The sequence below is a fragment of the Leptospira neocaledonica genome, from assembly GCF_002812205.1.
Taxonomy (GTDB): domain Bacteria; phylum Spirochaetota; class Leptospiria; order Leptospirales; family Leptospiraceae; genus Leptospira_B; species Leptospira_B neocaledonica.
In genome coordinates, this window is sequence record NZ_NPEA01000002.1 from 1 (window position 1) to 461,373 (window position 461,373).

General features: G+C 40.0%; 421 protein-coding genes, 6 tRNA genes and 2 riboswitches (1 of these 429 only partly in view). Of the genes, 228 read left to right on the plus strand and 199 right to left on the minus strand.

Annotated features, from left to right (window positions below; all coding sequences use genetic code 11):
* Positions 1–2,044 (plus strand): polymorphic toxin-type HINT domain-containing protein (locus CH365_RS20085; RefSeq protein WP_244282962.1); only part of this gene is annotated, 2,044 nt, incomplete at its 5' end.
* Positions 2,037–2,930, plus strand: a complete 894-nt coding sequence (locus tag CH365_RS02460) for a hypothetical protein (RefSeq protein WP_100767033.1) — start codon at positions 2,037–2,039, stop codon at positions 2,928–2,930. The genes CH365_RS20085 and CH365_RS02460, both read left to right, overlap by 8 nt.
* Positions 2,931–3,031: 101 nt before the next feature.
* Here CH365_RS02460 and CH365_RS02465 read toward each other — a convergent pair whose 3' ends face one another.
* Positions 3,032–4,165, minus strand: a complete 1,134-nt coding sequence (locus tag CH365_RS02465) for a hypothetical protein (protein WP_100767034.1) — start codon at positions 4,163–4,165, stop codon at positions 3,032–3,034.
* A gap of 275 nt (positions 4,166–4,440) precedes the next feature.
* Between CH365_RS02465 and CH365_RS02475 the strand changes: the two genes are divergently transcribed.
* The gene (locus tag CH365_RS02475) at positions 4,441–4,944 is read left to right on the plus strand and encodes a hypothetical protein (protein WP_100767036.1); all 504 of its coding nucleotides are present in this window, start codon (positions 4,441–4,443) and stop codon (positions 4,942–4,944) included.
* Here CH365_RS02475 and lsa26 read toward each other — a convergent pair.
* Positions 4,934–5,725 carry a surface adhesion protein Lsa26 gene (lsa26, locus tag CH365_RS02480; protein ID WP_100767037.1) on the minus strand — a complete coding sequence of 264 codons (792 nt, stop codon included), beginning with the start codon at positions 5,723–5,725 and terminating at the stop codon, positions 4,934–4,936. The genes CH365_RS02475 and lsa26 overlap by 11 nt on opposite strands.
* A 386-nt stretch (positions 5,726–6,111) precedes the next feature.
* On the opposite strand from lsa26, the gene CH365_RS02485 reads away from it, so the two are divergent.
* Genes CH365_RS02485 through CH365_RS02495 form a run of 3 tightly spaced genes read left to right on the plus strand, consistent with a single transcriptional unit; the run spans position 6,112 to position 9,904 of the window.
* Entirely contained in the window at positions 6,112–7,629 is a 1,518-nt protein-coding gene (locus CH365_RS02485) for a choice-of-anchor D domain-containing protein (protein WP_100767038.1), read from the plus strand.
* 9 nt (positions 7,630–7,638) lie between these two features.
* Complete coding sequence (locus tag CH365_RS02490) at positions 7,639–9,558, plus strand: S8 family serine peptidase (protein ID WP_100767039.1); 1,920 nt, start codon at positions 7,639–7,641, stop codon at positions 9,556–9,558.
* Positions 9,548–9,904 carry a hypothetical protein gene (locus tag CH365_RS02495; RefSeq protein ID WP_100767040.1) on the plus strand — a complete coding sequence of 119 codons (357 nt, stop codon included), beginning with the start codon at positions 9,548–9,550 and terminating at the stop codon, positions 9,902–9,904. Before CH365_RS02490 ends, CH365_RS02495 begins: the two co-directional genes overlap by 11 nt.
* A 37-nt stretch (positions 9,905–9,941) precedes the next feature.
* On the opposite strand, the gene CH365_RS02500 is transcribed toward CH365_RS02495, so the two are convergent.
* Both CH365_RS02500 and CH365_RS02505 read right to left on the minus strand, forming a co-directional pair.
* Complete coding sequence (locus tag CH365_RS02500; RefSeq protein WP_100767041.1) at positions 9,942–10,973, minus strand: alpha/beta hydrolase; 1,032 nt, start codon at positions 10,971–10,973, stop codon at positions 9,942–9,944.
* Positions 10,954–12,390 (minus strand): flavin-containing monooxygenase, encoded by a 1,437-nt coding sequence (locus CH365_RS02505; protein ID WP_100767042.1) that lies wholly within the window; start codon positions 12,388–12,390, stop codon positions 10,954–10,956. Before CH365_RS02505 ends, CH365_RS02500 begins: the two co-directional genes overlap by 20 nt.
* Before the next feature lie 119 nt (positions 12,391–12,509).
* On the opposite strand from CH365_RS02505, the gene CH365_RS02510 reads away from it, so the two are divergent.
* Entirely contained in the window at positions 12,510–14,213 is a 1,704-nt protein-coding gene (locus CH365_RS02510) for a GMC family oxidoreductase (protein WP_100767043.1), read from the plus strand.
* A gap of 29 nt (positions 14,214–14,242) precedes the next feature.
* A complete protein-coding gene (locus CH365_RS02515) occupies positions 14,243–15,226 on the plus strand; it encodes a CPBP family intramembrane glutamic endopeptidase (protein WP_244282963.1) in 984 nt (327 codons plus the stop codon).
* A 38-nt stretch (positions 15,227–15,264) separates the two neighbouring features.
* On the opposite strand, the gene CH365_RS02520 is transcribed toward CH365_RS02515, so the two are convergent.
* The gene (locus CH365_RS02520; protein WP_100767044.1) at positions 15,265–16,569 is read right to left on the minus strand and encodes a hypothetical protein; all 1,305 of its coding nucleotides are present in this window, start codon (positions 16,567–16,569) and stop codon (positions 15,265–15,267) included.
* A gap of 218 nt (positions 16,570–16,787) precedes the next feature.
* Between CH365_RS02520 and CH365_RS02525 the strand changes: the two genes are divergently transcribed.
* From CH365_RS02525 to CH365_RS02555, 7 genes are all read left to right on the plus strand, one after another.
* Positions 16,788–18,269, plus strand: a complete 1,482-nt coding sequence (locus CH365_RS02525) for an NAD-dependent succinate-semialdehyde dehydrogenase (RefSeq protein ID WP_100767045.1) — start codon at positions 16,788–16,790, stop codon at positions 18,267–18,269.
* A gap of 127 nt (positions 18,270–18,396) precedes the next feature.
* Positions 18,397–21,552 (plus strand): SpoIIE family protein phosphatase, encoded by a 3,156-nt coding sequence (locus CH365_RS02530; RefSeq protein ID WP_100767046.1) that lies wholly within the window; start codon positions 18,397–18,399, stop codon positions 21,550–21,552.
* Positions 21,553–21,726: 174 nt separating this feature from the next.
* Positions 21,727–23,295 carry a methyl-accepting chemotaxis protein gene (locus CH365_RS02535; protein WP_100767047.1) on the plus strand — a complete coding sequence of 523 codons (1,569 nt, stop codon included), beginning with the start codon at positions 21,727–21,729 and terminating at the stop codon, positions 23,293–23,295.
* Positions 23,296–23,474: 179 nt separating this feature from the next.
* Positions 23,475–25,043, plus strand: a complete 1,569-nt coding sequence (locus CH365_RS02540; RefSeq protein WP_100767454.1) for a methyl-accepting chemotaxis protein — start codon at positions 23,475–23,477, stop codon at positions 25,041–25,043.
* 82 nt (positions 25,044–25,125) lie between these two features.
* Positions 25,126–27,897: a SpoIIE family protein phosphatase gene (locus CH365_RS02545; RefSeq protein ID WP_100767048.1), complete on the plus strand. Its 2,772-nt coding sequence runs from the start codon at positions 25,126–25,128 to the stop codon at positions 27,895–27,897.
* A gap of 199 nt (positions 27,898–28,096) precedes the next feature.
* On the plus strand, positions 28,097–29,098 hold the full coding sequence (gene ilvC / locus CH365_RS02550) for a ketol-acid reductoisomerase (protein ID WP_100767049.1): 1,002 nt from the start codon (positions 28,097–28,099) through the stop codon (positions 29,096–29,098).
* A 326-nt stretch (positions 29,099–29,424) separates the two neighbouring features.
* Positions 29,425–31,047 carry a caspase family protein gene (locus tag CH365_RS02555; RefSeq protein ID WP_100767050.1) on the plus strand — a complete coding sequence of 541 codons (1,623 nt, stop codon included), beginning with the start codon at positions 29,425–29,427 and terminating at the stop codon, positions 31,045–31,047.
* A gap of 71 nt (positions 31,048–31,118) precedes the next feature.
* Here CH365_RS02555 and CH365_RS02560 read toward each other — a convergent pair whose 3' ends face one another.
* Entirely contained in the window at positions 31,119–31,325 is a 207-nt protein-coding gene (locus CH365_RS02560) for a hypothetical protein (RefSeq protein WP_100767051.1), read from the minus strand.
* Positions 31,326–31,489: 164 nt separating this feature from the next.
* Between CH365_RS02560 and CH365_RS02565 the strand changes: the two genes are divergently transcribed.
* From CH365_RS02565 to CH365_RS02575, 3 genes are all read left to right on the plus strand, one after another.
* A complete protein-coding gene (locus CH365_RS02565; RefSeq protein WP_100767455.1) occupies positions 31,490–31,723 on the plus strand; it encodes a hypothetical protein in 234 nt (77 codons plus the stop codon).
* Positions 31,720–33,630: a MutS family DNA mismatch repair protein gene (locus CH365_RS02570; protein WP_100767052.1), complete on the plus strand. Its 1,911-nt coding sequence runs from the start codon at positions 31,720–31,722 to the stop codon at positions 33,628–33,630. The genes CH365_RS02565 and CH365_RS02570 overlap by 4 nt, the downstream gene beginning before the upstream one ends.
* Positions 33,631–33,712: 82 nt before the next feature.
* Entirely contained in the window at positions 33,713–35,683 is a 1,971-nt protein-coding gene (locus CH365_RS02575; protein ID WP_100767053.1) for an LTA synthase family protein, read from the plus strand.
* Here the strand turns inward: CH365_RS02575 and CH365_RS02580 are convergent, their stop codons facing one another.
* The 6 genes from CH365_RS02580 to CH365_RS02605 all read right to left on the minus strand — a co-directional run bounded on the left by CH365_RS02580 (position 35,684) and on the right by CH365_RS02605 (position 42,957).
* Positions 35,684–37,744, minus strand: a complete 2,061-nt coding sequence (locus CH365_RS02580) for an AsmA family protein (RefSeq protein WP_100767054.1) — start codon at positions 37,742–37,744, stop codon at positions 35,684–35,686.
* 1 nt (position 37,745) lies between these two features.
* A complete protein-coding gene (locus tag CH365_RS02585) occupies positions 37,746–38,708 on the minus strand; it encodes an ABC transporter ATP-binding protein (RefSeq protein ID WP_100767055.1) in 963 nt (320 codons plus the stop codon).
* A complete protein-coding gene (locus tag CH365_RS02590) occupies positions 38,705–39,697 on the minus strand; it encodes an ABC transporter ATP-binding protein (protein ID WP_100767056.1) in 993 nt (330 codons plus the stop codon). Before CH365_RS02590 ends, CH365_RS02585 begins: the two co-directional genes overlap by 4 nt.
* The gene (locus CH365_RS02595) at positions 39,694–40,734 is read right to left on the minus strand and encodes an ABC transporter permease subunit (protein WP_100767057.1); all 1,041 of its coding nucleotides are present in this window, start codon (positions 40,732–40,734) and stop codon (positions 39,694–39,696) included. The genes CH365_RS02590 and CH365_RS02595 overlap by 4 nt, the downstream gene beginning before the upstream one ends.
* Positions 40,731–41,744, minus strand: a complete 1,014-nt coding sequence (locus CH365_RS02600) for an ABC transporter permease subunit (RefSeq protein ID WP_100767058.1) — start codon at positions 41,742–41,744, stop codon at positions 40,731–40,733. The genes CH365_RS02595 and CH365_RS02600 overlap by 4 nt, the downstream gene beginning before the upstream one ends.
* Positions 41,745–41,847: 103 nt before the next feature.
* Positions 41,848–42,957: a lipocalin-like domain-containing protein gene (locus CH365_RS02605; RefSeq protein ID WP_100767059.1), complete on the minus strand. Its 1,110-nt coding sequence runs from the start codon at positions 42,955–42,957 to the stop codon at positions 41,848–41,850.
* 178 nt (positions 42,958–43,135) lie between these two features.
* On the opposite strand from CH365_RS02605, the gene CH365_RS02610 reads away from it, so the two are divergent.
* The gene (locus tag CH365_RS02610) at positions 43,136–44,119 is read left to right on the plus strand and encodes a lysophospholipid acyltransferase family protein (protein WP_100767060.1); all 984 of its coding nucleotides are present in this window, start codon (positions 43,136–43,138) and stop codon (positions 44,117–44,119) included.
* Here CH365_RS02610 and CH365_RS02615 read toward each other — a convergent pair whose 3' ends face one another.
* Positions 44,120–46,087, minus strand: a complete 1,968-nt coding sequence (locus tag CH365_RS02615) for a phosphoethanolamine transferase (protein ID WP_100767061.1) — start codon at positions 46,085–46,087, stop codon at positions 44,120–44,122.
* 688 nt (positions 46,088–46,775) lie between these two features.
* On the opposite strand from CH365_RS02615, the gene CH365_RS02620 reads away from it, so the two are divergent.
* From CH365_RS02620 to CH365_RS02645, 6 genes are read left to right on the plus strand one after another with little or no spacing between them, the layout of a single operon-like run.
* Entirely contained in the window at positions 46,776–47,507 is a 732-nt protein-coding gene (locus CH365_RS02620) for a phosphoadenylyl-sulfate reductase (RefSeq protein ID WP_100767062.1), read from the plus strand.
* Complete coding sequence (gene cysD, locus CH365_RS02625; protein WP_100767063.1) at positions 47,504–48,412, plus strand: sulfate adenylyltransferase subunit CysD; 909 nt, start codon at positions 47,504–47,506, stop codon at positions 48,410–48,412. The genes CH365_RS02620 and cysD overlap by 4 nt, the downstream gene beginning before the upstream one ends.
* Positions 48,412–49,653: a sulfate adenylyltransferase subunit 1 gene (locus CH365_RS02630; RefSeq protein ID WP_100767064.1), complete on the plus strand. Its 1,242-nt coding sequence runs from the start codon at positions 48,412–48,414 to the stop codon at positions 49,651–49,653. Before cysD ends, CH365_RS02630 begins: the two co-directional genes overlap by 1 nt.
* 9 nt (positions 49,654–49,662) lie before the next feature.
* Positions 49,663–50,439, plus strand: a complete 777-nt coding sequence (gene cobA, locus CH365_RS02635; protein ID WP_100767065.1) for a uroporphyrinogen-III C-methyltransferase — start codon at positions 49,663–49,665, stop codon at positions 50,437–50,439.
* Complete coding sequence (locus CH365_RS02640; RefSeq protein ID WP_100767066.1) at positions 50,436–51,035, plus strand: precorrin-2 dehydrogenase/sirohydrochlorin ferrochelatase family protein; 600 nt, start codon at positions 50,436–50,438, stop codon at positions 51,033–51,035. The genes cobA (CH365_RS02635) and CH365_RS02640 overlap by 4 nt, the downstream gene beginning before the upstream one ends.
* 30 nt (positions 51,036–51,065) lie before the next feature.
* Positions 51,066–52,751 (plus strand): NADPH-dependent assimilatory sulfite reductase hemoprotein subunit, encoded by a 1,686-nt coding sequence (locus CH365_RS02645; protein WP_100767067.1) that lies wholly within the window; start codon positions 51,066–51,068, stop codon positions 52,749–52,751.
* 43 nt (positions 52,752–52,794) lie between these two features.
* Here CH365_RS02645 and CH365_RS02650 read toward each other — a convergent pair whose 3' ends face one another.
* The gene (locus CH365_RS02650) at positions 52,795–53,895 is read right to left on the minus strand and encodes an SMP-30/gluconolactonase/LRE family protein (RefSeq protein WP_100767068.1); all 1,101 of its coding nucleotides are present in this window, start codon (positions 53,893–53,895) and stop codon (positions 52,795–52,797) included.
* Positions 53,895–54,806 (minus strand): peptidoglycan DD-metalloendopeptidase family protein, encoded by a 912-nt coding sequence (locus CH365_RS02655; RefSeq protein ID WP_100767069.1) that lies wholly within the window; start codon positions 54,804–54,806, stop codon positions 53,895–53,897. The genes CH365_RS02650 and CH365_RS02655 overlap by 1 nt, the downstream gene beginning before the upstream one ends.
* 79 nt (positions 54,807–54,885) lie before the next feature.
* Between CH365_RS02655 and CH365_RS02660 the strand changes: the two genes are divergently transcribed.
* From CH365_RS02660 to CH365_RS02690, 7 genes are all read left to right on the plus strand, one after another.
* Complete coding sequence (locus CH365_RS02660; RefSeq protein ID WP_100767070.1) at positions 54,886–55,746, plus strand: CPBP family intramembrane glutamic endopeptidase; 861 nt, start codon at positions 54,886–54,888, stop codon at positions 55,744–55,746.
* A complete protein-coding gene (locus tag CH365_RS02665) occupies positions 55,746–56,546 on the plus strand; it encodes a hypothetical protein (protein ID WP_100767071.1) in 801 nt (266 codons plus the stop codon). Before CH365_RS02660 ends, CH365_RS02665 begins: the two co-directional genes overlap by 1 nt.
* Positions 56,547–56,555: 9 nt before the next feature.
* Positions 56,556–58,406, plus strand: a complete 1,851-nt coding sequence (locus CH365_RS02670) for a chloride channel protein (protein WP_100767072.1) — start codon at positions 56,556–56,558, stop codon at positions 58,404–58,406.
* Between the two features lie 271 nt (positions 58,407–58,677).
* On the plus strand, positions 58,678–60,243 hold the full coding sequence (locus CH365_RS02675) for an OmpP1/FadL family transporter (RefSeq protein ID WP_100767073.1): 1,566 nt from the start codon (positions 58,678–58,680) through the stop codon (positions 60,241–60,243).
* Between the two features lie 137 nt (positions 60,244–60,380).
* Positions 60,381–61,673: a sterol desaturase family protein gene (locus tag CH365_RS02680; RefSeq protein WP_100767074.1), complete on the plus strand. Its 1,293-nt coding sequence runs from the start codon at positions 60,381–60,383 to the stop codon at positions 61,671–61,673.
* A gap of 118 nt (positions 61,674–61,791) precedes the next feature.
* Complete coding sequence (locus CH365_RS02685; protein WP_100767075.1) at positions 61,792–63,897, plus strand: mucoidy inhibitor MuiA family protein; 2,106 nt, start codon at positions 61,792–61,794, stop codon at positions 63,895–63,897.
* Positions 63,898–63,926: 29 nt separating this feature from the next.
* The gene (locus CH365_RS02690; protein WP_244282971.1) at positions 63,927–65,564 is read left to right on the plus strand and encodes a mucoidy inhibitor MuiA family protein; all 1,638 of its coding nucleotides are present in this window, start codon (positions 63,927–63,929) and stop codon (positions 65,562–65,564) included.
* Between the two features lie 4 nt (positions 65,565–65,568).
* Here CH365_RS02690 and CH365_RS02695 read toward each other — a convergent pair whose 3' ends face one another.
* The 6 genes from CH365_RS02695 to CH365_RS02720 all read right to left on the minus strand — a co-directional run bounded on the left by CH365_RS02695 (position 65,569) and on the right by CH365_RS02720 (position 70,766).
* Positions 65,569–66,657 carry a vWA domain-containing protein gene (locus CH365_RS02695; RefSeq protein WP_100767076.1) on the minus strand — a complete coding sequence of 363 codons (1,089 nt, stop codon included), beginning with the start codon at positions 66,655–66,657 and terminating at the stop codon, positions 65,569–65,571.
* Positions 66,658–66,752: 95 nt separating this feature from the next.
* Positions 66,753–67,394, minus strand: a complete 642-nt coding sequence (locus tag CH365_RS02700; protein WP_100767077.1) for a histidine phosphatase family protein — start codon at positions 67,392–67,394, stop codon at positions 66,753–66,755.
* Positions 67,379–68,191: an adenosylcobinamide-GDP ribazoletransferase gene (locus tag CH365_RS02705; protein ID WP_100767078.1), complete on the minus strand. Its 813-nt coding sequence runs from the start codon at positions 68,189–68,191 to the stop codon at positions 67,379–67,381. Before CH365_RS02705 ends, CH365_RS02700 begins: the two co-directional genes overlap by 16 nt.
* Before the next feature lie 55 nt (positions 68,192–68,246).
* Positions 68,247–69,290 carry a nicotinate-nucleotide--dimethylbenzimidazole phosphoribosyltransferase gene (cobT, locus tag CH365_RS02710; RefSeq protein ID WP_100767079.1) on the minus strand — a complete coding sequence of 348 codons (1,044 nt, stop codon included), beginning with the start codon at positions 69,288–69,290 and terminating at the stop codon, positions 68,247–68,249.
* Positions 69,291–69,363: 73 nt separating this feature from the next.
* On the minus strand, positions 69,364–70,203 hold the full coding sequence (locus tag CH365_RS02715) for an LIC_13355 family lipoprotein (protein WP_100767080.1): 840 nt from the start codon (positions 70,201–70,203) through the stop codon (positions 69,364–69,366).
* Between the two features lie 32 nt (positions 70,204–70,235).
* Positions 70,236–70,766: a hypothetical protein gene (locus tag CH365_RS02720; RefSeq protein WP_100767081.1), complete on the minus strand. Its 531-nt coding sequence runs from the start codon at positions 70,764–70,766 to the stop codon at positions 70,236–70,238.
* Between the two features lie 191 nt (positions 70,767–70,957).
* Positions 70,958–71,084, minus strand: a riboswitch (adenosylcobalamin (AdoCbl) riboswitch).
* Between the two features lie 239 nt (positions 71,085–71,323).
* Between CH365_RS02720 and CH365_RS02725 the strand changes: the two genes are divergently transcribed.
* A complete protein-coding gene (locus CH365_RS02725; protein ID WP_100767082.1) occupies positions 71,324–72,664 on the plus strand; it encodes a flavin monoamine oxidase family protein in 1,341 nt (446 codons plus the stop codon).
* Positions 72,665–72,667: 3 nt separating this feature from the next.
* Here CH365_RS02725 and CH365_RS02730 read toward each other — a convergent pair whose 3' ends face one another.
* The 3 genes from CH365_RS02730 to CH365_RS02740 all read right to left on the minus strand — a co-directional run bounded on the left by CH365_RS02730 (position 72,668) and on the right by CH365_RS02740 (position 77,102).
* Positions 72,668–73,462, minus strand: coding sequence for an SH3 domain-containing protein (locus CH365_RS02730; RefSeq protein WP_165782563.1), 795 nt, complete (start codon positions 73,460–73,462; stop codon positions 72,668–72,670).
* A 113-nt stretch (positions 73,463–73,575) separates the two neighbouring features.
* Positions 73,576–75,720, minus strand: a complete 2,145-nt coding sequence (locus CH365_RS02735; RefSeq protein WP_100767457.1) for a toprim domain-containing protein — start codon at positions 75,718–75,720, stop codon at positions 73,576–73,578.
* Positions 75,717–77,102, minus strand: coding sequence for a DNA gyrase subunit A (locus CH365_RS02740; RefSeq protein ID WP_100767084.1), 1,386 nt, complete (start codon positions 77,100–77,102; stop codon positions 75,717–75,719). Before CH365_RS02740 ends, CH365_RS02735 begins: the two co-directional genes overlap by 4 nt.
* Before the next feature lie 299 nt (positions 77,103–77,401).
* Here CH365_RS02740 and CH365_RS02745 point away from each other — a divergent pair, with 299 nt between their 5' ends.
* From CH365_RS02745 to CH365_RS02785, 9 genes are all read left to right on the plus strand, one after another.
* Positions 77,402–78,277, plus strand: a complete 876-nt coding sequence (locus CH365_RS02745; RefSeq protein ID WP_208861148.1) for an LIC_13346 family putative lipoprotein — start codon at positions 77,402–77,404, stop codon at positions 78,275–78,277.
* A complete protein-coding gene (gene gltX, locus CH365_RS02750) occupies positions 78,264–79,826 on the plus strand; it encodes a glutamate--tRNA ligase (protein WP_100767086.1) in 1,563 nt (520 codons plus the stop codon). Before CH365_RS02745 ends, gltX begins: the two co-directional genes overlap by 14 nt.
* Before the next feature lie 78 nt (positions 79,827–79,904).
* On the plus strand, positions 79,905–80,486 hold the full coding sequence (locus tag CH365_RS02755) for an ATP-binding protein (RefSeq protein WP_208861149.1): 582 nt from the start codon (positions 79,905–79,907) through the stop codon (positions 80,484–80,486).
* A 2-nt stretch (positions 80,487–80,488) separates the two neighbouring features.
* Positions 80,489–81,328 carry a DUF455 family protein gene (locus CH365_RS02760; RefSeq protein ID WP_100767088.1) on the plus strand — a complete coding sequence of 280 codons (840 nt, stop codon included), beginning with the start codon at positions 80,489–80,491 and terminating at the stop codon, positions 81,326–81,328.
* Positions 81,329–81,384: 56 nt separating this feature from the next.
* Positions 81,385–82,527 (plus strand): LIC13341 family surface-exposed protein, encoded by a 1,143-nt coding sequence (locus tag CH365_RS02765; protein WP_100767089.1) that lies wholly within the window; start codon positions 81,385–81,387, stop codon positions 82,525–82,527.
* Between the two features lie 15 nt (positions 82,528–82,542).
* Positions 82,543–83,205, plus strand: a complete 663-nt coding sequence (locus CH365_RS02770; protein ID WP_100767090.1) for an FFLEELY motif protein — start codon at positions 82,543–82,545, stop codon at positions 83,203–83,205.
* Positions 83,202–83,930, plus strand: coding sequence for a flagellar motor protein MotB (locus CH365_RS02775; RefSeq protein ID WP_100767091.1), 729 nt, complete (start codon positions 83,202–83,204; stop codon positions 83,928–83,930). Before CH365_RS02770 ends, CH365_RS02775 begins: the two co-directional genes overlap by 4 nt.
* Positions 83,931–83,933: 3 nt before the next feature.
* Positions 83,934–84,395 (plus strand): LA_2478/LA_2722/LA_4182 family protein, encoded by a 462-nt coding sequence (locus CH365_RS02780; RefSeq protein WP_100767092.1) that lies wholly within the window; start codon positions 83,934–83,936, stop codon positions 84,393–84,395.
* Positions 84,396–84,480: 85 nt separating this feature from the next.
* Positions 84,481–85,476: a M14 family zinc carboxypeptidase gene (locus CH365_RS02785; RefSeq protein WP_100767093.1), complete on the plus strand. Its 996-nt coding sequence runs from the start codon at positions 84,481–84,483 to the stop codon at positions 85,474–85,476.
* 12 nt (positions 85,477–85,488) lie between these two features.
* On the opposite strand, the gene CH365_RS02790 is transcribed toward CH365_RS02785, so the two are convergent.
* Together CH365_RS02790 and CH365_RS02795 are read right to left on the minus strand one after the other, a co-directional pair.
* Positions 85,489–86,316, minus strand: coding sequence for an RNA polymerase sigma factor (locus CH365_RS02790; RefSeq protein WP_100767094.1), 828 nt, complete (start codon positions 86,314–86,316; stop codon positions 85,489–85,491).
* A gap of 1 nt (position 86,317) precedes the next feature.
* Positions 86,318–86,800 (minus strand): nuclear transport factor 2 family protein, encoded by a 483-nt coding sequence (locus CH365_RS02795; protein ID WP_100767095.1) that lies wholly within the window; start codon positions 86,798–86,800, stop codon positions 86,318–86,320.
* A gap of 343 nt (positions 86,801–87,143) precedes the next feature.
* Between CH365_RS02795 and CH365_RS02800 the strand changes: the two genes are divergently transcribed.
* Complete coding sequence (locus tag CH365_RS02800; protein ID WP_100767096.1) at positions 87,144–88,742, plus strand: 7TM diverse intracellular signaling domain-containing protein; 1,599 nt, start codon at positions 87,144–87,146, stop codon at positions 88,740–88,742.
* Here the strand turns inward: CH365_RS02800 and CH365_RS02805 are convergent.
* From CH365_RS02805 to CH365_RS02825, 5 genes are all read right to left on the minus strand, one after another.
* Positions 88,737–89,918 (minus strand): pyridoxal phosphate-dependent aminotransferase, encoded by a 1,182-nt coding sequence (locus CH365_RS02805; RefSeq protein WP_100767097.1) that lies wholly within the window; start codon positions 89,916–89,918, stop codon positions 88,737–88,739. The genes CH365_RS02800 and CH365_RS02805 overlap by 6 nt on opposite strands.
* 9 nt (positions 89,919–89,927) lie before the next feature.
* Complete coding sequence (locus CH365_RS02810; RefSeq protein WP_100767098.1) at positions 89,928–90,158, minus strand: DUF2905 domain-containing protein; 231 nt, start codon at positions 90,156–90,158, stop codon at positions 89,928–89,930.
* A gap of 24 nt (positions 90,159–90,182) precedes the next feature.
* Positions 90,183–90,272 (minus strand) — tRNA-Ser (locus CH365_RS02815).
* A gap of 80 nt (positions 90,273–90,352) precedes the next feature.
* Positions 90,353–91,906: an FAD-dependent oxidoreductase gene (locus CH365_RS02820; protein ID WP_100767099.1), complete on the minus strand. Its 1,554-nt coding sequence runs from the start codon at positions 91,904–91,906 to the stop codon at positions 90,353–90,355.
* On the minus strand, positions 91,896–92,474 hold the full coding sequence (locus tag CH365_RS02825; RefSeq protein WP_100767100.1) for a twin-arginine translocation signal domain-containing protein: 579 nt from the start codon (positions 92,472–92,474) through the stop codon (positions 91,896–91,898). Before CH365_RS02825 ends, CH365_RS02820 begins: the two co-directional genes overlap by 11 nt.
* Before the next feature lie 103 nt (positions 92,475–92,577).
* On the opposite strand from CH365_RS02825, the gene CH365_RS02830 reads away from it, so the two are divergent.
* The 3 genes from CH365_RS02830 (at position 92,578) to CH365_RS02840 (ending at position 95,453) form a co-directional block, all read left to right on the plus strand.
* On the plus strand, positions 92,578–92,811 hold the full coding sequence (locus CH365_RS02830) for a ferredoxin (protein ID WP_100767101.1): 234 nt from the start codon (positions 92,578–92,580) through the stop codon (positions 92,809–92,811).
* A gap of 334 nt (positions 92,812–93,145) precedes the next feature.
* Positions 93,146–95,059 carry a PAS domain S-box protein gene (locus CH365_RS02835; RefSeq protein WP_100767102.1) on the plus strand — a complete coding sequence of 638 codons (1,914 nt, stop codon included), beginning with the start codon at positions 93,146–93,148 and terminating at the stop codon, positions 95,057–95,059.
* The gene (locus tag CH365_RS02840) at positions 95,043–95,453 is read left to right on the plus strand and encodes a response regulator (RefSeq protein WP_100767103.1); all 411 of its coding nucleotides are present in this window, start codon (positions 95,043–95,045) and stop codon (positions 95,451–95,453) included. The genes CH365_RS02835 and CH365_RS02840 overlap by 17 nt, the downstream gene beginning before the upstream one ends.
* Here CH365_RS02840 and CH365_RS02845 read toward each other — a convergent pair whose 3' ends face one another.
* From CH365_RS02845 to CH365_RS02875, 7 genes are all read right to left on the minus strand, one after another.
* A complete protein-coding gene (locus tag CH365_RS02845) occupies positions 95,454–96,920 on the minus strand; it encodes an NADP-dependent isocitrate dehydrogenase (RefSeq protein ID WP_100767104.1) in 1,467 nt (488 codons plus the stop codon). It lies immediately after the preceding gene.
* A gap of 132 nt (positions 96,921–97,052) precedes the next feature.
* Entirely contained in the window at positions 97,053–98,249 is a 1,197-nt protein-coding gene (locus CH365_RS02850; RefSeq protein ID WP_100767105.1) for a molybdopterin molybdotransferase MoeA, read from the minus strand.
* A complete protein-coding gene (gene moaCB / locus CH365_RS02855; RefSeq protein WP_100767106.1) occupies positions 98,246–99,160 on the minus strand; it encodes a bifunctional molybdenum cofactor biosynthesis protein MoaC/MoaB in 915 nt (304 codons plus the stop codon). Before moaCB ends, CH365_RS02850 begins: the two co-directional genes overlap by 4 nt.
* A 171-nt stretch (positions 99,161–99,331) precedes the next feature.
* A complete protein-coding gene (cobA, locus tag CH365_RS02860) occupies positions 99,332–100,102 on the minus strand; it encodes a uroporphyrinogen-III C-methyltransferase (protein ID WP_100767107.1) in 771 nt (256 codons plus the stop codon).
* 4 nt (positions 100,103–100,106) lie between these two features.
* On the minus strand, positions 100,107–100,472 hold the full coding sequence (nirD, locus tag CH365_RS02865; protein WP_100767108.1) for a nitrite reductase small subunit NirD: 366 nt from the start codon (positions 100,470–100,472) through the stop codon (positions 100,107–100,109).
* 9 nt (positions 100,473–100,481) lie between these two features.
* Entirely contained in the window at positions 100,482–102,995 is a 2,514-nt protein-coding gene (gene nirB / locus CH365_RS02870) for a nitrite reductase large subunit NirB (RefSeq protein WP_100767109.1), read from the minus strand.
* A 33-nt stretch (positions 102,996–103,028) separates the two neighbouring features.
* Positions 103,029–104,243 (minus strand): nitrate/nitrite transporter, encoded by a 1,215-nt coding sequence (locus tag CH365_RS02875; protein WP_100767110.1) that lies wholly within the window; start codon positions 104,241–104,243, stop codon positions 103,029–103,031.
* Positions 104,244–104,581: 338 nt separating this feature from the next.
* Here CH365_RS02875 and CH365_RS02885 point away from each other — a divergent pair, with 338 nt between their 5' ends.
* Positions 104,582–108,094, plus strand: coding sequence for a nitrate reductase (locus CH365_RS02885; protein ID WP_100767458.1), 3,513 nt, complete (start codon positions 104,582–104,584; stop codon positions 108,092–108,094).
* Positions 108,095–108,146: 52 nt separating this feature from the next.
* On the opposite strand, the gene CH365_RS19935 is transcribed toward CH365_RS02885, so the two are convergent.
* From CH365_RS19935 to CH365_RS02910, 6 genes are all read right to left on the minus strand, one after another.
* Positions 108,147–108,323: a hypothetical protein gene (locus tag CH365_RS19935; RefSeq protein ID WP_165782564.1), complete on the minus strand. Its 177-nt coding sequence runs from the start codon at positions 108,321–108,323 to the stop codon at positions 108,147–108,149.
* Positions 108,324–108,567: 244 nt separating this feature from the next.
* Positions 108,568–108,981 carry a nucleoside-diphosphate kinase gene (locus CH365_RS02890; protein WP_008593886.1) on the minus strand — a complete coding sequence of 138 codons (414 nt, stop codon included), beginning with the start codon at positions 108,979–108,981 and terminating at the stop codon, positions 108,568–108,570.
* Positions 108,982–108,994: 13 nt separating this feature from the next.
* Positions 108,995–109,480: a pantetheine-phosphate adenylyltransferase gene (gene coaD, locus CH365_RS02895; protein WP_100767112.1), complete on the minus strand. Its 486-nt coding sequence runs from the start codon at positions 109,478–109,480 to the stop codon at positions 108,995–108,997.
* The gene (locus tag CH365_RS02900) at positions 109,477–110,688 is read right to left on the minus strand and encodes an argininosuccinate synthase (protein WP_020769181.1); all 1,212 of its coding nucleotides are present in this window, start codon (positions 110,686–110,688) and stop codon (positions 109,477–109,479) included. The genes coaD and CH365_RS02900 overlap by 4 nt, the downstream gene beginning before the upstream one ends.
* Before the next feature lie 87 nt (positions 110,689–110,775).
* Complete coding sequence (locus CH365_RS02905; protein WP_100767113.1) at positions 110,776–112,356, minus strand: DUF2779 domain-containing protein; 1,581 nt, start codon at positions 112,354–112,356, stop codon at positions 110,776–110,778.
* A 48-nt stretch (positions 112,357–112,404) separates the two neighbouring features.
* Positions 112,405–113,562 (minus strand): ACP S-malonyltransferase, encoded by a 1,158-nt coding sequence (locus CH365_RS02910; protein WP_100767114.1) that lies wholly within the window; start codon positions 113,560–113,562, stop codon positions 112,405–112,407.
* 276 nt (positions 113,563–113,838) lie between these two features.
* Here CH365_RS02910 and CH365_RS02915 point away from each other — a divergent pair, with 276 nt between their 5' ends.
* From CH365_RS02915 to CH365_RS02950, 8 genes are read left to right on the plus strand one after another with little or no spacing between them, the layout of a single operon-like run.
* Positions 113,839–114,771 carry an ABC transporter ATP-binding protein gene (locus CH365_RS02915; RefSeq protein WP_100767115.1) on the plus strand — a complete coding sequence of 311 codons (933 nt, stop codon included), beginning with the start codon at positions 113,839–113,841 and terminating at the stop codon, positions 114,769–114,771.
* A 3-nt stretch (positions 114,772–114,774) separates the two neighbouring features.
* The gene (locus tag CH365_RS02920; RefSeq protein ID WP_100767116.1) at positions 114,775–115,503 is read left to right on the plus strand and encodes an ABC transporter permease; all 729 of its coding nucleotides are present in this window, start codon (positions 114,775–114,777) and stop codon (positions 115,501–115,503) included.
* Positions 115,500–117,437 (plus strand): motility-associated ABC transporter substrate-binding family protein, encoded by a 1,938-nt coding sequence (locus CH365_RS02925; protein WP_100767117.1) that lies wholly within the window; start codon positions 115,500–115,502, stop codon positions 117,435–117,437. The genes CH365_RS02920 and CH365_RS02925 overlap by 4 nt, the downstream gene beginning before the upstream one ends.
* Positions 117,427–118,539 (plus strand): DUF4340 domain-containing protein, encoded by a 1,113-nt coding sequence (locus tag CH365_RS02930; protein ID WP_100767118.1) that lies wholly within the window; start codon positions 117,427–117,429, stop codon positions 118,537–118,539. The genes CH365_RS02925 and CH365_RS02930 overlap by 11 nt, the downstream gene beginning before the upstream one ends.
* The gene (locus tag CH365_RS02935; protein ID WP_100767119.1) at positions 118,539–119,168 is read left to right on the plus strand and encodes a hypothetical protein; all 630 of its coding nucleotides are present in this window, start codon (positions 118,539–118,541) and stop codon (positions 119,166–119,168) included. The genes CH365_RS02930 and CH365_RS02935 overlap by 1 nt, the downstream gene beginning before the upstream one ends.
* Positions 119,165–120,565, plus strand: a complete 1,401-nt coding sequence (locus tag CH365_RS02940; RefSeq protein WP_100767120.1) for a UDP-N-acetylmuramate--L-alanine ligase — start codon at positions 119,165–119,167, stop codon at positions 120,563–120,565. Before CH365_RS02935 ends, CH365_RS02940 begins: the two co-directional genes overlap by 4 nt.
* Positions 120,562–121,587, plus strand: coding sequence for a phenylalanine--tRNA ligase subunit alpha (pheS, locus tag CH365_RS02945; protein ID WP_100767121.1), 1,026 nt, complete (start codon positions 120,562–120,564; stop codon positions 121,585–121,587). Before CH365_RS02940 ends, pheS begins: the two co-directional genes overlap by 4 nt.
* A gap of 1 nt (position 121,588) precedes the next feature.
* Positions 121,589–122,014 (plus strand): acyl-CoA thioesterase, encoded by a 426-nt coding sequence (locus CH365_RS02950; protein WP_100767122.1) that lies wholly within the window; start codon positions 121,589–121,591, stop codon positions 122,012–122,014.
* 38 nt (positions 122,015–122,052) lie between these two features.
* On the opposite strand, the gene CH365_RS02955 is transcribed toward CH365_RS02950, so the two are convergent.
* Entirely contained in the window at positions 122,053–122,514 is a 462-nt protein-coding gene (locus CH365_RS02955; RefSeq protein WP_244282973.1) for an SRPBCC domain-containing protein, read from the minus strand.
* A 108-nt stretch (positions 122,515–122,622) separates the two neighbouring features.
* On the opposite strand from CH365_RS02955, the gene CH365_RS02960 reads away from it, so the two are divergent.
* The 5 genes from CH365_RS02960 (at position 122,623) to CH365_RS02980 (ending at position 129,304) form a co-directional block, all read left to right on the plus strand.
* Positions 122,623–123,447 (plus strand): helix-turn-helix domain-containing protein, encoded by an 825-nt coding sequence (locus CH365_RS02960; protein WP_244282974.1) that lies wholly within the window; start codon positions 122,623–122,625, stop codon positions 123,445–123,447.
* 103 nt (positions 123,448–123,550) lie between these two features.
* Positions 123,551–124,897, plus strand: a complete 1,347-nt coding sequence (locus CH365_RS02965) for a hypothetical protein (protein WP_100767124.1) — start codon at positions 123,551–123,553, stop codon at positions 124,895–124,897.
* Between the two features lie 73 nt (positions 124,898–124,970).
* Positions 124,971–126,044 (plus strand): SPFH domain-containing protein, encoded by a 1,074-nt coding sequence (locus CH365_RS02970; protein WP_100767125.1) that lies wholly within the window; start codon positions 124,971–124,973, stop codon positions 126,042–126,044.
* A gap of 2 nt (positions 126,045–126,046) precedes the next feature.
* Positions 126,047–126,979 (plus strand): NAD(+)/NADH kinase, encoded by a 933-nt coding sequence (locus CH365_RS02975; protein ID WP_100767126.1) that lies wholly within the window; start codon positions 126,047–126,049, stop codon positions 126,977–126,979.
* A gap of 3 nt (positions 126,980–126,982) precedes the next feature.
* On the plus strand, positions 126,983–129,304 hold the full coding sequence (locus CH365_RS02980) for a phosphatase domain-containing putative toxin (RefSeq protein WP_100767127.1): 2,322 nt from the start codon (positions 126,983–126,985) through the stop codon (positions 129,302–129,304).
* A gap of 11 nt (positions 129,305–129,315) precedes the next feature.
* On the opposite strand, the gene CH365_RS02985 is transcribed toward CH365_RS02980, so the two are convergent.
* The 5 genes from CH365_RS02985 to CH365_RS03005 form a co-directional block, all read right to left on the minus strand.
* Positions 129,316–131,583, minus strand: coding sequence for an ankyrin repeat domain-containing protein (locus tag CH365_RS02985; protein ID WP_100767459.1), 2,268 nt, complete (start codon positions 131,581–131,583; stop codon positions 129,316–129,318).
* Between the two features lie 67 nt (positions 131,584–131,650).
* The gene (locus tag CH365_RS02990) at positions 131,651–132,163 is read right to left on the minus strand and encodes a TlpA family protein disulfide reductase (RefSeq protein ID WP_100767128.1); all 513 of its coding nucleotides are present in this window, start codon (positions 132,161–132,163) and stop codon (positions 131,651–131,653) included.
* Positions 132,164–132,281: 118 nt separating this feature from the next.
* On the minus strand, positions 132,282–132,716 hold the full coding sequence (locus CH365_RS02995) for a hypothetical protein (protein ID WP_208861158.1): 435 nt from the start codon (positions 132,714–132,716) through the stop codon (positions 132,282–132,284).
* Positions 132,717–132,771: 55 nt separating this feature from the next.
* Positions 132,772–134,037 carry an acetyl-CoA acetyltransferase gene (locus CH365_RS03000; RefSeq protein WP_100767130.1) on the minus strand — a complete coding sequence of 422 codons (1,266 nt, stop codon included), beginning with the start codon at positions 134,035–134,037 and terminating at the stop codon, positions 132,772–132,774.
* Positions 134,038–134,055: 18 nt separating this feature from the next.
* Positions 134,056–135,366, minus strand: a complete 1,311-nt coding sequence (locus CH365_RS03005; RefSeq protein ID WP_100767131.1) for a 3-hydroxyacyl-CoA dehydrogenase family protein — start codon at positions 135,364–135,366, stop codon at positions 134,056–134,058.
* 400 nt (positions 135,367–135,766) lie between these two features.
* Here CH365_RS03005 and amt point away from each other — a divergent pair, with 400 nt between their 5' ends.
* The 6 genes from amt to CH365_RS03035 all read left to right on the plus strand — a co-directional run bounded on the left by amt (position 135,767) and on the right by CH365_RS03035 (position 141,439).
* Complete coding sequence (gene amt / locus CH365_RS03010; protein WP_100767132.1) at positions 135,767–137,866, plus strand: ammonium transporter; 2,100 nt, start codon at positions 135,767–135,769, stop codon at positions 137,864–137,866.
* Between the two features lie 148 nt (positions 137,867–138,014).
* The gene (locus CH365_RS20045) at positions 138,015–138,281 is read left to right on the plus strand and encodes a hypothetical protein (RefSeq protein WP_208861150.1); all 267 of its coding nucleotides are present in this window, start codon (positions 138,015–138,017) and stop codon (positions 138,279–138,281) included.
* Positions 138,282–139,454: an RlpA-like double-psi beta-barrel domain-containing protein gene (locus tag CH365_RS03020; protein ID WP_100767134.1), complete on the plus strand. Its 1,173-nt coding sequence runs from the start codon at positions 138,282–138,284 to the stop codon at positions 139,452–139,454.
* A gap of 10 nt (positions 139,455–139,464) precedes the next feature.
* Positions 139,465–140,004, plus strand: coding sequence for a metal-dependent hydrolase (locus tag CH365_RS03025; RefSeq protein ID WP_100767135.1), 540 nt, complete (start codon positions 139,465–139,467; stop codon positions 140,002–140,004).
* Between the two features lie 78 nt (positions 140,005–140,082).
* Complete coding sequence (locus CH365_RS03030; protein ID WP_125226288.1) at positions 140,083–140,910, plus strand: hypothetical protein; 828 nt, start codon at positions 140,083–140,085, stop codon at positions 140,908–140,910.
* A gap of 1 nt (position 140,911) precedes the next feature.
* Positions 140,912–141,439, plus strand: coding sequence for a type II toxin-antitoxin system antitoxin SocA domain-containing protein (locus CH365_RS03035; protein WP_165782565.1), 528 nt, complete (start codon positions 140,912–140,914; stop codon positions 141,437–141,439).
* 62 nt (positions 141,440–141,501) lie between these two features.
* Here the strand turns inward: CH365_RS03035 and CH365_RS03040 are convergent, their stop codons facing one another.
* The 3 genes from CH365_RS03040 to CH365_RS03050 all read right to left on the minus strand — a co-directional run bounded on the left by CH365_RS03040 (position 141,502) and on the right by CH365_RS03050 (position 145,490).
* Complete coding sequence (locus CH365_RS03040; protein ID WP_100767138.1) at positions 141,502–143,508, minus strand: M48 family metallopeptidase; 2,007 nt, start codon at positions 143,506–143,508, stop codon at positions 141,502–141,504.
* Positions 143,509–143,676: 168 nt separating this feature from the next.
* Complete coding sequence (gene cyoE / locus CH365_RS03045) at positions 143,677–144,546, minus strand: heme o synthase (protein WP_100767139.1); 870 nt, start codon at positions 144,544–144,546, stop codon at positions 143,677–143,679.
* A 5-nt stretch (positions 144,547–144,551) separates the two neighbouring features.
* Positions 144,552–145,490 (minus strand): COX15/CtaA family protein, encoded by a 939-nt coding sequence (locus CH365_RS03050; RefSeq protein ID WP_100767140.1) that lies wholly within the window; start codon positions 145,488–145,490, stop codon positions 144,552–144,554.
* Positions 145,491–145,815: 325 nt separating this feature from the next.
* Between CH365_RS03050 and CH365_RS19940 the strand changes: the two genes are divergently transcribed.
* The 10 genes from CH365_RS19940 to CH365_RS03095 all read left to right on the plus strand — a co-directional run bounded on the left by CH365_RS19940 (position 145,816) and on the right by CH365_RS03095 (position 155,197).
* The gene (locus CH365_RS19940; protein WP_020769045.1) at positions 145,816–145,977 is read left to right on the plus strand and encodes a hypothetical protein; all 162 of its coding nucleotides are present in this window, start codon (positions 145,816–145,818) and stop codon (positions 145,975–145,977) included.
* A gap of 22 nt (positions 145,978–145,999) precedes the next feature.
* Positions 146,000–146,845, plus strand: coding sequence for an SCO family protein (locus tag CH365_RS03055; RefSeq protein WP_100767141.1), 846 nt, complete (start codon positions 146,000–146,002; stop codon positions 146,843–146,845).
* A gap of 26 nt (positions 146,846–146,871) precedes the next feature.
* Positions 146,872–147,888: a cytochrome c oxidase subunit II gene (gene coxB, locus CH365_RS03060; RefSeq protein ID WP_208861151.1), complete on the plus strand. Its 1,017-nt coding sequence runs from the start codon at positions 146,872–146,874 to the stop codon at positions 147,886–147,888.
* Positions 147,889–147,899: 11 nt separating this feature from the next.
* A complete protein-coding gene (gene ctaD, locus CH365_RS03065; RefSeq protein WP_100767143.1) occupies positions 147,900–149,483 on the plus strand; it encodes a cytochrome c oxidase subunit I in 1,584 nt (527 codons plus the stop codon).
* The gene (locus tag CH365_RS03070) at positions 149,470–150,249 is read left to right on the plus strand and encodes a cytochrome c oxidase subunit 3 family protein (protein WP_100767144.1); all 780 of its coding nucleotides are present in this window, start codon (positions 149,470–149,472) and stop codon (positions 150,247–150,249) included. The genes ctaD and CH365_RS03070 overlap by 14 nt, the downstream gene beginning before the upstream one ends.
* 161 nt (positions 150,250–150,410) lie before the next feature.
* Complete coding sequence (locus tag CH365_RS03075; RefSeq protein ID WP_100767145.1) at positions 150,411–151,070, plus strand: hypothetical protein; 660 nt, start codon at positions 150,411–150,413, stop codon at positions 151,068–151,070.
* A gap of 112 nt (positions 151,071–151,182) precedes the next feature.
* Positions 151,183–151,746: a CarD family transcriptional regulator gene (locus CH365_RS03080; protein WP_100767146.1), complete on the plus strand. Its 564-nt coding sequence runs from the start codon at positions 151,183–151,185 to the stop codon at positions 151,744–151,746.
* Between the two features lie 40 nt (positions 151,747–151,786).
* Positions 151,787–153,055 carry a PIN/TRAM domain-containing protein gene (locus tag CH365_RS03085; protein ID WP_100767147.1) on the plus strand — a complete coding sequence of 423 codons (1,269 nt, stop codon included), beginning with the start codon at positions 151,787–151,789 and terminating at the stop codon, positions 153,053–153,055.
* Between the two features lie 125 nt (positions 153,056–153,180).
* Entirely contained in the window at positions 153,181–154,779 is a 1,599-nt protein-coding gene (gene pckA, locus CH365_RS03090) for a phosphoenolpyruvate carboxykinase (ATP) (RefSeq protein ID WP_100767460.1), read from the plus strand.
* Between the two features lie 142 nt (positions 154,780–154,921).
* A complete protein-coding gene (locus CH365_RS03095) occupies positions 154,922–155,197 on the plus strand; it encodes a phasin-related domain-containing protein (RefSeq protein WP_100767148.1) in 276 nt (91 codons plus the stop codon).
* A gap of 58 nt (positions 155,198–155,255) precedes the next feature.
* On the opposite strand, the gene CH365_RS03100 is transcribed toward CH365_RS03095, so the two are convergent.
* From CH365_RS03100 to CH365_RS03115, 4 genes are all read right to left on the minus strand, one after another.
* Positions 155,256–155,972: a hypothetical protein gene (locus CH365_RS03100; RefSeq protein ID WP_100767149.1), complete on the minus strand. Its 717-nt coding sequence runs from the start codon at positions 155,970–155,972 to the stop codon at positions 155,256–155,258.
* Positions 155,973–157,811 (minus strand): CHAT domain-containing protein, encoded by a 1,839-nt coding sequence (locus tag CH365_RS03105; protein WP_100767150.1) that lies wholly within the window; start codon positions 157,809–157,811, stop codon positions 155,973–155,975. It lies immediately after the preceding gene.
* A 75-nt stretch (positions 157,812–157,886) separates the two neighbouring features.
* Positions 157,887–158,627, minus strand: coding sequence for a hypothetical protein (locus CH365_RS03110; protein WP_100767151.1), 741 nt, complete (start codon positions 158,625–158,627; stop codon positions 157,887–157,889).
* Positions 158,628–158,666: 39 nt separating this feature from the next.
* On the minus strand, positions 158,667–159,572 hold the full coding sequence (locus tag CH365_RS03115) for an RNA polymerase sigma factor (RefSeq protein WP_100767152.1): 906 nt from the start codon (positions 159,570–159,572) through the stop codon (positions 158,667–158,669).
* A gap of 34 nt (positions 159,573–159,606) precedes the next feature.
* Between CH365_RS03115 and CH365_RS03120 the strand changes: the two genes are divergently transcribed.
* Positions 159,607–160,515 (plus strand): M23 family metallopeptidase, encoded by a 909-nt coding sequence (locus CH365_RS03120; protein ID WP_165782566.1) that lies wholly within the window; start codon positions 159,607–159,609, stop codon positions 160,513–160,515.
* Positions 160,516–160,562: 47 nt separating this feature from the next.
* Positions 160,563–161,627, plus strand: a complete 1,065-nt coding sequence (locus tag CH365_RS03125) for a histidine kinase dimerization/phosphoacceptor domain -containing protein (protein ID WP_100767154.1) — start codon at positions 160,563–160,565, stop codon at positions 161,625–161,627.
* A 49-nt stretch (positions 161,628–161,676) separates the two neighbouring features.
* On the opposite strand, the gene dnaE is transcribed toward CH365_RS03125, so the two are convergent.
* On the minus strand, positions 161,677–165,198 hold the full coding sequence (gene dnaE, locus CH365_RS03130) for a DNA polymerase III subunit alpha (protein WP_208861159.1): 3,522 nt from the start codon (positions 165,196–165,198) through the stop codon (positions 161,677–161,679).
* A gap of 374 nt (positions 165,199–165,572) precedes the next feature.
* On the opposite strand from dnaE, the gene CH365_RS03135 reads away from it, so the two are divergent.
* Positions 165,573–166,043 (plus strand): GNAT family N-acetyltransferase, encoded by a 471-nt coding sequence (locus CH365_RS03135; protein WP_100767156.1) that lies wholly within the window; start codon positions 165,573–165,575, stop codon positions 166,041–166,043.
* Between the two features lie 61 nt (positions 166,044–166,104).
* On the opposite strand, the gene gatB is transcribed toward CH365_RS03135, so the two are convergent.
* Entirely contained in the window at positions 166,105–167,562 is a 1,458-nt protein-coding gene (gatB, locus tag CH365_RS03140; RefSeq protein WP_100767157.1) for an Asp-tRNA(Asn)/Glu-tRNA(Gln) amidotransferase subunit GatB, read from the minus strand.
* A gap of 116 nt (positions 167,563–167,678) precedes the next feature.
* Here gatB and CH365_RS03145 point away from each other — a divergent pair, with 116 nt between their 5' ends.
* Genes CH365_RS03145 through CH365_RS03160 form a run of 4 tightly spaced genes read left to right on the plus strand, consistent with a single transcriptional unit; the run spans position 167,679 to position 170,118 of the window.
* Positions 167,679–168,437 carry a ParA family protein gene (locus tag CH365_RS03145; RefSeq protein ID WP_100767158.1) on the plus strand — a complete coding sequence of 253 codons (759 nt, stop codon included), beginning with the start codon at positions 167,679–167,681 and terminating at the stop codon, positions 168,435–168,437.
* Entirely contained in the window at positions 168,427–169,143 is a 717-nt protein-coding gene (locus tag CH365_RS03150) for a hypothetical protein (RefSeq protein WP_100767159.1), read from the plus strand. The genes CH365_RS03145 and CH365_RS03150 overlap by 11 nt, the downstream gene beginning before the upstream one ends.
* Complete coding sequence (locus CH365_RS03155; RefSeq protein WP_100767160.1) at positions 169,144–169,830, plus strand: toxin-antitoxin system YwqK family antitoxin; 687 nt, start codon at positions 169,144–169,146, stop codon at positions 169,828–169,830.
* Between the two features lie 6 nt (positions 169,831–169,836).
* The gene (locus CH365_RS03160; protein WP_100767161.1) at positions 169,837–170,118 is read left to right on the plus strand and encodes a hypothetical protein; all 282 of its coding nucleotides are present in this window, start codon (positions 169,837–169,839) and stop codon (positions 170,116–170,118) included.
* Here CH365_RS03160 and CH365_RS03165 read toward each other — a convergent pair.
* The gene (locus CH365_RS03165; protein ID WP_100767162.1) at positions 170,074–171,120 is read right to left on the minus strand and encodes an LIC_10230 family protein; all 1,047 of its coding nucleotides are present in this window, start codon (positions 171,118–171,120) and stop codon (positions 170,074–170,076) included. The two genes, CH365_RS03160 and CH365_RS03165, sit on opposite strands and share 45 nt — an antisense overlap.
* A gap of 79 nt (positions 171,121–171,199) precedes the next feature.
* Positions 171,200–172,210, minus strand: a complete 1,011-nt coding sequence (locus tag CH365_RS03170) for a hypothetical protein (protein ID WP_100767163.1) — start codon at positions 172,208–172,210, stop codon at positions 171,200–171,202.
* Positions 172,211–172,345: 135 nt separating this feature from the next.
* On the opposite strand from CH365_RS03170, the gene CH365_RS03175 reads away from it, so the two are divergent.
* The 7 genes from CH365_RS03175 to mtaB all read left to right on the plus strand — a co-directional run bounded on the left by CH365_RS03175 (position 172,346) and on the right by mtaB (position 180,519).
* Positions 172,346–173,719, plus strand: coding sequence for an ABC transporter permease (locus tag CH365_RS03175; protein ID WP_100767164.1), 1,374 nt, complete (start codon positions 172,346–172,348; stop codon positions 173,717–173,719).
* Position 173,720: 1 nt separating this feature from the next.
* Positions 173,721–174,413: an ABC transporter ATP-binding protein gene (locus CH365_RS03180; RefSeq protein WP_100767165.1), complete on the plus strand. Its 693-nt coding sequence runs from the start codon at positions 173,721–173,723 to the stop codon at positions 174,411–174,413.
* Between the two features lie 6 nt (positions 174,414–174,419).
* Positions 174,420–175,244 (plus strand): ATP--guanido phosphotransferase, encoded by an 825-nt coding sequence (locus CH365_RS03185; RefSeq protein WP_208861152.1) that lies wholly within the window; start codon positions 174,420–174,422, stop codon positions 175,242–175,244.
* A 114-nt stretch (positions 175,245–175,358) separates the two neighbouring features.
* Positions 175,359–177,899, plus strand: coding sequence for an ATP-dependent Clp protease ATP-binding subunit (locus CH365_RS03190; protein WP_100767166.1), 2,541 nt, complete (start codon positions 175,359–175,361; stop codon positions 177,897–177,899).
* A 73-nt stretch (positions 177,900–177,972) separates the two neighbouring features.
* Positions 177,973–178,398, plus strand: a complete 426-nt coding sequence (locus CH365_RS03195; RefSeq protein WP_100767167.1) for a hypothetical protein — start codon at positions 177,973–177,975, stop codon at positions 178,396–178,398.
* Positions 178,399–178,430: 32 nt separating this feature from the next.
* Positions 178,431–179,219, plus strand: coding sequence for a tetratricopeptide repeat protein (locus tag CH365_RS03200; RefSeq protein WP_100767168.1), 789 nt, complete (start codon positions 178,431–178,433; stop codon positions 179,217–179,219).
* On the plus strand, positions 179,200–180,519 hold the full coding sequence (mtaB, locus tag CH365_RS03205; protein ID WP_100767169.1) for a tRNA (N(6)-L-threonylcarbamoyladenosine(37)-C(2))-methylthiotransferase MtaB: 1,320 nt from the start codon (positions 179,200–179,202) through the stop codon (positions 180,517–180,519). The genes CH365_RS03200 and mtaB overlap by 20 nt, the downstream gene beginning before the upstream one ends.
* 137 nt (positions 180,520–180,656) lie before the next feature.
* Here mtaB and CH365_RS03210 read toward each other — a convergent pair whose 3' ends face one another.
* Positions 180,657–181,319, minus strand: a complete 663-nt coding sequence (locus CH365_RS03210; RefSeq protein ID WP_100767170.1) for a class I SAM-dependent methyltransferase — start codon at positions 181,317–181,319, stop codon at positions 180,657–180,659.
* 177 nt (positions 181,320–181,496) lie between these two features.
* Here CH365_RS03210 and CH365_RS03215 point away from each other — a divergent pair, with 177 nt between their 5' ends.
* Complete coding sequence (locus CH365_RS03215) at positions 181,497–183,137, plus strand: hypothetical protein (protein ID WP_100767171.1); 1,641 nt, start codon at positions 181,497–181,499, stop codon at positions 183,135–183,137.
* The gene (locus CH365_RS03220) at positions 183,134–184,285 is read left to right on the plus strand and encodes a tetratricopeptide repeat protein (RefSeq protein ID WP_100767172.1); all 1,152 of its coding nucleotides are present in this window, start codon (positions 183,134–183,136) and stop codon (positions 184,283–184,285) included. The genes CH365_RS03215 and CH365_RS03220 overlap by 4 nt, the downstream gene beginning before the upstream one ends.
* 6 nt (positions 184,286–184,291) lie before the next feature.
* Here CH365_RS03220 and CH365_RS03225 read toward each other — a convergent pair whose 3' ends face one another.
* Positions 184,292–185,257, minus strand: coding sequence for an alkaline phosphatase family protein (locus CH365_RS03225; protein ID WP_100767173.1), 966 nt, complete (start codon positions 185,255–185,257; stop codon positions 184,292–184,294).
* 140 nt (positions 185,258–185,397) lie between these two features.
* On the opposite strand from CH365_RS03225, the gene CH365_RS03230 reads away from it, so the two are divergent.
* The 5 genes from CH365_RS03230 to CH365_RS03250 are packed head-to-tail and all read left to right on the plus strand — an operon-like array spanning position 185,398 to position 189,813.
* Positions 185,398–186,336 carry a hypothetical protein gene (locus CH365_RS03230; protein ID WP_100767174.1) on the plus strand — a complete coding sequence of 313 codons (939 nt, stop codon included), beginning with the start codon at positions 185,398–185,400 and terminating at the stop codon, positions 186,334–186,336.
* A complete protein-coding gene (locus CH365_RS03235; protein ID WP_100767175.1) occupies positions 186,333–188,570 on the plus strand; it encodes a hypothetical protein in 2,238 nt (745 codons plus the stop codon). The genes CH365_RS03230 and CH365_RS03235 overlap by 4 nt, the downstream gene beginning before the upstream one ends.
* 33 nt (positions 188,571–188,603) lie before the next feature.
* Entirely contained in the window at positions 188,604–189,197 is a 594-nt protein-coding gene (locus tag CH365_RS03240; RefSeq protein ID WP_100767176.1) for a tetratricopeptide repeat protein, read from the plus strand.
* Positions 189,197–189,400, plus strand: a complete 204-nt coding sequence (locus CH365_RS03245) for a CopG family transcriptional regulator (RefSeq protein ID WP_165782567.1) — start codon at positions 189,197–189,199, stop codon at positions 189,398–189,400. Before CH365_RS03240 ends, CH365_RS03245 begins: the two co-directional genes overlap by 1 nt.
* Positions 189,397–189,813, plus strand: a complete 417-nt coding sequence (locus CH365_RS03250) for a hypothetical protein (protein ID WP_100767177.1) — start codon at positions 189,397–189,399, stop codon at positions 189,811–189,813. The genes CH365_RS03245 and CH365_RS03250 overlap by 4 nt, the downstream gene beginning before the upstream one ends.
* Here CH365_RS03250 and CH365_RS03255 read toward each other — a convergent pair.
* The 4 genes from CH365_RS03255 to serC all read right to left on the minus strand — a co-directional run bounded on the left by CH365_RS03255 (position 189,775) and on the right by serC (position 193,877).
* On the minus strand, positions 189,775–191,655 hold the full coding sequence (locus CH365_RS03255; protein WP_100767178.1) for a hypothetical protein: 1,881 nt from the start codon (positions 191,653–191,655) through the stop codon (positions 189,775–189,777). The two genes, CH365_RS03250 and CH365_RS03255, sit on opposite strands and share 39 nt — an antisense overlap.
* Positions 191,656–191,677: 22 nt before the next feature.
* Complete coding sequence (gene rpiB / locus CH365_RS03260; protein WP_100767179.1) at positions 191,678–192,112, minus strand: ribose 5-phosphate isomerase B; 435 nt, start codon at positions 192,110–192,112, stop codon at positions 191,678–191,680.
* A 79-nt stretch (positions 192,113–192,191) separates the two neighbouring features.
* Positions 192,192–192,767, minus strand: coding sequence for a hypothetical protein (locus CH365_RS03265; protein WP_100767180.1), 576 nt, complete (start codon positions 192,765–192,767; stop codon positions 192,192–192,194).
* A gap of 18 nt (positions 192,768–192,785) precedes the next feature.
* Positions 192,786–193,877 (minus strand): 3-phosphoserine/phosphohydroxythreonine transaminase, encoded by a 1,092-nt coding sequence (gene serC, locus CH365_RS03270; RefSeq protein ID WP_100767463.1) that lies wholly within the window; start codon positions 193,875–193,877, stop codon positions 192,786–192,788.
* A gap of 157 nt (positions 193,878–194,034) precedes the next feature.
* Between serC and CH365_RS03275 the strand changes: the two genes are divergently transcribed.
* Entirely contained in the window at positions 194,035–195,708 is a 1,674-nt protein-coding gene (locus CH365_RS03275; protein ID WP_100767181.1) for a P83/100 family protein, read from the plus strand.
* A gap of 74 nt (positions 195,709–195,782) precedes the next feature.
* Here the strand turns inward: CH365_RS03275 and CH365_RS03280 are convergent, their stop codons facing one another.
* The 5 genes from CH365_RS03280 to flgB form a co-directional block, all read right to left on the minus strand.
* Entirely contained in the window at positions 195,783–196,199 is a 417-nt protein-coding gene (locus tag CH365_RS03280) for a DUF4345 domain-containing protein (RefSeq protein ID WP_100767182.1), read from the minus strand.
* A gap of 62 nt (positions 196,200–196,261) precedes the next feature.
* On the minus strand, positions 196,262–197,335 hold the full coding sequence (locus CH365_RS03285; protein ID WP_100767183.1) for a helix-turn-helix domain-containing protein: 1,074 nt from the start codon (positions 197,333–197,335) through the stop codon (positions 196,262–196,264).
* Between the two features lie 55 nt (positions 197,336–197,390).
* Complete coding sequence (fliE, locus tag CH365_RS03290) at positions 197,391–197,771, minus strand: flagellar hook-basal body complex protein FliE (RefSeq protein ID WP_100767184.1); 381 nt, start codon at positions 197,769–197,771, stop codon at positions 197,391–197,393.
* Positions 197,772–197,783: 12 nt separating this feature from the next.
* The gene (gene flgC / locus CH365_RS03295) at positions 197,784–198,245 is read right to left on the minus strand and encodes a flagellar basal body rod protein FlgC (protein ID WP_100767185.1); all 462 of its coding nucleotides are present in this window, start codon (positions 198,243–198,245) and stop codon (positions 197,784–197,786) included.
* Positions 198,246–198,282: 37 nt separating this feature from the next.
* The gene (gene flgB / locus CH365_RS03300; protein WP_100767186.1) at positions 198,283–198,714 is read right to left on the minus strand and encodes a flagellar basal body rod protein FlgB; all 432 of its coding nucleotides are present in this window, start codon (positions 198,712–198,714) and stop codon (positions 198,283–198,285) included.
* Positions 198,715–198,823: 109 nt separating this feature from the next.
* Between flgB and CH365_RS03305 the strand changes: the two genes are divergently transcribed.
* The 3 genes from CH365_RS03305 (at position 198,824) to CH365_RS03315 (ending at position 200,718) form a co-directional block, all read left to right on the plus strand.
* Positions 198,824–199,114: an STAS domain-containing protein gene (locus tag CH365_RS03305; RefSeq protein WP_165782568.1), complete on the plus strand. Its 291-nt coding sequence runs from the start codon at positions 198,824–198,826 to the stop codon at positions 199,112–199,114.
* A 99-nt stretch (positions 199,115–199,213) separates the two neighbouring features.
* The gene (locus CH365_RS03310; RefSeq protein ID WP_244282976.1) at positions 199,214–199,618 is read left to right on the plus strand and encodes an LIC10301 family lipoprotein; all 405 of its coding nucleotides are present in this window, start codon (positions 199,214–199,216) and stop codon (positions 199,616–199,618) included.
* Positions 199,615–200,718, plus strand: coding sequence for a tetratricopeptide repeat protein (locus CH365_RS03315; protein WP_100767189.1), 1,104 nt, complete (start codon positions 199,615–199,617; stop codon positions 200,716–200,718). Before CH365_RS03310 ends, CH365_RS03315 begins: the two co-directional genes overlap by 4 nt.
* On the opposite strand, the gene CH365_RS03320 is transcribed toward CH365_RS03315, so the two are convergent.
* The 7 genes from CH365_RS03320 to CH365_RS03345 all read right to left on the minus strand — a co-directional run bounded on the left by CH365_RS03320 (position 200,719) and on the right by CH365_RS03345 (position 205,390).
* On the minus strand, positions 200,719–201,144 hold the full coding sequence (locus tag CH365_RS03320) for a YbaN family protein (RefSeq protein ID WP_100767190.1): 426 nt from the start codon (positions 201,142–201,144) through the stop codon (positions 200,719–200,721).
* Positions 201,145–201,249: 105 nt separating this feature from the next.
* Positions 201,250–202,659, minus strand: a complete 1,410-nt coding sequence (locus CH365_RS03325) for an NAD(P)(+) transhydrogenase (Re/Si-specific) subunit beta (RefSeq protein ID WP_100767191.1) — start codon at positions 202,657–202,659, stop codon at positions 201,250–201,252.
* A 7-nt stretch (positions 202,660–202,666) separates the two neighbouring features.
* The gene (locus tag CH365_RS03330; protein WP_100767192.1) at positions 202,667–202,948 is read right to left on the minus strand and encodes an NAD(P) transhydrogenase subunit alpha part 2; all 282 of its coding nucleotides are present in this window, start codon (positions 202,946–202,948) and stop codon (positions 202,667–202,669) included.
* A 65-nt stretch (positions 202,949–203,013) separates the two neighbouring features.
* Positions 203,014–203,721, minus strand: a complete 708-nt coding sequence (gene queC, locus CH365_RS03335; protein ID WP_100767193.1) for a 7-cyano-7-deazaguanine synthase QueC — start codon at positions 203,719–203,721, stop codon at positions 203,014–203,016.
* A gap of 3 nt (positions 203,722–203,724) precedes the next feature.
* Positions 203,725–204,102, minus strand: coding sequence for a 6-carboxytetrahydropterin synthase QueD (gene queD / locus CH365_RS03340; RefSeq protein ID WP_100767194.1), 378 nt, complete (start codon positions 204,100–204,102; stop codon positions 203,725–203,727).
* Between the two features lie 113 nt (positions 204,103–204,215).
* The gene (locus CH365_RS19945) at positions 204,216–204,365 is read right to left on the minus strand and encodes a hypothetical protein (RefSeq protein ID WP_008594055.1); all 150 of its coding nucleotides are present in this window, start codon (positions 204,363–204,365) and stop codon (positions 204,216–204,218) included.
* Positions 204,366–204,451: 86 nt separating this feature from the next.
* Positions 204,452–205,390, minus strand: coding sequence for a cation diffusion facilitator family transporter (locus CH365_RS03345; protein ID WP_100767195.1), 939 nt, complete (start codon positions 205,388–205,390; stop codon positions 204,452–204,454).
* A gap of 93 nt (positions 205,391–205,483) precedes the next feature.
* On the opposite strand from CH365_RS03345, the gene CH365_RS03350 reads away from it, so the two are divergent.
* Genes CH365_RS03350 through CH365_RS03360 form a run of 3 tightly spaced genes read left to right on the plus strand, consistent with a single transcriptional unit; the run spans position 205,484 to position 208,267 of the window.
* Positions 205,484–206,095 carry a uracil-DNA glycosylase gene (locus CH365_RS03350; protein ID WP_100767464.1) on the plus strand — a complete coding sequence of 204 codons (612 nt, stop codon included), beginning with the start codon at positions 205,484–205,486 and terminating at the stop codon, positions 206,093–206,095.
* Positions 206,096–206,125: 30 nt separating this feature from the next.
* Positions 206,126–207,082: a YjgN family protein gene (locus CH365_RS03355; RefSeq protein WP_100767196.1), complete on the plus strand. Its 957-nt coding sequence runs from the start codon at positions 206,126–206,128 to the stop codon at positions 207,080–207,082.
* A gap of 21 nt (positions 207,083–207,103) precedes the next feature.
* The gene (locus CH365_RS03360; protein WP_100767197.1) at positions 207,104–208,267 is read left to right on the plus strand and encodes a M48 family metallopeptidase; all 1,164 of its coding nucleotides are present in this window, start codon (positions 207,104–207,106) and stop codon (positions 208,265–208,267) included.
* 122 nt (positions 208,268–208,389) lie between these two features.
* Here CH365_RS03360 and CH365_RS03365 read toward each other — a convergent pair whose 3' ends face one another.
* The 3 genes from CH365_RS03365 to CH365_RS03375 form a co-directional block, all read right to left on the minus strand.
* Complete coding sequence (locus tag CH365_RS03365; protein ID WP_100767466.1) at positions 208,390–209,316, minus strand: alpha/beta hydrolase; 927 nt, start codon at positions 209,314–209,316, stop codon at positions 208,390–208,392.
* Positions 209,317–209,330: 14 nt separating this feature from the next.
* Positions 209,331–210,395 (minus strand): alpha/beta hydrolase, encoded by a 1,065-nt coding sequence (locus tag CH365_RS03370; protein WP_100767465.1) that lies wholly within the window; start codon positions 210,393–210,395, stop codon positions 209,331–209,333.
* A 78-nt stretch (positions 210,396–210,473) separates the two neighbouring features.
* On the minus strand, positions 210,474–211,178 hold the full coding sequence (locus CH365_RS03375) for a fatty acid desaturase CarF family protein (protein WP_208861153.1): 705 nt from the start codon (positions 211,176–211,178) through the stop codon (positions 210,474–210,476).
* Positions 211,179–211,409: 231 nt separating this feature from the next.
* On the opposite strand from CH365_RS03375, the gene CH365_RS03380 reads away from it, so the two are divergent.
* Positions 211,410–213,794, plus strand: a complete 2,385-nt coding sequence (locus tag CH365_RS03380) for a PAS domain-containing sensor histidine kinase (protein ID WP_100767199.1) — start codon at positions 211,410–211,412, stop codon at positions 213,792–213,794.
* On the opposite strand, the gene msrA is transcribed toward CH365_RS03380, so the two are convergent.
* On the minus strand, positions 213,788–214,318 hold the full coding sequence (gene msrA, locus CH365_RS03385) for a peptide-methionine (S)-S-oxide reductase MsrA (RefSeq protein WP_100767200.1): 531 nt from the start codon (positions 214,316–214,318) through the stop codon (positions 213,788–213,790). The genes CH365_RS03380 and msrA overlap by 7 nt on opposite strands.
* 118 nt (positions 214,319–214,436) lie before the next feature.
* On the opposite strand from msrA, the gene CH365_RS03390 reads away from it, so the two are divergent.
* Positions 214,437–214,874 (plus strand): DUF1564 family protein, encoded by a 438-nt coding sequence (locus tag CH365_RS03390; RefSeq protein ID WP_100767201.1) that lies wholly within the window; start codon positions 214,437–214,439, stop codon positions 214,872–214,874.
* Positions 214,875–214,881: 7 nt separating this feature from the next.
* On the opposite strand, the gene CH365_RS03395 is transcribed toward CH365_RS03390, so the two are convergent.
* The 7 genes from CH365_RS03395 to CH365_RS03425 all read right to left on the minus strand — a co-directional run bounded on the left by CH365_RS03395 (position 214,882) and on the right by CH365_RS03425 (position 220,466).
* On the minus strand, positions 214,882–215,307 hold the full coding sequence (locus CH365_RS03395) for a cyclic nucleotide-binding domain-containing protein (RefSeq protein ID WP_100767202.1): 426 nt from the start codon (positions 215,305–215,307) through the stop codon (positions 214,882–214,884).
* Between the two features lies 1 nt (position 215,308).
* Positions 215,309–215,845 carry a Crp/Fnr family transcriptional regulator gene (locus CH365_RS03400; protein ID WP_100767203.1) on the minus strand — a complete coding sequence of 179 codons (537 nt, stop codon included), beginning with the start codon at positions 215,843–215,845 and terminating at the stop codon, positions 215,309–215,311.
* Between the two features lie 100 nt (positions 215,846–215,945).
* Positions 215,946–216,470 (minus strand): hypothetical protein, encoded by a 525-nt coding sequence (locus CH365_RS03405; RefSeq protein ID WP_100767204.1) that lies wholly within the window; start codon positions 216,468–216,470, stop codon positions 215,946–215,948.
* Positions 216,471–216,639: 169 nt separating this feature from the next.
* The gene (locus CH365_RS03410) at positions 216,640–217,347 is read right to left on the minus strand and encodes a universal stress protein (protein ID WP_100767205.1); all 708 of its coding nucleotides are present in this window, start codon (positions 217,345–217,347) and stop codon (positions 216,640–216,642) included.
* Between the two features lie 92 nt (positions 217,348–217,439).
* Positions 217,440–217,568, minus strand: a riboswitch (cyclic di-AMP (ydaO/yuaA leader).
* A gap of 93 nt (positions 217,569–217,661) precedes the next feature.
* Positions 217,662–218,354, minus strand: coding sequence for a TMEM175 family protein (locus CH365_RS03415; RefSeq protein ID WP_100767206.1), 693 nt, complete (start codon positions 218,352–218,354; stop codon positions 217,662–217,664).
* Between the two features lie 38 nt (positions 218,355–218,392).
* Positions 218,393–218,707: a pyrimidine/purine nucleoside phosphorylase gene (ppnP, locus tag CH365_RS03420; protein WP_100767207.1), complete on the minus strand. Its 315-nt coding sequence runs from the start codon at positions 218,705–218,707 to the stop codon at positions 218,393–218,395.
* A gap of 64 nt (positions 218,708–218,771) precedes the next feature.
* The gene (locus CH365_RS03425; protein ID WP_100767208.1) at positions 218,772–220,466 is read right to left on the minus strand and encodes a methyl-accepting chemotaxis protein; all 1,695 of its coding nucleotides are present in this window, start codon (positions 220,464–220,466) and stop codon (positions 218,772–218,774) included.
* A gap of 300 nt (positions 220,467–220,766) precedes the next feature.
* On the opposite strand from CH365_RS03425, the gene hrcA reads away from it, so the two are divergent.
* From hrcA to CH365_RS03465, 8 genes are all read left to right on the plus strand, one after another.
* Positions 220,767–221,795, plus strand: a complete 1,029-nt coding sequence (gene hrcA, locus CH365_RS03430) for a heat-inducible transcriptional repressor HrcA (protein WP_100767209.1) — start codon at positions 220,767–220,769, stop codon at positions 221,793–221,795.
* 9 nt (positions 221,796–221,804) lie between these two features.
* Entirely contained in the window at positions 221,805–222,380 is a 576-nt protein-coding gene (grpE, locus tag CH365_RS03435) for a nucleotide exchange factor GrpE (protein WP_425268531.1), read from the plus strand.
* 98 nt (positions 222,381–222,478) lie between these two features.
* Positions 222,479–224,413 (plus strand): molecular chaperone DnaK, encoded by a 1,935-nt coding sequence (gene dnaK, locus CH365_RS03440; RefSeq protein WP_100767210.1) that lies wholly within the window; start codon positions 222,479–222,481, stop codon positions 224,411–224,413.
* A 7-nt stretch (positions 224,414–224,420) separates the two neighbouring features.
* Positions 224,421–225,545: a molecular chaperone DnaJ gene (gene dnaJ, locus CH365_RS03445; RefSeq protein WP_100767211.1), complete on the plus strand. Its 1,125-nt coding sequence runs from the start codon at positions 224,421–224,423 to the stop codon at positions 225,543–225,545.
* Positions 225,546–225,566: 21 nt separating this feature from the next.
* Complete coding sequence (locus tag CH365_RS03450) at positions 225,567–226,526, plus strand: Gfo/Idh/MocA family protein (RefSeq protein ID WP_100767212.1); 960 nt, start codon at positions 225,567–225,569, stop codon at positions 226,524–226,526.
* Positions 226,527–226,535: 9 nt separating this feature from the next.
* On the plus strand, positions 226,536–227,090 hold the full coding sequence (locus CH365_RS03455) for a YqgE/AlgH family protein (protein ID WP_100767213.1): 555 nt from the start codon (positions 226,536–226,538) through the stop codon (positions 227,088–227,090).
* Positions 227,091–227,094: 4 nt separating this feature from the next.
* A complete protein-coding gene (locus CH365_RS03460) occupies positions 227,095–227,601 on the plus strand; it encodes a DUF2721 domain-containing protein (protein ID WP_100767214.1) in 507 nt (168 codons plus the stop codon).
* Positions 227,602–227,660: 59 nt separating this feature from the next.
* The gene (locus CH365_RS03465; RefSeq protein ID WP_100767215.1) at positions 227,661–227,951 is read left to right on the plus strand and encodes a hypothetical protein; all 291 of its coding nucleotides are present in this window, start codon (positions 227,661–227,663) and stop codon (positions 227,949–227,951) included.
* Positions 227,952–228,032: 81 nt separating this feature from the next.
* Here CH365_RS03465 and CH365_RS03470 read toward each other — a convergent pair whose 3' ends face one another.
* Positions 228,033–230,573, minus strand: a complete 2,541-nt coding sequence (locus tag CH365_RS03470; RefSeq protein WP_100767216.1) for an ABC transporter permease — start codon at positions 230,571–230,573, stop codon at positions 228,033–228,035.
* Complete coding sequence (locus CH365_RS03475; RefSeq protein ID WP_100767217.1) at positions 230,570–231,289, minus strand: ABC transporter ATP-binding protein; 720 nt, start codon at positions 231,287–231,289, stop codon at positions 230,570–230,572. The genes CH365_RS03470 and CH365_RS03475 overlap by 4 nt, the downstream gene beginning before the upstream one ends.
* Before the next feature lie 303 nt (positions 231,290–231,592).
* On the opposite strand from CH365_RS03475, the gene CH365_RS03480 reads away from it, so the two are divergent.
* The 5 genes from CH365_RS03480 to CH365_RS03500 all read left to right on the plus strand — a co-directional run bounded on the left by CH365_RS03480 (position 231,593) and on the right by CH365_RS03500 (position 236,065).
* The gene (locus CH365_RS03480) at positions 231,593–231,781 is read left to right on the plus strand and encodes a PIN domain-containing protein (protein WP_033271995.1); all 189 of its coding nucleotides are present in this window, start codon (positions 231,593–231,595) and stop codon (positions 231,779–231,781) included.
* Between the two features lie 282 nt (positions 231,782–232,063).
* On the plus strand, positions 232,064–234,652 hold the full coding sequence (gene leuS, locus CH365_RS03485) for a leucine--tRNA ligase (RefSeq protein WP_100767218.1): 2,589 nt from the start codon (positions 232,064–232,066) through the stop codon (positions 234,650–234,652).
* Positions 234,652–235,056: a helix-turn-helix transcriptional regulator gene (locus CH365_RS03490; RefSeq protein ID WP_100767219.1), complete on the plus strand. Its 405-nt coding sequence runs from the start codon at positions 234,652–234,654 to the stop codon at positions 235,054–235,056. Before leuS ends, CH365_RS03490 begins: the two co-directional genes overlap by 1 nt.
* Positions 235,057–235,109: 53 nt before the next feature.
* Complete coding sequence (locus tag CH365_RS03495; RefSeq protein WP_100767220.1) at positions 235,110–235,643, plus strand: SRPBCC family protein; 534 nt, start codon at positions 235,110–235,112, stop codon at positions 235,641–235,643.
* Between the two features lie 35 nt (positions 235,644–235,678).
* Positions 235,679–236,065 (plus strand): VOC family protein, encoded by a 387-nt coding sequence (locus CH365_RS03500; protein ID WP_100767221.1) that lies wholly within the window; start codon positions 235,679–235,681, stop codon positions 236,063–236,065.
* A 6-nt stretch (positions 236,066–236,071) separates the two neighbouring features.
* Here CH365_RS03500 and CH365_RS03505 read toward each other — a convergent pair whose 3' ends face one another.
* The 5 genes from CH365_RS03505 to CH365_RS03525 all read right to left on the minus strand — a co-directional run bounded on the left by CH365_RS03505 (position 236,072) and on the right by CH365_RS03525 (position 240,976).
* A complete protein-coding gene (locus tag CH365_RS03505) occupies positions 236,072–237,157 on the minus strand; it encodes an LIC10486 family protein (protein ID WP_100767222.1) in 1,086 nt (361 codons plus the stop codon).
* 38 nt (positions 237,158–237,195) lie between these two features.
* Positions 237,196–237,930, minus strand: coding sequence for a hypothetical protein (locus CH365_RS03510; RefSeq protein WP_100767223.1), 735 nt, complete (start codon positions 237,928–237,930; stop codon positions 237,196–237,198).
* A 99-nt stretch (positions 237,931–238,029) separates the two neighbouring features.
* Entirely contained in the window at positions 238,030–239,382 is a 1,353-nt protein-coding gene (gene thrC / locus CH365_RS03515; RefSeq protein WP_100767224.1) for a threonine synthase, read from the minus strand.
* Between the two features lie 3 nt (positions 239,383–239,385).
* Positions 239,386–240,378, minus strand: a complete 993-nt coding sequence (locus tag CH365_RS03520) for an SPFH domain-containing protein (RefSeq protein WP_100767225.1) — start codon at positions 240,376–240,378, stop codon at positions 239,386–239,388.
* 58 nt (positions 240,379–240,436) lie between these two features.
* The gene (locus CH365_RS03525; RefSeq protein WP_100767226.1) at positions 240,437–240,976 is read right to left on the minus strand and encodes an LIMLP_15305 family protein; all 540 of its coding nucleotides are present in this window, start codon (positions 240,974–240,976) and stop codon (positions 240,437–240,439) included.
* A 167-nt stretch (positions 240,977–241,143) separates the two neighbouring features.
* On the opposite strand from CH365_RS03525, the gene CH365_RS03530 reads away from it, so the two are divergent.
* The 5 genes from CH365_RS03530 (at position 241,144) to CH365_RS03550 (ending at position 247,357) form a co-directional block, all read left to right on the plus strand.
* A complete protein-coding gene (locus tag CH365_RS03530) occupies positions 241,144–242,334 on the plus strand; it encodes an acyltransferase family protein (protein ID WP_100767227.1) in 1,191 nt (396 codons plus the stop codon).
* 28 nt (positions 242,335–242,362) lie between these two features.
* Positions 242,363–242,959 (plus strand): signal peptidase I, encoded by a 597-nt coding sequence (gene lepB / locus CH365_RS03535; RefSeq protein WP_100767228.1) that lies wholly within the window; start codon positions 242,363–242,365, stop codon positions 242,957–242,959.
* Between the two features lie 92 nt (positions 242,960–243,051).
* Positions 243,052–244,866, plus strand: a complete 1,815-nt coding sequence (locus CH365_RS03540) for a penicillin-binding protein (RefSeq protein WP_100767229.1) — start codon at positions 243,052–243,054, stop codon at positions 244,864–244,866.
* A complete protein-coding gene (locus CH365_RS03545) occupies positions 244,863–246,728 on the plus strand; it encodes a motility associated factor glycosyltransferase family protein (protein ID WP_100767230.1) in 1,866 nt (621 codons plus the stop codon). The genes CH365_RS03540 and CH365_RS03545 overlap by 4 nt, the downstream gene beginning before the upstream one ends.
* A gap of 248 nt (positions 246,729–246,976) precedes the next feature.
* Entirely contained in the window at positions 246,977–247,357 is a 381-nt protein-coding gene (locus tag CH365_RS03550) for a phasin-related domain-containing protein (protein WP_100767231.1), read from the plus strand.
* Positions 247,358–247,438: 81 nt separating this feature from the next.
* Here the strand turns inward: CH365_RS03550 and CH365_RS03555 are convergent, their stop codons facing one another.
* Complete coding sequence (locus CH365_RS03555; protein ID WP_244282981.1) at positions 247,439–248,650, minus strand: aminotransferase-like domain-containing protein; 1,212 nt, start codon at positions 248,648–248,650, stop codon at positions 247,439–247,441.
* A 59-nt stretch (positions 248,651–248,709) separates the two neighbouring features.
* Here CH365_RS03555 and CH365_RS03560 point away from each other — a divergent pair, with 59 nt between their 5' ends.
* The 6 genes from CH365_RS03560 (at position 248,710) to CH365_RS03585 (ending at position 254,132) form a co-directional block, all read left to right on the plus strand.
* Positions 248,710–250,134: an aminotransferase-like domain-containing protein gene (locus tag CH365_RS03560; RefSeq protein WP_100767233.1), complete on the plus strand. Its 1,425-nt coding sequence runs from the start codon at positions 248,710–248,712 to the stop codon at positions 250,132–250,134.
* 42 nt (positions 250,135–250,176) lie between these two features.
* Positions 250,177–251,196, plus strand: a complete 1,020-nt coding sequence (locus tag CH365_RS03565; RefSeq protein ID WP_100767234.1) for a DUF2804 domain-containing protein — start codon at positions 250,177–250,179, stop codon at positions 251,194–251,196.
* 6 nt (positions 251,197–251,202) lie between these two features.
* Positions 251,203–251,961 (plus strand): PPK2 family polyphosphate kinase, encoded by a 759-nt coding sequence (locus tag CH365_RS03570; RefSeq protein WP_100767235.1) that lies wholly within the window; start codon positions 251,203–251,205, stop codon positions 251,959–251,961.
* 120 nt (positions 251,962–252,081) lie between these two features.
* A complete protein-coding gene (locus CH365_RS03575; RefSeq protein ID WP_100708920.1) occupies positions 252,082–252,453 on the plus strand; it encodes a phasin-related domain-containing protein in 372 nt (123 codons plus the stop codon).
* Positions 252,454–252,555: 102 nt separating this feature from the next.
* Positions 252,556–253,365, plus strand: coding sequence for a hypothetical protein (locus tag CH365_RS03580; RefSeq protein ID WP_100767236.1), 810 nt, complete (start codon positions 252,556–252,558; stop codon positions 253,363–253,365).
* Positions 253,365–254,132 carry a glycerophosphodiester phosphodiesterase gene (locus CH365_RS03585; RefSeq protein WP_100767237.1) on the plus strand — a complete coding sequence of 256 codons (768 nt, stop codon included), beginning with the start codon at positions 253,365–253,367 and terminating at the stop codon, positions 254,130–254,132. Before CH365_RS03580 ends, CH365_RS03585 begins: the two co-directional genes overlap by 1 nt.
* Here CH365_RS03585 and CH365_RS03590 read toward each other — a convergent pair.
* Positions 254,125–254,724, minus strand: a complete 600-nt coding sequence (locus CH365_RS03590) for a hypothetical protein (protein WP_100767238.1) — start codon at positions 254,722–254,724, stop codon at positions 254,125–254,127. The genes CH365_RS03585 and CH365_RS03590 overlap by 8 nt on opposite strands.
* Before the next feature lie 477 nt (positions 254,725–255,201).
* Between CH365_RS03590 and CH365_RS03595 the strand changes: the two genes are divergently transcribed.
* The 3 genes from CH365_RS03595 (at position 255,202) to CH365_RS03605 (ending at position 257,451) form a co-directional block, all read left to right on the plus strand.
* Complete coding sequence (locus tag CH365_RS03595) at positions 255,202–255,486, plus strand: LIC10235 family protein (protein WP_010513869.1); 285 nt, start codon at positions 255,202–255,204, stop codon at positions 255,484–255,486.
* 60 nt (positions 255,487–255,546) lie between these two features.
* A complete protein-coding gene (locus tag CH365_RS03600; protein ID WP_100767239.1) occupies positions 255,547–256,137 on the plus strand; it encodes a tetratricopeptide repeat protein in 591 nt (196 codons plus the stop codon).
* 96 nt (positions 256,138–256,233) lie between these two features.
* Complete coding sequence (locus CH365_RS03605; protein WP_100705154.1) at positions 256,234–257,451, plus strand: Crp/Fnr family transcriptional regulator; 1,218 nt, start codon at positions 256,234–256,236, stop codon at positions 257,449–257,451.
* A 32-nt stretch (positions 257,452–257,483) separates the two neighbouring features.
* Here the strand turns inward: CH365_RS03605 and gmd are convergent, their stop codons facing one another.
* Positions 257,484–258,506, minus strand: a complete 1,023-nt coding sequence (gene gmd / locus CH365_RS03610; protein WP_100767240.1) for a GDP-mannose 4,6-dehydratase — start codon at positions 258,504–258,506, stop codon at positions 257,484–257,486.
* A 100-nt stretch (positions 258,507–258,606) separates the two neighbouring features.
* Entirely contained in the window at positions 258,607–259,971 is a 1,365-nt protein-coding gene (locus CH365_RS03615) for an MATE family efflux transporter (protein WP_208861154.1), read from the minus strand.
* Positions 259,972–260,079: 108 nt separating this feature from the next.
* On the opposite strand from CH365_RS03615, the gene CH365_RS03620 reads away from it, so the two are divergent.
* The 5 genes from CH365_RS03620 to CH365_RS03640 all read left to right on the plus strand — a co-directional run bounded on the left by CH365_RS03620 (position 260,080) and on the right by CH365_RS03640 (position 265,493).
* Positions 260,080–261,411, plus strand: a complete 1,332-nt coding sequence (locus CH365_RS03620; RefSeq protein WP_100767242.1) for an amidohydrolase family protein — start codon at positions 260,080–260,082, stop codon at positions 261,409–261,411.
* Complete coding sequence (locus tag CH365_RS03625; protein WP_100767243.1) at positions 261,408–262,181, plus strand: hypothetical protein; 774 nt, start codon at positions 261,408–261,410, stop codon at positions 262,179–262,181. Before CH365_RS03620 ends, CH365_RS03625 begins: the two co-directional genes overlap by 4 nt.
* Positions 262,182–262,187: 6 nt before the next feature.
* Positions 262,188–263,990 carry a TrkH family potassium uptake protein gene (locus tag CH365_RS03630; RefSeq protein ID WP_100767244.1) on the plus strand — a complete coding sequence of 601 codons (1,803 nt, stop codon included), beginning with the start codon at positions 262,188–262,190 and terminating at the stop codon, positions 263,988–263,990.
* Positions 263,991–264,002: 12 nt separating this feature from the next.
* Entirely contained in the window at positions 264,003–264,692 is a 690-nt protein-coding gene (locus tag CH365_RS03635) for a potassium channel family protein (RefSeq protein WP_100767245.1), read from the plus strand.
* Between the two features lie 102 nt (positions 264,693–264,794).
* Positions 264,795–265,493, plus strand: a complete 699-nt coding sequence (locus tag CH365_RS03640; protein ID WP_100767246.1) for a DUF4136 domain-containing protein — start codon at positions 264,795–264,797, stop codon at positions 265,491–265,493.
* Here CH365_RS03640 and CH365_RS03645 read toward each other — a convergent pair whose 3' ends face one another.
* Both CH365_RS03645 and CH365_RS03650 read right to left on the minus strand, forming a co-directional pair.
* Positions 265,494–266,513: an aldo/keto reductase gene (locus CH365_RS03645; protein ID WP_100767247.1), complete on the minus strand. Its 1,020-nt coding sequence runs from the start codon at positions 266,511–266,513 to the stop codon at positions 265,494–265,496.
* A gap of 12 nt (positions 266,514–266,525) precedes the next feature.
* On the minus strand, positions 266,526–268,442 hold the full coding sequence (locus tag CH365_RS03650) for a gamma-glutamyltransferase family protein (RefSeq protein WP_100767468.1): 1,917 nt from the start codon (positions 268,440–268,442) through the stop codon (positions 266,526–266,528).
* Between the two features lie 179 nt (positions 268,443–268,621).
* On the opposite strand from CH365_RS03650, the gene CH365_RS03655 reads away from it, so the two are divergent.
* Positions 268,622–269,902, plus strand: coding sequence for an MFS transporter (locus CH365_RS03655; protein ID WP_100767248.1), 1,281 nt, complete (start codon positions 268,622–268,624; stop codon positions 269,900–269,902).
* 38 nt (positions 269,903–269,940) lie between these two features.
* Here the strand turns inward: CH365_RS03655 and CH365_RS03660 are convergent, their stop codons facing one another.
* From CH365_RS03660 to CH365_RS03675, 4 genes are all read right to left on the minus strand, one after another.
* A complete protein-coding gene (locus CH365_RS03660; protein WP_100767249.1) occupies positions 269,941–271,065 on the minus strand; it encodes a TolB-like translocation protein in 1,125 nt (374 codons plus the stop codon).
* Positions 271,066–271,149: 84 nt separating this feature from the next.
* The gene (locus tag CH365_RS03665) at positions 271,150–271,437 is read right to left on the minus strand and encodes an acylphosphatase (protein ID WP_100767250.1); all 288 of its coding nucleotides are present in this window, start codon (positions 271,435–271,437) and stop codon (positions 271,150–271,152) included.
* Between the two features lie 36 nt (positions 271,438–271,473).
* On the minus strand, positions 271,474–271,902 hold the full coding sequence (locus tag CH365_RS03670) for a globin domain-containing protein (protein WP_100767251.1): 429 nt from the start codon (positions 271,900–271,902) through the stop codon (positions 271,474–271,476).
* A complete protein-coding gene (locus tag CH365_RS03675; protein ID WP_100767252.1) occupies positions 271,899–272,384 on the minus strand; it encodes an RNA pyrophosphohydrolase in 486 nt (161 codons plus the stop codon). Before CH365_RS03675 ends, CH365_RS03670 begins: the two co-directional genes overlap by 4 nt.
* Before the next feature lie 173 nt (positions 272,385–272,557).
* Here CH365_RS03675 and CH365_RS03680 point away from each other — a divergent pair, with 173 nt between their 5' ends.
* Both CH365_RS03680 and CH365_RS03685 read left to right on the plus strand, forming a co-directional pair.
* Positions 272,558–272,989 (plus strand): SET domain-containing protein, encoded by a 432-nt coding sequence (locus CH365_RS03680; RefSeq protein WP_100767253.1) that lies wholly within the window; start codon positions 272,558–272,560, stop codon positions 272,987–272,989.
* Between the two features lie 285 nt (positions 272,990–273,274).
* Positions 273,275–275,662 (plus strand): ATP-binding protein, encoded by a 2,388-nt coding sequence (locus CH365_RS03685; protein WP_244282982.1) that lies wholly within the window; start codon positions 273,275–273,277, stop codon positions 275,660–275,662.
* A 2-nt stretch (positions 275,663–275,664) separates the two neighbouring features.
* On the opposite strand, the gene CH365_RS03690 is transcribed toward CH365_RS03685, so the two are convergent.
* On the minus strand, positions 275,665–276,705 hold the full coding sequence (locus CH365_RS03690; protein ID WP_100767255.1) for a CocE/NonD family hydrolase: 1,041 nt from the start codon (positions 276,703–276,705) through the stop codon (positions 275,665–275,667).
* A 317-nt stretch (positions 276,706–277,022) separates the two neighbouring features.
* Here CH365_RS03690 and CH365_RS03705 point away from each other — a divergent pair, with 317 nt between their 5' ends.
* The 3 genes from CH365_RS03705 to CH365_RS03715 all read left to right on the plus strand — a co-directional run bounded on the left by CH365_RS03705 (position 277,023) and on the right by CH365_RS03715 (position 279,642).
* Positions 277,023–277,607: a tyrosine-type recombinase/integrase gene (locus CH365_RS03705; protein WP_100767258.1), complete on the plus strand. Its 585-nt coding sequence runs from the start codon at positions 277,023–277,025 to the stop codon at positions 277,605–277,607.
* Positions 277,608–277,787: 180 nt separating this feature from the next.
* Positions 277,788–278,123 carry an STAS domain-containing protein gene (locus CH365_RS03710; protein ID WP_020769420.1) on the plus strand — a complete coding sequence of 112 codons (336 nt, stop codon included), beginning with the start codon at positions 277,788–277,790 and terminating at the stop codon, positions 278,121–278,123.
* Between the two features lie 22 nt (positions 278,124–278,145).
* Positions 278,146–279,642: a glycosyltransferase family 39 protein gene (locus CH365_RS03715; RefSeq protein WP_100767259.1), complete on the plus strand. Its 1,497-nt coding sequence runs from the start codon at positions 278,146–278,148 to the stop codon at positions 279,640–279,642.
* On the opposite strand, the gene CH365_RS03720 is transcribed toward CH365_RS03715, so the two are convergent.
* Positions 279,643–280,140 carry an acyl-CoA thioesterase gene (locus CH365_RS03720; protein ID WP_100767260.1) on the minus strand — a complete coding sequence of 166 codons (498 nt, stop codon included), beginning with the start codon at positions 280,138–280,140 and terminating at the stop codon, positions 279,643–279,645. It abuts the gene before it with no gap.
* Positions 280,141–280,175: 35 nt separating this feature from the next.
* On the minus strand, positions 280,176–281,216 hold the full coding sequence (locus CH365_RS03725; RefSeq protein ID WP_100767261.1) for an SMP-30/gluconolactonase/LRE family protein: 1,041 nt from the start codon (positions 281,214–281,216) through the stop codon (positions 280,176–280,178).
* A gap of 120 nt (positions 281,217–281,336) precedes the next feature.
* Here CH365_RS03725 and CH365_RS03730 point away from each other — a divergent pair, with 120 nt between their 5' ends.
* Together CH365_RS03730 and CH365_RS03735 are read left to right on the plus strand one after the other, a co-directional pair.
* The gene (locus tag CH365_RS03730) at positions 281,337–281,594 is read left to right on the plus strand and encodes an LIMLP_16025 family protein (RefSeq protein ID WP_100767262.1); all 258 of its coding nucleotides are present in this window, start codon (positions 281,337–281,339) and stop codon (positions 281,592–281,594) included.
* A gap of 34 nt (positions 281,595–281,628) precedes the next feature.
* Positions 281,629–282,459: a penicillin-binding transpeptidase domain-containing protein gene (locus CH365_RS03735; RefSeq protein WP_100767263.1), complete on the plus strand. Its 831-nt coding sequence runs from the start codon at positions 281,629–281,631 to the stop codon at positions 282,457–282,459.
* Positions 282,460–282,481: 22 nt separating this feature from the next.
* On the opposite strand, the gene CH365_RS03740 is transcribed toward CH365_RS03735, so the two are convergent.
* Together CH365_RS03740 and sixA are read right to left on the minus strand one after the other, a co-directional pair.
* Positions 282,482–282,553 (minus strand) — tRNA-Pro (locus CH365_RS03740).
* A gap of 76 nt (positions 282,554–282,629) precedes the next feature.
* The gene (gene sixA, locus CH365_RS03745) at positions 282,630–283,112 is read right to left on the minus strand and encodes a phosphohistidine phosphatase SixA (protein WP_100767264.1); all 483 of its coding nucleotides are present in this window, start codon (positions 283,110–283,112) and stop codon (positions 282,630–282,632) included.
* A gap of 99 nt (positions 283,113–283,211) precedes the next feature.
* Between sixA and CH365_RS03750 the strand changes: the two genes are divergently transcribed.
* From CH365_RS03750 to rsgA, 4 genes are all read left to right on the plus strand, one after another.
* The gene (locus CH365_RS03750) at positions 283,212–284,132 is read left to right on the plus strand and encodes an ABC transporter ATP-binding protein (protein WP_100767265.1); all 921 of its coding nucleotides are present in this window, start codon (positions 283,212–283,214) and stop codon (positions 284,130–284,132) included.
* Positions 284,129–284,944 (plus strand): ABC transporter permease, encoded by an 816-nt coding sequence (locus tag CH365_RS03755; RefSeq protein ID WP_100767266.1) that lies wholly within the window; start codon positions 284,129–284,131, stop codon positions 284,942–284,944. The genes CH365_RS03750 and CH365_RS03755 overlap by 4 nt, the downstream gene beginning before the upstream one ends.
* A gap of 85 nt (positions 284,945–285,029) precedes the next feature.
* Entirely contained in the window at positions 285,030–286,553 is a 1,524-nt protein-coding gene (locus CH365_RS03760) for an HDOD domain-containing protein (RefSeq protein ID WP_100767267.1), read from the plus strand.
* Between the two features lie 177 nt (positions 286,554–286,730).
* A complete protein-coding gene (gene rsgA / locus CH365_RS03765; protein ID WP_100767268.1) occupies positions 286,731–287,858 on the plus strand; it encodes a ribosome small subunit-dependent GTPase A in 1,128 nt (375 codons plus the stop codon).
* A gap of 42 nt (positions 287,859–287,900) precedes the next feature.
* Here rsgA and CH365_RS03770 read toward each other — a convergent pair whose 3' ends face one another.
* The 10 genes from CH365_RS03770 to CH365_RS03815 all read right to left on the minus strand — a co-directional run bounded on the left by CH365_RS03770 (position 287,901) and on the right by CH365_RS03815 (position 298,348).
* Complete coding sequence (locus CH365_RS03770) at positions 287,901–288,692, minus strand: DUF5131 family protein (RefSeq protein WP_100767269.1); 792 nt, start codon at positions 288,690–288,692, stop codon at positions 287,901–287,903.
* Between the two features lie 53 nt (positions 288,693–288,745).
* Complete coding sequence (tcmP, locus tag CH365_RS03775) at positions 288,746–289,852, minus strand: three-Cys-motif partner protein TcmP (RefSeq protein ID WP_100767270.1); 1,107 nt, start codon at positions 289,850–289,852, stop codon at positions 288,746–288,748.
* A 131-nt stretch (positions 289,853–289,983) separates the two neighbouring features.
* Positions 289,984–290,859: a 16S rRNA (adenine(1518)-N(6)/adenine(1519)-N(6))-dimethyltransferase RsmA gene (gene rsmA / locus CH365_RS03780; RefSeq protein WP_165782569.1), complete on the minus strand. Its 876-nt coding sequence runs from the start codon at positions 290,857–290,859 to the stop codon at positions 289,984–289,986.
* Positions 290,831–292,720 (minus strand): ComEC/Rec2 family competence protein, encoded by a 1,890-nt coding sequence (locus CH365_RS03785; RefSeq protein WP_100767272.1) that lies wholly within the window; start codon positions 292,718–292,720, stop codon positions 290,831–290,833. The genes rsmA and CH365_RS03785 overlap by 29 nt, the downstream gene beginning before the upstream one ends.
* A gap of 65 nt (positions 292,721–292,785) precedes the next feature.
* Entirely contained in the window at positions 292,786–293,766 is a 981-nt protein-coding gene (gene trpS / locus CH365_RS03790) for a tryptophan--tRNA ligase (protein WP_100767273.1), read from the minus strand.
* Entirely contained in the window at positions 293,763–295,595 is a 1,833-nt protein-coding gene (locus CH365_RS03795; RefSeq protein WP_100767274.1) for a hypothetical protein, read from the minus strand. Before CH365_RS03795 ends, trpS begins: the two co-directional genes overlap by 4 nt.
* A 2-nt stretch (positions 295,596–295,597) precedes the next feature.
* Positions 295,598–296,188: a LolA family protein gene (locus CH365_RS03800; RefSeq protein ID WP_100767275.1), complete on the minus strand. Its 591-nt coding sequence runs from the start codon at positions 296,186–296,188 to the stop codon at positions 295,598–295,600.
* Between the two features lie 32 nt (positions 296,189–296,220).
* A complete protein-coding gene (locus CH365_RS03805; RefSeq protein ID WP_100767276.1) occupies positions 296,221–297,180 on the minus strand; it encodes an electron transfer flavoprotein subunit alpha/FixB family protein in 960 nt (319 codons plus the stop codon).
* 11 nt (positions 297,181–297,191) lie between these two features.
* A complete protein-coding gene (locus CH365_RS03810; RefSeq protein ID WP_100767277.1) occupies positions 297,192–297,953 on the minus strand; it encodes an electron transfer flavoprotein subunit beta/FixA family protein in 762 nt (253 codons plus the stop codon).
* A gap of 98 nt (positions 297,954–298,051) precedes the next feature.
* Positions 298,052–298,348 (minus strand): LIC10362 family protein, encoded by a 297-nt coding sequence (locus tag CH365_RS03815; protein WP_100767278.1) that lies wholly within the window; start codon positions 298,346–298,348, stop codon positions 298,052–298,054.
* 271 nt (positions 298,349–298,619) lie between these two features.
* Here CH365_RS03815 and CH365_RS03820 point away from each other — a divergent pair, with 271 nt between their 5' ends.
* The 4 genes from CH365_RS03820 (at position 298,620) to CH365_RS03835 (ending at position 303,387) form a co-directional block, all read left to right on the plus strand.
* On the plus strand, positions 298,620–299,801 hold the full coding sequence (locus CH365_RS03820; RefSeq protein WP_100767279.1) for an acyl-CoA dehydrogenase family protein: 1,182 nt from the start codon (positions 298,620–298,622) through the stop codon (positions 299,799–299,801).
* A 159-nt stretch (positions 299,802–299,960) separates the two neighbouring features.
* Positions 299,961–301,046, plus strand: a complete 1,086-nt coding sequence (locus tag CH365_RS03825) for an LIC_10091 family lipoprotein (protein ID WP_100767280.1) — start codon at positions 299,961–299,963, stop codon at positions 301,044–301,046.
* Positions 301,043–302,149 carry a CapA family protein gene (locus CH365_RS03830; protein WP_100767281.1) on the plus strand — a complete coding sequence of 369 codons (1,107 nt, stop codon included), beginning with the start codon at positions 301,043–301,045 and terminating at the stop codon, positions 302,147–302,149. The genes CH365_RS03825 and CH365_RS03830 overlap by 4 nt, the downstream gene beginning before the upstream one ends.
* Positions 302,150–302,283: 134 nt before the next feature.
* Positions 302,284–303,387, plus strand: coding sequence for an alkene reductase (locus CH365_RS03835; protein WP_100767282.1), 1,104 nt, complete (start codon positions 302,284–302,286; stop codon positions 303,385–303,387).
* A 49-nt stretch (positions 303,388–303,436) separates the two neighbouring features.
* Here CH365_RS03835 and CH365_RS03840 read toward each other — a convergent pair whose 3' ends face one another.
* Entirely contained in the window at positions 303,437–304,522 is a 1,086-nt protein-coding gene (locus CH365_RS03840; RefSeq protein WP_100767283.1) for an SH3 domain-containing protein, read from the minus strand.
* 33 nt (positions 304,523–304,555) lie between these two features.
* Positions 304,556–305,083 carry an LIC10415 family protein gene (locus CH365_RS03845; protein WP_100722034.1) on the minus strand — a complete coding sequence of 176 codons (528 nt, stop codon included), beginning with the start codon at positions 305,081–305,083 and terminating at the stop codon, positions 304,556–304,558.
* A gap of 367 nt (positions 305,084–305,450) precedes the next feature.
* Between CH365_RS03845 and CH365_RS03850 the strand changes: the two genes are divergently transcribed.
* Positions 305,451–305,975 carry a hypothetical protein gene (locus CH365_RS03850; RefSeq protein WP_100767284.1) on the plus strand — a complete coding sequence of 175 codons (525 nt, stop codon included), beginning with the start codon at positions 305,451–305,453 and terminating at the stop codon, positions 305,973–305,975.
* A 76-nt stretch (positions 305,976–306,051) separates the two neighbouring features.
* Here the strand turns inward: CH365_RS03850 and CH365_RS03855 are convergent, their stop codons facing one another.
* Positions 306,052–307,212: an LptF/LptG family permease gene (locus CH365_RS03855; protein WP_100767285.1), complete on the minus strand. Its 1,161-nt coding sequence runs from the start codon at positions 307,210–307,212 to the stop codon at positions 306,052–306,054.
* Positions 307,213–307,315: 103 nt separating this feature from the next.
* Here CH365_RS03855 and CH365_RS03860 point away from each other — a divergent pair, with 103 nt between their 5' ends.
* Together CH365_RS03860 and CH365_RS03865 are read left to right on the plus strand one after the other, a co-directional pair.
* Positions 307,316–307,789, plus strand: coding sequence for a HEAT repeat domain-containing protein (locus CH365_RS03860; RefSeq protein ID WP_100767469.1), 474 nt, complete (start codon positions 307,316–307,318; stop codon positions 307,787–307,789).
* Positions 307,790–307,800: 11 nt separating this feature from the next.
* Positions 307,801–308,562: a HesA/MoeB/ThiF family protein gene (locus CH365_RS03865; protein WP_100767286.1), complete on the plus strand. Its 762-nt coding sequence runs from the start codon at positions 307,801–307,803 to the stop codon at positions 308,560–308,562.
* On the opposite strand, the gene CH365_RS03870 is transcribed toward CH365_RS03865, so the two are convergent.
* The 5 genes from CH365_RS03870 to CH365_RS03890 all read right to left on the minus strand — a co-directional run bounded on the left by CH365_RS03870 (position 308,556) and on the right by CH365_RS03890 (position 315,722).
* Positions 308,556–309,887 (minus strand): LA_0442/LA_0875 N-terminal domain-containing protein, encoded by a 1,332-nt coding sequence (locus CH365_RS03870; RefSeq protein ID WP_425268533.1) that lies wholly within the window; start codon positions 309,885–309,887, stop codon positions 308,556–308,558. The two genes, CH365_RS03865 and CH365_RS03870, sit on opposite strands and share 7 nt — an antisense overlap.
* 20 nt (positions 309,888–309,907) lie before the next feature.
* Positions 309,908–311,233, minus strand: coding sequence for an LA_0442/LA_0875 N-terminal domain-containing protein (locus CH365_RS03875; protein WP_100767287.1), 1,326 nt, complete (start codon positions 311,231–311,233; stop codon positions 309,908–309,910).
* A 142-nt stretch (positions 311,234–311,375) separates the two neighbouring features.
* Positions 311,376–312,653, minus strand: a complete 1,278-nt coding sequence (locus tag CH365_RS03880) for an LA_0442/LA_0875 N-terminal domain-containing protein (protein WP_100767288.1) — start codon at positions 312,651–312,653, stop codon at positions 311,376–311,378.
* Positions 312,654–312,783: 130 nt separating this feature from the next.
* Positions 312,784–313,827, minus strand: a complete 1,044-nt coding sequence (lpxK, locus tag CH365_RS03885; RefSeq protein ID WP_100767289.1) for a tetraacyldisaccharide 4'-kinase — start codon at positions 313,825–313,827, stop codon at positions 312,784–312,786.
* An 11-nt stretch (positions 313,828–313,838) separates the two neighbouring features.
* Positions 313,839–315,722 carry an ABC transporter ATP-binding protein gene (locus tag CH365_RS03890; protein ID WP_165782570.1) on the minus strand — a complete coding sequence of 628 codons (1,884 nt, stop codon included), beginning with the start codon at positions 315,720–315,722 and terminating at the stop codon, positions 313,839–313,841.
* Between the two features lie 9 nt (positions 315,723–315,731).
* Here CH365_RS03890 and CH365_RS03895 point away from each other — a divergent pair, with 9 nt between their 5' ends.
* Complete coding sequence (locus tag CH365_RS03895; protein WP_100767290.1) at positions 315,732–317,228, plus strand: ABC transporter substrate-binding protein; 1,497 nt, start codon at positions 315,732–315,734, stop codon at positions 317,226–317,228.
* Here the strand turns inward: CH365_RS03895 and CH365_RS03900 are convergent.
* Complete coding sequence (locus CH365_RS03900; protein WP_100767291.1) at positions 317,203–319,596, minus strand: transglycosylase domain-containing protein; 2,394 nt, start codon at positions 319,594–319,596, stop codon at positions 317,203–317,205. The genes CH365_RS03895 and CH365_RS03900 overlap by 26 nt on opposite strands.
* Before the next feature lie 209 nt (positions 319,597–319,805).
* Here CH365_RS03900 and CH365_RS03905 point away from each other — a divergent pair, with 209 nt between their 5' ends.
* Entirely contained in the window at positions 319,806–320,708 is a 903-nt protein-coding gene (locus tag CH365_RS03905; RefSeq protein ID WP_100767292.1) for a class I SAM-dependent methyltransferase, read from the plus strand.
* Positions 320,709–320,711: 3 nt separating this feature from the next.
* Here CH365_RS03905 and CH365_RS03910 read toward each other — a convergent pair whose 3' ends face one another.
* The 5 genes from CH365_RS03910 to CH365_RS03935 form a co-directional block, all read right to left on the minus strand.
* Positions 320,712–321,968: an NAD(P)-binding protein gene (locus CH365_RS03910; protein WP_100767293.1), complete on the minus strand. Its 1,257-nt coding sequence runs from the start codon at positions 321,966–321,968 to the stop codon at positions 320,712–320,714.
* A gap of 88 nt (positions 321,969–322,056) precedes the next feature.
* Positions 322,057–323,901, minus strand: a complete 1,845-nt coding sequence (locus tag CH365_RS03915) for an OmpA family protein (protein WP_100767294.1) — start codon at positions 323,899–323,901, stop codon at positions 322,057–322,059.
* 69 nt (positions 323,902–323,970) lie between these two features.
* Positions 323,971–324,288 carry a hypothetical protein gene (locus CH365_RS03920; RefSeq protein ID WP_100767295.1) on the minus strand — a complete coding sequence of 106 codons (318 nt, stop codon included), beginning with the start codon at positions 324,286–324,288 and terminating at the stop codon, positions 323,971–323,973.
* Between the two features lie 453 nt (positions 324,289–324,741).
* The gene (locus CH365_RS03930) at positions 324,742–325,278 is read right to left on the minus strand and encodes a TIGR04452 family lipoprotein (RefSeq protein ID WP_100767297.1); all 537 of its coding nucleotides are present in this window, start codon (positions 325,276–325,278) and stop codon (positions 324,742–324,744) included.
* Between the two features lie 130 nt (positions 325,279–325,408).
* On the minus strand, positions 325,409–325,774 hold the full coding sequence (locus CH365_RS03935; RefSeq protein WP_100767298.1) for a DoxX family protein: 366 nt from the start codon (positions 325,772–325,774) through the stop codon (positions 325,409–325,411).
* 414 nt (positions 325,775–326,188) lie between these two features.
* Between CH365_RS03935 and CH365_RS03940 the strand changes: the two genes are divergently transcribed.
* Positions 326,189–327,145, plus strand: a complete 957-nt coding sequence (locus CH365_RS03940) for a class I SAM-dependent methyltransferase (protein ID WP_100767299.1) — start codon at positions 326,189–326,191, stop codon at positions 327,143–327,145.
* Positions 327,142–329,463, plus strand: coding sequence for an FAD-binding oxidoreductase (locus CH365_RS03945; RefSeq protein WP_100767300.1), 2,322 nt, complete (start codon positions 327,142–327,144; stop codon positions 329,461–329,463). Before CH365_RS03940 ends, CH365_RS03945 begins: the two co-directional genes overlap by 4 nt.
* A gap of 10 nt (positions 329,464–329,473) precedes the next feature.
* On the opposite strand, the gene CH365_RS03950 is transcribed toward CH365_RS03945, so the two are convergent.
* Positions 329,474–330,271: an SDR family oxidoreductase gene (locus CH365_RS03950; RefSeq protein ID WP_100767301.1), complete on the minus strand. Its 798-nt coding sequence runs from the start codon at positions 330,269–330,271 to the stop codon at positions 329,474–329,476.
* A gap of 109 nt (positions 330,272–330,380) precedes the next feature.
* Here CH365_RS03950 and CH365_RS03955 point away from each other — a divergent pair, with 109 nt between their 5' ends.
* A complete protein-coding gene (locus CH365_RS03955) occupies positions 330,381–330,788 on the plus strand; it encodes a winged helix-turn-helix transcriptional regulator (protein ID WP_100767472.1) in 408 nt (135 codons plus the stop codon).
* Positions 330,789–331,033: 245 nt separating this feature from the next.
* Here CH365_RS03955 and CH365_RS03960 read toward each other — a convergent pair whose 3' ends face one another.
* From CH365_RS03960 to CH365_RS03970, 3 genes are all read right to left on the minus strand, one after another.
* Positions 331,034–332,269 carry a glycosyltransferase family 4 protein gene (locus CH365_RS03960; protein WP_100767302.1) on the minus strand — a complete coding sequence of 412 codons (1,236 nt, stop codon included), beginning with the start codon at positions 332,267–332,269 and terminating at the stop codon, positions 331,034–331,036.
* Between the two features lie 88 nt (positions 332,270–332,357).
* Positions 332,358–333,416, minus strand: coding sequence for a hypothetical protein (locus CH365_RS03965; protein ID WP_100767303.1), 1,059 nt, complete (start codon positions 333,414–333,416; stop codon positions 332,358–332,360).
* A 76-nt stretch (positions 333,417–333,492) separates the two neighbouring features.
* Entirely contained in the window at positions 333,493–333,879 is a 387-nt protein-coding gene (locus tag CH365_RS03970) for a YfeK family protein (protein ID WP_100767304.1), read from the minus strand.
* Between the two features lie 135 nt (positions 333,880–334,014).
* Here CH365_RS03970 and CH365_RS03975 point away from each other — a divergent pair, with 135 nt between their 5' ends.
* A complete protein-coding gene (locus CH365_RS03975; RefSeq protein ID WP_100767305.1) occupies positions 334,015–334,596 on the plus strand; it encodes a hypothetical protein in 582 nt (193 codons plus the stop codon).
* A gap of 663 nt (positions 334,597–335,259) precedes the next feature.
* On the opposite strand, the gene CH365_RS03985 is transcribed toward CH365_RS03975, so the two are convergent.
* Positions 335,260–336,048, minus strand: coding sequence for a class II glutamine amidotransferase (locus tag CH365_RS03985; RefSeq protein WP_100767307.1), 789 nt, complete (start codon positions 336,046–336,048; stop codon positions 335,260–335,262).
* A gap of 124 nt (positions 336,049–336,172) precedes the next feature.
* On the opposite strand from CH365_RS03985, the gene CH365_RS03990 reads away from it, so the two are divergent.
* The 8 genes from CH365_RS03990 (at position 336,173) to CH365_RS04025 (ending at position 345,576) form a co-directional block, all read left to right on the plus strand.
* Entirely contained in the window at positions 336,173–337,300 is a 1,128-nt protein-coding gene (locus tag CH365_RS03990) for a glycosyltransferase (RefSeq protein WP_100767308.1), read from the plus strand.
* The gene (gene polA / locus CH365_RS03995) at positions 337,297–340,059 is read left to right on the plus strand and encodes a DNA polymerase I (RefSeq protein ID WP_100767309.1); all 2,763 of its coding nucleotides are present in this window, start codon (positions 337,297–337,299) and stop codon (positions 340,057–340,059) included. The genes CH365_RS03990 and polA overlap by 4 nt, the downstream gene beginning before the upstream one ends.
* A gap of 59 nt (positions 340,060–340,118) precedes the next feature.
* Complete coding sequence (locus CH365_RS04000) at positions 340,119–341,075, plus strand: aldo/keto reductase (RefSeq protein WP_100767310.1); 957 nt, start codon at positions 340,119–340,121, stop codon at positions 341,073–341,075.
* A gap of 78 nt (positions 341,076–341,153) precedes the next feature.
* Positions 341,154–342,050, plus strand: coding sequence for an alpha/beta fold hydrolase (locus CH365_RS04005; RefSeq protein ID WP_100767311.1), 897 nt, complete (start codon positions 341,154–341,156; stop codon positions 342,048–342,050).
* Positions 342,051–342,135: 85 nt separating this feature from the next.
* On the plus strand, positions 342,136–342,957 hold the full coding sequence (locus CH365_RS04010) for a histone deacetylase (protein WP_100767312.1): 822 nt from the start codon (positions 342,136–342,138) through the stop codon (positions 342,955–342,957).
* A 116-nt stretch (positions 342,958–343,073) separates the two neighbouring features.
* Entirely contained in the window at positions 343,074–343,430 is a 357-nt protein-coding gene (locus tag CH365_RS04015) for a PilZ domain-containing protein (protein ID WP_100767313.1), read from the plus strand.
* A gap of 100 nt (positions 343,431–343,530) precedes the next feature.
* Positions 343,531–344,310: a GNAT family N-acetyltransferase gene (locus CH365_RS04020; RefSeq protein WP_100767314.1), complete on the plus strand. Its 780-nt coding sequence runs from the start codon at positions 343,531–343,533 to the stop codon at positions 344,308–344,310.
* Between the two features lie 171 nt (positions 344,311–344,481).
* Positions 344,482–345,576: a hypothetical protein gene (locus tag CH365_RS04025; protein ID WP_100767315.1), complete on the plus strand. Its 1,095-nt coding sequence runs from the start codon at positions 344,482–344,484 to the stop codon at positions 345,574–345,576.
* A gap of 11 nt (positions 345,577–345,587) precedes the next feature.
* On the opposite strand, the gene CH365_RS04030 is transcribed toward CH365_RS04025, so the two are convergent.
* Positions 345,588–347,330, minus strand: coding sequence for an acyl-CoA dehydrogenase family protein (locus tag CH365_RS04030; protein ID WP_100767316.1), 1,743 nt, complete (start codon positions 347,328–347,330; stop codon positions 345,588–345,590).
* A 14-nt stretch (positions 347,331–347,344) separates the two neighbouring features.
* A complete protein-coding gene (locus tag CH365_RS04035; protein WP_100767317.1) occupies positions 347,345–349,369 on the minus strand; it encodes an oxidoreductase in 2,025 nt (674 codons plus the stop codon).
* Between the two features lie 137 nt (positions 349,370–349,506).
* Between CH365_RS04035 and CH365_RS04040 the strand changes: the two genes are divergently transcribed.
* Entirely contained in the window at positions 349,507–350,163 is a 657-nt protein-coding gene (locus CH365_RS04040; RefSeq protein WP_100767318.1) for a TetR/AcrR family transcriptional regulator, read from the plus strand.
* A gap of 38 nt (positions 350,164–350,201) precedes the next feature.
* On the opposite strand, the gene CH365_RS04045 is transcribed toward CH365_RS04040, so the two are convergent.
* The 3 genes from CH365_RS04045 to CH365_RS04055 all read right to left on the minus strand — a co-directional run bounded on the left by CH365_RS04045 (position 350,202) and on the right by CH365_RS04055 (position 354,591).
* Positions 350,202–351,677, minus strand: a complete 1,476-nt coding sequence (locus tag CH365_RS04045; RefSeq protein ID WP_100767319.1) for a flavin-containing monooxygenase — start codon at positions 351,675–351,677, stop codon at positions 350,202–350,204.
* 156 nt (positions 351,678–351,833) lie between these two features.
* Positions 351,834–353,840 carry a sensor histidine kinase gene (locus tag CH365_RS04050; RefSeq protein ID WP_100767320.1) on the minus strand — a complete coding sequence of 669 codons (2,007 nt, stop codon included), beginning with the start codon at positions 353,838–353,840 and terminating at the stop codon, positions 351,834–351,836.
* Entirely contained in the window at positions 353,824–354,591 is a 768-nt protein-coding gene (locus CH365_RS04055; RefSeq protein ID WP_100767321.1) for a response regulator transcription factor, read from the minus strand. Before CH365_RS04055 ends, CH365_RS04050 begins: the two co-directional genes overlap by 17 nt.
* 111 nt (positions 354,592–354,702) lie before the next feature.
* Here CH365_RS04055 and CH365_RS04060 point away from each other — a divergent pair, with 111 nt between their 5' ends.
* Positions 354,703–355,968, plus strand: a complete 1,266-nt coding sequence (locus CH365_RS04060) for a sugar transferase (RefSeq protein WP_100767322.1) — start codon at positions 354,703–354,705, stop codon at positions 355,966–355,968.
* A 552-nt stretch (positions 355,969–356,520) separates the two neighbouring features.
* On the opposite strand, the gene CH365_RS04070 is transcribed toward CH365_RS04060, so the two are convergent.
* The 5 genes from CH365_RS04070 to CH365_RS04090 all read right to left on the minus strand — a co-directional run bounded on the left by CH365_RS04070 (position 356,521) and on the right by CH365_RS04090 (position 363,522).
* Positions 356,521–357,546 (minus strand): LEA type 2 family protein, encoded by a 1,026-nt coding sequence (locus tag CH365_RS04070; RefSeq protein WP_100767324.1) that lies wholly within the window; start codon positions 357,544–357,546, stop codon positions 356,521–356,523.
* Between the two features lie 176 nt (positions 357,547–357,722).
* Positions 357,723–358,139, minus strand: coding sequence for a hypothetical protein (locus CH365_RS04075; protein WP_125226290.1), 417 nt, complete (start codon positions 358,137–358,139; stop codon positions 357,723–357,725).
* Between the two features lie 181 nt (positions 358,140–358,320).
* Complete coding sequence (locus tag CH365_RS04080; protein WP_100767326.1) at positions 358,321–361,680, minus strand: efflux RND transporter permease subunit; 3,360 nt, start codon at positions 361,678–361,680, stop codon at positions 358,321–358,323.
* A gap of 350 nt (positions 361,681–362,030) precedes the next feature.
* A complete protein-coding gene (locus tag CH365_RS04085) occupies positions 362,031–363,131 on the minus strand; it encodes a DegT/DnrJ/EryC1/StrS family aminotransferase (protein WP_100767327.1) in 1,101 nt (366 codons plus the stop codon).
* 175 nt (positions 363,132–363,306) lie between these two features.
* A complete protein-coding gene (locus tag CH365_RS04090; protein ID WP_100767328.1) occupies positions 363,307–363,522 on the minus strand; it encodes a hypothetical protein in 216 nt (71 codons plus the stop codon).
* Positions 363,523–363,720: 198 nt separating this feature from the next.
* Here CH365_RS04090 and CH365_RS04095 point away from each other — a divergent pair, with 198 nt between their 5' ends.
* The 4 genes from CH365_RS04095 to CH365_RS04110 all read left to right on the plus strand — a co-directional run bounded on the left by CH365_RS04095 (position 363,721) and on the right by CH365_RS04110 (position 366,783).
* On the plus strand, positions 363,721–364,740 hold the full coding sequence (locus CH365_RS04095) for a helix-turn-helix transcriptional regulator (protein WP_100767329.1): 1,020 nt from the start codon (positions 363,721–363,723) through the stop codon (positions 364,738–364,740).
* Between the two features lie 11 nt (positions 364,741–364,751).
* Complete coding sequence (locus tag CH365_RS04100) at positions 364,752–365,990, plus strand: M48 family metallopeptidase (protein ID WP_100767330.1); 1,239 nt, start codon at positions 364,752–364,754, stop codon at positions 365,988–365,990.
* A 122-nt stretch (positions 365,991–366,112) separates the two neighbouring features.
* Complete coding sequence (locus CH365_RS04105) at positions 366,113–366,454, plus strand: type II toxin-antitoxin system RelE/ParE family toxin (RefSeq protein ID WP_100767331.1); 342 nt, start codon at positions 366,113–366,115, stop codon at positions 366,452–366,454.
* Positions 366,451–366,783, plus strand: a complete 333-nt coding sequence (locus CH365_RS04110; protein ID WP_100767332.1) for a helix-turn-helix domain-containing protein — start codon at positions 366,451–366,453, stop codon at positions 366,781–366,783. The genes CH365_RS04105 and CH365_RS04110 overlap by 4 nt, the downstream gene beginning before the upstream one ends.
* An 8-nt stretch (positions 366,784–366,791) precedes the next feature.
* On the opposite strand, the gene CH365_RS04115 is transcribed toward CH365_RS04110, so the two are convergent.
* Positions 366,792–367,934: a DJ-1/PfpI family protein gene (locus tag CH365_RS04115; RefSeq protein ID WP_100767333.1), complete on the minus strand. Its 1,143-nt coding sequence runs from the start codon at positions 367,932–367,934 to the stop codon at positions 366,792–366,794.
* A 116-nt stretch (positions 367,935–368,050) separates the two neighbouring features.
* Here CH365_RS04115 and CH365_RS04120 point away from each other — a divergent pair, with 116 nt between their 5' ends.
* Positions 368,051–369,166, plus strand: coding sequence for an AraC family transcriptional regulator (locus CH365_RS04120; RefSeq protein WP_208861155.1), 1,116 nt, complete (start codon positions 368,051–368,053; stop codon positions 369,164–369,166).
* Between the two features lie 8 nt (positions 369,167–369,174).
* Here CH365_RS04120 and CH365_RS04125 read toward each other — a convergent pair whose 3' ends face one another.
* Positions 369,175–369,597: a VOC family protein gene (locus tag CH365_RS04125; RefSeq protein ID WP_100767335.1), complete on the minus strand. Its 423-nt coding sequence runs from the start codon at positions 369,595–369,597 to the stop codon at positions 369,175–369,177.
* A 575-nt stretch (positions 369,598–370,172) separates the two neighbouring features.
* On the opposite strand from CH365_RS04125, the gene CH365_RS04130 reads away from it, so the two are divergent.
* Entirely contained in the window at positions 370,173–370,508 is a 336-nt protein-coding gene (locus tag CH365_RS04130; protein WP_100767336.1) for an LIC10421/LIC12816 family protein, read from the plus strand.
* A 58-nt stretch (positions 370,509–370,566) separates the two neighbouring features.
* On the opposite strand, the gene CH365_RS04135 is transcribed toward CH365_RS04130, so the two are convergent.
* Positions 370,567–370,803, minus strand: coding sequence for a hypothetical protein (locus CH365_RS04135; RefSeq protein WP_100767337.1), 237 nt, complete (start codon positions 370,801–370,803; stop codon positions 370,567–370,569).
* Positions 370,804–370,931: 128 nt separating this feature from the next.
* Between CH365_RS04135 and CH365_RS04140 the strand changes: the two genes are divergently transcribed.
* Positions 370,932–372,497 carry an LA_3751/LA_3752 family putative glycosyltransferase gene (locus CH365_RS04140; RefSeq protein ID WP_100767338.1) on the plus strand — a complete coding sequence of 522 codons (1,566 nt, stop codon included), beginning with the start codon at positions 370,932–370,934 and terminating at the stop codon, positions 372,495–372,497.
* A gap of 97 nt (positions 372,498–372,594) precedes the next feature.
* On the opposite strand, the gene CH365_RS04145 is transcribed toward CH365_RS04140, so the two are convergent.
* Together CH365_RS04145 and CH365_RS04150 are read right to left on the minus strand one after the other, a co-directional pair.
* On the minus strand, positions 372,595–373,002 hold the full coding sequence (locus CH365_RS04145; protein ID WP_100767339.1) for a 5-fold beta-flower protein: 408 nt from the start codon (positions 373,000–373,002) through the stop codon (positions 372,595–372,597).
* 227 nt (positions 373,003–373,229) lie between these two features.
* Positions 373,230–373,535, minus strand: a complete 306-nt coding sequence (locus CH365_RS04150; protein WP_100767340.1) for a hypothetical protein — start codon at positions 373,533–373,535, stop codon at positions 373,230–373,232.
* A 164-nt stretch (positions 373,536–373,699) separates the two neighbouring features.
* Between CH365_RS04150 and CH365_RS04155 the strand changes: the two genes are divergently transcribed.
* From CH365_RS04155 to CH365_RS04200, 10 genes are all read left to right on the plus strand, one after another.
* Positions 373,700–374,653 carry a helix-turn-helix transcriptional regulator gene (locus CH365_RS04155; RefSeq protein WP_100767473.1) on the plus strand — a complete coding sequence of 318 codons (954 nt, stop codon included), beginning with the start codon at positions 373,700–373,702 and terminating at the stop codon, positions 374,651–374,653.
* Between the two features lie 45 nt (positions 374,654–374,698).
* On the plus strand, positions 374,699–375,592 hold the full coding sequence (locus CH365_RS04160) for a 4-(cytidine 5'-diphospho)-2-C-methyl-D-erythritol kinase (protein ID WP_100767341.1): 894 nt from the start codon (positions 374,699–374,701) through the stop codon (positions 375,590–375,592).
* 10 nt (positions 375,593–375,602) lie between these two features.
* Positions 375,603–375,678, plus strand: a tRNA-Gln gene (locus CH365_RS04165).
* A gap of 25 nt (positions 375,679–375,703) precedes the next feature.
* Entirely contained in the window at positions 375,704–376,459 is a 756-nt protein-coding gene (locus CH365_RS04170; RefSeq protein ID WP_100767342.1) for a sugar phosphate nucleotidyltransferase, read from the plus strand.
* On the plus strand, positions 376,456–377,397 hold the full coding sequence (locus CH365_RS04175) for a ribose-phosphate diphosphokinase (protein WP_100767343.1): 942 nt from the start codon (positions 376,456–376,458) through the stop codon (positions 377,395–377,397). The genes CH365_RS04170 and CH365_RS04175 overlap by 4 nt, the downstream gene beginning before the upstream one ends.
* An 18-nt stretch (positions 377,398–377,415) precedes the next feature.
* Complete coding sequence (locus CH365_RS04180; protein WP_100767344.1) at positions 377,416–378,039, plus strand: 50S ribosomal protein L25/general stress protein Ctc; 624 nt, start codon at positions 377,416–377,418, stop codon at positions 378,037–378,039.
* Between the two features lie 42 nt (positions 378,040–378,081).
* Positions 378,082–378,651 (plus strand): aminoacyl-tRNA hydrolase, encoded by a 570-nt coding sequence (pth, locus tag CH365_RS04185; RefSeq protein WP_100767345.1) that lies wholly within the window; start codon positions 378,082–378,084, stop codon positions 378,649–378,651.
* A gap of 265 nt (positions 378,652–378,916) precedes the next feature.
* Complete coding sequence (ftsH, locus tag CH365_RS04190; RefSeq protein ID WP_100767346.1) at positions 378,917–380,893, plus strand: ATP-dependent zinc metalloprotease FtsH; 1,977 nt, start codon at positions 378,917–378,919, stop codon at positions 380,891–380,893.
* Positions 380,890–381,369 (plus strand): EVE domain-containing protein, encoded by a 480-nt coding sequence (locus tag CH365_RS04195; protein ID WP_100767347.1) that lies wholly within the window; start codon positions 380,890–380,892, stop codon positions 381,367–381,369. The genes ftsH and CH365_RS04195 overlap by 4 nt, the downstream gene beginning before the upstream one ends.
* A gap of 11 nt (positions 381,370–381,380) precedes the next feature.
* The gene (locus CH365_RS04200; protein WP_100767474.1) at positions 381,381–383,405 is read left to right on the plus strand and encodes a PP2C family protein-serine/threonine phosphatase; all 2,025 of its coding nucleotides are present in this window, start codon (positions 381,381–381,383) and stop codon (positions 383,403–383,405) included.
* Here the strand turns inward: CH365_RS04200 and CH365_RS04205 are convergent.
* From CH365_RS04205 to CH365_RS04235, 7 genes are all read right to left on the minus strand, one after another.
* Positions 383,380–383,757 (minus strand): hypothetical protein, encoded by a 378-nt coding sequence (locus CH365_RS04205; RefSeq protein WP_100767475.1) that lies wholly within the window; start codon positions 383,755–383,757, stop codon positions 383,380–383,382. The genes CH365_RS04200 and CH365_RS04205 overlap by 26 nt on opposite strands.
* Before the next feature lie 147 nt (positions 383,758–383,904).
* Positions 383,905–385,404 carry a polyamine aminopropyltransferase gene (locus CH365_RS04210; protein ID WP_100767348.1) on the minus strand — a complete coding sequence of 500 codons (1,500 nt, stop codon included), beginning with the start codon at positions 385,402–385,404 and terminating at the stop codon, positions 383,905–383,907.
* A 1-nt stretch (position 385,405) separates the two neighbouring features.
* A complete protein-coding gene (locus tag CH365_RS04215) occupies positions 385,406–385,606 on the minus strand; it encodes a hypothetical protein (RefSeq protein ID WP_100767349.1) in 201 nt (66 codons plus the stop codon).
* Between the two features lie 9 nt (positions 385,607–385,615).
* Positions 385,616–387,577, minus strand: a complete 1,962-nt coding sequence (locus tag CH365_RS04220) for a DUF4178 domain-containing protein (RefSeq protein ID WP_100767350.1) — start codon at positions 387,575–387,577, stop codon at positions 385,616–385,618.
* A gap of 76 nt (positions 387,578–387,653) precedes the next feature.
* Positions 387,654–388,490: an adhesin OmpL37 family surface protein gene (locus tag CH365_RS04225; protein WP_100767351.1), complete on the minus strand. Its 837-nt coding sequence runs from the start codon at positions 388,488–388,490 to the stop codon at positions 387,654–387,656.
* A gap of 76 nt (positions 388,491–388,566) precedes the next feature.
* On the minus strand, positions 388,567–390,954 hold the full coding sequence (locus tag CH365_RS04230) for a heavy metal translocating P-type ATPase (RefSeq protein WP_100767352.1): 2,388 nt from the start codon (positions 390,952–390,954) through the stop codon (positions 388,567–388,569).
* Between the two features lie 4 nt (positions 390,955–390,958).
* Entirely contained in the window at positions 390,959–391,165 is a 207-nt protein-coding gene (locus CH365_RS04235; RefSeq protein WP_100767353.1) for a heavy-metal-associated domain-containing protein, read from the minus strand.
* Positions 391,166–391,302: 137 nt separating this feature from the next.
* On the opposite strand from CH365_RS04235, the gene cueR reads away from it, so the two are divergent.
* Positions 391,303–391,689, plus strand: coding sequence for a Cu(I)-responsive transcriptional regulator (cueR, locus tag CH365_RS04240; protein WP_100767354.1), 387 nt, complete (start codon positions 391,303–391,305; stop codon positions 391,687–391,689).
* A 14-nt stretch (positions 391,690–391,703) separates the two neighbouring features.
* On the opposite strand, the gene CH365_RS04245 is transcribed toward cueR, so the two are convergent.
* The 7 genes from CH365_RS04245 to CH365_RS04275 all read right to left on the minus strand — a co-directional run bounded on the left by CH365_RS04245 (position 391,704) and on the right by CH365_RS04275 (position 399,285).
* Entirely contained in the window at positions 391,704–392,876 is a 1,173-nt protein-coding gene (locus CH365_RS04245; protein ID WP_100767355.1) for an MFS transporter, read from the minus strand.
* Positions 392,877–392,939: 63 nt separating this feature from the next.
* Positions 392,940–393,722 (minus strand): SDR family NAD(P)-dependent oxidoreductase, encoded by a 783-nt coding sequence (locus CH365_RS04250; RefSeq protein ID WP_100767356.1) that lies wholly within the window; start codon positions 393,720–393,722, stop codon positions 392,940–392,942.
* Between the two features lie 209 nt (positions 393,723–393,931).
* The gene (locus tag CH365_RS04255; RefSeq protein ID WP_100721962.1) at positions 393,932–394,315 is read right to left on the minus strand and encodes a PilZ domain-containing protein; all 384 of its coding nucleotides are present in this window, start codon (positions 394,313–394,315) and stop codon (positions 393,932–393,934) included.
* A 7-nt stretch (positions 394,316–394,322) separates the two neighbouring features.
* Positions 394,323–395,069, minus strand: a complete 747-nt coding sequence (locus tag CH365_RS04260; RefSeq protein ID WP_100767357.1) for an NRDE family protein — start codon at positions 395,067–395,069, stop codon at positions 394,323–394,325.
* Between the two features lies 1 nt (position 395,070).
* Positions 395,071–396,843: a fibronectin-binding adhesin Lsa66 gene (gene lsa66 / locus CH365_RS04265; protein WP_100767358.1), complete on the minus strand. Its 1,773-nt coding sequence runs from the start codon at positions 396,841–396,843 to the stop codon at positions 395,071–395,073.
* Positions 396,844–396,877: 34 nt separating this feature from the next.
* Positions 396,878–397,429, minus strand: coding sequence for an NUDIX hydrolase (locus CH365_RS04270; protein WP_100767359.1), 552 nt, complete (start codon positions 397,427–397,429; stop codon positions 396,878–396,880).
* Complete coding sequence (locus CH365_RS04275; RefSeq protein WP_100767360.1) at positions 397,426–399,285, minus strand: carbon starvation CstA family protein; 1,860 nt, start codon at positions 399,283–399,285, stop codon at positions 397,426–397,428. Before CH365_RS04275 ends, CH365_RS04270 begins: the two co-directional genes overlap by 4 nt.
* Positions 399,286–399,390: 105 nt before the next feature.
* Between CH365_RS04275 and CH365_RS04280 the strand changes: the two genes are divergently transcribed.
* Entirely contained in the window at positions 399,391–400,302 is a 912-nt protein-coding gene (locus CH365_RS04280; RefSeq protein ID WP_100767361.1) for a DnaJ domain-containing protein, read from the plus strand.
* Here the strand turns inward: CH365_RS04280 and CH365_RS04285 are convergent, their stop codons facing one another.
* Complete coding sequence (locus CH365_RS04285) at positions 400,303–400,761, minus strand: YHS domain-containing (seleno)protein (RefSeq protein ID WP_100767362.1); 459 nt, start codon at positions 400,759–400,761, stop codon at positions 400,303–400,305. It abuts the gene before it with no gap.
* Between the two features lie 46 nt (positions 400,762–400,807).
* Between CH365_RS04285 and bufB the strand changes: the two genes are divergently transcribed.
* Both bufB and CH365_RS04295 read left to right on the plus strand, forming a co-directional pair.
* Positions 400,808–401,620, plus strand: a complete 813-nt coding sequence (gene bufB / locus CH365_RS04290) for an MNIO family bufferin maturase (RefSeq protein ID WP_100767476.1) — start codon at positions 400,808–400,810, stop codon at positions 401,618–401,620.
* A complete protein-coding gene (locus CH365_RS04295) occupies positions 401,617–402,372 on the plus strand; it encodes an HvfC/BufC family peptide modification chaperone (RefSeq protein WP_100767363.1) in 756 nt (251 codons plus the stop codon). Before bufB ends, CH365_RS04295 begins: the two co-directional genes overlap by 4 nt.
* On the opposite strand, the gene bufA2 is transcribed toward CH365_RS04295, so the two are convergent.
* The 5 genes from bufA2 to CH365_RS04320 all read right to left on the minus strand — a co-directional run bounded on the left by bufA2 (position 402,362) and on the right by CH365_RS04320 (position 406,100).
* Positions 402,362–402,619 carry a BufA2 family periplasmic bufferin-type metallophore gene (gene bufA2 / locus CH365_RS04300; protein ID WP_100767364.1) on the minus strand — a complete coding sequence of 86 codons (258 nt, stop codon included), beginning with the start codon at positions 402,617–402,619 and terminating at the stop codon, positions 402,362–402,364. The genes CH365_RS04295 and bufA2 overlap by 11 nt on opposite strands.
* Before the next feature lie 166 nt (positions 402,620–402,785).
* Positions 402,786–403,373: a YceI family protein gene (locus tag CH365_RS04305; protein ID WP_100767365.1), complete on the minus strand. Its 588-nt coding sequence runs from the start codon at positions 403,371–403,373 to the stop codon at positions 402,786–402,788.
* Between the two features lie 114 nt (positions 403,374–403,487).
* Positions 403,488–404,183 (minus strand): glycosyltransferase family 2 protein, encoded by a 696-nt coding sequence (locus CH365_RS04310; RefSeq protein ID WP_100767366.1) that lies wholly within the window; start codon positions 404,181–404,183, stop codon positions 403,488–403,490.
* On the minus strand, positions 404,180–404,974 hold the full coding sequence (locus tag CH365_RS04315; protein ID WP_100767367.1) for a hypothetical protein: 795 nt from the start codon (positions 404,972–404,974) through the stop codon (positions 404,180–404,182). The genes CH365_RS04310 and CH365_RS04315 overlap by 4 nt, the downstream gene beginning before the upstream one ends.
* A 10-nt stretch (positions 404,975–404,984) precedes the next feature.
* On the minus strand, positions 404,985–406,100 hold the full coding sequence (locus tag CH365_RS04320) for an LIC_10450 family protein (RefSeq protein WP_100767368.1): 1,116 nt from the start codon (positions 406,098–406,100) through the stop codon (positions 404,985–404,987).
* Between the two features lie 416 nt (positions 406,101–406,516).
* Between CH365_RS04320 and rpsT the strand changes: the two genes are divergently transcribed.
* The 15 genes from rpsT to CH365_RS04410 all read left to right on the plus strand — a co-directional run bounded on the left by rpsT (position 406,517) and on the right by CH365_RS04410 (position 426,749).
* On the plus strand, positions 406,517–406,786 hold the full coding sequence (gene rpsT / locus CH365_RS04330; RefSeq protein WP_100767369.1) for a 30S ribosomal protein S20: 270 nt from the start codon (positions 406,517–406,519) through the stop codon (positions 406,784–406,786).
* A gap of 16 nt (positions 406,787–406,802) precedes the next feature.
* Positions 406,803–406,875, plus strand: a tRNA-Val gene (locus tag CH365_RS04335).
* Positions 406,876–406,912: 37 nt separating this feature from the next.
* Entirely contained in the window at positions 406,913–408,304 is a 1,392-nt protein-coding gene (gene glmM, locus CH365_RS04340; RefSeq protein ID WP_100767370.1) for a phosphoglucosamine mutase, read from the plus strand.
* 3 nt (positions 408,305–408,307) lie between these two features.
* On the plus strand, positions 408,308–410,140 hold the full coding sequence (gene glmS / locus CH365_RS04345; RefSeq protein ID WP_100767371.1) for a glutamine--fructose-6-phosphate transaminase (isomerizing): 1,833 nt from the start codon (positions 408,308–408,310) through the stop codon (positions 410,138–410,140).
* A 7-nt stretch (positions 410,141–410,147) separates the two neighbouring features.
* Complete coding sequence (locus CH365_RS04350) at positions 410,148–411,191, plus strand: GlmU family protein (protein ID WP_100767372.1); 1,044 nt, start codon at positions 410,148–410,150, stop codon at positions 411,189–411,191.
* 18 nt (positions 411,192–411,209) lie between these two features.
* Positions 411,210–412,817, plus strand: a complete 1,608-nt coding sequence (locus CH365_RS04355) for a carboxyl transferase domain-containing protein (RefSeq protein WP_100767373.1) — start codon at positions 411,210–411,212, stop codon at positions 412,815–412,817.
* Between the two features lie 316 nt (positions 412,818–413,133).
* Positions 413,134–414,435 (plus strand): ammonium transporter, encoded by a 1,302-nt coding sequence (locus CH365_RS04360; protein WP_100767374.1) that lies wholly within the window; start codon positions 413,134–413,136, stop codon positions 414,433–414,435.
* A 34-nt stretch (positions 414,436–414,469) separates the two neighbouring features.
* A complete protein-coding gene (locus CH365_RS04365; RefSeq protein ID WP_008595143.1) occupies positions 414,470–414,814 on the plus strand; it encodes a P-II family nitrogen regulator in 345 nt (114 codons plus the stop codon).
* A gap of 274 nt (positions 414,815–415,088) precedes the next feature.
* Entirely contained in the window at positions 415,089–420,818 is a 5,730-nt protein-coding gene (locus CH365_RS04370; RefSeq protein WP_100767375.1) for a TIGR04388 family protein, read from the plus strand.
* A 12-nt stretch (positions 420,819–420,830) separates the two neighbouring features.
* On the plus strand, positions 420,831–421,640 hold the full coding sequence (locus CH365_RS04375; protein WP_100767376.1) for a tetratricopeptide repeat protein: 810 nt from the start codon (positions 420,831–420,833) through the stop codon (positions 421,638–421,640).
* Positions 421,641–421,942: 302 nt separating this feature from the next.
* A complete protein-coding gene (locus tag CH365_RS04385; protein WP_100767377.1) occupies positions 421,943–422,419 on the plus strand; it encodes a hypothetical protein in 477 nt (158 codons plus the stop codon).
* Between the two features lie 311 nt (positions 422,420–422,730).
* Positions 422,731–424,566, plus strand: coding sequence for a polymorphic toxin-type HINT domain-containing protein (locus CH365_RS04390; protein WP_100767378.1), 1,836 nt, complete (start codon positions 422,731–422,733; stop codon positions 424,564–424,566).
* Positions 424,538–424,939: a hypothetical protein gene (locus tag CH365_RS04395; protein ID WP_100767379.1), complete on the plus strand. Its 402-nt coding sequence runs from the start codon at positions 424,538–424,540 to the stop codon at positions 424,937–424,939. Before CH365_RS04390 ends, CH365_RS04395 begins: the two co-directional genes overlap by 29 nt.
* Positions 424,940–425,340: 401 nt before the next feature.
* A complete protein-coding gene (locus CH365_RS04405) occupies positions 425,341–425,790 on the plus strand; it encodes a hypothetical protein (protein WP_125226291.1) in 450 nt (149 codons plus the stop codon).
* A gap of 206 nt (positions 425,791–425,996) precedes the next feature.
* A complete protein-coding gene (locus CH365_RS04410; RefSeq protein WP_244282983.1) occupies positions 425,997–426,749 on the plus strand; it encodes an SH3 domain-containing protein in 753 nt (250 codons plus the stop codon).
* 50 nt (positions 426,750–426,799) lie between these two features.
* On the opposite strand, the gene prmC is transcribed toward CH365_RS04410, so the two are convergent.
* From prmC to fusA, 7 genes are all read right to left on the minus strand, one after another.
* Positions 426,800–427,663, minus strand: a complete 864-nt coding sequence (gene prmC, locus CH365_RS04415; protein WP_100767382.1) for a peptide chain release factor N(5)-glutamine methyltransferase — start codon at positions 427,661–427,663, stop codon at positions 426,800–426,802.
* Positions 427,664–427,670: 7 nt separating this feature from the next.
* Positions 427,671–427,747 (minus strand) — tRNA-Arg (locus CH365_RS04420).
* A gap of 26 nt (positions 427,748–427,773) precedes the next feature.
* Positions 427,774–428,415 (minus strand): Crp/Fnr family transcriptional regulator, encoded by a 642-nt coding sequence (locus CH365_RS04425; RefSeq protein WP_008594423.1) that lies wholly within the window; start codon positions 428,413–428,415, stop codon positions 427,774–427,776.
* Positions 428,416–429,477: a tetratricopeptide repeat protein gene (locus CH365_RS04430; RefSeq protein ID WP_100767383.1), complete on the minus strand. Its 1,062-nt coding sequence runs from the start codon at positions 429,475–429,477 to the stop codon at positions 428,416–428,418. It abuts the gene before it with no gap.
* 24 nt (positions 429,478–429,501) lie between these two features.
* Entirely contained in the window at positions 429,502–430,731 is a 1,230-nt protein-coding gene (locus CH365_RS04435) for an amidohydrolase family protein (protein WP_100767384.1), read from the minus strand.
* Positions 430,732–430,767: 36 nt separating this feature from the next.
* The gene (locus CH365_RS04440; RefSeq protein ID WP_425268534.1) at positions 430,768–431,421 is read right to left on the minus strand and encodes an LIC_10271 family cell wall hydrolase; all 654 of its coding nucleotides are present in this window, start codon (positions 431,419–431,421) and stop codon (positions 430,768–430,770) included.
* A gap of 93 nt (positions 431,422–431,514) precedes the next feature.
* Entirely contained in the window at positions 431,515–433,635 is a 2,121-nt protein-coding gene (fusA, locus tag CH365_RS04445; protein ID WP_100767385.1) for an elongation factor G, read from the minus strand.
* A gap of 260 nt (positions 433,636–433,895) precedes the next feature.
* On the opposite strand from fusA, the gene CH365_RS04450 reads away from it, so the two are divergent.
* Complete coding sequence (locus tag CH365_RS04450) at positions 433,896–435,464, plus strand: TrkH family potassium uptake protein (RefSeq protein ID WP_100767386.1); 1,569 nt, start codon at positions 433,896–433,898, stop codon at positions 435,462–435,464.
* Positions 435,465–435,473: 9 nt separating this feature from the next.
* Here the strand turns inward: CH365_RS04450 and CH365_RS19950 are convergent, their stop codons facing one another.
* Positions 435,474–435,644: a hypothetical protein gene (locus CH365_RS19950; protein ID WP_165780436.1), complete on the minus strand. Its 171-nt coding sequence runs from the start codon at positions 435,642–435,644 to the stop codon at positions 435,474–435,476.
* Between the two features lie 224 nt (positions 435,645–435,868).
* On the opposite strand from CH365_RS19950, the gene CH365_RS04455 reads away from it, so the two are divergent.
* The 3 genes from CH365_RS04455 (at position 435,869) to CH365_RS04465 (ending at position 438,151) form a co-directional block, all read left to right on the plus strand.
* Entirely contained in the window at positions 435,869–436,768 is a 900-nt protein-coding gene (locus tag CH365_RS04455; RefSeq protein ID WP_100767387.1) for a decaprenyl-phosphate phosphoribosyltransferase, read from the plus strand.
* A gap of 18 nt (positions 436,769–436,786) precedes the next feature.
* Positions 436,787–437,302 carry a TlpA family protein disulfide reductase gene (locus tag CH365_RS04460; protein WP_100767388.1) on the plus strand — a complete coding sequence of 172 codons (516 nt, stop codon included), beginning with the start codon at positions 436,787–436,789 and terminating at the stop codon, positions 437,300–437,302.
* A 69-nt stretch (positions 437,303–437,371) separates the two neighbouring features.
* Positions 437,372–438,151, plus strand: coding sequence for a hypothetical protein (locus tag CH365_RS04465; protein ID WP_100767389.1), 780 nt, complete (start codon positions 437,372–437,374; stop codon positions 438,149–438,151).
* On the opposite strand, the gene CH365_RS04470 is transcribed toward CH365_RS04465, so the two are convergent.
* A complete protein-coding gene (locus CH365_RS04470; RefSeq protein WP_165782571.1) occupies positions 438,148–439,404 on the minus strand; it encodes an SH3 domain-containing protein in 1,257 nt (418 codons plus the stop codon). The two genes, CH365_RS04465 and CH365_RS04470, sit on opposite strands and share 4 nt — an antisense overlap.
* A 218-nt stretch (positions 439,405–439,622) precedes the next feature.
* On the opposite strand from CH365_RS04470, the gene CH365_RS04475 reads away from it, so the two are divergent.
* The gene (locus tag CH365_RS04475) at positions 439,623–440,276 is read left to right on the plus strand and encodes a DsbA family oxidoreductase (RefSeq protein ID WP_100767391.1); all 654 of its coding nucleotides are present in this window, start codon (positions 439,623–439,625) and stop codon (positions 440,274–440,276) included.
* On the opposite strand, the gene CH365_RS04480 is transcribed toward CH365_RS04475, so the two are convergent.
* On the minus strand, positions 440,273–441,160 hold the full coding sequence (locus CH365_RS04480) for a hypothetical protein (RefSeq protein WP_100767392.1): 888 nt from the start codon (positions 441,158–441,160) through the stop codon (positions 440,273–440,275). The two genes, CH365_RS04475 and CH365_RS04480, sit on opposite strands and share 4 nt — an antisense overlap.
* A 180-nt stretch (positions 441,161–441,340) precedes the next feature.
* Between CH365_RS04480 and CH365_RS04490 the strand changes: the two genes are divergently transcribed.
* Both CH365_RS04490 and CH365_RS04495 read left to right on the plus strand, forming a co-directional pair.
* Complete coding sequence (locus tag CH365_RS04490) at positions 441,341–441,904, plus strand: polyhydroxyalkanoate synthesis regulator DNA-binding domain-containing protein (RefSeq protein ID WP_100767394.1); 564 nt, start codon at positions 441,341–441,343, stop codon at positions 441,902–441,904.
* 67 nt (positions 441,905–441,971) lie between these two features.
* Positions 441,972–442,847 carry a HEAT repeat domain-containing protein gene (locus CH365_RS04495; RefSeq protein ID WP_100767395.1) on the plus strand — a complete coding sequence of 292 codons (876 nt, stop codon included), beginning with the start codon at positions 441,972–441,974 and terminating at the stop codon, positions 442,845–442,847.
* A 94-nt stretch (positions 442,848–442,941) separates the two neighbouring features.
* Here CH365_RS04495 and CH365_RS04500 read toward each other — a convergent pair.
* A tRNA-Val gene (locus tag CH365_RS04500) sits at positions 442,942–443,015 on the minus strand.
* 327 nt (positions 443,016–443,342) lie between these two features.
* Here CH365_RS04500 and CH365_RS04510 point away from each other — a divergent pair.
* Together CH365_RS04510 and CH365_RS04515 are read left to right on the plus strand one after the other, a co-directional pair.
* Positions 443,343–444,194 carry a metal-dependent hydrolase gene (locus CH365_RS04510; RefSeq protein WP_100767397.1) on the plus strand — a complete coding sequence of 284 codons (852 nt, stop codon included), beginning with the start codon at positions 443,343–443,345 and terminating at the stop codon, positions 444,192–444,194.
* Positions 444,195–444,206: 12 nt separating this feature from the next.
* On the plus strand, positions 444,207–445,052 hold the full coding sequence (locus tag CH365_RS04515; RefSeq protein WP_100767398.1) for a metal-dependent hydrolase: 846 nt from the start codon (positions 444,207–444,209) through the stop codon (positions 445,050–445,052).
* A 66-nt stretch (positions 445,053–445,118) separates the two neighbouring features.
* Here CH365_RS04515 and CH365_RS04520 read toward each other — a convergent pair whose 3' ends face one another.
* The 4 genes from CH365_RS04520 to CH365_RS04535 form a co-directional block, all read right to left on the minus strand.
* Positions 445,119–445,415, minus strand: coding sequence for a YciI family protein (locus CH365_RS04520; protein ID WP_100767399.1), 297 nt, complete (start codon positions 445,413–445,415; stop codon positions 445,119–445,121).
* 64 nt (positions 445,416–445,479) lie between these two features.
* Complete coding sequence (locus CH365_RS04525; protein WP_100767400.1) at positions 445,480–446,565, minus strand: fatty acid desaturase; 1,086 nt, start codon at positions 446,563–446,565, stop codon at positions 445,480–445,482.
* A 115-nt stretch (positions 446,566–446,680) separates the two neighbouring features.
* Positions 446,681–447,964, minus strand: coding sequence for a UvrD-helicase domain-containing protein (locus CH365_RS04530; RefSeq protein ID WP_100767401.1), 1,284 nt, complete (start codon positions 447,962–447,964; stop codon positions 446,681–446,683).
* A gap of 104 nt (positions 447,965–448,068) precedes the next feature.
* On the minus strand, positions 448,069–448,971 hold the full coding sequence (locus CH365_RS04535; RefSeq protein WP_100767402.1) for a prohibitin family protein: 903 nt from the start codon (positions 448,969–448,971) through the stop codon (positions 448,069–448,071).
* A gap of 145 nt (positions 448,972–449,116) precedes the next feature.
* Between CH365_RS04535 and CH365_RS04540 the strand changes: the two genes are divergently transcribed.
* Both CH365_RS04540 and CH365_RS04545 read left to right on the plus strand, forming a co-directional pair.
* Entirely contained in the window at positions 449,117–449,461 is a 345-nt protein-coding gene (locus CH365_RS04540) for a hypothetical protein (protein ID WP_100767480.1), read from the plus strand.
* A gap of 41 nt (positions 449,462–449,502) precedes the next feature.
* Positions 449,503–450,150 carry a DedA family protein gene (locus tag CH365_RS04545; protein ID WP_100767403.1) on the plus strand — a complete coding sequence of 216 codons (648 nt, stop codon included), beginning with the start codon at positions 449,503–449,505 and terminating at the stop codon, positions 450,148–450,150.
* 1 nt (position 450,151) lies between these two features.
* Here the strand turns inward: CH365_RS04545 and CH365_RS04550 are convergent, their stop codons facing one another.
* Both CH365_RS04550 and CH365_RS04555 read right to left on the minus strand, forming a co-directional pair.
* Positions 450,152–451,045, minus strand: coding sequence for a hypothetical protein (locus CH365_RS04550; protein ID WP_100767404.1), 894 nt, complete (start codon positions 451,043–451,045; stop codon positions 450,152–450,154).
* Positions 451,046–451,191: 146 nt separating this feature from the next.
* Positions 451,192–452,010 carry a hypothetical protein gene (locus CH365_RS04555; RefSeq protein WP_100767481.1) on the minus strand — a complete coding sequence of 273 codons (819 nt, stop codon included), beginning with the start codon at positions 452,008–452,010 and terminating at the stop codon, positions 451,192–451,194.
* A gap of 419 nt (positions 452,011–452,429) precedes the next feature.
* Here CH365_RS04555 and CH365_RS04560 point away from each other — a divergent pair, with 419 nt between their 5' ends.
* The 4 genes from CH365_RS04560 to CH365_RS04575 all read left to right on the plus strand — a co-directional run bounded on the left by CH365_RS04560 (position 452,430) and on the right by CH365_RS04575 (position 456,019).
* A complete protein-coding gene (locus tag CH365_RS04560) occupies positions 452,430–453,638 on the plus strand; it encodes a hypothetical protein (RefSeq protein WP_100767405.1) in 1,209 nt (402 codons plus the stop codon).
* Between the two features lie 77 nt (positions 453,639–453,715).
* Positions 453,716–455,053, plus strand: coding sequence for an adenylate/guanylate cyclase domain-containing protein (locus tag CH365_RS04565; protein WP_100767406.1), 1,338 nt, complete (start codon positions 453,716–453,718; stop codon positions 455,051–455,053).
* Between the two features lie 115 nt (positions 455,054–455,168).
* Positions 455,169–455,507 (plus strand): ArsR/SmtB family transcription factor, encoded by a 339-nt coding sequence (locus CH365_RS04570; protein ID WP_100767407.1) that lies wholly within the window; start codon positions 455,169–455,171, stop codon positions 455,505–455,507.
* Between the two features lie 2 nt (positions 455,508–455,509).
* Positions 455,510–456,019, plus strand: coding sequence for an SRPBCC domain-containing protein (locus CH365_RS04575; protein WP_100767482.1), 510 nt, complete (start codon positions 455,510–455,512; stop codon positions 456,017–456,019).
* 46 nt (positions 456,020–456,065) lie between these two features.
* Here CH365_RS04575 and CH365_RS20090 read toward each other — a convergent pair whose 3' ends face one another.
* Positions 456,066–456,455, minus strand: coding sequence for a methyltransferase family protein (locus CH365_RS20090; RefSeq protein WP_244282984.1), 390 nt, complete (start codon positions 456,453–456,455; stop codon positions 456,066–456,068).
* A gap of 571 nt (positions 456,456–457,026) precedes the next feature.
* Between CH365_RS20090 and CH365_RS04585 the strand changes: the two genes are divergently transcribed.
* Entirely contained in the window at positions 457,027–457,443 is a 417-nt protein-coding gene (locus CH365_RS04585) for a MarR family winged helix-turn-helix transcriptional regulator (RefSeq protein WP_100767483.1), read from the plus strand.
* 1 nt (position 457,444) lies between these two features.
* On the opposite strand, the gene CH365_RS04590 is transcribed toward CH365_RS04585, so the two are convergent.
* Positions 457,445–457,804: a DUF2200 domain-containing protein gene (locus CH365_RS04590; protein ID WP_100767409.1), complete on the minus strand. Its 360-nt coding sequence runs from the start codon at positions 457,802–457,804 to the stop codon at positions 457,445–457,447.
* 51 nt (positions 457,805–457,855) lie between these two features.
* Positions 457,856–458,296: a VOC family protein gene (locus CH365_RS04595; protein ID WP_100767410.1), complete on the minus strand. Its 441-nt coding sequence runs from the start codon at positions 458,294–458,296 to the stop codon at positions 457,856–457,858.
* Positions 458,297–458,445: 149 nt separating this feature from the next.
* Here CH365_RS04595 and CH365_RS04600 point away from each other — a divergent pair, with 149 nt between their 5' ends.
* Genes CH365_RS04600 through CH365_RS04610 form a run of 3 tightly spaced genes read left to right on the plus strand, consistent with a single transcriptional unit; the run spans position 458,446 to position 459,657 of the window.
* Positions 458,446–458,769, plus strand: coding sequence for an ArsR/SmtB family transcription factor (locus tag CH365_RS04600; RefSeq protein ID WP_100767411.1), 324 nt, complete (start codon positions 458,446–458,448; stop codon positions 458,767–458,769).
* A complete protein-coding gene (locus tag CH365_RS04605) occupies positions 458,762–459,244 on the plus strand; it encodes an SRPBCC family protein (RefSeq protein WP_100767412.1) in 483 nt (160 codons plus the stop codon). Before CH365_RS04600 ends, CH365_RS04605 begins: the two co-directional genes overlap by 8 nt.
* Positions 459,241–459,657, plus strand: a complete 417-nt coding sequence (locus CH365_RS04610; RefSeq protein WP_100767413.1) for a GFA family protein — start codon at positions 459,241–459,243, stop codon at positions 459,655–459,657. The genes CH365_RS04605 and CH365_RS04610 overlap by 4 nt, the downstream gene beginning before the upstream one ends.
* A 97-nt stretch (positions 459,658–459,754) precedes the next feature.
* Here CH365_RS04610 and CH365_RS04615 read toward each other — a convergent pair whose 3' ends face one another.
* The 3 genes from CH365_RS04615 to CH365_RS04625 form a co-directional block, all read right to left on the minus strand.
* Positions 459,755–460,552, minus strand: a complete 798-nt coding sequence (locus CH365_RS04615) for a nucleotidyltransferase domain-containing protein (RefSeq protein WP_208861156.1) — start codon at positions 460,550–460,552, stop codon at positions 459,755–459,757.
* An 8-nt stretch (positions 460,553–460,560) separates the two neighbouring features.
* The gene (locus CH365_RS04620; protein WP_100767415.1) at positions 460,561–461,124 is read right to left on the minus strand and encodes a dihydrofolate reductase family protein; all 564 of its coding nucleotides are present in this window, start codon (positions 461,122–461,124) and stop codon (positions 460,561–460,563) included.
* A gap of 189 nt (positions 461,125–461,313) precedes the next feature.
* Positions 461,314–461,373, minus strand: partial view of an alpha/beta hydrolase gene (locus CH365_RS04625; protein WP_100767416.1) — the 3' end only. The gene runs 807 nt beyond the window's last position; only the last 60 of its 867 coding nucleotides appear in the window; the start codon falls outside the window, past its right edge — the gene reads right to left on this strand; it ends in the stop codon at positions 461,314–461,316.

The following is a 461,373-nucleotide window of genomic DNA, read 5'->3' on the forward strand; positions in this document are numbered from 1 at the left end:
CCTAAGCACAGACACCGATCAGAAACCTTCCATCTTCATGGGATTCGGTTGTGATATGGGAGAGAACAACTGTGGGGGAGGGGCTGCTAATAAACTTGGACTCGGCGGCTCTTTAACCATCAATGCAGATGGAACAGTCGACCTAGGTGCTGATATTTTAGGAAACCAAGCTTTGGGAATTTCTTTCGATTCTAATAGTAACTCTTGGGGACCGGTTACTGCAAATACGAACTTCGGTAATGATTATACCATTATGACGGCTCAAAATCTGGCTGATAAAGCCAAGAAAGAAGCTCAAATGAAGGTTGCTGGAACCTATGGAGATGTATTAAAAGATCCTAATTTGATTGCGAATAGCGATAGTTTAAAGGCAATTGCGGATAGTTACGGTGTAAAACCGGAAAATCTTCCTGAAGTGATTCAGAATCTTTCTGATACAGTTCGCAATCCGGATGCAGATCCGAATTTACGACAATCGGCTCTCGCTTCCTTGAATGAAATGATGGGTGCAGTTCACAACGAAGCTTATGTGAACGGGAACAAAGGCCTTAAAGATGCGATTAAAAATTCTCCAGCTGTTGCAGCGGTAGATACACAAGGGAAAGATCAGCATGGTTCTGCTGACGATGGTTTTATTAGTCAAATTGGTGACCAAGCTAAGATCTATTTAAACCAAATCGCAGGAAATGCCTTCGGTGATTTTGCTTATATAAATGATAAAGGCGAGGTAGTCTTTAGAAGCTGTTTTGTCGCTGGAACTTTAGTTTGGACCAAAGATGGGCAAAGACCGATCGAGACCATTCAGGTGGGTGATATTGTTCTTTCTTGGGATGAAGAAACTAGCCAGAACGAATATAGGACTGTAACTGAAACTTTCGTAAACCCGACTACTACCATTCTGAAAATTACTTATACAGACGGTACTTCGATAGAAACTACTTGGAATCACCCATTCTATTTACAACAAGGCCTATGGGTGAATGCTAAAGATTTAATGCAGGGCGACTTGTCGGTTACAGCCGAAGGTAAAACCGCAACCATTGCTTCAGTAGTGGAAATTATTCGGAATGATACCGTTTATAACTTCGAGGTAGAAGAAAACCACACTTACTTTGTTTCGAAAGCCGGAGTACTAGTTCATAATTATCAAAAAGAAGGAAGTGAACGTTACCAGCGCATTATCTCAATTATAGAAAACGTTACATTAGCCGGCTCAGACAAAGACAAAATTATGACCATGATATCTGATGGTTCCATTGGCCAAGGAGTAATTGATGCTGCTGATAAACTAATCTTAAAAAATAAATTAGGCAAATTGGGAACCGCGTTAGGTGTTTTAGATAATTTAGCCTCAGCGGGTATGGCTGGAATAACATTGGGCGAAGCAATGACAAGCGCAAGCATGGCCCAAACTCTTTATACAGATATGACCGAGCAATTGAAGGCAGACGGAGTAATTGAGCGAGACGCAAGGCTTGATTCTAGAAATAAGGCTCTTGCCGAAGTTAATAGATTAACAAATCAATTGCAATATGCCAGGACAGAAGCTGAAGCAAGGTCAATTATGGCTGATATTCGCAACAGCAAAATGACTGCTCAATATCATCAGTCACTTGCTGATGCAGCTGGTAATCGCGTCGAGTATATAAATAAACTGTCTACGGCTGTTCAAAACTATGATTTCGAAAGTTTTGAAAAAGGTATGAAAGTCTATATCAACGAGGTGTATAATAATCCTGATTGTGTGGGGGCGGCTTGCGATCGAGGCCAAGGAAGAGCCATTGATGCCGAATTACGTGCTATAAAGAATTTCCATACTGTATTAACGGCAAATCGTTTGGCAAATACTGGATTGAATTTATTTGGAGCCATACCAGGAAATAAAATGTCTTACATTAATAACTTTATGGTGAAAACAGTTAACGGTTATTACACATCCAATGTTATCAATGACAATTGGGACGTAACAGCTGCGTATCGATTGTATAAAAATCTTCGTAATATAAGGATTAACCAATCACCTTACAGTGATCTCTATGAATAGTATCTATTTCAATTTCCATAGAATCATATTATTTTTAATAATTCTCTTTACCCTTTCTAAAGAGGTTTTTCCTAAAAATAACAATGAAATTTACTGTGGCAGCGGCGTTAAGACAATGTATAGCTCCGCAAGCTCTAAATATACTTTACTAGAAGAGGTTGTATCGGCCTCGGAAAAGAAGGTATTATTATGTGATTCTTCATCAAAACTTACTGAAGTAGGCTCTCTTCCTTTTTCTGATTCGCTTGTGGACGGACAGTTCATAATATCCGGCAATAAGCTGAGAAGCTTTAATATAGTTAACGGAAAATTGATCGATATTATAGATTTGTTTGAATGTAAAGCTGGCTTAAAATTATCGATAGTAGCTAGCGGCCCACAGGATGAGATATTAGTTGTATGTGGCATTGAAGGTGAGAATGGCTTTCTTTCCGAAGTTTTGATTTTAAATATAAAATCTGGTAAGGCGCAAGTTAAAAAAGCCATTGCAAGAATGGAGGAAATATACAAGGTCAAATACAGTTCCGGTAAGTATTGGATCCAATATATAGATCGGGTTAGCGATTTTGAAAATACGATAGTACTCTCTCGCAAAGATAAAGGCTTATCTGTCTTTATAAGGGATATAGATGCAATTGGTGATACAATCTTCATTCTTTACGGAGATAACAAACTTCAAAGTTCAGATAAAAAAGGTAAAAATAAAAAGGAACAGCTGTTGCAATTCGATAAAAATTTTCCTGAGAAAATAATCGGCTTCGTGAACATATATCCCATTATTTTATATAATAATTCAGAATCTTTTGAAGTGCGAGACGGTAGATTAATAAATAAAGGAAAATTTTCTCGTTTTATAAGTTTTGCTAATTTTACATATAAAATATAAAGTAATTTAGATATAATTTATTTTTCTTTTGAATCCCAACGGAGCATTAGTAAATAATAGTTTTATTATGTATGCTGAAGGCCAAATACTAAAACTTCAGCTCACTTATCCGTAACCAACGGCATCCCATCATAAGTATAAAAAGTCGGCTCCTTTGACTTAGGATAGCGAAAATAAAATACCCTCCCCATACTCTCGTTAGGTCTTAGGTCAAAAGTTTCGTATGGCTTTTTGAAAAGAAAAAGTTGTTTCGGATCGAATGATATAAATTCTATATGAGATGCCATATTCATAAGTAACCCGGAGGAATCATCTTCGCCGGAAAACATTTCTGTTCCATGAACTTGTTTATATTTCGGCGATAAAGAAAATAGTATTGGGCTCACCTTTGCATTTGCATCGGAAGGGTTTTCGAAGTTTGCCGTTACTTTTATAAAATTTTCTTCCGGGTTTTCTGGATATATGATTCTTATTCTTGGTGGACCGCCTCCACCTGTGAGTTGCATTCTAAAAGAATCAACCCTTTGCAAAGAGGTAATCCTTGCCTGAATTGTCTTTGTCCCAAAATCTAAATTTTTAACCTTTACGATTTTATAATCTGATTGGACGGGTCCTTGGAGTTTTACTATTTGAGGTGATGCTTCTCTAAGCTCACGAACTACTTTCATTATATTGGTAGCAACCATAGATTCTTTTTCGGATGTCCAAAAGAAAGGTAGAAAAAGCCAACCTTGCCAAATTTGTCTGTACACAGTTTCTTTTTCTATTTCAGGTAATGCGATTTCTTCCCCATTTCTATCGTATAAGTTTGCTTTTAAGCGAAAATCTTGAGATTCGAGGCCTGGTAGCAAGAACAAGGTAAAAATAGAAGAATAAAGAGACCAATGTCGTCTATGTGCAAAATGAGAAACGCGTAATACTAAAACGTTCTTCAATTGGCCTTCAAGTTTTGAATATCCGTCAATCTGATGAAAACCGATAAGCTTTATTCCAGAATTAGGATGTATCCTTTTTTCGATATTTTCTTTAACCGTAAGTATACTTTCATTTATATTTAACGAATTGTCAGTTTCATAAATAATAATAATTCCTAACTGAGAAAGATCTGGTTTGTTTTCCGAAATGATACCTTCTCTATCTAATTTTTGAGAATTTCTTAAAATAACAATAGAGCATTTTTGGATAAAGAAAAAGAAAATGAATAATACGAATACAAAGTGTTTAGGAATTTTCATAGGTCGGCTACAATAATCGGCGATTGTTTACACAGAGGAATATTTCGGATATTTATCGAAAAGTTCCAATCAAAAAAGGTTCCCAAAAATTCGATGTTGATGCCAATCCAAGATTTTTTTCGATAGAAGAAAGTTATCCCCAGGGTATACAAGTGTATATACCGATTGGTATACTCTTGCCTAAAAATCTTAGAAACTTATTTCCAAATCGATTTTCTCCGAAATTTTGAAAAAAACCATGTCTCTCGATGTTAATTATTATCGTATAATAGAATATGAGATTCTCGTTCAGACATTTCGTTTATATCCTACTGTTCGTGCTATCTTTTGTAGTGAGCTCGAATTGTGAGGGCGATTTGTACGAGATCCAAGATCCTTCCTTAGGAATGGTAAAAGATGCCGCCTATTATGTGGAGATCCATAAATTGGCGGATACTCGTGATTTGAGAATTTTTGCCGAACCTTCTGATCACAATGTATATGCTCATTTCAATTTGAAAGTTTCTCCTGAACTTTTTCTAAAACAAGGTTGGAAAAAAGGGAATCAGGTCGACGAAAGTTTTTGGAAGGAAGAATTAGCTTGGGATATTTTTCATTTTGGATTGGAAGCTCCGATTGAACTTGCAGATGCAAAAGTTTATATTAGAGAAGATTTGTCGGGGAATTTTTCAGGCAATATAGAGGTACTTGTTTTAACCGGTAACGGAAACGAAGGTTATCTGGTTTGTAAACAATTCACTTCGGATTCTAAATCTTACTTAAGCAATTTTAGTTTTTAGGCTTTTCCTGAGAGCCAGCCGGTTCCTTAAAGTTAATCTCGAATAGATCGTAATGTGACTCTCTGACACCAGTTACAAAAGCAACAGAGACCCCCAGATAATATTTACCGGTATACTTCATCGCTTTCCAAGCGTATTCCGCCATTTCCTCGGAAGTTATGGAGAATGGATGTATTCTTCCTTTAGACTCGTCCATATAAAGGCCTTCGTAGGTCCCTACAATTGTTCCTTTATATTCTAAACTCAGGATTCTTCCCATCACAGAGAAGTTTCTTTTTCCTCCAGTCTTTCGAGTTACCATCTTATCGATCGGCTGAGAAGTATCATGGGCCTGGACCCAAACAGTAATTCGCCCACTGGGATCTTTAATTGGTGTGCTATGAGGTATTATATTTTCTTGATATTGTGCGCCGATTAGTTCTATACTACTGGAAAGAGCAATAGGCTGTATCCTATGGATTCTGAACTGGATGACTATCGTTTGATTCAGATTTTTCATCAGAAAATTCACTACATCTGCATTTTCAGGGCGCACGCTGATATTAGCTTTTTTGCGCATTGGCCTATAACATTCGTCCCTTACCTCGTCACATTCTTCTGCCGGATCGTAGGTAAGAACTTCGATCACACCTTCGTAAGATTCGTAAACGATTCCTCGGCTCTCGAATTGGATTAATTTTGCGACCGTCCAGCCTTCCGAATAGGTTCCGAGCGCAAAAGCGGGGAGATGGAAGAATAAAACCGAAATATATAGAAAGACGGAATATTTTCTGAGGGTCATAAATCTCTATTGGACGAGGTTTTTGGGCTCTTACTACCTATCGGCATTCGCAGAATCCGAGGTCCAAGTATTTTATTCATGTAAGGCGATCTAAAGCAAAATATCGAAATTTTTTCTTTCCAAATTATCACAATCTGATTTCAAAATAATTTGGAATTAAAGGACTCAAAAGGCTCGGATGAGTTTCCACTTATAAGTTCCATTTTTTCAACGTTTTTTAGAGTTATTCTGCCAATTCTTCCTGATTTCAAGATCGTATTTTTCTGGACATACCTTCCTACACATTCGGCAATAGATTAGAGAAATTATTGTCTCTATTTGTTTATAATATCATAACTTATATTGGATTCCCTTTCTAGGAATTTCAACATAATAAGGATTCGAGATTGGGCTCAGGTTATTATCGTTTTATTTTTATCTTATGTGTTTTGGCGGGATTCCTTCCCCAGTTGAATTGTGGAGGAGGGGGAGGGACATCATTACTTCCGATTTTACCTTCTGCCTCGGGTATCAAAGGTTTACATGTATCCGATTCGGAAGGTAAAAGATATTCCTCCGGTTCTACACTTTCCTTAGGTTCAGTTTTAGTTACTTCTTCATCTTCTAATACTTTGAAGATTGAAAATAATGGGAGCTTTACCGTTACTCTGACGGGTAATCCGGACGCGGTCTCTAAAAGTGGAATACATTCTTCTCAATATGTGATCGATTCCCAACCTTCGAGCACCAGTTTAGCGGATGGGGATTCTAGCTCTTTTCAGATCAGTTTTCAACCTAGTTCTGCAGGCGTAAAATCTGCGTACTTGATCATCAATTCGGATGACCCGAATATTGGTACTTATATTTTATATTTGAAAGGGACCGGAACGGAAGCACCTGCTCCCGCAATCCAGGTTTCGGAAAGTGGTTTTAATTTTATCCCGAATGCCCAAACAAATTTTTATGCTTCATCCGGTGAGACTTCTTCAAAAACGATTACTGTTAAAAATAACGGAGATCAAGATTTAGTAATTTCTAATATTTCCTTAAGTGGAACTGATGCTGGCTCATTCGGTGAGAATGGTTCAGCCGTTACGATCTCACCTAAGAAAACTTACGTATTTACGATATCTTTCAGTCCACTTTCTGTTACTACATTTTCCGCTTCGATCTCCATCGATAGCAATGATCCTAATATTTCGAGTTATGCTCTTGGTCTTTCCGGAGTAGGAACTTCTGGAAATGTTCCTGGGATTTCAGTAACGTATTCTGATAATAATAATATCACGAGAGATATTACAAGCGGCACCGGATTTTCTTATTCCTTCGGAAGCGTTTTTCCTGGAGCCGTATCCGCTAGTAGAACAATTACGATTCGTAATTTAGGAAGTTCTAATTTAGATCTATCCGGTACTCCTGTGTCTTTAAGCGGAACTGATCCAGGAGAATTTACGGTGGTTCAGCCTTCTGTTACAAGCCTTGCTCCGAATGCTTCTGCTACATTTTTGATTAAATTTAGCCCGACTAGTTTGGGCTCCAAGTCTGCTACGATTACTTTAACAACGAGTAACGGAAACGGTGGGAATGCTTCTAGTTCTGTTCTGGGCGTTTCAGGAGCGGGTGGAAGAAGGGATATTATCGTAACTTGGGCACATTCTAAAGAGCATGCGGTTCATATGGCTTCGGGTGCTTACAGGGTATGTTATAAAAAAGACTCCGATTTTAGCGCAGAAGGAGCCGGAGTAACCTGCGATGCAGATATTGTATACGCAGGAGATCCTTATACTCCGAATTATAAAACAATTACCGTAAGTTCTGCCGGGACCTGGTATATTCGGGTAAAATCTTTTTCTCAATTTAACCCGACTACTGGATCGGCATTCTCTAAAGCGATCCAAGCAAAAGTAAGTTCTCCAGGATATTAAAGAAATCTTATGAAAAATAAATTCATTCTATTCACTCTCATTTTTTCAATTTTGTCTATAGGTTATCTATTTGCCGAGAAGGAGACAAAAGTAGTCCCTACCTTGTCTAAACTTTTGGATCCAGTGGGGAATACTGATAATAAAAAGTATTATAAAAGAGATTCTAAAATAAAATTCAAATCTTCAGAGATTCTAGTTAAGTTCAAAGACAACGCAGGTGATTCAGTTAAATCTTACGCAGTTAGTTCTTTTAACGGAAAATTATTGAACGATCTAGGTGAGACAGGGATTTCTCAAGTAGAATTAAGAGAAGGCCAGACTGTAGAAGAGGCAGTCGCTGAATATGCAACTCATCCTGACGTAGAATACGTTCAGCCGAATTATATTTATCATGCAAGCCTTGCTCCAAACGATCCAATTTATAATCAGTTATGGGGAATGAACAATACAGGGCAGAGCGTTATAACTTTTACTTACCTCACAAATAATCCTGGAACAAGCAATAGTGACATGAGAATGGAAAGTGCTTGGGATGTGAGCACAGATTGTTCGAACACAATTGTAGCAGTCGTAGATTCTGGAGTGAATTATAATCACGTCGATCTAAATGCAAATATGTGGAGCTCAGCTTCTTGTGTTTCAGATAAGGGAGTTTCTTTAGGCGCATGTTCTAATGGCTGGGATTATGCAGACAACGATTCTAATCCGATGGACTTGAATGGTCACGGGACTCACGTGGCAGGTACGATTGGAGCAAAAGGAAATAACGGTATCGGAGTTGCTGGAGTTTGTTGGACTGCAAAAATTATGGCAGTTCGAGTTCTGGACCAATCGGGTTCAGGTGATACCGCCACCATCATTAAAGGGATTAATTTCGCTGTTCGGAACGGTGCGAAGGTTTTAAATTTAAGCCTGGGTGGTCCGGATTACGATTCCGCGATGCGTTCTGCGATGGCAAATGCAGGTAGTAAGTACGATGCGTTATTCGTGGTTGCCGCCGGAAATGAAAGTAACGATTTAAAATCAGACAATTCTTATCCATGCGAATATGATGAAGCAAATATTTTGTGCGTGGCTGCTTTGGACCAGAAGTTCCAGTTAGCAAGTTTTTCTAATTATGATACTTCTAAAAAGAGAGTGGATATAGGTGCTCCTGGCACAAATATTCGCAGTACTTGGGCAGGAGCGGAAGCGACTTCTTCTTTAGCTTTTGCTAGCTGGCAAACTATAAATATATCGGGAACTTCCTGGGGTTTGGCGAATTGTCCTCCTTCCGTTCTTTACTTATCCATTAGTTGTAGCACTGCACTTGCAGGTACCTCAAGTTTTGGATACTCGTCCAATACGTATTCTGTGCTTTATGCTCCGATCCCAATTTTTTCAGGTGCAGAAGCTGTTACTGCGAGAATGAATTTATATCTAGATACCGAGGCCGGTTATGATGGGCTCAATTTATACGCTTCCAATTCTTCTACTCCTTCGGTTATATTCAGTTCTTTTAATAAAGTAGGAAGTCTTTCCGGAGAACGTAATGGATCGATACTTTCAAACTTCGAAGTGCCGGCGACTAATTGTGCCGGCTCTTCCACTTGTTATTTCGGCTTTGAATTCGTTTCCGATTCCACTATAAATAAAGCTGGGGTAGCTCTTACTCTTTTTAATCTGATTACTTTAGATATTAATGATACAGCTCAATACAATACGATCAATGGAACTTCTATGGCTACTCCCCATGTGGCCGGCATAGCCGCGTTATTGAGATCTTTTAATCCTAAGTTTACTTATTCGGATACGATTAAAGCAATTATTGCAGGCGGTACTGCTACCAGTTCTCTGCAAAACAATACTAAGTATGGAAAGGCTGCAAATGGAAATGGAGCGATCCGGAATTTAGAAGCACCTACGGATCTAAGTGTAGATGTTCCTTAAATCCTTTTTGAAAACGATTTGGGTTTTCGTTTTTATATCGCTGAGTGTTTTCTCTATATTTTCTCAGGGATTTCCTAAGAATCCCCCTTCTGAAAAAGGTAAATATGTGAAGCCCGGTCGGATTGTTCCTAACGAATATATTTTCAAGTTGGTTTCTGGAACTAGTTCGGAGAAGATCAAGGAGTTAGTTCCAAATTCTACAATTCTGAATATAGAAACCATTATGGAAGATACGTACAAGGTTACGTATAAGTCTGACCCCGGTTTAAATCTTTTAAAGGCGGCTTCTTCAAAGTCTAACTTTGTAGAATCAGTTCAACATAATTTAGTATACAAAGCTTTCTAAATATTAGATCTATAAAATACTTTATAAAAAAATAATTCTATTTTCCTGAAAATCCCATCTTGATCCATTGTGCGATTTGGTTTAAGGCATTTTTTGCTTCGGGAACACTTCTTCCTAAATTAAAAAAACCATGAATCAAAGTTTCGTATGTTTTGATTTCCAGTTTTACTTTTGCTTTCCGAAGAAGGTCGGCATATGCTAATCCCTCGTCCTGTAGAGGATCAAATCCCGCGATCAACATATAAGTTTTAGGCGTATGTGAAAAATTCGTTTGTTGAAAAGGTGTGACTCTTGGATCCTTCCAATCTTTTGAATTTGGCACACTATGATATTTGAAATAACGAAGTAGATCTATAGTAAGAGCATATCCATTAGCGAATTCTTCTACACTCTTTCTTTCTTGGGTTAGATCGATCCAAGGATAGATGAGCATTTGAAATTGTGGAAGATTAAGTTTTTCTTTTTTGGCCCGAGTGGAAATAGAGACTGCCAAATTTCCTCCCGCAGAATCACCGCCTACTGCTATCTTTTTCGGATCAATTCCGAGTGCCTTTCCATTCTCTTTAACCCATTTATAAGCTGAGTAAGCATCTTCCCAAGAAGAAGGGTAAATATGTTCAGGGCCTAATCTATAATCGACTGCGAGTATTGCATGACCCGAAGTTTTTGCTAAGTACCTCAGAGGTGGGTCGTGGGACTCCAAATCACCGATTACGAATCCTCCTCCATGAAAATATAGTAAACAAGGTTCTAAATCTTTGGTTATATTAGAAGAATATAATCTTATCTTGATCCTAGACCCTGTTCCTGGAATAGAAAAGTTTTCGACTCTGGCGAGTTCTTCCTTCTCTAAATCAAAAAAACTCATTATATTTTTGAAAAGTTCCCTCGCTTTGGGAGGGGGAAGGTTCTCCGGTTTCGGTTTTATTTTGGCTAAAAGTAGCGCAGTTCGAACCTTCGGATCTAAGGTTCTTCCTCTTTTGATATCCCTTCCAAATACCCTAAGTACTGAATCTGGAAGAGAAAGTAAGGTTCTGGCCGCTAGAGCTTCAAACTTTTGCCAGAGCACTTTTTTTCCTTGGTTCCGATTTTACATTAGAAGAGCTTTGTTTCCCGGATTGTTTGTATTTTGCTTTGGATGGAACAGGTAATGTTTGCAGACTTTTAGAGGCTCTCTTTTTACCTGCTTTTAGTTCCTTCTGCATATAGTATAAAAAGTCCTCGTAATCCACTTGCATCGTGTGTCTGGCAGAAGTTACGTATCTTTTCTTCATTCTTTTTTCGTAATCTTGGATCTGCTTTCGCATTTCTGCAACTGTAGGCAGGCTATAATTTCCAGTCAGATATTCTGCCAGCCATTTTCCTTGGAATTCCGCAAGAGGCATGATGGCTCCTAAAGGCTGGTATAATCCCACAAAAAATAGATTATTTAGATCCGGTTTGAAAGTCCTATGAAATAGAGGAAGATGATTCTCGGGCGCGGAGATAAATTCAGGTTTGAAGAATGGAAACTTAACGTTATATCCGGTGCAATAAATGATCGCATCAATTTCTTCTTCGGAGCCATCGGCAAACTTTACTTTGTTCCCGTTGTATTCTTGGATTACAGGTTTGTATTTGATATCTCCTCTTCCAAGGCGTACTAAAATATCTTGGGAAATGGTTGGGTGAGCTTCTCCAGGTTTATGATCCGGCTTAGGAAGGCCAAAGTCTTCCATCTTTCCTACTCCGATCTTTAACATAGTTCCGAAGAGAAATTGTTTTAACCAGAAAGGTGTTCCAGGAGGAAGTAACTCTGTTTGTTTGTCTAATGGTTTTCCGAAAAGATAATTCGGGATCACCCAAGCACCTCTCCTAGAACTTAAGAAAACTTTTTTTGCAACTCCGGGACGACTTAACTCCACAGAAATATCCATGGCGCTGTTTCCCATACCTAATACGATTACTTTTTTACCGACCAATTGAAGGGGATGTTCAGGATCCACATAGTCGTGAGAATGTATTATTTTTCCGTTAAATTTACCAGGGAAGCCAGGCTCAGGCCAACGCGGAGACCAATGATGGCCGTTTGCTACAATGACAGCATCGTAAAATATTTTCTCTCCCTTTTCGCTAGTAACTAAATAAGTTCCGTCGTCTTGAGGTTCTATTTTTGCGACACCATTTTTGAATTTTATATTTTTACGAAGTCCGAAGTGCTCCACATAATCCACGAAATATTTTTGTATAGGTTCATGATTCGGATAATCCGCATACCAATCCGGCATAGGATAATCTCTGTATTCCATTCTATCTCTATGAGTATTGATATGTAGTGATTTATAAATATTACTCAGACCGTTGTCGTTTTTATATCTCCAGTTACCTCCTACATCGCTTCCTTTTTCGTAGCAGTCGTAAGGGATTCCTTTGTCCTGAAGTGATTTACAAACAGTGATTCCACTAGAGCCAGCGCCAATAACGCAGACTTTCGGCAACTCTTGCATATAGTGCTCCGATTTTTTTATGAGAATTATAAAACGAATTAGTAGTAGAAGTTTTTCGAACGCATAGTCAAGTCCGAAAATGGATTGAGTTAATAAATCGATATGTTTAGGTCGGACTTATGAAGACAGAAGAGAAAACAAACGTTCATTTTGATTACGACTATATCATAGTAGGTTCCGGGTTTGGTGGAAGTGTTTCTGCCATGAGATTAAGCCAAAAAGGGTATTCTGTCTTAGTGATCGAATCCGGAAAAAGATGGACTGCAAAAGAATTTCCTAAAACGAATTGGTCGGTTCATAAATATTTATGGATGCCTAGATTAGGTTTTTACGGGATCCAAAGATTGAATCTTTTAAAAGACTTTTTTCTAGTCAGCGGTGCGGGAGTTGGCGGAGGCTCTTTAGTGTATGCAAACACACTTTACGTTCCTTCGGATAAAACATTAAATCATCCTACGTATAAAAAGATTGGTGGTAAGGATGGAATGCTTCCTTTTTACAAGGTAGCTTCCAGAATGTTAGGAGTAGTTCAAAATCCTCACTTAGACGGATCGGATGCCGTCTTAAAAGAAATCGCACAAGAAATGGGAAGAGGAGAAACTTTTTCTGCAACTCCAGTTGGAGTATTCTTCGGAGAAAAGCCGGGACAAACAGTAAAAGATCCGTATTTCCTGGGCGAAGGTCCCGAAAGAACTACCTGCAATCTTTGCGGAGGATGTATGGTAGGATGCCGTTTTAATTCTAAAAACACATTAGATAAAAATTATCTATTCTTTGCGGAAAAATTGGGAGCGAAAGTCCTTCCTGAAACGAAGGTAACGGATTTAGTTCCGTTAAATGAAAGAGGAGAAACCGATCCGAATGCGAGCGGCGAATTCGGTTACCAACTTTCTACTCGATCTACTACCGGTTGGTTCGGAACTCCTAAAAGAAAATTTAAAGCCAAATCTGTAGTACTTTCTGCGGCAGTGATGGGAACAGTAGGATTACTTTTACGCTCCAGGGAAGCAGGAAATATGAAACGACTCTCCACTCGTCTGGGAGATGAGGTTCGTACGAATAGTGAAACAGTTTTAGGAGTTACTAAGTTTGGAAAGGATGTGGATTTTTCTAGAGGAGTTGCGATTACTTCTTCCATTCATCCGGACGAACATACTCATATAGAACCTGTGCGTTATTCCAAAGGTTCCGACTTTTTTGGAACTCTTGCGAGCGTATTGACTGATGGCGGTGGTTTCTTTCCTAGACCTTTTAAATATTTTTTTACAATGTTCACTCAGCCAATTTATTTTTTGAAAGCATCTTGGCCTTTCGGCTTTGCTAAAAATTCTCTTATTCTTCTAGTCATGCAAACCTTGGATAATAAAGTAAAGCTGGTTAGAAAAAGAAGAATGTCCTGGCCTTTCGAGAAGTCCATGACTTCAGCTATCAGTTCAGGCGAGAAGGTGCCTTCTTATATTCCGATCGCAAACCAGACCGCAAGAAAGATCGCGAAAAAGATAGGAGGAATTCCTAGAAGTTCTTTAAACGATGTCCTCCTGAATGCTCCTATCACTGGGCATATTATGGGCGGTTGTGTAATGGGTTCGGATCCGGAAGAAGGTGTGATCGATTTCGAGAATAAAGTCTACGGTTATAAAAACCTAAGGGTTTGTGATAGCTCAATGATCCCTGTAAATTTAGGAGTGAACCCTTCTCTTTCAATTACTGCTATGACGGAAAGAGCGATGTCCATGATCCCTCCAAAAAAAAACAAGGCGGTCTCTAGTTTCGAGTTCGAGAAAGAATTTGGGATCGCATCAGTGGTCTTTCCTAAAATTTGATCTGAAAACGATAGACCTCGGCCCTATTAATGGAAATTCTCTCCGAATCGGGCATCACCGATCCGGAGAGAATTTTGGGCTTATTAAAAGAAAGTTTAAAGGATTTTTTTCAAACCAAAAAGGATTGGATCTCTTTTGCAGGAGTGCTCCTTCTATTTTTAATTTTCTGGTCTTATAATTATTCCTCTCGATTTGTTCCACTTTTCACGCAGGCTTTAAAAGATAATCAGATCGGTTTAAGTCTTTTTTACTTTTTATTCTTCGCTGCAGGAGCTTTGGTTATCTACCCGATATCTCTTGCAGTTTATGGAAAGTTAAACGAGTTCAAACCTTCGGTTCCTTTGATCCTAGGATTTGTAACCGTTCTTGCGATTGTTTGTTCAGCAAGGATTCGAGACTCAGAACTGTTTAATTGGGTTCCTTCTGCTTCCGTAGGGATTGCAATGCTTACGGTGAACTACCTCGGGACAATTCTTGCATACACTGCATTACCTTTGGTTTGGATCATTCTCCGCAAAAATTCTTCGGACAGATTTTTAGGTTTAAATAAATCCCCAAAGTTGGAAGAAGTATTCTTTTTACTAGGATTGATGCTCCCGGTAATTGCGATCGCATCTTTCTCTCTTTCTTTCCTTTCCGTATATCCACGATTTGCAGGAAGAATGTCCGATGGTTATTTGATCTATCCACCTGCTTTGTGGATCATTCTATTCGAGATTTCCTATGCGGCAGACTTTGCTGTTTTGGAAACTTTCTTTAGAGGATTTATGGTTTTTCCTCTGGCGTCGAGAGCGGGGAGTAAACCTGCAGTTTTAGCTATGGCATTCATGTATGGTCTGCTACATTTTACCAAACCCCAATTCGAAGCATTAGGTTCTTTTTTTGGAGGTTTTATTTTAGGAATGATCTCTTATCGGACCAAATCGGTATATGCAGGAATTTTGATACATATAGGGATTGCGTTGGCAATGGAGCTTGCAGCCACTTTACAATTTTTGTATTTTATGGACTAAATATTCTCCGGCTCGGTTGAACCGGAGAATTGGAAATTTCAGATACGAATCGTGTATCCGATATTGTAGAAGAAGATCACATGAACTATATGTTGCTGTTGGTAATGGTCAACCAAAGCCCTTTTTACCGCAGGATCATCCGATAAGGAAGAGATATAGTCGATGATAAGCTCATTCTTATATCCGTAAGCTTTAGAAGGATCGATCGTTAATCCGTCGTTAGCATTACTATCAGGATATACACCTATATTCGGAGTATAAGTTGCGTTATCTACCAAGGCGGGCGTGGCTCTATACATCATATTCGCAGCGAAGAAAAACTTTCCATAATCGAATTGGAGTCTAGGACTAATATCGCTGATCCCTTTTTTTCGATCGGTATTATCGTTCACTTCCGCATAACCTACCACTAAGCTAGGAGTAATCCTGAAAGTTTCTCCTTTAAAAAATTCATGAGAAACGGTTAAACGATAGTTATGAGTTCCTTGGAAAGTCCCACCGTAATCGTTTAACATTTTATTATTAATCGAGAACTGAGGATTCAACCATTCCCAAAAAGGAGCCTTCCATCCGATCACCCAATATCCTCTCATTACATAAGCTGGATCGTTTTGGTTGATGAATAAAAATCCAGCAGAGAATGTTCCTAATCTAGTCTCATGATCATACATCGCTCTAGTGAACAGATAATCGTAAAGGCCGTTCTTTTCTTTTCTGGTTTTTACTTCATTTGGATCGAACTGTAAGGTTCCGGTTGCAATAGACTTATCCAACAGATACGTTTGATCGGGACCTCCCGGTGTGGATTGTAATCTCAGGTCCGTATCGGTATTACTCCTATCTACTAGCGGATTCATCATGGTGAGCCCAAGCTTAAACGGTTTAGGCAAACCTAATACTTCCATACTAGTAGTTAGAAAATAGGCCTCATAATAATCTTTATAAGAGGTTCCGTTCCTTCTCGCTTGTCTTTCTCCGAATAGATCGGAACCTTGAAAGGCTCCGTCATTAGAGAAAGATTGAGAAAGTAGAATTGAATGTTCTGGAAGTGTATCCTTAGGAGAAGGTGCCTTGACCGCTCCCGTTGGAACACTTTCGTCGGAAGCAAATTCCGGCACTGTGTCAGGAGCATCTTCCGTTATTTGTTTTATTTTATCCTTTCGGATTCTGTATATGACTCCGTCCGGATCGACCACCTCTATCTCGGTTTCCGTTTCTTTTTGTACGGAAACTTTTTTGAAAATACGACCCGCGTTCATTTGGATCGTTACTGCTAAAATTGTTTCGAGAGGGAAAGTGAGGATCAGTAGGAGGATTGAGGAAATACCTAAAATTCTTCCCATATGACCATTATCCGAAATTGGGTGAGTTCCTTCAATTCACATACATTTGTAATCATTTATTTACTAATCTATTTGCTGATGTATAACATTCTTTATTTTCACAAAGAACGCGAACTTTTCCCAAGTTTATAAGTCCCACGAAGATTTGATCTTTAAACTAATTTGCTTTTTTTGACGGATCAAAATTCGGTTTTCAGTAAGGGCTCAAAGATGTATGTATGGAGAAAGGGCTTCTTTCGGGCAAAAATATGATCCAACTCAATCGACCTTCTCTATTCAAAAATTCTAATTTTTATTCGGGCGAATGGAAAACTTTTTCCAAAGTTATACCTGTATTCGATCCCGCAACTGGGCAAAAAATTGGCGAAGTACCCGACCTTCCCAGGGAAGAAGTGAGAAAGGCTTTGGAATTTGCGGAGAAGTCCCAAAAAAATTGGGCCAAGACGATTCCAAAACAGAGAGCCAGATTTCTTAGGAACTGGGCGGATCTAATGATCCAAAACAAAGAAGACCTCGCAAAAATTATGACTTGGGAACAAGGAAAACCTTTGGCGGAATCGAGAGGCGAGATAGATTACGCAGCTTCTTATTTGGAATGGTTTTCGGAAGAGGCAAAACGAGCGTACGGAGATCTGATCCCCACTCATAGAAAAGAAGTCCGATTGATGGCTTGGAAAGAACCTGTGGGGGTCACTGGGATTTTAACTCCTTGGAATTTTCCTTCTTCCATGATTACTCGGAAGATAGGACCGGCACTTGCAGCTGGATGCGTTGTTATCTCTAAACCTTCCGAATTAACTCCTTATTCCGCAATCGCGTTAGCTGTTCTTGCAGAAGAAGCCGGAATCCCTTCGGGAGTTTTCCAGGTGGTTACGGGGCAACCTGAGCCGATCGCAAATGAATTTTTAGAAAATAAGATTGTTCGTAAGATTAGTTTTACGGGTTCCACAAGAGTGGGAAAAATCCTTTTGGAAAAATCTGCGAGTCAAGTAAAAAGAATTTCCTTAGAATTAGGAGGAAACGCTCCTTTTATAGTATTCGCTGACGCTAACATAAAAGAAGCAATACGAGGGGGAATCGCATCAAAATTTCGTAATGCAGGTCAGACCTGTGTTTGTACGAATAGATTCTTAGTAGAGGAAAAAGTCGCAGAAGAATTTGCTTACGGTTTAGCGGAAGAAGTTTCCAAATTTAAAGTAGGCAACGGTTTTGAAGATGGAGTTAATATTGGTCCTTTGATCCATTCTGCCGCAGTTAAAAAAGTGGACTCACATTTAAAAGACGCAATCGAAAAAGGAGGAAAACTTTTGATCGGAGGTAAACCTCATTCTCTGGGAGGAAACTTTTACGAACCGAGCGTTCTCTCGGGAATCTCCGAAAAATCATTATGTTTTCAAGAGGAGACCTTCGGTCCTCTTGCACCAATCAAAAGTTTTAAAACGGAAGAAGAAGCATTACAAATTGCAAATTCAAGTGATGTAGGTTTGGCATCTTATGTGTATACAAACGATCCCGCACGGATTTGGAGAATTTCAGAAGCCTTGGAAGCCGGGATGGTTTCTGTAAATGAAGGTATTTTATCTACCGAACAAGTGCCTTTTGGCGGAGTAAAAGAGTCCGGCATGGGCAGAGAAGGCTCCAAATACGGAATCGAAGAGTATCAGGAAATAAAATATGTCTGTTGGGGCGGGCAATATTAACTGGTAAAAACTTCGAATTCGCATTGTTAGTTTTGTAAAAAAATTTTCGTCTTCTGAGTTCGGACTTCTTTTCGCATTTTCCTTGACGAAGCGGTCCTTCGGATCAATTTCTTAGGCTGCTCTTTTTATGGACCCTTTTTATTTTAATTTCTATTTTTTCGGATCCTTACTCGCTTCATTATTCTCTTTGTATGTATCCTTTTTCTTTCTGACCATCAAGGACAGAAGTAGGGCTGCATTTCATCTAGGCCTTTCGAGTTTATCCACCACCATATTTCATTTTGGATATTTAGTGGCGTTCTGTTCTCCTGAAGAGTGGACAATCTTTCACAGATGGATCGTGATCCCTTTTCCTATGGTGGGTTATACTCAGCTTTTTATCTTTTTCTTCTATTTCCCTACTCCTAAAAGAGAAAAGTTAGGACTCATTTTGTATTCGGTCTTGTATGCGGGAGTTATCACTTTAGCGATCTTCTATATTATTCTTTCCTTAAAGTCCACTCGAAGTTTCGTGATGGGGAGCCATTATTGGGATTTTGAAACTCATTTATTCTATAAAATTTTCTCTCTTATAGTTTTTCTTTATAACTTCATCTTTTTGATTGCAGCGATTTGGAGAGCGATCGTAGAAAAAGGGGGAGAGAGAAGGTCCGTCATTTATATCACGGTCGCATATCTGACCATCACACTAATACCAGGTATTACGAATGCTTTAAGTAGAGAAGGGACAGTTTCTAGAGCGGTTTATCAGCAAACAGCAGACATTCTTCTTGTAGCCGGTTTATTCTTAATACTTATCGTTTATGTAAACGCGACCAAAGAAAGAACCACGATCTTGAGTAGGATTGTGGGAGTCAGTATGGCCACTTTTCTTCTCGCATTCCAGCTGGTAGGATTTGCCATATTAAATGGATACGATTCTTCTTTCGATTTGATTAAAAAAGAAGAAGCTAAACTTGTCGTTTTACAAGGAGAAAGCCCAAACGGATTCGCATATCTGACTTCTTTCGATCCGAATGAAAATAGTTTTCGAACTGAGAGAGGTTTTAAGGATCCGAGATTTGATTCAGAAGATAGACTAGAGATCCGGTTCTTTTATATTTCTAAAAATCTTACAAGTTTAGGAAGCCTCCCTGCTAAAGTTAGATGGGAAAAATCCAAAACAATTTTGGAAAATTCTCCTAAAGAATTTTATGCGTACCAAGAAGGGCTAAAACAATTTTTAGAATCGAAAGCGACTGATTCGGTTTCGGACGAAGATATTCGCGATTTTTTCAGACATCTTAACAAAAGACTAAAAGTAGTACGAAGTAAATATTCTCATTTGGCTTCTAAGTCGGACGCCCCTGCAATTTATAAAATTTTAAAATCAGAAGAAGTGGGTCTTTCCGGAATTTTAGAAAAAGTAAGAGTGAATACCGAAGCGGATCTTAAGGCGGATATATCCGAGTCCGATTTGGATAAAACGGTCCTTCTTCCTTTATCTCCGATCCGGGAAGTGGGCGAAAGGATTTATAGAGGAACAAAATACTATAAAGTAGGAGATGAAAAGCCTCAGTACTACGTTTCGTATTTGGTAGTGCACCCTATTAATGGAAACGTGTACGAAGTAGGTTTCACATATAAATCCTTCCGTGCCTTTATACATGAACCTGCATTAATTTTAGTCGTATGTTTACTTGCGATCATGCTAGTGATCAGTATAGGATTCAGATTTTTCTTCCAAAACGCTCTTATTAAACCTATGGACGAAGTAGTAATAGGTTTAACTGAAGTAAATTCCGGAAACTTGGATTATAGACTTGAACCAAGGGTAGAAGACGAGATCGGATTTATTGCCAGATCTTTTAATAGAATGGCAAGGTCTATCCAATCTGCCCGCAAAAGATTAGAACAATATGCTAATGAGCTAGAAGAAAAAGTGAAAGAGAGAACCAAGGAATTGGAACAAACCTTGGGAGAAGTGCAAGAGCTCAAACAACAACAGGACGGAGACTATTTCTTAACCTCTCTTTTGATCAAACCTTTAGGTGCGAACAAAGCAGTCCATGAAAACGTAAAGGTAGACTTCCTACTAGAACAAAAGAAAAAATTCACATTCAGAAGATATCACGATGAGATCGGCGGGGACTTAAATATATCCAATCATATCGATTTGAATGGTAGATCTTATACAGTGTTCTTGAATGCGGATGCTATGGGCAAATCCATGCAAGGAGCGGGGGGAGCATTGGTCTTAGGATCGGTTTTCGAATCGATCATAGAAAGAACTAGGTTAGTAGATATTATGAAAAACCAATCTCCAGAACGTTGGCTAAAGAACGCATTTACGGAGTTACATAAGGTTTTTGAAAGTTTTGACGGGTCTATGTTAGTTTCTTCTGTAATGGGGCTCGTTGACGATGAAGTTGGTATTTTATATTTTATTAATGCAGAACATCCTTGGACAGTATTATACAGAGATGGAATTGCGAGTTTTATAGAAGACGAGCTGATGTTCCGAAAACTCGGAACTACAGGAATGGAAGGTCGTATTTATATTAAAACATTCCAATTAGAGCCTGGAGATGTGATCATTGCAGGCTCTGACGGTAGGGACGATATTCTAATTGGGACAGATCAAGATGGGGGAAGGATTATCAACGATGACGAAAAACTTTTCCTTAGACTTGTGGAAGACGGTAAAGGGCATTTAAATGGAATTTATGATTGTATCGTTGGAAAAGGTCCTCTTACTGACGACCTTTCTTTGATCCGACTTTCTTTTAAAGAAGCGGATTCGGAACAAAAACTTCACGATGAACAGAAACAAAAAATAAAAGACCTACTTCATAAAGCTAAGGAAACTTCTCAAAACAAAGACGTGGCAGAAGCCATTACTTATTTGGAAGAAGCGGAGACATTGGACAGTCGTATCCCTGAAGTGAAAAAAAACTTCGTAAAGTTATTCTTAAAACTCAAGGATTATACCAAAGCAGCACATTACGCAGAAGACTATCTCAACCTTAAGCCTGTAGATAAGGAAATTTTATACGTAGCTTCTTTCTCCGCAAGAAAGGCGGGACAATTAAAAAAGGCTCTAGACTTCGGGGAAAGATTAAGACTGAGAGAACCGGATCATTTTAAGAACCTTATGAACCTGGCTCAGGTATATATCGCTTTAAAAAATTATGAAAGAGCAATGTATATGATCCAATCTGCTCTACATTTAGAGCCTGAAAACGAGGCTGTACTCAGGATTAGAGACGTTCTTAGGAAAAATTGGAATCCGAAAGACCAGTAAATTTCTCCCGCTTTTACGGAACCCTCGTCACTTTTTGATATATAAATTCTTTAGATATTTAGTATAAATGTGAGTTTTTGCTCACTTTATAAAAAATGTATCGATTCTCTCAGGTTTCGATCTGAACATAGGGCATTCTTTCTATAAAACCAAAATGTACTTCGGAGGTCGTTAATGGACAACGAACGGACTACTGAAAAAATAGCGGCTCTCGGTCCTTTAACTATCGGAAGGATACGGATCGGACTGGTTTTCTTATTTTTAGCCTCATTGGCAGCTTCTTGGGAGCAAAGTACCTTTGAACAGAATATGGCTTACTTGGGCGGGACGATCTCGATGGCGATTGTTTCGTTTGTGAATTTATTATATTCTTTTCGAAGAGGAACAATTCCTAAACAAATCGGAATGTATTCAGTTCTTTCCGATATAATAATTCTTGCATGTGTGATGTTCTTTGCCGCGTCCACAGAAAAGAATATGTCTTCCGGAATAATAAGACAGATCATATTATATGCGATTAACGTAATATTTATTGTATATTCCGGATTACTTCTTAGCCCGAAATTCGTAATTTTAGCCGGATTTGTATCTGCTGTCTCTCAAGGCATCGTCATATTGAATTGTTATCTTCACGGTGTTGTATTTTCGGAAGAACCTTTAGAAGTACTTTCTCCAGGATTCGCTTCGATTTCCGAACAAATACTGAAATTGATCTTCCTTATCGTGATCTCGTTTATAGTAAAAAGTGTGATTAATATTTTCTCACTTTTGCGAGGCGCGGAAGAGGAAAAATTAGCCACGATCATAATTTCCGGAAATGAATTGAAAAAGAGTAAAGGAAAAATGGATTCTGCAGCCGTTTCTTTAAGGGAAAAGTCTAGGTCTTTACGGAATTTTTCTAACGAATTTTTCGATGTAATTAACAATCATGCAGCATCGTTCGATGAAATAGGGAGTACGCTCGGTGAATTTTTATCCCAGATAGAGAGTGCTGCCGCAACTGTAAAAGATCAATTCGGGAGAATAGAACAATTAGTGAGTAAAAGCCAAAGTCTCAGATCTATGATCGATAAGATTGCAGATTATTCTTCTGAACTAAATGAACGCATTCACTCCGTTCAAGGTACAAGCAAAGAAGTTACTAAATTTGTTTCCGGTCTTTCCGACTCTTTAGAATCTCTGGGGGAGTCGTTTCGATCTGTCGGAGAAGTTACGGAAATTATGGCTGAAGTTGCAGACCGTACTAATTTACTTTCTTTGAATGCTTCTATAGAAGCCGCGAGAGCAGGAGCTGCAGGTAAAGGTTTCGCAGTCGTTGCTACGGAAGTTTCGAAGCTTGCAGAAAGTAGCGGTCAGAACGCCGCTCGAATCTCAAAGATTATCGGAGAATCTAATAAGTATGTTGCTAACGGAAGAAATACCGCTTCAGTCACGACAGAGAAAGTAAGGGACCAAGAGAATCAGTTTACGGCTTTTATGGCAAGATTTAACGAGTTAAATGTACTTTTGGAAAATCAGATTAAGATAAACGACGAATTTCTTTCCAGTTTATCAGAATTGCGAAAACTTTCCGCTGGAATAGAGACTTCTTCCAATGAACAAAATACAGGAGCTTCCATGATCATGGTAGCAATATCGGAGTTGCAAAGTTCAATGGATTCTTTATTAAGAAAAAGCGAACTTTTATCAGACACGATTAGGGTTTTGGAAGAAGAAGCAGAGCTTCTCGCGATGGAAAATTGATATATTGTGATATATCGAATAAGCCGCTGAAATCTATTTCGGTTTTTTAAACCATTGCGTTAACTTTCTTTTGCAATAAATTTTCCACGAATAAATTGTGAAAAAGGATCGATTTATTCACCCTTTTGCCGTCTTGGATATTAAAGAATAAAAATATTCTTAAGGCGGGTTTTTCTAATATGGCGACACGTTCCGAAACGGAGAAAATTCTCGCTCAAGGTCCGGTAACGATCAATCGAATACGATTCGGACTAACATTGCTCTACTTTGCCTCTATCGCAATGGGATACAAAAGAAGTACCCTATTCCAAAACTCGCTCTATATTCTTGGCACCTCGGCTATGGTGATATACGTCACCTACTCATTTCTCAAAACTAGGTTTGGGAGCGGAGTGTCTCCTTTTTTAGGAAAAGTCTTTATAGTAACCGACGTTGTAGTCCTTTGTTTGGTAATGATCGGTGCGACTACCGAGGATGCTAAACTTGCTTCGAATGTTATCAAGCAGGTTGTACTCTATACAATTAACGTTATTTATATCGTGTATGCGGGGCTTCTTCTCTCTCCTCGATTCGTATATTTGACCGGATTTTTAACCATCATTTGTCAAAGTTTAGTAACCGTGAACGCTGCTAATACCGGAGTTATCTTTACTGAGGATAGTATCGTTTCCATTACTCCCGGTTATGCTGCTATGTCGGAACAGATTACTAAGATGTTATTCTTAATGACCACCGCATTCATCGTTGTTGCGGTGATTAAAATTTTTCTGCAGTTAAAGAGTGTAGAAGAGGAAAAATCCCAAGCCATCGAAAAATCCAAAGAAGATCTTGAGCAGGGTAGGGTCAGAATGACCGAATCCGCAGTTTCTTTGAGAGAGAATTCCAAAAAATTAAAAGATTTCTCCGATGATTTTTCTGAGGTAATCAGTAATCATGCCGCTTCTTTCGAGGAGATCAGTTCTACTATGGAAGAATTTTTAGCACAGACGGAACAATCTGCGGAAACAGTAAAAGACCAATTTACAAAGATAGAAGGTTTATTAGGAGAAAGTAGAAATCTCAACACTTTGATCGATCGTATTTCCGGGCATTCCAGTGATCTGAATCGGAATATGGATATAGTCTTGGATGCAGGAAAAGCGGTAAGCGAATTCGTGGATGGTCTTAGAACTTCTTTAGAATCTTTGGGGAGTTCTTTCCGCTCAGTTGGAGAAGTAAACCAGATCATGTCGGATGTCGCTGATAGAACAAACCTTCTTTCTTTGAACGCATCTATTGAAGCGGCGAGAGCGGGGGTCGCAGGAAGAGGATTTGCGGTGGTCGCTACGGAGGTTTCAAAACTTGCAGAAAGTAGTTCCGAAAACGCAGATCGTATTTCTAAAATTATAAACGAAAGTACAAAGTATGTCCAAGACGGACAAAAATCTGCTCATACTGCGAATGAAAAAGTGAAGGAACAAGATACTTTGTTCACAAACTTTTTAGATAGTTTTAAACAATTAAATCAATTATTGAACGAACAAAAAATAGTGAACGAACGTTTTTTGAACAGTCTTTCAGTTTTAAGAAATTTATCTTCTGATATTGAAACAGCTTCTAAAGAACAGTCGTTAGGAGCCAATGCAATCATGACGTCTGTATCTTCTTTGCAAAGTTCTATGGATTCTTTGTTGAATAAGAGCGAAATGTTGGCGGAAACCATCAAAATTTTGGAAACTGAAGCCCAAACATTGGCTTCGAAAGGATAGTTATCCTTCCGATAAAATTTCCGAACTAGTTTGTATAGAAAAATCTTGAATTCTAAGCACTAGGGATTAGAAAAGTCGCTCCATGGTTTATTTTAACTCATGGGCGATCTCTTCGCTCATCTGTTCCATTTTCACCTTTATTATTTTCGCTTTTTTAGCTGCGTTAAAAAAGAAGGCGAACTATACGAGCGCGTTCTCTTATCTTTTCCTTTTCGTTTTTTTGATTAACTTCGGGTTCTTCTTCTCTGCGATTCTTCCTTTTCCGGAAGCGTCTTATCATAGACTAGTTACAGGACCGGCGGCTGTATTCGGTACGATTTTCCTTTGTATATTTGCGTACTTATATCCTAGAAATGATCATCCTAAGGAAGCAAAGTATGTGATTGGATCATTACTCGGGATTTCTTCAATTACGATCTCTTATTCATATTATCAGATATTTACGAATAAGCCGTTATTCGATTTTACGGGACAAATATACAATTACCAACAAAAGGTGGGCAATCTGCTTGCGGTTTCCTTACTCGCTTTCCTTCTTGTCATGATACTTATCCAGGTCCGAAAAATTATCAGAGCGGATAAGGAAGAAAGAAAAGCTTTAGTGCAGATGTCCCTAGGAATGGATGTCACCTACTTAGTTCCAGTGGTTTCCAATCTTTTGTTTAGATCGGGTGTAATCACTTTTAACGCGTTCCAACAATTGTACGTTGGTTTTATGATCTTAGGATATTTTACTCTAACTATATTATTTATTAATAATACTGTAGATAAAACTTCTTTTATGACCAAAATTATCGGAATTACTGTGGCGACCTGTTTAGTTTTTGCTCAGGCATTTTCTACAGTCGTAAATCTAAAAAACGAGTCCTTATTCGATGAGATTAGTATTAAGGAAGCGCAAACCTTTTTGAATACAGGAAAATCGGAAGGTTCTTCGATTGCATACGCTGTTTCTTTAGGAGATTCTTCTAATAAACCGAAGGTTTTGATAAAATCTGCTGGTTTAGAACCGAATTTGAATCTGGCCCAGAAGGAAATTTTAGAAAATAAAAAGTCCGGTAATTTCCTGAAAAGAACTCCCATCACTAATCTTCCAAAAACAAGTTCCGAAGATTACGTACCTTCTCCCAATGATCTATTCTATTCATATTATCTTAGGGACGAGGTAGGGGAAAGAACTCTGCTCGTTGCTTTTCCATATTTGCATTATAGAAAGTTTTTGGATGAAACAAATAGCTGGTTAGTGTTCTTAACTCTTTCACTTGTATTTGTAATCTTAGTTTTGTTTCCGTTCTTCTTCAATCGAAGTTTAGTGCGACCTTTGAATACTTTGATCCGAGGAGTGGGAGAAGTAAATTTAGGAAATCTTACGATACGAATTCCCGTACTCGTACAGGATGAAATTGGATATCTTTCCGAATCTTTTAATAAGATGGTGGGAAGCATACTAGAAGGAAGAACAAAGTTAGAAGAATACGCGGACACCTTGGAAGAAAAGGTGGATGCTCGCACAAAAGAAGTGACTGAAAAAATGGAAGAGATCCAGTCGCTTAAGGTGCAGCAAGATGGAGATTATTTTTTAACTTCTCTTTTGAGTAAACCTTTGATGACGAATTGGAATCGCTCCTCTTCGGTTACGACTAACTTCTATATCGAACAAAAGAAAAAATTCGTTTTTAAGAATAAAGAATCCGAGATAGGCGGCGATATTTGTATCAGCGGAAACCTTTTATTCGGTTCTGAAAAGGAAAGATGGTCCGTCTTCCTAAACGGGGACGCGATGGGAAAATCCATGCAAGGTGCAGGAGGGGCCATCGTTCTTGGAACGGCTATGAACAATATCATGGCAAGATCCGCAAGCCAGGGGAAAGTCCTGAATATTTCTCCGGAAGATTGGGTGAGAGAAGCTTACCGAGAGTTAGATGATATTTTTAGAACCTTCGACGGTGTGATGATGGCTTCTGCCATTCTCGGACTAATCAACGAAAGAACCGGAAAGATGTTTTATTTTAATGCCGAACATCCGTGGGCAGTACTTCTCCGGGATGGAAAAGCTTCTTTTTTAGAAAGAGAATTAACTTTACGTAAACTAGGCTCTCCTTCCGAAATGAGCTTTCGAATTTTGGAATTCGATCTTAGGCCCGGGGATATTCTTTACGTAGGTTCGGATGGAAGAGACGATATCAATCTAACCGAAGACGGAGTAAATTGGAATATGAACTCCGATGAGAACATGTTTCTGAAAACCGTAGAGGATTCCAAAGGTGATCTGGATCATTTAGTGGATCGTATCCATAGTTTAGGTGCATTATCTGACGACCTTTCTTTGATACGCATCGGGTTTCATGAAAAACTTTCTCCAAATATTACGGAATCCAAAGCCGGCATACCTGAGTCTGTATTAAGAAAATATACCGAAGCCAAAGCGTTATTGCAACAGAGGGAGATTGGAACTGCAGTTGTATTATTGGAAGAAGCATTACATTCTGTTCCTTCTTTCAAAGCAGCCGCGAGATTATTGGGACAAGTGTATTATGACCGAAAAGAATATGACCCTTCTTCTCGTTGGTTTGAAAAATATTTAGAGTTCGATTCGGATTCTCCGAATATCTGGTTCTTACTTTCCGTATGTTATAAACATTTAAAAGAATATGCAAAGTCTAGCCACGCAGCGGAGAAGGTCCGTAGTTCCCAACCTCATCGTCTCGCGAACCTAATCAATCTAACGGATAATTACAGGCTATTAGGTCGTTTCGACGAGGCACGTTCGGTCCTTGAAGCTGCAGAGTCCATAGATGGAGAAAGTCCAGGAGTCAGAAAGCTAGACGAACTCCTGAAATCGAAGGGCTACTAAAACAAATTTAGATTGTGGAATCGGCCATTTCACAATGTTTTGTAAAAACGACCTTTAGAAATCGGTTCGACTCCCGTTTTCAAAGCGGCTGCCCGTCCTCCGAGCTACAAAAATTCGAGATCTAGCCTTAGGCATTAAGTCTCATTCCAAAGCGCAGGGTATCTAAAGGTTTCAAAGGTAGAATTCGAGGTACCATACAATGGCCAATTTATACTACGATAAAGACACGGATCTTTCCGTATTAAAAGGAAAGACCATCGCCGTAATCGGATACGGAAGCCAAGGTCACGCACAAGCTCAGAACATGAAAGATTCCGGGCTGAAAGTTATCATCGGTCTGAAAGAAGGATCCAAATCCAAAAAAGAAGCGGAAGAAGCAGGTTTTGAAGTATTCTCCGTTTCCGAAGCCGCTAAAAAAGCGGACATTATTCAAATCCTAGCTCCGGACGAAATCCAAGCTGATATTTATAAAGCGGATATCGAGCCGAATCTAAAAGACGGAGACGCATTAGTTTTCTCTCATGGATTCAATATCCATTTCGAATTCATCCAACCTCCTAAAACCGTAGACGTTTACATGGTAGCTCCAAAAGGACCAGGACATTTGGTTCGTAGAGTATATGTAGAAGGCGGTGGAGTTCCTTGTTTGATCGCTGTAAACCAAGATGCAACTGGAACAGCAAAACAAAGGGCACTAGCTCACGCAGCTGGAGTAGGTGGAGGAAGAGCAGGAATCCTAGAAACTTCTTTTAGAGAAGAGACTGAAACGGATCTTTTCGGAGAACAAGTAGTTCTTTGTGGTGGTCTTTCCAACCTAATCATGGCTGGATTCGAAACTCTTACCGAAGCAGGTTACGATCCTGAGATCGCTTACTTCGAGTGTTTACACGAAGTTAAATTGATCACCGACCTGATCTACGAAGGTGGATTGGCTCGTATGCGTTATTCCATTTCTGGAACTGCGGAATACGGAGACTACGTTTCCGGACCTCGCATCATTGATGCAGGTGTTAAAGCTCGTATGAAGGACGTTCTGAACGATATCCAAAAAGCAAACGGTTCTAAGTTTGCAAAAGCTTGGATCGCAGAAACCAAAGCGGGTTATCCTGAGTTCAATAAGATGAGAGAGAAAAACGCAGGACATCCTATCGAGGATGTAGGTAAAAAATTACGCAGCATGATGAAATGGCTGAGTAAATAATAAAATCCTAATACTGGATATTAAAAGGCCGGAATTTTCCGGCCTTTTTTATTTAACCGCCTTAACATATTTTTCTCACCCCTTATGTAACTAAAAAAATCCCTAAAAATTAATGGTTGTTCGAAAACCCGGCGGAAAGCCCCGAATCATCTTGGAAATTTCTTGCCCGAAACTCTAAAATCGTTCTAAGTTTGGAAAAAAAATCGGAAAACCTCAGGTCATACGTCCTGTACTCGCTCTAGGAAGGTATCTATCTTTAGGGCAAAAAAATAATGACAAAGCCTAGCTTTTTGCTATTTTGAGACACCCAAGCCAGGAGGCTCTGATTGAAATCCTTAATTTCCATAATCGGAATTTCCCTCTTTTTGTTTTCCACCGATGTGTTCGCGCAGAAAAGGTTAGGCCTTATCTTCGGATCCAACTATAAAGGAAACAAAGCCGGAATTCCTGAGTTAAATCTTTGTGAGGCGGATGCCAAATATCTACACGATGAGATCAAGCGTGTAGGAAAATTCGACGAGATCAAAATTGTTTTGGGTAAAGATGTAACCAAAGACAATATTCAGAAAGAAATTAAGGCTCTTGCTTCTAAAGCAAAAGCGGATGATACAGTATTTCTTTATTTCTCCGGTCACGGCGCTTTTCAAAGGGATGAAAAAGCTAAAAACGGAATGAGAAACCTGATCATCTGTTATGATAGGCCTCACCTTTCCGACGATGAGTTGAACGATTATCTAGAAGCTATTAAATCTCCTAAAACAGTTTTCGTTTTCGATTGCTGTTTCTCCGGAGGGATTGCTAAAAAAGGAAAGGCAACCAGAGGTTCTGCGAACGTTCCAATTCCGGAAGGAAGTGATGGAACAGTTAAACAAGACTCTCAGGACTTTTTCTTCCAAGACAAGGCGATCATTTCCAGTGCGGATGATAACCAAACTGCAATCGAAGTAGGCGGAACAATCAATCATGGGATCTTTACGTATAATTTCGGAAAGGCCCTTTCTAGTGGAGACTTAAACCAGGACAATGTGATCACTGCCCTCGAAGCATTCTTTGCTTCTAAAGACGAAACAGTCAATATGGCTAAAAAGTACGATCACGAACAAGTGCCTCAGATTTCGGGTAACGCGTCGGGTATCTTCTTAGCGGGAGAAAAAAAACCTGATCCTCCAAAACCTGTCGAGCCTGTAAAACCTCCTGTAAATCCTACTCCAGTTCCGGATGTTCAACCTCCTAAGCCTGAGCCTGAAACTCCTGTTGTTACTAACGAAGAGCCTCCAGTTGTTCCTACTAATCTAAAAGGTGATCTGGTAATCAAAACAACAATTATCCAAGATAGAGCATATGCCGTGTCTGACCTTCCTCCGGAGATCCGTATAACCTCTGGTAAGAAGAGAGTGGGAAATCGTTCTATCAGAGTACTCATCGACGATAAGGAAGTGGATAAGACGATCGCGACCGAATCTTCCAATTATTGGGGCGCGACTAAGAGAATGGGAAAACTAACCCCAGGCGCGACTTATACCTTAACTGTCAAAGGGGTACCTGCCGGAGTTCATAAGGTAACCATCCAAGCGGATGATTACCCCGAAGTTCAAAAAACCCAGGCAGTTCTTCCTAATAAAAGAAACGATCTGGAAGTTGTGACTTCTATGACAGGTTATGGAGCGATCCGAGGAAAAGTATTTTACAGAACCTTGGATAACCCTGTGATCAATCAGCCGATCTTTATGCCTACTGTTACAAGCGTAACAGGTATCAATAAACTAAATACTGATCAAAATGGTAACTTCTGGTTTACAAACTTGAAACCGGGAGAGTACGAGATCAAGGCTACCTTTGCAGAAGATCTGAATTTGAATAATGCTGATATTAAGGTGAGAGAGGGAGAAGTAACGGAAGTGGATATTATCCTGAACGTGAAACTTCCTTCAACTAAGACTAAATATTAAAAAATTAGAATATTTATTTTCAGGAGAGCCTCTCGAGAATTCGAGGGGCTTTTTTGTTCCTGGTTTGGGTTTTAATCTTTTTGGAAACTATTCCATTGTTTGGAATTGATTCTTCTTTTGCGAATTTCGACTAGGATTTTCATTTGTCTTCTATCCAACAAATTTCCTGCCTTTAAACCGAACTCCGGTAAAGCGGTATCATTTGTAAGGTTTGCAAAGGTTTTTCCGATTTTTGCGAAGGAACTCCGTAGATCCGGATCCATTTCGGGATATATCATAAATCGCCTCCGTGCGACCCCATTCGGGAAAAAAGGGAGAAAGTTCCGGGTTTTCCATCCTTGGAAAGGAAGCTTTCTCCCAAACTGTACTTCGGGACTTTGCGAAAATACTTGAGATATTTTTTTTCTTGTACGAAAAGAAAGTGCGCAGTAAATTTGGTAAAATGCAGATCCGTCTGGAAAATAGGACTGGCAAAAGATCGGGAAGATTCGTCGTATACGAGTACGGCACGGATCTATTCGGTTACGTCTATGTGGACAAATTTTTGGGCCGCGATAGAGGCAAAATGGTTTCCAGATGGTTAATGCAAGATGTCGGTTCTTTGGTCCGCCTTTTGGACCATGAAATATACAAAAGAGAGACCGAAAACTACGAGAACGTCACTTTAGCGGTATGAACGCCCTAAACAGGGTCCGTCGACTTGGATCCGAAATTTCCCGCCTTGGCAGGATTATCCAAAAGGAAGAATCTGCCCTTTCTCTTTTATCCACTTTTAGAATACTTTCCTTTTTATTTTTTATTTCCTGGATCATGGGAGTTTATCTCGTTCGTACTCTTTCTGATCTATATTATTTACCCTCGATCCTTATCTTAGCAGTCTTCTATCGATTACTTTCTGCGTACCAAAAAAGGAGGGAGAAGATCCGAAGATTAAATGTCTGGTCTGATTTTCTGACAGCTCAGATCTCCCGGATCCAATTGGATGGAAAACATTATCCAAAATCCAAGAGGGAATATTATAAAAATCTTGTATTAGAGACTGGACTTCCCTCATGGACCAAGGATCTGGATTTTTTAGGGGAGAAGGGGATCTTCTCTAGAATAGACACAACAGTTATACAAAAGGGAACTTCCAAATTTTTAGAATACTTTTTAGAAACTCCTGAAGAATCCAAAGTAATCGCAAGACAATCCGCGGTGTTTGGTCTTTCAAGAAGAGAAAGGGTACTACAAAAATTACTCAGACAATTTAGGTTGTACGAGGCTTCTTTTCCGGCTAGAAGAGAAGGAGAAGAAGAAAAACTTCCTTCTTACATCCCCAAGATCGGGAATTTACAACCGGAACGTTCCGAAAAGAATAAGATAGATTTTCCATTTAATTTATTTGAAGAAGAACCGAATGATTTTTGGAAATTTTCTTTTGGAAATGTAGCCGGAGTTCTTAGAGTTCTATTTCCTGTTTGGTTAGTTCTTGTTTGGGTTTTAGTATTAGGAAGTTTTTTATTCGGACAAACCTGGGGATTCGGAATATTCATCCTGCATTCCGCCTTTTTCGGATCGTACAGAAATAGATCTTTAAAGATGTTACAACCTATCGCAGAAGACTCTGAAACATTGGAGGAATTAGGAAAACTTCTGCTCTATATCCGTTCTTCAAATCTATCCGGAACAAAAGGAGAAGTTTTTCTTTCCAATTGGAAAAAGAAGGAATTAAAAAACTCTTGGAAACAATTTCTTAAAATTTCCAATCTTGCTGCTTATACACAGTCTCCTCTAGCTCATGCTTTTTTGAATATTTTATTTTTCTTCGATCTTTGGATCTGGAGAAGGTACACATCTTGGTGGAATAAGGATGGAGCCTCCCTAAAAGCATCTATGTCGGATCTTGCTGAGTTGGATTCTTTGCTTCCACTTGCAAACTTGAGCTGGATAGAACCAGATTTTACATTTCCTAGATTAGAAAAATCGAATGTAACAATCCATGCAAAGGATTTGGTTCATCCATTGATCCCTTCCGAAAAAAGGGTGTCGAATGATCTGGAGCCTATGCAACCAGGGAAACTTCTTCTTTTGACCGGATCGAATATGTCCGGAAAAACCACTTACTTAAGAGCGTTGGGAATTTCCGGAATATTTGCAATGGCAGGGGGACCGGTACCTGCTTCCGAATTTATAACTCCTATCTTAGAAGTACATTCCAGTATCCGAAACGAAGACTCTGTAGAAGAAGGGATCTCTTTCTTTTATGCAGAAGTCAGACGTTTGGGAAGAATATTACAAGATGTTAAAAATTCCGCAAAAGGCAGATTAGTCTTGTTAGATGAGATTCTAAAGGGTACGAATTCTAGAGAAAGGACAATCGCCTGTAAAGGGATCTTAAAAAAGTTAAGGCAGTACGGAGTGTTTGGGATCATTACCACTCATGATCTGGAATTGGCCGACTTGCCTGAGCTTTCTTTGTTTCATTTCAGAGAAGAAATCGAGAACGGCAAAATGACTTTCGATTATAAGATCAGATCAGGAATAGTCCAGTCCAGTAACGCCCTGGAAGTTTTAAGATTAGAAGGTTTGGACTTGGACTAAAATCCGACTTTGGTTGGCAGCCGGTATCTCTCTTTTTTGTCTTGCCCGACAGGCTCTTTAAAATTCTAATCAATTGGAAAAGATGAAACGTTTACCAAGCAATCTTAAATTGATCGGCGGATACGCCATCTACTTTGTTCTCATTCTAATTCTTTATAAAGCGGCTTTTCTTTGGGTGTATTCCTATAGATTAGAAGGCGCAGAAACCAAGGATATTTTATGGGCGATCTTGGTAGGACTTAGGTTCGATATTTCAGTCATTGGAATGATCTTAGGGCCATTCGCTTTTCTTTCTTGCCTTCCATATTTAAATCGTTTTAAGTTTTTTAATTTTTTCTGGGGATATTTTCCGATTCTGATCAGCGTTTGGATGCTTTCGCATTTAATCGCGGATATAGTTTATTTCGAGAATGCCAATAAACATATAGGATATGAAGGTTTTGTATTTATAGGAAAGGATATGGGGGTGATCTTAAAGTCAGCCTTTGAACAGAATCCTTTTTTGGCTGTAGTGGCTTCTCTTTTAATTTTGGTGTTTTTGCCACTATCTACTTATTTTTTCTTAAAATTTAATCCATACAAACACGAACCTGAATCTTGGAAAAGGGATAGTATTCTATCATTCGTTGTTTTGATAATTGTTGTTTTTGCGATCCGAGGAGGAATTCAAGAAACTCCTTTAAGAGCGAGTAATGCGATTGTTTCAGGACATTCCTTTGTAAATAATATTGCATTGAATGGTGTATTCACTTCTATCATGGATTTGAAAAGCCAGTCCATTCCGAATTATCTGAAGTTGGAAACCAAGGAATCGGTTCGTATCGTCAGAGAAGAGATTTCTTATGAGGGTGCGGAATTTATCGGAAAAAAATATCCTTTATTAAGAAAACAGAAACAAACCAATAACGGAAAACCTCCGAATATTGTTTTAATTCTTCTGGAAAACTGGACCGGAAAATTTATAGATCCGATCAGTGATGGAAAAGTTTTCGGAAAAGAACTCACTCCTAATTTTAATAAACTTTTAAGAAAAGGAAGATTTTATACCAGGTTTTTTGCCTCAGGTGGAAGAACTACTAACGGTATGATGTCTATCCTGACCGGTCTGCCCGATCGACCTGGATTGACTGTGGTAAGGACTCACCAAGTGTTGGGAAATTTTTCCGGGATAGGAAATATTTTTAAGCGTATGGGATACGACACCTTCTTCGTAACCGGTGGAGATCTAAGTTTTGATAATAAAGCTACTCTAATGCCTCATTGGGGATTCGATTCTGTTCTAGGCGAAAAAGAAATATCTAAGTTGAACAGATTTAAGATTGGAGCCTGGGGTTATGACGACGCGGATGTACTTCAGGTACTGCATGAAAAAATTTCGGAATCCAAAAAACCTTTTTTGGGAGTTTCTTTAACCTTATCCACACATTATCCGTACCGTGCCCCGGATCCTAAGTTCAGGATCTTTAAAGAAGACGAAAGAGACTTCGAATATCTGAATGTGTATCATTATGCGGATTGGGCAGTTAGGGATTTTATGGACCGGGCCGAAAAATCCAAATATTTCGATAATACAATCTTTATATTCGTGGCTGACCATACTCATCATCGTTATTTGGATTATTATGAAGATAGAAATATTCCGTTTTTAATATATTCTCCCGGAAAAATATTACCTGCAATCGATGAGAGAGATGCTTCTCAATTGGATGTGATTCCTACGATATTGAGCCTTGTAGGAAAAGAGGCATACTTCTCTGCTATGGGAAGAAATTTGTTAGCTCCTAAAAAGACAGAGTCCGCGTACTTTGCTTACGGAAATCTGATCGGTTGGATCGAGTCGGATTTATTCTATATCCATTTCGTGGATGGAAATCGTAATTTAAAATATTCCGCAAAAGGTCCACGGGAAGAAGTAAATCTTTGCGATACTCAACCTAAGATTTGCGAGTCACATTTCAATAAGGCAAGAGCGTTTTTGAATCTAAGCCATGAATTGATGAATCAGAATTTGGTATTTCCGACTAAGGAAGAATTGGAAAGAAAAGAATATTAATTATTTTTCTTTTTGTTTTTTGTCCGAGTCCGAACTGCTTCCGCCGAATAGACCGGTAACACCATCCCAAAGGTCTCGGACATATTCTCCAATCACGGACCCTGCCACACCACCTGCGTAAGGTCCACCTAAAGGGATGAGATAAGGTCCTAACAATGTCATACCTGTATACACGCTACCGAGCCAAATAGGATCCACATAGGGTATACTTTTTCCGAATGTTCCGGCATAGATAATTGGAATATGTAAACCTTTACCGATGTATTTTCCACCTAAACGAAGATGGAGTCTCATATCAATTTTCTGATCGAAACCAACGGTTCCTTTTCCATCCACATCCATTCCGCTGTTCTCGATTTCCAGCTTCATGTTGGGGAAATACATTTCGTTACCTGAAATTTTTACATCGGATTTAAGAGATACAAATTTCAATTCTCTTCCATCTACACCCTTGAACGCGATAATTTTACCTAGGGTGTTTAGAACTGGAACCATGAAGTTTGCGTAACCGACTAACTCTCCGTTTTTGATCGTGATATTTCCGATTCCTTTCATGTTTGCGAAAAGTTCCGTCACTGAATCCCTGGAATGATTTCTGATCTGTGTTTCAAAGGAGAACCAGCTAGATAGTTCTCCTTCCATAATTTTTTCGGACAAGTAAGGAAGAAGAACCTTATCCACTTGGAGTCTATGCGCGTCTCCTTCTACTTCTATCTTAGGGATATCGGGATATATTTTGGCTTTTCCTAATATTTCGCCATTATAGATATACGCATGGAAATTCGGGATAGAAAGCAGTGGATCCACATACTTTGCTTCCATTTTGATATGAGCGAATCTATGTTTGAATGCGAAAATATTATTTAATTCTCCTGTAAAATAGAAGATACCTGGCGGAGAATTCGGATCGTAAAGATCTTCTCGGACCTGGAATAATTTTCCAAGTTTTAAAAGATTATGATAATCTCCGTAGTCTGCTTTGATATCGAACTGGCCTAAACTTCTATTTTTCCAGTTCACACTTCCTTTTGCGGTGGCTTTTGCTACCCCTTCCCAAACTGCTTCTATAAAAGGAAAAGCTATCTTTTTATTGATTAAGTCCAGATCGAAGTCTACATTCAATCTGATATTTCCGAAAGGAAGTCCTCCTTTATATGCAAGATCTTTAATCTGGTTTCGCACCTTGAATTTGAAGATGGTGCCTTCTTCCTTTAGTATTTCCGTTCGGCCTGAAAGTTTTGTTTTGGAGAAATCGCCTGCCGGGAATATGTGGAATAGATCTCTTAGCAAAGAAAGCGACAATTCTTCCGTTTTTAAGATTGCACTAAATTGTAATTTTTCCCAATTTATAGGGAAGTTTTGCAAACCACCCGTCATTTCTAGATCAATGGGTTGATCGTCTATTCTGCCCTGAAATAAAAGATCCACATCCTTTCCGTAAAAAGAAACGGAGACCTGGGACTTTTTGAAATACACAATATATTTTCTGTCGTGACTTTGTTCGTTGTATTCTAATGTGAAATTATCTATTTCGATATTTTTCAGACTGATCGCAAAAAAGTCTTCGGTAGAAAATCCGATCCGAGAATTAACGTCATCCAAAAGTTCTTTTACGTTACTCTTTTGTTCCGTTTCCTTCTTCTTTCCATTCAAATATTCTACTATGTCGAAAGATCCGTCCTTTCTTCTTTCTAAGTGAAGGGATCCTCCGTTGATGGAAATATCTCGAATCTCTATCACTCTTTTGATAAGACCAAACCAGGAAATATCTATATCTACTTTATCGCTGACAGCAATTAATACATTGTCTTTTCGGATTTCGATTTGATTTAGCTCGATACCAGGAAAAGGAAGAAGATACAGATCCGAATCTGCAACTTTAATGTCCAAACCTGTGGAACTTCTGAGGCGGTCTAGTATAAATTCTTTATAAACGTCTTTTCTTTGAGAGAAAGGAATATAAACGACCAGTACGAATAATAATACAAAAAACCCGAGCGCGGAAATATAACGGATCTTATTCTCTTCTAAGTACCGATTGACTACATCCCAGGAACGCATCTTATTTTCCGTCCGGAAAATGACAATAGGACTTATGACCTTCGCCTAGATCCTTCCATTCCGGTGTTTTTTCCGAACAGATTTCTTTTGCGATTGGACAACGAGTATGGAAATGGCAACCATTAGGTTTTCTTAAAATACTAGGCACTTCCCCTTGTAGCGGAGTTTTTCGAACTTTACGATTTTCTACTTCGAATATAGCTCCGAATAGGGCCTTTGTATAAGGATGAGAAGGTTTTTCTGCGATTTGGGTTTTGGTGCCTATCTCTACGATTTTTCCCAAATACATGACTGCAATTTTGTCTGAGATGGATTTTACGATTCCCAAGTCATGAGAGATAAATAAATAGGAAAGTCCGAAATCCGCTTTCAGTTTTTGTAATAGAAGAAGTACTTGAGCCTGGTTGGATACGTCCAAAGCGGAGACAGCTTCATCAAAAAGTATAAATTCAGGTTTTAAGATCAAAGCCCTTGCAATCGCTATTCTTTGTCTTTGTCCTCCGGAAAATTCATGAGGATATCTGCTTAGGATATCCGGAGCTAATCCTACTTTTTCAAGGATTTCTGCGGCTTCTTTCTCCGCCTGTTCATCTGTATAATTTTCGTGGATAAAAAGTCCCTCGGTCAAAATATCCTTAATATTCCTTCTCGGATTTAAAGAAGAATAAGGATCTTGGAATACGATCTGGATCTGCTTTCTGAGAGGCAAAAATTCTTTTTCTTTTAGATCTAAGATCTCATTTCCCTTGAAAAATATGGAACCGGAATCTGATTTGAGAAGTTTGAGTATTGCTCTGCCTAAAGTGGATTTCCCGCAGCCGGATTCTCCAACTAAGCTGAATGTTTCTCCTTCTTCCATTTCTAGGTTTACATCTTCTACCGCTTTGATTACGGATTTTCTTGTGCCGAAAAAACTTTCTTTTCCGTAGCTTACGTTCAGATCTTTAATTTCTAAAAGTTTCATCCCGCGAGCTCCTTCTTCTCATTTAAGAAACATGCGGAAAGGTGTCCGGATTCATTTGTATTTTTTAATATAGGCTTTGTTGTTTTACAGTGAGAAAATACAAAATCGCATCTATCCGAGTAATGACAACCTTTAGGATAATTTCCCGGAGAAGGTAATCTGCCTTCTATCGGTTTAAAAATCCCTGTCTCGGAAAAATGAGAAGGTAAAGAATCCAAAAGATCTTTTGTATAAGGATGATTCGGTTCGTCCAAAACCTGGTCCACTGTTCCCAACTCGGCGATCCTTCCCGCATATAATACGCAGATCCGGTCAGCGATATGACTGACCAAACCGAAATCGTGAGAGATGAATAATACGGATAAGTTCATCTGTTCTTTCAGTTTCAGTAGGAGTTCCACCAATTGAGCCTGGACTGTAACGTCCAAAGCGGAAGTAGGTTCATCTGCGATCAATAATTCCGGATCGCACATCAATGCCATCCCGATCCCGACCCTTTGTAAGATCCCGCCACTTAACTGATGAGGATAACAATTCATCCTTAATTTTATGTCTGTAATTCCGACTGCTCCTAGAAGATATTCGGCTTTATCTTCCGCTTCTTTACGGGTCCCGAGTCCATGTTCTAAAAATCCTTCCGTCATTTGATCTTTTATTTTACTCAAAGGATTTAAAGCGGAGAAGGGTTCCTGAAAGACGTATGAGATTTTTTTTCCTCGGATCCTTCTTAAAGTTTCGAAGTCTGTTTGAAGAAGGTCCGTTCCTTGGAATAAAACTTTTCCATTCGAGTATCTGAAAGATTCGCGAGGAAGTAATTTTGTGATTGCGGCGGAGCATACAGATTTTCCACAACCGGATTCTCCTACGAGAGCAAGAACTTCTCCCTTACGGATCTCGAAGTTAATCTCTTCTAATAATGGTACGAACTTTCCTTCTTTGGAAAGTTCTAAATTCAAGTTGGATACTTGGAGAATAGCTTCCGAATTCATTCGTACGTTACCTTCTCCTTAGAATCAAAAGAATCACGTATACCTTCTCCTATAAAAGAAGAAAGTAGAATCGTTGCAGCCAAAGATAAAGATGGAAAAGCGATCAACCACCAAGCTCTGAGATTGTCTCTTCCTTGGCTAATCATCTCGCCCCAAGAAGGATTCGGTGCGGGAATTCCATAACCTAAAAAGTCTAGAGCGCTTAGGATGGAGATCGAACTAATGAGTGCAAAAGGTAAGAAGGTCACAAGTGGAGTGATCGCATTCGGGAGAATATGATTTTTCATGATACTCCAAGAGCTAGCACCTAACGCTTTTGCAGCGTCCACGTATGTGAGAGACTTGGATCTGTAAAATTCTCCTCTCATATACATGCTGATCCCGATCCAACTCAATGCGGAATAAGTGATACCTAATACGATAAATCCTCTTCCGAAAAAAGAACCCATAATAAGGATCAAATATAAGAACGGGATGGCAGATAAAATTTCTATGATCCTTTGCAAAATGATATCAGTTCTTCTTCCGTAATATCCTTGGATCCCTCCTATGATTGTTCCGAAAATAAATTCTATAAATACTAGAATAAGTCCGAAACTCATGGAATTTCTATAGGCATAAAAGATCCGAGTGAACACGTCTCTACCCCTGTCATCCGTTCCGAGCCAATGTTTTAGACTAGGAGAAGAAGGTGGATTTTCATCGTCTTCGATAGTTTCTAAATTATCTTCGTTGTATCCGTAAGGGACCGGAGGAAATAAGATCCAGTTATCATCGTCTTCTTCGAAATCTTCCCTAAATTTTAATTTTTTATAATTTATAGGAGAATATTCCGACCCGCCAAAATCCTTATCAGTGTAACGAAAGAAGATGGGAAATTTCCAAGAATCATCATATGAAACGATCCAAGGTTGGTTGTTTGCAAGTATAGGAGCAAATAAAGAAATGATATAAGAGGTTCCTAAAATCCAAAGAGAGATCCAGGCCTTTGTATTGGATCTGAACTTTTCGAATCTTCTTTTAGTTAGAGAGTTCATGCTTCGAAGTTGATCCTAGGGTCGATGATAATGTAACAAAGGTCGGAGAGAATGTTTCCGATTAGGGACAGAAAACTTTGGATGAGTAAAAGTCCCATCATCAGATTGGTATCCCTTTCCGTCACAGCTTGGAAACTGAGCAGTCCAATTCCATCTATACTGAATACCAACTCGATAATCAAAGATCCTGCTAAAACCAAACTTAGATTGGAACCGAATCCTGTCGCGATCGGGATCAAACTGTTTCTAAACGCATGTTTGTAAATTGCATCTTTAAAAGATAAACCTTTGGAAATCGCGGTTCTCACATATTCTTTAGAGATTTGATCCAAGAGGGAGTTTTTCATCAAAAGAGTAAGCATCGCAAAAGAACCGGAAACATAACAAAGCACCGGTAAGAACATATGCTCTGCTCTATCTATGATCTTTTCGAAAAAATCTAGATCATCGTAATTGTCCGAATATTCGTGGCCTAGAGGAAATATGGAAAATACTTCTCCCGAAGAAAGCAGATATAATAATAACATGGAAAGAGCAAATACGGGGATGGAATATGCAATCAAAATGATTATACTTGTACCGCTATCGAATGCTTCTCCGCTTTGGATCGCTTTACGAATTCCTAATGGAATGCAGATCAAATAAGAAATCAAAAATCCGGAAAGACCGAATGTGAGAGAAACGGGGATTTTTTCGAAAATCAGTTCGTTTACGGGACGAGAATGTAATCTAGATTCTCCCAGATCTAAACTTGCCACATCCCATAGCCAGTACAAGTAAGCTACCGGAAGCGGTTTGTCCAAACGAAGTTTTTGTTTTAGGATATCTATTTCTTCGTTATTGATCAGGGAGGATCTGGCCCCGTCTTCGTTTCCATACCCTCTTAATTTTGCGATCTCTCTCTCTAAGGGACCACCTGGGGCCAAATGGGATAGAATAAATACCAGGAAAGTAATTCCTAGTATTGTGGGAACGATCAGAAGGATCCTTTTTAAAAAATAATTTTTCATTCGGATTAAAGTCCGTTATTAATCGCAACCCACTTTGGGCATCGAACAATTTTCCATACTGTTTGTCAGGGATAAAGGTTTTTTCTCCGGCATAAATGAGCAATTAACGGAAAGGTTTTAGCTCCAGATAACCTTTTCCTTTTACTGATTTTCCTTCGATATCTCCACCGACTTTGACAGCGCCTTCCCAATAAATTAGTCCAGTGCTAGATCTTGCGTCGAACTCCTGCTCTTCAAATTTGGGCGAGATATTCAAATTAAATCGTTCAGAAATTAATTTCCATCGTAATTTGTAAGAATTCCCTGTTTGGTCACTTTTCCAGGTCTTATCTTCCGGGATAAATTTCAGATCGTTCTCATTTTCTAAAGAACTTACTTTTCCGTCGGGAGAGCGGAAGGTTCCGAAGGTTTCAATATCTCCCGATCTATTCTTAAAATTGAAGGCCATAATATCGGAACCGTCTTCCATTTGGATACAAATCCAATCCCAGGAAATATCCTTGGAGGAAAGATCGAACACGGCTTCGGTACCTTCTGGGCTACTCCATTCATGGTCCATCCAGCTTGTACCGGATTTAACATGATATTCTTTTCCTTCCAGATATAGAGAGCCCTTAGTTTCTAAACGAGGAATGCTGTAATAATAAGAGAAAAATTTAGGGTTCTTTCTGCTCTTGAGCGATTTTCCGTTTTTGCCGTGAGTGAGAATATTCTTTGCCTTGGTGCTAAGTTCTAATTCCAAACCGAAACCAGAATCTGTTCTCGGGAAAGCAGAGATCCTAAAATCCGCGGGACCAGTGACTTCCATACGATAATCCCCGCTCCATAAGTTACTTTTGTCTTGGCCGGCTACACCACCCAATTCTCTTTCTATTGTTTGAGAGAACTTATGTTTTTCATCTTCCAGATCCGAGATCGCAAAATGGACTGGGTATAATGCAACTTTAGGCCCAAGGTAGGCTCGGAAGAAGCTTAACTCATATCCTAATTCTTTACCTTCTTCCGTATCTAAGATCCCTATAAAATAACACCATTCCACTCTATATCCTTTATGGAAAAAATGATCTTGGGGAAATTTAAAACCATCGGTTTTAGGAGCGGCGAATCCGTTTCCGCTCGAGAGAACGAACATAGATGAGAACAGAACTAAAGCTAGGATTCCGGAGAATCTACCGGGTCTTGTGACTCTATTTGTTATAAATCGGAAGGGCATATATCGTCCTTTTCATTCTTTCGGAAAAAGTCCTGAGAAATTAGACCCGACCATGGTTTCTTTTCCTTTTTAAGTATTCAATCGATTCGTTTTTTTATTTTTATATTCGGAGAAGATTTTAAAATTTGGAATAAGACGGGAGATCTTCGGATCTGTTTTATACACGGGATTATAGTTTATGGCGAATCCTAAGCCCAGAAGCGAAAGACAAAAAGTCAAAAAATTCCTGCAGTATTTATTCGCGAGAATATTAGTAGGTACTCTTTCCATTTTCCCTTATGTCCTTAGGGGAAAGATCCTATTTTATATCGTTAGATTCCTGGCCAAAACGACAGGTGCTACAAGAAAAAGGATCGAAAGACATATTCGGACTGCATTTCCTCAAAAGTCGGAATCGGAAATACAAGATTATATTTTTCATAATCTCAGAAATCTTTCCCATATGGCAAATGAGTTCTGTGAAGAACCTAGAATGAACAGAAAGTTTATAGATAAATGGGTAACCTTCTTGCCGGATAAAGAAACTCATACTCGCCTTTTCGAAAAAGGTGGAATTTTGGTTTTAGGTCATTTGGGAAATTGGGAAACAATGGGAGTTTCTATCTGTTATACGGCTCCTAAAAACGATCTATATGTATTCGCGAAAAGGCAATCCAATCCTTGGTCAAACGCTTGGATTGAAAAGAACAGAGCTTCTCAAAGGATCAAACTGGTCTACACGGATGAAAGTCCAAGAAAGGCATTAACTTTATTGAAACAAGGAAAGTTAGTCGCTTTTATCTCGGATCAGGATGCAGGCAATACCGGATCCTTCTTTCCTTTTTTAGGGAACCTGGCTTCCACATTCTTAGGGCCTGCAACATTCTCCAGAATGACTGATGTACCGATTTTATTCTGCAGTAGCTGGTACGATAAGACCGGAAAATTATATTTTTATGTAGAAGAATTCAAAAGACCGGATCTGGATCCTAGAAAGGATCCAGAATTATGGGAGAGAGAATTCACTCATAAATGGGTAAAACGTTTGGAAGAAGAAGTCTATAAACATCCAGGTGATTATTTCTGGTTACATAGACGTTGGCATACCAAACCGGAAAACAAAGAGGAATTAGATAAGTTCTGGAAAGAATTTAAACCTTCTTCCGAAAGATCTAAGGTTTGATCAGAACGCTGCAGGCTTAGAGGAATTTCTTTTTAGCTCCGCAGTTTCTAAATCTGCTTCCGAGGTTTGGTACGGTAAACCTTGGGAAGTGAATAATTCCACACAAACTCCGCAGTCTTTTACCGCTTCTCTAAAATGAATCTTATTCTCTTCGCTTGCATCCACCCATAGGTCTTTTAACTCTTTCGGATCTTTAGAAAGATCGAATAGACGTTCCTTGGAAGGATTAGAATTCATGTTCATTATATAATGATAATTTCCCTTGATATAACTGATCCCAACTTTATACAAAGAGATCTCGTTATTATTTGTGATAATGATCCTACGATCACCGTAAATATCTCTGAGCAAGGATTTTCCTTCCAGATTCGCGGTATATTTTTTAATCGCAGTATTGTTTTCCAGATTTAGAATATCTATGAAAGTTGGGATAAGATCCGTATTTGCTACAGGTCTTTCCGTGTTCCTTCTGATTGCTTGTAGATTCACGGATTCTTTCAGAGAATTTGGTATGTATACCAACATCGGAATCGCAACGGTCTCTACGTAGTTACTATCAATATGTCCTAGATAATCATGCTCAAAAAGAGATTCTCCATGATCGGAAGTAAAGATCACCACTGTATTTTCTAAGAAGCCTTCTTTTTTCAGGTAAGCGTATACATCTTCCAAAAGAGAATCCATGTGGCGAACGGAATTATCGTACTGGTCAGGTACTGAATCGACTGCGAAAAACTTGGATTCTTCCGGAACTATGTATGGAAAGTGATTCGTGTTAAAGTGCAAAACTCCGGCAAATTTTTTACCTGAGGTTTTAAATCCGGAAAGATGTCTTTTGAATTCTTTTACCGTTTCCCTATCATCAATCCCAATATCATTGAATACTTTTAAGCCGCTTTTTTCTTTATCCCAAAGGAAATCGATCTCTGAATTTTTGAAAAATCCTTCGAAGTTGTTCCATTGTAAATTATGACTAGTGATATAGAAGGTCGAAAGTCCTGCAGATTTTCCATACTCCCAGAACAATGGATACGTATGCGTCATCGGAACAGGTTGAGATGGAGAAACCCCGGTTAATATACTTGGAAAAGATAAAAGAGTAGAACTGGAATTTGAATACGCCTTTTTGAATAGGAAGTATTGGCTGCGATCCGCTGTCTGAGCGAATTTGGACATGAAAGGAGTTGTGTTTCTTTCGTAACCGTATACACCTAAACTTCCTTTCCGCAAACTTTCAGTTACTACGAAAAGAACATTAAATCCTGGATTAGAAACTATCTGAGGAAGTCTTGGCTTGTTCCTGGATTGCAAACCTGCAGATCCTAAACTATCTCCGGTTAGGTGATTGTATAAGTTTCTCCAAACGAATGCGATCGTATTTGTATCTGAAACATATACTTGATCATTGAATCTGGTATTATTGTGGAGGAATCCACTAATCGCTAAGAATACGATTACCACTCCGATTCGCACTGGTATTTGGAATCTATACTTTAATGGTTCCTTGGTCGCAGTGAACCAAAGTGAAGCACCTAACACGGTGAAGGTAAGAAGTCCAAAAACTAAAGAAGATTTGGTAAATCCTCCTTCTACGATTGTCCAACTGTTCAAAGGTTCATGGAATATAAAAGAGAACACGAAAAAATTAGGCATGATCCCGGTATACGAATAGTAACCGTAGGAACCTAATAATGTTCCTGTATAAAAAGATAATATAAGTAAGAATACAATATAGTACGTTATTTTATATTTCTGTTGGTATAAAATTCTGAGAAGAATAATCGCCGCAGAATACAAAATTACTGAATAGATGAATGAGAGAAAATAAAATGCCCATTGCAAGGGTTTGAACGTAGGCAATATCTCGTCTCTGACAATAATGTCTGAAATAAGTATTACTGCGGGTAGAACCCAGACGGAGTAACGGGAGAATATCTCTAGTATATTTTTTTTATTTATAGTTCCCATCTTTATCCAAAATTCCTAAGGATATGTAATTCGTCAATTACACCAAATCTATTATACCTTCTCAATTCTTAAAAAGAAAGTTATAAAAAATGAATATTAGACCGATGTTCAGTTGAGATCAAGATCGATTCTGATTCATTCTTCTAAGTTTTAAATAGAACGAATCCAATAAAAAAATATTAAGATTCAATCTCAATCAGATGCGAGGAGTTAGACGTTCTTGGTAAAAGGATCGTTTTACTTTTTAAAAGAGTATGGCAGTAGATAATTAGAAGTTTTAAAAATATTTAGATTCATTTTCGGAACAGGATCTCTTGCGGATCTTACAACTCAAAGTGAAGATGATTTCGATCTAGTTTTGCTTCCATCATCTATAAATTATTTCATCCTATGTTTTGAGTTTTAATGGAATCTGCTACATCTGTTCATTATTGATTGCGACATAACTGAAAATCATATTTTGTCAAATTCTGAATAGGCAGTAAATTCGGCATAGATTCAAGATTTTCGAAGCAAGTTGGAGATTTTCTGAGTTCTATAAAAATTCTCTATTCTGTACGGGCTCCGGTGGGAACCTTGTAATATAGCATCAACTATACTTTACAAATAGTCCAATATATAAAACTTTGGTACATTATATTGGTCATTGTAAATTTAGGCACGTCCAATATAAAAAGGTTCAATTTCGATGAGTCCGTCCGATCTGGAAGCTAAATTAAAAGGTCTGAGCTTAGAAGATTCTTTGGCGAAAATCTCCCAGGATTTTCCGGGACAAGCGGTGTTTTCCACTAGCTTTGGTTTGGAAGACCAGGTAATTACTCATGCAATCTATTCCCAAAATTTGGACATTCGTATCTTTACATTAGATACAGGCAGATTGTTCACTGAAACTTACGAACTTCATAAGCGCACGAATGGAATGTATGGTAAACGTATCCAGACATTCTTTCCAGATGCGCAAGCGGTAGAAGATCTGATCAATGAGAAGGGTCCTGATTCCTTCTACGATTCTATAGAAAATAGAAAAGAATGTTGTAATATTCGAAAAGTTATCCCCTTGAACAGAGCTTTGAAGGGAGCTAAAATTTGGATCACCGGAATTCGTAACGATCAATCCGGTTCCAGAGAAAATTTAACCAAAGTGGAGTTGGATACAGGAAGGGATATTTTGAAATTCCATCCTATTCTGGATTGGTCTTGGGAGAATGTACAACAGTACGTCCAAGACAAAAATATTCCGTACAATCCTCTCCATGATAAGGGTTATCCCAGTATTGGATGCGCTCCTTGTACAAGAGCGATTATGCCTGGCGAAGATTTCAGAGCCGGCCGCTGGTGGTGGGAGAATGAATCCACGAAAGAATGCGGGTTGCATTGGGTGGATGGAAAACTAGTAAGAAAAAAAGGATCAGAAGTATGACGACTAGAACTCGATTGTCGCATCTCCAACAACTAGAGGCAGAATCCATTTATATACTCAGGGAAGTTGCCGCTCAATTCGAGAGACCTGCGCTTTTATTTTCCGGAGGAAAGGATTCTATTACTTTGGTGCATCTTGCACTGAAAGCATTTCGTCCGGGAAAATTTCCTTTTCCCTTAGTACATATTGATACTGGTCATAACTTTCAAGAAGCATTACAATTTCGTGATGATCTTGCGAACCGTATCGGAGAAAAACTGATCGTTAGATACGTTCAGGATTCCATAGACCAAGGAAAGGCTGTGGAAGAAAAAGGAAAATTCCCAAGTAGGAACGCGATCCAAACGGTAACATTATTAGATACAATCGAAGAATTTAAATTTGATGCTTGTATAGGCGGAGCAAGAAGGGACGAAGAAAAAGCCCGAGCAAAAGAAAGGGTATTCTCGGTACGCGATGAGTTCGGAAGCTGGGATCCTAAACTGCAAAGGCCAGAACTTTGGAATATTTATAACGGAAAGATCCATGTAGGAGAAAACGTAAGAGTTTTTCCGATCAGTAACTGGACTGAGTTGGATGTTTGGGAATATATCAAAGCTGAAAATATTCCACTTCCTTCATTATATTTTTCTCATAAACGACAGATCGTTTGGAGAGAGAATGTAGTTTTCCCTGTTTCGGAATTCGTGACCCTGGACTCCTCCGATAAGGTGGAAGAAAAAACTGTACGCTTTAGAACCGTAGGTGATATGACCTGCACCGCAGCGGTTGAATCGGAAGCGAATTCTTTAGATGATATTATTCGTGAGATCCAAACTTCCAGAACTACGGAAAGAGGATCCAGATTGGACGATAAACGTTCGGAAGCTGCGATGGAAGAACGTAAAAGAGGCGGTTACTTCTGATGGATTTATTACGTTTTATTACTGCAGGAAGTGTAGACGACGGGAAATCCACATTGATCGGACGTCTTTTGTACGATAGCAAATCGGTATTCCAAGATCAACTAGAGGCGATCGAAAAAACCGGCCAAGTAAACGGTCAGATCAATTTAGCTCTTCTTACAGACGGACTCAAGGCGGAAAGAGAACAAGGGATCACTATCGACGTGGCCTATAAGTATTTCTCCACTCCTAAAAGAAAGTTTATCATTGCGGATGCTCCGGGGCATATCCAATACACAAGAAATATGGTAACAGGTGCTTCCAATTCCGAGCTGGCAATTATTCTGATCGATGCTCGTAAGGGAGTCATCGAACAGACTTATAGACATTCTTATATCGCTTCTTTATTAAAAATTCCTCATGTAGTCATCTGCGTGAACAAAATGGACTTAGTGGATTTTTCCAAAGAGCGTTTTGAAGAAATCGTAGAAGATTATAAGAACTTTGCCTCCGATCTAGAATTTAAAGGATTGGAGTTCATACCGATTTCCGCTTTGAACGGAGACAATGTTGTAGATAATTCTCCGAATATGACTTGGTGGAAAGGTAAAACCCTTCTTGGTTATTTAGAGGATCTAGAAATCGAAGTGGATGAAACCAAACACGAGCCTAGATTTCCTGTTCAGTATGTGATCCGTCCTCAAACGGAAGATCATCACGATTACAGAGGATATGCTGGTCAGGTTAGAAGTGGTGTTTTTAAAAAGGGAGATGATATAGCTGTTCTTCCAAGTGGATTACGCTCTAAGATCAAATCCATTTATACTTACGAAAGCGAAGTAGAAGAAGCTTTTGCTCCTATGTCTGTTACTGTTCTTCTCGAGGATGAAATCGATATTAGTCGTGGAGATATGATCGTAACAGACAAACATCAACCGGTCGTCTCTCAGGATATAGAAGCGGAACTCTGCTGGATGGATGCCAAGTCTTTAGTTCCTGGTAATAAATATCTTCTTCGACAAACCACTGGTTCCGTAAAATCCGCAGTTAAGGAAATTTCCTTTAGGATAGATATTCAAACTCACGAAAAATTGGAATCTTCTCAACTTGCTCTGAACGAGATCGGAAGGATCAAGATTAGAACTGCAAAACCGATTGCGTTCGATCCTTATTCTGAAAATCGCGGGACTGGAAGTTTTGTTTTGGTAGACGAAGGTACTAATAATACCGTAGGCGCCGGGATGATCGTAGGAGCCTACTGATCTAATTTGATGAATACAGAAGTAGGAAAGGTATACTTGGTGGGTGCAGGTCCCGGAAATCCGGAACTTATGACCTTAAAAGCCTTGAGAATATTAGAAAAAGCGGAAGTAATACTGTACGATGCTTTATTAGATTCTTCCTTTTTGGAATATTTTCCTTCTACTTCTCTTGTTCATTACGTGGGAAAAAGGGCGGGGCAACATTCCGCAACCCAAGAAGAAATCCAAGATTTGATCGTTAGATACTCTCTCCAAGGTAAAATGGTCGTACGTTTGAAAGGAGGAGATCCTTTTGTATTCGGCAGAGGTGGAGAAGAATTACTCGCTTTAAGAAAACATAAAATTCCGTACGAGATTATTCCGGGTGTAAGCGCTTTGAGTGCAGGATCATCCGGTGCAGGTTTTCCTTTAACACATAGAGGATTATCCAGACAGGTCTTGATAATGGATGGCCATACTGTTCTGCAAGAAGATACTGATTGGAAATGGTTTGCAGAGTTCAAGGGCACGATTGCGCTGTTTATGGGAACTTCTTCCATTGTGCAAATTTCTAAAAAATTGATAGATAACGGAGCTTCTTCTCTTCTTCCAGTCGCCCTGGTGGAAAACGCGAGTTTAAAAAACCAGAAAACTACTGTAACTAGTTTGGGTAAAATTATAGAAGAAGGTTTATCCAAACAAAGTTCCGGACCTGGAATTATTTATATAGGTCCAGTAGTTCATCTGATCGGAGAGAATCCCGAACTTTCTTTTCCTGGATTTACTTCCCAAGGAGAAGAAGTATGAACCAACTTCTTCCAGTTTTTATAAAGCTAGAAAACAAAAAAGTGTTAGTAGTCGGCGGAGGGAATGTCGCTCTCGAAAAACTACAACATCTTAAAGATACAGGCTGCGCGCTCACAATAATCTCAAAAGAATTCAAATCGGAAACTCTACGTTTGCTTTCTTCCATAAAAGATGTAAAAATAGAAACTAGAGAAGTCCGGGTTGTCGATCTAGACGGTTTTGATCTTGTATATTCCGCTACAAATGATCGGCAAACCAATCGTGACTTGGTGGAATATGCCAAACAAAAAAAGATTTGGATCAATTGTGCAGATGATCCCTCTCTTTGTGATTTTTATTCTTCTGCATATTTTGATAGGGGACCGATCCGCGTTGCGGTTTCCACTCAGGGAGGTTTCGCAGGGCTTGCCGGAACCATCCGTACCATTCTTGAAGAGATCCTTCCACAGGATCATGATCAGGAATTGGAAAATCTATTAGAAATCCGTAATTTGAGCAAACGTAAACTAGGTGATCCGGAAGAAAGGAAAACTGCTCTCAAATTTTTGCTGAGCGAGTTTAAACAAAAATACTTATCAACGGATACGAAATCATAGGAAGTTAATCCAAAAGGACGAATACGATCGATGTCAGAACAAAAAGAACTTAGCGAAGTCGAGCATATTAAAACCGCCTCTAGGGGACTAAGAGGAAAGATCGGTACTGCTATCGAAACAGGTGCAGATGGTTTCGAGGATGACGATAAACAATTGATCAAATTTCACGGAATGTACCAACAAAAGGACAGGGACCGTAGAAAGGATGATGCCGGAGAATTTATAGAGAACCCAACCTCTTTTATGATCCGAGGAAGGATTCCAGGTGGAAGACTTACTTCTGACCAATACATGGTTTGGGACGATCTGGCTGATAAATTCGGTGGCGGTGCATTACGTTTAACTACTAGGCAGTCCATCCAAATGCACACAATCCTTCTTAAAGATCTGAAGCCGATCATGCAAGCAGTTCATAAGGTAAATCTTTCTACTATGGGAGCTTGCGGTGACGTTGTGCGTAACGTAACTCAAGCTTTAAATCCTTGGGGAAACAAAGAGCTCAGCCAATTAGATCCGATTGCTCAATTATTATCAGATCATTTTAAATATAAGAGTAACGCGTACGCGGAACTATGGTTAGGTGAGAGCCAAATCAATAAAGAGGATGAACCGGATCCGATTTATGGAACCACTTATCTTCCTAGAAAGTTTAAGATAGCAGTTACTCTCGCGGGGAATAATTCAGTCGATCTTTATACGAACGATATGGGTTTCGCAGCTACATTAGATGCGAATGGCAAAATAGACGGTTATTTCGCTTTCGCGGGTGGGGGATTAGGAATGACTCACAATAAGCCTGAGACTTATCCTAGGGCCGCTGACTTGCTCGGATGGATTCCGGAACAAGATCTGATCTCCGTAGCGGAAGGTATCGTAACTTCTCATAGGGATTTCGGTGATCGTACAAATCGTAAACATGCCCGTCTGAAATATGTTTTAGCAGATAAGGGTGTAGAATGGTTCCGTTCCGAAGTGGAACGTAGGTCCGGTGTAAAATTCGATATCGATCGTAAACTTCCTAAATGGGAAACTCCAAACTATCTTGGTTGGACAGAAAGAGCGGACGGAACTCTTGCATTAGGATTCCATACTCTTTCCGGAAGGATTAAAGACTTCCCTGAGAAACCTCTAAAGACAGCTTTGAAAGATATCATCTCTACTTTCAAATTGAACGTGCAGGTAACAGCGGATCAGGATTTGGTTCTAATGGGGATCAAAAAAGAGGATAAAGAGAAGTTAGAATCTAAATTAAAAGAATATAATATTAATCCTGCTTCTCCTAAACCTTTGTATGATCGTGCGCTTGCATGTCCTGCGCTTCCTACTTGCGGTTTGGCATTGACCGAATCGGAAAGGACTTTTCCTCAATTATTGGAATCTATCCAAAAAGTGATCGATAAATTGGATCTGAACGATAGAGCTCCGATCGTGAGAATGACCGGATGTCCGAATGGATGTGCAAGACCTTATTCTGCGGAAATAGGAATAGTAGGCCAGCAAGCCGGAGGAAAATATTCATTATTCTTCGGAGGAAATCCAGAAGGAACCAAAGTAGGCGACTATGTTGCTAAGAAGGTTCCATTCGCAGACATTCCTGTCCAATTAGAGAAAGCATTCGAAGTTTGGAAGAAAGAAGGAAATCCGAATGAAAGATTCGGAGATTTTGCTGCTCGATATTCCTTGGATAAGTTCAGGGAACTGCTAGGAGCAATGTAAATTTGACTTTGTCAAAAGCGCTCCAATTGGGGCGCTTTTTTGTTTAAAAAAACATCTCTAGAGTTTCGAACTTCCACTTCCAAATTTTTTGGGAAGAAAATCCCGCAAGTAAAACTCCGGATCCGTACTGTAATGCGGAAGTGATCGACCCCAATTTATCCGAAGTATTGTCCATTAAAGAAAGACTAACGTCTCCTTCTTCATTCATAGAAAGAATATAAGCCAATTCGCCTTCTATAGGTTTGAAAAAGAAAGGAAGAGCAGCGATCATCTTCTTAACAATAGGAAAATTTTGTATTTTATCGATTGCGATATGTCTTGGAGAAGATAAGGCGATCCAAAAATTTTTCTGAGAGTCAGAGCTGATCAGGGCAGGACTTCCCGGAAGATGTGTGATAAAGAACTGATCCTTGCCTGCCTTCTTCCCTTTTAACCAAAAGCGAGAAACACGATGTCTATACTTTTCTCCAAAGACCAAAAAATCTTCTGACGAAGATAGGCTGACTCCGGTAGGGTGGTATAGGTCTTCTAAAATCGTTTCTACTTCTTGGTTTCTGGGATTATAAGCAAGAATTCTTCCATTTGGTTTGGATTCAAATTCTTCTAAATAGGAATCATCGTAAGAAAACTTTCTGCTCACTTCAGTAAAATAAACAGTTCCATCGGAGCCAATGTCCAAACCGTATAAATTGGTTAATGGATTTCCTTCCGAATCTTCTCGGAGGAGTACATTCTCATTTCCTTTGGAATCATAAAATGCAAGTCCTAATCCTGAAACGCAAGCGACTAAATTTTCCTTACCGTCGAATACAATTCCTAATGCTCGTCCGGAAGTTTTTGCGAATAATTCCGTTTGCCCATCAGTTTTGATTTTGTAGATATTTCCATCGGAAGAACCGGTATATATCGCTCCTTTAGAATCGACTGCAAGACCGAAAGGTTTTTCTATAGGGGATTTTTCGTTTACTACATTAGAAATAAATAATATATCTCTTTCTTCTTGGCGAATAATGTCGTCCGGTTGGTAGTCGATAGGATCGGTTTTGGTCCAGCCGAATAAAATAAAGATCCCAAAAATTAGAAATAGGAAAACGGAAGGAATCAGAATCCTGATAGCTGGATTAGAAAGAGATCTGCGAAACATCAGACATGACCCTTAAATATGGGCCTTTGTCTCAAACTATTTCTTAATACTTCAAAATGTAAATGAAATCCGGTGGCTCTTCCGCTCATTCCGACTTCTCCGATCAATTGTCCTTTTTTAACCTTTGTACCTGGAGAGACCAATAATTTGCTTAAATGTCCGTACTTGGTTTCATAACCCAATCCGTGTTTTAGAACGATGAGGCTTCCGTAACCTCCTCTTGTTCCGGAGAAGGAAACTTCTCCGTCTGCGGAAGCATATACCGGTGTTCCTTCTTCCGCGGCAAGATCGATCCCACCGTGAAAAGTATCCTTTTTGGTAAAAGGGTCCTTTCTTCTTCCAAATTTGGAACTGACTCTTCCTTCTTCAGCTAATGGATCGGAGAATACTAATCCGTAAAAAAAGTTTTTCTCTTCTTTAGGTAATCCTCTTCCTGGAACGAACCAGGATTTTCTGAGGTCATCATAGTATAAGAACTTTGGAGAGATCCGAAAACGGGCTGCGACTTTTTTGCGCCCCGATTCGTCGGAAGAGTGTTCTTCCGAATCGTAAACACCTCTCATATTTGGAATCAAAAGTTCCATCCCAGGATAGATGTCTTGGGGAGATGCTAATTCGTTTACCGAGGAAAGTGTGTCTAGGTCCATTCCGGTTCTGGCCATGATCTTAAAAAAAGTATCTTTGGGTCCTACCTTGTAGACTAGGAATCTTAAATGGACCAGATCTTTTTGATCCAAATTGGAAACGGAAATTTGAAGATTATATTTTATTTCTTCTCTGACTCGAATGATCTTTGTATCCGAATATTCTAAACTTTTTAAAGGGAGACGATCGTATACCGCGTGGACCTCGTTTAGAGAGATTAGGATGAATGCGGATAATAAAATGAGATGTCTTTGGAAGGAAGGCATATCTTTTCTCTAGTCGGCAGATTATAAAAAAACAATGACGCAAAAAATCCCCCATAAATGATTGGAAGGGCCCTTTGGAATGGATTTAGAAAAGGAAGATCAAAAACTCGCGCCTGGTAGAGATGTTCTGCTTATGGGTCTGATCCAGGTTTTCGTACTGTTCATCGGTATGTATTCCTATATGAAGGTTACCAGATTCCAAGTGGAAAGTACCTTATCTCTAAAAGTTCCTAAACAAAACTTCGCTAAAGCAAAAGAAGTCGTAAATACGGTGCCTTCCGAAGTGGTATGGAACGAACCCGCCTCGGCAGAAAAAGCAGTTAGAGAATATACAGAATACGTAGTTACTAAACGTCCATGGTTATTGTCCTTGGACAGGATCATCTGGGGATTATGCTTTCTGATCCCTTCTTACTTTTTTATTCGAAAGATTGCTAAGATAGAAACTGCAGAGTTCACGGATTCTGCAAACGGAAGGGATATACTGGCAGGAGTCGCGACCGGATTTGCTACATTCTGCTTTGTGAATGTGGCTAGCAGTTTAATCTTTTTTATTATAGGCAAACCTCAGTCCAATTATTTGGAAATCATACTTACTAAGAATCTTTTCTTAAATTGGAAATTGTTAGGATGGACCTTGCTCGCCATTGCATTCGGAGCAGGGATTTTTGAAGAATTTTTCTTCCGAGGATTTTTGCTGAAATACTTTGAGGAAAAAAATTTAGGATCAATTGGGCTTATTATCACCTCGTTTATTTTCGGAGTGGTTCATTTTAATGGGGGATCTTATGTGGCTCCGCTCCTCCTCATCTTTGTGGGATTTTCTTTCGGAATTTCTTATTTAAAAACCGGTAATATATGGGTGCCTGTGACCGCGCATATCACTTATAATGCATCCATGCTTTTAGCCGGATTTCTGCTTGGGGATCGGATCTCTTAATGAACATGCAAAAAAGTTTTCAACATAAAATCTTAAAGACCTTATTGGTATTTTTCTTTTTGTCCGCCTTCTCCTCTATTTATGCTGGAGAAGTTTTTGAGATAGAAGGTGATCCTGGAGAGAATGATCTAAGACTTCTTTCTGCATTGAATAGATTAACTTACGATAGAGTATTATCCGACCAAAACACAAAAGGTTTTGCGTTCAGATATGTTTCTAAATGGTATTCACCTTTGCAAATAGATGTACTTGTCTTGGGACTTGCAAAAAGAGAGAAGATGAGTTTGATTCGAATCGAGTCTTCTAAAAAAGGTGCGGAAAAAGTTTTTAGGAATTTTCTACAAGAAGAGCTGAATAAAAAAGAATTAACCGGAGGACTCGGAATCTATAATTCCCCGGATGTTTCGGAAGACGCAAAATTTCAACCTTATCGTAAGAGTTATTTTTGGAGTGAATCTCTTGCATTGGTCCAACCTGCTGCTTCCGTTTTTTATAACTCTTACAAATCTCCCGTCTATGCTGGTTCAGATAGATTAAAAGGTATGTTCGGTTATATTGTAGCGGATCTTTTACTCGCAGGTATCGGTTACTATTATGCGACTACTACAATGGAAAAGAACAGTGCCTTGGAGTCTTATTTCTTAAAGCCCACTGCTTCCGGAAATGTTTTGGATTCTCCGGGCGCTCCAGTATTTATCGGTTTATTGATCCTTCCTAGATTGTATAGAATGATCGGCGGCTGGCAGGATACCTATACTCATAATCGGATCATGGAGATTTCGGTTTCCAAATCATTTTAAGGATCTTTTATGTTCGGAAAAGTTTTAGCGGAATTCCGACAAAGACCGGTTTCAACTTATTTTACGATTAAAGGAAGAAGGTCCTTATACCTGTATTGTGTTCTGACAGGGATCGTTTCCGGTCTGGGCGCGCTTCTTTTTTCTAGAACGCTTGCTTGGGCAGAGTATATCTCTTTAGAATCAATATCAGGCTTACATAATACACATTCCGGTGGAGAATATTACGTTTCTCTGGAGCCGATCGTATCTATTTATTTAGGAAGATGGGCGCTTCTGATACTTCCTATTCTAGGAGGTCTAATTTCGGGTTGGATTATCTGGAAATTTTCTCCCGATTCTGCAGGCACTGGGACGGATTCATTAATAGATTCTTTCCATAATAAAGAAGGTAAGGTAGACCCGAAAATTCCGCTAATTAAGTCGATCGCAACCATCTTCACATTATCTTCCGGTGGAAGCGGAGGAAAAGAAGGCCCTATCTCTTTGATCGGTGCAGGGTTCGGTTCCTTGGTGGCAAATTTAACTAAGGCAGGTGCAAGAGCAAGACGCACTTTATTACTAGCTGGAACTGCAGGAGGATTAGGTGCCATATTTCACGCACCTTTAGGAGGAGCATTGACCTCCGTAGAGATGGTATATAGAGAAGATATAGAAAGTGATACATTGGTACCTTGTATTATTTCTTCCGTTACCGCATTCTTAGTATATTCTTCCTTTAACGGGTTCGGTTCCGTGTATAAGGTTCCTGAGATCGGATTTATAGAATACAAGGAACTCGGCTTTTATTTGTTTTTAGGGATCTTATGTTATTTGAACGGGGCCTTTTTAATTAAGGTATTTCAATTCGTTCAAGAATGGTCTAAATCTTGGAAATTCCCCACATGGCTCAAACCTGCGTTAGGCGGAATTCCTGTAGGAATTATCGGCTATTTTTTACCGGAAGTACTAGGAACTGGAGCAGGTGTTTTACAAGATGTATTAGAAGGTAGTTTCCAATTCCCTAATTACAGTTCTTATTTGAACCAGGATCTGCAGATCATATTCTTTTTTTTACTTCTCGCGTTCTTAAAAATTATCACCACTTCATTTACGATCGGAAGTGGAGGATCTGCAGGAATGTTCGGCCCTTCTTTATTTATTGGTGGAATGTTAGGGGGAGCGCTCGGTACATTTGCAAAATTAGTTTTGGGTTACCAGGTTCCGGTTGCCTCATTCGTACTTGTGGGAATGGGAGCCTTTTATGCGGGGATTGCTAGTGCTCCGATCGCAGGAATGGTGATGATCTGCGAGATTATCGGAAGTTATTCTCTTCTTCCCCCTTTGATGATTGTTTCCATTATCACTTTTGTTCTTTCTCATAAATTGAATTTGTATAAAAGCCAAAAGAACACTCGCTTCCAATCTCCAGCTCACGACTGGGACATGAACCGAGATTTGTTGGAAGGAATACGAATAGAAGATATCAAATTTAGGCTTAGAAATATAGCGGAGGTCAAAACTTCCGTTTTACTTTCTCAATTAGAAGAAGAGGCATTAAAAATCAATGCCAGCGACTATATCGTTTTGGAAGAGAATGGAAACTACTTCGGAATGATTTCCTTACGTACAAGCCGCTTATTTTTGGAAGGAAGGGACCTGACTCAAAACCTGATCCTCGTGAAAGATGTGACCGATACATCCATTCTTCCGATTTCTGCTCGAACAAATCTGGCAACTGCTTTCAAAACTCTCTTGGATATGGGAATGGACAAGATTCCCGTGGAAGAGAATGGAAAATATTTGGGATATTTACGTTATGCTGACATTATTTCCATATATTTTGAAAAGACTCGCTCCGCTAAGCCTGTTTCAAGCTCCTGAACTCAGTTTTCGGCCGTTTTGTAAAACCTAAAAATATATGTAGCGTTCATTCTTTTACAATAATCGATATATATCTTCTAATATTGACTATTTTTAGTATTTTATAGGCAAAAACGCCTAAAGGCTCTTTTTTTGATTTTAGTGGACAATTTTAGGCTTTCCGCTAAGATACGGAAAATTTTTAAAAAATAACTGATGTGTAATAAAGAGATCAGCCAATTCTAGATGGGATAGGGTAAATTATGGAATTGGTTCAAAGCAGGAAGGGACAATGCGAAACAGAGTTTCTAATCAAAAAATTATCTCCGGGTCGAGGATTATCCTCGCAGTATTGGGGATATTAGGGGTCGGCACATCCGAGCTGACTGCCGGTAGTTACGGGGATATTTATGGTGCCCACGCGGGTGCAGCCGGGATGGCGGGAGCAGTTACCGCTACGGTTAACAACTCATCTGCAGTTTTCTATAACGTTGCCGGATTGGGAAGGATGAACGAAGCAGATTTGTTCATCGCTCAATGGGAACAGAAAGAAAAAGATAAAGAAGCAGCGGCTAACGGAGAAGTTCCTAAGGACGCAAATGGGAATCCAATTCCTCAAGAAGGTCCTTTACTGAACACCGAACCTCAACTTTCAGAAGGCGGAGCTCCTGGTCCGTGGTACAAAAAAGCTTGGTTTAATTTCAGAGATGGTTTTGCGAATATGGGAAAGGGGATGTTCACTTACCAGCCTCTCCTTCGCCCGAACCGTCCGTATCATGAAGTTTCATTTTTAGGAACCTATGCAAACCCAACCTTAAAGAATAACGCTCCTAAGAACGAGAACACTAAAAACCCTGACGATAGTTATGTTGGTTTGGGTTTTACGATGAACCTGAACGAAATTTTCGATATAGGTAGAACTATTCGTTTCGGATTGAATGCTATCGTTCCTGCTTCGGGAAACCTGATGGTGGTAAACGATCAGAACCCTACTGTTCCTAGATACCTTCAATCAGGAAAAAGTAATGAACGTCCGACTATCATGGCCGGTGTCGGTGTGGAACTTTGGAAGGACCGTTTGTTTGCAGGGGTTGGTATCACCGCTCTTGCAGGAGGTTCCGGTGCGATCTTATTAAAAGACGTTCCGATCTCTCCAGATCCGGTACAAGCAAACTCACAAGTAGTTTTAACTTTAAAACCGATCATCAATCCGACTTATGGACTCCAATTTACTTACGGGAAATGGAGCGCCGGGGTTTCGTATAAAAGAGAAACCTATCTGTCTGCGGATCCGATTCCTGCTCGTGCTCAGACAACTCTTTTGGGGATCCAATTAGATTTCGACCTAGCTTTGTTAGATCAGTACAACCCAAGAGTTTGGTCTTATGGTATTGGATTCAGACCTACCGAAAAACTTTTACTAAACGTGGATGTGAATAGGGAAATCTGGAGTTTGTACAAACTTTCTAGAATTAAGGAAAAATATTCAGAGCCTTTAAATTTTAATGATACTACCAACGTTCGCATGGGGGCAGAGTATGCTTTCCGTCCTTTCCTGAAGTTTAGAGGTGGTATTGGAAAAAGACCTTCTCCTGTTCCTCATTATTCAGGTGAAAATAACTGGATGGATAATGATCGTATGATCTATTCCCTCGGGGTTTCCTATATATTCAACGGAAGAAACTTTGCGTTCTTGAAAGACAGATTGAAAAATCCTGTGATATTCGATTTGGCTATCACGAACCAACAGTTAAAAAGTGTGGAGATCAATAAAACTTTCCCTACAGAAAGGAATCCGAGCTACAATTACGGCGGATATATCTGGTCCGTAACCTTCTCCGTAAGCTTATTCTTCTGATCTTCTTCCCTTTTCGGGGAAAATGAAATAACATCTGTTATCTAATAGCTCCATCTGAGGCGGAATTCGAAAACCGCCTCGGTTCTTTTTCTTGACCGAATGATCGCTACAGAGATAGTCGAAACTCGGTAATAGAGATGGAAAAGAATATAATTGAACTGATTACTCCCGTTTTTTTCGTATTGGTAGTCGTAGAACTACTTTATTCTGCGTTCGGCAACAAACCCTTTTATCGTTTTAAGGATTCTATTAATAATCTTTCGGCTGGGATCTTTATGCAGATCTTCACTGTGTTTATCACTCTCGGATTGATGGCAGTGTATTCTTGGGTTTATGCAAAATTTGGAGTATTGAATATTTCCAATGATTCTTGGATAGGCTGGGTGTTTTGTTTCATCCTCGCAGACTTCTTTTATTATTGGTATCATAGGTTCGGGCATGAGATTAATATCTTCTGGGCTTCTCATGTGGCCCATCATCAAAGCGAAGATTATAATTTTACAGTGGCCTTAAGGCAAGGGGTCACTCAAAATACATTCTCCCTTCCTTTTTATCTTCCTTTGGCAGTGATGGGATTCCCTCCTATCATGTTCCTTCTTTGTATTCAGATTAATTTTGCGTACCAGTTCTGGCTTCATACCAGAGCAATTCCCAAGTTGGGATTTTTCGAGTGGATATTCAATACTCCTTCACAACATAGAGTGCATCATGGAAGAGATCCTAAGTATATAGATAAAAATTACGCGGGAACATTTGCAATCTGGGATAGAATGTTCGGATCCTATAAAGAGGAAGAAGAAGAACCTATCTTCGGAATCGTAAAACCTATGCAGACATGGAGTCCTGTTTGGACACAGTTCCATTATTTCGAAGAGTTATTTCATCTTTCTTGGAAAACTAAAAGCTGGAAGGATAAATTTTTAGTTTGGTTTAAACCTCCGGGTTGGAAACCGAAAGATCTGGGAGAATCGGTAGTTCCACCTGAGATCGATCGATCTACTTACCAAAAATTTAATACACATATTCCGTATACATTGTTAGCTTATTCTATCACTCAGTTCTTTTTCGGGCTTGGTGCTTCTATGGTCTATCTAGAGTTTAAAAAAGAATTACCTCTTTTTGAGATGTGCGTTTTAGGTTTTTATGTGCTTTGGACTCTTTGGAATATAGGTGCGATCTTTGAATTAAAAACTTCAGGGATCGTTTCCGAGCTAATCCGATTGGCTTCGATTGCAGGATTGACTTATGTGTATCCTTTCGATTTCACTCATGTGGAGAAATTAACCGCAGTTCTTCCGATCGAAACTTTGCAATATCTTCCTGAGCTTATGAAGCAGGTTGCATTAATCTCATTCTTTGTGCTGGGAGGCTTTTTGGTTTCTCAAAAAAGATTTTTCAGCATCAAAGGATATACGCCTAAAACAGTTTAGTTTCGGTTTTTTGAGCTAGTTTTTAGAGTTAAAAGCGCCTTTTCAACGAAGGCGCTTTTTTTGTGGTTCTGAAAATAAATTGACGAACTATGTTTCGGCAAGTATCCACTTAGAACCTATGATTTCCCGCTTTTCTTCCTCGGTTCTTGCAGCTTCCTTTTTGATTTTGTTAGGGACTAATTTTTACGCCCAAGAATCTGACCCTTCTGCAAGTGATACGCCTACAGCTATCACGGAAGAGGAGAAGGCTTCCAAGTCCCCTGTCTCCGTTTCTTACGCTAAGATAGATTCTGTTCTATTATATTCCGACTTAGTTTACGTCACAAGACAATCCGAGGTCAAACTTCCTGCAGGAGTTTCAGAAATATTATTGGGAGAAGTGCCGATTGCTTCCTTGGACAAGAGTGTGATTGTCACATTTACGGATCCGAATAAAAAATTTAAGATTAAAGGGATACGAGTCTCAGAAAAAGCTTCTAGAAGAAAAAAATCACAAGAGGCAGAGGAGTTAGAGAAAAGGAAAGAGGGTTTACTCTTGGCTTTAAGCACAAAGTCGAGAGAGGTCCAAGATCTTTTGGATTGGGAAGCTTCTATCAAATCCATCAAACCTACTATTAGAGATCAAGACGGGGTAGTGGAGAGGATCGACTCTGAAAATTTTGCTTCTTTCCGAAAAACGTACGCAGAGTTGGCAGAAGATAATACAAAACTTCGATTAGCAAAGCTAGAAGAATTAGATCGTATCCGAGAAGAATTTTATATAGTAACGACTAAGCTCGCACATCTTGCAGAAGGCGACACTCTTCGCAGAAAAGAGATCCGATTAGATGTGGAATCCGATTCTGCAAATATTTTTCCTTTCGAATATAAATACCTGATCCGAGGTGCGAATTGGTATCCTCGTTATACTTTGGAACTGAATGCGAATGGACAAGAGGCCGAATTAGGTTGGCATGCATTAGTCCGGAACGAAACGGGAGAAGATTGGAAAAACGTTCGATTGGAATTTTCCACAGCAAATCCGAACCAAGACATAGATTTACCTGAATATAGAGAATACAGAATCGCTTCCAAGGAAGTTGCGGTGTATTCCGGAGATGAGGATTATTCTCCTGCTGACAAGGAGTATGACGCTCCTTCTAAACCTTCTGCAAATGCAGGTGCTATGATCCAAAACAAGAAGGAATCCAAAAAAAAAGCCCCAGCGCCTAAGATTTCTCAAAGAAGTAAGGCGGAAGAGAGGGTAGACGATGTTTATTATCAGGAAAAGAATGATAGTCCTTTGATGCAGTCTCGCGCATTGATCGAAGGAAACTATAAGGATAGATCCAATTCAATTCGTGTAGAAGAGAATATGAATCGACTCCAAGGAGAACTTGCGAACCAAAAATATTCTTTCGACCAAGGATCTTACGAAGAATCCATTCGATACGGAAAAGAAGCACTCCGTAGATTTTCAGGATTAAGAGAAAGTTCTAGAAAAGAATTAAGAGAACTCGAAAACGAAGTACAAAATCTTCTGAACAGATCTTCTCAATTGAGTTCGGATAAAAAATATTCCAATCAGTTGATTGCTCCAGGAATTTCTTCCGAAGGATTTGATTTCAGATATATCGCTCAGTCTAGAGAAAAAATTCCTTCCGATCGAACCTTAAACCGAGTTTTTCTTCGAAAAAGAAATATCACAGTTCGTCCTGGTTATGAAACTTCTCCGCTCACCAATGATGGAGTTTTTCTGAATGTAGTTTCTTCGAATACAGAAAGAGAACCTTTGCTTGCCGGTCCTCTTGAAATTTATTCCGGAGAAAATCTTCTGGGAACGACTACAGTTTCCACTTTAAAGCCAGGGCAAGAGATCAAAATGGAACTTGGACCTGATCGAGATATCAAGGTGGAGAGAAAGCAAGAAAAATTGGATGATAAGTCCGGGATCATCTCTCGCAAAAAAAATATCCGTTATAGAGTGACTATCTCCATTAAAAACAATAAACGTAGATCGGTTCCCGTTCGTTTGATCGATCGTATACCTTATACAAACGACGATAGCGTAAAGGTGGAATGGTCGTCGGGCGCAGATACTCCTAAATCCAAAACCGAGGATGGAATTCTTACATACGAATTTGAAATAGGCGCGAACTCTCGCAAAGCAGTCCAGTTCGAATATACTGTTTCTTATCCTGCAGACAATATACTAAGGGAAACCCCTGGTTCGGATTCTTATTGAGGCCTATCATGGAAAATTATAAAACTTTAATGTATTCATCTTTCGTTCGATTTACTTTTGTATTTGTTTTGGTTTCCTTTCCGCTTATCGGAAAAGAATTCAGTCTCCCTATCAAAGAAGTGACCGTCCATCAAGGAACGGCTCAAATCCTGCGATCAGGAAGAGTACAGTTGGAACCCGGAGCAAACAAAATTGAGATCTCTTATTTGCCTGTTTCTCTTTTAGAAGAAACTTTAACAGCGGCCGTAACTTCTCCTCAAGTGGAAGTCACAGGTTCCAGGACTTGGAAAGAAGAAGGTACTGCAGCTTCGAATCCGGAAGTCGCTCAGCTCCAGAAAAAAGTGCAACAACTGGAAAAGGATCTGGAAAGTATATTGGCAAAAGAGAATGATTTAAAGGCTGAAAAAGATCTACTCTCCGAGATGCGAAAAAAAGTTTCGGATGTTGTGGGCAGAAACCTTCTTTACGGTAGAATAGAGGGAGATGGAAAAAACTGGGGGACTTATCTTAAAAAGACAAGAGATGAGGCTGTTTCAATTTTTGCCTCTTGGGAGAAATTGGAAAAATCGAAACGAAAAGTCCAAACTGAACTAGAAGAAGCAAGAGCGCAACTTTCCCTCTTATTGTCTCAGGCAGAAAAAAGCACACGTACAACTTGGGTACAGATCGTAAATACGAGTTCCGAGACTAAGAGTGTGGAACTTCGTTTGAGTTATTTGGTTTCTAATGCGGACTGGAGACCTACATATATCCTGACTGCGGACGATTCTTTGACTAAAGCAAAATTAGAATATATAGTTGAGATCCGACAAGAAACAGGAGAAGATTGGAAAGGAGTACAACTTCTTCTTTCTACCACCAGACCGGATCTGTCCCTCAGAAGAGATAGGCTTCGTCCATTAAGATTATTTGATGTAGAAGTGGATTCCAAGCAGGAAATTCTCACAAACCAAACCCAAGCAGTTGGTGCTGCTCAGATGCCTAACGAAGAGTCTAATATGCCCGCTACGGAAGAACCTTCTCCTTCTAGCGAAAGAGGAAGCGGATTTTTGTTTAGACTTCCTAAAACGATTACATTGGCTTCTCAAAAAGAATCTAGAAAATTCGAGATGTTATCTTTTACTTCTCCAATTCAGGTAAAGACCATAGCTTCTCCTAGATACAAACCTTTTCCTTTATTGGAAGCAGAGTTTCAAAACATGGGAGAATTTCCGATTCTTCCTGGAGAAGTTTCCTTATTCAGAAGTTCAGGACTAGTAGGAAGAACAAAAGTTCCTTACGTTTCTCCTAAGGAAAATCTTTCCGTTTCTCTAGGTACCGAAGGTAGTTTAAGACTTTCTTATAGAAAGGATTGGAATCAAACGAAAGAGGGATTGATCTCCACTCAAAAAGTGATGGAAAAGAAAGTCTATTTGAGCCTGGAAAATTTCGGTAAAGAAAGTAAAACTGTGATCGTAAGAGAACAAATCCCAATCTCCGAATCTGCGAGTGTGAAAGTGGAAGTGAATCAGGAGACAAGCACTCCAGGTTCTAAGGAATATCGTGCTAACTCTGGAATCATAGAGTGGAGTTTGGAAATTCCTCCTTCTGGCAAAAAAGAGATCAAGTTGGAATATCGAGTGACGTATCCAAATCATCAAAACTTGGATTTTCTAAGGTCATTTTAGAAAATTACTCTGTAAGATTTCTTTCTCCACTTTTATCCACTGAACTTGGGATACCCTTTGTGTCCCAAAGTTCCAATTCCAAATTTAAAGGAAGATGCGCGGGAGCAGAGATCTGAAATTCTCCTTCTCCTTTCCTAGTTTGGAAACAGGTCTGTTCTGTTCGTAAAACTCTTTCCGGTTCGGTAGTTCGTTGTGGATTCCAGTTTTGAGTTTTGGAAAAAGTAGAACTTCTTCTTTTTAGATTTAAGATCACACATTGGTTATCAGAATCTGAATTTTCGAAAACGAATTTAACTCTATAAAAATTTTCTTCCGAATCGGTTTGTCTTTTTTCAATATCCGAGATCCTGATCTTAGGATACCGTTTTTCAGGTTCTATTTCTGTTCGTTTAGTTTGAGGTTCTTGTTTTAAAAGATCTTCCATCGCGAGAAAGAAGTCGCTATCCTCTCCTACATTATAATATTTTCCATTTCCTGTTTTTGCTAAAGATTGCATGATCCTTTTTTCATCCGGCTTCAATCCGAGGCCTAGGATATGCATTTTAAAATTTACTCCTTTTTGTTGTAACACTTGGAGTTCTTTTTCAGGATTTCCATAACAACTTTCAATTCCGTCGGTTACTAAGATTAAATCAGTAGGAGATTTTCTACGGATAATATAATCGCCTGCAATTCGAATTGATTCTGCAAGCGGAGTTGCCCCGGAAGGAGTGAGTCCAAAAAGTTTATTTTGAAAACCGGGACGATTTCCTTTTTCTAAAGGTTGATAGAGTCTGGAAGATTGACAACCAGGGAGGCGATTTCCATAAGCGATAAAACCTACCTCTGTCTCTTCCGGCAGTTTATCTACATAATGACGAACATACTTTTTTGCAAGATGGACTTTTTGGTAAATTCCTAGATATTCGTTCATTGAGCCGCTTGCATCTAGAATGAATAGTTTGGAACTTTCCGGTTGTCCAGGCATTGTTAGTTCGGGAGAATTATCCGAGCCTATGAAAGAAGGACTTAGAAGTAAAGATACGATTAGGATATACTTTAACTTTTCATTATGAAGATGAGAGCTGAATTTTAACATTCGGAAAGAGAACATAGGAGATTCGAATACTATATTCCTTATCGGATAAAAGTAAAAACACCTTAGTAATACAGGTATTCGGTTTATGTCTTATTTTCTCAAAGTAGGGCTTACTTCTTGTTCCAATAAACAAGCTGAGGATAAGATTCCGATTCCCCAAAACGGATTTTAAAACAAGAAACAGATCCATATTCTAATACCAGTCGAAACGAATTCTGTAAAGGAAAGCCTAATACGATAGAAGACAAACATCGGATTGGTCCTCCGTGACTGACCCAAATGGTTTTGTATTCTGAAGTGTCCCCTTCTTCTTTTTTGAAGTTTTCCCAGGACTTTGCTTCTTGCAGACCTTCTTCCCAGGATTTTAAGATCCTGGTCTTTAATTCCGAGTAGGTTTCTCCACCGGGAGGTCTTCTGTTTACGTAGTCTTCCATCCAAGGATCGGTTTCCGATCTGGGTAGGTCCTCCCACAAACGTCCTTCCCAATCACCGAAATCCAACTCTTGAATATTCGAGTCCACTTTCCAAGCCGGAGCAATTGATTTTGATTCCAGATGTTTGCTGATATATTCTGCCAGACTATAACATCTGAATAATGGGCTAGTACGAATCGAATGTACTTTTTTAGGAAGAAGTTCCAGAACCTTCTCCGCTTCTTTTTCAAAACTAGAAGGTAGTCCTAGATCCGATTTACCGTAGCAGGTTCCTGGTTCTACTTCCGGCGTTGTATGTCGGACTAAAAAGATTTCCATGCAGCGATAATCCCAATCAGATACAATAGTTCGGTGACTTGTTGGACTGCGCCCAAACAATCTCCCGTGTATCCTCCTAACCATTTTTTATAAAAACTTCTGAGATATAAATATCCGAATGATTGTAATAGGAATGGATATAATAAAAATCCAAAGACTCTATCGGAAGGAAGATATTCATTATGTAAGAATGCAAACCAAGGAGCCAGTCCCCAAACCCCTGCGATGACTACATTAGAAATTTTTAAAGTTTTGATGATTGGTTTTGCCTTCGAGAGTTGGTCTTCTCTCACATAAGTAAGTGTTTTTGCAGTGAATAAGGCCCAAAACCTGCTTGAAGAATGAGAGGAGAGGATCGTGATAAATAACACCTCTATTGAAAATTCTTCTAAAGATTTATAACATACAAATTTAAGAAGAAGGACAAGTATGATCCCGATTGTCCCGAAGGCGCCGATCCTGCTGTCCTTCATAATCTCTAAGATTTTTTCTTTTGTCCAACCTCCGCCGAATCCGTCGCATACATCTGTAAACCCATCTTCGTGAAATGCCCCAGTTATAAAAACGGAAGCTGCCATTGCCAAAACAATGCTGATCTCCCAGGTTAAAGAAAGATCTGAGACCCAGAGGACGAACCATGTCGCAGTTCCAACAATCCATCCTACTAAAGGAAAATATCTGGAAGAAGAATTGAGATATTCATCTGAATGCTCGACCCAAGATGGAACAAGAATACGAGTATTATAACGTACGGAGGAAAGGAAGATGATCAGTTCTTTACGGACAAATCCAAACATGCAAAGACGAACTTATTCATTCCTCCGATTCGGGCAGCGAGAATTTACTTCCCACTTAGTCTTTTTTTTCGGAAACGCCAGCGGATTCGAAGCTTGCCATTTCTCTTAAGAAAGCCAATGCGGATTCTAAGATAGGGTAGGCGAGTGCACATCCGGTCCCTTCTCCTAAACGGAGCCCAAGATCCAAAATAGGATCTGCGTCAAAAAATTCCAGGATCAGCCTATGACCTTGTTCGGAAGACTTGTGAGCAAAGACAGCGTTACGAACAATTTTAGGTTCTATTCTAGATGCGGTTAAGAAGGCAGAACTTGCAATAAAACCGTCTACTAAGATTAAACGATTCTCTTTATAAGAAGAAAGCATTGCTCCGCAGATCATCGCAATCTCGAAACCTCCAAATTTAGAAAGAACTTCTATCGGGTCTTTTGGATCTACTTGGTGTTTTGCTCTGCATTCGTTTAAAATCTTTTTCTTACGTTCTAATGATTCGTCGTCTAGACCTGTTCCTCTTCCGGTAAGTTCCGCCGCGGAACGATCTAAAAATACGGAAGCAAGCAAGGAGGCACTGGAAGTATTCCCTATTCCCATCTCTCCGAAACCGATCACGTTACAATCTTTCGGAACCTTGGTAGTCGCGATCTCTCCACCGATACGGATGGCTTCTTCACATTCTTCTCTTGTCATTGCTGCTTCGTTAAGAATATTTCTGGTTCCGGCAGCGATCTTGGCCGGGATAAAATCAGGATGAGCCTGTTCAAAATTCCCCGAAACTCCTGCATCTACGACCAACAATTTGATCCCATGCTGCTTGCAGAATACGTTAATCGCTGCTCCTCCATTCAAAAAGTTTAATACCATTTGGTACGTAACTTCTTTCGGAAAAGCAGAAACTCCGGAGTCTGCGAGTCCGTGATCTCCTGCGAATACTAGTAAATGAGGATTGGATAATACAGGGTCTATTGTGTTCTGGATCGTGCCGATTCTATAGGCAAGATCTTCTAATTTTCCCAAGGCGCCTAAAGGTTTAGTCTTGGTATCTATTTTGTTGCGTAAACATTTATCTAAGTTCAATTGGTGTACATCTTTTGGGCGGATCATATTGTTTTCATTTGTAAAAATTTTAAATTGTTAAATTGAAAGAAAGATCAGAAAACCTATGTTTCGATTTAGGTTAAGGAGTTATAGATTTAGCGATGACTCCGTCTATATCCGGGCCTCCGTCAAAACTTCCTGCAGGAGTGGGAAAGGTAGATTGTCCTTTCGCATTTAGTAGTTTAATAAATTTGAATCCGTTTGTTTGCAGATTAGAAAGCACTGTAGAATCGCATCCATTTGCAAATCGAGCATCCAATGCTAAATCATCTAGATCGAACGCATCTCCGCCAGCATTTGCAACAAATGGGTCAGGAAAAATTTCCTCGGGAGTGAGTGGATGAGTAAGCATATTCCAGAGAACAGGATTTGCTCCTCCAAAGCGGATCCAATTTGTAGGGTTTAAACTAGCAGGGCTTGCTGCTCCGGTATATTGAGGATTGAATCCGCAATAATTTGTGCCATCCAAGCTGACTTCTATGATTATAGGTTCTATAAAATAATTGATAGAAGCTTGTTGTTGGAAACCGTTCTCGAAAACGATAAAGTCAACACCTGTACCGTTAGTCACGGTTGCTCCATTCCAAGAGAGGATCAGAAAATTATCCGGATCTGTAGAACCCATGGTATAAACATCTACACCGCCTGAGTTCTGTCCTCCCCCGCAAACTCCGTTGATCGCTTTTACAGGATCTTTATATCGAATGCTAGGATTACTACCTGGGGCACTGACTATAGTATTCGCTAAAAGATATTCCGGGTCTATAGTTCCAGGAGGACAATTTTCGGAAGTCGAGACGGAATTTTGTCCGGTCAGTAATAGTCCGGTCAGATCAGTGCTGCTTCCTGAGCCGTCACAACTTATGAGAAAGAGAAAAATAAACATTCCAAAAAACGCGAATTTACTTATTTGTTTCATACGTTGTGACTCTCCTTTGAATTTTGAAATATTTATTGTGGAACTGCGTAATTCCAGCCGAAGCTCGCAGCACCGCAGCCGTTCGTTTTGTAATTCGAATGATCACTTACGATCGAATTACTTTTGACATCGGCGAGAGTGTTTTCCGCGTATACGGCTTGGCAAAATTCAAAACAAATAGATGCGCCGCCTGGGCAATCGTTTGTATGAGGCGTAGCCCAATCCATTCTTCCGTATTTGCTCGGATTAAATGCATCGTCTGCGGAAAACTGATAATAGAAACGTTTATTTGCGATATCAATTTCCAGAATAGTCAACTGTTGAGAGCCGGGTTCTTTCCAACTAGTTTGAGTTACAACTGAGCTTCCTGCTGATCCTCCGTCTGTTCCGCCGGTATAAAAGCCAAGATTCCAAGATCCTTTAATTTCAAAATTGTTGGCCTGGACGATCGCCATGATTAAGGCGTTATTATCCGACTCTGACTTTTCTGTCTCGAAACAAGCGGTGTTGATTAATGATAAAGCGAATAGTAGGATTATCGCTTTTGTCCTGAATTTTCTCATTTTTCTCTCCTGATTTCTGCCGGATGTCGCGGAAAAGAAATATAAGCAAATAACGTTAGTCTATCATTGATCTTGTATAGATCAGAACGATTTGGTATTTGCGGCGATTTTTCTTCTTCCCGTTCGAGAGCCCCGACATTTTTGCTTTCGGGGCCCCTTCGCGGACAGCGCGGAAGCGCTAAGGCGAGATTTACGATACCCCCCAACCTCGAGGTTAAAGTATCGCGGGGAAGATCTGGCTTATTCCGTTTAAGGCGGACATCACAGTTGCGGGTCAGCGCGGGATTTTCACCCGACTTCCTCCCTGAAAGCGTAATTCCAGGTTTTGGTTTAGCACTTCCCCTGGCAAGGGAAAAACCATTAGGATGCTGAAGCAGTCTATTCCTTGCAATATCCAAATAAATCGGCGATATTTTAAACTTACGAACGAATAGGAACGATTCGGTACATAATTTCATATCAATGAGACATTCTACTTCGCAAAAAATTCGGGAAAGATCTTTCATAGACCGAAAATAAAAGAGAGAGTTCTAATAAAACTTCTAAAGAGGAATCCGATGAAAATAACCCGATCTACTTTTCTAAAAGCCGGAATTTTAACCGCCGCAGCTTTATTGGGAAGTCGTAAGGGAAATTTATCCGCTCAGAATACAAACTCTGGGAAGAAGGTGATCGTACTTGGCGGAGGACTTTCGGGACTTTATTCGGCATACATATTAGGAAAAACAGGAAGTAAAGTAACTCTGATAGAAGCCACAGATAGAGTGGGAGGAAGAGTTAAATCAGTACAAGATCCCTCCGGTCACGTTATGGATTTGGGAGCTGAATGGGTTTCTTCCGATGATAAAACAGTTCGTAGTTTAGTTAGAGAACTTGGATTAAAATTACAAGCTTCTCCCTTAGTTCCTGATCTGTTTTTAGGAACTTATAGAAAAGCGGGAACTTGGGAGCTTTCTTCCAAATCGCAAGAGATCCTGACTAAGTTAGTATCACAAAATTCTAAATTAGATACAGCTCAGCAACAAGCTTTGGATCGTATAAGTTTTTATAATTATTTAATATACCAAGGGGTCAGTCCGGAAGATCTGACTTTACTCGGTCATAAATTATCTCTTCATTATGGGGATAGTATCCGAGTTTTGTCTGCCGAAAAAGTTTTAAGCGATCTTTCGCAATTTCCTCAAAGAAATAGCAGAATAGAAGGTGGAATGGAAAGTATCGCAAAAACCTTGGTGATGAATATAGAAAACACCGAGTTCGTTTTTTCGGATCCTGTCTTATCTGTGGAGCAAGATTCTGCAGGAGTCACTGTAACAACTGCTTCCGGAAGAAAGTTTAGCGGTTCAACTTGTATCTGCACTTTACCTGCGAATCAAATCTCTAACGTGAAATGGAATCCAGGATTGGATAAGGAAAAACTTCTCGCAGCATTAAGAGTTCGTTATTCTCAGATTTATAAATTGTTTTTGGTTTTGAAAGAATCACCTTGGGAATCTTCTCCTTTTGCAGTTCACTCGGATGCGGCGGCCCAATTCCTATATGATGCTGGTACCAAGGCTGACACCGGAGATAAGGTATTAGGAGTAATTGCGAATGGTGATAGATTCTCCGTGTTTGATTCAGCAAGTCAGGACCAAAAGGTAGAATATATTCGTCTTACATTGGATCGTTTGGGTTTGAAAAAGGATCTGCAGATCCAGAGATTCTATTTTACGGAAGCTAGAAAAGATTACGTGCCGAACGGGATTGCAGAATTTCCACCTGGGAGTTTTGGGTCGGAGATTATTCTAAGAAAACCTTTCGACCGTATCTTTTTTGCGGGAGAACATACCGGGGAAATTACCGGAACAGTAGAGGCTGCTTTAAGTTCCGCGATCAAAGCGGTAAATCTGGTTTAACGATTATTTACTCTCGCAATAATACCCTTGTTCAAAAAACGTATCGCTACCGTAGTTACAGTAATGTTTTGATCTCAAGACGCAAATTTCCCTGATAATACTTTTAGGCGATCTTCTAACAGCTTTTTCAAGGCCAGGGGTGAGAAAGCCTTCCGCAAAAGAATCGTATTTTAAGATCATTTGGGAATTTGAAATTGCTAAGCTCCGAAGGTATTCATATTCTATAGGAGGAAGTTTAGGATCTACTCCTTGCTTCTCACAATCATCTCTTCCTCCGGTAGGATGAAAATCATATCCAATAATCTGTCCTTCTTCAATTTTATAATTTCCGGTAAATTCTCCTTCGACGCAACTTCCTCCTTCTTCCGTTCTCTCAATTCTCAATATTATTTTTTCTGAAAATAAACGGACAGTTTGTGATTCGAAGAAGTAACAAAAATCAGAAGACCTCAGAGTAAGTTTCATTTCTTTTACACCGGCACTAGGGGCTTTCGGATTTAAAAAGGAGCCGAAAACGTATCCCTTTGCTTGTTTGGAAAAAAACCAAAACGACTTTTTCCCATTGATTTCTTCAATTTGATCAGTTCTTTCGAAGCTTAAATAAGTCCCGTAAGGAAGAGTTCCAACTTTTTTGCTGGTTGAACTCGGAGCTTCTCTAACATTTAATCGATCTGCAATTACATAATAAGATCCTGAAGAATTTGGACCTAAATACTTTTCAAGGATCGCGCATTTTTGTAATGTTATAAAGCAAATGACTATAATTAGAACTATCGAAGAAAAAGGATTATTCTTCATAAGGAATATTCCGTTGGAAAATAACCTTAACCCTTTAAAACGGAAAAACCCGAATATCATTCTATCTCTAAAATAATATCCGGGTTTTCTACAGAAAAGAAAATTATTATGTATCAGTCTTCGATTACACTCATTGCATATTCGGAGATTGCATCTCTTCTTTGTTCTGCAAAATCTTTGTGGAACCAAAGGTTCTGGATCTTAGAAGCTTCTTTCTTGTTTCCGATGGTGATCTTGGTCATACACTCATCTACTGCGAATTTCATTGCTTCTTTTCCTGTTTCTCCGAGTCCTTTGTTCCGTTTTTTGCGGACGATCTGTCCTCCGGATTTTTCCACCCGTTTGACTAGAGCATCGTAATCTTTATCATCGATACAGAACATGGTTTCGGTCTTTTTAGAATCTCCCATTTTTACATCCACCTCGTATAAAGGTGCACTGGAAATATGAATGAGACCTAACTCGAAAAGTTCAGGCCAGTACTCGTAAAAGAAAGAAAGCATGAGAGAACGGATTGCATACCCGTCAAAATCCGCATCAGTAATGATACTTACCTTATCATAATTCAATTCTTCGATGGATTTTACTTTTTGATCTAATGGGAGACCGAGTATCGCGACGATATTTTTTAACTCTTCGTTTGCGATTGCTTTCGCAAGAGAGACTCCCTTACAATTCATAGGCTTTCCTCTAAGAGGGAATAGGCCATGAAGTTTTGGATTTCTTGCAGGGCGAAGTCCTGCGATTGCGGAGTCCCCTTCTGCAACAAATAGTACCCGACCCGGATCATTTGGTTTTCCAGTCGGAGGCATGAGTTTAGGGATATTCATCTTACTTGCTTTTTTGAGTCCGCGTTGTGCGTCTTCGAAAGCTTTTAGCTGAGTACGTTTCTCCATCTGGAGTTTAACTTCTTCTAATAATCCGGTTTTTTTAATGAACTTATCTAAATGTTTGTCCACCGCATTACGGATGTCTTCGTTCAAGTCGTTAATCAAATAAGACTTGTCCTGGGACTTAAAACGAGGATTCAGAAGTCTCATGTTCACATACATGTGAAAGCAGTTCCTAACGTCGTTACGAGTACAGCTTGTTTTGAGTTTTTTCTCTAAGGAAACGATCTGGCTTTTTTTACGGACTTCGTCGCAAAGTCTGTTTTCCAGATACTCGATTGCAGAACCACCTTGTGGAGCAAAGATTGAGTTCACCCAAGTTAAGTTTTTATTCTGCCCGATCACAAGATAAGCTTCCAGATGCAATTGAGATCCTGCAGCCGGTGCATTATAATCCATTTTGTAGTAAGTCAGATCGGAATGAGAGAATATCTCATCTAAACCTTTTTTGAACTTATACTTTTCCTTCTTACCTTTATGAACAAACTGCACTTCCAATCCTGGATTGGTCATTGCGATGTCCTGCAGATACTGTTTCATCAGATCCACATTGAAGGAAGTATCTATATTATTAAAATATTTAGGATTTAGTTCGAATTCGACAGCAGTTCCGTGATCTTCCTTAGAAGCTTTTTCGATAGCTTCGATCATATTCGTTTTTTTGCAGATCGGAACTAACTTCTCGATTTGATCTTTTGTAAGAAGTGGGCAATCGTCAAATTTTCCGTGCTCGTCGAAGTATAAGAAAACTCTTTCAGTATCTTCTTTGGAAAGTTTATAAGAACGGATCTGCTTTTTTGCGTCTTCGTGAAGAGTGAATAGTTTTTTGAAAGTACTTCCGTCGTTGGTGGTTTTTACTTTAAAGTAAGAAGAAACCATTCTTACCAAAGAAATACCGACACCATTCTGGCCGGCCACATGGTCTTGTTTAACGTGGTCGTCGAAGTTCTCTCCGTACATCAAATGCAGATATACACCTTCCGCATTCTTTGCAGGGATACCTCTTCCGTTATCAGCTACTGTTACAGTTTTTTTGTCGGAAGAAAGTTGGATGATCAATTTGGACATCTTATCCTTTTCAGGAATAGCTTTGTCCTTTTGGTTCTTGCGGTATTCATCCACCGCGTTCATACAAGCTTCGTCCAAACATTTTAATTTGGCAGGAACATCTTCCAGTTCTTCGTGAACGATCTCATATAAATTGCCGCTGTTCTTACGGAAAAAATGCTGCTCGAATGTGGAAGCAGAGTTTTGCCCTAACCACATTCCGGTCCTCATCCTTACGTGTTCTACGTTGGAGAGTTTTTTGAAGTTCCGTTCCCCTCCGGTCGCGGGCTTCTTTTCGGTTTTGGTTTTAGCAGTGCTCATTCCTTGTCCCATTTATCCTTCAGCTCGGCTAATTCACCGATCATGAATTCTGTTAATTTTTTATCTTCTTTCACAAGCCCTTGGTATCTGGATAGGGCGGTTTTTGCCTCTACGATGGCTTCTTCACATTTGCGGACTTCATCCAAAGTCATTCTATAGATTGGAATGGAGGCCAACCATTCGTAGTATTTGAATTTTGCTTTTTGAAGTTTATCTTCGAAATCCTTTTTGGATTTGATCCCGATCACTTTTTCGTTCCATTTTTCTTTGATGAAACGGATCAACTCGGAGTTTCTTTCGATCTTCTCTTCTTCCAAACCTGCCAAACGTTTGAATCTGCGGATCAAGTGAGTCTTTCTAAAATCGCAGAAACGTTTGATGATTTCTTCCGGTCCGAAGTTTTTCAGGCGACCGTCGTAAGTAATTACGTTATTCGCTAGAGTTTGGGTATCTTCTTTGGAGAATAATGCCGAAATTTCCTTGGCAGTCGGCTTCTCTCCCTTTTTATAATTCAACTCTATCCGGAAAGTTTGGCTGGAATGATCCACGTAGTCTTTCAACCAGCCTTCTTTTTTTTCTAAGATATCATCCAGAAGATTGATCACCTTCTCTCTATTCCAATTCATTGGAGAATCGGTAAGATATAAAGTATCTCCTTCCCAAGTGAATGCGAAGGTGGTAGTCATGGTAGTGTTACCGGCTTCGGTCTTCGCCATTTTCACTTCACCTTTATAATCTTTGTACCAAGGTTTTAAAGGCAGAGGCTTTTTGGTTTTGAGATAATTAACTTGTGAGTTGATAATTGCGGAAAGTTTGTGTCCCGGAATAAAACAACGGAAACCGGTTGCGATTCCCATAATATTATTTAGAAGAACTATTGGAACTTTTCCTACGAAGTGAATCGGCTCGTCTTCGGTCTCATCGTAATTCTTAACGTAATCTATATCCGGTAAACTTTCGAAAAATCCTAGATCTTTTACGAAATCGGAAAGTTTGACCTCGGTGTATCGGGGGGAAGCGATTGCACTCGGATCCAAAACGTCTCCGAAAGTACCTTCTCCCGAAACTAATGGATGATTATTTGCGAACGTAAAGTCCTGAGCCATCTGAGAAAGAGCATCTTGGATGGATCTATCTCCGTGTGGGTGATATCCCATCGCAAGTCCCGCTACTTTTACAGTCTTAGTGTAACGGTTACGTGCGTCAGAATTCCACATTGCCCAAAGAATTCTTCTCTGGACCGGCTTTAAACCGTCGATTTCGTGAGGAATTGCCCGAGAATCGCAGACATATCGAGAATATTTTCTCTGATCGTCGTTAACTTGGTCCTCAAACGGTATTTTAGGGAAGTTTTCTTTACCTGATTTATTGGAATCTTTCATAGGACTTTTATAGCCAAAGGATTTTAGGACGGTTTTACTGTCAACCTTTTAACGTACTACCTGAATTCGTACATACTTTTTAGGAAGAAATCGACTCAAGTTGCAGTAATTCTTACTTTCTCGTTGGGAAACACCGATAAGGAAAGAAAATTTCCCGGTTTTTCCTTGAAGATTCGGACGAAAACGGAAAGTTTTTCAAGAAATCCTCTTTTTCCGGCTGTATTCTTTTGGAACCGAAGTCTCGATCTTACCTCAGAGCAATATTCACTTCACTAGGCCTGACCTATTTATTTTTTCTAATGTCCTGTTCTCTTTTGACGCAATGGACGGAAGAAAAACCTTTAGTTTCTGATCTTCCCAGTATTCGGATCTATTCTAATATTAGTTCGATCTCTGCAAGTTCTGAATCTTTTCGAAACCAACCTGGCCATCTCAGATATTTAATATTACTGACCCAAGCTTCTAAGGAAAAAATTTGGACAGGAGAAGTTGATTTCTGGGAAACAAAAGAAGATTTTCACGCTTCCCTGCCTAAAGGGATCGTTTTTCCTAAATTAAGTTTTAAGGCATCTATATTTTCCGGTTCTGCCAGATTAGAAGACGGAGAATCTTCTAATCCTAAACAAGTTTCCTTTCATCCTCAAGGTGTTCTATCTTGGAATTGGGAAGGAGAAAATTTCAGATCCGGGATACAAACTTCTTCTAAACAACTGAATGTTTCCGATTGGGGGATTTTATATAATTTTTCCCAATCAGGAATTGTATGGGTCGCCAAAGAATATAGAAGTTTAGGTAAGAATGTCGAACTGAACTGGGAGAATGTTCGCAATAGCCGGACTACTTTGACTACTGATTATACGAGTCCAAGTGGCAGGAGTTTTCCATACGCGGACTACGATTATAAGAACCAGATATTCCAATACGTAAATTTGGTAGAAGGTAGACTTCCAGTTTGGACTTTCAGAGAAGAAGGTGAATTACGCTTAGCCTGGGGAATTCTTCCCGAAGATCTATTATCTTCGAAGAATGTAGCCCAATGGAAACAAAAAAGAAAAGAAGAATTAGTCTCTATGCATTTTTATGATGCTACGAATAATATTCCGTTTACTGCCTCGGCCGATTTGAAGAACTATCCAATCATCCTCTTAAAAGATTACGACAATGCCAGAAAATAAGGAAGTTAGAACCAGGTTCGCACCGTCACCTACCGGGTTCCTTCATGTGGGCGGAGCTAGAACCGCCTTATTCAATTATCTATACGCCAAAGCCCAAGGCGGAAAATTTTTATTAAGGGTAGAAGATACGGATCAAGCCAGATCCACCGAAGAATCTTTTAAAACCATCCTTGAATCCCTAAAATGGTTGGGGATTGAATGGGACGAAGGTCCTCATGTAGGGGGCCCTTACGGTCCTTATGTACAATCCGAAAGAATCTCTATCTATAAAGAATATACTGAAAAGTTGATCTCCGAGGGAAAAGCCTACCGCTGTTTCTGTACCCAAGAAGAATTAGAGGCAAAGAAAAAACAAGCAGAGGCAATGGGAGTTCCATACGTTTACGATGGACTTCATGCCAATATGAGCGAAGCAGAAGTTCAGGAAAAATTGAAAGCAGGAACTCCTTATTCTGTTCGTTTCAAAACTCCTTCTAAAACTCTGATCTTCGACGATATTATTCAAGGAAAAGTGAAGTTCGAAACAAAACTGATCGGGGACTTCATTATCGTAAAATCCGACGGTTTCCCTTCTTATAACTACGCTGTGGTTGTGGATGACGGGCTCATGAAAATTTCTCATGTGATCCGTGGAGTGGGTCACCTTTCTAATACACCTCGCCAGATCCTTATTTATGAAGCTCTAGGTTTTCCAGTTCCTGAGTTTGCTCACGCTTCCGAAATCGTCGGAATGGACGGTAAAAAATTGTCCAAACGTGCAGGAGCTACTTCTATATTAGCATTCCGTGATTTAGGTTATCTTCCTGAGACATTCTTGAATTATATGGCTCTGTTAGGTTGGACTTCTCCCGATGGCCAGGAATATCTACCTGGAGACATTCTTCCTAAAACCTTCGACGTGCATCGTTGTTCCAAGTCACCTTCTACTTTTGACGTATTCAGAAAACCGAAGGGTGGAGATGAGGAGGTTGCGACTAACTTCTCTAGCCTGGATCAGATTGCAGACGCGATGAACCCCAAGTCCAAATTGAATTGGCTTTCTAACAAATATATCAGAGAACTTCCGATCCAAAAAGTGGCGGAGAGTCTGGTTCCATTCTTAGAAAACAGAACGGATATTCCTGCGGAATATAGAGACCCTAAAAACAAAGAATTACATTCTCTAGTCGATAGCGTTAGAGTGTATCTGGACAATTTGCGCCAAGCTCCTGATTATATTGCAGAATTTTTTGTATCCGACCTAAAAGTCGAGGATGGAGAAGCGAAAGAAATTCTTTCCCAAGAATTTTCTCCGAATATTGTCTCAACATTTTACGAATTATTAAAAAAGTCGGACCCTAAAACCGATGAGGATTATAAGGCTTTGATGACCCAAGTGGGGGAACAGACCGGGCAAAAGGGAAAAACTCTCTTTATGCCGATCCGGGTCTCTGCTACAGGAAAAGCTCATGGACTCGAGTTACCTATTCTATTCCCCCTCTTAGGGAAGGAAAAGCTACTCAAACGAATAGAGAAAATCTCGGTACAGGTAGGAATTTCCTTACCTTAGGATTTTTTCGGGGGTTTTTTGTTGCAAAACCCCCCTTTCGGTCTGTATTAATATACTAGGGGACTTCTCAGACAAGAAATGAGGGATACGGCCGATTCACTTTTGGTTAAACATCATTCGGGTTCGTACGTTATGTTCCTGCCTCCTGATTTAGCCAGCATTCGGGAGTTCAGAAGAGCTCTTCGCCAATCTTTAGAAGAGAATACATTCATCTCCAAAGATATCCAGCAGATCGAGTTAGCTGCGGATGAGGCTCTCACCAATTCTATTTCCGCAAATTATAATTCCAGTTCCGAAGAAACTATCATCTGCAGATGGATCGTCGATAATTCCAAATTCACTTTATGGATCGTGGATTACGGTGCCGGTCTGAAAAAAGAAAAGATAGAAGAGCAGGTGACAGAAGCCAAACCTTCTTCCCTCCAAGAATTTTTAAAAAAAGTAAAAACCTACCAAGAAGGTAAATGTGAGGTACTTCCGAATAGAGGAAAGCTTACCCAACATAGAAACCTGGGCAAAGGTTTACTCATCATGCAATCCTTAATGGACTCGGTAAAGATCATGTATCATTGTAAAGAAGGAAGAATTTCCTCGGACCCTACTGATTCCAGTATCAGAGGGTCCATTATCGAGTTAGCATTCGATTCTAAAAAACACTGACCTTGACTTTAAACGAATACGCGCAATTTCTCTTAAGTTCTCCTAATCTAAAAGATAAGTTATATTCTCCGGAAAAAATGCCGGAAGATATTATTTGGCCGGATTTTGTTCCTAAAGACAGACCGGAAAGATCTTCTAAAATATCTTTCTCAGATAAAAAATCAAAAATGCCCCGAGTGGAACATTTGAATTCCGAGGAGAATCGAATACTTTCTCTCCATCATTTTGCAAATCATGAGTTGATGGCAGTGGAGATATTTGCGTGGGCTATATTGAAATTTCAGAATGCTCCTTCTTCTGTTCGTAAAAGTTTGTACAAGACGATTCTGGAAGAACAGAAACATCTCAAACTTTATTTGGACTCTATCCGAGAATGGGGAATGGATTTGGGAGATCGTCCGCTCAATTATATTTTCTGGAAACAAATCCCTAATATGCAGACGTTGCAGAAATTTTTTGCGATCATGGCTCTTTCTTTCGAAGGTGCCAATTTGGATTTTTCTATGATCTACCAAAAGGCATTCGAAAAATTTGGAGACCAAAAACGAGCGGATATTATGCAGATCGTTCAAGATGATGAGATCCGCCATGTAAAAAGAGGAGCAAAGGTAGTATTCTCAGACGGCGTTTTACAAGGCCAACAATGGGAGAAGTACCTGGAATATTTGACTCATCCATTCACTCCCAGAAGAGCAAAGGGATTTTTATATTTCCCGGAGCTTAGGACCAAGGCTGGATTATCAATCGAATTTGCAGAGGCTTTAGGAGCTTATACGGACGAATACGATGGTACTACAAATGCTAGGATCGTAAAAAATGTGTTCGGTATGGGGACTACTTAGGGCCTAGGAAATCGATAGACATCTGCTTTTCTCGGAAAGAAGCTGTAGTACAGAATATGTTTCGTTTTGTTTCTTTTGTCAGGATATTGATCCTTTTTTCAGTATTCATTCTTCTCATCGCTTGTAATTCAAAAACACCGTCCGATTCCAAAATTATCTCCTTAACCATTCCTGAGGCTGAAGAAAAAAGCCCTGACGTGGTTCTCAAAAAGCTTGGAAACTTGGATGAGGATCCCGACCTGGAAACTTTCGCTTTAGTCCGAAATGGGACCGAGGAAATACTCGCAGTTTTTAAAAAACAAAACGGAGAATGGACTCTCAAATCCAAGATAGGTTTTAATCTTCTTAATATTGGACCTTTTGTTCACGATTCTAAGTCTTCGTCTTGGAAAGTCGGAGAAGATGAGAATACAAAAGAGTCCGGCTATGTAGTTAAAAGAATTCTAATGGAAGAACTTCCTGGGGATTCTTTCAATTCTCTCTTTTTAGAAGTTTTAAGTGAAGAACCTCCTTTAGGTCTTTTTTCAGTTCCATATGTGATCCGTAAGGGGGAGAAAATTTTAGACGGACTTGCTTCTTTAAAAGATCACCAGTTTTTGGCAAAATCAAAACGGATCGATTTCTCTTATAATAAAGAAGAAAAGAACCTCACCATTTTTCCGAATAATAGAACTTACGCACAAAATTTTAACTTCAATGGATGGGAATTGGTACCTGACGTTTCGAATGTGGCTGCTCCAGGTTTATTAAGTATAGAAGCTCCTTCCGAATGGAAAAAGGGCACCGCCTCCGAAGTGGTAATTTGGTTTAAGAACAGAGGATCATATTCAGGTACTACATATATCACTCTTTCATTTCCCCAAGGCGGAAAGGTAGAGGTGGATTCCGGTAAAGAAGGGTTGAAATATTATTCTCCAGGATCTTCTGTATATTCTTTCGAAAAAAAATATATAAACTCCAAGGTTCCTCTATTAGAAATTACGAAAGAAGGTTGGGCGAGAAATCATAAATACGGAGTTCGTTTCAAATATACTCCGGAAGTGGACGGTATTCCAAATCTACTAGTGCGTTCCAGTTCCAAATCTTATAGAGAGACGATCAATCTTCCTACGGATTTTAGTTCCGTAAAAACCGAAGTGGACCAACAAGGTTTCAAAAGTTATCCTCTACCTTTGGTTTCAAGAGGAAAGTCCAAATAATAACCGGATAATATCGTGAGTAGTTTCGAAGAACATAAACTTAAACATGCCAAAGTAGAGATCGTTCGGGCTCAAGTGGAAAGATTCCGTAAATTTTATGCGGATTATTTTCATTTAGAAGAAACCATCTCTATGGTGGAATATTTTTTCGAAACCATTTACAATCTGGATGGTAAAGAAGCTTGGATGCATCTCGCTTTGGACACATACCAAAAAGTAAAAGGTATGATGAAGGAAACCACCAGAGCGAATCTAGAAACTCTAATAGAGTTAAACAATCTTACGGATCATCTAGATTCTGAAATGGCACAATTGCTTATTCAAAGAGATTGGGACGGCAAAAAGCTTACCAGAGAAGAATACGATGATCTGTATAAATCATATGGTCATAAAAAAGAAAGAGAAAAGCAGTTAGAGATCGTTCTTCATAATCTTAGGACATTTTATGAATTAGCGCATAAACCTATCTCAGCGTATCTGATCCGACCTGCCAGGTTTATGGCATCTTTGTTAGGAGTTTCTCTCTTATTCGATTCGGTAGAGAAGGCATACAACGCAGTTTTACCAGTATCCCCCGAAATTTTTGTTTCTTTTATCGAGCAAGTGGAGAGAAGAGAGTCGGAATATCTAGAGTCTGCTTTCTTAAACGGAAAGCAACCTAAGGAGCCGCCTGCTTGAACGGAAGATCACGTTTTTCCAGATACAGAAAGCCTGTCGAGGCCGGAGATGAAAACCGGGACAGATGGCTTTTGACGTATGCGGATATGATCACCCTTCTTCTTGGATTATTTATCATTTTATATTCTATTTCTCAAGTAGATCAAAACAAATTGAAACAAGTTGCCGACTTGGTTCGAGGTGGATTCGGTTTAGGAGAATCCTTTTTTGAAGGTTCTAATATCACATTAGAAGAGGATCCTTTATTACAGCCAAGGACCCAAATGTATCGCTTCTGGGAAAGGATCTCTTACGCATTAAAGAAGCTGAAAGAGAAAACTAAATTATTCATCGGTATCAACGAAACAGAAGAGATCCGGATCCAAGTATTCGCTCCATCCTTGGGCGAAGGTGAATTTCATCCTGATGAGGATACAGACTTCACATTTAAAAAAGTAGCAGAAGTTGCACAAGGAATGGATGTGGATATCACTTTAAGAGTCCAAGTCCCTTATGCGGAACAAGCAGGTCAAGGTTTCAGAAATACTTGGGAATACAATGCACATCGTGCAAGTTTGATCGCAGAAACCTTAGCGGAAAAATATGGTATCTCCAGAGAAAGACTTTCAGTCCAAGCATATCATGGATTTAGAAAGTTAGGGCCGGAAGAAGGTCCTAGCCCGGAAGTAAAAGCTTCCCAAGAAAGAATAGAAATCATCATTCGTAAACGAGGTAAGGAAGAATAAGGAATGGTCTCTAAAATAAATAAAACTGTAATTCCTTTCGGACTGGTCCTCATATTGATGGGGACATTCTTCTCAGTCGGTTGTTCTAAAAAGAAAAAAGCTCCAGCAGCGGTGGAATCCGTTTGGAAAGCGGACCAAGACGGAGTAGAGAATTCCAATGGATTCGCTTGGGTTTCCAAGTACTGTGAGAAGGTCAGACAATGTGCGGATCCTGATATGAAAACCTTGAATCCGGACTCGGAAGCCATTCTGGAAAAAAGATTAAGAAAGGATTTTTGTTTAGAAAAATTTAAAGAATCCAAAGTGTATACTTTAGCTATGCAAGAACCTAAATTGGTTATAAGTAGGACCATTTCCTGTTTGAAAACAGCAACCGAAGCAGATTGCCAATTGATCAAAAAAGGAGTTTCTGAACTTTCGGAAGATTGTAAATGGTTACAAACTTTGCAAAACTCTAAAGAATAAAAATATAAAGGTCTGATAAAAGACCCGGGTTTTAAAAACCCAACCGTGGACTAAAGATACGATCTGAAATTTTCGGAGGCGAACCTTGCTCAGAGGTATCAAAAGACTGAATCGATACGAGAAAAGATTGCTCAGAATCGCAAAACTCGGCGGCAAACTTGTAAAAATCAACCAAGCAGGTTTTTCCAGGAGGACCGACGAGGGTTTTCGTTTTCCGATCTATAGTTTGGAAATAGGAACCAAAGAAGGTCTAGAAAAACATCCCGTTGGAATTACTGCGGGTGTTCATGGATTGGAAACCATAGGAATCCAGATCCTAATCGATTTTTTGGAATATATCATTAACCCAAAATCTACTGGTTTTCTTCCTGAATTAAAAAAAGGTAAATTAGGATTGGTAGTTATTCCAATTGTGAATCCTGGAGGGGTTGCCGCAAAGACTAGGGCAAATCCTGGTGGAGTGGATCTGATGAGAAACTCGGGAATAGACGCGGAGAAACCTCTGCCTTTTTTCGGAGGTCAAAAGTTCTCTAACAAACTTCCTTATTTCAGGGGACATGGATTAGAGCCGGAGTCTCGGACACTTTCTAGAACCGTCTTCGAAAAATTCTTCCATGTAAAAGATTCTATCCTGCCCGTTTTGGATCTGCACTCAGGTTTCGGAACGGTGGATAATGTTTGGTGGCCATATGCTTATACTCATAGGCCTTGTTCCGATACTTCTTTGTATGAAAAGATTGCATCTCATTTTAAAGATCATTGTGGTCATATCAATTTTGCGTATGGTCCTCAGAGCGCGAGTTATACCACTCATGGAGATCTTTGGGATAAATTTTACGATCATTACCTAGAGTTGTATTCGGAACAAGAAAGTTGGAGTTCTAAATTTCTTCCTCTGACGTTAGAAGTGGGTACTTGGTCTGATATCAAAGAAGAACCTATGAAGTTATTTTCTAAAAAAGGAATCTTCAGACCTGCCGAACATAATAAGAGTGAAGTATTGACCAGATACAGGGGTTTTTTAAGGGACTTTGTACGTTTAGGTCTTACGAAGCCGAAAGATTGGACGGAAGCTCAGTAGTTCTATATTTTTTTAAGGAATTGAAGAAGGTCCTAACTTTTCTAAAATATCCTTGGGAGTTTCGTAAATTCCTTGGCTCTTATAAATCCAGGCAAGTCGATCCAACTCTTTTAAATGTTCTAATACTTTAGAATCTTCTAAATTAGGACTTTTCTTTTTTAACTTTTTCAATTCCGTAAAAAAGGAAACATTGTCTCTGTTTCGATTTAAAAGATGTCCGGACAATCCAATACAAGGACATGCTTTGTTATTATCGATCCACATTCCGCATTCTTTGGACAAAAATTCGGACAGTTTCTTTTTGGAACGGGAAAGTTTTTGGCGAAAGTTTTCGGAACTGATATTTAAAATTTCGGCTCCTTCTTCGCTATTCATACCATAAACCGAGGATAGAACGAATACTATCCTATCTGCGGAATTTAATTTTAATAAAACTGCATGTACACAACCGAATCGGATCTCTTCTTCCAGGATCTTATCCTCTACCTGATCTTCTAAAGAGATCGAGTTCGGTTTAGATAAATACTCTTGGCGTATTCTACTCAAATATACGATATTCTTAGGTCTTTTAATAGTGAGAAGGTGATTGCTTGCGATAGAATATACCCAAGTAGTAAATTTACTCTCAAATCTAAATCCGGAAAGTTTATTAGAAATTTTGAGTAAGATCTCTTGCGTTGCATCTTCCGCTTCTTGAGGATCCCATAACATTCTTAAGGAAAGATTAAAAATATAATCCTGGATCTTTTCCAAAAGAATTTCCATCGCCCTAGGTCTTCCCTCTAGAGCGATTCGGATTGTATCCGTAAACTCGTCTTGTATCGTTACGGATTTTTCCATTCTAAGCTGTTATCCCTTTTTTCTTAAGATAATGTTCCAAATTTCTGGCGGCTTCTGATCTAACCTTTCCTTGGACTAAAGGTGACCATCCCAAAAGAACTCCAGGAGTGCCTAAAGCCATTCTGGTCCATTTCCAGAGAGGAAATCTATCCTTTTGTTTGACTACTTTTCCGTTTTTAAATTGGAATTCGGATCGGATATGGTTTTGGACCTTTCTTCCTGTTTTTGAGAATAGATAAGTAGCTACCCAGTATGCGGTTCCTGTTTCGGCGCTAGCATTTGCCTCTACCAATTCTATCGACGCGTTTGGGTCCATTCTTTCTAAAAGCATGGACCACATTCCTGGCACTGCTCCACCCTTTAATTTAGGAAATACCGGATCTGAAAACTCAGCGTCTTGTGAATAGAAGTCTGCTATACTTGCAGAATTTCTAGAACCAAAACTTTTATAAAAATCTCTGATTTTGGCTTCGTTTGGATGCATATTAATATCCTTTTTTGATTTCGCATATTAGGATCGAATTAACGGATTGTGTGTGACTGGATTTCGGAAGAATTTTTGCAAAAGGATAAAAAAAGGCCCGCTAGAAGCGGGCCTGAAAATTATTCGGACAAGCGGATTAAACTCGTCCGAGGCAAGGCGAATAGAAAACGCCATCTTGGCGTTGATGTAAACTCCAGTTAACGTATATGAGTTAAGTAATAACTCTTACTGGAGAGTAACATTTAGATAATATACTATATATAATCTAAAATCGTTCGGAATTATATACATGAACGTTTTTTGTTTGCAGCGAATCGAATTACAAAAAATGGTTTTTTAACGCATGATCCGAATTTCGTTTTTCTTTCTCGTTCTTATTTCGAGCTTCGGTTCCATCTTCGCGAAAGAACTTCCGTTCATTCTTGAAACAAACGAACATAATAAAAACATTACACCCGAACTTTACCTTTGGGAAAAAACCGATACTGAAAGTATTCCTCCTCCTTCGAATAAAAACGACGGCTGGAAAAAAATTAGATCAAACGCCTTAAATTTCAATTTTTCCAAAAGATCGTATTGGTTAAAATTCAGAATTCGATTTCGAGAAGAAATTCGTGAAAATCTTTACTTCGTAATTAGATGGAAGGCGCATGATTTAGCTGAATTATATACCCCAAATGGGGTAACCCCATTGCAAAGAGTAGGGGATACATTATCAAAAAGTGATTGGCCTGTAAAAAATGTTCTCTATCCAACATTACTTTTGCAAGGAGAGCCTGGAGAAGAAAAAGAATTTATCGTTCGGATCAAATCCGAATCCATCATGTCATTTCCGATCGATATAATGGATGAAGCAGGTGTCCGAGCTAATCTCGCGATTGAAACAGGAGTATTTTCACTTTCTGCCTGCTTGTACGGGATGCTTATCCTAGTCGCTTTATTATATTATAGAGCAACCGAACATAAGGAATTTCTACTATATACCTGCTATGCTTTCTGTATGGGAGCATCTTACGATGTAAATTATGGAAATGCGATAGAGCTTTTTTGGGAAGATTCACCTCTTTGGGCCGAAAAAGTAAATTATTTTTTCTTTAATGTGGGAGGGCTCTTCGGGTTTCAATTTATCCGAAAATTTTTGGAAACGGAAACGTTTTTGCCTTGGGTGGATCGAATCTTATTCTTTTTCGCGGTAGTTCTTGGCCTTACACTTCCACTCATTTTTATGATGGATACAATAGCGTATCTGACCCTGATCAACGAGATCATATACTCCATTTCTATACCGATGATACTGATTTCCGGGATCTATCTGAGAGGACGGGGAAATCGCAAATTAAACCTGTTTTTGGTCTCCTGGGGAATGTATATGACCTTAGGGTATATTAGTATTTTTTACTATATGGGATTTTTGGAATACGGCTTTTTTACCGTATATTCGGTGCCTTTGTTCTTCCCGGCGGACCTTCTTATTCTTCTTTATAATATTATTCAAAAATACTCCCAGAATCTGGAGGAGAAGAATAGTCTTCTCGAAACATTGAGAGGTTTTATAAATAAACCTAGATATGCTCGTTCAAAGATCTCAGGTCTAGACGTGGATGAATCTTTAAATGCTCTCGAAACTTTGATGAACACGGAGAAATTGTTTGCAGAGGAAGAAGTTACCATCCAAATGCTGGCTTCTAAGATCGGTCTCAGTACTCACCAATTATCTGAACTTCTAAATTCTAGGCTCGGAATGGGCTTCGCGGCTTATTTGAATTCTAAAAGGATAGAAGAAGCGAAACTCCTTCTGAAAAACGATACCGAAGATAATATTCTGAATATTGCATTTGCAGTAGGTTTCGGCTCTAAAACGTCTTTTAATGTGGAGTTTAAGAAGGCGACCGGGCTAACTCCAAAACAATACAAAAGTTTCGTTCAGAAAGTCATTTCATAAGAACGTTGAGATTTTTTCCAGTCCTGACTGGAATAATTCAGTTTCAGAAATTAAACTGATCACTATACTTCCTGAATCTTCTTCGAATCCGAATATGGATCCGGGGTGAACTAGCACTTTCTCTTTTTCTAATAATCTAAAAGAGAATTCCTTGTCATTTAAGAAAGATTCAGACCGTAATACTGCGTACCATCCTCCTTTGGGAGAAGTGTATCCAATCCCCGTATGAGAAGAATGAAAATTTTCCAGAATCTGAAGATTTCTACGGATTCTTCTGAGTATCTGGCTTTGGATCATATTTCTCCATTGGAATAACTCAGGAAGAGCAAGTTGGATTGGAGTTCCTACAGAAAGGTATGTATCCGAAATGATTTCTAATCGTTCTTTACATTCTTTTTTCCAGTTTGTAGGACCTCCAACATGGATCCACGAAAGTTTCATCTGAGGAAGCGCGAGTATCTTTGAGATTCCGTTTACTACAAAAATGGGAAAATCGGTATGAAAGAAATCAAATTGGTTCTGATTTTCTTCGTGTAAATAATCTGAAAAGACTTCATCTAAAATCAAGGTTATCTTTTTGGTTTTAGAAATGACTTTCAGTTTTTCGAATTCTTCGGAAGTAAGAAGACTTCCAGTCGGATTATTAGGAGAAACTAAAAATAGGATTTTAGTCTTGTTTGTGATTTTAGATCCTAAGTCTTCAAAATCTATTTTCCAACTGTCGTTCTGATCCAGCTTATATGAATTAAATTCTACTCCATCCAGCAACGACAAAAATTCAAAGAGCGGGTACCCGGGAGAAGGGATGAGAACTTCTTCGCCCGGATTACATAATAATTTTATTAAATAAGAATATGCTTCGGAAGAGGAAGAAGTTAAGAATAGGTCCTCTTCCGAAATATTATAACCTTTTTCTTTATAATAGCCTACGATGGATTTTCGAGCATTTAACATTCCTTTTGGATTTGGATCATATTCCATACTTTCGGGCTTTTCTATAGAATGTAATATGGCTTCTCTTGGATAAACTAAGCCAACTTTTGTAGGATTAGAAACAGTTAGGTCGATCCAATCCTGTTCCGATCTTTTAAAAGATTCCAGGAGAGAATATAGATCATTCTCTCCTGGAATAAACTCGAATCTATCGCTAAAACGAGGAGTGTTTTCCGAATTCATACGTTTTTCTTAATGTATAAATCTGTTCCAGAGATACAGAAGAAGGGAAAGTCCAATGCTGATCAGAATAGAAGTTGCGAAAGGAAAATAGAATCTGAAATTTTCTCTTTCGATCTTGAAATCCCCGGGTAAATTTCCGAGAGAAGAGATAAATGGAAGTTTGGAGCCGAAAACGATTATGGCTCCGATAATCAGGAAGAATGCTCCGATCCAAAGAAATGTTTTACCTAGCGGTTCCATATTAGGTCCACTGGAAACAAGAACTGGCGGAGAGGGGGGGATTCGAACCCCCGGTAGGTGTTACCCTACGCTTGCTTTCCAAGCAAGTACCATAAACCGCTCGGACACCTCTCCGGTTCTTGGTTGCGATTACGATGTTTTTCCAAGTAGCGGTCCGGTCAAGGAGATTCGATCCAAAAGTACCGAGATAGAATTCAGGACTTCTGTTCTGCAATAAATTGGGCCGCTCTTTTAGAGAATGCCATAATTGTATAGCTCGGGTCCACGGAAACCGCTGTAGGAAATACACTGGAATCGCTTACATATAAATTCGAAATTCCATGTACCTTATGTTTCCAATCCACAACCGAAGTTTTAGGATCCAGTCCCATTCTGCAGCCACCTGCAGGATGAGGAGCGGCCATTGCCATTGAAGCAGGTGTTAATGGAAGAGAATCAACAACACCAATTTCCTCAGGTTTAGTTAGGACGGTTCTTTTTAGATCCGGAAGGATGACCTTGTATGCACCTGCTTTAAAGTTCAATGTAACTTGTTTGCGAATACAGTCTTTCAGTATCTCTTTAGTGAGTGGTCCAAAGCTGTATTGGACTTCTCTTTTTCCGCCGGACTTAACTTCTATTCTACCTAGCTCGGTATCCGGATCGTCAATCCAACCTATTGTACCTCCGAGTTTAGGAAGCTCTTTCATGATCTCGAAATGTTCTGCTCCGAATCCTGGTACCAAGGCACCAATCGCGCCGGGTTGCAATTGATTGGCCATGATGAGATAGCCACCCTCTCTATAAGTGCCTCCCGCATAACGTGCCAATCTAAATTCTTCCACTCCATATGCAGAAGGAATATTTCTCCATTGGATGATCGGTTCTTTATACAACGCATGAACGAAAGGAGATGGATTGATCGCTAAAAATTCTCCTAAAGCGGGTAACTTTCTTTTTAATCCGTTTTTAAGAAGAAAGGTAGAGCTCCCGAAACCTCCAGCTGCGACTACAACTGTGTCCGCTTTAAAACGCAATTTTACTTCGGATTCTTTTTGAGAAGGTCTGTCTATCACAACCGCCTCTAATCCGACTACCTTGTCTCCTTCAAATTCCAATTCTAATGCCTTAGTGTCTGCATAAAGATCAGCGCCCAAAGCCATTGCCATGGGAATATGCGTGATTAGTTGACTTTGTTTTGCTCCGAACATACAGCCTTGCATACAATGTCCGGATTTTTGACAGTTCTTTCTTGCTTGAGGAACCGGGTTGCCTTCCCATCCTAATTCTTTGGAAGCTTTACGAACCAACTGGTTCATTCTATTATAATTTTCTTCTTTCGCAGGATGTACGTTTAGTGTGTCGTCTAACTCTTTCCAGAAGGGTTCCAGATCTTCTGCGCCATGACCTAAAACACCGAATTTATCCTTCCAAAGTTCTAATCTGTCTTTAGGTGTCCTATAACTGTCCGCCCAATAATGAACGGAAGCGCCACCTACGTTTTTTCCATAAACTATATTTACTGTTCCATCCGCAGTGGTGGCCATATTTCTTTCTGCGGAAACTTTACCCGCCATATTCAATTCATGATTATCGAATGATCCGGTATGATAGTAACCCCCTTCTTCGATTAAGGTTACCTTCTTCCCCGCCTTTGCTAGTTCATAAGCGACGGTAGCACCTCCACAACCGGTTCCGATTACTAAAACTTCTGTCCGGATCTCTTTGGATTCGCCCAAATTTTTCCATTCGTAAATTTTACCCGACATCGGAACCTCCTACTAGTTTGCGATAATAGATCCTGGATTCACTTAATTTTTCGGGAGGATTTAAGAAAGGTCCGTCATACGAAATCGCTTTGAATGTAGACTCGTGTCCGTAGTACATTAAAAAAATAGGCATTCTTAAATTGGCCCAAACGGCTCTTACAGTCTCTGAGTCGGATTGATTCAATTCCGATAAGAACTTTCTTCTGGATTCCAAAGAAAGTTTGGAGAATCTGGAAAACTTCCAATGGAATAAGGGAAGATATTCTAAAACCAATATTAAAGTTTTGAAATCGTCGGATAAGAATGGATCTACGAAATAAAATTCCTCATCCAATCTTTCTAGTACTTTAGCTTCTTTGTATGTTGGAGCGCTAGTAGCTTCAGGTAAGATAGCTTCCGATAAGGCGGCTAGAGTCTCAAGTTCGGATTCGGAGAAGAATAATACTTTAGGTAATTGTCTGGAAGATCTATTTAAGATACAAATGGATCCCCCAAGTACTAGAGCTCCTGACCCGGCGAGTCCTAGTCTCAAGAATGTTCTACGGGAAAACTGTGGGGCTGACGCCATTGCAGTGTTTTCCTTTGATTCTTGGACTTGTCAATCCTATCCTACCCGCTTCTATGTAGAAAACCAACTTGACGTTCCAAACGTTCGATAATCCTTAGTATTCATGGCAGATAAGAATGACAAAGTTCCGGAAAATGTTTCGGGAAAATTCTATGTTGATAATAGCTGTGTTCCTTGTAATGACTGCTTGGAAGAGGCTCCTCAACTTTTGAAATATACCGACGATGAGTCTAAGGTATATTTTCATAGACAGCCTGCCAATCCGGAAGAAGCGATTGCCGCACGCAAGGCTAAGGAAATCTGTCCTGTGGAAGCGATTGGAGACGACGGGGAATAAACCGTCCGAAGTTTTTCGGTTTTAACCGGATCGAAAAACTTCTCCCATAATCGAATTACGTTTTTCTAATTTTCTTTTCCTCTTTTTAATCTTTCTAAAAGAGATGAAACCCACGCGAAAAAAGGTTCCTTCTTAGGAACCGAATCCTCAAAAGCAGATCACTCGTTCTAAAACGAAATGTTTGGTTCCGAGTAAAATTTGAAATCTTTAGAGCCGTTTATTTTGCGGAAATAAAATCCTTACATTTTGGGATTTTCGGACCTTTTTTATTCGCAATGTACTCGTCTAAGTCGTCTTTATATGTATCAGTTAATAGAGCAAGTTCTTGCATTTTATGGAAGAAAGACTGGGTCAGGAAAAAATCAAATTGGATCAAAACCAAGATTTGTACCAGATCTTAATCGAAACCAGTCGGGAACTGATTTGTCTGCATGATCCGGAAGGGATCTATCTTTATGTAAATCCTATCATCGAGACTCTAACCGGTTTTAAACCGAAGGAATTATTGGGTCGTAATCCGTACGATTTTATCCATCCCGATGACAGAGACCGTATTCTTGTAGATTCTCATAATCCTGCAAAAGAAGGAAGACCTACAGTCGCAACACAGTATCGCTTTTTAAAGAAGGATGGAGACTATATTTGGTTCGAAACCTTGACTCAACCTATTACAAATAAAGAAGGTAAGGTCACTTATTTAAATACAACTTCTAGAGATGTTACCGACCAAGTGCGACTAACGGAGAGTTTGCAGCAGGAAAAAAAATTTTCCTCTATCATGGCTGAGCTCGCAAAAGTAGGAGCTTGGGAATCCAATATTGAGACCGGCAGTTTGTATTGGTCTTCTGAAATTTTCAGGATCCTGGAAAGAGATCCTTCTCTAGGAATAGATAGAGATACTGTATATCATAAATATTCTTACCCGGAAGACTTAGAAAAATTAAGAGAGTATAATTTAAGAGTCTATCAAAAAGGTGAGACTTACTCTGTGGAACATAGGATGATCACAGAAACAGGAAGAGTGATTTGGGTGCGCACCCAAGGTAAACCTGCTTATTCTGATGGAAGGATCGTTGGAGTATACGGCGCGATGCAGGATATTACTCTTTCTAAATTGGTGGAAGAAGAGATTCGTTTAAGTGAGAAAAAATTTTCCGAAGCATTCCATAGTTCTGGTAACGGAATTATTCTGTTAGATAAAAACGGACACTTTTTGGAACTGAACCAGTCCTTTGCTAAGATGATAGGATATGAACCTGACGAACTTCTTTTCAAATCTTTCCAAGACGTTACTTATCCTGAAGATCTAAACGTAGGCGCGGAAGCCTTTCGTAAAATAATCGACGGAGAACGAGATAGCGCTCAATTCGCAAAGAGATATATCCACAAAAAAGGGCATATAGTCTGGGTGTTTATCACTGGGGTCGCAGTCAGAAAAGACTCAGGTGAACTGATGTTTATTGTTTCTCAGATCCAGGATATTTCCCGTAAAAGGATCTTAGAAAATATTCTGAGAGAAAAAAATGCAAGACTCAGATCGGTCGGTAATCACTTAAAGGAAAGGATCTCTCAATTAGAAGAATTCAACCAGATTGTGTCCCATAATATGAGATCCCCGATCGGGAATATCTCTACGCTTGTAAAGTTTTTAGAAGAGGCGGAAACGGAAGAAGAGAAGGTCGAATATATGGACTATCTCAAGACCACCTCTGACCAATTACTTACTACATTAAACGAAATCGTAGAAGTTATTAAAATACGGCAAAGCCCGAAGGTTGTCTCCGAAGAAATCTCGTTTGAGTCCGTATTTTCCAGAGTAAAGGCCATGTTTTTAGGCCAAATATTAGAATGTGAGGCTGAAATCATCACGGATTTTTCGGAATCTCCTTCTATCGTCTACCCTCCGGTCTATCTGGAGAGTATATTCTTAAACTTACTTTCCAATTCTTTGAAATATAGATGTGAATCCCCTCATCCAGTGATCCGGTTTAAGACATTTTGGTCTCACGGAAATCATATATTAGAAGCGCAGGATAACGGTTTAGGAATTGACTTAAATAAACATGGGGACCAGATTTTTAAATTACACAAAAGATTTCACCGAAACACGGACGGAAGAGGTTTGGGTTTGTTTATGACCAAAAACCAGATCGAGTCCCTGGGTGGAGAAATCCATGTGGAAAGTAGTCCTGGACAAGGCACGAAATTTATAATTCATCTTTCTAAAGCAAATGAATTCACTATCTAAAAAACAGAAACTTTTACTCGTAGATGACGATGCGATTTTCGTAGAGATTGCTAAAAGAACCATTGAAAAAACGGGTGCTGTTGAAAGTTTAAAAGTATTTCCGGACGGAGAAGGTGCTATCAGCTTTTTGAAAGAACATCAAAGCGAGCCGGATATCATTCCCGATTTTATATTTTTAGATATTAATATGCCTTTTATGGATGGTTGGCAATTTCTGGATGAGTATGCAAATTTTGTAAACTCTCTCAGTAAAAAACCTGAAATCTATATGGTCAGCTCTTCCGTAGATGATTCGGATCTAAGAAGAGCTAAAGAAATCCCATTAGTAAAAGATTATATAATTAAACCAGTATCCTTGGATTCGTTTAAAAAAATCCTAACGAACCAATTTTAATTATTCTCCTCCGCCTAAGGAAAACGCTCTTTTTCCCTGGAATTTATACAAATTATCCGTTTGGATACTGTCTAATCCGGCTTCTGAAATTCTAAGTAATAATTTTGCAATTTGTTCCGGCTGGATTTTAAGAAAGCCGTCTCCTGATTCTGTATCAGGAGTTTCAGGATTTACGAATCTGCATCTCCAATGATCCGTTAAAAAAGTTTCAGGAGCACCATTCGGATAAACTTTTACCCCTCTATTAGTGATCATTCTAAGTTTCAGATCTCCTGAGACGGCACTTAGTTTTTTAGCAAGCTCTTCCGAAGTTCCAGGGGCCCAATCTAAGAATACATCCACACCTACTAATTCTTTTTCTAGGGCCTTTCTTTTATATTCAGGAATATGGATGGCTTTTGCTTTTCCAAAAGAGATAGGCTTAAATTTTTCAGGTAGATGTCCTAGATTTCCGATGACCGCTTCTCCGAATTCTTTTGTTCCTACTTTAATTCGGCTTACACCTGCTTTGTAAATATCGCCTGTATGAATTCCTTCTTCGATAGTAAGTAACCAAGCGTTTTGGATCTTGGCGGCGATATCAGGTTGCCCTAAATGGACGAGCATCATAACTGCCGCGTTGATAAGCCCGCTTGGGTTTGCTATATTTTTTCCTGCGATGTCCGGTGCAGAGCCGTGAATCGCTTCGAACATAGAGACAACTTCTCCTATATTTGCAGATCCTGCCATACCGACTGAACCTGCAACTTGAGCGACTATATCCGAAATAATATCTCCATATAAATTCAATGTGACGACTACATCGTAGGCCTGAGGTCTTTCAGCTAAGTGGGCCGCACCTATATCGATGATTTCGCTTGCCGCTTCTAAATCCGGATATTCTTTTGCAATTTCTTTGAACACATCATGAAATAATCCGTCAGATTGTTTCATGATATTATCCTTTACCATTGCGGTTACTTTTTTTCTGCCATAAGCCTTTGCGTACTCGAATGCATAACGGATGATTTTTTCGGACCCAGGTCTTGAGATCAATTTTAAACATTGGACAGTGTCCGAAGTTTGTTTATGTTCTATTCCTGTGTAAAGATCCTCTTCATTTTCTCTTACGATAACCACGTCTAACTTCGGATGTTTTGTGTCTACGTAAGGATAAAGAGAGATACAAGGTCTAACGTTAGCGAATAACCCTAAAGTGGTTCGAACGGTTACGTTTAAACTTTTGTAACCGCCTCCTTGGGGAGTTGTGATTGGGGCTTTAAAAAATACTTTTGTGTCGCGAAGAATATCCCAAGACGCAGGTTCTATTCCTGCGCTATGACCTTTTTTATAAACCTGTTCTCCGATATCTATAAAGACCGGTTCAATGCTCGCACCTGCCGCTTCTAAGATTCTAAGAGTGGCGTCCATAATTTCCGGACCGATCCCATCTCCCTTAGCAACAGCGATTTTTTTCTTCGAGCTCATACCGACCTCCGGCGAAATATTTTTATATTTTCGAATATGTGCCCAAATATCGGATGTAGGAATTCCTACAAAACGTTTTTGAGATAGTATAAATCTTACTTCAACCGACTAGGCGCCCTAAGTCAATCTGGATTAAGCCCATGGATGGAATTCCAACAAATCGCCTTCTTTCAGATTTTCCGTTTCCGAAAATTGGACTCCTAGACCATCCGAAAAAATTCCTGCTCGAATATCCCCACTTCCGTTAAACTTCTTTTCCTTTAAAAAGGTTTGGCCTTTGGTCTCATAAGAAACTGGGAAGAACTCGGTCAGTTTGTTTTTCTTTTTTCTTTCTCCGTCAAAAGGCAAGTAGATCGGTTTCTCTGGAGAAAGTCCTAAAAACTTTCTTAGATATGCTTCCACAAAGATCCTAAAACAAACTTGAACGCTGAAAGGATTTCCCGGTAGACCAAAGACTGCCTGGTTTTCCTTCTTACCGAACCAAATCGGTTTTCCAGGTTTGATCCTCACCTTATGAAAGATCTTCTCCACTCCCGAAGTTTCCAGAATTTTAGGAACAAGGTCTAAGTTTCCCATAGAAACTCCGCCGGAAAGAATGAGAAGATCCGAATCCAAACCTTCTTGCACTGCTTTTTCCAGAAGGACCGAATCATCTCCGGCTCTCGTAATAGATAAAGGGACTATACCGTATTTTTGTAATAAAGATCGGATAGAATAAGAATTGGAATCTCTGATCTGCCAAGGTTTAGGGATTTCACCCGGACCAACAATTTCATTTCCAGTCGAGATCACTCTTACTCTTGGAAGTTTGGAAGTCTGGATGGAATATTTTCCCAAAGAAGAAAGTAAGGAAAGAACGGAGGCGTTGATTAAAGTCCCTTCCTTTAAAATTTCCTGATCTTGTTTTAGATCTTCTCCTTGGATTGCTATATTGGAGAAGGAGCTGGATTTTTCCGTGCGAAAGCGAACCTGCTTCTTTCCATTAGAAATTCCTAAATCTTCGGAATCTTCTATCTTGATAACAAGGTCGAAACCTTCCGGGACAGGGGCACCGGTCATGATACGAATGGCTTCTTCTCCCCTTTCCAATAGGAAAGATTCTCCTGCATGTAATTCTCTTGTATAAGAATAGATGCGATCTTCTGAAAAACCTTCGGACTTCAAGGCAAATCCATCCATAGTTGCCCTATGAAAAGGGGGATAATCTCGATCAGCGCAGATTTTTTCTCTTAGTATTTTACCAAGAGAATGTTCCAAGTTTGTATTTTCGGAAGAAGTAACACTCGCAGAAGATTCTATGAGTGTTAGCGCCTCTTGGACAGAGATCAATGCCCTTCTCCTCTCATCATTTTTTTTGCATGGAATACCGCAGGAAGAATGGCTTGTAAACTTTCCGTGGCACCGTTCGTACTTCCTGGAACTGACACCACTAATGTTTTGCCTATCCTACCTGCAATAGATCTGGATAACATCGCAAAAGGGGTTCGATCTTGGCCGAAGGATCTCATTGCCTCTGCGATACCTGGGATTTCTTGTTCCAATATTTCTTTGATTGCTTCCGGAGTATTGTCTCTAGGTCCGAGTCCTGTTCCACCTGTAGTGACGATCAGGTCTAATCCTAGTTTAGACCATTCTAATATTGTATTTCGGATTTGTTCCGGCTCGTCCGGAAGAATTTCCGATTTAATAGTTTCTACATCATGTTCTTTTAATAAATTTAAGATAGCCTTTCCAGATCCGTCTTCTCGTTTGCCTTGGAACGTAGAATCGGAACAAACTAAAATTCCCGCCTTCGAACCTGCAGCAAATTTGGTGATCTGTGCATCCGTTTTTCCTCCCTTCTTTTCTAAAAGGCGAATAGAGGAAATTTCCAATTCTTTGTCTATAGGTTTTAGTAAATCATAAATCACTAATGAAGCTACGCTGACGCCCGTCAGAGCCTCCATTTCTATCCCTGTTTTTCCGATAGATTTTGCAGTGGTCAAGATCCGGACAGCGTTTTTGTCGGAAAGAACTTCGAATTCGATTTGGAAAGAATCAATGGAAACAGGATGACAGTGAGGGATAAGTTCAGAAGTTTTTTTGGAGCCAAGAAGTGCAGCTGCCTTTGCGACTCCGAAAAGATCCCCCTTAGGAAGAGTGTTTTCTTTGATCCTAATTATGGTTTCCGGTTTGCAGAATACAAAACCTTCCGCTTGAGCAGTTCTAAGCGTTGTTTTCTTTCCGGTTATATCGTTCATGCTTCCTCTTAGCGGGAATCCGCAGGAATCAATATAATTCTGCACAGGAAAACTGCGAGTAGTTTACCTGTGGTTTGGAGTAAAAACATTTTGTAGGAAATCCAACATCGGGCTCGAGAATAAGATCTCGTTTTGTAGGAGTTCCTACGTCGGTTTCAAAAGCAGAATTTCCTAACAGTAGGAGATCCTACCTTCTTCTTTTAACCTTTGTAGCTCTGTATAAAAATTCACGATTTGCCCGAAGATCAAAAGTGCAGGCGTTTTGATCTGGAATTCTTCCGCTTTGTCCAGACAGGTATCCAGATTTGCTAAAACTAACCTCTGGGTAGGAAGGGTCGCATTTTCTATAAATGCCATAGGAGTAGAGCCAGAATTTCCGGATTCCAATAAATTCTCCCTGATACTTTCCAAACTGTTCAGCCCCATATAAACCAAAACTGTTTTACCTTCTAAGTTCAGTTCTTCAAAACTTTCCGGATTTTTGCCGGTCTTCTTATGGCCGGATAAGAATAGTATTTCTCTCGCGTATTCTCTATGAGTGAGTGGAATTCCCAAACTGGAAGCGGCTCCGGAAGCTGTGGTCACTCCTGCTAAAATTTCACATTCAATTCCTAAGGATGCGAGATGTTCTATTTCCTCTCCTGCTCTTCCGTAAATAGAAGGATCTCCTCCCTTCAAACGAACTATATTAGAATATTGTTTAGCATATTCTCCTAATTTTCGATTGATCTCGGTTTGGAGACAACTATGTTGTCCGATCCTCTTGCCTACATATTCCAAGACCGCGGACTTTTTACAATATTTCAAAACTCCTGCTGATACAAGATCGTCGTAAAGAACAACATCTGCCTTTCTTAAAAGTTTTACTGCACGAACTGTGAGAAGGTCCGGATTTCCCGGACCTGCACCTACTAAATATACTTTTCCCGTAAAAGAATCCATGACCTTAACCCTGAGTTCCTGGGCTTTCGATCCCGATATAAACGGTTCCATCCTCGATATGAACTGGATACGTTTTTATTGAGTATTCTTCTCCGCTCATACAAGCTCCTGTTTTAAGAGAGAATGATTTTTTATGCATAGGACATGCGACCTTAGGTTCTCCTTGAGAATCGCCTATCATTCCTCTCGATAAAACCATATCCCCCGTATGAGGACATTTGTTCTCGCAGGCAAACCACTCGTTTCTAGAACTGAAATGAAAGATCGCGATTTGTTCTCCGTAAACTTTAGCACATACTCCTCCATCTTCCGGAAATTCACTTACTGTGCTAACAGGTATCCAAACAGGTTCTTTTGCGGTTGTGTTCATTTGTATCTCCTAGTTCGAAACCAATTCTTTTTTAGGCCAATCGACAGGACGTTTTTGTCCTCTTTCTTCGATGAAACGAACTGTAGGATCGGAATCTTCGCTGTTTATGAAATGTTTATATTTCTTTTGTTTTTCCGGATCATCGACTACGTCTTTCCATTCGCAAACATAGGTCCCGACAAGATTATTCATCTCTTCTTCCAAGGATTTGTTAATACCAAGTCTGTCGTTGATGATCACATCTTTCAGATATTCTATCCCGCCTTCCAGTTGTTCCAACCATGCAGAAGTTCTGACGAGTTTATCCGCTGTTCTGATATAGAACATCATGAACCTATCAATGTATTTAACGCAGGTCTCTTCGTCTAAATCAGCAGCGAGAAGGATTGCGTGTTTAGGATTCACACCTCCGTTTCCACCAACATAAAGGTTCCAGCCTTTTTCAGTGGCGATAATTCCGAAGTCTTTGCCTCTTGCTTCCGCACATTCTCTGATACAACCTGAGACTGCAGATTTTAATTTATGAGGAGCTCTGATCCCTCTATATCTTTCTTCAATTCGGATTGCGAATGCAGTACTGTCTTGCACTCCGTATCTGCACCAAGTAGAACCCACGCAACTTTTTACGGTTCGCATCGCTTTACCATAAGCATGTCCGCTTTCGAAACCTTCTTCTACTAGATCTTTCCAGATGTCGGGAAGTTGTTCCATTTTCGCACCTAACAAATCTATCCTTTGGCCACCGGTGATCTTGCAGTAAAGATCGTACTTCTTCGCAATCTGACCTATCACGATTAATTTATCCGGAGTGATCTCTCCACCGGGAATACGAGGAACGACAGAGTAAGTTCCACCTCTTTGGATATTAGCTAAATACTTATCATTGGTGTCTTGGATCTCTCTATACTTTTGGATCGGCTCGTTATAGATACTCGCGATGATAGAAGCTACAGCAGGTTTACAAACCTCGCAACCGTTCCCCATTCCATGAGTGCGGATCATTTCTTCGAAGCTTCGGATCCCTTTAACTTTTGCGATCTGGAATAATTCTTGTCTGGAATATTTAAAATGTTCGCAGACATGTTCCGTGACAACTTTGCCTTGCGCACGAAGTTCCTCTTTCAGGATGGAATTCATCTGAGGAATACAACCACCACAGCCGGTTCCGGACTTAGTACATTCCTTTAAACCTTTCAGATCAGAACAAGCACCTGAACGGATCGCACCTAAAAGATCTCCTTTAGAAACATTATTGCAAGAACAGATCTTAGCATCATCTGGAAGTGAACCGAATGCCGAACCTTCTTCTGATGGAGTTCCTACAATCAAAGACTCAGGTTCGTCAGGAAGTTCTACATTATTTAAATAGAGGGTAAGAAGATTGGAGTATGCATCCGCATCTCCAACAAGGATTCCCCCTTTCAGTTTTTTGCCATCCGCAGAAAGTACTAATTTTTTATAAACGCCAGTGCGAGGATTCGTATAAGCGATAGGAAGATGTTCCGTTTGGCCTAACGCGTCTCCGAAAGAAGCAACATCTACTCCGATCAATTTTAATTTTGTAGAAAGATCGGAACCTGCGTAAGACTTTGTTTTTTGTCCAGGGCTACAAAGATTATAAGCGAGTATTTCCGCCATTTCGTAACCTGGAGCGACAAGACCATAGATCATTCCTTTATGGAGGGCAACTTCTCCGATTGCGTACACTCCGTAAACATTAGTCCTTAACTCATCATCTACAAGGATCCCGCCTCTTTGTCCGACCTCTATTCCAGAATTTTTTGCCAGTTCATCTCTGGGTCGGATACCTGCGGAGACAATCAACATCTCCACTTCTAAAACGGAACCATCTACGAAATCCAGCCCTTGAAAGCTTGAATCGCCTAATGCTTGTTTTGTTTCTTTATTTAAATGAATACGAACGCCTAAGGATTCGATCTTTGATTTTAGAACGGAAGAAGCGGCCTCGTCTAATTGTCTAGGCATTAAACGAGAAGCGAATTCTACTACATGACTTTCTTTTCCCATGTCTAAGACTGCTTTAGCAGCTTCTAAACCTAATAAGCCCCCACCAAGTACTGCTACTTTGGAAACTTGTTTAGCGTAAGACATGATCTTTTCTAGATCTTCAATCGTGCGATAAACGAAGACACCTTGTTTATCCACGCCTTCGAAATTCGGAACAAAAGCAGAAGAACCGGTAGCAAGAACTAACTCATCAAAAGGTAATTCAGTTCCGGCAGAAGTGATTACCTTTCTGGAAACTGTGTCTACAGAGATCGCAGGTTCCGAGAGTAATAATCGGATACCATTGGTCCTATACCAATCGGAAGGAGAAAGATAGAGAGAATCTGCGGATCTATTCGTGAAATATTCGGAAAGATGAACACGATCATAAGCTCTTCTAGGTTCTTCTCCTAAAATAGTTACTTCAAATTTTTCTGTTCCACCATATTCTGCGATTTTTTCGGCGAATCTATGACCCACCATTCCATTTCCAAGAATTACTAACTTCCGTTTCATTTTATCTATCTCCTTTTCCTTTTAGGAGCCGGCTTAAGCCGACTCCAACTCTAAGGATTCGTTTTTTCTATTTCTTTCCCAAACATACGTGTTCATCATGAATAGAAGGAAGGCGGATAACGCAACTACCACGGACAAGACTACGAATCCAATGGAGAAGGTTCCGGAAATCGCTTTCAAACTTCCTAATAGATTTGGTACGAAAAATCCTCCCAGACCTCCGAATGCTCCGATAAATCCTGTAATGATCCCGATCTCTTTACTGAATCTAAGAGGAACAAGTTGGAATACGGAACCATTCCCTAAACCTAAGAAGATCATTAAAGTGATGAAGATAGGAAGTATAACTCCTACTGCGGGGAGCCAAGAGATTGCGATCAGACAAGAAGCGACTCCTGCGAATACTCCTAATAAAACAGTAACCCCGCCGAATTTATCGGAAAGATATCCGCCTATGGGGCGAACCAAACTTGCACCTAAGATACAATAAGATGTGTATAATCCAGTAGTAACCTTATCCACACCATATTGGTCATGGAAGAAGATAGGAAGAAAACTTGCTATACCTACGAATCCGCCGAACGTTACGCTATATAGCAAACAGAAGAATAAAGCGTCTCTGGATTTGATTGGTACTAAATATTGTTTTAAAGGTTTTTTGGAAATTGTTCCAGGACAATCTTTCGCAAAGATTAAGAAGAATACGAAAGCAAAAGCTAAAGGAATAAGAGCAAGACCGAAAACAGCATGCCATCCGAAGTTTCTTGCAAGATCGGGAGCAAAGAACGTAGCGATCACAGATCCACTGTTACCAGCACCTGCGATACCCATTACTAAGCCTTGGTATTCTTTAGGATACCATCTACTAGCTAAAGGAAGAGCTACTGCGAAACTTGCTCCAGCTGTTCCCAATAATAATCCAACAAGAATTACTTCAGGAAGAGTGTTCGCAAATTTCCAACCCAATAACAGGGTGATCATTGTCACACCCATTCCGCAAAGGCCGACGATCTTAGATCCATAACGATCAGAAAGTAACCCTAAAGGGATTCTCAATAATGTTCCTCCTAATAGAGGAACGGAAACCAACATACCCTTTTGAGCAGGGCCTAGTTTGAATTCTTCTGAAATAAAAACGCCTAAAGCAGCAAGCAGCATCCATACCATGAAGCTGAAGTCAAAGTACAGAAAGGAGCTCACGAGCGATGGAAAGTGACCGATAGATACGAATTCACGAAATTTTTTCATTTAAAGCTCTCCGTTAACCGAGCAATATGCTCACATACAGCCTTAAGCAAAAGTCATGCCAACTATTGAATACAATTTTTGAAAAAACTTATATTAAGATAGAATCATATAAAAAATTAGATTATGCCCTTCTTTTTCGAACACGTATTAAAAATCTTGGCTCTGGCGGACTAAATAGAAAGAACAAAATTGCTAGAAATTACGCATATATTGTACATGATGCTTAATTAAAATGCGTAATTTCTGAAGCAGCTCATTTTTTATTTGGAAACGGTGCAGGTTTATACGAATCGTTTATAAAATTTTTGAATTGGCATAAAAATTGCTATAAACTGGTTGTGAACACAGAAAACGGATATCGAAGTACCTGTTCTTACTGCGGAGTTGGATGCGGAGTATTGATCCAAAAGGAGAGTGAGACCAATTTTACGATCCAAGGGGATCCGGATCATCCTGCAAATAAAGGAATGCTCTGTTCCAAGGGGATGAATTTACATCATACCGTATTGGATAAGAGTGATAGGCTTTTGCATCCACTAGCAAGAAATCCTAAAACGGGAGAATTGCAAAAAATTGATTGGGATTCTGCGTTAGTAGAGATAGCTTCTCGTTTTAAAAATCTGATCAAAGAATACGGACCTGATTCGGTCGGCTTTTATGTATCCGGACAATTATTGACGGAAGAATATTATGTGGTGAATAAACTCACCAAAGGTTTTTTAAATACAAATAATATAGATACCAACTCCAGACTGTGTATGAGCTCTGCAGTTGTAGGTTATAAAATGTCATTGGGCGAGGATAGTGTTCCTATCTCTTATGACGATATAGAGATTGCGGACTGTTTTTTGATTGCAGGTGCCAACCCCGCTTGGTGCCATCCTATTCTTTTCAGAAGAATAGAAGCTAGAAAAAATTCGGATCCGAATGTTAAGATCATCGTGGTAGATCCTAGAAAAACGGAAAGTTGTGAGAATGCAGACTTACATCTTCAGATTATACCCGGAACGGATATATTATTATTCAATGCAATTGCAAGAAGTCTGATCGAGACTGATTCTTTAGATCCTGATTTTATTAAATCTCATACTGAAGGTTTTGAAGAATTAAAAGAAAAAGTATTTTCTATCAGCATGGAAGAATATGCGGACTCTTGCGGAGTTCCGGAAGAATCTATTCGAGAAGCGGCAAGTTTAATCTCGAATTCGAAAGGATTTCTAACTCTTTGGGCAATGGGATTGAACCAAAGTGTAGTAGGAGTAAATAAAAATTTAGCATTAATTAATCTGAATCTGATTACAGGCAAGATCGGTAAACCTGGATCCGGCCCGTTCTCCTTAACCGGACAACCGAATGCTATGGGTGGAAGAGAAGTAGGTGGCCTATGTAATCTTTTGCCTGCTCATAGAAATTTAGCAGATGAAAATCATAGAAAGGAAGTCGCGGATTTTTGGGGTGTGGAATCGATTCGGGATAAGCCTGGTTATTCTGCCACCGAGATGTTTGAAAATCTCAAAAACGGGAAGATGAAAGCCATTTGGATTGTTTGTACAAATCCAACTGTAAGTCTTCCTGATGCAAGAACGGTAGAAGCAGGGCTTAGAAATGCCGAACTAGTAGTTGTCCAAGATATTTCCAATCGTCATGAGTCCATTCCATTTGCTCATTATGTTCTTCCCGCTGCAGGGTGGACGGAAAAACAAGGTACCATGACCAACTCCGACAGGAGAATAACGTATCTACCTAAAATTTTCAATCCACCAGGAGACGCAAAGGCAGATACTTGGATACTCACAGAGTTTGCGGAGAAAATGGGATTTGGTTCTTCTTTCAATTATAAGAATGAAGAAGAAGTTTTTCTAGAACATTGTAAACTTACCAAAGGTACAAATCTAGATATCGCAGGTTTGGATTATTCTATCTTACAAGAAAGAAGATCCGTGCAATGGCCTTTTCCTTCCAAGGATCATATCGGAACTCCACGTTTATTTTCTGACGGAAAGTTTTATCGTCCGGGTGGAAGAGCAAAAATACATTCCGTAGAGCCGGAAGATAATTCTGAAAAAACAAGCGAGAACTTTCCTTTAATTCTTACTACCGGCAGGATCAGAGACCAATGGCATACGATGACCCGTACAGGAAAGGTGAGAAAACTCAAAGAGCATAAAAAAGAACCTTATCTAGAGATCCATCCGATCGATGCAAAAGAAAGAGAGATTATAGAATCTCAGATCGTAGAAGTTAAAAACGAAAGAGGAAGTGTTCGAGTCAGAGCCACGATCACGGAAAGTATCCGACAAGGTACTGTATTTTTACCTATGCATTGGGGAAGAAAGAACGGGAACGACGAAGCAAGAGCGAATAATCTGACTAGTTCAAAGTTTGATCCCTTTTCCAAACAACCAGGTTTTAAAATATCCGCAGTGGAAGTTCTTCCTTATAAAAAACCAAAGGAAAAAATTCTTATCATCGGCGGAGGAAATGGAACTCTTGCATTCCTTAGAAAGTTTAGAGCCATCTCTCCTGAGGATGAGATCACTGTATTGTGTAAGGAAGAATATCCCTTCTATAATCGTATTCTATTGCCTGATCTAATCAGCGGAGATAAACAATTCTCCCAATTGTCCGCGGTCAGTCCGGAAGAAATCGAATCTTGGAATATAGAAGTAAAGTCATCTATCTCTGTCTCAGAGGTACTTCCGGAAGGGAAGAAGGTCAGAGATTCCCAAGGTAATTTATATTCTTATAATAAACTGATTATTGCAACAGGTAGTAGACCTTCTATCCCTAAATATATTCCGGAGAAGATGTTAGGAATCTTCAGTCTTCGTTCCAAAAACGATGCGGATCGAATCAAAGGATTTTTTGTTCCGAACACTCATGCATTGATTGTGGGGGGAGGATTATTAGGTCTAGAGCTCGCGGCCGCATTAAAATCCTTGCATGTAAATGTCACGGTCTTAGTTAGAACGGATCGATTGATGTCCAAACAGTTGGACGAGATCTCGGGAGAAATTTTAAGAAAAGAAGTAGAATCAAGAGGAATACAAATCTTATTCGATACTGAGATTTCTAAAGTGTATGGAACAGAAAGATTAGAGAGCGTTAAGTTTAGAGACGGTTCCAGCATTCGCCCGGATGGAATTGTATTCGCAGTAGGCACAGTTCCAAATTTGGAGCTAGCAAAAGAAGCAGGGTTGAATTGTAAGTCCGGAATTTTAGTGAACGATTTCTTGCAATCAAGCGATCCTGATATTTATGCGATAGGAGAAGTTGCTGAACATTCTACAGGAATGTATGGAACGGTTGCCGCCACGGAAGAACAAGCTGAGTTTGCAGCTTGGCATATGTACGGATATAAGATTGGTTCATATTCTGGATCCATGCATTCTAATCTTCTAAAAATACCCGGTTTGGAATTGGTATCATTGAGATTGCCTGAGGTTCCGATGGACGAGGCAGGCCCTGAATACGAAGAGATAGTGTTCTTCGATAAAAGAAAGGGTCGCTATAAAAAATGTATTATTAAAGGAGATCGTTTGGTCGGAGCCATCTTGGTCGGTGACAAGTCTGAATTTTCGGAATTTAAGGCAATGATCTCTTCTGGAATTGAGTTGGGAGATAAGAGAGATAGACTATTGACCGGATCTTCTCCACTTAAGCCTCCTATAGGCGCATTGGTTTGTTCTTGTAATGGTGTAGGAAAAGGTAATATAGAAGAAGAGATCCGTAATGGAGTTTGTGATCTTAAGACTATTTCAGAAAAGACTGGGGCAGGAACCGGTTGTGGAAGTTGTAAACCCGAGATAATGAAAATTTTAAGAGAGACCGGAGCTATTGCCCCGGCTTAAGAGTCCGCAATGCGGACAATAAGAACTTTCAAATTTTAGACGAAGAATAAGATTACTCTATATCCAGATCTATATCGGGCTTTTCCGCGATAAAATCGTCTTGGGAGTAAATCACTTCCAAAACATCGTCCATCCAATCCGGGGCGCCGTCGAACAAAGTGTCCTTTGCCCGGTATTTTTCTATGATACGGCTGTGCTTGATGATTTGCTCTTTGGTGACTGCGTTCATACTATTAGCTTCGGTCGAAACGGTGGTTTTATTTCGCCTACGTAGGAAAAATAGAGAAAGATATTTCCAAAAAGTACAAGAAAAATTCGTTATAATCCGGATTTTTTTCTCCGACAAGAACGTCGGTCATAAGAACATCTTTATATAAAACAAATGTTAGGTTGTTGTATATTAGAAGATAATAATAAAAAACCCGGTGGTCTTTTTAGGGACACCGGGTCTATAAAAGAAAAGATCGGTTCTATTAGAACAGTTCGTTTCCTTTGAAGAAGAAGCTGATCTCTAATGCAGCATTGTCATCTGAGTCCGAACCATGCACTGCATTTGCTTCTTTGCTTTCCGCAAATAGAGCTCTGATTGTGCCTGCTGCAGCTTCTTTAGGATCTGTAGCTCCGATCACGTCTCTCCAATGTTGAACCGCATTGTCTCTTTCCAAAGCAGCTGCAACAATCGGTCCGGAAGACATATAGCTGCAAAGATCGTTATAGAAGGGACGAGCTGAATGCACTTTATAGAATTGTTTTGCGTCTTCCAGGGAAAGTTTAAGGTATTTTAGTCCTAAAATTTTGAATCCTTCTTTTTCGATCCTTTGTAGGATATCGCCGACATGTTTGTTTTTCACTCCGTCGGGTTTGATCATGATAAATGTTCTAGCCATTTTTATTCCTTAGTTACTTGTTGTATAATTTTTTAAGTAATGCTTTGCTAACGTGATCTGGTACCTGAGCGGATACATCTCTTCCATGCCTTGCCACTTCTTTTACGATGGTTGAAGAAACAAATGAATAGTCGTTGGAGGACATCAGGAAGATGGTCTCCACTTCCGGAGCAAGCTTTTTGTTCATTAGAGAAATTGCATATTCGTAATCAAAGTCAGTGACCGCTCTGAGTCCTCTGATAATACTTTTAGCTCCTCTTTTGGTGCAATAGTCCACTGTCAGTCCTTCGAAAGTGTCTATTTCCAGATTGTCCCAACCTTTGGTTGCTTCTCTGATAAATTCTATTCTTTCTTCGATGGAAAAAAGAAAACTTTTATTGGAGTTTACCGCGACACCCACGATCACTTTATCGAATAGACCTACTGATCTATGAAGAATATCTAAATGTCCTCTAGTTAAAGGATCGAAGGAGCCTGGATAAACAGCAATTCTTGTCATTTTTTACGCAACCTTGCAGCTTCTTTTGCAGGTAACCCGTATAGGTTGATAAAACCTTCGGCATCTTTTTGGTTGTATAGCTCTTCTTTTTCGAAAGTCGCCATCTCCGGATTGTAAAGTGAAACCGAGGATTTTCTTCCTACAATAATGCAGTTTCCTTTATATAGTTTTACTTTCACAGTTCCGGTAACGAATCTTTGGGTTTCGGAGATGAATGCTCTAACTGCAGCCATTCTGGATGAGAACCAATGCCCGTTATAGATTAGCTCTGCAAACTCTGCGGATAATTTATCTTTATGATGTTGTGTGTCTCTGTCTATCGTGATCGATTCCAAGTCTCTATGCGCATGGAATAGAATAGTTCCGCCAGGAGTTTCGTATACTCCTCTGGATTTAATTCCTACGAGTCTATTTTCTACGATGTCCACTCTTCCGATTCCGTGTTTTCCGCCGATCGTATTTAGAGTATCAACTACTTGGTAAGGATCCATTTTTTTGCCGTTTACCGCGACACAATTTCCCTCTACGAAATCGAGTTCCACGTATTCAGGAGAATCCGGTGCCTTCTCCGGAGAAACTGTAAGAAGGAACATATCCTCGTTCGGTTCTCTATAAGGATCTTCTAATATTCCTCCTTCGTAAGAGATATGCATCAGGTTCCTGTCCATCGAATAAGGTTTAGAAGCCGTGACAGGAACAGGGATACCTTTTGATTTTGCATATTCTATCAGGTCGGCTCTTCCTCCGAAGGACCAGGTCCTCCAAGGAGCTATAATTTCTTTTTCAGGCGCCAATGATTTGAACGCTAACTCGAAACGAACTTGGTCATTTCCTTTTCCAGTAGCACCATGAGCGAATGCATCTGCTCCTTCTTTTTTGCCAACTTCTACCATTGCTTTTGCGATCAATGGACGTGCTAAGGAAGTTCCTAGCAAGTATCTCATCTCGTAGATCGCGTTTCCTTGGATGGCAGGATAGATAAAGTCTCTTGCGAATTCTAAACGAAGATCTTCTATATAAACTTTGGAGGCTCCGGTTTTAATCCCTTTTTCTTCTAAACCTGTGAGCTCTTCTTTTTGACCCACGTCTGCGGTAAATGCTACCACTTCACAACCGTAGGTTTCTTTTAGCCAGGTTAGAATTACGGATGTATCCAATCCGCCGGAATATGCTAATACGATTTTCTTTATGTTCTTTTGAGCCGCCATTCTAAGGATAGGGAAATCGCTGGACCCCTCCCGACAAGTCCGATTTTGGTTGGAATTCCTACATAAGAATCGATCCGGAAGGATTTCTTATAATTTTTCGGGCCAGTTTAACTTCTGCGCTAAGGCCCTAAGGATTAGAATTAAAGCAAAGGTATCCATCTTGCAATAAGCGATCAGGTCGGACTCAACTCTTTCCCTTTCCTGGTCCGAAACATTCTCCGTTTTGATTCGCAAAAATTCGGAGTTAGCGATATGACCCGCATTGATTGTGAGTTCTTTGTAATTTGCGCCTGTCAAAACGGGAAGGACAACCTTTAAAGAAGTAGTCCCTTCTTGAGCAGGATGATAATAATCGTAATCCCAAAACGGTTTTGCTAGATCAGAAAAATCAGGTTCTATGGATTGGAACCATTCTTTATATTTCGGATAAGCTTGGACGGATTCTTTCAGACAACGTTTTTCAAAACTATCGTTGAATGCGAGGATTGTTCCTCCTGGTTTGATCTGGGAAGATAGTGATTCCAAGATTCCAAGTCTTGGATCCTTATCATGATCATCCAGGTAAGTATATTCTTCCGGTTTTTCTTTCAGGTCTTTTCGAATAACGTGCAAAGAATATAAAAATGGTACATGTTGGAAAGGATGTGTATCTTTGTATACTGGTACCGGAGGATTAATCGTTTCAAAATCCAAACAGTATAAAGGAAATTTTAAGTGATTTAGATAGGACAGGAGTGAGTCTTTATTTAAATATTCCTTTCCTGATTTTATCGCTTCTACTTGTATCTTTTGGCGATGAGTGAATTCGGAATCAGGCTCTATTTCGGAGAGATTTCGAATCCCTTGGTTCCAAAGAGTAAGAGTAAGATCTTTTCCTTCTCGTAGAGTGAATAGGTCTCCCGGAGGAGAATCCGAATAACAGGATTCCGGATGGATACAATTCCTAGGATGATCACAATGTTTTGAGGATGTAATTGAAGGAATTTTATCCTTTTCTAATATTTCTAAAAGTTTGTATGCTTTTTCTTTGGTTTGTTCCAGATTCGCCAAAGTTTCCTTGCTACAATCCTTTTTGTGAAATAGTCGATTCGGATCTATTTCCGCTCCGGTATATGAATACTCTGAACTGATTGTCCAGACTTGGGTAGAATTTACCTTATATCCTGCTTCTTCCAAAACCATTCTGATAAATGAAAGTTCTGAAATATGTGTTCTTTTAGCGGAGGAAGATGCTTTGATAAGAATGACCTGCCAACCTTCTTCCCAGGGAATGAGAAAGTCAGCTCTTGTGTCGAAAAATTTTGTCCGAACGCAAGCACCTTTAATGGGCTGTTTTGAATCTAAATAAGATCTGGTTTTCGCATCCCTGTATCCTGCATGTTTAGCATCCGGAAAAAGATTGCCTGCGATATCTTTGAGTAAGGATTTTTGTTTGGGGGATATGAACTGGTTAGAAATATCAAATTCAGAATGAGGCTCTTTTAGAAATTTCCAAAATTGTAATTCACAATACTGACCGGTTTGGAAAGCGGATCTTCCCAATAGAGGGAGCTCTTTTTCCCTATACGGAGCCAGAACATCGAATAAAAGTTTTCGTCTGAGCGATTCCGGAAAGAGAAAAGACAACCGCCTAATCGAGGTTCTTAGTAATTTAGGAACCGAATCCATGGCGGAGTCTTTTCTTTTCCGACGGGAGAATTCCCGAAGTCGGAAAGTTTAAGCCAAAAGTACCTTTATGTCTTTCGGGCTTGATGCGCTATAAATTTTGTTCTCAGAAGTTCCCAGGTTTGCTTGGGTAAGTTTTTGAGAAACGACACTTGGTCCAAAATCGATACCGACTAACTTAGGAGTTTTGACAAATGTAGAAGTCGCTTTGTCCCAATGAAGAGCTTTGATCAATACTTCTCTGAAAAGAGGTAAGCTGATATCAGCTTCATTTTGGTAATTTCTTCCGTCAAAAATGGAATAAACAGGGATCTTTAACTCGGAACCTTTGTAGCTGAATCCGATTCTCTCCATATCTTTTGGTACAGTCTTTTCGGTCTCGTCCATGATAGGGCAATGGAAAGGTGCAGTAGTTCTCAAGTAGACGAATTTTACTTTTTTCTCATCCATCTCCGCTTTGAACTTTTTGCGGAAAGCAAGAAGAGCTTCTGGAGTTCCGGAAACGATATTGGAATCAGGAGTGTTGAATAGAGAAACATAAATTGCTTTAGTTCCGCTGAGTCCAAGTTCCGTATTGGTGCTTTGAACTCTTTCGGAAAGTTCGGAAGCGCTGTAACCGATGACTGCAACCATTGGAGCAGGTTGTTTGTCTCCGATCTCTTCGTTTCCTTTCAGAACTTCCGCAGAAGGATTATAGATCCCGAAAAGTTCTTGTGCACGGTAACCAAGATATAAAACGAATTTTAAAAATTTGGAGTATTCTTTGTAGAAGTCGGCACCTTCTTTTCCTAAAGAAATTAAAACTGCAGGAATGATCCCTTGGCTATGCCCGGTTGCTCCGCTTGCATTCGCGATTAATTCGGAAGTGGTGAAACCTTTATTAACTAAAGAGACGTAATTTGCAGTTTGAGTGAGGAAAATTCCGACGATGGAGACGGTAGCACTGCAAAGATAGTTTTCATCAGGAGCTGAGTCTGGGTTTTTGATCCAGGACTCGAAATCATATCCTTGAGAGATGATATCTTTGTTTAAGCTAGGGACTTCTTCCGCCAGAGCTTTGAAAGCAGTATCAAACAATTCTTTTAGAGAAGGATCTGTTTCGTAAAGTTTAGAAAGTTCCTTCAACCAAGGAGAACCCTGGCCTCCGAATTGCAAAAATAGTTTATTGCCTTGAGCCTTTGCTTCGTTCAAAAAGTTTGCTACTGCCATACAATGCCTTGTTATAAGTCGTTAGAAGATGCTTTTCTTTTCAGCCTTGGGTTCGCAATTCTTTTTTAACGAGCTTTTTTCCGTCCGTTAGCGTTCGTGAAGAACGACCGTTCCATTAAACATCTGATTATTCCCTTGAAGTCTCTCTAAACCTTGGGGTTCGTCTTTCTCCGGGAAAATGATTGACCTAGCCGGGTCCGCATGAGGTTATTCTTTCCAAAACCCTTCTAATTAGAAATATCTTCCAATCTCCGGTGGGACCGGACAGAAAACAATATGATAAAAGTAAGGAACCTTTCCAAATTTTACGGAGAGAAATTAGCCATTGATCGTCTGAATTTCGAACTCAAAGAGGGAGAAATTGTAGGCTTACTTGGCCTTAACGGTGCTGGAAAAACAACCACGATCCGAATACTCACCGGTTACCTGATGGCAACCGATGGGTTATGCGAGTTGAACGGACTTAACACGTTTGAACATCCTTTGGACGTAAAGAAGAAGATAGGCTATCTTCCGGAAACACCTCCTCTTTATCCGGAATTGACTGTGATAGAATATCTCACATTTGCAGCTCGGATAAAACAGATCTCCGAAGAAGATCTTTCTTCCGAACTAAATAGAGTTTTAGGTCTTACGGATCTAAACCAAGTAAAAGAAAAGGTGATCGAAACTCTTTCCCTGGGATTCAGAAAGAGAGTCGGGATCGCTCAGGCTATTCTAGGAAATCCTGAAATTATTATTATGGATGAACCTATCTCGGGTCTGGATCCAAAACAAATAGTAGAAATTCGTAATTTAATTCACGGCTTAAAGGAAAAGCATACTATTCTTCTTTCTAGCCACATACTTCCGGAAGTTTACAAAACCTGTAATCGATTCCTGTTCTTGCATAAAGGAAGATTGGTATATCAATGCGACCGTCAGGAATTGGAAAGAGAGATGGAAAATCTTTCCGGTCTCGAAGTGACTTTGTCCGGAAAATCCAGATCGGAAACTGAAATCTATTTGAACGGGATCGCAAGCAAGTCAGGTGCTACCTTGAAATTTGTAGGAGAAGATTCCGTAGGTTCTACTTTTCTGGTCAACACTTCCTCCGAAAGGAAATTTAAAGAAGAATTATATTCCGGAATTTCTTCTTCCGGTATCCTGCCTGAATTTATTCGAAAGCAGGATGTGACCTTAGAACAAATCTTTATGAACAAGGTTTAATTCATGTTTCGAAATATTAAATGGATCTTCTTAAAAGAAGTCAGGGTATTTTTCGGTACCTATTTAGCTCCCCTGGTTTTAGGCGGCACTGCGTTCTTAAATTCATTATTCGTATTGATCTTGAATTTTAACTCAGGAACAAATTATACCGAAACAACTATCATCACTTTTATCTCCTTCATGAGCACGATGTTAATCGCGATGTTGATCGTTGCTATGGGCTCTATCACGGAAGAAAAAAACAGAGGAACGTTGGAGTTCCTATTTACTGCTCCTATTTCCGATTTAGAGATCGTAGTAGGTAAATTTTTATTCGGAACATTTGTCTGTGCGATCATCTCGGTCGCGGTTGACGGACTCTTTCCACTCTTCTTATATTTCTTTTGGAAAGCTCCTTTATACATAGTTGCTTCCGGAACGATCGGAGTGTTCTTACTCGGGGTATTTACTTTTGCAGTAGGATTGTTCGGATCCAGTTTGGGAAAAAATCAAATGATCTCCCTTTTGATCTCGATTGCGATCTTATTAACACTTTGGGTAATCGGATACTTCTCCCATTTATTCGATGCTGCTACAAGAAGTGTTTTGTTTCACTTGCATATATTTACTCACTTTATCAGTTTTTCGAAAGGAGTGCTCCCTTTGAGCAGTACTGTTTTCTTTATTAGCGGAACGATTTTCTTTTTGTATCTGACCGTAAAAGTTTTGGAGTCTAGGAGATGGAGAGGATGAAATCAAATCTAATTTCCAGAATTCTTTCCTGGGCATCCATCGTATCTTTATTACTCTTCTTCCCGGTTTATGAGTCATTTTCAAGCACGGGACTCAGATGGGCGATCTCCATTCTTGTAATTTCGGTAATTGCTGGATCGGGAATTCTATCTTATATAGGTTCCAAAAAAGAAGATAAGGAAATCAACTTACTCATCTCTTCCGGATTAGGTATTGTCTCTTTAGGAACTTATTTTCTTAGAGTGTATCTGGAAGATCTTTCTCTTCAAAAAGGAGGAACCGCTCCGATTTGGATCACAAACTTGAGAGAATTCCTACTGGTCTTCTTGGTATTGTTTGTATTAGGAAGTGTATTCTTAGGATTATTGAGAGAATGGGAAAGAAGTTCTTTTGAAAGCCAATCCAGCCTTAAGGGGAGAAAACAAAGTCTCGTTAGGGACTTTTTCCTTGGAACAGGGATACTTCTCCTTATATTAATATTAGCAAATTATATTTCCGTAATGAGAAATCATAATTTTGATCTAAGCTCCAAGGGAGTTCATTCTTTCTCCATTGAGGCCAAAAAGATCCTGAAAGAAATTCCTGAAGGTGCAGAGGTAGACGTAATTGGGTTCTATCCTCGCCCTCTGGACAGTACCGCTAGAAATGCGGACGGAAGTTCTTCTCTCGCTCTAAAAAGAATTCGTCCCGACCTGGAAATTTTACTCAGCCAGTTGGTGTCCATTCATCCAGGATTTAAAGTAAAGTTCATTAACGCGGATGTGGAATTGGACGAGATCGCAGAATTCGGGCAGGTTTCCAACGGGAATGTTTTGATACGTTTTCGTAAAGCGGGTGCAACAGCAGGGCCTTATCCTGAACAAAAGGTCGGAGTAAAAGATAAATCCGAATTAGAAGATCTGGAAAGAAGACTAGTCCAGGCTTTTATGAACGTCACTACGAAAGAAAGAAAGGTGTACTTCACGGAAGCAAATGGAGAAAGATATTCCCAGACTTTCCAAAATCTTCCCAACGAAAAATTGATCCGTTTTGCGGATTCATTATCTTTTTTGAATTTTAAATCCACAGGGATCGGTTTTCAAAACAATTGGCCTCCTAAGATCCCGGATGATGCGGAGTTTCTGGTCATTGCAGGTCCTACCGTTCCATTCTCCGCTGAAGCAAGAGCTTCTATTTTGGATTTTGTTTTTAAGAAGAAGGGAAAACTTTTCGTTACGATTGAACAAAGAGGCGGAGAAAGTTTTGATTGGCTCTTAGAAGCGGCGGGTTATTCTTTTGCAAAAGGAAATCTTTCACAAAGTCCAAGTAGGGCTCCAGGTTTGATCCTGACCAAAGCTTTTAGAGATCATGCAATCGAAGAATCTCTTTCTAAAAAGGATACAGGGATCGTATTTCCTTACGGAGGATATTTCGAACAGAAACCTACTGCAAATCCTTCCGATATAAAGTTAGACGCTTCTATCCTTTTGGAAACTGGCGTTGATGTTTACTTGGATAAGAACGGGAACGGAAAACAAGAGAAGGAAGAAGAGAAAAAAAATGTTCCGATCGCTTTAGTATTAAGAACCAAGTCGGCTTCGCCTGTAGTTCCTCCCGCGGATCCCAATATACCTCCAACAACTTTACCTGAAACAAAATCTGAGGACGAAGGAAGAATCGTAATCTATTCTGGAACTTCTTGGATCACAAACCAATATCTTCCTTACGAAGCGAATTACGAACTTGCCGGTGCTTCGGTGACTTGGATGTACCAAGACGTTAGTCTTCCTGCGATCGCTCCTAAAAAAGAAGAAATTGAAACTGTTTCACTAACGGACGGACAGAAGAGAGCGGTTTGGATCTTGGGAATGTTCTTATTCCCAGGACTCATTGCTGGTCTTGGTTCCATCTATGTGATCAAAAGAAGAAAGGCCGGACAGAAAGATGCGAAATAAACTCTATCTACTCGGCTTAGTTGTCGTTTTACTTTTTTTAGCCTTCTTCCTTTTGGAAAAAACAAAGGAAGATACAACTGAGATAGAATACTGGAAACTTTCTTTAGATAGGATCGAATATTATCCTCCCAGCGAACAATGGGCAGAAAGAACCGGAGAAAAATTTTATCCAAAACCTTTTACGATCTCGGTGAAAGAAGGGATCAAGAAGGGAGAAAAATTTTTTACGGTCTCAAACAAAGACGCTGAAACCGGAAAAGATATAGAATACGAGGGCGGTTATAATTCTGAAAATACCGTCCGAGATTTCGGAACCTATAGAGTTAAAGGAACGGAAGAGATTTTAGAAGGAATACAGATCAAGGAATCCTTACAATTAGGAGAGGATTCTCCTAAATTAGTTTTTTATTCCGGAAATACCTCCAAAACCTTAAGGATCGGAAAAAAACATTCTTTAGGTTCTACCAGAGTGATCTTGCATGAAGGGCCGATCCGTAATATTCTAACTTCTTCTTCTTATCTATTCGATAGATTCCAAAAAGGCCCTCAGGACTTCCGTCAAAAAAGTATTCTGACCTTGAATAAGGAATATGTAAAAGAAATTTCTTATATAGATGAGAATGGTACTTCTATCCGTATCGATAATACTCCCTTCGAATCCAATAGTATTAAAAAGAATCTATGGCGCAGGCTTTCCGGAGAGATTATCTTACTGGAACCTAAACTGGGAGAGGATCTTTATAGATACATGACCGGCTTGAAGATAGAAACTTTTCCAGATGATGAGAGTGGTGCCGGCTTTGGCATTGGAAATATTCTGGCTCCGAGTGCGGAGAAGTCCGAATTTTCTTTAGCAAGTGTAAAGGTTTTGATTTCCGACGGGAATGAAATCGTATATCGTTTTCATAAAGAGACCAGCATAGGGGATAAAAAGCTAACTCCTATAATTCGAATTATAAATTCTAATTTTAAAGAACCTCCGGTTTATGTAATTGCGAATGCGTTTACTCAGATCCAAGCTGCAGCAAATGCGATAAAAAATGCAAATGCAATCGTAAAGCCTGCCAAGGCAAAACCAGGAAATACTTCTCGGAAAAAATAATGTTTTTGATCACTCCGAATTCAGAACTCACGGATGTAGAAAAGTCCAAACTTTCTCTCTTAGAGAAAATTTTTAAGGCTCCTACGGAGGCTTTCGATCTGTATCTTAGAAACGTTTCTCTGGGCAGAAAGGAACTATTAAGATTACATTATGCACTTTGGGTGCTTGCTCCTATTTCCAAAATCGCAGGAAATCTGATCAAAATTATTCTGGATCTGATCTTTGGAGATGAGGTGGATTTTAATCCATTCTCCGGAGTGATCACTTCTCTTATCATATATCCAGTTTTACTTTTAGTGGTTTCTCAGTATGACGTGGTCCGTGTATTTTATAGAAAAGTAGATCGCACAAAAGGTGAAAATTATCCTGCTGCAGATGTTTTGACTCTGGCGTTTTTGGCCTTCTCCGCTTCTTCGGTATTTTGGATCCTTCCGAGTCCGATCAACTTGGGACTGATAGGGATCTCCTTTTTGTATTCGGTTTATCTTTCCTTTATCGGAATGAAAAGAGTAAGCGGTTTAGAATCTAAAGAAATTCTAATATTCTTTCTTTTTGGAACCGCATATCTTTTAAGTATTTCTTTAGTTTTCGTATTCATTTATAATATTATTAGGACTTTGTTAAATTGAAAATCCATCTGATAGGGATAGGCGGGATCGCAATGGGAAACCTGGCTTCCATGTTGAGAAGCCTAGGTCACGAAGTTTCTGGCTCAGACGCCGGGGTATATCCTCCAATGTCCGACAAATTGAAAGAGTGGGGAATTCCATACTCCGAAGGTTTTGATGCGCAAAGAGTCAAAGGCAAAGACCTAATCGTAGTCGGAAATGCAATCTCCAGAGGAAATCCTGAAGTCGAAGAAGTCCTAAATTCCGGATTGGAATATGTTTCTATGTCCGCCGCTTTAGAAAAGTATATTCTTGCAGGAAAGAAAGTAGTAGTAGTCGCGGGAACTCACGGCAAAACGACTACTACATTTTTAATTCATCATTTGTTAAAAGAAGCAGGCTTGAATCCAGGATTATTCGTGGGCGGGATTCGTAAGGATGGATTTCCGGGTTTCGAATTTACAAATGGAAATTATTTCGTAATCGAAGGAGATGAGTATGATACTGCGTTCTTCGATAAAGCTTCCAAGTTTTTACATTATAGGCCCACTTATGCAGTATTGAATGCATTAGATTTTGATCATGCGGATATTTTTAAGGATATCGGCGAGATCGAAACAATGTTCTCCAGATTATTGAGACTCGTACCTGGGAACGGAAAAGTATATTACTGGGCCGGAGCTGCAAATCTAAAAAGGATTTGTGGAGAAGCTTCCAAATTCGTAAAATCGGAAGCATTCGAATTTAACAAAAAGGATTCGATTCTTACTTGGAAAAAGGGAGAATTATACGGCGGAGAGAGACTTCTACGCCCAGGATTTTTCGGGAATCATAATTACAGAAATGCGGAAGTCGCTCTCCGAGTTTGCGAAGAAATATTAAAAAAAGAGAATATTCCTAAGGCAAAAGAAAAATTGCTGGATGCTTTGGAATCCTTCCCAGGTGTAAAACGTAGACAAGAGATACTATTCGATTCTGCAAGAAGTATCCTGATCGAGGACTTTGCTCACCATCCCGTGGCTGTAGAAGAGACCATTCGTTCCGTTAAACAAAGATTCCCAGGTTTTAAAATTATTAGCTTATTCGAACCCAGAAGTGCTACTTCTCACCGAAACGTTTTCCAAAAAGAATACTCTTTTGCGTTTAAGGGTTCTGCGGTAACCATGATTACCGAAATTTATAATCTAAAAAAGGTCTCTAAGGATAGCCGTTTGGACGTGAAAAAGCTGATCCTAAAACTTCCTAAACATTCAGGCACCCTTCCATTTTACTGTAAGGACCCCAAGGATCTGGTCCAGAAAGTTCGGAAAATCCTTCCCCAATTCGAGAAGGATAAAATCCTGATCCTAGCGATGTCCAACGGGGCTTTCGGCGGAATTTATCCTTCTTTGAAGGAATTGGTCGGATCTAGAAAATGAATCTATCGGAAGAATTAGACAAAATTTTTGAAGAAGCGAATCGTTTGATCGGATCTTCCGTGGACGAAGCGGATCTAGACAAAAATAAGAACGAGTATCTTGGCAAAAAAGGGAAACTCACTTCGGTACTTAAAAACCTGGCTTCCTTATCTATCGAAGAAAAGAAAACGGTAGGCCAAAAGGCAAACGATCTTTCTAAAAGTTTGGAAGAGATTGTTTCTAAAACAAGGGAAAATCTCAAGACCAAGGGCTTTAAAGAACAATCCGAAAAAGAATGGTTCGATGTTCTTCGTGCTTTGGGAGAAACTGAGCCAGGCACTTTACATCCTATTACAAAAATACAATATGAGATCGAGGATATATTCACCTCGATGGGTTTTGAGATCTGGGATGGACCAGAAGTAGAAACGGATTTTAATAATTTCGGTGCCTTAAATTTTACGGACGATCACCCTGCTAGAGACATGCAGGATACTTTCTATTTGGAAAATGGAAACCTTCTCCGCACACATACTTCTGCGATCCAAGTTCGTGCATTAAGAAAATTAAAACCTCCTTTTAAGATCATTGGACCTGGCCGTGTATTCCGTTACGAAGAAGTGGACGCTTCTCACGAAACATCCTTCTATCAGATAGAAGGTATGGTGGTAGGGAAAGATATCTCCGCAGGTAATATGCTCTATACGATGGAAGTCCTACTTTCACGAGTATTCGAGAAAGAAGTAAAAACCAGATTAAGACCTGGATTTTTCCCTTTCGTAGAACCTGCATTCGAGTTGGATATCAACTGTCAGGTTTGTGGAGGAAGCGGTTGTTCCGTATGTAAACAATCCGGCTGGTTGGAACTGATGCCTTGTGGTTTGGTTCATCCGAACGTTTTCAAACTAAACGGTTTGGATCCTAAAGAATGGACTGGATTTGCATTCGGTCTCGGACTAGATAGATTAGTAATGATGAAATACGGGATCCACGATATCCGTTATTTACATTCAGGCAATCTAAGATTCTTAAAACAATTCTAATATGATTATCACTCCGATCCAAACCAGATGGAATGATTTGGATCCGTTCGCTCATGTGAACAATGCCAGATACATGTCCTATTTTGAAATAGGAAGAGTGGATTATTGTTCCAAGAAATTTAATACAAGAGATATTTTCGATGTTCCATTCTTACTTGCTAGAATGGAAGTGGATATGCTGAAAGCAGTCGAACTATTTCATCCGATAGAAGTATGGACCTGTGTTTCTAAAATTGGAAATAAATCTTGGGACTTTACTTCTTTGATCCGTCATAGTGAGACCAAAGAAATTTTTACTAAGGCCAAAACGGTCCAAGTATCTTACGATCATAGGAACAAAACTTCGATTCCGATTCCAGATTGGATCCGCAAAATTTTGGAAGAAGATCTGGAGATATTCAAAACCACCTTCGAAAAAGCAGATTGAATTCTCCATTATCATAATCTTATTCGAAACTTAGATTATCAATCTTCTCCCATAGGTAGTTCTAAAGATTTTCCTGTTTCTGCTAAACTTTTAATAGAAGATAAAACTCTCGCCCAGCCTCCGTCCGCAGATCGTTCGTAAGAAGGGTCCCCTTCTTTCATTTTATCGTTCACTAGCTTGAGCCTGGTTAATTTACCATAAGGTTCCAAAGTATATACTGTCCTAGACTCGAAGTTTTTGTAATGTTCTCCGTATACGGAGCCGACTAAAAGAGTCATAGATAGGATTTTATTCGGAACAATTTCCAGAATTTTTCCTTCTACATGGACCGTTTTATCTCCTGAAAGTCCAGGGCCTATGTAAGCGTAATTACTCCCTACTTTGAAATCGGATTCGATTCCACACCCATGAAAAATTTTGCTACTTTCTTCTTTTGAAACTAGAATATTCCAAACCTGTTCAGGTTTAGCTGCGATATAAATTTCATATTTGATTTCCATAGTATCTCCTTGGTCTTGATCCCGTCGACCTTGCACTTGTTCTTGTATGAATAAGAATAACAAAACACTAAACAAAAAGATTGTAAAAACGCGACAAACGTAGAGAATTTGAAAGAAATAAATTCAGGGCCGATCTTGAAAACAGACTTAAACAAACCTAGAGGAATTATTAAATCCATAACAGGAGAGAATTGGAGTTTAACCAGAAGTGCTCCTTCTTCCGGTTTAAGCTTTTTCGTGGAACATTATTGGTCTGTTCGTTGGGACATGAGAGAAGTAGGACCCATGGTCCAAGAAAATCTTCCTCACCCTTCTGTTCATTTGGTCTTCGAAAAAGAGAACACCAAAATTTTCGGAGTGGTAAGTGGCAGATTTTCACAAAGGTTAGAAGGAGAAGGTAGAGTATTCGGTATCAAATTTAAACCCGGAGCATTCTACCCTTTTTATAAAAGATCAGTCTCGGGCATCACTGATAAAACAATTCGAATGGAAGAAGTTTTTGAAACTCCAACAGAACCTTTAGAAAGAGAAGTATTCGAATTGGACTCTGAATCCGACCTGGTACAATTTGCAGAAAATTTTTTATACGAAAGACTTCCTGAGGAAGATGAAACAATCACTTGGATCAATGAGTTGACCGAAAAAGTTGCGAACGATAGATCCATCTTGAAAGTAGAAGATATGGTCAAACTTTCAGGAATGAACAAACGATCTCTACAAAGAATTTTCAATCAATATGTGGGAGTAGGTCCTAAGTGGGTGATCAATCGATATAGAATGTTCGAAATCTTGGATCGAATTACTAAAGATACAGACTGGGTAGAGTTAGCATTGGAGTTGGGATACTTTGACCAGGCCCATTTTATAAAAGATTTCAAAAGAATGATAGGTAAAAGCCCGGAAGAATATTCAAAGAGTATTCCGGAATCTTAAATAGATCTATAACTTCGGGGATAAGTTGGTATTCGTAAGGCAGCAATAAATTCTTTACAAAATCTAAAAATTCCCCATCGTTTGCTTCCTTTTGGAAGTCCCGATGAAACGAATCTTCTTTACGAACTTAATCTTAATCTTCTCTTTTCCTATCTGGTCCCAAACCACCAACCTTTGGCAAACGATCGTCGGAGGAGAGCAATACACAGGTATGGTTGCTAAGGATTGTCCTGAGGATTTACCTGGAAACTTTGTGATGTTAAAAGATGGAGGTTCGGTTATCATCGGATCTGCAAATGATTGTGGAAGGATCGATACAAATTCCCTCGCAGAGAAAAGAAAATATTCTAATGCCTGGGCAACCAAGATAGATGGGAACGGAAATCCTGTTTGGTGGAAAGACTTGTTCACAAGTAAACCGATTGATCTTGGTGGATACACTCAATTCCTCTTGAATCATGAAAGTGTATATTCAAAACTTTCCAAAGAAACTTCGGACGGTGGATTCGTAACTATTGGAACCATGGGCTCCGTTGAAAAAAAACAACTTGTCTTCATGAAATACGATGCTGACGGCAAATTGGTTTGGGACAAATATATTTTACCAAAAGACTTTTGTGATTCTTTCTGCGGAGAAACGGATGTTGGAGTCTATCATCTGCATGAATTATCTAACGGAAAATGGACAGCCATCGTCTCAGTTCAATCGCGTATAGAAAAAGAAACGAAAGAAGGTAATAAAACCACAATTTCAAGTACAATCGAGACAGCTTATATATTTGTCAGATTCTCCAAAGAAGGGGATCTAAAATTTGTAAAACATCTAAAAGATATCAAAAACTTCCCCGAAACAAGTTTAGGATTTTCTGATGGAGGAGTCCTGTTGGCTGAGAATACAAACATCCAGTCCGGAAAAGAATCTCAAAAAGATGTGATCCTTCATAAGATAGATGAAGATGGAAAGCCTGTTTGGAAAAAACAATACGGCAAACCGGGAATAGAAGAATGGGCATCTAGGATTATTTTACTTTCCGATGGAAATTTACTTTTTGCAGGAGCAGTAACTCCATCTCCAAGAAATACTCAGGCCTGGTTTATGAAGTTAAGTCAAAGTGGAGACGTAATCTGGGAAACGGTCCAAAAAATAGAAGGGCTCGGTTTCTTAACGGATATAATTGAAACTCCAGACAAAGATTTTATGGCTCTTTCTGCAGATGGAGAAGGTCCTTTACGTTTGGTAAAATTTTCAGTCGAAGGAAAAAAACTTTGGGAGAAAAAACAAACTAAAAGATTATATTTAGCTTATCGTATCCTGAACGTTCCGGATGGGTTTATCATAGTGGCTTATACTAAAGGAAAGCCTACGATTTATACGGATGCAATTTTGATTCGAACCGATAAGGAAGGAAATCTTTCTAAAGAAGCGGTTCGAAAGAATTTTCCAAATTAGAAAATTTAATAAAAAATCCTTTTCAAGTTAATGGTATAGGAAAGGATTTCAATCCTTTCTAGTCAGAGGTCCTATGTTCGGTATTCGTTTTATTAAAACTCGTCCTATAGATTACGTTTTGTTATTTCGTTCTGGCAAGATAAGAAAGCAAGGCGCGGGTTTAAGTTTTTTCTATTATGCCCCATCTTCTAGTTTGGTGATTGTTCCTGCAGATACCAGGGATTCACCTTTTATATTTAAAGAAAATACTTTAGATTATCAAGAATTGGATATCCAAGGGCAGGTAACGTATAGGGTATTAGACCCGGGAAGATTAGCATCTCTTCTGGATTTCACCGTGGATATTTACGGCAGATATTCCGGAGACGGCATCGAAAAATTAGATCTAAGAATGACTAATTTAATTCAAGTTGCCGTTCGCGAAAAATTCAGATCTTTAAACCTTACTGATGCTTTGGCCTCGGCCGGTACATTGTCTGAGCCGGTATTAGAACGGCTTAGGCAAAATCCGGCGTTAAAGGAATTAGGGATAGAAGTTTTAGATTTTTCTATCTTAAGAATTAGCCCTACTCCAGAAATTGCAAGAGCTCTAGAAGCGGCTGCACGTGAAAATTTGTTTAAAACAGCGGATGATGCTATTTATCAAAGACGAAACTTCGCATTAGAGCAGGAAAGAAAGATCAAAGAAAACGAATTGCAAACTCAAATTGCTATTGAAGAAAAAAATCGGACGATTCGGGAAACTCAGATGAACGCCGAAATCGCAGTCCAAGAAAAACAAAAATTAGTGGAAGAAGCTAAGATGGATTCTGTCCAGGCGGTAGAAAGGAAAAGAGCGGAGATAGAAAGTCTTAAATTATCCTCACAAATAGATCTAGAGAAGAAGAAAAAGGATCTTGTGGAATTCCAAACTAAAAACCTATTAGAATTTTCTAAAGCGAGAGGCCAGGCAAGTAAGGAAGAGCTTTCAGCACTTAAAGACTTATCCCCTGAAATATTGGAAGTTCTGGCCACGGGAAATATGGATTCATCCAAATTAATTTCGAAAGCAATTAGAGACCTGGCAAAAAATGCTAGCAAGATCGGGAACCTGAATCTGTCACCAGAGCTGATGACTTTGTTAATCAATAAAGATAAAGGGAAATAATTTTGTCATTCGACCGGGTGGTAATAGTCACTCGCCAAACACGTTTAGAAGAAAGTATTAAAAGATTTAATACTAAAGCGCAGGCGAGCTTTTTTGTTACCAAAAGAGGCCAGTCGTTTCAAGACTACGAGTTGGAAGACGATAATTATCACCAAGCTAGAGATTTAGTGATTCGTAGTTTGGATCCTGGAGTTAAGTTTCATGTAATGGATCGTTCTTTTTTACCGAATTATCTTTTCGGTAAAAATGATTTAGTGATTACGCTAGGTCAGGATGGATTAGTGGTAAACACTGCGAAGTATCTAAATGGGCAGCCGATTCTTGCCTTTAATCCAGATCCGGATCGATTTGACGGCGTCTTACTTCCTTTTTTGACCAACCAAGCTCCCGATATAATGAAGTCAGTCTTTTCGGAAAAAATAAAAACTCAAAAAATTTCAATGGCGGAAGTTTCCTTAACCGACGGACAAAAACTTTTTGCGTTCAATGACTTTTTTATCGGCCCAAAAACCCAGAGCACTGCACGTTATACGATCAAGTATAAAGGAAAAGAAGAAAGGCAAATTTCCAGTGGAATTATAGTGTCCACTCCTGCAGGAAGTACCGGCTGGATGAGTTCACTCTTCAATATGAGTTCAGGATTGGCCAAATTTTCGAATAAACAATCGGTTCCTCTTCCTTCTAGAATTCCTTGGGAAGAAAAGAAATTATTGTTCGCGGTCAGAGAACCTTTTAGAAGTAAATGGAGTGGCACTGATTTAATTGCAGGCATTCTTCATGAAAAGGAAAAGATATTAATAGAAAGTCATATGCCCGAAAACGGCACCATCTTCTCAGACGGTATGGAAAGCGATTTTTTAGAATTTAATTCTGGAGCAACGGCTCAGATCCAGTTGGCTGAAAAAACCACCGAATTGATCGTTAAATTAGGTTAAAAAATGGGAAAGGGAATCTTAATCACTCAATGCCTTCAGAATGATTTTGTGGAACCGATCCAAAAATACGATCCGGTTCCTAATATGCTTCATGTGGGATATGGTGAAGCTTTACGATTGATGGGAGAAATTCCGGAAGAAGGGCCGGTCCTTTCTTTTATGGAATGGGCGTACTCGGAACCGGAAGAGAAGTTGGAGATCGTACATATACGAGATTGGCATGATCAGAATGATCCGAATCAAAAGGATCATCTTTCTCAATTTGGTCCTCACTGTATTAAAGGAACTCACGGTTCTGAGTTCGTATTTCAAAATTTGGAACAAAGATCTTCGCGCATTTCAAAAATAATAAACGCTTCCGGTTTAAACGATTTTTATAAGACGAATTTGGAAGAGGTTCTTAATCCTTTTTCCGATCGAGAAATGAATGTGGGACTCGCTGGGGTCTGGACTGAAGCAAAAATTACATATCTTGCATATGAATTAAGAACTAGATACCCTAAGTTTAGGGTCGGGATTTGTAGCGCTTTGACTGCAAGTTCCTCTAGACATATGCATTACGTTGCTTTAGATCAATTAAAAAGTCTTCTTGGATTAGAGGTTTATTCTTCCTTAGGAACATTCTCTGAATTTTTAACCGGAACAGTTCCTTTAATCGCACATAAAAATACAATACGCGAAGAATCCGTAAAATTCGAATTTGATGATAAAATTTTCTTAAAAGAAGAAGATCGTAAAATCTTATTTTATCTTTTTAGAGATTGTAGATCCGTTACTTTCGAATGTTTGGACGGAGGTTTTTCCGGAAATGTAGTACTAAGAGCCAAAAGTGTAGACCAACTAGGCCATTCCCAAGTTCCTACGGTTATAAAGATCGGAGAAAGGAATCCGATTGCCAAGGAGAGAACGTCTTTCGAAAGAATCGAGGAGGTATTAGGAAATAACGCGCCTAGGATTGTAGATTTTGCGGAGATGGGAGACCGAGGTGGGATCAAATATAGATATGCCGCGATGTTAGATGGTAAGACTCAAGTTTTTCAGGAATTGTATGAGGCTTCGGAAGAAAATTCTGAATTGTATCCGATTTTGGAAACTGTTTTCAAAAAACAATTAGGTCGTTTATATGATGCTGCCGAACCTGAAAAATTGAATCTTCTAGAATATTATGATTTTCAATCTAAGTACTCTGCAGGTGTAAGAAAAAGAGTACAGGAACTTGTATCCGATCCCTTAGGATCCGATACCGTCCAACTTCCTTTAGGAAGAAAAGTTTATAATGTATGCAATTTTTATGAAAAAGATCTGCTAAAGCTCAAAGAATACGGTTCAATTCCGCATTATCTTTCATACGTTCACGGAGACTTGAATGGCAGAAATATAATAATAGATCCTCAAAAAAACGTATGGCTAATCGATTTTTTTCATACCCATAGAGGTCATGTTCTTCGAGATCTTATAAAGTTAGAGAATGATGTATTATATATATTTACTAAAATAGAAGAAAATGAATTAGAAGAGGCCTTCTCTCTTAGCGACTTGATTTTATCTCAAGCAGACTTAGGAGTTCCGCCGGATCCAAAAGAAGAAGTCCGTTTTCTTTCGAATAAAATTCGCAAAGCCTATAAAACGATTTGTAAATTACGGTCCTTTTATCCGAATCTGATCCGATTCGATAGAGATCCTTATCAAACTTATGTAGCGATCCTAAGATATTCAATGCACACCCTTTCTTTTGATGAGTCTTCCAGATTACAAAAGATTTGGGCCTTGTATACCGGTTCGATTTGCGCCGAAAAAATAAAACAATTCATATTAAGCTCTAAACGATTGAGGATCGATATGTTGGATCTGGGCGAAAACAAAGGAAGATTGGGACTTACGATCCTTCCGGGAAGAAGAGACAGAGATCGCGATTTAGAAGAAGATATTCAGACTATTAAAGAAGAAAATATGAATACGGTAGTCTCTTTATTAACTGGTAACGAATATCAGGAGTATGGAGTTCCGGATCTTAAAACAGAATATTATAAAAATGGATTAGAGCCCATTCTTTTTCCGATTTTAGATCAAAGGATTCCTGATCGAATGTCATTGGAAGATTTATTGAACAGAATGGATTCTGTTTTATCAGAAAAGAAAAATGTCTTAATACATTGTGTAGGTGGCTTGGGAAGATCCGGAACTGTTGCCGGCGCATATTTGATTAGAAAATTAGGGTATTCTGCAGATCAAGCGATTAGAACCGTTAGATCTGCTAGATCCGAAAGAGCAATTGAATCTAGAGAGCAGGAAGAATTTCTGAGGAGATTTGCCTCCTCAAAATAATTTCACCGATTCTACTCAACGCAATTTACCTGGCATTCTGCTCCTGCTTTTTTTAGAATCTTTACTATATTCGGATTTTCATACCGATTTTTTTGAACCGCCCAATCCATAGGCGTCCAACCTATATTATCTTTTTCGTTTACTCTTGCACCAGCTTGGATCAAAAGTTTTAAAGATTCCGGATCCCCGCTTTCTGCCGCTTTATGAACTGGAGTCCAGCCCTCATCATTCTTTAGGTTTAAGTCAGAACCTCTTTGTAAAAGTAATCTTGTGATCTCAGGAAACTGAACAGCTAAATGTAATGGTGTCATTCCATCATTTCGAGTCGCATTCGGATCAGCTCCGGATCTTAGAAACAAGGTGCATAACTCATAGAAACCATGGAGCACAGCTCTATGCAAAGGTGTTTCGCCGTCTCCATTTTTGGAATTTAACGCGGCTCCGATTTGCAAAAGAAATGAAGATACTTCATAATATCCGAAACCTGCAGACTTATGTAAGGGGGTATTGTCCAAATAATCTTTTGTATTCGGATCGGAACCTCTTAATACAAATCGATTGATATCATCTATCTTTCTTTGGCGAACGGATTCAAAAAAATCCGAGTCCAAACTTGCATCGGTTTTGATGAAACGTCTTAAAATTTTTAACGAATCTGGGCTGATTAGGATCGTATCGTTTTCTGCTAATCTTTGAGCAGCGTTTTTGCCTGAGCCTGAATGAGTAGAATTCGGGTTGGCTCCTAACTTGATGCAAGTATCCACTTGAGTTCTGGATTTTTTATCGATTCCTTCATGAAGAAGAATATCTGCTGTTTCCTGATCAAATAAGTTCTTACCAACCTGAGGTGCCGCCTTGGTCCGAAAATGATTGAAATACTTGATCTGTTCTTCTGAAACAAATTCGGATCTAGCCAAAATTTCCAGGATTTGTTTGAAACCTTCGCCTATCTTCTCAATATAATTTTTTTTACGATCCGGGTCGGATTCTAAGGCTTCTGCTAAAAACGATTTTTCTAAACTTTGATAGAGTCCGGAAAGTTTGCTTTGTAGATAAGATCTTCCTGTAGTTTCGGAAGTCAGGATCTTTCTTTCCACTCTCGATTTTAAAGCGGAAGACTCGGGTCCTGACTTTAATTTGATAAGCTCGTTTCGAACAGATCGATAATTTAAGATTGCTCCGCTAAAATCGAAATCGGCATAGAGTCTGTCTCCTTCCTTTTCTTGGAGACCGAAGATCAGAAAATTCAATTTTTCTATTCGGTCATCTAATGCCTTTTCGAATTCGGACAACCGGAATGAAGAAGGTGTCTTGGTTACGTATTCTTTTTTGAGATCTTTATATTCTTCGTTTAATCTTGTCAAAAAAGAGATCTCTCCTCCTTTCTGAGCGGATAAGTCTATTTCGGAAAACTTATTCTTATATATTAGAAAATAAGAATTCGATATTTTTCCCCTGATATTTTTTAGATAATCCGACATCTCCGTTTTGGATTTTTCCGAAAGTCTTTGTTCAAGGGCGTTTAGGGTTTCTACATATTCCGGAATGGACTTTTCATAGAGTTTTTCTTTTACCAGATCATCCGCTTTGGAAAGTTTAGGCCGGATCGTTTCTATAAAACTTTTAGCACTCTGATCCTCTATTTTGAAATTTAAAACATTGATCTCTCCAGTTTTATCGTCTTGGACTTTAAAACTCGGAAATTCTACCTTCTCTACTACTCCCGGAAATGCTGCAGCAAAATTGATCGCGTATCTTGGATCGATTAGTTTACGCCCAGCTTCGGAAGAATAATAATCAATTTGGTATTCCGGAAATTCCAGATCGAAAGAAGTTTTAATCGTATAAGTGAGCGCGACCGAATCCCTTTTTTGAGATCTCAAATTGATTTTATAACCCTTATTAGAAAGAAAGATCGTTCCTGAAATCAATTCGTCCGCGTCGATCGCATCTGCGATTTGTTTCATACAGATCTCGTCGCTACAGTTCAACTTTTGGCTTAGTTCGACTTGTTTGAGAAGGGCAGCTAAAGAATCATCATCGGCTATATTAAATTTTCCTTCATAATTTTTTAATATAGAATTAATGATTCCGTTCCTAAATCTACTTTCTAAGTATTTCGGGACTCCATTTTCTAATTTGAGTTTATGGATATAAATTTTTTGGACCGAATTATCTTTTGAAAAAAGTTCAGAGCCGGAGAGAAGGAAAATTAAAAAGATACAAGCAACTTTTCTGAAAGCGGTCTTTGCTGGAATTCCTATAAAACGGGTCTGCATAGTAGAATTCACACTAGGGTCAATCGATAACTGAGTTCGCGATTTTACAGAAAAATCTCCCAAAGGATTATCTCCTGTTTTCCAGAACGGAAATCATTTTGGACCAGTTTTCTTTAGTGTATCCGTATTCTTTGAATAGGACGTTTTTCTTTTGAACAATGATCGTGGTAGGAGTTCCAGGGAAGTCTAAAATTCGCATACTTGTTTGCAAGCTGTCAAAATATAAGGAGGCTTGTTTTTTAATCCCAAGTTCATTCGCTAATTTGGAAACAGAATCAGGATTATCTCCTACAAAAACGATCCAAAGATGTAATTTTGTTTTTGGATGAGAGCCGTTCCATTTTTTAGAATATTCTAATAAATTCGGGACTTCTTCCTTGCAGGGAGGGCAATCGGAACTGGTGAGATTTAGAATGACCAGATCTTCTTCCTGGATTTGGCTAAGTTCTTGGTATAATGTTTTTCTTTCTAGATCCAGGGAGTAGAGAGGAATGTTCGGAATCTCGTTTTGATCTTTTGGACCTGCTGTCAGACCATTAAAAGAAAATAATGAGATTAGAACCCAGAGGATCGTTTTCATACAAATTCAAAAAGAGGATTTCTCTTTTAAAAATTGGACCCTGCCTGGTCTGGATTTACTCCCAGGGTTTTTGGATTTAGAACAAAGTCCTAAAAATTCGGAACGGATTTTAGGTCAGTTAATCTTCTTCGCTTGAGAAGGTAAAAACGAAACAAGATAATATGCTTAAAACTGTTTGGTAGAATACCCAAAGCCAAACCAGTTTTACAGGAAAGGCTCCCGTAAATTGAGAGATTGCCAAAGCTGGAGCGACAAATGCGGCGATCGAAAATATAATCCCTGCAAGAAGTCCACCAATGAGGCCATACGGTAATGCTGGTTTAACAAGAGATATTAATATTCCAATGAAGAATACTTCTAAAACGTCTGCAACGATAGGTCCGATCCAAAATACCTGGGACATAGGAACGAAGAAGTTCTTTAAGTTTGGATCAAAATAGAAAGTGGAGAATAAAAGAGTTCGAAGAGAAACAGAGGCGACTTCCCAAAAGCCTAGAGCTACGAAAAATCTAAGTAAGAATTGATTCCAATCTTTTGCCGTGCGTAAACCCATATAAACGAAAAGCCCGGGAATACCGGGCTTTTCCATTCTTTTTTGTAGAAAGAATTTATTTTCCGACTACGAACACGTAATTGGTGGTTGCTGATCCCCCGATATTGAGCATCAGTCCATTTTTTGCGCCTTCTACTTGGTAATCACCAGCAGTTCCGGTAACTTGTTTGTAGATGTCTAACATCATTCTCACACCGGAAGCTCCCACTGGATGTCCCGCTCCGATAAGTCCACCGGATGGGTTGATCGGTTTTTTACCGTGGAAGTCGATCACTCCGTCTTCGATTGCTTCGTGTTCTTTTCCAGGTTGAGTGATCCCGAATGCGGAGATCGCTGCATACTCGGAAGAAGTGAAACAGTCGTGAGTTTCGAAAACGTCTATGTCTTTAGTGTTTAGACCTGAACGATCGAAAGCATCTTTAACGGTTTGGCGAGTCCAAGGAAGAACCCATTTGTCTCCTTTAGATTCTGCAACTTTTGCTTCGAAAGTGATTGGAGCAACTCTGTGTCCCCATCCTTTGATCTTAGGATAAGCAGAAAGTTTAGTTCCTTTTTTCTTAGCGAATTCTTCTGCGTAATTCTTGTTAGCAAGAACCACTAACGCAGCACCGTCAGTTACCTGAGAACAATCGGTGATCGCAAGGCGTCCACCCACTGCCATATTGAACTCTCCGCCTCTTGCGTTTGCATGTTCATTGTTCATGAACCAAGAACGGGTTTGAGCTTTAGGGTTACGTTTTGCGTTTGCGTAATTAATTCTAGAAATTTCCGCAAGTGCTCCCATATAACGTTTTTCATCTAACTTATAACGCTCTAAAAGAACGTCTGCGAGTTTTCCGAAAAGTTTAGGGAATGGGAATTGAACTCCCTTAGCTTCTTTTTCGTAATAAGCTGCGGTTCCTAAGAAGTCTCCTCCTACGGAAGAAGAAACAGTCTTCATGATCTCCATACCCACAACAATCGCTACATCATAATCTTTAGAGCGAAGTTTGGTTTGAGCAGCGTCGATAGCAACAGAACCGGAAGCACAAGCAGCTTCATAACGAGCGCCTGGAACTCCGAAGAAACAAGGATCTACTTCAGTTAAGAAAGCGCCCAAATGCCCTTGGACTGCATATTGTTCCCCATCAAAGTTTCCTACGAAAACTCCGATACGATTTTGTTTGTTTAACTTTTTGATTTCGTCAGGAGTAAGACCAACTTTTTCTAGTCCGTCTTGAACGGCTTCCCTGAACAAGGACATGAAGGTTTTTCCTTCTTTAGTCCAGTTACGTTGGAAGTCTGTTTGCTCTCCGCCGAGTACGTAAACTGCATCTTTCATGTAATCTTTCCTCCCTTATTATCCTTTAAAAAGAGAACGAGCGTCTAAAACATCTTTCAATTGATAGAAAGGTTTTCCCGCTTTTGCTTTTGCCAATACTTCCGGAACAGGAAGTTTCGCCTTAGTGATTAGACTGATTGCTTCCTTAGGTCCGCCTAAGAAGTCTACGAATGCAGATGCAGGCGCCCAGTTAAATCCGGTTCCCATCGCAAGGTCGGTCATTTCTTTGCTTTCCACAACTTCTCCTACGAGGGAGAGAGAGTAGCTTATGTAACGAGCGATGAAGTAACGAGCGATATCTGCTTCCAGACCTTTCGCTTCTTTTACGATATTCATTGCGCCGATATAATCAGCTTCGCCGATCCTGCGGTTTGCTTCTTTGATAAAAGGAATATCGAATTTAGGGACCGGAACAAACAGGTCACCTTTGATATCATAATACAATTTTTCCTTTTTACCGTCAGGAGTTTTGGTCATCTTATAAAGACCTTGTCCGGACTTTCTTCCTAAGTCGCCTTTATCGATCAACTTTTGGAAATAACCTGGAAGTTTGAAGGTAGAATGTGCAGCGTCTTTGGTCATCTCATAGAGGTTGTCTACGATTGCCTTGTGAACATCCAAACCAACGAAGTCAGCAGTGTCCAGAGGAGCCATTGCTCTTCCGGTGTATCCGCTCATGATCGCGTCGATAAGTGCGATACCACCTTTGTCGGAATATTCTTCCGCTTTGATTGCGGCTTCGTTGATCAACTGGAATCCGATTCTGTTTCCTGCGAATGCAGGAGTGTCGTTTGTATAAACTACAGCGCGTCCCAGAGTTTTGTCTAAATACTCTCCGAGTTTTTTAGTAACTTTTTTATCGTTTCCTGCATGAGTTACTAATTCGCAAAGGATCATTTTATACGGAGGGTTGAAGAAGTGAGTTCCGTAATAATGTTTTTTACCGTCTTCGTCGAAAGCGTCAGCTAAACGAGCGATAGAAAGACCGGAAGAAACAGTGGATACGATTGTGCCCGGTTTACGAGCTTTCGCGATCCTTTTGTTGATCGGTTCTTTTACTTCATAACTTTCTGCAACAAGCTCGAAAACCCAATCGGATTCGGAGACTGCTTTTTCCAGGTCTTGGTCATAAGAACCAGGAATTAATCTAGGACGGATAGTGTCCGTCTTGATGGAAGAAATAGCTTTTTCGATCCCTTCTTTGGCTTTGTTAACGTCACGGGCTAACATATGGACTTTTGCCTTACCAAATGCAGCCACGATAGCTGCGGATCCGGCGCCCATTGTCCCATTTGCGCCAAGAACGGTTACGGTTTTGATTTCCCTCATGGAATTATACCAACATCTCGGTTTTTGTAGAGTTAATCCTTGTTTAAAACAGGCTTTTTAGAGGGAAAGGCTTTTTTCTCCTTCGAAGCCCCTGCTTTAGCCGTTATCTATAAGACTTTGTAGAACGGTCGTTACGTTCGAAATAAACACTGTTCTTCAAAAAAATCGAATTTTCCCTCAAATTCTGGAAAGTTTGAGGATGTGAAGAAGCTGTTCTTGCTCTTTTAACGATTAGAACCCACTCAAGTGGGGGACTACTTTCGGGGCATTTATCACCCTTCTTTGCTAGATTATTATGAGGTTTCCCGCTTGCGTCTTGTTAGATTGGAATAAAAGTATTCCGATAATTTAAATTAATAAGCGAACATTTTGTGAGGAATCATTCGGGGGAACCTTTTCTATGAGTTTAGAAAAGAGCTTATTGGATATACTTTGGGTATTGGTATGTTCTGGACTGGTGTTGATCATGCAAGGCGGTTTCCTTGTATTAGAATCCGGACTTACTAGAGCTAAAAACTCCATTAACGTCGCGATCAAGAATGTGGCGGACTTTGGAGTGGCCACTCTACTTTTTTATACATTCGGTTTCGGACTTATGTTCGGAGTCACTTGGAATGGATTCATAGGAACTTCTTTATTTGCTCCTGTGTTTCCGGAAGGTAAGGCTTGGCCTCCGACTTTCTTCTTATTTCAACTAGTGTTCTGCGGAACTTCTGCGACGATTGTTTCAGGAGCAGTTGCAGAAAGATTAAAATTTCATTCTTATCTATTCGCCACTGCTTTGATCTCAGGGGTGATCTATCCGATCGCAGGTCACTGGTGTTGGGGAGGAAGTTTGACGGATGAAAATCATGGTTGGTTGGCAGCGAGAGGATTTCATGACTTTGCCGGTTCCACTTTAGTTCATAGTGTGGGTGGTTGGGTATCGCTTTCACTTCTTCTTATCGTGGGAGCAAGGATCGGAAGATTTCCGGAAAATGAACCGCCTAAGATAGTTACCGGAAGTAACCTTCCGATGGCGATGTTAGGTGGAATTTTACTTTGGTTCGGTTGGATGGGATTTAATGGGGGAAGTACTTTAGGTTTTAATGAAAAAGTTCCTGGCATCATCCTGAACACGATCATCTCTTCCGGATTTTCTCTTATGGTAGCGATGTTGGCCGCATGGTTGATCAAAGGATTTCCGGAGGCAACTGCACCTTTGAATGGGTCCTTGGCTGGACTAGTCGCCATCACTGCGGGTGCGGATTGTTTTACTCCAATTCAGTCAGCCATCATAGGTAGTATTGCTGGTTCCTTCGTTCTTCCTGCAGAAAAACTTTTAGAAAAACTTAAGATAGACGACGCAGTAGGAGCCATCCCGGTCCACCTGATCGGTGGGATTTGGGGAACGATCGCCGTCGGAATTTTCGGAGATCTAAACCTGATTGGGCATAATGTTACTAGATCCACTCTTCTCCTTACGCAGGTATTGGGAATACTTTCCGTGGGAGGATTTGCATTCGGACTTTCTTTGTTGATCTTCTACCTAATTAACAAGTTTTTCCCTCTCCGTGTAGATGGGGACGAAGAAAGAATGGGCCTAAATATCTCGGAGCATAAGGCCACTACAGAGCTAATCGATCTATTTTTAGCCATGGATTATCAGAGAAAGACTGGGGATCTGGCAGTGGATGTTCCAGTAGAACCATTTACTGAAGTCGGTCAGATCGCAGAGCGTTACAATTTAGTTTTAGGAACAGTTCGTTCTACACTTGCTGACAATGAAAAAGCAAGGATTGAGATTGCAGATGCTTATGAGAAGGTACGTATCGAGCAGGATAAGGCTGAAAAATTACTTCTGAATGTCCTCCCACATTCTATCGCACAGGAATTGAAGTCAAACACCGGGCTTATCGCGGACAGTTATCCGAATGTTTCTATTCTTTTTGCGGATATCGTAGGTTTCACTAAACTTTCCGCAGTGATGAGGCCCGAGTCCGTAGTACGCATCTTAAACGAAGTGTTCTCTCATTTCGATATTCTGGCAGAAAAATACGGTTTGGAGAAGATTAAGACCATCGGAGACGCGTATATGGCAGTGGGAGGCCTTCCCCTACCGAATGAGGCTCACCCTTTGCTTGTAGCTCATATGGCTTGGGACATGAAGGAGCTTCTATCCAAATTCAAACTCAAAAAAATGGGTACTAAACTGCGTATGAGAATAGGGATTAATACTGGTCCGGTAGTCGCAGGAGTCATTGGAACGAAAAAATTCATCTATGATATATGGGGAGATGCAGTAAATCTCGCCAGTCGTATGGAATCTCATGGTGTTCCGGGAGAAATTCAGGTTACGGAATCCACTGCAGAACTAATTCGATCCGATTTTGCGTTAACAGAAAGGGGAGAGATTAAGGTGAAAGGAAAAGGTTTAGTCAAAACCTTCTTAGTTAGCCATCGACTACGTTCTCCTGAAGAGAGTTTTACCGATCTAGGATACTCATTCAGCGCAACTTAGAGATAGAAACGAAACATTATGAATTGTTTTAGATTGCTTTAACGAAAGAAAATGAAAAAAGGTTTTACTCTTTTACCTCTAAGTCTTACGAGTGGAAATTTACTCTAGGAATAACGGAAAGATTCCCCAGATACAAGGAGTATCTACCATGGTAGCTAAGAAGAAAGCAAAGAAAAAAGCCGCACCTAAGAAGAAAGCGGCAAAGAAGAAAGTAGCGAAAAAAAAGGTCGTTAAAGCCACTAAGAAGAAAGCAGTTAAGAAGAAGTCTGCGCCTAAAAAGAAAGTAGTTAAGAAAAAAGCTGCTCCAAAGAAACCGGCGCCTCGTCCTACTGCTCCAGTTGCGACCCCAGAACCTACGCCTGCACCAAGCCTGTTCCCAACTGGCGGTTCCAGCGAAGGAGAGAGCAATATCTAATTGCTCTTTTTTCTAAAGAAACTGGTCCCGCTCCCTCTTGGGAGCGGGATATTACTCTACATTCTACTCTTATCCCTATTTTCCGGCCCTCGGTTTAGTCAAAACACTCCTCCTATCTACGCAAAAATACTCTGTATTAACTCTCCGGAAGGTTGTGAATGTAAATTTCCTGAAAAGGAACAAAGTATCCGTGTATTTCACGGAGAAGCCGTCATCTTAGAAGATCCATTCACCAAATCCGAAACCTCAAAGATACGTCGTTCTAAAGATTCCTGCATTTATCCAAGAACCAATTTGAAACCTCTTGCGTACCAGCACGCGTTCCGACCCATGCAGACCTCTCTGGATCACTCTCCAAAGCCTTTAGAAAGATTTCTATCTCCAGAAGATCTGGAACGTTTGTCTGAATTCCAGCCAACGAGTTTAGGAGCCTATTACCCTACGTATTATCATTTAGCATTGGAAGAAGCCTTTCCTGGCACAGAAGTGGCCGCGTATTCTCCTTCCGGAAAAGAAATTGGCAGAGCGTCCGCTACATTCTTAGAACAAGTACGTTGGGAAGGTAGTGGGATTGCAAAGGACGGAAAGAAGTACCATTTTGCAGGAGAAGGAAAATACGAACTCTACGATTTGGAATGGGGTTGGGGTGCAGGATACAACTACCAAGTGTTTCCTTATAGGACCTTGGCTGTGAGTTTTAAGGATTTATGCGAGAAAATCGGAGCAAAAATTTCTTCCTGTAACAAATCCAAGGTGATCGGTGCATTAGCCTTTATTCCTAGGATCAAAGAAAAGAAGATCAAAATGCAGAATGGAAAGTACCATGACGGGTATTTCTGCCTGAACGATACAGGATCTCCTCTATATATCCGAGACGACAGATTGGATATGTTCGTAGGGGTTCACGGGGGAGGAAGCCCCTACCAACCTCAGGAGCTCTCTAGGAACCTATTTTTAGATGCAGGGATTCATCCACTCTATCCTTCCGATTGGAAATTGTACAGTTCCGAAAAGGAAAGATTTTGGTGTCCTAAGGAAAAACTTCCCCGAAATCCTTTCTCTCCTTCGGAATCCGAATGCAAATTGGATTATCATGCCCAAGCTCCCGAAAAGGGAATGGAGATGAAGATTTTTTTTCGTAAGGATGGAAGTCTGGTCCGTTGCAGGACTTGACGATTGAATAATGGCTACAATCTTTTCTCACCCAGCAGTTCCAATTTCTCTCTTCTTCTTTTTCGGAAAAAAGAGAATTCCCGTAATACTTGCAATTTTTGGAATATTCTTCTCTATTCTTCCCGATTTCGATGTAGTCGCTTTTAAATTCGGGATCCCGTACGAAAGTGACTGGGGTCACAGAGGATTTACTCATTCTATTTTATTTGCTTTGGTAGTATCCTGCATTGTGGCATTCTTCCGAACCAAACTGAAAGCAAGTTGGCTTATTATCTTTTTATTTCTTTCTGTATCTGCGATCTCTCATGGAGTATTGGACGCGATGACCACAGGCGGTTTAGGAGTTGGGTTCTTCCTTCCTTGGCGTTCTGAAAGAATTTTTTTCGAATATAGACCGATACGGGTTTCTCCTATCGGTCCTAAGAACTTTTTTACGGAAAGAGGTTGGGTTGTGATCCAATCCGAACTTTTATATATTTGGGTCCCGGCGTTTTTGGTTTCAATTGTAGGAGTTGGGGTGAGGCGGCTAAGTAATAAAGAAGGCGAATAAGAATTCCGGGGAATAACATTTCCTTAATATTTATTTATTGAATTTTTGTTTTTTCTTATAATATTTACGTTATTCGCAATGCTAAATCCAGAAGAATTAGAATCAGATCGATATATTCGCTCAAGGGGTGAAAGAAGTTCTATTGAACTATCTCTTATATCTGGATATGTTGTATTATTTGATTTAGTAAATTCGACAAAAATTAAGTCCCTGTCAAAGGGTCAGGCAGCTGATTGGATTTCAACGTTTCTCAACTTTTATGAGATTGTAGTTCAAACAATGAATGATATTGGCGATCCTATTAAGTTTTTAGGTGACGGGGTATTTTACGTTTTCCCAGACACAGAAGATGTGATGACAAAGAAAATTCTCTCAAGCCAGACTCAAAGCTCTCCTGAAACGAAGGCAGATCAGTTATTGGATAAATGTATCGAAGTAATCGAGTATCTAGATAAGCAAAATTCTGAATGGCTAGAGCAAGACCGTTTTTATTTAACGATTACTTTGGACTATGGGAATAAAATTTTTAATCCTGCTTTTTTGGATTTAGGTACCCAAAAAAGCCAAGATTACCTAGGATTGCCTATAGACCGTGCTTTTAGGATAAATGGAATTACTGGGCACAATTATATAAGTCTCTCTGAGTCTTTTTATAATAAAGTTATTCAACAAAATCGGTTTAAAAGTAAAGATTTTGAAAAAATCCGAATGAAACCAGGGACTCTTAAAGGTATAGAGGATGAAACTTGTGTTTGGATCTATTCGAAACCGTATTATGATCAAAGTAGTTTATCTCATAAAAGATTAATGGAAAATAAACTCTTAGTTGAAGATGAAAAGTTACTTGGCAGTAAGATAAGAATTCATCTATTGAAAAATATAATTAATGCACAAGGAGGCAAATGATATGAGTATATTGAACAAAGCAACGGTTTGTTTATTGGAGTTAAATCAAGGCCCCCTTGTTAAGACTAAATGGGTGAAGCTCGTTTTTTTTATAGAAGCATACAGATATTGTAAAAATCAAAATCGAACTTTTCCCGAACTGCAATTTATAAAAATGCCCAACGGTCCTGCATTTTCAGGATATGACGTCAAATTAGAAGAACTCGAGGCAGAAAATTTAATTCGTGTTCAGAAATCAGCGGGGTATAATTTGAATATCAATACAAAGATTGAGCTTATTGATCCTACTATTCTCAGTGAAATTGAACCTGATTTGAAAGCTGAAATTGAAAACGTATTCCATTACTTTAAAGAAAAATTAACTCCTTGGATTAGTAATTTTTCGCATACTATGGATATTTGGAAAAAAGCGGAAATGTGGGATCCTTTAGATTTTAATCTTCTTTTATCGGATTCGGGGATTCAATTACAAACCATTCAGGCGAAAAATATACGGGATTTGATTGATCAAAAGATACAAATCCCGTAAGTATATCAAGTAATTGCTATTTTTTGAATGTTCAATTGGCTTTCGAGATCTCTAAAAACCAATCACTGAACCACTAAAAGATCTATCTTTCCGTGTTTATTATATTTCACGAAAGCTTTTCCCTTTTCGTAATAGTCGTGATAATCGCCTTGTTTTCTGAATTTAGAACCCAAAAGTTTTTCTGCAGCCGGTTTAGAAGATCCAACTGTAATTCCTTGCCCTAATCCTGGGCTCGCATCTCCGACTACATTTACTTGCACTACAGTTCCCATATCTAAGATAAATGCTGTCTCTTTGTTATCGTATTCGAAATATTCCAGACCGCTTTTTTTATCCGTTTTGATACGTGTAGGTTTTCCCCAGTTCTTCAGAAGGTCTTCTAATTTATCTCCGGGACCAACTCCACCGACTTTAAATGCATTCACTTCATTAGCAGGGGTAGGAGCCGTCAGTTCTATTGAATGTATCTTTGCTAGAACCTTTGCCCAACCGGAAGTAGAATCGTAATTGGTTAGATAATAATTTGCGAGTCCCTTGGATTTAGGATCTACCGCTGAATAAGATTCTACCAATGCAATATTTAAGATAGGAGTAAAGTTCTCATAGATATAATCCGGATCTACTTGTTGCTTCTGCGCAGTGGATTGGCCTATCGTTTTTAGATATTGAGCGATCTGAGGATTATTGCCGCTTTGAGAAGCAAGAGTCCTGATCTTTTGATCTATGGACAAGGCGAGGCGATTGAAAAGTTCTTTTGCTTCTTCTCTTTTGTCCGTCCAGAACAGCACCACTCCCAAGTTATTAGCTAATGCAACGGTTCCTTCCGCTTGAAAAGCTTGGTTAGCAACACTAACAGCTACATCTAAATCTTTTTCATCCGCAGAATAAGAAAGTAAAACCGCATAGTTGGAAAGAAAGTAAGGATCGTCTGTTTTTACGATTACTTCTCTATAAGCTTTGAGTGCACGATTATATGCCGCTTCGTTTCCAGGAACAATCCTCATGACTGCACGTTTACTTTTATCAGGAGGAAACACCATAGTGTCTCTAAAGGAAGGCATATCCAATACAGGTTTTAATTTTAGTTCTTCATTGGAAGCTGTCGCCATCCAGATCTTGTGCATACAAACCGCGAGAGCCTTGCTCAAGTAAGTGTTCTCTGGAAATTTTTTAATACCGTCTTCTAAATTGGATCTTGCATCATCTAAATTTCTTCCCAGCTGGATATCATCGAAAGTTTTTTCCATCTTAGCTAAGAAGGCATACAGTTCTTGTTTATCCGTCTTGAGTCTGGACAATCTTTCGTTTGGAGAAGGATGACTGGAGAAATAATGAGAACCTATCAGCTCAGGTCTAGTTTTATCTGCTTTAGAAGAAGCTAATGCTTCTTTATACGATTGTTCTACTTCGTTTAAGGTTTGGAGAGTAATCAGCATGAAGTCGCCGCCGTAACCTGCTTTATCCAATAGGAACAAACCTGTTTGGTCCGCATCTAACTCTTGCTCTTGAGAAAATTTGTTATTTTCTAAGAAGGCTTTTCCGGCCGACTCATCTTTGAGTGCGTAAAACTTTTTTACACTGTTAAAAACATGTCTATTATAGAAGTGCGCTAATTCGTGAGACAATACTCCTGCTATATATCTTTCTCGATGGAAGTCCAACTTTTGTGCCGCATCTGCTTCTTTCTGTTTGATAATCTCATCGAGTGAGTCTAAGGCACCTGAATGAATGCAAAATTGTCCGCCTGCCATCGCAAATGCGTTGAAGCTTGCCTCTTTTACGATTTTATAAACTAGAGGAAAAGGAGGGTTTCCGGAATTTTTGGAAAGTTTACCGAATGCTTTGTCTATCGGTTTCTTCCAACCTTTATGATCTGTAAGCACCGTCTTGGACTTAATCAGATTTGTGAACTGCACATTACTTTGTCTCACCAACTGTGCATATAATTCCGCGTCGAATTCTCCCGGTTTGCTCTGAGAAAAAATTGAAGGACCCGAAAAGGATACTAAGCCTAAAACCACCGATAGTTTCAGGACATAAACGCGAACCGAATTCGAAAGATTGATCATGGGAAAAACCTCTTGAGGAGAGAAATCTATCTGCTCTTAAGCGACTGTCAACTCTGAAAGGTTTAAAAAATGAAGTGAAGTTTTTTTGAGCGAAAAACCCGATTTAAAGTAAAGGAATTTTTTCCCTAAATAAATTATATCTAAAGAGATTTCGGGAAACTGATAAATTTAAGCTGCGATAGAATGATCGATCAAAATCAAGATATTGATCAAAAACAAATGAAGAATACTAAAGAAGAAAAATCCTCTTGCAAATTTAGGCTCAGGATTTTGGAACAATTTAACGGAAAGATAAATTATGGAGATGCTCAACACCACGGAAGAGATCATATACAACCAACCCATGGAAGGTTCCGCCCAATAGAATGCGATCACAGATCCCACGTACAGAACCGTATAGAACAAAATAGATCGTCCAGTTTCCTTTACACCTTTTACAACAGGAAGCATCGGGAAATTTGCGTCGCTATAATCTTCTTTCAAAAAGATAGCAAGTGCCCAGAAATGAGCCGGGGTCCAGAGAAAGATCATTAGGAATAAGATCCAAGCCGGCAAAGGTAAAGAATTACTAACGGCAGCGTAACCGATCAGAGGTCCTACACAACCCGCCACTCCACCTATTACGATATTCTGATGTGTTCTTGGTTTTAAAAGTATGGTATATAGAAAAACATATGCGAGAAGTGCTGCAAACGCGCATATCGCAGTGAGTAAATTTGCAAAATAATATAAAACTGCGAAAGCAGCAAAGGTCATCGCAAATCCTACGATCCAAGCTTGCGCCTTACTGATCCTTCCTGCAGGGATAGGACGATTTGCAGTCCGTTTCATTTTTGCATCTCTATCTTTTTCCAAGATTTGATTGAAAATGAAAGAAGCAGAAGACATTAAAAAAGTTCCCAGCATTGTCATAAAGACCAGAAGTGTGCTAGGTGCAGAAGGAGAACCAAGATATAAACCAGGCACAGCAGTGGCTAAAACTAGGGAGCTTACCCTAGGCTTGATCATTTGGTTCCAGTCTGAAAGAAAACTATTCATTCTATTTAAGAGACCCTACTCTTGGAAAGCTCGGAAGCCCTTTGCACCCAAACCGCATAAACGGATAAGAAAAGAAGAATGGCCACTCCGGTATGAGCGGCTGTCACTAGTTTTGGAAGTTTCGCATATACGTTCACAATTCCTAATCCGATCTGTAAGATCAGAAGAATGATTGCAGTTCTTACGTATTTTTTGGTCTCCGCGGAGAATCCTTTGAATATTCCATAAAGGTTAATTAGAAGAACGTAAAATGTCACTAAATAAGCACCCAATCTGTGCTGCACTTGTATTTGTATCTTAGGTTCCGGAACAGAAGGGACCCATTCTCCATTACAAGTTGGGAATTCTAAACAAGCAAGTCCTGCATAATTGGAACTTACTCTTCCTCCCAAGATGATTTGGAAGAATATTAATAATACTCCTATCAGAAGAGGGATCTGGTCCTTCTGAAACAAACTTTGTTTTGTTAAAAACTCGTTTGAGTTTATAGATTTTGAAAGCACTCGCGCTTTAAACGTCGCCGTAACTATACAAAGTAAAAACAAGATCGCATTCAATAAGTGAAGATTTACGGTCGCGGGGTCCAAAGAAAGAAGAACAGTTAAACCTCCCAATGTAACTTGAGAAGCGATGAGCAAGATCCCTAAGATAAAATAACCTAAGAAAGGTTTTCTTAATTCAGGAACGATTGCAGCCCAGATGGTGCCGGCTATAAGAACCATTCCTAAAAATCCGGAATAGTATCTATGTCCGACTTCCATAAAAATATTAAAATCGAAGTCAGGAAAAATTTTACCGAAACAAAAAGGCCAATCAGGACAAGCGAGTCCAGAATCAGTGGCTCGCACAAGTGGTCCATACAATAAGTTTAGAAAAATTAAAACCGAATATAAGACCAGAAAGAGAGAAAACTTTCTGAAATGAGAATAAGTAGAAGCGATCATTCTGTTTTTTCGGAGAATCCGAGCTCTCTCCTTTACCATACTTGAGCGCGACTGATTTGGGGCAAGAGATTTGATGTTTGAAAATCGGAAGCTTCAATTTTGATCTGAGACTAATTCTCATGCAAAGAAGATTTGAAAATTGTAAAGAACGAGTGTTCTACTGTCCCGACCTAAGGATAGAAGCTTTTTATGTCGGTTCTAAACGTATGAAATGACTGAAAAGCAAAAACGCTTTCAAAAAAAGGACAGGTCTCCAAAACTGGTTGGTATCTTTCGCTTTTTACAAAAGTGAAACGTTTTTTTCTGATACTTTAGGAGTCATTCCATGAGCCAAAACGGAGACCATTACAACAAGGCAGGTTTTTGGACATTCGTGGTCGTATTGGCCGCAAACATTCTTTATTTCGTTTATCTTTCTGCGTTCCACAAAGGTGTTAAGGATTATAACGAAGTAGTTCCTTCTAACACTTCAGCAGCGGCGAAGTAAGGAAAGAACCCGGGATAGAACGTTGTTCTCCTCCAATCATCCGCAGCGTTTTTCTAAAATAGCTGCGGCTCTTATTCTTTTTCTGCCATTCCTGTCCGTTCTATCCTTCGATACCGAAAGAGAATTACCTACTCACGCAGTTCCTCCCGAACTCGAAGGTGTAGGCTTGGAAGAAAAATTAGGAAACCATATCGATAAGAATTTATCTTTCATTGATGAACAAGGTAAACAAGTTCGTATAGGCGATTATCTGAAAGAAGGAAAGCCACTTCTTCTTACTTTAGTTTACTATAGATGTCCTACACTCTGCAGTCTTTATCTAAACGAGATCTCAACTTCACTTAAAGAATTAAATTTAGAAGTTGGGAAAGAATTCAATTATATAGCAGTAAGTTTTGATCCGAAAGAAAAACCGGATTTGGCAAAAGCGAAAAAAGAAGCATATGTGAAAGATTATGGAAGAGGGGACGGTTCCGGATGGAGTTTTTTAACCGGAAATAATCCTGAAATAAAGGCTTTGTCTTCCAGCTTGGGTTTTAGCTACAAATGGAATCCTTATAATGATCAATGGGTGCATGTTTCGGTAGCCTATGTGATCACCCCTGATGGACAAATTTCCAGGTACTTAAAAGGGATCCCAATGGATGAAAGGACCCTAAGATTATCTCTTGTAGAGGCTGGAAACGGTAAAATCGGCGATTTGACTGACAGTGTTGCCCTTTTTTGCTTCCAATTTGATCCATCCAAAAATAGGTATACATTATACGCATTCAATATCATGCGAATCGGCGGTTTTCTTACCGTCCTCGTTCTTGCAGCGTTCTTATTCCGCTTTTGGAAGAAACAAAACTCGTCTAGTACAGTATAAAAAAAGGAAGGAGTGATTTCGATCCGATGAACTGGTTCTCTTTTATTACGGCGACAAGCTTCATGCCGGTTCCAGCGACTAAAGAATCGGGAGATGTAGATAACCTCTATATCTTTCTTCTTGTTTCGGGCCTTATCTCTTTTATCATTCTCATTGGGGGAATGGTAATATTCATTTTCAAGTATAGAAGAAAAACTGAAGACCAGAAAAGTGCGTATATCACGCACAATACTCTTGCTGAGTTCCTTTGGTCCTTCATACCTTTCGTGATCATGATGATCATCTTTGCTTGGGGATGGAGTGTATTTCATGATCTTCGCAGAGTCGGAGAGAAGGGAGATGTAGAGGTTCACGTAACTGCGCGTCAATGGGCTTGGCAGTTTCAATATGCAAATGGAATTATCATCAATAGTCCAACGGATAAAATGTATGATCCAAGTGTTCCAGAATCTACATTATTTGCTCCACAAATCGTAGTGGTTCCTCTTGGTAAAACCATTCGTTTTATTCTTACTTCTGATGACGTTCTGCATAGCTTCTACGTTCCTGCATTCAGGAACAAAATGGATGCGGTTCCAGGCAGAAGAACTACTTTCACTTTCACACCAATTGAGAAAGGGGACTTCACAGTTTTCTGTACTGAATATTGCGGAACTAAACACTCCAATATGATGGCTACGATTCGTGTGGTCGATGTAGAACAATTCGCTGCTTGGGAAACTCAAAACCAGCCAAAGACTGGCGGTCCTGTTGACCATGTGAAACGAGGTGAAGAACTGTATAATAATTTAGGTTGTAACGTTTGTCACAGCGTAAATGGAAATAAAAGCATCGGTCCTACATGGAAAGGTCTCTATGGCAACAAAAGAGTTTTTGTAGATGGGTCTTCAGTAGTTGCTGACGACGCTTATATCAAACAATCCATCCTTCTTCCTACTGCGAAAATAGTAGACGGGTTCCCTCCTGCGATGTCTTCCTTTCAGGGACGTATCAAAGAGGATGAGATTAAATCCATCATCGAATTCATTAAGACGCTTAAATAGGATTACGGACAATGGCCCACGAGCAACATAATTACCTGAATCACCAAAAGGGGATTTGGTCCTGGCTTACGACCTTAGATCATAAGCGTATCGGGATCATGTACTTTGTCGCGATCATGAGCTTCTTCTTTTTAGGAGGAGTTTTCGCTCTATTAGTTCGCGCAGAATTATTCACACCGGGAAAAACCCTTTTTTCCGCAGATGTTTATAACAGAATGATGACCTACCATGGAGCCATTATGGTGTTCATGGTGATCGTTCCTGGTATTCCTGCAATTTTCGGAAACTTCGTTCTTCCGATCATGATAGGAGCAAAAGACGTAGCTTTCCCAAGATTAAACTTGATGAGCTGGTACATGCTGATGATCGGAGCTGCGATCACTGGTTCCACTCTCTTCTTGGAAAACGTAGATACTGGTTGGACCTTCTACACTCCATATTCGTCCATTAAAACTGGAATGGGAGTGATCCCGATGGTTCTTGGAGTATTCATTATCGGATTCTCTTCGATTTTGACTGGTCTGAACTTCATCGTAACCACTCATAAACTGAGAGCGCCTGGAATGACCATGAACAGAATTCCTCTCATGGTTTGGGCACTTTATTCAACTGCGATCCTGCAAGTATTGGCTACTCCTGTTCTTGCAATTACACTGCTTCTACTTATTGCAGAGAAAACTCTTGGAGTGGGGATTTTTGATCCTCAGTTGGGAGGAGATCCGGTGTTATTCCAACACTTCTTCTGGTTCTATTCTCACCCTGCAGTTTATATCATGATCCTTCCTGCGATGGGAGTAATCTCCGAGTTGGTAGCAACATACTCTCGCAAAATAATCTTCGGATATACTGCGATTGCTTATTCTTCGTTAGCGATTGCCGGGGTTTCCTTCTTAGTATGGGGACACCATATGTTCGTTTCCGGACAATCAGAGTTTGCAGGGGTTTTATTCTCCTTCATCACTATGCTTGTAGGGGTTCCTACTGCGATTAAATTGTTCAACTGGATCGCGACCATGTATAAAGGAAGTATCCGTTTGGATGCTCCGATGCTTTTCGCGATCGGATTCATGTTCTTATTCACGATCGGTGGTTTGACTGGAGTGTATCTGGCTTCTACCGGTATGGATATTCACTTCCACGATACTTACTTCGTGGTAGCTCACTTCCATTATGTGATGGTTGGTGGAACTCTGATGGCTCTTATGGGAGCATTGATCTACTGGTTCCCTAAAGTAACCGGAAAAATTTATAGTGACCTGCTCGGAAGAATTTCCTGGGTCTTTATCTTCTCCGGATTTAATGTTACCTTCTTCCCTCAATTCATCTTGGGGAATATGGGAATGCCTCGTAGATATTACGATTATCTTCCTACATTCACCGAGTTAAACCAAATGTCCACTTTCGGATCTTGGTTGATCGGAACAGGATTTTTGGTCGGACTTTTCGGAGTGTTCTACGCACTTTTGAAAGGAAAAGAAGCAGGAAACAATCCTTTCGGAGGAAAAACTTTGGAGTGGACTATTCCTTCTCCTCCTCCACATGAAAACTTTGAAAAGACCCCAGTACTAACCGGAGGGCCATATGAGTACCGCTAATCACACAGGTGGTTTTCATCACGCACATCATTTCGACAGCGCAGAACATCAATACGAATCTTCTAAACAAGGGATCTGGTTATTCCTTGTAACTGAGATCCTGATGTTTGGTGGATTATTCGTAGGATATTCCATCTACCATTCTTTGTATCCTCAAGTTTTCCATGCGGGAAGTAAGCAACTTTCCGTGGTCTTGGGAGCGTTGAATACAGTGGTTCTTCTGTTCAGCTCCTTCACAATGGCGCTTGGTATTAACTACGTGCAAAGAGGTCTTAAAAATAAGGCGATCATCGCTCTTGCAGTAACCATCGCTTGTGCCGCGATCTTTATGGTCGTAAAGTTTTTTGAGTACACTCACAAGTTTCACGTAGGTACAGTTCCTGGCAAATACGCTTACACTGAAGAATTAAGCGCTTCCGGTGAGAAGGTAACCAAAGTGGGTGCTCTACTTGCAGAAGCTAATAAACTTAGCGTAGCAGAAAGAGAACACAAACTTCATCTGGACGAAACTGAATACGAACACCTGACCCTTTTGGAAAGAACCAAAAACTGGCCTCTGTTCTTCGGATTCTATTTCGTGATGTCCGGTATTCACGGTTTGCACGTTCTTGCTGGTGCATTCTTGATTTTCTGGGTTCTTTTAAAAGTGATCAAAAACCAAGTTGGTCCTGAATACTACACTCCTGTAGAAGGTGTGGGACTATTCTGGCACGTGGTCGACTTGATCTGGATTTACCTCTTCCCTCTTCTTTATCTGGTGGGATAAGTTCGAATCCAAAATAATGCGACCGAAAGATCGCTGCAAAAAAGCCGGGGTTTACACTTCGGCTTTTTTATTTTCTTCACAAAGCCCAAGCTCAAAAAAACTGCGAGGAAACGGCGAATTCTGCCGATATTTGAGAGGAGACAAGTTTTCCCGGACGCAATATGCAAAATATAGATTATTCCAGAAGGCTGAGACAATCCGGAACTAGAGGTCCTGCTCCACGTCAGGGAGAGTCTTCTCCAACCGTGCAAACCATTCAGCATGTGAGGGGAGGGAATTCTCCGATCCGTTCTTTCCCAAGTTCCAGATCCATCTTTTTGGTCTTGGTGGGAGCTATTTCCCTTTTTACAGGTGGAGTAGTAGTCGGTCTCAGATTAGATCAGAAAGAGCAGGCATTTGCTCAAAATGAAACTCAGTCTTTTTATAATGCGGGAAAAAATGTAAGAACGGAACAATCCGTGGAAGAGAGAGAAAATTCTTCCTCCGAGGCTGTAAATTCAAACACAACCGAACGTTCCGCCGAAACTTCTTCTTCTCAAAATACGAATCGGAATTCTGGACTCAAATATCCGGCCAGATCGGATAAGGAAAATTATTTCCTGTCTATCCCGACAGAAGATTCGGTGGAAGCGATGGAAATTGGAAAAAAATTGCTAAGAGCAAAACCTGAGTTCCAAGGAAGATTTTTCAGATCCAAAGATGGGGAATTATTTTTAGGATATTTTTACGGAAAAGAAGAAGCTAATAAGGCTCTAGAATCCATTCGTCCACTCAACGATCCGATATTTCACAAAACCTCCATTCACAAACTTCAATTTTGATCCGAATTTTCGTACAAAGTTCGTTCTTGAGCGTTTACTCATTTTTTCCTTGACTTTGCCTCAAAATTTGCTATATTTTTGAGCAGAGTTTTAACGGAAGTCTTAATACTAATTGGCTGGCAAAAAGAAACAATCTGGCTACGATCATGGCGTAGGCGACTACGTCGTATATCCGATCCACGGGGTAGGTGAAATCACCGAAATCGCTAAAAAGGTTATCCTGGGAAAGAAAAAAGAGTGCTACGTAATGGAAATCCAGGGTAGCAAGATGAAGGTGATGATCCCGGTCGATAAAGCAAAACAGGTCGGAATTCGACCGATTATCGACAAGAAGGATATTAAAAAAGTCATCAATCTACTCAAGAAAGACGAGGTCGATACTGAAGAGGACTGGAAGATCAGGTACCAAAACAACCTGAACAAAATAAAGTCCGGATCGATTTTCGAAGTGGCGGATGTGTGCAGGAATTTATTCCGCAGGGCAAACGGTAAAGAACTGTCCATCATGGAACGTAAATTGTACGAAAGTGCGTACAATCTAGTGAAGATGGAAGTCGCCCTAAGCAAAGGAGTTTCCCAAGAAGAAGCGGGAAATCTCGTGTCAGATGTTCTAGCTAGTACATTCGCTCCGGGAGATAGAGTTCCCGTGGCAGCAGTCGACATAGACGAAGAATAATTTCCGATAAAACTCGAATCTTATTTAAAGGATTTGAGTTATGGCGTATTTTTATAAAGGTCTAACGGCCGTCCTACTCTCCTTAGTGTCGTTCTTTGTAACGCAAAAACAAACCCAAGAGTTTGTATTTTCAGGCTCCAGTGCTGGGCTTGTACTCGTTATTTCTCTCGTACTTTTGTTCGGTGAAACTAAACTATTTCCAAAACTTCGCGGAGACGTTATTTTTTGTGTAGGAGTCGGAGCTCTATTGGGATTCGCACTCGCTTGGTTTATTGGAACGATTATTCGTTTTGAGGAATTGAATCTTGCATTGTACCTGATCTTAGGTCTTTTCGGAGCTAGAGCGGGTAAGTCATTTGCAAAAGAACCTGGCCTTTCCGTATTCGGAGGTGGCGGCGGCGGACCTACTTCTCTAGTAGATCCATTCGGCGTAGCTTCTATCGGTAAAGATGAAGTCAGAGACAAAATTTTGGATACTTCTGTTGTTATCGACGGAAGAATATTAGATATTGCTGATACACATTTTATCGATGGGCCTCTCATTCTACCTAACTTCGTATTAAGAGAGATCCAGTTGATCAGTGACTCTTCTGATCCGATCAAAAGAGCAAGAGGACGCCGTGGTTTGGAGATGTTGAACAAACTCCAAAGAAAGGGTTCCATCGAAGTTAAGATCACGTACAAAGATTATTCCGACACGAGAGAAGTGGACGCTAAGTTAATCAAACTTGCTAGAGACACCGGTGGAAAAATCGTAACCAACGACTTCAACCTGAACAAGGTTGCGGAACTCCAAGGAGTAAAAGTCCTTAATCTGAACACCTTGGCAAACGCATTAAAACCTGTTGTTCTTCCTGGTGAAGAGTTGGCTATCCAAGTCATCAAAGAAGGAAAGGACGAAAACCAGGGTATCGGTTATCTAGAAGACGGAACCATGGTAGTGATAGAGAACGGTGGACATCTAGTTGGAAAAGAAGTGAAGGTTACTGTAACTTCTATCATCCAAACTGCTGCCGGAAAAATGATCTTCACTAAAGCCAACGGAAATGGCGGCGGCGGAAGCTTTGATAAAGGTGAACGTGCCCCTGAGAAAGAAAATCGCGGTAAAGGTGATCGTGGCGGAGAAGATCGTGGAAACAGATACGATCGTGGGGACCGAGGAAACGAGGAAAGAGGTAACCGTAAAGATTACCAAAACAAAAACCAGAACCGCGGCAATTACCAAGACAGAGGCGATAGAAACGAGAGCAAAGGGGATGATTTTGGAAATCGTAAAGACTTCCAAGATCAGCAACAACAGCAACAATAACCGGTCTCTAAAGAGACAGAATGCGGGTCGGATTTAGGAATTGCCTCCAAATTCGACCCGGTTCCGAATTGACGGTATCTTCTACCGAAAAAAAATTGAAATACGATCTCAATAAGGAGAGCCAAATGCAGGCCCAAGCGCAAGTGAAGGGACTGAAGGAGCTCGGTATAGAGCCCTCCGAAGTCTTCCATAACCTTTCATACGACGAAATTTTCGAACACGAAAAGAATAACGGGGAAACCGTCCTTTCTTCCAACGGAACCATGATGGTGGATACCGGTATTTTTACCGGACGTTCTCCAAAAGATAAATACTTCGTAGACGAACCTTCTTCTAACAAGAATATCTGGTGGTCTCATATTAACTTTAAAGCTTCCGAAGCAGTTTTCGAAGAGCTTTATCAGAAATGTGTAAACTACCTGAGCGGAAAAAAACTCTACGTATTCGACGGATACGCAGGAGCAAACCCTGAGACTAGAATTGGTCTTCGTGTAGTTTCCGAAAAAGCTTGGCAACATCATTTCTGTACCAACATGTTCCTTCGCCCTAGCAAGGAAGAGTTGGCTAATCTTCTTCCTGAATTTACTATTATCAACGCTTGCGGAGTGAAGAACGAAAAATACAAAGAGCATGGCCTGAACTCCGAAGTATTCGTGATCTTCAACCTTGCAAAAAAACTTTGTATTATCGGTGGAACCGAATACGGCGGAGAAATGAAGAAGGGTATCTTCTCCGTAATGAACTATAAGTTGCCATTACAGGGAATCGTTTCTATGCATTGTTCCGCGAATATCGGAAACAAAGATGGAGACACTGCTCTGTTCTTCGGACTTTCCGGAACTGGTAAAACTACTCTTTCCACTGACCCGAACCGCAAACTGATCGGAGACGATGAGCATGGTTGGGACGATAACGGAATTTTCAATATCGAAGGCGGTTGTTACGCGAAAGTGATCAACCTGGATCCTAAGACGGAGCCTGAAATTTTCGAAGCAATCAAAAGAGATGCTCTTTTAGAGAACGTCGTTTACGACGAGAAAACGAAAGTTGTAGATTACACTTCCGCTGCTAAAACCGAGAACACCAGAGTTTCCTACCCGATCTACCATATCAAAAACATCCAAGTTCCTTCCAAAGGTGGCCATCCTAAAGTGATCATCTTCTTGACTTACGATGCATTCGGAGTTCTTCCTCCTGTTTCTCGTCTGTCAATCGAACAAGCGATGTATCACTTCCTTTCCGGTTACACTGCGAAAGTTGCAGGAACTGAAAGAGGTGTTAAAGAGCCTACTGCAACCTTCTCCGCTTGTTTCGGAGCTGCGTTCATGACACTTCACCCGACTGTTTATGCTAAGTTGTTGGGAGAGAAGATGCGTAAGCACAATGTTCGCGCATATATGATGAATACAGGACTTGTTGGTGGAGCTTACGGAACTGGTAAGAGGATGAATCTTCCTTCTACTCGTAAAATTATCGACGAGATCATGAATGGAAACATCGACAAGGCTGAATTTATTAAACATCCCATCTTCCAAGTGGAATATCCTAAAACCGTAGAAGGTGTGGATAGCGCTATTCTGGATCCTCGTGGGGCTTGGGCTGATAAGGCTGCTTACGATGAGTCTTCTAAAAAACTTGCAGGCATGTTTATTGAGAACTTCAAAAAATATGTAGAAGGTTCCAAAGACTTCGACTTCACAGCTTTCGGACCTCAAATCGGCTAATCGAGAGAAGAGTCAGAATCTTGTTAAAAGGAGTAAGCGGGATTTCCCCCTTACTCCTTTTTTATGCCTTCTTCGTTTCGGTAAGTTGTTGACAAACCGTTGTGCGGCGCATAATCATCATACAATACATAGGATCAAAAGCATGGAAAAGGAAATCAAAGAAGCACTGAATTTCGCGATCGGAGCGGCAAAAACCCTGAGGGAACAGGCGGACAGTATTCTTTTAAAAGTGGAAAAAGAATTTAAAGAGCTCTCCGCAAAAGGTTCTCAAGACCAGAGTGAAGTTGCAAATAATCTTAGAAAGTACATCGAAGACGCATTACGTTCCGTGGAAGGTCTTGCTGGCCAAGTAAACTCTAAAGTAGAAGAAGCAAAAAAAGAATTCGGTAAGAAAAATTCTAACGGTTCTGCCGGCTAAGATCTTACTCTATTTCGTTTTTAACCTTCCTCACCAATCCAAATCGATTTTTAAAATTTTAAAGCCTGGGATCGTCCGATTCCAGGCCCAACCATTTTGCCAACCTTTCCGTCCATGAGATTGGAGGAGGGCTTTCCATATCCAATTCGAAAGAAGTGTTCCATAAAGAGATATTTTGGTCGAATTTGATTTTCAGGATTTTCAGAATGATCTCCTTTGAATTTGTAAACCATTCGGAAGAAGGAATTCCTTTTTCGGTCAAGTAACCTTCTATCAGATCTATAGTTCTATAATCCGAAGAAAGAGAAGAATAAGAAAAAGAATCGTCTGCAAATTCGGAGAATACCTTCTCCCATTCATCTGCAAAATTTCTTTCTTTGTTTCTGCAATCGTAAGCCTGGCAGATAGATGCTCCGTAAAAGGAATAATTCTGACTACGCGGATCGCCTGTATAAACAGGATGGATCATACATCCGATTCTACTTCTGACCTTGATCTCTTGAGAGACTCCATTTATTTCTTCGGTAAGCATTCCTAAAAAAGGACAGTTATAGGTGAGTGGGTCTTTCTTTACGTAATTTTTTTCCGCTTCTTCTCTTACCTTTCTGAATTCAGCCATCGTATAAGGTTTGGAGAAGTCCACTGACTCTTTGAAGTTTTTAGTTCTTTCCTTTAAGAGGGTTCTGAATTGATCCGGTTTTAATTCTAGATTGAATAAGCCGCAGCAGGCTCCGCAAGAAAACGGAACATCTGCAGAAGGTTGGCAAAGCCCCACTTATAAACCGCCGTGAGGCAGATTCCCGGGCTTAGAAGGAAGAAATCCTAAGAAAGAGAGTTCCAATTCTTTGGTTTCAGGATTTTCTACTATATTACAGTTCAGAGGGAAGATCTGCATTCTATCTTCGTGGAAAACGATTACCTTTCCTCTATACTTTTCGATCTGCTCTCCAATAAAATCCTGTTTGATCATCGGAGCAGCAACTAAAGAAGATTCGGATTTTATTCCACGGAAGAATAGATGATTATTCGAGTTTGTAGAAACTAAGAAGATACTGATCCTCTCCAATTCTTCTAATTCTGTAAGAAGATTTTCGAAATAATACTGGAAGGTGATCAAATATCCGTCCGCGGATTCTGGTTGGATCTGTCCCTTGGAATACAGATCGATCCATTGGATCATCTTGGAGATTGTATCCTTGTTCGCAAAAAGTATTTCAGGTAGATCCGTTACAACAGGTGTGATTTCTAATTTTCTGAAATCATGGAGGCATTGGAACATCAGTTCCCACCATCTCTCTGTATTATATGCGTCGTCCGGATTATTCGGGATATATTTTCCCAAAGAATGATTTTGATGATCACTAAATAAAATCCCGCCGATCACTTTGGAAAATTCTTCAAATGCAAAGATCAAATGTTCCATCAATTGATAGGAAGTAAGTGATTCTTCTTTCTGTTTTTCAGTGAACTTGTAATAAGAAGCTGCTATCGGATTTGGATAAAATTTGAATATTAAAGAAGGGTTAATGATCTTATGGACAGGTTTTCCTTTTGTAGGATCGGAAACCACTCTGATGATTGGCTGCCCATGCAGACTGTAATTGGTCCAAGTAAGATCGCTTGGATCGTAATTTCTTCTGGCATGTTCCTTTGCTAGATACAGGGACTCGCCTATACTTTTATCAGCGAATAAGTTCGTATAAAATTGGATCGTGAAATCGATCGTATTTTGATTGTCTGCGATTTCCCAGTTAGTGCCTATAAAACTTTTGATCCCGGACATCAAAAAGGATCCGGCAAAATTATTCATCAGATCTGCATTCAGATTTCTGGTAGCACTCTTATTGGATTGGCAAGAGTTGGAGAACACCATATCGGTATTAAATCCTGAGTTTTTGATCTCTCTTGCTTTTAGGATCTTTCCTTCTGAGATCAACCATCCGTTTTCCAAAGGATCATCGGAGAAGTAAAGATGTCCTGAGTAATGGATGATATTCTTTCCTTTGATAAGAGAAAGAAGTTTTAATTTAGTAACTTGGCGTCCGCCTATGAATTCGATCTCTAATCTGGAACTTGGTACCTTCTCGCTTAGAACCCTAAAGATCTGTTCTCCTTCTTTCTGAGCCCATTCTAGATCCTCAGTTGGATCTGCGATGATGAGCATTCGGAGCTTCTCTTTTTCTTTAAAGGCGCCGCTAGAGGATTCTCCTCTTACAGTTTTTCCTATGTAAAATTTATCTGAGAGAAAACAAGTGCCGTCATGTAGGAGTTCCCACGGGATCACTCCTAATTTAGGATCTATATTAAAATGAAGATATTTTTCAGTAGTAAGTCTGAGTTTTTCCTGGATGGCCGCAGGGAAGAATTGATCGTAAAAAGTTTCTCCCAGGATCTTTAGATCATGAAGAATGTCCGTTTCTAGAGTTGGGGTATGCCCTGATTTTTGGTGGATCGCAACGGAAACTCGAACTAAGTTTTCGATTTCCTTAATATATTCTAGAATTAAATCTTCGTCCATAGTGGATTGAAGATGTGACTCTGATCCACTGCCGGAACTATCTAGAATATTGAATACGTTTACGGCACCGACTCTGTCTATGATTAGGTTCAGCATTGGATCTAAAAACTGCGCCTAAGAAGTTTCCTCGCCGTGACATAAGAGTCAGGAAGGAAACTGGTTACAACGCTCTTAATCCAAAAGGATAAAGAGATCTATGGATTTAGACAAGTCTTTTCCCTGAAACTCTACTGTGTACTTTCCTTCTCTCAATCCGGAGAAATTAGTGATCCCTTCGGAGTTGAATTGGTTGGAAAGTATAAATCTTCCGTCCTTAGAAAGATTTACTCTTTGGAAATCTTCCGGTCTTGGACATTCGATTTTGACACTTAAGTAAGCGGTTTCGTCGGTTTCTTGTACGACTTGGTAAGTGAACTTGCAGTCCTTATCCATTTTTTCTTCAAATACGATGAACTCGGAAGAAGAAGGCGATTTTGCTACTGCGGAACGCATAGCAGGCGCGTAATCTACACGAGTGTTGATTTGAAGAGTTTCGATTAGGCTTCCGAAAAGTTGTGCTCCGGATTTTCCTAATTTAACTACGATAGATTCTTTTCCTTGTGCCTTACGGGCTAATTCCATTTCCACATATCTTTTCAGATATTCAGGAAAAGGTTTAACCTGCCAGCCTTCGTTTAGTTCGGCCTTATTCAGATCCAAATCCTCCTGGAAGGATTGGAAAGAATGTGTACGTGAAGCTGAATCGAAGTAGGACTCGCCGGCAGTTTTTAGACTAGCCTGGAGTGCTTCTTCCATTCTAATAAGTTCGTTTTGTAATTCGGTGTCTTTTTCTAGTTTAGTCAACACTTCAGGTTTCCCTTCAAATAGTGACTGGATTATTTCTGGCACCGAGTTTTCGCGGTTGGATTCCATTTGAGTAAGATTCTCCAATAGGTTTTAAGACGATTCTTTCTACTCAGACAATTCGGAAAATTTGAGTTTTTTTTGTATTTTTTCGATCAATCTGAGTAATGTAACGCTCACATTTCCCTCGGTTATCCCTAAAAGGTCAGCAACCTCTCTGTAAGGAGTCCTCGCTAAGAAATGGCCTTTTTTGCGCTTTTCTAAGAGTTTTTTCCGTTGTTCGTATTTCTTCTTTAACGCTTGGGAAGTTTTATCTATTTCTTGAGGGAGTAAGGGGGCTTTCTTAACAGTTACGGTTTGTTTTTCTTTCAGCTCCAGAATATTTAAATATAGAGACGTAATCTTGTCTTCCATACGAATATTCTCTTCTTCCCGCTTAGAAAGTTCAGAGCGAAGGCCTAAAATTTTCTTTTTTATTTCGTCTACACCCAGATTCGTTTTTTCGATCAGGAATTGGATCTCTTCCTCGTCTAGGTTGAGGTAGTATATATAAGAAAGTTTGAAAATTACTCTCTTCTCTACGCCTATCTCTCCCAACACTTGGTGGAAATGTTTGGTAAGCTCTTGCGCCTCTTCCACCAAATCTGGGCGAAGATCCGGCTCGTCTTCAATAGTGGCGTATTCTTTTCCTTCCTTGTTGATCTTTCCAAGGTTGGTCATCTTTAGCTCTCGTTTGGTTCTTTGCCAATCGATGAGCATATTACGTAGAACTGAGTAAAACCATGTTCTAAAACTTGATTTACCTTTGAAGCTGGAAAATCTAGCTCCGGTTTTCAGTCTTTCGAACGCGTATAAGAAGAAATCTCCGGCATCATCTTCACTTAGGTGAAAGATCTTCATCGGAAAATTGTAAATATCTTCGGAATAGGACTCGAAGAACAACTTGAGAGCGGCCTCGTCTCCTTCCCCGCAACGGGTAACTAGGTCGAGGGTTTTATCCTTTGACAAATTCATTCTTTATGTAACCTTGCACCTGAGAGCCAACGATATGAGACGTAGTTTATCCCTCGGAATTATCTTGGCCGCGTTCCATCTAAGCACCTTTGCGCAAAACGATAAAGTAATAAATTTTCTTTTCCCGGTGAAAACCGACGGAATCGAGAATAAGGTTACCTCCGTATTCGGAGAATCTCGGGGGGACCATTTTCATAACGGAATGGACATTGCATCTACGGGAGAACCTGTTTTGGCGATGGCAGAGGGCAAGATCCTCTATTCGCGGTTTGGCGAAGATGATCCTTTTGGGGAAGAATTCGGGACAGGCAACTCTGTTTGGCTCGATCACGGAAATGGGACCTATTCTTCCTATTACCATTTGAAAGACGGTCGGCTCCCGGGACTTTTAGAAGAACGTCTAGTCGCAGGCGGAGAAAAAATCGCCTATACCGGAAATACCGGACACTCAAGCGGTGCCCACCTACACTTTGTTTTACTGAAAGACTTTGGAAAGATCATCCAAGATCCTATGAAGGTTTTGCCTATCGTAGAAGATGAGAATCCTCCAGTGATCGGAAATCTACTTATTCATCAGGACGAATATAAATACAGCCAGGTGAATGATGGGGACAATATCAATATTTCTAAGGCCTTTCCCGTGACTGTCGGTATCCAAGATGCGGGAAAAAAATCGGGCCAAAGAAGAGGTGTTTCTCAGATCCAAGTTTCCTTGAATGGACAATTATTGAAGAAGGCCAGCTTTTCCAATCTACATTACGAAAAAGGAGAATGGAAAAACTCGGAAGGGTTCCCATTTGCAGACCTTTATTATAAGGACCAATATTTGGTAGGTAATCTGGATTTCCGAAATGGAGAGAATGTGATCAAGGTTCTTGCCTGGGACTTTCGTCAAAACCTTACCGAAAAAACTTTCACCTTCTACGTAAACCGCATCCGTTAACCGTCCAATAGGTCATCTATCCGCTCTTTCGGAAAATAGGTGCCCTTATGTTTGAAGTCGCAGATATCCCAGGTTTACCTCGCAAAAAATATCTTTTAGGGATCGCTATAGTCGTCGGTTTGATGTCTGCAGGGATATTGGGCTTCGAGAATTTAATCGGCAATCATACATTCAGACCCGGATATACTATTGCTGGGATCACTTCTATCCTTTGTTGTTTTTTACTTTATAAGTCCAGATATAAAGAAGCTGTCTATCTTTCTTCTTTTCTTTTCGCTTTAGCTTTGGGACTCGGGGTAGTTTATGGTCCCGGTGTTAAGAGCGCTGCAGTTTGGTTTCCGGTTTTAGTTTTTTTCCAGCTATACTTTTTCAATCGTAAGATGGCGGTCCTATCAATGTTTTATTGTTTAGGTCTTTTATTCTGGAAGACGGGTGTTCCGATCGGAACTAGTGGAAATGAGATCTATACTGATTCGATCGCATCTCTTTGTGTTCTTACGTTATTCGCTGTTTTAATAGGTGCGAATATGGACAAATTGATTTTGGATAAGGATGTTCTTTTAAAAGAGCTCTCTCACCGAGTCAGGAATAATATGCAAGTTATCTTAGAGATGGTTTCCTTTCTGAAAGATTCGGAACATTCTATGGAAACTAGGAACGTTTTGCAGATCTTAGAAAGAAGAATATTGGCTCTTTCTTCCGTTCATGCAGTCTCCCAAGATGCGGAACATATACAAAGTGTTTCTATCGGAGAAGTGATGGAAGATTATCTAAACCGTATCGTTTCCAAATATAAGGCTCTCCCCAATTTGGACCCCGTAGCAAAACATTATCAGCTGGATGTGAAAGAAGCAAACCTTCTTCTTTTAGTTTTAGGAGAGATCGTTTCCGAAACTTCTGAATCGGTTACGAATCATGTGGAAGATCTGAAAATTAGTTTTAGAAATCCTACTGTCAAAACTTTAGAATTACAAGTGGAAGGAGCAAGTTTAGTAGAAGGGGATTGGAGTCGTTTTTCTAGAGATTTGTTAAGCCATTCCGGTGGGAATTTAAAAGTGGATCCGAGCGGCGCTGGAAGAGTATCTGCTAGCTTAGTAACTTTAAGAAGATAGATTTTAAACTCTATTTTTCCAATCTTCTGAACTGATCCTATAAAGGAATTTAGATCTTAACCGCTTGTTTGGTTCCGTTCGTTCCATAGACTCTGATATTGTCTCCGAAACTTTCGTATACAGTTTCTTCTCCTAATAATGTAACCAATCGATTCATCAATTCAGGATTTGGCTGTACTGAGTAATGATTATGTGCGCGGATTACTTTTTTCTCTTCGTCGCCGGAGATTAGATGGAAATATACTTGGGAATTTCCTTGGTAGGCAGCAAGTAATGTGTGGAGTTGGCCAATAATATCCGGCATTTTTCTGTGTCGGTCTCCGAGTTTGATATGAAGTGCCTTTTCCATTTTGTCTTCGATGGTGGCGTCGTTCAAGATCTCAAAACTGTTTACTTTGATCTGTCCTCTGAGCTCGGATTCTCCAGCTTCTATCCTGTCCAGATCTCCTTTTAGAAATACCGCCTGATCTTCTTTTATAAGTTCCTTAAATCTTTGGTACACTTTAGGGAAGGCCACACATTCTATTTCTCCAGTGCGATCTTCCAGTTTGAAGTTTACAAATTCTTCTTTTTTCTTGGTGAACTTGATCTTTAAAGAAGTAAGGATTCCTACTACTTCTACCTTATTGCCTGCTTTGATATTGTCTAATGTTTCGATCGGAATCGAGTTCAGGCTTTTTAAATGGCCTTGGTATTTATCTAAAGGATGTCCGGAAAGGAAAAGCCCAGTGACGGATTTTTCTCTCCTTAGCTTATCTTCCATTTCCCATTCGTCTGCGTCTTTAGGAAGTTTTAATTCGTAAGTAAGTCCACTATCTCCAAAAAGAGAGAATTGGCCTTCTCTGGATCTTTCCTGTTCTTTTTGTGCGAAAGAAACTAAACTATCCATGGATTCGAATAAACATTTTCGAGTATAACCGAAAGAATCTAAGGCACCACCTTGCACTAACGCTTCGAGTATCTTCTTGTTCAAGACTCTAGTGTCTATATTAGTCATGAACTCGGTGATTTCTTTGAAACCTCCGAGTTTCTTTCTGGCTTGGATGATATTTTCTGCTGCGCCTTCTCCCACACCTTTCATTGCGGAGATACCGAATCGAATGGTTTGATCATCGATTACGGAGAAAGATACGTCGGACTCGTTTACATCCGGAGTCAAAACACTGATCCCCATTTCTCGAGCGTTATTAATGTACTTTGTAATATCCGTCGTTTTGGAATGATCTCCCGCAAGCAATGCGGCCATATATTCCGTCGGATAATTGGCCTTCATGTAAGCGGTTTGATAAGTGACTAACGCGTAAGCAACGGAGTGGGACTTATTGAATCCGTATCCTCCGAATTTTTCCAACTGATCGAAAAGTTCTTCTGCAAATTTTTTTGCGTGGCCTTGTTTTTGGGCACCTTCGATGAACTTAATCCGTAACGGATCCATGAGTTCTTTTTTCTTTTTAGCCATAGCTTTTCGGAGCATGTCCGATTCGCCCATAGTGTATCCGCCCACAACTCGGGAGATACTCATCACCTGCTCTTGGTAAACAGTGAGTCCGAACGTTTCCTTTAAAATAAGTTCACAAGAAGAATGTGGATATGTGACCGGCTTTTTACCGCTCTTACGCTCTAAATATTCCTCTAACATCCCTGATTCCATCGGACCAGGGCGATACAGTGCGATCAAGGCTACAATCTCATCAAAGTTAGAAACCTGGCTTCGAGCAACAAGGTCCGTAATACCGGTGGATTCTAACTGGAAGATCCCAAGTGTATTCGCTTTTCTTAATAAAGCATAAGTGTTGGCATTATCCAGAGGAATTTTATCTAAATCTAATTCGATTCCTCTTCTTTCTCGAACAAGTTTGATTGCATAGTTTAGGGTCGTTAAGTTTTTTAGACCCAGGATATCCATCTTGATCAGACCGACGGATTCCAAATTGTTTTTTTCGTACTGAGTTACGATGGAACGAAAACCAGGTCTTTCTTTCTCCGCAACGGTGGAAAGAGGGACCACTTCTTCTAAAGGAAAAGGAGAAATCACTACACCTGCCGCGTGGCGTCCCGGTTGCCTATGATTTCCTTCTAAACGTTTTGCGATCGCGAATATCTTTTTGTTTAAGTCGTCTTTTTCGCTGGCTTGTTTTAAGTCTCCCGACATCGCAAGAGCTTCGTCGATAGTGATACCAGGTTTGCTAGGACAATAGCTTGTGAGTTTGTTGGATTCTTCGTAAGGAAGATTCATTACTCTGGCAACGTCTTTGAGTGCCGCTTTTGCACCTAGAGATCCGAATGTGATAATCTGGCCGACTCTATCTTCTCCGTATTTTTGGCGAATATAATTGATTACTTCTTCTCGGCGTTCTACGCAGAAGTCCGTATCGATATCCGGCATGTCCTTTCTGTCCGGGTTCAAAAATCTTTCGAAGAGTAGATTGAATTGTAAAGGTTCTACGTTCGTAATTCCAAGTGCGTAAGCAACGATGGAACCTGCTGCGGATCCTCTTCCAGGACCTACAGGGATCCCGGTTTTTTTGGCGAAGTTGATATAATCCTGAACGATCAAGAAATAACCGGCAAAGTGCATATTCTTGATCGTGTTTAGCTCGAACTCTACCCTTTCTTTGATCTCGGAAGTAACTTGAGGATAACGTTGGCGAATTCCTTCCCAAACCAAATTTTCCATAAAGCCGTATTCATCAAAACCGTCCGGAACCGCGAATTCAGGCAAAAGATAATTGCCGAATTTTAATTTAAGATCTACTTTATCACGAACTTCTAATGTAGAATAAAATGCTTGAGGGAGTTCCGGAAAGAGAGACTTCATTTCCGCAGGACTTTTTACGTAGAAGTGTTGGTTGAACCCGAACTCCATCTCGTCTTCGATCGTTTTTCTCATTCCGATACGAAGCAGAATGTCCTGAGCTTCCTTATCGTCTTTTTTCAAGAAGTGAGAATCGTTCGTGACTACTAATTTGATCCCGGTTTTTTGAGCGAGATCGTATACACCTTTTGCAACGATATCCTGTTCGGGAATCCCGTGGTTTTGGATTTCTAGATAGAAGTCTTCTTTATTAAAAATTTCGTTTAGTTTACCTGCAAGTTGGAAGGATTCCGGAGCCTTACCTTCTAAAATTTTGCGGTTCACTTCTCCCGCGAGGCAAGCGGTAAGGCATACTAGGCCATCGCTATGCCTGTCTAGAAGATCGTAGTCGATCCTTGCCTTCTTATAAAAACCTTCGGTATAAGATTTACTCGCGAGCTTTATTAGATTTTTATAACCTACTTCGTTTTTGGCAAGAAGGATGAGATGATATGCGTTTCCGTCGGCGATCTTAAATTCTTCCGTTTCCGCTTTTCTGTTCGGGGAAACGTAAAATTCGCATCCGATGATCGGTTTTACACCGGCCTTGGTCGCTTCGTTATAAAATTCTATGGCACCGAACATGTTTCCATGGTCCGTCATTGCCACAGAACTCATGCCGAGCTCCTTAACATGCTGCATTAGCTCTTTGATACGGATCGCCCCGTCGAGCATAGAGTAGGTTGTGTGGAGATGAAGGTGGGCGAAGTCTTCCATACCAAGGGACATAATAGAAATTGGGTCCTACCTCCGTCAAGCGGAGTAGCCGGAAATCTTAAAAACCGGCCTGGGATTTCCGTATCGAAATGTCAGAATTTCCCGAAGGCTTTCCCCTGCGAATCATAATGGGAAAAAATAATAAAATCTATCTTTTATAGAATGCTTCTCTAAGGCGATTCACCTAAGTCTAATCCGACTTATCTAAAAGACCCTCTTGAAGTAATTTCCACTACTTATGGATCGGAAAATATTTCAAAAATAAGAGAAAGCGGATGAAAGTTTAAGAAAACGATAAGGGAGAAGATACAATTTAGAAAATCGAAATAGACTTTAAAACGCGGATATTGTTTTTAATCTCTTCGAAAACAAAAATGCAAAAAGAAAATTCAATCAGCCTAAGAATTGCCAGCCGTTCCGATCTAGAAGAGCTTTCGGAATTATTCGACCTTTACCGTAAGTTTTACGGATTTACTTCCGATCTTGTTGGAGCCAAAAAGTTTCTAGAAGATAGACTTTTACATAAGGATTCCGTATTGATCGTTGCGGAAGGAGGAGAAGGATTACTAGGTTTTGCACAACTGTATCCTATCTTCTCTTCATTATCTTTAAAAAGAGATTATATACTCAACGATCTATATATTAGAGAAACGGAACGCAGAAAAGGAACCGCTAAAAAAATCCTGAAGGAAGTTGCAAATCATATTGTAGAGCACGGAGGTAAAGGAATGGGATTGGAAACTCATCCGGATAATCGCCACGCGAGACATTTATATGAACGTTTCGGCTTTAAGTTAGAAGAGGAGTTTTTGCATTATTACTGGGCCGCTCCCAAGGAAAAATAATTCTACTTAGGAAATTAGGTTACCTGAAAATTTTAATCGCAGGTAACCTATGCTTATAATCTCAACCTTTAGGAGGTAAAGGACCTAATTTATCCAGTAACATCTGGTTTACTAGATTCGGGTCTGCCTTTCCTTTGGAAACTTTCATTACATAACCTACGATTGCGCCTAGAGCCCTGTCCTTACCTGATTTGTATTTTTGGACAGCATCTTCGTTTGCTGCGATTGCCTCGTCTACGATCCTTTCGATCTCTTTATCGTCTCGAACTACGATCAGATTTTTTTCGGTTACGATGGTTTCAGGATCTTTGTCTGTTCCGAGCATTTCTTCGAAGACAGTTTTGCCGATCTTACCTGAAATTTTTCCATCCGCGATTAGTTTTACTAAGCCGCCGATTCTTTCCGGGCTAACTTTAAATTCGGAGATAGTAATACTTTCTTTATTAACAATTCCTAATACTTCGTCTTTGACCCAATTGGAGGTCTTTTTGGCGTCTCCGGAAACTTTGAGTGCACTTTCGTAATAATCAGCAATTTCTCTTTCCGCAGTTAGAACTTCTGCATCGTATTTAGGGAGTCCTAATTTTTCTACAAATCTGTCTCTTCTGGCATCAGGAAGTTCCGGAAGAGATTTGCGGATATTTTCTACCGTTTCTTTGCTCAGAATTACCGGAGGAAGGTCCGGATCCGGGAAATATCTATAATCATGGCTCATCTCTTTGGTTCTCATTGTGAGAGTTACATTAGAAGCGGAGTCCCAAAGTTTGGTTTGTTGTGGGAAAGTTTTTCCCTGAGTATACATATCTCTTTGCCATTCTACTTCGTAATCGATGGCAGCTTTAACCGCTTTGAATGAGTTTAAATTTTTAATCTCTACTCTTGTTCCGAATTTGTCCGAACCTTTCGGACGAATGGAAACGTTCGCGTCGCAACGAAGGGAACCTTCTTCCATATTACAATCAGAAACTCTAATATATCTAAGTACCGACTTGAGAGCTAAAAGATAATAGTATGCTTCGTCGGAAGAACGCATGTCCGGTTCGGAAACGATTTCGATCAAAGGAGTTCCTGCGCGGTTTAAGTCCACATAAGACTGAGGAATTTTAGGATCCGCGGAGTGTATTAATTTTCCGGCATCTTCTTCTATATGGATGCGTGTGAGGGTTACTGATCTAGGCTTGTCTTCTCCCTTAACGGTAAAAGAGATTTTGCCACCTTCGCAGATGGGTCTGTCGAATTGGGAAATTTGATAACCTTTGGGAAGATCCGGATAAAAATAATTTTTTCGATCAAACTTAGTGTGAAGAGTAATATTAGAGCCGAATGCCAAGCCCGCCATGATTGCTTTGGTCAAAGCTTCTTCGTTTAAGACAGGAAGAGAGCCGGGAAGTCCCAAACAAACTGAGGAAACCTGAGAATTAGGAGCTGCTCCGAACTTAGAAGGGCTATCGGAGAAAACTTTGGAATCCGTGTTTAATTGAGCGTGTACTTCCAAACCGATGATTACTTCGTATTCCATTAGGGCTCCCTTGCCTCAGTCTTCAAAAGACTCGGAAATTTATCCTTATCCTTGAAATTTTAGAGGCCTATGGAGTTATTCTTCCAAGAGGACCAGTACCGGCAACGGATTTTTGAATGAAACAAACTCTTTGTATAGCCAATCAAAAAGGAGGAGTGGGAAAAACTACCACATCTGTCCATCTTGCTGTAGGTCTTGCCAGAAAGGGAGAAAGGGTTTTACTCATAGACCTGGATGCCCAGAACAATGCGAGTTCCGTGTTCCCGGAATCTTCTACCAAAAATGGTAAGGACTCTTTTTTACTTTTTAGCGAGAAGGTCCCAATTCGCGAACTGATCACTCAGACCAGGATTCCCGGTTTGAATTTACTACCTGCCTCTTCTAAACTTTCGCAAATTGATGTTCTTCTTTCCGGAAAAATGGACGGTTTTTTTGTTTTGAAAGAAGCCTTGGAAACAGTTCAAGGTGATTTTGATTGGGTGGTGATCGATTGCCCTCCTAGTCTTTCTTTAATCACTATGAATGCGTTTGTAGCCGCGACAGGAGTTATTGTTCCATTACAGATCTCTAAGTTTTCTTTGGATGGGATAGAAGCGATCTTAGAAGCCAAAAATCATACTGTAAAAAGGTTTAATCCTAATCTGAAAATTTTAGGAGCATTATTGACCTTATTCCAACAAAGGACCACGATGTCTCAAACGGTCGTTCCGATGATTGAAGAACATCTTCGTCTATTCGAATCTAAAATTCCTCCCTCTGTAGCAGTGGAAGAGGCACATTTATTGAACCAGTCTTTATACGAATACCAGCCCAAAAACAAAACGACCAAGGCCTACCAACAATTCACAGACGAGGTCTACTCTTTTGGCGGGTAAGAAGGACTTATTAAAAAAGGCAGCTGGAGCTGCTGTCCAAAAAACATTAGGGGGAGAAGTTTCCCCGGATGCAAAACCGGATCCTAAAATCTCGGAGAAGCCCGCGGTTTCCGAATCGGTTTCTCCTATTTCTTCTGAACCGTCTCGTTCTGTTCCGGAACAAAGGGAGACTTATTCTAGTCCTTCAGAAGCGCCCGAAAGCCGGGAAAAACAATTGCCCAAAAAAGAGCCCATTTTCAAGCTAAACAACGGTATGAGGATAGAAGAATACACACAAACGGGACTCCGTGATTCTAACGGAAATAAAAAATGGATCCGCATTCTCGGTGTCTTCTTTGTATTGATCTTTGTTTGGTGGCTCTGGCCTTCTAAACATGAGATCTATATGGATGTAGATAAAATGACTCCGGACAAGGTCTCCGGAATGGGTTCCGAAAAAGAGTATCATTTCACTCACGGACAGGACTTTTTCATTTATTATAAAAGAGGCGGTTGGTTCTCTCCTGATAAGATCAAACTTACGATCTATAAGGTGGATGAATCTAAGGAAGAGATCAGCGTTCAGGAAAAAGAATTTAAACGCAGATTCGATAAATTCCAAACTTACTATGATGATTCTTTCTTCGATGACGAAGGCGCATACGAAGCAGAGATCAAAGACGAGAATGGAGAAATTCTCGTGACCAAAAAATTCACCATCGACTAGATGAAATTTTCAAAATTTATAATATTCTTCATTTGCTCCTTTGCATTTTTTTGTGAATCTGCTGAGAAACCTAATGGTCTTCCTCCGGGTGCAAAATACGACAAGAACATGAACGCATATATTTTGAACGAGCCGGGTCTCTCCAGAATATATTATGATAATGGAAAGTTGTATTTTGAATGTCCTTTAGATGAGAATAAACTCTATCATGGATTATGCAAATCCTATCTTAGATCCGAAGAAGGGGTTTCTTCCCAAGGAAAATACGAACACGGCTCCAAAATCGGGGACTGGATCTGGTATTTTGCAGACGGCAAACCCTATATCAAACAACGATTCGGAAGCGAGATCAAAGTCGAATTCGCCAAAATTAATGGCGATGAAGGAAACGAAGAAGGTCCGTACGAGAGATACTATCCGGAAGGAACTCTGGAAGTAAAAGGCAGTTATAAGAACGGGCAAAAATCCGATTTTTGGCAGAAATACTTCAAAGACGGAGAATTGGAATATTCGGGTTATTATTCTAAAGGGAGAAAGATCCGCACCTGGTTCTATTATTTCCCAAACAGACAAACCGAGTCTGTCGAAGTTTTTGATGAAAAAGGTAATTTTTTATCTAGAACTATTTTTTCCCCCGGCGGAAAAGTTCTCTGCGAAGTTCAGAAAAAAGAATCTCGCTGCGGATAATATTTAGTGGATCCTAGAAATCTCAAACTTGAGAAGTTTGCAGCCTGGGGATTCTTTGTCATTACGGTTTACTTAAGTTTTTATCTCACTCTGAATCATTATGCGGGAGAAGGTTTTATACTTTCCTTGGCGATAACCCATTTGGGCATATTTATTGCGTTCAGAAGAGTGTTAGACAGATTAAGTTATTCTGTTTTATCTTTTTCTCATATTGTTCTTTGTTATTGGCTGGGAAAGAACGCTTTAGAGATTTTGTCTACTATCGATGGATGGAAACAGGGATTCTAAGGCCCCGAAATTAATCGTCAGCAGAATGAATAAGAAAAAAATAAACACAATCACCAAAATCAGGACTAAAAGTATCATCAAAGCGATCCTGATAAATCTTACCTGCAGATAACTGATGCCCAAAGCCAAATTTTGGTAAGTACTCAAATCAGTACTTCTTCCGAATTTAAGATAATTCCGGATATAAAATGCGGAAATCGCTATTACCGCGCCTGCGATCAGAATCCCGAAAGGTTCCGAATAATTTTTTTGGAGAACGAATAGTGGAATATAAACTATATTTCCGATCAAAGTTCCTAATGCCACAATTCCTAAAAAGTGAAGAAGTGCGGTGCCAAAAGAATAGTTCCAGCTATTTTCGGACCTAAATTCAGATTCGTCTTCTCTTAGATTTTTAAGAGAATGAAAACGGTCCGCTTCATCGTTTGAAAAAAGTTTTCCGATTGTGAATATCAGATAAACCATACCTATGATCCAGGCGAATGCCAAAAATAGGGCAGGTATCACCCAAAAAAGATCTTCCGTTCTTCCAGAACTTGCCGCGGCCAAAGCGATATTCGGCATACTGAAAAGTCCGTGAATAAAACCGAAAAAGTACAGGATTCTATTTAAGAATGTGTAGAAAAATGCTCTGAAATAAAGGGAAAGAAAAGAAGTCAGAGAAAGCATCGCCAAGAATACATAAAAGAAGATCTGCATTTTTTGTCCGAGTAGGACTCTTCCTAATCTGTTTTTGATCTCTTCCGGTTGTGAATCATTCGGAAGACTCGGATCTTCTATCTCTTTTATGATCTTTTCAGTTAGAAGCATTTGAGAGATCGCTCCACCTTGGAAATAAAATCCTGAGATAGGTTCTCTTGCGCTCCCGTCCAACAAGGCTTCCATTGTAGCTGTGTCATTTGTATTTAGAAATGTAGGTTGTAGGAAAAGTTGAAACCCGCTAACCAATAGAAGTACGAAGGGGATAATATAAGTGATGATCAATTTGATGCGAGATTTCATATCGTAATCCGTCGATAGGGCTATGATTTTACTAAGCTGGATTCTCTCCATCCAAAAAGTTATGAGAGAAAGACTTCACTTAAAGTAAGAATACAAAAATCGCAATCATTCCAATCCCCACAACTCCCAATGCGATCAATACAGTCAGAAGAAGACTGGATTCTCCCGCTTCTAAGGAAGCGTTGGAAGCTGCGGAGGAAGTTTGGCCGGATTTGGAGGAGACCGGTTTTTCCCCAGTGTAAAGCCTTACCTTGATGGAATTTTCTTCTTCGTAAATTTTACCGAAGACATCGTTTCCAATTTTGATTATGGTTTCATTCTCCACACCCTTGTTCTCTGTTGCGACAACAGTAGCTGGAATTGGTTTAATACTTCCGTCTTCGGTTTTGAGTTTCATAGAATCTATGATTCCCAAAGTAGTAGGATCGTTTCCTGTGAGTTGAACAACAATTTGGTCACCTGGCTTGAGCTGGTTGACTGGAATTCCGGAAACAGGGGAAAGGATAAATTTAAACTGAACTCTTGCCGCAGTCGGAGGAATGGAAGCATCTATTCCAGTCGGGACTCCGATCGGGATTGTAGGAAGTTCTTCGGGAGCAGATTCTTCATGAGCTTCTTCGGAATCTAAAGTCTCAAACGAAGATTTTCCGGAACCTGCCTCATCTATCTTGTCTCGATCGATTAGAGAATACCAAAGACTGATATCCGGTTTGGAATTTCCCATTGCTTGGTTTTGGATCTGGTTGATCAGGTATCTAATCTTTTCGTCTTCACGCTTATTGATATAATGAATGAGCTGCTCCATGAAATCGTCGGAGCGACCACTATTCTGGAATAATTCCTGAAGTTTATTGGTAAGGTTTTTAAGTTGTTTGCCTTCGTATTTGATCTTTTGACAGATATTGGTGATGTCTTTGTAGGTGGTTCCGGATAACGGAATATTGATCAACTCGCTGTTTCCAACGGCGACCACCTCGAATCTATCGATCCGACTGGAAACCGGATCTACGATTCCCCCAAATAAGATGTAAAGAGAGGAAGCACCGTCCCTAGACTGAAATAATAAGGAATATACTTGTTCGGATGGCATAAAATTTCGAATGAAAGACCGATCCTACTATGAGGCCAAATCGGTATCGACTTTTTTTTGACATCCTGCATCGGAATCTTATAATTGTCAAACTAAGGAAATTTGCGGATATGTTTAATTTCACCCGCCCAACTGATGAATTTCTTCTTTCATAGATCCCCCCTAATCCTACTTCTAACTTCCCGCTATATTCGAGGATCCAGAGTCACAGGATTGCTTTCGATCAAGTCCAGGATTTCGTTTATCGTGATGGCTGTCGGAGTCGCCCTGCTCATCGTAGTACTTTCTATCTTCAACGGATTCCAGAGGCAACTTAAGGAATCCCTGTGGCAAGGCGGAGAACATATTACAATTGAAAGCAGTTCCAATGGCGGAGAGATCCGAGATTATCAAAAAATCATCAAATACATACAAAAGGATCCGGAGCTCAAAGACAGGATTATTTCTGTAGAGGGTGGGATCCAAAGTCATGGGCTTATCCAAAGATATAACGTATTTTATCCTGTTCTTATCAAGGCAGTCGCGGTTCCAAACGTAGACGCGTTAATAGAAAATAAACTTCATAACTTCCCAAGAGTGGTTCATTACGATAGAGAAGAGCTTGGTCATTTAAACCGAGAGAACTATATCATACTGGGAAAAGAGATGGAGGATCTTTATAATTTCAGTTTGGGGAAACAACTTACTTTAGCGGTTCCTGGGGGAAGGTTTTCTCTTGGAAAAGGAGTAGAAGTAAGCGTTCAAAATTTCAGAGTCTCCGGGTTTTTTAAAACAGGGAATTATAAGTTCGATTCCAGTTTTGTTTACATGGCATTGCCGGTGGCTCAGAAGTTTTTCAAAATGAAAGATTCTGTAAATCAGATCACGATTAAAGCAAAATCTTTGGATGACCTTGCGATCAGTAAACGTAAATTGTACAAACTTTTTAATAGCTTAGAATTCGAACAAGAAGTGGATGTCGCTTCTTCGCTATCCGTGAGAACGATTGCCGAAGAACAGGAAAATCTATTAGCCGCCCTGCAATTGGAAAAGACGATCATCTCTATTATCGTTTTCTTATTTATTATCTTAGCAGCTCTTGGAATGGTCGCATCCGTATATTCTTTGGTGCGCGCAAAACGAAAGTCTATAGGTGTTCTTAAAGCCTTAGGACTTCCTGCTTCCGATATTCTACTCATTTTTACGTTGAATGCAATGCTTGTTGGAATTTTGGCTTCTTTGACTGGGGGAGTTACTGGAATATTTTTAGCAAACTCCCTCGATAGCATAATTGGTTATATAGAAGAAATCATTAATATGGTGGGACTTTCTTTCACAGGTTCCGATTGGACACCTGTGGAGTTAGTTCCTAAACGGATCTATTATTTCGATAAACTGCCTGTGGATATTAATATACCTTTTATTTTTATGGTTACCACTGCTGCTACGATACTTTCCGGGATTGCCGGATACTTCCCCGCAAGATGGGCTGCGAGTTTGAATCCTGTCGACACCATAAGGAACGACTAACGTGAGCATTATTAAAATCCGAAATCTGGTTAAAAAGTATCATATCCTGGAAAAAGAATTTTCCGTTTTGGATGGATTGGATATGGACGTGGAAGAAGCTGAAATTTTTTCCATCGAAGGAAAATCCGGGATCGGAAAATCCACTCTTCTAAACATATTAGGAACGATGGATAGTTTCGATTCAGGAGAAGTCGAAGTCTGTGGTATTAATCTAAGTAATTTGGATGAAAAAGGAAAGGAAAGTTTCCGTGCTGAAAAGATTGCATTTATCTTCCAACATCATCTTCTCCTTCCCGACTTCTCTGCTTTGGAAAATGTAAGCATTCCACTTTTGATTAAAGGTTATTCTACCTCTAAAGCTGAGAAAGAAGCAATCTCCATGTTGGAAAAAGTAGGATTGAAAGAAAGAATCCACAGTCATCCTTCTCAGTTGTCTGGAGGAGAAAGTGCAAGAGTAGGCGTGGCAAGAGCACTTGTTGCAGGAAAAAAACTAATCTTAGCAGATGAGCCTACGGGAAACTTGGATAGAGAGAATTCTAGAAATCTAATGGGTCTAATCCAAGAATTACAAAAGGACCTTAGATTCAGTCTAATACTTGTGACTCACGATATGGAACTGGCAGCGCTTGCCCATAAAAGAAACCAGATCTTCCAAGGAAAACTTCAAGCCGCTTCGGTCCCGCAGACGGTATAAATAGTTATGGATGGCTGTATTTATTGCGGCTTATCCCTTCTCGACTGGAAAAATCGGGGAAAGATTGGATGTGCTCATTGTATCCAATTTTTGGGAGAAGAATATACCAAGTTTATTCCGATCCAGGCACCTTCCGATTGGGAACCGCCTTCTCATTTTCCTGCAATTGAGACTTGGGAAAAATTCAGAAAAAAAAAATGGGAAGAAGGTTTGTCTTATATAGATTCTCAGGGCTTACCGTTTACATATAGGTTCCGTATTGCTAGAAATCCAAAACATTCTACCTATACCAAACGTACCGAAAAAACGGACCAGTTCTTATATTCGTTTCTAGAAGAGAATGATTCCCTGCCAGAGGATCTAAATTCCGGGAAAAAACTACCGATCCTAGAATTAAAACAAAGAATTCCCTGGAATTCGGGGACATTAGTAATGGGAGACGAGGATCATATTCGCTGGGAATGTGTGACCGATTCCCTACTTGAATTAAACTCTGTCTTAAAATCCGATTTTTTAACGAAATTCGAGGCGGAAGATAAGTTTGATTTTCAAAAAGGGATCGGATTTATCAATTCCTGTCCTACCAATTCCGGTTTTGGAGACAAACTTTCTGTTTCCATTCCGGCAAGACTTGCGGACTCGGGAGAGTTAAGGGATTTCAGACTGCCTACGGACTGGGGCTTCTATCGGGAAGAATTGAAGGGCAGATTGGTTTTTTTCCGAAAAAATTTCGGCCCAAATAGAAAAAATTCCTTTTTCAATTTGGTTTCGTATTTAGCCTTACTGGTAATAAGCGGAAAAGAAGGGACAAAAGCCTCATTTGCCCCGTAATCCTTTTTGGTTAACTAGTCCGATATATTCTTTAAGGGAGATTCCGGCTCCCAGTTGGAAATTGGATGCGAATACAGTCTAACCTACAGAACCCATCAGGAAGGGCGTGCAATTATGTTGGAATTTACTAAAAGAGCAAAACGAGTAATCAACGAGATCGCGCAGGACGAAGCAAAACGTCTTGGTAGCGAATTTATAGGCCCTGAACATATCTTATTAGGATTGTTAAAGGAAGAAGATTCGGTCGCGATAAAAATACTGAATAACCTGAACATTAACCTGAACGAACTTCGTAAAGAAGTGGAACGCAGGACCAGGGAGAACTCCGGCACATTGTTGATGGACATGGCCCAAGGACAGGATCGATACCAAAAAATTATCGAACTCTCTAAGGAAGAAGCCAAACGTCTTAAGCACAACTATGTTGGAACGGAGCACATTCTTCTAGCATTACTGCGGGATAATAATAATATCGCCGGCGGAGCGTTATACTCCTTTAGCGTGAATTATAATGTGATCAAAGGAGAGATCTTACGTTTATTAGGCGCTCCTCCTACAAGCACAGTTGGAGTTTCTAGCCAGCCAACCGCTCAGCCAGGAACACCTCGTGCAGAAAAAACGAAAACCCCAATCTTGGATGAGTTTGCAAGGGATCTTACTCAACTAGCCAGAGATAAAAAACTGGATCCAGTTGTAGGTAGATCGAGCGAGATCCAACGGGTGATCCAAATCCTTTCTCGTAAAACAAAGAACAACCCTGTATTGGTTGGAGAATCTGGAGTTGGTAAAACAGCTATCGTAGAAGGACTTGCACTTGCGATCGTAGAGAAGAATGTTCCGGATCTACTTTTCGAAAAACGTGTACTTTCCTTGGATCTGGCCAGCTTGATTGCAGGAACCAAGTATCGCGGAGAATTCGAAGAAAGATTAAAGAAGATCATGAAAGAAATTTCTTCTTCTAATAATATCATCATATTTATCGACGAGTTGCATACTCTGATCGGAGCGGGAGCAGCAGAAGGAGCGGTAGATGCCGCAAATATCCTAAAACCTGCGCTTGCAAGAGGTGAGTTGCAATGTATCGGAGCTACTACCAGTACTGAATACCGCAAATATATTGAGCGTGATTCCGCATTGGAAAGAAGGTTCCAAGTCGTAAAAGTTGCAGAACCTTCTGTAGACGATGCTATCCAAATCCTCACCGGTTTGAAAAAAGCATACGAAGCTCACCACAAGGTGCGTTATTCCGAAAGAGCTTTGGACCAAGCTGTTAGATTATCTCATAGATATATCAATGATAGATATCTACCTGACAAGGCGATCGACATCATCGACGAAGCGGGAGCAAAAGCAAGACTTGCAAATTGCGCTCGTCCTCAAGCAGTAAAAGATTTAGAAGAAGAGATCAAATCACTTTCTCAAAAGAAAGAAGATTTGGTTCGTTCTCAAGAGTATGAAAAAGCTGCTGGAGTTCGTGACGAAGTAAATCGTAAGAAACAAGTTCTGGAGGAAAAGATCAGATCTTGGCAAGAGAAACTGGATGATTTCGCAGTTTCCATCGACGAAGACGATATTCTTTCCGTGGTTTCTCAATGGACCGGAATTCCATTACAAAGAATGGAAGAGAACGAGTCTGCAAGACTTCTTCGTTTGGAAGAAGAACTTAAATTAAGAGTTGTCGGTCAGGATGAAGCGATCGAAAAAATTGCAAAATCCGTTCGTAGAGCTAGGACTGGATTCAAAGCAGAGCGTAGACCTACTGGATCCTTTATCTTCCTCGGACCTACAGGTGTGGGTAAAACCGAGCTTGCTAAAGCATTGGCTGAGTTCTTATTCGGAGACCAAGATGCGATGCTTCGTGTGGATATGTCCGAATATATGGAACCACATGCCGTCAGCAGATTGATTGGAGCTCCTCCAGGTTATGTTGGTTACGATGATGGCGGACAATTAACAGAGTTCGTGCGTAAAAAACCGTATTCCATCATTCTATTGGATGAGATCGAAAAGGCTCACCATGATATTTTTAACGTTCTTCTCCAAGTAATGGAAGAAGGGAACCTAACCGACACCAAAGGTCGTAAGGTAAACTTCAGGGACGCGATTATCATTATGACTTCGAACATCGGCGCCAAAGAAATTTCGAGCAGTGTAAGACTCGGATTCGAGGACCGTTCCGGAGAAGAGGATAAATATAAGTCAGACCAAGCTCGTGAGCAGTTGAAAAAACATTTCAACCCAGAGTTCTTGAACCGTGTGGATGAAGTAGTTTACTTCAAACCTCTCAGAAAAGAAGAGCTTATGGCGATTATGGATATCATGATCAAAGATACCAATAAGAGATTATTGGATAAGAAGATCAAGATAGACCTGACTCAAGAAGCGAAGGACCACTTCATGGATATTGGCTACGACGAGAAGTTCGGAGCGCGTCCATTACGCAGAGTGTTCCAACGTGAGCTAGAAGATTATATGGCAGTCCAAACCTTGAAAGGTGCTTATAAAGAGCCTACCAAGATCACAGTTGCTTTCAAAGAAGGTAAACTGGACTTCTTGGAAGAAGTTTGGGCAGATTATAAACCTGCAGATCAAGGTTCCGACGGAGGAAGTTCTCCGAACAATCCGGAGCGTTCCGAAGAGCCTGCGCTAGTGTAAAAGATTTTTGCCCCCTTAGGAAACGAAAGGGGGCTTTTGATCTAAAAAGGGAGACTTTATTTGGAGAGGGTGTATGCCGTACCTGATTCCCGTTATATTTGTGCTCCTTTACCTTTTAGTCCGTAAGGTATGGTTCCATCTCCGTAAGATCAGAACCGTCGCAGGGATTGAAAAAATTTCTCTATGTGTTTTCCAGCCTGATTTATTTCTTCCCGAGGTACGCGTCCTCTACAAATACTACTTCCAAGGCGGGGTCTACTTCGGATCCGGTTATATGCTGTTGACTGATTTCCTCGATCAAGAGGAATACGAGATCTACAGAAACTTGGACGGTTTACCAGTTTTGGAAACCGGGGATTTTCAGATCGTATCTGAGGAAAGAATAGAACATTTCCTTTCTATACGGTATCCGAGTATAATCGTTTTCATCGACCCGGTGGAGCCATTTCATTCCCTAATTGATTGTCTAAATACAAAATCAATGGGGGTCCCCACCTAAAATTTTTCCCGCCTATAAAAAGTGACCAAAAGATGCACAAAGGAAAAATACTCCTACTTACACTGATACTATTTGTTTTTTCCGCGGGGAATATTATCGCTCAGAGCGAACCGGATTACCAAACAGCATTGGAAGAATTCCAAAAAGGAAATTCTGAAAAGGCGCTCGAGATCATTCGTGTACTTCACGAACAAGGAAAAAGATCCTACGAGACACATTACCTGGCGGCCTTCTGTCATTATAATGCGGGAAGAAATAAATCCGCAGCCACTCATTGGTCCGAAGCATTAAAACTGAAACCTGGGGATCCCGCTGTTAGTTTGGATTTTGCCAGATATTTGATCCAAGCAGGTAGGAATTCCGACGCGTTAGAGATCATTTATAATTCTTACCAATCCAATCCTAAGAATAGAGAAGTAAGATTATTATACGCGACTGCTTTATTATATAATAGTAAAGCGAGAGAAGCATTATATATCATTGAAAAACTAAAAGCAGAAGATGGGAATGATTATCGTCCTCTCGTTTTGGAAGCTCAGGTTTATTTTTATTTAGGAAGCGCAGAAAAGGCTGAAGTCAGTTTAAAATGGGCTCAGTCTTTAGTTCCGAATAATCCGAATGTGTTGAACAACCTTGGATTAGTTTACGAAAAAGCGGGAAACCAAGAAGCAAAAAGAGGGAATGTTAAAAAGGCCCTCGAACAATTGAGAAATGCTAAAGAACAATTGGAATCCGCACTCAAGTTAAAACCGGACGACGAAAAAATAAAAGGTAATATCAGAAGAATAGAGGCAAGGATCAATGCCCTTTCCGCCGGGTGAAAAAAAGGTATTATTCCATACCTTAGGTTGTAGGCTCAATTTTTTTGAGTCGGACGGTTTATTCTCTTCTTTGAGTAAACACGGGTATTCTGTAGCTAGTGCAGAAGACGTTCCGGATGTGGTGGTAGTTAATACATGTACCGTCACTAATAAGGCAGATTCAAGAAATCGTAATATTATTCGAAATGCGATCAAAAGATATCCTGGTGCTCAGGTTTGGGTAACAGGATGTTACGCACAAACCGATAAAGAATCGATCGAATCCATTCCCGGGATTGCGGGTGTGATCGGTAACGAGAACAAATCCGATCTACCTAGATTGATCCTGGAAAAAGAAGGCGCGGATTCTTCTCATATTCCAATTGTTTCGGACCGATTTGCGTATTCCGATGTTTTACCTAATGGACATACCAGAGCTTATCTAAAGATCCAAGATGGTTGTGATCGCCAATGTTCTTATTGCAAAATTCCTCAAGCAAGAGGTAAGGGTGTCTCCCGAAACTGGACGGATGTACTAGATCAGGTTTCCTTCTTACAAGACAATGGGGTAGGAGAGATCATACTTACAGGTGTGAACCTGGGATGGTATAGGGACGGAGAAGGCAGAAAGGCATTTCCTAAAATGCTCGAAGCCATCTTAAACAAATTAGAATATTCCAGGCTTAGACTTTCTTCTATCGAACCGCCTGATGTAGGTGTGGAACTTGCGGAACTTCTTACACATCCTAGATTTACTCCATTCTTACATGTTCCTTTACAAAGTGGAAGTAAAGAGATCCTAAAAAGAATGAAACGTAGTTATAATCCTGAAACTTTCCGCAAAAGAATAGAACTTGCTAAATCCAAAGTTCCGGATCTTTTTTTAGGAACGGATGTGATTGTTGGTTTTCCGGGGGAAACAGAACAAGATTTCCAAGATTCTTGTTCTATTCTGGAAGAATTAGGTTTTTCTAAAATACATGCGTTTCCATTCTCTGTTCGGAAAAATACTTCTGCGGAGCAATTTCCAGAAACAGTTTCCAAAGAAACCAAAAAAGAAAGGGTCCATTCTCTAATGGATCTTTCTCAGAGGCTACATCGCAAATATGCAGAAAGCCAGTTTTCTAAAAAGAGAGAGGCAGTTTTGGAAAATGGCGGGATTGCGGTCACCGACAATTATCTAAAAGCTGTGATCCCTGAAAGCGATCTGAAAAGTTTAAGCCCGGGTCAATTTTTGACCTTAGAGATCGGAGAATATCTCCCAGATGTCGCCGATAAAGAAGGCAAGGTGTCCGCAAGGATCCTGGCCGCAATCGGTTGATCGGATAGTTAAAAAAGAATCATTCGTTTACGTTTGCAGAATATTGGGATTTCATAAAATTCTAAACTTTAAGTAATACTCTCTTAAAATAATATGTAAGAACGATTTTAAGGATCTATTTTCTTAAAATCGTTCTTTTAAGATCGGATCAATTCTTCCGAATACATTTCTTCTTCTCTTAGATCGTAATAACCGTATTCAAATTCAGGACCGGATTGGATCTCTAATCCGTATACGTTTTCGCTGATACGTACAGTTTTAATAATTTCTAATTTATACTGTTCTGCTAAGAACTTCATCTTATCTAAAGAGATCTTGTCGTTGATCCTAGGCCCGATAGGGTATTCGTTTTTGACCCAGTCCAAGACGATTAATTTGCCGCCCTTCTTCATGGAACGAACTAGTCCGTCCATTGCTTGGCCGGGGTCAGCAAAAGTTGAAAGTACTAATGAGGCAAAGATGATCTCAGGGACAGGGATCCACTCCGGCAATAAGGGACGATCCGCCTTCTCCATATAAAAAGGAGTAAATCTTTGGATGTCTTCTCGGTTTTTCCAATGTAGTACTTCGTCCAAGAAGTCCTGGTTACATTCCGCACCCCAGACCCAGCCTTCTTTGTGGATGGATTTTAGAAGAGTTTCGGTCCAGAAACCCAGGCCCATCCCGAAATCTACGATATTCTGCACATCCTTCAGGGAAAAATGTTTCAAAACGGTTTCCGGAGGAGTAAGCTCACGTCTCTTACTAGAGAGGAGAAAATTCTGATATTCTGGGTCGTAATAATATTCTATATCGATCATTTAAGTGCCGGAAGTCGTATTATGTCTTATGAATGCTTTCATTAGTCAAGACCAAACCGAAAGGCGAAGTTTTTGTATCTTACGCATTTTATATTATTTTCCCCACTTTCTCCTAAAAACCGAAGTAAAAATTTGCATTGTAGCAACCGATAATCTAATTCGGAACCTTATTTCCAGATGAAAATTCGACTCAGGATCCTATCAATATTCTTCCTTTTGGCATTGGGACAATCTATCTATGCCCAGGACCTTCGTCTGGACAATGAGAATTCGAGTGTTGCCAATTCCATCAATGTGGAAGTTTTAAAAGACGGTAGATCTGTTCGTATTACTTGGGAAGCTCCAAGGGAGACGGGCGAGATTATCGTAGCTCGTTCTTCTTCTATTATTGATAGTCCGGAAAAATGTTATATTTCTGACTCTTTAGGAAAATTTCCAAGCGGTGTTGCTAACGGTGTGAATCAGATTTACGATTATAATCTGAAACCGGGAACTTATTATTACGCAGTTGTATTAGCTCATCATGTTAGGAAGAAGGATGTAAGATTACTCGCGAATCGTAATTACACTACCATTCCGATCGTGATAGAGAATAATCCGCCGCCTCAGACAAATAATTTTCCTCCGACCAATACTCAGAATAATTTTCCGCCCGCTACGAATACGAATCAGCCTCCACCTGAAGAGCAGAAGTATCTTTCGGATAACGCTAGAGTCACTGATATCTCGGTAAAAAGAGAAGGTCAGTTTCTTCGTATTTCTTGGGAACCTTATCCTAAAGGAATTCAAGGCGAAACTATTTACACTATATATAAATCCGCGGAACCAATGTCCAGTATGACATTGATGAGAAAAGCAGAGAAGTTAGCAGAAGTCTCTCATCCGGAAAATACTTTCTTGGATCAGGATCTGACCAAGTCCCAAACTCTTTACTATGGTGTTTCCGTAAAACAAGGTTTGAAAGAAGTTTTGCCTTTGGTTCAAAACCAATCCTTCATTCGCCAGTTCTATGTTTACGATCAAGACAAAAGAAAGCCTCCGAAAGAAGGTGACGTAGTAACGAATCCTCAATTCGCGTACGATGAAATGCACGTGAAGGATTTAAATGCGAGTGTGGTCGATGGAGGAGTTCGTTTAGATTGGAAATCTCCTGATCGTGCTGACGAAAATACCGTTTACTCAATCTACCAAGCAGGCAAACCTTTGTCCGGAGGAGTTTCTACTTTCTTAGGCGGTAATGTTAGAAAACTCGGAGAAGTTTCTCATCCAGATACTAACGTTATGGTTAAGATGAAACCATACACTGGAACGATGTATTTTGGTGTTACTGTCAAACGAGGAGATCTGGAAGATTTTACTCTGACCCAGGACCAATCTTTCGTTGCGATCGGTGGAGCATCCGATCCGGCAGATAATAATACTCAAACTGCTGAGAACGATAAACCTAACAAAAACGAACCGAAAGAAGAAGATAACAATCCCCAGAATAATCAGAATGTTCAAAACGACGAAAAACAACCGCTGATCGTTGAACAGGAAGAACCAAGCGAAGAAGAAATAGACCGTGTATTAAAATCGACATATTGGAAAAACGAATATGGAGAAGCGGTAAAACAGTTGGCTGCTTATGCTGGTTCAAACGATATCGATATCAGGGGAAAGGCCAAGTTTTTCCTTGGGATGTCTTTTTATAAAAAGGGCGAATATAATAAAGCTCTAAAGTTCTTCGTACAAAAAGATACAAAGAACTATAATCCGGAACGAACCGAGTTCTGGACCAAACAATGTCTGGCCCGGATCGGCGGAGGAAGAAGATGAACCGTTCCATCATATTAGTCACGGGATTTTTATTCGTATGCGCAGGTCTTCTTACAGGGATTTACACTGCGGTGATCCAAGATACGGATTCCACAAACAAAGGAATCTTGGAAAAAGTGAGAGAGGGAGAGGAATTTTTAAAACATTCCAATCCTAAATCTTCCGAAAAAGCTTTGGATATTTTTGCCGAATTATCCTCCAAAGATGTGAGTTCGGATGTTGCTTTCCGCATTCAATACGACCTGGCAACCGCTCTGGACAAAACCGGAGATAAAATGAGAGCCCTCGGTATCTTTAGAGAGCTGAACCAGAAAGAAGGTCTTGCTCGCGAGGAGAAGGCCAGAGTTGCCTATGGACTCGGGAACCTTCTCCTTTTACTAAACAGGGACGAAGAAGGTAAGGGTCATTTGGAAGAAGTTCTTAGAACTTCCGGAGATAATAAGCTCAGATCTAACGCGTTATCCGCAATTGCTGACTATTATATGAAAAAAGGCAATTACGATCAGTCTAGAAAGAACTATGTATTGGCCTTACAAGAAGATCCTGAAAACGTAAAAGCCCGAGTCAGATGGGGAAAATCTTTACGTAGAATGGGCAAAGATTGGTCCGCTTACGATGTGTATGAAGACTATGTACAGTCCGATGCATATTTCGATCCTGACAAGGTCGCTGTAGATAAGGAATTCCGTTCCGGACTCTTAGAGAAGGGACGAGAATTATATGTACGTAAAGAATATTACTCTGCGATTGAAACCTTGAAAAAGGCTTTGGACATAGGTGTTAGCGAAAGAGCTAGAGAACAAGCTTGGTATTATATCGCAGAAAGTTACGATGCTTTGGGAAAATCCGAACAAGCTATTCAATACCTGAACAAAATCCTTGAAAACTCAGACGGAACTTTGGACCAAGCTGCTATGTTTAGAAAGGGAACCATCTATTTCAGAGGCGGAAAGTATGAGAAAGCAGCTGCGGTTTTCCAAGAATCTGCGGACAGAAATCCTGATAGTCCTGTAGGAAAAAAATCTGCTACCTGGAAGAAGGAAGCCTTGGATCAGATCGAAGATGACCTGAGATACAAGGACGGAGAAGGTGGCGGAAAAGCAAAACAAAGCGACGACGACCGCCAAGACGACGACTGGAAATATTAAGAAATTTTAATTAGAGGATGTCTGAACGAATTCTTGTTCGGACATTTGGATCTGCAGCCCTAAACAATCGTAGATTGCATGGGGGATATCCTTCAAAGCGTGGATCTTGTCCTTCATTTGTTCTGTGAATTTACCGTACAGAATGGTTGGTACCGGGTTTACGGTATGCACATCTACCGTTAAATCTTCGAGATTTCCGTGATCCGAGGTTACAATAAGTTGGTCTTGTTCCGGATCCATCGCATCTAAAACTCCGAGTAAAAAATTCTCTAAGTCGGAGATACATTTTTCGGCACCTTTCCAGTTCATCTTATGACCTACCTTATCTGTGATAAAGTATTCATAAATACATAATGTGTGATCCTTCATGGCTGGAATGATCTCGTTCCCGGTCTTGTACGGATCTTGGATTTCTAAAACGGGATCATCCTTATCTATAAAATCTCTTCCAAACTTTCTGAGAAAATCTCGGCTGATGTCCATATAAAGACCTTTGCCTTCTCTCAAATCATCCATATCTTTTAAAGGTTTGTCTGCTGCCATTTGAATGAGAGTAGAAGCGGATACATGTCTAGGATTTTTTTTTATATGTTCTGCAAATCCAGGAGTATAGCAGTTCAATAGGTCCGCTTTAAATCCGTTCTCTTCCAAGATGCGGATAATAGAATATTTTGCGATGATACGTTTTAAGGTGAATGTAGGAAACCCGCTCATATGACGGTTCAACACCTGGCAGGCATTAATTCCTGTCCAAAGAGAGGTCTGTCCTGTTGCGCTTTGGGGAAGCCCTTTAATTCCCATACTCGCGTCCGTTTTAAGGTAGGTGAGCTCTTGGACACGGGAGGGAGAATCGTCCGGGATAGCTTTGCCGCCCAAAGGTAGAAAAATCCCTTTCGCATACTTGGAGAACGGATTTTTATCCGGATCGTTTTCCCCAAAGCCTATCCCGTCTATAAATACATAAAATATCATTTTATTGGTCCGAGAAGTGCCGATTAACCCATTGAATTAGACTGATTCTTTACAACGGAATCGCCGATACTAGAAAGGTGAACCCGCGCAAACATAGCAAAAGATCTCGAATTCTATCTCTGATACTGCTATGTATCGTATTGATTTCCATCCCTTTTTTCCCGAGCGCATGGAAGGACGCGGTTTTCTTCTCTCCTATTCAAATTCTTAGTTTGTACCCTAAACTGAAAAAGGAATCTTTCCTAGACTCCATCCTAGAGAGATTTCAGAACAAATACTTTGATCTAGGTTATAGATTCGAATATTTGATGAGAGAATTTCCCAAACCTGAAACCGACAAGGATGCAGAAGTTTTGGGAAAACTTTTCAGCTCTTCCATCCAATTAAAACAGATCCGGATTTATGATTATAATTTTAGGACCATGTATTCTTCCGATTCCAAGGGGCCAGGATTTCATAAAGGACTCAGACTACTCGGAATGCAGGTACCAAAAGCGGGTTGGGTAGAAGATACGGATGGGTTTTTATTATACAGAAATTCTGTCGGAGACCTATATCTTCAAATCTTAAAGGAAGATGGAGATAAGATCATCCAAGAGGTAAGCGGCTCTAAAAAATCTTTTTTACCTAGGGATTTCTCCGAAGGAATTTTATATTGGGTGTATAAGAAGAAGGAAGAAGATTCCGAACTTTTAGAAACCAATCTGAATCCTAATAGTACATTACTTCCTGATACTACTGAAGTTTCAAACTCAGAAGAATCCAAGGCGATGATACATGCATTATTGGATAAAAATTCCAAGTCCCAGAATATTTTAGTCCGTCCTGTTTGGGAAAAAATAATCGCGGAAGATCTAGAAATTTTTCTTTCACAACCTAGAAAGGCAAGAGCAGAAGAGTTGTTATTGATACTGAGTTCTTTCGGAATTTCTTTAGTCTCTCTCATTTGTGGGATACTAGCTTCTAGAGTATTATTCACCATTCGAATGGAGAATCGTTTTTCGGAAAGAGAAGAAGTGATCAAAGTAAAAACAGAGCTGATTCGTTTGCTCGGACAATTTAGGGAAAAGACAAAATGATCGGCTTTAAATTCAGACTTATACTCGCTTTATCTTTTATATTTTCCGTTTCAATACTTCTTTTAGAACCGTATTTTCCTTCGGGGATTTTTTATAAGTCTAGATTGGAGTCCGTATTTTCTTCCTTTAATAAAGAGATCTTAGAGTTAGAAAAAAAGATCAGAGAATCAGATCCGGAAGAATTGGATGTGAATAATCTATTCCTTCCTGTAAAAAACTTTTTATCATGGGATCCGAATCTTAAAAATACCCCGAACCTGGAATTTTCAGGAGATAAGGAAAGATACTTATTATCCCAAGCCTGGGAAGGAAAGACTAGTCGTTTTCTTTCTCTGGAGAATGAGCCGGTTCTATTTGTTCCTTTATACTCAAAATCAATCGCGGTGCTTGCTGTATTAGATAAGGAAAAATTTAAAATTTCCTTAGATGATAAAACGGAATATTTTGTCCCGGAACCGAGATTAGGTATATTCCAAGATTGGGAAGAAAAAGGGGACAAAACGGATCCTAGAAAAATTTCGGAAGAAGTTCTAAAGTCAATGAAGGACGGAGGAAATGACTTCAAAGAAATTCGTCTAGGAGATAAATTATATAGAGCCTATTACGCATTTTATCCGGATGATAAGATAGGTTTTATCCAAGGGATTTTGCTATTAGTTCCTTTTGAACGTAATATTTTCCTAATATTATTTCCTGTCTTTTTCGGATTATTATTCCTTTTGGATGCGTGTATCCTTTTGGTCCGAAAAAGTAAGTCCTCTTCTTCTTATGCAAAAGCAGATGTATCTAATCTTATCCAAATTCTTTCTAAAAGGATAGAAGAGACTAATTTTAAACAGGTCGAAGCTGCAAAATTACCCGAGTTACCGGAAGTTCCGGAGATTGTAACCATTCCTCCCGTTTTGGAGACTAAACCTACTGCAAGTGGTACATTCTATGTCCTGCCCTTCGATCTGCCTGGAGATTCTTTTTTAACTCCTAAGTTTTTAAGAGAGAAGAAGGAACCGATCCATATTGAAAGAGAAGTTGTATCCGCTCCTTCTGCTGTATCCGTTGTGGAAATGCCGGAGGCTCTGCAGAAAAAAAGAGACTCTATCTTCACAGATGAACTAGCAAGGTTGGTGGAAAAGGTAAAATCAACTTCCCCTGAAATCCCTGCTATAGAAATTTCGGATCGTCCTAAGGATTCAGGACTCTTAGCAAAAGCGCTCAGAGTGACTGGACTTGCTGAAATCGGTTTGAAGGCTGCGAGAGGTCTTGCTCCTCAACATAAATCTAGATTTTTCCTGTGGGCAAGAGCTTGGTGGGGAATTCGCAAAACGGACCCGAATGAAGAACTTCCTCTTTCCGAAAAATTCAGGACTTGGTTAGATAAACAACCTATCCGTGAAAAAAGAAAAATTTTAGAAGTTTTAGACGAAATTCATCAGGGATTGGACTCTCCAGTTTCTTCTTTATTAAAATATTATCTAACGATATTTTCTTCTCTTCATCTAAAATCTTTTAGTATTCATTTTTACGATAGAAGAAGGGGAGCCTATCTTCCTGTTGTGTCTTACGGCTTACAACCCTATAGCCGTCAGAATATGATCTTTTTATACGGGGACCAATTCTTAGGAAAAGAAATGGGTGATGTTTCTATCATAGATGTTACGGAAGAAAGACGTAATGATCATTTCTTCCGTAAAAAATTCGACTCTGCGGATCTAGACGGAGTGATGAGGATTATTTCCTTTCCACTTTTCAAATCAGGTTTAGATTTTAGATTCTTCCTGATGTTCCCGGATCCGCCTAATAATAATTTAGCGGAACAGATCAGGGATAATGTGGAAAATTCCATAGAACCTGTGGAAGACGCATTTTTGCAATTAGAGATAGAGCAGGCTTCTCATGCTATCCAGGATAAAAGGGATCTAGTTCAGATACAATTTTTACTTCTTCGTTGGGCAACTCACGGAGAAAGAAGTAGATGTAATCTGTACAAGATTAAATGTACAGGCGACTTGGATTATTCATCCATAGACAAATGGAGGAAGGACGTCCTGGAGGAGGTCCAACCTAGACTTGGAGCGGAAGATTACGGCTTCGGAGTTTCTCCTTCCGAAATTTTCGTTTTGTCCAGAGAGGAAAGAGAATCGGAACTCAAAATGATTTTGGATTCTATCGGGAAAGAGTATAAGATCACTCCACTCCCTTATCCGGAAAACGGAAAAAATTTATACACATATATTTGATATTTTCTTAAATCGAATAAGATCTAATCTGAAATGCGCGCTTTCTGTTTTATCCTTTTGACCTGTTTCAGTTTGTCTTCTGCTTATTCTCAGGAAGAAAATAGAAGAGAATGGAATAAGGCTGCAAAACAAAAAGTTTTACTTCTTCACCAAAGTGGAAAAGAGGCAGAGAGCCTTCCTTTCTTAGAGGAATACGTCAAAAAAAATCCGAACGAGCTGGTCTATAAACTCTTTCTTGCACGGGCACTTTTTTGGAGAGCAGACTTGGAACTACCTGGTCATTCGGAGGATGTGTTTTCCAGAATGGAGAAGGTCAGAAAGATCCGAGACAATTACTTACGAGCGGCAAGCCTTTTCGAAGAGAATGTGGGCTATTTAGGGAAGGTAAGCCCGAGGGATCCTGATTTGGGAAAATGGACCTTTTTATGGGCGATGTCAGAATGGTATGCTGGCAGGGAAGACCGGGCAATTCAGCTATTTAAGAAGTCTTTTAAGCATGATTTTCGTTTGAACCAGGCAAATTATAATATCGCCGCCATTTACGAAAACCTGGGACAGATACTAGATTCTCAAATTTATTACGGAACCTACTTGAAAAACGAAAAGGAACTGAAAGAAGAGGAGTAATGGCCCGTGTCGAAAGAAGATTTCAGATGCTCCTCACCGAGGAAGAATTCGAATTATTAAGGACCGAGGCGGAAAAAAGAGACCTCTCCGCTTCCGAGTTGCTTCGCTCCTGTTTTAGGAATGAAGTTTTTAAATCCGATTCATATCAGAGATTAGAAGCGTTGAGAGAATTGTCTAAAATTTATCCGGAAGCGAAAATTTGAAATTACTAGTCTCTTCCGATTGTTTTAGGGAATTAGTGTTCGGAAATTCCACTTCTCGTCGCTCTGTTTCGAATGCGATCGAATCACTTACTAAAAAAAATCATATCTTTGTCTTAGCTCTTCCAAGTTTGGATTCTGTTCTTGCAAAAGAATCGGATCCTTTAACGAGAGAGATCATTTGGACCCAATCTAAAAATCTTTTCTTGGATTTTCTCACCATTAGAAAAGAAGAAATCTCACTTGCGATACGACTTTCTTCCTCGAAAAATCTGGAATGGAAAGAATGGTTAGAGATCGCAACCGCTTCTTTGGCGGATCTGGACGGGATCTTGTGTACGAATCCTAAATGGAAAGAGCAGAATCTAGTAAAGATACTACTCGCTCAGGAAATAGACCTCGACGGGGTCGCTTAAAGGGCTGAGTTGGTCCGGGCCATTCTCCGGATCGTAAACCGAGTTAAAAGCAGCAACTTTGAAATAATACGTGAGTCCCTTTTGGAAGAATAAAAGTTTTTTATCATAAGGATCCTTACGAGGTTTCTTTTTTTTCTTTTTAGATTTAAGGCTCTCGTCCTCGTCATCATTCTCTTCCGGTTTTTCTGCATTCAAAGAAATGAGTCGATTGTCTATACACTGACAAAGTTTAGGACCACTCATATCGTTTCTTTTAGGACAAGTAGAATCATCCCCCAAGATAGGATCCAAATACTCACTCATAGGATGTTTGGTTTTTCCCTTGGTGGAGAGGACTGGCATTTTTCCTTTTTCCAGTTCTTTGCTGGTACCTTTTAAAATCCCAACCATACGATTCGGACCAACTCCGTAATGAATGACATAGCCGCCTTTTTGTTGTACATTCCTTTCCGGATTTTGGGTCCAGCTCAAACAAACCCGAGGACCGTGTGCTTCGGGATCATAATCGTCAAAGTTTACTATTTTTAATCCCGCGGGTTTGACTGGAGGAACAGTTTCTCTATAAGAAAAAGTTAATGCTTCTAATTCAGGACTAGATTTAGAGGCTGAATCTGTTTTAAATTTTACTTTTACCTGGTAATATTTGAAATAAGAGAGTTTGTTTCCCCAAACTTTATCTAGAGGAATACGATAACTGGAAGATTTTCCTTTAGGAGAGCTTTCTTCTTCAGTTTCTCTGTATGGATCATCTTCTTTAAATTCTTCTTCTATCTTTCTGAGATCGATTGATCTCCAGGCGGGAGATTCTTCCGTTTTGGAAAAAATTTTAGGAGAAGATCTGAAATATAGTTCGAGTACCGAAGATTTAGGCACATTCGCCTTTAATAATACTGCTTCCGGCAAAGAATTGGAAAATTTGGTTTTATAAACAGAAGAAATTGCGGTCCCGAATTTTGCATCTGCCGTAAAGGAAGATGGATCGTATTTTTGCCCATCATACTGAGTGGATAAGGTTTCCGGATCCGGGCTTCCTTTGGAGACGAAAAAGTCATCTAACCAACCGTAAAAACTTTCCCCGATCTTGAATGGTGTGCTATCTTCCGGATGGAATCCGATCCGGATTATAGGTTCTTTAGAAGAGATAGAGGCCCTGTCCGTTTCTTTTCCGTTGATATATAATACGATCTCTCTTTGCGCAGGTTTGAAGTGGATGATAAAATGATTCCAATCGGATCTAGAAAGTCTATAGTTTCCTGCAAGTTTTAGAGATAAATGGGTTTTATCCGCTTTCTGAAAGAAATTACGAAATTCTAATATTGGTATTTCATCTTTGATCCTAAGATCCCAGCCGAATTTTTTCCCTCTCGTATACAAATCTTTGGAAAGTAAAACGGCTTCCTTGTCTAGGTTTCCAGGCAATAGAAAAAAGGAGATATAAAATTCTTCTTTGATATCTGGACTTGTGAGTATTCCTTTTGTTTTTCCCGAAACCTTGATTCCGGATCTTTTACCGACAAAACCTGCGGATCTTTTTCCGGAATGTGCCTTGGCTGAATCTGGAAGATAAGAAGAAGATAATATTCTGTAACCGCCTGCCTTATCATTCAAGTCCGAAGCTTCCTTCTCCTCAAAATCTAAGAATAGATCGGAACCTTCCTTACGATCACGGGGGCTTAATTCTAATTTGGGGGCTCCGTTTTCAGTACTTCCCAAACGAACGTATTTTAAAACGAATGCACTTAAGGAGAATGAATTGGATTCGGCTGAGATAGAACCGGAGAAAAAGGAAACAAGACCGACCAAACCTAAGAGATAGACCGGATAAAGGATCTTGTTTCGCATTCTTAAAAAGGTGTTCCGTGATTTAAACGATGGTGTCTAACTGACCCACTCTTCTTTCATGGCGTCCAGCTTCAAAAGAAGTAGTCAGCCATTTCTGGGCGATGCGGGCCGCAAGGTCTTTCCCTAAAACTCTTCCGCCTAATACCAATACGTTTGCATTGTTATGGCGACGAGACATTTCTGCAGTGAATTCATCATGGCAAAGAGCAGCTCTGATCCCTTTATGACGGTTTGCTGCGATAGAAGCTCCGATACCAGTTCCACAAAGTGCGATCAATCCATCGACTTCTTTGGAGAGTACTTTTTTGCAAGCGTCTGCGATTACTAAAGGGTAATCTACAGAGGTTTCGTCCTTTGTGCCGAAATCCAGGATCTCAATCGAGTCCGCCAATTCTTTGCGAAGGTATTCTTTGAGTTCGAATCCGCCGTGATCGGAAGCGATGCCAATTTTTTTCATGTTCTAAAGGTACCGTACCTACGAGAATTCTCCGATTCAAGCAATTTACAGCAAGGATCGGAAAATAAGGAAAAGATTCTTAATCGAAGAGTCCTTCTTTCAGGAAATCGGGAGCGGTCTGGTAGAATTCCCAATGTTGGAAGAAAAGGGCCATATAGGTATTTTGGAAAGTGGATAATGGAAGAAGTTTTTCGGTCAGGGATTGGTATTCGGCCTGATGTAACCTTGCCAAAAGTTCCTTTTTAGCCTCTAAAAAACTACGCAGAGTCTTTTCTTCATATGCGGATAGGCGAATTGTCTTTTCGTCAGAGAGTAAAAAGTTTTCGTAATAAGAAAACATAAGCTCTTTGGTTTCTCTATGATGAGAATGGTCGGAGAGTAAGGTTTCTTTTTCTTCCTTAGTTAGTCCGGACATACGGATACATTCCAAACTTTGGTAAGCGGATTTTGCTTCTTGTAAGGCGAGATTCTCTGCAATCTTGGTTCGTTCTTCCGGAGAAAGTTTAGAAGTGTAAAATTCTTTTAACTCTTTATAGCTCCCGCCTTGGGATAAACAATGTCCTATCTTCAGTTTTGTAGGGAAAAATAAAGGAGAAGCGGATATCTGAGCGATACCCGCATAAAGAAATATTAGGACCGGAAGAATGTATTTCATTCTATTTTCCTAGAAGATCTAAACCTTCTTCTCGAATTCCTTCATGTATTCGACTAAGGCGATTACACCTTCTTTAGGCATAGAATTATAGATAGAAGCTCTTAAGCCACCAACTAACCTATGACCTTCCAAACCATGGAGTCCCTTTTCTTCTGCTCCCGCCAAAAACTTGGATTCCAAATTTTTGTCATGCAGAGTAAAGACGACATTCATTACGGATCTTGAATTCGGTTTTACCGGAGCATTATAGAAGGAAGTGGTATCCAAATAATCGTATAGGATCTTGGCCTTCTCCTCATTGATCTTTTCGATCTTCTCCACTCCGCCTAGATCTTTCAGCCATTCAAATACAAGCTTAGCCATATAGATGGAATATGTAGGAGGAGTGTTATACATGGATTTATTTTTTGCAGTCAGTGCATAATCCATCAATATAGGAACAGTTCTACCGGAGCGCCGGAGTAGATCTTTACGAATGATGAGGACGCTTAAACCGGAAGGTCCGATATTCTTCTGTGCTCCCGCAAATATCACTCCGAACTTACTTATATCTATTTTTCTGGATAGAATTTCGGAAGTCATGTCCGCGATAAGGGGGGCCTTCGTGATATTCGGAATATTTGCATAACGAGTTCCTAATAAAGTATTATTAGAAGTGATATATACGTAAGCGGCTCCGGGATTTACCATGGAGTCGTTTAGTTCGGGAGACTCGGTATACTTATGATCTTCTCCGTCATAGATTTTTTTGACGGGATTGAATCTAAGAGCTTCTTCCATAGCCTTCTTAGCCCAGATACCTGTGACTGCAAAATCAGCGGATTCTCCATCTTTCAGAAGATTTAAGGGCAGGGCGGAGAAGTGAAGGCTAGCTCCTCCGGAAAGAAACATAATTTCGTAATTTTCCGGAACAGATAATAATTCTTTGAGCAAGGAAAGGGATCTATCCAGGACTTCTTCAAAAAGTTTTCCCCTATGACTATCTTCCATAATGGACATACCGGACCCGCGGTAGTTCAGAAACTCGGAAGCTGCCTTCTCCATGACTGGAGTAGGTAACATCGCAGGACCTGCGCAAAAATTGTAGATTCGGCGCTCAAATTTGCTCATGAGGTTAGGGTAAAAATCAGGTCTCGGGAGGCAACTTCTTACTGTTCCTACATTCGAGAAGAATCGAAAAATCCTTGGCAGAGTCCTATCTAGAATCGTAAGATAGCCAATCGTCTCTCCCTGTTTAGGGGGATTCGTATTTCTAAGGAGTTCCATAATGTCACGGATTCGACTGGCCGTATTTCTAATCTTCCTCGGAAGTTTTAGCTTTCCGATCTTCGCCCAAGAGGGGCCTAAACTTGGAGAAAAGGAAGTTCGTTCTTCCGGAAAAGTGAACTTCGTCAACAGATCTGCCGCGAGAGCAGACGAAGAGACAAAAGGAAGTAACGCGAGAACCGGTGCAGGGATCTCTGATGCATTAAAAAAGGATCCTAAATCTCCTGCCTCTGCAGATGGAATCACTGCGATTCGTATTCTTCCAGATGAGAAAGAAAAAAAATTCGGAGCTGATCTGATCAGCATCGGTAAAGACGCGGACTACGGACATATCAACTCTATCCAAAGGATCCTTTCCGGATATGTGAAAGCGAATTTCGGATACTCCGAAGCTAACTCGGATACATTAGCGACTTATATACTTTATTATAACGCGATCCATCGTAAAGGTGCGGATTATGTTAAACGTAAATACAATACTGAAGTTGTGAAAAACGCGCAAAGTGACAAGATCGGTATCGGTAGACGTTATACGGAATGGCCTGGAAAAACTCAGATCGTAATCCCTATCGTATTTAACGTTCTTTCCGATGACGGAAAGGATCTGGATACGGATGAGTTAGAGAAAGAAGTCAACAAGGACCTGGACAAAAAGAAAGAAGGCCAAGACGACAAAAAAAGAATGAACGACCTTCAGAACGATAAGGCCGAAGAAGAGAAACGTAAACTCCAGGACAAAAAAGAAGAGAATAGAAAAAAACAAGAAGAAGCATCCAACAAAGAAAGGAATGCAGAAAGAGAGATCCAGGAACTAAATAAGGATCCTGTTAAGAACAAACAAAAGATCACTCAAAAACAAGAAGAACGTAAACAGGCTCAACAAGAACAACAAAAGGCCAAAAAAGAAGAGCAACAATTAAAGGAAAAAGAGAAGGACATTGCTAAAAAAGAAGAATCCCGTAAATCGGATTCTAAGTCTTCCTCATCTTCTTCCGATTCCAAAAGTTCTTCTTCCGGAGACTCAAAGAGCTCAGACGCAAAGTCGGATGATAAAAAATCCAAAGAAGAACTCAAACAAGAGCTGAAAGAAACTAAAAAGGAACTGGAAACAGTTAAAGAAGAGCAGAAGAAAAAAGAAGAATTCGACAAGAACGTTGTCGGAGGAAAAATTCTATTCCTAAAAACCTTAAAGTATACTTCAGATGGACATTATAGCAACGAGCTTCATGCATTAGATCCTACTCAAGATGATACGATCTTTAAAGGAGACTTCAATAAGATTTGTGGACGCACATTCGAAGTAGTGGATGGAAAAGCACTCGTAGTAGGTTACGAGTCTGATCACTCCGCGGCTCATAAACTTATACTGATCGATCAGGAAACCTTAAAGCCTGCGATTTGGTCTGCAGATTCGGTATTCTGGCGTTCTCCAATGATCGTTAAAGGAGACGAGATCTATGCCTTTGAAGAAAGAAACGGAAAATACTATTTAAGCCGTTACGACAAAGGTTTAAAGAAAACTGCTGGAAGTGAAGAGGAGATCAGCCCGAACTCCAATGTGACCTTCTTCGGTGAAAAAATTTACGTTACAGGCAAGGAAGAAAGTTCCGGAAAAACGGAAATCGCAGTATTCGGCAAGGCGGATCTGAAATTGATCAAGAAGATCAAACCTTAAGCTTCATTTCTGCTTAGAAAGAGAAGGCGGGCTTGGACCCGCCTTTTTTATTTCCGGAGAATGTTTCGTTTGCCTTAATTTTTTCTTAAAAGCCAAACACCTAAAAATACGGAAACAATTTCAGTAGCCATGCTTAGGTAGATATATTCGTTTCCTGGTCCGTCCAAGAAAAGAGTATATAATCTTGCTACAAACAATCCCGCCGCACTCGCAACGGAAAGAAAAATGGCCTGGGTTTTGAATTCTGGTTTTATTAAACCATAATATACTAAAAGCCCGACCCCGAAACATAAACCGGAATACATAGCCCTGAAATCGGCAAGAGCCCCGCTGGAATGGATTGTATAACCGATTGCATTCGCTAAAGGAACCGGAAATAGAAGGAAGGCCACAGTAAATCCGGCATACACCGCCAAGTTTAAGGCCAGGAAAATTTTAGTGATCCAACTTATTAATGAACCTGTTTGATCTGAAATAGAGTGAGTTTGCATCTTTGTCCTCTCGTTTGGGATGAGTAGAAGATACCCTTTTTCCGGAAGACAGTCGTCCGGCGTTATAAAGGCTTACACATTTTTCGATAAGAGATCGGAGTTTTTTGAGTAAGTTTCAAAAAAGCTTCATTAAAAGAAGAACGGTTATTAAAACCAACTGTCATTGCGATCTCTAAAACAGTCTTATCAGTTTCAGACAAAAGTTGTTTGGCATCTTCTATCCGATGGTGGTTGATCAGAGAAAAATATCCTTTTCCGATCTTATTATTGATCAGTTCCGAAAATTGGTGGGTGGTCAGGGACAATTCTTTTGCGAGTTCCGCCAGGGATAGATCCTCTCTTCGATGGATTTTTTCGGATTCGAATAGAAAGTTCAGCTTTTCTAATATGGTTTCGACTTCTAAACCTTCTAATCTTGTCCTAGAATACTTAACTTTAGCTAGATCGGATTTAACGGTTTCCGGAAAATCGAAATATTTCCTACGGATATAATATACAAGTGAGACTGCAAGAGTTACAGTTATCAGCGCAAGTTTTAGAAAGATGGGATGGAAGGTCAGTCCGACTATTCCAAAAAGTGAAACGATTAAACAATCTAATGCAAATATTCCGAATAAGATCTTAAACTTAAGTTCCGAAATTTGAGGAAGTATCTTAAAGATAGGAAAAACAAAACCAAGAGAAAAAATCCCTGCTCCTAAATACAAAATTCCCGTTCCAGAAATCGGATCTTGGATATTCCAATGGATCTCGGAAGAAGGCCCTGTATATTCTACCATTCTGAAAAACCCAACTGTCCCTAAACAAAGTAAGAATGGAAGGAAGAAGAGTAGATGTACCGACTTATATCTGAAATCTTCTTCCAAAAATGATAGAAGCGCTAAAAAAGCAAAAGCAGGAGGAAGATATAAAAGAGGAAGGTTCCAAAGTTTTAGATTTAGATCCTGACCTGCATTCGGATTTAGGACCAAAGAACCGGAAAGCTGCATAAATCCTAAAGAGACTAGGGTAAGAGAAAGTAAAACCTGGAATCTATGTTTTCTGTCGGAAGGGAATTCTCCGATTGCCAGCAAAAACGAAAGAAATCCCCCGAAGAGGATCATCCCATCCGAAAACCATCCGAATAATTCAGACATGGTCTTATTGTATTTTAGGAATAGATTAGTCGAATCGAAATTCGAATAAGAAAAATTATCTCATGGAGGTAAGATCTCTGTAAGCTCTTACAACACCATCAGCTAAAGTTTTAGTAAATGTAAGCGCCACTCTTGCTTTTTCGGAAGCAACCATTACTTCGTGAGCGTCCACACTGTTCGGATCATATACCATTTTTTGAGTGAGTTCGTCCGCTTCTACTTGTAGCTCGTTTACGGATTTGAATGCGTTTCTCATCGCTTCCGAAAAACTTTCAGCAACATAGTCCGGAGCAACTGGCTCTTTCACATCTCCGTAATGACGTTGGTCTTCTATTTTTACGGAAACCTTGTCTCCTTTAGGAGAAAGAGGATAACGAGAATCGGAATACCCAGAGTTATAGGTGTACCAAAGTTTGGAATTAAAATCTACGTTCATTCTTCTCTCCTATTAAGCTCTTCCGATCTCTAAGGCTTTATTGAACATTGCTTTAGAGCCTGTGATCATCTGGACGTTTGCTTCGTAGGATCTGGAAGCTGAGATCATGTCCGTCATTTCGGTGACTATATTTACGTTCGGCATTTCTACATAGCCTTTTTTAGGTCCGATCTGGATCGCGTCCGGGTGAGTAGGATCATAAGTTAATCTTAAAGGACTCATATCCTTCTCGATTTTCATTACTTTCACACCTTTACCTTCTCCAGGAGAAAGACCAAAAGGATAAACGGGACTTTTCCATTTGGTTCTAAGATTTACAGGAGTTAGGATCACTCTGTCCCTGCGGAATGGACCATCTCCATTTGTATTTCTGGTAGTGGTTGCGTTCGCGATATTGTTCCCGATTACGTCCATCCGAAGTCTTTGTGCCGAAAGTCCGGTGGCGGAGATATTAACTGCGCTAAATAGTCCCATCTTCTTCCTCTAAATCTTAGCTATGTCTCTATTGAGATTAAGCCAACCTCATTACGTTCTTCAAATCTCGGAAGTTCGCGTTCAGTCTTTCGACCATCATCATGTATTGCATTTGAGAATTAGAAGCTTCCATTACTTCTTTCTCGGGATCCACGTTATTTCCATCGGCTCTGACTGTGGTCAGATAATCTATGTTTGCCTTAGGCTTTACGGATTTATAATCTAATGGAGTAAAAAAGGAAATATGACGTTCGTCTTCGATCCTGGTAGGAATCGCTTTAGAAGCTTCTATCTTTTCCGATTCCAGGGCTCTTTTGATCATGGATTCGAAAAGTACTTCGCTTCTTTTGAAATGGGGAACATCCGCATTTGCGATATTATCAGCGAGGACTTTTCTTTTCATAGAGGCGGCGTTCATTCCCTTCTCTAGTAAGTCCTGAGTCTTCATGAAATGTGTTTTTTGGAACATAAAGCTCTCCCGTATAAAATTTCGGTTGAATTTCAAAATTCCCAAAGATAAAAAAAGAAAACTGGCCGAAAATTTCTCAGAAAAGGCCAAAAAAGGACTCAAATCAAAAATGGGTGAAAATTCGGAGATTATCGAGATCAAGCCGGAGCTAACTGCCCTTTTTAACGACTATTACGCATTTCGAAACCAGTTGATGGACGCGATTGCCAAAAAACCGATTAAAATCGTTTTGGATCTTGGCAAAATTCCCGTGATGAATTCCATTTCTATCAGTTCCTTGGTTTGGTTCTGCAAAAATGCCAAGTTAGAAGGGATCGAGATCGATATAAGAGAGATACATCCCGATTTAATGAAAACTTTCGAAGTACTCAAGATCGACGAATACTTCCAACGAATCTAAGTCTCAGCTCAAGCCTCTGGCAAACTTGCAAGTTCTTCTAGGTCCCAGAGTCTCGGGAATTCCCTGGACATCTTTACTACTTGGTGTAGCTTGGCTTCCATGAAAAAAATTCTTTTTTCCCTCGCGGCCTTATCCATGCTCATAGGCTGTCAACCTCCTCTACAGGAGAGAATCTTAGGTATCTGGGAAAGAACTTCCGTTTGTGCTGCAGACGGACAGTGCAAAAATTCAGAGCCAGGCAAGGCTGCAAAACTTTCTATCTATAGACCTGGACTTGCGATCTACCAAAATCCGGAAGATCCTGAAAATCAACGCAGGATAGAATACGAGTTTTACGAAAAAGAAACCAAGTCCAGAGAGCCTGAGCTTATATTTAGGTTTTTGAATCTAGGATTCGATATTCGTTATATCGTGAAAAAAGCGAATAAAGAAACTCTGGAACTATTCAATCCGGATCTAAACAATACTGAAATTTATAAAAAGTTAGGCCCTGCTCCCGAATGATCTTTTTTCGGAAGAATATTTTTGTTCTACTCCTAGGCTCAATACTCCTATTCGGGGTAGGCCTAGGATCTAAAGAAACCGAACCTTCCGACGAAAACCAATCCATAATTGCCCCTTCTCCGGAAGGGGAGTTGCCTCTTCCTCCTCAACCAACCGATCAAAGCGAAGTTTCTAGAAGAAAATACCAAATCTTGGCTTTGAATACGGAGACTATTAATCTATTAAGATCTAATGCTCTGGCTCGTGCCCAAGCGAATATAGAACGTTTGAAAAAATTGGATCCTGACTGTTTGGAATATCATTATCTGAACGGCGCCTACTTGTACGTAATAGGAAGATATCCCCAATCCAAAAAAGCACTTTTGAAAGCGGTGGAGATCAACCCAAGTCATGACCCATCCTATTATCTCCTTGGAATGATCTTTGTAAGAAGAAGTAAATGGGAATCCTCCGTCTCCTATTTCCAAAAAGCGGTAGAACTTGCAAATTATAATCCATTTTACAGATTGAATATGGCTTTGGCGTATTTTGAAACAGGTCAATATCTAAAAGCAAAAGCGGAAGCGGAGAAGGGAATAGAACTCAAACCGAATTATAGGAATCTAAAACTAATATTATTAAAAGTGAATTTTCTTTTGGGAAACAAAGCGGATGCTCTGGCCCAGTGTAAGGAATTTGCAAAAGAAGGTTTTGTTCACAGGGAATTCGCTTATATTTACGCAAGGCTTGCGATGGATATAGATAAAAATTTCCGTAAGGCGATCAAACTTTATAACCAATTCCCGGATCTTCCTTTTAACGAAAAAAGATTTTTGGCCCATGCTTATTTTCACACATCGAATTACAGGGCTTCTGCAAATATATATTCAGTCATTTCAGGTTCTAAGATCTTTTCGGAAGAAGATAGGATCAATTATCTAAGGTCTTTAGTGTTCATCAAGGATTACAGAAGATTAGAATCTTTCGTGGCTTCCTGGATGTTAGAAGAGCCCGAAAAAAAATTAAAGATCCAAGAGGCATTGGATACCGCGGAACTTCTAAGAGAGAACGATCCGAAAGTATATCATATGCTTCCTTCTCGTTCTCCGTATAATAACTGATTATTCCGCTACTTCTTCCTTTTTAGTAGGAAAGTGAAGAATATAATAGATTACGCATATACCAATCACAGCCATTCCTATCCTTACGTAAATGATTGGAGCAAATATTGCACTGATAGTCATAGTGATCACGATTGTGGAAACGGAGATGATCTTTGCTTTTAGGGGAATCGCTTTATGTATTCTCCAATCACGGATAAAACTTCCGAAATATCTATTATTCATCAGCCAGTTATAGAACTTTTGAGAAGCTCTTGCATAACAAGCAGCTGTTAGAAGTAAGAATGGAGTAGTCGGTAGAACAGGCGTAAATATCCCGATAATTCCCAGAATTAGGGATATTGTACCTATTATGATTAATAAATAACGAACGAATCCATATTTATGAAGTTTTACTTCGTGGCTATAATCCTTTTGTTCTGCCAATGGGTTGCCTCTTGCCTAAGTTCTGGGACTTACTATAATAAAAAAGGGAGGCTTAAAGCCTCCCTTTTGCAAGAATCATTTCCGTTGGTTTTCGGAAAATTCTTCTTAGGTATCCTTGAGTGCAGTCACGATTTCTTGGGTGGCTTTTTTACCATCTTGGAAATACATTAAGCAATTTTCTTGGATGAAGAGCGGGTTAGGAACTCCTGCAAATCCTGGGCTCAAGGAACGTTTGATCACGATAATGGTTTTTGCTTTGTCCACATCTAGGATCGGCATTCCGGCGATAGGAGAACCTGGATCTGTTTTTGCCAGAGGGTTTACAACGTCGTTTGCACCGTTGATAATTACTACATCTACAGTGTTGAAGGTAGGATTGATCTCGTCCATCTCCTTCATTTTGTCGTAAGGAATATCAGCTTCTGCTAATAGAACGTTCATGTGACCTGGCATCCTTCCTGCAACTGGATGGATCGCAAATTCAACTTCGATTCCCTTATCGGTCAATTGGTTATAAAGTTCGCGAACTGCGTGTTGAGCTTGAGCAACTGCCATTCCGTAACCAGGAACGATAACAACTCTTTGCGCCATATCGAGTAACATTGCCACTTCTTCTGCAGAAGTTGCTTTTGTTTTTCCGGTGTAAATGTCCCCAGTATCCGCAGAAGAAGTAGCTGCTCCAAGTCCTCCGAAAAGAACGTTCGGAAGAGAACGGTTCATCGCCTTACACATGATCTGAGTGAGAAGGATACCGGAAGCCCCTACAAGAGATCCTGAGATGATAAGTACATTGTTTCCTAAAACGAATCCAGTTGCAGAAGCTGCCAATCCTGAATAAGAGTTAAGAAGAGCGATTACCACCGGCATATCCGCTCCTCCGATCGGAATTACTAATAAAACTCCGAGGATAGATGCCACGAGTACGATGTACCAGTACCACTCAATCTTAGTGGGCTCGATTACGTTCAAATAACCTAAGTAAAGTGCACCGATCAAAAATAGAACTTTTACGATCTGGTCTCCGAAGTAACGAACCGCTTTTTCAGAGATCAAACCTTGCAGTTTTCCGAAAGCGATCAAACTTCCTGTAAGAGTTACAGCTCCGATGATACCGGTTGCCGCAGTGGAGATTGTAAACTGAAGATCTGCAAGTTGTTTCGTATCATGACCAGGTTGTAGGATCTCCATAAGTGAGTTTCCACCAACTAAGAAGGAAGCAAGTCCTCCGAGTCCGTTTAGAAGTGCCACTAACTGAGGCATCCCAGTCATTTCTACTTTAAGAGCGATAAATGTTCCGATTGCAGTTCCGACTAGGAGTCCAGCACCGATAATGATGATATCATTTTGGGTAATGGTTCCGTACTCGAAGAATACACCTACAACAGCTAGGAACATACCGAGTGCTCCGGTGAAATTTCCTCTGACTGCGGTTTTAGGATGAGAAAGTAACTTTAATCCAATGATAAAAAGGATACTTGAAACAAGATAAATGAGGTTGATATACGCTTTTTCCATTTATGGTTTAATCCTTTTTCTTGAACATTCCCAACATGCGGTGAGTTACTACGAACCCTCCAATCACGTTGATGGTTGCCGCAACAATTGCGAGGAATCCTAATACTTGAATAATCCAATGATTTGTAGTATGAAGAGTCAGAATTGCTCCGATGACTGTGATCCCCGAAATGGCATTAGAGCCTGACATAAGAGGGGTATGTAAAAGAGGAGGAATACGGTTGATGACCTCGATTCCTACGAACACTGCGATTAAAAATATCGTCAGGTAGCTTACGAACTGTTCCATATTAGCTTCCTATGGACGGCGGCGGGAGAAAATTCCTCAAAACCGATGCCTTAAAATCTGTTCGTTCACTTTTCCGGGACGCCTGCTTCCTGAAAACCCTTTTTTCGAAGCAAGCAGGAGTCGCATTTTCCGCAGGGTTTGCCTCCGACGGGATCATAGCAAGAATGAGTCATGGAGAATGGAACACCTAATTTAGAGCCTAATAGCACGATCTCTTTTTTATCTAAGAACTGCAAAGGTGTGCAGATCTCAAGAGGATGACCTTCCGATCCCATCTTGGTCCCTAGACGGATCGTTTCTGAATATGCTTTGATAAATTCTGGTCTACAATCCGGATAACCTGAATAATCCAAAGCATTCACACCAATATAGAGTCTTTGGGCTCCGATACCTTCTGCCAGAGAAACTCCGAAAGATAAAAACAAAATATTTCTTCCGGGAACATAAGTGTTCGGGATATCCGAATGCCCCAGAGAATTTTTCGGAACCTTGATCTTCTTTTCCGTAAGAGAAGATCCTTGGAAAAATTCAGGATTCAATTTTTGGATCAGATGAGGTATATCTAAAAGTTTTGTGATCTTCTTTGCGGATTTCAGTTCTTGTTTGTGTTTTTGATTATAATCGAAGGAAAGAGCGATAGGAGAATAACCATCTTGGATTGCTTGGTACAAACAAGTGGTGGAATCCAATCCACCTGAGAAAAGAACGATTGCTTTCGGATTTTTAGAGTGAGATTTCGTTCGAACGCCGTTCGACTTGGAAGAAGAACTCATCTTTTATTTCTCAGAAGGTCCGTTATAAACGCATGCACTAGTGCAGGTTTCGTTTAATGTGATTTTGTATAAAAGAGGAAGCCCCGGTTTCAGTCTTTTCCATAACCAGATACTGATATTCTCGCTGGTTGGATTTTCTAGACCTTCTATTTCGTTTAGAAGATAATGATCTAGATAGTTTTCGAGCAAAGGTTTTACGACCTTGCTGACTTCTGCAAAGTCCATCAACCAACCTGTTTTTTCGTCCACCTTACCTTTCAGATGTAATTTGAATCGAAAGCTATGCCCGTGCATTCTTCTGCACTTATGACCTTCCGGAACATTCGGTAGGAAATGAGCGGCATCGAAACGAAATTCTTTGGTAAGTTCTATTTCTTCCATTTAGATGTTGGACGAACGGTTGATTCTGAAAAATGAAAGTCCGGTTTCGAAATACCGATCCGGAAAATACATGGACCGACTTGCAAAGTCGGTCTTAAGAAGGCAGTAGTGGATTACTTTTTAACCAATTCTTTCAGGATTTCCTGCTTTTTTTGGTCCTTCTGAAATTCGTTTAATACCAGCCACTCACGTTTGATCTGTTTCTCGTTAATACCTTTTGCTTCCGCGTATTTTTTGAGAAGTTTAGCTGTTTTTTGGTTCATACCAACCAAAATCCGGGTCGTTTCCTGGGTGTCAAGTATAGACTGGTTACAAGTTGTACCCACTTATATTGTTCAATTATGTCACATCAGCATTCTTGGTAAGGACATTCTGCGCCTGCGGGTTCAACTTCCACAGTTGCATGAGGAATATGGAATTCTTTGGTGATATTACGGATCTTCTCTTTTAACTTCTGGGCCTGCGCGATAGAAGTTTCCTGAACTCCCACATGAAGTGTGAGAACATGATAATCACCATCCATGGACCAAAGATGAAGATCATGAACGGAGCGAACTCCTTTTAATTTCAGGATACGATTTTCTAATTCTTTTGTATCGATCCCTTCGGGAGAAGATTGCAGATGTAGTAATAAAATTTTTCTTAAATTGCGGAAGGATTGGATCCCGACCCAAAGAGAGATTGCAATCGATAAGACCGGATCCACCCAAGACCAACCAAATATGATCAAAGCGATACTACCGAAAAATACTGCGACCCATCCGAGTACATCTTCTAAAAGATGAAGGAATGCGGTCTTTGCATTCAGGCCGGAACTATTCTTTAATTTGAATAACGCCGCTCCGTTTACGATCACTCCTAATATGGAAAGTCCTAACATTCCCCAACCATTTGGAGATCCGGGCTCTTTCAACTTAGAAACTGCAAAAAATAAGATACCGAAAGATCCTAAAAATAGAACAAAAGAATTTACTAATGCAGCAGAAAGGCTGAGTCTTCTGTAGCCGAATGTGAAAGTCTGAGTTCTTGGCTTTGCTGCGATTTTTTGGAAGATCCATGCAAGAGCTAAAAAACCACTATCTCCCAGATCATGGAGAGAATCGGAAAGAATGGCCAAACTATTAAAAAAATATCCACCAACAAATTCGATTCCGGCAAATCCGAAATTCAAAAGAAACGCGAATAAGAATGCACGGGAATTTTCAGGCATAGAAGCCGAATGAGGATCACCCGAATGGGAATGAGAGTGTCCATGATGATCATCGTGAGAATGATGATGCCCGTGCATGGATCTAAAATAAAGAATGGTTTAAAATCTTCCAGTCACTTTTTTAGAAATTGGTTGCAGGATAACGGGTTCTCTTTATCGATAAGAGCAGGTATGAGTGAAACTTCGAAAGAACAAGAATTGGAGATCATCGCAAAAGAGGTGGCTCCTTGCGTTCGATGTAAATTGAGTTCGACTCGGACCCAAACTGTTTTCGGAGAAGGGAATCCGAATGCAGAAGTCATGTTCATCGGAGAAGGCCCAGGCAAACAAGAGGACCTGACAGGCAGACCTTTCGTTGGAAAGGCAGGAGAATTATTAACTAGAATTATAGAAAGAGGGATGGGTGTTCCAAGAGACAGCGTTTACATTGCGAACATCACTAAATGTAGGCCAACTGTGGATCTAAAATTCGAAAAAGATAGACCTCCCGAGGACGACGAAGTAATTGCATGTTCTCCTTTTTTACTCAGACAAATTTCTATCATACAGCCAAAGGTGATCATAACTTTAGGGAATCCATCTACTAGATTTATTTTAAGAACAAAAGAAGGAATTACCAAACTTAGGGGAAATTGGGGAGACTTTCACGGAATCCCTGTTATGCCTACTTATCATCCTAGCTACGTAATCCGCAACGGCGGAGAAAATAGCCCTTTAAAAAGAGATGTTTGGGAAGATATAAAAAAGGTCCTGGACAGACTGGATTGGAAACGTCCGGGATAGTAATGAGAGAGAATATTTCAGGAGAATGGAATGGAAAATTCAACGACTCGAGCCAAGTTTGACGGAGACGGATGGGAGTTACTTAAATTATATCTTTTTAATGCTTTGGCTACGATCAGTACCTTAGGTATTTATTCTTTTTGGGCAAGAGTAAGAGTAGAAAGATATTTAAGGCAACATACTGCTTTCTTAGGGCAGAGATTCGATTTCCATGCTACCGGTCTAGAAAGGTTTTTAGGATTTTTAAAAGCAGCTCCCATTGCGATTATTCTATTCTGTGCGATCAAATTTCCTCTACAATGGTGGGTCTTTTCTCCAGAGTTTGAAACTTTCTCAAATTTGATTCCTGCTTTTCTTCTCTTATATTTGCTTGGGCCGTTTATCTTTGTCGGAAGATTAAGATTTCATTTAAGTAGGACATCTTATAATAATATAAGATTTCATTTTGCCGGAAGAGTTTTGGAACTTGTCAAAATTTTCCTTGTTGGAATTCCTCTTACGATCCTCACTTTCGGATTTTATTCTCCTTGGTTTACGATTCGCCTGAAAAGATTCCAGATAGAAAATACCTATTATGGAAACGCAGGATTTAAGTTTGATGGGACAGGAGGATCTTTGTTCTGGATCCACTTAAAAGGTTTCCTTCTTCTTTTACCTACGCTCGGTTTTTATGCTTCTTGGTGGCAGGCAAATGTTTATAATTATTATTGGAATCGAACCACTGTAAATGGGATCAGATTTAAATCCAATTTAAAGGGAGAAGATGTATTGGTTTATACCATTATTTCTTATGTTTCGATCCTCTTTACTCTAGGTTTGGCATTTCCATGGATCGCGGTAATTTGGTATAAATTATTTTACGAAGCGATTTCCTTAGAAGTCGAACCTGATCTTAGCCAGATCCAGCCTGAATATGATAAGGGAGCCTCCGCATTGGCAGAAGGTTTTGAAAGTTCTTTGGAAGCCTTGGCCGACATATTCGATTAATTTTGATCTGAGACAATACGAATGAAAGATAAACTATACGATGGAAAAACCGCGATCCCTTTTCAAGGGGATCTGGTTCCGGAACAAGACAGACTAGTATTTCTTTCGGAACAGAAATCCTTTAGTTTTCAATATTCTGATATTCTAAACTTGGATCCCGTTGGTAGGGAATTTAGATTAGAAATCAGGAATCCGGAAAATCCTGCCTATAGTTTTGTGATCGTATTTTATTCGAAGGAAAGTTATAGTTCTATCCTTGCTGGCAGAAAGTCTCAAAAAAAATTTCCACTTTTAGATATTTGGCAGAATACGAACTTCGCAATTAAGATCGGAGCCTTGGCGCTGACTACATTCTTGGCTTTTTCCGTTTATAATGCGGGGCTTTCTTATGCATATTTTTTTGTCCCGACTAGTTACGATAAAAAACAATCCGAAGTAATGTCTGAATGGGTTCGAGATTATTTTCCCGAATGTTCTTCTCCCAGTTTAAAATCAACTATGAAGAAGATCAGCAAAAAGCTGAAGGATGTAGACGATCCATTTGATTACGATATTATTGTAATCGATGACGAGGTATTTAACGCTTTTGCAATGCCGGGCGGCACAATCGTCGTTTTTACTGAACTACTGAAAAAGACGGAAACTCCTGAAGAGCTAGCCGGGGTGCTAGCTCATGAGATGGCCCATATTCATAAAAGACATGGGGTTCGGAGACAGATCCGTTCCGCAGGAAATGTAGTATTATTATCTTTGGGGATTGGTTCAGGATTCGAAGGGGTGGATATGTTGGAAAACATGGATTCTCTTTACGAAGTCTTGAGTGTCACCATATACGACCAAAAATTCTCCAGAGAATATGAGTCAGAAGCAGACGAAGTCGCGTTGGAGAAATTAAAAAAATCGAATTTAACAGGAGAAGGATTCCTAAACTTTTTTAAAAGGATCCAAGAAGAATACGAAGTTCCTGAAGAAGGGGAAGGAGAGAAGGATACGGTAAAGATCCCGGACTTTTTAAGTTCTCACCCTGCTACAGAAGATAGAATTGAATATGTGAAAAATATAATTTCTCATCCCGAATATCCTAAAGGAAAATTAGGAATTTCGAATAAAGAATGGAACCGTATTCAAAAACTTTGTTCTCCTGTGAAACCTAGAAAAGAATTTAAAAATCCTTTAGGATTGTGAAAATTACAACGCGCAAGAAATCGGTTCACGCGATGTAGGAATTCCTACATCGCTTTCCCAGGGTATTATTTTATATCAGAGATATCGTCCACTTGTTAAGTGCGCTATAGTCGCTGCGAGATTTACTCTCCCTTCTTCTTAGCTAACCAATCCGCTATTTTCTGATAGATATCGGAAGGAGCGGATTCGTGTGCGAATAAGGAAAGATGATCGTAGTCTATCTTTCCTCCATTGTCGCGCCCTACTTCAAGGAACTGAGTAAATCCTCTTTTTCTGCGATAGACCGGATGGATCGATTCGGAAGTTGCGATATTGTCTAACTTGCCTGCTACAAATAGAGTCGGAAAATCCATTAACTCGAAGTCGGCCCAAACTTTCGGATTTTCTTCCAGTGAAGGAAGATAGTTCCACAATGTTTGGTAAAGATATAAAGTGGTAGGGTTGTCTTCGTCCAAGGAAATAAATCTAGAGCAGAAACTATCCTTATTCTTGCAGGAATTGGAAAGGTCTGTACCGAATCGTTTCTCTTTTTTCATATCATCAATGAAACTATCGTTGTACTTATAATCCATTCCTGTTCCTAAAAAGAAAACTTTGGAGATCGCAGGATCTTTTTTGGATCGGATATAATGAAGAATTGCCTGGCCTCCTACTGAGACCCCTCCTAAAATATAATCCTTACGATTACTTAGGCCTTGGACTTGAGAGACTGCTTGCGGGATCAATTTTTCTCCCACCTCTTTCAAATCTAATCCGGGATATACTTCGAAATGCAAAAGGAATACGGAGAATCCATTTCCGCTTAAAACTCCGATAAGCCCGTTATAATCTCCGAGATATAAAGACTTTTTATTCACAAGGATAGGATCCAAAAGTAGAACTGGCGGATAATCCGAGCTATGTTTTAAAAAATTGGTGAGATATACATTAGACGCTATATTTGCAGTTTGATTTTTAAAAGTTTCTTCCGTGATTACCGCATATCGAGTGCAGGAAAAAAACAGAAAAATGGAAAATAAGAAGAATATGATTTTATTTTTGAATTTCATTTTATGATCCGGAATTAATTTCTTTTGTTCAACCAATGGATGATCGTCGGGAATACTTCGTCATCTGCCTTCTTTCCTACAACTAGGTCGGTATGACCATAGTCTTCCGAAAAACCTTTCCCTTTAGAAAGTACGAATAAAGTTTTATCAGCAGATCCTAACTGGTCGTAAACATATCTGAGAGAGTATGCGAATCCCAATTTGTCCCTTCTACCTGCGACGAGTAATACTGGGATTTTGATATTCCCAAAACTTTGTGAATAGATCAGTTTGCCGTCTTCGGAACGGAATTGTCCTGTTTCTACGATCTTATCCATCTGCCTTGCTTCTCTCTTGGAAACCGTAGCTATGGAATCCGTAAAGACACCAGATACAATTTTAGGATCTATATTCGGCGCGTGCCAAAAAACTTCTTCGAAACTTCTTTTGGGAAAAATAGGGAGTCCCGTTCCTCCTCTGACACCCGACCAGGTTTCCGTCGGAACGGCAGGCCAAAGATTCATGAGCCAAGTAAAACTAGACCATAATTTTAAAGCATCAGATGGAGGATCCATGATCGCAGGAGAACCTATCGCCACAAAATTCGCTACTCTGTTCTCTCCTAAACTTCCGAGTCTCGCGTATTGGAGCATTCCTCCCATACTATGGCCGATCCAGTTCACCTTATCCTTGCCGGTTGTTTTGAGAACGTATTGGATCGCTGCATCCGCATCTTGTTTTATATAATCATCGATAGAATAATCAAAAGTTTTATCTCCCCAGAATAAAGAAGGAGACCCAGCTTCTTGTTTTCCTCTCAACTCCAAAAGCCAAACATCATAACCTTCTTTTTGAAGATGAGCTACAATAGACGACTTTTCGTTGATCTTAAGATAGATACGATTCGCTATGAATCCGTGACAAAGTATCACAGGATATTTTTTTTGAGAAGTACCCTGCAAAGGAGGAAAATGTTCTAGAGTCAGATCCCAACCGTCGGAGGTTTTAGGATGCAGGATCTCTCCCTTTAGCGCGATATTCGCGGAACAAGAAACGATTAGCGGTACGCATACGAAGAATGCGAAAAGAAAACGAAGCATACCCGCGATCATCTTCTTTGCCGAAATGGAATCAAGGAAAATTCAAAAGGCAAAGCAAAGTAAAGAACGATGTTCGTATTATCCGATACGGAGAAGACTTAGAAAGGAGTTTACCGACTTCTTCACACCCGGAAAAAATCCGATCTTATGAAGTAGCGGATTCCACCAACCTGTGGTAATACAAAAATACGTATCGTATGGAGCCGTATGATGTATTTTATGATGCTCCGGTGAAAGTATCCAACGCTTTTTTTGCATATATCGAATGAACTTGTTAGGCTCATCTTGATGGGCCCATTTGTGGATTTGGTTCGTAAAAAAGATCCCGACGAGAACTAGAATCCAAAATGTTCTCGCCCAAGGGAATTTTCCGCTCTCTAAAGGAGCAAAAAAACAGTACAGGAGAATAGGAAGAGAGATTAGACAATTGTTTCCGTTAGTCTCTATGAAATCATGTCGGGTGATTCCTTTAGGATCCACATGATGATCACGAAATGGAAAAATAAAAGCAGGACCTATATAAGGAGTAAATTCGTTCCCGAAACTATCTCCTAAAAAATGAACAATGCCTGAAAGAAAATCAGCGGTAATATAAGCTGAGAATAAGAGAGCTACAAGTTCGAATAAGAAAATCCATGGAGAATCCTGCAGAACCGACAACGATAATATTCCAAACTCATACAAACATAGCCCGGAAAAAACTAGGAACAAAAGTATACTTAGAACTTCCACGAGTCTATGGATCTTAAAAGGAGAAGGGAACAAAATTTTCAGGAAGTTCATGGTTCTTATTTATACTATAGCTCTCGGTTTGCAAAAATTTTTTTACCTGATCCTTGATTACGGTAAAAAAAGACCCTTTCGAAAACGATACATAAGAGATAGATCTATTGAGAATTTAGATATTTCGGATTAATCAAATGTTCTCGCATACTTGAATTTTATTCGGATTTTTAAATCCCGCTTTTCAATCTTGCGCAAGAAATTCTTAATTGAAAGTCCACGGCATTAAGAATGATTCTACGACGTCTTAAAAGATTGATTTATCCTCCATTATCAGCCGACCCCGAAAAAGACGTTTCGATCAAACTTCTTTATGGCCTGATGTATGTCACCTTCGCAGTTGCGGTCTCATATCGGATCATTCATCCACTTATTTCTGAAAAACCGAAAAACGTTTATTATTCCTTCTATCTCATTCCGTCTGCTGTGATCCTTTGCCACCTTCTTGCTAAATCGGGAAGGGTAAAATTAGGCGCACATATAATGATCTTCTTACAATGGTTAGCACTTTGTATTGTGTCTATGAGAGAAGGTGGAGTGTATGCCACATCATTCTCTCAGTTTATGATCATTATAGTGCTTGCTTCTTTGATATTGGGACAAGTTGGAGCGTTATTCTACACACTATTATCTTTCTCTACAGGTCTCTTAAGTATTTATCTGAAATCCAAGGGAATGATACCGGCTCCAAATTATCCTGTAGGAGAATGGTCTGCATTCATAGGAAATTCCGTAGGCATATTTATGGCCTGGATCCTAATGAAATTTGGTTTATCAGGATTATCTAAAATAAGAGAAGAATTATCTAGAGCCCAGATCGACGCGAAGTTAGGAGGGATTACTCTTAATTTGGAAACTAAGGAAGTAACCTTATCCAAAGAATATCGTATCATGTTGGGAGATAAAACTGCGAAAGAATCTACTACAATCCTGATGGATCAATTTTTGGAGAGATATGTAGACGGAGATAATAAGGAAAAAATTGTATCAGAACTTGCAGAAGGAGCAAAACATTTTAACGATCCTTCTTATTCCACAGAATTTATTTTTAGAACCAAGGGAGATGATGGGAAAACCAGATATATTTTGGCCAAAGGTAAATATAAAGATTCTGTAATTGGTTATGGAACCGGCCAAGATATCACAGAAAAACATATTGCGGGAGAAGAGATCAAAGCGAGTCAGGAATTGTTCTCCAAAGTATTCAAGCTGAGTCCCTATGCTACTTCTATCTCAAACTACGAAGATGGAAAATATGTGGATATCAACGATGGTTTTACTGAATTACTCGGTTATACAAGAGAAGAGGTGATCGGTCGTACTAGTGTTGAGCTAGGCATCTGGTTAAGTTCCGACGAAAGAGAACATTTCAAGGAAAAGATCAAAAAAGACGGATTTTTATATAATGAAGAAGTAACATTCAGAGCCAAGGATGGACGTTATATCCAAGTGGAATTTTCCACTCGATTCACTGTGATCGATGGAGAAAAGCGTATGATCAATATGGTAAAAGATATTTCTTCTAAAAAAGAAGCGGCAGAATTAAGGATCCTGAATAATGAGATTTCCTCCCAGAACGAATTAATCGCAAAACAAAAAGCGGAATTAGAGTCTACGCTTGAATATCTTCAAAAAACCCAAAACCAATTGATACTTTCCGAAAAAATGGCATCTCTAGGACAGTTGGTTGCAGGGATTGCACATGAGATCAATAATCCTATTGGAGTCATCCGAGCGGCTAACGAGTCTGTCAAAAACCATTTCGATCGTGTCTTAGATAGAATGCAAGAGGCCGCTTCCGTTTTGGAAAATCTTGGCAATGAAGCCAAATTAGAATTCCAAACCTTATTAAAAAAAGGAAGAGCTTACCAGGAAATTATTCCTCCAAAGGTAGTAAGAGCTAAAACAAAAATTCTGGAATCTAGACTGAAAGAACTCGGGATCTCAGAATCTAGAAATATAGCAGAAGGTTTGATAGAAGCAGGCCTGGAAGAAGCTCTGGAAGATTTCCCAAAACTATTCATCGGAGAAAAAATCCAACATATTATCCAATATGCATTGGATGAGATCCAAGCAAGTAGAAGTTCCAAATTGGTGGATATGTCCGTAGACAGAACTTCTAAGATCGTTTATGCACTTAAGAACTTTTCCCACTTCAGCAATGGTGGACCGAAAGCTCCTGTGGATATCAGGGAAAGTATAGATACTGTTCTCACCATCTACCAAAATCAATTGAAGTCAGGAATAGAGATCATAAAAGAATATGAGGCAGGAATTCCTATCGTCCCAGGATATTCGGACGATCTATTGCATGTTTGGACTAACCTGATCTATAATGCGGCACAAGCGATGGCCTTCAAAGGGATCCTAAAAATAAACGTAGGTGCTGGAGGTGGAAAAGATCATATCTGCATTAAGATTTCGGATAACGGGCCTGGGATTCCGGAATCGATACAAGAAAGGATTTTCGAGCCATTTTTCACAACCAAGGCCCCGGGAGAAGGTTCCGGATTAGGATTGGATATAGTAAAACGTATCGTTGAAAACCACGGCGGATCTATCGGATTCGAAACTTCTCCGAAAGGAACTGCATTTTTAGTAATCTTGCCTCAGTGAGTTTTCTTTTTCAGAAATTTTTCTATCTTAGGACGGATCACGTAATGACAATAGGGCTGTCCAGGATTTAGTCTGAAATAATTTTGATGATAATTTTCACCCGGGAAAAATTTTTCTAAGGCAACGATCTCAGTTACTATAGGAGAAGCGAACTTAGGATCTGCTTCGGTTCTGGAAGCTTCCGCAATTTCTTTCTGGGATTGATTTTCGTATAAGATGATACTTCTATACTGAGGCCCTTCGTCATTGCCCTGTTTATTCCTGGTAGTAGGATCATGTGCTTCCCAAAAAATTTCTAAAATGTTTTTGTAGGATATCTTACTTGGATCGAATCCGACTCGAATTACTTCCGCATGCCCTGTCAATCCAGTGCAAACCGATCTATAATTTGGTGCAGGATCATGTCCGCCCGCATATCCGGAGACAATGGATTCTACCCCATCCACCAATTGGTAGATTGCTTCGACACACCAAAAACATCCTCCACCTAAAACTGCGTATTCCAGATCTTTTTGTTCTGACATTCCATCCTCCTTTCTTATTAGATTTGATTCCGCTCGGAAAGTCGTATCTCGGAAACATTTTTCCGAGTTTCTTTCGAAAAAACGTAAGCGCTAAGCCGGGACTGAGACCGGGACGGGTATGAAGTTCAAACTAATATTAAACCCCAAACCTATCAAAAGTAAATCTTGGAAGGTAAAATCTCCCAGAGAATCCATGCCAGTATGCACCCTGATTCTACCTGATAAACTATATAAAAATTATCTGAAAACGTGGAGTGGATCCAGGCCGGGAGCCAGATGTTTAAAGGATTTATTGGAATTATACGGACCGGATCTTAAATTCCAAGAAAAACTAAATCCGGATTCTGCTCTGATGATGTACCAAAAAAAAGAAGAAGGTAAACAGAAAGACTGGAGCCGCCTGAATTTCCGGCCGGATATAGAAGATTGGAACCTTCTGGGAAACTATGCAAGAAAACACGGAGTTTCCAAGTGTTACTTGTTTACGTTTTTATTAAGTAGATACTTTTCGGGTACTCCATTGCAGGAGTTTTCCCAAAAGAAGAAGGTGGCCTGATCGAAAATTAATCCCTGCTACGGATCGGATGGATAGGTTGTCCTGAACTTAATTTTGCGATCTCATCTTCTACAGAAACCAATCTTTGGATTGTTGTATTAAGAAGGATCGAAAAAAATTTAGGATTCGTTTGTCCGATCCGATAGAACATTTCCTGATCCAAGATCCCTATTTTTGCTTTTTCAGTGATGACTCTTGCGGTAGCGGCTCTCGGTACATTATTGATTAATGCGATTTCCCCGAAAAATGCTCCCGGTTCCAAATTTCGAATTACTCTTTCCTCTCCATCGTAAGACTTTCTGATTTCAAGAGCTCCAGTGAATACGAAATACATCATTCCATTGGAAGGATCCTTTTCTCTAAAAACTTCTTCGCCGGCTAGATAGGTTTTAACGGATACGTTATTAATGAATTCTAAAATATTAATTCCCATCTTATGATTCCTTATTTCCAGCAGCTTCAGCTGGAGTTTCTTCCCCAGCAGTTTCGGAGTCAGTGACTTCAGAAGTTTCTGAAACTTCCGATTCCTTCTCGGCAGCCGGTGCTTCTGTAGCTTTGGATTCTTCTTTTTTATGGATCTCTGTATAAAGATTTTCCAGTTTCATCTCTGCTCGATTCAGTTTTTCGAAAGTGTTTTTAAGAAGTAAAAGAAGGAATTGAGGACTTGTTTTTTCCAGTTTTTCGAAAACACCTTTATTCAGGACGCCCACCTTTGCAGAAGGAGAAAGAACTTGGACCGACATAGCTCTGGCTCTTCCTGAAATCAAAGCGATTTCTCCGAAAAATTCTCCAGGAAAAACTTCCTTAATAGATTTATCTCCTGAGTCCGGGCGATTTTTGCTGACCTTTAAATGCCCCTGGAATAGGAAATACATGTTTCCGTCGGACTCTTCTCCTTCTTTAAATATGAAGGAATCTTTGGGATAGACCCGGGTAAAAACGCTATGAACGAAGTCCAGAATGGTCGGCATTTTATGTAAGACGGGAAAAAATCCACAGATCCAGATCGGATCTAAATTTTTTCAAAAATCGTTTTTAACGATCTGTTTTAAAACGCCGTTCGACCAGGTTTTAGTCGAATCCGTCCAAACTAGCTAAGGTGAGGAATGAGAGCATAAAACTTATATAAACTATAATTTGAAATACTGCCGAAAAGATTAAATAAACGGATCTGAATTTTAAGCCAATTGTTTTAGTCAGAAAATTTTCCCAGGTTGCTACAAGTAAGATCGGAACAGTCATAAGAAGTTCCGGAATACTAATTTCGGTCTTGAATAAACTTCCTAATTTGGATCCAACTAAAAATAGTACAAGACTCACAACGCTGAAGACCAAAGCTTTTATACTTCCTAAACCTTCTTGAGCGGTTGAGAATTTTTCCAGGAATAAGTTTCGAAAGGAAGCCAATCCTGCATTATATATAATTAATACTGTAATAACGAGCCAGATCAATCCTAGGATTTCGGTGTTTGTAGCAGATTCTTGGCTCCTATTAATGGGAGAAGAATAAGTGATCACAAAAATGAATATCGATATGGCGGATATTATGGATAAAATAAAAAGAATTAGAACAGGGTTTAAAATTTTGGACTTCAAGTGCGCCTTCCGATTTCGGAAAGGATCTAAATCTCTCTATTTTCAGGCAAGGAAAAGATAATATTATAAAATAAGACCGCCTATTTTAAGTAAGGCGGCAAATGTACATAACGCTATGAAAAAATTATTATACGTAGAGTATAATAATTCCAAAACTTGGATTCGATTTTCAAATTCCTTTTCTTAAGATTAAGAAGGAAAGTCCTTGTCTGTCCAATAGAACCGAGTGAAAGGATTTATAGGTATTATATTCTAAAATCGCTAGGTTCTTGGTTTGGTCTGCGGCCGCATTCAAAGAGAATGGAATCCAAGGTTTAAACTGATTGGTCTGGATCATTCCGAACTCTGATTGGTTGACGCCTGAAAGAACTGGGATCGGCTTTTCTATAAAAGTGGAAAGCCCGGAAGAAAACGGAAAAAGCGGAGCGGAATCTAAACCAGGAGAATAGATGATCGGCTCGATCGGAGCTACTAATCCATTATCTGCAAGTACTGCGATGTCTAGGTCTGATAAATGTCTGAGTACATCTCCCACCTTTCCCCCAAGCAAATTATCGGAGAATAAAGAACGTGCAGCGCCTAATAGAAGTAAATCGATCTCTTTACTCTTTGCGATCTCTACTATCCCCGGGACAATCCAGTCGGAAGGAAATCCTACTGTTTCAAAACTGAATTCTGAACCGGCAGCTTCTTCTCTAACTGCTTGGAAAATTTCATCTTCTTCTAATATAGGAAATCCTTCGGATTTGGATTCTACCGAAACAACGTGTAACGCTACTATGGAAAGATTATCTTTGGACTTAGAGAATAGCGCCCTTGTTAGCCCGAAAAGTTTTGCTCCCATCTTGGGGTTGGCAAACGAAATTAGAACTTTCATTTTCGCCTCCTAGGCAATAATTTCCCCGGAACTATTTCACTGGATGAAAAAATCCCGAGGTCAGAATGAGCCGGGAAGATTGGGAGGGACTCCTGTCTTCTCTCCATGCTTACGAAGTTAGCTGACGGGCTAGGAAAGAGAGATTTCCCCCGCGAGAACGGTTAGCCCCAAAAAATTGGTTCCTCCGCTCCGACTTCTGTCGGATTAAGCAGACTCGGAACGAAGTGTAGCTAGAAAAACTGATTTGTCAAGTAGTAGATTGAAGTGATTATGTAACGACTTCAAGACGAGAGAGATATAGGCTAAGGTTTAATTTAGGCCGGTTTTCTTTTTCGGAACAACCAAGTGGTTGGAACCAAATACATTAGGATTAATATCACAAATCCTGCGATACTCAGCCAAACGTTTATAAATGCGAGTAGAGTTACAAAAGAATAAATGTAAGGGCCTTTTATAAAATGTTTAGAGATCACTTCTATTTCTGCGAGGCTCGCTTCCGGGTTTCTCAGATATTCTTTCTTAACTCCGTATCTCCAGACTAGATTAAAAGGAATTCCTCCTAAGGCTACCCAACCTCCATAGATCAAAGCAGCAATTTTAGAGTTATCATTGCCCAGAAGAATGTATTCTCCTAACATTTCGGAACAGAAAGGAATGATGATTATATTCAATAAAAGTAAATTGTTTAGGATAGTTAAATTATGATCCACATACTTGACGTATCTAAAAATAGTATGGTGATTGGTCCAGACTACAGTGATGATCATAAAGCTGATCAAAAAACTTAAATAGGCAGGCCAAGCTTCTCCCAATGCAACCAATAGATTTTTGGTGCCGATCTGTTCCGGACTAGGAATTTTTATTTCAAGTGCCATTAGAGTTAAGGCTATGGAAAAGATTGCATCACTATAAGCCACGGTGCGTCCCGATTCGGTCAAAACAGGTGCAGGTGGTGAAGTTTCGTTAGTCGTGATTTGTTTTTTTGTCTTAAGTTTTTTAGCTACCATCGTTTTCCTAAAAGCCGGGTTCCCCCGGCATTAGTCGATTACTTAAGATAGGAACAGCAATAGTCGCTGAGCTTTTTAACGTTCAGTTTGAATTTGGAATTTGCAGGAACTTCAAAAGATTGTCCTCCTTTGATCTCCTTCCATTCGGAATTTCCGGGTAGTTGTACCAAAAGTTCCCCGTCTAAAATTTCCATAATTTCTTTATCGTCGGTTCCGAACTCGTATTCCCCAGGCATTAAGATACCTAGTGTCTTTTTTTCCCCATTGGAGAATAATACAGTTCTACTAGTGACCTTTCCGTCAAAGTATACGTTTGCTTTTTTGATTACTGTTACGTTCTCGAATTGTTGCATTTTATAGAATCAAGCTCCGAAACTAAAATTTAGAACGGAGCTTTTAACGATACCAAATAATTTCTTATTTGGAGATCAACCAACGCATTCCATCTTCTCTGGAAGGAGTATTGATTAAATCTATATTACCCGCTTTTAGGGATTTAGTATCGATAGAAAGTTCTGAAAGTACCGACTGTGGGATGACGATAGCGATCTTTTTTAAAGTAGTGGCCATTGCTTTCGGGAACCAGGTTTCGTTTACCCAAGTCTGTGCTTCCGCAGAAACGATTCCCATATTAGAAGTATCTGCCATCCATTTGGTAACTTGGAATTCTTTTACAAGTTCCAGGCCCTTCTCCAACATCTCCCGATAACCTTCATAGCTGAAATTTTCCGTCCAGACGATCTCTACTAGATCATACTTTTTAACGTAATATAATTTTCCGATTGCGGCAGTGAACTTGAGCTCATGAGTTTTAGAATCCAGGACCTTCTCGGTAGCTTTTGTTTTGCTCGCGATCTGGAACATTCCTACGGTACTTCCGAGTTTGTTTGCAGTATTAGATATTCCTAAAATTCTCTCTGCTAAGGTATCGCTGTTCTCCGAATTATTCATTGCCAAATTGCTGATAGAAGAAACCGAATCCACAACTTCTCTTGTTGCGGTGTTATGTTCTGTTACTGCGTTTCGGATCTCGTCGGAACGTTTGAATACGAAGTCTGCTTCCTTTAGGACTGAATTTCTGAGTTCTTGTTGGGAGTTGACCGCCGATCTGACTTCTTTGATCTGAGTGGACATTCTATCTATGGTTTCTATAATTTCTTGGATCTCTTTTGTGGTGAGCTGGATTTTTTCCAGACCTTGGGTCATATCATCTTGGTTCTTCTTTACTAATTCGTTGATACTTCTTACACTAAGAGCTGTTCTTTCTGCAAGCTTAGAAACCTCGTCTGCAACTACTGCGAAACCTCTTCCTGCGTCTCCCGCTCTTGCAGCCTCGATGGATGCGTTAAGCGCTAACATGTTTATTTTTTCGCTGATGTCTGCGATATTCCCGATCGTCTTGGTAATCTCTTTGGAACTTTTGGAAAGATTGTCTATGGCCTGTCCCATATAAGTCAAGGATTGGGAACCCTTCTCCGCACGTTTAGAAATATCCTCGAAGGAAACTAATGTTTCGTCCACCTGACCTTTCGTTTTTTCGATCGCAGAAGAAAGTTTTTCCACTTCAGAAACCAAATTGCTCATGCTGTTTGCATTCTCGCCCGCAATGGAAGATATCGAAGTAGCTACTCCTGAAATTTCTTCAATTGATGCGGAAACTTCTTCCGTGGCCGCCGATTGGGATTGTATATTGGAACCGAAGTCCAAAACCACGGTTCTCATATCTCCGGAGTCCTGGGAAAGTGTATCCGCTGTGCTTCGGATCAAACCTATTAGCTCCGATTGGCCTTGGAGCATTCTGTGAAAACTTTCGTAAAAATCAAAAAGTAGATCTTTTGAATTTGTTTCTATTCTCGCAGTTAGATCTCCCTTGCTGACCTTCTTGAATGAATCTTGTATGGTTTGGAATGTGCTAGCAAGCCAGGTCCCAGAGAAAATTCCCATACATAAGGAAAAGAAAACTCCAACTCCACCAGAGATATAAGCTGCAAATCCGAACTTCTCGGCAGGAAGAATTCCTAAAAAGTAAAATGTTCCGAGTATGGACCCGAGGACCAAAGAAGTGAAAATAGTATAAGAGATAAAATAATAGAGCCTAAGTTTGAATAACATCGAGATTCCTTTTTGTATAAGACGTAGAGCTTATTTTGGAACCAATTCTAAGTCAGTCTTAAATTGAGGAAGAATCTAAATCCTTGGGTCCTTCTTCCTTGCGAGAGAAATCTTATGCGGAGAAGTTCGGGGGTTTGAAAATCAATTTTACATCACTTATGGGATATATTTTGTCACTTTTTTCTATCAGTCGCCCTCTGCGGCTGCTTAAAATCCAAAATTCTTGACTTTTTTGGAATCTCCGGGAAACTTGAGAGGTGCTTTAGCACTCTAACTTGCAGAGTGCCAATAAGAATCGATATGGAACTATCCCAAAGACATAGGATGATCCTAAAGGCCACTGTGGACGAGTTTATCCAAGAGAACCGTCCAGTTGGCTCTAAAACCTTATTCGACAAACATGATATAGGTTTGTCGCCGGCTTCTATACGTACTGTTTTAAAAGAACTGGAAGAGATGGGATATCTTGCATCTCGCCATACTTCCGGGGGACGGATTCCTACAGAGATTGGTTATCGATTCTATGTGGATTCTTTAGTGGTCCTTTATGAGTTAACGATTAAGGAAAAACAAAGGATCCAAGAAGAATACCTGAAGATGCAGTTTAAACTGGATCAGATCCTGAAGGCAACTGCGAGCGTTCTAGCAAGTCTTTCTAATTCTGCGGGTGTTGTCTTGGGGCCTGCCAAAAGTTTGGACACTCTCAAACATGTGGAATTGATCCATGTTCACGGAGACGAGGTCCTCATGATCATGGTAATGAGATCCGGGGCGGTGTTGAACCGTAGTGTATTCTTGGATCGGAATTATAGCCAGGAAGAATTATACCAGATCTCAAAGTATCTGAACGATAACGCGAAAGGTTATGACATGTTCGAGATCCAGGAAAAAGTGATACCTTCTCTCTTATTGAGAAAAGATGGACCATTAGATTTTTATAAAGTGTCCGGAGTGATCTCTGCCGCTATGACGCCAGATAATTCGGAAGTGTCTTTATATATCGACGGTCTCAAGAACTTATACGGAAGATTTAAGGATGAAGAGGAACAACTCAACCAGGTTCTCTCCCTACTGGATGATAAAAGATTCCTCACCGGAATGTTTGGGGATTATTCTGAACACGATGGAGTGTATACCGTCATAGGAAAGAATGGGGACGGAAGAATGGGCGGAGTCAGCATCATTACTTCCGGATATAGAATGGGAGAAAAAAGGATAGGCGCTATGGGGATCATAGGTCCTCAGAGAATGGATTATCATAGAGCGCTTCCACTTGTGGATTTTACTTCGAAGCTAGTTTCGGAGATGATCACGCGTATTAGTAAGTAGTAATGAACTATGCAAGGAAATGATAGAGAGATGAGTCAAGAAGAAGCGGTCGCAACGCCAACCGGAGAGAATTCGGATGATTCCCAAAAGCCGGAAAGCGTAGAGGAAACTTTACGTAAGGAATTGGATATTGCGAAAAAGGAGATCGAATCCCTAAAAGATTCTTGGACCAGGGAAAGAGCCGAGTTCCAGAATTATAAGAGAAGATCTGCACAAGAATTTTCTAATATTAAAAGAGAAGCGGTCAAATCTTTGGTAACGGAGTTTTTGAATCCGATCGATAATTTGGATCGTGTAGGTTCCGGTGTAAATGTTACGGAAGAAGTAAAACCTTTCGTGGACGGAGTGGCAATGATCCTGAAGGAATTTTATTCCATATTGGAGAGATCTAATGTGTTTAGACAGTATCCTCAGGGGGAAACTTTCGATCCAACTTTGATGGAAGCATTATCTTCCGAAGAAGGGGACCAGTATCAGGAAGAAACCGTGATCGAAGTCTATCAGGCCGGGTTCTATATTAAGGAAAACGAAGATAAGTTCTCCTTAAGACCCGCAAGAGTAAGGATCGGGAGACCCAAAGCTTAAGGCTTCGGCTGTTAGGCGCAATGACGCCTTGAATAGAACGAAATAAATCATGAATAACCGCCAAGGGAAGGACTCCGAGGGCGGAAGGAGAAACTAAAATGTCAAAAGAGAAGATTATCGGAATCGACTTAGGGACCACAAACTCCTGCGTTTCCGTAATGGAAGGTGGAGATCCGGTTGTAATCCAAAACTCCGAAGGTGCTAGAACTACTCCGTCTATCGTTGCTTTTACCGCTAAGGGAGAAACTTTGGTAGGCCAGTTTGCTAAGAACCAAGCAATTACTAATGCGGTGAATACTATTCGTTCCGCGAAAAGATTTATAGGACGTAGATTCAACGAGACCGAACAAGAGATGAAGCACGTTTCCTATAAAGTGATCAAAAGTGGAAACGACGGATTAAAATTCGAAACTGCTACTGGAGAGTTCACCGCTCAAGAGATATCTGCTCGTGTTCTTCAGAAAATGAAACAAACTGCAGAAGATTATCTTGGTCAAAAAGTAACAAAGGCAGTGATCACAGTTCCTGCTTATTTCAATGACGAACAACGTCAGGCTACTAAAGACGCAGGTAGGATCGCAGGTTTGGAAGTGGAAAGGATCATCAACGAGCCTACCGCTGCCGCACTAGCTTACGGTTTCGATAAGAAGAAGAGTAACGCAAAAATTGCTGTTTACGACTTGGGAGGAGGAACCTTCGACGTTTCTATCCTGGAGTTGGGGGACGGAGTATTCGAAGTAAAATCCACCAACGGTGATACTCACTTAGGTGGGGACGATTTCGATATGGTCATCATGGAATGGATGATCGAAGAATTCAAAAAACAGTACGGGATCGATATCTCTCAAGATAAAAATACCGTTCAACGTTTGAAAGAAGCTGCGGAGAAGGCGAAGATAGAACTTTCCGGAACCATGTCTACTCAAGTGAACCTTCCGTTCATCACTGCTGATGCAACCGGACCAAAACACTTGGATATGAATCTTACAAGAGCTAAGTTCGATCAGTTGACCAGTCGCTTGGTGGATAGAACTCGTATTCCTTGTGAGAACGCGTTACGTGACGCCGGCTTAAAAGCTTCCGACATTGACGAAGTGATATTAGTGGGAGGATCCACTCGTATCCCTGCAGTACAGGAACTTGTAAAAGGAATTTTCGGAAAAGAACCGAATCGTTCCGTAAACCCAGACGAAGTAGTGGCAATCGGTGCTGCTATCCAAGGTGGAGTTTTAGCGGGAGAGGTTTCCGACGTTCTTCTTTTGGATGTAACTCCACTTTCACTCGGTATCGAGACTTTGGGTGGCGTGATGACCAAGTTGATCGAAAGAAACACTACGATCCCAACTAAAAAATCTCAGGTGTTCTCTACTGCTGCGGATAATCAAAATGCAGTGTCTATCCATGTTCTCCAAGGAGAAAGAGATATGGCTGCAGGTAACCGCACACTCGGAAGATTTGATCTAATCGGAATTGCACCTGCGCCTAGGGGAGTTCCACAAATCGAAGTTACATTCGATATTGATGCGAACGGTATTGTGCATGTTTCTGCAAAAGATTTAGGAACCGGCAAAGAACAAAAGATACGTATTGAATCTTCTTCTGGACTAAGCGAAGACGAGATCTCTAAAATGGTAAAAGACGCAGAAGCTCATGCTGCTGCGGACAAAGCCGCTAGAGAACTTGTAGAAGCTAAGAACGAGTTGGATACGATCACTTATTCTTTGGAAAAAGCGATTACAGATGCTGCGGACAAACTTTCTGACAGCGAAAAACAATTGGCGAATGACGAGATCAAACGTGCAAGAGAAGCGATCGAATCAGGTGATATCGGTCGTATCAACGCTGCGAAAGAGTCCATCACTAAGAGGGCTTCGGAAATAGGTACGAAAATTTATTCCCAAGGTGCTCCAGGTCAGGAAGAAGGTCCAGGACCTAACGGTGCGGGACCAGGAGAAGGCGCAGACAATTCCCAAGCTAAGGGAGAAAAGGTCGTGGACGCCGACTATACCGTAGTGGACGATGAGAAAAAGTAACTAAGACATGAGTGACAAAAGTTACTACGATATCCTCGGAGTTTCCAAATCCGCGACTGATGAAGAGATCAAGTCTGCGTATCGGAAGTTAGCTATTAAATATCACCCTGATAAGAATCAGGGTGATAAAGCAGCTGAAGATAAATTTAAGGAAGCTACCGAGGCCTACGAAGTTTTAAGAGACGCTAATAAACGTCGCATGTACGACCAGTACGGCAAAGCCGGAGTGGGTGCAGGTGCTCAAGGCGGTTTCGGCGGAGGAGCATACACTGACTTCTCCGATATCTTCGGTGATTTTGGAGATATTTTCGGCGACTTCTTCGGGGGAGGAAGAGGTGCTGGTGGCGGTGGATCGCGTAGATCCGGTCCTCAACGTGGCTCAGATCTTCGTTATAATCTAGAAGTTTCCCTCGAAGACGCTGCTCTAGGCAGGGAATATAAAATTGAGATCCCAAGATTAGAAACCTGCGTGGATTGCGGAGGCTCCGGTGCGAACAAGGGAAGTACACCTTCTACTTGCCCGGATTGTGGGGGCTCGGGACAGATCCGTAGAACTCAGGGATTCTTCTCCGTGGCGACTACATGTGGGACTTGTCGTGGAAAAGGTACAATCATCTCTAATCCATGCAAGACCTGTCATGGACAAGGCCTAGTAGAAAAAAGGCGTACCATCAATATTAAGATCCCACCTGGTATCGAATCCGGCAGCAGATTAAAAGTTTCCGGAGAAGGGGAAGCAGGGCCTAACGGCGGTCCTCATGGTGATCTATATGTGGTAACACATATTAAGAAACATGAATTATTCGAACGACAGGCAAATGACTTAATCTTAAATAAAAAGATCAGCCTAACGCAAGCAATCTTAGGCGGGGATATAGAAGTCCCAACTATAGATGGCAAAAAGGTTAAGATGAAAATTCCGGAAGGAACCGAGTCAGGCCAAGTGTTCCGTTTAAAAGGTCATGGTATTCCGTATCTAGGCGGATATGGAAAAGGGGACCAACACGTGATCGTTCGTATAGAGATCCCTAAAAAACTGACCAGGCGACAAAGAGAATTGATCGAAGAATTTGCTCGAGAGTCCGGAGAATCCGTTTCCGGTTCCAAGGGTAAGATTTTTACCAATAAGTAATATCCACAAAAAGGAAGTTTCATGACTAACAAAGTCAAGATCGGAGTAATCGGAACAGGCCATATGGGCCAATACCACGTTAACGTGGCGAAAACATTAAGCGATGCAGAGTTGATTGGTATTTACGACTCCGATTCCGAAAGAGCCTCTCAGATGGCGGAAAAACATAAAACTTCCGCCTTCTCCACTGTAGACGATCTGATCAAACATACTGATTCAGTGATCATTGCAGTGCCTACATTCTTACATCATGAAATTGGTAAGAAAGCACTTCTCGCAGGCAAACATGTTTTGGTAGAGAAACCAATCGCGGAAACTTTAGAACAAGCAAAAGAACTAGTGGACCTTGCTTCTAAAAACAATTTGGTCTTACAAGTAGGCCACGTTGAACGTTTTAACGGAGCAGTTCTTGAGCTTGGAAAGATCGTGACTGAACCTCTTTTGATAGAATCCAGAAGATTAGCCCCTTTTAATCCTAGAATTAAGGATGTGGGAGTAGTTCTGGATATGATGATTCACGATATAGATATCGTTTTGAATCTTGTAAAATCTCCCGTCAAATATCTAAGTGCAGTGGGGACCAAAGTGGTTTCCGCTCACGAAGATATTGCATCAGTTGTTCTTCATTTTGAGAACGGCGCGATCGCGAATATTTCCGCGAGTAGAAATACACAATCCAAAATTCGGACCCTGAATATCACTCAGAAAGACGTGTACATCACATTGGATTTTAGCGACCAAGAGATCGAGCTTCATAGACAAGCGACTTCGGACATTCTACTTAGGACCGGAGAGATCAAGTATCGCCAAGAATCCATTGTTGAGAAAATTTTTGTTCACAAAGATAACCCTTTAAAACAGGAACATGAACATTTTGTAAAATGTATCCTGAAGGAAACGGAACCTTTAGTGGATGGAAGATCCGATATCCAAACTTTGGAAATCGCGTACAGAATTTTGAATGAGATACATAAAAACTGATCGGGCAGCATGGAAAACGGATTCAGCGGAAAAGTATTAATCTCTAACTCATCTATCGTAACCGATTATTTCAATCGTACGGTGATTCTAATGGTGGAGCACGATCAATCAGGTGCATTCGGCCTTGTGCTTAATAAAAAAATGGATGTAGCATTAAGCGATGTGATCCAAGGAATTCCGGAAGGAATAGACGGCTCTAATCCGATCTACTCTGGAGGTCCAGTTGATCCTACATTTGTCTCCATTCTTCATGATAATCCTAAATTGAAACAACCTGGGATCGAAGTTATCCCTGGTGTGTTTCTCGCCAGAAGTTTCGAAGCTTTGGTGGAATTATTAGAACATCCTGATAAAACAAAGTTTAACGTATACCAAGGATATTCCGGTTGGGGAGCCGCTCAACTAGAAGGTGAGATGGAACGCAAATCTTGGGTCGTTCACGATCCGAATGCAGAGTGGATCTTTACAGAAGATCCTGAAGCAACTTGGCAAGAAGCCTTAAAGAGTAAAGGCGGATTGTATAAGTATTTCGTGGAACATACTAAAGATCCAATGTTAAACTAGAACTATGCTTTCTTCTTTGATCGGAACGGAAATTTTAGCGGGTATGATCACTCCGGCCGTTTTGATTTCGGCCAGCGCTAGTTTAATCTTTTCTACTGCAAATCGTTTGGGTAGAATATTTGATCGTGTTAATTTACTTAAAACCGAGATAGAAGGTGTCGTGGACGGAAGACTTTCTTTTCCTGAAGAGAGACTCGCCTATCTCAGAAGACAATTAAAGGTCCAAAAGAAAAGAGCAAATCTGATCCAAAGATCCATGGCCGCACTTTACACTGCGACTTTGTTTTTTGTTTCTTCCAGTTTGAGTCTGGGGATAATTGTAGCGATATCAAGTCCTGCTTCTTGGATTGCTACAGGACTTGCTTTAATAGGCGGAATTTTTCTGTTTATCGCAAGTAGTCTTTTGCTGTACGAAAGCCGTTATAATTTGAACTTTATCCAAGGCCAAATTGAGTTTGCGGAATTTCTGGAAGATAAAGTAGAGAAGAAGACTGACAATATCCAGAAATAGATAAAAACCCGGCCTAGAGTAATATCACAGAGCCTGGGGTGAGGGTTAAGGAGTTTCATTTGAAAAAAATACTATATTCACTTTCTATCATACTCTTTTTTACATCTTTAGGATTTACCCAAAATTTATCGGCAGATGGTTGTTATCTTTGCTCCGTAAATAGTTCCGATGCTTGCAGAGATTATTGCAGATTTTCCGGATCTGATTCCTTCGATACAAGGAAACGTTGCGAAACAAAAGGATGTAAGATCACTGGAACGGCGGCCTGTCCGACCGCTTCCAATTATAAGGTTTGTTCTGTGAAATTGGATTCTAAGCCGGAAGATCTGCTCGCAGGCCGATTGAAATAACATTTCATTTAACAGGCGCCGCTTCTCGACTTCAGATCTTTCCTTGGTTCGACATTTCTTAGATTTATTATAAGCCCTAATTTAAATTTCTTTCAGATATAATGTAGGACTTCTTCTCCATTCGTTCCTTAATGCAGCGAAATACATTCCTACTACTGCTAAGTTTAAAGAGATGTAGAAGATCCCTATCTCCAGCCAAGGGACACTTGCTTGTATCTCGAATATAATCTCAGACATATAAGAGGAAACTCCCAAAACTAGAATGAATGCCAATACGAAGGACAAATTTGCCAAAAGTAGAGACTCCACCAAAAAGTATTTTCGTAAGAAGGTTTTGGTTCCGCCGATTATTCTAAGAAGGGAAGTCTCTTCCAATCTTTCCTTTCTACTCAATTCCAAAGAAGAGAGTATCAATAGTAAAGAGGATAAAACGATCAGTCCTGTCATCCAACGGATCGCAAACGACATCTTTTCTAAAATTCCTAAGAAAGATTGAACTGCTTTTTCAGTATCTACGATCGTAAGATTTGGAAATTCATTCGATAATTCTTTTTGGAGAGAATATCTGGAATCGGAAGATTCTAATAAAAATGAACTCAAATAGAACTTAGGGGCCTTCTCTAAGATCCCTTTAGAAAATAGAACTACGAAGTTCGGTCTCATGTCAGACCAGTTGACTGTCCTGAAATTTCGGATTGTCCCGGTGACTTCTACCCCGCCTATGGAGAAGGAGAGTTTATCTCCTAAATCTACTTTTAAGTTTTTGGAAAATTCCTTTTCGACGGAGATTTGGTCTTCTTCTCCTTTTCTCCAAAAATCTCCATCAGTGACTTTTTCAGTAGGGTATAAATTCTCTCTATAAGATAAGAAATATTCTCTGGTCCTCGCTGTGGATCTCCAGTCTCTTCTGAGGGCGGAAAGTTCCATATCTTCTTTTTTAACAAGTTCACCGTTTACATGAGTGAGTCTTGCTCCGATCACGGGTGAAGTTAAAAGTTTTTCTACCTGATACTTCTCCGCTGTTTGTTGGAAACTTTCCAGTTGTTCTGGTCGTATATCCAACACGAACATATTCGGTCTTCTTTCCTTATCCTTTGCTCCGCTGTATTCCAGTAAACTATCACTTAAAAAAATACTGAGGAGTAGAACAAAAACTGAAGAACCGAGGCCTACAGAAACCCAAGAAAGTCCCGTTCTAGGTCTATCTAGTTTTCGTAATGCCATTCTTATACTTGCAGAAAATTCAAATCTTTGTAATAAAAATCTGATCGCAAAACGAATTCCTAAAATTCCAAGATAGACTACCACCGGTAAGAAGAGTAAAGTAGCACATAGGATCAATCCTTTGATCCAGTCTCCAGTTTCCCACCAAGCTAGTAAGAAGAATAATCCGAAAACCGCGATAAATGAAATGGTTTGTTTTAATTTCAGTTTCGGAACGGAAGAAAGTTCATTTGCAAAATCCGATTTAAGAGCGTACATCGGGCTTAAATTTCGAGTAGTGGAAAGACTTTCCCAAGCGGAAACTAATGGGACTACCCAAGCCAACACGAATGCCCACAAAAATGCTTTTAGATCAGGGATCAGCTTCGGTTCGAAAAGAAATTCTTTATCAGCCATATTCGGGATCTGTGTTTGCAAAAAACTTCCGAATAAAAATCCTAATATAGCACCAATTGTTGATAATATTAGAAGTTCAGAAAGTACAAGACCTAAAACTAGGTTTGGTCCTGCTCCTAAACATTTATAAACGGCGAATGTATTTGATTTGGCTCTTACAACGGCTCTGCTTGTGAGAAGAATGGAGATCCCTCCCAAGAAGAATGCACATAATGCCAATAAGGAAAAGAAATCCAACGTATTTGTAAGGAATTTTTGAGATCCAGAATTCGCTTCCGTGCTCTCGTATAAAATCAGATCGTTTTTGGCAAATTCGGAAAATTTACTTTTTTTGAATTCGTTTGCATCGGTTCCGTTAGGAAGAAGGATAGGTACCTGGTAACTAATCCGTGAACCTCTTTGTTCCAGCCCTGTTTCTGCTAAAGATTCTTTTCTAATGATGGAGCTTGGAGCCATAGAGAGAAAGTTGCCCGCCATTCCAGGTTCCTTTATTACACTTCCCTTTAAGATGAAGTTACTTTCTCCTAATTGAACCTTAGAGCCTATTTTAAGTTTTAAATTTTTGATCAGCCCGCTTTCTAAGAGGATTTCTCCCTGCTTTAATTTGCGAAAAAGACCTTTTGGCTCCGTTTCTAATTCTCCAAAATAAGGATAATCTCCTTGGATCGCCTTGATCAAAGATAAGCTGGAATCCTGAGAATTCGGATTACGGAGCATGGAGGGGAACTGCACTAGTTCGGATAATTTGCTCCCTTTTGGCAATTCCTTCGAAAGAAACGCTGTTTGTTCAGAAGTCAGAGGAGAAGGACTGGTAACAACCAGATCCGCACCCATTATGTTTTTGGCCTCTCTGATGATAGAACTCGTAAATTGATCTCTATATGAATGAACAGCAAGAACTGCACCCGTTCCAATCGTGATTGCTAAAATGATCTGTAAGGAAGAAGTCTTTTTGGAGAAAATCTCCCGGAACATTACCCTTAGAAAGAATCTAATATTCATTTTTTCTTCCTGGATATGGTCTTCTTAACAGAAACTTTAGGCTTTGCTCCGTTTAAGACCACTCCATCTCTCATTTCTAAGATCCTATCTGCCATAGATGCCACTTTAGGATCATGGGTAACAACTAACAAAGTGGATTTACGATCCCTATTGAGTTGTTTGAGTAGAGACATGATGTTCTCACCGTTCTTCTTATCTAAGTTGGCAGTAGGCTCATCGGCGAAAAGAAGTTTAGGTTCATGTATAAAAGAACGTGCTATCGCTACTCTTTGTTCCTCTCCGCCTGAAAGTTGGCTTGGAAAGTTATGTGCTCTATGTGCGATTCCAACTTTCTCCAACCAATACATAGCTTTTTCATGTATCACCTTTTCTGAAAGGTTTGTTGTCAAAGCAAGAGGAAGGGACACGTTCTCTAAGGCGTTTAACGTCTTGATCAGTTGAAAGTTTTGGAATACAAATCCTATTTGTTCTCCTCTGATCTTCGCTAATTCGTCTTCAGACTTGTCAAATAGGGATATTCCATCTAATGATACTGTTCCTGAATCAGCTTTATCTAATCCTGCTGAAACTGCGAGTAATGTGGACTTTCCTGAACCGGAAGGGCCGATCACAGCGACGAACTCTCCGGACTTTACCTGGAATGAAACATCTTTTAATACGTTAAATGTTTGGTCTGCAACCGTGTAAGACTTGTTTAAGCCTGATATAGATAACAAATGATCACCTTCCTTTTGTTTTGACTGACCTAAACTCGGCACTTGATAGGAAATTTATTTTTACCTGAAAAAAACCGCACTTGAAAATCTATTCCAAATAAAACCGCGCTCAGAATTTTTTTTTAAAAAAATTGCAGTCATTTTCACAAACTTCCAACCTAATTTTTTTTGACTCTAGAGTGAGCCGATTTTATAAAGTAACTCTCGACGTACGGAGAGAAGTTCCGAAAACACTTATCAATCTTCGGACTTATTTACACTCCGTAAATAAAAAGACATTCAGTGGAATTTTCTGGGAGCAAAATGCAATTATTAGCAGTGACGGATTTGAACGAAGAAGAAGCGGAACTTACACAAGCGCAAAGTAAGCAATATACATGCAAAGGATGCGGTAAAGAAACACCGAATCTCTTTCAGTACGACCTATGTCGAGATTGTTTGAACCAAACATTTCGTCGACTTATCAAGGTTATTGACTCAGTACGTAAATAAGTCAGATTCTCATCCAAAATTTCTGTCCGTTTTCTAAGCAAGAGCTTAGAATTTCACTCCCAGAGAAAGCCGGTTTCCCTCCGGCTTTCTTCATTTCGGACCCGAATTCAACTCATAGGTTCCCTAGAATTTAAAAACACTTCTTCTAGTAACAATTTCTAATGACTTTTTTCTTCCTAAAAGGAAAGAAACCTTTCTAATTCTAGATTTTTCACCTTTATATCAACATCTTGTATAACAAAAAAGAATTGGATTCTAGGCCGGAGGAAAAAACTTCACGGTATGGACTATCCGTTTCGGAAAATTGAATCAAAATGGCAAGACTACTGGGAAAAGAATTCTTCCTTTCGAACGGATCTGCGCTCTTCTAAACCGAAGTTCTATTGTTTAGATATGTTCCCTTATCCCTCAGGAGCGGGATTGCACGTCGGTCACCCTGAAGGTTATACCGCTACAGACATTATTTCTCGCTACAAGAGAATGAAGGGTTTTGAAGTTTTACATCCAATGGGTTGGGATGCATTTGGTCTTCCTGCAGAAAGATATGCAATGCAAACTGGGATCCATCCTGCCATCACTACAAAGCAAAATGTGGACAATTTCAGAAGACAGATCAAATTGATCGGTCTTTCCTATGATTGGGACAGGGAAATATCCACCACAGACCCGAAATACTACAGATTTACCCAATGGATCTTCTTGAAATTATACGATTCTTGGTATGATTTCAAGGCTTCTAAGGCAAAACCAATCTCCGAATTGGTCCAAAAGCTCGAATCTAAGGGTTCAGAAGGGTTTGAGGATCTCGAAACCTTCTCCGCAAAAGATTGGAAAGAATTTTCTAATGAAAAGAAAGAAACCATTCTCTCCGGATTCCGCTTAGTATATCAGGCAGAAATCCCGGTAAACTGGTGCCCAGGTCTCGGAACAGTTTTAGCAAACGAAGAAGTAGAAGAATGGGTTGGAAAAGGTTACGAAGTTGTTCGTAAACCGATGAGACAGTACATGATGCGTATCACTGCATATGCAGAAAGACTGTTAGAGGATTTATCTTTAGTTACTTGGCCAGGCTCTACTCTTGAAATGCAGAAAAACTGGATCGGAAAGAGCGAAGGTTTAGAGCTTATATTTCCTTTTGATACTTCTTCTCCGCAAAATGGGATCAAGGTATATACCACGCGTCCTGATACCGTATTTGGGGTAAGTTATATGGTGCTTGCTCCGGAGCATCCTTTGGTGGACTCGATTACTTCTGAAGAACAATGGGAGAAGGTACAGGAATACAAAAAGGTCTCCGCTCTGAAGAGTGATCTGGATAGAACTGAACTTTCTAAAGAGAAGTCCGGTGTGTTCACGGGAGCTTATGTTATAAATCCTGCAGATCCTTCTAAAAAGATCCCGGTATGGATCGGTGATTATGTTCTGTATGGTTATGGAACAGGTGCGATCATGGCGGTGCCTGCTCATGACCAAAGAGACTATGAGTTTGCAAATGCTTTCGGGTTGGATATCCTACCTGTAATCGAAGGGGATCTTTCTCAGGGAGCTTTCGACTCTAAAGAATCTGTTTGTATCAATTCTTCTTCTTCCGAAGTTTCTATCAACGGTCTGAGGTATAAGGAAGCGTTTTCCAAAACTGCTGATTGGGCGGAGAAGAAAGGGATCGGAAGAAGAAAAACCCAATTCAAACTCAGAGATTGGTTGTTTGCTCGCCAAAGATACTGGGGAGAACCTATTCCTTTAGTTCATTATCCTTCCGGAGTTACAAAGGCGATTCCTGAGTCCGAACTTCCATTAGAACTTCCTAATTTATCTGAATTTAAACCTTCCGGAACCGGAGAATCTCCTCTTGCATTAGCAGGGGACTGGTTGAAATACAAAGATCCTGAAACAGGAGAGATCGGAACCAGAGAAACGAATACTATGCCTCAATGGGCTGGTTCTTGTTGGTATTACCTACGTTATATAGATCCTGAAAATCCGGACAAGTTTGTAGATCCAAATTTAGAAAAAGCATGGATGCCTGTGGATCTATATGTGGGTGGGGCAGAACATGCGGTTCTTCACTTACTCTATTCACGTTTTTGGCATAAGGTATTATTCGATTTAGGTTATGTGACCACTCCTGAACCTTTCAAAAAATTGGTTCACCAAGGTTTGATCTTAGGCGAAGACAAAAGAAAAATGTCCAAGTCTTTAGGGAATGTGATCAATCCGGACGAAGTTGTTACGAATTTCGGAGCAGATAGTTTACGTCTTTTTGAAATGTTCATGGGACCATTCGAAATGGTAAAACCTTGGAGCACTAGAGGTGTAGAAGGTGTATTCCGTTTCTTAAATCGTGTTTGGAGATTATATCATTCAGGTGCAGAAGAATCTTTCCGTTTGGAAGATATCGAACCTAATGAAGACGAATTAAAGATACTTCATAGAACCATCAAAAAGGTGGATGATGATATTAATAATTTTTCATTTAACACAGCTATCTCTCAGTTGATGATCTTTGTGAATGAGTTAACTCCAAGCCAACGTAGACCTCGCAAGATCCTAGAGCCGTTCTTACTTTTGATTGCTCCATTTGCTCCTCACTTAGCTGAAGAACTTTGGTCCTTAGCAGGAAAGTCTGATTCTTTAACTTACCAAGGTTTTCCGGGTTATGAGGAGAAGTATCTGACTGACGACGAGATAATGATCGTGGTCCAGGTAAACGGGAAGTTAAGAGCGGAATTCAAGGCGGCAAAAGAGATCGCAGGCGACGAAGCGATCCAAATCGCAAAATCCTTGGACAAGGTCCAGGTCTTCTTGGATGGAAAACAAATCCGTAAAGAGATCTATGTTCCTGGCAAATTGGTGAACCTAGTAGTCGGGTGATGGGATCTGAACTTTTTTATAATCGTGAAGTTCAAAGATTGGATCGCAAATTATATCCACGAAAAGAGATTATAAACAGGGTAATCGGATCCAAACAATTTATGGACCAAAACTTCCATACAAAATTGGATCTGGATTCTGTCGTAGGAAAAACATTTCTATCTAAGTTCCATTATATCCGATTGTTTAAATCCTGTTACGGAATAACACCTCACCAATATCTGATTTCCGTTCGAGTGAAGAATGCAAAAGAATTACTTTTGAAAGATGTTTCGGTTTCAGAGGTTTGCGAAGGAGTAGGTTTTGAAAGTCATAGTTCTTTTGCCGGATTATTCAAAAAATACGCAGGCATGAGCCCTTCTTCCTTTCAATCCAAATATAAAAAAGCAATTTTGGAGAAGTGAACCTTCTTCATAAAAATTGACCTAATTTCCGATATATCCTTAAGATATGCAGAATGAAGGCTTTTAAAATTACAATTTTCTCTCTCGTTGGACTTGTTTCCGTATTACTTATTGTAGCGGCTTTTGCCTCAAAAGATTTTCAAATACAAGAAGAGATCGTGATCGAAAAACCGAAACAGGTAGTTTTCGATTATATTAAAATTCTAAATAACCAAACTAATTACGCTAAGTGGTTTATGTTAGATCCTGAAACTGAGTTCTCTTCCAAAGGTTTGGATGGAGAAGTCGGTTTTATCCATTCTTGGAAAAGTAAGAATGAGAATGTGGGGATTGGAGAACAAGAGATCACGAAAAAAATAGAAGGCGAATATCTGGAAGTGCAGATCAGATTTGAAAGGCCCTTTGCCTCCAAGGATTCTGCTTTTACTAAACTGGAAACTATTTCTGAAAATAAAACCAAACTCATTAATAGATTTAATGGTAAGATGGTTTATCCGATGAATCTAATGATCCCGATCATCTGCGGCGATCTGGGAAAGGATATGAAAGATAATATGGTTCGTTTGAAAGCTATATTAGAAAAGTAAAAATATCTAGAATAATTTCTGCTAAAGAGAGAAATATGAAAATTACAGTAATGAGCGTGATGGTAGACGACCAAGAAAAGGCTCTTAAATTTTATACGCAAGTTTTAGGATTCGAAAAGAAAACTGATATTCCAATGGGAGAAGGAAGATGGCTGACACTTGTTTCTCCGGAGCAAAGAGATGGAGTAGAGTTATTACTGGAGCCAATGGGTTTTGCTCCGGCTAAAGTTTTTCAAAAAGAATTATCTGAAGCAGGTATTCCTTGGACTTCTTTTAGTGTAGATGATGTAGACAAAGAATACGAAAGGCTTACAAAATTAAATGTGGAATTTACGATGAAACCAACACAAATGGGGCCAGTTAAATTAGCTGTTTTAAAAGATACCTGTGGAAATCTTATACAGATCGCTCAACTTCTTTGAGAGATTTTATTTCAAAAGAATAAAAGCAAGTAATCCGACTAGCAACACTACTCCAACCAAAATTGCATAGTTGAGAGTGTTGCTTCCTTCGGATTGTTTTGAACCCATTCCCGCAGGACGAGGAGCGTTCGCAGCAGTTTTAGGTCTGGCTAAACGAACCGGTCTTTCTTCGAATGCTTGTAAGAGAACTCCTGCGGGACCTTTTGCAAATATATGATATTCGTTTTTGCCGGACGCGATCGCTACAAAAGAACCGACCACAGGTTTTACGTTCCCATCCTTGTCCATTGCTCCCAAAGTTTTTGCTAGAGCCTTCTCCTCAGGAGAAACAGAAGGAAGTTGTAATAGGATCTTATCACCTTCGTTCAGATCGTCGAAGTCTATTCCGTTTACCGGAGATAAGATTGTTTTGGCTTGCACCACTCTTCCGAAACCTTTTCGAATAGTTTCGATTTGGCGCATTACCGCGGCTTTTTCCGGATCTAAATTTTCTGCAGGAGCGGCTCCCTCTGCGGGTTCTTCAGGAGGTTTAGGAATGGATTGGATGATACCTGCAAAAAAACTTTTGCCTCTACATTTCAAACTGGATACATATTCCACATCCGCTTGTACTCGTATCATATTGATCTTCATACTACTCTTGATCTGGTTTTCCAGCATATTGACTAGAGCAGCAGTATCATTACGATCCCACATAGGATAATATTGTTCTAATATTTGTTTTGTTAATTTAGTATGAAGAATTCTTCCTACTGCGTCGGATAAACCTGGATCCGGAGCTTCTTGTCTAGCGGCTTCTGCGATATCATGTGAGATCTGACCGAAATCTTCGAAAGTTCTGATCTTTCGGATCATAGAAGAGTTGGAGAATAAGGAATATAATTCCAGAAATTCGTTTTTATATCTGGATAATAATCCTAAAACTACGCCCGCTTTGTTTTCAACATCGACTCTTAATTTTAAAAGATAAGCGTCTTTGATTTTTCCTTGGATAAGTTCGATCGCTTGCTCTTCTGTATGAACGGATTCCAAGGCAAGATTCATTTGATTTGCCTGTTCTTGGAGTTTACTTGTCTGAGGATTCTGTTCCATATTTCTAAAGACCTAACTATCGTAAGGAGAACTTTAGGTCATGTTAAGCCGCTAGCCTTTTCTTGTAACCATTTTTGGTATCTTTGCCTTCTGGGCACATAATTCTGATCTAATGGGATCTCGACTCTGGCAACAGTCTTATTCTCCGATTGGCGACTATAGATCGTAAACAAATGGCGGTCATAGCCGCTTTGGGCTACCAGAATTTCCACCATTGTGATACCCATACCTGCACCTTCCGTGGTATCACCGTATTTCATATAGTATTCAAACAGATTGTCAAATTCTTTAGAGTGAACGAACTTTTCTCGGATCCGCTTCTCCTCTCTGACGGCAAGAGTGAAATTATTTTGTACGAATAGAATGATCCGATCCGAACTGAAACTCAGGGTAACTTTTACAAATAGACCATGCTCTTTCATCTTCCTACGATAGTAGGGAAACTTCCGGCTGACTAGATTTTCCTTAAAAGATTCCATTCCCAAATCGTACTGGGAAGGGTCTGCGATATTCAGCCCTAGTTCCTTAAATAGAACCCGTTTAATTGCTGCTTTGGTCGCGTTTACGATCAGTTCTTTTGCTGATGTAAATATAAGTTCGGTCAGATCCTCTCTTTTGTATTTGGAAAGGACTGTTTGGATGATATGTTTGAGCTTATTTTCGCCCCGGGTACTCAGGACGTAGGTAATGATAGAAATTGGCTCTTCTTTTTTTACGGCCGTCTCGACCTCGAAGAGGAATTCTTGGGGGAGTTCCTCGATTCCCTCGTACATTTGGATTCTCGATTATATGGACCCCGGCACGCTTACGAGAAAAAAACGAAAAACGCCCGGGAAAAAAGAACGGGAATTTCGAGTCGAAAATGAGAAATTTTAATCTTTCAATTGTAGGAAACCGCTGATTTCGTCCATAACAGCCCCCACCTCCGGTTTGCAGGATCGAATAACGTTAACCAATTTCGGGTCCGTCCCTGGGATTTTTCCCTCATGGAATTTGAGTTTAAATTCTGTAAATTTTAAACCGTGGGCGGTGGAGATTACGACCACCTGATCACCTTTGGAGATGGTTCCCTTGCCCATCAGTTTGTATAATGCGGCAAGTGCCACACCAGTATGTGGATCATTGTACAATCCGAATAGATCCGTCTTAGCAGAAGCTTCCGAAAGTTCCGCTTCGCTTGCCTGTTCCACGATTCCATTGAATTTTTTTAATGTACGAATTGCTTTTTGGACAGAGACAGGATTTCCGATTTGGATTGCAGAAGCAAGGGTAGGCTTCGCGTCCACCGGATTGAATTCCTCAAAATTTTTCAGATAGGAAAGATAGAGCGGATTTGCGTTCTCTGCTTGGGCCAAAACGATCCTTGGTAGCTTATCGATCAGACCTAATTCTTTTGCCATCTCGAAACCTGCTCCGAGTGCAGAGACATTTCCTAAATTTCCGCCAGGAATGATTACCCAATCAGGGACCTTCCATTCCAATTGTTGAACGATTTCAGGTGCGATCGTTTTTTGACCTTCGATACGAAGACTGTTCATTGAATTTGCAAGATAGATTCCTGCTTCTTTCGTAACTTCTTTAACGATCTTCATACAACCGTCAAAGTCTGTTTCGAGTGCGATTACTTTCGCACCGTTAGAAACCGGTTGTATCAATTGTGCTTGGGAAACTTTTCCTGCAGGAAGAAAAATAATTGCTGGGATGCCGGCCTTAGCAGCGTAAGAAGCTAAAGCTGCAGAAGTATCTCCTGAACTTGCGCAGGCTACCGCTCTGATCTTAGCTCCATTGTTTAACATATGTTTTACTTGGGAAAGCAGAACGGTCATGCCTAGGTCCTTAAATGAACCTGTGTGGGAGATCCCACATTGTTTGATCCAAAGACCGCCTAGGCCAAAATGTTTTGTAAGCCTTTCGGAATTGAATAAATGAGAAAGACCTTCTCCTGAACTTACGATCTCAGAGTCTTCTACATGAGGAAGAACCCATTCTCTTTTATTCCAGATACCTGAGCTGTTCGGAAATTTTACCGAACCCAATCTGGAATCGAATAGGTCCTTCCATTCCTTCCCCGACTTTTCTTTTAGAGCTCCCATATCGTGAGAAACCTGAAGAAGGCTCCCACATTTACGACATTCGTATACGATATCGTTTAGATCGTAAGTTGCTCCGCAAGAATCGTTGATACAGCGGAATTCCGCTTTCAACTTGGTAAAGGTAAGGCTCATACTTTAGATAGAATTTAGAATGTCCTTTTTTTTGGCATCAAATTCTTCCTGAGAAATCAGGCCTTGGTCCAGCATACTCTTGAGTTTTGTGAGTCTTGCTGTCGCATCGTTCTGGTTGGAATTCCCACCGGCATTGTTCTGTCCCATCATCCCGGCCATCATATTACCCATATTCATTCCCATTCCAAGTCCCATACCTGCTGACATACCTTGGCCGGCATTTCCACCTTCGTTCTTCGCTGCGGCTTCTCCAATATCCAACATCCTTTTTTGCTGGTACATTCCACCCAGAGCGTCGATCTCGAATTTGTCTGCCAGAACCTTTTGGATCTTTTGGAAGTTCGGATCGTTCTGATCGAAGTTGATGGATTGAACAAAAAAATCTAAAACTTCTATCCCGTATTTAGAGAAGTCAGGTTGAATCTTTGTTTTTCCTGCAGAAGAAGCTTCTTCCAAATGTTGGTTCAATCGAGTGATTGGCTCTCCCGATTTTAAAACGACTTCTGCTAGAAAATCACTTAGCCTAGTGACGATCATCGGTCTTAAAAAATTATCCACCTCGTCTTGTGAATAAGCCCCTCTTGCACCGACAACTCCTACTGCAAATGCTTTAGAGTCCACGATCTTAATATTATAAGAACCGTTTGCCCTGACTCCCAGTGTGATCGTGTATTTAGGATCTTCTACTTGGATGGGCGCGGGAGTTCCCCATTTTAATTGGATCAGAGCTTTATTTACATAAACAACTTCTGCAGTAAATGGAGTTTGTCCTCCGAAAGGAAGGTTCACTAATTTTTCTAAAATTGGAACGTTTCCTGTTTTTAAAGTATGAGTTCCAGGTCCGAAAATATCCAGAGCCTTACCTTCTTTAAAGAAGATAACCTCTTGGCTTTCGTTCACTACCAATTGTCCGAAGGTACTGATATCGTTACGCGGAAACTTCCACACGATCTCTCCCGGTTTTCCTTCGTATTTTATTACGTCTATTAATGCCATAAGAACTCCTTGGAAATATATTATTCACTACTTAACTTCAGGCAAATCAAAAATAAGACTATTGTTTTAAGAAGACATCCTTTCTACCCTTTAGAGCAGAATCGAATTCATCTAGCTCAGATCTAAAACTACTGACCCAGTCCCTTATTGTGTCTACTGAAACATCGGGCGGAAAGTTAGGAGATTTAACCTTGGTGGATAATTCTTCCGCATGATGGATCAAAGAATAATCCCATTCTGCCAAAGCTTCCAACTCCGACTCCGTTGCCTTAAATCCAGTACCCAACCCGTTCAGACCGTAACTTGCTCCAATAATTTCGTTTTTGAGTCTTTCTATGATGGAAAGTAAGACCTCCGTGGAGCCGATTAGATCCATTCTTCTTTCTCGGACGAAATTTTCTTCGATCCTACGGATCGGTTCCTTGAGAGAATCCAATTTTTTGGATAATTCATTTCGAGCAATCCTATCAGCTTCGTAATATTGATGGTTCTTTAAAACTTCTCCATAAAAAGGAAACACTGAAAGGAAGGATAAGATCTTTCCCTTCTCCGCTTTGAATCTGGAAACATATTGTGAGATCGGGCTGTTAGAAGTCATGTATAGAAGAATGATCCGGAATTTCTTCGCAAGCAAGACAAATACTTATCTTTTAGCATCATATCCATGAAATCGTAACTTAGGTCTTGAGGTTCCCTGGATTTATTTCTTGCTAGAAGATCCCAGGAAAGTTTTTAATTCAATTCTGGAAATAGAATCTCTGCGTTATGAAATCCTATATACTGTCCATCTTTGCGTCCAAAAAAGGAGAAATAGAATCATTAAACGGGATTAGGGCAATCGCAATTTTGATGGTAATGGCTAACCATCTTTGGGTTTTCGAACAAAGAATTATGGGAGAGATGCCTCGCTGGCTATCTTGGTTTGTGGAAAATCAAACCACCATTGTGGATGTGTTCTTTGTTTTAGGGGGATTTCTAAATTATGGAGGTGTGCTTCAATCTTATAAAAGAGAAAACAGTTTTCCTTTTTCTAAATTTGTCGTAAACCGTTCTTTGCGAATACTTCCGGCTTATTATGCTGCATTAGCTTTTTCTTATCATTATTTTTATAAACAAGGACAAAAACTCAAGTATATACAGAATCCGAGCCGTGATTTGCTTTGGTTGATAAACAAAGGTCAAAAGGCTTTGGATTATGTTTGGGCGGATGGAATCTTTTTATCCAACTTTTTTCCTAGAGTTTTAGATGTGGGCTGGTATATTTCTTTAGAGCAGCAGATCTATTTCTTGATGGTGGTTCTCGGTCCTTTTTTCTTATTCTCTAAAACTAAAAAAACCAGAGTAATTATATTATCAATCCTATATATTATCCCTTTTTTATCTAGATGTTACCTTTATTCCAAGGGCCAGATGAATGCCGACGCTCTTTTTTGGACCCAGAACAGATTCGATTCTATGATTGCCGGAATGCTTTTGGCGGAATATGTGGATTATAAACCAGTCGGAGAAAGTTTAGGAAAATTGAAATATTATCTGATAGGAATCATCGCAATTTCCTTCATTTTGATCTCTTATTCATTCGGTTGGAAACATTTCATTCGATTGACCCTAGCAAATAATTTTTATAATATTGCCTTGGCTTTAATCATCTACCTGGCAATTCAGAAAGAAGGAATATTTAAAACTATCCTAGCGTTACCGATATTTCGTCCTTTGTCCAGAATTACGTTTACTGTTTATCTATGGAATATACCTTTGATGGGAATAGCAACCAAATGGGCCCTCGAAGGAGAAAAGATAGTTACTTTGAGTGTTTTACCTAAACTCTACCTGATCTGTTTTGGATTTACGATTTTGGCTTCTTGGCCTATTTTCTTACTGATAGAACAACCTTTTATCTGGTGGAAAGAAAAATCGAAAGTTTTAGAAAATAAGAACCAGACTGAGACCGCATAGTCTCGTCCAATGAATACGAAACCATAATATGAAATTTGATTCGGAAATAATTCGTACGATCAGGCGTTCTACATTTCGTTGGATTAAACTTTCTTTTCCGATCTTATTTGCGATATTCTTCATTTTATATTTTAGGATCTTTGTGATCCAGTTTTATCTAATCAGCGGCACGAGTATGATGCCTAGCTATAAAGAAAACGATTGGGTCTTGGTCAAAAAATGGGGTTTCCCGGCACAGATCGGTCCTTGGGTTTTGTATATCTTAGAGCCTGATGTAGATAGATTCGACGTATTGGTTTTAGATGGGATCGGCGCAGAACTAAGTTTAAAAAGAGTGGTCGGACTTCCCGGAGACTTTTTTAGATTTTCGGAAGGAAGAATACTGATAAACGATTCTTCCTTAGAGGAACCTTTTTTGAATTCTGGTTATAAGACCCAAGCTCCTTCCGCATCGATTCTACCCGTTATCGGAGTTTCCGGAAATATAGGCATCGGAGATTCGGGAAGGATCCCGCCAGGGTATGTTTTAGTTTTGGGAGATAATCGAGAATTTTCCACAGATTCCAGAAATTACGGCCTGATTCCTTTCAAAAAATTGAGAGGAAAGGTAATCGCCAGCTTTTAAACCATTATTCCAACTCGGATTTCACTTGTACTAGAAAAGCTCTTTAATCATTCTGAAAAAGACCGAAATATATAAAAGCGGTTCGCTTATCGATGGATTATAACCCTCTCAATCGAAAAAGATTCACGATCTTATTCATACTATTATGTGTATTCTTCTCGGGACTTTTGGTTCGAGTCGGTTATCTAGTATTTTTTAACGATAGAGAGATCGCATTTAAGAATGGAGAAAGGATCGGAAGAGGAGCGATCTACGATAGAAGAGGAATAGAATTAGCATTGTCCATAGATTCTTCCACGATTGGAATCTATCCGGGAAATGTTTACGATCCGAATTTCACAGCAGTACAAATTTCTCCTTATCTGGATATTCCTCCTGAAAAGATAGAATCATTGATCCGAGAAAAAAGTAGATATTTCCTTTTGAAAAGGGAGATAGACGATACTACTGCAAGTCGTATTATGGAAATGGCTCTTCCAGGCGTTAGAAGAGAAAGAGAGTTCAAGAGAGTTTATCCTCATGGAAGTCTGGCCGCCAGTTTAGTCGGCTTTACAGGGATGGATGATGATAAGGCGCTTTCCGGTTTAGAATATTATTATAATCAAGAATTGATGACGCCTACGGAAGTGGACTCAGCTAGAGGTGCGAATGTTCATTTAACCTTGGATGGACTCATTCAATTCAAATTAGAAAAAGCCCTAGGAAAAAGATTCGAAGAAACCGGTGCTAAAAGGGCAGTAGGGGTTTTAATGGAGATCCATACGGGAAGAATATTGGCAATGGCCAGCTTCCCTTCGTTCGATCCAAACCGTTATTCCGCTTTTGACGAATACACGCATACGAATTGGGCGATCCGGCATGTGTACGAGCCTGGATCCACCATGAAAATTTTCCTAGCAAGTATACTTCTTAATGAAAATTTAATACATCCGAATGAAAAGTTTGATTGTCCTGGATATGTGGACTACGGAAAGACCAGGATCAAATGTACACATGTTCACGGAAAAGTGAATCTGGAAGAGATCTTACAATATTCCTGTAACGCAGGGATTATTAAAGCTGCTGCAAAAATCCCGAACGATGTACTTTATGAATATATGAAACGATTCCGTTTCGGAGATAGAGCGGGACTTCTGCCCAATGAATCCGTGGGATATATGCCGATCTTGAACAAATGGACCCCGACCACTCCGATGTTCATGGCAATTGGCCAAGGAATTTCAGTAACTCCTATACAATTAGTCGCATCCGCGGCTTCTATCGTAAACGGAGGAAGATTTATCACACCTAGAGTTGTCTCTCATATCACCGATTCCTACGGAGAAGTCCTACAAGAATTCCAATCGGAAGAAACTCCTGTAGGTATCAAAGAATATTCCACCGAAAAATTATTAAAAGCGATGACTAGAGTTGTCCAAGCAGGGACAGGAAAGAACGCATACATACAAGAATATTCTATTGCAGGAAAGACAGGAACAGGTCAAAAGGCAGTATCTGGCCGTGGTTACCAAGACGGATTATGGTCTGCGTCGTTTTTAGGGTTTTTTCCTGCGGACAAACCGAAAGTTGTCGGTTTGATTCTTTTTGATGAACCAAGGGGGGATAGTCATACAGGTGGAGGACTTGCAGCCCCAGTATTTAGAGAAGTGGTGGAGAATATCATTCCGATCATAGAACAGGGAGAAAGAACGGTTAACGTAAAACTTCCCAAATTAGAGAGAAAGCCACTTACAGGAAAATCGGAACGTATTCCTGACCTGATCGGAAGAAGTAAAAGAGAAGTTGTAGAATTATTAGCTCCGTTGGGGGTTCCTTACAAACTTCACGGAAGCGGATTCTGTTATGAACAGGATCCCTCTCCAGGTTCTTCTTATGAAGGAAAAAGGATAAACGTATTCTTCCAATGAAAGAATTCAGGTCGGATTTACTCGAAAAAAATTTGGCCTCACTTCGCAGTTTCGCGCCGGAAGCCTCCGAAAGAATAGGGTCTTCTCAAATTAATTTCGAGATCGTTCCTACAAAAACGGAAGATCCCAGTTTAAAGATCGGTACTGTTCTTTTACATAGCTCCATGGATCCTCGCAAGGAAGCGGAAAGGCAACTTGCGGATCTAAAAAAAGGGGACGAAGAAAGGGCATTTCTGTTTTTCGGAGCAGGCCTCGGATATTCCATACAATATACATTAGAATTTGATAAAATAATCTGCGTATGGATGGAGCCCTTTCCCGAGATCATCAAGGCGGCATTTTCACTTTTTGACTTTTCTCCCATGATACTTTCCGGGAAATTAAGGATATTCCTTCCGCCTTATGAAGAATCCGCATTTTATGAAGGCTTTAAAGGAATTTCTGGATACGCGGTAAGTTTTATTCCTCATAGAGGAAGTTTACAATGGAAAAAAGAAGAATACCAAGAACTTAGATTTTTAGCCGAAACATTCTTCCATAAAAAGGACGTAAACACGGCTACATTGACCAGATTTGAGAAGGTCTGGACCGGTAATTTTATTCGAAATCTTCCGGAACTTGTGGATATGAGCCCGATAAACGAATTATTCGGTTTATGCAAATCCAAAGTGGATGTGGTTGTTTGCGGGGCAGGTCCTTCTCTTTATCTTTCCTTACAGGAACTGAAAGAATATAGAGAAAACTTTATACTGATAGCAGTGGACACCGCACTTCTTATCCTTCAAAAGGCAGGAATAGATCCTGACCTAGTATTCAGTGTAGATCCCCAGCCTTTAAATTCTAAATACTTAGAGGGATATTTCGGAAAAGCAAAGTTTATATTCGATCCAACCACCTCTTATCATTCATTAAGAATGCCTTATATAGGTAAAAATCACTTTCTAACTTCTTCTCCTTTTCCTTGGATTAAATTATTGGAGAATGCTTCTGAAAACGGGTTGGGAGCGGTGGACTTTGGAGGATCCGTTTCTACAAATGCTGCAAGTCTTGCCGAGAAAATGGATGCAAGATCTATTTTACTTTTAGGGCAAGATCTATCTTTTCCAGGTTTTCAGGCTCATTGTAAGGGAGCGATCTTAGAAGAAAGATTGAATTTTTTGGAATCTAGGACGCATAGAAGAGAACATCATAATTATAAACAGATGACCGCTTTGCCACCTAAATGGATCGAATCTATAGAAGGAACAAAACTTAGGACCAACGAAAAACTTTTAATCTTCAAAAAATGGTTCGAAGAAAGACAAAAGGATCGCCCTTGGGTCAATCTAGGAAAAGACGGCGCAAGATTAGAAGGGATCCGGAATATTACGTTTAAAGAATGGTTTAAACAAAACCTATCGAATACTAAAGAGGTGTCTGAGATTAAAGAAAAGATCCGGACCCTTCTTCCTTTAAAGATCAATGGAAAAAAAGTATCAGACGAGTTAATTAAGATCCGCAACGAGCTAAAAGAATTTGGAGTTCAAGTTTCTACAGGAGAAGTTCTTTCCGAAAAAATTTATAATCTTATTCAAGACGGAGAAAAAGACAAAGAGTCCATTCGAAAAGCATTACATGATATTTCTATAATAGATGATCGTATCAGTTCTAAAAAAGGGCTCACAGAATTTTTGGGGATCAGTTTGCAAAGAGTGATTTTGGCAATCACAGAAGGATATGATACAGAACTTACATTAGAAGAGAAGAAGAATGAAAGGCTTGCAGTTGCTAAGAAGAGTCTTTTGCTTTATTCCGGATTAAAAAAAAGTACCGAAATGAATCTCCAGCTTTTAAATAAGGCGGTGAAACGGTTTTCTTCTTAAAAAATTCAGATTTTTCTTTCTTTAGAAGACTTTGATTGTGCATAACTTGTAAATAAATAGCGCCGGATTCCTCGAAAAGTTTCCCATATGTACAAATTTCGGTAAAATCCTGCCATAATAGCGTCGCATACCTCCTCAAAACTAAAAATTCATCTTTGAAACTTTTTTTCGTTTTTTGGTTGACTCCGATTGTGCTACGCACTACAAATGGATTGTGCGCCGCACAACGGTGCACCGAGGAGCTAAAAATGGAAAAACAAATTCTAGATGTACTGAACGCAGGTCTTGGTTTGGTTAAAAGTGGACAAGAAGGTCTGGATAAAGCGAAAGCAGAATTTACTAAGAGTTTTCAAGAACTTGCAGCTAAAGGCGCTTCCGACAATTCCGAAGCATCTGTTCGTGTTCGCGAGTTTGTAGACAAATTCTTAAACGAAGCTAAAGAATTATCTACTGCTGCTACTAAAACTTACGAAGATTCTCGCGCTAAGGCCCTTGAAATCTATAGCCAAATTGCTGAAGAAGCTAAGAAATTAGTTCCGGCTGAGCAAATCGAAGCTATCAAGGCTAAATTTAGCGAAGTTACGGAGACAGTTAAAAAAACCGCTGCTCCAACTAAAAAAACTGCTTAATAAAAGCCTTTTGAACCTCCCAATATCGGCGGGAGATTCCTCCCGCCGAAAATTTTTTTTCTTCTTTCTTTCTGATCCTGATTAACGATTCAAAACCATTTCCTCATAAACTGCAAATAATCTTTCTATTCCTAGTTTTGTTTCTTCTTCCGAGGCATTAGAGAAGTTCCAGCGCAGATGATTTGTTTCCGGTTTGCCGACGAAGAAAGAAGATCCTGGAACTGCAGCGAGTCCCTTCTCCAGACATTTTTGGAAAAGAAGATCAGTATCGATCTCTTTTGGAAATTCCAGCCAATAGAATAGCCCTCCTTTAGAAATTTGTAAAGGAAGAGAGGTTCCGAAATTTTTACTCAAGCAAGTAAACGTATACTCTGATTTCTTGTGATAAGCCTTTCGAATCAAAGAAAGATGTTCTTCATATTTGGAAGAAGATACGAATCCATACACTAATTCTTGGTTTAGAGTAGGGGAATGTAAGTCCATGGATTGTTTTTGCACGATCAGATCTTTTAGGATTTTTTTTGGGGCCTTGATCCATCCTACTCTTAATCCCGGAGAAAGTGTTTTGGAGAATGTTCCTATAGAGATCGTATGTTCTGGACCTAGTTCGCATAATGAAACCGGAAGCTGATCTTGAAAATACAACTCTCTATAAGCGGTATCTTCTAAAATAGGAACTTTATTTTCTAAAAGTAATTTAGAAAGTGAATTTCTGATTTCTAAAGAATACGAATGCGAAGAAGGATTTTGAAAATCAGGAATGCAGTAAAAGAATTTAGGTTTTTCGGAAGAATCCTCCAATGCGTACTTTAATTCTTCAATATCCGGACCTTCTTCTCCATAATTTATTCCTATGAAGGTTGGTGCATAAGAAGAGAATACCTGGATGGCTCCCAGATAACTTGGTCTTTCTAAAAGAATGGGAGAACCTTCTTCTATAAAATATCGACCTAGTAGATCCAGTGCTTGTTGGGACCCGGAAGTCAAAAGAATTTCTTCCCCAGAAGAATCGGGATAATATCGATCCGCGATCCAGGCACGTAAGTCGGAATGTCCCTGTGTATCCGAGTATTGGAATAGTTTTGCACCTTTTTTAGAAACCGAACTTTCGAATATGTTTCTTAACTCTTGGATAGGAAACAAAGTATCATCCGGAAGTCCCCCAGCAAACGAGATCATCCCGGGTGTATCGATCACCTTTAATATATCTCTGGTAACCGATGCAGGAGTTCTGGCTGGTCTTGCAGAAGGTCTAAAAATTTCTGATCTATTTTCTAGAATTAACTTGCCCATCTTCTTATTTGGTTTATACATTAAATTAGGAATACCATACAGATACAGAAATTGTTTTTATGACCGATACAGATAGACTTCTTACTAAATATTCTAAGATCGCGAATTCTTTGATAGGTAGAATAGAATCGGGAGAATTTCCTCCAGGTTCCAAATTACCTTCACTTAGAAAGATTTGTTTATTCGAAGAATGTAATCTTTCTACCGCTGTGGAAGCTTTCGGTATTCTGCAAGAAAGAGGTTTTATCAGCGGGAGAGAAAGATCCGGCTATTTCGTTCTTCCCCGGCCCGAATTGTATCCCAAATATAAATTAGAAAAACCTGTACGAGTGCCGAATCCCTCTGTTCCGGAAGAGGTAAGTTCTCTTATGTCTGAACTTGCGGATCCAGGATTTATTCCTTTCGGCGCTGCGGTCCCTGATCCTCAGTTTTTACCATATTCTTCTTTGCAAAAAGCATATAAGAAATCTTTAAAGGATTCTCAGGTTTATAAATATTCGGATGCTGCAGGTATTTTGGAACTTAGAAAAAAGATCGCGATCCGTTCTTCCGGTAAGGAGAGAAGGGTTCGTCCCGAAGAAGTTTTTATCACCTTAGGTTGTTCAGAAGCTGCGTTTTTGGCTTTGAGTCTTTCTACTAAACCCGGTGATAAGGTTGCGGTGGAAAGTCCTCTTCATTTTGTTTTGTACCAAATTCTTTCCGAACTAAAATTAAAAGCGATCGAGATCCCTACAGATCCATTTACCGGTTTGGATCTTCAATCTTATATTTCCGTAATTAAGAAAGAATCACCTAAGTTTCTGATCACCATTCCTACATTTTCGAATCCTACCGGAAGTCTTATGCCTTTAGGATCTAAAAAGGAACTTCTGAAAATTTCCTCTAAGTATGGTGTAAAAATCCTTGAGGACGATATTTATGGAGACTTGCAGCATAACGGAGGCATTCGTCCTTCTTCTCTTTTGTCTTTAGATGCAGAAGGAATTGTGACCCATGTTTCTTCTCTTTCTAAATCCGTAAACCCTGGCCTTAGGATTGGTTGGATGATCAGCGAGCAAATAAAAGTGGAGAATGCTAGACGTCTTCGTTTGGCGGAAACAATCTCTTTACCTGCGATTCCTCAACTTGCGGCTTCTTATTTTATGGGATCTCTTGCTCATGAAAGACATTTGAGAGAATTTAGACGAAGGTTGGGAGGTTTGGTACTTTCGTATGCGGATTCTTTTTTGGAATATTTTCCGAAGGGGACCAAGGTCGCCATTCCGAAAGGAGGTTTTCTTCTTTGGATTGAACTTCCTAGAGGAAAAGATTCCAGAGTTCTGAGATTCCAAGCTGCTAAGAAGAAAATCAGTCTTGTTCCGGGGAATCTTTTCTCTCTTTCCGGAAAGTACGTAAACAATTTTAGAATTAATGCGGGAGTTCTTATGGGACCCAAGGTCATCTCTGCCATCCAAACTCTAGGAAAAATTGCAAAAGAAATTTAGATTGTGGGTCCGTACAGGCTCGAAGTATTGTCCAATGCGAGCATGAATTTAGAAACAGAAATCCAACAACCTACCATTTTATGTGATCCTTCCGGTAAAGTGAATCGGAATGCGATCGGCTGGTCTAAAACTCCCTTACATAGATGTAATGTAAAAGGCCACTGGCTTCGTAAGAAAAAATGGAATTACTGGTGTTTTTACGATCAAAACTTTTTGGCTTCTTTCACTGTTTCGGATATTGATTACGCAGGTGTGATCTTTTGTTATTGGTTGGATAGAAGGACCGGAGAATTCCAAGAAGCCACCGTTATCACTCCTTTTGGAAAAGGTACTTTATTAGGACAAACCGTTTCTAGTAATGCTCGTTACGAAGGTAAAGAAGGGTTTCTGGATTTCCATATCGACGAAGATGGAAGTTACAGGATCAAAGTAGATTTTCTGAGAGGAACCCGTAAGTCTATCCAAGCAGATCTTACATTAGATATTCCTAATCAATGGGAAAGTTTGAACGTTGTGGTTCCTTGGAATCGAAATCGTTTCCAATTCACTCATAAATTATTCGGATTAGGAGCAAAAGGAAAGGTTACGACCGCTTCTAAATCTTATGAGTTCAATCCTAAGGATTCTTTCGGAGTTTTGGATTATGGAAGAGGTGTTTGGCCTTATTTCAGCAAATGGAACTGGGCTTCCATGTCTTACCGTCCCGGCGGAAACGAACTTTATGGAATGAATTTGGGTGGCGGTTGGACTGACGGAACAGGAACCACCGAGAATGCTCTTTTGATCAATGGTAGAATTTATAAGATCCCTTCCGTGATCGCTTTTGAATTCGATAAAAAAGACCCTAAAAAACCCTGGATGATCTATTCTAAAGAAAGTAAAGCAGTGGAGCTTGTATTCACTCCTGATTTTCACAGAAAGGCTTATTCCAATATGGGTTTAATTGCTTCTAAAGTGAATCAGATGATCGGAAGTTTTGACGGTGTTTTCCGGATCGGTAAAAGTGAATTTAGGATTGAAAGTGGGCAAGGCTGGGCAGAAGATCATATCGCTCGCTGGTAATAAAGAATGACTGAACTTTCCGAATATTCCACAGAACCAGACGCGGATCTTTCCAAAGAAAAAGCGGAGGAACTTCGTCTCAAGGAATTGGAAAGGATCGAAGAATTACAGATCCGTCTTTTTGCGGGCAAAAAGAAATCATTGCTGATCATTCTTCAGGGAGTGGATGCATCCGGAAAAGATGGAACTGTTAAAAAACTTTTTTCAGCCTTAAATCCGTTGGGTTGCACATGCAAGGCCTGGAAAGCTCCCACACAAGAAGAATTGAGCCGGGACTTTCTTTGGAGAATCCATAAAGAACTTCCCGGGAAAGGTTGGATCCAAATTTTCAATCGTTCTCATTATGAGGACATTCTAGTTCCTTTCGTTTCCGAAAGTTTATCCAAGGACAAGCTCAAAGAGAGATTGGAGTTTATAGATTCTTTCGAGGAATTTGTCTCAAAGGAAAATCATACTCATATCCTGAAATTCTTCCTACATATCTCCCAAGAAGAACAGATTAAAAGGATAGAGGAAAGATTATCCAATCCTGAAAAAAATTGGAAGTTCGATCCAAGCGATCTAGAAGCTCATAAAAATTTCAAAAAGTATCGAAACGCTTATGAGTGGATATTCTCTTATTCTAAGGATCGTTTTCCTTGGGTGATTGTTCCTTCTGACAAAAAATGGTATAGGGATTATCTGATCGCTAAGTCAGTCCGCAAGGAATTGGAAGGTATGGATCTCAAATATCCAAAGCTGGAAGTCCAACCAGGCCAGATCTGACCTAGTTTTCTTTTTCATTTTTTTCTGAATTTTTGTAATTTAGAGGTTGACCTCTTTGGTGCGGTGCAATATGAATGGATTGTGCGCTGCACCAAAAGTGCGGCGAAAAAGGAGAGAAAAATGGAAAAACAACTGTTGGACATTCTTAATGCCGGAATCGGACTTTTGAAATCTGGACAAGAAGGATTAGACAAAGCGAAAGTAGATTTGGAAAAAACCTACGGAGAGCTAGTAGCTAAAGGTGCTGCAGACAATTCTGAAGGTTCTGTAAAAATTCGCGAATCTGTAGATAAACTTTTGAATGAAATCAAAGAAGTTTCTACTGTTGCTGGCAAAAACTACGAAGAAACTCGTGGTAAGATCGTTGAGAAGTACAATCAAATCTCCGAAGAGATCAAAAAACGCGTTCCAGAAGGACAATTAGACGCTGTTAAAGCTAAATTGACCGAAGTTGCTGAGACTATCAAAGCTACTGCAAAAGGAAAAGCTTAATTTCCGATCGAGCGGGCGAAGGGAAACCTCGCCTGCTAATTTCTTCCTCCTCCTCATTTTCCACTGCTTGACATTTTCCTGTTTCGGGTGTCTTTGCTAGGGATGTTCTCCCGTCCAAAATCGGCTTCACCGCTTTTTTCGATCTTAACCATTCTACTTCTATTTATTCTATCTTCCCAGGTTTGGGCCCAAACTACGGAACCTTCTCCGGATAAAACGATAGAACAAAAGCCTAGTCCTATGAATGGTCTTCCCCCTGAAAAAACTTCAACCGGACCTAGTCAGGCGGAACTCAGGGAAAAGTTTAAGAACCAGATAGCCGGTTTTGCATTTGAAAGATATTCTTCTTTTCAGGTTGCGAGAATGTTGGATTCCCAATGGGCAATTGGGTTCAACGCTTATACGAACTCTTATGTGAATCGTTTCGATAACGATATTGCTTATTCTTATTTTCTTCCCCCACATGATTTTTACGGAAGATTGAGAAATTACCAAGAGAGGTATTGGGGAGGAGCATTCTTCGTCCAAAGGTTTGTGGCAGATTCTCCTTTTTTTGTTTCTCTTTGGTTAGGAAGGGAGCATTACCAAAAAAGCCAAAGTGCTTTTTACTGGGAATCTGCAGGTAATACCTATCGTTTTGAAAAAGATTCTTATAGTTCAGGGCCAAGGAACTACGCAGGTTTTGGAGTAGGTTTCAGATTCCAAACTTCTTCCGGTCTTTTTTTCGGTTGGGAAGGTGTCTGGAGTTGGTATTCTCCCTATCATAATTCATTCTCTGTCTCGGATCTTTATTATTCGGATAGGACTGCAAGTGTAGGAGATCTATTATATAGAAAGTATGCTTACCAGAATTCGGAAAGATTACCAGGCTCTAGCTTCGGTTTGAATCTTTTTGTGGGCTGGGCTTTCTAATGAATTCGGATCCTTTCCTTCTTCCTAAACCTTGGGTTATTGCTCATAGGGGAGACAGCGGAGAATATCCTGAAAACACAATGAGTTCTTTTCAAAATGCCTGGGAACTAGGCGCGGATTGGATAGAGCTGGATATCATTCATTCTTCTGACGGAAAAATAGTGGTCATTCATGATGATACCTTGGATAGAACTACGGATCAAAAAGGGGAAGTGAAACATCTTCCTTTCCATTTTATTCGTAAGGCAGACGCAGGCTCTTGGAAAGATCCGAAGTTTAAAGGGGAGAAGGTTCCGGATCTTTGGGAAGTCTGGGACTATTTAAAGTCCAAAAATATCGGCTTGAATGTGGAGATCAAATCAGGAGCTTATGAAGAGATTCCGATCGAAACTCCTATCGAACAAGAGCTGATAGATTATACGAAACAAAATTCTCTATTTCATAAAACGTTATTTTCTTCTTTTTGTTGGGATTCTTTGGTGCGCATTAGAGAGTTATCCGTAGAGGCAAAGCTTGGGATCTTGATCGGAGAAGAAACCTCTTCTTGGACGGAAGCCTTGGAATTAGGCTTTAGATTGAACGCATTCAGTTTGAATTTTTCTTCAAAGGGATTGGATAAAGAAACTGTTTCCAAGATCCAAAAGGAAGGCTTTAAGGTTTTAGTTTATACTTTGAATACGGAAGAAGAGTTGAAGTTCGGAATAGAATTGGGGGTAGATGGAATCTTTACGAACTATCCTAAAAGAATGAAATCTCTTCTTACTTAATCTCCACTCTTGCAAATTGGTCCAGCTCTACCTGCCAATGATCTATCATACTTTTTAGGACTGTTACCACTTTTTCGGATGGTACATCGTAATTGTCAGAAGAGAATGCATCATTTTCTTTGAAGCCGACAACATTCTTTAAATCTTCTCCCTCTGCTCTGAATCTATAGATTTCGAATTCTTCTGCGCCTCTTGCTTCTCCGTTCTTAATAAAGAAAGGTTTAATGAGGCTCATTCTATATTTTCCGAAACGAAATCCCTGTAAAGATTGCAGGAATTTATAAGTACCAAGAGCTAATTCTAATTTCATTTGTTCCGCATATTTTTCTGAGCCTAAGAATGTTAGTGCAGAAGTTCCTCCGAATCCTAAATAGACTTCGAACTTAGCCCCTTTCTCGTCTTGGGTTTTGACTAAATCTATCTCCTTCAGTCTTTCGCCGAATAACGCGAATGCGGCCATTTTGATCTTTTCTTCTTCGTTTAATTGTGCGTCTGAAAGTATCGTTCTTACTTTTTCTTGAGGTGATTTGGAGCAAGAGCCTAATAGGAAGAAGGCCAGAAAGATTAATAATATGTGAACAGTTGTTTTCATAAATATTCTAAAACCGAAAACTGATCTGCCATACAATATGACTTAATTTCTGAAAAAAATCTATCGTTAAAAATGCAATTTTGGCGTTCAAGCCTTCAAGTAACGATTTTTTTAATCGGGAATAATACCGTGCCCCTATCCCTTAAGGCTCGGCTTTTCATCGTTAGTTTAAATCGTTTTGTTTTGCTATAATCGCCTAATGTATTCTCCGTTATATGTCAGAGCTATGGAAATAAATTTCCATATTTATTGAGAATTGATGTAAAACGACTTAACGTTGCCTCTGGCGAAATAATCGATTAGTTTAATCGTTAATCGTTAGCCGAAACAGGGAGCTCCTCTGACGAAGAAATTTATTAAAAAAACAGTAACCTAATACTAGTTTTGTCAAAAAATTTTATGTAGTGTTATGCGGAAAATTAAAAACACTTTACTACTTTTGTAAGAATATAACTGTTGTTACGTCAGTTAACATTTATGAAACCAAAGAAAGTCACTAACGATGATTTGGAAAAGATCATCGCCGGGGTAAAAACTCAAGCTGTTGAAGCTATAGGTAATTACCTCTACAAAGGATTTCGGATTCAGGTTAGTAAGTACAACCTGTCTGGGGCGGAGAGGGTTCAGCTCCTTTATCAAAGGAGAAGAAAAGAAGGTCTTTGTATCGTCTGCGGCACTAAAGTAGGTAAAAAAAATCCGTCTACTGGCAGGTTGTATCGCCTCTGCGAATTCCACCGGAAGAAAATAGATAAAAAAAAGTAATTCATAAAATCCGGAAAACGACTGATAATCTATATAGAGCGTCGCTCTGGTAGGTAACTCTTGTTTTCCGGATTTTATTTTAAGGGCATACGTTTTCCTTTTTTTTCGAACTCATCTTCAAAGGCATTTGGCCTCTCTCGAATTCTAGTCTTCTTCCTTTTACTTTTTTCATTCTCCTTCTCCACATTTGGCCAAGGTGAAAATCCTTCCAAACAAGGACCTTCTGACCCTGATATTCTGTTTAGGATCGCCGAAGAAGCATATAAGGACCGTCGCTTTTACAAGGCAGCGGAAAGTCTTCGGAACTTCCTGGTTCTCTATCCGGGAAATTCTAAAAAAAACAGGGTGCTTAGCCTTCTCAAAGATTGTTTTCTGAAGTTGGATCGTCCTGAGAAAGCTTTAGAAGTCAGTCTGGACCTTTATAAAATGGAACCAACAGGTGAATTCGGGTTAGAATCCTACTTGGAAGCCGGGCGCCTACTGGCCAAGATGGGAGAAATCGACCAGGCGAAGCAGATTTTCTCCTCTATTTGCAGACAATCTTACTCCAGAGCAATGGCAGAAAAAGCCGCCCTGGAATTTTCCGGTATCGATCTACTTTCGGATGGGGAAGAATCTTCTCCGGAAGGGGAATCTTGTCGCGAAAAATAAGGAAAACCTCGGATTTCGGTCCGAATTCCCTGATTGTGAGCCGATACTAGTTTATAGTTGAATTCCCACGGAAGAAATTTTTAATCTCTGGTAAGTATGTCCAACGGCTTCTTTCAAATCGTGAATTACCCGAAAGGGTCCTATGTCATCGTCGAAGGCAAGAAAGAAGCTCATAATTTCTTCATCATCCGACAAGGCAAGGTCAGGGTCACCCGCGAAAACCAAGTAGTAGGCGAGGATCCGAACCAACTTTTGGGCCCGGGAGATTTTTTCGGAGTGGTTGCTGCGATGAGCCAGCACGCTCAGATCGAATCTGCGATTGCTTTAACTGATGTTTCCTTAATTCAGGTTAGCTATGATCAGTTCGGAACCCTGATCCAAAAAAATACTCCGGTAGCGATGAAGATCATTCGCTACTTCTCCATGAAACTCAGACAGTTCGACTCTACGATCACTCGTCTGTCTTTCCGTACCGCAGTAGAAGAAGATCCGAACCAGTTATTCGCGATCGGTGAGTATTACTTTAATCAAAAGAACACTCTTCACGCTGCTTACGCTTTCCAAAAATATCTGCAATATCTTCCGAATGGTCAATTTGCCACTCAGGCAAAACTGAAGTTACAGACTGTTAACCAACCGGTTGCTCCTCCTCCGATCGATTATACAAAGTTTAACCGTTCTTATGGCGATAACGAGATGATCTTTTGCGAGCACGAACCGGGTAGAGAATTGTATATCATCCAACATGGACGGGTTAAGATCACTAAGATCGTGGATTCTAACGAAGTACTTCTCGCAGTTTTGCAAAGTGGGGACATTTTCGGAGAAATGGCGCTCTTAGATAATAAACCTAGATCTGCTTCTGCAATCGCTTGGGGTGAAGTGCAGTTGCTTGCGATTAACAAGGCAAACTTCGAAGGAATGGTTAAGGCTCAGCCTCAATTAGCGACTAGGCTGATTACTCTTCTTTCGGAAAGGATCTGGACCGCTTACAAACAGCTTGCTAACTTGTTAATTTCAGATCCTCAAGGAAGGGTGGCAGATACATTACTCACTCTTGTGGAGAAAAACAGGGTCAAAGTTATTCCTAAGTCCACCTACAATTTTGAGATCGGTACCAAAGATTTGATCAAGATGGTGGGATTGACTTATCCTAAGGATGAGAATCTTGTCCTGGATTTGATCTCTAAAAACAAATTTATCAAATTGGATCAGGGAAAAATTTCCTGCACGGATCTTGTAGAATTGGAAAAATTAGTACAAGCATTCCGCAAAAAATCCCAGATCGACGCTAAGATTAAAAAGCGTGCCTAGTACTTTCGAGACTCGCTTGTAGTAAGCGGTCCTTAGATATTGATCCCGTAAGCCTTACAATCCGCCTTGATCATTATCTCTACTAGTTCTTTGAACTTGACCTTCGGTTCCCAACCAAGTTTTGCTTTTGCCTTAGCAGGATCTCCGATCAGAAGATCCACTTCGGTTGGTCTGTAAAAAGAAGGATTTACTTCGATCAAAAGTTTTCCGTCCTTCTTATTATAACCCTTCTCTTGGTCTCCTTTTCCTTTCCATTCTACTTGAATGTCCAGATGTCTGAAGGATTCTTCTATAAATTCTCTGACTGTATGTGTTTCGTTGGTTGCTACGACATAATCGTCCGGTTCTGATTGTTGCAGCATCATCCACATCATGTTTACATAATCAGGTGCGTATCCCCAGTCTCTTTTTGCGTCTATGTTCCCTAAATGAATAGGCCCGCCTTTTCCGGAAACGAGTCCTGCGACTCCCAGGGTGATCTTTCTGGTTACGAAACCTTCTCCCCTTCTTGGAGATTCATGGTTGAATAAAATTCCGTTAGAAGCATGTAATCCAAATGCTTCTCTATAATTTACTACTGCCCAGTATGCGTATAATTTTGCGACTGCATAAGGTGATCTTGGATAGAATGGAGTTTTTTCATCCTGAGGAACTGCCTGCACTTTTCCATATAATTCGGAAGTAGAAGCTTGGTAGAATCTGGACTTCACTCCTGTTTGTTTGATCGCATCTAAAATTCTTAAAGTTCCGACTGCATCCACTTCTGCAGTGTATTCAGGAACTTCAAAAGATACTCCTACGTGAGATTGAGCGGCTAGATTGTAAATTTCATCCGGTTGGACTTTTTCCAAAACCCTGTTTAGGTTACTGGAATCGGTTAAGTCTCCATAATGTAGAAAAAGGTGAGGATTTCCTCTTAGATGTTCGATCCGATCCCGGTTTAAGGAACTGGTTCTACGAACGATCCCGTGTACTTCGTATTTTTTTTCCAAAAGAAGTTCGGTAAGATAGGATCCATCCTGTCCAGTGATCCCTGTAATAAGCGCCTTTTTCATTCTGGAACCAAAAACCCCGGCTTTGTTATTGGGGCAAGAAGGATTAGATTACAAAACTGGCCTGAAATTCCACCTTTTGTGGGACTTTCAACAAGCAGGCTTAAACTATCCCTTTCACCCAATTTTTCTTTCTAAATTCGTAGATGAAAATTAAGGAAAGTGATGCGATCCAAACGAAAATGGCTGCCCATAGCCCAAGAGTTCCACCTTTCCATACGATCCCGAAAAGATAAGACAAAGGAAGCATTACTGCGTAGGTTAGAAGAATATAGATCCTAAAGACATAGTTCTGCAAACCGGCTCCTCTTAAGGCGGCACCGATCACCATATGATACGCATCTCCGATCTGTATGACTCCTAATAATAGAAGTACTGGATAACATTCTTCCACTAAGGCCTGGTCTCTGGTCATCGCATACACGATTGTTTTTCCTAGGAAGATAAAACATAAACCTATGAATCCCATTACGTGCGCGGAAATGAATGCGGAGCGAAATGCGGAATGATATGCCAGTTTGTATTTTTTAGCTCCCATTGCTTGTCCTAGGATCGTAGTAGCTGCTACTCCGAATGCGTATCCAGGCAAGAATGCAAAACTTAAGGTAGAAAATAGGACATTGGAAGCTGCAACTGCAAGTACTGAGATAAATCCTTGGATCTTAGAGAAGATTACAAATGCAACATTGACTAATCCTTCTTCGAAACCTGGAGGGATTCCTACTTTGAAAATTTCTATTATATGTTCTTTGCTTGGTAGAAGGTTCACTCCTTCGAAATATTTTCCTAGTTTATAATAAAAAAAGAATATAGGAAATACTAATAGCCCTGCAAATCCAGATATAGAAGATGCAAGTCCTGCACCTCCGATTCCCATAGGAGAAAACCCTAGGTTACCATAGATAAATATCCAATTTAAGATTATGTTTGCAATAGTGGTTACCGCCATAGAAACAAAACCTGCCTTGGTTAATCCAAGACCATCCATGAATCCTCTGAAACAAAACCCTAAAAAATAAAATCCGCTGCCTATAAATCTAAAATATAAATATTTGGTTCCGAGTGCATTGACGGTTTTTTCGGGTCCGATCCAAAACATGATCCATTCTGAAAACCAAGGACCGGATATTGATAAAATACATCCTAAAAATATGGAAAGATAAAGTGTAGAAACTCCTACCTTTCCGATCTCGGATCTTTTACCTTCTCCAAATCTTCTCGCGACTATGATCTGCACTCCCATTGAAAATCCGATGAGGAATGCAACGAGAGTGTAATAACAGGTTCCGCCTATACCTATTGCCGCAATTGCATTTTGGCCTAAATATCCAACCATAACAGTGTCCGTAATCCAAACCAAAGATTGGCTAAGCATTCCGAAAACAACAGGCAGCGCTAAAGAAAGGATTTTAACGTTTAATCTGCTTGGACGATAGAGTCTGAGTATTTTTTTATATAAATGATCCAAGTAGTTTCCAGCTTTGAGAGGAGGGTTGTGCAAACAACTTTTTTTCCATGAAAAACGGTTTATCTCGTTAACGAGAGAGTTAAGGTGACGTAAAGCGTAGAAGAATACATGGATTCGAATCTAGGATTTGCAGATCTTCATAATCATCTATACGGCAGTCTCAAACCTGAACTTCTTAGGCAGATGGGATTAAACAATCCTTCTCCTAGATGGGAAATTTTTACAAAACCTTTCCAAGAACTTTATGGAAGGTCCATCAACACAGGAACTTTCTTCGAAGATTATAAATCTTTGGAAGATTTTAAAAAGATCTATTTATTCAATCACCAAGGTCCTTTTCCTGAATTCCAAGCAAAGTTCAATCTGATCATTGCACTTTCTAAATTCGATCCTCAAGAGATCAAATTTGTATCTAAACATATCACCAAGGATCAATACGAAGAAGGTGTTGTCTTCGGAGAATATCGTATCATGTATTCTCCACTCGATACTTACGAAGGTATTTATTCTAAAACTTTAGCTGCTTGCGAAGGTTTCGAAGAAGCAGAATCCGAACTTTTAGGAAAGGTTGGATCTCGTTTGGTAGTCTCCTTACATAGAGATGGAGAGTTTTTTAAAGAATACGAAATGTTAAAAGAGATGATGGAAAAAAATTCCCTCATTAAAAAGTATCTAGTCGGATTAGATTTTTGTTATATTGAAGAAGGTTTTCCGCCCAAAGGTAAAAGGGAATTTTTAAAAGAAATACAAAAAGATAATCTTGCGGAACCTTCTACTGCGCTTACAGTTCTCTATCATGTAGGAGAATCTTTTTTGGATAAAACTCTTCTCTCTGCATCTCGCTGGGTATTGGAGGCAGCAGAATGGGGGGCACATAGGCTCGGGCATGCGATCGCAGTAGGTTTGGATCCGAATGCATATCTTGGAAAAAAAGTTTTAGAGCCTGTATCAGAAAGAGAAGACACGCTCAAATTCCAATTAGATCATTGGGATGAAATTTCTAAATACGGAGAATTACCTGCTAAAAAAAGATTGGAATCAGAATTGGATTCGATCCGACATAAGGAGAAGGTAGAAATTTCCGTTACTGAAAACCTGGTCTCTGAAACAAAGGCATTTCAAGAGTATTGTATGGATCGGATCAAAAATACGAATGCGATCATAGAGTCCTGTCCTAGTTCCAATGAATATATTGGAATGGTGAAAGATAAGGCTCATCATCCTTTAGTCAGATTCGCTCATAATGATCTGAAATTTACCATTTCCACTGATGATCCTGGAATTTTCGGGACCAATATTAAAGAAGAATATGATAAGGCCCAAAGTTTAGGACTGGATACTGAATATTTGGAAAAGATCAGAAAGAACTCTTTTCAATATACATCTGAAATTCTTTCCGGAAGGATAGAATCCGAACAAGGAGCAATTCTCGAAAGATGAGATCTTTTTATAGATTAAACAAGTTAATTGCTCTTTGTATTATCTTGGCGTTTTCTTTTTCGGCGTTTCCCCAGAATCAAAGTGATTTCTCTGATCCGTACGATTATAATTTAAGAAATTATAAAGATGAAAAATCTTCAGACGGATTTAAAGAATATTCTCTTCCTCCGAAAATGGATAAGCCGATTTTGGTGAATCCTCGAAATGTGCAGATTCCTTTTCAAACAGGTTTGCCTACTTCTTCAGGAAGCCAAGGGACCAGGAGAACAACAAATCCGGTCCAGGGAAGGGCCGATGATGGACTCTTCAATCCAGTTACTGGAGAAGTGAATACGGAAGCTTTGCAAAGACAGCAAGAGCAAGCAAGAGATCGCAAAAGAAAATTGGAAGAATTCGGGAGCGATCCTCAACCTTATACCGAATCCAGACTTCGCCGTTTTTCGATTATATTTTTTATGACACTTCCAATCGCCGCAGGTGTAGCATACGGTTCTTTGTCCGCTGTAAATCCAGGTTATCAAAAAACATTCGAAGGAGGATGGATCGTATTCGGTGTGGCTTCTACTCTAGCTTTAGCTAATGCTTGGTTGGATTTGAGAGATTATGATCGTATGAAGTTGGAAAACCAACCGCAAAGTCCTACTCCGAATCCGACTGTGCCAGATAAACTTTCTGAAACGATTCACCCCAAAATGATCCCAGGATACGGATTATATTCCAGAAATTTCGAATATAGAATGGAATTCGAAATTTTCGGCACTCGTTTCTGATAGAACATGAGTCCTCTTTTAGATCCCAACTTACGGACAAAATTAGTTTCCGATTGGGGAGGGATTTCAGTTTTATTTGAAGAGAATATCAAACCGATCTTAAGATTTATATTCGGAGTTTTAGGAGTTATTTCTCTTTTTATACTGATCTTTTTATACGGATTTTATTATCCTCCGGAATGGATCCACTCGCTTCGTTTGATTACTGTGACCATAGTTTGGTATTTAGTAATTTACGAATTCTTAAGTTTTCTATTCACATTAACTCAATATCGTATTTATTTAAAACTGCATAAGATAGAAACATTTGTAGTTTTACTAGTGATCTTACAATTTTTCTTTGAGGAAAAAATAGAATCCATTCTTTCCCAACAAAGAACAGAAGAAGTTGTACTTTTGTTTTTATCGTTAAGCCAATTGACTTTGGCATTCGGAGGGTTTGCACATTTTCTAAGAAGAGCTAGACTTTCTCTCGGAAAAATTTCCCCTTCTCTTGTGATGACCGGAAGTTTTGCGATCCTTATCCTCTTGGGAACTGCTGCGTTATGCCTTCCTAGGGCAGAAGCAAGGCCGATCCAATTGGTGGACCTTTTTTTTACAGCGGTGAGTGCCGTATGCGTGACCGGTCTTAGTACGATCGATATTTCTCAAGACCTGACTGGAACGGGACAAGTGATTTTAATGGTGCTTGTCCAACTAGGCGGTTTGGGACTGATGACTCTGACAGTATTCTTTGCTTTGGTTTTAGAAGGACAGGTTTCCGTTACTGAAAAACTGATCGTCAAAGATCTATTTAGCCAGGAATCCATAGGAAGAGCAGGTTCCATCTTAAAACAAGTAGCTTACCAAACATTCGCTATAGAAGCTATAGGTTCCGTTTTTCTATACGTAACATTTCCCAAGGAGTTAGGATTTTCTCAGAAAGAACTTATCTTTCAATCCGTCTTTCATTCTATAACAGGATTTTGTAATGCAGGTTTCGCTCTTTTCCCTAGAGGACTCGCAGAGCCATATTTTAAGGAATCTTATACATTTCTTTCTACATTGATGATTTTGATCATATTCGGTGGCTTAGGTTTTCCTACTGTAAATCAGCTCCTAAAGAAGATCAGATTCGACGGGGAATCGTTTAGGCATCGTTTTTCCTTGGGCTCTAAACTGATATTGATCACCACATTATTCTTATTATTTTTTGGTTGGATATCCTACTGGGTCTTAGAAAGAAATTTTAGTTTGAAAGATTTGAACTGGTATGACCAGGCATTTCATTCTTTATTCTATTCTGTAACAACAAGGACTGCAGGATTTAATACTTTGGACATTTCTTCTATGGGGATTCCTATGGTGTTCGTAAGTTTATTTCTGATGTGGGTGGGCGCTTCTCCTAATTCTACCGGTGGAGGGATTAAAACTTCTACATTGGCGCTCGCGGTTTTGCAGTTTTATCAATTCTTTACAGGAAAGGAAAGAGTGGATGTTTTCGGGAGAACAGTCGCTGAAAATTCTCTTTCGAGAGCATCTGTCGCAATAGTACTTTCTATGTTTATAATATTCTTGGGGATCTTATTTTTGATCTGTTTCGAGAAACCTTTGCCTTTCTTGGATATTTGTTACGAAGTTGTCTCCGCCTACGGGACAACAGGTCTTTCTAGGGGGATTACTTCTAAATTTGAGACTCCTGGAAAATTACTTTTATGTTTTGTAATGTTTGTGGGAAGGGTTGGAGTGTTGACAGTGTTATTGGCTTTTGTACCGAAACGAAAACCGAGAAGATACTGGTATCCTGAAGAATATGTTGTGGTCGGTTAAAGGAAGGTTCGAATGAGAAAGAAAAGGATCGCAGTTATTGGCCTCGGAGATTTCGGAATCGAACTCGTAAAAAGACTTTATGAAGACGGACAAGAAGTCACTGCAATCGATCAGGACAAAAACAAGATAGATCGTATCAGAGAATTTTCCACTTATTGTGTGGCGATCGATTCCACAGATGAATCGGAATTGAAAGAACATGGTTTGGACGAAATGGACGCCGTAGTTTTAGCGATCGGAGATAATTTCGAAAATCTGATCGTGACAGCGGATGCTTTAAAAAAGATAGGAGCAATTAATATATTCGCTCGTTACCAATCCGATCTGAATAAAAGAGTTTTGCAGATGTTGGGAATCGAGAGCTTATTTAATCCTGAAGAACAAGCTGCCCAGTCTATGGCGGAACAACTTGCAAACAGCAGCGTAAAAGGTGTAACCTTACTCGGGCAGGATTATAGAATTTTAGAAACAGTCGTCCCTAAACATATGCAAGGTAAAACAGTCCAAGGAGCCAAACTGAGAGAAGATTGGAACTTAAATCTGATCACAGTCAAAAGACCGAAAAAAACCAGGAGAAAATCGGATCGAAAGGATGAAGAGGTTTTGGGAATTCCTTCTCCGAATCTTGTATTGTCCGAAGGGGATATTTTAGTTCTATTCGGTAAAAGTGAAGATCTGGAACAAATGATCGGAAAACGTTAAAAAGTTTCATAAAACTTTTCAGCAAAACCATCGAATTTTAAATGAAAACGATCCGATTTGGGAGTAAAATCGAATTCGGTCCGGTCGAAAGAATATAATGCCATGAGAGTTTTGATCCTTTTGCTATTATTAGGATGCAATTTTTGCTCCCCTCTCCAGGTAAAATCCCAGGTAGAGGTAGAAAGATCAGATCATATCCGCTACTACGAAAAAACATATGCATTCCTTCCCTTTTTTGGCCAAGCGCCTCCCATTATTATCCGTGAAAATGAAGACTTGATCCGCGAAAAATTTGCGGAGAAGGGCTACAAAGAAGTGGATATATCCAGAGCCGATCAATTAGTACATTACGATATATTAATTTTCCCAAGAGGAAGTGTAATCGATCGTAAAACAGACTTAGGCGCATTTGGTGGATGGACTAGCGCAAGAGGGATGAGATACCACTCTTACGGTGGTACTTCCAGCAGATTAGCGGCGGTACCTATTTTAGGAAGTGTAGGAGGATATTCTCCTTTTGCATTTATGGGAAATTTCGGTAATTCTAGGATCTCCGGCGCTAGTCCATATTACGAAAACTTTTATGATGTGATCTTCAAACTAGTGATCTATGATGGAAAACGTTATAGAGGTCTTCCTTCCAGCGTACTTTTAAAAGCAAACGTGGAAGGAGAAGGTAGGTCCGGACCGATGTTCGATGTGATCCCTTATTTGATCACCGGCTTTTTTAAATCATTTCCTAATTTCGTAGGAGAAAAACACGAAGTTATCTCCGAAGAAGAAGTTTGGAGAGGGCATTGATTATCCCATAGGATATGGTATTTTTTTAGAAACCGCGTCTATCTTTTTCAAAATATCGTCCGAAAGTATCAAGTCTGCGGCCTTTAAACTTTCTTCCAATTGTTCCACAGTATTGGCTCCAATAATGGTAGAAGCCACATAGTCGTGTTGTTTGGACCATGCGACTGAAAGAGTGGTCACACTGATTCCAGCTTCCTTTGCTACTTCCATCAATTCTTTTGTAGAAGCAAGAGTGCCTTCGTTTAGAAAACGATTTGCCATTCTTCTTTGTCTTTCTGTGGGGAGTTTTGCATAACGTGTGAATCTTGCGTTTTCCGGAGGGTTGGGCCCGTTATATTTTCCTGTCAATACTCCTCCCGCTAAAGGAGAGTAAGGAAGAAGACTTATCTGTTCTCTTCTGCAGATATCGGAGAGAGCATCTTCGAATCTTCTGTTCAAAATACTGAAATTGTTCTGTATGGATTCGTATCTTGCAAGTTTGTTTGTTCGGGAAACCTCCAAACTTTTCATGGTTCCCCAGGCGGTTTCATTACTACTTCCTATATATCTGACTTTACCTTCGTCTATCAATTCGGTCAAAGCTTCTAATGTTTCTTCGAATCCAAAATCATGATCAGGCCAATGGGTTTGGTATAAGTCTATATAATCGGTTCCGAGTCTTTTTAAACTACCTTCAATCGCTACTTTGATATTTCTGCGATCTAGTGCCGTCTTACCTTCTCTCACAGGAGGAGTGAACCAACCATGACCGGGACCGCAAACCTTGGTAGCGATCAGAATAGATTCTCTCTTTTTAGTCTTCAGCCAATTTCCGAAAATTTTTTCAGTAGCATGAACATACTCCGCTTCCGGAGGGACGGGATAGATCTCCGCAGTATCATAAAAATCTATATCCGAATCGAAGGCCTTGTCCAAAATCCGATGTGCTTCTTTTTCATCACAACTGGAACCGAATGTCATGGTTCCCATACAAATTTCGGAAACCACCATCCCTGTTTTTCCAAGCCTTCTTTTTTTCATTCTTACCTCTTTTTATTTTCCTTCTGCCCAGGATTCTTTTCTAGGATCGGCGCCGCCATATAAAATTCCGGTTTTAGGATCTTTTAAAGAAATACAAGGAGCCCCGAAATCGTATTCCCATTTTTCTCTTTCTTTGACTTCATAGCCAAGTGTTTCGAGAGCTTTTCCTGCTTTTTTATAGATCTCTTCTTCTAATTCTATTCTTCCAGGATAATATTTATGAGGGGAGAATGCATCGGGCCAGTTTAAAGAACGGAAGCGAGGAGCGCTGACTGCCTCTTGCGGATCCATCCCGAAAACTACTAAATTTAAGAATACTTGGACCACTGCTTGGGTTTGCATATCCCCGCCAGGCGTTCCAAAACTCATCCAGAATTTTCCATCCTTGAATACCATAGACGCGTTAGGCGTAATTGTCGGTCTTTTTCCTGGTACCAAGGCGGATGGATGGTTCGGATCTAAACGGAATTGGGTCATTCTGATTCCTAACGTAATATCACCTTCAATGATTGGAGATTGAGGGAAGTCGCTAGGAGTTAATGATAAAGAATTTCCTTTAGAATCGATAATACTCAGATAAGTCGTGTCTCTTCCAATTTTTCCGGATTCAGTTCTTTCCCAAAAACTTGGAGTAAGATCAAAAAGAGGTTCCTGGTTTAAAACGATCCGATCTTCCTTTTGATACGCGATCTTTTTGGAACTTACAGGAGATTCGAATAGGAAAGGATCTCCTGGTGGAGGAGTTTTTCCGAATGCTTTGGATTGTAATAATTTTCTTCTTTCGGCGGCATATTCTTTACTGAGTAGTCCCTTCTCCGGAACGGAAACATAAGCAGGATCTCCAAAATATTTTTCTCGATCCGCCATCGCTAACTCGATTGCTTGCGTTATAGTGTGAACATACTCTGTGGAGTTATGCCCCATAGATTTTAAATCTATTCCTTCTAAAATTTGAAGAACGATTGGAACAACTGCTCCTTGGTTCCAAGTACGATTGGAGAAGATAGTATAAGGCCCATAATTTCCTTGTAAGGGAATTTCCCAGTCTGCACTGTATCTTGCCAAATCGGATTTCAACATGGTGCCGTCATGTTCTGTATGAGCTTTGGCGATTTTGTCAGCGATCGGTCCCTTATAAAAATAATCTCGAATTGCCTCCAAGGACTCTGCACGGTTTTTTCCGGAAGAAGAAGCGACCTTTTCTGCTTCCACCAACTCCTTCAGAGTTGCGGATAACGCAGGCCTCTTAAATTTTTCTCCCTGATGAAGAGGTTTCCACCATTTGTCTCCCACATAAATTTTTGCGTTATAAGGGAGTAGAAACTTTAGACCTAATCTTTTGAAAACGCCTATATTCAAATTCCTCATTAGAATTCTGTGAACTGGAAAACCTTCTTCTGCGATTTGAATTGCGGGCTTACTCACTTCTTCAAAAGATTTCGTACCGTATTTTTTTAGTAATGCAACAATCACATCGGGAGAAGCAGGAACCAGCTGAGAGGAATATTTTAACATCGGAATGGACTCATGTCCTCTAGACTTAAAATATTCTATCGTAGCCTTTGCAGGTGCCGTCCCAACTCCGATATAACTATGAACTTTTTTATCTGCTTGGTCGTAGTAAAGTAGAGGAGCTACTCCAGGAAAAGAAGCCTCTTCTCCCTGGGTCACGTTTAGGACTAAAAGAGCAGCCACTCCCGCGTCCGCAGCATTCCCCCCTTTCTCTAAAATTTCCAAAGCTGCTTTGGTAGCTAAAGGATGACCGCTTGCAACCATGAGCTTGGAGCCTTGTGCAGTAGGTCTTTCCGTATGATACGGATCTTGGAAGCTCATTGTTTCTCCCGGCTGGGAAGTTGCGTAATAAAATATTACAAGAACTAGAACGACTACTAAGATCCCTGATAGAGAATACGTTAGGACTTTTTTCATGATTTCCTCTTCACTGCGAGAGGATCTTTCTAATTCTTCCGAAAGAACGAGCAAGGTTTTTTTATATTTGAAAGCTCCGAATGGAACGAACGGATTTTGTAACTTTTAGATAATAGGATAGTCCAATCATAAATAGGGAATTCGAAAGGATCTCCCTGTCCTTATTGTAGGGGCTTAGTTTGAGTAAACGTTTTTCTTTTCATTATGCTTGGATCGTTTTGATCGTTACTTTTTTTACTCTGATTGTTGCGGCAGGAGTGCGGTCCATGCCTGGAATTCTGATTGTTCCTCTCGAAAAAGAATTTGGTTGGGATAGATCTGCCATCTCTTTTGCCATTTCCGTTAACCTTTTGTTGTATGGATTAGTCGGGCCATTCGCCGCGGGACTGATGAATCGTTTTGGTGTAAAACGAATTATGGTATTTGCGCTCGGGCTATTAATCTCCGGAATTCTACTAACAACGATTATGCGGACAAATTGGCAATTAGTAGTTCTATGGGGAGTAATGGTAGGCTTCGGTTCCGGAATGGCTGCCCTGGTTCTAGGAGCCACAGTGGTCAATCGTTGGTTTGTTTCTCATAGAGGACTTCTCATGGGAATTTTAACTGCAAGCACAGCCACGGGACAGATCATCTTTCTTCCGTTTTTAGCTTCTCTTACGGAACAAGAAGGATGGAGAAATGCAGTCTATGCAGTGGCTTCCATTTTAGGAATACTTCTTCCTACAGTATTCTTCTTGATGAAAGATTCTCCTAAACAATCCGGCCTCTTGCCTTACGGAGCAAAAAGTGAGGAAGAAGGGATCCTACCTGTTTCTGGTAATCCATTCACGGAGGCGATCAACGCACTCAAAGTTGGATTAAGATCCAGAAACTTTTGGCTTCTTGCAGGAAGTTTTTTTGTATGTGGCGCGAGCACAAACGGACTCGTGGGCACTCACTTAGTTCCTGCATGTTCGGATCATGGGATTCCAGAGGTTAGAGCCGCAGGACTCTTGGCATTGATGGGCATTTTCGATCTGATTGGAACAGTAGGTTCCGGTTGGTTATCCGATAGAGTGAATAATAAAATTCTGTTATTCATGTACTATGGATTGAGAGGGATCTCTTTATTATTATTACCTCAAGCGTTCGATCCTGAATCAAACAAACTTTCAATCTTTGCAGTATTTTACGGATTAGATTGGATCGCCACTGTTCCTCCTACTGTTGCATTGACAGCTAAAATATTCGGGAGAGAAAAAGTTGGATTGATGTTCGGTTGGGTGGTTGCGTTCCACCAGATCGGAGCTGCAGTTGCTGCATTCGGAGCCGGTTATATCCGAACAGTACAAGGAGAATACGATCTTGCATTCATATTCGCAGGAGCTTTATGTGTGATTACGGCGCTTGGAATTTTTGCGGTATCGACTGAAAAGGAAGAAGCGAAACTTTCCGAAACACCTGAATTTGCATCATAAAAAGATAATGCAACACAGGTTTCGGATTGGAATTGGGCTTATTCTAAAAGTTCTACTTTTCCGGAGATAGGAGTGATCGAGCGGATCTTATCTTTTTTATAATCTAATTCATATAGAATATAATTATTATAAGGTCTGTATTCCTGGTCCTTGGATTGTTTTACAAGTTCAGGATCTCCTAAAAAATAGATGGATCCGTTTTTGACCACAGGGAAACAACCTACAAAAGAAGAATCATATCTTTGTTTAGTTTTTAAATCCACGACTACTATGTTTCCCAATTTTCCATCCGCTCTTTCCGTGAAGGATAAGACCTTTCCGTCGGGACTAAAGCTGATGTTTACTTGTTCCTTGTTTTCTCTGGGCTCTTTGGACTGAGGATTTATAGGAAAAGGGTAGAATGGATCGGAGAACTTGACTAATTCTCCCGATAAAGAGGGAAGTTTATAAAGTCTGTTTTCCTTCTCCGTTGCTACGCGCACTAAAACCAAATCCTCTGCGATCGTGTATACATCAGTGATTTGTAATTTCCCGCTTTCTATCCAAGCCAGTGTTTTTAATTCGGAAGTTTCGAGAGAATATTTATGTATTGGAACTCTGAGAGATTCTTCTCCGTGTTCCGAGTAACGTACTTCGTTGCCTATTAATACTAGACTTTTTTGATCCGGAGAAACGAAAGGTTGGTAACCTGGAAGAGATTTTATCTCCTTCTCCTTTTCGTAATCATATAAGACGGTTTCCCATCGATCTCCATTTTTCCTGGAGAAGATCACGATGGATTTATCTTTCAGAAATCCACTATTACCGGGAAATGCTTCTCTTGTTCCTTTGATCGTCTTAACTTTGGAGTTAGTTAGGTTTAATAAATTCAGCTCTTTGGAAGTTCTGAAAAGAATATAGTTCTGTTTTCTAAAAACGGGGATCCCTTTCTCTTGGGTTCCTGTGTAAACCAGTCCTGTTTTTCCGTTGATGGAAGATATGGAGATTAATCTTAAGATTCCTTTGTCTTCCTGAACGGCATATACCGGACTCATGAAAGAAACCGGAGTAGGTGTAACGGAGAAGATAGGGTTTTGTAAGATCGATATGATAAAGATAGATCCGAGAATTCGGAAAAGGGCAAGGTTCAGAAGTTTATTTTTTGATGTATCCTTCGCTTGCATAGAGTCATTCTCCGAAAAAATCCAGGTTTCGTCAGTAAAATTTATTCGATCGAACCAGATCGGTTTCCCAAAGGGGATATTAGATCAACGTTTGATCTCGAAAGTCCTAAACGTACCTTTAGCATCTTCCCAATGGATTGTAGCTTCCGTTACTTTCGCTTTAGAGGGTCCTCTTTGAACTGCTTTGTACAAATCTTCGATAAAAACTTTGTCTCCTTCCACTACAACTTCTACTTCTCCAGTAGGAAGATTCATAGTGTAACCTTTGAGTCGGCATTCTTGTGCTCTTTGTAGCACAAAATATCTAAAACCAACTCCTTGTACGGTTCCTCGGATTCTGATTTTCGCTCTAAAATCATTTTTTGCAGCCATTCAACATTGTAACTCCTACAGCTAAATTATACTCCCTCATTCTTCAGAAGAAGCCTTATTTACCATCCAAGAGGAGAAATCCTGCAAAAACTGCCAAAGTATTTCTTTAGATTCTTCGTCTGCTTCCCAGTCTTTTATCGCCTTACGATAACAAGAAAGCCAGACCCTTCTTGCTTTTTCATCGATAGGAAATGGAAGATGTCGGGCTCTCATTTTTGGCGGCCCATATTTTTGCACATAATAGGGCGGACCTCCGAGAACCTGTACCATAAAGTCCGCTGATTTTACTTTGCTTTCTTCTAGATTTTCTGGAAACATCCAACGAATTTCGCTGACTGCTATTTGATCATAGAAAACAGAAACAAGTTCCCGAATAGGAGCTTCCCCTACCTTTGCAAATAATTCTCTGAGGCGGGGACTTGGAGGAGGAGGTCCTCCGGAAGGAGTATAAAATGTTGTACTCATGCAGAAGGTCCCTTCTTCAGAAAGTCGGAGATCTTAGGCTCGAACTCTTGGACCAATTGCTGATACACATCTTTTTTAAATGAGACCACGGTCGAAAGACATTCTTGGAAAGGGATGAATTTAACTCTTTCGAACTCTTGCTCATGAGCCGTTAGATTGCAGTCTTCTGCTTTACCATTCCAGTATAGAAGATACCATTTTTGGGTCTGGCCTCTATACTTTTTAAGATTCGAGCTTAAATGTAAGGACTCAGGAAAATCATAGTTGATCCAACTCGGATATTCATAGATGATCTCAGCGTTTTGGATGCCTACTTCTTCTAAAAGTTCTCTTTGAGCGGCTGAGTTAGGATCTTCTCCATCATCTATTCCCCCTTGCGGAAACTGCCAAGAGCCTTTAAAATTCAGTCTTTCTCCTACTAAAACCTCTCCCTTGGAATTGAAGACTACCATTCCAACGTTCTTTCTATACGGTTTGTCCATCTTAGTAGAGATTTACATCATATATTCGAGAGACAAGCCTATAAAAAAATTTGGACCTAAAGTAATACGCGTTTAGTAGAAAAATATGATAAATCAATTGCGGATGGACAAAGAGAGGCCATAAGATTCTTTGGATTAATATTCCGATCTAATAGGAGGAGATGTTTCTTACGATGTCGGTCAGATATAAAATTCGCAGACCTCGAGTATTCTCAGAGAAGGATTTCGAAATTAGGGAATCCGAGATACCCGGAATCGGAATGGGACTATTCTCCAAACAAGACTTAGTCAAAGGTGATACTATCGGATTTTATACCGGTAGGGTTCTTGACGATAAGTCTGCAAACTCTGCAAGATACTGTGAGTCCAAATATTTACTTTGGATCTGTAAAGATCATTGGATCTACGGAGAAGGTAAAGAATCTAACTATACACGCTATATCAATCATAGTACTAAACCGAATGTAAGATTAGTAGTGTCTACTCGTTGGAAGACTGCAAGATTCGAAGCAATGCGTAAGATCAGAGCTGGAGAAGAGTTATTCTTCGACTATGGAGACGAATACTGGATCCATCTAGATGTCTCACCGGTGGAACAGAATTAAGTTCCGCTTTGACGCCATCAATTTCCGTTTAACAACGAATAACCCGATTTTTTTCTTACAGGAAACAAAAAGTTTCATGGGTCCAATCATTAATTTTGACCCTATTTCCCGCAAAGAGTGGATTCCCTTTAAACGATAAGGAATATTGGAACCTGGGGCGCGGTTCTGAATTTTTTATCTGACATAAAAAACAGCGGAAGAACTCCCTATATAGAGAATAAGGCACTTCCTTATTGGACTTGGATCCTTCCGTTAATTCTATTTCATTTCGCTTCTAAGGCGTCCTTGGCTTTCCAAGTGGATACCGGAGTCTCCATATCCTATCTTCCTATTCCTGTTGGTATCATATTATGTTTTTGGTGGGGACCCGCGCGCACGTTACCCGCGATGTATGCAAACGCATTGTTCAGCGCTAACCTCTGGGGACTCCATGATGTGGATAAATATCCTATTTATTGTCTTTGGGAAGTTCTGGCAGTTGGAGTTTCCTGGTTCTTTTTTATCAAATGGAGAAAAGGAAAAGCCTGGTTACCTGATCTAAGGGAGACTGTACGATTTTTACTTTGGGTAGCTTTTCCGGCGGCGATATGTAACGGGTTTCTGGTGGCAGAAGGGCTTGTTCTATTCGGAGATCTTTCTAGAGACAAATTGCTTGTATCCTCTTTTCAGGGAATAGGTGCTACGTTATTCGATACCTTGAGTGTTTCTGTACCTATTTTATTATGGGCAACTCCTTGGATGGAGTTGCAAGGTTGGGCGAGAACAGAAGGTGCCTGGGAAACAAGAGAAACTAGTTGGGATAGAGCGAGACTCAGAAGTTTAAAACCCAGAAAGATTGCGGAGATCATATTCGTATTTTTGCTTTGTGGGATTTTCGGTGCGATCATTCCCTCCTTAGAATATTGGTTCGTATTTGCGTTATTCGTTCTTTGGGCTTCTTTGAGATACGGGATCACTATGGCGCTGATCGCAAATATCTGGGTGCAGATGGTCACCTTAGTATTTCCAGTTCTATTCGGACGTTCGGAACATTACCAATGGTTTAAGGATGATAAGGAGCTCATCTTTTTACTGAACTTGGGTGTTTTATGCGTAGTCGCTTTGATCACAGGAAGAGCGACAAGCGATTCCAGAAAGGAGCTGCAAAAAAGAAGAAGAATAGAAGGTAAACTAATCCAGAGCCGAGAACAATACCGAAAATTTTTCGAAGAAAATCTTTCCGCAAATTTTATCACAGATTCTTCCGGAAATATTTTGGCTGCCAATTCTTCGTTTTTGAAGATGTTCGGTTTTGAAACCCAAGCAGAGTCTTCTCTAAAAAATTTCGCGGACCTTTTCCCTTCTTATGATGATTATTCCTTCTTCTTACAAAAAATACAGATCAGTTCCAGATTAGAAACCCACGAAGAATTTTTTCAGGAAAAGAACGGGTTGCCCATCCATACTACCGGAAATTATTTCGCCACATTCAATAAGTCAGGAAGTATAGATTCTATCCGAGGATATCTAATGGATGATACTCTTCGACGCAAGTTGGAAGATCAACTTATAGAATCCAAAAAATTAGAAACGATTGGAACTTTGGCCGGGGGGATCGCGCACGATTTTAATAATATTCTGCAGATCATTTCAGGATATGCGACTCGAATGCAATTGGAATCCTCCAAATTCGCTTCTCTTTTGGACATGTCCCGTTCTATCAATGCCGCGGCTGCAAGAGGAGCTATTATAGTTCGTAGACTTCTTTCCTTAGCTAGAAAAGGAGGAGGCGGATTTAGAACGATCTTTGTGGACCAACTAGTAAACGAAACGGTAGATCTTTTGGTCCCCACATTCTCAGAAAAAATAAAATTCAAAAAAGAATGCAAAGAAGGACTCCCGACAATCTTAGGTGACTATTCACAATTGGAGCAGATACTAATCAATCTTTGTTTGAATGCAAGAGACGCACTTCCCGAAGGAGGAGAGATCTCAATCCGTGCCTTTGGAGTGCAAGGCGCAAATATCAGGGAATCTTTTCCACTATCAGAACCTGCCGAATATCTTTGTATAGAAATTTCGGATAACGGAGAAGGGATGAGCGAAGAAACCAGAAAAAGGATCTTCGAGCCGTTCTTCACTACAAAGACTAAGACCCAAGGAAGCGGGCTTGGAATGTCCATGGTCTATGGGATCATGCAAAACCATGAGGGAATGGTACAGGTCAGTTCCCAATTAGGAATGGGCACAAGTATTCGATTATTCTTTCCTGCGGCAAAAACTAGAACTTCTCGATTTGTAGAAAGTCCAGGGAAAGAGCCTCAAACTTCTACCGGCATAATTCTGGTGGTAGAAGAATCACCTTATTTGTCAGAAATTCTGCAAGACCAAATGTTAGCTTTAGGGTTTCGATTGATCAGTGCAGATAGTATCAAAAAGGCTCGTGAAATATTGAACAAATTCAAATCTTCCACGGTTTTGACTGTGATCGATTTGGATTTTGAAAATCTTTCCTCTCTGGAATTTTTGGAAACCATTAAGAAAGAATGTCCTGAGTTGAAAATTTTTGTTTCTGGAACGGATTTCGGAAATGAAACCAAGGAAAAACTTTCCGCACTCGGAATTAACGATCTTCTGGAAAAGCCCTATAAGATCAGGGACCTGATCGAATTCTTTTATACGAAAAGTTTTTAGAACTACGCTACCTTCTCTTTTACTCTAGCATTCTTAAAAAAGAATGCGAAACCTTGTATTAAATCATAGATCGCAGGAATTTGAGCCAAAGAGATACCTACATCCCCATGAGAGATTAAAGGTGTTAGTACTAATTTGGATTTTTTACGAGGAAGATGTTCTTTTAAAATCACTGCTTCATTTGCAGGAACTACATTATCTCCTAATCCATGAACAATAGAAACATGGCAATCCAATCTATGTAATTTATCTTTAACCTGTAATTCTTGTAAAAAGGAACTTTGAGAACCTGCGTTGGCTACGATATCTTTCCAGATCTTTTCTCTAAAACTTTTATCTTCTCTGAGTTTAGTGAATACTTCTTTACTTTCAGCGCTTATATTTTCTAAAACGGTAGGGAGTTCCAAGGTTTCTCTGGAAAAACTTCCGTCCAAAACGCAGGCTTTCAATGCAAATTCCAATTCTTGATTATCGGATTTGAGAGCATACTTTACGAAATTATAAAGAAGAATCATTCTTCCATATTCATCTCCCTCATCGGAAGTCATTACATAATCCAAAGTTGATTGAACATCGCAGTAGGCGCCAATTGTAAGAATGGAGGAGATCTTTCTTCCTACTTCAGGATCGGACGCTGCGATCAGTCCCATACTTCCGGAAAAAGAAGGAGCGATATAAGAAAGTTTTTGATCCGGGCAATATTCTTTATTGGAAGAGATATGAAGTATTAGATCCTTTATTTTTTCAACGGTCTCTTTTCTGATACGGAATTGTGTCACTTCTACTAATAAAGGAGAAATGACTGTATAACCGATTGCTGCGGCGGATTTACAAACTGCAGCGAATCTTGGGTCCTTATTTCCTAAATAAGCCAACCCGTTCACCGCTAAAATGGTTCCGCAGGATTTTCCTTTTGGAGTATAAAGAATCGCAGGAATTTCAAAATTATCCGTTCTAACTAAGATCTCTTGTTCGGAGACTTTTGGCGGAGTAGGTAATTGGCAATGAAGAGCGAATTTAGCCGCCTTCCAGAAATATTTCATATTTGTATCCAAACCCGAACTCGTTAAGATCCGATAACAATTTAATGACGATTTGAAAAGTCGGGCGACTCACTCGCTTTGCTCGTGATCGCGCTCTACGCTCCAATCCGCTACGCGGGATTTCCGCTGCGATCGCTGTCGCTTGGTAAATCAAAATTTTCCACACGGAACAAAGAATCCACATTCTGACGTATCCTTCTACCAACCGCACGGTAACCACTATTCCGCGAGCCAAGATATCGAATGGGCAAATTCTACTTTGCAGACCATTTCCAAAATCCTATTCTCCGAGAAAAAAATCACATTAGGGTATCCGAATGAAAAAAGAGAAAAGAAACAGAACCAAAATTTTACCTGAGGACGATCCAGTCTTAAGTAAGGAACAGATTCGACTTCTTCTGAACGCATCCAGAACTCACGAAAATCATTATCTATGGTTTCGAATGTTATATTCTTTCGGGCTTCAACTTTCCGAATTAGTCTCCTTAAGAGTAGAGGATTTGGATTGGTCCCACCATAAAATATTGATTCATCATTCCCAAACCTTAAACCCCAGAAATCCTTCTATTCCCCTTTCTCTAAGAAGGGATCTTTGGTTTATTTCGCAAGGAAAGCAGGATCAGGATTTTTTGTTTTCGGGTAGAACAGGCAAACTAAGTCCCAGGACTGTTCAAAAAATGTTTTCCAAGCTAGAGGAAATGACTGGGTTCCCTATTTCAGTTTTTAGGCTCAGGAGAAGTTTGGCTTCTCACCTGATCGAGGCAGGCTGGGATCTGGAAAGTATTCAGGAACAATTGGGGCTTTCTTCCCAAAAATCCCTAAAAGAATTGCTCGGGCAGAAACCGAAAAATGCTCCGCGCAAGATATTTCCATTGGAGGAAATTAACGGGTCGGCGGCATAATATTCCAAATTTAGGATTTTCCAACTATAGGAGAATAGAGGAGATGGGAAAAAATTCTTGTAAAACCCCATTTCCTCACTAATTTAGTCTACGGCGAACTTTCCGTTCCCCTTTTGTATCTAAAAAAGGAAATTTTCTTTGTCGGAATTTGATCTTATGGATCGTCGCTCGGAGCCTAGCTTGGAAATTAAAACGAAAAAAGTAGGGAAACATACCCTAGTTCAATTGGACGGCAGGCTGGATATCACACATTCGGACGAGGTAGAGGCAAAACTTCTAGACGATGTCCAAGCCGGAACTGGTGATATAGTCATTAACTTGCAAAATATTTCTTATATATCTTCTTCCGGGATCAGGATCTTTGTCGGAATGGTCCGGGAACTAGAAAAGCAGAATCGAAAACTCAAACTTTGCAATATCACTCCTAACGTGAAAAAAGTTTTTGACGTTGTGGAATTGTTGGATCTTTTCGAAGTCTACGAAACCGAACAAGAAGCATTAGCTACATTAAAATAATAAGCCGGGGGCACTTTTTATAATGGGTTCCCCCACTAGCGCAGAGGACCGATCTTCCGAAATTTACGGACTTATCGGTCTTTTCTTTTTATCAGTACTTTCCCTTTTAATTTTTAGGATCTCCGGGTTGGAGTTCCCACCCGTATGGCCTGACGAAGTTTTATTCTATTCTCCTTCCTTAGATTTTGCGAAGAATGGGCTTTTCCGAACAGAAGTGTTAGAAGGTTTAGTAAAGGGAATGGAGACCAAAACTCTTTGGATGCCTCCAGTCTTCTTTTTGTTAAATGGTTGGGTTCTGAAATTCTGGGGAGAAGGTCTCGAAGTCTTAAGATTATTCGCCGCGATCTTGTCTGTTGCGAGCGTCTGGGTATTTTGGTTCATACTAAAAACATTCGATTACTCTCCAATTGCAAGGCTTGGAGCTTCCTTACTTTTATTCACTGATCTATTATTCTTAAGAGTAGGTTGGACCGCGAGAATGGAAGCTCTTTGTTTGTTTTGGGCACTTCTATCCTTGCTAGTGCTTGCAAGAAAAGCCAGATGGAAGGGAGATATTCCTCTCCGACAATACGAAGCCTTCTTGTCCGGATTCTTTTTGGGGATCTCATTTTTATCACATCCATTTGGGGCAATCTTCGGAGTGCCCGCATTACTTTTAATCCACCAGGCAAAAGCTTGGAAGGTTTGGATGTTTTGGCTGGGCGGAGTATTACCAATACTCGTTTGGGGAATATGGATCCATCCTGACTGGGGAATTTTTTTCTACCAATTCGGAGCTCAGTTCGGACGTAAAAAAGATCTATTCCAATCCTTCTCTCCGATCACAAAGATCAAAGTATTACTAGGCGGATATGAATCTCCCGGCTTAAGATTATTCTTTTATCTGGCCTTAGCTTACGGGTTATGGGTGGTACGAGGAGAAATTAAGGACAAACCGAAATCTGCATTTTTCTTCTCTGCATGGACAGTTTCGATTCTATTCTTTTTGATCTTATCCACTGAATACTATTACGTAATGTATTTATGTATTCCTTTGTCGGCTTTGGGGGGATTCTTTTTCGAAAGGATCAGAAGTAGAAGGGTACAGTTTATCGCTGCTATATTAGTATTTTCCAATATAGCTATTCTAGTGAATGCTTATAAAAGAATAGGATTCGGAAATCCAGAATTCGACCTGAAAGATAAATTTTATGAGGTTTTGGGACCTGAACTAAGAGGTTCTAAAAAGATGTATCTACAAACAATCCCGGATCCTTATTTCCATATCCGAAAAGAATATCCGAATTTGAAAATATTGGAGTTTATCCCAGGAGAACTTCCTATTCCGAAAGAGGATTTTATCCAAACTTTGGATTCTATAGATACATTTGTATTCTCGGATCGTCAAAAAAGGAATGAATTCGTGCAGGCATACTTAGAGGAGAATTCTTCTAAGTTCAGAAAATTCAAAATTACTGCAGAACCTTCTACACTCAGAAAAGTAGCAAATGTAGAAGCGGAAGTATACCGCAGAAGATAATTAAACTTTTCCGTTGTCCTTGATCTTTTTAATAAGATTCCGATTCGCTTCCTGTCTTAGGATTGCATTTTCGTATCTTCTAATCTCTACATCCGACTCAGGTTTGATTTTGGGAATAGGGCAGGGCCTCTTATTTTCATCTAAGGCAACGAATGTGAGGTAAGCAGTCGTAGCACGGGTCACAACCCCAGTATACGGATTTTCTTTGGAAACCTGGACGCCTATTTCCAGAGAACTTCTTCCCGCATAATTGGCGGAAGCCTTTAAGATCACATGATCCCCCAGAGAGATAGGTTCCAGAAAATTCAGTTTGTCCACGCTTGCAGTAACAGCTTCTCTTCCACAATGCCTTTGAGCAACCATCACAGCGATCAAGTCGATCCAAGACATTAAGGTCCCTCCGAAGAGGGTACCATAATGGTTGGTATGGTCGGGCATAACTATATGCCTGGTTTCTGCAGCGGATTGTTTCGGTGATTTGGTAATTTCTTCCGACATCTATGACTTAGACGAATAATCCGAACATTACGTTCTTATAATTGGCATTGTAGGATAAAATCGTTGAATACCTGAGCGATATAAACTCTTTCCTTATATGTAAGTGCCGTACTTCCTGCGGAAATCAATTCACCTGAGTTGGAAAAAATTTCTTTGATAGAATCATCCGGAGAAATGGAAAATATTTTGGTAGGAGAATGAGATTCTGCGTTGCTTGCATGTCTCAGGAATTTCATCACGGAAGGATGAGTTACTGTAAAAATATTCCCTTTTTCGTCTATCTCTAGATTGTCCGGGCCGCTTCCGAGTAGGATCGATTTAGGTTCCCCCAATACAATTTTTCCGTTTTCTCTCTTGATATCGAATTTTAAAACAGTGCCTTCATTAAAGGAAGATCTGTATAATATTTCTTTTCCATCCGGTCTTTTTACATAAAGAATTCCGTTTCCTAGGGAGACAGGATTTCCTAAAGAAGCCCAGGATTTTCCATCGTAGTAAGCGATCTCGGAACGTTTCATTCTAAAAAGATCATGGAATAAATAGAGCATAAATCCTCCTTCACCATGATCGTTAGAAACAAAAATTTCGTTTTCGGAAGCGACTGAAAGATCGTTAGGACTCGTGACCAAAGGATCTTGTAGAGTTTGGACATGTTTCCATTTTCCCGCCTTAGAATTCGCGGAAGGTTTTTCAGTTCTTTCAAAAACTTCGATAGAATGTTCTTTGTACAAAGTGATATGTGAGATCACATACAATCTGTATTTTCCGTTTTGGTTTAAAAGACTCATCCCATGAGGTCTGAAATTTTTAGGATATTCTGTTTCCAGTAGTTTTGGTTCTAGCTTGGAAGAATTTAGATCCAAAAAGAAAATCTTTCCTTCTTGGTCTTTGATCCTTCTCTCATGAGAAGATACATAAAGAAGTCCGGCTTCTCTATCAATGGCCAAATCTTCCGGGCCTGGCATTCCGGAAATTTTGGAGCAGCCTTTTAAGGGGATATCTTTGATATCTCCCGAACAATTACTAAAAACTAGGCCTAAAACGGCGAATACTATGGGTAGAATGGAAACTCGCATGGGGTTCAAAGATCTGCCTTAAAACCGGCATTGGCAACCAGATTCAAAGTTTGAGACTGAATTTATTCTTGCAATTTTTGTGCAGTGCATAAAAATGGGGTTAAAAAGGAATAGCAAGGCATGGACAACCAAAAACTAAACGATTTAATCAATGCCGGGATTGGGGCCGTCCAGACTTCGAAAGAGATTTTCGATAAACTTCTCCAGGATCTAAACGATGGAAAGGAGAAGGTGGAGCAGAGATTCGACGAACTCAAAGCCCAGGGAGAAAAAGACCTGAGCGACAATGCGTTGAAATTCAAAGTTCCTCTGGCTTGGGGAATCGTTAAAATAGAAGAGATTCGTGAGAATATCTTAAAACAATTTTTAAAGAAATGATGGGCGGATTTTTCCCCTGGACTAGGAAACGATCATGTTTCGATTTTCAGAGGGAAAAAATTCTGCTCTAAGCTGCTTTTTACTCTTTCAACTATCTTCTCACTTCTTTTTTAGTCCGCTATATTCTCAAAATTTTTCTCCAAAAACCATAACACCTAACTCGGAAGAGTTGATTCTTGTGACTGAGGTAAGTTCCGGTAAGCCCAAATCCGAGAAGGTCTACGGAGCCTCCGAATTTTTGAAAAGGGAATATTCCCCCGCTTCTACCTTTAAAACTTATCTAGTTTTATCTTTGCTCGAGAATTATAGCATTGATCCGGAAGAAAAGATTGAATGTGTGGATAAACATATTCCGAATTCTCCCAGGCTTTTAAATTTAAGAGATGCATTATTTTATTCTTCTAATGAGTATTTCGAAAAAATTTTTCCCAAATTGGGAAAAGACAAACTGGATCTTACACTACGCAAAATCGGTTATTTAGAAAATTCTAAAGCGAATACAAAAATTGAAGATTGGTGGATCGATCTTGCAGGTTTGAAGCACGGAGGCAGGATCAGATTAACTCCTAAGAAAATACATTCTTCTTGGGCAAAAATTTTTGGAAACGGTTATGGGCTTTCTAAAGGAATTACGGAAGAATGGAAAAAGACTCTTTTTTGGTCCGAATGTCCCGAAAGAGAGGCTAACGTGTATGGTAAAACCGGTTCTTGGGAAGGAAGTTTTTGGTTCCAAGGTGCTTTGGTAAGATCTCAGAGCGATTATGTCATATATACCATCTTGAATAGAAGTAAATCAGGATCCAGATCAGGAACGATCATTAGATTTTATGAATTAACGGGATGTAAGATTCCAAGTTTGGAATGAAGAGATATCAGAAAGAGGACTTTCGGAGTGACTGGACTTGAACCAGCGACCCCTTCCCCCCCAGAGAAGTGCGCTACCACTGCGCTACACCCCGGTCCTCAGTAGTATAATTTTTTAAGATCGATTCCTATGTAAACAGGTTTTTGAGAACTAAGTTTGGAGAGATTAAATCAGCAAAGAAAGTCGGGAGATACAAACCAAATGATCTGTCCTCCTTGGAATTTTTCTCTAGGAATATTGACTGCAAGTGCAGAACCAGGAGTAAATAGAAAAGATTTTCCGACTCCAGAGATCCCCAAAAGAGTTTCGGCAAACGAACTTACATCAGGGCTGTGACCTACCAATAAGATTGCATCCGAATTGGAATTATCTTTTAGAAGAGGACAAATCCGAAAGTAATCTTCGCCAGGAAGAAGATATTCAGCGGATTCAGTTTCTAATTCAGGCTTTAGGATTTTGGTATAAATTTCCGCACTTGCTTTGGTGCGAACATAAGGACTGTGATAGATCTTTTTGATCTTAAATCCGGTTTGAAAAAACCGGGCCATCTTTTCGATATCTGTGATTCCCTTAGGAGTGAGCACCCTGGAGGAATCTTTTCCGTCTTCGGAATGGGGGTCGGCTTCCCCATGTCTGGCTATGATAATCTTCATAGAATAAATGTAGAATTGTGCGTACGTGTTCTAATAAAAAGGATTGCTTCGAGAAGCAATGGAACTATCGTCTCCGGCACTTGGTCTAAGGATTTTTGAATGCCTCAATTTGCAATTGAAATAGAGCACCTACGCAAATTTTATCCGAAAGTAAAAGCATTACAAGGTATTGATCTAAAAATTCCGCAAGGTGGGATTTTTGGTCTACTCGGACAGAACGGAGCCGGTAAAACTACTTTGGTTCGTATTTTACTCGGCTTCTCCAAACAGACCGAAGGTTACTGCAAAGTTTTGGGTTTGGAACCTTCTCCGCTTGCTAGAACTAAGATAGGTTATCTTCCGGAAAGAATGGCGGTCCCTACTTATTTGAGTGGGAGAGAATTTTTAGAAGCAAGTTTTAAACTAGCATTGGTACCTTCTTCCATTGCAAAAAAGAAAAGTAATGAGTTCCTAGAAAAGTTGGGACTAACAGACGCCGCGGATCGTAAAATTTCCACCTACTCCAAAGGTATGCTCCAAAGATTGGGGCTTGCAAATGCTCTCGGTGCTGAGCCTGAACTTTTACTTTTAGATGAACCAGGCACAGGTTTGGATCCTGCAGGTTATAAAGAATTTAGAGAATTAATTTTAGAAGAGAACAAGAAGAGAGGAGTTACAATTCTAATCAACTCTCATCGTTTATTGGAAGTGGAACAGATTTGTACTGAAATTGCGATCCTTCATAAAGGGAGTCTAATGGCCCAGGGCAAACTAGATGAATTAAAACAAGGTAAGGATAGGATCCGCATTCGTTTGGAATCCGCGCCCGAATCTTATTTGGAAGAAATCTCTTTGGAACATAAGATAGATGGAAAGACCTGGGAAATACGTCCTAAGTCCGAGGTGGATCTGAAAAAACTTCCTGCAATTTTAGTGGAGAAGGGTGCGGAAATTTTTCTCTACGAAAGAAAGACAGAATCTTTGGAAGATGTATTCTTCAGACTTACCCAAGGTCCTGGTGAAAATGGAGGATCAAATTGAGCTCTCAGACTGATTTCAAATTTTTTATCTCCTCCGCGTTTCGCCAGATGGGAACTCTGCTTCGGCTAACGTTCATTCAGGTTCTAAGACGTAAGGCAATCTTCTTTTATTTTTCTCTGCTCGGCTTTTTTCTATTGGGAGAATGGACCTGTACCACTTCCGTCGGAGGTGAGACCAGCCACGGCGTTTCCTCCTATATGTATTTTATCCTGACTTCTTTTTGGAGTCTGGTCTTTCTGGTGATCTTAACTTCGGACCTTCTCCGCCAAGACATGGATTCTCAGGTCCATACTTTATGGTTGAGTCGTCCAGTGGATCCGTTTGCTTACGTAGGAAGTAAGGGGCTCGCGTTACTAATCTGTGTAGTAATTTTTGTACTTCTAGCCTTAGGGATCAGCTCTTGGTTCTCTTTGGAAATTCCTTGGGAATTCCTTTGGTATCAGGGAACCATGATGTTGGTGTATTCGTTTTTTGTTTTATTGGTTCTCCTGGTAACTCTATTCTCGAACCAGTCCCTTGCAATTGTGAGTTCTCTTGGTCTCATCCTTTTGAGTTGTATTCTGGATTTTGTAGCGTATAACCAAAATATAGATATGTCAGAGGAAGCGAGTGATATCAAAAAATTCGTTCTAAAAACGATCTACTGGGTTCTGCCTCAGGTCGGGACGGTTTTTTATCATTCTTTTGCACTTTTTCTGGGAAAGGCAGATCCTAAAAATTTCTATGGACCTTATTCTTTCGTCCAAGTAGGAGCATGGATCGTCATTTTAAAATCCACTCTTTGGTGGAGCACTCGGCACAAAGAGATTTAGCCCTTCAGGGGTTAGGGGAATTTAATCTAGGGTTGACAAAACCTGCTCAGCAGTAGGATATAGCAGGCCCTTCCGCCGAGCGAAAATGAATATAAATTGGTACCATTTCGAAAAGGAAGGATACTATCTGAGCGTTCGGAACGTAAACGAACGCATTGAAAAGCTAAATCCTCTCTATATCCGTTTCACCACCTTGAACAAAAGTGTGGATAAATTAATAAGCGTTCTTTTGGACAGGTACCTGGTCTACTTGGATGCGATCTCCCTCAAAGAATCCGTTTTTTCTATCTTAAGAGAAAGTGCGATGAACGCCGTTAAGGCAAATTCCAAACGTATCTTTTTCGCCGAAAACAATCTGAACATTTCCAATCCGGACGATTACGTACGAGGGATGGCGAATTTCAAAAAGGAAATGATCAAGGACAAGGAAAGATATGCTGCCTTGTTGGAAAAAGTTAAATTTCATTGTTTGATTACTTTAGCTTTTAATCGAACCAGCTTCTTGATGAGGGTCTCGAATAACGCTCCTATCATTCCGGAAGAATTAAAACGTGTAGAGAACAGAATCGGTAAGAGTAAGGAATACAACGACTTGGGAGAGGTTTTCGCAGACCACGCGGATGACTCCGAAGGAGCAGGTCTTGGACTTGCAATGTCCCTTCTGATGTTAAAGAACGAAGGGATAGCTGCTGATTCTTATAAGCTAAAGGCAGAAGGCGGGATCACTTCGGCTTATATCAAAATTCCTTTGGATTACAAACATCGAAATGTTTCCTACCAACGTACTGTGGAAATTATCGCTGAGATAGATAAACTTCCTACATTCCCTGAAAACTTAAATCAGATCATGAGTCTGATCAATAAACCTGATTCTTCCATCCAGCAGATCACCGAACAAGTCGGAAGGGACGTTTCTTTATCTACTAATATTCTGAAACTCGCCAATTCTGCTTCCTTTGCTCAAGGAAGAAAGGTGGAAACATTAGAAGATGCGATCAAGTTGATCGGTCTATCAGAATTAAATAATATTCTTTTGAGCCTCGGAACCAAAAAGATCCTGGAAGAAAGATACAAAGAGTTCGAACATATCTGGGAGATGTCCAGTCTTTCCGCTTATATTTGCAGAAGATTAGGAGAAAGAATGGGGTGGAAGAAAACATTCCTGACAAATCTGGTTTGCGCGGCACTTCTTCATAATATAGGGCTTGTACTTTTACTTTCTTTAGAAGGGGAGACGATCGAAAAGTTAACCGATATCTCCGGCAAAAAACTTTTACCTTCTACCTTAGGTCTCGAAGAAGCAGCACTAGGTATTACTCATACTTCTTTAGGAGGTATGATCTGTGAAAAATGGAATTTCTCTGATACAATCAAGGTCGCTGCGGAATACCATCATAGACCATTGATGGCCAAAAAGGAATCCAGGGACGTTGTATTTGCTGTCTACTTATCCGATTGGATCATAGAATGTCTGGATGGAAAAGCGGATCCTGCTGCAATTCACTGGGAAGTCCTACAACATTTCGGTTTTAAAAAAGACGAAGAATGGTTGGAGTTCGGTAAGAAGGTTATAGAAGAATACAAAGCCTTCCAAAAATATTCGACCTGATCCTTTTCATCTCAAAAAAAACTTTACAACCCTTATTACACCCGTAAGTCTAATATTAAGTTTGCATATGATTGCCTGATTGTTTACAACCTTTTCCCCAAAGGCCCCTCGTATCACGGGGGAGTTACATGAAATAGTCTGATTGACTGCCTATGTATATAGGTTTGGGCAAAATAAATGGATCAAAAACCATCTTTGAATTTATCCGTATGGGATGCGGATAGAGAAAAAGAATTTATCAAAATTTCAGAGGACCTCGGTGTTTCCGATCCGATCTCTGCAAGGATTATCGGAGAACAAGGCCAAGAGTTTCGACTCGAACTAGGAAGTATAAAAGAAGAAGGTACTGGAATTTTAACCGGGGCACTTCGTTTTAATGCAAACTCTAGTTTGGATCTACCGGTTGCAGGAGATTGGGTCCTCGTCACAAAATTAAGCGGAGAAGAATATCTTATCCACAAGGTTCTTCCTAGAAGAAGTCTACTTGTTCGAAAAGTTAAGGGAGAAATTTTAAAACCGGACCCTATCTGTGCGAACATGGATCGGATTTTTCTATTACAAGGTTTAGATGGAGATTTTCAGCCAAGAAGATTAGAAAGAACTTTAGTCCAGATCTGGGAAAGTAAGGCGACACCTGTTGTTGTGCTTACCAAGAAAGATTTGTATTCAGATAGACAAGAAGAACTTCAAGAAAAGATCGATATAGTTCGAAAATCTTGTCCCGGTGTGGAAGTATTTTCCGTTTCCAATCATAAACAAGAAGGTTTGGAAGAACTGGCAATGTTTTGGAAAGACGGATCTATATCCGCTTTTATAGGATCTTCCGGCGTTGGTAAGTCTTCTCTTCTCAATTTATTGATCGGAGAAAGGATCAGATCCGTAAACGAAGTCAGAGAATCGGATTCCAAAGGAAGACATACCACTACGAATCGATGGATGTTTCGTTTGGATTCCGGTGCTTGGATCTTGGATACTCCAGGTATGAGGGAGATCCAACTTTGGTCCGATGGTTCTGGATTGGAAGAAACCTTTCCTGAAATTTTCGAAGCTGCTTCTAATTGTAGATTCCAAGATTGTTCGCATATAAGCGAGCCTGATTGTGGAGTAAAAGACGCGATAGAGTCGGGCAAAATTTCGGACGAAAGATGGACAAGTTATAGGAAACTCAAAAGAGAATTGGAAAGAACTGCAAATTTGAGTTCTCCTAACTCGGTTGAATTCAGGGAACAAAAAGCGAAGTGGAGATCTATCCACAAAGAACAAAAAAGAATGCAACAACAACGAGATCGAGAAAGGTATCGTTAGAGATTTTTCTAAGCATGGTTATATATTTTCATATAACCATGCTTAAGCAGTTTGCTGGAGAGATTTACGTCTATCTAAAATGATGGAACGAATAGGCACCTCTTTTAACTTGATTGTAGGGAATTCGCTAAAGGTTTTTCCTAATAAAGTACGGCCTGTTAGATGTTTTCTTACTCCTCCCCATTGTTTAAAAAAGAATGGAACTTTATTATTTTTACATTGCTTGTAGATAGAAAGTACCCAATCTTTTTCTATTGGTCTGCTTCTTGGCCCGCTTTCTCCTCCAACGATTACCCAGTCGATTTTTTTTAAATTAATAAATCCAAGGTCTTCTAATAAAGGTTCTATGGATAAGAATTTTGTAGAAATGTTCGTATTTTGAAGTAAAGAGATTCGAGGGATTCCATGCTTTCTATTTTCAACACTTACTCCCAGCCATATATGTTTAAAATCAGAAAATTCTTTTAAGACAGTATCGAAGAGTCTTTTCATTCTTTCTGGCCTTTTGGTTAAGACTTGATATATGTGCCAATCAGCTAAACGCATTACAGAAAAAACTCTATATATATATTCATCAGGAATATCTTCATGAAAAAGATCACTCATTGAGTTTACAAAAATTTTTTTAGGTGTTTGCCATTTTAATGGTTCTTCCAGTTTCTCTGGAACCAGCTTAAGGTCGAAACCGAACTCGAAAGGATGTCCAGGGACGCCCCTAAATCTTTCCGAGAATGTCTCTGCATAGCAATTCTTACAGCCTGCACTGATTTTAGTGCAACCTCTTGTAGGGTTCCATGTTGCATCGGTCCATTCAATATTGCTGTAACTGCTCATAAATCAATTCTTCCTAATAATCATTATATCGGTTGATATAGACAAATACTCTACTAGTATAAAACAATTTCCCAGCTTCGTATCTTTCCTTTTTGCCACGCTTGAAAACTGACCGCTATTGTTCCGGAAAATTTTATTTTTCCCTCTCCTTTCAAATTCTTTAATACTTCCCTCGAATGCTCAGGTAAATGTCCAGCTTTCAAAGTAAATTCATATAGTTCCAAATTGTTCTTTATGTTTCTGTTTATGATTTCTTTTCGCACATTTTCTTGAAATAATTCTTTCTTGGATTTGGCCTTGTGCTCAGGAAATAGTTCCTCTTCTTGCTTTTCTATATCTTTATCGATATCAAAATTTGCCTCGCCATTGATTGGATTTTCTTTCCAAGCTCGATGTAAAAATTTATCGCAAGCTCGTAAACTAGAAGCGCCAAAAATTAAACCATGGACATTCAATCCTTTTTTAAGAGAGAAAGGGAAAAGTATGGTTTCATTTCCGTCTGGGATTAGCTTTTTGTAATGATTTAAAATGACTCTATGAATGAATTCATGCGGAGCTTTTTCAATATCATTTGCATTTATTCCTAAATGCTTTAAGAAGGTAGGTTCTTTGTGAAAGCGCGCAATATGGCCAGAAGAAACAAAAAAAAGAAAATCAGTTATTTTTATCGATATTAATTCTTTAAATCTATTGTCGCTTACCCATTTAACTCCGTTTTGATCTAAGAAAACCAAATTAGGAATTTTCTTTTTGAGTATAACTTCTATAGAGGAGAAATGTTTTTCGAAATCTAAATTGCTTGTGTTGACGTTAATATAGTTCTCTAATTCAGGATATTTTTTAAGAAAAATGCCTACATTTTCTGCTAGTTTTTCAAATTTTTCTAAATTATACTCATTCAAATATATATTAATTTTTGTAGGGTTTTTTCTGAGATGAGGAAGGAATTCATTAATGGTCTTCAAGATTAGCATTGGACTTCCTGGTTTTTTAGCAATATCGTAACCTGGACCAGCAAAAGAATCAAAAATATTAATCTCAGTTATTTGCTTTGGCATAATAAAGGTAGGAAGCCAGTCTTTTAAATATTTTTGAAATAAGGATAATTTTACTAGTGTCGCTTCATCAAAAGCGTCTTCGTGCAAGTCTTTTATTGTCATTAGCTTTGTTTGAGTCCTTCGAAAAATGCCATCTTGCATTTATAGTCGATATTATAATCAAACTTCTTAATGCTTTTTTGCGTTAGTCAATCTTTAAAGAAATACGGAATGAGTATTCCGAGTTTACATGTTTAGACCGGAAAAAGATCAACAACTTTATAAAAATCTTCTGCATTTAACTCTTCCGGTCTTTTATCTAAAGAAATTCCCGCAGACTCTATACATTCTTTCAATCTAGATCTTAAATTCTCTTCGGAGATCGGAAGAGGCAAGCCGTTCGGATAAAAAGAATCCAAAGGAGCTTCTTTGATAGAAGAACCTATTTTTTTTCTTTTCCCCCAAAATAAGGTTCTGCATAAAATTTCTAAAACCTGGTAGGATTCTTTCTTTGGGAATCTTTTGTTTGAAACAAATATAAGAACACTGGAATCCACATTAGGAGAAGGATAAAAACACCCTGCCTTGATCGTTTTTTTACTTTGGAATTTTCCGTAAGCTCCTGCGTAGATAGAGAGAGAAGAAATTTCCTTTGTGACCCTTTGTGCGAATTCTTTTTGGACTAAAAAAACTGCTCCCTGCAAATTCGGAAGTTTTTCTAAAGAAAGAAGGATGAGCTCGGAGGTGATATAATAAGGTAGATTACCGAATAAAAAACAGGTGCTATTCTCTTTATCGGATAGAGTATCTCTTGCGTCTCCTAAAATGATCTCTGTCCCTGGAAGGAACTCATTTAACCATTTATAATATACTGGGTCAATCTCGTATAATCTAAGTTTTTTTCCGAGCCCGTATAGAATATGGGAAAGTGCACCCAGGCCAGGGCCGATTTCCAAGATGAGTTCCGATTTTTCTAAAAGTTCTGGTGCCGCGCTGGAAAATAAAGTTTTTACTGCGTTTGGGTCTATTAGAAAGTTTTGTCCCCATTTTTTGAGAGGGGCAGACGATCTTTCGGATAAGAATTCCCGGATGACATTGGGTTTATAAAACGGGTATTCCGGGGAGCTCATCACCTCCAATAAACTTCCAACCGGGAGCGATTCCAAGCTGTTTTCTGAATCGATTCCATTCTCTCGGATCTTCCTTGATCCGAAATCTTGGCAAAATCAGTATGATCCCTTCTCCGTTTTTTGTCTGGTTTGTCAATTTCAAAAGTGAATCTTTCCCTACCTCGAATCGTATCAGCCTTTGGCCTGGATCAGGTAAATGAAATTCTCTTAGCTTAGGAATTAAGATCCAATTTTCGAAACCCGCAATCTTTGGTTTTTCTTTCCCTCCATATTTGAGAGATACATTTTGATTTCTTTTCAAACATTCGGAGATCCAGTCCAAGCAGGATTCATGCTCTATATAGATCTCCCTTAAGGTTTCGGAATTTCCACAGAATCGTTCTGGATCTTTTCCCAAGGACTTATGTAGAATTTTGGAACTATACTTACATTTTCCTGCAATGACTAATCTGCTTTTCTCTTGAACGAGGAAGGTGAAACGATCTCCAAAAAATACATCAGGGAGTCGGATCCATGTGGAAGAATTTGCTAATAAAAATTGGAAACCACAGCAGATTGTAAATCCGAGGATCCAGATCTTTTTGAAAAGCGCCGCTCTAACGGTTTTTTTCTTTAAAGAATTAGAAAGATCCAATTTGGAATTTTCTATTTTACCGGCAGGAAGTAGTTTCCAAAGAAATAAGAAAAATAAGAATAAAAACCAGATCCCTAATCCGAAAAACTTTGTTTCACCTCTGTAATGATGTACCCAATTCCAATTTGATTTTCCCCAATAAACGGTAGTAATTTCTAAAATTTCCAAGAGGAATAAGACGATTTTCCAGATGGGTTCGGCGAGAATAGAAAGATATATCGATTCCAATACTAAAGAAAAATATAATAAAGGAAGTAATATCCCGCAAATTGGGACTAAGATCAGATTTAATCCGAGTGACCCGAAACTATAACTTCCGAAAAAGTAAATTAAAGAAGGTAAGGTTCCGATCCCTGCGGATAAAGAAACCAAAAGATTTTCTCTCCAAAATCCTATAAATCGATTTAGGATTGTTTTATCTTCCGGGAGCGGAGGTAAACATTTTTGGAAAATTGGAAGCAAAAGTAAAATGCCTGAAACCGCTCCGAAAGAGAGTAAAAAAGAAACTCCAAAAGAACGAACAGGATCCCAAAGATAAACTAGTCCGGCAGAAGAGACCAATAGATCCGCAGGTTTTGACTTTCGGAAGAACAAAGATTGTAAAAGTATCCAGGCGGAAAATATCCAAGCTCTTGCAAGCGAGATTGGAAAACCTAAGCAGGCCAAGTATAATAGTCCGAATAATACGGGGAGTATTCTAGGAATATAATAACCTAAAAAAGGAATTCGTTTTAAGATCGCGAACATACATCCGATTAAAATTCCTAAATGCAAGCCGGAGGCAGCGAATAAATGTAAAATCCCTCCTTCTCTTGCATTCTTTTTAAATTCTTTGTCTAAACCTTTTGCATCTCCTAAAACCAAACCTAAGGAAATTTCTCTGGCTCTACCTTCTATTTTTGCTTCATCTAAGGTTTGGTTGATCTTTTGGGAGAATTCTTTTTTCCAAGATATTGATTCTTCTAGAAAAGGCGCGGATCTTTTGGTATAACCACAAATTGCCAAAACAAAGAATAAAATTACGCCCCAGGAAAAGCAGGAGATCTTTTTACCAAAGAACAAGAGAGAAAAGAGTATTATATTAATTGAATGTGCTGCTGCCCAAATTAGGACCAGATCCGGAAAGAAAATATCTATAAATAAAGAAGATAGAAGTCCGAGAACTAGATAGGAAAATAATGAGGAAGGAATCCAATCCTGGTAATTTTGTTCCAAGTATTCGCCCATACGAATTCATGTTTGGGAGAATCGGAATTGTGAGCGGAATTCTCATTCCGCGGTACATTTTAATATTATAAGGAAACCTTTGAAATTCCGATCCCGAGTCTTCCTCTTACCTTATCTAAGATCAGAGAAGAAGCGGCTCTTGCTTTATCGGACCCTTTTTTCATAACGGATCTTACATAAGCCGGATCTGCTGCGATCTTCTCTCTTTCTTTACGGTAAGGTCCGAAATAATCCAGGACGGTTTCTAATAATGCTTTTTTGAGATCTCCGTAACCTGTCCCAGGATTCGTAAATCTGGATTGAAGATCTTTTTTACCGGATTCATCTAAGAAAAGAGAATGGATTGCGTATATTATACTTTTCTCATAATCTTTGGATTCGTCTACGCCTGCGGAATCAGTGAGGATACCCATTACGGATTTTTTCAACTTCTTCTCATCATCGAAAAAGTTAATCGTATTACCGTAAGACTTGGACATTTTTGCTCCGTCCACTCCAGGTACGATCGCAGTCTCTTCGTCTATTTCGGGTTCCGGAAGTTTGAAAGTTTCTCCGTATTGTGAGTTGAACTTCTCCGCAATATCCCGCGCGTATTCCAAATGTTGTTTTTGGTCTTTTCCAACTGGCACCTTATCGCTATTAAATGCGAGAATGTCCGCTGCCATTAATACAGGATAAAAGAAAAGTCCTCCACTTGGAACAATTCCCTTAGCGACCTTGTCCTTATAAGAATGAGCCAATTCCAATTTAGGAACAGTGATGGACATGCTTAAATACCAAGTGAGTTCCGTAACTTCCGGAACTTCTGATTGGATCCAGAAAGCACATTTGTCCGGATTAATTCCTAAGGCCAAAAAATCACAAACAGCATCATACGTATTTTCTGTTTGGTTTTTTGCGGAGCTAAAAGTAGTTAATGCGTGTAGATCGGCAACAAAGCAAAATAGGTCAGACTTGTTTTGATAATCGACTAACTTGCGTATAACGGAGAAGTAATTTCCTAAATGTAATTTACCAGAAGGCTGTACTCCGGTCAATATCCTCATTGGTCCTCCGAGGGAGAGAATCGGTTTTGTGGATCGTCGAAAGTTTTTCCGGAAAGACGTTCATACTCCGCTTTTAATGCGCTGAGTTCTGCATCTAACTTTCTATGAGCGGTTAGTTTGTTTACAGTAAACTTGTCTTTATATATGACCGCGTAGTTAAAAAGTAATTGGGCCATATCTACAAAAACATATTCCAAGGTTTTACTGTTCAAACGGTTTCCGGAAACCATCGTAGAATCGTAATATGGTATAAATCTGTGAAGAACTTTTACTTCTTCGAGGACCTTTTCCTTAGAGGCGAGAACTCTTTCGTTCAACTGTCCTTTGGATTCGTAATCTTTTGCCAATAAATGGTTTTCTACTAATACGTTGATCTTCTCGGCAAATTTTCCCATGAAAGCAGAAGCCTCTGCGAGTAATCTTAATAAGTTTACCGTGATCTGATCTTCTACGGATCCACCCGAAGTGTTTTGGTTAAAATTGGAGAAGGTATACTGGAAGCTAGGATACTTCTTATTGAATGCATCTAATTGCCTCAAAAGATTATTGATCTCTTCTATCTCAGCTTTGAATAAACCTGGTTGGGTTACTAACACGTCCCGGTTATGGTTTTTGGTCCCGATCTTGACTGTTCCTTCTAGAATAGGAGTATAACAGGATTGAAAATCGCGGAGAAGGATGTGGATCAACTTATGAGGCATTCCTTTGTAAGAGGATTTGAATGCAGCTGAGTTCATATTTTCCGGCATATGATGGGCAAAATAATCGTCTACAACACCGTTCAAGAAGTCGAATGAGATCTTTCCGTTATCGTCTATTTTGAAATAACGTTGTCTCAGACCGTGTAATTCTTCTTTTTTGTTCATCCTGGTCAGAATATCATCCGACAGTTTGATCAACGTTGTTTCTACTTCTTTGGTGATATCCGGAGATCCCTGGAATTTGGTCTCGTTAATCGGAGGAACATTCAAAGAATCTAATATTTCTTCCCAACTGATGACTTTTTTATTGGAAACCACATAGAATGCTCGGATCGCATCCGTAAGTTTTGGTCTTCCGTTTTCCAGATTTAACCCGTAATTTAATCCGGAGATGATAGAAGGAAGTTTTACGGACAATTTTTCGTCCTTCTTCACAAGTTCGGGAACATGACCTAAGATGATGTCTCTGGCATCATTCCTGGAAAGATGGCGAGCGTAATACATCTGCATTTTCAAAGATCTGTTTAGAAAGATTTCCGGAGAAATTTCATCTATGAATAGTGAATCTAAAGAGATGAAATTATTGAAAAATTTATTAAAATTCAGGACAACATTATAAACCAAAGGTCTCCAATGTCTCCAGCCTTGGCTTTCAGCAAGTCGGAGCGCCTGCAATGTAGAAATGATCTGATCTTCTTTTAAAGCTTTGAATAATCTTTCAACAGAAGGAGCGATCTTGGAATTTCTTCCTAAGAAACCTACCTCTACGGTTCCGGTGTCTTTTGCAAATTTTGTAATATTCGCATTTCCACCAAAAAGGTTAGCGAGGAATCCTAAACCTGGCCCGGCATCTTGTGTTTTCTTTACAGGTTTAGGTGCTGTCTTGGAAGAAGCAGAAGAAGATTGAGATGATTTGGAGGATTTGTCTTCTTCTTCCGGTCTTTTGCCTGATTCTTCTTTTTTCTTCTGCTCGAACTCTTCGTCGACTTTTTTCATCAAGTCGATACGAATGAATATGTCGTTTGATTTTTGTATGACTTCGTCTATCTTCTGTTGGTGTTCCGGAGAACGTGTCTTTCGATAGAGGTCTGCGAAGACCTTATGAGCGTCTGTGCGAGAAGTAGACAAACTTATTCCCTCTCGTTAAGCGGATTCTCCACAATTTGCGCGTTGGAAGGTGCTCCGAAATTGAAGAGAGACGCAGGTAAACCTATACCGGTTTGGACTCCGGAAAAACTTACGGAGGTGTATTCTCCGGTGGATCTACTCTTCATTCTAAGGGAACGAGGAGTATTGTCTGGACCTAAGGTGACTACGATTTCTTCGTAAGTCCTTGTCGCAGATTTTAGACGAAGTGAACCTCCCACTGGAGTTACTTCTTCGTATCCTGAGAGAAGGCCGGCCATTCCTCCGGTCATACCCTTTACGTCTTGTTTTCCTACAATTCCTCTGGAAGGGGAATAAAACCAAAGATAACGTCCGTTGGAAGCAATTACCCGCCCATCGGAAAATTTCACATGGATATGATTTGGTTTTTGATAAGAGAGAGTTCCGGTGAGTTCGTTATTAATCGTAATACTCGCCCGAAAACTGGAAATTTCGGCCATCTTTCCGATGACACCGCTTAACCTTTCCTTGCCAGGATCGGATAAAATAGAAGTGCCGCAGACCAGTAGAGCTGCGGCACCCAAAAAGGATAATATACCCTTGGATGAAGCCATAATCGTTCCTACTATGGCTTCATTAGACGAAATTATCCAAGTACTTTTTTAAACTCGTCGGTCAGAGCCGGCACGACTTCGAAAAGATCGCCTACGACTCCGTAGGTAGCTACTTTGAAGATCGGAGCGTCTCCGTCCTTATTGATAGCCACGATATACTTGGAGGAACCCATTCCGGCCAAATGCTGGATCGCTCCGGAAATTCCGCATGCGATATAGCAGTTCGGGGAAACAGTTTTACCAGTTTGACCCACTTGATGGCTATGTGCAATCCAGCCAGCGTCGACCGCTGCACGGGAAGCTCCCAAAGCTGCACCTAAAACGTCTGCCAAACCTTGGAGAATCGGCCAGTTTTCTGGTCCTTTAATTCCACGTCCGCCGGATACGATGATAGAAGCTTCTGCCAATTGAACTTTGTTCCCGCCGCTTAGATCGGAAGAAACGATTTTAACTTTCGCGTCTCCTGCGGATGGACTTGCAGCTTCAGCAGCTCCTGCTCCAGCTTTTTGAACTACTTCTTGAGAGTTCGGACGAACGGTGAAGATAGCGATGTCGCTGGTAACTTTGAAATTACCGTATGCTTTTCCGGAGTAGATTGGCTTCTTAGCTACTACTTTTCCGCCATCTACAGAAAGGCCTACTGCATCTGCTACGATCCCTGCTCCTACTTTTACAGCTACTCTTGGAGAATAATCTTTTCCTTGAGAAGTGTGAGGAACTAAAACTACGGAAGGTTTTTTGTCCTGAATAACTCCGGCTACTAAATTCGCCCAAGTTTCCGCGTTGAAGTCTCCTGCATTTACAGTAACTATGCTGTCTGCTCCGACTGCTCCCAGGTCTCCTGCGAATTTTTCAACTCCGGATCCGATGAGAAGAGCGGTTACTTTTCCTCCGAGTGCGTCCGCAATTTTGCGGCCAGCGGAAGTGATTTCTTTGGAGATCTTTTTGAGTTCTCCGTTTTTGAGTTCGCCTACGATTAAAACGTTGCTCACGGGTGTTCTCCTTAGATAACCTTAGCTTCTTCGCGAAGAGCTTTTACTAATTGTTCAGCGTAACCTTTCGCATCAGCCGCTTCTAACTTGCGACCAGGAATACGAGGTGGAGGGGGCTCCAGGCTCACTACTTCAATCTTGCTTGTAGGATTTCCTAAATCAGCAGGCGTTTTGGTTTCGATTGGCTTCTTCTTAGCAGCCATCAAACCTTTAAGGTTAGGGTAACGAGGTTCGTTTAATCCTTTTTGAGCAGTGATTGCTACTGGTAGGCTGGTTTCCACAACTTGTGTTCCACCTTCTACCTCTTTAGTAGCTTTTACGGAAGTTCCGCTGATCTCTAAACTAACTGCGAAAGAAATATGAGCGATTCCTAGTCCTTCTGCAACTTGGATCACTACTTGGGAACTATCGCTATCGATAGATTGGCGTCCGCCGATGATGATGTCTGCATTTTCAGCTTTCGCGAAATTTGCGATCAGTTCTGCGGTTAAAACGGTGTCGAATGGAACGTAATTGTCCACTTTGATTTGAACGGCACGGTCCGCTCCCATTGCGTATGCTTGGCGTAAAGACTCTTGAACGCGATCCGGTCCTAGAGAGACTGCAATAACCTCTCCACCGTTTTTCTCACGTAATCTGAGTCCCTCTTCAATTGCGAATTCGTCGTACGGAGAGATAATCCATTTAATTCCGGCTTCATTGATGGACTTGTCCCCGACTTTGATATTCGTTTCGGTGTCAGGCACCTGTTTCACTAAAACGATGATCTTCATGAACTTTCGTTCTCCAAATAAATAGGGCTATAAAACACGAAATTTCTGAAAAGCTTGAATGCAAACTACTTTTTTGCACGTATTTCGGGAAATCGCGCTTATCGAAACAGAATGAGTGTTCTGCTCCAAAAATAGATCCAAAATAATCCTAAAACGATAACCAATACATTTGCATCCGACTGAAGGAAGAAGGTTAATCCCCAGAAAAACGGTAAAAGGAAAAAGCTGATCAGAAATAAGAACCATATCCAAGACTTTCCGCTAAAAGGGGTAGCGAATGAAGTCTCGATTTCTAGGCGGATCTCTTCTAAACTTTTGGGAAATTTTCCTAGATTGCGGATCCCGAGAACCAAAGCGAGAAGGCAAATCAAAGTTAATACGACAGAATACAGCATAATTATTCTCCGTTCAGGGGATTATAGATAATTGCAGTGATTTTAGAACTGCTTGTCTGTCCTTTCTAGTAAATAAATTTCTAGAAATATTCCAGCCGGGAATTGGGCTGAATGTAAGATCGATCTTACGAAATAATATCGTATCCTCGATTTGTAAAGCTTGTATTTGTAGATCAAGATTTAGGTCTTCATGGTAGAATGAGATCCGTAACTCGGTTGCAATTTGCGGTGGGTCCAAAATACTTAAGTTGAAACTGAATAGGGCATTAGAATGAAGGGAATCCAAGAAAAAAAAATAGATCTATATAATCCGACTGATGATCATCTTTCTTTGCGAGAGAATGTACAAGCTTTCGCAAAAGAAAATCTAGATTTACAGGCTAAGGATCATGATGACGAAGAATCCTTTAATAAGGATCTGTTTCGTAGATTGGGAGCTGAATTGGGAATATTCGGGGTCACTGTTCCGCAAGAAGATGGAGGAATGGGATTGGATCCTGTAGCAAGTGTGATCATACATGAGGAATTCTCCGCTTATGATCCTGGATTTACTCTATCATATTTAGCTCATGAAGTACTTTTCGTAAATAATTTCTATCATAGTGGGAATCCTTCTCAAAGAGCAAAATATATGCCTAAGGTTCTCTCGGGAGAATGGATCGGCGGAATGGGAATGACCGAACCTGGAGCAGGCACGGACGTTCTTGGAATGGAAACTGTCGCGACCCGTAGGGGCGATAAATTTGTGTTAAATGGTAGAAAACAGTTTATCACAAATGGGATTGTGGGCCAGGTCTTCTTGGTATATGCAAAGACTAGCAAGGACTCTCGTAGAACCACTTCGTTTATCGTAGAAAGCTCTTCTCCTGGATTCAGTTTCGGCAAAAAAGAGGAGAAGATGGGAATGAGATCCTCTCCTACTACCCAGCTCATCTTTGAGAACTTAGAGGTGCCTGCGGAAAATTTAATAGGTGCAGAAGATGGGGCCTTAACCCATATGATGAGAAACCTGGAGATTGAAAGAGTAACTCTTGCCGCTCAATCTTTAGGGATTGCAAAACGTTGCGTCGACGTGATGTGCGAATATTCTATTCTACATAGAGAAGCCTTCGATAAAAAACTCATTGAGTTCGGACAAATCCAAAGATTGATTGCGGAATCTTATGCGGATTACCAGGCAGCAAGAGCATTGGTATATGACGTGGCTTCTAAGATTCATCCTGAAAATCGTAACTCTCTGGGAGCTGCTTCTGCGAAATTAGTTTCTACACAAATGGCCGAAAGAGTTTCTAGAAATGCAATTCAGGTATTAGGCGGTTACGGTTATTGCAGAGAATACCCTGTGGAAAGATTACACAGAGATGCGATCTTACTTTCCATCGGTGGCGGAACAAACGAAGCAATGCAAAAGAATATAGCTGCTGATTTGAAGAAGTTATACGCAAGCTCCTAAATTTAGGAAACCATTGCTCTTTATGCTTCAGAGCCCCTTTCGGCGAGGTTTTCTCGCCGATCTCTTTGAGAGACTGCTTCCGTAAAGTTCTTCCCGTATAAGAGCCCTTTAATAAGTTCTGTCTGCAAGGGGCTTGAAGCCCAGGGATGCAGGAACTTCATGAGAGAAAAAGGACCTAATGTGGTCGTTTTATACAAAAAGAAACAGAATTTATTCTTAGCAGTTTTATTTATTTGTTCGGTTTTCTATCTTTTAGATTGTTCTGCCGGCCAAGGCCAGGGAGATCATTCGGTATTTGGAAGAAAAGCTTCTTTAACTAGAGAAGGTTTACAACTTTCGGCAATCGATACACCTCCGGCAGATCGTCATCTTCATGCGGAACATTACCCTTCTTCCAATGAAAGAAGATTGGACCTGTTTAAATCTAGAGTAGTAGGTTTAGGCGGCGGTTATATGGGAGTAGGGACAGATCAGAATTTAACTTTGATCGCTTGGGCAAGAAGTGAATTCGCATATCTTTTCGATTTTGATCCTGTAACGGTTTCCATCAATCGACTCCATCTTTATTTTATAGAAATTTCTCCTACTTATCCGGAATACGAAAAACTTTGGGATCCTAAGAATAAAAGTGATGTTCTTTCTATTATCGAAAAGAGATTTTCTAATGATCCGGAATATCAAGTAATTCTAAAGTCCTATCAGATTGCCCTCAGAAAAGGAGCAGTTCCTCAGCGTTTAGGGGATTTACATAAGATCTCTAAAGTATATCCTCAATTTACCTCTTTTCATAATGACACAAAGGACTATGAGTTCTTGAGAAATCTTGTCTTAGATGGGAAAATAATCGCGATCGATGGGAATTTATTAGGCGATAAGACCATAAACTCTATTTCCGAAAAAGCCAAAGAATTGGAGATTCCGATCCGTATTTTATATACTTCTAATGCAGAAGAATATTTCAGATATCCGGAAGGGATGAGAAAGAATTTCCTGAATTTGTATGGGGATTCCAAAAGTATAGTGATCCGCACCGTTACAAAAGGTGCTAAGGTATACGGATTCCCGGATGGGGAAATGTTCCCAAGAGAGTTTCCTTTTCACTATAATGTCCAATCTTTGGATAACTTGAAAGCTTGGCTGAACAAACAAAATGTTCTATATACAACCATCCTTCTTCGCAATCGTAAACCGATCGAAAAGGGATTCTCTTTGATAGAAGCTTTACCTCCGGAACCTAAACAATGATCCGAAGCTGTATCTTTTGTTTGGGGATTGCATTTTTTGTAGTCCCTTGTTCTTCTCAGAACGTTAAGACTAATTCTTCCGCTGATGCAGTTCGAATTGTAGCCGTGGGAGACATCATGTCTCATCAAACTCAGATAGATACAGCTTATGATAAAGAATGTGACTGCTGGAAATTTGACGAGGTATTCCAAGAAGTATCTTCCATGATCTCGGAAGCAGATCTTGCCGTTGGGAATTTAGAAACCACTCTCCCGGGAGATCCGAAACAATATACTGGATATCCTCAGTTCGGCGCACCGGACTCCCTTGCAAAAGCGATTAAAGATCTCGGATTCGATGTACTTTCGACTGCAAATAATCATTCCTGTGATAAGGGAAAATTGGGAGTTGTGCGAACTCTTTCTGTTTTGGATCAATTGGGTCTGAAACACTTAGGGACTTACAAGGACAAAGAAGAATATGAGAAAAATAGAATATTGTTTGTACCTGTAGGAAGTTTGAATCTTGCATTTTTAGAGTATACATATGGAACCAACGGTTTGGAAATTCCTGCAGGCACCGTAGTTAATCTGATAGATAAGGAACAAATCGCTTCCGATATCGCTTTGGCGAAAAAATCCAACCCGGATGCAATTATCGTAATGTACCATTACGGAACGGAATATTTACATCATCCGGATCCTTCTCAAGTGGAAATGGTGGATCATGCTTTTTCTTCCGGAGCGGATATCGTCTTGGGAGGACATCCTCACACTCTTCAAAAGTTCGGTAAAAAGACGATAAAGGATAAATTCGGAATCTCAAAAGAAAGATTTTATATTTATTCTTTGGGTAACTTTATATCGGGTCAGGATAGACGTTACGTAGATGGAGGGATTGTTCTAAAATTCTCTTTGTCTAAAGAAAATGATAAATTAAATATTTTTGATATAGGTTACGAGCCTGTTTGGGTTTATATAGATAGAACAGGATCCAAGGCCCAATTTAGATTATTGCCTGTTAAAAAATATCTGAACAACGACCAAGAAAGAAAGCTTACCGATACTGCTTACCAAAGAATGAAACAATTCTACAAAGATACTGTAGATCTACTAGGTCCTTAATAGACTTTCCTTCTCCGTTGCCTGAACCTAGGTCGGCGGAAAATCCTGCACATTCTTCATATCTTTTCATTATCACTTTATATAAAAAAGGTTCACTCATAAAGTATTCCCCCGTCTAAGATCCGAGGAAAGAAATGAACCTATTATTTACCGAATATACATTAGGAAAGAATAAGCTAAAAAACAGAGCCGTTATGGCTCCTATGACTAGATCCAGAGCAATCGGAAATATTCCGAATGATTTGATGGCGGAATACTATGCCCAAAGAGCGAGTGCCGGTCTACAAATTACGGAAGGTGTTTCTCCTTCTCCCAATGGTTTAGGATACGCAAGGATCCCAGGGATTTTTTCGGAAGAGCAAGTCCAGGGTTGGAAGAAGGTAACGGATGCGGTTCATGCAAAGCAAGGAAGAATATTCGTGCAGCTTATGCATTCCGGAAGAGTAGGGAATCATCTCAACCTTCCTAAGGGAGCAGAGTTGGTAGGACCTTCTGCTATCGGATTAAAAGGAACTACTTGGACGGATGCTGAAGGAAGCCAACCTTATTCTTCTCCAAGAGAAATGAATTTAAAAGATATCCAAGCTGCTATCCTCGAATACGCGAAGGCTGCAGAAAACGCTATTAAGGCAGGCTTTGATGGAATTGAACTTCACGGCGCTAACGGATATTTGATCGAACAATTTTTACATCCAAGCGCAAATCATCGAAATGATGAATATGGCGGAGATTGGAAAAAAAGAAATAGATTCGCTGTGGAAGTTGCTACTGCAGTGGTAGAAGCGATCGGCGCGGACAAAGTCGGAATCAGACTTTCTCCTTATGGTGTATTCAATGATTTAGAAATTCATGATGAAATAGAAGAACAATACAAGGACCTCGCAATATCTTTAGGAAAATTGGGGCTTGTTTATATCCATATAGTAAACCATTCTTCTATGGGAGCTCCCGCGCCTAAGGATTCCACAGTTGCAGAAATCCGAGAATTATATAAATCTCAAAATCCAAATGGAGCATATATACTTTCGGGCGGTTATGATCCGGAACGTGCCGATTCGGATTTAAAAGAAAAAAATGCAGATCTAATCGCATTCGGTCGTAACTTTATTTCGAATCCGGATTTAGTGGAAAGATTAGAGAAAGGGATCCCTCTTGCGGAGGCGGATGCTTCTCTCTTCTATACTCCGGGAGAAAAAGGATATACTGATTATCCTGTGGCTGCGCTTTCTAAGGTTTAAGAAAAATCGGACTCCCGCCGTTTGTATTAGCGGCGGGAACTGCGGAACATCAACAAGCGTCGCCTGCGCCTCTCAATAATAACTGCAGGGTACCGTTCTTTAATTCATATAAAGATTTAATAGAAGAGTCATATCCTATATCAGTAAATAATAATATAGGGACCGGATCTTCTTCTCTATAAATGACTCCGATCAAATGATATGAACCGCCGTAAAATCCTAATTCTTCCGTAAGTTTTTCGGATTTTTCGTAAGAGACCAAAACTCTGTCTGTTCCGAATTTCCGTCCGAGTAGGTAAAGATATCTTCTTTCTGCACCCTTTTTGTGGTAAGCAATCCTACCCGAAAGAAAGGTTTCCTTTTTATTATTTTTGAAGGAATATACTTCTTCTAATGTGGAATGAAGCCATTCTGTTTCGGGATAGCCTCTAGCCTTCCAAGTTGTCTCCGCCAAGTTTTTGAAAAGAGTATAATCTGTATCTGTCTTTGATAATTCTTGTAGTGGAATAGATTGTAGTCCTAGATCCGGAGAGTATACCAACCAATCTTTTTTGGCCTTAATATCTCCTGCGGGTTTTACTTTTAACGCGGGGAATTCTTGGCAGCCATACGTAGTGGGTGAGGACGCAGAAAAAGAGGGACCTTTGTCCCCTTCTAATAATGAAAAAGAAGGAAGAGAAGTATTTACTCCACTTCTGAATTTATAATCGAATTCGTATTCGTCTTTTGCTTCTTGCCAACCTTTTGGACCGAAGAATGCTAAAGGAACGAAGACAGGAAGATCCTTTGGATCGTATCCAGACCAAACGAATCCAATCAATTTGTATTCGTCCAAAGTGTCCGGTGGTGTGAGTCCTAAATATTTTCTGGAAACAAAACCTGTTCTACCATCTTCTGATTTGATCTTAGCCCAATCAATCGGACCTTTTGTTTCGTCGGGAAGGATCTTAACCTTATTTCCCCTGTTTAATGTGAAGACAATCTTTCCGTTTTCAGGAGTTTCTCTGACGTTTAACACACCTGAGGTGATCAATATATAGTGATACGGATCTGAGGTCTGAGCGACCAAAGAAAGATACAATGGAGGCAGTAGTAAGAGTAGTAAGATCCGAAATTTAAACGCCATTGCAGCCACAGAATCGTTTTAAGATCCGGGTCCGCAAGCTTTTTAATCTTGGATCAATCTTTCTATAGTTTTCTCGGACAGCTGCTTCATCTGAATATCTTTGCCGGAAAGGTTTTCGATCGATTTCCGGAAATTTTCAGGGTTCTTAAGCATTCCGACGGAGAGCACGTTCTCGGATTCCACTTCGTATTTGCGGATAGAATCCATTAGTTGGTCCTTCTTTACTTGGACCTGTTCTCTCAATTGGTTTAGATCCTGATTTGGATTTTCTACCAATTCTCTGAACAAAGGAGTTTCTCCAAAAAGAACATTGATCAGTTCCTCTTTAGGTGTACTCTTAGCTTCGCTCAATACTCCGAGTTTCATTTGTTCTTTAGAAAGTTGTTCTTGGAGATTCCCCAAGGTTTCTTGAACTTTCAAGTATCTAGAAGTCAAGCTGCTAGAAAACTCGGTTTTGTCGGCTGCGTTCTGGGCTTCCGAGGGCACTCCCGTTCTTCCTGGAACGGAAGATCTCTTGTCGCGGAGAAGTTTCTCTGCTGATGAGACTAGATTCGTAAGTTGAACGTCCATGTTCTTTACCCTCCTTTCGGTGTAATCCTGCGATCTCTGGAAAATCGGTAGATAAACCCGATTCTTCATTTTCCAGAGAGTTTATGTCGCATGTAAGCGGTTACTCCCTAGGCATATCTGTACTAAGTATCGGACAAACTTTAGAGAACCAATGAATTTTTTTTCAAAATATTCAGTTTTTTCATAAAAAAATCCGAATAGGTAAGTTGGGCTCTTTCTTATTAAAACGGCCTGTTTGCCTTCTTCCCTTCTATTCTAACTGTTTTGGAAACGTTGACATTCCCAATATGAAATAAATTATTCACAATTTGTCTCGAAGAAGGTTTTTCGGGATAAAAATTGAATAGGTTTCACATGGAGTTGAACGATGAAAAAAAGAACCGATATCTTCAAGGCGGTATCCATCTTTGCCTTGTATTTAAGTTTATTTTCGACTGGGGTGTTTGCAGAAGAAGATGAACATTATATCCAACCGGACGACTATTTTGTTTCGAGAGAAGAATATAACGACCAGACTTATATTAACGTATATATCGCTAAGGAAATGACTCCTGCCTCTCCTACCAAAACAAAAGGGGAAGGAGAATTTTTGCAAGTGACTGACGGTAAGAAGTATTGGACCAAAAACTTTTATATGACCCGACTTGCTACGGACAAGGACTTAAAACTGGGAGTAAAAGTAATCATGTTCGATATGGGAACAGAAGATGGATATAGAGCTCCTGAATCCAAGGAAGAAGCTAGAACCGGAAGTTGGTTTATGGCAAAAATTACGGATACTTCCGATCTGTTCAAAGGGATCGTTACTGTTTCCGGAGGATATAAGATTCAAAAGAATAATATAAGAGTGATTGTTCCTAAAGCGACCGTTACACCTAAAGGTGGAAAATAATATTAAAAAAACAGAATTCTCTTTTTTGTAAGATTATTCAAAAAGCCTCCGAGTTCGGGGGCTTTTCTATTTGAGGTTAGGCTTTTAGACTTTTATAAACTACGTACAGTCCGGACAAAAAGAGCATTGGAGTGATCCAACTTGCGACCCATATAGGGATAACCTCGTTTTCTCCCAATGATTTGAAAGAAGGGTCCATGATCATATACAGAAGGGCCACACCGATACTTACTCCCAAAGAAGAAACGATCGCCATTCTTTTGGTAAAAAATCCACTGGCGCACCCAACCAGGGTTAATACTACGATGAGTAAAGGTTCCGCAAACAATGTATGTTTTGCTATATCCACATCTCCGTAAGACAATCCTTTTCGGATCCGGTTCTCTTTTTCTTCGGAAAGTTCGAAGAAGTTCATCTCTTCTACAGAACCTTTTAATTTTTTAAAATATTCGGGTTTTTCAGGAAGAGTGTATTCCTTCTCCGCAAATTTTTGTACGGAGACTACTTGCAAATCGTCGTCAAACTTGGTTTCTTCTACACCTTTTAAGATCCAAACTCCTTTTTGGTAATCGAACTTTGCTTTTTGGGCCACCAAAAGATAATCAGGAGTTTGTTCCCGGGTTAGGCAGATATAATTGAATCCACCTTTGATCTCTTCTTCTTTAGTATCGTAATAATAAATATAATAAAAACCTTCTTGGCCTTTGAAATGTTTTTGGTAGACCACTCCGACTAAGGTGTTTTGGTCACCTTCTTTCAACATTTTATGTTCTTCGTTGGCTCTTGCGTTTAAGGGAGCCACAACCGTTTGTTTTAAGAAGAAGGCTGCAAACCAAAGTACACAACTGAATGCCACTATCGGAGTCACTATTCTTCTGAAAGAGATCCCAGCAGCCATCATCGCCACCAATTCTTTGTTTGCCGAGAATTGTCCTACGGTGAAAGAAACGGAGAAGAGTATGGCGATGTTCATGATGTATTGGATGAGCATCTGAGGAAGCCGGAATAGGATAAAAAGCCAGCCGTGTATCTTTCCTCCTTTGGAGGAAGCCATGTCCCCCTTGATATCGCTATACGAAGACATAAGGGCCAAAAATCCCAAAGTGACAAGGGCCCCGATAAATATTTTTACAAACTCGAAGAATACATACTTATCCAAGATTTTAGGAGGGAAAAATTCCTCCTTTATTCTGCGGATCCATTCTTTGGGACGGATTTCGGGAAGACTGAATTGCATTCCGAGTCCATTTTCAAAAGGCCGAGCGATTCCTACGAACCATTTATTTGGGTTGACGATCTTGGCTCCCGAGAGAAGATTCCTCGGTTACCAGGAGGAGATCATGAAAAAAAGCGCCATTTCGCTCGCAATACTCGCCACTCTTATTTTTACAGTTTCGGTTTCTGCCGAAAAAAGTACGGAAGATCATATTAAGGCACTCTCCAGCGGATCCGATCAGGAAAAAATCGAAGCTTCCCTTTATTTGGGAGATAAAAAAGAAAAGTCCGCAGTCCCGGAATTGATCAATCTTCTGAACCGTTCCAATGATCCTAAAATTGCAGTTCCTGCAGGAATAGCTTTGGGTCAAATCGGAGAAGCGGGTGATTCCACTATCGCTTTGAAAAACAAAGTGATCAGCTCTGATAACGGGGATATCGTTTATACTGCTCTTGTTTCTATCCTGAACATCGTGATCAAAAATGAGAAGGCGGAAGACGCTGCGAAAGAAGCTCTTGAATTTGCGGATAAAAACCGTAGATCCGACGAGTTTGTTTCCGATTTCTTGAACGTTCTTACTAAAAAACTGAAGGGTTAATTTTCTTTCGGATGTTGAGTCCGGAAGAACTGAGCCGCTATTCTAGGAATATTCTTCTAAACGAAGTTAAGCGTGCAGGTCAGGAAAAACTCAAAAATTCCGTAGTTACGGTAATTGGAGCCGGGGGTCTTGGATCTCCGGCTTTGTTATATTTAGGGGCTGCCGGAGTGGGAAGTATTCGGATCATAGACTCCGATATCCTAGATACTACCAACCTACAAAGACAAATCATATTCAAACATTCTGATATAGGAAGATTCAAGTCGGAAGCTTCTTCCGAAAACCTTAGATCTTTAAATCCTTATATAAGGGTAGAAGGTATACAGGCCAGGCTTACTACAGAGAATGCAAAAGAATTACTCAAAGGATCCGATCTGGTTTTAGAAGGTTCCGATAATTTCGACACCAAGTTTTTGACTAATGATATATGTGTAGAAGAGAGAATCCCTTTTATCACCGCAGGTGTACTTCGTTTTGAAGGAATGGTGATGGGAGTTCGTCCCGGAATGGATGCATGCTTTAGATGTGTTTATGAAAATCCTCCACCCCCGGAACATGTACCTTCTTGCGCAGATGCGGGAGTCATAGGTAGTATGGCGGGAATGATCGGTACCATTCAGGTCACGGAAAGTATCCAATTTTTATTAAATGATTCCGAAAGAGATTCAGGTTTATTCGGTAGAATTTTACAAGTAGATTCCAGGTCTATGGAGTTTAGGACTATCTCTGCTGTCAGACGTAAGGATTGTATTGTTTGCGGCGCACTTCACTGAGTTTCTTTTTTAGATAAGTCTAAAGAATATCCAGCTCCGATATAAATCGCCTTTGCAACGGAATTTCCTGCAAGCCCTTGGGTTAAAGATTGGATTAATTCCGTAGTTACATAAGCTCCTAAAGGGCTGCCGCCTAAATCTAAATCTCCTCCAAAATGTTCCATCTTATAAGTAAGTTTAGAATATTGGAAACCTGTCCAAAAGAAGACTGAATCTTTCCAATGGTATATCAACTTTCCTGAAATAGATTGGGAGTTTACTTTCCATTGGTTATTCAACGCTGCTCTTTCTTCGAAAAAACTTCCTACAAGGTAAGCGATCTGGTCTCGTGTATAGATTGAATTTCCATGTAAGAATTGTTTTTGGAATTCCCATCTGGTCTCCCATTTTTCCTTCCATTTATATTCTAAGGCCGCCCCAACGGAAGGTCCGCTCAAATAATCACTAAAACTAGTTCCATACTTTATAGTCCAATCCACCGCATCAGTATTTGCAGGATTTTTTGGAGAAAGTTCGTAAGTAGAATCATCTTTTCCTTTTTGCCATACTTTATAATAACCTAATATAGGCCTGATTTCTAATCCGGATTTAGAATATGCTGTGTAGGAAATTTGAGCATTTATTTGTTTATAGCTGATTGTATGATAGGGAACGCCCGGTGTAAATGCTGCTTGGGTAACTGTTGTTGATCCAGAAAGATCCGGGTATACAATAGTACCGAAATTATTCACCGATTCTAAAGAGTTTAGGTGAGATCCGCCGAGTTCCGCGATAACACGTTTCCAAGTATATCTTAGGTTTATAGTTTTTGCATCTGAATCTTTTCGATCCGGAGAATTATAAAAAAATCCACCATTGCCACCTAAAATCGAACCATATTGTTCCACATTTCTATGAAAATTTGCGACCTGGCTTTCGTAGCTGCTTCTTCCTATACCTCCTAAAATTTCGAAACTATGGCGATCTGAAAGAATAGATTTAGTTTTTTGTTCAGTAACTTTGGCTTCTTTTACTTTTTTGAGATTTTCCTCTTCTTCTACTTTTAATTTTGCCTCGAGCACTGGATCGGGCTTTTCGATCTTTTCCTGTTTGGGAGGTTCCTTTGTTTCAGGATTTTTGAACGTAATTCTGCGGATCGCGGATTTTAGTATTTCTTCTTCCTTTCCGTCAGCACTTCTGAATCTTATTTTGAATGCACTTTGATGGAGTACTTCTCCTTTCAAGATTCGCCCATCTTTCATGTAAACATATTGGATTTCGGCGAAAATATTTATTGGAATGAGTACAAGTAAGGTCAAAACGAAAATTCGTTTCAGATAAAACATATCAGAATGTTTAGACGTGTTTATTTGTTAAAGTCGTACGAGTAGGTAGCACCAATTTGGATCGTAGTGGCTTTTGTTTCTTTGAGTGCGCCGGGACCGATGAGAGATTCGAATAATAATTTTCCTAGTATGTAACTTTGTGGATCTACTCCTGAATCCTCATTGCCCACGCTCAACGCGGTTTCAGACATTGTATAAGTCCAGCTCATACTATTTAACCCCATCCAGAAGCTTACTCCGTATTTCCAAGGGTATAAAAATTTCAAATCTATGATCGCTCCTTTTGCGACCCATTTATTGTATACGTCTATAGTTTCAGCTTGGGTTTGGGCGCTTACGGGAGCATAGGCATTCAGTTGTCGATCGTAAGTTCCGAATCCTTTCATTTGTAAAATATGTAATCCTGTGCGGATCTCGAATTTTTCAAATTTTATATCGTATTGGATTCCGTAGGAAAAACCTTTTAAACCTTCTGCAACGGAAGTAGGATCGGTTCCGAAATATTGATCGTTAAACAAAGGAGCCACTCCCGCTCCGAATACTAACGAATTTGAATTATCCGTCTTTGTCCAAAATTGGTGATAACCGATTACTGGACGGACATCGTATTTAGGATGAGGAAATACTGAATACGAAAAATTTCCATAAACATGTTTCATGGAAACATCGTAGTTACCGTGAATTAATTTCGGGAAGGTTCCGCTGCTCGGACCATCTACTCCGATAATACTTTGGGTCGCAGAAGATGTTATGGAACTTGCACCTAATTCTCCTACGAATCGATTCAAAGAGTATCTAACTTCGAAAGAGGTTGCCTTTCCGCTTTTAGGTTTTGGTTCTATCGGGTATTCGAATTTACCACTGTCTTGGCCAAGGGAGCTTCCGATTGCGACCACAGTGTCGTAATAATTTGCACCTTGGAAGTTTACCGTTCCGGATCCTGTTCCTAAAAATATATCTATACGATTTCTTTTTGCTTCTTCGATCTGTTTTTTTCTTCTTTCTGCTTTCTCGTCTAAGATGGCTTGTTTTTTGGAATCTTCTTCTTGTTTTGCAATTTCTTCCGGACTAGGTGCGGGAGGTTCCGCAGGAGTTTTGTCTTTAGGTTCCGGGGTCTTGGCTTCTTTAAATGCGACCCTTTTGATATCTTGTTTTGCGATTTCTTTCGTGGAACCATCAGGTAATTTGATCACCATTTTGAATGCAGTTTGGGAAATAATTTCCGCGGTGATTACTCTACCGTCCTTCATGTAGATGACCTGATCGTTTGGATGTATAGAAGTTAGGGAGAAGATCATACATCCGAAGAAGATTGCCGCTCTTATTTTATTTTTCAGTCTTCGCATTCCAGATCCGATCCCATTCAGTTTTGAATTCTGGGTAAGAATCCTTGGAATGAAAACAAGATTCAAGCAATAAATTGACATGCTAAAGAGCTAAGACTTGTTATCTTATAACAAATACTACAGCTAGTAAAAAGTACTTCGGTTAATAATTTTCCTCTGGCCCGAAGTTCAAGGTTTTGGAAACCCCGAATTGTATCGATGTCGCCCTACTTGTGGCATTCATGGTTTGGGCTAGGAGTCTCTGGCTGAAATTCCAGCTTGTGAGTTCAGATAAAGTGGGAGGATCATCGTCCAAAGAAAGTGTGATCGGGAAACTTCCGTCTTGCAGGGAGTATTTCCACTGATAAGAATCATATTTAATAAAAAATCCGATTCCCATTTTCCAAAAATAGCTCAGCCTTATTGACGTATGGGTTCCTTTTGCCTTCCAATCAAAACTGTAATCTGCCGGTAACACAAATAAGGTGTAAGGTGGAGCTAAAAATATAGCAGTATAATCTTGGTGAATCGATTGGGAGCCTTTCAAAGTTAAAGATTCGAATTCTGGTCTTATTTCGAATTTGGATCCGAATAAATAGGCGAAGCCTAATCCAACGGAAGTCCCGCTCATACTTTCAGAGGCCTGGAAGTTGGATTTTCCGCCTACATTGCCAGCCTGAAATACTTGTGAATGAGAGTCCTTTGTCGTATTCCAAGTGCGAATATAACCTACACTCGGATACAGTTCAAAATTAGATTTTGAAAGTGCTGAATAAGATCCTTTAAAGAAAGCCGCTTTCATTTGTTCCGGATATGAGCCGTAAACCACTATCGCCTCTGCCTCTGGACCGATATTTTTAGAACTTGTAGATGTATTGGTTTCCAATCCTCCTGCCTCTAAGGAGAATTTTTTGAACTTATAATTAATCCCTGCTGAGACTGATGTGCCTGCGCTACGATTCGGATTCCCGGCTAAATAAAAAGGAGTCGCTCCTATCAATAAACTTCTGATGTTTTGGTATTTGTAATAAAAGTCTATAGTTTGAGGGGAGAAGGTTCCATTCCCCACTCCTAAATAGAAATCTATATAATGCCTTTCTAATGGATTTCTGACTACTCTTTTGGCCTGTTTTTGAACGGGAGGAGGAGATACAATTTCAGGTTCTTGTTTTTTGGGTCCCTGTGTATCTGTCGGGGTTACGGGAAGTTCTGTCTTTTTAGGGTCTTCTTTTTGGGGTTCTCGATAGGCGATCCTTTGGATATTTTCTTTTTGGATACGCCTTGTTTCTCCATTCTGTAATTTTATATCGATATGGGTCGCTGTTTGGTTTGTGACATCTCCATGCAATACTTGGCCGTTACGTAGATATACGGTTTGTGGCTCCGCAAACAGAATTACCGGTAGGAATAATAAGAATAGAAATAGAATTTTGGATTTCATTCAACCCTCTTCGAGACTGTTTAATATTTTAGTAAAAAATTTATTTCCATTCACTATATTCCTACTTAAATAAAAGAAGGAGTAAAGAATCATACTATTTTTTAAGGAAAGGGAAAGTCTTTTTATTCGGTTAGATGAAGCTACGAACAGAGCTGATTAGCTCGGATTCGTTTTCCAGAACAGTTTCTAATTTAAGATAAAACCATTTAGAAAAATTTTTATCGGCATCTACGAGAGAAGTAATTTTTACTCCATCTTTTTCTGTGCAGATAATATAGTTTTGATCGGAGGCTTTCTCGGAGATCTGGGATAGATCTTCTTTTGTATAAGAATAATGATCCGGGTAGGATTTAGTTTTTAGCTCAGAGGGATTTTGTTCTTTTAAGGAAGAATAAAACGAATCCGGATTTCCTAAGCCGGCAAAACCGAATATTGATTTTCCAGTTAATTCTTTAACGGATCTTTCAAGTGATCCGGAAGAGAGTGGAACTAAAATTTTAGGAGAAAATCTAAATCTTGCGGTTTGAGAAGGTTTGAATTTCTGGATCCATTTAGAAAGTGGATTTTCCCATTCTTCAGAAAACTTGGAAGCGATTAAAAAATTTGCCCTGGATACTGAACTATAAGATTCTCTTAATAAACCTAAAGGAAGAACAAATTCTGTTTTAGATAGTTTTGTACAATCTAATAAAACTAAATCCAAATCTCTGTTCAAAGCATGGTGTTGGAATCCATCATCCAGCAATGTAAAAACTTTTTGATTGGTTGATAATTGGTTCTCTGATCTGAATTGTAGATAGGATTCGTATCTATTACTTCCGACATACACTTCCGCAAAAGGAAGATTCTTTTTTAAAAGAAGAGGTTCGTCTCCTACTTCGGCAGGAGGAGAATTTTCTGTCACCCTTCTTATGCCTGTTCCGGAAGAACCATACCCTCTACTTAAGATTACGATCGGAATATTTGGAAAATTAGAATGAAGTAATTTTGCTAAATGGAGAGTGAAAGGTGTTTTGCCAGTTCCACCTACGCTAAAATTCCCAATACTGATTGTTATGGAAGAAGGCAGGGTCCGCTTTTTCTTAAAACTCTTATCTAAAAAAAATAAGATCCTATAAACCAAACTGAGTAAAAATAAGATCGGAAAAAAGAGGATCTTTCCAAAAGAAATCATATTCTTTTTTCTTAAACCGGAGATTCTGCGAATTGCATCTCGTATAATTTCTTATACTTTCCATCCAGGCGAATTAGCTCTGAATGGGATCCGGATTCTACTACCTTTCCACCTTCCATAGTAAAGATAGTATCTGCAATCTGAACTGTGGAAAGTCTGTGTGCGATAATGATAACTGTTCTATTTTTGTATAAGGACTCGAGTGCTTGTTGGACTACTCTTTCTGATTCGGTGTCTAATGCAGAAGTGGCTTCGTCTAAGATCAGGATTTCCGGATTGTTTAATAATGCTCTTGCGATGGAGATCCTTTGTCTTTGTCCTCCGGATAGCATCACTCCTCTTTCTCCGACTATCGTATCGAAGCCATCTTCGAAAGATAGAATAAAGTCAGTCGCGAATGCGAGTTCTGAAACTTCTCTCATTCTTTCCTCGGAAACGTTTTCAGTTCCATAACAAATATTCTCTCGGATACTTCCGTTGAATAGGAATACTTGTTGGTTCACGATCGAGATCTTTTTCCGTAAAGAAGCCAGATCTAAGTTTCTGAGATCTGTTCCGTCCCAAGTAATAGAACCCTCGCTTGGATCGATAAGTCTTGGCACAAGATCCACCAATGTGGATTTTCCGGCCCCGGAAGAACCGACTAACGCAATCGTGGATCCTTTTTGTATGGAAAGATTCAGATCCGATAATGCAGAACTTTTTGCTCCGGGGTAAGTGTATCCAACTGAATCGAATTTTAATTCTTTAGAAAGTCTTTTGGGATAGATAGGGTTTGGAGGATTTTTAACATCCGTTTCACTATCCAACATTTCAAAAACTCTGGTCCCCGCAGCTACTGCACTTTGGATAGAGTTGGACAACATTCCCATCTGTTTGAAAGGCCTCGTCAAAAATACCAAAGTTAAGAAGAAGATCATAAAATGACCTAAGGTTAATTTTTGGAGTTCGATCAAATAAGCACCGAAGGCCAAAAATATTACTGCGACAATTGAACTGGAAAGTTCGACTAAAGAAGGACCGATCTGATGATAAAAATGTCCTTTGAATGTTTTTTCGGAAAGATCATTATTGATCTCCCAAAATCTTCCTGCTTCCGTTTTTTCCATAGAGAAGGCACGAATGACTCGGATACCTGAGATCACTTCTTGCAAATGACCGTTTAACGCGGACAATCTTTCTTGTTGGTTGCGGGTTGCTTTTCGGATCCGGTCCGCAAAAGAAGTTACAGGACCCATGATCAATGGAACCACAATCAAAACCGCAATAAACATCTCCCAACTTAAGATCAGAAGAATGAGTAGATGTGTGAGTATATAGAAAAAATCTACGATTGCATCTTTCAGATCCGAGCTGATTAGTTTTGCTAGGACTTCCACATCGTTTACGATGCGGCTCATAAATATTCCTGTCTTCTCTTGTACGAAATGATTGAGCGGGAGTTCTTGCGCCTTAGAATAAAGTTCTAAACGTAGATCTCTGACGGCTAGATAACCACCCGAGTTGATACAATACACCGCACCCGTTAAGAATAAAAGTTTTGCGAGATAGATTGGAAAAATGAATAAACAAAAGAGCAAAACGAGCTGATCTTTAGGAAGAGTCGTCAGATAAAAGTTCGTCTTGATCTTTATATCCGCACTTAGAGCTTCTATCTTTTGGAGAGCTTCGAGTTCTTTGCCTTCTTCCCTATCTTTTAATGCGATACCTTCTTTTTTGGTGAGCGTAATTTGAAAGTCAGCCTTTCCGCCCTTTCCGATCGCATTGAAAATTGGAATAACGCTAGTAAGAGAAGCTCCATTGAGTATGGATACAAAAAAGGATAGTACGACCCCGGTGATTAATCTGTATTTATACTTGAAGGAATACCCCAAGAGGCGTCTATAGACGTTCATAGGTCCGGAATGTTTTATCCTAGATTTCTAGACTCGGTCTCGTCCCAGTTTCAAGCCGGACCGAAACCGACTCTTACCTTTTCCCTGGCTTTCCTTCTTTTGTCCCTTCTTTTTTATGGTTGCGGAAAAGCGGCAAGAAGTCCTGAAAAACTGGTATTTTCACTACCTTCCGATCCGATCTCTTTGGATCCGATCCGATCTACTGACTTATCTTCCAGAATTGTTCTAAAATATATCTATCCAAGACTTTTCGAAATAAATGGAGAAGGTCAGGTCCTACCTTCCTTAGTAAGATCATACAAGCTAGCAGAAGGCCCTTCTTCCAAGATCAGAAGATTGATTTTGGAGATACACTCTGATCCAAAATCGAATGTAAGTGCACAAACAGTTTTAGATTCTTTAGAAAGATTGAAAAATACTCCGGGGCCAAGAAAGAGCACATATTCATTTTTGAAAGGGGGGAAGGTTCTCTCCGATTTCAGTTTGGAAATTTATTTTGAAGGCGGTCTTAGAGAGGCACTAGAAAAGCTCTCTTTGCCTCAGGCTTGGATCTATTGTGGTCCACCGGAAACAGCTTGCGGGGAATTTAAATTAGCGGAATGGAAGAGAAATAATTATCTTAGATTAGTTGCAAATCAATCCAATGATTTGGGTTCCGAGATATTATTTAGAGTTCTCCCTCAAGCAAGTACAGGCTTATATTTATATTTCAAAGACGAATTGGATCTAATGAAATTGCCTGTGTTCCTTCTTAAAAACTCACTTGTAAAAGAAGATCATATCTCCATCCGAAAAGGGGGAGGGGTGCAATACGTTGCGATCAATTCTAAGGATGTATGTTTCGATAAGAACTTTAGAAAAGCGTTAAATTATTCTGTGGATAAACGAACCATTATCCAGGTTCTATTAGAAGGAAAAGGAGAAGTTTCCGTAGGGCCATTTCCAAAATCCATTTCTAACACTTGGACTTCTTCCGAAGAAATTTATCCATATGATCTTTCAAAAGCAAAAGATTCGCTTTCTAAGTCTATTTGTTATCCTAAAATTTTGGAAAGAGAATTGGAATTTAGGATGAGAGGAGACGAGGAGAATCAGGCAAACGGTGCCGCGATTGTCCAAAATCTGAAAGAGTTAGGATTGAAGATCAGAATTCTTCCGATGGAGAAGGCCGCTTTATATAAAGAGAATGGAGAAGGTAAGGGAGATCTAACATTATTATTTTGGTATGCAGATCTTCCCGGACCATTTGCATTTTTGGATCCCTTGTTTGCTGGGGACCGATTCGGGAACGGAGGAAATAGAGCCTTCTATTCTAATCCTAAAATGGAAAAGTTATTTCAAGAGATCCGATCCACTGACAAAACGGATATAAATCCTCAAATCAAAGAAGCATTTTCACTTTTAGCAGAAGATGCTCCTTGGATCTTTTTATGGTCCCCCTATGAATTGTATCTGATAGGGGACCGTTTACCAAAAGGATCTAATCGTCGTTCGGATCTTCCTTAGATGCTGGAAGTTCTAGTTCTACTGCGTCTTCTCCGGAAAGTGCTTCGTCAGAACCGTTTGCGGAATTATTTCCTTCTGTTTGGGTGACTGTTGGAGTGCTTGTTCCTCCGCCAGGTTGGTCTCCCACGTAATAATACTGTCCATATAAAGGATGTTTACATTCTGCCTCGTTGGACAAAATTCCGCCAGTTTCCGCGCAGATATCCACTTTCACATAATCTCCGTTAAATGGAGTAATTAGACTATCACCAAAACCTAATGTTCTTGCCACATGAGAAACATATCTAAACCAGATGGAACCGCTCGTGCCCGAACCGGAACCGGGGAATGGCGCACCTAGATCGTTACCTACCCAAACTGCAGTGACTAAATTCGGATTTACACCTGCAAACCAAACATCTCGAACCCCTTTTCTGGAGCCCCAACGTTTTTGAGCTTCTTTAGGAGATTGAACAGTTCCTGTCTTTCCCCCAAGTGGGAATTTTTCTCCGTCCTTTAATGCGATCTTAAGTGTACCTTCTTCTGAGACGACTGCTTCTAATAAGTTTAATGTCATGGCGCAAGCGACAGGATCTAAAATCTGCTCTGCTTCTTTCGGATCAGGAAGAAGGTTTACATAAAGTTCGGATCCTTCGAAGTCTGTGATCCTTAGGATTTCCACCGGTTTTACTTTTTTACCGTTATTTGCAATTGTTGCATACACGGTTGCCAACTCTTTAGGAGATAATTCTCCCGAACCAAGGGCTAATGTTAGATTGTGCTGGAACCTTCTACTCAACTCGGAACTGTCCAGATCCAAAATTTTTCCTAAGGTATGGATAAAATCACCTACACCTATCTCATCCATGAATTTGACTGCGATCGTGTTTACGGACTGAGCAAATGCAGTTCGGACCTGCATTGCACCTCTATGACCCTTATACCAGTTTTTCGGAGCGTAACCTCTAATCTTGATCGGCTCATCCACGACGATAGAAGTCGGAGTGGCTATTCTCTTTTCGAATGCCATCAGATATACAAGTCCCTTGATCACGGAACCAGGTTGTCTCACGGCAGAAACTGCACGATTCAGTCTGAATATATTAGAAATTTTGTAACTTCCAACCATCGCCTCCACATATCCGTTCGTAGGATTGATGGAGATCAAACTTCCATTCATGTTCTCTATGATCTTGTTTTGTTTCGAAACTTCTTCCGTTTTGCCAGCTTTTACATAATTTGCTTTATCTTCGGAAAGTTTTTTACGGACTGCTTCTATTCCTTCTCTAAGAGAACGTTCCGCTGCTTCTTGTTTATCATAATCTAATGTGGTGTACACATTCATACCACGACTTTCCAGATCTATCTCTGAAAAATTTTCGATAACGAATTGGCGGATGCCGAAGTTAAAATCGGAAGCCAAATTGATTGTAAAATCCTTATCGAATCCGTATTTTCCTATTTCGGAAGTAATGACAACTTTGTCCTCTTCTTCCTTGGTCTCTTCTACGGCGTAAAAGGATCTGAACTTGCGGATATTCGCATCTACCTTCTTCTCAAAATCTTTTTCGATGGATTTAGGATTCGGATGAAGGTTTTGGTTTTTACCCATAACAGTCATCACCATCTTTTGTCTTTTAAGAGCTATCTTTGGATTTCGAACGGCATTATAGTTAGAAGGAGCCGGAATTGTTCCTACAAGCAGAGCTGCTTCTGCGGGAGTCAACTCGTATGCAGGTTTATTAAAGTAATAACGAGAAGCTTCTTCTACTCCTGTATTTCCTTCTCCCAAGAAGATACGATTTAGATACATTGCGAGGATCGTATTCTTATCGAACTTGCTTTCCAGGTAGAACGTACAATAAAACTCGGTGAGTTTATTGAATACATTCCGAGCTCCCAAATCTAAAGTGAGTTTTGCCAACTGTTGGGTAAGAGTGGAGCCTCCCTGTTTTTGGAAAGTAGTCAGATTGACTATGACCGCTCTAAGTAACGCGGTAAAATTTACGCCGCTATGCTCATAGAAGTCTCTATCTTCGGAACTGAGTAGAGCCCATATTATATTTCCATGATTCGTTAAATTGTCTGTGCGAATAGGTCTGAATTTTCTACGCGAGAATTCTCCGATTAATTTTCCGTTTTTGTCCAGAATACGGATCGGTTTGATTTCGTTCGGATCATAAGCGTCGGAAACTTCTCTTTGGAAAGTTTCCAAATTCCGGGCGACTTCTTCCTGTTTGGTGAGCCATACAACGTAAGATCCACCGATCAGAAAGGAAAAGATTACAATCCCGGAAATGACCGAGTATTTAAGGAGGGATCTCCAGTTTGTTTTAGAATATTGGAGGATAGAAGCTAAAATTCCAAGGATACGATCTTTGATGTTCATAAGGTCCGTCGGTAGGTTTTCCGTCCTAAGTTAGGGAATGAAAAGGACTTTTTTTGCGGATTTTGGCCCAGATTCTTCTCTCTTATGTCGGCATGAAACATATCCGAAAGGATTAGAGAACAGACAAATAAAGGTGATTCTGGTAGACAGTTCCCAAAATCTATGTCCAATAAAGTTTTGCTTTGGGCAACCGAAGAACTTAGGAATCAATGGAAGACCTGCCTTACAAAAAAGAAATTTCTCTGCGCCACCACTCTTCTTTACCTGCAAAGTCGGAGATCTGGCCCAAGGTCAGGCTATTATTCGGAAGAGAAGGAATTCCTACCGACCTTTCTCATCTCTATTTGAACGAAGATGGAGAATCCTGGGCCAATCTCGGCTATTGGGAAAACACGAATGAATACGGCACAGCCTGTGCAAACCTAGCAGAACATTTAGGAAAATTAGCAGGACTGGATTCGAATTCTAAATTATTAGATCTGGGATTTGGATGCGGGGATCAATTTAGAATTTGGGAGAATACATTTGGAGTGAATGTTTCGAATATATACGGAATTAATATCTCTAAGATCCAGATAGAATTCACAAAAAGACGTTATGAAGGACGGCTTGGTTCTCCCAATTTAATTTTGGGAAGTGTAGAAGGTTTAACTGAATTCGAGGACAAAACCTTTGATGTAGTGCTCGCTCTGGATAGTTTATATTTTATACCGAATCGAAATAAATTGGTTCAAGAAATTTATAGGATTTTAAAACCGGGCGGAGTATTCGTATCGGCCGAGATACTATTCTCCGATCGAAAAATTTCCTATTGGGAAACTTTCAAAAGGAATTTAATTTCTAGGATGGCAAAGATGTCTTCCGATCTAAAAAAGGTAGAAGGGATTGTATCCGAATATTCGGCGTTAGGATTTAACTTCGAAGTTTTAGAAAGAATAGATCCGTTCGTATTTCCCGGTTTCTCCCAATTTATATTAGAAAAGATTAAATCGGGAAAAAAAATCCCAAAACGACTCTCAGGAAGATACGAAATGTTAGGGGAATATTTCGGCTCCGAAACGATCAAGAAACATTTCGAATATTGGATTTATAAGGTCAGAAAACCTGAGTAAATTTTAAGATCTCAGTGAACCTTCTACCCATCTTTTTACATCCAAAGAAGTAGAAACTCCTGCTTCTAAAAGAGGAATACCGTATCTAGCATAAGAACCGCAGAGCCAAACTTTTCTATCGGGAAGTTCCTGTAGTTCTTTTAACTCCTCTAAAATTTTTCTAGAAGCAAGATCGATCACTGGCCTTTCGAATTTAGATCTGCTGATAAAATCTTTTTCGCTGGGCTCCACGAGAGGATTCCAGGTCTGGAAAACCGCCTTTCCCTTCATGGAAGGAAGTACCTTGTTTAAGAGAATGGTAGCAGTTGCAGTAGAACTATCTTGCGAAAGAGAAAAACACATAGGCGCCCAATGTCTTTTGTGTTTGGGCATAAACTTTTCGTCCGAATGAACTACCACTTCCGAAGTCTCATATTTTAGTTTGGAAAGTAATACCTTTTCCCTTGAATATTCGTCGGGAAGGATAGAGATGGCTTGATTTGCAGGTGCTGCGACTACGACTCTATCAAAAAGTTCTTCTCCATTATCGAAAATCAGTTTTACTTTATCTTTTTCTAAAACGATTTTTTTTGGATCCGTGCTTAAACGAATGGAAGAGGCTCTTTTTGAAAGTTTTTCGGTAACGTCGCGAGTTCCTTTTTCGGGCGTTAAAAATCTTAGGAACTTCAAACCACTGGAATGATACCCGATTACCGCGTCTGCAGGGTAATTTTTTGCACTTTCAGAAGTACAGGTATTGATCGTGGAGAACATAGGGATCAAGTATAGATCTTCGAATTCTACTGAATAACCGAACCTACTCAAAAACTGAGAGATGGTAAGCTGTTCACCATCTAAAGATTGGAGTTCTTTTTCAGATTCTTCATAAAAGCGGATTGCATCCGAAAAAATACGTCTAGAAGTTTTATTGGAAAAACAAACCCAATAAGGTATCGGAACAAAATTACCTCCGATACCTAAGGTAGAAAAACCGAAATATGTGGTGCCATCTCCGTAGTTTAAGGAAAAGGAATAATCTACAGGTCTTACTTCTATACCTGCTTCTTGGTAAAGATCTAAAAGACATGGATAATAATTTCGTTTGAATGCTCTAAAGGGAACATCTACACGGATTGAATGTCCGTTGGAGAAAAGATCGGTACCGTGAGCATCCATACCGACCAGAGGATGTTTTTCTAAAAGAGATACTTCATGTTCTTTGCCCAAGTACCAAGATGCGCTTAAGCCGGCGATTCCACTACCGATGACCGCTATTTTCATTCCGGATTAGAATCCTTTTTTAAAACAAAAATACAAGGTAAAACCTGAATTTAAGGAAGGAATGCTACAAAAAAGGAACCGAACGAATTCAGTCTACTATCTGTAACACAACTCTTCTGTTCTTTTGACGGTCGGAAGCGTTGTCATTGGAAGAAATTGGTTGGCTATCCCCGAAACCTTGGGTTCGAACTCTCGTATTGTTGATTCCATGTTTGGAGATTAAATAATCTGCCACAGCTTTTGCTCTATTTTCGGAAAGTTCCAGGTTATGTTCTTTTTTACCGACGTTGTCCGTATGACCTTCGACAGAGATTTTGAGTTTAGGATTCGATTTTAAAAAGTTCGCCAAACGATCCAATTCCGGTTCCGAATCCTTGGAAATCTCGAATTTGTTTGTCTCAAAAAATAAATTGTTCAGAAGGATTTGTCGACCGACAGCCAAAGCAGGAAGACGAAACTCCACATCCAATTTCGCATCTTCCTGTTTGGATTCCGTAAGATCTATATTTCTAGAAACGGAAAGATGACCTGGTTTCTCCGCATAAAATCCGTATTTTTCACCGTAGGGAAGAACCAAACTAAAAGAACCGGTTTTGGAATCACTCTTAGCACTTCCTCTTTTTTCCAAACGTGTTAAGGATTCATAATGTATTTCGGCGCCTAAAGGATTTCCTTCTTCGTCCAAAACTTTTCCGTTGATCACTACAACCGGATTAGGGCGAAAATCTCGGGGAAGATAGGCCATATATAATTGACCTTCTTTACTTACATAAGCCCAGTCGCTATTTACCGGAATGGAGAAAAAGTTTACTCCTTTTAAGTTAGCCGAAACTTCTATAGGTTTGGTCCAATTATCCCAGCCATCTCCTATTCTTTTGGTCACATAAACGGAAAGACCTTTGTGACCGTCGCTGCAGAAATAAAGAGTCCTATCGTCTCCCGCTAAAAAGGGAGCCGTTTCTTCGGAAGAAGTATTAACTATCTCTCCTAAATTTTTACCTATACCAAAAGAACCGTCTTCTTTCTGAATACTAACATACAAATCTAACTTGCCGTAAGAATCGGGTTGTTGGACCGAATAGATCAGGATCCTTCCGGAGGACGAAAGAGTGGAACCTCCAAAGACCGATGTATTATTTTTTAAATATATATTCGAAAAATCCGGGAAACTAATTGCCTTTGGATAAGACCAATTCCCTTTTTCTTTATAACTTTTATATAAAGGAACAGTAACCTTATTTTGAAGATTGGTTAGTTTTCGAAGATACTCGTAGGCGAGTTGTTCTTCTTTTAGCCTGAATTCCATCTCGTCTCTGGTGTTTCTTCTTAATTCTTCTCTTTTGTCTTGGAATTCGAATTGGATTTTACGAGTGGCCTCATCGTCGCCGAAGGAACCGAAAACGAATAATTCATTATTGCTGGGAAGAACTGCGATTACTGCTGAGTTCAGGTCATTATTCAAAGGAGCAGGCATTTCCTTACCGTCTCTCCAAAAACCTTTCTCATCCTTCTCCGCAAACCAAATCCTCTGGGTTCCCGATTTACCCTTGCTAGAATATACAGTCCAAAAAATCGATTGTCCGTCGGGAGTGACCGTCGGATTAAACGCGAAGTAACCTCTATTTACGTAATTTGGAATTCTTTTTAGAGTCCAATCGGGAAGACCTTTAGATTCGGAAAAAGGATAGGTCTCATAACGTATTGGGTCGCAATTTTCTCCCCTCATCTGGCAGAGAACACGAACGGTTTGATTATGAAGTCTGGAAAGTTCAGGACTCAGATCATTAGAAAGTACCTGGATGAACTCGTTACCTGTACCCAACATTCTACCGAATTGAAGAAGTTTACCTTCGATAATCCTTTCCTCCGCGAGAAGATCGGAAGTGAAAAATAGTAATATAGAAGAAAGTAAGACGGAGAGAGGACGGTTCATATTATATGTTTCGGAGAATAATATCCGACCCGGAAGAGGGGAAAAGAAAAAATTAATATAAGAAAGGGATCAGGCAATCCAACCAGGGAAAAACTTGCGGATCAGAAAAAGACCGACCGACAGAATACCAAAGTTCAAAAGAGAAGAAACAAGAATAAATACAAGTTTAGAAGGTTCTTGATTCTGAGGCTTGCGGCGACTCGCAGTAAAAGCCGCCCCAATACTCAAAACTAAGCCGGATATAAAGGAAATCTCAGGCAGATCTTTCTCATCATAAAGGTATGAGGTCAAACTTTCCGAAACCACAAACATAATGCAAAGAACGATCAGAAATGCAAAACTTCTGATGATCCCTAGAACATAGAAAGAAGTCAGTTCCTTATTCATACACCCGCCAAAACTTTGACGAGGTCGAATATTTAACGATTATACCGGCTTGTAAACTTAATTGCAACTGCAGGCGGAACCTTTTCCCCCTAAAGATTGAGCATAATTATCAGCATCGGAAGAATAATCGAATTCTTTCAGAAGACAAACATTGGAACCTCGAGCCGATTTCATCTGATCCAGAGTGCGGGAATCCGCTTCAATCTTACCATCAGCGCAGAAGACGCTATATTTTGTATTAGCTATGACATTAGTGGACGAGAAGGTTATAGCTAATACAAGGGAAGTTGCAAAGAGGGCAATAAATAATTTGTTCATCAGGATCTCCAAAACGAACTGGAGAATAATCTTTCTTTTAATTCTTTCAATAAATTTCTGACAAAAATAAAAAAGAAATCATGACGTTTTGTAAGCAAAAGATATCGATTCGAGTTGTAACGTCGGCTTATTCGTTTATAAACTTCCGGTTATGGTCTCTGCTAAACCTGCCTTTTCAGGCACACATTCGTTATAGAATAATCCCGTCCCTAAAAAAGCTGGAGCATCTGGGACTTCACATTCCGCGTAAATTCTCCATTCATCGCTATATTGTAGAACATAAACTACGTATGGCCCTTTTACGAAATCCACACATTGATTGATAGAGGATTCCGTATAATACGTTCCTTGGTCGAGATGTGCCTTCAAATACGGATTAATATAGATAACATTGATTAGGGTTAATCCGATAGATGTGTTTTGAGAGAAAGTACCATTTCCGCTAGCTCTATCGGCATAACCGTAAGACGCGCAATCGACGGGAACATCGGGCCCTGCTCCCAAGTAACTAACGTTTTGAAACGCATCTTTGATCTTTTTCTGAGCGTCTCCTCCAGAAATTGTTCCAGGTCCTCCCGAATAAGTACAAGCATTCAACAAGATTGAGAAAATAAGAATAATCGATCCTTTGAATTTTAATATATTATAAATTTTAGGGGTAATGATTTTCAAGAAAAACTCCTACTGTTTGAATAAAGTTAGAAGTATGAAAATTAAGACAAAAGAAATTTAAAAAAAAAGAAAATAAATCGGGTTTATATCCCAAATTGTAGATAAACCCGATTGTTTCTCTATTAACAAATCAATATGTGAAAGTATATGCCCAGTAGATTAAAAGTAATTGCAGAGGCAGTCTCAGAATTAGAGCCCAAGTCGGAGGGTCTTTTCTAGTCCTAGATTGGAAATGATACACGTTAGCCGGGAACACAGCGATCAGGAGAAAGACCACGCCCCAAGCAGCCAATACCTTCGTTTGAGGAAAGAAAAGTCCAAGTCCCAAAGCAATCTCCGCGATTCCGCTGAGCTGAACCATAAGTTTATGATAGGGAATCCAAGGAGGCATGATCCTTAAATAAAATTTTGGGATCACAAAATGAAGAATGCCGGCGATCGTATATATAGTCGCCATGATCCAGAGACTGATTGATTTAGCGTCTAGGTTTTCCATGGAAAACCATGATAAGACAACTATGGCGACAAGGTCTGCCTTTTTTCTCTGTTTTTGTTACGAAACCTTCTCTGTCTGGAATGAGAAGACTTGTTGGCGATTTTCAGGAATGTGAGATATTTTTCTCTGGTGACGAAGGGGCGATTTCTTTCTCGATGATCCGTACGAGGGCCGGGAAATTTCAGCATAGGCTATACTCCTTGCCGGTAAATTTGCCAGTCATTATAGTAAAGGCGGATAAAGTACAAGCTAAAAAATGAATCTTCAAAAAAAAATCCGAAACAATTTTTTAAGGAAAGGTTAGGGGGCTATTCAGCTTCTTCCTTTATTTTGATAGTATTTTTGGACTTTGATGTCTTATTTTACAATTCTATCTCATATATTTAGACCGAATAGGGAAGGTATTCGAATCGGATGAAAGAAATTAATCGGAAACAGTTTATAAAATCTATTATTGCGTTATTCGTTGCTGGACTCGCCCCTAGAATATTAGGAGAGTCCCAGGCAGATATTAATCCTAAATCGAATTTTCAATCCGTCTATTTGGATCCGAAATTAAGGGAAGAATTTTACCTTTTTCTAAAGAACGTATATCATCTCTATCCCGAAGATCAATTTCATAAGCTGATTCTGGATATAACTAAGACACAGAAAACGGATAAGGATATTTATGAAGCGATTATGTCCAAACTTCCGGGAATTAAACCGTTTGCGGGGGTAATCACTTATGCCCTTCCTTCTCTTAAAAAGCAGAAAGAGGAAATATCCAGTCAGACCGTAAGGCTTTTGGGAAAACAAAACTCTTATAACGGTTACATGGAAATCGGGACCACGGGTCGGTATGTGAAAGGTCTAAAAAAGAAATTAGGGATACAGGGCAAAGTTTACGTTCTGAACGATCTGGAACCTAAATACAGCGCCGAGGATTTAGCAGAAAGAGGACAACTTTTCAAGGCCGGGACCTTTATACAAATGGGAAGTTATGACTCGATTACCTCAGATAAGATCCCTTCCGAAAGTTTGGAATTAGTCACGAATTATATAGGATTCCATCATTCTCCGACAGAAAAATTAAACGGATTTATTTCATCCATTTTCAGGATCTTAAAACCTGGCGGAAAACTCGTATTAAGAGATCATAATGTATATTCGGAAGAACAGAGATATATTGTAGCTTTAGCTCATGATGTTTATAACGCAGGTTTGGAAATTCCATGGAGAGAAACTTCTGCCCAAATCCGTAATTTTACATCCTTAGAGGAAATCCAGGAAAAACTGCATGGGTTTGGATTCAAATCTATAGGGAATCAGTATTTGCAAAACGGAGATCCTACGAAAAATACTCTCATGGCTTTCGTAAAAACAAAATGAAAAAATTTATACTACTTCTTCTATTATTTACCGCTCATTTATATTCCAGTCCTGTCATCGTCAACGATGTCACTCAAATCAATCCGATTCCAGTTTCTAGAGTAGAAACTCCTAAATCGATCGAGGAAATTCAAAATTTAGTAAAAGAGCATTCCGGAATGATCTCCATCGGAGGAGGAAGATTCTCGATGGGAGGTCAGATCGCCACCGAAAACGCGTTATTCATTGATACACGTGAATTCGATCAGATTTTGGATTTCGACGAAAAACAAAAAAAGATCAGAGTACAGTCCGGAGTTACTTGGAGAAAAATACAAGAGTTCATAGATCCATATAATCTTTCCATAAAGATCAAGCAGACGTATTCCAATTTTACAGTCGGCGGCTCCTTGAGTGTAAACGGACACGGAAGATATATGGGCCAAGGCCCATTAATATTATCAGTGGATTCTATTAAGATTGTATTAAGTGACGGTAGATTGGTATCCGCTAGTCCCAAAGAAAATCCGGAAATCTTTTACGCTTCGATTGGAGGTTACGGGGGAATCGGTGTCATAGTCGAAGCAGTTTTGCAATTAACAGACAACTCTAAAGTTTCTCGCTCTGTGAAGAAACTTCCGATCTCAGAATATAAAAAATTCTTTTTTGAAAACGTTCGTACGAATCCTAAAGCCGTATTTCATAACGGAGATATATATCCTCCTGCTTATGAAAATGTAAATGCGATCACTTGGATCGAGACAGACGAGGCAGTAACCGTGCAGGATAGATTGGTTCCAGTAAAAGAAGAATACTGGATGGAAAATATAATGTATTTCTGGCTGACAGAACTTCCTTACGGAAAGGAATTCAGAGAATATGTATATGATCCCAATTTTACTACCGGCAAACGAGTGGTCTGGAGAAACTTCGAGGCTAGTTACGATGTAAAGGAATTAGAACCTCCTACCAGAAAGATTAGCACTTACGTATTGCAGGAATATTTCGTTCCTGTCGATAAATTCGACGAGTTTTATCCTAAAATGAAGGAAGTCCTACAGAAGCATGATGTAAACGTGATGAATATATCCATTCGTCATTCATATAAGGATCCAGGTTCGCTTCTTGCATGGGCCAGGTCCGAGGTTTTTTCTTTTGTAATCTATTATAAACAAAGGACCTATCCTTCTGCAAGAAACGAAGTAGGCGTTTGGACTAGAGAGCTGATCGATGCGGTCGTTTCCGTAGGAGGTGCTTATTATCTACCTTACCAGCCTCATGCAAATCAGGTCCAATTTGAAGCCGCATATCCTGATTCTAACAAGTTTTTCGAATTAAAGAGAAAGTTGGATCCGAATTATAAATTCAGAAATAAACTTTGGGATAAATATTATTTTTCTGATATTAAGGACCAAAAGATCCGTTTGGAATTGGATTCTAATAAAACTTATCGCCGAAACGAGGACCAAACGTTTTTAACCGTTCCGGAATGGTTCATAGTATTCAGCTCAGATGAATACGCAAAATTCCAAAAACATTCTCCTCCTAGCGACTTTCCTTATTGGGGAAGTATAGGTCAGTTTTGGAAGATTTATGGAAACGTAATACAAAAAACCTGGGAATACGAAACTAACTGGGGATACCACCTGATGATCTGTGTTATCGGGGTTAGCTATTCGGGAGAATTAGCTTTGAAAAGTATTTATGAAAATACAATTGGAGCCCTTACTGAATGGATAGATTCTCGCAAAGAGATCAACGAGGACAGAAAGGTAGAAGCATATATCCAATGGGTCGCTCAGGATTATACTGATTTCGTAAGACTGAGGCCTTGGTACGAATATCCTTTCTATTCTAAATTTTCGGAATTCATTGGGATAGAAGACGGAAATAGTGCCGGAAGGATCAGAAGATGGGAGAGAAAGATTTTTTTCTCAATGGAACTTCTTGCGAAAGCTGGATATGGATGGTTGATCGGTTTAGGGACTGGAGCCGTTTACGAACCTGAGAATTTTCATATTCTTGCCTGGGCCGATGAAAACGGTCTCGGAAAAATTATCTCAATTCCAAGATATGAACCTTTTACAAAAGAAGTTCCTGTTTTAGTAGAGAAGGGAATTTCATTCAAGGAAATCGCAGGTAATAAAAAAATCGTTATGACGGTAGTTTCTCCAGAAGACCAAAACTGGGAGGATCAAAAAATCCTCTCGTCTTGGTCTGTGCTTACCGAACCCGGCAAAAAAAGGACGGCATTAATTTTGCCGGTAGATCAACTACATTTGATGATACTATATTGTAAGCAGAACGGAATCTTAATAGATCATATATTTGATTATTAGAATATATGATCTATGCCGCTTTACGCATCCTTTTCAAAATAGAGTTCTCGAAAGCCTTATATGCATAGTGTTGTAATGTAAGAATAAACGATGCACCTTGACCAACTGGGAAGTTGAATTTCGGATCCTTTTGGTCTATGATTTTTAAGACTGTATTAACGACAGGTTCCGGAGTAGGAGCCTTATCGAATGTTTCTTTTGAGAATGCAGCAGTTTGTTTTCTAAGTAGATCGTAATCGTCAATTTTTACTTTGGATCTAACTGCACTATCGCCTATATTGGTTTTGAAACCCATTGGCTCAACCATACTAACTTTAATGTTGAAGTCATTTAACTCAAAACGTAAAACTTTAAAGTACCCTTCTAAAGAATGTTTTGAAGCTGAATAATAGGCAACTGTAGGAAGACCAATTAAGCCTAGAATAGATCCTACTGTGATAATCTTTCCATGCCTTTGTTTCCTAAAATAAGGTAATAGCTGGTTGGTAAGTTTAACCGTTCCCCAAAAATTGGTCTCGAATTGTTGCCTTCCAAGCTCGATAGGAGTTTCTTCGGCAAGACCCGATACCAAATAACCTGCGTTATTTATCAGAACATCCAAACTTTCTATCTGACTAAAAAGCCGTTTCGTAAAGGACTCGATCGATTTGTCTGAAGAAATATCTAATTCTAATAATTTAAAAGGTAAGTTGTATTTTTCAGGATTGCGGCTTGTTCCGATAACAGTATGGCCGCTCTGGTGAAGTTTATTGGCAAGAAGGAGCCCAATACCTGAAGAAGCTCCAGTAACTAAAATTGTTTGTTTCATCTTTGATCCTCTTAGTCCTATATTGGACTCAATTTGCTTGCAATTTGCAAGTAAATATAGGAGACGAAAAAATACTTGTTTTTTGCAAGCACTTTTAAAAATAAAATTTATGTCAGTGGGTAAAAAAAGATCGGATTGTCCGATTAGCTGCTCCCTGGATATCTGGGGGGACAAATGGTCTCTTCTCATTATCAGGGATATTATGTTCAACAAAAAAGGAACTTACGGAGACTTCCTGAAGTCGGATGAGGGTATCGCTACAAATATTTTGGCATCCAGACTTCAGTCATTGGAAGAAAACGGTTTGATCGAAAAATCGGATCATCCGGATAGCAAAGCTAAAGTTCTATACAGGCTCACGCAAAAGGGAATCGATCTGCTGCCCGTATTTTTTGAGATCTATATTTGGGCGGAGAAGTATTTTGATATTCCGAAAGAAATAAAAGCCGCATTGAAAGAGGCAAAAAAGGACAAGGAATCCTTTATTAGATCGAAGGTGAAAGAATTGAGAAAGTGATTGTTGTAGAAAGTTGTTTAGAACCCGAAATACTTTGATTCAAAATCATTCGGCTCAAACGCTTCTACTTTAGGAATTAAGTTTGTTTGTAGATTTGCTTCAATATCGATGAGTATGCAGTTTGATAAGAAGAGCGGTAGTAGGAGTATATTTATGAAAATTTTTGCTGTTTCCATACACTGCATGGTAATAGCATAAAAGTGTCTAACTTAGTATCTTAAAAGTAAAATTTTAAGCCAATTATCCTAACTTCTTACCATCTGAACTTTCAGCTTAATTGCTTTCTTAGACCTCGTAGCCTTTTTCTTAGAAAGAGAAAGTTTCGAGTAAGTCATCTCCAAAGAATCCGTAACATCTTCCCAGGTACAGGAGGCTGCGATTTTTCTTGCAGCAAGTCCCAGTCGAGAGGCCAATTTTTTATTTTCCGCTAAGAGGCAGGACTGTTCAATAAACTCTTCTTCTTTGTCGAAACCACAGAGTAAGGCAGACTTACCATGTTTGAGATGTTGGTTCGCGGCAGCGTAGTCATAAGCTACGATAGGAAGTCCGGATGCCATCGCTTCTACGATCACATTCCCGAAAGTTTCTGTGAGGCTTGAGAAAAGAAATAGGTCTCCAGTAGCGTAATGTTCTGCCAGCTCTTTTCCTTTTCTCATTCCTCTGAATATGAAATCAGGATTTTCCTTTTGCAGTTTTTCTTTGGAAGGTCCATCTCCCACTAAGATTAATTTTGCATTTGGAACTCTTGTTTGGAGTCTGCGGAATGTTCTTACTAATAGATCCAGATTTTTTTCAGGAGCCAATCTTCCTACGTATAGAACTCCAAGTTCAGAAGGTTTTAATCCCCATTCCGTTTTTAATTTGGAATTTCTACGAGCTGGGTGAAATAGATCAGAATCAATCCCTCTGGAAACCACTTGCACATTCGTGTATCCTTGTTCCGTTAGTTGCTCTCTTATTTGAGCGGTCGGGACCAATGTCATCTGGGTCCTGTTATGCAATCCTTTTAGATAATTATGGACTAGTTTTCCTGCGAATCCGAATTTATAATATTTTGCATACGCGTGGAAATTTGTCCTAAAATCGCTGATAATAGGAATTCCTACATGTCTAGCTGCCCTGACTGCGGACCAGCCTAATGGTCCTTCCGTAACCACATGAACTATATCAGGTTTTTCTAATTCAATCAATCTGCGTAGCAGGTATTTTTCTGGAAATCCGAATCTTAGGTCTTCGTATAAGGGGATTTTTGCCCCTCTCACTAAAACTTCTCTATAATTGCCACTTGCCGTTGCGTAATCGTTATGGCCTTGTTTCGGACGGACCAGGATGATCTCGTGACCTCTTTGTAAAAGATCGCCCAACATTCTATGAAGTGTTTTGGCAACTCCGTTGATCTCAGGAGGAAATGTTTCGGTCACCACTAATATTCGAAAGGGGCCTGCTTTAGGATAAGAACTGATATATGTCGATGGAAGCATCGACTTTCGATCATCTTAAATTTTTGTATCTACTCCATGAAGAGAGAATTACTTTTTCGTTACAGAATGCGGACTGAGGTCTAAAGACCTATTGTTCTATTCCGGTAGCAAATGCCTTTCTTAAAAGTCTTCCGCAGTACACTGATTCTGCATAAGCCAGGCCCGATGTAGAATATCTGGCGACGATCCCGTAAGTGGTGACTGTCGGATCTATCCAAGGATAGAATCCGAATTTTCCGGGACTACTGTATGCAGCATCGTTTCCGGAAGAATCTTCTACCCAATGTCCGTAAGAATAATGTACATCTTCAAAAACAAAAGGTGAATACTTTGCTTGGGTGGGATGTGCAGAAGGTAATGTAGGCACAAGATCTGCTCCCAAATAATTTCGGATCGTTAGATTAGAATTTAATATTCTTCTTAAGAACTGAGCATAAACAGAAGCCGAAGTCCTAACTCCGCCTGCAGGTTGAGGAACCGCATAGTCTATTCCAGGATTGGATCCGAATAAAGTATCTCCTATTTCAGTTGCAAGTTGAGCGCGAGTGTAATTTGTAAGTGCAGGAGTTAGGCCGCTTGGATTCAAAGCAGCATACGCTTGGAAATGTGCTCCGTTATAATAAAAATAATTTAGGTCACCGGAATTATAATAGTCATTATTATTTGTTCCATCTCTTCCAGGTCCGTTTATAAAACATGCATTTACTGTAAGAGCTAAATTACATTTGTTATCGCTCAGATTATCGTAACCCGATCTCATCCTAAGATAAGATTGTTCTATCGATGATGGGGTTCCAACCTTCTGTAGAACATAAGCCCCCCAAATCCATTTAGATGCGGAAGCAATCAAAAGAACTGTGGATCCATTCACTGAACCGTTTACGGACGAATATCCATAAGCTCCATTGACATCTCCAATTTCCCAATAAAAAGCTCCCAGTTTGGTACAAGTAGAATTCTTGGTTGCAGTAGCTTCTACTGCGTCTAGTTGGGCCTGTTTGGAAGAATCTACGATCGTATAGTCTGCCGGGACTTGTATATTCGATAATGCTAATGTAGAAAGTAGAGAAGAAAGAGGATCTTCGCTAGGTGGAGGAGGACAGGCAAATAAAAGGGAAATGGGGAGAAGATATAGATACTTTCGCATAAAATTCTCTAACTCAATTCGACGTCGGCAATCTAGAATAACTGCCGACTTTAAGTGATTTTTCGCCTAGATCGATTTATTTTGACTTTTTTTGTTTAGTTGCGGGTGGAGGATTACGAAGTTCTTTCAATTTGTCGGATAGCCATTTTTCGGATTCTACTTCTTTTCCATCCGGGAATTTAATCTTATATGGAGTTCCTGTGATCGAGGACTTACTTGCTAATCCTTTGATAAAATCTTCCGTGCTGCTTATTTTACTTTTGGCCGCATCGTATTTTTTAAGTAAATGAGCTTTTGCTTCGTCAAGTTTATGTTCAGAACCATTTCGTATAAAAACACAACCTTTGCAAGAATCTAAGGAAGAAACCAGTGATTTGATCTCGTCTTCAGGCTCTGCTCCGAAAACAAAACTGGAAATAAAAATTATAAAAGAGAATAGTAGAATGGATGGGATTTTGTTCATGATCGTCCTGAGAATTAAATTGGGCCTGCTTACTTATGGCAACCAAGTATTCGAAATTTTGTAATTTTCTTAGGTTCCTTTTTTTCGTGACCGTAAAGACCCTCTTTGTGTATTATTCTTAAAAGGAAGACCTAGGTGAAAAAATTCGTTTTATTCTATATATTCTTATTCTTTGGACTTACATCTATATATTCTCAAGAACAGACTACTGTTGCACCCGAAACAAAAGATAGGTCTCGTTGGGATCTAGTCTGGAGAAGTGCAGTCCTCCCTGGTTGGGGACTTCTTCATGCAAAAGAATACAGAAAAGGTAGGTTCACAATGGTGATCACTTCTGTATTATTGCTTTCAGAACTGAAAGGACACAAAGAAGAATTGGAAAGAAAAAGAGAATTTGAGGATTCCAGAAATCTATTTCTAACATATTCTAATTTTTATCCTCAACCGGACCCGGGAATGGTTGTGCTTTTAGCAAATTATCAGCATAGTAAACAGGATGATCTGGACGGAGTTCGTAGCCGAAACGATCTGAGATTGGCACTTTTGGGAGCAAAGTATATTCTTCAATTGGCATATACTTATTGGAGAGGTATCAGATGGGAGGAGGAAAATTCTTCCGGATTTGATTTTAATATTCGAACCTATTCACAATCGGATTCGAGAGATCAAGTTAGAGAACCATTTGGAATGGATTTAAAATATAGATTTCATTTTTAGAACCTTCTTCACGCAAAACCTGGAGAATTTTAAACATAGAATCTATTTCTAACCTGTAATTGAATTCTTAAGTTCTTTATCTCGGATTCGGTCTCTCGTTACTCATCAAGAAATTTATTCGATATATATGAGCCGAAGAAAAGAACTCCTAGAATGAAAAAATTCATAAAAATCCGAAAATAAAAGTAATTCGAAAATATGAGGTCCCAGGGAGGCCAAATGGAATACACTAGATTGATATTTTGAACAGGATCAGTGAACTTCAGACTGAGTAATTGTACGAAAACATACCATAAAAACGATTCGATCCAGGGAAAAGGCAATAATCCTATTTTTCGAAAACAATATATTGAGATTAATACATATAATAAATGTGTAAAATATGAAAGTTTGTCCGGAGGGTAATCGTTTAAAACTTCATCGGAAAGCCAAAAAATGGTTCCGAGTATTAGCCACAATCCTCCGATTTGAATTCCTTTTCGAAATCCGAAAATTAAACTTCCTGAAACTAAAAATGCAGAAACATGGCAGATCCAAAAATAATTATCCGGTTCTCTCCATAAATAATTCGTAATCAGGGTGTAGGATAAAAGAAAGATCCCTAAAATTTTTAGATAATTCGGAAATTTCCTAATAGGGTTCATAAAAAGATATTAAGTGAACCTATTTACTAGCTGGAGAAAATCTTTGCCATTGTTTTCCTTCTTTCCAGACCTGAAATTCTCCGGGTAAAAAATGAGTCCAGATTTCGTTTTGGGTCAAAGGGCTTGTGGCTAAAACTGTAACTATATCTTTCGGATTTGTATGTTTACTAAAATCTATGCTTAGGTCTGCATCTATCAGTTTGGCCTCTCCGAAAGGAGCATGTCTCGTGATATAAACAAGTTTTGTGGAACAGTAAGCATATAAATATTTGGAATCCGAAATTAGAATATTCGAGACTCCCTTTTTTCCGAGCTTGGACAATAGTTTTCGGATCTCTTGGGAGAGTTGGGTTTCGTTTTTAGGTCTTGTCTTGAACTTCTTTTTTAATTCGGAGAGTACCCAACAAAAAGCATACTCGCTATCCGTGGTTCCAACCGATGCAAAATCTTTTAACGTTTCCTTCTTCACACCTTTCAATTGTCCATTATGCGCGAATGTCCAATAATAACCCCATAGTTCCCGGACGAAAGGATGTGTATTCTTTAGATCCACCTTTCCTCGGTTTGCTTTACGGATATGAGAAATGACTAAATTACTTTTGATCGGAAAGTTACGAACGAGTTCAGCCAATTGTGAATCCGCACTTGCTTGAGGATCTTGGAAGACCCTGCAGCCCTTGCCTTCATAAAATGCGATCCCCCATCCATCTTTATGGGGTCCGGTTTTTCCACCTCTTTGGACAAGGCCAGTGAAACTGAAACATATATCTGTAGGAACATTGGCGCTCATTCCCAAAAGTTCACACATTTTGGACCTCCTCCGTTATATTAGAATTATTGTCGCTAAGGCGAATTCGGTTTGTCCAGGACTTTTTTCCTAAAAGAAATGGGGAACTCTTGCAGAATTCAAGCCAGAACCTCAATTTGATCGGGTGATTCTTCATATCGACACGGAAACCGGCTGGAGAGGAGGGGAAAGGCAACTTTTTCTTCTCGCAGAAGGTTTAAAAAAACACAAAATCCCCCAGCTCATTTTATGCAAACCAGGATCTGCATTAGAGACCCGCGCTAACGAAGTCGGACTTCCAACAGTTACTCTTCCTTTAAAAGGTGAATGGGATTTCGGTTCCGTTAAGGCTCTACAAGAATTGATCGTTTCCAAAGGGATCAAGTTGATCCATGCACATACTGCAAAGGCACATTCTATTGCTTGGATGGCGAAAGCAAAACATCCCCAAGTGAAACTTGTAGTTTCCAGAAGAGTGGATTTTAGACTTAGAAAGAATTGGTTCAGCAAACGTAAATACGTCTCCGATAGGGTGGATCTTTATTTAAGCGTTTCGAATCGTATTCGCGAAATTCTGATCATGGATGGAATTGATCCTGCCAAAGTGGTGACCGTATACAGCGGGATCGATCTCGGTGTTTCTAAAAAAGCAAATGATACATCTTATTTAAGAAAAGAATTCAATCTTTCTAAAGACGAGCTGATCATCGGAAATATAGCTGCATTAGTCGATCATAAGGATCAGAAAACGTTACTCAACGCTTTATCTAAAGTAGAAACGGAGAAAAAGTATAAGGTCCTTATCGTCGGTGAAGGCGAACTTAGAAAGGAACTGGAAAGACTCGCTTCCGAAAAAAAACTTTTGGACAAAGTAATCTTCACAGGATTCAGGACTGATATTTCCGAACTTCTTTCCTTATTCGATATTTTCACATTAACTTCCAAAGAAGAAGGTCTCGGAACTTCCGTATTAGACGCGATGGCTGCCGGCCTGCCAATTGTCGCCACAAACGGTGGAGGCATCGCGGAAATGCTTACCCAAGGTAAGGGCGCTTTCGTTTCTCAAGTAGGAGATGCAGATTCTCTTTCTACTTCTTATAAAACTCTATTAGAAGATCCTAAAGTCCGGAAATCTATGGGAACTTTCAATAAGGAATCTGTAAAAAGGTTCTCCGTTAAAAATACGATCAAGAAAACGGAACTTGCGTATTATAGTTTATTAGGTGAAGAAATTTATTCCGGCTCTAAAGGAAAATCTGGGGAAGCAGCATGAAAAAATTACTCATAGTAGACGGTCACGCGTTCGCATTTAGAGCCTATTACGCTTTTGCAGCTTCCAATTTGAAAAATTCCAAAACCGGGCAACCTAGCGGTGCGGTCTTCGGATTTTTCAGAATGTTATTCAAACTTTTTGAAGATTATGCTCCTACTCATGTAGCGATGACCTTCGACCCGGGCGGACCCTTGGAAAGAGGGGCCACATTCGCAGAATATAAAGCGAATCGTAAACCTATGCCAGAAGATCTACGTCCTCAGTTGAACGAGATCATGGAAACTTTGAAGGTTCTTGGTTTTAGGATACTCAAGATAGAAAAACATGAGGCGGACGATATTATCGGAACTCTTGCCGAAAATTATAAGGCTTCTGCAAAAGAGATACTGATCTTTTCCGGAGATAAGGACTTATACCAATTATTAGAAAAAAAGAATATTAAAATGCTCAGAGGGAAAAAAGGAGTCACAGAGTTTGTGGAAATCGACTCCGCCTGGGTAAAAGAAGAAGTTGGCGTAGACGTAAAACAGATCCCAGACTATATGGGAATCGTTGGAGATACTTCGGATAATATTCCAGGTGTTAAGGGTATTGGGGAGAAGGGAGCTTCTAAACTTATCCAAGAATACAAAAACCTGGAAGGAATTTATAAAAATATAGAGAAGATTAAAAATCCGGGCCTAAAGAATAAACTTATAGAACATAAAGATAATGCGTTCATGTCCAGACAATTGGCCACGATTAAAAGAGATTTGGATCTGGGCATCAAGGAAGATGATCTCAAACTTCCCGACTATGCTTCCGACGAAGGAATTAAATATCTTAAGAACCAAGGATATAATGTTTTATCTCGTGACCTTGCTAAGTCCGTAGGAAAAGAACCTCCTAAAGACGAACCTGAAGAAGGACCGGCAGGATCTACAAAAGGTCCGGCTGCCAAAAAAGGAATTTATAAGAGAGTAGAAAGTATAGAGGAATTGACCAAACTTGCAAGAGCTTGGAAAAAATCTCCGATCCTTTCCGTGGATACGGAAACCACTTCTCAATACGCTTTTGATGCGGAACTTCTGGGTATATCTTTATGTAATCAAGAAGGAACCGGTTTTTATATCCCGGTCTCTCATACCCAAGAGGGTCTATTTGCCAATAAGAAACAACTTCTTCCTTTGGATCAGGTCCGAGAAATATTGGGGCCTATATTATCGGATCCGAATATACCTAAGGTTGGTCAGAACATTAAATACGATCTGATCGTTCTGCAAAACCACGGATTCGAAGTGGCAAATATCGTTTTCGATACGATGATCGTTGCCTATATTCTCGCACCGGAAAGTCGTAGATTTAATATGGACGATCTTGCAGAAGACCTTCTAAACTATAAAACGATCACTTATGCGGAGCTGGTGGGGACCGGTAAAAACAAAAAAAATCTTTGGGAAGTGGACCTGGATAAGGTAAGCGAATACGCGGCGGAAGATGCGGATATTACTTTAAGATTATATAATGTTCTTCGCAAATCTTTAAAACAATCCGGTTTAGAGAGTGTATTCAAAGATATAGATCTGCCGTTAATTCCTGTTCTGACCCAGATGGAGAAGGCTGGGATTTCGGTAGATGCAAAATATTTTGCGGAACTTTCCAAAGATTTCCAAAGAGAAGTGAAAGATCTGGAAAGAGGGATCTACAAAGCCGCAGGGAAAGAATTCAATATCGCTTCGACTAAAGAACTTCAAAAAATATTATTCGACGAGTTGCAACTCCGAGTAGTTAAAAAGACCCAGACAGGCTATTCCACAGACCACGAAGTCTTGGAAGAATTATTGGGAGAACATCCGATCATCGAAAAACTTTTGGATTATAGAAAATACACAAAGTTGATCTCTACTTATGTGGATACTCTTCCTAGTATGGCTTCTCCTAAAGACGGAAGAATTCATACCAGTTATAATATGACGATAGCCGCTACCGGAAGGCTTTCTTCTACGGATCCGAACTTGCAAAATATTCCGATCCGAGAAAAAGAAGGAAGATTGATCCGAAAAGGTTTTATCTCCGGCCATAAGGATTTTGAGGTCCTAAGTTTGGACTATTCTCAGATAGAACTCCGGATCATGGCTCATATATCTAAAGATCCGGCTATGATGGACGCATATAAAAAAGGGATCGATATTCATAAAAGAACTGCCGCCGCCATCTACGGTGTTTCCGAAGATTTGGTCAGTCCTGAAATGAGGGATAAGGCGAAGGTAGTTAACTTTTCCGTAATATATGGAGTCACTCCTTACGGTCTCAGTCGTAACCTCAGGATCTCAAGAGACGAGGCAAAAAGTTTTATAGAAAGATATCTAACTCAATATCCTGGTGTCCAAAAGTATATGGACGATACGATTGCCTTTTGTGAAGAGAAAGGTTATGTAGAGACCATGAAAGGAAGAAGGAGACCCGTTCCGGATATTACATCCACACATCGTCAGGCTAAAGAAGGCGCTAAAAGGGTTGCGATCAACACTCCTATCCAAGGAACCTGCGCCGACATGATCAAGATTGCAATGATCCAGATCCAAGACGAGATCGAAAAGAGAAAATGGAAATCAAAACTTCTACTCCAGGTGCATGACGAATTGGTATTTGAAGTCTACAAATCGGAAAAGGATGAGTTCCTAAAAGTTTGTAAAAGTTTAATGGAGAACGCCCTTCCTCTGGATGTACCTGTCAAGGTAGAAGGAAAATTCGGACAAAACTGGGACGAGGCTCATTAATTTTTACTTGAGTCCTCGGGCAAACTGCTCTTAAAATTCGGCCGCTTAGGGAAAATTTAATGGAAAGCTCTTATTCCAGAAAAAAGTTCCTAAAACTTTTGGCAGTATCTGCCGCAGGCGTAAGTCTTTCGGAGAATATTATATCTCCGTTATTCTCTCAAACGTCCGGAGTCTCTAAAATGTTAAAACGTAAGATCCCAAAAACTGGAGAAGAAATTCCTGCAATCGGTTTAGGTACTTGGCAAACTTTAGATGTGGATCCGGATCCTTCTTCTTTGGCTCCATTAAAAGAAGTTCTGTCGGAGTTCCTACATACTGGAGGAGGAGTTGTAGATTCTTCTCCCATGTACGGTCGTTCTGAGGAAATTTTCGGGATCTTATCTAAAGATTTTTCAGATGCGGAAAGGAAAAAATTTTTCTTAGCTACAAAGGTTTGGATTAGAGGAGAAGCCGCCGGAAAATCGCAGATCGAAACTTCTTTCAAAAAAATGAAAACAGAGAAGATTGATCTATTCCAAATCCATAATTTACTAGATACTCAAACTCATCTCAAAACATTAAGAGGCTTAAAAGAAAAAGGGAAAATCCGTTATATCGGTTTAACCCATTTTACCACGTCTGCGTTTTCTGAGATGGAAAGGATCTCTGAAAAAGAAAAACCTGACTTCTTACAGATACCTTATTCTATTCAAACGCGTGAAGCAGAGAATAGAATTTTGCCTTTTGCTCAGGAACATGGGATCGCAGTCCTGATCAATCGTCCTTTCGAAGAAGGGGGACTTTTTAGAAATACAAAAGGAAAAATTTTGCCGGAGTATTTTAAGGAATGGGATTGTTCTTCTTTTGCTCAAGCCTTCTTAAAATATATTCTTTCTCATCCCGCTGTGACTTGCGCGATCCCTGCGACTTCTAAGATTTCCCATCTTAAAGATAATATGGGCGCCGGTATTGGCAGATTTCCGGAAGGGAAAGAGAGAAAAGTTTTCTTATCCAACCTTCTAGACGCAATGGACTGAAATTTCCTTCACGTTATAGATTTTACACTTTCCATTCGGAAAGCGGGGAGTACAATATTACCTCTTCTGGAGGAGTCTATGTCGGAACCGCTTTGGAGAACTCACCCTTTGGCCTGGAAGGCATCGGGAGCTTTCTTTGAATGGAAAAAAAGGAAACTATTCTATCGAATAGGTGGAGAAGGAGAAGCACTTCTTCTTTTACACGGCTTTCCCACTTCTTCCTGGGACTGGAAGGATGTATGGGAATCTCTTACTCATCAGTACAAAGTTTTGACCTTAGATTATCTAGGCTTTGGTTTTTCCGAAAAACCGAAAGACGGACATTATTCTATTTATGAATACGCTGACCAAGCGGAGTTCTTCTTGCAAGAACAAGGGATCAAAAAGGTACATCTTCTCGCTCATGACCTAGGAGATACTGTAGCACAAGAATTAGTTGCAAGATTCAGGGAGAAATTATCCGGACAGAGAATTGGTGGACCTGATCTGGAGTCTGTGTTCTTTCTAAACGGCGGGATCTTTCCGGAAACACATAGACCTAGAACAGTACAAAAATTATTAAACGGCCCTCTGGGATTTTTATTCTCACGTTTAGTGAACAAGACCTCCTTCCAAAAAAGTTTTTCAGAAGTATTTGGACCGAATACCAAACCTCACCAAGATGAGTTGGATGGATTTTGGGAATGTGTGAATAACGGAGGTGGGAAGGCGATTTATCATAAATTGATAAGATACATGAGAGAAAGAAAAATTTTCAGAGATAGATGGGTCGGAGCAATTCTGGACAGCCCGATCCCGTACGCATTGGCCGACGGTTTAGAAGACCCCGTCAGCGGTAGACATGTGGTGGACCGATTGAGAGAGATGAGACCGGACGCAAAAGTGTACGAACTCTCCGGTATAGGACATTATCCTCAAACAGAAGCTGCAGACCAGGTTTTAAAAGTGTACTCGAACTTCAGATCGAAACTTTGATATTTCTCAGATAGTTTGGTGACCGGATTTATTTCCTTGAAAAAAGGAAGAAATCTGCCAAACTGTAAAGAAAGCGAAAGATTTGATGGGTAAGGTTGCATACAATAATCCTCGTTTTTTCGATTTTGTATACGACGACTTTTTATGCGCGGCGGTGGACTCTCACATCGCTCAATCCGGAGTCTTATTTCATTCTCTTACCAAAGAAAGTGTTTGGGAACTTTTCGAGATCACCGGGGTTCTGGCAGAACTTAAAAAAAGAGGATACGATTCTTTCCAACTGGATCTTTCCGGAAGTGACGACACTTACCAAAAACTCATTCTCACTTATCAGAACGAAATTATAGTTCATCTACGTTTGAGCATCCAAGAATATAGGATCCGTCTCAACGATTACTTCTTCAAAGAAAAATACCTGGTTGTGAATTGGCTCCAGACACGTCATCCGAAACAGGAAGGACGAGACCCCGCTCGTTTGTATCCGGGGCAAGATGTTCCTGGACTTGGGATTTTTCCGGAGATGTCGGACCTGATCGGGTTTCTGATCATCTCTCTCCGATTGAATGGAGCAGTGATACGTCCCGAGTATTTTCATGACGCAGTACTCTTCTCCCGTAAATTCCATTTTTTAGAAGCGGATTCCAAGGCTCTTTACCAGGCTCTGAGAACTACTTTCCCAAAACATTCTATCCGAGCCATCTCCACACTATTGCAACACGGAAAGATCGTAGATGCTAAACGGGGAGTGATCGAATGGAAACCGATAGAGATGATTTTCTTTTTGGAAAAATCTTTAAACTTCTTCGTGTTCAATCGTAAATTCGAGAAGAAGGTTTCCAAGATACTTTCTACCTATAAACTCTCTCTGGTCGAAGGTGCCGAGGCAGAGTTAGGACTAAATACTTAGCACTATTTTGAACGAGTGTTACGCGATTATTTTTTCGTAGGAAAACCATTTTCTTCTCCCGTCTTATCCATTTATAGTATAGGTTTGGCCATTATTCTAATGTCCGGAGGGTCCTCGTGGAGAAAAGAAAACAGGTAAGGGTCGTCCCTTTCCCTAAACAACCAGTTCAACTCCAATTGATGGGAAACGGTTTTTTAGATATCCTCGTAGCCCAGGACGTTAGCGAGGGAGGGATCGCAGTTCGTGTACCTCATAAATTTGATGGCTGTGATATTCATTCCAGCGTGGAAATTGTGGTTTCTCTGCCCGGATATAAACCATTTAAAGCATTAGGTAAAATTACACACTTAAGCGCATCCAAGGAAGCACAGGGTCTTTTCGGTCTCCAATTCACGCAAATCGACGTAAAAGGTAAGGGATTTCTTCTCGATTATGTCAAAAAACTGACCTCACTCCGCAGAATGGCAGGTTAATTGGCCAAGTCAGTCATCGGAATTTCTTTCCAGCGTAATCCGACTGTAACCATTTAGGATGATAGATAGAAGCATCCTAACAAGGAAAAGAAGGACGACAATGGGATCAGGAACAGTCCAAAAAAAGCAAAAAGTAGAACGTAAGCTTGAAGTAAGGATCGCAGAGAACCAACTCGAGATCGAAAGAACTTTAGCTCTTCGTTATGATGTATTCAATCTGGAGTTGGGAGAAGGTTTACCTCAATCCGCAGCTACACGTAAAGACAGAGATGAATACGATTTATTTTGCGACCACCTTATCGTAGTGGATAAGAATAGAGACGACATGATTGTCGGAACCTATCGAATCCTACGCCGTAGCGTTGCTAAGGCGAATCTGGGATTCTACTCCGATAACGAATTCGATATCACTAAAATTTACGAATTAGAAAGGGAACCTGCAGAGATCGGACGCAGCTGTGTTCATCCTGAATACAGAGACGGATCCGTGATTTCTCTTCTTTGGGGCGGACTCGCTCAATATATGAAGAAGAACAATATCGGATACCTTTTCGGTTGCGGTTCAGTTCACAGCACGGATGCTCAATCTGCAAATGAAGTTTATGCATTCTTGAAAGATAAACAAGCTCTCGCTGGAGAAGCTTTCGACGTAAAACCTCTTCCAGGATTCGAGATGCCAGGTTTCGATCAGAACTACAGTCCTGAAGATATCAAAGAAGTTTCTAAAAGAATCCCTGCATTGATTAAAGGTTATATTAGAGCCGGATCAACAATCTGCGGAATTCCAGCATTGGATGCAGTTTTCAAGACTACCGACTTCTTTATCATTTTCGATATCAAAGACATCGAAGCAAGATACAGCAAACATTACCTAGAATAGAACTTAGGAAACTTTAGTTTTTTCGTAAGGACGGGTCTCAAATGAGGCCCGTTTTTGTTTTTAGCCCCATTTCAGCGCTTAAATATGGGCCGATACACCTTGACCGTTTGGGCTTTCGATTTTTTTCTATACTAAATTAGCCTCAAACAAGCGAAACCCATTGGGTCCCTCATGAATCAAATTGATTTCCAACATCCCTCTTTTAAGGACCAGATCCGGTTTTATGTATTGGTCTTTCTGTCCTTTTTGGTCATGAGTTTGGGGTATTATTTAGGGATTTCTTCTTATATTCTAGGTTGGTTTGCTTTCTGTATCTCTGCATTCTCCGTGGCAGGTAATGATGCTGTCCAAACTGTGGGCACATTCATAGAAAGTAAAAAATCAGTACATTGGTTCCCGAAACTTGCTGCCTTGGGTGGACTTCTTGCTTTGGTGTTTGGATACGCTTGGTGGTCAGGTAGCGGAGAAGTTCATTTTCACAGGTTGGATAATTTTACACCTCCTGCAGAATATAATTTTCTACAATTGATTGCACCTATCGTTCTAGTAGTGATCACTAGAATGAAATCTCCGATCTCAACCACATTTTTGATCCTGGGATTATTCGGCGGGCAGAATATAGAGAAGATGCTGACTAAATCCTTTTTAGGATACATGATTGCATTTATCACCGCGTTGGTCGTCTGGGGGATCTTAGTAAAAGTAGATCCGAAAGAATATTATGACGACCATATGCCCGATCCAAGAACCGAAAGAAAATGGGCGATCTTACAATGGTTTTCCACTTTGTTTTTATGGGCAGCATGGCTTGCGCAAGATGCCGCTAATATAGTGGTCTATCTTCCTAGACAATTGAATTGGATGGAACTTGCCGGAGCTGTTTCTATTCTGATCGGGGCTCTTGGAATCATATTATATACGAATGGCGGGACCATCCAAGAGATAGTGACGGAGAAGTCTGACATCCAATGGTCCAAAGCGGCAACTATCGTAGATCTAGTATATGCGAGTATTTTAATATTCTTCCAAAAGATCAGCAATATGCCTATGTCCACCACCTGGGTTTTCTTGGGAATGCTTGCGGGAAGAGAAATCGTTTTAAATTTCCTTACCTACAGGGATGCTCCCTATTTGGAAACATTCCGCAAAGTAGGTAAGGATGTACTTCTTGCATCTATCGGGATTGCGATAAGTATTTTTATATTCTTACTCGCTTCTCAGTTTTATCCGGAAAAGACTTCGTTTATTCCTAAATTCCTGAAGTAATTTCGATCATTTTACACAGCATTTTCGATTCTATAGATGCATGATTTGGCGATAGCAGTGCTATCGATTAGATATGCTGTACAATCCTTTGTCCAACGATCGAGTTGGTTGTTTTGTTTCAATTTAGTTAAAGCTTTCTCATACAACATACTACATAGATATCTCGAAGTAATGATCATCAAATTTTCTGCGACCCTTTCTTTAGCTTGATCGTCTTCGATTGCTCTGAATTTCGTTATTGCATCTTCGAATATTTTGGATTGTTCAGTGAGGAATTTAGAAGGCGATTTTATTTCCGCGTTAATTGATTCCAAATATTTTTTAAAATTTCCATCTCCAGTCATTCCCGCCACGATTGCTCCGACTGCAATTCGAACATGGATCTGGCTTGTTCCTTCGTAGATCGTATTGATTCTAGAATCTCTAAATATTCTAGCCACATCGTAGTCTTCCGTATAACCGGCTCCACCATGAATTTGGATGGCTAGGCCCGCACATTTATGACCTTCTTCCGAACAATAGTATTTTGCGATAGGGGTTAAGACTGAAGCTAGATTTCCCCATTTTTTTACTCTTTCGTCTTTTCGGATTTCTCTATCTTCTTTATTTCCTTTTTCCAGGCGGATCTGGTGATGCTGATACATATCTACAACGCGGGCGGTTTCAAACGTAAGAAGTCTAGATGCGTTCACTTCTCTTTGGATTTTGTGAAGCATTTCGGCAACTGCAGGAATTTCTGCGATCGGTTTTCCGAACTGTTGTCTTTCTTCGGCATATTTTCGAGATTCATAATATGCTCCGGCCCCGGCACCTGGACCACATGCCGCACTCCCGAGTCTCATAAAATTTGTCATACCAGTAGTGTATCTGGTGAGGCCGAGACCTTCTTGCCCTAAGAGTTCACCGTAACTGTTTTCATATACTACTTCGCAGGTAGGAGATGCATGGATTCCCATTTTTGTTTCAATACCTGCAATCGTTACATCAGAACTTTTTACCAAGAATACGGATAATCCCCGAGCTCCTCCGTTACCTGTTCGTGCAAGAGTCAATAGACTGGAAGGATAGGGCCCGAGTCCGCAACCTTGGGATATAAAACGTTTTGTTCCGTTTAGACGATAATGTCCGTCTTCCATTTTTACAGCAGTCGTTCTGACATTATTTAGGTCGGACCCGAAATCCGGTTCGGTAAGAGACATTGCAAAAAGAGTTTCTCCAGTTGCTGCCTTTGCCGCAAAATTTTCTATCTGTTCTTCTGTCCCGTACCTGGAAACAATTTGAGCCAAATTCAATAGAGCAACGGTCATACAAAAAGAAACATCCGCTCTTGCCATGATCATTCCGTAAAATGCACTCATGGTTCCTGGTAGTCCTAATCCTCCTGCTTCTCTCGAAATAGAAAAAGGCATGAGTCCTGTGTCGCGGAATTTCTCGTATATCGATGTAGTTTCGTCCGGAAAGATTACTGTTCCATTTTCGTAGCGCAGATGTTTCCTATCCATGATACTAGAAAGTTGAGAAACGTCTTTTCCGAAAAATTCACCCAATGATTCAAGACTCGATCTATATAGTTCTACCGCTTCTTCGACGCTTGAGGGAGCCATTTCATATCTTGGGTTATTCGTTTTTTTATAAAGTTCGTGGTCGAAAAATTCTTCGCCTTCTGTTGATTTTACGATCGAAGACCAATCAATTAAGTGTTCAAAAAATAATTTTAAATCTTCGTCGTCTGTAAAATAATTATTAGCTATCATATTCCCTCTTTTATCTATGCAATCGCAGAGACTTTATTTTCTTTTCCTATACTGTAAGCGGCATTCAATCCTTCTAAAAATGCCCTCTCTGCATCAATTCCTTTGGAATCCTTTGCCCCACCGATAATAAATATTTGTTTTTGTGGGTGTAAAGATTTATAGCTCTCATAGAGAGAACTTTCTTTTTCCTGTCCTACACACAGGACCAAGGAATCGCATGGATAAAGAACTTCCTCTCCGTTTTTCAAGGTTACCTTAAGACCGTCTTTCGTGATTTCCTTATAGTTGAGTCCCTGAAAGAATTCTACTCCGGAAGCTTCTAATTCTTGTTTGAGAGCCCAAAAAGTAGTAGGTCCGAGACCGGCACCATGTTTTCCGCTTCTCCTAAAAATCGCAACATCTCTTTCCGATTTATGAGGTTGGATAACCGCATTCGTAAACGAACTGATATTATATTTTTTTGAATAAGATTCGAGACTAGGATCGTTTTCTTCAGTCAGTTTATGAGCCACATCAACGCCTATCCCGCCTCCACCGATCACAGCTACTTTTTTCCCCGCTTTGAATTTACCGTTCAAATAGTCCGTGTAATTTCCTGCCGGAAGAATATCAATACCGGGCAGAGTAAATTCTCTCGGTTTAACACCTGTTGCAAATATAATCGCATCTGGATTCAATTCTTCAAGTAGCTTTAGATCGCAATTTGTATTTAAACGGATATCTACTCCGAGTGCCGGAAGTTCGTTTTTGAAATAACGGAGTGTTTCTTTAAATTCAGATTTACCTGGTATATTAGAAGCAAATAGGAATTGTCCTCCTAACTCGTCCGCTTTTTCAAGAAGTATAACTTCATGGCCAAAAGAAGCACTGGCTCTCGCCGCCTCAAGACCACCCGGGCCTGATCCAATCACTACAACTTTTTGCGGTTTCACATTGGGATCCATTTCGTATTCCAATTCATTGACGGCTTGGGGATTAACAAGACAGGAAACAGATTTATCTATAAAGGCATGGTCCAAACAGGATTGGTTGCATGCGATACATGTGTTGATCCGATCTGACATACCTGTCCGTATTTTTTTTACTATAAACGGATCTGCGAGAAACGGTCTCGCCATGGAAATTATATCAGCCTGATTATTATCAAAAATTCTTTGTGCAGTGATCGGATCGTTTACTCGGTTAGATGCAATGATAGGAATGCCGGGAGTTTTTTCTTTGATTCGTCCCGCAATATTTGCCCAGGCTCCTCTTGGAACTAATTGGCTGATAGTAGGGATTCTTGATTCATGCCAACCGATCCCAATATTCAAAGCGGATACACCTTCTTGGTGTAATGTTTTAGCAAGAGTACATACTTCTTCAAAAGTTGGGTTTCCTGGGATGAGATCGATTCCGGACATTCTGAAAATGATCGGAAAACCTTCCGGAAGATTTTTTTTGACTGCTCGTAAAACTTCAACAGCCATGTTCATTCGCCTTTTGGAATCTCCTCCAAAATGATCGTCCCTATGATTCGTTACAGGGGAGAAGAACTGGTTAATGAGATATCCTTCGCTTCCCATAATTTCCACAGCTCCAAATCCGGTTTCTCTCGCGAGCTTTGCTGCGATCCCGAAATCTTCTGCGGTTTTCCAACATTCTTCTTCTGTAAGAGCCCTAGGAACATATCTATTGATCGGAGCGCGGAGGGCAGAAGGGCCTACACAGTTTCTATCGAACGCATAACGTCCTGCGTGGAATAGTTGAGCACACATCGTTCCGTTTCCATTTAAAAGAGCATTCATCTCCTGTAATTCGGATGCGTGTTCTTCTTTCTGTATATTGAAGAAGTGTTTGGATCCTCTTCCTTCTTCATTCACACTGATTCCACCGGTGACTATGAGGCCGACTCCTCCTTCAAATCGTTTTCCGTAGAATGCAGCCATTCTTTCTGCGGTTCCAGTTTTGCCTTCGAGTCCGAGGTGCATGGATCCCATTACGAATCGATTCGGAAGAGTAAAACTTCCTATATTGATGGGTTGAAAAGCCTTTTCCATGATACAATTCTCCGATAAGTTTACGTATTATAGCTATTATTTACCAGTGGTAATATAAATAATATAAGAATCAAGATTTAAATTACCACTGGTAAATATATTCTTGCAAAGAATGGTAGCTGGCGAGAATCGTTGGTATGCCCGTAAAGAATAAACGCCGCCAACTGCAGGGACCGGGAAGGCCGTTTAAAAAAGACAAGATTACTGTCAGAGAGGATCTTATATTCGCGGGTACTGAATTATTAAAAACAACTCCTCTCGAAGAGATTTCTTTGCGAAAAGTTGCAGCGCTTGCAGGTGTAAGTCATGCTGCATCTTATCATCATTTCGAAAGTAAAAACGCTTTGCTTGCCGCTATTGCAGAAAGAGGATTTCAAAAATATTTCTCCGAGTATCAGAGAGAGTTAGAAAAAACGGATAATGATTTTATAGGACGTTTCCAAGCTCTTGGTTGGACCTATATTCAGTTTATTTTGAATAATCAGCAATTTGCCAGGATCATGTTCGGCGGTGTCGATTTAAAATTGCATCCTACATTGTCCGCTGTTTCGAGAAGAACGTATCGACAATTGCATGAGATCATACGTATGGGGCAGAGATTGGGAGCAATCAAAGTAGGCCAAACACGTGAGAAAACTGTGGCCTCCTGGTCTATGATTCACGGAATCGCGATGCTCTTTTTGGAAGGAAGAATAAAGCCTCAAAAGAACAAAGAGGAAATGAAAAAATTTGTCCTCTCTGTGATAGAGTGCGCATATACAGGAATGACACTACCACCTCATGCAGAAGAATAGTTTCTAAATTTCTAATGTGATACATCTCCCTACAATTTTCAGGCGGAGAGAATCTCATATTCGGATAGATTGATCTTTCTGGTCTTATAAGAATATTCGTAAGTGTGGCCAGGCCAATTATTCGTGTTCTTACCGGAAGAATTGATATACCAGTTATTACACCCGGTATCCCAAACGAATTTATCGAATTTTTTATTTAAAGATGCATTATAATTTTGCATGCTACGAACTTTGGGGATCAATGCTTTAATCCCTTTTTTATTCATTTCATTTAAAGCAGAAATGATATAACGAACTTGGGATTCTATCATATATACGATAGAATTGTGAGCTAGGTTTGTGTTCGGTCCGTATAAAATATAGAAGTTCGGAAAACCTGCAACAGTCACACCTAAATAAGCCTCTGCACCATTTTTCCAAACTTCATTCAGATCCTGGTTGTTTGTTCCTTTTACTTTCATAGGAGAAAGAAACTCAGTGGCCTTAAATCCAGTTCCGAAAACGATCGTATCAAATTTTTGGAGACCTTCTTTGGTTATGATTCCGTCCGAATTTGCTTCCTGGATAGATTCAGAAAGAACTTTTGTATTCGGTTTTGCTAATGCTTCGTAATAATCGTTAGAAAGAAGGATACGTTTACATCCTGCTGGATAATCTGGGGTTAAAATTTTGCGTAATTCCGGATCCTTGACGAACTTTTTCATATGAGAAAGACTCATCCATTTTACGATCTGATTTGCATGATTGTTCTTTTGGAATGCGATCATTCTGATTTCGTTCCAAATATAGATCTGGAATCTATGCAATAGCCTAAGCCCGGGAAGATACTTAAATAAGAACTTTTCAAAACCCCAATATTTGCGGTCCGGTTTAGGAACCACCCAAGGCGCAGTTCTTTGAAAGACTGTCACTTCTGCTCCTTGGTTTACGATCTGAGGAATAAATTGGATGGCACTCGCACCTGTTCCGATCGCAGCTACCTTCTTCCCTGAAAAATTATAAGAAGGATCCCAATTCGCAGAATGGAATATTCTACCTTTAAAACTCTCTAAACCTTTGATCGAAGGAAGAGCAGGGCGATTTAATTGTCCTACTGCTGAAATAAAAACATCATGGTCTAAGGTTTCATTTTGAGAAGTTTTGATCTTCCAGACTCTGGAAGAATCGTCCCAATCGGCTGATTGTATCTCGATACCAAATCGAATATGAGGAAGTACCCCGTATTTTTCGGCACAATGTTTTAAGTAGGAAAGTATTTCAGGCTGGGCGGAATATTTTCTAGGCCAATTTGCATTCGGCTCGAAAGAAAAAGAATAAAGATGAGAAGGAACATCGCATGCCGCTCCCGGATAAGTGTTTTCTCTCCAAGTTCCTCCTACAGAATTTGATTTTTCATAAATTACGAAATTATGAAATCCGTTTTTCTTGAGTTGTATTGCGGCACATAAGCCGCCGAAACCCGTACCAACAATCGCAATAGAGATTGATTTTTCTTTTTTGTTTTGTGATCGCATGGTCTGCAAACTCCGGATAAATGTTATGAACAAATGTTCACAATATTGGATCATTTAGATTTCGACTTATGCGCATCATTGAAAGGAAAATCATTCTAGCAAGTCGATTTTTAGGACTATAATTGTATCGAACCTTGTTAAATATCAATCATAGGTTTATTTTTGAGGAGAAGGAAGAAAGATACGGATCATCGCCTCCTTAGAATTGAGAAACTCCAATGTCAAAGAACCGTGGAAAATTCTCAAAAGTGCACTATGTATTTTTAGTCCTTGGCCGGAAGAACCTATCGATGTATGGTCTTTTCCTATTTCATTTTTGATCTGGATAGATAATCCGTTTTCATATTGAATATGAATCAGGATCTCAGATCGAACTTCTCCGGAATATTTTACTGCATTACGTAAGGATTCTCTGAATGCGTAATATAAAACTTCCTGCACTTCGGGAGGGTAGTTTTCCGTTTGAAAATTTGTAATTGGATCTATTTCCCAAATTAAATTAAAATCTTTTGCCTCTACAGCCTGTAGTTTTTGTAGCATCGGAATTAATCCGATCCTGGAAATTTCCAAGCCGGTATCGGACATTTCTCTCAATAAGGAAGATATTCTTTTATGAAGACTCGTAAGAGAATTTGCATATTCTAAATTAAGACTCCCTGATTTGTCGTTGGAAATTTCTAAAATAAGAGAATGGATCTCCGGAAGTATTTCATCGTGAAGGATCTGCCTGGTTTTTTGGTCGGAAAGTCTTTGTTCTTGTATCTTCTTTCTTTGAAGTTCTTCTAGAATATTTCCGGTTTCTTCTAAAAATAAAGAATGTACGAGCCAGGTGCCCGTGATTCTTGCGATCTCGATCTCTTCTTCTGCAAATAATCCTCCGTTTTCTTTTTGGCCCAAGATTAAATAGGCATTTCCGGAAAGAACACTCTCTATTTTTACTCGGATTACAAAACCTGAGAACTGATCCTTGTCTAAGTATTGAATATTGGAATTTTCCGAATTGAAATCTACTTTAGAAAAATCAAATGTTCCTTGCGAAGTGTCTTCAGGATAATAAATATTCGTATCGGAAATATAGGGGATTTTTCCTTGGAAAATGAGAGCGGCCTTGGTTGACTCTAACACATCTTTGCATAAATATCCGAAAGAAAGTTTTACAGAACCGGAAGATAAGATCTTTTTTAACACTTTATTTTGCTTCGAACTTACTTGTTTGTTCTTTCGTATCGTAAAAAAACGAGAGAGAAAAAAGGAATAGGAAAATACGACAAATATCTCGGCTCTTGGATATCCAAGTTTCGCGAAAACAAAATAGGATAAAAAAAGTGCAAAAGAAATATAAACGGAATTTTTCCATTCTTGTTTTAAACTGATCTTAGGTAGGATTCTTCCCGTAAGTATTTCATAAGAAGTTAAGGCCCAGCCCAAAACCAAAATAGAAATACAAATCAACCCTTGGATACAAATTACGAATCCATAAAAGTATTCGGGCTCTTTTTCCGCTTTTAAGATCAAATTTTCTATAATCCCAAATTCTTCTCCGACGAATAAAACGGAAACTATCAAAACCACTCCTAATAGAGAAAATCCGATTAGTTTTAAGAAAGGGACCGCTTTTTGTCTTCCCAACTCCGAAAGACTATTGTCTGAAATTTTGAATAGAAATAAGCCAAGTAATGAAAGAGAAACACAGGAGAAAATATAAATTAAATAAGCTGATTTGAATGAAAAAGGTACAAATTTCCAATATTCAAATAAACTGATATTCCAAGTTTTGCCCGGGTTATAGATGAGCAAAATTGAGATAGCGATCAGTTGGCAAAAGGAGAGAATATAAAATAAGAAAAGAAAAATTCCTTTTTTTCTTAAAAACCCGAAAAACCAAACGATTACAACGAACCATCCAAATGGGATGAGTATCAGTAAGACCAGTCCTGGAAAAAAATATAAGATAGGATAAGAGGATACTACTAAGAATCCATTCTGGCCTAAAATTGCAGAAAAAGAGAATAATAAAGATGAAACAACTAAGGTAAAAATACTAAAATACGCCGCCGCATTTTTCTTTTCTAGATTTGTTCCGGTGGTCGAACCTAACCAAAACAAATTTGTGGAAAGAAAAATGAAAACGGAACAGATTAAGATTTCAAGATCTGTCGTCAATATTAGGCATCCATGGAATCCTTTCTCCCGAAGAATTCCTGTAAAAAATTTTTTCGTCTTCTTCCCATTCTAAAAAACGATTGGATAATACTATGAGTGCAGCTCTCGTACGGGCAACTTTTTCGTCGGAGTTTGTTTCGTTTAATCCCCAGGCAGAGTAGATCTGACCGTTGATCCTACTGATCGTTCTCTTATCTTTAAACCCGAAATGTTGTGCGATCTGTTCGTTACTAAATCCTTTTGCCAACATTTCTGCTACGGATCTTTCGTTTGGTTCTAATACTGCGAGAGGAGAGTTTTCGTCCTTCTCTCTTACTTCGGTGACTCTTGATTCGATTTCAGGATCTATAAAACTTTTTCCGTCATACGCCAATCGAATGAGTGGAACTACCATCTGAGGAAGAAGATAATTTGATTTTCGAACATATGCATAATGACTTAAAATTCCGGAACTTCTAAAAGTCCTGAAGTATTCATCGCTATCTTGAATAGAATAGATGACTACCGGTTTACGCGGGAATTCCTTTCGGATTGAAATAATGGTTTCTATTCCGTTTAATTTTCCTGCAAGTCTTACATCTAAAAGAAGAACGTCGGTGTCTCCTTCTAAACAATAACGAATCGCTTCTTCTCCTGAGTCGCAATCGAATACCGATTTTATTTTTCCGGATTCTTCTAAGCCGGAGACCATCGCTTTTCTGAGTTTCAGATTGTCTTCCGCGACCAATATTTTGAGAGGCTCGGCTTTCATGTGTTCTCGGAATTTTAGGATAAATAGAACCAGGAGGTCAAGCACTTGAGTGCTTATAGATCTGCACCCGGAAGGTGGGTTTGTTTTTGAAAATTCGATACTCTCTGATTCATGAAACGAATTTTAGAATTTTTTTTGGCTTTGATTGCGCTTGTAGTATTTTCTCCGGTTTACCTTGGGATCTGTCTGTTGTTCTCAGTTTTCGAGCATGGTCCGATTTTCTTCCTACAAGAAAGGGTAGGGGTAGGAAAGAAGATATTCTGGATCTGGAAATTCAGAACCTTAAAAAATGGAACTCCAACTTTTATAGGTTCTTTTTTGAGAAGTACGGGCTTAGACGAGCTTCCTCAGATCTGGAATATTTTGAAGGGAGATATGAGTATCGTAGGCCCTCGTCCTTTGACTGGACAAGATATTTTACGATTGGGTTGGGAAGGAGAAGGTTTGGCTCGAAGATGGTCCGTTCGTCCGGGAATCACGGGACTTTCGCAACTATATTCAGGCAGAGGATCCAAATATTCTCTTTGTTTCGATCTTTCTTATCTAAAAAGAGGGAGTTTTATCTTAGATCTTAAAATCGTACTTTTAACTTTGGTGATGAATCTTTTCGGAAAGAAAGGAATTAGAAATTTATTATGGACTCGCCTTGAAAAAAGAGATCGAGGATTTTATTGGGGAAATTGGGCCAAACATTTTAGAAAGAATGCGGATCGTCCTTATCCTGTTGTACAAGAGCAGGTCATCGGATTTATTCCTCAAAAACGACTTCCGGTTGCTAAATCTCTGGCGATCTTCCAGTTGGGAGAAGCCGGAGAAGGTCGGATCGCAAAAGATATAGATCATATAAATATTTATGGAGTGGATTCGAATTATCGACAGGCACTTAAACTTTTTGTAAAAGAAGAAGGTAGACATGCGCGTATCTTAGGGGACTGCATCCGTGCATTAAGGGGAGAACTGATCCAGAGTAATTGGACAGAAAAACTTTTTCATTTTGGCAGAAGGCTCGTAGGAACCAGGCTCAAACTGATGGTGTTATTGGTCGCAGAAGTAATCGGGATCTGCTTTTACAAAAAAATCGCAGAGAAAATCCCATTCGGTTCCGTAAAAAATGCCTTACTCCATATCGCAGAAGATGAAGAAAAACATCTGATCTTTCATAGTACGTTTTTTAGTATCCGACTCAAAAATCCAATCACTCGGTTTCTTTTCAAGGTCATATGGAGATTTCTTTCTTTCGCTGCTTGTATTTCGGTTTTAATAGACCATCGCAAAACATTCAAAGCTTTGGAGATTCCTATTAGAGACTGTTATTTTCAGTTTATGAATATTTCCCGAACTACGGAGAGAAAGATCCTCCGAACTTTTTTCGTTTGAGGAATTTCTTTTATGCATATGGTTTTAGTGTTTAGAAAGAAAATTTTCGGATACGGATTTGAATGCGAAGAGAGGAAATTTGCTTACGAATTAGATCGAACCCGAGTCCGTCTGGATCGGTATTTGCTAGAAAATCATATTCCAAAAAGATTCTTTGCAGAGAAATACGAAAGTTTTGGAAAAGTTCTTAAAGGATTTATTGGTTTTTTTGAGGAAGCACCTTCTGATTTTCCTGAAAAATTGGAAGAAGCAGAGATCGAAACAGGGAAGTATTTGAAATTTGGAAATTCTTTTACAGTTAATAGAGTCGATAAGAGTAATACGTCGTTTTGTGTTGACAAAAGAATTCACGCTTACTTGGAAGAAAACAATATCAGAACCGATTGGATGAGATTTTCTTCCGGGAGAAATTCCTATCTTAGGATAATTAATTAGATAATTATAATATATTTTGGATTAGTGCCGCGCAACGGATCGTAGCGGAAATCCCGCGTAGCGGATTGGAGCGTAGAGCCGGGTGCTCGCCGAAGCGGCGAGCATGCGCCCTTATTCTTAATTCCAGCTAAAAGAGCCGGATTTATCGAATTTGAATAAGACAGGACCTGTTCCGATTTCGGGGGCTTCGGTGGTTGCCTTGCCGCTGAGTCGGAATGCGGCGGATCTTTTGGAGACTGCGTTTGCGATTCCTTGGGTGACCGTTCCGAGTGGGAAGGAGGTGCGAACACTTAGAATGGATTCTTGTCCTTGGTTTTCGATCCGGACAGGCTGGCCTGTTAGGAATTTTTCTTTTTCGAGCGTGAGCTCAAATTCAAATTCAGAAAATTGTAATCTAGATGTGGCTCTGTTTTTCAATACGATTTGGAATTCGGTGTCTACTTTTAAATCGAGCGCCGATAATCCTGCGGCGACTGCTGATCCAGGGGATTTTTTCTGAGGGCCGAGCAATGTGTCTAAGAATGTCGTGGCTTTTTTGGCTAGATCTTCCGTGCCTGCGGAACTTAAGATGGTAGAAGGGTCCGGCTTGATAATTTTGAAATTTCGGATCTCTATGTCAGGAAGAACAGCGGGGATTTTTCTTTCTTCTTCGAATGGAAAGTCGAGTGACGCAGCACCTGCGATAGATCTGTATTTTTCAGGGATAGGAAGTGACACGACTCCTTGCACTTTGACTACTAAGTCGATCTTTCCCGGAACTTTTTTATAAAGTGCAGCGAGATCATCGTAGGCGAATGTTAGATCTACAGGAACCGGTTTGGTGGAATTTCCATTAACGGTAGGTATTTTGGTTTTTGCCTTCGTGAATTGTTGCCCTTCGATCAGGATATTAATTTCTAAATTGGTTGCGGGCAACGCGATCGGATATGGATTTTTTACTTTTGAATCCACTCTAAGTTTGATTTCGGATAGATTGATCTCTGCAATCGAAACTTTTTCCAAGACGAAGGAAGGTTTGTCCAGGTCTTCGATCTTTTCTTTTACTTTTTTTAAATCAACTTTTTGTAATTGAGCACAACCGAATAGAAGGTTTGCTGCAAGAGTAATTCCGATATAGGCATATAAGGAAGTTTTTTGGATCATAAACTCCTCCGTGAAAGTGGAGTCTTTATTTAGGATTTATTGATTATTGGGAACTAAGTTTTGGATATTTGGAAATAAAAAATGAAATTTTGAGATCAGCAGAATGGTTTGTTGCAAGTAAAATTTAATTGGATGGCGATGTTGGAATTCCAACATCGCGGAAGGTCAGAAATCGTTTAAAATTGGCACTGAGAATTCGGCGGATAGCTAGGATTCTTAGTGTAACATTGAGTGTTTTGTGTCGAAGGGTCTATCAAGGATAATAGTTTTAAAATGCCTACAGGATAACTCGCATTTTGAATATATCCGTTGCTCCAATCGATTTTGTAATTTCCATAGTTATCAGAAGGTATTATGGTCCCTTTCAAAGTTGTGTATGCTCCGGTCCCGCCTTGTTGCGTGCAAGATCGGATCGTGTTCGATTGGATTTCTAACCAAGCAGTGGCATTCGGCCCGCCGTCAGCGCAACTAAATACTAATACCCATTTTCCATCCAAATTTATCCGCGAATCTTTTAGATCTTCGGTTTTCTCTTTACAACCGGCGAACATCAATATTACAAAGAGTACTGTTAATATTCCTAAACGTTTCATTTGTTGCTACTTTTCCTTTGTTTTTCGTTTGATTTATAGAAAAACAAAGCTACAAATTTAGCAAAACCGAAGAGAAGTCAATAAATAATTAATTATTAGAATATTAAAAAATAGTATTATTTAATATTCAGCAAATTTGAATTTATGAAATAAAAAAGGGCCGTTAGGCCCTCTTTTACCGCTATTTTTTCTTTTTCGAACCGGTCCCTTTCTTAGGTTTGGACTCCACTTCCTGGGCCCATTCGCTCAAGGAAGATTGATTATGATTCGTTGATACAGCAGCGCTTCCCGAATGAGCAGCACCTTCACTATGGATCGTAGCGGTCATATCAGGGCGGAACTTACCTTCTATCCATTCTCTGAACTTATCGATACCACCGAAGATAGAAGGAACCACAATCAATGTAACTAACGTGGAGAGGATCAAACCTCCGATGATTGCGATACCCATTGCAGTTCTGGATTTTGCGGCTTCTCCGAGACCCAATGCGATCGGAACAGTTCCCATGATCATCGCGATGGATGTCATTAAGATAGGACGTAATCTCACAAGTCCTGCTTCGAAGATTGCTTCGTCTCTGGTGATTCCTCTTTCTCTCACAGCTTGCATCGCATAGTCTACGAGTAAGATCGAGTTTTTGGCCACGAGTCCCATGAGAAGGATGAGTCCGATCATAGAGAATATATTTAACATTTCTCCCGTTAAGAACAGAGCGAAGAATGCTCCGGAAATTGCAGGAGGGATCGCAAATAAGATCGTGATCGGAGTGATGAAAGATTCATAAAGAGAAGCAAGAACCAAGTATATGAATACCAAAGCAAGACCGAAGGCTACGATGATATTCAGGAATAGCTCTTTTAAATCTTCCGACTGACCTTGGAAATTAAAACGAACTCCCGGCGGAGGAGGGATTTCCTTAGTCAGGATCTTAGTAGCTTCTTCCATTGCGGTACCGATCGCACCACCTGGTGCTAGGTTTGCGTTGACCACTACGGCTCTTGCCCTATCGATACGGTTAATTCGAGAAGGTCCTAAGTTTTCTTTACCAGTACTGATTGCTGCCAAAGGGATCAATTTGTTCGCGATATTTGGAACCTTGGTTTGGGTATATGCCGCTCTCAAGTTCCTTTGATCGTGCGTAAGCCTCATGCGGACTTCGTATTCGATTCCCTTATCGTAAAACTTACTGACCTGGTCTCCGGCGATCTGGTATCTTAATTCTGAACCTGCGACCCCTGGAAGAACACCTACCAATTGCATTTTAGAATTATCTAAAACAATTTGATATTCCGGTTTACCACCTCTAAAGTCAGAGTCTATATCCGCGAGGTCTTTGATACCTTTCAATCTTTCTATTACTTTTTTAGAATATGCTTCTACTTCTTCCAAGTTGTTCCCTTTAAGAACTAATTGGAACGGATACTGCACTCCGCCACCTACTGCGGAATAATCCGAGACTGCAGGCCTTGCATAATCAAAAGCCTTTAACATAGTACGGATCTCTTCTTTGACTGTGGTAGTGTCCCTGGACCTTTTTTTGGAAGAAACAAGTGCGATTGCTAACACAGCAGTGTTCGGTTCTCCGCCATCCGGTTTACCGATGGTGATTGCGATCTTATCCATCTCCGGGAATTTTTGGAGTTCGGCTAAAACTTTATCCGAAACGTCTTTAGTTCCCTGCAAACTAGTGCCCGGAGGAAGGTCCAAGGTTACCATAAATTCACCTTGGTCATTCGCAGGTAAGAATGTCTTTTTCACAAAAGCACAACTCACGAAGGAAAGAATAAAAATTAGGAAAGTAAGAAGGATGATCTTTCCTGGATGCGCCAATGCGTAATGCATTGTGATCTTATAAATTTTTTCGAGCCAAGTTTGGAAACGATCGAAAGCTTCCACCGCAGCATTCTTCTTATCGTGGGTGAGTTTTCCTGCAAAGTAAGCGGACAACATTGGAGCCACAAAAAGACCGTCGAAAAGGGAGATGATCATGGCAAAGACTACAGTCAATCCGAACTGTTTGAAGAACTGGCCGACAATTCCTGATAAAAACCCTACCGGGAAGAATACCGCGATCACCGTTAAGGAAGTTCCGATAACTGCAAGAGCCACTTCCATGGTTCCTTTTTCAGCGGCTTCCATTACGGTCGCACCTTCTTCCAATTTTCGGAAGATGTTTTCCCGGACCACAATCGCATCGTCGACCAAAAGACCTACTGCGAGAGATAAGGCCAACAGCGTCATAACGTTGATCGTGAATCCCATCACCCACATGATGATGAATGCTCCTAACAAAGAGTTAGGCAATGCAAGACCGGTGATGATAGTAGATCTTAAGTTTCCTAAGAAGAAATAAACGGTGATAACCGCAAGAAGGATCCCTAAAACGATGGCTTCCGTAACATCTTCTACGTTATATCGGATCCATCTGGAACCGTCGCGGATCAATCTGATCTTAGGTTTTCCTTCTAAAGGTTGGATATCCGCATTTAACTTATCTATTCTTTTTAAGACCTCGTCTGCAACGGATACTGTGTTTGCTCCGGATTGTTTGTATACGTCGATGAATAATGCAGGTTTAAGTTCCTTCTCTACGACAGCACCTTTATTGCCGCCGAAAAGTCTTTTGATCCGTTTAGGGACCTGAGTTACCCAAATGATAGGATGAGTTAAAAGGCCTACATCCTCTTCTTCCACCTCGTCACTTTTGGAAGCCCAAAGATATCCTAATGTTTCTTCGTCTTCCGTTCCGTCTCGTACAGTTCCTAATTGTTTAATGAGTACAGAATTACCAACATCTCCTCCGAAGGAAACGATCGTATTTTCGATTTGAGAAAGACTTTCATATCTACCTAATGTTCTATAAGAAGTTTCTTTTGCACCGGAATCAAATTTACCAACCGGAACGTTTAAGCCTGCGGTTTTTAATCGGTTAGCGATCACTACCATCGGCATTTGATAAGAAACTAATTTATTTCTATCTAATTCGATTTGGATCTCTCTTCTGGTGCCTCCGACTAATTTAACGGAACCAACGCCGGCAATCTGTTCCAACTTCGCCTTAACGGTTTCTTTGGCTAAATCATACATTTTTGCCTGATTTAAATCTGCAAACACTGCCAAACGAATGATCGGTTGGTCTGCAGGGTCGAAACGAACTACTTTAGGTTCTTTGATACCGTCAGGAAGTTTGGGACGAACCGATGCAGTCTTATCCCGAAATTGTTGTTCTGCATATTTGATGTCTGTAGAAAGAGTGAATTCACCTAAAACTACGGAAACACCTTCCTGGTTACGAGAAGTGATCTTTTTCAAACCTGCAATGGAAGAAAGTTCTTCTTCCAAAGGTTTAGAGATTAATTCCTCGATCTCTTCCGGACCCGCTCCCGGATAGATCGTAGTTACGGTCACCACCGGGATATTTACATCCGGAAAAAGATCCACTCCCATCTTGCTTAGGGAGAAGATACCAGTGATCAACATAAGGATTACAAGACTGGTAATAAATATGGGACGTTTAATAGAGAGGAGCGCGATATTCAAGTTGCCTCCGGAGTGTCCTAACGTTTCGAAAATCGAATGAAGGATCTGCTCAGAGGTCCATTGCGATCTATTCCTGAATTTTCGAAAACAAATTCGCGGACCGCGGTTCGGAAATTTCAAAAGAAAGGTTTTGGGATCGTACTAAGTGTTTGAGCTTAAGATTAAGGAGACAAAATTAGAAACGAACATCAGATGAAATTTCTCGAATGATTCTAAACTTCCCTAGACGAGAGTCGGGTGGATGGCCGACTCAGCTTCGCTGACCGGGCTGCTTCGGGTTCGCTCACGCTCATCCTTTCAGGACGCTTCGCGCCCTATGCATCCCTGTCGGGTTTGTTAAACGAAAATTATTAGTAAATTCTACGAATTGCCTGAGAGATCCTTTGCACATTATCCTTCGTCAAGTTAGGATAAATCGGAATGCAATGACCTCTTTGGTACAGCCTTTCTCCGTTCGGGAAATCCGAATTGGAAAGTTCTAAAATATGATGGATCGGTTCTGCAACTGTTCTACGAGTCCCAATTTGTAAAGAACGGAAGTATCTTTCTACCTGCTCGTAATTACCTGGAGCTATGATTACGAAACGGTTGAAAGTTTCCGAATTCGGATCGTTAAAATGAGAACCTACTTGTGACCCTTGGATAGATTGCAGATAAACTTGAGCGATCTTTCTTTTTCTTTCTAAGATCACACCAAGATTGGATAATTGTTCGATGCCTAAAGCCGCTTGGTAATCGATCATATCATAATCCAATCTAGGCTGGCCTTCTTTACGTGGATAAGGATCTTTGCCATCTTTTCTGGCTCTGATCTTTTTCGCTATGGAATCATCATCCGTACAGATCAAAGCGCCATTTCCGGTAGTGATCAGATATTCAATAGAAAGACCACAAATGGAAATTTTTCCCTGTTTACCGGGAGTGAAGGTTTCGGTTCTCGCACCTACAGTTTCCGAAAAATCTTCGATTACAGGACGGTTTTTGAAATCATATTTGGAGAAGTCCGCCAAAGATCCGAAAGTATGATCTAGAACCACTGCTTTTACGGATTCGTCTTCCAGAGCGGAAGCCAATCTTTCCGGACAAATATGGAAAGAATGTTTTCCCATATCCACAACCAAAGGTTGTGCTTGCATTAAGAAAATTGCATCTAGAGCGGCAAGAGGAGCGAATGTGGAGATAGCGATCTTATCTCCAGGTTGGATCTCCAATGCCAATAAAGATAGGTGATACGCAGCAGTTAAACTGTTTGCGGAAATTACCTGTTTGGTTCTGAAAGTAGAGGAGAAGGCCTTCTCAAATTTATGGGTCACAGAACCGGAAGCGAGATGGTCTTCTACCAACGCCTCTAAAACGGTTTTCAGATCTTCCCGAGAAAGAGTGGGTTTATGGAATTCGATATCGGTCTTTTTCCGGCTTGGTTTCTCTAAAACTTCGGTTTCCGCGCTCATCTTCCCTTCTCAGGTTCCAGTAATTTTATTATGTCGCATTGTAACCCATGTACTTGGCTCGTAAAGATCTTTTTCAAAATCTCCGGAGCTGGCTATCCCACGGATTGCAAATGCAAATAAATAGAATACCAGCGGAAATGTCTAGACGTTTTCGTACAAGAAAAAAAAGAGACCCTCAATCTCCGAAAATTTTCCTGCGGAGCCCGATCCAGATTTCAGGCAAATAAGCCCCAATAATGATCAAAGCCAGACCTGTATAGGTCCATGTATTAAATAAAGCGTATTCACTGCCACGAAGAGTGGCAACATTGATGATAGATGTCCACCATCCGAGTAAAATAAGAATAAGACCTACAAAATTCGGAAGAAGAAACCCGATAATTTTACCCATACATACCTCTCTAAAATGTCCGGATGACTCATATAATTAAAGTCTGAGGAAGTTTGTTCCTACATCAAAACGAGAGAATTATCGAGATTGGATCATACTCTTCAAGTTGTTTTTTGGGACTTTCTCCGAATTCAAAAACAGGACGGAGATTTTTCCTTGCCCCAAGACTTTACGAAAACTAGAATTTAGAAACGAGCCATGAAAGAAGAACTAGACAAAGATATAGATCAGGAAATCGAGCCTAGGGAGATGAATCCCACAGAATACAGGCTTCTCACATTATTATTCAATTTTTTCAGATTTCCGGAAGGGATAACTCTTAGCTCCTTGAGAAAGATCATGGAGGGATTTTACGATAACGAAAACAGAGACTCGGACAGAAGGAAATTATCCAGAGATATAGAAGAGTTAGGCGCCCTAGGATTTTATATCAAATATTATCCTCAAAAGAATGGGAAAGATTTCGTATACGTACTCGTAAAAGATCCACTTTCAAAAACTCTGGAATTCACTGAAGAAGAGCTGAGAGAAATTTCCGCACTATTATTAAAAGGATATTCAGAAGCACCAAAATACGAACTCTATACCGCCGCTCGAAAAATATTCGCAGGAGATCTGGAATACTTTCCTGAAATGATCGAAAACCCCGAGGAAAATTCAGAAGAGTTGGGAGAAACCGCATTTCAAATATTAGAAGCACTCAAAAATCACACTCCGATCCGGATCAAATATTATAAAACTTTTCCGGAAGATTCTTATCTGAAAGAGGCGGATCCGATCCGATTGATCCGAAAAGGGGGCCAGGATCATTATTTGCTCGCGTACGACAGGGAAGAAAAAGTTAAAAAAAGATTCCTTCTTCCAAAGATCTTATCCGTGGAACTCCTACAAGGAGATCCACTCTACCAGGCAAGAGGCGCCAAAAAAGAAACAGAAGAGGATCTGATTGTACATGCCGGATTATTTCCCGTCCACGAATCCAAAAATGTGGAGTGGATCTGCAAAGAAGAAGGTCTTGTAAAAGCAAAACTATTCCTGACAGGAATCAAATATGCCGAAGAGAAAAATAAACTCAGTTTTCAATCCACCAATCTGGAAGGATTATTGCCATTCTTATGGAGATGGCCGGATGCGATCGAAACAGTTCTTCCTGAAGAATTGAACTCGGTCTTTCGAAACTCGGTAAAACAGATCTCGGAACTCTACGAAAAAGTATAAAAAACTATCACATGAAACTTAAGAACATTCTATTCTCTTTATTTTCCCTACAAATCCTACTCACACTCGTGATGAAATACTTCTCCTACCAAGGAGATCTATCTCCGGAGCTACATGAAAGAATTCTAAAGTATTTTTCCCAAGAAGATATAAATTCAGGGATAGATTACGAAAGAAGAGGATTTTTTGTCTCCATTATAGGTTCCCTACTCGATTTTGCTTTGGCAGGAGCATTTGTATTTACTCCTATTTCAGTAAAGTTAGAGGAATACTTCGGTAAAAAAACGGGAAATAGATTTTATCTTACAGTAATTCTATTCTTTGTTTCTTTTTATGTTTTAGAATTTATCATTTCTTTACCATTCAGTTATTATTTCGGCTATGTGATAGAACACGAATTCCAATTCTCCAATATGAACGTAACTGATTGGATCTTATTTAAGGCAAAATCCTTCGGACTAGGATTTATATTTGGCGGACTAGTTGTTCTTGTAGTAGCATTCGTATTCAAAAATCTTCCACGTGCTTGGAAATATATACTTCCGATTTTATCCTTGGGTTTTGGACTTCTCATGTCTGTATTGTACCCAATCATCATCACGCCTATCTTTTACGATTACGGCCCCATCCAAGAAGGAAGTTTAAAAACAAAAATATTAGCACTGAGTCAAAAAGCGAATATCCAAGTAGAGAATATTTACGTAATCAACGAGAGCAAATATTCAGGCCACACGAACGCGTACTTCACAGGTTGGGGAGAAAGTAAAAAGATCTTCTTGTACGATACGCTTATCCAAAATCATACGGAAGAAGAAGTGGTAAGCGTGCTCGGACATGAAATAGGTCACTGGGTCCATAATCACCAGATGATAGAGATAGCACTCAGCACCTTGGAAACCTTCTTATTGTGTTTCTTATTAGGATACGTATTTCAAAGAGTAAAAGAAGAAGGTCAAATCCCTTTAAAAGAATTTTATTCTCCTTCTACCTTGCCGTTTTTGTTTTTGATATTATCTCTTGTGGGAACAGTGCTCGGGCCTTTCTCGGCAACACTTTCCAGAGTTCTGGAAACCCAAGCAGATAGAGAAGCACTCGTGTTAACCAACGACAAAAAATCATTCATTAGCACAGAGATCAAATTGGCAAAAGACAATAAATCCAGATTGAATCCTCATAAACTGGAAGTCATTTTTGAACATTCGCATCCTACAACTTTAGAAAGGATCGAGTTCGCAGAAGGCTGGAAATAGATTTAAAATTTCTATTTTGATATAAAAATAGTTGTGTAGATCTTAATTTACAGTAATCATTATTCCGTTAATCCTTTTAAAATGCTCTTTACGACATATGCAGTAAAAGACATATCCCAGAGATGTGGAAAATTATCCAATCTCCTGAGTTCGAAGATTGGTTCATTCACCAAGATTTGGAATTACAGGAAGATGTTTTCGCAATCGTAAGGGTATTAGAGAAAAAGGGCCCATCCTTGGGGAGGCCGTATGTGGATACTCTCAAAGGAAGCAAGATCCCGAATTTAAAAGAATTGAGAATCCAAAGTAAAGGAAGACCGATTCGGATCTTATTTGCATTTGATACTGAAAGAAAAGCGGTACTATTGACGGCAGGAAATAAACAAGGCGATAAACGGTTTTACGCTAAGTTGATTTTCCAAGCTGAAAGAATTTACGAAGATTATTTAGGAAATATCCAATGAGATCTAAAAGGCAATATTCTGATTTTTTTACCAATGCTCAGAAAACAATGAATTTGGCGAGTGTTCGAAAAGCGGAAAAAAAAGCAGAAAACATTCTCTTGAATCTGAAACTAGCCGATCTCCGGAAAAAGATCGGTTTAAAACAAGCGGAAGTTCCTGGATTCAGCCAAACAAGTATTTCCAGAATAGAAACAAGGGAAGATCTAAAATTATCCACTCTGATCGGTTATATAAATGCATTAGGTATGGATATAGAGATCCGGGCAATTTCCAAATCTGGAAAAAGAAAAAAGGAAAAAGACCGGAATATTCTAATCCTCAAATCATAAATCTCCGCCTACTTCCTCCAAGGATATTCCATCTGCAATGCTACAAAAGCCGCAGTGTTAGTTCCATATTTGGATTCAATTTCAGTCAGATTCCTATCATAAGCAGTCACTGCCGCCATTCCATTCAGATTTTCTAAAATAGAATCTAAATTAGCGGCTTCTGCTTCCTTCTTATCTACATATAATAATAAACCACTTTTGGTTCGGATTTGATTTTGGTTTGAAACGGAAAATACTTCCGACTTATAAGTTCTGGAAAAAGAATCCGCTTGAAGAGCCAAAACAACCTCGTCCGTTCCTGTAAAAACTCGAACACCTAAATTTTCATAATCCCAAAAGCCCAGATAGTTTCTGGCGGCAATATACATATCTTTTCCGCTCAGATAAAAATCGGAACTTTTATGACTAGGTTTCCAATCTTTGGCTCCTAAGCCGGCTGCAATATCTAACGCTTTTTCTTTTCCAGAAATTGCTTCTATTAGGGCTAAGGAAACCGGAATGGAAGCGGTGATTCCTGTCGTAGTAATGATCTTTCGATCTACAACGTACCTTCTATCCTTGATCCACGTGGTTCCAGGAAATTCTTTCTCTAAATTAGAAAAAGAAAACCAATGACCCGTTGCCTTATGATCTTTCAAAACTCCTGCATTGGCTAGTACCCAAACTCCGTCGCAAACTCCTATAATCGTGGAACCTTTTACAGATTGTTTTTGAACGAAAGAAAGAAGACTAGGATCATCAGAATAATGGACCGCTGGTACGATCACATAATCCGCTCCTTCCGGATATTCCGAATCGAAAAGATCAAAAGACTTCTCAGCTTCTATCTTTAATGCGGGAAACATTTGGACAGGACCGGTTTTCGGAAAAACTGCAATTACCTTTGCGATTTTAGCAGAGGTTAAAACTCCATAAGGGATCATAAAGTCTGTTAGCTCAGTCATTCTGTTTTCTCCGATCACAACAATAACCGGCTGTTTTCTGCCGAATCTGGACTGATAGATTGGAATTTTAGAATCGTCTTCTTGGATCTGTGTTTTCGAGGTTTCGGAAGATATTCCGTATTCCACAAATCCGAGTAAGAACAATAGAGCCAAACTTCCGGAGAAGAATTTCATAAAACGATTTGGTTGGAGGCTACGATGTTTCATACTTTCAGGATACGATCTTTTCCGAAAGTGGTCGTCCTTCCGTATCCGGAAGGACTAAAAAAAGAAAAATTCTGAAAAAATCTGGACATCTAATTCTGATAGGACTCTTTCATTTTATGGATACGTTTCTGGCATTTGGAGCAGGACTTTCATTCTTATTGGCCATTTCAGAATTTATTCGAAAGGCTAAGGACGGGAAAATCCAAAGCAGAGATCTCGGATCCAAAACCGAACCCACTTTTAACCAACCCATCGGATTCTTCTTCTTATCTCTTTCTATAGTCCAATTCCATTTATACCTGGAATTATCCAATCAGCTAAAGGAATATCTTTGGTTTGCGGAGATCCATATCCCTTTCCTATTTTTTACAGGGCCTTTGGCCTATTTCTATTTTATAAGATTAGGGGGGCTTACTGCAAAAGCGCTTAATCTGCTGCATTTTTTCCCCGGCTTTGTTTCGTTTCTTTTCCTCTTACCATTCCTTCTATCCGATCCGAATTCCAAAATAGAATACATAAGCGTATTTCCTCCCAGAAATATTTATTTCCAATTTCTGTTTGGCGTCTTGGTTTTAGGGACCATTTCCAATTTAGTGTATCCTCTTCTATTGATCGGAAAGATCCGAAAATGGAAAACCTTTGTCCAAAAAGAAGAAGGTAGGGCTTTCTCTCCATTTCTTGCACTCTTCTATACAAGTATATTTGTGATCTTTTTATTCGTGATCGCTCAGATCTTCTTTATGCCTTTATTCATTGTTGCGGCCTCTGCTTTGACATTGATTATATGTTTTGTTTTCTTAAGTAATTCGGTCTCTCCCGATCTGATCGTTTCTTTCGAAAAGGCGGCAAAGGAAGCCGGATACAACGAAACCAGGCTTCAAGGTTTGGATGTGGATGCAGTCATTCAAAAGATGGAAGAATTGATGCGCGACAGAAAACTTTATCTGGACGAAGAGCTTACACTTCCTATTCTTTCGGATGAATTAAAGATTAAAACTCACCAATTGTCAGAGATATTGAATGATAAGATGAGAATCGGCTTTAGAGAATATATTGCAGGATTTCGCTTGGAGGAGGCCTCTAAGATATTAAGAGAAGAGACCCAAAGATCGATACTTTCCATAATATACGCGGCAGGATTCAAATCCAAATCCGCGTTTCATAAATTATTCCAGGAGAAATACGGATGTTCTCCCGGTGAATATCGTTCTTCTTTTTCTAAAAAACCTTAAACCAAGTCTTACCATTCTCCGGTATTCGTCATACTTTTCCAAGGTTCGGAGATCTCTAAGGCCTTTCCTCTTTGTAATAATTCAATAGAGATCAGATCTGGAGATCTGATGAAAGCCATTCTACCATCTCTAGGCGGGCGATTGATAGTCACTCCTTTTGCTTGAAGATTCGCACAGGTTTCATAAATATTATCTACTTCAAACGCAAGATGACCGAAATTCCTACCGCTTGTATAAGCAGAATCTTGATCCCAATTGTAAGTTAGTTCTATTTCTGGAGAATTTTCATCTAACTCTGATAAGAATACAAGAGTGTATCTGCCTTCAGGATGATCATGTCTTCTTGTTTCTTTTAATCCTAGCTTATTGCAGAAAAAATCCAATGCTAGATCCAGATCTTTTACTCGGATCATAGCGTGTAAATATTTCATTTTATAGTCCCTTGGAGTTATCTTCTCTGAAAAAGAAGATATGTTCCTTCTTTTATGTGAGGTAATCTGCGGATTTTCCTTATGACAAGCTCAAAGCAAGGGTGAAAAATTGAACAATTTAGAAAAATCCGTCATATTGGATTTTTCCGATTTACCCCCAAAAACACCAATTTTACCCCTATTTTTGCCCACCCAGAGGGCAAAATGCTTAACATGTGTGCTCAAAAAATAAGCATTTTTCGAATTTCTAATAAAGAATCGGCTTGAAAAAAATACCTTTCAGGTCGATACTTGTACTATATTCGAGCAGCGGTATGAGAAATCATCCGATTCCGCTTCTTTTTTATTCAATGTGAATGGATAGAAGCTAGTTGAAATAAGGTGCTTAGAAAATTAGACAATTCTAATAAACGTAAATGTGATAAATGGTTCTTCGAGTTCGTTTAACAAAAATTTTTAATTTTTTCTTTGTTTAAAATTTTTTTTGTTCCATTCGCATATGCAGATAGGTCATATGGATATAAAGCGAAAACAAGAACAGAAAATATAAAAATAAATTTTGAGGTTTCAATTTTATGAAAATCAACAAACTCACTTCTCTTCTTTTGGTAGTAGGCTTCTTAGCAGGATCTTCTCTTTTCGCAGTTTCTCAAGATACTGAAGATCGTCTTTTAGAGCAAGCTTTGGTATCCGCTGCGGTTACTAAAGAGCAAAAAGTTGCAGTTGCTACTTACTTGAAAGCACTCGCTCAACAAAAAACTGAGAGAGCAGAAGAGTTAAGAGCATTGGCTAAACGTTCTACTGGAGGAAAATTCCTCGCTAGCAACGCTCAGTCTGAAAAATTCTTGAAACAAGCAAAAGCTCTTGAAGCAGAAGCTGCAAAAACTCAAGAATTTCTAAACAATCTTTAATTAGTAGTCACAAATCCTAAAAATCCATCGACTGCAAGGCGCCGTAAGGCGCCTTTTTTTATTTAGAAGCTTTCTTCTCTTTAGGAAAACAACTCATGCTAAATCCTTCGATCATATAACAAATCGCATCTTTAGTCTCGCATCGTAAGGCGTCGTTGTAAGTTGTGCTTTGAATCTCTAAGTCCATACGTTCACAAACCATTTTTTCTTTGGTAGAGGTTTGGGTGCTTGTGTCTTGGCCGAGTAAGCCCAGAGTAAATAGGAAACAAGTTATGAATAATAGCGATTTTTTCATTATACTCTCCGGAGAATTCTCTGATTTTATGACCCTTTCAGGTTTCCTTCGGACAGTCAATCGATTTGGGAATAGCCAAAGTCGCGAAAAAGGATTGTGAGACAGTTTATAACTTCTAATTTGCCCTGATGAGTTTTTTGGGCGGAAAGTCTTATTCTAAATGGGCAAAACTAATATTTTGTCTTTTGTTCCTTCTTCCTCTCTTATATCCGTTTTTATTAAAGCCGGGCGAACAGTTATACTCTGATCATCTGGGCAAATTTATATTAGGAGAATCTGTAAGAAGAAACGGATTTCTTTCGGGCGATTTGATGCTTCCATCTAGAAGTTTGGACCAGGAAGGAAATTATTGTCCCACCGAATGTATTCGTATCGGCGAAGAGTTGATCAGTCCATTTCCAGTTGCATTAGGTTATGTATATGCGCTATTTCTTCCTTGGAGCGGGATTGTCGGCGTATATGTTGCGACATCGATTTTAATACTTCTTTCTTTTCTATTTCTGTCACTTTTATGGGACTGGGATCCGATCTATTTGGGAGTTTTAGTCTTAACTTCTCCATTTTTGATCAATGGTTATTTTTTTCCGGACGTTGGGATCGCTTCGTTTTTATTTTTAGCGGGAAGTTTTCTATTTTTAAGATCTGATCCTTCTTCTTCCTGGTTGCGGTTTATAAGTTCAGGTTTTATCTGCGCTTCTTCTGCTTGGTTTAGGATTGAAAGTATTGTATTTCCGTTATCCTTTATTTTTTTCTTAAACATATATAAGTTTTCTAATGTAGAAGAAAGAAGGAAAAGTTTCGGTTATTCAATAGGTTTCTTATTAGGGATAGGGCTTTTACTCTGGATTCAATATATTCTATACGGACATCCTTTGGGTCCAAGGTTTTCCTTTAATCAGCCTACAATGTTCTTATATCCTTGGAAAAAATGGGAAATTTATATGGGGTTATTGATCGCAAATCCTAATCGGATCGGATTTTTCGGTTATACTCCCGGCTTCTTGATTGTTCTGTTCTTCTTCGTATATTATATTTTCTTTAAGAAAAATCCATTTAAAAGGGATTCTACATTGGAGATCTCTAATAGAGATCTGTTTGTCATTTCTGGTATTGCTGCATTTATAGCCTTAGTAATATCTGCACCAAATGACGGGATCATAGATTTCGGTTCTAGGTATCTGCATTTGAGTTTGCCTGCTTTTGCAGGAATGTTTTTGATCTTAATCGAAAGTGTTGGTGAAAAGTTTCGTAAGATATCAAAAATCATATTATTTACGATCCTCTTTTATTCAGTATATATCAGTTTTTCTTATACCCAGATCTTAGCAAAATATGGAAGAAAGACCACTAAACTGAATGCGATCTATTTGGAACAAAAACCCGATTTAGTCGTGGTCCAGATCAGGACTTACTCTCAGATTTTAGGTAAATATTTCTTCCAAACACCTTCCGTTTGGCTGATGAGAGAAGGTAATATCAAAAAATTCTTCTCCAAAAATGCACCTGGGCAATTCCGAAAGATTTTATTCGTTCAAACGAAAGCTTCTATCATAGAAAGTTTAAATGATTCAGATCCTTTTTTGAAAAATAAATATTATCAGAGTATCACCCAAACCTTAGGTCCCGATTTCAAAAAAGTTTGGTCGGAAAATAAAGAAGATGTTCTGATTTTTTCTATGGAAAGAGAGAAATAGAATGTAACTTAACCAAGGGCGCTGAGGACTTTTCGCACAGAATACTCGGAGCTCTGCACAGGATGTGCAGGCAACCGAGTGTAGCTTTGTTCCAATCTTACTCGTTCAAAAAGTAGAAGAAAAAGAATCCTGCTGCTTGTGCTCTTGGAATTCCAACTGCACTCCCGATCAAGGAACCATTTTTTCGCACGTCGCCATTGCTATCAATTCGTCCGATCAGACTTCCGTTCTTGCGTACATCTCCGCTGGAATCAATCGAACCCACTAGTGAACCGTTCATTCGAATGTCTCCGTTAGAGTCGATTCTGCCGATCAGGCTTCCGTTTTTCCGAACATCCCCGTTGGATTCAAATCTTCCCACAAGAGACCCGTTCAGCCTTACATCTCCACTGGAGTCGATACTGCCAATAAGAGAGCCGTTCTTTCTCAGATCACCTGCCTGCAAGGAGCCCAAACCGGCGCTCACAAAGAGGACCACAGCTACGAGTTTCAAAATTGGTTTCATTCATTTATCTCCGTTTTATATTCATAAGAAACAAGTATGGAAATAATTTTTGCGGGGTATTTTTTGAAAATGGATTGTTCCTTCCTCTTCTCCTGATCTCAGAGATCCAAGTCACACCTCTACTTTCGATTCATTGAATAAAATGTATTGTTCATTCCGTTTGCTGTAACTGAGTTGACTTTTGCGAGTAGAAGGTCCGAAGATCGATCGAGTTATAACGTTATTCGCTATTCCATATCCTCGTCGGACTCTAATTCCAGCTCACAAACCTTGGAATAGTATTTGGATTGTATTTCTTTTCTTTCTTTTATAATTCCAGAGATTGGAATATAAAAACTGGATTTAAGTCCGTACAATCTTCCATAAACTCCATCTCCTTTTTTATAAGAAACTCTGGAATCGATACGAAATCGTAAGATTCTTTTTCCGATCATCTGGGCAGCGGCCAGGAACACTTGGTCCGAATCGAATAACTCCAGATAAAATTTAGGAAGAAGTCTAAATGTATTTTTTAAAAAAGACGTTTGGGTCATATAAAACCTATTCTATAGGAAGGGCTGGACAAACAGGTATCATCCGTCTTAAAATCCTGTGTTTTGGATTACGATTTAGTAAAAATAAGGGTCTGAAAAATTCCTTCTCAAATGATACGTATTTCTGATTGCCTCTAAATTTCCCGAAAGAAAGAATGTCCGGCATGAATCCAAGTACGAAAAAACTCCAAACCAAATTAGCGGTGATTCATCTTTTGCAGGAAAACAAAAGAATGAGCCTGGAGGATCTTTCTAAATATTCCGGTATCGATGATATAAAAGATCTCAAAAAGGAACTCGGAAAATTATATATGGTGGGTTCTTATCCTTATACTCCAGACCAATTTGTGGAATTGGACTATGATGGAGAGACGATCGGTATTCGTATGCCTTTGAGTCTCGAGCAAGGTTTGGTATTAAGTGTAAAAGAATGGGCCACAATCCGGAAATTATTTTTGGAAGAAGACGAAAAAGAAGCGGGTCCTTCCAGAAAAAAAATTCTGAAATCTATATTAGATAAAATTCATACAATTCTTCCTTCTGCAGGGATTCCTAGTGAAAATGAATTAAAGAAAAATATCGAGGATTCTATTTCCGAAGGTAAATCTTTACAGATCAAATATCGTGCGCAGGGAGAATCGGAGCCCGGATCTAGGAAAGTGGATCCTTGGGCTCTTCTAAGTTTTAGAGAAGAATATCTGATCGGCTATTGTCATTCTAGGAAAGCCCCCAGGACGTTTAGATTGGATTCTATTCTTCAATTGAACAGAACTCAAGAGAATGTAGCAGAGATTCCGGATGCAGAAAGAAAGAATGCAATCTCTAAATTAAAAGAATTTGTCCAAGGAGGAGAAGGTGATCCGAATTTTGCAGAGATCTATCATACTGCAGAAGTGTATTTTAATCTACATTCTCGCTTACATTTGGAAAGAACTACTGGCAAAAAGCAGATCGGAGATACCATATATTATCTTTCTAAAGCAAGGATTCGGAACCAGGATTGGTTTTTGTCTGTTCTGAAAGGTTTTGGTCCGAATGTAATTCTTCATAGTCCACCTGCGTTAAAGGAAAGGATGACTGCATATTGGGAGACCATTTCTTCCGGTTCCGTCTATTAGGAATCGATTGACTCCTCGCTATTTAGAGTTGATTCAGGATATACCTTGCTTTCTCCCGCAAAGATCAACTTAGGGTTAGAGATCCCATATAAAAGGCCTGATGGATTTCATGAGATCCGAAGTGTATTCTTACGCATAAATTGGGGAGACGATATTCAGATAGAACCGATCTCTCCCGGATCTTTCGAGTTGGTTTCTAATAATCAGATCATTTTAGAAAAGAGACGTTTGTACGACGAAGTCTCTGAGAAAGGAGACTTAAGTAAAAATATCCTTTTCAAAACCTTCTCCAAGATCCGCGCACATTACAGGGAACTTCCGGGTGTCAGGATCCATCTTACAAAAAAAATTCCTCCTGCTGCAGGGCTTGGAGGTGGATCCACAAACGCTGCCTCACTTTTCTCTTTCTATTTCGGATTGAGTCCTGAGTTTCATTCGGATCATATTTTCAAACTGGCGGCCGAGATCGGAGCAGACGTTCCATTCTTCTTAGCCGAAAATCATTGTTTGGTGTCCGGAAAAGGTGAGATCTTGAAAGACATAGAAGTGCATCCTGGACAGGGAATTTTGGCTTTAACTCCTCAAGTGCTCTCGACCGCCGAAATGTACGCAGGTCTCAAAAAGCCTTTACAAGCCGACCCTCCCTCGAAAAGATGGATTTCTCTAGGCAATGACGTCGAGTTTTCTTTAAAAGAAGGGAATTGGGCGGCTTTGAGAGAAAAGCTCGTAAACGACTTCGAGCCTCTTGCCTTCCAAAAGTTTCCCCAACTGGGGAAATTAAAGGAAAGTTTTTTGGCGAATGGAGCTAGTTACTCCTCCTTAACCGGATCCGGATCTTGTGTCTATGGTTTGGTGCAGGGATTGGAAATACGGGAAGAGCTGTTCGCCAAAATGCAAACGGAATTTCCCGACCTTACGTTTGTAAGCTTTAATTATTAAAGAACGAAACTGGGCCGTCGCCAAGTGGTAAGGCAGCGGTTTTTGGTACCGCCATTTCATAGGTTCGAATCCTATCGGCCCAGCCACTGTTTGATTTCACCGGATTACTGAATGGACGCCAAAAAGGAAGCAGTCGCCGTAGTATTAGCTGCGGGAAAGGGAACCCGCATGAAGACGGAGCTCCCAAAGGTGGCTGTTCCTTTAAATGGAAAGCCCCTTTTAAACCATGTTATCGATCACCTCAAAGAGGCTGGGATCCATGACATAGTCATAGTTGTAGGTTATAAAAAAGAAGAAGTCCAAGCACTTTGTGCAGGAATTCCCGGCATTCGTTTTGCCGAACAAAAAGAACAATTAGGCACGGCTCATGCAGTATTAAGTGCCGAAGAATTTGTTAAATCCCATAAAGGTCCTATCCTTGTAGCTTGCGGTGATGTTCCTATGATCACTGGGGAAACATTCGGTTCTCTCGTTTCCACTCATGTCCAAAATGAATTCTCCGCTACACTTCTTTCGGCAAAGGTAGATATTCCTACCGGTTACGGAAGGATCGTTCGTAATTCTTCCGGAGAAGTCACCGCAATCGTTGAAGAAAAAGACGCGGATGCGGAACAGAAAAAAATAAACGAGATCAACACCGGAACTTATGTTTTCAGTTCCGAAATTCTTTTCGAATCTCTAAGAAAAATCGGAAACAGCAACGCTCAGGGAGAATATTATCTTCCTGATCTTGTTGAGTTGTATAAAAAAGAAGGAAAAAAGTTGGGCGCAGTGATTCTTAAAAACAGCGGAGAAAGCCAAGGTGTGAATTCTCCTGCAGACCTGGAAAACTTAGCGGCAGTTTTGAACGGAGCAGTTGCAAAATGAGCAGCACTAATATCGCAGTTTTTTCGGGATCTTCTAATCGTACGATCGCAAATGAAATTTGCCAAGAGCTTGGAATAGAGCCGGGCAAAATTAATCTTCGTAAATTTTCCGACGGAGAAATCGCAGTTAAGATAGAAGAGAACGTAAGAGGAAGAGACGTATTTTTAATCCAGTCCACTTCTGCTCCCGCAAACGATAATCTGATGGAATTACTTTTGATAATGGACGCGTTAAGACGTGCTTCTGCAAAAAGTATTTCGGTCGTTGTTCCTTATTATGGTTACGGACGCCAAGATAGAAAAGCGGAACCAAGAGTTCCGATTTCCGCAAGAGTAGTTGCGGATCTGATCGAGACCTTAGGACCGACCAGAGTTATCGTTATGGACCTTCATGCGGACCAGATCCAAGGTTTCTTTAAGGTGCCTGTGGATAATTTACATTTCAGTCCTGTACTTGTAGAATACATTTTAAGCAAGAAATTCGAAGATCTAGTCATCGTTTCTCCCGACTCCGGCGGTGCGGAAAGAGCAAGATCTTTCGGTAAAAAGGTAAACGCAACCTTAGCGATCATAGACAAAAGAAGACCTAAGGCGAACGTTTCAGAAGTGATGAATGTAATCGGAGAGATAGAAGGTAAGAATTGTATCCTTCTGGATGATATGATCGACACTGCGGGCACAATCTGTAAAGCTGCCGACGCTCTCTTAAAAAATGGAGCCAAGTCAGTATATTGTGCGGCTACTCACGGAGTTCTTTCCGGAGAAGCTATTGATCGTTTGAATGCTACACCTTTTACTGAGGTTGTATTGTCCAATACGATTGAAATTCCAGAATCCAAGAGAATTGCTAAGTTAAAAACTCTTTCCGTAGCTCCGTTATTCGCAGCTGCGATCCAGAGAATATCGACCAATCAATCGGTCAGCGATCTATTTATATAAGAAACAAGGGTAAAAACCATGAGCCACAAATTAGTTGTTACAAAAAGGACTGAAACCGGCAAGAACGTGAATAATCGTCTTCGTGCCGCTGGACAAGTCCCTATTAACATTATCGGAGGCGGAAATGCCGCATCCGGTTCCGTAAACGAGAAAGAACTTGAAAAACTAGTTCATTCCGGGATCCGTCAATCCACTCTGATCGAGTTGGAAGTAGAGGGACAAGGAGTCCAAAAGGTTTTCGTAAAAGAAGTACAACGTTTCCCTGAGATCGACAGGATTCGCCACGTAGACTTCTACAAAGTAGAGCCTGGTAAAAAAATCGTTACTAAGATCGGAATTCGCACCGAAGGAACTGCAAAAGGTTCTAAGATGGGTGGCCAATTCGACCATTTGATCCACGAGATCCGTGTAAAAACTGTTCCTGAGGATCTGGTTGAGACTCTAGTTCTAGACGTAACCGATCTAGATGTAGGCGATTTTATCAAAGTTAGTAACCTAAAAGTTCCTGCAAGTTGGGAAATTTTGGTTAACGGAGATCCGATCGTAGCAGCAGTTCTAAAAACCAAAGCTTTACTTGCTCAAGAAAGAGCAGAAGCTAAGGAAGCTGCTGGAGCAAAACCTGCAGGTAAAAAAGGGAAATAATTTCCCCGTCCCGAGATCTAAAAATTTGGAGTACGTTATTGTATGAAGCTAATCGTCGGATTGGGTAATCCCGGAGATAAATACAATAATAACCGAGCGAATATCGGCTTCAAAATTTTGGACGTGATCGCGAATAATATCAACGTCGAGATCAAGACTAAAAAGAAAAAGTCTTTGATCGGGCGAGGTGATTTCGAAGGAGAAGAGGTTGTATTATTAAAACCTCAGACCTTCAGCGATCTATCGGGAGAATCCGTTTTGTACATAGCTTCCTTCCTGAAAATTCAGGTGCAGGATATCCTAGTAATCCACGAAGATTGGACCTTACCCTTGGGTAAAATTGTCGTGGATAAGGGAGCTAACGGAAACGAGAACCCTGGGATCAAATCAGTGATCCAATCCTTACGTTCTCCGAATTTTATTCGCATCCGAATTGGGATAGGCAACGAAGAGTTCGATGCCGACAGTTCTAATCTGGACGGATTTTTAAAGGAAGATTTCCAACCTTTGGAAAACTTAAGTCTGATCCAGATAATCAACGACGCGGAAGCCGCAATTCGTTCCATTAGTTTGGGCGATATCGAAGACGTGATCGAAAAATACAGATTGTAAGATCTGGTTTTTCTGAAAAAAATCCGTAACTGGTCCGAATAAATTTCTTTTATCTAATTTTCCTCTCGGTTCCGTCGAGATCTAAAAATCCTTTACTTTTCCGGAAAAAAAGGGACTCTGATTAATGGGGAACCTTTTGTAAGAAATTGGTTTCCAAAGAGTATATACCGGTTTACGATTCCGGCAGGTTCAATGCCTGTTTCCTTTAGTCTAATCTACGGGAAGAATGTGGCTCCGAAGAGATGGCGGAGCTTGGGAGTTACACATGAATAACAATAATAAAGGTCTTAGATTACTTATACTTTTCATTTTAGTAATCCTAGGATTAGCACTTCTTGTACCGCAGATCCAGACTGCTCTGGGCAAACCTAGAATATTACCGTTTTCTCAATTTATGAATATGGTAGAACCGGACGCTTCTTCCAAACCGAAGGGCAAGCTGGTTAAGACTACGGACTCTAACTTCCCTGGCTGTGATAAGCTGGTGTTAGAAGGAGATATGATTAAAGGATGTTACGAACCGTTTGAAGAAGGTTCCGCAAAAACTCCTGTTCGTTTCGAGACAAGGATCGCTCCTATCGACAAAGAATTCCTTTCTTCTTTAAGAAAAACGAATATCGATCTGGAAGTAGTTCCTTCTGAGAACGGACACGGATTCGGAATGTTAAGTTCATTCCTTCTCATCGCGGTGATCGGTATTTTCGTATTTTACTTTTTCATTATGCGCCAAGTCCAGTCTACCGGTAATAAGGCTTTTTCTTTCGGAAAATCCAAAGCTAAGATGACTGTGGATCCTAAGGTTAAGGTAAGTTTCGCAGACGTTGCAGGTTGCGAAGAAGCCAAAACCGAATTGGTCGAAATTATAGAATTTTTAAAAGACCCTAAAAAGTTCCAAGCTATGGGTGCAAGAATCCCAACCGGAGTTCTTTTGGTGGGTCCTCCCGGAACAGGTAAAACTCTTCTCGCAAGAGCAGTTGCAGGAGAAGCTGGAGTACCATTCTTCAGTATTTCCGGTTCCGACTTCGTTGAAATGTTCGTAGGTGTGGGAGCTTCTCGTGTTCGAGATCTATTCGAACAAGGTAAGAAAAATTCTCCATGTATCATCTTTATAGATGAGATCGATGCAGTGGGAAGATTGAGAGGAGCCGGATGGGGCGGTGGTCATGACGAAAGAGAACAGACCCTAAACCAAATGCTCGTTGAGATGGACGGATTCGAGAAGAACGAAGGTGTGATCGTAATGGCAGCTACCAACCGCGCTGACGTTTTAGATCCTGCGTTACTCAGACCGGGACGTTTTGATAGACAAGTCATCGTGGATCTTCCGGATCTGAACGGTAGAGAACAGATCCTAAAAGTTCACTCCAGAAAAGTTCCTTTAACCAGTGATATCTCTTTGAATTCTATCGCAAGAGGAACCCCTGGATTTACAGGTGCAGATCTTTCTAACCTGATCAATGAGGCAGCTCTACTTGCAGCACGTAAGAATAAAAAACGTGTAACCCAAGAAGAATTAGAAGAAGCTCGTGACAAAGTGATGATGGGCCCTGAGCGCAGATCCTTCTTCATTTCCGAAAAGGAAAAAGAGGTGATTGCATATCACGAAGCAGGTCACGCAATCTTAGGAACACTTCTGGCTTATACGGAACCTGTTCACAAGGTGACCATTATTCCAAGGGGAAGGGCATTAGGTCTTACACAATCTCTTCCTACAGAAGACAAACATATTCATACAAAAGCATACTGGTTGGATCAGATCGTAGTTTGTATGGGCGGGTTCATCGCAGAAGAATACAAATTCAAAATGACTTCTACCGGTTCCAGCAACGATATCCAACAAGCTACCAATATCGCAAGAAGAATGGTCTGTGATTGGGGAATGTCGGAAAAACTGGGCACAATCAATTATGGCAGCGGCCACGAAAGTCCTTTCTTAGGAAGGGACATGGGCCAAAGTAATAAGGCTTATAGCGAAGAATTTGCAGCCATGATCGACAAGGAAATCCGCAATATAGTGCAGACCTGCCTCGACAAAGGCCGGGAACTAGTTCGTAAAAACTCCACCAAGTTCGAAAATCTTGCAAAAGCGCTTCTTGCAAAAGAAACAGTGGCTCACGATGAGTTGATGGCAATTGTTCATCCTGCTCACGAAGAAACTAAAAAGAAAACGGAACGTTCTAACAAAAAGGAGAAGGCGGGAGAAATTCCGAGCAAACCCGCATATTCTACCGGCATTGAATGAAATATTGGCTTTTTAAAACCGAGCCCGACGTTTTTTCCATTGATACTTTGGCTTCTTCTCCCGGCAAAACAGCGCCTTGGGAGGGAGTCAGAGGTTATGGAGCGAGAAATTACCTAAGGGATGAGATCAAAAAAAAGGATCTCATCCTATTCTACCATAGTAGTTGTAAACCTCCTCATGTGGCAGGACTTGCGGAAGTAGTCAAAGAGGGATATCCGGATCATTTTGCTTTCGATAAGAAACATAAGTATTATGATCCAAAAAGTGATCCACAAAAACCGACCTGGTTCATGGTAGATGTGAAATTTAAGGAAAAATTTTCTCGCCCAATTTCGCTAGAAGAATTAAGATCCCACGGGCAACTAAAAGGAATGGTCCTTTTGCAGCCAGGTGGTAGACTTTCGATCCAACCGGTTAGCGAAGAACATTTTCATTATATTTGTAAATTGGCCGGGGCAAAAAGTCTCCTCGGTTAGGGAGATTTTTGGTGAATATTTTCCGGAAAATTCGGAATATCAGCTTCATTCTGCTGATCCTCATCCTGAGTATAGGTTCTCTATATTCTCAGGAAGATGTTCCCGTTTTTCCGATCTCCGGTTCTATGTCCGGAACTCCTATAAATAAATTTACTTCTATCAGAAAGATCCGTCCGGGAGAAGTTAAAACTCCTACCGACTTAGAAACAGGCGACTGGACGAAAGTTGAGAAGGACAGTCTTTCTTTCAGTTTTACCGACGATCAGTTTTTGATAAAGTTCAAGATCCAAGCTCCGCCTAAAGAAGGAACAATCTCCTGGTATTTGGTTCTGAATAACCCTGGGATGGAAAATCTCATTGTCTACAAAAGAGTATGGGGACCGGGGGGATGGGCTTGGTCCGAACTTTCCAGAGATCTGAGGATGTCGTATATCCAACCAGCATTCCTTATTGAAACTCCTCCCAACAAACAGGAAGAATTTTTAATTCATGCTTCTACCAGAAGATCCTTGGTCTTGAATTTTCAAGCCTGGGCCCCCAAGGAATTCGCCGCTCATATCCAAATGGAAAATTTGTTCTTAGGGATCTTCTTTGGGGCGATTGGGATCATGTTGGTGTATAACGGATTTCTTGCTTTTGTGGTGAAGGACTCCAGTTATTTCTTCTATGTTCTGTATCTATTGTTTTATGGACTTTGGCAGATGTCGGTAACGGGAGTGGGGGCACAATATCTGATCCCGGCTCCTGCTACTTCTTGGAACGATTATTTGACCGGTTTTGCGTTTTTGTCGGTAGCATTCTCGCTTTTATTTACGCGGTCCTTCTTACATATGGAAAGAGAGACAGGCTGGAAGAATTATGCTTTCTTAATATTGTCCGGGATTGCGGTCTTAGGGTTTATTGCCTCTTTATTTTCCAGCATTTATGGGCTTATGATCTGGGCCGTTTCCTGGTATCCTTTCCTTGCCGCAGTTTTAGTGATCTATTCTGCTGCGATCCGATTGAGAAGAGGATATCGTCCTGCACGTTATTTCCTCTTAGCTTGGTCCGTTCTGATCCTTTTCGTTTTAATCACTGCTCTTAGGAATTTGTCCATCATCCAAGATACGGAACTTACTCATTGGTCCGCACAATTCGGTTCCTTGGTGGAGATGACACTTCTTTCATTCGCCTTGGCGGATCGTATCAAAACATTGGAGAAGGATTCTCTACAGGCTAGACTTGAAAATTACGAAAGCCAATTGAAGTTAACCGAGATCGAGCAAGAGCTGAAGATCGCAAGGGAACTGCAAGAGTCCATTCTTCCGGATCGTTTACCTGAAGTAAAAAATCTCAAACTTTCCGTACGAAGTGAATTTGCAAGTTCGGTCGGAGGAGACTTCTACGATTTTCAACATTTGGAATCCGGCAAGTTGGGGATTTTTTTATCGGATGTTTCCGGTCATGGTGTTCCTGCAGCGATCATTTCTTCCATGGTGAAATTGGCCTTCTCCATTGAATCCAGAAAGAATGAAGATCCGGCAGAAGTTTTGAGAAGTATTAATAGATCCTTGAGCGGTAAGTACGGAAAACATTTTATCACCGCGGCATATCTTCTAATCGATCCTGCGAATGGAAAGGTGACTTATTCCAATGCAGGACATCCTCCTATTGTTGCAATAGACAAGGAATCAGGAGAAACCAAGGAGATATTTTTACCTGGTTGGATCATGGGAATGGATCCGAATCTGAAAAATTCCGTGATCGAATTTCAGATGAAACCTGGAGATCGTTTAATCATTTATACGGATGGGATCACAGAAGCAAGAAGTAAGAACGGCGAAATTTTCGGATTCCAAAGATATTATAAATTGTTAAGTGAACATATGCAATCCACGGGAGAAAAACTAGCCGAGGATTTGTTTGCTACTGTAAGAAGTTTTACGGGGAACAGAAAACATTTCGAAGATGATTTGACCTTTCTCGTCTTAGATTATTTGCCGATCCCCGATGAAAGTTTTAAAAAGGAAATTACTTCGAGTTTTTCAAAAAGCTAATTAGCTCGTTGGAAACTTGGATCGGACGTTTTCTGTAATTCTTCTTATATTCCTTTTTGTATTCTTTATGACAGTTTTTGCAGGAAGATTCCAGATCGCCTGAAGCAAGTGCTGTGTCGGCGATCTCTTTCCATTTTACTTTTTGATCGTCTAAAGCCCAGTTCGGAACTTCTTTTAAGATCCTTTCGAGCGCTGCCTTGTCTCCTTTTTTAGCCTTTTTGGAAGCCGGTTTGGTATAATCTTCCATAAAATCGTGTAACGTGGTTTCTGTGGTTCCGGATTGTGCATAGGAAGCGGAAACACCGAATAAGAATAATAAAACGATACAAATATTTTTAAGTTTACGGTTCATCTGAGAAAGTCCTCTTTTCCTCAATTTTTAAGCCTTTATAAGTTTAGGGAAGTTATTTCCATTTTTTAAGAAAGAATCCTAGTTTCTAAAAATCTATACCGTTTTGAAATTTTGGGAACCTATGAAAGAGAAGAAGTTCGGATCTTTTTAATCTAAGATACGATTCCATTCTTGGTCGTAATAACGTACAAGACTTTGGTTATCCAATCGGTTGGGTTCCGTGGGTACTCTGGACATATCTTGGGGAAATTCCGAAATGGATTTGAGTTCCGTTTCATTCAGGAATTTTAATCCTGCCGGGAGTTCTTTTCTATATCCTCCGAGTTTTCCCACACTTCCTAAAACAAATCCCCATTCTCCGAAAGAAGGAACATATACGTGCAATGCTCTGGTATTAAATCCTGATTCCTTAAGAGTGGCTTCTACGCACCAGAAAGACATTCTGGCAAATAGAGGAGAGGTGGACTGTATCTCCACGACTGAAAATTCGTTTAGTCTTCGTTTTAAACTTCTATAAAATGCTGTGCTGTACAATTTTCCAATGGAGAAGTTGCTTGGGTCGGGAAAATCTATCAGTACCACGTCGAATACCGAACTAGACTCTTCTAACCATAAAAAAGCATCCGCGTTTTGTACTGTTACTTTAGGATTTTTTAAACTGGATCCGTTTATCTCCGTGAGAATTGGTTGTTCTGAAAAGATACGTGTCATCTCGGGATCTAGATCCACCAATGTAATAGATTCTACACCTGGATGTTTTAAGATCTCTCTCACTGCGAGTCCGTCTCCTCCTCCTAAGACCAATACTCTTTTTGGGTTTGGGTGAGAGAGAAGGGCCGGATGTGCTAATGTTTCGTGGTATCTATATTCGTCTCTGGAACTGAATTGTAAATGCCCGTTCAAAAAAAGTCTGAGTTCACTTTTGTATCTAGTGACTATGATCTTTTGGAAATTAGTTTGTTTGGAATAAATGATCTCGTCCGAAAATAGATTTTCTTCACTGTAATAGGTGATCATTTCAGAGAATGCGAATCCTAATCCTAATAGGGTCAATACAAGAGCGGATTTTGCCCTTAGTAGGTTTTTATGTTTTTCGGATATAGGAAGAACAAACGTCCCCCATAAAGCAGTTCCTGCATTCAATAACCCGAAAAAGAAAGAAGTCCTCACCATTCCTAGTTTAGGAGCGAAGAATATTGGGAACGCCAAAGAAGCTAAAAGCGCCCCAGCGTAATCCAAACTGAGTACTTTAGAAACCATATCGCGAAATCCTAATTTGTTTTTTAGGATGCGGAGAAGGAGAGGAATTTCCATCCCTACCAGTGTTCCGACTGCGACAACGATAGTAAAGAGCGGGATCTGAAAAATTCTAGTTTGTCCAAAACTTAAGAACAAAATTGCCGCACTGAACCCGCCTAATAAACCTAAGGCGAGTTCCACATCCAAAAACTTAGGGATTAGATCTTCTATTAAGTATCTGGAAAGCCAGCTACCAATACCCATGGAGAATAGATAAACACCTATGACTAAAGAGAATTGAGTGACTGTTTCTCCGAGAAGATAACTGGCAACAGTGCCTGCTAATAGTTCGTAGACTAAACCGCAGGAAGAAAGGATTAAAACGGAGATTAATAGGGCTCTCTGCAGTTTATTTTCCCCCCGGGAAATTTCTGGTGAACCAAGCGTAGTGAGAACGGTAGATCCCTGGATTTTGTCTGACAGTTTTAGGAACCTGATTCACTTCTTCAAAATCGGTGGAGGCTCCACCTTTAGTGTATTCCGAAAAAAATCCAAGTCCTAATGAGGCTGCGAAGAAAGGATAAACAAGACCTTTTAAAAAATTCCACATAATAAATCCTTAAACTCTTTTGGATTCGAAAGAGTAACTTCTGAAAAAAGTATAGATCAAAGGAAGCCATAAAAAGATACCGAATAAGAAGAATGGAGCAGGGCTCATCACGTCTCTGATTACCTTTACATTATAATCGGAGCCCCAACCTACAGGGAAATCGGATTGGCTTTCCAATCTAAGATAATATCTTCCCGGAGGGATCTCAGCTAAAGATTTAGAATCCGATTTGGAACCTTCGGACCAAGATTCTCCGTCGTCAACCCCATGATAATAACTGGTTTCGATAGAAGTATCGTAAGCTGTATCCGTATCCTCATTGATCAGGACAGCGGAGAAGAATAGATACTTATTGTCTAATTCGGGAGCTTCGATCTGGATCTCCACATTCTCGCTTGCTTCTCCCTTTAGTTCGAATACGTCCGTTACGAAAGAATTATCCCTAAAATTAGCGCTGCCAATTTCCGAATTCGGCATGGAGGTTTGGACGTATTTGAATTTTCCCTGATAGACTATTTGATTTTTAGCCTTGATACATCCGTACACTTGGAACGCAAGAAATACGGCTGTGAGAGCGGATGCTACCCAGAGATTTCGTTTCAATCTGATCTTGAATGGATTCGGCTCACATACTCCGACTATTTCAGGTTTTCTTAATTTAGAAGCGGTATCCAGAGGGACAGAGGACTTCATTGTCTCGAAAGAGATAAAAGTCCCTTTGGACCAGAAAAGTTCATTATCCGTTCTTTCGGAAGAGATCATATAAGGTGGAGAGATAAAATCCTCAATCTGTGCCTTCTCTCCTGCCGAAACTTTCCAGTAAAATTCTCCCAAAGCAAAGTCCGTATTGGAATCAGCATTAGCGAACCATTTATAAGATCTTTTTTGGAAGACACGTTTTAGTCCTGGAGCCCATTTAGGAACGCCTGGAAGAGGTTCAAAATAGGTCCAGTTGTCTCCATTCTCATTCAACCAAGCGTATCCGCCTTTGTATCGTAGAAGATAATCAGTCCAGGTGTAAGTTTCGTCATCCACCTCAGTCGATTTTCGTAATACTCCAATTACCTTGGATTCAGGAAAATCAGGTAATTTAATCGGAGTTCCTAAAGGGAGAAGAACATTGTCTTTGGAAACCTGATCGAATTTGGCGATGATTTTCAGATCATCACTTTCAGTGTCCATTACGGAACCGCAATATTCGCAGGCTAAGGATTTTGAGAAGTCAGGGCTGAATTGATTGAGAGAGGCTCCACAACCTTTACATTCTATGGACTTTGCAGGAAGTTGTGTTTGGTTGTATGCGACTTCTTCTTGTCTAAGCCCGGTTAGATTCAATTCTTCTAATGGAGCAAAATTTCCGGAAAATAATAATGCAGGGGATTCCGAATAGTCCAAGGTCCCGAATAATCCGTCTTCGCTTGCTAAATCTAATAAGACGGCTTCATATCCGGTTTCGAATCCTATGGGAAGTTCACCTTCTCCACCTACACAAACCGCTTTCATGATCTCTTTTAGGGTCCAGTTCTCTCCTAAGTAAAAGCTGTCTCCAGGAGTGATCCTTTCTCTTCGCCCTGAGCCGATTACGATGGGGTCATCGTCCCCTTCTAAGGTTGGGATCTTGTCTGTAGGAATTCCAACATTTAGTTTTGTATAATAATAAGAACCTTGTGCTTCTCCCAGCCAGGCGGAACTACCATCTCCTTCCATGAGATGCCATTCGTTCCAGAAACCTAATTCGAATTTGAGTTGGATCCTTCCGATCACACGAAATGGTGTGCCCTTATAATTTCCCAGAGTTCCGAGTTGTATAATGGAATGATCGTCCGCGAGTTCACCCCCGGTGCCGATCTTTTCCAAATTCACATCTTTCTTAAGGGAGAGGGTTTTACAACTGGAGCAAACCGCGTAAACGGAAGCTTTATTGATGATAGGTACGGGGGCTCCGCAATTAGGACAACTTAGTTCCGACACAAAGAAAGGTGATAACTTCGGGAGGATACTCTGTCAATCCTGGTTTTACGGGGGTCGAAAGAAATTTCCTGAATTTTTAGGGAATAACGGAGCGTTTTGCCATTCTTCTTGCCCGATCGCTGGCGGGATCGATATCTCCCAAAGCTTTTTCCAATTCTTGGAGGCCTGGATTTTCCCAGGTCGCTTCGTACAGATTTGGAGAATTGAAAATATGAAAATGATTATCGAAATGGATCCGATTATAATAGTCCGCTTTACTGAACATCGCCCGGTTGATCTCGTTATAAATCTCTTCGAATTCCGTGGTTTGCAGATCCGGTTCAAAATCGGAAAGGAATTTTAAGGAAAGAAGAATGACGTATTCTCTGGATTGTTTTAATAATTTCAAAGCCTCGTACAAGTATTGGGTTTTAATCCCAGGCAAATAAGGTCTTGTATTATCTGCTATGATCTTTTTTTGATTGGAGGCTCCATATTCTCTGTAACCCATTTCCAAATGATGTCTTGCTTCTGCATCTTTTGTTCTGAGTGCATACTTGGATAAAAAATCTAATTCTCTTCTCACATTGGATGCGGAAGCTTCCACAGCCTTCGAATATAATATCACTAATAATCTTTGGGTTTGGCGCATCTCATCGTAAGAGTGTCCGAGATCGAATTGTAAATACAGAGTGAACGTCTCGATATGATGTTGTAGGCACCTACGGAATAATGCCTTATCTTCTTCTGTTCCATAATTCGAGATAGTGCTGTTGATTGCTTTTAGATGAAATTCGTTTTGTTTTAATCCTCTTTCTACTCGGACTAATGCAGTGGCTCTGTTGCTATCCAAGTCTGCCTTTGTTTGTCCAAAAGGAAGAATTAGAAATGCGAAAAGAAGAATGAAATATGTAAAATTTCTTTTCGATCCCATATAAGGATTTTCGGAAATAGGAGGGGTCCAAATTGAACCCCGTTACAAGATAAATTTTACTGAACGATTTTTTGTCTTATGTCCTTTTTTTAAGTCGGAGAGCATTTAAGACCACGGAAACGGAACTGAAAGCCATCATAGCACCTGCGATCCAAGGAGCCAAAAGTCCGGCCGCTGCGATCGGGATCCCGAGAGTATTATAGGCTAATGCCCAGAAAAAATTTTGTCGGATATTTCCGGTGGTGGCTTTTGCGATCAGGATTGCTTCTGCAATTTTTTCCAGATCTCCTTTGACTAAAACAACTCCTGCAGTCTCGATTGCGACTCCTGTTCCAGTACCCATTGCAAATCCTACATCCGCTTTTGCTAATGCAGGTGAATCGTTGATGCCGTCGCCAGTCATTCCTACGGTTTTGCCATCGGATTGTAGACCGGAAAGTATCTCCGCTTTATCTTTGGGAAGAAGGGAAGCATGTACATTCTTGATTCCTACTTTTGAGGAAATATTCTCAGCTACAGATGAATGATCTCCGGTTAGCAATAAGGTTTCGATCCCAAGAGAATCCAATTTTTCTAAGGCGGATTTTGCATTTTGACGAATTGTATCTTCTATTGCAAAAATGATCCATGTGGGAGTTCCAACAGCGGCGTCAATAGCGGAACCGATAGAATCCTCAGTAGAGCCGGTCGCGTCATTTATCACGCGGTCATCAGTAGAATTGACATTTTTTTCACTATCTGCTTTGGCCCAAACTACAGTTTTACCTTCTTTCTCCCAAGAATTAGAAATATCTAATAAATCTTTGGGAAAATTTTCCTTCTGGTCGAAAAATTCCAGTTTCCCAATCTTAATTTTGTTTTTGTTTACCTTTGCGGTGATCCCGAGTCCGGGAACAGTTTGCAAATTTTCAGGAGTAAGGATAGAAAGATCTTTTGATTTCACGAATGAAACGATCGCCTTTCCCAAAGGGTGAGAAGATGCAGACTCTGCAGATGCGGAAGAAGTAAGTAGATCCGACTCTTCTCCGACGAACTTATAGTCTGTCACCGAAGGATTTCCCTCGGTGATTGTCCCTGTTTTATCGAATGCGATCAGATCTAAGGAAGCGGTGGTTTCTAGAACTTCTGAATTTCTGAATAAGATCCCAAGGCTTGCGGCCTTTCCCGTTCCGACTAAAATTGAGATCGGAGTTGCAAGACCTAAAGCGCAAGGACAGGCAATTACTAGGATAGCAATTGATTTTTCCAAAGCAGGCCCTAGTTCTCCAACTTCTAAAAAGAAGAACCATAATAAAAAATTAAACAAAGAGATCAGGATCACTGCCGGAACGAATACTGCAGAAATTTTATCTGCGATTTTCTGTATCGGAGCCTTGGAACTTTGTGCTTCTTCGACGGTTTTGATAATGGATGCGAGTACAGTTTCAGAACCGACTGAGGTGGCTTGGACGATCAGATTTCCGTTTCCGTTGACTGTTCCTCCGAATACTTGACTGTTTTTCTTTTTGTCGAGGGGAAGGCTTTCGCCTGTTAACATGGATTCGTCCACGGAGCTAAAACCCTCTGTTACGACTCCGTCTACCGGAAATTTTTCTCCGGGTCTAACTTGTAGGATATCCCCTTTTTTTACGTATTCTGTTGGGATCTCTGACCAAAATTCTTCTTTTTTAATACGAGCTATTTCTGGTTTTAATTCTAGTAAGGTTTGGATTGCAGAAGAACTTTTTCCTTTAGCCTCTGCTTCCATCCATTTTCCTGCGAGTATAAAACAAAGTAGTACTGCGGATGTTTCGTAGTATAACGGAGGAAGAGAATGTAGATGTGTGCCTTCTTCCCATAAAGAAGAGAAGAATAGGTCCCCTTGCTGGATTCCTTGTAAGAGAGAAAGTATAAAGCTATAACCGAATGCAGCAGATGTTCCTAAGGAAACCAATACGTCCATGTTTGCGCTCCCATTCTTGATGGCTCTGAAAGCACTTTTATAGAATGGGAATCCGATCCAAAATTGGACTGGAAATGCTAATAGGAATTGTACCCAAGGATGCATAAGTGCTTTTGGATTCGGTAAGAATTCCAAAAACGAAAAATGGGAAACCATGGAATAAAATAGTGGGGACGCAAATAAAAGAGAGATAAAAAATCTGGATCTTAATTTTGATCTTTCTTTTCGATGTAGTTCTTCCGTTTCTTTATAATTGTTTTCAGAATGTTCTTTAGCAGAATAACCTAAGGATTCTACTTTAGAAAATAATTGCGAAGGTTCGATATAGTCCTTAAATCTTACGAATGCGGTCTCTCTTCCGAAATTGACCCGAGCCTCTTCCACTCCCTGGACCTTGTTCAAACCTGTTTCAATTCTTCTTGCACAGTTGGCACAGGTCATTCCGAAAAGATCTAAAGTGATCTCGGATGTTTTTCCTTCTGGGGAGAAGCTTGTGATATCTTCTCTAATTTCTGTGCTCATCTGTTTACTCCTGGTTGATGGAAACCACAGGGTAACCTTCTTCTTCTAACATTTTAGGAAGAGAGGAAATATCCTTTTTGGTTTCGAAACGTGCAGTCTGTGAGTTTAGGTCCACTATGGGTTTCGTTTCTGCATCGAAGGATTGGATTGTTTTTGAGACTGTCCTTACACAATGATCGCAGGTCATTCCGGATAGTTTGATTTCGTACATTTTATTTCTCCTTGATCTATAATCCAATTGTCAACCTTCCAATAGTGGGAAGGTCAAGGCCCAAATCCGAAAAAAATCCTCTTTTTCATAAAAAAGTGTTTTTTCAAACCTTCTAATAGTTAGAAGGTTATGATTTTATGAATATCGGAGAAGTCGCCAAATTATCCGGAGTGAATCCAAAATTGGTCCGCCATTACGAATCTATCGGATTAGTGTCCAAACCCATTCGGGCAGAATCCGGGTATAGATTATATTCAGAAAAGGATATACATACATTGAGATTTATCAAAAGAGCCAGAGGTCTGGGGTTCTCTTTACCCGAAATCAAACAATTATTAGGACTCTGGAAGAATAAATCCAGAGCAAGTGCTCAAGTCAAATCTCTCGCTATGACTCATGTAAAAGAGATGCAGGCTAAAATTTTGGAATTACAATCCATGTGCGATACTCTCACTCATTTAGCAAAACATTGTCATGGAGATCATAGACCCGACTGTCCTATTTTAGAAGAGTTAGAAGGGTAATAAGAACCTTCTGATCATTCTGACTTTCTAATAGAAAAACGTATAAAATAGAAAGCAACGATGACAGATATTAAAGCGGAAACGGCAAACATACTCTTAGACCCTGAATAAAACCAAATCAATCCACCTAGATTACTCGCAATTAAAGCGGCGATACTGTTCAATCCGGCAAATGTTCCGATGGCAGACGCCGAATCGGTTTTAGGTATGATATTAGTGATCAATGCTTTAGAGATCCCTTCGGTACTTGCGGCATAAATTCCGTATAAAAAGAATAAGGAATAAAAATGGATCCTGTCTTCTGCGAATACCATTCCCCCGTATACAAAGGCAAATATAAATAAGCCGAAGACCAAAGTGGGTTTTAGCCCGATTTTATCCGCTAAGATACCTGCAGGAAGAGAAAACAAGGCATAAACTAAATTATAGAAAATGTATATTCCGATTACTTGAGAATCCTCTAGACCTTTGGCTTTTGCCATTAAAAGAAGAAAAATATCGGAACTATTGATCAATCCAAAGATTAAAAGACCGATCACTATTTTTTTATAAGAAATCGGAGCATTCTTCCAATAAATAAAATGAGAGATAATATTCGGTTTTTCTTGTGAAGACTGTTTTTCTTTATTTTTTTCTTTGAGAAGACCTGAGATCAAAAATGCAGAGAGCCCGGGTATTGCTGCTATAAAAAATAGAGCAGAATAATTCTCCGGATAGAAATATAAGAATATTAAAGCAAATGTAGGTCCGATTACTGCTCCTAAAGTATCCATGGAGCGGTGGAATCCAAACACTGTACCTTTGGTCTCCGGTGTTGCCTCGTCAGAAAGTAATGCGTCTCTTGCCCCTGTCCTGATTCCTTTGCCTAATCGATCCAGGGTCCTGGACAAAAAGATCCAAAGCGGAAAGGCAAAAAATCCCATAATTGGTTTGGAAACTGCACTTAATAAATATCCGAACTGAACGAAAGGAACACGTCTTCCGCTTTGGTCAGAAAGTTTTCCAAAATAACCTTTGCTAAGCCCGGCGATCGCTTCTGCAAATCCCTCCAAGACTCCGATTAGAACTATGGAGAATCCTATACTCTTTAAATAAAGAGGCATGATCGGATACAACATCTCGCTGGATACGTCAGTAAAAAAACTGATGAAGGAAAGTATCCAGACTGCCTTGGTGATTTTTTTCATCCTGTATCTTTATGATGAACGTGGTTTAGGAGGGACAGCCTTATTTGGGTAGTAAAAATCGGATCAAAAATTTTTAGGGGTTTCCGCCAAAAGGATCTTAGTTCTTAACCAAAGAGGTACTATCCTTCCGATTCGAGTAGCAAACGAAGTTCCAAACGGAAAACGATTTTCTTTCCATTCTTTTCGAAAACCTTTTAGAATAAAAGAAGCCGCTTCTTCTTCGCTGATTTGATTGGGGGCAGGTATTCCGTCGTTTTTTACCGCTTCTGTGTCTACAAAACCGGGATGTAAAGTTTGGATTCTAATATGTTTAATGCCGAAATGTTCCAACTCCATTCTGGCAGTTTCTAAAAATAAACGTGCCGCTCCTTTAGAGGCTGTATAATCTCCCTGCATAGGTATCCCGAAATAAGTCGCTAAAGAATTCATATGAGAGATCATACATGTATCTTTCTGTTTTTTCATTTGGCGAATAAGAGGTACATAAAAGTTAATTAAAGAACCATAATTTATATTCATACAGTCCAGAATAGTCTTAGCACTGGCGGTTAATGTATTTGAAGGAGGACCGATTCCTATATTGAGTAATGCTATATCGATTTTTCCGAATTTTTTTACGATCTCTTGGACTACAAATTCCGCATGAGCTTCATCCCTTCCGTCTCCTACGTAAGTGATACATTCGCTTCCTTGTTTTATGATCTCTTGAGAGACTTGTTCTAAAAGACTTTCTCTTCTTGCAGTTAGTATGATTTTGTTTTGGAATTTGGCTAAGGCCAATGCGGTTGCCCTGCCTATTCCGGAGGATGCGCCGGTGATTAAGATTACCTTATTCTTATAGTTCATATTTAGCCGAGCCGTTGAGAAATAATGTGATAAAATGTGAGCATTTGCTCACTTTTGTAAAGTAAAATCTGGACCCGCAAGGGATGCGAAGGGCTTGTCCCGAGTGAACGAACTGTGTGCCCTCTATCACTTGGGTCGTTCGCGAGGGATGAGCGGAGCGAACCCGTAGCAGCCCGGTCTTCGCGAAGCGAAGAGGCGGCCAAACAAACTTAAGATAGAGGTTTTTTGTCTTTGTCGAAGAACTTTTTGTGGATCAGGTCTTGGATGAGATCTTTGTCTTCCTCTGAAAGGCTGATGAAGATTACGTTGGCCTTTTTCCCGGAGACTCGGATCACTTCTGACTCAAGTTCCATATTTTTGCCGTTGATATTTCCGAATAGGATGATCCGGTCTCCTTCGAAAACGGAAGTGCGGGTCTCTAAGCCTGCTCCTCCTGTTCCTATATCAACGATGAATACCGGAAATCTTTGGGTCTTTCCTTTAACTATAAAATCACCGTCGATGGTGATTTTGACGCGAGCGTTCTTCCTCTTCTGTTGAGAAGGGTCCCGGTATTCGTATTTGTCGTCGAAAAGGGAATTAGTGCCCGCCATACGACAATCATGCAGAAGTTCGAAATTCAGTCAAAGTGAAATTGTAATCTTCTTCAGGTCCTTCTTCGCAAGGCTGAGAATTCTTATAGGACAAATACACGGAAGCACCGTCCAAAACAATTACTGTTCTTGAAACTGAATGCGCGTCTCTTCTATGCATACAAGGCGATAGAGCGCCTTGTTCCGGTAGATGAGAAGATAAGAATGACTTAGCTATATTTGCAAAGCCTGAGGCATCCGGAAGGGAAGAAGGACGAAAATTCGAATCGAAGGTTTCTTTTCTCGCGACTTGGGCCTTAGGTCCTTGTGTGAAAGAACTTCCGAAAACTGCAAATGTTTCTGAGTCTGTTTCGGTTTGGTAAGTTTTACCGTCCCAGATAAAAATTTCGGTCTTCTCTTTACTTACCTTGAATAACTTGAATGGATAATATTTTTCTAGTTCGGAGTCCGTATAAGACTCTGGAGTTCTTTCTCCTAAAAGTATAGAACGAACCAGCAACCCTCTACTTACAGGGTTACGCAGTAATTTTAAGGTGGCTTCGTAGTAGTTTACTAGACAGATAATTTCGCCGGCTTGGTTGACTCCGATCCAAGTTCCCCCTGCTTCTCCATCGATTGGGGCTATCGCTTTTCCGGAATTGGATTCTAGTAGTTGAGGAAAAAGAGAAGGTTTCCTCTTCACGGATTCGTCTCTGTTAAATCCGACTCCAAGTATTCCTTTGTCTGGATCTCTATAGATTAAAGAAGTACACATTTTATTTTCCTACACTTAAGAAGAAGTCCACTCTTTCGTTTCGGTCCACTTCGTAAGCTCCGTTTCCTGAGATCAATGGTAACGTTTCACCGTAGCCTCTGTATCTATATCTTCCAAATTCATAATCTTTCCCGAATAAGGATTGGAATACCTTCTTCGCTTTTTCTTCGGAAGCTCTTAGATTGTACTCGTCATCTCCTCTATGAGATGTGTGGATCTGCAACTCTGCTTTGTACCCGGGGAATTTGTTTAAGACCGATTTTAGTTTAGAAGGTAATGTCCACCATTTGTCTTCATAGATACGATTTGGGACGGAGAATCTGAATCCTTCTTTTTCTTTTACGACTAGGATATCAGTTTTAATATCTCCTAATTCTAATTCTTCCTCTCCGCCGAATACGTCTTTATAAAAGAGAACAAATCGCAGGTCTGCCAAAGATCCTATTCTTCTTCCCTGATCGTCTAATCCGTACCAGATCAATTTGTCGGGACCGTTTCCTGTTCCATTCCAGCTTCGAACGATTCTCTCTTCCGGCTTTTCTCCATCGTAATAAGATTCCATAATATTGATCTTCCAGGATACGATTGGAAGTCCTTTAGATCTTAGACGGATCTCGACTAGATCTTTTTGCCAATCTCCGTCCGGTGTAAATCCATTAGGAGAAACATCGTAAGAGAATTTCGGCTTCTGGTCGGAAAGTTGGAATTTTTTAGGAACACTTATATGTTTATCATATCTATTGTATACCGTTAGACGATATAGATATATTCCCGGACCTAAATGTTTGTTTTCCTTATTTTTGGGCTCCCATATCAGTTCTGCAGGAGGTTCCCCTAAGGATTTTTGGGAGAAGACTAGGTTATCGTCTTTTACTTCGTTTTTAAAAATTTCCAATTCATAAGAATCCGATTTCAATTTAGAAGAAACGTATGAGTTAAATTTAATACGATTTAAGGGATTGGTCGGATCGGAGGGGAATAAATCTCCTTCTACGTTTAGATCCACTCCGGAAGATTCATTTTTGATTGTAAGGTTCTCAATCTTATCAATGGATTCGTTTCCTGCCGGATCTCTTCCTGTGAGTTTGTATGTATAAAGACCTGGGGGTACAGGTTTTCCATTAGAATCTGTTCCGTCCCATACGAGTTGGAAGGGAACTTCTCTAGTTCTCCAAGTATATGCTTTTAAGGATCTGCCTTCGGAATCTAAAAATTCTCCGATGAAAATATCCGCGGATTCTCCTGACGTTTTCTGTTGTATGATGATCTTGGATAAGTTTCTATCTTCACTTAATAATAATTTGGTCTTACAATTTGCTTCTGCTTTAGGAGGTCTTGCATCCAAGTAGAATGTGGACTCTTCTGAAAGTATCCTTTCTTTGTTCGCTGTAAGTAAAAATAACTGATAGGTATAATATCCATCTCCAACTGGAATTCCATTTTCATTCTCTCCATCCCATTCTAGAATTGGTGGTAGATAAATATCTTCCGGAGCGAATTCGTTCTCGTCTGAAAAAAGTGTGAATCCTTTTTTTCTGATCTTGCCCGCTTCGAATTTTCGTACGGTTTCTCCTGAGGCACTTCTGATCGTTAGTTCCCAATCTTGGAGTTTTGGCAAAGAAGAAGTTTGTATCTTGAATCGGAGAATGTCGGAAACTCCATCCCAGTTCGGAGAGAAGGAGCCGGATTCTGTACTGATGAGTGAATTTGCAGAAACCGAAGAGGAATACAGAATTCCCAGAAGACCTAAAAAAGGAAAAATTTTTCCGAACATGCTACTAGGAAATTCCTTCCGAGAAAAAATGCACTTATGTTTTATCCTCTAGTTTTCTATTGCGAATGGACCCCAAATGAGTGCCAGTATGTGGAGTCTCAGTCTTTTCGGTATAACGTTTTAATGCAAATGTGACCGACGCAAATGCAATCTCTTCCCAAGGGATCTCTTCTGGAGTAAATAGTTTCACTTCTTCCGATTCTGGACTTTCTGAAAAAATTCCATCTATCAGGTCCGCGAGAAAGAACATATAAACTTGGCTGATATGAGGAATGCTATATACGGAATGAAGTCGAACTATATTTATCTTGGCGTTCGCTTCTTCCGATGTTTCCCTAGTAGCACCTTCTTCCACAGTTTCTCTATTTTCTAAAAATCCAGCGGGTAGGGTCCAGTATCCTTTTCTGGGTTCTATAGCACGTTTGCAGAGTAGTATTTTCCCTTCCCAGATAGGAATAGTCCCAACGATTACCTTTGGATTTTGGTAATGTATGGTCCCGCAGTTCTCACAAACATATCTTGTGAGACTGTCTCCTTCCGGGATTTTTTGGACTACTTCAGAGCCGCAAACGCTGCAAAATTTCATGCTTTAGAAAACCTTCTCCAAGCTAGGATCGCTTCTAATAATAACCAAACAGTTAGAAAAATCAAAATTCCTCCGACAGTCGCGAGCAAATAACTCGGAGATTTGGAGAATAAGAAATCGTAGAAGTTAATCACCATGGCCCAAAGTGTAGCCCCTAAAACGAAAACCATCGGTATAAAGCTGATCCATGTCTTTTTCTTAGAATACAATAGATAGATTGTGATTACAAGCAAAGCAAGTCCTGCAAGTAGCTGGTTTGTGGTGCCGAATAGTTTCCAAAGCGCTAACCCGGCGGTTGTCTTCTTGCCTCCTTGGTCAATCTGTAAGAATGCAAAAAATCCGATGGCTACACATGCGATAATACTGGAAACATAACGATTCCCTAAAGTTTTTTTGATCGTCTCCGATCCAAAACTTTCTGCGATCTCTTCTATATTATATCTCAATAATCTAGTTGCGGAATCCAAGGAAGTTAAGGCAAAACTTACTACCACAAGTGCGATAAATCCTTGTGCAAAACCCTCATCGAATCCTAACTGAGAGATAAATCTTCCTGTTCCGTAGATATAGGCTCCTACCGAAGGTGCGAGGCCCTGGATCCCAGACCAGGACTTATAGAAAGAAGACCATTCTCCTGCAGATGCGAATCCGATCGTGCAGGCAACAACCGAGGTCAGTCCTAAGAGAGATTCGCCGATCATTCCACCGTATCCGATCACTCTTGCATCTATTTCTCTATCCAATTGTTTTGCAGTGGTTCCGGAACTTACCAAAGCGTGGAAGCCGGAAACTGCACCACAAGCGATCGTGATAAATACGAATGGAATAATATCCATATCTACTTTTTCAGTTCGGATTGCTTCCGCATTAAAGGAGGAAAACTCACCGAAAATACTTCCTTTTACAAAACCAAAATAGATTGCGATGATCCCCAGATACAATAAGAAAGAATTGATATAGTCCCTACTTTGGAGAAGGAGCCAAACCGGTGTAACTGAAGCCAAAAAAGCATATGCAAGAAGTATAATTTTCCAGATCGGAACTCCTGGAGAGTTATCTACATCGTTTAGACCTGTCCAGGTTAGGATGGATTCATTCATTCCGAGTACCATGACCACTAAGGTGAGGGCAACGGATGCGAAGGTAAGAGGTCCAAGCTTCATTCCTTTTTTATAATGAAGCCATCCTACTAAAACCGCAAAGATCATGATCCCTGCAGTAGGAATTACCGCTTCCGGGAAATGGCTTCTGAGTTTAATTGGAGAAGATGGAGTTTCCACTCTAACTTCGGAAGGATGCACATGATCTTTGATACTCGGAGTAGTAACCGTTTGTTCAATTTGTGGAGGAGGAGTTACGGGAGCCTGCTTTAGTTTAGGATCTGCGGAGAACATTTCCGCAAGAACGATCACGAACACACCCATTGCCAATGCGACTAAGAAAAAAATGATCGCATGAAATAAACTTCTCGCCCTTGGTCCTAAAAGATCCTGAGCAACTTGCCCGATTGATTTTCCTTGGTTGCGGACTGAAACTACAATTGCTCCGAAATCATGAACACAACCGATAAAAATTCCTCCGAAGACCACCCAAAGCATTGCGGGCAACCATCCCCAGATCACTGCAACCGCAGGTCCTAGGATGGGAGCGAGTCCCGCAATGGAAGCATAATGGTGGCCGAATAGGACTGCCGGCTTTGTGGGAAGATAATCCACACCGTCATTGAACTTATGAGCCGGGGTATCACCCACAGTGTCTTTGAGTTGGAAGATGGACTTGGATAAAAATCCGGAGTAAAACTTATAACCTAAAAAATAAAGAGTGAAACAACCGAAAACCGCGAGAAGGGGTAACATGTGGGAAAAATCTCGTTTAATGCGGCCCGGATCAAATCTTTTTTATCGGGAAAATGAATAGACAAACTCAGGTACAGGCAGAGGGTCTAAGTATAGGTTCTCGCTTTGAACGCCCGTAGTTTCGATCAGGTCAAATCATCCTTAGAGGACGTAATCTTCGAATTACAGTCCGGGAGTAATGATTGTGAGTGGTTCATTTCCTCCGAAAAATTGATCGAAATTTTAGAAATCCGACGAGAGGATTATTTTAAACTCCTATATACTCTCCGGGGAGAAAGGGAATATTCTTCCAAAGGTTCCCAAGGATTCACCCAAGATAACGCGGATCTTCTCATTTTATTATTGGAGAAGGTCCTAAAAATCGAAGGTCTTGCCTACGAGTTCGCAAAGGGCGGAGTGTATTTTGACGACGCTTATCTGGACGAATTCCGTGCCTTTTTGAAAGAGATCGTTCTTTCCAAATTAGAAAGACATGATTTGGATAAGGAACTTCTACTCTTACTTATATCTTCTACCAAAAAATTCGAAGATGCATTCGATTCATACTTCGATGATAAATTCGATGTACAAAGATTAGTGGATAATGGGATCACCGAATTTTTAGAAAGAAAAGGTTTTTCAGGAGATTACGGAGCCGACGTATTCTTGAGAAATTATTTCTTTCAGATCTTAAATACAAAATTATTCCCGATCCGACAAATCACTTCAGAATATAGAGACAGAGCTTATTACGAAATTTTCGGAAGATTTAGAGAAGAAGAGAAAGAAAAGACTAAAAAGAAAAAATCCAACTCCCGTAGAAAATTCTCCCCTAGATCATTTTACGAAGATGAAGATGCTGAAACAAGAGGACATCGCGAATTTTTAGGCCTTTCCGAAGATTATTCAAAAGCAGAATTAAAAAATAAATATAAAGAGATGATCAAAAAATATCATCCGGACGTAAATAAGAACGGATTGGAAATGACACAAAAGATCATCGCTTCATATAATTATTTGGTAATGAAAGATCGCTAATCAGGGTTTTGTTTCCTTCCTCGGAAGAATTTTCCACTGCTGATCCGCTTTTATAATATTGCCGGGAACGTCTCTTTCCCAAAAGCCGTGGACCTTTTCATTATAGTTTAAATATAATTTCCCTGAGACAATTTTCCAAGCTTTCGGATTTGTTTCATACGCTTCTCCATCTCTCATTGCGTAAGCACAATATCCTCCATATTGAGGGGCAAAATTTTCAGGAGATTTTTTGAAAGCTTCCAGGTTTTTTTCCGAGGAGAATCTCCACTCTGCATCTTTCCAACGGTAACTGAATTTGGAATTTCCTTCTTTCGGTTTGGATTCGGTAAAATAAGCGACCGGGTCGTAACCGTGAATGGCGGTTTTTCCGTCCTCTTTAAAGATCGGATCCACGATTTGTCTGCTGCTGCAGTCCATCACGAGTAAAAATAAGATCGGCAAAAAATACGACTTGTTCATGTATCCTTCTTCGGATCGAATCGAAATAGGTTACATCGGAGAAAATATGTCTTCCATCGGAGTGGGCTTAAGAAAAGAACATTATCCCTATTTGAGAAAAGGAGAGCCTGTCCGGATTTCCTGGTTCGAAGCAATCACCGAAAACTATATGGATACCCAGGGCCGTCCTTTGGAAATGTTGGAATTTATCCGTAAAAATTTTCCGGTCGCCTTGCATGGGGTTTCTTTATCCATTCTTGGCGGAAGTTTTCCTGATAAAAAATATTTGGAAAGATGGAAGGAACTCATCCGAAGAATAGATCCGTTTTTGGTTTCGGATCATCTTTGTTGGACAGAACAATCCGGAAATTATCTGCACGATCTATTACCTTTCCCATTCACAAAAGAGTTTTTGAATTTTGCAATAGAAAGAGCTGTGCAAGTCCAAGAAATTTTAGGAAGAAGGATTCTATTCGAAAATGTTTCTACGTATTTGAGTTTTCCTCAAAACGAAATGACGGAATGGGAATTTATCTCCGAGCTTTCTAAAAAAAGCGGATGTGGGATCCTATTAGATATCAATAATATATATGTAAACTCCATCAATCACGGATTTTCCGCAGTTGAATATTTAAATTCCATTCCTTGGGAAAATGTGGGTCAGATCCATCTTGCCGGGCATACGGATACTGGAGATTTTTTATTCGATACTCATTCCAAACCTGTATCCCAAGAAGTCTGGGAATTATTCTCTTCCTTTTCGGATAAAATCCAAAGTATTCCAATATTATTAGAATGGGACGAAGATATCCCCAGCTTTACAGAAATGGAAGAAGAAGCCTTAAAAGCAAAATCCATCTTAGAGTCTGTAACAACATGAATCCGGAAGAATTTAGAAATCTATTTTCAAGCACGCTCCTAGGGAAAGAAGAAGGCCCACTTTTGCAGGATCAAATCCTAGCAGGGGGAAAATTAGAACCAAATTCCGCGATTGCAGTCTACCAAAATGCGTATCTTGCCAGGTTTACGGACGCATTAGGAGAGAAATACGAAACAGTCTGGAAAATCCTAGGGGACGAGGATTTTTTTGAAACAGCGCAAACGTTTATACGAGAAAATTCATCAAATTCTTATAATATATCTAATTACGGAGATACATTTCCGAACTTTTTAAAGGAAAATTTTCCGGAACATCCTATCTTGTGCGAGATCGCGGACTTTGAACTTCATGTTTTCAGAATATTCCATTTTTCAAAAAATGAAGGAGCCGATCTATCGGATTCTCTTTCGGAAAAGGAAGCCGATGATCTGAAAATTAACTTTCATAAATCCGTTCAATTTTTGGAATATTCTTATCCTGTTTACGATCTTTGGAAGACTGAAAATTCGGAGGACTTATCTAAATTCCTGAACGAAAAAAAACAATATTTAGTTTTGGGAAAAAAAGGATCAGACTTATTCATTCTAGAGATCGAGGAATGGGAATGGGCATTCGGTAAAAGTTTAGCCGAAGGAAAAAGTATTTTGGAATCTTTGGAAATTTTAGGAACTCCACCGAAAGGATTGGGATCCATATCCGAATTCCTTTCGGGGATGAAAACGAATCGTTTGGTATCGAAGGTTAGCTCTTAAAGGTTCCTTTTTTGTCTTCACAATCTTTTTTAGTGAGGGAGATCCATCCTTGTCCTTTACAGGAATTTTTTCCCGCACAGCTATGTCCTTTTCCTCCGCAGTCACCTGTCCCTTTGCAGGAATTGATTCCGTGACATTCTCCTTTCGGTTCTTCGGATTTTGCTTCTTTTTTTTCCGCCATTGCTCCTGTTGCAAATAAGCCTGTCAGAGCTGCTCCAATGATCATACTTTTAGTCAGATCGTTCATCTTTTCGGTTCTCCGGATAGTTTATCAAAACCTGATTTTTAGGATTTGATCTGTTTTCAGTTCGAAAATAATAGTAGAAGGTTACGTATAAAAAAGAGACAGGAAGGAAAAAGAAAGATAGAAATATCGGGACCTTCTCTCGAAAGTCCCGATTGGTTGGATAAAATTATTCTGGAATTGCTTCGCCTTCGATACGGATAGAAACTTCTTCTCCGATCAAGAGTCCGCCTTTTTCCAAAGGTTTGTTCCAAGCGATGTCGAAATCAGCTCTTTTAATTTTAGTTTCTGCTTCGAAACCTAGGTGAGTGTTTCCCCACGGGTCTTTTGCAGAACCGGAAAATTTAACTTCTAAAGTAACCGGTTTTGTCACTCCTTTGATAGTCAATTCTCCTTGGATCTTGGAAACTCCACCTTTTTTAACAGTGGCTTTTTTTGCTTTAAATGTAAGAGAAGGGTGATCATCTACATTGAAAAAATCTTTTCCTTTTAGGTGTCCGTCTCTTTTTTCGTCGTTAGTGTTAATGGAAGCAGCTTTGATAGTTACGTCCAGATCGCTAAGAGTGCTGGTAGCTTCGTCGTAAGCGAATTTTCCGCTGAAGTCTTTAAAACTTCCGGATACATTGGAAATGGTAAGGTGTTTGATCTTGAAGCCAACTCCGGTATGAGCGTTATCTAATTTGAAATTTCCGGCTTGTAGTCCACCGAAAGTTAGAAGCACCAGAAGGCTAGGGATCAGGTAAAGTTTCGTTTTCACGAGTGATTTCTCCTTTGAGAATGTTTGGGTTTTAGACTGATCTCCCGGTGTAATTATTGGAATTACAAGTAAAAATACTGATTTTATTTCGAAAAACTGAAGAGAAAAGGAATATTAAGAAAATAGATTGTATCTCAAAATACAATAGATGGCTCTAAATCCATCTTTCCAACCTATCTTTTTGCCTTCCGCATAAGTGCGTCCGTAATAGGATATCCCTACTTCGTAAACACGAATGTCCGGAATTTTTGCTATCTTAGCAGTGATTTCAGGTTCGAATCCGAAACGATTCTCTTTAATATCGATACCTTGGATCACTTCTCTGCGGAATGCCTTGTAACAAGTTTCCATATCAGTCAGATTAATGTTCGTGAACATATTGGAAAGAGTAGTGAGGAAAAGATTTCCAAGTCTATGCCAGTAATAAACGACTCTATGGGCTCTTCCTCCCATAAATCTGCTTCCGAAAACAACGTCCGCTTTTCCTTTGTAAATCGGATCGATCACGTCTGGAATTTCGAACGGATCATATTCCAGGTCTGCATCTTGTACGATGACTATATCACCTTTGGCGGCTTTAAATCCTGTACGGAGTGCGGCGCCTTTTCCTTGGTTTTTCTCGTGGAAAATAAGTTGGTCCACCAACTTTTTAAAAGGAGCAGTTTTGAGAAGTTCTCTTGTTCCGTCGGTCGAAAAATCGTCCACAAGGATGATTTCCTTATCCTTGTAAGGGACCTTCTTTACGGTTTCTAAAATGTTTTTGATGGTCTGTTTTTCGTTATAACAGGGAATTACGATAGAAAGTTTCATTTAGCGTCCAGACCGACCAAGTCGCTCATCCGGAAGTCACGGATGATATTTTCGGCTTTAACGATTATTTTTTCCAATGCAATACCGAAAAGTAAATTCTTATATGCTTCCGAAGCTTTCGGAAAGTCTCTATCGCTAACTTGGACGGTCATTCTGTCGCTGACCCTGTTTTTCTCCACACATTCCAGTGCGGTTTTTCTAAGCCCGGCAAGAGCGATACACACTTCCTTAAGAATGTTCTGGGAATCCCTTTCCATTGTGGATTGGTTTCCGTTCGCATCTAATAATGCTTTAATATGTTCGGAGATACGAAGGGAAGGCATTCCTCTTTTGGTGACCCCGACCCTTTCGATCATGGAGATACTGTCTTGGAACGCGGAGTATTCCGGGGTTCCTCTGAATATATGGATAAGAACAGGTAACTCCGTATCTGCAAATGAAGTCATCGCTCCATAAAAATATCTCATTTCAGGTCTGGCCAATGGATGAAAATCCACCCTTTGGTATTTGGAAAGTTTCTCCTCTTGCTCGTCCAGGATACGATTGATCGTTTCTCCCTTGGAGGCATTTCGTCTTTCCGTCAGCTCTTTATGTTTTGTTTTGATCTTTTCCAGAAAGGCTACTTCGTCTTTCAGGAAATTGTCCAGATTTCCCCTATGTCTCAGGGTTTGGATATAACGATCCTCGAAACCTTTGGCATCGAAAATTTTAGGGCTTTGTTTGGCTCCTTCCCGGTACTCGGTTCGGAGTTTTTCTACGATGTTTTTTATCTCTTGATCGCTAAGTGCCATGCAAAGGTTTCTATCCTTCGCTATCGGCCCATTTTTGCAAGGAGATAAGTAGTGCTCCTATATCTTCCGAACAATATAATAAGGCGCTTCTGGCATCCTTATACATCTGTTGTTGGTTATAAGCTACTTGTTTTAGATGGTTCTCGTTTTTAGTATTCAGAACGTTTAAGGCATTCAGGACCATTTTTTTGACTTTTCTGGTCAGATCTAAAAGAAGTTCCTGCATTTCCCAGCGGATCACTAGTTTTAATTTTTCTATATCGGAAGTTTTGGACTGTAATGCCTGCTTACGATGGGATTCGTACTTTGCCACATAATAAGTAATGGATCTAGGATAAGAAGTCAGCTCTTTATGATAGTTTAATATCTTTTCCAGCTTTTGGAAGAATTCGATATCGAATTCTCTTGCGAGATTTCCCACTATATTTTTGTTCTCGGAAGGATCTCCAGTAGCTTCGAATATTTTAGAATTTCTGATATTGTTCAGTACGGATTCGATCCTTTCCTTGATCTTTTGGAATTGTTGAACGCTATCTTCGATATATTTCGTTTCTCTGTTGGAGCCTGCTTCTATATTTTCTATAAAAACCGGAACATCTTCTTTTCCTACATTCGAAGAAAGTCCTGCGTCTGAAATATTCAGATCCACTTTGGAAAGATCGAATATATCGTTTTGGACGGAATTCATTCTTGCGGAAAGATCCGGGCCTTCAGATGGAGTGATGTCTAATTCTTTCTGAGGATTTGGAATATAAGCGGGTTTTTCCGTATTTGCCGAACTAGGCTTAGTATGTTTTGTTTTTTCGGCAAGATTCTCTATCCAATCAGCGCTAGGATGTTTTGTACTTTTAAGAAGATTGGATAATTTCTGTAGATCTAAAGGATTGGACGATGACTTAGGATTAACTCTTCCTAATTTAGGTTTATTCGCTTCGGCTTCGGAAGCTTTTTGAAGAGTGATGCGGATGATTTCTGCCTTTCTACTTTCTTTATTGAAACGAACAGCATAACGATTTCCGTTTCGATCCAGATATTTGGTACCTAATTGGGCTAAAGAAAGTTTATTCGGATCGATCTCATCGATCGAATTTACTATAATATAATCTTGAGCCTGCCTAGATATCATTTTGAAGCGTCCTGGACTTTAAATAGGACGGAGAATTAATTTCCAATCTATCGAATTAGAAAAAATAAGATAAAAATAAGTACAAGCAAAGCAAAAAATTTTTTCTGGGCCCAAGTTCTGGAAATTTATTTCCATTATCCCTCAGTTGAGGTAAGGACAAATAACGTAATTGTTGAATTCGAAGTCGACATTACTAAAGGGTAGTGCTCCTTCTTCTTATCCGCCGAGACTTGGGCGGATCTTTACGCGACAACGATCGTAGCGAAAATCCCGCGTAGCGGATTGAAGCGGAGAGCGTGATCGCTCGCAAAGCGAGCGAGTCGCCCATCCATTCGAACAAAAGAAGTAAAAGCTCGTTGACAGGCTGCCTGGGTACGAAAATCTGGGCTCAATCCCTGAATAGGAAGTAGAGATCCTTGGCGAATATTAAATCTTCAGAAAAAGATATCCGTAGAACGAAACGCAGGAATGCGGCGAATTCTCAAAACAGGAATCGCCTTAGGACCCAAGCTAAAAAGATCCTAAAAGCGCTCCAAGACGGAGAGAAAGACTCCTTAAAACCTTTGTTCAGTCAATATGCTTCTCTTTTGGACAAAGCTGCGAAAACCAACCTGATCCACTCTAGAAATGCGGACCGCAAAAAGAGTCGGATGGCATTGCGTATCAATCAGGCTGCAACCGCATAATAACCGTAATAATTACGGGCGATTAGCTCAGCTGGGAGAGCGCCTCCCTTACAAGGAGGATGTCGGCAGTTCGATCCTGTCATCGCCCATGTTCTCATCCCAATTCAAAAAACATTCCCCGGAATCATGGCTCTAAATCATCAAAAACCGGTCTTCCAACACCCGGATTTGATGGTCTCCGTGTCCGGAATCCGGGGAATCATTCCCACCGGATTAAGCCCCGATGTAATTTTCCATTCTCTTATGGCCTTTGGGTCCAGACTCAAAGGAAATTCAGTCGTTATAGGAAGAGATTCTCGTCCTAGCGGTGCTTATATAGAAAATATCGCGATCGGGATCATGCTTGCGATGGGCAAAAATGTGATCCGTTTGGGGATTGTTCCCACTCCTACCGTAAAAGCAGTGGTGGCTCAATCAGGAGCCGCAGGCGGGATCATGATTTCCGCTTCTCATAATCCAGTGATCTGGAATGCATTTAAGTTCATTGGACCTGGCGGATTTTTTACCAACGCCCAAGATTTAGAAGGTCTTTTAGATCTGGTCCGAAAAGAAGATTATAAACCTTTCCAATTCAAACCGAATACGGATGTAGAAGATGGAACCGATAGGATCCAGGCTCATATCGACTCTGTTTTGGCCCGAGTGAATGTATCTGCGATCAAACGTAAAAAATTTACTGTATTTTTAGATGCGGTCAACGGTGGGGGAAGCTTCGTTTTACCGGAATTGTTAAGTCGCTTGGGTTGTAAGGTGATTTTGCAACATTGTACTCCCGATGGAACATTTCCTCGTCCTCCTGAACCTACTCCCGATGCGCTCAAACAATCTTCTCGGCTGATTAAAAAATCCAAGGCGGATATTGGTTTCGCCCTGGATCCTGACGCGGATAGACTTGTGGTCTTATCTCCTAAAAAGGGAGCGATCTCCGAAGAATTAACACTTCCTCTCAGCTTCATGTCCTATCTCGTTTCTAATTCAGTTCCGAAGAAGGCATCCATCACTGTGAATCTTTCTACTAGTTTTGTGAACGATTGGGTCGCGGACTCTGTTGGAATTCCGACTTATCGATCTAAGGTGGGAGAAGCCAATGTTGTGGCAGAAATGATACACCGTAAGTCTGTTTTTGGCGGAGAAGGGAACGGAGGAGTAATCGATCCGGCAATTCCTTCTTTTGGAAGGGATTCTCTTTCCGGGGTGGCTCATATACTGAATCTGCTTGCCCTAAAGGGGGAAGATGCTGAAACTGTGATAGGTAGTCTTCCTGCGGTCCATATGCGCAAGATCGCCTACAAGATCGCGGGTCAGAAGACGGAGCAGATTTATTCTAAGTTTCGCAGCGCCTTCTCCGAATATAAAGAAGATTCGAGAGACGGTTTACGTTTAGCGAATCAGGACTCTTGGATACATATTCGACCTTCGAATACCGAGCCGATCCTCCGGTTGATTGGAGAGGCCAGAACCAAAAAGGATCTGGAATCCCTTTTAAATAAAGCCGGAAAGATCATGGAGAATTCATAATATATGTGTGGAATCGTAGGATACGCTGGCGATAAAAACGTAGAATCCGTACTTATAGTAGGGCTCATCGGTCTGGAGTATCGTGGATACGATTCTGCCGGGATCGCGGTCTTGGACAAGGGAGAGATCCAAGTCCGTAAACAAAAAGGTAAAATTAAGGATCTGGAGAATTACCTAAAGGAACATCCGATCCGAGGCAATGTGGGCATAGGCCATACTCGCTGGGCGACTCATGGAGAACCCAATCAAATCAATGCTCACCCTCATACCGATTCTAAATCCACTGTTGCAGTAGTTCATAACGGAATTATAGAAAATTATTCTGAACTTCGCCAAGAGCTAAAACAAAAAGGTTTCGTATTCCATAGTATGACGGATACGGAAGTTCTTCCTAATCTTTTAGCGGAGAGCAGAAAAAGAGGCCTATCTAATAAGGAAGCTTTTTTAGATTTATTTAATAGAGTTCACGGAAAATGGGCGATCGCGGTCGTATTCGATAACGAACCTGATAGAGTTTATTTTGCACAAGACGGTGCACCTTTACTTTTAGGAAGAGGCAAGGAAGAATATTACCTGGCTTCCGATATTTCTCCTCTGACTAGAAATTGTAGAGAAGTTTATTATATCAACTCCAAAGAATGGGGATACTTTACAAAAACCGAATGTAAAATTTTCGGATTCGACGGTTCAGAGAAAGAATTCGAATTCAAAACTCAGGATATCAAATTCGAGGATGTAGATAAGGGCGGTTACCCTCATTTTATGATCAAGGAGATCCACGAACAACCGGGGATCTTCCGCAGAATTATCCAATCCCGTATTAGCGAAACCGGAGAGATAGAATTCCCGGAAAGCACCATCTCCAGAGAGATGATGTCCAAGGTAAATCGTATCATCATCCAAGCGGCAGGAACTAGCTACTACGCCGGGATGCTCGGAAAACATTATCTGGAAAATTTCGCAAAGATCCAAACAGATACTGAAACTTCTTCAGAGTTTCGTTATAGAAACCCTGTGGTAGAAGGTGATACTTTGATCGTAGGGATTTCTCAGTCGGGAGAAACTGCGGATACTCTTGCTTCTTTACTCGAAGCAAAAGCAAAATTTATTAAAGTTCTTTCATTAGTGAATAATGTGAACTCTACGATTGCAAGGGAATCAGATTCATTCATCAGAACGGATGCAGGTCCTGAGATCGGGGTCGCGAGTACAAAGGCATTTACTGCACAGGTAATCAACCTTCTTCTTTTTTCATTATACGTTGCTCGTTTGAAATGGATCGTTTCCGACGAAGAATTAAAGACACTTTTAGAAGAGATCCGACTTCTACCAGGAAAAATGGAAAGGATTTTGGCTCAGGCTCATATCCTAGAAACCTGGGCGGCGGATTTTACTAAGACCAAAGATTTTGTTTTCTTAGGTAGGACCTATAACCATCCGGTTGCATTAGAAGGAGCCTTGAAGTTAAAAGAGGTTTCTTATATTCACGCTTCCGGTTATGCGGGTGGGGAATTCAAACATGGACCGATCGCGCTCATTACAAACGAAGTGCCGGTTGTATGTATCGCGACCAAATCCGAAATTTATAGTAAAATGCTTTCCAATATCCAGGAAATTAAGGCCAGAAACGGGATCATGATCTCCATCGTGACCGAAGGGGATAAGGAGGCAAAAGAGCTTTCAGACTATTGTTTTGAAGTTCCGGACTGTCCGGAAATTTTAAGTCCGATCCTGAATGTTCTTCCTCTCCAACTTCTGGCCTATTATTCTGCCGTGGCTAGGGGTTGTCCTCCGGACCAACCAAGAAACCTAGCGAAGTCCGTCACAGTGGAGTAGTGAACGCGTGGGCAGAATTCAGAGAATTTGGATCGATGAGAGGGAAACTCCTCCCGGTTTGGGAGCCTTAACCAGAATTCGATCTTTCTCGGAGATTCGAGATGGGGTTTTGACTCCCCTCCAACGTTTAAGAGAGCAGTATCCTGATTCTAAGATACTGTATTCTCACTCCAATTCTGCATTCGAGAAAACATTCTTCGAAAGAAATCCTAAGATCAATGAGTACGATGGCAAGGATGTAGATCTAATCATCCGTCCTGAGGAATTTCTACCTTGGAAATCCTTAGAATCTGTGGGTAAAAACATAGATCTGGACTTGGAAAACCATAAGGACCTTCGCAAATGGGCCCGCAAGCTCAAAGTAAAGTCAGGTGATTTCCAAGTAGTAGGAAAATCTAAACACGTCCATATCCATCCCTCCGCTAAAATTTATCCAGGCGTGGTAATAGATGTAACTTCTGGACCAGTGATCATAGATAAGGATGCAAAGGTAACTTCTTTTAGCTTTTTAGAAGGTCCTTTATACATAGGCCAAGGCACTCATGTGGACAATGCTCGTATCACAGGAAATACTTCCATAGGGAATGTTTGCAGGATAGGCGGAGAAGTAGGCGATAGTATTATATTAGATTTTACGAATAAACATCACGAGGGGTTCTTAGGACATTCCGTGGTGGGAAGCTGGGTCAACCTAGGAGCATTATCCACTACCTCGGATCTAAAGAACAATTATGGTGTGGTCAAGATCAGAGAAGAACATACGGAAGTCACGACTGGTTCCATCAAATTCGGTTCTATCATAGGAGATTTTTCTAAGATAGGTATTGGAGTGATGTTGAACACAGGAACTGTGATCGATTTCGGATGTAATGTGGTTTCTTCCAAGGCGAGCGGATACCTTCCTCCGTTTATTTGGGCAGATGGACAAGCTTATATCCTGGATTTATTCTTACGTGATTCTCGCAAGATCATGGCAAGACGGAATAGAGAACTTTCTCATTCCGAATCAGAACTTATTAGAATTTTATACGAAACCAAGGTCCGGAAATAAAAAAGGACCGGAGGCTCCATGGAAGTTTTGGAATCGCGTATCAGTACGTCTTCCCCTGAATATAAAGAGAATTTCAAAGACCTTTCAGAAAAGGTCGCGGATTTACGTAAACTTCTCCAAAAAGCCGGACAAGGCGGAGGAGAAAAATCCATCCAGAAGCATAAAAGCAGAGGAAAGCTCACCGCAAGAGAAAGGATACAAGGTCTCATAGATCCAAATACTCCTTTCTTGGAATTCTCCGCTTTGGCAGGGGAGAAGGTTTATGCGGACGATGTGCCTTCTGCAGGTATCGTTACAGGGATCGGAAAAATTTCAGGGACACCTTGTGTGATTGTTGCAAACGACGCCACAGTAAAAGGTGGGACTTATTATCCACTCACTGTCAAAAAACATATTCGAGCTCAAGAGATCGCATTAGAGAATCGTCTTCCTTGCGTTTATCTGGTGGATTCAGGTGGAGCATTTCTTCCGATGCAGGACGATGTATTCCCTGATAAATGGCATTTCGGTAGAATCTTTTATAACCAAGCAAATCTTTCTAGAGTGGGGATCCCTCAGATCTCTGTCGTAATGGGAAGTTGTACTGCGGGTGGTGCATACATTCCCGCTATGTCCGACGAATCTGTGATTGTAAAAGGAAATGGTACTATCTTTTTAGGAGGACCTCCTCTTGTAAAAGCTGCAACGGGAGAGATTGTCACTCCAGAAGAATTGGGCGGTGCTGATGTTCACTGTAGGATCTCAGGAGTTACTGATCATTATGCGGAGAATGATCCACATGCACTCGAGATCGCTAGACATATCGTTTCTAGTTTGGGAGCGAGAGCCAAAAAGTTAGAAGAGCAGATCTCTTACGAAGAACCTCTTTATCCTGCTGAGGAAATTTACGGAATTATCCAAAAAGATATTCGTAAACCTTACGATGTAAGAGAAGTAATCGCAAGAGTTGTGGATGGTTCCAGATTTCAAGAATTCAAAAAATATTATGGAACCACGATTGTTACAGGATTTGCGAATATTTACGGAAAGACCGTAGGCATTATTGCTAATAACGGAGTTCTATTTTCAGAAAGTTCCTTGAAGGCGGCTCATTTCATCCAGCTTTGCAACCAAAGAGAGATCCCTTTACTCTTCTTACAAAACATCACAGGTTTTATGGTAGGGAAGAAGTATGAAAACTCTGGGATCGCAAAAGACGGTGCCAAGATGGTAAATGCGGTCTCCACTTCTGTAGTTCCAAAATACACCGTGGTAATCGGAGGCTCTTACGGAGCTGGAAATTACGGAATGTGCGGCCGAGCATTCGGACCTAGATTCCTGTGGATGTGGCCAAACGCTAGAATTTCCGTGATGGGAGGAGAACAAGCTGCGAACGTTTTACTTACTGTGAAACAGGAACAATTGGAGAAGGATGGCAAATCACTCTCCGAAGCGGAACAGGCAGAGTTCAAGAGACCAATATTAGAAGATTATGATAATCGTTCTTCTTGTATCTATTCTACTGCAAGACTTTGGGATGATGGGGTCCTGGATCCGGCTCGTACAAGAGAAGCTTTAGGTTTGGCATTGTATTCTGACCTTTCTCCTAAAGGTCTAGAGCCTTCTTATGCAATCTTCCGGATGTAATTTTCCTCCGGAAGAATGATACCTAAGTATAGTTTTCGGCCCTAAAATTTTATTTTTCCGGCAGATTCCTAAAATCTGCCTAATAAGTACGCAAACTGCTAGACTGGATCTGGATGTTTCTGGAAATTTTCTCCCTGAACTAGGGGAAAACCTGCCTTAGATAAAAATTTGGATCTGTTTTCCTAGAGAAAACCTCATTTCCTGGCTCTTAGATTCCTCTTCTTTTTTTTTAATCTTTTTTTGGACTAATTTTTAACCCGGGTACTCTTCTTGCATTAATTGGATAAAACATATTTTCGAGATGAGATTTGAGAAAATGAAAATTGCCCAAAAACTTATCGCGCTCTTGATCTTAATCGCTCCAGTACTGATCTGGGGTCAAGACGCCACACCAGCACCTGAAGCCGCACCTGCTGCTCCCACTTTGGATAAAGGGGATACCGCATGGATGATCGTGGCTTCCACTTTCGTGTTCTTCATGATCCCAGGACTCGCGCTGTTCTACGGCGGTATCGTAAGATCTAAGAACGTTCTTTCAACAATGATGCACAGCTTTGTTGCGATTCTTGTCCTTACAATCCAATGGACACTATTCGGATATAGCTTAGCGTTTTCCGGCGATAGTCCATTTTTCGGCGATTTTCAACTCTTTCTGTTGAATGGAATAACCGACGAAACATTGGAAGGAACGATCCCGAAATACATTCACTTCCTTTTCCAAGGAATGTTTGCGCTAATCACTCCGGCTCTAATTTCCGGTGCGATCGCAGAAAGAGTGAAACTTTCCGGTTATATCGTATTCATTCTAGCATGGGCTACTCTGGTTTACGATCCTGTCGCACACTGGGTATGGTCCGCTAACGGTTGGCTTTTCAAAAAGACCGCACTTGATTTCGCAGGTGGAACAGTAGTTCACTTGATTTCCGGTATCGCAGGTTTGGCTGCAGCAATCGTACTCGGAAAACGTAAAGGAGAAGGCGCAGCTCTGATCGCTCCGAACAACTTGACCTACACTCTTATCGGTGCGGGATTCCTTTGGTTCGGATGGTTCGGATTTAACGCGGGTTCCGGTCTTGCTACTAATGGCCAGGCTGCAAGAGCTTTCGTTGTAACTTTAGTTGCTCCTGCCACAGCCGGCGCAGTTTGGTTATTGATCGAATATCTTCATACTAAAAAAGCTACAGCTCTTGGAGCAGCTTCCGGGATCGTTGCAGGTCTGGTTGTGATCACTCCTGCTGCAGGATTTGTGGACGCTACCGGCGCATTGATTATGGGAGTAATTGTATCTCCTATCTGTTACGGTGCTATCCTTCTGAAAGGTAAATTCGGATACGATGATTCTCTGGACGCTTTCGGAATTCACGGTGTAGGTGGAGCTCTTGGAGCGATCCTTACTGGTGTATTCGCACTTGCGAATTATATTCCTGAAGGAGTTACTCGCGGAGACCAGATTATCGTTCAGATTATCAGTGTTGTGGCAACCGGTGCTTACTCTATCGTAGTATCCTTGATCTTAGTGTTTATTATCGACAAGACGATCGGATTCAGGATTTCCGAAGAGAAAGAGATTGCTGGACTCGATTCCGAGATTCACGGAGAAAAAGGTTATATTATATAACCTTTGAATTTATACATTAAGTAAAGGAGAGCATATGAAATTAATCGTAGCAATTATCCAGCCCCATAAACTGGAAGAGGTTAAAGCGGAGCTTACTAAGAATGAAATTTACAGACTTACCGTAAGCGACGTGCAAGGCTACGGGCAGCAAAAAGGTAAAACTGAAGTATTCCGTGGACATGAATACCAAGTAAACCTTCTGAGAAAAGTAAGATTAGAGATCGCGGTAAACGACGAGTTCGTAAAACCTACCGTTGATGCGATCTTGAAAGCTGCCAAAACCGGCGACGGAAAGATCGGAGACGGAAAAATTTTGATTCTTCCTCTCGAAGACGTGATCCGCATTCGCACCGGAGAAAGAGGAAGCTCAGCGATTTAATTCTTCCCCAATACGAGTCGAAACTAGCTTCGGGGTCGGTGAATTTACCGACCCCATTTTTATTTTCAGGGGATTAAATTAGAAAATTCGGTTATCTTTTTTGGACCGTAGTTATTTATATTTTTCTAATATAAATTTTTCTCTGTCTCTTTAGGGATAATTTTTCCCAGCACGTTATTCGACTAGTAATCACCTAACTTCCCAGTTTTCTCGATTGTTTTTTTGCCTAGGAGTCCCAGTTTTGCCATAACTATATATTTTATTTGTAAATTACATGCTAAAGAAGTTATTTCTTCGTTCTAAATTCTCTTTTTTCCTCATTCTTTCCGGGCTCGTTCTATTTTTCCCGGTAAACGATTCGTTACGTTCTCAGGCTTGGGATCCGACAGAAATGGATCTAGGAAGTTATCAGGAGCAATCCTGGTCTTCTCTTTTCGAGCAAGCTTGGAATTTGAGCGATGTTCAAACCTGGAATCAGATGGTTCAGGACCAATATTTTTCTCTTAAAGGGGATTGGGAGACTCAGGCGGATCTTCAGTTCTCCGAAATTTTGAGTCAGGTTTTGCAATCAGACGAGATTTTAGATAATTCTGCTTATGTGGATTATGTTTCTAAATATCTGGAATTGGAGAGAGCTGAAGCGGAAAAAAGTTGGGAATCCGACGCAGAACTTAGAATCCAAGAAGAACGAAATTATTTCTTGGATAGTTTGCAGGGAAGGCAGGTGGATGAGCTTGGTTATGCGTTGTCCTCTTCTTCCCGATCGGATTTGGACGCGTCTATCCAAGACTGGAATCGTAAGTTCCAGGACGCTGCAGAAGTCGGCCTTTATGAATTTCAAAACGCTTTGACTTCTCTTGAAACCAAATTTCAAGAGATGAAAAATTCTATCACAAGCACCGATTCAGAATTACAAAATAATTTAAACCAAATCGCTCAATACGAAAACCAGGTTCGACAAAGTATCCAGTCCGGAACCCAGGATATGAAATTGTATCTCCTACAGCAGAATCTTTTGCAGAAGAGGGATGCGAACGGAAATTCTTTACTCGGAGATTTGGATGGAAAAACCGAGGAAGAACTTTTGTCGATTTACAGTTCGATTGATTCGAACGGTTTAAATGAGGCAGGTAAGAAGTTAAAAACTCTGATCGATAATTTGGATGAGGCCTTGGATCCGGACCATCCTTCTTCTCTTTCCGAAATTGCGGGACTTATGCAATCTTACTTTTCCGAAGAACAAGAGAATGCTTCGGAAATAGCTTCGGAGTATAGAGAAGACGAATACTCTTCCTGGAGTTACGGAAATCCGAATGTGTCCGTACATGAATTAACATTTACTACTTCGAATTCGTTTACTTCAAATCCGGATTCACCTGGTGGTGTTTGGAAAAATGAATTGGCGACTTCTATCCGAAAATATATCGAAACGAATGGTTCGAATACGACCGAGTTATTAGATCTTTTGAATGGGTATCTGGGAAACCCTGATCTAACTGTTTCTGAGATCGGAGCGATCGATTTAAAAGCATCTTCTTCTCGCGATTATTTACAAAGTCCGGAAATTACTAATTGGAATTCAGATTGGAATCAACCGGTAACCCGAGTGGGAGGATCCTATGTCGAAGACGGAAATTCTTTTTGGACTTTGACAAATCATTACTGGCTTTGTTGGGATGGGTTATGTTTACCAGGTCAGTCCAATTTTGCAGAAGAGACAGTGTATTTGGATGCTTCTTTGACCATTCATGATGCAGCAGCTCAGGCAAATGCGGAACAGTATGAGAATTTTAGGAATGAACTGAATGCAAAACTTTCTTCTTGGCAGAATGTTCTCGTGCCTGCGATCCAAAACTGGGAAACTCAAGTGAGTAATTATCAGGCCCGTTATTCGGAATGGCAGACGACTAAAATTTCTTTGGAAAATCAACTTACGGAAGAGAGAAGCACACAAATTGCCGAGTTATATAAAAATCGAGATGATTGGGCGAATGAACTTACTGATTTGTACATGGATTCCAAATCGTTTTCTACTTCTTCTTCCAATCTTCCTACATTCTCTTCTCAGGTTTCCGAAAGTTCGGGCTTGAGTTCTTTTTCCAAAACTCTGGAATCCTTTCAGGATTTGAAAACTCCGGATACGAATAATCTAAGCACATTTTATAACGGAATCGGACAAGCGGTGAATGGTGCGTATAACCTGAGTATGGTGGAAGCGAATAGAATTCTCGCTCAGGAAACTCAAAAGAATACGATCGATTCTTTGGTTGCGAATCTTAAAAACCAAAAAGAGATGAAGGAATCCATTTCGGAAGAGGCATATGCAGCATTCTCCGGAAAAAAATTGGACGGTTCTAATGCGGCAGGAATAGAAGGCGCGAACTCCTGTAACTCTGCAAATGCACAATCTAACGAATCCTATTGTAACTCCTTATATAATAATACAAAAAACTTCGATAATAAATATGAAGATGTGTATGTGGATGATGAAGGAAATATCCATGTAAAACAATCGATCAAGACTAGTTCTGCAAGTTATAACGGAAGTGGGGATATCACAGATTATAAAAGTTATAAACTCGCAGAGACCGTTCAGGACTTCGTGGTCGGAAATGTAGGCACTGTGAAACTGGGTGATATTTCTGCGAGTGGGGATTTGTTTAGTTCGAATTGGATTCAGAGTGAAAATTCGAGTAAGGTTTCGAGTGCTCTTCTTTCTTCTCAAAAAAATAATTCTTCAGAGTATTTAAATTCCGAATTTTTGGATTCGATTAATAAGAATGCCGCAAATGTGGATGCGTTCGCTTCTTTGCAAAATCAGAGAGCACAGCAGAATGCGATTACGAAAGCAAGTGCGGCTTCTACCGTTGTGAGTATTGCCCAAACGATTTTTGCCGGTGGATCCGGAATGGATTGGGCCAAACAACAAGTCAAAGACATGACTAAGTCAGCAGTTGCTACAGGGATCAGTCAGGCAACCGGAATTCCTGCGGACGTTATTACGGCATTCATCGATTATAAGGCGGATCAAAAAGCCAAACAAAAAGCGCAGCATGATATGGATGTCCGGATGGCGATTATAAATCCATTCGGTTACGTTCTAAACTATGTTCCCGGCGTGAAAGATTTAATGCGTCCGGTTAATCAAATCTTGGCTAAAGGTGTTTCGGAAATTATCCAGGGAACGACCAATTTACTTACAGAATCGGATATTGGAATCGGTCTCAGAAAGACGGGTGCAGTTTCCCAAAGTTCATTAAATCATTTACATGATATAGGAACCGAGGCTGCCGAATTCGTTCGTGGAAAAGATCTTCAAGCTGACCTTTCCAAGGGAGATGTGCAGGCAAAATGGAAGTCAGACCTTAAGACGGTGGCATATAACCAAATCGCAGAACAATTGGCTCCACCGGGAATGGATCCGCAGGTATTTTCTCAGATTTGGCAAGAATACGATAAGAGACAGGCGGCAAAGGCTGCTAAAAAAGAACAAGAGCAACAAATGATCTCCACTGCGATTCAAGTTGCTGCTTCCGTTGCTTTACAATTTGTACCTGGACCGGGAACTGCAGCGGGTGCAAGTATGCTTGCTCAAGTAGGTAGTTATTTCTCTTCTGCTCGTGGAATGATAGTTACTGCGAATGCCGTGGCTCAAGGTATTATTGCATCTAGAAACGGTAATATGAACGCGGTCGCTGCAGGTGTTGTAAACGGGCTTTTACTTGGAGTAACGGGTCCGATGGGACTTGCAGGTTCCGTGTCTTATACGCCTCCTACTAAAAAGAATACGTTGGGAGCCATGCTTGATGAAGGATTCAACGGCCCTTCCGCTTCCGGATGGGGTGGTGGAATTTCTATTGGAGGTTCTTATTTGAATGGAGGAGTTTCCTTCATGCCGGGTACTGGGGTAAATTTGAATCTTGGCGGAACGATCGGCGATACAGGCGGATTTTATAACCTAAGCTATAACACAAAATCGGGAAACACGAACCTCACTTTAGGAGCGGGCCAAGAATACGGCTCAAATTTAGGAGTAAACCTAAGCACAGACAACGATCAAAAACCATCGATCTTCTTAGGATTCGGATGTGACTTAAACGAAAACAACTGCGGGGGCGGAGGAGCCAATAAACTAGGCTTAGGTGGATCACTTACATTAGATGCAGATGGAAACGTAACACTTGGAGCAGACATCTTAGGAAACCAAGGGTTAGGCGTAACGTATAATGCGGATACGAACAGTTGGGGGCAAGTAACTGGAAATACAAACTTCGGAAATGATTATACAGTCATGACTGCACAGACTTTGGCAGATAAGGCCAAGACAGAATCGCAGATGAAGGTGGCTGGGACTTACGGAGATGTATTAAAAGATCCTAATTTAATCGCAAATAGTGAAAGTTTAAAATCGATCGCAGATAGTTACGGAGTAAAACCAGAAAATCTACCTGAGGTCATTCAGAATCTTTCAGATACGGTACGTAATCCGGATGCAGATCCGGCTTTGAGACAATCGGCACTTGTATCCTTGAATGAGATGATGGGAGCCGTTCACAATGAAGCGTATGTGAAGGGGAACCAAAATCTTAAAGATGCGATTCAGAATTCTCCAGCGGTAGCAGATGTCGCTGTGCAAGGAAAAGATAAAAACGGAACAGCGGAAGCTGGTTTCTTTAATCAAGTAGGAGAACAAGCTAAGATCTATCTGAACCAACTTGCTGGGAATGCATTTGGGGACTTTGCTTATATCAATGATAAGGGTGAAGTAGTTTTTAGGAGTTGTTTTGTGGCCGGGACGCTTGTTCATACGAAGGATGGATTGAGGCCGATTGAGACGGTGAAAGTAGGGGATGTTGTATTGACGAAGAGTGATATGACTGGAGAAATTAGATATAAGAGAGTTGTGCAGACATTTGTCCGCAGTACGGATGCGATTTTCAAAATAATCTTTGTAGATTCTTCTCTTCTTGAGACCACATGGAGTCATCCTTTTCGGAAATTGAAAGTAGAGAATCGCGAAGAAAGTTTTGGAATTGAAAACTCAGAGTGGACGCAGGTCAAAGACTTACAGTCAGGTGATATAATATTGACAGCCAGTGGAGAGGCTCTTGCCATCGAATCGATCGAAGTAGAAGATCGTAAGGAGACGGTATATAACTTCGAAGTGGAGGATTTTCATTCTTACTTTGTAGGGGAGAATGGAGTTTGGGTTCATAACGTTGATGGATATGGACCTGATATGACGATAGCGGGTTGTGTAGCAGGCGGACCTTGGGGATGTGCGGGTGGATTGACTTTGGATGTAATTGAAGCAGCTGTCGTCTTCCGTATTGGGCAAGCTGCCTTTGATAGCTATGAAGAAGCCGTTGCGGCGTGCGCTAGTACGGATTGTGTAAATAAGGTGAAGGAAGAATTTGATAAGTATAAGGTGAAATACACGAATGACGCAAAAGAGTTTTCGTTAGGAGCGTCATATGGCAAGGGGGGAGCAGAAGTATCTGCAGGCTTTACAATAGATAAATCGAAGAGCGGTTGGGACGCGATTAAACTAAACTTTGAGGCAGGTGGAGAGTCTGGGAAACTAGGAACCTCGATTACGAACCAAGGAGTGGATGAGATTAAAGGTACCGTTGGTAATTCCGAAGTTAGTATCGATCGAAACGGTCAGCTTAAGTACAAATACGGGACAACTGGCCAAGCTGATGTAACTTATGACATTGGAGCTGGCGAAATCAGTAAGGTCGGAGTTAGCGTAAAATCTGAACAGAAAGCTCCGAATCGAGATAGCATTTCCATTGGAACAAAGACTGATGTCAATATAGGCTCAAATACCATGTTTGGAGGTTTTTTGCAGAATCAATATGACCTCGCCAAAACTGCAGTCCAGAATTGGTGGAAGAAACAGACTCAGGCTACGCTTCCAACGCCAATTTGCGGAGTGACTAAATCTTGCTCCCCCGTAAACTCTTGCGACGGAATGCAAATGTCTTGCGGGAAAAAATAAAGGAAGGATCGAATGCGATTAATTGTTCTGAATCTTATACTGGCATGGATCATTTCTTTTTCGGTAGATTGTAAGGATCAAGAAGGTGACGTAACAGAAGTGGACGAGTTGATTCGCTATTCTGATGGATATGCCAAGCAAGGGAACTTAGAGAAAGCTCTGATTTTAGCGAATCGAGCTATTACATTAGAACCAAAGAATGAGAAAGCGAAGATCCAATTATCTAAGGTTTATGCAACTATTGCTAGCAATTTTGTGGATAAATTTGATTGTGATTCGGCAAAAAAATATGCAACTAAGGCTTTAGAGTTGTTCAAAGACAATGATGGAGCTTATAATGATTTGTCCCTTTGCGCAATGGCAGAAAAAAAGTTTAATGAATGCATTAAGTATGCAAATGAACATCTTCGCTTGGATTCCATTTACGGAAGTAATTCAAATGCTCCTTATAATAATCTTGCCGTTTGCTATAGAGAAATGAAAGAATATGGTTTAGCTACAGAAAACTTTTTAGAATCGTTAAAAAGGGATCCTCCCGAACGAATGGGAATGAAAAATATTTTCTCTCTCGGTAAAATCTACTTTATCCAAGGGAATCGAGAAGGGGCGAAGAAATATTTAGAAGAATTCATCAAGAAGTATGATAATGTTTCTCGCTGGGAATTAAGACGCGAATTTGAAATTCAATATAAGGAATCGAAAAAGCTTTTGGAAGTAGTAAACTCAGGAGCAAAGATCGGTTATCCTAAAGGAAAGGAACCTGCATTCAATACAGATTTTGTGGGGATTTTGGAAGGAAGAAGTTCCTCTAGTAAAAAGTGAAAGCGAGAAATTAACATTTTAAACTGTCCTGTCCCATGCCAAACGTAATATCCAGTGCAGAATCCACGTAAAACCGGTGCAGACTCCACGTAAAACCGAGAAAGATTTGTCCGGATATCCGGACACGTGCTCTGGGTAAGAAAACTAACACTCTTTTTCTGTAGATAATTGAGATTAACACTGGGGACAGTTGGTTTTTCGATTTTCGATGATTCTTTTTGCGACAGCTTCTTTGATTTGAGTGGAGAATCTTAATTTATCTGGAATAGCTCCGTTTAAAACATCATTTGGAGTGGCTCTGCGTGAAACAAAAATGGAGCAAAATATTCAAGATGGAAAGAAAACCAACTGTCAATTCAGAACGTTTAATGGAGGTTATTTTGAAGTTCCAGTATGTTATAGTAATTAGTTTTTTTGTATTAATTAATATTGGCTGTCAAATTTCTAAAAAGGAAACTTTCGAACTGCTGCATATTAGGAAGACTCATCTTCAAGAGATAGATTTTAGAAAAGCCGAATATAACAAGGACGCGGAAATTTACTCACAGTTCATAAATGGGCTTGGTTATTCGTATATGATTGCTTGGCAAAATAAAGCATCGATTATTTCTGAATCATTAACTAAAGGGGATGCGCGTGAAATCTTCACATATCAAGATGGAAAATTGAGCATGAAAGCTAAAATGAAGAGATATGCTTTTGAACCATACTATAAAGAAAGTGTAAACACTAATGAGCAAACAGAAGATTCTATCTTTTACTATTTAAAAAATAAATAAGAAGAGTCGGGATTCAATTGGCTCGAACATTATCGATTGCTGTTGATTTATCTCTCCCCCGCCAGGGATACGCAAGGCGCGAAGCGTCCCGTCGCGCATCCTAAAAAATAGCTCTGTAAAACTAACCTAATCGCGTAGGGATGAGGGCGACTGCCCGAACCTGAAGCAGCCCGGTCCTTGCGTAGCAAGGAGGCGGCCAATAATTATAAAAACCAAATATAAACCAAGGGTTAGGCGTAACGTATAACTCCGAGACGAACAGTTGGGGGCAAGTAACTGGAAATACAAACTTCGGAAATGATTATACAGTCATGACTGCACAGACTTTGGCAGATAAGGCCAAGACAGAATCGCAGATGAAGGTGGCCGGGACTTACGGAGACGTATTAAAAGATCCTAATTTAATCGCAAATAGTGAAAGTTTAAAATCGATTGCGGATGGTTACGGAGTAAAACCACAAAATCTACCAGAAGTCATTCAGAACCTTTCAGATACGGTACGTAATCCGGATGCAGATCCGGCTTTGAGACAATCTGCACTTTTATCCTTGAATGAGATGATGGGAGCAGTGCATAACGAAGCGTATATAAAGGGTAACCAAAATCTGAAAGATGCGATTCAGAATTCTCCAGCGGTTTCTACCGTTGACGTTCAGGGAAAAGACAAAAACGGAACAGCGGAAGCTGGTTTCTTTAATCAAGTTGGAGAACAAGCTAAGATCTATCTGAACCAACTTGCTGGGAATGCATTTGGAGACTTTGCTTATATCAATGATAAGGGTGAAGTAGTTTTTAGAAGTTGCTTTGTTGCCGGGACGCTTGTTCATACGAAGGATGGATTGAGGGCTATTGAGACGGTGAAAGTTGGGGATGTTGTATTGACGAAGAGTGATATGACTGGAGAACTTGGTTACAAACGAGTTTCTAAAACATTTGTTCGCCAAACAGAGACGATCTTCAAAGTGATTTTTGTTGACGGAACCATGTTAGAGACTACGTGGAATCACCCATTCAGACGCTTGAAGGCTGAATTTAAAGATCAGGATTATCGAATAGAGAACTCCGAATGGAAAGAAGCTAAGGATCTTCAATCCGGAGATATTACTATAACAGCGAATGGAGAAATCCTGGAAATCGAAGAGATCATTATTGAAAATCGCTTTGAGACAGTTTATAACTTTGTTGTAGATGATTTTCACACATACTTTGTAGGTGAAATCGGAGTTTGGGTGCATAATCAGGATTATAGTAATAAATATTCGGACAGGCGAGCAATTCACGATGAAATTGAGGCAAAGCTGGATATAAGAAACCATGTTGCAGACGTAACTGCAGGAGGTTTGTTGGATGGGACGCTTGAAGTGGCAAAATCTATTGGTAAGACACTTTACAGAGGAGCAACGGGCGCACTTGGTTTTCTCGGGATAGCACTTGAAGTTGGATCTGAGGGTTATGCATTTCAGAAGAAGTTAAAAGAAATGGCTGAGACTAGAGATACAAAAGACGCAATTCGCCTCATGGATGACTTGCTAATGAGAGAAGAAAAGAAAGCTAAACGCGAATTCCGTGACGTGAACGGCGGTCTTGATATCTTAATTAATAAGAGGAAAGATTTTCTGGATACAATCGAAGGCAAGACGACTTACGATACTACTGTTGGGGATCTTGCTGATCCACGTATAAATCAACAGCATAGAGATCATAATAAGGAAGTAGCATTTCAGCAGAAAAATATAGATTTAGACATGCGAGAGCGGGATGTATTCAATAAAACTTATTACGAAAAGATGAAGCTAATGGATCAGGCTAGGACTTTTGGAGAAAATGGAGACTATCGTTCAATGCTTAATATTGCCGACAAAGCTTTAATGTATCGAGGACATTCGGATGGGTACGCAGAAATGGAAATGATCCGTCATTTTCAAACAGTAAAAACGGTTGGATCGTTCTCGCATCAGACAATCACTGAATCTCCGAGTAAGGCTTCTACTATTTCAATTAATCCAACTTTACCGGAGATTCAAAAGGCCTATGAAGAATATATGAAAATAAGGGAGAGAAATATTCAAGATGGAAAGAAGACCAATTGTCAGGATAGAACGTATAATGGAGGGTACTATGTTGTTCCGGTATGTTATAGTAATTAATTTTTTAGTGTTGATCATCTTGAAATGCCAAGCGGCAAAGAAGGAGATTTTCGAACTCCCCGAAGTGAGAAAGCAATTCGTCAACAATATTGATTTTAAAAAAGCAGAATTTAATAAAGACTCTCATTTATACTCGCAATATTTTGATACTAGTGTGCTTACTTATTCTATTTCTTGGAATGAGAAGGGAAGTGTATCCTCTGAATCTTTACAAAAGAATGAAGATGTGGAAATATTTATCTATCAGGATGGAGAGTTAAGCATGAAGGCTAAAATGAAAAGACATGCATTCAAGCCGTATTACAAAGAAGATATTGCTGAAAGTATAGAACAAACAGAGGACTCTATCTTCTATTATTTGAAAAGTAAATAAGCAGAGTCAGGATTCAATTGGCTCGAAGATTATCGATTGCTGTTGATTTATCTCTCCCGTGCAGAATCCACGTAAAACCGAGAAAGATTTGTCCGGATATCCGGACACCTGCTCTGGGTAAGAAAACTAACACTCTTTTTCTGTAGATAATTGAGATTAACACTGAGGACAGTTGATTTTTCTATTCTCAATGATTCTTTTTGCGACAGCTTCTTTGATTTGAGTGGAGAATCTTAATTTATCTGGAATAGCTCCGTTTAAAACATCATTTGGAGGGGCACTACATGAAACAATCCTTCCAGTAGGAGTGTTGCCTCCAAGTGCAAGACGGATTGTAAAAAATTTTACCCCTCGCGTCTTAGCGGCCCTGCGTGAAACAAAAATGGAGCAAAATATTCAAGATGGAAAGAAGACCAACTGTCAAATCAGAACGTTTAATGGAGGTTATTTTGAAGTTCCAGTATGTTATAGTAATTAGTTTTTTTGTATTAATTAATATTGGCTGTCAAATTTCTAAAAAGGAAACTTTTGATCTACCGCATATTAGGAAGATCCATTTTCAAGATATAGACTTCGACAAAGCTACTTATGATAAAGATACGAGAATGTATTCGCAGTTTTTTGAAACACCAGGATATGTTTATTCAGTCGGCTGGGACAAAAAGGATGTAATAATTGGCGAGATGTATAAAAAGGGTGGTCTGATTGAAATATATACATATCACGATAATCGATTAAATTCGAAAACTAAATCCAGAAGAGGTGAATTCGAGCCATACTACAAAGAAGATATTGCTGATAATGCAGAGCAAACGGAAGATTCTATCTTTTACTATTTAAAAAATAAATAAGAAGAGTCTGGATTCAATTGGCTCGAACATTATCGATTGCTGTTGATTTATTCCCTCCCCCGCCAGTGACGCGCACCGCACACATCGAATAATTTAAAATCAACAAATCATTTATTTTTTGTTAGACGATCCGATTTATGCGGAGTATATATAAATCTGTGTGTTCGATGATTAGATTTCTAAAATACTTCTCTGTCACATTTTGCATGACGTTTTTGTTGGGATGTTTTTCCAATTACCAATCCGCATATGTAAATAATGGGGCCGGTCTTAGAATCCGTTCCGCTCCTAAACTTTCTTCCGAAAAGACTGCAATGATTCCTCATAAAGGAGAAGTGAAAATCCTAGAAAAGGACCAACGATTAGCTCATATAGATGGATTCGAAAATTATTGGTATAAGATCAAAAGTGAAGAAGGAGAAGGTTGGGTTTTCGGTGGATACCTAAGTTTTAAACATCCGGATTTTCTTCCCCCAGGTTCAAATTCGTATACGGGTCTTGTTTATCGCCATCGAATCCAATCTCTGAAACTAATTCGTAGTCAGTTTATAAACCAGGATTTGTTCTTAAATATTTACCAAGCGGATCCAAAACATATTTTTGCGTTTTTAGAAAGAAAGAACCAGATCTCGGAAAATCTGATCGAATGGAAGATCTTACATGCAATTACGTTGGATATTCCCCAAAAAGACGAAGAAATATTAAATCGCGTTACCGCTCAATGTAATACTCCAGGGTTAGATGGTCAAGAAATCATACTTGCGATCTTAAAGATCCAAATGCGTAAGACCGGAGTAACAATCGGAAATCATTATGAGTTGGTATTGGATAAACTGAAAATCCGCAAGGCTTGGACTCTAAGTGAAGACGAATCTTTTCTGCAGCCTGTTCTGAAAACGAAGGGGATAGAGTGCACAATTTTCGATCCGGGAAATCAGTTGAAGGCGATCTCAGAGTGAGCAACGTTTTGGCTAAACTTTCAAGCTTCCTGCATTTATTTTTGAGAATTTTAAAGCTTCAACCGAACAAAACTATCTCTACCTGAAAGATCCTTTTTTAGATCCGCCTCGGAGTATCCGAGGGAAAGTGCAGTTTCTTTTAACCAGCTAGAATATCTAGGATGGGTTTCTAGATAAAGCTTTCCTTGGGTCCTAAGCTTGGACTTTGCCTCTGTTAGGATTTTTGTATGGAAACCTTGGAAATCGGATACGAATAAAGCGAGATGCGGCTCGTAATCGGCAACGTCAGGCATGATCGTCGATTTATCCGATTCCGGAATATAAGGTGGATTAGAAACGATTAGATCGAATTTGGTCTCGTTAGGAATAGGGGAGAGCAGATCTCCGTGATAGAGTTCGAAACTTCTTTCTGCATTTAAGATTTCCTGAATATTCTTCCGATTGATCTCTAATGCGGATTCGGAAGCGTCCGTGAAAGAAACTTTCCATTCTTTTCTGGCCTTGGCAAGACTGATCCCGATACATCCACTGCCAGAACAAAGGTCCAATACTTCTAAATTGTTTTCTTTGTTGGGATATTCTTCCAAAACCCAAGCGACTAATTCTTCCGTTTCCGGTCTAGGAATCAGAACCGATTCGTTCACATAGAATTCTGAATCGAAGAATGCTTTCTTCCCAATGATGTATGCTGTAGGTCTAAATTTGGATCTTTGGACGATTCTTTCTCTGTATTCGTCTTTTTCGGATAAGGAAAGTGGTCTTTCGAAGTCTATATAGAGTTTTACTCTTTGGATCTTGAGTAAGTCTGCGAGTAATATCTCCGCATCCAATCTTGCGGAAGGTATGTTTTTCTTTTTTAAGAATTCTTCCGATTTCTTGAGTAGGTTCAGAACGTTGTCTTGGGAATCTGCCATGGTTTGATGGTGGCCCCGAGAGGATTCGAACCTCCGACCAAAAGTTTAGGAAACTTCTGCTCTGTCCACCTGAGCTACGGGACCTTTATCTTTAGAACGCGGGTATTCGGTTAAGAAGGTTTGCGCTTCTGGGAGACTATTCTCTGGAAGTCGTTAATATTGTGAATAACGATTTTGTCGGAGTAGATCTCGATTTTGCCACTTTTAGCAAATTGATTCACAACCTTTTGGACTTCTCCCACAGGTTGGGCACACCAATCTGCCACGTCTTCTACAGTGACGTTGAGCACGACCTCTTTGAATTCGGTATGAGTGTGCATCTTCTCATACAACATTAAGAATACGTCGGCCACTTTTCCGATGATATCGTCTAGCAATAGGATGAGCAATCTTCGTTTTGCGTCGTAAATTCTTACGGAGAAGATTGTGAGAATCTTGAGCGCAAGCGTAGGGTTCTTGGTCATTAGGAGTTCGAAGTTGGCTCTATTGAAGTTCAGAACTTTTACTTCTGAGATTGCGATTGCCGTAGCACTTCTAGGTTGTTCTTCTAAGATCGCCATCTCTCCGAAGATATCTCCTTGTTCCAGGATATCTAAAGTTTTGATGGAATTCCCCACGGTTTTGGTAATCTTTACTTTTCCTGCTTGGATCAGAAAGAAATCGTTTCCTGGTTCGTTTTCACAGAATATGATCTGGTTCGGTTCGAAAGTTTTTCCGAACTTTGAGAACATTGACTCGAGCATTAAATCCATTTAGGTGCTGAGCTCCTTGGCTTTTTGGCGAGCCTTCTGGGAAAGACTGTCTCTTTCGGGAGGAAGTAATGCTACCTTGCCGAATAACATTCCTGCTCTTTGACGATCTCCTTGTTGTTCCGCGATCTCGGCCAAATGAAATAAAGACTCTTTTACTGATTCTCCGGATGGGTGTTTTTTGATATAAGCAGAGAAGGTATTGCTTGCAGTATCCAAATTATTCAACTTTAAGAAACAAACACCCATTTGGAAAAGTGCGTTGTCCACGAGCTTCTTCTCGCTATCATATTTGAAATCTGTGCGAACCATTAGGTCTTTAAATATACCGGCCGCTTCTTCGAATTTTCCTACATTCAAGAACGTATGAGCGCGGTTATAAAGAGAAGTAATCGTATTGTCAGTTCCTGCCCCGAGATTCGTTTTTTCCGTAGCAGGTTTCATAATATTCTGCAGATTTTCCTGGGACATAGGAGCTCTGGTAGAAGCTGCATCGTAGACTAACGGTGGCATATTGATAGGATAAGGTGTTCCCTTTCTTGCTAGATCTTGTAGCTCGGTTGCTCTTCCTGCATAAGCCCCGCTAGGATAATGTTCTAAATATTTTGCGAATCCGTAAGCTGCGTGTTCGAAGTTATTGTTTTTATAAAATACTTCGGCGACGTTCATAAGCTCGAATGCAGGATTTCTGGCTTCTGCCTGGCCTAAAATTTCTCTCAGTTTTTTGTGAACCAGTCGCAATTGGCTGGAGAAAACCTTCATCATCTTTAAGATCAGATGGGTTTTTTCGGCTACGAATGTTTCGAAGTCTGAAAGTTTAAAAACTAAGACTGTGGCTCCACCTACAACCTGAGCGGTTTCTTCCCTAGGATACTTTCCGAGTGCTGATTTGACTCCGAAAAACTCTCCCAGTCGTACGTCTTCTTTAACCTCGTAACCGGAATCAATCGCGGTGTACGTGAGAACGACTCGACCTTGTCTGAGGACGTAAATATCCTCCGATCGATCTTTCTCGAAGTAAATAATGGAGCCGCCTTTATAAGTTCGGATTATGGGCCCAGCCAAGACCGTTACCTTCTTCTCTAAATCTTACCCGACAGGAAAAAATGCCAAATCCTTTTTGTAACCAAGGGCCCGGGTGACCGATTCTAGCAACCCTAGGGGGTCTCCTGCAAGGTATTTATCGGTTCCGGCGATCTTAATTTCGCGCCCTGTCACGCCTGTTTCGTCAAAAAAATCTTTCAAAGAAAGGTCACCGTAGGAAGGTTTCCCGTCCTTCACCACCAAACGTACGGACTTAAGATCCGCAGTGCAAAGTGTTTGGTAGGCGTCTTCTTTTTCGGAAGAAAGAACTAAAAGATCCGCTTTTTTTCCGATTTCCAATTTGCCCAGATCGTTCTCTACCCGAAGCGCCTTTGCCGGATTTTCGGTGACCATCTTAAAAACAATTTTAGGATCCAATTCTTTTCCATATTCTTTGGCAAAAAATTCCCGTGCGGCTCTGATCTCTTGGAAAATATTTATAGAACCGGACATTGGAGAATCAGTGCCCAAACTCACGTTAATTCCTGCTTCCAGGATTTCCCGGATCGGCGCGGTTTTGCCGAACATGAACAAATTGGATTCGGGACACCATACCAAATTTGCCTTTGTTTTAGAAACCGTTTTGATATCTTCCGCATCGAATGCGATCCCATGAACGAGTACTGTGTTTTCTCCCAAACAGCCGAGAGAATTCAATTCTCTTAGGGCATTTTTGGATTCTTCGTCGAATCCTTCGGAGATATGGGTTACAAAGGGAAGGTTCCCTTCTTTCGCTCTCGCGTATTCTATCTGAGGCCCATCTCCCCAGCCGAGAGAATAAGAACAGATACTATGAGCTAAGGTAAAACGTTCCAGAATCCGAACCGGAGATTTATCCAAAAAAGGTTTTTGGACGAAGTGGGGAATATGATCTAAAACGGAAGTCACGCCGCTGATCAGATTTTTATAAGAACCTAATAAATACAACTGCTCCGGTTCGAGTTGTTGCCTTTCTGCATATACTACGGATGATTTGAGATCATTGTCCCAAGGAAGCCAATTCAAATAAGGACGGTTCGTACCAACTTTAGGAAGGTAAGTGCCAAGAAGATGGTCGTGAGCGTTGATCAGCCCCGGATAAACAAAATTTCCTCTTAGATTGATCCGGATCGGCAGAACATCTTTTGGGATCCCGGAGGAGAGAGAAGAAATCCTCCCGTCCTTGATCCGGATAGTTGCGTTCTCCAATACTCCTTGTGGAGTAACGGCTTTAGAATTTACGATTTCCCATTCCATTTAAGTGCAAAAACCTAATATACTTAATAGCCGCGATCAGTATTTCAAAAGTGGGATCGGATCCACAGCTTTGGTACCTTGGTTGATCTGGAAGTAAAGTCCTTTCCCTTCTTCCAATTCTCCTAAAGAATCTCCTGTTTTTACCGTTTCGCCTTCTTTGACGGAAACGGATCTGAGATTTGCATACACGCTAGAGTATCCGCCCTTATGCTCTAATATAATATATTTCCTGTAACCGTCCATTTGGTCCAGTACAACTACTTTGCCGGATCGGATCGGATGAACATCCTTATGTCTGCTAGCCTTGAACAGGACTCCCTTGTTCGGATAATAAGATAGATTAGAATAAGGAAGTGAAACAGGAGGAAGTGCTTTTAAAGGAGAATGGAATTTAGGGGTTCCGGAAGAAGGCGAGTCCTCAGGCAAATTTTTTTCAATTCGAGAAGAATAGGATAGGTTATGAGGGATTTTCAGTTTTTCTCCCGCTTTCAAACCTTCGTTTTCTTTTTTGCCGTTCCATTCTAGAAGTATTCTCCAATCCAATCCGTACTTTTGGGAGATGGAAAATGCGGTTTCCTTCGGTTTGACAGTGTGGATCTTTAAGGGAGTTCCTGCGGAGTCGATTCTATAAGGAAAAGAAATGAGCATCATTCCGAAACATATCAGACGAATGAAATAGAACTCTCGCATACTCTAAAATATCGGCAAATTTCTCCTCCACCAAAAAGAAAAGGGAGCCTGATCGGCTCCCTTTTTTCCAAAAAGAAAGATATTACTGAAAGATCAATCTTCGTCTTTGGAGTTCGGTTTGTATTTTTTCTGTAATTCTTCTGCTACGTTTCTTGGGACAGGAGCGTAACGAGAGAATTCCATAGAGAACTCCGCTTTTCCTTGGGTAGAAGAACGGATCACAGTAGAATACCCGAACATGTCGGAAAGAGGAACTTCTGCTTCCACTTTGCAATATCCGTCTTGCTCGGTAGTGTTGAGGATCATTCCCCGTCTTTGGTTCAAGGAAGCAAGGATTGGACCTTGGAATTCCGCAGGACCGTCGACTTCTACTCTCATGATAGGCTCAAGAATCTGAGGATTTGCTTTGCTGAATCCTTGGCGGAATGCATAACGTCCTGCGATCTGGAATGCCATATCGGAAGAGTCCACATCGTGGTAAGACCCATCATTGATGGTTAGTTTTACTCCGATGATAGGGAATCCGATCATACTTCCACGATCCAAACAGCTCTTGAATCCTTTATCTACAGAAGAGATAAATTCGCGAGGGATTGCTCCTCCCACGACACTGTTTACGAATTCGTAATTTTTATCTTCTTCCAATGGGATAGGTTCGATGAATCCTGCAACACGACCGAACTGACCTTGACCACCCGTTTGTTTTTTGTGGGTGTAATCGAAGTCTGCACGGCTTGTGATAGTTTCACGATATGCAACCTGAGGAGCACCAGTGATCAGCTCCACTCCGTATTCCCTTCTCATCCTTTCGATATAAACTTCGAGGTGAAGTTCTCCCATTCCTTTGATGATGGTTTGTCCGGATTCTTGGTCTACGTGAGTTTGGAACGTAGGGTCTTCCTTGGTAAAGCGGTTGAGAGCTTTTGCCAGGTTGTTCAAATGTTTAGATTCTTTAGCTTCGATTGTAAGAGAGATTACCGGAGCAGGAACGAACATGGATTCCATAGAAACGTTCATTTTTCCGTCAGTAAAAGTATCCCCGGAAGCACAATCGATACCGAATAATGCGATAATATCTCCCGCTTCTGCGTAGTCGATATCTTCCATCTCGTCGGAGTGCATACGGCATAAACGACCAACGTTATGCTTTTTGTTGTTCGACATATTGTAGATGGTCATACCTTTTTGGATCTTTCCTTGGTAGACACGAACATAGGTCAACTGACCATAACGTCCGTCCTCAAGTTTGAACGCGAGGCAAACGAGCGGTTTGTCTTTATCAGAAGGTAGAACTACTTTTTCGGATTCGTTTTTAACGTCCAAAGCGGAGTTAACAACATCCACTGGAGAAGCTAGGTAATCTAAAACTCCATCCAGAAGTTTTTGAACTCCTTTGTTTTTGAAAGCGGAACCCATGAAAACTGGGGTCAGTTTTAAAGAAATAGCTCCATTACGGATCGCAGTTTTGATCTGCTCTACTGTAGGTTCTCCTTCCAGCAAAGCCTCAGTCAATTCGTCCGAGAACATAGAAGCTGCGTCCAAGAGTTCTTCTCTCTTTTTCTGAGCGAGTTCTTGTAATTCAGCAGGAATTTCTTTTTCGGTGATTTCCATTCCGTCTTTTCCTTCGAAATAAACGGCTTTCATGGTAACTAAGTCTACGATTCCTACTAAATCCCCTTCTAGACCGATAGGAATTTGAACCGGAACAGCGTTATGTTTTAGTTTCTCACGTAATTGGTCGATCACCCGGAAAGGATTCGCTCCAGTACGGTCTAACTTATTAATAAAAGCTACACGAGGAACGTTATAGCGGCGCATCTGTCTGTCCACAGTGATGGATTGAGACTGAACTCCGGAAACTCCGCAAAGAACTAAGATCGCGGAATCCAAAACACGTAAGGAACGCTCTACCTCAACGGTAAAGTCAACGTGGCCCGGAGTATCGATGATATTGATAGTATGGCCCTTCCACTGGCAGTAGGTAGCAGCGGATTGGATGGTGATTCCTCTCTCGCGCTCCAATTCCATACTGTCCATCTTCGCACCGACTCCGTCTTTACCACGAACTTCGTGGATGGCATGGATACGGTTAGTATAGAATAGAATCCTCTCGGTCAGAGTGGTTTTCCCTGAATCGATATGGGCGGAAATACCGATATTCCTAGTTTTTAGGAGTTTTTCGGTGGGTTTGAAGTCCGCAACTGCAGTGCTCATTAGAGTCCTCTTTAAAAGTTCACACGGAAAATCCTATTAACACTCTTTAACAGAGCGGAATAAAAACTTTACGTGGATACTAATCTGACTGGGTTCCCTAGGTAAAGGAACCCTAATTCTTACCAATTTTCGGAAAGGGGCGCGTTTGTAAAGATCGTTTCCAAGAATAGATGGTGATCCTGGTCTGTATTATAGGAAATTCATTGCCCCGCTGTGCCAGGGTCAAAATAGTTTCTGGAAGGGTAGTTTTTCCCTTATACATGGGCTCATTCAAGTTCTTTAAACGAAATGTAAACAGAATCGCCAGGGCGTTTTTGCTATTGTCAGTAGCAAGGATTCTTTGTCTTGCCTTTGCAGGAGCGATCTTGATTGGGTCCTTCATGATCTATGCTTCGGAAGAAGGTAGGATCTCCTATGCGGATTCATTCTATTTAGCTGCCTCTGCCATCTGTGTTACCGGATTAACTACGGTTAGTATCAGCGAACTGGCATTCTCCACCCAAGTGATTATCATGTTCTTATTCCAGATCGGTGGATTGGGAATTATTACATTTACGGTTCTCGTAGGGATTCTGGTGGTTCGAGGACTTTCCAGAAGTACTAGGATCGCAGCATTCGTGTTCGAAGCGATAGACTCTCACGAATCAGCGGATGGGAAAAGTAAAAATGCTCCTTATGTTCGAAGGATTCTATTATCTATTTTGAATATATCCGTTTCGATAGAATTATTAGGCGCGTTCTTATTGTATTGGGCAATGCCGGAAGATCTAAGCGGATTACCTGGAGATCCGAATCGAGTTTTTTTAAGTTTATTCACTTCTGTTTCCGCATTCAATAACGCAGGATTTTCCATAGTAGACGATCTTACATTCTTATCCAAAGAGCCACTTTCTCTTTTGGTGGTAGAAAGTTTAGTAGTTATGGGAGGCATCGGTTTTCCGGTTATTTTATTCTTCGAAAAAACATTACTCGAAGCGTTCAGAAACGTAATGCATAGAGTAGAAGTGGTCATGGAAACTTATCTCATGTCCCGTGCATTGGAAGAAGGTAAAGAACCTTCTTGGATCTATCTCATCCTGATTCGTATGTCTTTCTGGGCCGAGGAAAGACTGGCTCTATACAGAAAGGCACTCAAGGGAGAAGCGAACAGGATACAAATGAAGCTTCTACTTTATGGAACCTTAATATTGGTTCATGTGGGTGGGATTGGGGTATTATTGGCAGAATGGGATAATCCTGAAACCATAGGGAAACTAGGATTTGTGGACAAACTATTCAACTCATTCTTCCTCTCCGTTTCTTCCAGGACGGCTGGATTTAATACGTTCGATCTTTCTGAAATGAGAAGTCCGACTTACGTTCTTCTTTGCTCTTTGATGTTTGTGGGAGGTGGTCCTCAGGGAGCCGCGGGTGGTATCAAGATCACAACCTTTGTAATTCTATTAATGTATCTTAGAAACGTAATTAGTCCTCAAGCAAGAGTAACCATCATGGGGGAAGAAGTTTCTAAAAACTCGATTGCGATCTCTACTCGGATCTATTTTTTAGCAACAATATCTATCGTGTTCTTTATGCTGGTAATCACGATTGCGAACGGACATAGACATGGAATAGAAGAAATCTTTTTCGAAGTTATGTCTGCGTTTGGTACTGTTGGATTAACAAAAGGATTAACTCCTTATATCACTGGAGTAGAAAAGTTTTTATATCCTTGTATTATGTATGTGGGAAGAGTAGGTGTGTTCACTCTTCTGATCGCGTTTACCGGCCATTCCGGATTAGGGACCTTGGGAGCCCAAGACGACGGAGTCAAGATCCAGGTAGGATAACTCGTTGTTTTAAGAAAGTTGGTGAGCCTCTGCCAATTTAAAATAATAGATATAACGATCCAGTTTTAGATCATGAACTACTGAGATGAGTTCGAAACCTATCGCTCCTAACGGATCGAATGCGTCTTGTGTCAGAGGGTCTTTACTTTCCACGATCTTGTATGTTATTTTCCTGTTCATAATGGAAAATTAATAAGCTAACAATGAGTAATCGTAAAGCTTAAAATTTAAAAGTGAAGATTTGGATTTTAATCCTTTCAGACTAGTTTTTTGTTTTTGTCACTTGTGGAATCTTCCCCTAAAACCTGAGAAATCTCCTCCCATTTTAGAGCTAAAATTCCCTTGCAAGCCTTCTATTTCAGTTCAATCTGGCCCCTAAAGCGAACCTGATTTCGGGAGAGAGAATGTTATTTTCCTATATAAAACTTTTAAGGCCCCACCAGTGGATTAAAAATATCATCCTATTTGCTGGGATCATATTCGGGAAAAAATTAGGAGACCTGGAATCGGTAGAAAGGGCAATTTACGCCTTTTTTCTATTTTCATTAACCGCAAGTTGCCAATACGTTCTAAATGATTTTCTGGATCGAAAAGAAGACGCACTTCATCCTGAAAAAAAGCATAGGCCCTTGGCTTCCGGGGCGATCTCTCCCACTATAGCACTTTTACTGACAGCAGTTTTACTTTCGATCACCTTAGTTCTGTCCTTTAAATTACAGGCAGAGTTCTTTTATTGGGTCGCAGGTTATCTGATCTTTAATATAGTTTATAGCCGTTTCTTAAAACATATGGTTATCTTAGATGTGATGAGCATCTCCTTCGGATTCGTTGTGAGAGCGATCGCAGGTTCCATCGTTGTTGGAGTGAGCTTCTCTTCATGGCTTCTTCTCTGCACATTCATGTTGGCTCTTTACTGGGGCTTCGGAAAAAGAAGGGGAGAACTTATCATATTGGAAGAAGGAGCTAAGGGGCACAGAAAAATCCTAGAAGAATACTCGGTTAATTTCTTGGATTTGATGATGGGGATTGTAGCCACAATGACATTAGTCACCTACGTTATGTACGTTACCAGCCCTCATACGATTGAAAATCTTGGCACAGATAAAATGGTGTATACGATCCCGATCGTAGTTTATGCAATCTTTAGGTCTTTGTATATTATCTATATCAAAAATATGGGCCATAATCCTACTAGGGCAATTTTGACGGACTGGGGTGTCCTTATGGCGGGATTTCTCTGGCTTTTACTTGTTGTTTGGATTATGTATTCAGGTTCCGGACAAAGTCTTCCTTTTCAGTTATAGTCTAGGTCTAACTAAGGCATGAACAAAAGAGTAAAAGCAGGATTTCAGTACGGAGGAGCATTGGCCCTTCTACTTTCCGCAACTTTTTTTCTCGCCTGGTTTAGAGCCTTGGATACGGAACCCGTAGTGAGTTTGGATGGAAAAGAATTCAGAACTCCTATAGGTGAAAAAGCGAATATAAAAGGCAAAACTACAGTAGTATATTTTTGGGCGACCTGGTGCGGAGTTTGTAATACGAATCTTCCTCTGGTCAAGTGGTATGCTTCCACACTCAAAGATCAAAATCGTTTCGCATTCATTAGTGTAGAAGAAGGAGAAAGTTCCTCCGCTCTCAAAGATTATCTCGAAAAACAAGCGGTGGATTTTCCTGTGATCGTAGGAAATCCGATGTTACTCAGAGATTGGGGCATTAGAGGTTATCCTAGTTTTTATATTTTGGACGGAGAAGGGAAGGTCAGATTCGCAGAATCCGGAATTATGAGTCCTTTGGGCATGTTCCTAAGGCTGATCTGGGCTAGAATTTTCTGGTCCTAGCCTCTTAAAAGTTTCCGTCTTTTTTCTCATCTTTGAATTTATCACCTCTAATTTCCGATAATCAATCCGATGGACTCGTACAAACCGAAACCACTCTTAAACAAATCTGAACTCAAACAGATCAAACGTTCCAGGACTCGGGTTCACGGCCAAAAAGTAATTACAGACGACGTCAAAAAGTTAAAATCACTTAGCGTCACTCCCGACTTACCAGAAGAAGAATTAGTAAATTATTATAAAGAGCCGATCTGGATAGAATATTATATCCCAAGAGAATCCAGATTCGCTTACGAGATCAAATATCTTTACGTATATCTTGTTAACTCGGAACCAAGACCCGCTCCAATGGATTCAATCTTAAGAGAAGCTTTGAAGAATGACCAGTTTGTGGATCTTGTGGATATAGCAAGGCTTCATCCTGAAAAAGAAAAACTGATCCGAGCTTCTTACACAAATTCTTGGCCATTTTTCGAATCAATTTCTAATGGATACAAACAATACCAACAAACCAAGGATCCGTACTACTTAAGAGTTCCTCTATATCATACTGAAAATCTAATGAAAAGAGAACCTTCTCTTTCTACTTTGGAATTCACAGGAAATTTTTTTATTCATAATCTGAATTGGTTGATCCGCAGAATGAATAGAGGTGGAAAAGAATTCTCCTTAGAAGATGAAACAATCTCCATTCTGATCAAAAGAAGGAATGAATACTGGGAGAAAAAAAATCTCCCTACAGACGAGGACTTTGATTTATTTGCTGCATTATTCTACGAGCAGGCATTTCCTAATAGAGGTCTGGAAGAAATAGAAGCCGCAGAACTTTTGGACGAAGACACTTATTTTTAATCTTTTTCAAAACGAGACCCATTGAACTTATATACGATCTGGGTCGTAACGCCTGACGTTTCATCACCTTCCGGCGGAGAAATCCGATCTATGTTGATTGATAGATCATCTTCGTGAAAATAAACATGGTCTCCTTCGTTTGCGAATATTTCTTCTAAGTTATTGCCAACTTTGGAAAAAGCAAAAACGGTATCATATTCACCGCAAGAAAATCCATCGCAGCTACTGTAACCGCTGATATATCTTAATATTGCTACATAATAGGTTTTACCTTTATGCTTAAACGTACTGACCTGTACACTTTCAACATCTACTTCTTTACCTCCGGATTGATCTATCTTTTCTATGATCTTTTTCTTTAAGGAATCCTGGGGATGAATTGATATATAGAGAGAAGGGTATCTTTTCGCTGTTTTTACTAAATTTGAAGAAATATAACCTTCCGCTAAAACAGTAACCGTAACATCATCCTCGAAGCCTGGTCTGCTTGCGTTTGCCTTATATACTTTGAAATAAACTTTACCGTCCGATCGGACTAACCTTCCTGTGATTGGAAGAAATTCTTCAGAACGAATATCCGCATATTTGCTTTGTGCCTTTAATTTCCCATTTTTAAAATCATACAATTTGTCCGGGGCCTCTAGGATATACACCCAACCTTCTTCTCTCATTTCCAAATCTTTTTGGGCTAGAAGAATATTAGGGTCTTCACCCCTCATAATATAGGGAGTAAAAACGAAACCTATTTTGCCGTCGTTGGATTTTACCTTTGCCCAGGTTCCTGAGTTACCATCGATATTAACTTTATTTTGGCCTTCCGCTAAGATCTCTACAGTTTCTCTAGTTTTAAGTTTTCCTAAAACTTTTCCTTCACTTCCCGGATAGTCTCTCAATAATAATTGGGTCGCGGTAACGATTCCAAATCTTTCTTTGATTGGAGCTAGGAAAATCTGGATCCCGTATTTAGAACCTTTATTTTCCTCTTGGATAAATCCAGTTTTATCTTTTTGTCGGATTTTTAGCCATGGAGTTCCGTTTGTTGAATTCAAATCTTTAATATTTGTGGCAAGGACCTCGTATGGGTTTGTCTTATCTATGGAAAATACAACCTCACTTTTTAAGGAAGGATTACGAAACGCCTTAAGATCATTGCTAGATACATGTCCAAAACCTTTTGGGACTGTCGCACAGAATTGAGATGTAAGAAATATGTTTAGAAAAAATAGAAAAATACTATAATGTTTAAGTTTCAAAACTTTGGTCTCCAAAGGATGAAAAATTAGTAAATGCCGAAAAATGTCGATCGGAATAATTTTCATAATGTTATGATATATTCAGATTCTGATATGTCATTATGGAAGAAATAGAAGCGGCAGAACTTCTGGACAAAGATTAATTTCACCATATCTCTTCCAAAAAAAGGATGCAGTTTTTAGGCATCTTGTATGTCTAAGAGTTACAGGAGAAGACATTGGAAACTAGTATCTCAATTTATTCGGACGTGGTTTGCCCTTGGTGTTATATAGGCAAAAAAAGGTTGGAGAAGGCAATCGAGTCCTGGGAAGGCGATCATCCCGGGGACAAGATCCTCGTAGAATGGAAACCATTCCAATTAAATCCTGATCTTCCAGAACGGGGAGAAGATAGAGAAGCTCACATGGTCAAAAAATTCGGTTCTTTAGATCGGGTAAAAATGATGACCCAAAGGGTTTCCGATATCGCCAAGGAAGATGGATTACAGTTTGCTAATATTCTACAAGGTCACCAACCGAATACTTTTCTTCTCCACGCGCTGATTCGTAAGGCCAGAAATTATGGAAAAGAAGGAGAACTTGCAGAAGTATTCTTTCAAAAGTTTTTTTCGGAAGGAAAAAATCTTTCAGATGATTCTATCATCCAAGAAAGTCTGACACAAGTTGGAGTTCCAATATCCGAATTGGAAGAGGTTCGCAAGGATTCTCCTCTTCTTGCCCAGATTGAAACCGAAGAAAATGAAGGTAAAATGTTGGGAGTGACCGGTGTACCTTTTTATATCTTTAACGAGAAATATGCGGTTTCTGGTGCCCAGCCTGTAGACCTGTTTTTACAGGTTTTTGAAAGATTGCAGTCCGAGGTTGAGGCTTAAGCGGAGATTTCAGTTCCTCTATTAGCACCTTCTCCCATCCATAAAAATAAACGGCGGATCCTGTATAAATAGGCAGCTTCCGCTCTTTCTAACATTCCGTCCGGAACGTTAGGAAATTCGTATTCTCTGATACTTCTGGGACTTCCCGACCAATCGATTGCCTGAAAAAAGGAGTCTTTAGGAGGAGAGGCAAGTGCTAGTCTGTCTCTTAAAAAAAGAAGAAGGTCCTTAGGTTCAAAAAACGCCTTTGCGATGTCCTTCAAACCGGTTGCCAAATTTTGATACACGTTTTCCTTATTAAAATCTATCAGACAAAAGCTGAGGGGAAAATAAGGAGTCCCTAAAAGACCTTTCATTTTTGGGACAAGTTCTCTAATGGAAAAAGATTCCGAATCCAAAACCAAAACCCCAGGTTTGGTTTCCTTTAACATATTAGGAAGTCCTAATATATCCTTGCACCAATGAGCATTGGAACCGCAGGCCCTAAGGAGAGACCTATATTTTGAAAAAAGATCCGAACTTTGTGTGAGTACCACCATCTCTGGATGTAGAGGTTTTGAGAATTTGAAGAATGGAAATTCTTCCAATGCGAATGAATTCAGATCATAAATCCGAGTCGCTCCTGCTCTCACGAAAGAGTTCTTTTCCTCTGCATCGAATCTTCCGATCAGACAAACTTCTCTCGACCAATCATGAGCGGAGCGGATATCCTCAGGACTCGCATCCTTCTTCCAAACTAAAATTTCTTTAGTGGATGGGGGAAACCCAGAACTTCTTACCCATTCCAAATGATCTATTCCTTTCCACTTTAACAAAGCGACTAGGAACTCATGTTCGTCCGAGCTGAGTCGGTGTAGAAGTAAGGCATCGGATAGTAAGTTCATCTCTTTGCAAAGGACGGGTTTTTTCCTTGACCTTGGGGATTTTCGTCCGATCCTAGAATTGGTGCATTGCGGAAAACCCGCAACTAGAAAGGGGAATCGGAAAGAAAAACAAGTTTGCCTTTCAGGCGAACTGCTTTTGTGGGCTTGTCCTGAAAGCGTTGATTACGAGCAAAACCAAGAATGAAAGTTCTGAAAAGATACGCAAACAGAAGGTTGTACGATCCCGAAACCAGCAAAACGATTACTCTAGAAGATGTCGCCGAGATGATCATCGCAGGCGAAGAGATCAAAGTGATCGATAATATGAGCGGAGCGGACATTACTCCTAAGATTCTAGGCCAAACCTTTCTCAAGGTAAGTTTGGGCCAGAGAAACGAAGAATTTTCCAATTATATGCTTTCTGCCCTGATCCGAGAAACAGGCAAAGATATCAGTGCATTATTCGGCCGTTTGGTCCTAGGAGGTATAGGTCTTGCCTATCTAACCAAGGAAAAAATGGATAGGATCCTGCAGAGTATGGTGGCTTTGGGAGAACTTCGTTTGGAAGAAGTGAAAAGTTACCGCGAAGACCTACTCACTCATTTGGCCCAGAGAGCCAGCGAAAACAGCGAACAGATCCAGGAAGACCTGAAAAAAGTAGGTCGAGAATTGGAAGAAGGCGGCGAAAAGGAATTGGCTGTCGAGGATCTATCGGAGAAAATTCGCAAGATTGCGGAAAGAGTCAAGGAAACCGAGTCCTTATAACGGATTTGCGGTCTCCTAAAGTTAAGATCGACCTAACTAAATCCGATAAACAGCATAGGGGGAACCCATGTCGACCGTAAGAATCCTTGTCCTTGGAATTATATTATCACTAACCGCTCAACTTTCTGCAAAAGAGCAGATCTATGAGAAGTTGGACCAATTGTTTTACGACCAAGTCAAAAAATTGGAAAGCGGCAACCTAGAAGAGAGAATCCAGGCTGCAGATTATCTAAGATTCGTAAGCAGTAAGCTGGCGGTCCGCCCTCTTCTGAAGGCATTAAAAGGAAATCCAAACGTTCCTAAATCCGAGGAAAATTCCCCTACCTTAAAATTCACCATCGCCCAAGCATTGGGGGCCATGGAATCCGATGTTGCCGGACCTGGAATGTTGGAAGAATTTAAGAAGATTTCTGCAGTTGTTCAGGAAGGAGATTATCCTTCTTTCAGTTCTCCCGAAGGTTACAATACAGTGATCGCAGCAGGAGAGATTATCCGAAATGTGGGACTTCTTCCATACACTAAAGAAAACCAAGAAGCGATCGTAAACGCTTTGAACCATCCGAATTTTTATGTAAGAGCTTCTGCAGCTGACGGGTTGAAAAACCTAAACCGAAAGGATGTACTATCCCAATTGAATTCCGCAATTGATAAGGAAAAAAATCCTTTTGCGAAAGTTGCGATCCTAAACGCGATCGTTTTTATCAATCGTATCGCGAACCAAAAGTTCTATGATATGTGTGCATTCTTAAAAGACGAATCTCCTCTAGTTCGATATAGGGCATCCATTGCGGTGGGAGAAGTGGATCTAAAAGCGGGAGAATATTCTCTTAGAGAAGCGTTACTCATCGAGCACGATAAAATGGTAAGAGAGCAGATCAAAAAGGACCTGGCAAGTGTGACAGGATTCAAGATGCCTGCAAATACTCTATTGTTTAGCGACTGATCTTTTCTTATACTGCTTAAGATAGAAAAAGCCTCCGAGTTCGGGGGCTTTTTGTTTTATGGGGTGTTCAAGAAGAAGGGTGTGAATAAAACCCTGGGAGATACTGGGATCGAACCAGTGACCTCTACCATGTCAAGGTAGCGCTCTAACCAGCTGAGCTAATCCCCCGGTAATCGTCAGTATTTCGACCAATAGCACAGCGTAAAGCCTTTGTTGTTAAGGAAGCTCCAGAGAAGAAGTTTCCATTTTCTCCGATAGAAAGCTCTTCCGCTCATTTTTCTAAAAAGAAGAAGGTCCGCTGATTCCAGAAATACCTCTTTTGGTCGTTGATTTTTCGTAAAACGAATGTTATAAAAAGGGCTTTTTATAGGAAATTTCCTTCTTTTTCTGGCCGATTTCGAAATCGGCAAGGGTTTTCCGGGATCGGCGGGCGAACCCGTTTGGAAAGGTTTATAGTAAGCCTCACGAAACCCGAAAAAAACAGGGGGGACACAAATGTCAGTGAAGGCAGAAAGAAAAGAACGAACTATTAAACCGATCAACGGCGACTCTCCGAGCGTTCGTAAGATGGACTTCGAAGGGTTGGACCAATTATCAGATCATTATGTGGCGGGAAATTCTTTCCTGACCCATATGGTAAATGCATATCATGTGATCTTTCCGGAAGGAGAAAGATTCTTTATTAAAAGTGTAAAAGCTTTTGCGGATCAAGTGAAGGATCCTGCATTACAAAATAGTATTAAAGGTTTTATCGGGCAAGAAGTACAACACGGAAAAGAGCATGAAAAAGCTCTAGAGATGTTGGTAAAACAAAAACGTCCTGTTTCTAAGATCCTGAATTTTTATGTAAAGACTGCTTATGGATTCTTTTGGCCGGTCTTGGAATTTATCTTCGGCAAAAAATTGAAACTCGCAGTGACTGCAGGTTTGGAACATTACACCGCTTCCTTAGGAGAAGTTACCTTAAGATTCGGTCTTCATGAACAAGCAGAAGGAGAGATGAGAAACCTTCTACTTTGGCATGCATGCGAAGAGATAGAGCATAAGTCTGTTGCTTATGATGTTCTTCAAACCGTTTCCAAAAGTTATACTTTGAGAACTTTAGGATTTATCGTGGCCTCCATCATGTTCTGGGGATACGCAATGACATTACAACATATGTTTATTTTGGCAGATCCTAAGGTCGGATTGAAAAGATATTTCTCCGATCTTATCGCTTCAGGTTCTTACACAAGATTGGTTATTATAGAAGTTGGAAAACTAGCCTTCTTATATTTCAAACCAGGTTTTCATCCGAACCAGACCGGCGGTTACGATCTGGCAAATGCTGCATTAGCGACTATTTAAAAGGAGAATACAATGAGTACCCAAACTAAGAATAAAAATTTAAAATCAATAGATGCGAATTCTCCTACTGTTCGTAAGATGAATTTCGAAGGTCTAGAAAATTTGCCTGACCATTATATCGCAAATAACTCATTCATGACCCATACTGTGAATGCCTATCATATACTATTTCCGGAAGGAGAAAGATTTTTTATCAAGAGTGTAAAAGCTTTCGCAGACCAAGTGAAAGACCCAGGTCTTTCTTCCAGAGTAAAATCTTTTATCGGACAAGAAGTTCAACACGGAAAAGAACACGAAAAGATCCTAGAAATCTTAAAAGGCCAAGGGAGACCTATCACTCTAATGGAGAAGGTTTACAAATGGACCGCTTTCAGCTTTTTCTTGCCTGTATTCGAATTTTTCTTCGGTAAAAAACTGAAACTTGCGGTAACTGCGGGTCTGGAACATTATACAGCTAGTATGGCTGAAATCTCTATCCGAAATAATTTCCATGACGATGCATACGGAGAAATGAGAAGCCTACTTCTTTGGCATGCTTGCGAAGAGATAGAACATAAATCAGTTGCGTATGACGTTCTTCAGACGGTTTCTAAAAGCCATTTCCTAAGAGTTATGGGATTCATCGTAGCATCCTTCATGTTCTGGGGATACGCTTTAAGTCTACAACATTGGTTCCTGCTCACTGATAAGAAAGTAGGATTCCGTAAATATTTCCAAGATATGAAGTCTGCACGTAAGATTGGAAGGATCTTATATCCTCAACTTTTCAGCGCGGCACTTCTGTATTTCAAAAGAGATTTCCATCCGGACCAAACAGGCGGATACGAGCTTGCGAATGCGGCTCTGATAACTATCTAGCACCCATCCAATCACTTTGCTCCCCGCTTCCCGTGCTCCGTAAGGAGTCGGGAGGCGGTTTTTTTCTTAACCTTCTACCCAACTTTTTATAAACGGTTGATGTTTTACGGGATGAAATTCGGTGTATTTATAGTTTGCGTAACCTAATTTTGCAAACGGATCGTCTTTCATTATATCACTGATCTTCTCTAAGGAGATGGATCTTGCGATAATCATTCCACCGTTTCTTGGTTCTTTCGGTCCGGAAAGAAGAAAGGTGCCTACATCGTATAAGGTTTGTAAAAACTCTCTATGAGCCGTAACAGCTTGGTCTAATTTTTCGAGGGGTACTAAATATTCTAATTCGATCAGGAAAAATTTCATTCTGTAAATCAGACTTGCCGACTTCCTTTAAAAATCAATTCCCAATCGTTTTAAATAGAAATTTTTAAGTTGCTGCGGTCTCCAATTCCGGTTCAGATTCATCTTCGTCATTAAATGCTTCCGAATAGGTCATCCATCTTCCGGTGTCCGGATCCATCAGTTTACATTTAGACGTGGATTCTAGATAATCTTTCCAAACTGATTTTCTTTCTACTACGTAAGCTCCGTAATGGACTTTGATTTCTTCCAAAGCTTGGCCAAGTTTGTAGAAAGGAATTTTCATGTGAACATGATGAGGAGAATGAATAAAAATATTATGCATGAAGAAGTTTAGCAACGCAGGAACATGATAATTTACCGTTCCTCTCATTTGTCCGTAAAACGGAGTCCATTCATCCGCTTCTTTCCAAGGAACTTCCGGGCGAATATGATGCACATATACGGTAACTCCGATGAAATAATTCCAAGAGATAAAAGGAAGAAGCCATACTTTCAGGAAAAACCAAGTTCCTAATCCTATATCGAATCCGTTAGGAGTATTCCCTCCGAAATAAAAAACCGCGCCGGCAGAACCGAATGCAAAAGTAAGCATAAGCAATTTATCTCTGAGAGCTTCTTTCATAGGGGCAGTAAAAAGAACCATTCCTTTTAGCCAAATCTCCACCAGATAATAGATCCCTCCACCGAATGCGGACCAGGAAAGTCTATGGAAAACCTTTCTGAATATTCCAAAATTTTTATATTGTTCCGGAGTCACAGGATGCCATACGAAATCACCTTTTACTTTGATCGTATGCCCATGATGGACCCGATTATGTCCATATCCCCATTGGTTGTATGCATGCAAAGAAGGCAGCATCGCGATCTGTCCGATCCAATAAGAAAGTCTTTCACTTTTGAATAAGGAACCGTGACAGGCATCGTGTCCGATAATAAAAAGAGAAGCGATAATCATTCCTGCAAATGCCCAAAGAAAAGGAAGATAATACCAAGTCTCGGTATTCCAAAGTAAGAATATGGTGACCGAGAAGAAAAATAAATCTCGGATAAAGTAAGCGATTCCAAGATAAGTAGGATTTTCGAAGCTGCTATCGGAGATAATCTCCCTTACACTTCCAAGAGTTTCTTTCAGTTCGGTATTCTTTTTCATCTTATATATCCTATGATTCCTGAAACAGGAGGTTTTCTTTAAGGATCGTTAGATGAGAGCGGATCGTATTCGCTTTGTTGCAGAAAAAGATCGGTATTTAAAATATTTCTTCGATTCAGGATCTGAAGATAGGAATATCTCTCTTAAAATAAGAGAAAAATAAGTCCTCGGCGGTTTCTCTACTTGAACCTGTTCTTTTACCCAAGATAATGAGACAATCCTTGGCTCTCGAAAGCGCAACATATAGAACTCTATGTTCTTCTTCCCTGATCTGCTCCGAAGAATCTTTTCTGAGATTCCACCCGTCCACCAAATCTACGATGATTGTGTGGAACTCAAGACCTTTAGCAGAATGGATCGTAAGTAATAATTCAGGCGGAACTCCCGCTCGTATATACTCTCTGATTCTATGATTGGAACGACATAGTATCTTTAATTCACCTCCGCTTCGTTTATATAATTCTCCTAAATAAGTAAATAATTCCGGGATCTTATCTATTTTGATCCTGGAAACGATCGCCTTTCCTTTTCTATGAGCGATTACTTTCTTTTCGATTTTGTTCTTATTTTTGGAGATAGGAATGGAAGAAGTATCCACGATTTTCGGCAGAGACCTATAATTTGTGTTCAGGAATTTTCGAGTGCAGGGTTGGAACATCTCGGGAAAATTCAAAAAATTGAATATATCTGCTCTTCTGAACGAGTATATACCTTGGCTATCGTCTCCTACTACCAAGATCTTAGATCGTTCCGAGAGTAATTTTAAAAATCTAAGTTGTTCCGGATCGGTGTCTTGGAATTCATCCACCAAGATCCTTTTTAAACTTCTTTTAGGAATCTCGGTCCAAGCTTCTCCGTTTTCTAAAGAATCCAGAAACATGGTTACTAAATCGTCCAGATCCAGCTTTCCTTCTTTTCGTTTAAAGTTTTTATAATCTTCTAATAATGGATTTTTCCAAGTTTGGGGAAAATGAGAAGGTAACGTAGAACCGCCGATCAAAAACTCATACGGGATTCCGCCGATGGTATCCGATTTTTTACGGAACCATTCCCTAAAAAATACGTTCTTTTCGGTGGAAGTCAGGATAGAAGGTCTTTTGTTTCGAAAATCAGGATGCCAAGTGATCAATGCTCTCAGGCAGAAAGCATGAAACGTATGCACTCGAACCGATCCATCATTCGTTTTCTTTTTAATTCTTTCTTTGATCTCTCCGGCTGCTTTGCGAGTGAAACTGAGGACCAGTATTTCTTCTCCGCTTGTACCTTGAGAGAGCTCATTTTGTACTACTCCTACTAAGGTGCTGGTCTTTCCGGAGCCTGCGGCTGCTATAACTTGTAAAAATCTGGAACGATCTTGTATGATCTCTTGTTGGGCTTCACTGAATTTGGAAAGGTTCATACGGAACCATTTCCGGAATTTTGTTCAGTGCGCGTAATTTTTGAAGGTAAAGGACCTTCCTTCGTTTGATTTTTATTCGAAGGAAGGCTTGGGATTCTTCTTTTTTATTTATCCCCTGAAGGAGGAAGATCTATAGGTTTCGGACCGTCCGTCGGAGTATTTATGATCATAGGAAGCGCATCTTTTCCGGTCGGGACAAATAAAAGTTTTGTATTAGGATTTTCGAAAGCTTTTAGTTGCAGATATTGTTTTGTCAACTGGGCCGCGATCATCTTCTGAGCTTTTGCTCTTGCTTGGGCTTCGATCACAGTTGCTTGTGCGGTTCCTTCCGCTTCGATCACTGTGGATTTTGCTTTAGCTTCCGCGTGGATCACTGTGATTTCCGCATCCTTTTTCGCTATATTGATCTCGAACTTCATCTGTTCCTGTTCTTGCTCTTTGGTAAGTTTACCTTCTATTGCAGTCAGGATGGGACGGCTGTATTCAATATCGTCTATGATCACATCATCTATTTCTACATGTTTGCCTCTTAATTTTTCTCCCAAGGCTTGGCGAATATCCTGAGAGACCTTAGGAGTTTCCTTAGAAATTTTGATCATACTATATGCGGATAACGCGTTACGAACAGATGTCCTGAATTGAGGGCGCACCACTTTTTCGTAATAATCGGGACCAATCTCTATTTGAAGATTATAGATCTCTCCCGGGACTGGTCTCAGAATGACTGCAGCTACCACATTGATGGTCAAATCATCTCTGGTAAGAACATCCACTTTTTCTTTGTAGGAGGTCCACTGGGTTTGGTACAATACTACATCGTTCCATGGAGCGTAGAAATAAATTGCATTTGTCAATAGGTCCTTTTGGAGCCCGCTCGTTAAAGGGTGATATCTGAGTCCTGCCTCTCCAGGCCGAATATTCGTGTAACAACCCGTTCCGGCGAGCAAGCTCAGGGAAAGAAGGGCAAACAAACTCAAACTTTTAGTCAAAAATTGAAACCTGGTCATATAAATCTCCGTAGGACCTGTCTATAGTTGGACCAGGTCCGGATTAGGAACGTTTCCTGATATTATAGAATTGGAATGGGCGACAACGAAAAACGAATGTACGAAACTATTCTTTTGATTTGAATTGGTCTAACGGATGGAAGGCATGGAAGACAATCTCCAAAACTTGCCTAAAATCAGGACCAGATTCAGAGGGATTGTGGAATCTATTTCAATCGATCCCAATCCGGAAAAAGCAAGGATCTTGATCAAAGACATAAAGCTGCTGGTTTCCGGTAGAAAGGTTATATACGCTCAAGATTTTTATTATTCCTATCGCTTTCGAAAGCAAAATCTGAAACAGGGCGACCCTGTGGAATTCGACGCCAGAATACGACCCGACAAAAGAGGAGTTTCCTCCGAAAAAATTCGTTTAAATTATCCTACAAAAATTTATAAACAGGGCCCAGACCAAGCAGGCCTATTTCCGGAAGTACGCTCTAACATTTGACTTCCCCGCCTGGCCCTTGAATCTGACTTTCGGAGCTGAAATTGGAAACTATCAAATATCTTTTGGACTTCTTTTTGCATCTGGAAAATCATTTGGATGCGTTGATCGTTGCTTATGGCACTTGGATCTATCTGATCCTATTCTTGATCATCTTTTGTGAAACCGGTCTTGTTGTAACTCCTATACTTCCGGGAGATAGCTTGCTCTTTGCTTTAGGCGCATTTGCGGCTAGAGGAAGTTTAGATCTTGGAACACTATTGATCCTTCTGATCATTGCTGCGATCTTAGGTGACACAGTCAATTATGCGATCGGTCATTTAGCAGGTGAACAGATCCTTGCAAAGGAGAAGGTCCCCTTCTTAAATAAAAAACACCTGGAAAAAGCCCATCAATTTTACGAAGAATATGGTGGAAAAACTATCATCATCGCAAGATTTATTCCGATCGTTAGGACATTCGCTCCTTTTGTTGCCGGGATCGGAAGTATGACTTATGCTAAATTCATTTTGTATAATATAGTCGGTGGAGTGGTTTGGATCGCTCTATTCTTATTCGGTGGTTATAAGTTCGGTAACCTTGAATTTGTCCAAAGAAATTTCAAAATTGTTATTCTCGCGATCATAGTCATTTCAATAATGCCTGCGGTGATCGAGTATATTAGAGAAAAAAGAAAGACTAAATCTTCTTAAGTTATTGGCTACAATCCTTGGTCTGTTTTAAACTTTTGACCAAGGGTTTGTCCTTATAACGTTTGAATGGAGGAGGTTCCATATCCCTGGCGATATCCGAATCTCCTCCTTTTCCTCCCGGACTAATCCCTACCGGTCCAAAACTAGAAGCCGGATAAAAACAAACCGGAAACTCTTTCGCTTCTTCTAATTTTTTAGTCTTTTCATTCGTTTTAAAAACTTGGTCCTGTACTCGAACATACAAGAGATCCGAATTCTCGGACCAGCGAATCTTGAATTCCGGAGTTTCTTCCCATTTTGTTAATTGGAATTCGAAATAAGATCGATCATAAGAAGAAGATTGTCCGTTCACGTCCGCTATGATCAGAGTAGGAGATTCAATTTCCAGATCCGATTTCAATTTTCCTAATATAATTGCTGCCTTTCCTCCGTCCGGAGAAGGTACGAATTGAAAGATAGTTTGGTCTTCTCTTTGGAAATTTTTAGGTTCGAAAGATCGAAACCCTTTGGGCGACCAAACCGCTGGAAAACGTATAGATCCTCCGTATTCGTCATTTGTGCCTTGGATCCAAAATAAACGATTGGTTGCAGAATGAAAATAAACGGATCCAGGTAAAGTCCAAGAGCCTATTTCATAAGAATAAATTGGTGGATCACCGGAATCGTTCAAGGCTCCTGATATTTCGTAAATCCTGAATTTAGTTCTATAATTCTTTTTGTGAGTTGTCCCGTTTAAAGGATTCCATGTATCCTTCTCCTCATAGATCACTTCTGTTTGAACTATGTTTTTACCGGTTTCAGACCAACCCCTCTCTATCGCAAGACTTGCGGGTCTCCATTGGATTTGGGAGCATTGAATGAATAAAATGGAAAAAGATATAAGTAAGTTCTTCATAAACAACCGCGTATAGGTGGATAGTAAATTAGAAACCATAAGGTTCCAGTTGGTAAGTTTATAGTATTAAAAGGAAGAGGGGAAGTAAAACTAAATTCTGAGGAAAACGATAGCGCGCCGATTTCGACGCGCTATTCTGGATTGGATTATCTCCAGCCTTCGTTTTTCAATTCACTGTGGTTCAAGTATAATCCTGAGGATCCTACGGAAGGAGCTCTCGTGTGACCTTGGAACTGAGTATAGGTTACGTTCGAGTTGAACGGCCAAATACCTTCGCTCTGAGTCAACGAAGATTGGCAAACGCTCACTCCGCCCGACTTATTATAAGCACAGGAAGAATGGAAAGCGACTGCGTAATCGTCCTCGCCTGGAAGAATCAGGGATGCACCAGCCATACCTTTATAACCTGGTACTTGGTATACAGTGATACCTGCAGTGTTGTTGTGGTTGTAAGCGCCACGAGCGGTTCCAACGATCAGGGATTTATCCATTGCGTTACCGCCGAATCCAAATGTAATACCATTTAGAGCGGAAGCAAGCTCGGATCCACCGGAAGCAGAAGCCAATGCAGTAACTTTAGTTACATTATAACCTTTGCTAGAAGTGGTTCCACCTAAGTTAGATAACCAATACTCAATCGCATAACAACCCGCGCTATGACATACGATCTTGCAGGAGTTAGAACCCTTGCAATATGTATTCAAGCCCGTAGTGATATTGGTCTGAGCTCTGGCCGATCCATAATTTCTTGGGTCAGAAGTTCCGTCGTAACCAACGAAAATTTTAGAACCGGACACTGAGTTCGGTGCGCTTCCCCAATAATTATTCACGTCAGTAGTTCCCACTCCGTTGTGGTTGCTGTCAGACTTTCCGTGAATGAAAACCGTATAGGTTTGTGCAGAAAGCGAGCCAACAAAGAACGATGCGAAAACACATCCCAATACCATACTTTTCCAATTTTTCATCTTCTCTATTCTCCGATCTTTTGGGAAAACCAAAACCATAACTTTTGATTTTCCCGGTCTACAAGTATGAGCTATGCGGCTTTCTGAGTCAAGTGATTGGACTTTTTTTAACATAACGGGTAGAATGTAAAAATGATAACAATTCAATAAATATATTATAAAATTATAATGTATAACGTACGTTACAATAGCATGCAGTGTTAGTTACAATTTATTTCCAAACAATTGTTACGAGGATTTGTAAGTAAAAAATAAGAAGATTGGCAAACCAAACAATGGGACTGAAAAGAATTCGTTCTAATAAAACTAGTCCAAAAGGGTTAGGTAATTTCTTCTTTATAGATTCTTAAAATAAAGGTTGAGAAAGGCTCCCCATTTCATATACAGGTGAGCCTGTACTGGGCACTGAAAAATTAGAGATGAGTCAAAAAAAAATTTTTATCTACCTTGGGATTGCCATCGCAGCCGCCTTGGTTTTCTATCTATTAAGGGATGAGGCTGAACAAAACGGTTGGTTCTTGTCGGAAGAAGAGAAAAAAGCAAAAGCAGAATGGATGGCAAAAGGAAGTCCTCCTGGTGGTGGTTCTGCAGAGGACAATTCTAACTTTTTAGAAAGTTTAGACGAATCTATTCCTCCTGAAAAAGTTTTAAGAGATTATTTAGAATGGTCCGAATATCCGCCGAACTCCAGGCCTTTGACCAAGTATAATGAAGACCTAACAAACCCTTATTTTATACAAATTTCTCCGATTCCGATGGTGGATAAGCCGGAGGACAAAAAACCAAACGGATATTCCTGTAAATTACAACCTTTACAATGGGCGGCAATTGGCGTAAAGGATCCACTTCATATAACCTTAGAATGTTTTAATACGAGTAGCTTCGAAAAAGTTCCATTAAATATTCGTAATGTAAAACTTTGGAAAGAATTTGACGGGAACAAATTTGTGGCATTACCTCCGGATGGAAATGATAAGGGAATCGATGGGGACACCCAGGCCAAAGACAATGTTTTTACATTCGAATGGAGGCCTACTTACAAGGATTGGGGAGATATGTTTCTAGAAGTGGAAATCGAGTATGGAAAGGAGAAGAAGCAGGGCAAAGTTCTATCATCCTTCTTTTCTTCTCCATACCAGCCTGCGGAATGGAGCGGTTACTTTTTGGATATTCCCAGAGACGGTTCTTTGAGTATAAAGGCAGGAGTGAACGTATTTAAGGCCGGAACTTATCATCTAGAAGCCAATCTTGTGAATGCTGGTAATGGCGATCCGATAGCTTGGGCGAGTTTCGATGGTAAATTGAACGCCGGAAGGCAAGAAGTAGAGTTTCTGTTCTTTGGGAAATTAATCAGAGAAAGCGGATACGAAGGGCCTTATGCTTTTACACAATTAAGAGGTCATAGAGTCAATCTTGCCGTAGATCCGGATTGGTTCGGGCAAGGAGAGGAAGGAATGAGAAGGATCCTTGCCGCAAAGACTACGGAGCCTGATAAAGAGCTGGTCGGTCCTTATAAAGAAAACAATTATACTACCAAAGAATATAATCTGAATACATTCTCCCTAAAAGCCTATGAGTCTCCGGAGAAGGACCAGAAGGTGAAACAATTACAAGACCTCGCGCGTTAGTCGAAAATGGCAGGATTTATTTGGAATAGAACCTTGTTCTTGAGCCGATATTAGGATGAAAAGAGGGCAAATTCGGAATGAAGAAAGTAAATGATATATATGATGCGATTCTGGAATGGTTTCAGGCTAAAAAAATCACGAGTGGTCTGACTCAATCCGAAGCAAGGCCGGTCCGAACTACATTTTACACTCAATTGAGTATGCTTGCGATCCCAACACTACTAGTTGTCTCAATCTATTTTAATGAACCTCCTGAAACCCATACCTTCTCTTTTATCCATTATTTCCTTCTTATCATTCCGTTACTATTTGCATTTTATTTATTAAGATTACGTTATTATAATTTATCTGCGGTAATTACATTAGTCGCTGTTAATTATCACCTTTTAGCGCTGACAATGTCTCAAGCGGATGATCCTGCACCGTTAGGGTTTCTAGTTACTTCTATTTTGTCATTTCTAATGATCTCTAAGAAGTTTAATACTGTAAGGGTCGTAATCTCTATTTTGCCTTTAGGGCTTTTTCTTTTTAGCCAGTACTATTATAAAGTTTTAGGCGGGGATGCGATATTTGGTCCACCGAGATGGGTAGTACCGGCCGAGTATCTTATGCCCCCTCTGGTACTACTATGCGTTCTTTTCGTTCTGATTATTTACCAATTTGTGAAGGCGGTAGATTTGGCAGAAGCAAAGTTAACGGAAGAGCATAAAAAGTCGGAGCAATTGCTTCTTAATATATTGCCGGAAGAAATTGCCCAAGAGTTAAAAGAAAAGGGAGTTTCAGAACCTCGCGTACATCGCAGTGCAACGGTTTGTTTTACCGACTTCAAGGGTTTCACTCAGATTGCGGAGACTCTATCGCCCACGGAACTTGTTGCGGAGCTCGACCGTTGCTTCTCTTATTTTGATAGTGTAATGGAAAGGCATAATCTCGAGAAGCTCAAGACGATAGGGGACAGTTACATGTTCGCGGGTAGTATCCCGGAATCGAATCGAACACATGCTGTGGACTGCGTGATGGCCGCTCTGGAGATCCAAGCATTCATGAATCAAATGAAAGAAATCAAAGCAAACCAAGGCCTACCATACTGGGAGCTTCGACTTGGGATCCACTCAGGCGATTTGATAGCTGGCGTAATTGGTGAGAAGAAGTTTGCATACGACGTATGGAGCGATACTGTCAATACTGCAAGCAGATGTGAATCATCCGGTATTCCCGGCCGTATCAATATTTCTGGTACCACATACGAACTAGTAAAAGATTTCTTCGAATGCGAATACAGGGGAGCAGTGCCTGCCAAAAACAAAGGAGAGATCGAAATGTACTTTGTGAATGGACTCTTGGCAGATCTTCGACGAGCGGGAGAAGATAGAATTCCAAACGAAGAGTTTCGGAGAAGATATAAGCAGCTTTGACACGTCTCTTTTAGGTCGTTTCGCGATTTTTCATTGTCTCCATTCAAAAAAAGGAGTTAAAAAAGGATTGACATTTCTTTATTATATAACTATATGATTATATAATAAATTAGATATGCAAACCCTCGATTCTACCTTTGCCGCGCTTGCTGACTCAACTCGCCGAGCGATACTCATGCGTCTCGCAAAAGAAGACTTAACAGTTATGGAACTCGCAAAACCCTTCAAAATGAGCCAGCCGGCTATTTCACGGCATCTCAGAGTTTTGGAGGAAGCCGGTCTTATCTCAACCACGATCCGCGCACAGGAGCGCCCGCGTAGGCTTGAAACTGCGCAGCTCAAAAAGGCTACGGATTGGATTGAGAAATACCGCCAGATATGGGAGAAACGTTATCAAGTACTCGATGGGTTACTCGAAGAATTGCAGACGATGCAAATAAAAGGAGATCAATGAAAATGAAAACAGATCAAAAAGAACTGAAGGTCGAGTTACGAGGTGAAAGAGAAGTTGTCGCTACACGTTATTTTGCCGCGCCTCGCCAATTGGTATTCGATTGTTTTACAAAACCGGAGTTGATGCTTAGGTGGCTGACTGGTCCAGAAGGTTGGAAGCTTGAGACTATAGAGAACGATCTTAGGGTTGGTGGCAAATACCTTTACGTCTTTGCAGATCAAAACGGAACCAAAATGGGGGTTTATGGAAAATTCCTAGAGGTGGTTATTCCTGAGAAGGTAGCGAATGACGAGAATTATGCGACAGACATGTCTACGTTTAATCCGAATGGTCCGGAAAATCCGGATGCTACCGTAGAGTCGCGCACCTTTACTGCCGAAGGTAATCTAACTCTCATGACTCATGTGGTTAAATTCGCTTCTGCCGAAGTGCGCGAGGCAGAAATAGGTGCAGTCGAAGCTTGGAAGGAGCTATGCCTAGTGCTCGATAAATTACTTTTGGAGCTTGTTTGAACAATTTAAAGTAAGTAGCCCGGTGATCCTACCGGGCTTACAATTTCTACTCAGATTTAATCTTTTGTTTTATGTTAAGAGAAGGCCAAAGCATAGGAACCCTACGTTTATATTGCAGATACTTTTCGCCGAAAATACGAACCAAATCTTTCTCTTCAAAAAATGTTCCTATGATGATATAGACTGTCATACCTGCCGAAAGAATGAGATGCCCTGCATTCATTAACGGAGTACTCCACAAGACCAAAATCATTCCTAGCATCATAGGATGACGCACAAACCTATAAAGTGACGGTGTGGCAAATTCCGCTGAACGTTTTTCAGTTTTCATTAGAAAACTCCAAGCTTGCCGCAATCCAAAAAGTTCAAAGTGATCAATCAAAAAACTGGAAACTACGGCTAAGAATAATCCTATTAAAAAAATCGAATAGATCATATATATCCCGAAATCAGCCTTAATATTCCAAATTTCGGAATAGATTGGCTGCCATAGGCAAGAGAGAGCGATCAAAGTAATACTAACTATGAAAACGTAAAGGCTCCTCTCAATAGGCATTGGTACAATTTGGTGCCAATATTTTTTGGAACTGGCCCTGGCCATGACGCTATGTGGGATTCCGAACATTGCTACTAAGGCGATATTTAAACAAATCGACCCGATTAGCCCGATTTGAAATTTGAATGAGATAGGCTCCAAGAATTGGGTGATATCAAGTAAGCGGCAAACAAAAACCAATATGCTAAATAGGTAGATTGTATAGGAAATCAGAGCGAATATCAAATAAGTAAGTCGCGTAAGTATATTATCCTTAATCAAAGTTGCCTCCAAAATGCTTGGCATTCAAAGCTTTTTAAAAAGCTTCAACTTAGGTAAAAGAGCTGGGGGTAACTACTGTAAATAATAAATTGTAAGGATCTTTTTGCTTATTGGAATATTGCTTGGTATTCAAAGTAATTTTTGGAATATAGAAACTGTTTTTTTATAAACATAGGAAAATATGGAAAGAATGAAACAAGACAGACTGTTAGTTCTGATTACGGCATTGCGAGATCAAATCCTAGATGAAATAAAGAAAGATTATCTACGTTTCGGACTGACGAATATAACACCCGCGATGGGCGCCGTTCTTTGCACTCTCAAAAGTGATCGCCCACAATCGATGAAAGAGATAGCGAAACAAATTTTTAGGGACCAATCTAGCGTTACTCCGTTAGTGCAAAAGTTGGTCGATTTAAATTTAGCAATTCAGGAACGTTCATCCGTTGATGCTAGGGAGAGTCAGGTTCGACTGACTATGTCCGGGAGAAATTCACGTTTAAAAATAATTCGGGCGGGTAGAAAAATGAATGCTCGTTTGTATAGGGGGATGTCGGCCGTCGATCGAAAGCATCTTATTTCTTTATTGGCTCAATTAAAAAAATAAACTACTGATTCGAACCTCTAAGGATTTTTTCCATAGCCTTTCCTTTTGCCAATTCATCGATTAACTTATCTAGGTAACGGATTTTCTGCATAAGTTTGTCTTCGATTTCTTCTACACGAATGCCGCAGACTACTCCTTTGATCAGTGAAACATTATCATTGAGGTGAGGCGCCTGATCAAAAAAATCTTCGAAATTGACTTCATTCTTCAGTTGTTTTTGAAAACTTTTAGCATCATATCCAGTGAGCCAAAAAATAATTTTATCAACTTCTGCTTTTGTCCGTCCTTTTCTTTCCACTTTTTGAATATACAAGGGATAAACTTTTGAGAAAGACATAGCAAAGACTTTTGAATTTTCCATTTGATCTAATACCTTATTTGGTGCTAAACATTTCGTTTAATTGCTAAAATTTTATTTAAGTTCTTCCGCCAATGCGATGATGAATCCTTCTGGACTTCGCAAATAACATAGAAGATAACTATCTTCATACTGTTCCAATTTGCCAACGAGTGTAACTCCATGCTTTTCGAGTCGAGCAACAGTATCTTTGATATCTGTGACTGCAAACATTACACGAAGATAACCTAATGTGTTTGAGGGGGCATTTTTTGGTTCCGGTTGTATAGCCTTCGGCCTGATGAATTTCGATAATTCCAGGCGACTGTGTCCGTCCGGAGTTTTCATCATTGCCATGTCGACTTGCATTCCTTCGAGTCCTACTACATGGTCTGCCCAAGATCCTTCGACTATCATTCGTCCTTCGAATTCTAAGCCAAGCTCGCTGAATAGAGCAATCGCAGCGTCAAGATCTTCGACAACAATACCAACATTGTCCATTCGTTTCACTGTCATTTTTTTCTATCCTCCGGTTTGCCCGTAATAGCCTCCATTATTGTCCACAGGGTCGATCCATTTATCAATCGATTGATCGGTTATTTTCTAAGTATTTTACTTGACATGCAGGTATTTACCTGCATATTATTCTCTTACAAACGCAACGAATGGACGCTGATAATGTTTTTAAGGCGCTGGGAGACCCAACACGCAGAAAGCTGCTCGATCTTCTATATGAGAAGAACGGCCAAACTTTGGGCCAACTCTGTGAACATTTGGACATGACACGACAATCTGCCACGCAACATATCGGGATCCTCGAATCAGCCAATCTGATCAGTACAGTTTGGCGTGGCAGGGAGAAGTTGCATTTTATCAACCCGGTTCCGTTGCATGAGGTTTATGAGCGCTGGGTAAGGAAATTCGAACACCAGAGGCTTAGCCTGTTGCATGACCTGAAGAAGGAACTTGAAGGAGAGAATAATGAGTAAAGAGAAGACGAGCTTTGTTTACGTGACTTATATCCGTTCTACACCGGAAAAAGTGTTTGAGGCAATCACGAAGCCTGAGATTACAAAACGTTATTGGGGTCACGAGAATATCTCTGACTGGAAGCCTGGATCCTCATGGGAACATGTGCGTAATAATGAGGAACATACAGTTAATATTGTTGGTAAAGTAGTAGAAGTGGTTCCTCCGACACGTTTGGTTATCAGCTGGGCAAGTCCTGCACAGGCCGCAGATCCGGAAAGTTACAGCCGTGTGACCTTCAACGTCGAAGAATATGAGGATATGGTTCGACTAACTGTCACTCATGATGAACTTGAGGCAGGTAGTGGAATGGCTAAAGGTATCCAACAAGGTTGGCCAATTGTTCTCTCTAGTTTGAAATCCTTATTAGAAACCGGCGAAGGAATCGACGTCTTTGCTAAGCCGAAGTCGGCTTCAAGTGGGAGTCTTTCATGAGTAAGTCCTATACCGGCGGATGTGCATGCGGTGCTATCCGCTATACAACCAAGCACGAGCCTATCTTTCAGAATCATTGCCAATGTCTCGATTGCCAGAAGAGGAGTGGAACGGGGCATGGCTCCTATCTTACCTTTCCTGCAAGAGCTGAGATGATAATTACCGGTGAAGCGACTCATTGGGAAGTTGCAGGCGATAGCGGTAATATGAAGATTCACTCCTTCTGTCCCGTTTGTGGAACCCCAGTTTATCTACGTTTTGTAGCGATGCCGGACTTGATTGCAATCCATGCGGCGAGTTTAGATGAGCCTAGTCGCTTTGCACCACATGCACTTACTTACAAAGTTCGCGGGTTGGCTTGGGATTTAATCGATCCTTCGTTAAAGGCATTCGAGAAAATGCCGACTGGTTGATTTGCCTGTCGAGCATGCGCGAACGTTCGCCCATGCACTTGCCGAACAGAAGTCTGTTGCGAATGGCAGGTGGCAATGTCATTCGCACAAGTTATATTCATTTAACTATATTATTTAAATAGTCCAATGAGTAATTCTCAGCTTCGGATAAGTTTTTAATTTCAGAACTATAAAGTGCTAATCTTAATTCTTGGTATAGCTTAACTGAATTTAGTATGCTGTCTTTAATGGATCTAAAGTCATAGTTTGGAATTGTCGATTTTAGTTTTTCGAGATCGCTTGGATCAATAATAAATTCTAGTTTTCTAACTCCCCGAGGTAGGGACTTATATTTAAGATGAAGAAAAGGACCTAAAACTGTATTTCTAATGAATGATAAAAAATCAATCGTCTCAAAATACTCTCCTCTTCCTAATTTCGTGCCGGCATAATGTACCCAAACCCAAAATCGATCCTCTATCCATTGAAAGTCTGGATTTGGCCATTGTGATTTTGTTGATTCAAGGATGGCTGAGATCCGTTTATTATTTTTGTAGATGAAAATTGGATTTTCAATTCGGTCTTTTAGTTCGGAAAGCTGAATAAACTTAAAATCAACATGAAGAAATGGATTCTCATACAGACAAATTAATAGTCTTCTTTCCCCGACATGTTCACCTGTAAAGGCTGATAGCAAAGGGCCGAAATTTCTTGCGAAATCAACCATCTCCTTTCGTTCATATAGAATTCCATCTTTCAGCACTATAACGAAATCAATGTCAGAATATTCGTCCAGTTCTTTGGAAATGAATGAACCGGCTACTGCGACACCTTCAATTACTTGGCTACTCGACGCAAGGTCGTTTACCTTTTCAATAAATCGATCTATCTTCTCCATCGTATTTTTATATTTCAATGTCTAGGCTATTCACCTGGAGCGTATTGAAGAAGGATACCGCCTGTAGAAAGTAGACGAGATTCGAGTAGTTTAAGTTTTTTATGAGGAATTCCTTGACTGAATAAAAGTTTTCCCTTTCCTAAAAATACTGGCGCAATGCATAGGCGAATCTCATCAAATAACTCTGCTTTCAATAAAGATTCAGATAAATTACCGCTACCGAATACAAACATATCGCCGTCGCCTTGCTGTTTTAATTTAGGAATTTCGACTGCAGCATTTCGTACGATTGTCGTATTATTCCAGTCGGCTGTTTTGAGTGTTGATGAACAGACTACCTTTTGGATCTCATTCATAAATTTGGCGACTTCTCCTTCCGTCGGATCTTCTGCCGCCTTGGTCCAGTATTCCGCCATACCTTTGTATGTAGTCGCGCCGAACACAAGCATGTCGGCCGATTTCAATTGAACGAGGCTGAACTCCTCAAGCTCTTTACCCCAGACAAGTTCGTGAAAACTGAGGTCCCAGTTTTTCTCGCCCTCAAAATATCCATCCAGGGTGACTACATTCCACATTATTAGCTTTCTCATCATGTGTTCCTTGAATATTAAGATTTTGTAAAATTATTTTTTTGGTGTTGGCGGTTTGGCGAACGTTCGCATATCCAACTTGAAGCAGATGCATGTGCGCCTATTCGCCCATGCGGTTAAGAAAAGCGGTATGGTCGCACCTTCGCCCATGCAGTTAAAAAGGGAGAATCCGAGAATCCTCCCCCATAATCAATGAGTCTGTAACCAGTTCACCAGATCGCCCAAAACTTTTGCCTTGTCCGCCGGAAG

Coding starts and splice junctions, on each gene's coding strand:
- CH365_RS04570 (WP_100767407.1), top strand. CDS start 455,169: ATGCAAACCCTCGATTCTACCTTTGCCGCGCTTGCTGACTCAACTCGC.
- queC (WP_100767193.1), bottom strand. CDS start 203,721: ATGAGTTCTTCTTCCAAGTCGAACGGCGTTCGAACGAAATCTCACTCT.
- CH365_RS04555 (WP_100767481.1), bottom strand. CDS start 452,010: ATGAAAAATTGGAAAAGTATGGTATTGGGATGTGTTTTCGCATCGTTC.
- CH365_RS03195 (WP_100767167.1), top strand. CDS start 177,973: ATGCCGTACCTGATTCCCGTTATATTTGTGCTCCTTTACCTTTTAGTC.
- CH365_RS03960 (WP_100767302.1), bottom strand. CDS start 332,269: ATGCTTCCATCGACATATATCAGTTCTTATCCTAAAGCAGGCCCCTTT.
- CH365_RS04260 (WP_100767357.1), bottom strand. CDS start 395,069: ATGTGTACTTCTTTAATCTATAGAGATCCAGACAAAGGAATACTTGGA.
- CH365_RS03000 (WP_100767130.1), bottom strand. CDS start 134,037: ATGAAAGATGCAGTTTACGTACTCGGCGGAGAGCAAACAGACTTCCAA.
- CH365_RS04435 (WP_100767384.1), bottom strand. CDS start 430,731: ATGGAATGGGAAATCGTAAATTCTAAAGCCGTTACTCCACAAGGAGTA.
- CH365_RS03425 (WP_100767208.1), bottom strand. CDS start 220,466: ATGTTATTCAAACTTAGGCTCTATTATTTTATCTCTTATACTATTTTC.
- CH365_RS03905 (WP_100767292.1), top strand. CDS start 319,806: ATGGAAGACCTGCCTTACAAAAAAGAAATTTCTCTGCGCCACCACTCT.
- CH365_RS03730 (WP_100767262.1), top strand. CDS start 281,337: ATGGACAACCAAAAACTAAACGATTTAATCAATGCCGGGATTGGGGCC.
- CH365_RS04195 (WP_100767347.1), top strand. CDS start 380,890: ATGAAATATTGGCTTTTTAAAACCGAGCCCGACGTTTTTTCCATTGAT.
- CH365_RS02465 (WP_100767034.1), bottom strand. CDS start 4,165: ATGAAAATTCCTAAACACTTTGTATTCGTATTATTCATTTTCTTTTTC.
- CH365_RS04480 (WP_100767392.1), bottom strand. CDS start 441,160: ATGAACTTACTATCCGATGCCTTACTTCTACACCGACTCAGCTCGGAC.
- CH365_RS04395 (WP_100767379.1), top strand. CDS start 424,538: ATGTTGTTCCGGTATGTTATAGTAATTAATTTTTTAGTGTTGATCATC.
- flgC (WP_100767185.1), bottom strand. CDS start 198,245: ATGGGACTATTTAGCGCAGTTAATATCTCCGCCACCGGACTTTCGGCA.
- CH365_RS04560 (WP_100767405.1), top strand. CDS start 452,430: ATGAGTCAAAAAAAAATTTTTATCTACCTTGGGATTGCCATCGCAGCC.
- CH365_RS04070 (WP_100767324.1), bottom strand. CDS start 357,546: ATGATCCAAAAAACTTCCTTATATGCCTATATCGGAATTACTCTTGCA.
- CH365_RS04275 (WP_100767360.1), bottom strand. CDS start 399,285: ATGTTACCCCTTCTCGCGGTTTTCGGTTGTTTCACTCTTTATTTTTTA.
- CH365_RS03895 (WP_100767290.1), top strand. CDS start 315,732: ATGTTTTATCCTAGATTTCTAGACTCGGTCTCGTCCCAGTTTCAAGCC.
- CH365_RS02535 (WP_100767047.1), top strand. CDS start 21,727: ATGGACAACGAACGGACTACTGAAAAAATAGCGGCTCTCGGTCCTTTA.
- CH365_RS03630 (WP_100767244.1), top strand. CDS start 262,188: ATGAGTCCTCTTTTAGATCCCAACTTACGGACAAAATTAGTTTCCGAT.
- CH365_RS04150 (WP_100767340.1), bottom strand. CDS start 373,535: ATGACCCAAACGTCTTTTTTAAAAAATACATTTAGACTTCTTCCTAAA.
- CH365_RS04315 (WP_100767367.1), bottom strand. CDS start 404,974: ATGGCACTTAGCGATCAAGAGATAAAAAACATCGTAGAAAAACTCCGA.
- nirD (WP_100767108.1), bottom strand. CDS start 100,472: ATGAACACAACCGCAAAAGAACCTGTTTGGATACCTGTTAGCACAGTA.
- CH365_RS03860 (WP_100767469.1), top strand. CDS start 307,316: ATGAAAAAAAGCGCCATTTCGCTCGCAATACTCGCCACTCTTATTTTT.
- CH365_RS04440 (WP_425268534.1), bottom strand. CDS start 431,421: ATGCGAGAGTTCTATTTCATTCGTCTGATATGTTTCGGAATGATGCTC.
- CH365_RS03325 (WP_100767191.1), bottom strand. CDS start 202,659: ATGGAAAAAGCGTATATCAACCTCATTTATCTTGTTTCAAGTATCCTT.
- CH365_RS02970 (WP_100767125.1), top strand. CDS start 124,971: ATGTTCGGTATTCGTTTTATTAAAACTCGTCCTATAGATTACGTTTTG.
- CH365_RS03965 (WP_100767303.1), bottom strand. CDS start 333,416: ATGCGAAAGTATCTATATCTTCTCCCCATTTCCCTTTTATTTGCCTGT.
- CH365_RS02475 (WP_100767036.1), top strand. CDS start 4,441: ATGAGATTCTCGTTCAGACATTTCGTTTATATCCTACTGTTCGTGCTA.
- CH365_RS02740 (WP_100767084.1), bottom strand. CDS start 77,102: ATGAAAGATTCCAATAAATCAGGTAAAGAAAACTTCCCTAAAATACCG.
- CH365_RS04360 (WP_100767374.1), top strand. CDS start 413,134: ATGAAAATTGCCCAAAAACTTATCGCGCTCTTGATCTTAATCGCTCCA.
- CH365_RS03705 (WP_100767258.1), top strand. CDS start 277,023: ATGAAAAAAGAGAAAAGAAACAGAACCAAAATTTTACCTGAGGACGAT.
- CH365_RS02790 (WP_100767094.1), bottom strand. CDS start 86,316: ATGGAAAAATCCGTAACGATACAAGACGAGTTTACGGATACAATCCGA.
- CH365_RS03165 (WP_100767162.1), bottom strand. CDS start 171,120: ATGAAATCTCGCATCAAATTGATCATCACTTATATTATCCCCTTCGTA.
- CH365_RS02570 (WP_100767052.1), top strand. CDS start 31,720: ATGAACGCCCTAAACAGGGTCCGTCGACTTGGATCCGAAATTTCCCGC.
- CH365_RS03255 (WP_100767178.1), bottom strand. CDS start 191,655: ATGCGAAACAAGATCCTTTATCCGGTCTATCTCTTAGGTTTGGTCGGT.
- CH365_RS03415 (WP_100767206.1), bottom strand. CDS start 218,354: ATGGTAGCTAAAAAACTTAAGACAAAAAAACAAATCACGACTAACGAA.
- CH365_RS04180 (WP_100767344.1), top strand. CDS start 377,416: ATGAGCCACAAATTAGTTGTTACAAAAAGGACTGAAACCGGCAAGAAC.
- CH365_RS04130 (WP_100767336.1), top strand. CDS start 370,173: ATGAAAATCAACAAACTCACTTCTCTTCTTTTGGTAGTAGGCTTCTTA.
- CH365_RS03820 (WP_100767279.1), top strand. CDS start 298,620: ATGAAGGGAATCCAAGAAAAAAAAATAGATCTATATAATCCGACTGAT.
- CH365_RS02520 (WP_100767044.1), bottom strand. CDS start 16,569: ATGGGAAGAATTTTAGGTATTTCCTCAATCCTCCTACTGATCCTCACT.
- CH365_RS02605 (WP_100767059.1), bottom strand. CDS start 42,957: ATGCCCTTCCGATTTATAACAAATAGAGTCACAAGACCCGGTAGATTC.
- CH365_RS03105 (WP_100767150.1), bottom strand. CDS start 157,811: ATGCTGAACCTAATCATAGACAGAGTCGGTGCCGTAAACGTATTCAAT.
- CH365_RS04145 (WP_100767339.1), bottom strand. CDS start 373,002: ATGAAACCAATTTTGAAACTCGTAGCTGTGGTCCTCTTTGTGAGCGCC.
- CH365_RS19945 (WP_008594055.1), bottom strand. CDS start 204,365: ATGAACCAAAAAACAGCTAAACTTCTCAAAAAATACGCGGAAGCAAAA.
- cobA (WP_100767065.1), top strand. CDS start 49,663: ATGAATACAGAAGTAGGAAAGGTATACTTGGTGGGTGCAGGTCCCGGA.
- cobT (WP_100767079.1), bottom strand. CDS start 69,290: ATGATCCGCCCAAAAGATGTACACCAATTGAACTTAGATAAATGTTTA.
- CH365_RS02810 (WP_100767098.1), bottom strand. CDS start 90,158: ATGGAACCGCTAGGTAAAACATTTCTTTGGATCGGAGCATTCTTCCTG.
- CH365_RS03185 (WP_208861152.1), top strand. CDS start 174,420: ATGGATGGCTGTATTTATTGCGGCTTATCCCTTCTCGACTGGAAAAAT.
- CH365_RS03545 (WP_100767230.1), top strand. CDS start 244,863: ATGAAAGAATTCAGGTCGGATTTACTCGAAAAAAATTTGGCCTCACTT.
- CH365_RS04110 (WP_100767332.1), top strand. CDS start 366,451: ATGAGATCTAAAAGGCAATATTCTGATTTTTTTACCAATGCTCAGAAA.
- lepB (WP_100767228.1), top strand. CDS start 242,363: ATGAAATTTGATTCGGAAATAATTCGTACGATCAGGCGTTCTACATTT.
- CH365_RS02530 (WP_100767046.1), top strand. CDS start 18,397: ATGGACCCTTTTTATTTTAATTTCTATTTTTTCGGATCCTTACTCGCT.
- CH365_RS03640 (WP_100767246.1), top strand. CDS start 264,795: ATGAGAGTTTTGATCCTTTTGCTATTATTAGGATGCAATTTTTGCTCC.
- CH365_RS04460 (WP_100767388.1), top strand. CDS start 436,787: ATGAACAAAAGAGTAAAAGCAGGATTTCAGTACGGAGGAGCATTGGCC.
- rsgA (WP_100767268.1), top strand. CDS start 286,731: ATGGATCAAAAACCATCTTTGAATTTATCCGTATGGGATGCGGATAGA.
- coaD (WP_100767112.1), bottom strand. CDS start 109,480: ATGACAAGAATTGCTGTTTATCCAGGCTCCTTCGATCCTTTAACTAGA.
- leuS (WP_100767218.1), top strand. CDS start 232,064: ATGGACTATCCGTTTCGGAAAATTGAATCAAAATGGCAAGACTACTGG.
- CH365_RS03900 (WP_100767291.1), bottom strand. CDS start 319,596: ATGAACATCAAAGATCGTATCCTTGGAATTTTAGCTTCTATCCTCCAA.
- queD (WP_100767194.1), bottom strand. CDS start 204,102: ATGGAAGAAATAGAACTTACCAAAGAATTTCGTTTCGATGCCGCTCAT.
- CH365_RS04135 (WP_100767337.1), bottom strand. CDS start 370,803: ATGAAAAAATCGCTATTATTCATAACTTGTTTCCTATTTACTCTGGGC.
- CH365_RS04585 (WP_100767483.1), top strand. CDS start 457,027: ATGAAACAAGACAGACTGTTAGTTCTGATTACGGCATTGCGAGATCAA.
- CH365_RS03070 (WP_100767144.1), top strand. CDS start 149,470: ATGAGTACCGCTAATCACACAGGTGGTTTTCATCACGCACATCATTTC.
- CH365_RS04205 (WP_100767475.1), bottom strand. CDS start 383,757: ATGAACCGTAAACTTAAAAATATTTGTATCGTTTTATTATTCTTATTC.
- CH365_RS03200 (WP_100767168.1), top strand. CDS start 178,431: ATGCACAAAGGAAAAATACTCCTACTTACACTGATACTATTTGTTTTT.
- CH365_RS04455 (WP_100767387.1), top strand. CDS start 435,869: ATGTTATTTTCCTATATAAAACTTTTAAGGCCCCACCAGTGGATTAAA.
- CH365_RS03365 (WP_100767466.1), bottom strand. CDS start 209,316: ATGAAATTCAAAAATAAAATCATATTCTTCTTATTTTCCATTTTTCTG.
- CH365_RS03380 (WP_100767199.1), top strand. CDS start 211,410: ATGATTCTACGACGTCTTAAAAGATTGATTTATCCTCCATTATCAGCC.
- CH365_RS04355 (WP_100767373.1), top strand. CDS start 411,210: ATGGAAGTTTTGGAATCGCGTATCAGTACGTCTTCCCCTGAATATAAA.
- CH365_RS03835 (WP_100767282.1), top strand. CDS start 302,284: ATGAACCTATTATTTACCGAATATACATTAGGAAAGAATAAGCTAAAA.
- CH365_RS02920 (WP_100767116.1), top strand. CDS start 114,775: ATGTTTCGAAATATTAAATGGATCTTCTTAAAAGAAGTCAGGGTATTT.
- pheS (WP_100767121.1), top strand. CDS start 120,562: ATGAATCTATCGGAAGAATTAGACAAAATTTTTGAAGAAGCGAATCGT.
- cobA (WP_100767107.1), bottom strand. CDS start 100,102: ATGGATTCTTTTACGGGAAAAGTATATTTAGTAGGTGCAGGTCCGGGA.
- CH365_RS02630 (WP_100767064.1), top strand. CDS start 48,412: ATGGATTTATTACGTTTTATTACTGCAGGAAGTGTAGACGACGGGAAA.
- CH365_RS03525 (WP_100767226.1), bottom strand. CDS start 240,976: ATGACTTCTAACAGCCCGATCTCACAATATGTTTCCAGATTCAAAGCG.
- dnaJ (WP_100767211.1), top strand. CDS start 224,421: ATGAGTGACAAAAGTTACTACGATATCCTCGGAGTTTCCAAATCCGCG.
- CH365_RS03770 (WP_100767269.1), bottom strand. CDS start 288,692: ATGAGCAGTTACAGCAATATTGAATGGACCGATGCAACATGGAACCCT.
- serC (WP_100767463.1), bottom strand. CDS start 193,877: ATGAGCAAATTTGAGCGCCGAATCTACAATTTTTGCGCAGGTCCTGCG.
- CH365_RS03870 (WP_425268533.1), bottom strand. CDS start 309,887: ATGTTTTATCTGAAACGAATTTTCGTTTTGACCTTACTTGTACTCATT.
- CH365_RS03275 (WP_100767181.1), top strand. CDS start 194,035: ATGTCACGGATTCGACTGGCCGTATTTCTAATCTTCCTCGGAAGTTTT.
- CH365_RS03145 (WP_100767158.1), top strand. CDS start 167,679: ATGAAACAAACTCTTTGTATAGCCAATCAAAAAGGAGGAGTGGGAAAA.
- CH365_RS03735 (WP_100767263.1), top strand. CDS start 281,629: ATGTTTCGATTTTCAGAGGGAAAAAATTCTGCTCTAAGCTGCTTTTTA.
- CH365_RS03215 (WP_100767171.1), top strand. CDS start 181,497: ATGAAAATTCGACTCAGGATCCTATCAATATTCTTCCTTTTGGCATTG.
- CH365_RS03725 (WP_100767261.1), bottom strand. CDS start 281,216: ATGCGAGTTTCCATTCTACCCATAGTATTCGCCGTTTTAGGCCTAGTT.
- fliE (WP_100767184.1), bottom strand. CDS start 197,771: ATGAACGTAGATTTTAATTCCAAACTTTGGTACACCTATAACTCTGGG.
- CH365_RS03125 (WP_100767154.1), top strand. CDS start 160,563: ATGTTTGAAGTCGCAGATATCCCAGGTTTACCTCGCAAAAAATATCTT.
- CH365_RS02800 (WP_100767096.1), top strand. CDS start 87,144: ATGATCCGAATTTCGTTTTTCTTTCTCGTTCTTATTTCGAGCTTCGGT.
- CH365_RS02990 (WP_100767128.1), bottom strand. CDS start 132,163: ATGAAAACGATCCTCTGGGTTCTAATCTCATTATTTTCTTTTAATGGT.
- CH365_RS04090 (WP_100767328.1), bottom strand. CDS start 363,522: ATGGGTAAAATTATCGGGTTTCTTCTTCCGAATTTTGTAGGTCTTATT.
- CH365_RS03155 (WP_100767160.1), top strand. CDS start 169,144: ATGAAATTTTCAAAATTTATAATATTCTTCATTTGCTCCTTTGCATTT.
- polA (WP_100767309.1), top strand. CDS start 337,297: ATGAAAAAATTACTCATAGTAGACGGTCACGCGTTCGCATTTAGAGCC.
- msrA (WP_100767200.1), bottom strand. CDS start 214,318: ATGTCAGAACAAAAAGATCTGGAATACGCAGTTTTAGGTGGAGGATGT.
- lsa26 (WP_100767037.1), bottom strand. CDS start 5,725: ATGACCCTCAGAAAATATTCCGTCTTTCTATATATTTCGGTTTTATTC.
- CH365_RS02925 (WP_100767117.1), top strand. CDS start 115,500: ATGAAATCAAATCTAATTTCCAGAATTCTTTCCTGGGCATCCATCGTA.
- CH365_RS02680 (WP_100767074.1), top strand. CDS start 60,381: ATGGAAAAGAATATAATTGAACTGATTACTCCCGTTTTTTTCGTATTG.
- moaCB (WP_100767106.1), bottom strand. CDS start 99,160: ATGAACGATATAACCGGAAAGAAAACAACGCTTAGAACTGCTCAAGCG.
- CH365_RS03225 (WP_100767173.1), bottom strand. CDS start 185,257: ATGATATTTTATGTATTTATAGACGGGATAGGCTTTGGGGAAAACGAT.
- CH365_RS03210 (WP_100767170.1), bottom strand. CDS start 181,319: ATGATCGATATAGAATATTATTACGACCCAGAATATCAGAATTTTCTC.
- CH365_RS04075 (WP_125226290.1), bottom strand. CDS start 358,139: ATGAAACGTTTAGGAATATTAACAGTACTCTTTGTAATATTGATGTTC.
- CH365_RS02875 (WP_100767110.1), bottom strand. CDS start 104,243: ATGAAAAAATTTCGTGAATTCGTATCTATCGGTCACTTTCCATCGCTC.
- CH365_RS02910 (WP_100767114.1), bottom strand. CDS start 113,562: ATGGCAGTAGCAAACTTTTTGAACGAAGCAAAGGCTCAAGGCAATAAA.
- CH365_RS03075 (WP_100767145.1), top strand. CDS start 150,411: ATGCAAAATATAGATTATTCCAGAAGGCTGAGACAATCCGGAACTAGA.
- CH365_RS04520 (WP_100767399.1), bottom strand. CDS start 445,415: ATGAAATTTTTCCTGATCGAATTAGAATATTTAGTACCCCTCGAAAAA.
- CH365_RS03715 (WP_100767259.1), top strand. CDS start 278,146: ATGGGTTCCCCCACTAGCGCAGAGGACCGATCTTCCGAAATTTACGGA.
- CH365_RS03555 (WP_244282981.1), bottom strand. CDS start 248,650: ATGGGCAAGTTAATTCTAGAAAATAGATCAGAAATTTTTAGACCTTCT.
- CH365_RS04215 (WP_100767349.1), bottom strand. CDS start 385,606: ATGTGGAATTTTTTAAAAGGTCTTGTTTATCCTTTCTTCGCAGCCTCA.
- CH365_RS03305 (WP_165782568.1), top strand. CDS start 198,824: ATGGGTGAAAATTCGGAGATTATCGAGATCAAGCCGGAGCTAACTGCC.
- CH365_RS04060 (WP_100767322.1), top strand. CDS start 354,703: ATGAAACGAATTTTAGAATTTTTTTTGGCTTTGATTGCGCTTGTAGTA.
- CH365_RS04610 (WP_100767413.1), top strand. CDS start 459,241: ATGAGTAAGTCCTATACCGGCGGATGTGCATGCGGTGCTATCCGCTAT.
- CH365_RS02545 (WP_100767048.1), top strand. CDS start 25,126: ATGGTTTATTTTAACTCATGGGCGATCTCTTCGCTCATCTGTTCCATT.
- CH365_RS02655 (WP_100767069.1), bottom strand. CDS start 54,806: ATGCCTTCCTTCCAAAGACATCTCATTTTATTATCCGCATTCATCCTA.
- CH365_RS03815 (WP_100767278.1), bottom strand. CDS start 298,348: ATGCTGTATTCTGTCGTATTAACTTTGATTTGCCTTCTCGCTTTGGTT.
- CH365_RS03605 (WP_100705154.1), top strand. CDS start 256,234: ATGTCCAACGGCTTCTTTCAAATCGTGAATTACCCGAAAGGGTCCTAT.
- CH365_RS02745 (WP_208861148.1), top strand. CDS start 77,402: ATGTCCTGTTCTCTTTTGACGCAATGGACGGAAGAAAAACCTTTAGTT.
- CH365_RS03370 (WP_100767465.1), bottom strand. CDS start 210,395: ATGCTTCGTTTTCTTTTCGCATTCTTCGTATGCGTACCGCTAATCGTT.
- CH365_RS02835 (WP_100767102.1), top strand. CDS start 93,146: ATGGAAGAAAGACTGGGTCAGGAAAAAATCAAATTGGATCAAAACCAA.
- CH365_RS03680 (WP_100767253.1), top strand. CDS start 272,558: ATGTCGGTCAGATATAAAATTCGCAGACCTCGAGTATTCTCAGAGAAG.
- CH365_RS02955 (WP_244282973.1), bottom strand. CDS start 122,514: ATGGAAATCAAATATGAAATTTATATCGCAGCTAAACCTGAACAGGTT.
- CH365_RS02705 (WP_100767078.1), bottom strand. CDS start 68,191: ATGTTTGGATTTGTCCGTAAAGAACTGATCATCTTCCTTTCCTCCGTA.
- dnaE (WP_208861159.1), bottom strand. CDS start 165,198: ATGGAAGACTTCGCCCACCTTCATCTCCACACAACCTACTCTATGCTC.
- CH365_RS03035 (WP_165782565.1), top strand. CDS start 140,912: ATGAGTATATTGAACAAAGCAACGGTTTGTTTATTGGAGTTAAATCAA.
- CH365_RS02575 (WP_100767053.1), top strand. CDS start 33,713: ATGAAACGTTTACCAAGCAATCTTAAATTGATCGGCGGATACGCCATC.
- CH365_RS04590 (WP_100767409.1), bottom strand. CDS start 457,804: ATGGAAAATTCAAAAGTCTTTGCTATGTCTTTCTCAAAAGTTTATCCC.
- CH365_RS03135 (WP_100767156.1), top strand. CDS start 165,573: ATGCAAAAAGAAAATTCAATCAGCCTAAGAATTGCCAGCCGTTCCGAT.
- CH365_RS04105 (WP_100767331.1), top strand. CDS start 366,113: ATGTGGAAAATTATCCAATCTCCTGAGTTCGAAGATTGGTTCATTCAC.
- CH365_RS02845 (WP_100767104.1), bottom strand. CDS start 96,920: ATGAGCTCGAAGAAAAAAATCGCTGTTGCTAAGGGAGATGGGATCGGT.
- CH365_RS04490 (WP_100767394.1), top strand. CDS start 441,341: ATGAAAGTTCTGAAAAGATACGCAAACAGAAGGTTGTACGATCCCGAA.
- CH365_RS04285 (WP_100767362.1), bottom strand. CDS start 400,761: ATGAACAAGTCGTATTTTTTGCCGATCTTATTTTTACTCGTGATGGAC.
- CH365_RS03410 (WP_100767205.1), bottom strand. CDS start 217,347: ATGAAAGTTCTAATTTCGTTTGCCAACCCCAAGATGGGAGCAAAACTT.
- CH365_RS04405 (WP_125226291.1), top strand. CDS start 425,341: ATGGAAAGAAGACCAACTGTCAAATCAGAACGTTTAATGGAGGTTATT.
- CH365_RS03240 (WP_100767176.1), top strand. CDS start 188,604: ATGCGCGCTTTCTGTTTTATCCTTTTGACCTGTTTCAGTTTGTCTTCT.
- CH365_RS04125 (WP_100767335.1), bottom strand. CDS start 369,597: ATGAAATATTTACACGCTATGATCCGAGTAAAAGATCTGGATCTAGCA.
- CH365_RS03095 (WP_100767148.1), top strand. CDS start 154,922: ATGGAAAAGGAAATCAAAGAAGCACTGAATTTCGCGATCGGAGCGGCA.
- gatB (WP_100767157.1), bottom strand. CDS start 167,562: ATGGAATACGAAGTAATCATCGGTTTGGAAGTACACGCTCAATTAAAC.
- CH365_RS04000 (WP_100767310.1), top strand. CDS start 340,119: ATGGAAAGCTCTTATTCCAGAAAAAAGTTCCTAAAACTTTTGGCAGTA.
- CH365_RS03110 (WP_100767151.1), bottom strand. CDS start 158,627: ATGGAATCCAACCGCGAAAACTCGGTGCCAGAAATAATCCAGTCACTA.
- CH365_RS20045 (WP_208861150.1), top strand. CDS start 138,015: ATGGTAGCTAAGAAGAAAGCAAAGAAAAAAGCCGCACCTAAGAAGAAA.
- CH365_RS03585 (WP_100767237.1), top strand. CDS start 253,365: ATGAATTCGGATCCTTTCCTTCTTCCTAAACCTTGGGTTATTGCTCAT.
- CH365_RS03830 (WP_100767281.1), top strand. CDS start 301,043: ATGATCCGAAGCTGTATCTTTTGTTTGGGGATTGCATTTTTTGTAGTC.
- CH365_RS03190 (WP_100767166.1), top strand. CDS start 175,359: ATGTTGGAATTTACTAAAAGAGCAAAACGAGTAATCAACGAGATCGCG.
- CH365_RS03220 (WP_100767172.1), top strand. CDS start 183,134: ATGAACCGTTCCATCATATTAGTCACGGGATTTTTATTCGTATGCGCA.
- CH365_RS02715 (WP_100767080.1), bottom strand. CDS start 70,203: ATGAAACAAATAAGTAAATTCGCGTTTTTTGGAATGTTTATTTTTCTC.
- CH365_RS02495 (WP_100767040.1), top strand. CDS start 9,548: ATGTTCCTTAAATCCTTTTTGAAAACGATTTGGGTTTTCGTTTTTATA.
- CH365_RS04170 (WP_100767342.1), top strand. CDS start 375,704: ATGGACGCCAAAAAGGAAGCAGTCGCCGTAGTATTAGCTGCGGGAAAG.
- CH365_RS03280 (WP_100767182.1), bottom strand. CDS start 196,199: ATGCAAACTCACTCTATTTCAGATCAAACAGGTTCATTAATAAGTTGG.
- CH365_RS03665 (WP_100767250.1), bottom strand. CDS start 271,437: ATGGCTGCAAAAAATGATTTTAGAGCGAAAATCAGAATCCGAGGAACC.
- CH365_RS03500 (WP_100767221.1), top strand. CDS start 235,679: ATGAAAATTACAGTAATGAGCGTGATGGTAGACGACCAAGAAAAGGCT.
- CH365_RS03375 (WP_208861153.1), bottom strand. CDS start 211,178: ATGAACTTCCTGAAAATTTTGTTCCCTTCTCCTTTTAAGATCCATAGA.
- CH365_RS03040 (WP_100767138.1), bottom strand. CDS start 143,508: ATGATCAATCTTTCGAATTCGGTTCGCGTTTATGTCCTGAAACTATCG.
- CH365_RS03970 (WP_100767304.1), bottom strand. CDS start 333,879: ATGAACAAAATCCCATCCATTCTACTATTCTCTTTTATAATTTTTATT.
- CH365_RS03310 (WP_244282976.1), top strand. CDS start 199,214: ATGAAAAAAATTCTTTTTTCCCTCGCGGCCTTATCCATGCTCATAGGC.
- CH365_RS04005 (WP_100767311.1), top strand. CDS start 341,154: ATGTCGGAACCGCTTTGGAGAACTCACCCTTTGGCCTGGAAGGCATCG.
- CH365_RS02930 (WP_100767118.1), top strand. CDS start 117,427: ATGCGAAATAAACTCTATCTACTCGGCTTAGTTGTCGTTTTACTTTTT.
- CH365_RS04605 (WP_100767412.1), top strand. CDS start 458,762: ATGAGTAAAGAGAAGACGAGCTTTGTTTACGTGACTTATATCCGTTCT.
- dnaK (WP_100767210.1), top strand. CDS start 222,479: ATGTCAAAAGAGAAGATTATCGGAATCGACTTAGGGACCACAAACTCC.
- CH365_RS04120 (WP_208861155.1), top strand. CDS start 368,051: ATGGATACGTTTCTGGCATTTGGAGCAGGACTTTCATTCTTATTGGCC.
- nirB (WP_100767109.1), bottom strand. CDS start 102,995: ATGAAACGGAAGTTAGTAATTCTTGGAAATGGAATGGTGGGTCATAGA.
- CH365_RS04115 (WP_100767333.1), bottom strand. CDS start 367,934: ATGAAACATCGTAGCCTCCAACCAAATCGTTTTATGAAATTCTTCTCC.
- CH365_RS04270 (WP_100767359.1), bottom strand. CDS start 397,429: ATGAAATTTTGCAGCGTTTGCGGCTCTGAAGTAGTCCAAAAAATCCCG.
- CH365_RS02830 (WP_100767101.1), top strand. CDS start 92,578: ATGGCAGATAAGAATGACAAAGTTCCGGAAAATGTTTCGGGAAAATTC.
- CH365_RS03490 (WP_100767219.1), top strand. CDS start 234,652: ATGGGATCTGAACTTTTTTATAATCGTGAAGTTCAAAGATTGGATCGC.
- CH365_RS02590 (WP_100767056.1), bottom strand. CDS start 39,697: ATGAATTCGGAAGCTATTCTCCAAGTATCCAACTTGAATTTAGAACTT.
- CH365_RS04495 (WP_100767395.1), top strand. CDS start 441,972: ATGTCGACCGTAAGAATCCTTGTCCTTGGAATTATATTATCACTAACC.
- CH365_RS03595 (WP_010513869.1), top strand. CDS start 255,202: ATGAAACCAAAGAAAGTCACTAACGATGATTTGGAAAAGATCATCGCC.
- CH365_RS03985 (WP_100767307.1), bottom strand. CDS start 336,048: ATGTGTGAACTTTTGGGAATGAGCGCCAATGTTCCTACAGATATATGT.
- CH365_RS02730 (WP_165782563.1), bottom strand. CDS start 73,462: ATGAAGAATAATCCTTTTTCTTCGATAGTTCTAATTATAGTCATTTGC.
- CH365_RS02510 (WP_100767043.1), top strand. CDS start 12,510: ATGAAGACAGAAGAGAAAACAAACGTTCATTTTGATTACGACTATATC.
- CH365_RS02700 (WP_100767077.1), bottom strand. CDS start 67,394: ATGGAAATCTTTTTAGTCCGACATACAACGCCGGAAGTAGAACCAGGA.
- thrC (WP_100767224.1), bottom strand. CDS start 239,382: ATGAGCCTTACCTTTACCAAGTTGAAAGCGGAATTCCGCTGTATCAAC.
- CH365_RS04175 (WP_100767343.1), top strand. CDS start 376,456: ATGAGCAGCACTAATATCGCAGTTTTTTCGGGATCTTCTAATCGTACG.
- CH365_RS02660 (WP_100767070.1), top strand. CDS start 54,886: ATGGATTTAGAAAAGGAAGATCAAAAACTCGCGCCTGGTAGAGATGTT.
- CH365_RS03265 (WP_100767180.1), bottom strand. CDS start 192,767: ATGAAATACATTCTTCCGGTCCTAATATTTCTTTATGCGGGTATCGCT.
- ilvC (WP_100767049.1), top strand. CDS start 28,097: ATGGCCAATTTATACTACGATAAAGACACGGATCTTTCCGTATTAAAA.
- CH365_RS03670 (WP_100767251.1), bottom strand. CDS start 271,902: ATGAGTACAACATTTTATACTCCTTCCGGAGGACCTCCTCCTCCAAGT.
- CH365_RS04140 (WP_100767338.1), top strand. CDS start 370,932: ATGAGTTTTTTGGGCGGAAAGTCTTATTCTAAATGGGCAAAACTAATA.
- ctaD (WP_100767143.1), top strand. CDS start 147,900: ATGGCCCACGAGCAACATAATTACCTGAATCACCAAAAGGGGATTTGG.
- CH365_RS03690 (WP_100767255.1), bottom strand. CDS start 276,705: ATGAAATATTTCTGGAAGGCGGCTAAATTCGCTCTTCATTGCCAATTA.
- gmd (WP_100767240.1), bottom strand. CDS start 258,506: ATGAAAAAGGCGCTTATTACAGGGATCACTGGACAGGATGGATCCTAT.
- CH365_RS04375 (WP_100767376.1), top strand. CDS start 420,831: ATGCGATTAATTGTTCTGAATCTTATACTGGCATGGATCATTTCTTTT.
- CH365_RS02980 (WP_100767127.1), top strand. CDS start 126,983: ATGGGAAAGGGAATCTTAATCACTCAATGCCTTCAGAATGATTTTGTG.
- CH365_RS03470 (WP_100767216.1), bottom strand. CDS start 230,573: ATGAATATTAGATTCTTTCTAAGGGTAATGTTCCGGGAGATTTTCTCC.
- CH365_RS02985 (WP_100767459.1), bottom strand. CDS start 131,583: ATGCAGACCCGTTTTATAGGAATTCCAGCAAAGACCGCTTTCAGAAAA.
- CH365_RS02600 (WP_100767058.1), bottom strand. CDS start 41,744: ATGAAAAATTATTTTTTAAAAAGGATCCTTCTGATCGTTCCCACAATA.
- cyoE (WP_100767139.1), bottom strand. CDS start 144,546: ATGAATAGTTTTCTTTCAGACTGGAACCAAATGATCAAGCCTAGGGTA.
- CH365_RS03825 (WP_100767280.1), top strand. CDS start 299,961: ATGAGAGAAAAAGGACCTAATGTGGTCGTTTTATACAAAAAGAAACAG.
- CH365_RS04410 (WP_244282983.1), top strand. CDS start 425,997: ATGACGTTTTTGTTGGGATGTTTTTCCAATTACCAATCCGCATATGTA.
- CH365_RS03330 (WP_100767192.1), bottom strand. CDS start 202,948: ATGGAACAGTTCGTAAGCTACCTGACGATATTTTTAATCGCAGTGTTC.
- CH365_RS04295 (WP_100767363.1), top strand. CDS start 401,617: ATGAATCCGGAAGAATTTAGAAATCTATTTTCAAGCACGCTCCTAGGG.
- CH365_RS04155 (WP_100767473.1), top strand. CDS start 373,700: ATGAATCCAAGTACGAAAAAACTCCAAACCAAATTAGCGGTGATTCAT.
- hrcA (WP_100767209.1), top strand. CDS start 220,767: ATGGAACTATCCCAAAGACATAGGATGATCCTAAAGGCCACTGTGGAC.
- ftsH (WP_100767346.1), top strand. CDS start 378,917: ATGAATAACAATAATAAAGGTCTTAGATTACTTATACTTTTCATTTTA.
- CH365_RS03920 (WP_100767295.1), bottom strand. CDS start 324,288: ATGAATAAGGAACTGACTTCTTTCTATGTTCTAGGGATCATCAGAAGT.
- CH365_RS02645 (WP_100767067.1), top strand. CDS start 51,066: ATGTCAGAACAAAAAGAACTTAGCGAAGTCGAGCATATTAAAACCGCC.
- CH365_RS04565 (WP_100767406.1), top strand. CDS start 453,716: ATGAAGAAAGTAAATGATATATATGATGCGATTCTGGAATGGTTTCAG.
- sixA (WP_100767264.1), bottom strand. CDS start 283,112: ATGAAGATTATCATAGCCAGACATGGGGAAGCCGACCCCCATTCCGAA.
- CH365_RS03620 (WP_100767242.1), top strand. CDS start 260,080: ATGGATTCGAATCTAGGATTTGCAGATCTTCATAATCATCTATACGGC.
- CH365_RS03910 (WP_100767293.1), bottom strand. CDS start 321,968: ATGAAAATAGCGGTCATCGGTAGTGGAATCGCCGGCTTAAGCGCATCT.
- CH365_RS04550 (WP_100767404.1), bottom strand. CDS start 451,045: ATGAAGAACTTACTTATATCTTTTTCCATTTTATTCATTCAATGCTCC.
- CH365_RS03625 (WP_100767243.1), top strand. CDS start 261,408: ATGAGATCTTTTTATAGATTAAACAAGTTAATTGCTCTTTGTATTATC.
- CH365_RS02650 (WP_100767068.1), bottom strand. CDS start 53,895: ATGTTTCGCAGATCTCTTTCTAATCCAGCTATCAGGATTCTGATTCCT.
- CH365_RS02950 (WP_100767122.1), top strand. CDS start 121,589: ATGATTATCACTCCGATCCAAACCAGATGGAATGATTTGGATCCGTTC.
- CH365_RS03025 (WP_100767135.1), top strand. CDS start 139,465: ATGGCTACAATCTTTTCTCACCCAGCAGTTCCAATTTCTCTCTTCTTC.
- tcmP (WP_100767270.1), bottom strand. CDS start 289,852: ATGACAATAAAAGACTTGCACGAAGACGCTTTTGATGAAGCGACACTA.
- CH365_RS03400 (WP_100767203.1), bottom strand. CDS start 215,845: ATGCCGACCATTCTGGACTTCGTTCATAGCGTTTTTACCCGGGTCTAT.
- CH365_RS04370 (WP_100767375.1), top strand. CDS start 415,089: ATGCTAAAGAAGTTATTTCTTCGTTCTAAATTCTCTTTTTTCCTCATT.
- CH365_RS02560 (WP_100767051.1), bottom strand. CDS start 31,325: ATGATATATCCCGAAATGGATCCGGATCTACGGAGTTCCTTCGCAAAA.
- CH365_RS03550 (WP_100767231.1), top strand. CDS start 246,977: ATGGAAAAACAAATTCTAGATGTACTGAACGCAGGTCTTGGTTTGGTT.
- CH365_RS03880 (WP_100767288.1), bottom strand. CDS start 312,653: ATGAAATCCAAAATTCTATTTCTATTCTTATTATTCCTACCGGTAATT.
- coxB (WP_208861151.1), top strand. CDS start 146,872: ATGAACTGGTTCTCTTTTATTACGGCGACAAGCTTCATGCCGGTTCCA.
- CH365_RS03935 (WP_100767298.1), bottom strand. CDS start 325,774: ATGGAAAACCTAGACGCTAAATCAATCAGTCTCTGGATCATGGCGACT.
- CH365_RS03285 (WP_100767183.1), bottom strand. CDS start 197,335: ATGTCTGAATTATTCGGATGGTTTTCGGATGGGATGATCCTCTTCGGG.
- CH365_RS02825 (WP_100767100.1), bottom strand. CDS start 92,474: ATGGCGTCAGCCCCACAGTTTTCCCGTAGAACATTCTTGAGACTAGGA.
- CH365_RS02665 (WP_100767071.1), top strand. CDS start 55,746: ATGAACATGCAAAAAAGTTTTCAACATAAAATCTTAAAGACCTTATTG.
- CH365_RS03360 (WP_100767197.1), top strand. CDS start 207,104: ATGAAAGATAAACTATACGATGGAAAAACCGCGATCCCTTTTCAAGGG.
- CH365_RS03915 (WP_100767294.1), bottom strand. CDS start 323,901: ATGAACCGTCCTCTCTCCGTCTTACTTTCTTCTATATTACTATTTTTC.
- CH365_RS02460 (WP_100767033.1), top strand. CDS start 2,037: ATGAATAGTATCTATTTCAATTTCCATAGAATCATATTATTTTTAATA.
- CH365_RS03460 (WP_100767214.1), top strand. CDS start 227,095: ATGCTTTCTTCTTTGATCGGAACGGAAATTTTAGCGGGTATGATCACT.
- CH365_RS02935 (WP_100767119.1), top strand. CDS start 118,539: ATGTTTTTGATCACTCCGAATTCAGAACTCACGGATGTAGAAAAGTCC.
- CH365_RS03505 (WP_100767222.1), bottom strand. CDS start 237,157: ATGGAACAGAATCCTCAGACAAGTAAACTCCAAGAACAGGCAAATCAA.
- CH365_RS03390 (WP_100767201.1), top strand. CDS start 214,437: ATGAAGTTCAAACTAATATTAAACCCCAAACCTATCAAAAGTAAATCT.
- lsa66 (WP_100767358.1), bottom strand. CDS start 396,843: ATGTTCGGAAAAATTTTTCCTTTTTTAGGTCTTCTGGGAATTCTGTAT.
- CH365_RS02805 (WP_100767097.1), bottom strand. CDS start 89,918: ATGAATTCGGAAAACACTCCTCGTTTTAGCGATAGATTCGAGTTTATT.
- CH365_RS02795 (WP_100767095.1), bottom strand. CDS start 86,800: ATGCATCCAAACGAAGCCAAAATCAGAGATTTTTATAAAAGTTTTGGT.
- cysD (WP_100767063.1), top strand. CDS start 47,504: ATGACGACTAGAACTCGATTGTCGCATCTCCAACAACTAGAGGCAGAA.
- CH365_RS03580 (WP_100767236.1), top strand. CDS start 252,556: ATGTTCTCCCGTCCAAAATCGGCTTCACCGCTTTTTTCGATCTTAACC.
- gltX (WP_100767086.1), top strand. CDS start 78,264: ATGCCAGAAAATAAGGAAGTTAGAACCAGGTTCGCACCGTCACCTACC.
- CH365_RS04600 (WP_100767411.1), top strand. CDS start 458,446: ATGGACGCTGATAATGTTTTTAAGGCGCTGGGAGACCCAACACGCAGA.
- CH365_RS03940 (WP_100767299.1), top strand. CDS start 326,189: ATGAAAGAAATTAATCGGAAACAGTTTATAAAATCTATTATTGCGTTA.
- CH365_RS04250 (WP_100767356.1), bottom strand. CDS start 393,722: ATGAACTATAAGAATAAGGTAATCTTAATCACCGGCGCATCCTCCGGA.
- CH365_RS03050 (WP_100767140.1), bottom strand. CDS start 145,490: ATGATCGCTTCTACTTATTCTCATTTCAGAAAGTTTTCTCTCTTTCTG.
- CH365_RS03850 (WP_100767284.1), top strand. CDS start 305,451: ATGAAAAAAAGAACCGATATCTTCAAGGCGGTATCCATCTTTGCCTTG.
- CH365_RS02905 (WP_100767113.1), bottom strand. CDS start 112,356: ATGGATTCGGTTCCTAAATTACTAAGAACCTCGATTAGGCGGTTGTCT.
- CH365_RS04465 (WP_100767389.1), top strand. CDS start 437,372: ATGGACTCGTACAAACCGAAACCACTCTTAAACAAATCTGAACTCAAA.
- CH365_RS04255 (WP_100721962.1), bottom strand. CDS start 394,315: ATGGCGGGCACTAATTCCCTTTTCGACGACAAATACGAATACCGGGAC.
- CH365_RS02610 (WP_100767060.1), top strand. CDS start 43,136: ATGGCGAATCCTAAGCCCAGAAGCGAAAGACAAAAAGTCAAAAAATTC.
- CH365_RS03450 (WP_100767212.1), top strand. CDS start 225,567: ATGACTAACAAAGTCAAGATCGGAGTAATCGGAACAGGCCATATGGGC.
- CH365_RS04055 (WP_100767321.1), bottom strand. CDS start 354,591: ATGAAAGCCGAGCCTCTCAAAATATTGGTCGCGGAAGACAATCTGAAA.
- CH365_RS03395 (WP_100767202.1), bottom strand. CDS start 215,307: ATGGGAATTAATATTTTAGAATTCATTAATAACGTATCCGTTAAAACC.
- CH365_RS04030 (WP_100767316.1), bottom strand. CDS start 347,330: ATGATAGCTAATAATTATTTTACAGACGACGAAGATTTAAAATTATTT.
- CH365_RS04025 (WP_100767315.1), top strand. CDS start 344,482: ATGAATCAAATTGATTTCCAACATCCCTCTTTTAAGGACCAGATCCGG.
- CH365_RS03480 (WP_033271995.1), top strand. CDS start 231,593: ATGCAATTATTAGCAGTGACGGATTTGAACGAAGAAGAAGCGGAACTT.
- CH365_RS19950 (WP_165780436.1), bottom strand. CDS start 435,644: ATGAACAGGAAAATAACATACAAGATCGTGGAAAGTAAAGACCCTCTG.
- glmM (WP_100767370.1), top strand. CDS start 406,913: ATGGCTCTAAATCATCAAAAACCGGTCTTCCAACACCCGGATTTGATG.
- ppnP (WP_100767207.1), bottom strand. CDS start 218,707: ATGCAACAATTCGAGAACGTAACAGTAATCAAAAAAGCAAACGTATAC.
- CH365_RS02890 (WP_008593886.1), bottom strand. CDS start 108,981: ATGGCTAGAACATTTATCATGATCAAACCCGACGGAGTGAAAAACAAA.
- CH365_RS03865 (WP_100767286.1), top strand. CDS start 307,801: ATGTTGAGTCCGGAAGAACTGAGCCGCTATTCTAGGAATATTCTTCTA.
- CH365_RS03645 (WP_100767247.1), bottom strand. CDS start 266,513: ATGAAAAAAAGAAGGCTTGGAAAAACAGGGATGGTGGTTTCCGAAATT.
- CH365_RS04045 (WP_100767319.1), bottom strand. CDS start 351,677: ATGCGATCACAAAACAAAAAAGAAAAATCAATCTCTATTGCGATTGTT.
- trpS (WP_100767273.1), bottom strand. CDS start 293,766: ATGAGGATATTGACCGGAGTACAGCCTTCTGGTAAATTACATTTAGGA.
- CH365_RS03455 (WP_100767213.1), top strand. CDS start 226,536: ATGGAAAACGGATTCAGCGGAAAAGTATTAATCTCTAACTCATCTATC.
- CH365_RS02490 (WP_100767039.1), top strand. CDS start 7,639: ATGAAAAATAAATTCATTCTATTCACTCTCATTTTTTCAATTTTGTCT.
- CH365_RS04450 (WP_100767386.1), top strand. CDS start 433,896: ATGGGCTCATTCAAGTTCTTTAAACGAAATGTAAACAGAATCGCCAGG.
- CH365_RS02515 (WP_244282963.1), top strand. CDS start 14,243: ATGGAAATTCTCTCCGAATCGGGCATCACCGATCCGGAGAGAATTTTG.
- CH365_RS02840 (WP_100767103.1), top strand. CDS start 95,043: ATGAATTCACTATCTAAAAAACAGAAACTTTTACTCGTAGATGACGAT.
- CH365_RS03520 (WP_100767225.1), bottom strand. CDS start 240,378: ATGGCATTAATAGACGTAATAAAATACGAAGGAAAACCGGGAGAGATC.
- grpE (WP_425268531.1), top strand. CDS start 221,805: ATGCAAGGAAATGATAGAGAGATGAGTCAAGAAGAAGCGGTCGCAACG.
- CH365_RS04530 (WP_100767401.1), bottom strand. CDS start 447,964: ATGAACCTTTCCAAATTCAGTGAAGCCCAACAAGAGATCATACAAGAT.
- CH365_RS03800 (WP_100767275.1), bottom strand. CDS start 296,188: ATGGCTTCATCCAAGGGTATATTATCCTTTTTGGGTGCCGCAGCTCTA.
- fusA (WP_100767385.1), bottom strand. CDS start 433,635: ATGAGCACTGCAGTTGCGGACTTCAAACCCACCGAAAAACTCCTAAAA.
- CH365_RS03175 (WP_100767164.1), top strand. CDS start 172,346: ATGAATTTCTTCTTTCATAGATCCCCCCTAATCCTACTTCTAACTTCC.
- CH365_RS02595 (WP_100767057.1), bottom strand. CDS start 40,734: ATGAACTCTCTAACTAAAAGAAGATTCGAAAAGTTCAGATCCAATACA.
- CH365_RS02725 (WP_100767082.1), top strand. CDS start 71,324: ATGAAAATAACCCGATCTACTTTTCTAAAAGCCGGAATTTTAACCGCC.
- CH365_RS02965 (WP_100767124.1), top strand. CDS start 123,551: ATGAAACGAATCTTCTTTACGAACTTAATCTTAATCTTCTCTTTTCCT.
- CH365_RS04525 (WP_100767400.1), bottom strand. CDS start 446,565: ATGAAAAAGAATACCGAACTGAAAGAAACTCTTGGAAGTGTAAGGGAG.
- bufA2 (WP_100767364.1), bottom strand. CDS start 402,619: ATGAACGATCTGACTAAAAGTATGATCATTGGAGCAGCTCTGACAGGC.
- CH365_RS02640 (WP_100767066.1), top strand. CDS start 50,436: ATGAACCAACTTCTTCCAGTTTTTATAAAGCTAGAAAACAAAAAAGTG.
- CH365_RS03115 (WP_100767152.1), bottom strand. CDS start 159,572: ATGAATTTGTCAAAGGATAAAACCCTCGACCTAGTTACCCGTTGCGGG.
- CH365_RS02780 (WP_100767092.1), top strand. CDS start 83,934: ATGGTCTCTAAAATAAATAAAACTGTAATTCCTTTCGGACTGGTCCTC.
- CH365_RS03890 (WP_165782570.1), bottom strand. CDS start 315,722: ATGAACGTCTATAGACGCCTCTTGGGGTATTCCTTCAAGTATAAATAC.
- CH365_RS03120 (WP_165782566.1), top strand. CDS start 159,607: ATGAGACGTAGTTTATCCCTCGGAATTATCTTGGCCGCGTTCCATCTA.
- CH365_RS03565 (WP_100767234.1), top strand. CDS start 250,177: ATGAATTTAGAAACAGAAATCCAACAACCTACCATTTTATGTGATCCT.
- CH365_RS03590 (WP_100767238.1), bottom strand. CDS start 254,724: ATGAAAACAACTGTTCACATATTATTAATCTTTCTGGCCTTCTTCCTA.
- rsmA (WP_165782569.1), bottom strand. CDS start 290,859: ATGAGCTCCCCGGAATACCCGTTTTATAAACCCAATGTCATCCGGGAA.
- CH365_RS03750 (WP_100767265.1), top strand. CDS start 283,212: ATGCCTCAATTTGCAATTGAAATAGAGCACCTACGCAAATTTTATCCG.
- CH365_RS03635 (WP_100767245.1), top strand. CDS start 264,003: ATGAGAAAGAAAAGGATCGCAGTTATTGGCCTCGGAGATTTCGGAATC.
- CH365_RS03005 (WP_100767131.1), bottom strand. CDS start 135,366: ATGAGGGAAATCAAAACCGTAACCGTTCTTGGCGCAAATGGGACAATG.
- CH365_RS02505 (WP_100767042.1), bottom strand. CDS start 12,390: ATGCAAGAGTTGCCGAAAGTCTGCGTTATTGGCGCTGGCTCTAGTGGA.
- CH365_RS02675 (WP_100767073.1), top strand. CDS start 58,678: ATGCGAAACAGAGTTTCTAATCAAAAAATTATCTCCGGGTCGAGGATT.
- CH365_RS02900 (WP_020769181.1), bottom strand. CDS start 110,688: ATGGCGGCTCAAAAGAACATAAAGAAAATCGTATTAGCATATTCCGGC.
- pth (WP_100767345.1), top strand. CDS start 378,082: ATGAAGCTAATCGTCGGATTGGGTAATCCCGGAGATAAATACAATAAT.
- CH365_RS04100 (WP_100767330.1), top strand. CDS start 364,752: ATGAAACTTAAGAACATTCTATTCTCTTTATTTTCCCTACAAATCCTA.
- CH365_RS04390 (WP_100767378.1), top strand. CDS start 422,731: ATGACTGCACAGACTTTGGCAGATAAGGCCAAGACAGAATCGCAGATG.
- CH365_RS03315 (WP_100767189.1), top strand. CDS start 199,615: ATGATCTTTTTTCGGAAGAATATTTTTGTTCTACTCCTAGGCTCAATA.
- CH365_RS02915 (WP_100767115.1), top strand. CDS start 113,839: ATGATAAAAGTAAGGAACCTTTCCAAATTTTACGGAGAGAAATTAGCC.
- lpxK (WP_100767289.1), bottom strand. CDS start 313,827: ATGATTTCTTTTGGAAAGATCCTCTTTTTTCCGATCTTATTTTTACTC.
- CH365_RS02620 (WP_100767062.1), top strand. CDS start 46,776: ATGAGTCCGTCCGATCTGGAAGCTAAATTAAAAGGTCTGAGCTTAGAA.
- CH365_RS02690 (WP_244282971.1), top strand. CDS start 63,927: ATGTATTCATCTTTCGTTCGATTTACTTTTGTATTTGTTTTGGTTTCC.
- CH365_RS04365 (WP_008595143.1), top strand. CDS start 414,470: ATGAAATTAATCGTAGCAATTATCCAGCCCCATAAACTGGAAGAGGTT.
- CH365_RS03085 (WP_100767147.1), top strand. CDS start 151,787: ATGGCGTATTTTTATAAAGGTCTAACGGCCGTCCTACTCTCCTTAGTG.
- CH365_RS02540 (WP_100767454.1), top strand. CDS start 23,475: ATGGCGACACGTTCCGAAACGGAGAAAATTCTCGCTCAAGGTCCGGTA.
- CH365_RS04010 (WP_100767312.1), top strand. CDS start 342,136: ATGGGTAAGGTTGCATACAATAATCCTCGTTTTTTCGATTTTGTATAC.
- glmS (WP_100767371.1), top strand. CDS start 408,308: ATGTGTGGAATCGTAGGATACGCTGGCGATAAAAACGTAGAATCCGTA.
- flgB (WP_100767186.1), bottom strand. CDS start 198,714: ATGTTCCAAAAAACACATTTCATGAAGACTCAGGACTTACTAGAGAAG.
- CH365_RS04595 (WP_100767410.1), bottom strand. CDS start 458,296: ATGACAGTGAAACGAATGGACAATGTTGGTATTGTTGTCGAAGATCTT.
- CH365_RS03810 (WP_100767277.1), bottom strand. CDS start 297,953: ATGAAGATCATCGTTTTAGTGAAACAGGTGCCTGACACCGAAACGAAT.
- CH365_RS02720 (WP_100767081.1), bottom strand. CDS start 70,766: ATGAGAAAATTCAGGACAAAAGCGATAATCCTACTATTCGCTTTATCA.
- CH365_RS02585 (WP_100767055.1), bottom strand. CDS start 38,708: ATGAAACTTTTAGAAATTAAAGATCTGAACGTAAGCTACGGAAAAGAA.
- CH365_RS02525 (WP_100767045.1), top strand. CDS start 16,788: ATGGAGAAAGGGCTTCTTTCGGGCAAAAATATGATCCAACTCAATCGA.
- CH365_RS02695 (WP_100767076.1), bottom strand. CDS start 66,657: ATGTTCTCTTTCCGAATGTTAAAATTCAGCTCTCATCTTCATAATGAA.
- CH365_RS04515 (WP_100767398.1), top strand. CDS start 444,207: ATGAGTACCCAAACTAAGAATAAAAATTTAAAATCAATAGATGCGAAT.
- prmC (WP_100767382.1), bottom strand. CDS start 427,663: ATGGCAGATTCCCAAGACAACGTTCTGAACCTACTCAAGAAATCGGAA.
- CH365_RS03760 (WP_100767267.1), top strand. CDS start 285,030: ATGAATATAAATTGGTACCATTTCGAAAAGGAAGGATACTATCTGAGC.
- CH365_RS02820 (WP_100767099.1), bottom strand. CDS start 91,906: ATGTCGGGTAAAATTTACGAATGGAAAAATTTGGGCGAATCCAAAGAG.
- CH365_RS03355 (WP_100767196.1), top strand. CDS start 206,126: ATGGAAAATTCAACGACTCGAGCCAAGTTTGACGGAGACGGATGGGAG.
- rpiB (WP_100767179.1), bottom strand. CDS start 192,112: ATGAAAAAAATTGGCATCGCTTCCGATCACGGCGGATTCGAACTCAAA.
- CH365_RS03785 (WP_100767272.1), bottom strand. CDS start 292,720: ATGGGCGAATACTTGGAACAAAATTACCAGGATTGGATTCCTTCCTCA.
- CH365_RS02765 (WP_100767089.1), top strand. CDS start 81,385: ATGTTTCGTTTTGTTTCTTTTGTCAGGATATTGATCCTTTTTTCAGTA.
- CH365_RS03245 (WP_165782567.1), top strand. CDS start 189,197: ATGGCCCGTGTCGAAAGAAGATTTCAGATGCTCCTCACCGAGGAAGAA.
- CH365_RS03660 (WP_100767249.1), bottom strand. CDS start 271,065: ATGCAAGCGAAGGATACATCAAAAAATAAACTTCTGAACCTTGCCCTT.
- CH365_RS03720 (WP_100767260.1), bottom strand. CDS start 280,140: ATGTCGGAAGAAATTACCAAATCACCGAAACAATCCGCTGCAGAAACC.
- CH365_RS03945 (WP_100767300.1), top strand. CDS start 327,142: ATGAAAAAATTTATACTACTTCTTCTATTATTTACCGCTCATTTATAT.
- CH365_RS04235 (WP_100767353.1), bottom strand. CDS start 391,165: ATGTACGAAATCAAACTATCCGGAATGACCTGCGATCATTGTGTAAGG.
- CH365_RS04535 (WP_100767402.1), bottom strand. CDS start 448,971: ATGACCAGGTTTCAATTTTTGACTAAAAGTTTGAGTTTGTTTGCCCTT.
- CH365_RS03540 (WP_100767229.1), top strand. CDS start 243,052: ATGGATTATAACCCTCTCAATCGAAAAAGATTCACGATCTTATTCATA.
- CH365_RS02685 (WP_100767075.1), top strand. CDS start 61,792: ATGATTTCCCGCTTTTCTTCCTCGGTTCTTGCAGCTTCCTTTTTGATT.
- CH365_RS04320 (WP_100767368.1), bottom strand. CDS start 406,100: ATGATATCTAGGCAGGCTCAAGATTATATTATAGTAAATTCGATCGAT.
- CH365_RS03530 (WP_100767227.1), top strand. CDS start 241,144: ATGAAATCCTATATACTGTCCATCTTTGCGTCCAAAAAAGGAGAAATA.
- CH365_RS04035 (WP_100767317.1), bottom strand. CDS start 349,369: ATGGAAAAGGCTTTTCAACCCATCAATATAGGAAGTTTTACTCTTCCG.
- CH365_RS03855 (WP_100767285.1), bottom strand. CDS start 307,212: ATGCAATTCAGTCTTCCCGAAATCCGTCCCAAAGAATGGATCCGCAGA.
- CH365_RS02615 (WP_100767061.1), bottom strand. CDS start 46,087: ATGGGAACTATAAATAAAAAAAATATACTAGAGATATTCTCCCGTTAC.
- CH365_RS03510 (WP_100767223.1), bottom strand. CDS start 237,930: ATGTACGAGGGAATCGAGGAACTCCCCCAAGAATTCCTCTTCGAGGTC.
- CH365_RS03170 (WP_100767163.1), bottom strand. CDS start 172,210: ATGCCATCCGAACAAGTATATTCCTTATTATTTCAGTCTAGGGACGGT.
- CH365_RS04225 (WP_100767351.1), bottom strand. CDS start 388,490: ATGGGATCGAAAAGAAATTTTACATATTTCATTCTTCTTTTCGCATTT.
- bufB (WP_100767476.1), top strand. CDS start 400,808: ATGTCTTCCATCGGAGTGGGCTTAAGAAAAGAACATTATCCCTATTTG.
- CH365_RS04040 (WP_100767318.1), top strand. CDS start 349,507: ATGCCCGTAAAGAATAAACGCCGCCAACTGCAGGGACCGGGAAGGCCG.
- CH365_RS04310 (WP_100767366.1), bottom strand. CDS start 404,183: ATGAAACTTTCTATCGTAATTCCCTGTTATAACGAAAAACAGACCATC.
- CH365_RS04575 (WP_100767482.1), top strand. CDS start 455,510: ATGAAAACAGATCAAAAAGAACTGAAGGTCGAGTTACGAGGTGAAAGA.
- CH365_RS03575 (WP_100708920.1), top strand. CDS start 252,082: ATGGAAAAACAACTGTTGGACATTCTTAATGCCGGAATCGGACTTTTG.
- CH365_RS03570 (WP_100767235.1), top strand. CDS start 251,203: ATGACTGAACTTTCCGAATATTCCACAGAACCAGACGCGGATCTTTCC.
- CH365_RS03235 (WP_100767175.1), top strand. CDS start 186,333: ATGATCGGCTTTAAATTCAGACTTATACTCGCTTTATCTTTTATATTT.
- CH365_RS19935 (WP_165782564.1), bottom strand. CDS start 108,323: ATGAACGCAGTCACCAAAGAGCAAATCATCAAGCACAGCCGTATCATA.
- CH365_RS03350 (WP_100767464.1), top strand. CDS start 205,484: ATGAGTGAAACTTCGAAAGAACAAGAATTGGAGATCATCGCAAAAGAG.
- CH365_RS03875 (WP_100767287.1), bottom strand. CDS start 311,233: ATGCGAAGACTGAAAAATAAAATAAGAGCGGCAATCTTCTTCGGATGT.
- CH365_RS04510 (WP_100767397.1), top strand. CDS start 443,343: ATGTCAGTGAAGGCAGAAAGAAAAGAACGAACTATTAAACCGATCAAC.
- CH365_RS02580 (WP_100767054.1), bottom strand. CDS start 37,744: ATGCGTTCCTGGGATGTAGTCAATCGGTACTTAGAAGAGAATAAGATC.
- CH365_RS03495 (WP_100767220.1), top strand. CDS start 235,110: ATGAAGGCTTTTAAAATTACAATTTTCTCTCTCGTTGGACTTGTTTCC.
- CH365_RS03845 (WP_100722034.1), bottom strand. CDS start 305,083: ATGGACGTTCAACTTACGAATCTAGTCTCATCAGCAGAGAAACTTCTC.
- CH365_RS03345 (WP_100767195.1), bottom strand. CDS start 205,390: ATGCACGGGCATCATCATTCTCACGATGATCATCATGGACACTCTCAT.
- CH365_RS03675 (WP_100767252.1), bottom strand. CDS start 272,384: ATGGACAAACCGTATAGAAAGAACGTTGGAATGGTAGTCTTCAATTCC.
- CH365_RS20090 (WP_244282984.1), bottom strand. CDS start 456,455: ATGATCTATTCGATTTTTTTAATAGGATTATTCTTAGCCGTAGTTTCC.
- CH365_RS02565 (WP_100767455.1), top strand. CDS start 31,490: ATGCAGATCCGTCTGGAAAATAGGACTGGCAAAAGATCGGGAAGATTC.
- CH365_RS02995 (WP_208861158.1), bottom strand. CDS start 132,716: ATGGGTTTACGCACGGCAAAAGATTGGAATCAATTCTTACTTAGATTT.
- mtaB (WP_100767169.1), top strand. CDS start 179,200: ATGCCCTTTCCGCCGGGTGAAAAAAAGGTATTATTCCATACCTTAGGT.
- CH365_RS04095 (WP_100767329.1), top strand. CDS start 363,721: ATGAAAGAAGAACTAGACAAAGATATAGATCAGGAAATCGAGCCTAGG.
- CH365_RS04425 (WP_008594423.1), bottom strand. CDS start 428,415: ATGGATTTAATGCTCGAGTCAATGTTCTCAAAGTTCGGAAAAACTTTC.
- CH365_RS03030 (WP_125226288.1), top strand. CDS start 140,083: ATGCTAAATCCAGAAGAATTAGAATCAGATCGATATATTCGCTCAAGG.
- CH365_RS02670 (WP_100767072.1), top strand. CDS start 56,556: ATGTTCGGAAAAGTTTTAGCGGAATTCCGACAAAGACCGGTTTCAACT.
- CH365_RS03955 (WP_100767472.1), top strand. CDS start 330,381: ATGTCAGTGGGTAAAAAAAGATCGGATTGTCCGATTAGCTGCTCCCTG.
- CH365_RS02755 (WP_208861149.1), top strand. CDS start 79,905: ATGAGGGATACGGCCGATTCACTTTTGGTTAAACATCATTCGGGTTCG.
- pckA (WP_100767460.1), top strand. CDS start 153,181: ATGCAGGCCCAAGCGCAAGTGAAGGGACTGAAGGAGCTCGGTATAGAG.
- CH365_RS03650 (WP_100767468.1), bottom strand. CDS start 268,442: ATGAAAAAAGTCCTAACGTATTCTCTATCAGGGATCTTAGTAGTCGTT.
- CH365_RS04540 (WP_100767480.1), top strand. CDS start 449,117: ATGGAAGACAATCTCCAAAACTTGCCTAAAATCAGGACCAGATTCAGA.
- amt (WP_100767132.1), top strand. CDS start 135,767: ATGAGTTTAGAAAAGAGCTTATTGGATATACTTTGGGTATTGGTATGT.
- cueR (WP_100767354.1), top strand. CDS start 391,303: ATGAATATCGGAGAAGTCGCCAAATTATCCGGAGTGAATCCAAAATTG.
- CH365_RS03560 (WP_100767233.1), top strand. CDS start 248,710: ATGACCGATACAGATAGACTTCTTACTAAATATTCTAAGATCGCGAAT.
- CH365_RS02735 (WP_100767457.1), bottom strand. CDS start 75,720: ATGAGCACTGCTAAAACCAAAACCGAAAAGAAGCCCGCGACCGGAGGG.
- CH365_RS19940 (WP_020769045.1), top strand. CDS start 145,816: ATGAGCCAAAACGGAGACCATTACAACAAGGCAGGTTTTTGGACATTC.
- CH365_RS04085 (WP_100767327.1), bottom strand. CDS start 363,131: ATGAGCGCGGAAACCGAAGTTTTAGAGAAACCAAGCCGGAAAAAGACC.
- CH365_RS03950 (WP_100767301.1), bottom strand. CDS start 330,271: ATGAAACAAACAATTTTAGTTACTGGAGCTTCTTCAGGTATTGGGCTC.
- CH365_RS04020 (WP_100767314.1), top strand. CDS start 343,531: ATGGGATCAGGAACAGTCCAAAAAAAGCAAAAAGTAGAACGTAAGCTT.
- CH365_RS04620 (WP_100767415.1), bottom strand. CDS start 461,124: ATGAGAAAGCTAATAATGTGGAATGTAGTCACCCTGGATGGATATTTT.
- CH365_RS04230 (WP_100767352.1), bottom strand. CDS start 390,954: ATGAGCACAGAAATTAGAGAAGATATCACAAGCTTCTCCCCAGAAGGA.
- CH365_RS04245 (WP_100767355.1), bottom strand. CDS start 392,876: ATGAAAAAAATCACCAAGGCAGTCTGGATACTTTCCTTCATCAGTTTT.